Origin of the sequence: Macrococcus hajekii (assembly GCF_004359505.1) — a bacterium.
GTDB lineage: Bacteria > Bacillota > Bacilli > Staphylococcales > Staphylococcaceae > Macrococcus > Macrococcus hajekii.
Genome location: NZ_SCWE01000001.1, coordinates 401,697 through 863,069 on the forward strand (window position 1 = coordinate 401,697; position 461,373 = coordinate 863,069).

At 40.7% G+C, this 461,373-nt stretch carries 465 protein-coding genes, 1 tRNA gene, 1 other RNA gene, 2 pseudogenes, 2 riboswitches and 1 other annotated feature (1 of these 472 cut by a window edge); of the genes and pseudogenes, 177 read left to right on the top strand and 292 right to left on the bottom strand.

Going from position 1 to position 461,373, the window contains the following annotated elements; genetic code table 11:
* Positions 1 to 1,180, top strand: the 3' portion of a protein-coding gene (gene gcvPB / locus ERX37_RS02215) for an aminomethyl-transferring glycine dehydrogenase subunit GcvPB (protein WP_133429010.1). Its footprint begins 290 nt before the window's first position; the window shows 1,180 of its 1,470 coding nt (coding positions 291-1,470); the start codon falls outside the window, past its left edge; its stop codon occupies positions 1,178 to 1,180.
* A gap of 36 nt (positions 1,181 to 1,216) precedes the next feature.
* Here the strand turns inward: gcvPB and ERX37_RS02220 are convergent, their stop codons facing one another.
* On the bottom strand, positions 1,217 to 1,600 hold the full coding sequence (locus ERX37_RS02220; RefSeq protein WP_133429011.1) for a rhodanese-like domain-containing protein: 384 nt from the start codon (positions 1,598 to 1,600) through the stop codon (positions 1,217 to 1,219).
* 94 nt (positions 1,601 to 1,694) lie between these two features.
* Between ERX37_RS02220 and ERX37_RS02225 the strand changes: the two genes are divergently transcribed.
* From ERX37_RS02225 to ERX37_RS02300, 16 genes are all read left to right on the top strand, one after another.
* Positions 1,695 to 2,525 (top strand): lipoate--protein ligase family protein, encoded by an 831-nt coding sequence (locus ERX37_RS02225; RefSeq protein WP_133429012.1) that lies wholly within the window; start codon positions 1,695 to 1,697, stop codon positions 2,523 to 2,525.
* 49 nt (positions 2,526 to 2,574) lie between these two features.
* Complete coding sequence (locus ERX37_RS02230) at positions 2,575 to 3,627, top strand: M24 family metallopeptidase (RefSeq protein ID WP_165981942.1); 1,053 nt, start codon at positions 2,575 to 2,577, stop codon at positions 3,625 to 3,627.
* A gap of 24 nt (positions 3,628 to 3,651) precedes the next feature.
* Complete coding sequence (efp, locus tag ERX37_RS02235) at positions 3,652 to 4,209, top strand: elongation factor P (RefSeq protein WP_133429013.1); 558 nt, start codon at positions 3,652 to 3,654, stop codon at positions 4,207 to 4,209.
* 115 nt (positions 4,210 to 4,324) lie between these two features.
* Positions 4,325 to 4,765: an acetyl-CoA carboxylase biotin carboxyl carrier protein gene (gene accB, locus ERX37_RS02240; RefSeq protein ID WP_133429014.1), complete on the top strand. Its 441-nt coding sequence runs from the start codon at positions 4,325 to 4,327 to the stop codon at positions 4,763 to 4,765.
* On the top strand, positions 4,765 to 6,114 hold the full coding sequence (accC, locus tag ERX37_RS02245) for an acetyl-CoA carboxylase biotin carboxylase subunit (protein WP_133429015.1): 1,350 nt from the start codon (positions 4,765 to 4,767) through the stop codon (positions 6,112 to 6,114). The genes accB and accC overlap by 1 nt, the downstream gene beginning before the upstream one ends.
* Positions 6,115 to 6,224: 110 nt before the next feature.
* The gene (locus tag ERX37_RS02250) at positions 6,225 to 6,557 is read left to right on the top strand and encodes an Asp23/Gls24 family envelope stress response protein (RefSeq protein ID WP_133429016.1); all 333 of its coding nucleotides are present in this window, start codon (positions 6,225 to 6,227) and stop codon (positions 6,555 to 6,557) included.
* Positions 6,558 to 6,598: 41 nt separating this feature from the next.
* Entirely contained in the window at positions 6,599 to 6,991 is a 393-nt protein-coding gene (gene nusB, locus ERX37_RS02255; protein WP_133429017.1) for a transcription antitermination factor NusB, read from the top strand.
* Entirely contained in the window at positions 6,988 to 8,328 is a 1,341-nt protein-coding gene (xseA, locus tag ERX37_RS02260) for an exodeoxyribonuclease VII large subunit (RefSeq protein ID WP_133429018.1), read from the top strand. The genes nusB and xseA overlap by 4 nt, the downstream gene beginning before the upstream one ends.
* Positions 8,321 to 8,515 carry an exodeoxyribonuclease VII small subunit gene (gene xseB / locus ERX37_RS02265; protein WP_133429019.1) on the top strand — a complete coding sequence of 65 codons (195 nt, stop codon included), beginning with the start codon at positions 8,321 to 8,323 and terminating at the stop codon, positions 8,513 to 8,515. Before xseA ends, xseB begins: the two co-directional genes overlap by 8 nt.
* On the top strand, positions 8,499 to 9,359 hold the full coding sequence (locus tag ERX37_RS02270) for a polyprenyl synthetase family protein (protein ID WP_133429020.1): 861 nt from the start codon (positions 8,499 to 8,501) through the stop codon (positions 9,357 to 9,359). Before xseB ends, ERX37_RS02270 begins: the two co-directional genes overlap by 17 nt.
* Positions 9,360 to 9,445: 86 nt before the next feature.
* The gene (dxs, locus tag ERX37_RS02275; protein WP_133429021.1) at positions 9,446 to 11,335 is read left to right on the top strand and encodes a 1-deoxy-D-xylulose-5-phosphate synthase; all 1,890 of its coding nucleotides are present in this window, start codon (positions 9,446 to 9,448) and stop codon (positions 11,333 to 11,335) included.
* On the top strand, positions 11,316 to 12,113 hold the full coding sequence (locus ERX37_RS02280) for a TlyA family RNA methyltransferase (protein ID WP_133429022.1): 798 nt from the start codon (positions 11,316 to 11,318) through the stop codon (positions 12,111 to 12,113). Before dxs ends, ERX37_RS02280 begins: the two co-directional genes overlap by 20 nt.
* A gap of 79 nt (positions 12,114 to 12,192) precedes the next feature.
* Positions 12,193 to 12,645 (top strand): transcriptional regulator AhrC/ArgR, encoded by a 453-nt coding sequence (gene ahrC, locus ERX37_RS02285; RefSeq protein WP_133429023.1) that lies wholly within the window; start codon positions 12,193 to 12,195, stop codon positions 12,643 to 12,645.
* Between the two features lie 15 nt (positions 12,646 to 12,660).
* Complete coding sequence (gene recN / locus ERX37_RS02290; RefSeq protein ID WP_133429024.1) at positions 12,661 to 14,340, top strand: DNA repair protein RecN; 1,680 nt, start codon at positions 12,661 to 12,663, stop codon at positions 14,338 to 14,340.
* 5 nt (positions 14,341 to 14,345) lie between these two features.
* Entirely contained in the window at positions 14,346 to 14,999 is a 654-nt protein-coding gene (locus tag ERX37_RS02295) for a response regulator (RefSeq protein ID WP_165981943.1), read from the top strand.
* 4 nt (positions 15,000 to 15,003) lie between these two features.
* Complete coding sequence (locus ERX37_RS02300) at positions 15,004 to 15,705, top strand: glycerophosphodiester phosphodiesterase family protein (RefSeq protein ID WP_133429026.1); 702 nt, start codon at positions 15,004 to 15,006, stop codon at positions 15,703 to 15,705.
* 9 nt (positions 15,706 to 15,714) lie between these two features.
* On the opposite strand, the gene ERX37_RS02305 is transcribed toward ERX37_RS02300, so the two are convergent.
* The gene (locus tag ERX37_RS02305; RefSeq protein ID WP_133429027.1) at positions 15,715 to 15,945 is read right to left on the bottom strand and encodes a DUF2627 domain-containing protein; all 231 of its coding nucleotides are present in this window, start codon (positions 15,943 to 15,945) and stop codon (positions 15,715 to 15,717) included.
* 268 nt (positions 15,946 to 16,213) lie between these two features.
* Here ERX37_RS02305 and ERX37_RS02310 point away from each other — a divergent pair, with 268 nt between their 5' ends.
* From ERX37_RS02310 to ERX37_RS02325, 4 genes are all read left to right on the top strand, one after another.
* The gene (locus tag ERX37_RS02310; protein ID WP_133429028.1) at positions 16,214 to 17,308 is read left to right on the top strand and encodes a Glu/Leu/Phe/Val dehydrogenase dimerization domain-containing protein; all 1,095 of its coding nucleotides are present in this window, start codon (positions 16,214 to 16,216) and stop codon (positions 17,306 to 17,308) included.
* Positions 17,309 to 17,379: 71 nt separating this feature from the next.
* Positions 17,380 to 17,817 (top strand): BrxA/BrxB family bacilliredoxin, encoded by a 438-nt coding sequence (locus ERX37_RS02315; RefSeq protein WP_133429029.1) that lies wholly within the window; start codon positions 17,380 to 17,382, stop codon positions 17,815 to 17,817.
* Between the two features lie 26 nt (positions 17,818 to 17,843).
* The gene (locus tag ERX37_RS02320) at positions 17,844 to 18,818 is read left to right on the top strand and encodes an aromatic acid exporter family protein (protein WP_133429030.1); all 975 of its coding nucleotides are present in this window, start codon (positions 17,844 to 17,846) and stop codon (positions 18,816 to 18,818) included.
* 175 nt (positions 18,819 to 18,993) lie between these two features.
* Complete coding sequence (locus tag ERX37_RS02325; RefSeq protein WP_133429031.1) at positions 18,994 to 20,103, top strand: M20/M25/M40 family metallo-hydrolase; 1,110 nt, start codon at positions 18,994 to 18,996, stop codon at positions 20,101 to 20,103.
* 18 nt (positions 20,104 to 20,121) lie between these two features.
* Here ERX37_RS02325 and ERX37_RS02330 read toward each other — a convergent pair whose 3' ends face one another.
* Positions 20,122 to 20,310 (bottom strand): hypothetical protein, encoded by a 189-nt coding sequence (locus ERX37_RS02330; RefSeq protein WP_133429032.1) that lies wholly within the window; start codon positions 20,308 to 20,310, stop codon positions 20,122 to 20,124.
* Between the two features lie 155 nt (positions 20,311 to 20,465).
* Between ERX37_RS02330 and gndA the strand changes: the two genes are divergently transcribed.
* On the top strand, positions 20,466 to 21,869 hold the full coding sequence (gene gndA, locus ERX37_RS02335) for an NADP-dependent phosphogluconate dehydrogenase (protein ID WP_133429033.1): 1,404 nt from the start codon (positions 20,466 to 20,468) through the stop codon (positions 21,867 to 21,869).
* A 32-nt stretch (positions 21,870 to 21,901) separates the two neighbouring features.
* On the opposite strand, the gene ERX37_RS02340 is transcribed toward gndA, so the two are convergent.
* The 3 genes from ERX37_RS02340 to zwf are packed head-to-tail and all read right to left on the bottom strand — an operon-like array spanning position 21,902 to position 24,883.
* Positions 21,902 to 22,732, bottom strand: coding sequence for a helix-turn-helix domain-containing protein (locus ERX37_RS02340; RefSeq protein ID WP_133429034.1), 831 nt, complete (start codon positions 22,730 to 22,732; stop codon positions 21,902 to 21,904).
* A gap of 19 nt (positions 22,733 to 22,751) precedes the next feature.
* On the bottom strand, positions 22,752 to 23,354 hold the full coding sequence (locus ERX37_RS02345; protein ID WP_133429035.1) for a class I SAM-dependent methyltransferase: 603 nt from the start codon (positions 23,352 to 23,354) through the stop codon (positions 22,752 to 22,754).
* 50 nt (positions 23,355 to 23,404) lie between these two features.
* Entirely contained in the window at positions 23,405 to 24,883 is a 1,479-nt protein-coding gene (gene zwf / locus ERX37_RS02350; protein ID WP_133429036.1) for a glucose-6-phosphate dehydrogenase, read from the bottom strand.
* A gap of 108 nt (positions 24,884 to 24,991) precedes the next feature.
* Between zwf and rnz the strand changes: the two genes are divergently transcribed.
* Complete coding sequence (gene rnz / locus ERX37_RS02355) at positions 24,992 to 25,921, top strand: ribonuclease Z (protein ID WP_133429654.1); 930 nt, start codon at positions 24,992 to 24,994, stop codon at positions 25,919 to 25,921.
* Between the two features lie 22 nt (positions 25,922 to 25,943).
* Complete coding sequence (locus ERX37_RS02360; protein ID WP_133429037.1) at positions 25,944 to 26,420, top strand: universal stress protein; 477 nt, start codon at positions 25,944 to 25,946, stop codon at positions 26,418 to 26,420.
* A 38-nt stretch (positions 26,421 to 26,458) separates the two neighbouring features.
* Here ERX37_RS02360 and proC read toward each other — a convergent pair whose 3' ends face one another.
* Entirely contained in the window at positions 26,459 to 27,262 is an 804-nt protein-coding gene (gene proC, locus ERX37_RS02365; RefSeq protein ID WP_133429038.1) for a pyrroline-5-carboxylate reductase, read from the bottom strand.
* Positions 27,263 to 27,342: 80 nt separating this feature from the next.
* Here proC and ERX37_RS02370 point away from each other — a divergent pair, with 80 nt between their 5' ends.
* A complete protein-coding gene (locus ERX37_RS02370) occupies positions 27,343 to 28,098 on the top strand; it encodes an SDR family NAD(P)-dependent oxidoreductase (RefSeq protein ID WP_165981944.1) in 756 nt (251 codons plus the stop codon).
* On the opposite strand, the gene ERX37_RS02375 is transcribed toward ERX37_RS02370, so the two are convergent.
* Together ERX37_RS02375 and ERX37_RS02380 are read right to left on the bottom strand one after the other, a co-directional pair.
* Entirely contained in the window at positions 28,085 to 29,020 is a 936-nt protein-coding gene (locus ERX37_RS02375; protein ID WP_133429040.1) for an alpha/beta hydrolase, read from the bottom strand. The two genes, ERX37_RS02370 and ERX37_RS02375, sit on opposite strands and share 14 nt — an antisense overlap.
* Positions 29,017 to 29,904, bottom strand: a complete 888-nt coding sequence (locus ERX37_RS02380) for an aldo/keto reductase (RefSeq protein WP_133429041.1) — start codon at positions 29,902 to 29,904, stop codon at positions 29,017 to 29,019. Before ERX37_RS02380 ends, ERX37_RS02375 begins: the two co-directional genes overlap by 4 nt.
* 62 nt (positions 29,905 to 29,966) lie before the next feature.
* Here ERX37_RS02380 and ERX37_RS02385 point away from each other — a divergent pair, with 62 nt between their 5' ends.
* The 3 genes from ERX37_RS02385 (at position 29,967) to xerD (ending at position 31,981) form a co-directional block, all read left to right on the top strand.
* Positions 29,967 to 30,509 (top strand): NUDIX domain-containing protein, encoded by a 543-nt coding sequence (locus tag ERX37_RS02385; protein ID WP_133429042.1) that lies wholly within the window; start codon positions 29,967 to 29,969, stop codon positions 30,507 to 30,509.
* A gap of 77 nt (positions 30,510 to 30,586) precedes the next feature.
* Positions 30,587 to 31,024: a ferric iron uptake transcriptional regulator gene (fur, locus tag ERX37_RS02390; protein WP_133429043.1), complete on the top strand. Its 438-nt coding sequence runs from the start codon at positions 30,587 to 30,589 to the stop codon at positions 31,022 to 31,024.
* A gap of 69 nt (positions 31,025 to 31,093) precedes the next feature.
* The gene (gene xerD, locus ERX37_RS02395) at positions 31,094 to 31,981 is read left to right on the top strand and encodes a site-specific tyrosine recombinase XerD (protein ID WP_133429044.1); all 888 of its coding nucleotides are present in this window, start codon (positions 31,094 to 31,096) and stop codon (positions 31,979 to 31,981) included.
* Between the two features lie 30 nt (positions 31,982 to 32,011).
* Here the strand turns inward: xerD and ERX37_RS02400 are convergent, their stop codons facing one another.
* Positions 32,012 to 32,533, bottom strand: coding sequence for a DUF309 domain-containing protein (locus ERX37_RS02400; RefSeq protein ID WP_133429045.1), 522 nt, complete (start codon positions 32,531 to 32,533; stop codon positions 32,012 to 32,014).
* Positions 32,534 to 32,560: 27 nt separating this feature from the next.
* Between ERX37_RS02400 and ERX37_RS02405 the strand changes: the two genes are divergently transcribed.
* From ERX37_RS02405 to ERX37_RS02455, 11 genes are all read left to right on the top strand, one after another.
* Positions 32,561 to 33,262, top strand: coding sequence for a segregation and condensation protein A (locus ERX37_RS02405; protein ID WP_133429655.1), 702 nt, complete (start codon positions 32,561 to 32,563; stop codon positions 33,260 to 33,262).
* Between the two features lies 1 nt (position 33,263).
* Positions 33,264 to 33,800 carry an SMC-Scp complex subunit ScpB gene (gene scpB / locus ERX37_RS02410; protein ID WP_133429046.1) on the top strand — a complete coding sequence of 179 codons (537 nt, stop codon included), beginning with the start codon at positions 33,264 to 33,266 and terminating at the stop codon, positions 33,798 to 33,800.
* A 1-nt stretch (position 33,801) separates the two neighbouring features.
* On the top strand, positions 33,802 to 34,539 hold the full coding sequence (locus tag ERX37_RS02415) for a pseudouridine synthase (RefSeq protein WP_133429047.1): 738 nt from the start codon (positions 33,802 to 33,804) through the stop codon (positions 34,537 to 34,539).
* Positions 34,540 to 34,616: 77 nt separating this feature from the next.
* Entirely contained in the window at positions 34,617 to 35,150 is a 534-nt protein-coding gene (resA, locus tag ERX37_RS02420; protein WP_133429048.1) for a thiol-disulfide oxidoreductase ResA, read from the top strand.
* 4 nt (positions 35,151 to 35,154) lie between these two features.
* Positions 35,155 to 36,768 (top strand): cytochrome c biogenesis protein ResB, encoded by a 1,614-nt coding sequence (resB, locus tag ERX37_RS02425; RefSeq protein WP_133429049.1) that lies wholly within the window; start codon positions 35,155 to 35,157, stop codon positions 36,766 to 36,768.
* The gene (gene ccsB / locus ERX37_RS02430) at positions 36,768 to 37,970 is read left to right on the top strand and encodes a c-type cytochrome biogenesis protein CcsB (RefSeq protein WP_133429050.1); all 1,203 of its coding nucleotides are present in this window, start codon (positions 36,768 to 36,770) and stop codon (positions 37,968 to 37,970) included. Before resB ends, ccsB begins: the two co-directional genes overlap by 1 nt.
* Before the next feature lie 12 nt (positions 37,971 to 37,982).
* Positions 37,983 to 38,690, top strand: a complete 708-nt coding sequence (locus ERX37_RS02435) for a response regulator transcription factor (RefSeq protein WP_133429051.1) — start codon at positions 37,983 to 37,985, stop codon at positions 38,688 to 38,690.
* Positions 38,690 to 40,417 (top strand): ATP-binding protein, encoded by a 1,728-nt coding sequence (locus ERX37_RS02440; RefSeq protein WP_133429052.1) that lies wholly within the window; start codon positions 38,690 to 38,692, stop codon positions 40,415 to 40,417. The genes ERX37_RS02435 and ERX37_RS02440 overlap by 1 nt, the downstream gene beginning before the upstream one ends.
* A gap of 56 nt (positions 40,418 to 40,473) precedes the next feature.
* Positions 40,474 to 40,594: riboswitch (FMN riboswitch) on the top strand.
* Positions 40,595 to 40,677: 83 nt separating this feature from the next.
* Positions 40,678 to 41,214, top strand: a complete 537-nt coding sequence (locus ERX37_RS02445) for an ECF transporter S component (protein WP_229713167.1) — start codon at positions 40,678 to 40,680, stop codon at positions 41,212 to 41,214.
* A gap of 111 nt (positions 41,215 to 41,325) precedes the next feature.
* Complete coding sequence (locus ERX37_RS02450; protein ID WP_133429054.1) at positions 41,326 to 42,381, top strand: YeeE/YedE family protein; 1,056 nt, start codon at positions 41,326 to 41,328, stop codon at positions 42,379 to 42,381.
* Between the two features lie 12 nt (positions 42,382 to 42,393).
* A complete protein-coding gene (locus ERX37_RS02455; protein ID WP_133429055.1) occupies positions 42,394 to 42,618 on the top strand; it encodes a sulfurtransferase TusA family protein in 225 nt (74 codons plus the stop codon).
* 206 nt (positions 42,619 to 42,824) lie between these two features.
* Here ERX37_RS02455 and ERX37_RS02460 read toward each other — a convergent pair whose 3' ends face one another.
* Positions 42,825 to 43,049, bottom strand: a complete 225-nt coding sequence (locus ERX37_RS02460) for a ferredoxin (protein ID WP_133429656.1) — start codon at positions 43,047 to 43,049, stop codon at positions 42,825 to 42,827.
* A 125-nt stretch (positions 43,050 to 43,174) separates the two neighbouring features.
* Between ERX37_RS02460 and ERX37_RS02465 the strand changes: the two genes are divergently transcribed.
* From ERX37_RS02465 to ERX37_RS02485, 5 genes are all read left to right on the top strand, one after another.
* On the top strand, positions 43,175 to 44,068 hold the full coding sequence (locus ERX37_RS02465) for a helix-turn-helix domain-containing protein (RefSeq protein WP_165981945.1): 894 nt from the start codon (positions 43,175 to 43,177) through the stop codon (positions 44,066 to 44,068).
* Positions 44,065 to 45,411 (top strand): RecQ family ATP-dependent DNA helicase, encoded by a 1,347-nt coding sequence (locus ERX37_RS02470; protein ID WP_165981946.1) that lies wholly within the window; start codon positions 44,065 to 44,067, stop codon positions 45,409 to 45,411. Before ERX37_RS02465 ends, ERX37_RS02470 begins: the two co-directional genes overlap by 4 nt.
* A 75-nt stretch (positions 45,412 to 45,486) precedes the next feature.
* Positions 45,487 to 46,467, top strand: coding sequence for a LysM peptidoglycan-binding domain-containing protein (locus ERX37_RS02475; RefSeq protein ID WP_133429058.1), 981 nt, complete (start codon positions 45,487 to 45,489; stop codon positions 46,465 to 46,467).
* Positions 46,468 to 46,491: 24 nt separating this feature from the next.
* On the top strand, positions 46,492 to 47,136 hold the full coding sequence (locus ERX37_RS02480; RefSeq protein ID WP_133429059.1) for a CBS domain-containing protein: 645 nt from the start codon (positions 46,492 to 46,494) through the stop codon (positions 47,134 to 47,136).
* Positions 47,137 to 47,181: 45 nt separating this feature from the next.
* Complete coding sequence (locus tag ERX37_RS02485) at positions 47,182 to 48,159, top strand: YpdA family putative bacillithiol disulfide reductase (RefSeq protein ID WP_133429060.1); 978 nt, start codon at positions 47,182 to 47,184, stop codon at positions 48,157 to 48,159.
* Between the two features lie 19 nt (positions 48,160 to 48,178).
* Here the strand turns inward: ERX37_RS02485 and ERX37_RS02490 are convergent, their stop codons facing one another.
* Positions 48,179 to 49,144, bottom strand: a complete 966-nt coding sequence (locus ERX37_RS02490) for an asparaginase (RefSeq protein ID WP_133429061.1) — start codon at positions 49,142 to 49,144, stop codon at positions 48,179 to 48,181.
* A 63-nt stretch (positions 49,145 to 49,207) separates the two neighbouring features.
* Here ERX37_RS02490 and cmk point away from each other — a divergent pair, with 63 nt between their 5' ends.
* The 22 genes from cmk (at position 49,208) to ERX37_RS02600 (ending at position 66,747) form a co-directional block, all read left to right on the top strand.
* The gene (gene cmk / locus ERX37_RS02495; protein ID WP_133429062.1) at positions 49,208 to 49,861 is read left to right on the top strand and encodes a (d)CMP kinase; all 654 of its coding nucleotides are present in this window, start codon (positions 49,208 to 49,210) and stop codon (positions 49,859 to 49,861) included.
* 77 nt (positions 49,862 to 49,938) lie between these two features.
* Complete coding sequence (rpsA, locus tag ERX37_RS02500) at positions 49,939 to 51,093, top strand: 30S ribosomal protein S1 (protein WP_133429063.1); 1,155 nt, start codon at positions 49,939 to 49,941, stop codon at positions 51,091 to 51,093.
* A gap of 102 nt (positions 51,094 to 51,195) precedes the next feature.
* Positions 51,196 to 52,506: a ribosome biogenesis GTPase Der gene (der, locus tag ERX37_RS02505; protein WP_133429064.1), complete on the top strand. Its 1,311-nt coding sequence runs from the start codon at positions 51,196 to 51,198 to the stop codon at positions 52,504 to 52,506.
* A 12-nt stretch (positions 52,507 to 52,518) separates the two neighbouring features.
* Entirely contained in the window at positions 52,519 to 53,517 is a 999-nt protein-coding gene (locus tag ERX37_RS02510) for an NAD(P)H-dependent glycerol-3-phosphate dehydrogenase (RefSeq protein ID WP_133429065.1), read from the top strand.
* A gap of 9 nt (positions 53,518 to 53,526) precedes the next feature.
* The gene (locus ERX37_RS02515; protein ID WP_133429066.1) at positions 53,527 to 53,733 is read left to right on the top strand and encodes a DUF2768 domain-containing protein; all 207 of its coding nucleotides are present in this window, start codon (positions 53,527 to 53,529) and stop codon (positions 53,731 to 53,733) included.
* Positions 53,726 to 54,448 carry a hypothetical protein gene (locus ERX37_RS02520; protein WP_133429067.1) on the top strand — a complete coding sequence of 241 codons (723 nt, stop codon included), beginning with the start codon at positions 53,726 to 53,728 and terminating at the stop codon, positions 54,446 to 54,448. The genes ERX37_RS02515 and ERX37_RS02520 overlap by 8 nt, the downstream gene beginning before the upstream one ends.
* Before the next feature lie 104 nt (positions 54,449 to 54,552).
* Positions 54,553 to 54,825: an HU family DNA-binding protein gene (locus tag ERX37_RS02525; RefSeq protein WP_133429068.1), complete on the top strand. Its 273-nt coding sequence runs from the start codon at positions 54,553 to 54,555 to the stop codon at positions 54,823 to 54,825.
* Between the two features lie 109 nt (positions 54,826 to 54,934).
* On the top strand, positions 54,935 to 55,384 hold the full coding sequence (locus ERX37_RS02530; protein ID WP_133429069.1) for a hypothetical protein: 450 nt from the start codon (positions 54,935 to 54,937) through the stop codon (positions 55,382 to 55,384).
* A 12-nt stretch (positions 55,385 to 55,396) separates the two neighbouring features.
* On the top strand, positions 55,397 to 56,122 hold the full coding sequence (locus ERX37_RS02535) for a demethylmenaquinone methyltransferase (protein ID WP_373282941.1): 726 nt from the start codon (positions 55,397 to 55,399) through the stop codon (positions 56,120 to 56,122).
* A 13-nt stretch (positions 56,123 to 56,135) separates the two neighbouring features.
* Positions 56,136 to 57,074, top strand: a complete 939-nt coding sequence (gene hexs-b, locus ERX37_RS02540) for a hexaprenyl-diphosphate synthase large subunit (RefSeq protein ID WP_133429070.1) — start codon at positions 56,136 to 56,138, stop codon at positions 57,072 to 57,074.
* A 70-nt stretch (positions 57,075 to 57,144) separates the two neighbouring features.
* Positions 57,145 to 57,591: a nucleoside-diphosphate kinase gene (gene ndk, locus ERX37_RS02545; RefSeq protein ID WP_133429071.1), complete on the top strand. Its 447-nt coding sequence runs from the start codon at positions 57,145 to 57,147 to the stop codon at positions 57,589 to 57,591.
* A gap of 80 nt (positions 57,592 to 57,671) precedes the next feature.
* Positions 57,672 to 58,832, top strand: a complete 1,161-nt coding sequence (aroC, locus tag ERX37_RS02550; protein WP_133429658.1) for a chorismate synthase — start codon at positions 57,672 to 57,674, stop codon at positions 58,830 to 58,832.
* Positions 58,832 to 59,857, top strand: coding sequence for a 3-dehydroquinate synthase (locus ERX37_RS02555; RefSeq protein WP_133429072.1), 1,026 nt, complete (start codon positions 58,832 to 58,834; stop codon positions 59,855 to 59,857). The genes aroC and ERX37_RS02555 overlap by 1 nt, the downstream gene beginning before the upstream one ends.
* The gene (gene aroA / locus ERX37_RS02560; RefSeq protein WP_133429073.1) at positions 59,847 to 61,127 is read left to right on the top strand and encodes a 3-phosphoshikimate 1-carboxyvinyltransferase; all 1,281 of its coding nucleotides are present in this window, start codon (positions 59,847 to 59,849) and stop codon (positions 61,125 to 61,127) included. The genes ERX37_RS02555 and aroA overlap by 11 nt, the downstream gene beginning before the upstream one ends.
* On the top strand, positions 61,128 to 62,339 hold the full coding sequence (locus tag ERX37_RS02565) for a tetratricopeptide repeat protein (protein WP_133429074.1): 1,212 nt from the start codon (positions 61,128 to 61,130) through the stop codon (positions 62,337 to 62,339). It abuts the gene before it with no gap.
* On the top strand, positions 62,329 to 62,826 hold the full coding sequence (locus tag ERX37_RS02570) for a YpiB family protein (protein WP_133429075.1): 498 nt from the start codon (positions 62,329 to 62,331) through the stop codon (positions 62,824 to 62,826). The genes ERX37_RS02565 and ERX37_RS02570 overlap by 11 nt, the downstream gene beginning before the upstream one ends.
* Position 62,827: 1 nt before the next feature.
* Positions 62,828 to 63,256 (top strand): DUF2487 family protein, encoded by a 429-nt coding sequence (locus tag ERX37_RS02575; protein ID WP_133429076.1) that lies wholly within the window; start codon positions 62,828 to 62,830, stop codon positions 63,254 to 63,256.
* Positions 63,257 to 63,372: 116 nt separating this feature from the next.
* On the top strand, positions 63,373 to 63,876 hold the full coding sequence (locus ERX37_RS02580) for a QcrA and Rieske domain-containing protein (RefSeq protein WP_133429077.1): 504 nt from the start codon (positions 63,373 to 63,375) through the stop codon (positions 63,874 to 63,876).
* Positions 63,877 to 63,889: 13 nt separating this feature from the next.
* On the top strand, positions 63,890 to 64,564 hold the full coding sequence (gene qcrB / locus ERX37_RS02585; RefSeq protein WP_133429078.1) for a menaquinol-cytochrome c reductase cytochrome b subunit: 675 nt from the start codon (positions 63,890 to 63,892) through the stop codon (positions 64,562 to 64,564).
* A 27-nt stretch (positions 64,565 to 64,591) separates the two neighbouring features.
* Positions 64,592 to 65,380, top strand: a complete 789-nt coding sequence (locus ERX37_RS02590; RefSeq protein WP_133429079.1) for a menaquinol-cytochrome c reductase cytochrome b/c subunit — start codon at positions 64,592 to 64,594, stop codon at positions 65,378 to 65,380.
* A gap of 50 nt (positions 65,381 to 65,430) precedes the next feature.
* Complete coding sequence (locus ERX37_RS02595; protein ID WP_133429080.1) at positions 65,431 to 66,012, top strand: DUF1405 domain-containing protein; 582 nt, start codon at positions 65,431 to 65,433, stop codon at positions 66,010 to 66,012.
* 39 nt (positions 66,013 to 66,051) lie between these two features.
* Complete coding sequence (locus ERX37_RS02600) at positions 66,052 to 66,747, top strand: zinc metallopeptidase (RefSeq protein ID WP_133429081.1); 696 nt, start codon at positions 66,052 to 66,054, stop codon at positions 66,745 to 66,747.
* Between the two features lie 41 nt (positions 66,748 to 66,788).
* On the opposite strand, the gene ERX37_RS02605 is transcribed toward ERX37_RS02600, so the two are convergent.
* Positions 66,789 to 67,664 (bottom strand): YitT family protein, encoded by an 876-nt coding sequence (locus ERX37_RS02605; protein ID WP_133429082.1) that lies wholly within the window; start codon positions 67,662 to 67,664, stop codon positions 66,789 to 66,791.
* Positions 67,665 to 67,725: 61 nt separating this feature from the next.
* Here ERX37_RS02605 and ERX37_RS02610 point away from each other — a divergent pair, with 61 nt between their 5' ends.
* The 11 genes from ERX37_RS02610 to ERX37_RS02660 are packed head-to-tail and all read left to right on the top strand — an operon-like array spanning position 67,726 to position 78,447.
* Entirely contained in the window at positions 67,726 to 68,046 is a 321-nt protein-coding gene (locus ERX37_RS02610; RefSeq protein WP_133429083.1) for a nucleotide pyrophosphohydrolase, read from the top strand.
* Between the two features lies 1 nt (position 68,047).
* Positions 68,048 to 68,425 carry a methylglyoxal synthase gene (gene mgsA, locus ERX37_RS02615; protein ID WP_133429084.1) on the top strand — a complete coding sequence of 126 codons (378 nt, stop codon included), beginning with the start codon at positions 68,048 to 68,050 and terminating at the stop codon, positions 68,423 to 68,425.
* Positions 68,422 to 69,543 (top strand): N-acetyl-alpha-D-glucosaminyl L-malate synthase BshA, encoded by a 1,122-nt coding sequence (gene bshA, locus ERX37_RS02620; protein ID WP_133429085.1) that lies wholly within the window; start codon positions 68,422 to 68,424, stop codon positions 69,541 to 69,543. The genes mgsA and bshA overlap by 4 nt, the downstream gene beginning before the upstream one ends.
* Complete coding sequence (locus tag ERX37_RS02625; protein WP_165981948.1) at positions 69,536 to 70,684, top strand: CCA tRNA nucleotidyltransferase; 1,149 nt, start codon at positions 69,536 to 69,538, stop codon at positions 70,682 to 70,684. The genes bshA and ERX37_RS02625 overlap by 8 nt, the downstream gene beginning before the upstream one ends.
* The gene (locus ERX37_RS02630) at positions 70,671 to 71,642 is read left to right on the top strand and encodes a biotin--[acetyl-CoA-carboxylase] ligase (RefSeq protein WP_133429087.1); all 972 of its coding nucleotides are present in this window, start codon (positions 70,671 to 70,673) and stop codon (positions 71,640 to 71,642) included. Before ERX37_RS02625 ends, ERX37_RS02630 begins: the two co-directional genes overlap by 14 nt.
* Positions 71,643 to 71,652: 10 nt before the next feature.
* Positions 71,653 to 74,241 (top strand): helicase C-terminal domain-containing protein, encoded by a 2,589-nt coding sequence (locus ERX37_RS02635; RefSeq protein WP_165981949.1) that lies wholly within the window; start codon positions 71,653 to 71,655, stop codon positions 74,239 to 74,241.
* Positions 74,242 to 74,300: 59 nt separating this feature from the next.
* Entirely contained in the window at positions 74,301 to 75,485 is a 1,185-nt protein-coding gene (locus tag ERX37_RS02640; protein WP_133429089.1) for a pyridoxal phosphate-dependent aminotransferase, read from the top strand.
* Positions 75,485 to 76,783 carry an asparagine--tRNA ligase gene (asnS, locus tag ERX37_RS02645; RefSeq protein ID WP_133429090.1) on the top strand — a complete coding sequence of 433 codons (1,299 nt, stop codon included), beginning with the start codon at positions 75,485 to 75,487 and terminating at the stop codon, positions 76,781 to 76,783. Before ERX37_RS02640 ends, asnS begins: the two co-directional genes overlap by 1 nt.
* Positions 76,784 to 76,828: 45 nt before the next feature.
* Positions 76,829 to 77,485 (top strand): DnaD domain-containing protein, encoded by a 657-nt coding sequence (locus ERX37_RS02650; protein ID WP_133429091.1) that lies wholly within the window; start codon positions 76,829 to 76,831, stop codon positions 77,483 to 77,485.
* On the top strand, positions 77,475 to 78,134 hold the full coding sequence (gene nth / locus ERX37_RS02655; RefSeq protein WP_133429092.1) for an endonuclease III: 660 nt from the start codon (positions 77,475 to 77,477) through the stop codon (positions 78,132 to 78,134). The genes ERX37_RS02650 and nth overlap by 11 nt, the downstream gene beginning before the upstream one ends.
* On the top strand, positions 78,124 to 78,447 hold the full coding sequence (locus ERX37_RS02660; RefSeq protein ID WP_133429093.1) for a YpoC family protein: 324 nt from the start codon (positions 78,124 to 78,126) through the stop codon (positions 78,445 to 78,447). Before nth ends, ERX37_RS02660 begins: the two co-directional genes overlap by 11 nt.
* Before the next feature lie 42 nt (positions 78,448 to 78,489).
* Here ERX37_RS02660 and ERX37_RS02665 read toward each other — a convergent pair whose 3' ends face one another.
* Both ERX37_RS02665 and recU read right to left on the bottom strand, forming a co-directional pair.
* The gene (locus tag ERX37_RS02665; RefSeq protein WP_133429094.1) at positions 78,490 to 80,919 is read right to left on the bottom strand and encodes a transglycosylase domain-containing protein; all 2,430 of its coding nucleotides are present in this window, start codon (positions 80,917 to 80,919) and stop codon (positions 78,490 to 78,492) included.
* Positions 80,920 to 80,923: 4 nt separating this feature from the next.
* The gene (gene recU / locus ERX37_RS02670; protein ID WP_133429095.1) at positions 80,924 to 81,532 is read right to left on the bottom strand and encodes a Holliday junction resolvase RecU; all 609 of its coding nucleotides are present in this window, start codon (positions 81,530 to 81,532) and stop codon (positions 80,924 to 80,926) included.
* 77 nt (positions 81,533 to 81,609) lie between these two features.
* Between recU and ERX37_RS02675 the strand changes: the two genes are divergently transcribed.
* From ERX37_RS02675 to ERX37_RS02700, 6 genes are all read left to right on the top strand, one after another.
* Entirely contained in the window at positions 81,610 to 81,936 is a 327-nt protein-coding gene (locus ERX37_RS02675) for a DUF1798 family protein (protein WP_165981950.1), read from the top strand.
* Positions 81,933 to 82,487 (top strand): SLOG family protein, encoded by a 555-nt coding sequence (locus ERX37_RS02680; RefSeq protein ID WP_133429097.1) that lies wholly within the window; start codon positions 81,933 to 81,935, stop codon positions 82,485 to 82,487. The genes ERX37_RS02675 and ERX37_RS02680 overlap by 4 nt, the downstream gene beginning before the upstream one ends.
* 8 nt (positions 82,488 to 82,495) lie before the next feature.
* Entirely contained in the window at positions 82,496 to 82,801 is a 306-nt protein-coding gene (locus ERX37_RS02685; protein WP_133429098.1) for a DivIVA domain-containing protein, read from the top strand.
* Between the two features lie 42 nt (positions 82,802 to 82,843).
* Positions 82,844 to 83,211: RNase P RNA component class B (rnpB, locus tag ERX37_RS02690), an RNA gene on the top strand.
* Positions 83,212 to 83,340: 129 nt separating this feature from the next.
* Positions 83,341 to 84,459: a THUMP domain-containing class I SAM-dependent RNA methyltransferase gene (locus tag ERX37_RS02695; protein WP_133429099.1), complete on the top strand. Its 1,119-nt coding sequence runs from the start codon at positions 83,341 to 83,343 to the stop codon at positions 84,457 to 84,459.
* Positions 84,459 to 85,436 carry an LLM class flavin-dependent oxidoreductase gene (locus tag ERX37_RS02700; RefSeq protein ID WP_188352345.1) on the top strand — a complete coding sequence of 326 codons (978 nt, stop codon included), beginning with the start codon at positions 84,459 to 84,461 and terminating at the stop codon, positions 85,434 to 85,436. The genes ERX37_RS02695 and ERX37_RS02700 overlap by 1 nt, the downstream gene beginning before the upstream one ends.
* Before the next feature lie 130 nt (positions 85,437 to 85,566).
* Here ERX37_RS02700 and ERX37_RS02705 read toward each other — a convergent pair whose 3' ends face one another.
* The 3 genes from ERX37_RS02705 to ERX37_RS02715 form a co-directional block, all read right to left on the bottom strand.
* Positions 85,567 to 87,177, bottom strand: a complete 1,611-nt coding sequence (locus ERX37_RS02705) for a b(o/a)3-type cytochrome-c oxidase subunit 1 (RefSeq protein ID WP_229713169.1) — start codon at positions 87,175 to 87,177, stop codon at positions 85,567 to 85,569.
* A 122-nt stretch (positions 87,178 to 87,299) separates the two neighbouring features.
* Complete coding sequence (locus ERX37_RS02710) at positions 87,300 to 87,779, bottom strand: cupredoxin domain-containing protein (protein WP_188352346.1); 480 nt, start codon at positions 87,777 to 87,779, stop codon at positions 87,300 to 87,302.
* Positions 87,780 to 87,790: 11 nt separating this feature from the next.
* Positions 87,791 to 87,961, bottom strand: coding sequence for a cytochrome c oxidase subunit 2A (locus ERX37_RS02715; protein WP_229713153.1), 171 nt, complete (start codon positions 87,959 to 87,961; stop codon positions 87,791 to 87,793).
* A 121-nt stretch (positions 87,962 to 88,082) separates the two neighbouring features.
* Here ERX37_RS02715 and ERX37_RS02720 point away from each other — a divergent pair, with 121 nt between their 5' ends.
* From ERX37_RS02720 to ERX37_RS02730, 3 genes are read left to right on the top strand one after another with little or no spacing between them, the layout of a single operon-like run.
* Entirely contained in the window at positions 88,083 to 91,442 is a 3,360-nt protein-coding gene (locus ERX37_RS02720; RefSeq protein WP_165981951.1) for a dynamin family protein, read from the top strand.
* 2 nt (positions 91,443 to 91,444) lie between these two features.
* Positions 91,445 to 92,209: a sulfurtransferase gene (locus tag ERX37_RS02725; RefSeq protein ID WP_133429102.1), complete on the top strand. Its 765-nt coding sequence runs from the start codon at positions 91,445 to 91,447 to the stop codon at positions 92,207 to 92,209.
* A gap of 1 nt (position 92,210) precedes the next feature.
* Positions 92,211 to 93,083 carry a 5'-3' exonuclease gene (locus ERX37_RS02730; RefSeq protein ID WP_133429103.1) on the top strand — a complete coding sequence of 291 codons (873 nt, stop codon included), beginning with the start codon at positions 92,211 to 92,213 and terminating at the stop codon, positions 93,081 to 93,083.
* A gap of 319 nt (positions 93,084 to 93,402) precedes the next feature.
* Here the strand turns inward: ERX37_RS02730 and ERX37_RS02735 are convergent, their stop codons facing one another.
* Positions 93,403 to 93,666, bottom strand: a complete 264-nt coding sequence (locus ERX37_RS02735; protein ID WP_133429104.1) for a hypothetical protein — start codon at positions 93,664 to 93,666, stop codon at positions 93,403 to 93,405.
* Positions 93,667 to 93,834: 168 nt separating this feature from the next.
* On the opposite strand from ERX37_RS02735, the gene ERX37_RS02740 reads away from it, so the two are divergent.
* The 4 genes from ERX37_RS02740 to ERX37_RS02755 all read left to right on the top strand — a co-directional run bounded on the left by ERX37_RS02740 (position 93,835) and on the right by ERX37_RS02755 (position 95,896).
* Positions 93,835 to 94,083, top strand: a complete 249-nt coding sequence (locus ERX37_RS02740) for a type II toxin-antitoxin system Phd/YefM family antitoxin (RefSeq protein WP_133429105.1) — start codon at positions 93,835 to 93,837, stop codon at positions 94,081 to 94,083.
* Entirely contained in the window at positions 94,084 to 94,353 is a 270-nt protein-coding gene (locus ERX37_RS02745; RefSeq protein WP_133429106.1) for a Txe/YoeB family addiction module toxin, read from the top strand.
* Between the two features lie 76 nt (positions 94,354 to 94,429).
* Positions 94,430 to 94,675, top strand: a binding site (T-box leader).
* A gap of 43 nt (positions 94,676 to 94,718) precedes the next feature.
* Positions 94,719 to 95,729, top strand: a complete 1,011-nt coding sequence (trpS, locus tag ERX37_RS02750; RefSeq protein ID WP_133429107.1) for a tryptophan--tRNA ligase — start codon at positions 94,719 to 94,721, stop codon at positions 95,727 to 95,729.
* A gap of 77 nt (positions 95,730 to 95,806) precedes the next feature.
* The gene (locus ERX37_RS02755; protein WP_133429108.1) at positions 95,807 to 95,896 is read left to right on the top strand and encodes a type I toxin-antitoxin system Fst family toxin; all 90 of its coding nucleotides are present in this window, start codon (positions 95,807 to 95,809) and stop codon (positions 95,894 to 95,896) included.
* Positions 95,897 to 96,040: 144 nt separating this feature from the next.
* On the opposite strand, the gene ERX37_RS02760 is transcribed toward ERX37_RS02755, so the two are convergent.
* Positions 96,041 to 96,580 carry a GNAT family N-acetyltransferase gene (locus ERX37_RS02760; RefSeq protein WP_165981952.1) on the bottom strand — a complete coding sequence of 180 codons (540 nt, stop codon included), beginning with the start codon at positions 96,578 to 96,580 and terminating at the stop codon, positions 96,041 to 96,043.
* 124 nt (positions 96,581 to 96,704) lie between these two features.
* Between ERX37_RS02760 and ERX37_RS02765 the strand changes: the two genes are divergently transcribed.
* Together ERX37_RS02765 and ERX37_RS02770 are read left to right on the top strand one after the other, a co-directional pair.
* Positions 96,705 to 97,127, top strand: a complete 423-nt coding sequence (locus ERX37_RS02765) for a GNAT family N-acetyltransferase (protein WP_133429110.1) — start codon at positions 96,705 to 96,707, stop codon at positions 97,125 to 97,127.
* Between the two features lie 266 nt (positions 97,128 to 97,393).
* Positions 97,394 to 98,497, top strand: a pseudogene (locus ERX37_RS02770) (IS30 family transposase).
* 239 nt (positions 98,498 to 98,736) lie between these two features.
* Here ERX37_RS02770 and ERX37_RS02775 read toward each other — a convergent pair.
* Positions 98,737 to 99,123 (bottom strand): ribonuclease HI family protein, encoded by a 387-nt coding sequence (locus ERX37_RS02775; RefSeq protein WP_133429111.1) that lies wholly within the window; start codon positions 99,121 to 99,123, stop codon positions 98,737 to 98,739.
* A gap of 1 nt (position 99,124) precedes the next feature.
* Entirely contained in the window at positions 99,125 to 99,805 is a 681-nt protein-coding gene (locus ERX37_RS02780) for a queuosine precursor transporter (protein ID WP_133429112.1), read from the bottom strand.
* A gap of 133 nt (positions 99,806 to 99,938) precedes the next feature.
* Here ERX37_RS02780 and ERX37_RS02785 point away from each other — a divergent pair, with 133 nt between their 5' ends.
* The 24 genes from ERX37_RS02785 to brnQ all read left to right on the top strand — a co-directional run bounded on the left by ERX37_RS02785 (position 99,939) and on the right by brnQ (position 121,814).
* Positions 99,939 to 100,112: a zinc-finger domain-containing protein gene (locus ERX37_RS02785; RefSeq protein WP_133429113.1), complete on the top strand. Its 174-nt coding sequence runs from the start codon at positions 99,939 to 99,941 to the stop codon at positions 100,110 to 100,112.
* 10 nt (positions 100,113 to 100,122) lie between these two features.
* A complete protein-coding gene (locus ERX37_RS02790; RefSeq protein ID WP_133429114.1) occupies positions 100,123 to 101,235 on the top strand; it encodes a virulence factor in 1,113 nt (370 codons plus the stop codon).
* Complete coding sequence (gene brxA / locus ERX37_RS02795) at positions 101,235 to 101,672, top strand: bacilliredoxin BrxA (RefSeq protein ID WP_133429115.1); 438 nt, start codon at positions 101,235 to 101,237, stop codon at positions 101,670 to 101,672. The genes ERX37_RS02790 and brxA overlap by 1 nt, the downstream gene beginning before the upstream one ends.
* Positions 101,656 to 102,432, top strand: a complete 777-nt coding sequence (locus ERX37_RS02800; protein ID WP_133429116.1) for a class I SAM-dependent methyltransferase — start codon at positions 101,656 to 101,658, stop codon at positions 102,430 to 102,432. The genes brxA and ERX37_RS02800 overlap by 17 nt, the downstream gene beginning before the upstream one ends.
* Positions 102,433 to 102,587: 155 nt before the next feature.
* Positions 102,588 to 103,538 (top strand): thymidylate synthase, encoded by a 951-nt coding sequence (locus ERX37_RS02805; protein WP_133429117.1) that lies wholly within the window; start codon positions 102,588 to 102,590, stop codon positions 103,536 to 103,538.
* 10 nt (positions 103,539 to 103,548) lie between these two features.
* Positions 103,549 to 104,025 (top strand): dihydrofolate reductase, encoded by a 477-nt coding sequence (locus ERX37_RS02810; RefSeq protein ID WP_133429118.1) that lies wholly within the window; start codon positions 103,549 to 103,551, stop codon positions 104,023 to 104,025.
* Positions 104,025 to 104,747 carry a lysophospholipid acyltransferase family protein gene (locus tag ERX37_RS02815; protein WP_133429119.1) on the top strand — a complete coding sequence of 241 codons (723 nt, stop codon included), beginning with the start codon at positions 104,025 to 104,027 and terminating at the stop codon, positions 104,745 to 104,747. The genes ERX37_RS02810 and ERX37_RS02815 overlap by 1 nt, the downstream gene beginning before the upstream one ends.
* Complete coding sequence (locus ERX37_RS02820) at positions 104,731 to 105,264, top strand: DUF2140 family protein (protein WP_133429120.1); 534 nt, start codon at positions 104,731 to 104,733, stop codon at positions 105,262 to 105,264. The genes ERX37_RS02815 and ERX37_RS02820 overlap by 17 nt, the downstream gene beginning before the upstream one ends.
* An 11-nt stretch (positions 105,265 to 105,275) precedes the next feature.
* Positions 105,276 to 105,794, top strand: a complete 519-nt coding sequence (gene msrA, locus ERX37_RS02825) for a peptide-methionine (S)-S-oxide reductase MsrA (RefSeq protein WP_133429121.1) — start codon at positions 105,276 to 105,278, stop codon at positions 105,792 to 105,794.
* A gap of 1 nt (position 105,795) precedes the next feature.
* Entirely contained in the window at positions 105,796 to 106,224 is a 429-nt protein-coding gene (gene msrB, locus ERX37_RS02830; RefSeq protein WP_133429122.1) for a peptide-methionine (R)-S-oxide reductase MsrB, read from the top strand.
* Between the two features lie 12 nt (positions 106,225 to 106,236).
* Positions 106,237 to 106,734: a PTS sugar transporter subunit IIA gene (locus ERX37_RS02835; RefSeq protein ID WP_133429123.1), complete on the top strand. Its 498-nt coding sequence runs from the start codon at positions 106,237 to 106,239 to the stop codon at positions 106,732 to 106,734.
* Positions 106,734 to 106,955: a YozE family protein gene (locus tag ERX37_RS02840; protein ID WP_133429124.1), complete on the top strand. Its 222-nt coding sequence runs from the start codon at positions 106,734 to 106,736 to the stop codon at positions 106,953 to 106,955. The genes ERX37_RS02835 and ERX37_RS02840 overlap by 1 nt, the downstream gene beginning before the upstream one ends.
* A 96-nt stretch (positions 106,956 to 107,051) precedes the next feature.
* The gene (locus ERX37_RS02845; protein ID WP_165981954.1) at positions 107,052 to 108,509 is read left to right on the top strand and encodes a S41 family peptidase; all 1,458 of its coding nucleotides are present in this window, start codon (positions 107,052 to 107,054) and stop codon (positions 108,507 to 108,509) included.
* Positions 108,510 to 108,520: 11 nt separating this feature from the next.
* Positions 108,521 to 109,579, top strand: a complete 1,059-nt coding sequence (locus tag ERX37_RS02850; protein ID WP_133429126.1) for an undecaprenyldiphospho-muramoylpentapeptide beta-N-acetylglucosaminyltransferase — start codon at positions 108,521 to 108,523, stop codon at positions 109,577 to 109,579.
* A gap of 12 nt (positions 109,580 to 109,591) precedes the next feature.
* Complete coding sequence (locus ERX37_RS02855) at positions 109,592 to 110,212, top strand: phosphatase PAP2 family protein (protein WP_133429127.1); 621 nt, start codon at positions 109,592 to 109,594, stop codon at positions 110,210 to 110,212.
* 171 nt (positions 110,213 to 110,383) lie between these two features.
* Positions 110,384 to 111,043 carry a response regulator transcription factor gene (locus ERX37_RS02860; RefSeq protein WP_133429128.1) on the top strand — a complete coding sequence of 220 codons (660 nt, stop codon included), beginning with the start codon at positions 110,384 to 110,386 and terminating at the stop codon, positions 111,041 to 111,043.
* Entirely contained in the window at positions 111,040 to 112,404 is a 1,365-nt protein-coding gene (locus ERX37_RS02865) for a HAMP domain-containing sensor histidine kinase (protein ID WP_133429129.1), read from the top strand. The genes ERX37_RS02860 and ERX37_RS02865 overlap by 4 nt, the downstream gene beginning before the upstream one ends.
* Positions 112,405 to 112,496: 92 nt before the next feature.
* A complete protein-coding gene (locus ERX37_RS02870) occupies positions 112,497 to 115,253 on the top strand; it encodes a 2-oxoglutarate dehydrogenase E1 component (protein ID WP_133429130.1) in 2,757 nt (918 codons plus the stop codon).
* A 13-nt stretch (positions 115,254 to 115,266) separates the two neighbouring features.
* The gene (gene odhB, locus ERX37_RS02875) at positions 115,267 to 116,517 is read left to right on the top strand and encodes a 2-oxoglutarate dehydrogenase complex dihydrolipoyllysine-residue succinyltransferase (RefSeq protein WP_133429131.1); all 1,251 of its coding nucleotides are present in this window, start codon (positions 115,267 to 115,269) and stop codon (positions 116,515 to 116,517) included.
* 46 nt (positions 116,518 to 116,563) lie between these two features.
* Positions 116,564 to 117,523 (top strand): VOC family protein, encoded by a 960-nt coding sequence (locus ERX37_RS02880; RefSeq protein WP_133429132.1) that lies wholly within the window; start codon positions 116,564 to 116,566, stop codon positions 117,521 to 117,523.
* A complete protein-coding gene (locus tag ERX37_RS02885) occupies positions 117,523 to 117,726 on the top strand; it encodes a DUF6501 family protein (RefSeq protein WP_133429133.1) in 204 nt (67 codons plus the stop codon). Before ERX37_RS02880 ends, ERX37_RS02885 begins: the two co-directional genes overlap by 1 nt.
* 32 nt (positions 117,727 to 117,758) lie before the next feature.
* Positions 117,759 to 118,547, top strand: a complete 789-nt coding sequence (locus tag ERX37_RS02890) for an ATP-binding protein (RefSeq protein ID WP_188352352.1) — start codon at positions 117,759 to 117,761, stop codon at positions 118,545 to 118,547.
* Entirely contained in the window at positions 118,547 to 120,388 is a 1,842-nt protein-coding gene (locus ERX37_RS02895; protein ID WP_133429135.1) for a vWA domain-containing protein, read from the top strand. The genes ERX37_RS02890 and ERX37_RS02895 overlap by 1 nt, the downstream gene beginning before the upstream one ends.
* An 88-nt stretch (positions 120,389 to 120,476) precedes the next feature.
* Positions 120,477 to 121,814 (top strand): branched-chain amino acid transport system II carrier protein, encoded by a 1,338-nt coding sequence (gene brnQ / locus ERX37_RS02900; protein WP_133429136.1) that lies wholly within the window; start codon positions 120,477 to 120,479, stop codon positions 121,812 to 121,814.
* A gap of 14 nt (positions 121,815 to 121,828) precedes the next feature.
* Here brnQ and ERX37_RS02905 read toward each other — a convergent pair whose 3' ends face one another.
* The 3 genes from ERX37_RS02905 to ERX37_RS02915 are packed head-to-tail and all read right to left on the bottom strand — an operon-like array spanning position 121,829 to position 123,956.
* Entirely contained in the window at positions 121,829 to 122,968 is a 1,140-nt protein-coding gene (locus ERX37_RS02905; RefSeq protein ID WP_188352347.1) for a toxic anion resistance protein, read from the bottom strand.
* A 2-nt stretch (positions 122,969 to 122,970) separates the two neighbouring features.
* Positions 122,971 to 123,663 (bottom strand): 5-bromo-4-chloroindolyl phosphate hydrolysis family protein, encoded by a 693-nt coding sequence (locus tag ERX37_RS02910; RefSeq protein WP_165981955.1) that lies wholly within the window; start codon positions 123,661 to 123,663, stop codon positions 122,971 to 122,973.
* 26 nt (positions 123,664 to 123,689) lie between these two features.
* Entirely contained in the window at positions 123,690 to 123,956 is a 267-nt protein-coding gene (locus ERX37_RS02915) for an acylphosphatase (RefSeq protein WP_133429139.1), read from the bottom strand.
* 146 nt (positions 123,957 to 124,102) lie between these two features.
* Between ERX37_RS02915 and ERX37_RS02920 the strand changes: the two genes are divergently transcribed.
* Entirely contained in the window at positions 124,103 to 124,396 is a 294-nt protein-coding gene (locus ERX37_RS02920) for a DUF1033 family protein (RefSeq protein ID WP_133429140.1), read from the top strand.
* A gap of 172 nt (positions 124,397 to 124,568) precedes the next feature.
* Positions 124,569 to 124,769, top strand: a complete 201-nt coding sequence (cspA, locus tag ERX37_RS02925; RefSeq protein ID WP_133429141.1) for a cold shock protein CspA — start codon at positions 124,569 to 124,571, stop codon at positions 124,767 to 124,769.
* A 188-nt stretch (positions 124,770 to 124,957) separates the two neighbouring features.
* Here cspA and ERX37_RS02930 read toward each other — a convergent pair whose 3' ends face one another.
* Positions 124,958 to 126,559, bottom strand: coding sequence for an ABC-F family ATP-binding cassette domain-containing protein (locus ERX37_RS02930; RefSeq protein WP_133429142.1), 1,602 nt, complete (start codon positions 126,557 to 126,559; stop codon positions 124,958 to 124,960).
* 122 nt (positions 126,560 to 126,681) lie between these two features.
* Here ERX37_RS02930 and ERX37_RS02935 point away from each other — a divergent pair, with 122 nt between their 5' ends.
* Positions 126,682 to 127,551, top strand: coding sequence for a CvfB family protein (locus ERX37_RS02935; RefSeq protein ID WP_133429662.1), 870 nt, complete (start codon positions 126,682 to 126,684; stop codon positions 127,549 to 127,551).
* A gap of 140 nt (positions 127,552 to 127,691) precedes the next feature.
* Here the strand turns inward: ERX37_RS02935 and pepF are convergent, their stop codons facing one another.
* Complete coding sequence (pepF, locus tag ERX37_RS02940) at positions 127,692 to 129,497, bottom strand: oligoendopeptidase F (RefSeq protein WP_133429143.1); 1,806 nt, start codon at positions 129,495 to 129,497, stop codon at positions 127,692 to 127,694.
* A 160-nt stretch (positions 129,498 to 129,657) separates the two neighbouring features.
* Between pepF and ERX37_RS02945 the strand changes: the two genes are divergently transcribed.
* Positions 129,658 to 130,023 carry a hypothetical protein gene (locus tag ERX37_RS02945; protein WP_188352348.1) on the top strand — a complete coding sequence of 122 codons (366 nt, stop codon included), beginning with the start codon at positions 129,658 to 129,660 and terminating at the stop codon, positions 130,021 to 130,023.
* Between the two features lie 103 nt (positions 130,024 to 130,126).
* Complete coding sequence (locus ERX37_RS02950) at positions 130,127 to 131,731, top strand: choice-of-anchor I family protein (protein ID WP_133429144.1); 1,605 nt, start codon at positions 130,127 to 130,129, stop codon at positions 131,729 to 131,731.
* A gap of 207 nt (positions 131,732 to 131,938) precedes the next feature.
* On the opposite strand, the gene ERX37_RS02955 is transcribed toward ERX37_RS02950, so the two are convergent.
* Together ERX37_RS02955 and ERX37_RS02960 are read right to left on the bottom strand one after the other, a co-directional pair.
* Positions 131,939 to 133,213, bottom strand: a complete 1,275-nt coding sequence (locus tag ERX37_RS02955) for an aminoacyltransferase (RefSeq protein WP_133429145.1) — start codon at positions 133,211 to 133,213, stop codon at positions 131,939 to 131,941.
* A 13-nt stretch (positions 133,214 to 133,226) separates the two neighbouring features.
* Entirely contained in the window at positions 133,227 to 134,453 is a 1,227-nt protein-coding gene (locus ERX37_RS02960; RefSeq protein ID WP_133429146.1) for an aminoacyltransferase, read from the bottom strand.
* A 125-nt stretch (positions 134,454 to 134,578) separates the two neighbouring features.
* On the opposite strand from ERX37_RS02960, the gene ERX37_RS02965 reads away from it, so the two are divergent.
* Positions 134,579 to 135,250 (top strand): sigma-70 RNA polymerase sigma factor region 4 domain-containing protein, encoded by a 672-nt coding sequence (locus ERX37_RS02965; protein WP_133429147.1) that lies wholly within the window; start codon positions 134,579 to 134,581, stop codon positions 135,248 to 135,250.
* Entirely contained in the window at positions 135,247 to 135,612 is a 366-nt protein-coding gene (locus ERX37_RS02970; protein WP_133429148.1) for a hypothetical protein, read from the top strand. The genes ERX37_RS02965 and ERX37_RS02970 overlap by 4 nt, the downstream gene beginning before the upstream one ends.
* Positions 135,613 to 135,659: 47 nt before the next feature.
* On the opposite strand, the gene ERX37_RS02975 is transcribed toward ERX37_RS02970, so the two are convergent.
* The 3 genes from ERX37_RS02975 to ERX37_RS02985 all read right to left on the bottom strand — a co-directional run bounded on the left by ERX37_RS02975 (position 135,660) and on the right by ERX37_RS02985 (position 138,534).
* Entirely contained in the window at positions 135,660 to 136,703 is a 1,044-nt protein-coding gene (locus tag ERX37_RS02975; RefSeq protein WP_133429149.1) for a M42 family metallopeptidase, read from the bottom strand.
* A gap of 65 nt (positions 136,704 to 136,768) precedes the next feature.
* A complete protein-coding gene (locus ERX37_RS02980) occupies positions 136,769 to 138,031 on the bottom strand; it encodes a Y-family DNA polymerase (protein WP_133429150.1) in 1,263 nt (420 codons plus the stop codon).
* Positions 138,032 to 138,153: 122 nt separating this feature from the next.
* A complete protein-coding gene (locus ERX37_RS02985; RefSeq protein WP_133429151.1) occupies positions 138,154 to 138,534 on the bottom strand; it encodes a sporulation protein in 381 nt (126 codons plus the stop codon).
* Between the two features lie 102 nt (positions 138,535 to 138,636).
* On the opposite strand from ERX37_RS02985, the gene ERX37_RS02990 reads away from it, so the two are divergent.
* A complete protein-coding gene (locus tag ERX37_RS02990; protein WP_133429152.1) occupies positions 138,637 to 139,650 on the top strand; it encodes a cation diffusion facilitator family transporter in 1,014 nt (337 codons plus the stop codon).
* A complete protein-coding gene (locus ERX37_RS02995; protein ID WP_133429153.1) occupies positions 139,650 to 139,835 on the top strand; it encodes a 2-hydroxymuconate tautomerase in 186 nt (61 codons plus the stop codon). Before ERX37_RS02990 ends, ERX37_RS02995 begins: the two co-directional genes overlap by 1 nt.
* A gap of 39 nt (positions 139,836 to 139,874) precedes the next feature.
* Here ERX37_RS02995 and ERX37_RS03000 read toward each other — a convergent pair whose 3' ends face one another.
* The 4 genes from ERX37_RS03000 to glcT all read right to left on the bottom strand — a co-directional run bounded on the left by ERX37_RS03000 (position 139,875) and on the right by glcT (position 145,199).
* On the bottom strand, positions 139,875 to 140,804 hold the full coding sequence (locus ERX37_RS03000) for an LCP family protein (RefSeq protein WP_133429154.1): 930 nt from the start codon (positions 140,802 to 140,804) through the stop codon (positions 139,875 to 139,877).
* A 96-nt stretch (positions 140,805 to 140,900) separates the two neighbouring features.
* Positions 140,901 to 142,067 carry an AI-2E family transporter gene (locus tag ERX37_RS03005; RefSeq protein ID WP_133429155.1) on the bottom strand — a complete coding sequence of 389 codons (1,167 nt, stop codon included), beginning with the start codon at positions 142,065 to 142,067 and terminating at the stop codon, positions 140,901 to 140,903.
* Positions 142,068 to 142,182: 115 nt separating this feature from the next.
* A complete protein-coding gene (gene ptsG, locus ERX37_RS03010; protein ID WP_133429156.1) occupies positions 142,183 to 144,246 on the bottom strand; it encodes a glucose-specific PTS transporter subunit IIBC in 2,064 nt (687 codons plus the stop codon).
* Positions 144,247 to 144,353: 107 nt separating this feature from the next.
* Positions 144,354 to 145,199 carry a glucose PTS transporter transcription antiterminator GlcT gene (glcT, locus tag ERX37_RS03015; RefSeq protein WP_133429157.1) on the bottom strand — a complete coding sequence of 282 codons (846 nt, stop codon included), beginning with the start codon at positions 145,197 to 145,199 and terminating at the stop codon, positions 144,354 to 144,356.
* Positions 145,200 to 145,312: 113 nt separating this feature from the next.
* Here glcT and ERX37_RS03020 point away from each other — a divergent pair, with 113 nt between their 5' ends.
* Complete coding sequence (locus tag ERX37_RS03020; RefSeq protein WP_133429158.1) at positions 145,313 to 146,299, top strand: DUF1002 domain-containing protein; 987 nt, start codon at positions 145,313 to 145,315, stop codon at positions 146,297 to 146,299.
* Positions 146,300 to 146,326: 27 nt separating this feature from the next.
* Here ERX37_RS03020 and alsT read toward each other — a convergent pair whose 3' ends face one another.
* The 3 genes from alsT to parE form a co-directional block, all read right to left on the bottom strand.
* The gene (gene alsT, locus ERX37_RS03025) at positions 146,327 to 147,808 is read right to left on the bottom strand and encodes a glutamine transporter AlsT (protein ID WP_133429159.1); all 1,482 of its coding nucleotides are present in this window, start codon (positions 147,806 to 147,808) and stop codon (positions 146,327 to 146,329) included.
* 73 nt (positions 147,809 to 147,881) lie between these two features.
* The gene (parC, locus tag ERX37_RS03030) at positions 147,882 to 150,278 is read right to left on the bottom strand and encodes a DNA topoisomerase IV subunit A (RefSeq protein WP_133429160.1); all 2,397 of its coding nucleotides are present in this window, start codon (positions 150,276 to 150,278) and stop codon (positions 147,882 to 147,884) included.
* Positions 150,278 to 152,290 (bottom strand): DNA topoisomerase IV subunit B, encoded by a 2,013-nt coding sequence (parE, locus tag ERX37_RS03035; RefSeq protein WP_165981956.1) that lies wholly within the window; start codon positions 152,288 to 152,290, stop codon positions 150,278 to 150,280. Before parE ends, parC begins: the two co-directional genes overlap by 1 nt.
* A 207-nt stretch (positions 152,291 to 152,497) precedes the next feature.
* Between parE and plsY the strand changes: the two genes are divergently transcribed.
* Positions 152,498 to 153,079: a glycerol-3-phosphate 1-O-acyltransferase PlsY gene (gene plsY / locus ERX37_RS03040; protein ID WP_133429162.1), complete on the top strand. Its 582-nt coding sequence runs from the start codon at positions 152,498 to 152,500 to the stop codon at positions 153,077 to 153,079.
* 6 nt (positions 153,080 to 153,085) lie between these two features.
* Entirely contained in the window at positions 153,086 to 153,364 is a 279-nt protein-coding gene (locus ERX37_RS03045; protein WP_133429163.1) for a HesB/YadR/YfhF family protein, read from the top strand.
* A 28-nt stretch (positions 153,365 to 153,392) separates the two neighbouring features.
* Here the strand turns inward: ERX37_RS03045 and ERX37_RS03050 are convergent, their stop codons facing one another.
* The 4 genes from ERX37_RS03050 to ERX37_RS03065 all read right to left on the bottom strand — a co-directional run bounded on the left by ERX37_RS03050 (position 153,393) and on the right by ERX37_RS03065 (position 159,666).
* On the bottom strand, positions 153,393 to 153,812 hold the full coding sequence (locus ERX37_RS03050) for an acyl-CoA thioesterase (RefSeq protein ID WP_133429164.1): 420 nt from the start codon (positions 153,810 to 153,812) through the stop codon (positions 153,393 to 153,395).
* A gap of 59 nt (positions 153,813 to 153,871) precedes the next feature.
* Positions 153,872 to 156,577: an aconitate hydratase AcnA gene (acnA, locus tag ERX37_RS03055; protein ID WP_133429165.1), complete on the bottom strand. Its 2,706-nt coding sequence runs from the start codon at positions 156,575 to 156,577 to the stop codon at positions 153,872 to 153,874.
* Between the two features lie 153 nt (positions 156,578 to 156,730).
* Entirely contained in the window at positions 156,731 to 158,047 is a 1,317-nt protein-coding gene (locus tag ERX37_RS03060; RefSeq protein ID WP_133429166.1) for a TrkH family potassium uptake protein, read from the bottom strand.
* Positions 158,048 to 158,139: 92 nt separating this feature from the next.
* Entirely contained in the window at positions 158,140 to 159,666 is a 1,527-nt protein-coding gene (locus ERX37_RS03065) for a glycine betaine uptake BCCT transporter (RefSeq protein WP_133429167.1), read from the bottom strand.
* A 161-nt stretch (positions 159,667 to 159,827) separates the two neighbouring features.
* Between ERX37_RS03065 and mscL the strand changes: the two genes are divergently transcribed.
* The gene (mscL, locus tag ERX37_RS03070) at positions 159,828 to 160,196 is read left to right on the top strand and encodes a large conductance mechanosensitive channel protein MscL (RefSeq protein WP_133429168.1); all 369 of its coding nucleotides are present in this window, start codon (positions 159,828 to 159,830) and stop codon (positions 160,194 to 160,196) included.
* A 37-nt stretch (positions 160,197 to 160,233) separates the two neighbouring features.
* On the opposite strand, the gene ERX37_RS03075 is transcribed toward mscL, so the two are convergent.
* The 5 genes from ERX37_RS03075 to ERX37_RS03095 form a co-directional block, all read right to left on the bottom strand.
* Entirely contained in the window at positions 160,234 to 160,845 is a 612-nt protein-coding gene (locus ERX37_RS03075; RefSeq protein ID WP_133429169.1) for an SCO family protein, read from the bottom strand.
* 81 nt (positions 160,846 to 160,926) lie between these two features.
* Positions 160,927 to 163,836 (bottom strand): AAA family ATPase, encoded by a 2,910-nt coding sequence (locus tag ERX37_RS03080; RefSeq protein WP_133429170.1) that lies wholly within the window; start codon positions 163,834 to 163,836, stop codon positions 160,927 to 160,929.
* Positions 163,823 to 164,938, bottom strand: a complete 1,116-nt coding sequence (locus tag ERX37_RS03085) for an exonuclease SbcCD subunit D (protein WP_133429171.1) — start codon at positions 164,936 to 164,938, stop codon at positions 163,823 to 163,825. Before ERX37_RS03085 ends, ERX37_RS03080 begins: the two co-directional genes overlap by 14 nt.
* A gap of 75 nt (positions 164,939 to 165,013) precedes the next feature.
* A complete protein-coding gene (locus tag ERX37_RS03090) occupies positions 165,014 to 165,232 on the bottom strand; it encodes a DUF2922 domain-containing protein (RefSeq protein ID WP_165981957.1) in 219 nt (72 codons plus the stop codon).
* A gap of 33 nt (positions 165,233 to 165,265) precedes the next feature.
* The gene (locus tag ERX37_RS03095; protein ID WP_133429173.1) at positions 165,266 to 165,469 is read right to left on the bottom strand and encodes a DUF1659 domain-containing protein; all 204 of its coding nucleotides are present in this window, start codon (positions 165,467 to 165,469) and stop codon (positions 165,266 to 165,268) included.
* Between the two features lie 101 nt (positions 165,470 to 165,570).
* Here ERX37_RS03095 and ERX37_RS03100 point away from each other — a divergent pair, with 101 nt between their 5' ends.
* Positions 165,571 to 166,047, top strand: a complete 477-nt coding sequence (locus tag ERX37_RS03100) for a DUF2621 family protein (protein ID WP_229713175.1) — start codon at positions 165,571 to 165,573, stop codon at positions 166,045 to 166,047.
* A gap of 16 nt (positions 166,048 to 166,063) precedes the next feature.
* Here ERX37_RS03100 and ERX37_RS03105 read toward each other — a convergent pair whose 3' ends face one another.
* The 6 genes from ERX37_RS03105 to ERX37_RS03130 all read right to left on the bottom strand — a co-directional run bounded on the left by ERX37_RS03105 (position 166,064) and on the right by ERX37_RS03130 (position 170,230).
* Entirely contained in the window at positions 166,064 to 166,537 is a 474-nt protein-coding gene (locus tag ERX37_RS03105) for a CcdC family protein (RefSeq protein ID WP_133429175.1), read from the bottom strand.
* A gap of 1 nt (position 166,538) precedes the next feature.
* Complete coding sequence (locus ERX37_RS03110; RefSeq protein ID WP_133429176.1) at positions 166,539 to 167,222, bottom strand: cytochrome c biogenesis CcdA family protein; 684 nt, start codon at positions 167,220 to 167,222, stop codon at positions 166,539 to 166,541.
* A gap of 108 nt (positions 167,223 to 167,330) precedes the next feature.
* Positions 167,331 to 167,561: a YneF family protein gene (locus tag ERX37_RS03115; protein WP_133429663.1), complete on the bottom strand. Its 231-nt coding sequence runs from the start codon at positions 167,559 to 167,561 to the stop codon at positions 167,331 to 167,333.
* A gap of 101 nt (positions 167,562 to 167,662) precedes the next feature.
* Complete coding sequence (gene tkt / locus ERX37_RS03120; RefSeq protein ID WP_133429177.1) at positions 167,663 to 169,645, bottom strand: transketolase; 1,983 nt, start codon at positions 169,643 to 169,645, stop codon at positions 167,663 to 167,665.
* 24 nt (positions 169,646 to 169,669) lie between these two features.
* Positions 169,670 to 169,906, bottom strand: a complete 237-nt coding sequence (locus ERX37_RS03125; protein WP_133429178.1) for a DUF896 domain-containing protein — start codon at positions 169,904 to 169,906, stop codon at positions 169,670 to 169,672.
* A gap of 105 nt (positions 169,907 to 170,011) precedes the next feature.
* Complete coding sequence (locus ERX37_RS03130) at positions 170,012 to 170,230, bottom strand: hypothetical protein (RefSeq protein WP_133429179.1); 219 nt, start codon at positions 170,228 to 170,230, stop codon at positions 170,012 to 170,014.
* Between the two features lie 142 nt (positions 170,231 to 170,372).
* On the opposite strand from ERX37_RS03130, the gene lexA reads away from it, so the two are divergent.
* Positions 170,373 to 170,993 (top strand): transcriptional repressor LexA, encoded by a 621-nt coding sequence (gene lexA, locus ERX37_RS03135; protein ID WP_133429180.1) that lies wholly within the window; start codon positions 170,373 to 170,375, stop codon positions 170,991 to 170,993.
* Between the two features lie 215 nt (positions 170,994 to 171,208).
* On the top strand, positions 171,209 to 171,646 hold the full coding sequence (locus ERX37_RS03140; RefSeq protein WP_133429181.1) for a hypothetical protein: 438 nt from the start codon (positions 171,209 to 171,211) through the stop codon (positions 171,644 to 171,646).
* 31 nt (positions 171,647 to 171,677) lie between these two features.
* On the opposite strand, the gene ERX37_RS03145 is transcribed toward ERX37_RS03140, so the two are convergent.
* The 4 genes from ERX37_RS03145 to ERX37_RS03160 form a co-directional block, all read right to left on the bottom strand.
* Positions 171,678 to 172,094: a hypothetical protein gene (locus ERX37_RS03145; RefSeq protein WP_133429182.1), complete on the bottom strand. Its 417-nt coding sequence runs from the start codon at positions 172,092 to 172,094 to the stop codon at positions 171,678 to 171,680.
* A gap of 8 nt (positions 172,095 to 172,102) precedes the next feature.
* Positions 172,103 to 173,083, bottom strand: a complete 981-nt coding sequence (locus ERX37_RS03150; RefSeq protein ID WP_165981958.1) for a CAP domain-containing protein — start codon at positions 173,081 to 173,083, stop codon at positions 172,103 to 172,105.
* A gap of 82 nt (positions 173,084 to 173,165) precedes the next feature.
* The gene (gene guaC / locus ERX37_RS03155) at positions 173,166 to 174,149 is read right to left on the bottom strand and encodes a GMP reductase (protein WP_133429184.1); all 984 of its coding nucleotides are present in this window, start codon (positions 174,147 to 174,149) and stop codon (positions 173,166 to 173,168) included.
* Between the two features lie 115 nt (positions 174,150 to 174,264).
* Positions 174,265 to 175,206, bottom strand: coding sequence for a metal ABC transporter solute-binding protein, Zn/Mn family (locus tag ERX37_RS03160; RefSeq protein WP_133429185.1), 942 nt, complete (start codon positions 175,204 to 175,206; stop codon positions 174,265 to 174,267).
* Positions 175,207 to 175,399: 193 nt separating this feature from the next.
* Here ERX37_RS03160 and ERX37_RS03165 point away from each other — a divergent pair, with 193 nt between their 5' ends.
* On the top strand, positions 175,400 to 176,845 hold the full coding sequence (locus tag ERX37_RS03165; protein ID WP_133429186.1) for an amino acid permease: 1,446 nt from the start codon (positions 175,400 to 175,402) through the stop codon (positions 176,843 to 176,845).
* 66 nt (positions 176,846 to 176,911) lie between these two features.
* Here the strand turns inward: ERX37_RS03165 and ERX37_RS03170 are convergent, their stop codons facing one another.
* On the bottom strand, positions 176,912 to 177,811 hold the full coding sequence (locus ERX37_RS03170) for an IS3 family transposase (protein ID WP_133429187.1): 900 nt from the start codon (positions 177,809 to 177,811) through the stop codon (positions 176,912 to 176,914).
* Positions 177,766 to 178,311, bottom strand: a complete 546-nt coding sequence (locus ERX37_RS03175) for a transposase (RefSeq protein ID WP_133429188.1) — start codon at positions 178,309 to 178,311, stop codon at positions 177,766 to 177,768. Before ERX37_RS03175 ends, ERX37_RS03170 begins: the two co-directional genes overlap by 46 nt.
* Positions 178,312 to 178,432: 121 nt before the next feature.
* Here ERX37_RS03175 and ERX37_RS03180 point away from each other — a divergent pair, with 121 nt between their 5' ends.
* Positions 178,433 to 178,750: a hypothetical protein gene (locus tag ERX37_RS03180; protein WP_165981976.1), complete on the top strand. Its 318-nt coding sequence runs from the start codon at positions 178,433 to 178,435 to the stop codon at positions 178,748 to 178,750.
* 14 nt (positions 178,751 to 178,764) lie between these two features.
* Here the strand turns inward: ERX37_RS03180 and panC are convergent, their stop codons facing one another.
* Both panC and panB read right to left on the bottom strand, forming a co-directional pair.
* Complete coding sequence (gene panC / locus ERX37_RS03185; protein WP_133429190.1) at positions 178,765 to 179,616, bottom strand: pantoate--beta-alanine ligase; 852 nt, start codon at positions 179,614 to 179,616, stop codon at positions 178,765 to 178,767.
* The gene (panB, locus tag ERX37_RS03190; RefSeq protein ID WP_133429191.1) at positions 179,609 to 180,418 is read right to left on the bottom strand and encodes a 3-methyl-2-oxobutanoate hydroxymethyltransferase; all 810 of its coding nucleotides are present in this window, start codon (positions 180,416 to 180,418) and stop codon (positions 179,609 to 179,611) included. Before panB ends, panC begins: the two co-directional genes overlap by 8 nt.
* A gap of 79 nt (positions 180,419 to 180,497) precedes the next feature.
* On the opposite strand from panB, the gene ERX37_RS03195 reads away from it, so the two are divergent.
* Positions 180,498 to 181,340 carry an oxidoreductase gene (locus ERX37_RS03195; protein ID WP_133429192.1) on the top strand — a complete coding sequence of 281 codons (843 nt, stop codon included), beginning with the start codon at positions 180,498 to 180,500 and terminating at the stop codon, positions 181,338 to 181,340.
* A gap of 18 nt (positions 181,341 to 181,358) precedes the next feature.
* Here the strand turns inward: ERX37_RS03195 and ERX37_RS03200 are convergent, their stop codons facing one another.
* The 5 genes from ERX37_RS03200 to ERX37_RS03220 all read right to left on the bottom strand — a co-directional run bounded on the left by ERX37_RS03200 (position 181,359) and on the right by ERX37_RS03220 (position 184,954).
* Positions 181,359 to 182,165, bottom strand: a complete 807-nt coding sequence (locus ERX37_RS03200; RefSeq protein WP_133429193.1) for a Cof-type HAD-IIB family hydrolase — start codon at positions 182,163 to 182,165, stop codon at positions 181,359 to 181,361.
* Between the two features lie 102 nt (positions 182,166 to 182,267).
* Positions 182,268 to 183,299 (bottom strand): DUF2332 family protein, encoded by a 1,032-nt coding sequence (locus ERX37_RS03205; protein ID WP_133429194.1) that lies wholly within the window; start codon positions 183,297 to 183,299, stop codon positions 182,268 to 182,270.
* 58 nt (positions 183,300 to 183,357) lie between these two features.
* Entirely contained in the window at positions 183,358 to 183,780 is a 423-nt protein-coding gene (locus ERX37_RS03210) for a MarR family winged helix-turn-helix transcriptional regulator (RefSeq protein ID WP_133429195.1), read from the bottom strand.
* A gap of 138 nt (positions 183,781 to 183,918) precedes the next feature.
* Entirely contained in the window at positions 183,919 to 184,404 is a 486-nt protein-coding gene (locus ERX37_RS03215) for an arsinothricin resistance N-acetyltransferase ArsN1 family A (RefSeq protein WP_133429196.1), read from the bottom strand.
* Positions 184,405 to 184,549: 145 nt separating this feature from the next.
* On the bottom strand, positions 184,550 to 184,954 hold the full coding sequence (locus tag ERX37_RS03220; RefSeq protein WP_133429197.1) for an HIT family protein: 405 nt from the start codon (positions 184,952 to 184,954) through the stop codon (positions 184,550 to 184,552).
* 188 nt (positions 184,955 to 185,142) lie between these two features.
* Between ERX37_RS03220 and ERX37_RS03225 the strand changes: the two genes are divergently transcribed.
* Entirely contained in the window at positions 185,143 to 185,511 is a 369-nt protein-coding gene (locus tag ERX37_RS03225) for a hypothetical protein (protein WP_133429198.1), read from the top strand.
* Positions 185,512 to 185,929: 418 nt separating this feature from the next.
* Here the strand turns inward: ERX37_RS03225 and glnA are convergent, their stop codons facing one another.
* The 17 genes from glnA to ERX37_RS03310 form a co-directional block, all read right to left on the bottom strand.
* A complete protein-coding gene (gene glnA, locus ERX37_RS03230; protein ID WP_133429199.1) occupies positions 185,930 to 187,267 on the bottom strand; it encodes a type I glutamate--ammonia ligase in 1,338 nt (445 codons plus the stop codon).
* Between the two features lie 16 nt (positions 187,268 to 187,283).
* Positions 187,284 to 187,682 carry a MerR family transcriptional regulator gene (locus ERX37_RS03235; RefSeq protein WP_133429200.1) on the bottom strand — a complete coding sequence of 133 codons (399 nt, stop codon included), beginning with the start codon at positions 187,680 to 187,682 and terminating at the stop codon, positions 187,284 to 187,286.
* Between the two features lie 47 nt (positions 187,683 to 187,729).
* Positions 187,730 to 188,968 carry a methionine gamma-lyase family protein gene (locus ERX37_RS03240; protein ID WP_133429201.1) on the bottom strand — a complete coding sequence of 413 codons (1,239 nt, stop codon included), beginning with the start codon at positions 188,966 to 188,968 and terminating at the stop codon, positions 187,730 to 187,732.
* Complete coding sequence (gene hflX / locus ERX37_RS03245) at positions 188,958 to 190,250, bottom strand: GTPase HflX (RefSeq protein ID WP_229713065.1); 1,293 nt, start codon at positions 190,248 to 190,250, stop codon at positions 188,958 to 188,960. The genes ERX37_RS03240 and hflX overlap by 11 nt, the downstream gene beginning before the upstream one ends.
* A 13-nt stretch (positions 190,251 to 190,263) precedes the next feature.
* Positions 190,264 to 191,184, bottom strand: coding sequence for a tRNA (adenosine(37)-N6)-dimethylallyltransferase MiaA (gene miaA, locus ERX37_RS03250; RefSeq protein ID WP_133429202.1), 921 nt, complete (start codon positions 191,182 to 191,184; stop codon positions 190,264 to 190,266).
* A complete protein-coding gene (locus ERX37_RS03255; protein WP_133429203.1) occupies positions 191,177 to 192,076 on the bottom strand; it encodes an alpha/beta fold hydrolase in 900 nt (299 codons plus the stop codon). Before ERX37_RS03255 ends, miaA begins: the two co-directional genes overlap by 8 nt.
* A 72-nt stretch (positions 192,077 to 192,148) precedes the next feature.
* Positions 192,149 to 193,822, bottom strand: coding sequence for a glycerol-3-phosphate dehydrogenase/oxidase (locus tag ERX37_RS03260; RefSeq protein WP_133429204.1), 1,674 nt, complete (start codon positions 193,820 to 193,822; stop codon positions 192,149 to 192,151).
* Positions 193,823 to 193,933: 111 nt separating this feature from the next.
* Positions 193,934 to 195,445 carry a glycerol kinase GlpK gene (gene glpK / locus ERX37_RS03265; RefSeq protein ID WP_133429205.1) on the bottom strand — a complete coding sequence of 504 codons (1,512 nt, stop codon included), beginning with the start codon at positions 195,443 to 195,445 and terminating at the stop codon, positions 193,934 to 193,936.
* A 16-nt stretch (positions 195,446 to 195,461) separates the two neighbouring features.
* Entirely contained in the window at positions 195,462 to 196,280 is an 819-nt protein-coding gene (locus tag ERX37_RS03270) for an MIP/aquaporin family protein (protein ID WP_133429206.1), read from the bottom strand.
* Positions 196,281 to 196,416: 136 nt separating this feature from the next.
* Complete coding sequence (locus ERX37_RS03275) at positions 196,417 to 196,956, bottom strand: glycerol-3-phosphate responsive antiterminator (RefSeq protein WP_133429207.1); 540 nt, start codon at positions 196,954 to 196,956, stop codon at positions 196,417 to 196,419.
* Positions 196,957 to 198,792, bottom strand: coding sequence for a DNA mismatch repair endonuclease MutL (gene mutL, locus ERX37_RS03280; RefSeq protein ID WP_133429208.1), 1,836 nt, complete (start codon positions 198,790 to 198,792; stop codon positions 196,957 to 196,959).
* 8 nt (positions 198,793 to 198,800) lie between these two features.
* Positions 198,801 to 201,302: a DNA mismatch repair protein MutS gene (mutS, locus tag ERX37_RS03285; protein ID WP_133429209.1), complete on the bottom strand. Its 2,502-nt coding sequence runs from the start codon at positions 201,300 to 201,302 to the stop codon at positions 198,801 to 198,803.
* A gap of 12 nt (positions 201,303 to 201,314) precedes the next feature.
* A complete protein-coding gene (gene thiW, locus ERX37_RS03290) occupies positions 201,315 to 201,803 on the bottom strand; it encodes an energy coupling factor transporter S component ThiW (protein ID WP_133429210.1) in 489 nt (162 codons plus the stop codon).
* Between the two features lie 54 nt (positions 201,804 to 201,857).
* Positions 201,858 to 202,280 carry a YlbF/YmcA family competence regulator gene (locus ERX37_RS03295; protein ID WP_133429211.1) on the bottom strand — a complete coding sequence of 141 codons (423 nt, stop codon included), beginning with the start codon at positions 202,278 to 202,280 and terminating at the stop codon, positions 201,858 to 201,860.
* Entirely contained in the window at positions 202,280 to 203,812 is a 1,533-nt protein-coding gene (miaB, locus tag ERX37_RS03300) for a tRNA (N6-isopentenyl adenosine(37)-C2)-methylthiotransferase MiaB (RefSeq protein ID WP_133429212.1), read from the bottom strand. Before miaB ends, ERX37_RS03295 begins: the two co-directional genes overlap by 1 nt.
* 71 nt (positions 203,813 to 203,883) lie before the next feature.
* The gene (locus tag ERX37_RS03305) at positions 203,884 to 205,716 is read right to left on the bottom strand and encodes an ABC transporter ATP-binding protein (RefSeq protein ID WP_133429213.1); all 1,833 of its coding nucleotides are present in this window, start codon (positions 205,714 to 205,716) and stop codon (positions 203,884 to 203,886) included.
* Positions 205,709 to 207,424, bottom strand: coding sequence for an ABC transporter ATP-binding protein (locus ERX37_RS03310; RefSeq protein ID WP_133429214.1), 1,716 nt, complete (start codon positions 207,422 to 207,424; stop codon positions 205,709 to 205,711). The genes ERX37_RS03305 and ERX37_RS03310 overlap by 8 nt, the downstream gene beginning before the upstream one ends.
* Positions 207,425 to 207,561: 137 nt before the next feature.
* Between ERX37_RS03310 and ERX37_RS03315 the strand changes: the two genes are divergently transcribed.
* Complete coding sequence (locus tag ERX37_RS03315) at positions 207,562 to 208,215, top strand: VTT domain-containing protein (RefSeq protein WP_133429215.1); 654 nt, start codon at positions 207,562 to 207,564, stop codon at positions 208,213 to 208,215.
* Positions 208,216 to 208,592: 377 nt separating this feature from the next.
* On the opposite strand, the gene ERX37_RS03320 is transcribed toward ERX37_RS03315, so the two are convergent.
* From ERX37_RS03320 to ERX37_RS03350, 7 genes are all read right to left on the bottom strand, one after another.
* Positions 208,593 to 209,297, bottom strand: a complete 705-nt coding sequence (locus ERX37_RS03320) for an ABC transporter ATP-binding protein (protein WP_133429216.1) — start codon at positions 209,295 to 209,297, stop codon at positions 208,593 to 208,595.
* Complete coding sequence (locus tag ERX37_RS03325; RefSeq protein WP_341777434.1) at positions 209,290 to 209,913, bottom strand: ABC transporter permease; 624 nt, start codon at positions 209,911 to 209,913, stop codon at positions 209,290 to 209,292. The genes ERX37_RS03320 and ERX37_RS03325 overlap by 8 nt, the downstream gene beginning before the upstream one ends.
* Before the next feature lie 113 nt (positions 209,914 to 210,026).
* Entirely contained in the window at positions 210,027 to 210,314 is a 288-nt protein-coding gene (locus ERX37_RS03330) for a thiamine-binding protein (protein ID WP_133429218.1), read from the bottom strand.
* The gene (locus ERX37_RS03335; protein ID WP_133429219.1) at positions 210,314 to 211,321 is read right to left on the bottom strand and encodes an ABC transporter substrate-binding protein; all 1,008 of its coding nucleotides are present in this window, start codon (positions 211,319 to 211,321) and stop codon (positions 210,314 to 210,316) included. Before ERX37_RS03335 ends, ERX37_RS03330 begins: the two co-directional genes overlap by 1 nt.
* A gap of 42 nt (positions 211,322 to 211,363) precedes the next feature.
* Positions 211,364 to 211,462: riboswitch (TPP riboswitch) on the bottom strand.
* Positions 211,463 to 211,467: 5 nt separating this feature from the next.
* A complete protein-coding gene (locus ERX37_RS03340; protein WP_133429220.1) occupies positions 211,468 to 212,331 on the bottom strand; it encodes a 2-oxoacid:ferredoxin oxidoreductase subunit beta in 864 nt (287 codons plus the stop codon).
* Positions 212,331 to 214,073, bottom strand: coding sequence for a 2-oxoacid:acceptor oxidoreductase subunit alpha (locus tag ERX37_RS03345; protein WP_133429221.1), 1,743 nt, complete (start codon positions 214,071 to 214,073; stop codon positions 212,331 to 212,333). The genes ERX37_RS03340 and ERX37_RS03345 overlap by 1 nt, the downstream gene beginning before the upstream one ends.
* A gap of 94 nt (positions 214,074 to 214,167) precedes the next feature.
* Positions 214,168 to 214,965, bottom strand: coding sequence for a TIGR00282 family metallophosphoesterase (locus tag ERX37_RS03350; RefSeq protein ID WP_133429222.1), 798 nt, complete (start codon positions 214,963 to 214,965; stop codon positions 214,168 to 214,170).
* 132 nt (positions 214,966 to 215,097) lie between these two features.
* Between ERX37_RS03350 and ERX37_RS03355 the strand changes: the two genes are divergently transcribed.
* Entirely contained in the window at positions 215,098 to 215,697 is a 600-nt protein-coding gene (locus ERX37_RS03355) for a hypothetical protein (protein WP_133429223.1), read from the top strand.
* Between the two features lie 98 nt (positions 215,698 to 215,795).
* Here ERX37_RS03355 and ERX37_RS03360 read toward each other — a convergent pair whose 3' ends face one another.
* The 29 genes and pseudogenes from ERX37_RS03360 to ERX37_RS03495 all read right to left on the bottom strand — a co-directional run bounded on the left by ERX37_RS03360 (position 215,796) and on the right by ERX37_RS03495 (position 244,882).
* Positions 215,796 to 216,014: a hypothetical protein gene (locus ERX37_RS03360; protein ID WP_133429224.1), complete on the bottom strand. Its 219-nt coding sequence runs from the start codon at positions 216,012 to 216,014 to the stop codon at positions 215,796 to 215,798.
* A 93-nt stretch (positions 216,015 to 216,107) separates the two neighbouring features.
* Complete coding sequence (gene rny / locus ERX37_RS03365; RefSeq protein ID WP_133429225.1) at positions 216,108 to 217,661, bottom strand: ribonuclease Y; 1,554 nt, start codon at positions 217,659 to 217,661, stop codon at positions 216,108 to 216,110.
* 172 nt (positions 217,662 to 217,833) lie between these two features.
* Positions 217,834 to 218,880: a recombinase RecA gene (gene recA / locus ERX37_RS03370; protein ID WP_229713114.1), complete on the bottom strand. Its 1,047-nt coding sequence runs from the start codon at positions 218,878 to 218,880 to the stop codon at positions 217,834 to 217,836.
* A gap of 258 nt (positions 218,881 to 219,138) precedes the next feature.
* The gene (pgsA, locus tag ERX37_RS03375; RefSeq protein ID WP_133429226.1) at positions 219,139 to 219,708 is read right to left on the bottom strand and encodes a CDP-diacylglycerol--glycerol-3-phosphate 3-phosphatidyltransferase; all 570 of its coding nucleotides are present in this window, start codon (positions 219,706 to 219,708) and stop codon (positions 219,139 to 219,141) included.
* Positions 219,709 to 219,710: 2 nt separating this feature from the next.
* On the bottom strand, positions 219,711 to 220,532 hold the full coding sequence (locus ERX37_RS03380) for a helix-turn-helix domain-containing protein (RefSeq protein ID WP_133429227.1): 822 nt from the start codon (positions 220,530 to 220,532) through the stop codon (positions 219,711 to 219,713).
* A 13-nt stretch (positions 220,533 to 220,545) separates the two neighbouring features.
* A complete protein-coding gene (locus ERX37_RS03385) occupies positions 220,546 to 221,331 on the bottom strand; it encodes a DUF3388 domain-containing protein (protein WP_133429228.1) in 786 nt (261 codons plus the stop codon).
* Positions 221,332 to 221,340: 9 nt separating this feature from the next.
* Positions 221,341 to 222,030 (bottom strand): elongation factor P 5-aminopentanone reductase, encoded by a 690-nt coding sequence (gene ymfI / locus ERX37_RS03390; protein WP_133429229.1) that lies wholly within the window; start codon positions 222,028 to 222,030, stop codon positions 221,341 to 221,343.
* Positions 222,023 to 223,294: an EF-P 5-aminopentanol modification-associated protein YfmH gene (gene yfmH / locus ERX37_RS03395; protein WP_133429230.1), complete on the bottom strand. Its 1,272-nt coding sequence runs from the start codon at positions 223,292 to 223,294 to the stop codon at positions 222,023 to 222,025. Before yfmH ends, ymfI begins: the two co-directional genes overlap by 8 nt.
* On the bottom strand, positions 223,291 to 224,520 hold the full coding sequence (gene yfmF / locus ERX37_RS03400; RefSeq protein ID WP_133429231.1) for an EF-P 5-aminopentanol modification-associated protein YfmF: 1,230 nt from the start codon (positions 224,518 to 224,520) through the stop codon (positions 223,291 to 223,293). Before yfmF ends, yfmH begins: the two co-directional genes overlap by 4 nt.
* 4 nt (positions 224,521 to 224,524) lie before the next feature.
* Entirely contained in the window at positions 224,525 to 225,238 is a 714-nt protein-coding gene (locus ERX37_RS03405) for a GntR family transcriptional regulator (protein ID WP_133429232.1), read from the bottom strand.
* Complete coding sequence (locus ERX37_RS03410) at positions 225,238 to 227,472, bottom strand: FtsK/SpoIIIE family DNA translocase (RefSeq protein WP_133429233.1); 2,235 nt, start codon at positions 227,470 to 227,472, stop codon at positions 225,238 to 225,240. Before ERX37_RS03410 ends, ERX37_RS03405 begins: the two co-directional genes overlap by 1 nt.
* A gap of 62 nt (positions 227,473 to 227,534) precedes the next feature.
* On the bottom strand, positions 227,535 to 229,208 hold the full coding sequence (locus ERX37_RS03415) for a ribonuclease J (protein WP_133429234.1): 1,674 nt from the start codon (positions 229,206 to 229,208) through the stop codon (positions 227,535 to 227,537).
* Between the two features lie 105 nt (positions 229,209 to 229,313).
* Complete coding sequence (locus tag ERX37_RS03420) at positions 229,314 to 229,565, bottom strand: hypothetical protein (RefSeq protein WP_133429235.1); 252 nt, start codon at positions 229,563 to 229,565, stop codon at positions 229,314 to 229,316.
* A gap of 57 nt (positions 229,566 to 229,622) precedes the next feature.
* Positions 229,623 to 230,768: a M16 family metallopeptidase gene (locus tag ERX37_RS03425; RefSeq protein WP_133429236.1), complete on the bottom strand. Its 1,146-nt coding sequence runs from the start codon at positions 230,766 to 230,768 to the stop codon at positions 229,623 to 229,625.
* 48 nt (positions 230,769 to 230,816) lie between these two features.
* Entirely contained in the window at positions 230,817 to 232,976 is a 2,160-nt protein-coding gene (gene pnp, locus ERX37_RS03430) for a polyribonucleotide nucleotidyltransferase (RefSeq protein ID WP_133429237.1), read from the bottom strand.
* A 101-nt stretch (positions 232,977 to 233,077) separates the two neighbouring features.
* On the bottom strand, positions 233,078 to 233,347 hold the full coding sequence (rpsO, locus tag ERX37_RS03435) for a 30S ribosomal protein S15 (RefSeq protein ID WP_133416971.1): 270 nt from the start codon (positions 233,345 to 233,347) through the stop codon (positions 233,078 to 233,080).
* A gap of 99 nt (positions 233,348 to 233,446) precedes the next feature.
* Positions 233,447 to 234,391 carry a bifunctional riboflavin kinase/FAD synthetase gene (locus tag ERX37_RS03440; RefSeq protein ID WP_133429238.1) on the bottom strand — a complete coding sequence of 315 codons (945 nt, stop codon included), beginning with the start codon at positions 234,389 to 234,391 and terminating at the stop codon, positions 233,447 to 233,449.
* 36 nt (positions 234,392 to 234,427) lie between these two features.
* Complete coding sequence (gene truB, locus ERX37_RS03445; RefSeq protein WP_133429239.1) at positions 234,428 to 235,324, bottom strand: tRNA pseudouridine(55) synthase TruB; 897 nt, start codon at positions 235,322 to 235,324, stop codon at positions 234,428 to 234,430.
* A gap of 62 nt (positions 235,325 to 235,386) precedes the next feature.
* The gene (gene rbfA, locus ERX37_RS03450; RefSeq protein ID WP_133429240.1) at positions 235,387 to 235,731 is read right to left on the bottom strand and encodes a 30S ribosome-binding factor RbfA; all 345 of its coding nucleotides are present in this window, start codon (positions 235,729 to 235,731) and stop codon (positions 235,387 to 235,389) included.
* A gap of 309 nt (positions 235,732 to 236,040) precedes the next feature.
* Positions 236,041 to 236,157 (bottom strand): annotated as a pseudogene (locus ERX37_RS11595) (hypothetical protein); the annotation flags it as partial.
* A 188-nt stretch (positions 236,158 to 236,345) separates the two neighbouring features.
* Positions 236,346 to 237,701, bottom strand: a complete 1,356-nt coding sequence (locus ERX37_RS03455; RefSeq protein WP_133429241.1) for a hypothetical protein — start codon at positions 237,699 to 237,701, stop codon at positions 236,346 to 236,348.
* 96 nt (positions 237,702 to 237,797) lie between these two features.
* A complete protein-coding gene (locus tag ERX37_RS03460; protein ID WP_133429242.1) occupies positions 237,798 to 238,391 on the bottom strand; it encodes a recombinase family protein in 594 nt (197 codons plus the stop codon).
* Positions 238,388 to 238,627, bottom strand: coding sequence for a BRO-N domain-containing protein (locus ERX37_RS03465; RefSeq protein WP_133429243.1), 240 nt, complete (start codon positions 238,625 to 238,627; stop codon positions 238,388 to 238,390). Before ERX37_RS03465 ends, ERX37_RS03460 begins: the two co-directional genes overlap by 4 nt.
* Positions 238,628 to 238,779: 152 nt before the next feature.
* Positions 238,780 to 239,673 (bottom strand): hypothetical protein, encoded by an 894-nt coding sequence (locus ERX37_RS03470; RefSeq protein WP_133429244.1) that lies wholly within the window; start codon positions 239,671 to 239,673, stop codon positions 238,780 to 238,782.
* 24 nt (positions 239,674 to 239,697) lie between these two features.
* Complete coding sequence (locus ERX37_RS03475; protein ID WP_133429245.1) at positions 239,698 to 241,020, bottom strand: type II restriction enzyme; 1,323 nt, start codon at positions 241,018 to 241,020, stop codon at positions 239,698 to 239,700.
* Positions 241,010 to 241,852 (bottom strand): DNA adenine methylase, encoded by an 843-nt coding sequence (locus tag ERX37_RS03480; protein WP_133429246.1) that lies wholly within the window; start codon positions 241,850 to 241,852, stop codon positions 241,010 to 241,012. Before ERX37_RS03480 ends, ERX37_RS03475 begins: the two co-directional genes overlap by 11 nt.
* A 100-nt stretch (positions 241,853 to 241,952) precedes the next feature.
* Positions 241,953 to 242,972 (bottom strand): tyrosine-type recombinase/integrase, encoded by a 1,020-nt coding sequence (locus ERX37_RS03485; RefSeq protein WP_133429247.1) that lies wholly within the window; start codon positions 242,970 to 242,972, stop codon positions 241,953 to 241,955.
* 412 nt (positions 242,973 to 243,384) lie between these two features.
* A complete protein-coding gene (locus ERX37_RS03490; RefSeq protein ID WP_133429248.1) occupies positions 243,385 to 244,437 on the bottom strand; it encodes a hypothetical protein in 1,053 nt (350 codons plus the stop codon).
* Between the two features lie 67 nt (positions 244,438 to 244,504).
* Positions 244,505 to 244,882: a DUF2513 domain-containing protein gene (locus ERX37_RS03495; protein WP_165981959.1), complete on the bottom strand. Its 378-nt coding sequence runs from the start codon at positions 244,880 to 244,882 to the stop codon at positions 244,505 to 244,507.
* Between the two features lie 549 nt (positions 244,883 to 245,431).
* Between ERX37_RS03495 and ERX37_RS03500 the strand changes: the two genes are divergently transcribed.
* Both ERX37_RS03500 and ERX37_RS03505 read left to right on the top strand, forming a co-directional pair.
* The gene (locus tag ERX37_RS03500) at positions 245,432 to 246,052 is read left to right on the top strand and encodes a recombinase family protein (RefSeq protein WP_133429250.1); all 621 of its coding nucleotides are present in this window, start codon (positions 245,432 to 245,434) and stop codon (positions 246,050 to 246,052) included.
* A gap of 47 nt (positions 246,053 to 246,099) precedes the next feature.
* A complete protein-coding gene (locus ERX37_RS03505; protein ID WP_133429251.1) occupies positions 246,100 to 246,675 on the top strand; it encodes a hypothetical protein in 576 nt (191 codons plus the stop codon).
* A gap of 796 nt (positions 246,676 to 247,471) precedes the next feature.
* Here the strand turns inward: ERX37_RS03505 and ERX37_RS03510 are convergent.
* The 30 genes from ERX37_RS03510 to ylqF all read right to left on the bottom strand — a co-directional run bounded on the left by ERX37_RS03510 (position 247,472) and on the right by ylqF (position 282,662).
* Positions 247,472 to 248,026: an HNH endonuclease gene (locus tag ERX37_RS03510; RefSeq protein WP_133429252.1), complete on the bottom strand. Its 555-nt coding sequence runs from the start codon at positions 248,024 to 248,026 to the stop codon at positions 247,472 to 247,474.
* Between the two features lie 211 nt (positions 248,027 to 248,237).
* Complete coding sequence (locus ERX37_RS03515) at positions 248,238 to 249,560, bottom strand: hypothetical protein (RefSeq protein ID WP_133429253.1); 1,323 nt, start codon at positions 249,558 to 249,560, stop codon at positions 248,238 to 248,240.
* A gap of 1,595 nt (positions 249,561 to 251,155) precedes the next feature.
* On the bottom strand, positions 251,156 to 251,389 hold the full coding sequence (locus ERX37_RS03520; protein WP_133429254.1) for a hypothetical protein: 234 nt from the start codon (positions 251,387 to 251,389) through the stop codon (positions 251,156 to 251,158).
* Positions 251,390 to 251,498: 109 nt separating this feature from the next.
* Complete coding sequence (locus tag ERX37_RS03525; protein ID WP_133429255.1) at positions 251,499 to 252,512, bottom strand: tyrosine-type recombinase/integrase; 1,014 nt, start codon at positions 252,510 to 252,512, stop codon at positions 251,499 to 251,501.
* 200 nt (positions 252,513 to 252,712) lie between these two features.
* The gene (gene infB / locus ERX37_RS03530) at positions 252,713 to 254,863 is read right to left on the bottom strand and encodes a translation initiation factor IF-2 (protein ID WP_133429256.1); all 2,151 of its coding nucleotides are present in this window, start codon (positions 254,861 to 254,863) and stop codon (positions 252,713 to 252,715) included.
* Positions 254,860 to 255,189: a YlxQ family RNA-binding protein gene (locus tag ERX37_RS03535; protein ID WP_133429257.1), complete on the bottom strand. Its 330-nt coding sequence runs from the start codon at positions 255,187 to 255,189 to the stop codon at positions 254,860 to 254,862. Before ERX37_RS03535 ends, infB begins: the two co-directional genes overlap by 4 nt.
* Entirely contained in the window at positions 255,186 to 255,470 is a 285-nt protein-coding gene (gene rnpM / locus ERX37_RS03540; RefSeq protein WP_133429258.1) for an RNase P modulator RnpM, read from the bottom strand. The genes ERX37_RS03535 and rnpM overlap by 4 nt, the downstream gene beginning before the upstream one ends.
* 12 nt (positions 255,471 to 255,482) lie before the next feature.
* On the bottom strand, positions 255,483 to 256,544 hold the full coding sequence (nusA, locus tag ERX37_RS03545) for a transcription termination factor NusA (RefSeq protein ID WP_133429259.1): 1,062 nt from the start codon (positions 256,542 to 256,544) through the stop codon (positions 255,483 to 255,485).
* A 16-nt stretch (positions 256,545 to 256,560) separates the two neighbouring features.
* On the bottom strand, positions 256,561 to 257,028 hold the full coding sequence (rimP, locus tag ERX37_RS03550; RefSeq protein WP_133429260.1) for a ribosome maturation factor RimP: 468 nt from the start codon (positions 257,026 to 257,028) through the stop codon (positions 256,561 to 256,563).
* 113 nt (positions 257,029 to 257,141) lie between these two features.
* On the bottom strand, positions 257,142 to 261,449 hold the full coding sequence (locus ERX37_RS03555) for a PolC-type DNA polymerase III (protein WP_373282919.1): 4,308 nt from the start codon (positions 261,447 to 261,449) through the stop codon (positions 257,142 to 257,144).
* 79 nt (positions 261,450 to 261,528) lie between these two features.
* Positions 261,529 to 263,232: a proline--tRNA ligase gene (locus ERX37_RS03560; protein WP_133429261.1), complete on the bottom strand. Its 1,704-nt coding sequence runs from the start codon at positions 263,230 to 263,232 to the stop codon at positions 261,529 to 261,531.
* A 15-nt stretch (positions 263,233 to 263,247) separates the two neighbouring features.
* On the bottom strand, positions 263,248 to 264,528 hold the full coding sequence (gene rseP, locus ERX37_RS11535; RefSeq protein ID WP_133429262.1) for an RIP metalloprotease RseP: 1,281 nt from the start codon (positions 264,526 to 264,528) through the stop codon (positions 263,248 to 263,250).
* 3 nt (positions 264,529 to 264,531) lie between these two features.
* Positions 264,532 to 265,662: a 1-deoxy-D-xylulose-5-phosphate reductoisomerase gene (gene dxr / locus ERX37_RS11540; RefSeq protein WP_133429263.1), complete on the bottom strand. Its 1,131-nt coding sequence runs from the start codon at positions 265,660 to 265,662 to the stop codon at positions 264,532 to 264,534.
* A gap of 8 nt (positions 265,663 to 265,670) precedes the next feature.
* A complete protein-coding gene (locus tag ERX37_RS03575) occupies positions 265,671 to 266,459 on the bottom strand; it encodes a phosphatidate cytidylyltransferase (protein ID WP_133429264.1) in 789 nt (262 codons plus the stop codon).
* Positions 266,459 to 267,202, bottom strand: a complete 744-nt coding sequence (locus ERX37_RS03580; RefSeq protein ID WP_133429265.1) for an isoprenyl transferase — start codon at positions 267,200 to 267,202, stop codon at positions 266,459 to 266,461. Before ERX37_RS03580 ends, ERX37_RS03575 begins: the two co-directional genes overlap by 1 nt.
* 111 nt (positions 267,203 to 267,313) lie before the next feature.
* Positions 267,314 to 267,871, bottom strand: coding sequence for a ribosome recycling factor (gene frr / locus ERX37_RS03585; protein WP_133429266.1), 558 nt, complete (start codon positions 267,869 to 267,871; stop codon positions 267,314 to 267,316).
* A gap of 16 nt (positions 267,872 to 267,887) precedes the next feature.
* A complete protein-coding gene (gene pyrH / locus ERX37_RS03590; protein ID WP_133429267.1) occupies positions 267,888 to 268,607 on the bottom strand; it encodes a UMP kinase in 720 nt (239 codons plus the stop codon).
* A 150-nt stretch (positions 268,608 to 268,757) separates the two neighbouring features.
* Positions 268,758 to 269,639, bottom strand: a complete 882-nt coding sequence (gene tsf, locus ERX37_RS03595; protein ID WP_133429268.1) for a translation elongation factor Ts — start codon at positions 269,637 to 269,639, stop codon at positions 268,758 to 268,760.
* A 128-nt stretch (positions 269,640 to 269,767) separates the two neighbouring features.
* Positions 269,768 to 270,535: a 30S ribosomal protein S2 gene (gene rpsB / locus ERX37_RS03600; protein WP_133429269.1), complete on the bottom strand. Its 768-nt coding sequence runs from the start codon at positions 270,533 to 270,535 to the stop codon at positions 269,768 to 269,770.
* 150 nt (positions 270,536 to 270,685) lie between these two features.
* Positions 270,686 to 271,459, bottom strand: coding sequence for a GTP-sensing pleiotropic transcriptional regulator CodY (gene codY, locus ERX37_RS03605; RefSeq protein WP_133429666.1), 774 nt, complete (start codon positions 271,457 to 271,459; stop codon positions 270,686 to 270,688).
* A gap of 14 nt (positions 271,460 to 271,473) precedes the next feature.
* Positions 271,474 to 272,865, bottom strand: coding sequence for an ATP-dependent protease ATPase subunit HslU (gene hslU, locus ERX37_RS03610; protein ID WP_133429270.1), 1,392 nt, complete (start codon positions 272,863 to 272,865; stop codon positions 271,474 to 271,476).
* Complete coding sequence (gene hslV, locus ERX37_RS03615; protein ID WP_268234309.1) at positions 272,862 to 273,386, bottom strand: HslVU peptidase proteolytic subunit; 525 nt, start codon at positions 273,384 to 273,386, stop codon at positions 272,862 to 272,864. The genes hslU and hslV overlap by 4 nt, the downstream gene beginning before the upstream one ends.
* A gap of 14 nt (positions 273,387 to 273,400) precedes the next feature.
* Entirely contained in the window at positions 273,401 to 274,273 is an 873-nt protein-coding gene (xerA, locus tag ERX37_RS03620) for a site-specific tyrosine recombinase/integron integrase (RefSeq protein ID WP_133429271.1), read from the bottom strand.
* A gap of 59 nt (positions 274,274 to 274,332) precedes the next feature.
* Positions 274,333 to 275,637, bottom strand: coding sequence for an FADH(2)-oxidizing methylenetetrahydrofolate--tRNA-(uracil(54)-C(5))-methyltransferase TrmFO (trmFO, locus tag ERX37_RS03625; protein WP_133429272.1), 1,305 nt, complete (start codon positions 275,635 to 275,637; stop codon positions 274,333 to 274,335).
* 85 nt (positions 275,638 to 275,722) lie between these two features.
* The gene (gene topA / locus ERX37_RS03630) at positions 275,723 to 277,798 is read right to left on the bottom strand and encodes a type I DNA topoisomerase (protein ID WP_188352337.1); all 2,076 of its coding nucleotides are present in this window, start codon (positions 277,796 to 277,798) and stop codon (positions 275,723 to 275,725) included.
* Positions 277,799 to 277,857: 59 nt separating this feature from the next.
* A complete protein-coding gene (dprA, locus tag ERX37_RS03635) occupies positions 277,858 to 278,718 on the bottom strand; it encodes a DNA-processing protein DprA (RefSeq protein WP_133429274.1) in 861 nt (286 codons plus the stop codon).
* A 151-nt stretch (positions 278,719 to 278,869) separates the two neighbouring features.
* Entirely contained in the window at positions 278,870 to 279,778 is a 909-nt protein-coding gene (gene sucD / locus ERX37_RS03640; protein ID WP_133429275.1) for a succinate--CoA ligase subunit alpha, read from the bottom strand.
* A 17-nt stretch (positions 279,779 to 279,795) separates the two neighbouring features.
* Complete coding sequence (gene sucC, locus ERX37_RS03645) at positions 279,796 to 280,965, bottom strand: ADP-forming succinate--CoA ligase subunit beta (protein WP_133429276.1); 1,170 nt, start codon at positions 280,963 to 280,965, stop codon at positions 279,796 to 279,798.
* An 82-nt stretch (positions 280,966 to 281,047) separates the two neighbouring features.
* Positions 281,048 to 281,803, bottom strand: coding sequence for a ribonuclease HII (locus ERX37_RS03650; RefSeq protein ID WP_133429277.1), 756 nt, complete (start codon positions 281,801 to 281,803; stop codon positions 281,048 to 281,050).
* A complete protein-coding gene (gene ylqF / locus ERX37_RS03655; protein WP_133429278.1) occupies positions 281,790 to 282,662 on the bottom strand; it encodes a ribosome biogenesis GTPase YlqF in 873 nt (290 codons plus the stop codon). The genes ERX37_RS03650 and ylqF overlap by 14 nt, the downstream gene beginning before the upstream one ends.
* An 85-nt stretch (positions 282,663 to 282,747) precedes the next feature.
* Between ylqF and ERX37_RS03660 the strand changes: the two genes are divergently transcribed.
* The 4 genes from ERX37_RS03660 to ERX37_RS03675 are packed head-to-tail and all read left to right on the top strand — an operon-like array spanning position 282,748 to position 289,237.
* Positions 282,748 to 283,683: a glycosyltransferase family 2 protein gene (locus ERX37_RS03660; protein WP_133429279.1), complete on the top strand. Its 936-nt coding sequence runs from the start codon at positions 282,748 to 282,750 to the stop codon at positions 283,681 to 283,683.
* Complete coding sequence (locus ERX37_RS03665; protein WP_133429280.1) at positions 283,676 to 284,059, top strand: GtrA family protein; 384 nt, start codon at positions 283,676 to 283,678, stop codon at positions 284,057 to 284,059. The genes ERX37_RS03660 and ERX37_RS03665 overlap by 8 nt, the downstream gene beginning before the upstream one ends.
* Positions 284,049 to 286,634, top strand: coding sequence for a YfhO family protein (locus ERX37_RS03670; RefSeq protein ID WP_133429281.1), 2,586 nt, complete (start codon positions 284,049 to 284,051; stop codon positions 286,632 to 286,634). The genes ERX37_RS03665 and ERX37_RS03670 overlap by 11 nt, the downstream gene beginning before the upstream one ends.
* Positions 286,631 to 289,237, top strand: coding sequence for a YfhO family protein (locus ERX37_RS03675; protein ID WP_133429282.1), 2,607 nt, complete (start codon positions 286,631 to 286,633; stop codon positions 289,235 to 289,237). The genes ERX37_RS03670 and ERX37_RS03675 overlap by 4 nt, the downstream gene beginning before the upstream one ends.
* A 48-nt stretch (positions 289,238 to 289,285) precedes the next feature.
* On the opposite strand, the gene rplS is transcribed toward ERX37_RS03675, so the two are convergent.
* The 5 genes from rplS to rpsP all read right to left on the bottom strand — a co-directional run bounded on the left by rplS (position 289,286) and on the right by rpsP (position 291,546).
* Positions 289,286 to 289,633: a 50S ribosomal protein L19 gene (gene rplS, locus ERX37_RS03680; RefSeq protein WP_133429283.1), complete on the bottom strand. Its 348-nt coding sequence runs from the start codon at positions 289,631 to 289,633 to the stop codon at positions 289,286 to 289,288.
* 139 nt (positions 289,634 to 289,772) lie between these two features.
* Positions 289,773 to 290,498, bottom strand: coding sequence for a tRNA (guanosine(37)-N1)-methyltransferase TrmD (trmD, locus tag ERX37_RS03685; protein ID WP_133429284.1), 726 nt, complete (start codon positions 290,496 to 290,498; stop codon positions 289,773 to 289,775).
* Positions 290,495 to 290,995, bottom strand: coding sequence for a ribosome maturation factor RimM (gene rimM / locus ERX37_RS03690; RefSeq protein ID WP_133429285.1), 501 nt, complete (start codon positions 290,993 to 290,995; stop codon positions 290,495 to 290,497). The genes trmD and rimM overlap by 4 nt, the downstream gene beginning before the upstream one ends.
* Before the next feature lie 42 nt (positions 290,996 to 291,037).
* A complete protein-coding gene (locus ERX37_RS03695) occupies positions 291,038 to 291,265 on the bottom strand; it encodes a KH domain-containing protein (RefSeq protein WP_133429286.1) in 228 nt (75 codons plus the stop codon).
* 5 nt (positions 291,266 to 291,270) lie between these two features.
* A complete protein-coding gene (gene rpsP, locus ERX37_RS03700; protein ID WP_133429287.1) occupies positions 291,271 to 291,546 on the bottom strand; it encodes a 30S ribosomal protein S16 in 276 nt (91 codons plus the stop codon).
* A gap of 143 nt (positions 291,547 to 291,689) precedes the next feature.
* Between rpsP and ERX37_RS03705 the strand changes: the two genes are divergently transcribed.
* Entirely contained in the window at positions 291,690 to 291,989 is a 300-nt protein-coding gene (locus tag ERX37_RS03705) for a hypothetical protein (protein WP_133429288.1), read from the top strand.
* 36 nt (positions 291,990 to 292,025) lie between these two features.
* Here the strand turns inward: ERX37_RS03705 and nagE are convergent, their stop codons facing one another.
* Positions 292,026 to 293,477, bottom strand: coding sequence for an N-acetylglucosamine-specific PTS transporter subunit IIBC (nagE, locus tag ERX37_RS03710; RefSeq protein ID WP_133429289.1), 1,452 nt, complete (start codon positions 293,475 to 293,477; stop codon positions 292,026 to 292,028).
* A 120-nt stretch (positions 293,478 to 293,597) separates the two neighbouring features.
* Here nagE and nagA point away from each other — a divergent pair, with 120 nt between their 5' ends.
* Positions 293,598 to 294,746: an N-acetylglucosamine-6-phosphate deacetylase gene (gene nagA, locus ERX37_RS03715; RefSeq protein ID WP_133429290.1), complete on the top strand. Its 1,149-nt coding sequence runs from the start codon at positions 293,598 to 293,600 to the stop codon at positions 294,744 to 294,746.
* A 38-nt stretch (positions 294,747 to 294,784) separates the two neighbouring features.
* On the opposite strand, the gene ERX37_RS03720 is transcribed toward nagA, so the two are convergent.
* The 10 genes from ERX37_RS03720 to ERX37_RS03765 form a co-directional block, all read right to left on the bottom strand.
* The gene (locus ERX37_RS03720) at positions 294,785 to 295,129 is read right to left on the bottom strand and encodes a Na+/H+ antiporter subunit G (RefSeq protein ID WP_133429291.1); all 345 of its coding nucleotides are present in this window, start codon (positions 295,127 to 295,129) and stop codon (positions 294,785 to 294,787) included.
* Entirely contained in the window at positions 295,107 to 295,391 is a 285-nt protein-coding gene (locus tag ERX37_RS03725) for a Na(+)/H(+) antiporter subunit F1 (RefSeq protein ID WP_133429292.1), read from the bottom strand. The genes ERX37_RS03720 and ERX37_RS03725 overlap by 23 nt, the downstream gene beginning before the upstream one ends.
* Positions 295,388 to 295,873 carry a Na+/H+ antiporter subunit E gene (locus tag ERX37_RS03730; RefSeq protein ID WP_133429293.1) on the bottom strand — a complete coding sequence of 162 codons (486 nt, stop codon included), beginning with the start codon at positions 295,871 to 295,873 and terminating at the stop codon, positions 295,388 to 295,390. The genes ERX37_RS03725 and ERX37_RS03730 overlap by 4 nt, the downstream gene beginning before the upstream one ends.
* Positions 295,873 to 297,318 (bottom strand): proton-conducting transporter transmembrane domain-containing protein, encoded by a 1,446-nt coding sequence (locus ERX37_RS03735; protein WP_165981960.1) that lies wholly within the window; start codon positions 297,316 to 297,318, stop codon positions 295,873 to 295,875. The genes ERX37_RS03730 and ERX37_RS03735 overlap by 1 nt, the downstream gene beginning before the upstream one ends.
* A complete protein-coding gene (locus tag ERX37_RS03740; RefSeq protein WP_133429295.1) occupies positions 297,311 to 297,640 on the bottom strand; it encodes a Na(+)/H(+) antiporter subunit C in 330 nt (109 codons plus the stop codon). Before ERX37_RS03740 ends, ERX37_RS03735 begins: the two co-directional genes overlap by 8 nt.
* Entirely contained in the window at positions 297,637 to 298,062 is a 426-nt protein-coding gene (locus ERX37_RS03745) for an MnhB domain-containing protein (protein ID WP_133429296.1), read from the bottom strand. The genes ERX37_RS03740 and ERX37_RS03745 overlap by 4 nt, the downstream gene beginning before the upstream one ends.
* Positions 298,049 to 300,394 carry a hydrogen gas-evolving membrane-bound hydrogenase subunit E gene (mbhE, locus tag ERX37_RS03750; RefSeq protein WP_133429297.1) on the bottom strand — a complete coding sequence of 782 codons (2,346 nt, stop codon included), beginning with the start codon at positions 300,392 to 300,394 and terminating at the stop codon, positions 298,049 to 298,051. Before mbhE ends, ERX37_RS03745 begins: the two co-directional genes overlap by 14 nt.
* A gap of 11 nt (positions 300,395 to 300,405) precedes the next feature.
* Positions 300,406 to 300,933: a tyrosine-type recombinase/integrase gene (locus ERX37_RS03755; protein WP_133429298.1), complete on the bottom strand. Its 528-nt coding sequence runs from the start codon at positions 300,931 to 300,933 to the stop codon at positions 300,406 to 300,408.
* A gap of 96 nt (positions 300,934 to 301,029) precedes the next feature.
* Entirely contained in the window at positions 301,030 to 303,849 is a 2,820-nt protein-coding gene (locus ERX37_RS03760; RefSeq protein ID WP_165981961.1) for a YhgE/Pip domain-containing protein, read from the bottom strand.
* Positions 303,850 to 304,344: 495 nt separating this feature from the next.
* Positions 304,345 to 304,427 (bottom strand) — tRNA-Leu (locus ERX37_RS03765).
* 330 nt (positions 304,428 to 304,757) lie between these two features.
* Between ERX37_RS03765 and ERX37_RS03770 the strand changes: the two genes are divergently transcribed.
* Positions 304,758 to 305,528 carry an arylamine N-acetyltransferase family protein gene (locus tag ERX37_RS03770; RefSeq protein WP_133429300.1) on the top strand — a complete coding sequence of 257 codons (771 nt, stop codon included), beginning with the start codon at positions 304,758 to 304,760 and terminating at the stop codon, positions 305,526 to 305,528.
* Between the two features lie 147 nt (positions 305,529 to 305,675).
* Here ERX37_RS03770 and ERX37_RS03775 read toward each other — a convergent pair whose 3' ends face one another.
* The 16 genes from ERX37_RS03775 to ERX37_RS03850 all read right to left on the bottom strand — a co-directional run bounded on the left by ERX37_RS03775 (position 305,676) and on the right by ERX37_RS03850 (position 324,028).
* Positions 305,676 to 306,725, bottom strand: a complete 1,050-nt coding sequence (locus ERX37_RS03775; protein ID WP_133429301.1) for an LLM class flavin-dependent oxidoreductase — start codon at positions 306,723 to 306,725, stop codon at positions 305,676 to 305,678.
* Positions 306,726 to 306,842: 117 nt separating this feature from the next.
* The gene (locus tag ERX37_RS03780) at positions 306,843 to 308,321 is read right to left on the bottom strand and encodes an aldehyde dehydrogenase family protein (RefSeq protein ID WP_133429302.1); all 1,479 of its coding nucleotides are present in this window, start codon (positions 308,319 to 308,321) and stop codon (positions 306,843 to 306,845) included.
* A gap of 243 nt (positions 308,322 to 308,564) precedes the next feature.
* Positions 308,565 to 309,917 (bottom strand): signal recognition particle protein, encoded by a 1,353-nt coding sequence (gene ffh, locus ERX37_RS03785; RefSeq protein WP_133429303.1) that lies wholly within the window; start codon positions 309,915 to 309,917, stop codon positions 308,565 to 308,567.
* A gap of 11 nt (positions 309,918 to 309,928) precedes the next feature.
* Positions 309,929 to 310,255, bottom strand: a complete 327-nt coding sequence (locus ERX37_RS03790) for a putative DNA-binding protein (protein WP_133429668.1) — start codon at positions 310,253 to 310,255, stop codon at positions 309,929 to 309,931.
* A complete protein-coding gene (gene ftsY, locus ERX37_RS03795) occupies positions 310,245 to 311,417 on the bottom strand; it encodes a signal recognition particle-docking protein FtsY (protein WP_133429304.1) in 1,173 nt (390 codons plus the stop codon). The genes ERX37_RS03790 and ftsY overlap by 11 nt, the downstream gene beginning before the upstream one ends.
* The gene (smc, locus tag ERX37_RS03800; RefSeq protein WP_133429305.1) at positions 311,414 to 314,941 is read right to left on the bottom strand and encodes a chromosome segregation protein SMC; all 3,528 of its coding nucleotides are present in this window, start codon (positions 314,939 to 314,941) and stop codon (positions 311,414 to 311,416) included. Before smc ends, ftsY begins: the two co-directional genes overlap by 4 nt.
* A 1-nt stretch (position 314,942) precedes the next feature.
* Positions 314,943 to 315,668 carry a ribonuclease III gene (rnc, locus tag ERX37_RS03805; RefSeq protein ID WP_133429306.1) on the bottom strand — a complete coding sequence of 242 codons (726 nt, stop codon included), beginning with the start codon at positions 315,666 to 315,668 and terminating at the stop codon, positions 314,943 to 314,945.
* 90 nt (positions 315,669 to 315,758) lie between these two features.
* On the bottom strand, positions 315,759 to 315,992 hold the full coding sequence (locus ERX37_RS03810; RefSeq protein WP_133429307.1) for an acyl carrier protein: 234 nt from the start codon (positions 315,990 to 315,992) through the stop codon (positions 315,759 to 315,761).
* A 22-nt stretch (positions 315,993 to 316,014) separates the two neighbouring features.
* Positions 316,015 to 316,749 (bottom strand): 3-oxoacyl-[acyl-carrier-protein] reductase, encoded by a 735-nt coding sequence (fabG, locus tag ERX37_RS03815; RefSeq protein WP_229713066.1) that lies wholly within the window; start codon positions 316,747 to 316,749, stop codon positions 316,015 to 316,017.
* Positions 316,746 to 317,642 (bottom strand): ACP S-malonyltransferase, encoded by an 897-nt coding sequence (gene fabD / locus ERX37_RS03820; RefSeq protein ID WP_133429308.1) that lies wholly within the window; start codon positions 317,640 to 317,642, stop codon positions 316,746 to 316,748. The genes fabG and fabD overlap by 4 nt, the downstream gene beginning before the upstream one ends.
* Positions 317,635 to 318,612 (bottom strand): phosphate acyltransferase PlsX, encoded by a 978-nt coding sequence (gene plsX / locus ERX37_RS03825; protein WP_133429309.1) that lies wholly within the window; start codon positions 318,610 to 318,612, stop codon positions 317,635 to 317,637. Before plsX ends, fabD begins: the two co-directional genes overlap by 8 nt.
* Complete coding sequence (gene fapR, locus ERX37_RS03830; protein WP_133429310.1) at positions 318,609 to 319,178, bottom strand: transcription factor FapR; 570 nt, start codon at positions 319,176 to 319,178, stop codon at positions 318,609 to 318,611. The genes plsX and fapR overlap by 4 nt, the downstream gene beginning before the upstream one ends.
* Before the next feature lie 97 nt (positions 319,179 to 319,275).
* A complete protein-coding gene (locus ERX37_RS03835; RefSeq protein ID WP_133429311.1) occupies positions 319,276 to 319,896 on the bottom strand; it encodes a class A sortase in 621 nt (206 codons plus the stop codon).
* Between the two features lie 11 nt (positions 319,897 to 319,907).
* Positions 319,908 to 321,941 (bottom strand): ATP-dependent DNA helicase RecG, encoded by a 2,034-nt coding sequence (gene recG, locus ERX37_RS03840; RefSeq protein WP_133429312.1) that lies wholly within the window; start codon positions 321,939 to 321,941, stop codon positions 319,908 to 319,910.
* A 60-nt stretch (positions 321,942 to 322,001) separates the two neighbouring features.
* Positions 322,002 to 323,639 (bottom strand): DAK2 domain-containing protein, encoded by a 1,638-nt coding sequence (locus ERX37_RS03845; protein WP_133429313.1) that lies wholly within the window; start codon positions 323,637 to 323,639, stop codon positions 322,002 to 322,004.
* Positions 323,640 to 323,653: 14 nt separating this feature from the next.
* On the bottom strand, positions 323,654 to 324,028 hold the full coding sequence (locus tag ERX37_RS03850; RefSeq protein ID WP_133429314.1) for an Asp23/Gls24 family envelope stress response protein: 375 nt from the start codon (positions 324,026 to 324,028) through the stop codon (positions 323,654 to 323,656).
* 198 nt (positions 324,029 to 324,226) lie between these two features.
* Between ERX37_RS03850 and rpmB the strand changes: the two genes are divergently transcribed.
* The gene (rpmB, locus tag ERX37_RS03855) at positions 324,227 to 324,415 is read left to right on the top strand and encodes a 50S ribosomal protein L28 (protein ID WP_133429315.1); all 189 of its coding nucleotides are present in this window, start codon (positions 324,227 to 324,229) and stop codon (positions 324,413 to 324,415) included.
* Positions 324,416 to 324,470: 55 nt separating this feature from the next.
* On the opposite strand, the gene ERX37_RS03860 is transcribed toward rpmB, so the two are convergent.
* From ERX37_RS03860 to ERX37_RS03880, 5 genes are read right to left on the bottom strand one after another with little or no spacing between them, the layout of a single operon-like run.
* Positions 324,471 to 325,109 carry a thiamine diphosphokinase gene (locus ERX37_RS03860; protein WP_133429316.1) on the bottom strand — a complete coding sequence of 213 codons (639 nt, stop codon included), beginning with the start codon at positions 325,107 to 325,109 and terminating at the stop codon, positions 324,471 to 324,473.
* A gap of 2 nt (positions 325,110 to 325,111) precedes the next feature.
* Positions 325,112 to 325,759 (bottom strand): ribulose-phosphate 3-epimerase, encoded by a 648-nt coding sequence (gene rpe / locus ERX37_RS03865; protein ID WP_133429317.1) that lies wholly within the window; start codon positions 325,757 to 325,759, stop codon positions 325,112 to 325,114.
* On the bottom strand, positions 325,756 to 326,628 hold the full coding sequence (gene rsgA / locus ERX37_RS03870) for a ribosome small subunit-dependent GTPase A (protein ID WP_133429318.1): 873 nt from the start codon (positions 326,626 to 326,628) through the stop codon (positions 325,756 to 325,758). The genes rpe and rsgA overlap by 4 nt, the downstream gene beginning before the upstream one ends.
* A 31-nt stretch (positions 326,629 to 326,659) precedes the next feature.
* Positions 326,660 to 327,982, bottom strand: a complete 1,323-nt coding sequence (locus tag ERX37_RS03875; protein WP_133429319.1) for a sensor histidine kinase — start codon at positions 327,980 to 327,982, stop codon at positions 326,660 to 326,662.
* A complete protein-coding gene (locus tag ERX37_RS03880; protein WP_133429320.1) occupies positions 327,975 to 328,631 on the bottom strand; it encodes a response regulator transcription factor in 657 nt (218 codons plus the stop codon). The genes ERX37_RS03875 and ERX37_RS03880 overlap by 8 nt, the downstream gene beginning before the upstream one ends.
* Before the next feature lie 78 nt (positions 328,632 to 328,709).
* Here ERX37_RS03880 and ERX37_RS03885 point away from each other — a divergent pair, with 78 nt between their 5' ends.
* Positions 328,710 to 329,729 (top strand): ABC transporter permease, encoded by a 1,020-nt coding sequence (locus ERX37_RS03885; protein ID WP_133429321.1) that lies wholly within the window; start codon positions 328,710 to 328,712, stop codon positions 329,727 to 329,729.
* Position 329,730: 1 nt separating this feature from the next.
* Positions 329,731 to 330,417: an ABC transporter ATP-binding protein gene (locus ERX37_RS03890; RefSeq protein WP_133429322.1), complete on the top strand. Its 687-nt coding sequence runs from the start codon at positions 329,731 to 329,733 to the stop codon at positions 330,415 to 330,417.
* Positions 330,418 to 330,455: 38 nt separating this feature from the next.
* Here the strand turns inward: ERX37_RS03890 and ERX37_RS03895 are convergent, their stop codons facing one another.
* The gene (locus ERX37_RS03895) at positions 330,456 to 330,980 is read right to left on the bottom strand and encodes a KUP/HAK/KT family potassium transporter (protein WP_133429323.1); all 525 of its coding nucleotides are present in this window, start codon (positions 330,978 to 330,980) and stop codon (positions 330,456 to 330,458) included.
* Between the two features lie 142 nt (positions 330,981 to 331,122).
* Here ERX37_RS03895 and ERX37_RS03900 point away from each other — a divergent pair, with 142 nt between their 5' ends.
* The gene (locus ERX37_RS03900; RefSeq protein WP_306440568.1) at positions 331,123 to 331,428 is read left to right on the top strand and encodes a rhodanese-like domain-containing protein; all 306 of its coding nucleotides are present in this window, start codon (positions 331,123 to 331,125) and stop codon (positions 331,426 to 331,428) included.
* 49 nt (positions 331,429 to 331,477) lie between these two features.
* On the opposite strand, the gene ERX37_RS03905 is transcribed toward ERX37_RS03900, so the two are convergent.
* Positions 331,478 to 332,758, bottom strand: a complete 1,281-nt coding sequence (locus tag ERX37_RS03905; RefSeq protein ID WP_133429324.1) for a cytochrome P450 — start codon at positions 332,756 to 332,758, stop codon at positions 331,478 to 331,480.
* 15 nt (positions 332,759 to 332,773) lie between these two features.
* A complete protein-coding gene (locus tag ERX37_RS03910) occupies positions 332,774 to 333,664 on the bottom strand; it encodes a hypothetical protein (protein WP_133429325.1) in 891 nt (296 codons plus the stop codon).
* A 151-nt stretch (positions 333,665 to 333,815) separates the two neighbouring features.
* Here ERX37_RS03910 and ERX37_RS03915 point away from each other — a divergent pair, with 151 nt between their 5' ends.
* Positions 333,816 to 334,028 (top strand): PspC domain-containing protein, encoded by a 213-nt coding sequence (locus ERX37_RS03915; protein ID WP_133429326.1) that lies wholly within the window; start codon positions 333,816 to 333,818, stop codon positions 334,026 to 334,028.
* Positions 334,029 to 334,063: 35 nt separating this feature from the next.
* Here the strand turns inward: ERX37_RS03915 and pknB are convergent, their stop codons facing one another.
* The 10 genes from pknB to gmk all read right to left on the bottom strand — a co-directional run bounded on the left by pknB (position 334,064) and on the right by gmk (position 345,148).
* Positions 334,064 to 336,070: a Stk1 family PASTA domain-containing Ser/Thr kinase gene (pknB, locus tag ERX37_RS03920; RefSeq protein ID WP_133429327.1), complete on the bottom strand. Its 2,007-nt coding sequence runs from the start codon at positions 336,068 to 336,070 to the stop codon at positions 334,064 to 334,066.
* Entirely contained in the window at positions 336,070 to 336,810 is a 741-nt protein-coding gene (locus tag ERX37_RS03925; protein ID WP_133429671.1) for a Stp1/IreP family PP2C-type Ser/Thr phosphatase, read from the bottom strand. The genes pknB and ERX37_RS03925 overlap by 1 nt, the downstream gene beginning before the upstream one ends.
* A 3-nt stretch (positions 336,811 to 336,813) precedes the next feature.
* Entirely contained in the window at positions 336,814 to 337,905 is a 1,092-nt protein-coding gene (gene rlmN, locus ERX37_RS03930; protein WP_373282922.1) for a dual-specificity RNA methyltransferase RlmN, read from the bottom strand.
* On the bottom strand, positions 337,905 to 339,209 hold the full coding sequence (gene rsmB, locus ERX37_RS03935; protein ID WP_133429329.1) for a 16S rRNA (cytosine(967)-C(5))-methyltransferase RsmB: 1,305 nt from the start codon (positions 339,207 to 339,209) through the stop codon (positions 337,905 to 337,907). The genes rlmN and rsmB overlap by 1 nt, the downstream gene beginning before the upstream one ends.
* Positions 339,202 to 340,128: a methionyl-tRNA formyltransferase gene (gene fmt, locus ERX37_RS03940; RefSeq protein ID WP_133429330.1), complete on the bottom strand. Its 927-nt coding sequence runs from the start codon at positions 340,126 to 340,128 to the stop codon at positions 339,202 to 339,204. The genes rsmB and fmt overlap by 8 nt, the downstream gene beginning before the upstream one ends.
* Entirely contained in the window at positions 340,121 to 340,606 is a 486-nt protein-coding gene (gene def / locus ERX37_RS03945) for a peptide deformylase (protein ID WP_133429331.1), read from the bottom strand. The genes fmt and def (ERX37_RS03945) overlap by 8 nt, the downstream gene beginning before the upstream one ends.
* Before the next feature lie 88 nt (positions 340,607 to 340,694).
* Positions 340,695 to 343,073, bottom strand: coding sequence for a primosomal protein N' (priA, locus tag ERX37_RS03950; protein WP_133429332.1), 2,379 nt, complete (start codon positions 343,071 to 343,073; stop codon positions 340,695 to 340,697).
* A complete protein-coding gene (coaBC, locus tag ERX37_RS03955) occupies positions 343,063 to 344,259 on the bottom strand; it encodes a bifunctional phosphopantothenoylcysteine decarboxylase/phosphopantothenate--cysteine ligase CoaBC (RefSeq protein ID WP_133429333.1) in 1,197 nt (398 codons plus the stop codon). Before coaBC ends, priA begins: the two co-directional genes overlap by 11 nt.
* 71 nt (positions 344,260 to 344,330) lie before the next feature.
* The gene (gene rpoZ / locus ERX37_RS03960; protein ID WP_133429334.1) at positions 344,331 to 344,525 is read right to left on the bottom strand and encodes a DNA-directed RNA polymerase subunit omega; all 195 of its coding nucleotides are present in this window, start codon (positions 344,523 to 344,525) and stop codon (positions 344,331 to 344,333) included.
* Complete coding sequence (gene gmk / locus ERX37_RS03965) at positions 344,525 to 345,148, bottom strand: guanylate kinase (RefSeq protein WP_133429335.1); 624 nt, start codon at positions 345,146 to 345,148, stop codon at positions 344,525 to 344,527. The genes rpoZ and gmk overlap by 1 nt, the downstream gene beginning before the upstream one ends.
* Before the next feature lie 130 nt (positions 345,149 to 345,278).
* On the opposite strand from gmk, the gene ERX37_RS03970 reads away from it, so the two are divergent.
* Positions 345,279 to 346,940: an Rqc2 family fibronectin-binding protein gene (locus tag ERX37_RS03970; RefSeq protein WP_133429336.1), complete on the top strand. Its 1,662-nt coding sequence runs from the start codon at positions 345,279 to 345,281 to the stop codon at positions 346,938 to 346,940.
* A 36-nt stretch (positions 346,941 to 346,976) separates the two neighbouring features.
* Here ERX37_RS03970 and ERX37_RS03975 read toward each other — a convergent pair whose 3' ends face one another.
* Genes ERX37_RS03975 through glgB form a run of 5 tightly spaced genes read right to left on the bottom strand, consistent with a single transcriptional unit; the run spans position 346,977 to position 354,994 of the window.
* Positions 346,977 to 349,379, bottom strand: a complete 2,403-nt coding sequence (locus ERX37_RS03975) for a glycogen/starch/alpha-glucan phosphorylase (protein ID WP_133429337.1) — start codon at positions 349,377 to 349,379, stop codon at positions 346,977 to 346,979.
* A gap of 11 nt (positions 349,380 to 349,390) precedes the next feature.
* Positions 349,391 to 350,788 carry a glycogen synthase gene (locus ERX37_RS03980; protein ID WP_133429338.1) on the bottom strand — a complete coding sequence of 466 codons (1,398 nt, stop codon included), beginning with the start codon at positions 350,786 to 350,788 and terminating at the stop codon, positions 349,391 to 349,393.
* A 14-nt stretch (positions 350,789 to 350,802) separates the two neighbouring features.
* Positions 350,803 to 351,906 carry a glucose-1-phosphate adenylyltransferase subunit GlgD gene (gene glgD, locus ERX37_RS03985; RefSeq protein ID WP_133429339.1) on the bottom strand — a complete coding sequence of 368 codons (1,104 nt, stop codon included), beginning with the start codon at positions 351,904 to 351,906 and terminating at the stop codon, positions 350,803 to 350,805.
* Positions 351,907 to 351,908: 2 nt separating this feature from the next.
* Entirely contained in the window at positions 351,909 to 353,057 is a 1,149-nt protein-coding gene (locus ERX37_RS03990; RefSeq protein ID WP_133429340.1) for a glucose-1-phosphate adenylyltransferase, read from the bottom strand.
* The gene (gene glgB / locus ERX37_RS03995) at positions 353,054 to 354,994 is read right to left on the bottom strand and encodes a 1,4-alpha-glucan branching protein GlgB (protein ID WP_306440569.1); all 1,941 of its coding nucleotides are present in this window, start codon (positions 354,992 to 354,994) and stop codon (positions 353,054 to 353,056) included. The genes ERX37_RS03990 and glgB overlap by 4 nt, the downstream gene beginning before the upstream one ends.
* 192 nt (positions 354,995 to 355,186) lie before the next feature.
* Between glgB and pulA the strand changes: the two genes are divergently transcribed.
* Together pulA and ERX37_RS04005 are read left to right on the top strand one after the other, a co-directional pair.
* Entirely contained in the window at positions 355,187 to 357,226 is a 2,040-nt protein-coding gene (gene pulA, locus ERX37_RS04000; protein ID WP_133429343.1) for a type I pullulanase, read from the top strand.
* A 12-nt stretch (positions 357,227 to 357,238) separates the two neighbouring features.
* A complete protein-coding gene (locus ERX37_RS04005) occupies positions 357,239 to 358,885 on the top strand; it encodes a phospho-sugar mutase (RefSeq protein WP_133429344.1) in 1,647 nt (548 codons plus the stop codon).
* Between the two features lie 44 nt (positions 358,886 to 358,929).
* Here ERX37_RS04005 and ERX37_RS04010 read toward each other — a convergent pair whose 3' ends face one another.
* The 32 genes from ERX37_RS04010 to ERX37_RS04165 form a co-directional block, all read right to left on the bottom strand.
* Positions 358,930 to 359,625, bottom strand: coding sequence for a hypothetical protein (locus ERX37_RS04010; protein WP_133429345.1), 696 nt, complete (start codon positions 359,623 to 359,625; stop codon positions 358,930 to 358,932).
* A 65-nt stretch (positions 359,626 to 359,690) separates the two neighbouring features.
* Entirely contained in the window at positions 359,691 to 360,302 is a 612-nt protein-coding gene (gene pyrE, locus ERX37_RS04015) for an orotate phosphoribosyltransferase (RefSeq protein WP_133429346.1), read from the bottom strand.
* Positions 360,296 to 360,994, bottom strand: coding sequence for an orotidine-5'-phosphate decarboxylase (gene pyrF, locus ERX37_RS04020; RefSeq protein ID WP_133429347.1), 699 nt, complete (start codon positions 360,992 to 360,994; stop codon positions 360,296 to 360,298). The genes pyrE and pyrF overlap by 7 nt, the downstream gene beginning before the upstream one ends.
* A complete protein-coding gene (locus ERX37_RS04025; protein ID WP_133429348.1) occupies positions 360,994 to 361,914 on the bottom strand; it encodes a dihydroorotate dehydrogenase in 921 nt (306 codons plus the stop codon). Before ERX37_RS04025 ends, pyrF begins: the two co-directional genes overlap by 1 nt.
* Positions 361,911 to 362,669, bottom strand: coding sequence for a dihydroorotate dehydrogenase electron transfer subunit (locus tag ERX37_RS04030; protein ID WP_133429349.1), 759 nt, complete (start codon positions 362,667 to 362,669; stop codon positions 361,911 to 361,913). The genes ERX37_RS04025 and ERX37_RS04030 overlap by 4 nt, the downstream gene beginning before the upstream one ends.
* A gap of 9 nt (positions 362,670 to 362,678) precedes the next feature.
* Positions 362,679 to 365,852 carry a carbamoyl-phosphate synthase large subunit gene (carB, locus tag ERX37_RS04035; RefSeq protein WP_133429350.1) on the bottom strand — a complete coding sequence of 1,058 codons (3,174 nt, stop codon included), beginning with the start codon at positions 365,850 to 365,852 and terminating at the stop codon, positions 362,679 to 362,681.
* The gene (gene carA, locus ERX37_RS04040; protein ID WP_133429351.1) at positions 365,845 to 366,939 is read right to left on the bottom strand and encodes a glutamine-hydrolyzing carbamoyl-phosphate synthase small subunit; all 1,095 of its coding nucleotides are present in this window, start codon (positions 366,937 to 366,939) and stop codon (positions 365,845 to 365,847) included. The genes carB and carA overlap by 8 nt, the downstream gene beginning before the upstream one ends.
* On the bottom strand, positions 366,932 to 368,212 hold the full coding sequence (locus tag ERX37_RS04045; RefSeq protein WP_133429352.1) for a dihydroorotase: 1,281 nt from the start codon (positions 368,210 to 368,212) through the stop codon (positions 366,932 to 366,934). The genes carA and ERX37_RS04045 overlap by 8 nt, the downstream gene beginning before the upstream one ends.
* Position 368,213: 1 nt before the next feature.
* Positions 368,214 to 369,092 carry an aspartate carbamoyltransferase catalytic subunit gene (locus ERX37_RS04050; RefSeq protein WP_133429353.1) on the bottom strand — a complete coding sequence of 293 codons (879 nt, stop codon included), beginning with the start codon at positions 369,090 to 369,092 and terminating at the stop codon, positions 368,214 to 368,216.
* Positions 369,093 to 369,103: 11 nt separating this feature from the next.
* Positions 369,104 to 370,411, bottom strand: coding sequence for a uracil-xanthine permease family protein (locus tag ERX37_RS04055; protein WP_133429354.1), 1,308 nt, complete (start codon positions 370,409 to 370,411; stop codon positions 369,104 to 369,106).
* Between the two features lie 99 nt (positions 370,412 to 370,510).
* The gene (gene pyrR, locus ERX37_RS04060; RefSeq protein ID WP_133429355.1) at positions 370,511 to 371,035 is read right to left on the bottom strand and encodes a bifunctional pyr operon transcriptional regulator/uracil phosphoribosyltransferase PyrR; all 525 of its coding nucleotides are present in this window, start codon (positions 371,033 to 371,035) and stop codon (positions 370,511 to 370,513) included.
* A gap of 140 nt (positions 371,036 to 371,175) precedes the next feature.
* Positions 371,176 to 372,081: an RluA family pseudouridine synthase gene (locus ERX37_RS04065; protein WP_133429357.1), complete on the bottom strand. Its 906-nt coding sequence runs from the start codon at positions 372,079 to 372,081 to the stop codon at positions 371,176 to 371,178.
* The gene (gene lspA / locus ERX37_RS04070) at positions 372,068 to 372,559 is read right to left on the bottom strand and encodes a signal peptidase II (RefSeq protein WP_133429358.1); all 492 of its coding nucleotides are present in this window, start codon (positions 372,557 to 372,559) and stop codon (positions 372,068 to 372,070) included. The genes ERX37_RS04065 and lspA overlap by 14 nt, the downstream gene beginning before the upstream one ends.
* 192 nt (positions 372,560 to 372,751) lie before the next feature.
* On the bottom strand, positions 372,752 to 375,472 hold the full coding sequence (ileS, locus tag ERX37_RS04075; RefSeq protein ID WP_133429359.1) for an isoleucine--tRNA ligase: 2,721 nt from the start codon (positions 375,470 to 375,472) through the stop codon (positions 372,752 to 372,754).
* A 215-nt stretch (positions 375,473 to 375,687) separates the two neighbouring features.
* On the bottom strand, positions 375,688 to 376,200 hold the full coding sequence (locus ERX37_RS04080; RefSeq protein WP_133429360.1) for a DivIVA domain-containing protein: 513 nt from the start codon (positions 376,198 to 376,200) through the stop codon (positions 375,688 to 375,690).
* Positions 376,201 to 376,211: 11 nt separating this feature from the next.
* The gene (locus tag ERX37_RS04085; protein WP_133429361.1) at positions 376,212 to 376,982 is read right to left on the bottom strand and encodes a YlmH family RNA-binding protein; all 771 of its coding nucleotides are present in this window, start codon (positions 376,980 to 376,982) and stop codon (positions 376,212 to 376,214) included.
* Between the two features lie 63 nt (positions 376,983 to 377,045).
* The gene (locus ERX37_RS04090; protein ID WP_373282932.1) at positions 377,046 to 377,318 is read right to left on the bottom strand and encodes a YggT family protein; all 273 of its coding nucleotides are present in this window, start codon (positions 377,316 to 377,318) and stop codon (positions 377,046 to 377,048) included.
* Between the two features lie 17 nt (positions 377,319 to 377,335).
* Positions 377,336 to 377,818 (bottom strand): cell division protein SepF, encoded by a 483-nt coding sequence (locus ERX37_RS04095; protein ID WP_133429363.1) that lies wholly within the window; start codon positions 377,816 to 377,818, stop codon positions 377,336 to 377,338.
* A 9-nt stretch (positions 377,819 to 377,827) separates the two neighbouring features.
* The gene (locus ERX37_RS04100) at positions 377,828 to 378,475 is read right to left on the bottom strand and encodes a YggS family pyridoxal phosphate-dependent enzyme (RefSeq protein ID WP_133429365.1); all 648 of its coding nucleotides are present in this window, start codon (positions 378,473 to 378,475) and stop codon (positions 377,828 to 377,830) included.
* On the bottom strand, positions 378,459 to 379,235 hold the full coding sequence (pgeF, locus tag ERX37_RS04105; protein ID WP_133429366.1) for a peptidoglycan editing factor PgeF: 777 nt from the start codon (positions 379,233 to 379,235) through the stop codon (positions 378,459 to 378,461). Before pgeF ends, ERX37_RS04100 begins: the two co-directional genes overlap by 17 nt.
* Positions 379,236 to 379,324: 89 nt before the next feature.
* Positions 379,325 to 380,479: a cell division protein FtsZ gene (ftsZ, locus tag ERX37_RS04110; protein WP_133429367.1), complete on the bottom strand. Its 1,155-nt coding sequence runs from the start codon at positions 380,477 to 380,479 to the stop codon at positions 379,325 to 379,327.
* Positions 380,480 to 380,508: 29 nt separating this feature from the next.
* Positions 380,509 to 381,870 (bottom strand): cell division protein FtsA, encoded by a 1,362-nt coding sequence (gene ftsA / locus ERX37_RS04115; protein WP_133429369.1) that lies wholly within the window; start codon positions 381,868 to 381,870, stop codon positions 380,509 to 380,511.
* Between the two features lie 109 nt (positions 381,871 to 381,979).
* The gene (locus ERX37_RS04120) at positions 381,980 to 382,861 is read right to left on the bottom strand and encodes a cell division protein FtsQ/DivIB (RefSeq protein ID WP_133429370.1); all 882 of its coding nucleotides are present in this window, start codon (positions 382,859 to 382,861) and stop codon (positions 381,980 to 381,982) included.
* The gene (gene murD, locus ERX37_RS04125; protein WP_133429372.1) at positions 382,843 to 384,192 is read right to left on the bottom strand and encodes a UDP-N-acetylmuramoyl-L-alanine--D-glutamate ligase; all 1,350 of its coding nucleotides are present in this window, start codon (positions 384,190 to 384,192) and stop codon (positions 382,843 to 382,845) included. The genes ERX37_RS04120 and murD overlap by 19 nt, the downstream gene beginning before the upstream one ends.
* A gap of 1 nt (position 384,193) precedes the next feature.
* Entirely contained in the window at positions 384,194 to 385,162 is a 969-nt protein-coding gene (gene mraY, locus ERX37_RS04130; RefSeq protein WP_133429374.1) for a phospho-N-acetylmuramoyl-pentapeptide-transferase, read from the bottom strand.
* Positions 385,163 to 385,178: 16 nt separating this feature from the next.
* A complete protein-coding gene (locus ERX37_RS04135) occupies positions 385,179 to 387,461 on the bottom strand; it encodes a penicillin-binding protein (RefSeq protein WP_133429375.1) in 2,283 nt (760 codons plus the stop codon).
* Positions 387,448 to 387,825, bottom strand: a complete 378-nt coding sequence (gene ftsL, locus ERX37_RS04140) for a cell division protein FtsL (RefSeq protein ID WP_133429377.1) — start codon at positions 387,823 to 387,825, stop codon at positions 387,448 to 387,450. Before ftsL ends, ERX37_RS04135 begins: the two co-directional genes overlap by 14 nt.
* An 11-nt stretch (positions 387,826 to 387,836) precedes the next feature.
* Positions 387,837 to 388,772 carry a 16S rRNA (cytosine(1402)-N(4))-methyltransferase RsmH gene (gene rsmH / locus ERX37_RS04145; RefSeq protein ID WP_133429378.1) on the bottom strand — a complete coding sequence of 312 codons (936 nt, stop codon included), beginning with the start codon at positions 388,770 to 388,772 and terminating at the stop codon, positions 387,837 to 387,839.
* A 10-nt stretch (positions 388,773 to 388,782) separates the two neighbouring features.
* Positions 388,783 to 389,214 carry a division/cell wall cluster transcriptional repressor MraZ gene (mraZ, locus tag ERX37_RS04150; RefSeq protein WP_133429379.1) on the bottom strand — a complete coding sequence of 144 codons (432 nt, stop codon included), beginning with the start codon at positions 389,212 to 389,214 and terminating at the stop codon, positions 388,783 to 388,785.
* A 137-nt stretch (positions 389,215 to 389,351) separates the two neighbouring features.
* On the bottom strand, positions 389,352 to 390,926 hold the full coding sequence (bshC, locus tag ERX37_RS04155; protein WP_133429380.1) for a bacillithiol biosynthesis cysteine-adding enzyme BshC: 1,575 nt from the start codon (positions 390,924 to 390,926) through the stop codon (positions 389,352 to 389,354).
* Between the two features lie 121 nt (positions 390,927 to 391,047).
* Positions 391,048 to 391,221, bottom strand: coding sequence for a 50S ribosomal protein L32 (rpmF, locus tag ERX37_RS04160; protein WP_133429381.1), 174 nt, complete (start codon positions 391,219 to 391,221; stop codon positions 391,048 to 391,050).
* 31 nt (positions 391,222 to 391,252) lie between these two features.
* Complete coding sequence (locus ERX37_RS04165; RefSeq protein WP_133429382.1) at positions 391,253 to 391,750, bottom strand: YceD family protein; 498 nt, start codon at positions 391,748 to 391,750, stop codon at positions 391,253 to 391,255.
* A gap of 123 nt (positions 391,751 to 391,873) precedes the next feature.
* On the opposite strand from ERX37_RS04165, the gene ERX37_RS04170 reads away from it, so the two are divergent.
* Positions 391,874 to 392,932: a tRNA(Met) cytidine acetate ligase gene (locus ERX37_RS04170; protein ID WP_133429383.1), complete on the top strand. Its 1,059-nt coding sequence runs from the start codon at positions 391,874 to 391,876 to the stop codon at positions 392,930 to 392,932.
* Here ERX37_RS04170 and coaD read toward each other — a convergent pair.
* Positions 392,907 to 393,395, bottom strand: coding sequence for a pantetheine-phosphate adenylyltransferase (gene coaD, locus ERX37_RS04175; protein ID WP_133429384.1), 489 nt, complete (start codon positions 393,393 to 393,395; stop codon positions 392,907 to 392,909). The two genes, ERX37_RS04170 and coaD, sit on opposite strands and share 26 nt — an antisense overlap.
* A complete protein-coding gene (rsmD, locus tag ERX37_RS04180; RefSeq protein ID WP_133429385.1) occupies positions 393,385 to 393,930 on the bottom strand; it encodes a 16S rRNA (guanine(966)-N(2))-methyltransferase RsmD in 546 nt (181 codons plus the stop codon). The genes coaD and rsmD overlap by 11 nt, the downstream gene beginning before the upstream one ends.
* 33 nt (positions 393,931 to 393,963) lie before the next feature.
* Here rsmD and ERX37_RS04185 point away from each other — a divergent pair, with 33 nt between their 5' ends.
* Positions 393,964 to 394,350: a DUF7147 family protein gene (locus ERX37_RS04185; RefSeq protein WP_133429386.1), complete on the top strand. Its 387-nt coding sequence runs from the start codon at positions 393,964 to 393,966 to the stop codon at positions 394,348 to 394,350.
* Here the strand turns inward: ERX37_RS04185 and ERX37_RS04190 are convergent.
* On the bottom strand, positions 394,345 to 394,581 hold the full coding sequence (locus tag ERX37_RS04190; protein ID WP_133429387.1) for a DUF2129 domain-containing protein: 237 nt from the start codon (positions 394,579 to 394,581) through the stop codon (positions 394,345 to 394,347). The genes ERX37_RS04185 and ERX37_RS04190 overlap by 6 nt on opposite strands.
* 88 nt (positions 394,582 to 394,669) lie before the next feature.
* On the opposite strand from ERX37_RS04190, the gene ERX37_RS04195 reads away from it, so the two are divergent.
* The 3 genes from ERX37_RS04195 (at position 394,670) to mprF (ending at position 398,771) form a co-directional block, all read left to right on the top strand.
* Entirely contained in the window at positions 394,670 to 395,581 is a 912-nt protein-coding gene (locus ERX37_RS04195) for a glycerophosphodiester phosphodiesterase family protein (protein ID WP_133429388.1), read from the top strand.
* A gap of 92 nt (positions 395,582 to 395,673) precedes the next feature.
* Positions 395,674 to 396,276 carry a C39 family peptidase gene (locus tag ERX37_RS04200; RefSeq protein WP_133429389.1) on the top strand — a complete coding sequence of 201 codons (603 nt, stop codon included), beginning with the start codon at positions 395,674 to 395,676 and terminating at the stop codon, positions 396,274 to 396,276.
* Positions 396,273 to 398,771 (top strand): bifunctional lysylphosphatidylglycerol flippase/synthetase MprF, encoded by a 2,499-nt coding sequence (mprF, locus tag ERX37_RS04205; RefSeq protein WP_165981962.1) that lies wholly within the window; start codon positions 396,273 to 396,275, stop codon positions 398,769 to 398,771. The genes ERX37_RS04200 and mprF overlap by 4 nt, the downstream gene beginning before the upstream one ends.
* A 47-nt stretch (positions 398,772 to 398,818) precedes the next feature.
* On the opposite strand, the gene ERX37_RS04210 is transcribed toward mprF, so the two are convergent.
* The 4 genes from ERX37_RS04210 to ERX37_RS04225 all read right to left on the bottom strand — a co-directional run bounded on the left by ERX37_RS04210 (position 398,819) and on the right by ERX37_RS04225 (position 402,320).
* Positions 398,819 to 400,156: a sodium-dependent transporter gene (locus ERX37_RS04210; protein WP_133429391.1), complete on the bottom strand. Its 1,338-nt coding sequence runs from the start codon at positions 400,154 to 400,156 to the stop codon at positions 398,819 to 398,821.
* A gap of 258 nt (positions 400,157 to 400,414) precedes the next feature.
* Complete coding sequence (locus tag ERX37_RS04215; protein WP_133429392.1) at positions 400,415 to 400,951, bottom strand: methionine biosynthesis protein MetW; 537 nt, start codon at positions 400,949 to 400,951, stop codon at positions 400,415 to 400,417.
* Positions 400,952 to 400,963: 12 nt separating this feature from the next.
* A complete protein-coding gene (locus tag ERX37_RS04220; protein ID WP_229713067.1) occupies positions 400,964 to 401,392 on the bottom strand; it encodes a YlbF/YmcA family competence regulator in 429 nt (142 codons plus the stop codon).
* A 13-nt stretch (positions 401,393 to 401,405) separates the two neighbouring features.
* On the bottom strand, positions 401,406 to 402,320 hold the full coding sequence (locus ERX37_RS04225) for a CAP-associated domain-containing protein (RefSeq protein ID WP_133429393.1): 915 nt from the start codon (positions 402,318 to 402,320) through the stop codon (positions 401,406 to 401,408).
* Between the two features lie 124 nt (positions 402,321 to 402,444).
* Here ERX37_RS04225 and ERX37_RS04230 point away from each other — a divergent pair, with 124 nt between their 5' ends.
* A complete protein-coding gene (locus ERX37_RS04230) occupies positions 402,445 to 402,804 on the top strand; it encodes a YugN family protein (RefSeq protein ID WP_133429394.1) in 360 nt (119 codons plus the stop codon).
* Positions 402,805 to 402,852: 48 nt separating this feature from the next.
* Entirely contained in the window at positions 402,853 to 403,902 is a 1,050-nt protein-coding gene (gene ytvI / locus ERX37_RS04235; RefSeq protein WP_133429395.1) for a sporulation integral membrane protein YtvI, read from the top strand.
* A 29-nt stretch (positions 403,903 to 403,931) separates the two neighbouring features.
* On the opposite strand, the gene ERX37_RS04240 is transcribed toward ytvI, so the two are convergent.
* The 7 genes from ERX37_RS04240 to cyoE form a co-directional block, all read right to left on the bottom strand.
* Positions 403,932 to 404,393, bottom strand: a complete 462-nt coding sequence (locus tag ERX37_RS04240; protein ID WP_133429396.1) for a DUF420 domain-containing protein — start codon at positions 404,391 to 404,393, stop codon at positions 403,932 to 403,934.
* 9 nt (positions 404,394 to 404,402) lie between these two features.
* Entirely contained in the window at positions 404,403 to 405,356 is a 954-nt protein-coding gene (ctaG, locus tag ERX37_RS04245) for a cytochrome c oxidase assembly factor CtaG (RefSeq protein ID WP_133429397.1), read from the bottom strand.
* A 128-nt stretch (positions 405,357 to 405,484) separates the two neighbouring features.
* On the bottom strand, positions 405,485 to 405,913 hold the full coding sequence (locus ERX37_RS04250) for a cytochrome C oxidase subunit IV family protein (protein WP_133429398.1): 429 nt from the start codon (positions 405,911 to 405,913) through the stop codon (positions 405,485 to 405,487).
* A gap of 1 nt (position 405,914) precedes the next feature.
* The gene (locus tag ERX37_RS04255) at positions 405,915 to 406,544 is read right to left on the bottom strand and encodes a cytochrome (ubi)quinol oxidase subunit III (protein WP_133429399.1); all 630 of its coding nucleotides are present in this window, start codon (positions 406,542 to 406,544) and stop codon (positions 405,915 to 405,917) included.
* Entirely contained in the window at positions 406,544 to 408,445 is a 1,902-nt protein-coding gene (ctaD, locus tag ERX37_RS04260; protein WP_133429400.1) for a cytochrome c oxidase subunit I, read from the bottom strand. The genes ERX37_RS04255 and ctaD overlap by 1 nt, the downstream gene beginning before the upstream one ends.
* Positions 408,446 to 408,467: 22 nt before the next feature.
* Positions 408,468 to 409,532: a cytochrome c oxidase subunit II gene (gene coxB, locus ERX37_RS04265; RefSeq protein ID WP_133429401.1), complete on the bottom strand. Its 1,065-nt coding sequence runs from the start codon at positions 409,530 to 409,532 to the stop codon at positions 408,468 to 408,470.
* Between the two features lie 31 nt (positions 409,533 to 409,563).
* Positions 409,564 to 410,478, bottom strand: coding sequence for a heme o synthase (gene cyoE / locus ERX37_RS04270; RefSeq protein ID WP_133429402.1), 915 nt, complete (start codon positions 410,476 to 410,478; stop codon positions 409,564 to 409,566).
* Between the two features lie 278 nt (positions 410,479 to 410,756).
* Between cyoE and ERX37_RS04275 the strand changes: the two genes are divergently transcribed.
* Positions 410,757 to 411,668, top strand: coding sequence for a COX15/CtaA family protein (locus ERX37_RS04275; RefSeq protein WP_133429673.1), 912 nt, complete (start codon positions 410,757 to 410,759; stop codon positions 411,666 to 411,668).
* 43 nt (positions 411,669 to 411,711) lie between these two features.
* On the opposite strand, the gene ERX37_RS04280 is transcribed toward ERX37_RS04275, so the two are convergent.
* Together ERX37_RS04280 and ERX37_RS04285 are read right to left on the bottom strand one after the other, a co-directional pair.
* On the bottom strand, positions 411,712 to 412,920 hold the full coding sequence (locus ERX37_RS04280; protein ID WP_133429403.1) for an FtsW/RodA/SpoVE family cell cycle protein: 1,209 nt from the start codon (positions 412,918 to 412,920) through the stop codon (positions 411,712 to 411,714).
* A 46-nt stretch (positions 412,921 to 412,966) separates the two neighbouring features.
* Positions 412,967 to 413,239, bottom strand: coding sequence for an Fpa/YlaN family protein (locus ERX37_RS04285; protein WP_229713070.1), 273 nt, complete (start codon positions 413,237 to 413,239; stop codon positions 412,967 to 412,969).
* Positions 413,240 to 413,361: 122 nt separating this feature from the next.
* On the opposite strand from ERX37_RS04285, the gene ERX37_RS04290 reads away from it, so the two are divergent.
* Positions 413,362 to 413,838 (top strand): hypothetical protein, encoded by a 477-nt coding sequence (locus ERX37_RS04290; RefSeq protein ID WP_133429675.1) that lies wholly within the window; start codon positions 413,362 to 413,364, stop codon positions 413,836 to 413,838.
* Between the two features lie 138 nt (positions 413,839 to 413,976).
* Here ERX37_RS04290 and ERX37_RS04295 read toward each other — a convergent pair whose 3' ends face one another.
* Together ERX37_RS04295 and typA are read right to left on the bottom strand one after the other, a co-directional pair.
* Positions 413,977 to 414,306 carry a YlaH-like family protein gene (locus ERX37_RS04295; RefSeq protein ID WP_133429404.1) on the bottom strand — a complete coding sequence of 110 codons (330 nt, stop codon included), beginning with the start codon at positions 414,304 to 414,306 and terminating at the stop codon, positions 413,977 to 413,979.
* 1 nt (position 414,307) lies between these two features.
* The gene (typA, locus tag ERX37_RS04300; protein ID WP_133429405.1) at positions 414,308 to 416,152 is read right to left on the bottom strand and encodes a translational GTPase TypA; all 1,845 of its coding nucleotides are present in this window, start codon (positions 416,150 to 416,152) and stop codon (positions 414,308 to 414,310) included.
* Between the two features lie 95 nt (positions 416,153 to 416,247).
* Between typA and ERX37_RS04305 the strand changes: the two genes are divergently transcribed.
* The gene (locus ERX37_RS04305) at positions 416,248 to 416,433 is read left to right on the top strand and encodes a DUF5325 family protein (protein ID WP_133429406.1); all 186 of its coding nucleotides are present in this window, start codon (positions 416,248 to 416,250) and stop codon (positions 416,431 to 416,433) included.
* Positions 416,434 to 416,586: 153 nt separating this feature from the next.
* Entirely contained in the window at positions 416,587 to 417,465 is an 879-nt protein-coding gene (locus ERX37_RS04310; RefSeq protein ID WP_133429407.1) for a hypothetical protein, read from the top strand.
* Here the strand turns inward: ERX37_RS04310 and ERX37_RS04315 are convergent.
* A complete protein-coding gene (locus ERX37_RS04315; protein ID WP_133429408.1) occupies positions 417,438 to 418,259 on the bottom strand; it encodes an inositol monophosphatase family protein in 822 nt (273 codons plus the stop codon). The genes ERX37_RS04310 and ERX37_RS04315 overlap by 28 nt on opposite strands.
* A 99-nt stretch (positions 418,260 to 418,358) precedes the next feature.
* Here ERX37_RS04315 and ERX37_RS04320 point away from each other — a divergent pair, with 99 nt between their 5' ends.
* Positions 418,359 to 418,949 carry a YktB family protein gene (locus tag ERX37_RS04320; RefSeq protein ID WP_373282923.1) on the top strand — a complete coding sequence of 197 codons (591 nt, stop codon included), beginning with the start codon at positions 418,359 to 418,361 and terminating at the stop codon, positions 418,947 to 418,949.
* Positions 418,950 to 418,964: 15 nt separating this feature from the next.
* Here ERX37_RS04320 and ERX37_RS04325 read toward each other — a convergent pair whose 3' ends face one another.
* The 13 genes from ERX37_RS04325 to ERX37_RS04385 all read right to left on the bottom strand — a co-directional run bounded on the left by ERX37_RS04325 (position 418,965) and on the right by ERX37_RS04385 (position 430,713).
* Positions 418,965 to 419,375 carry a hypothetical protein gene (locus ERX37_RS04325; protein WP_133429410.1) on the bottom strand — a complete coding sequence of 137 codons (411 nt, stop codon included), beginning with the start codon at positions 419,373 to 419,375 and terminating at the stop codon, positions 418,965 to 418,967.
* Between the two features lie 35 nt (positions 419,376 to 419,410).
* Positions 419,411 to 420,187: a DUF4064 domain-containing protein gene (locus ERX37_RS04330; RefSeq protein WP_133429411.1), complete on the bottom strand. Its 777-nt coding sequence runs from the start codon at positions 420,185 to 420,187 to the stop codon at positions 419,411 to 419,413.
* A 61-nt stretch (positions 420,188 to 420,248) separates the two neighbouring features.
* Positions 420,249 to 421,322 carry an ABC transporter substrate-binding protein gene (locus ERX37_RS04335; protein WP_133429412.1) on the bottom strand — a complete coding sequence of 358 codons (1,074 nt, stop codon included), beginning with the start codon at positions 421,320 to 421,322 and terminating at the stop codon, positions 420,249 to 420,251.
* Positions 421,319 to 422,122 (bottom strand): ABC transporter permease, encoded by an 804-nt coding sequence (locus ERX37_RS04340; protein ID WP_133429413.1) that lies wholly within the window; start codon positions 422,120 to 422,122, stop codon positions 421,319 to 421,321. The genes ERX37_RS04335 and ERX37_RS04340 overlap by 4 nt, the downstream gene beginning before the upstream one ends.
* Positions 422,119 to 422,925, bottom strand: a complete 807-nt coding sequence (locus ERX37_RS04345; RefSeq protein WP_133429414.1) for an ABC transporter permease — start codon at positions 422,923 to 422,925, stop codon at positions 422,119 to 422,121. The genes ERX37_RS04340 and ERX37_RS04345 overlap by 4 nt, the downstream gene beginning before the upstream one ends.
* Positions 422,922 to 424,010, bottom strand: coding sequence for an ABC transporter ATP-binding protein (locus ERX37_RS04350; RefSeq protein ID WP_133429415.1), 1,089 nt, complete (start codon positions 424,008 to 424,010; stop codon positions 422,922 to 422,924). The genes ERX37_RS04345 and ERX37_RS04350 overlap by 4 nt, the downstream gene beginning before the upstream one ends.
* 9 nt (positions 424,011 to 424,019) lie before the next feature.
* Complete coding sequence (locus tag ERX37_RS04355; protein WP_133429416.1) at positions 424,020 to 424,562, bottom strand: helix-turn-helix domain-containing protein; 543 nt, start codon at positions 424,560 to 424,562, stop codon at positions 424,020 to 424,022.
* 103 nt (positions 424,563 to 424,665) lie between these two features.
* Complete coding sequence (locus ERX37_RS04360) at positions 424,666 to 424,953, bottom strand: UPF0223 family protein (RefSeq protein WP_133429417.1); 288 nt, start codon at positions 424,951 to 424,953, stop codon at positions 424,666 to 424,668.
* A gap of 66 nt (positions 424,954 to 425,019) precedes the next feature.
* Positions 425,020 to 426,426, bottom strand: a complete 1,407-nt coding sequence (lpdA, locus tag ERX37_RS04365) for a dihydrolipoyl dehydrogenase (RefSeq protein WP_133429418.1) — start codon at positions 426,424 to 426,426, stop codon at positions 425,020 to 425,022.
* 3 nt (positions 426,427 to 426,429) lie between these two features.
* Complete coding sequence (locus ERX37_RS04370; protein WP_133429419.1) at positions 426,430 to 427,728, bottom strand: dihydrolipoamide acetyltransferase family protein; 1,299 nt, start codon at positions 427,726 to 427,728, stop codon at positions 426,430 to 426,432.
* An 81-nt stretch (positions 427,729 to 427,809) separates the two neighbouring features.
* Positions 427,810 to 428,787 carry an alpha-ketoacid dehydrogenase subunit beta gene (locus tag ERX37_RS04375; protein ID WP_133429420.1) on the bottom strand — a complete coding sequence of 326 codons (978 nt, stop codon included), beginning with the start codon at positions 428,785 to 428,787 and terminating at the stop codon, positions 427,810 to 427,812.
* Positions 428,788 to 428,790: 3 nt separating this feature from the next.
* Positions 428,791 to 429,906: a pyruvate dehydrogenase (acetyl-transferring) E1 component subunit alpha gene (pdhA, locus tag ERX37_RS04380; protein ID WP_133429421.1), complete on the bottom strand. Its 1,116-nt coding sequence runs from the start codon at positions 429,904 to 429,906 to the stop codon at positions 428,791 to 428,793.
* Between the two features lie 171 nt (positions 429,907 to 430,077).
* Positions 430,078 to 430,713, bottom strand: coding sequence for a YkyA family protein (locus ERX37_RS04385; RefSeq protein WP_133429422.1), 636 nt, complete (start codon positions 430,711 to 430,713; stop codon positions 430,078 to 430,080).
* 112 nt (positions 430,714 to 430,825) lie between these two features.
* On the opposite strand from ERX37_RS04385, the gene def (ERX37_RS04390) reads away from it, so the two are divergent.
* Positions 430,826 to 431,380 (top strand): peptide deformylase, encoded by a 555-nt coding sequence (gene def / locus ERX37_RS04390; RefSeq protein WP_133429423.1) that lies wholly within the window; start codon positions 430,826 to 430,828, stop codon positions 431,378 to 431,380.
* A 54-nt stretch (positions 431,381 to 431,434) separates the two neighbouring features.
* Here the strand turns inward: def (ERX37_RS04390) and ERX37_RS04395 are convergent, their stop codons facing one another.
* Positions 431,435 to 432,208 (bottom strand): Cof-type HAD-IIB family hydrolase, encoded by a 774-nt coding sequence (locus ERX37_RS04395; RefSeq protein ID WP_133429424.1) that lies wholly within the window; start codon positions 432,206 to 432,208, stop codon positions 431,435 to 431,437.
* Positions 432,209 to 432,383: 175 nt separating this feature from the next.
* Between ERX37_RS04395 and ERX37_RS04400 the strand changes: the two genes are divergently transcribed.
* Together ERX37_RS04400 and rnjA are read left to right on the top strand one after the other, a co-directional pair.
* Entirely contained in the window at positions 432,384 to 432,596 is a 213-nt protein-coding gene (locus ERX37_RS04400; RefSeq protein ID WP_133429425.1) for a DNA-dependent RNA polymerase subunit epsilon, read from the top strand.
* On the top strand, positions 432,596 to 434,272 hold the full coding sequence (gene rnjA, locus ERX37_RS04405) for a ribonuclease J1 (RefSeq protein ID WP_133429426.1): 1,677 nt from the start codon (positions 432,596 to 432,598) through the stop codon (positions 434,270 to 434,272). Before ERX37_RS04400 ends, rnjA begins: the two co-directional genes overlap by 1 nt.
* 33 nt (positions 434,273 to 434,305) lie before the next feature.
* Here the strand turns inward: rnjA and ERX37_RS04410 are convergent, their stop codons facing one another.
* The 3 genes from ERX37_RS04410 to ERX37_RS04420 are packed head-to-tail and all read right to left on the bottom strand — an operon-like array spanning position 434,306 to position 437,340.
* Positions 434,306 to 434,968 carry a potassium channel family protein gene (locus ERX37_RS04410; protein ID WP_133429427.1) on the bottom strand — a complete coding sequence of 221 codons (663 nt, stop codon included), beginning with the start codon at positions 434,966 to 434,968 and terminating at the stop codon, positions 434,306 to 434,308.
* A gap of 3 nt (positions 434,969 to 434,971) precedes the next feature.
* Positions 434,972 to 435,991 (bottom strand): cytochrome d ubiquinol oxidase subunit II, encoded by a 1,020-nt coding sequence (locus ERX37_RS04415; protein WP_133429428.1) that lies wholly within the window; start codon positions 435,989 to 435,991, stop codon positions 434,972 to 434,974.
* Positions 435,991 to 437,340, bottom strand: coding sequence for a cytochrome ubiquinol oxidase subunit I (locus ERX37_RS04420; protein WP_133429429.1), 1,350 nt, complete (start codon positions 437,338 to 437,340; stop codon positions 435,991 to 435,993). The genes ERX37_RS04415 and ERX37_RS04420 overlap by 1 nt, the downstream gene beginning before the upstream one ends.
* Before the next feature lie 175 nt (positions 437,341 to 437,515).
* Here ERX37_RS04420 and ERX37_RS04425 point away from each other — a divergent pair, with 175 nt between their 5' ends.
* Both ERX37_RS04425 and ERX37_RS04430 read left to right on the top strand, forming a co-directional pair.
* A complete protein-coding gene (locus tag ERX37_RS04425; RefSeq protein WP_133429430.1) occupies positions 437,516 to 437,740 on the top strand; it encodes a glutaredoxin family protein in 225 nt (74 codons plus the stop codon).
* The gene (locus ERX37_RS04430; RefSeq protein WP_133429431.1) at positions 437,733 to 438,503 is read left to right on the top strand and encodes a metallophosphoesterase; all 771 of its coding nucleotides are present in this window, start codon (positions 437,733 to 437,735) and stop codon (positions 438,501 to 438,503) included. Before ERX37_RS04425 ends, ERX37_RS04430 begins: the two co-directional genes overlap by 8 nt.
* A gap of 106 nt (positions 438,504 to 438,609) precedes the next feature.
* On the opposite strand, the gene ptsP is transcribed toward ERX37_RS04430, so the two are convergent.
* From ptsP to auxA, 5 genes are all read right to left on the bottom strand, one after another.
* Positions 438,610 to 440,322, bottom strand: coding sequence for a phosphoenolpyruvate--protein phosphotransferase (gene ptsP, locus ERX37_RS04435; RefSeq protein WP_133429432.1), 1,713 nt, complete (start codon positions 440,320 to 440,322; stop codon positions 438,610 to 438,612).
* Positions 440,322 to 440,588 (bottom strand): phosphocarrier protein HPr, encoded by a 267-nt coding sequence (locus ERX37_RS04440; protein WP_133429433.1) that lies wholly within the window; start codon positions 440,586 to 440,588, stop codon positions 440,322 to 440,324. The genes ptsP and ERX37_RS04440 overlap by 1 nt, the downstream gene beginning before the upstream one ends.
* Before the next feature lie 105 nt (positions 440,589 to 440,693).
* Complete coding sequence (locus ERX37_RS04445; RefSeq protein WP_133429434.1) at positions 440,694 to 441,227, bottom strand: DUF697 domain-containing protein; 534 nt, start codon at positions 441,225 to 441,227, stop codon at positions 440,694 to 440,696.
* Positions 441,228 to 441,283: 56 nt separating this feature from the next.
* Positions 441,284 to 442,450: a class I SAM-dependent rRNA methyltransferase gene (locus tag ERX37_RS04450; protein WP_133429435.1), complete on the bottom strand. Its 1,167-nt coding sequence runs from the start codon at positions 442,448 to 442,450 to the stop codon at positions 441,284 to 441,286.
* A 183-nt stretch (positions 442,451 to 442,633) separates the two neighbouring features.
* A complete protein-coding gene (gene auxA, locus ERX37_RS11600; protein WP_229713072.1) occupies positions 442,634 to 443,911 on the bottom strand; it encodes a lipoteichoic acid stability factor AuxA in 1,278 nt (425 codons plus the stop codon).
* A 139-nt stretch (positions 443,912 to 444,050) separates the two neighbouring features.
* Here auxA and ERX37_RS11700 point away from each other — a divergent pair, with 139 nt between their 5' ends.
* Positions 444,051 to 444,179, top strand: a complete 129-nt coding sequence (locus tag ERX37_RS11700; RefSeq protein WP_268234310.1) for a hypothetical protein — start codon at positions 444,051 to 444,053, stop codon at positions 444,177 to 444,179.
* A gap of 190 nt (positions 444,180 to 444,369) precedes the next feature.
* Here ERX37_RS11700 and purD read toward each other — a convergent pair whose 3' ends face one another.
* From purD to purE, 11 genes are read right to left on the bottom strand one after another with little or no spacing between them, the layout of a single operon-like run.
* Positions 444,370 to 445,602 carry a phosphoribosylamine--glycine ligase gene (gene purD, locus ERX37_RS04465; RefSeq protein ID WP_133429438.1) on the bottom strand — a complete coding sequence of 411 codons (1,233 nt, stop codon included), beginning with the start codon at positions 445,600 to 445,602 and terminating at the stop codon, positions 444,370 to 444,372.
* 8 nt (positions 445,603 to 445,610) lie between these two features.
* A complete protein-coding gene (purH, locus tag ERX37_RS04470) occupies positions 445,611 to 447,089 on the bottom strand; it encodes a bifunctional phosphoribosylaminoimidazolecarboxamide formyltransferase/IMP cyclohydrolase (protein WP_133429439.1) in 1,479 nt (492 codons plus the stop codon).
* Positions 447,090 to 447,099: 10 nt separating this feature from the next.
* Positions 447,100 to 447,663 (bottom strand): phosphoribosylglycinamide formyltransferase, encoded by a 564-nt coding sequence (gene purN, locus ERX37_RS04475; RefSeq protein WP_133429440.1) that lies wholly within the window; start codon positions 447,661 to 447,663, stop codon positions 447,100 to 447,102.
* Position 447,664: 1 nt separating this feature from the next.
* On the bottom strand, positions 447,665 to 448,690 hold the full coding sequence (gene purM, locus ERX37_RS04480) for a phosphoribosylformylglycinamidine cyclo-ligase (RefSeq protein ID WP_133429441.1): 1,026 nt from the start codon (positions 448,688 to 448,690) through the stop codon (positions 447,665 to 447,667).
* Positions 448,691 to 448,692: 2 nt separating this feature from the next.
* Positions 448,693 to 450,111 carry an amidophosphoribosyltransferase gene (gene purF / locus ERX37_RS04485; protein WP_133429442.1) on the bottom strand — a complete coding sequence of 473 codons (1,419 nt, stop codon included), beginning with the start codon at positions 450,109 to 450,111 and terminating at the stop codon, positions 448,693 to 448,695.
* Positions 450,090 to 452,267: a phosphoribosylformylglycinamidine synthase subunit PurL gene (purL, locus tag ERX37_RS04490; protein ID WP_133429443.1), complete on the bottom strand. Its 2,178-nt coding sequence runs from the start codon at positions 452,265 to 452,267 to the stop codon at positions 450,090 to 450,092. Before purL ends, purF begins: the two co-directional genes overlap by 22 nt.
* Positions 452,268 to 452,269: 2 nt before the next feature.
* Positions 452,270 to 452,932, bottom strand: coding sequence for a phosphoribosylformylglycinamidine synthase subunit PurQ (purQ, locus tag ERX37_RS04495; RefSeq protein ID WP_133429444.1), 663 nt, complete (start codon positions 452,930 to 452,932; stop codon positions 452,270 to 452,272).
* Positions 452,932 to 453,183 carry a phosphoribosylformylglycinamidine synthase subunit PurS gene (purS, locus tag ERX37_RS04500; RefSeq protein ID WP_133429445.1) on the bottom strand — a complete coding sequence of 84 codons (252 nt, stop codon included), beginning with the start codon at positions 453,181 to 453,183 and terminating at the stop codon, positions 452,932 to 452,934. The genes purQ and purS overlap by 1 nt, the downstream gene beginning before the upstream one ends.
* Before the next feature lie 2 nt (positions 453,184 to 453,185).
* Entirely contained in the window at positions 453,186 to 453,887 is a 702-nt protein-coding gene (purC, locus tag ERX37_RS04505) for a phosphoribosylaminoimidazolesuccinocarboxamide synthase (RefSeq protein ID WP_133429446.1), read from the bottom strand.
* Positions 453,887 to 454,993, bottom strand: coding sequence for a 5-(carboxyamino)imidazole ribonucleotide synthase (purK, locus tag ERX37_RS04510; RefSeq protein WP_133429447.1), 1,107 nt, complete (start codon positions 454,991 to 454,993; stop codon positions 453,887 to 453,889). Before purK ends, purC begins: the two co-directional genes overlap by 1 nt.
* Positions 454,980 to 455,462 carry a 5-(carboxyamino)imidazole ribonucleotide mutase gene (purE, locus tag ERX37_RS04515; RefSeq protein ID WP_133429448.1) on the bottom strand — a complete coding sequence of 161 codons (483 nt, stop codon included), beginning with the start codon at positions 455,460 to 455,462 and terminating at the stop codon, positions 454,980 to 454,982. Before purE ends, purK begins: the two co-directional genes overlap by 14 nt.
* Before the next feature lie 203 nt (positions 455,463 to 455,665).
* Here purE and folD point away from each other — a divergent pair, with 203 nt between their 5' ends.
* Positions 455,666 to 456,514, top strand: a complete 849-nt coding sequence (gene folD, locus ERX37_RS04520) for a bifunctional methylenetetrahydrofolate dehydrogenase/methenyltetrahydrofolate cyclohydrolase FolD (protein WP_133429449.1) — start codon at positions 455,666 to 455,668, stop codon at positions 456,512 to 456,514.
* A 175-nt stretch (positions 456,515 to 456,689) separates the two neighbouring features.
* On the opposite strand, the gene hmpA is transcribed toward folD, so the two are convergent.
* Positions 456,690 to 457,838 carry an NO-inducible flavohemoprotein gene (gene hmpA, locus ERX37_RS04525; protein WP_133429450.1) on the bottom strand — a complete coding sequence of 383 codons (1,149 nt, stop codon included), beginning with the start codon at positions 457,836 to 457,838 and terminating at the stop codon, positions 456,690 to 456,692.
* A gap of 173 nt (positions 457,839 to 458,011) precedes the next feature.
* Here hmpA and ERX37_RS04530 point away from each other — a divergent pair, with 173 nt between their 5' ends.
* A complete protein-coding gene (locus ERX37_RS04530; protein ID WP_133429451.1) occupies positions 458,012 to 458,428 on the top strand; it encodes an RrF2 family transcriptional regulator in 417 nt (138 codons plus the stop codon).
* 78 nt (positions 458,429 to 458,506) lie between these two features.
* On the opposite strand, the gene ERX37_RS04535 is transcribed toward ERX37_RS04530, so the two are convergent.
* Positions 458,507 to 459,124 carry an acyltransferase family protein gene (locus tag ERX37_RS04535; protein ID WP_133429452.1) on the bottom strand — a complete coding sequence of 206 codons (618 nt, stop codon included), beginning with the start codon at positions 459,122 to 459,124 and terminating at the stop codon, positions 458,507 to 458,509.
* Between the two features lie 438 nt (positions 459,125 to 459,562).
* Positions 459,563 to 460,357, bottom strand: a complete 795-nt coding sequence (locus ERX37_RS04540) for a tyrosine-protein phosphatase (protein ID WP_133429453.1) — start codon at positions 460,355 to 460,357, stop codon at positions 459,563 to 459,565.
* A 157-nt stretch (positions 460,358 to 460,514) separates the two neighbouring features.
* Between ERX37_RS04540 and ERX37_RS04545 the strand changes: the two genes are divergently transcribed.
* Positions 460,515 to 460,967, top strand: coding sequence for a hypothetical protein (locus ERX37_RS04545; RefSeq protein ID WP_133429454.1), 453 nt, complete (start codon positions 460,515 to 460,517; stop codon positions 460,965 to 460,967).
* A gap of 40 nt (positions 460,968 to 461,007) precedes the next feature.
* Complete coding sequence (locus ERX37_RS04550; RefSeq protein ID WP_133429455.1) at positions 461,008 to 461,283, top strand: hypothetical protein; 276 nt, start codon at positions 461,008 to 461,010, stop codon at positions 461,281 to 461,283.
* Positions 461,284 to 461,373: the final 90 nt, after the last annotated feature.

Below are 461,373 nucleotides of genomic sequence, written 5' to 3' on the forward strand. Positions count from 1 at the left end.
ATTTGCTCAGGCACATCCACTGCAGGATGATAAAACGATTCAAGGTTCTCTTGAAGTCATTTATGATCTGCAGGAACATTTAAAAGAAATCACAGGCATGGATGAAGTAACTCTTCAACCAGCAGCCGGTGCACATGGTGAATGGACAGCACTGATGATGATCAGAGCTTACCATGAAGCTAGAGGTGACCATGAACGTACGAAAGTAATCGTTCCTGACTCAGCACATGGTACAAATCCAGCTTCTGCTACTGTTGCAGGTTTTGAGACAGTAACAGTTAAATCAAATGATCAAGGATTAGTTGATATTGAAGACTTAAAACGTGTAGTGGGTCCAGATACAGCTGCTATTATGCTGACCAACCCGAACACATTAGGATTATTTGAAGAAGATATCCTTGAAATTCGTGAAATCGTTCACGCAGCAGGCGGTAAATTATACTATGATGGTGCTAACTTGAATGCCATCATGAGTAAAGTACGTCCTGGCGATATGGGCTTCGATGCAGTTCACTTGAACTTGCATAAAACATTTACAGGTCCACACGGTGGTGGCGGCCCTGGTTCTGGTCCAGTAGGCGTAAAGAGTGATCTGATTCCTTACTTACCAAAACCGCATATCGTTAAAGAAAATGATACATTCAAATTAGATTACGAGCGTCCTGAATCTATTGGACGTGTAAAACCTTTCTACGGTAACTTCGGTATCTACTTACGTGCTTATACGTATATCCGTACAATGGGACCAGATGGTCTTAAAGAAGTATCTGAGACTGCAGTATTAAATGCAAACTATATGATGAGACGTCTTCAACCTTATTTCGAATTACCATATGACAGACATTGTAAACATGAGTTTGTAATCAGTGGTGTCAGACAGAAGAAACTCGGCGTTCGTACACTCGATATGGCGAAACGACTGCTTGACTTCAACTTCCATCCACCAACAATCTACTTCCCATTAAATGTAGAGGAATGTATGATGATTGAACCGACTGAAACAGAATCTAAAGAAACATTGGATAGTTTCTGTGACACGATGATTCAAATCGCTAAAGAAGTAGAAGAAAATCCAGATATCGTTCTGGAAGCACCACATCACACTGTGATCGGTCGCCTTGATGAAACGACGGCAGCACGTAAACCTGTTCTTCGTTTTGAGGGTACCATCGAGAAATAGCAAAAAAACTTCAATCCCTCAGGGGATTGAAGTTTTTTAGTTTTTAGACTTAATACGGCCTTTCCATTCTTTGTAGCCGCCTTTAAGCATAAATAGATGATCATAGCCTTTTTTCTTCATCATTCTAGCGGCACGATAACTTGACACGCCGTTCTTATCGATAAAATAAATGGGCTGATCTTTACGTAATCCGAGCATACGTGTTCTGAAAATGCTCATTGGAATATTTCTTGCACCTATGACGTGACCATATTCATAGTCCGCTTTTTCACGTAAATCGATTACTTGTGCACGACGCATGCCTGCCTGAAAGTCATCTTGACTTAGCTCAGTAACAGATTTACGATTGATAGAGTAATTGATTGCAATGTAAATAATAAGCGCAAGAAGGATGATTCCAAGAATAATCCATATTTCCATTCTGTTTCCTCCTCAAGTAGCATATTATTATTATAAAGATTAAACCTGCTTATTTCAAAGTTAATTTACTCTATTTACAATAAGGATGGGACTTATGACAGAAGAATGGTTATTTATTAATACGAAAAGACAAAATCCCTATTTTAATATGGCGCTGGATGAAGCGCTTCTGAACTGGGTATCTGAAGGCAAGATGAAACCGGTGATCCGTTTCTATGGCTGGAACCCCAAAACATTATCAATTGGTTATTTTCAGAAACTTGAGAAGGAAATTGATATTGAAAAGGTAAAGGACAAAGAGATAGGCCTGGTCAGAAGAACGACAGGCGGGAGAGGGGTGCTGCATGATAAGGAGCTCACCTATTCGGTAGTTGTACCTGAATCACATCCGGATATGCCTAATACAGTGACCGAAGCTTATCGAGTGATATCGGGCGGTCTGCTTGAAGGTTTCAGACAACTGGGCTTTGATGCGGAATTCGCGATTCCGAGAACTGAGGAACAGCGTGCAAAACTAAAAGATCCTAGAAGCTCTGTCTGTTTCGATGCGCCAAGCTGGTATGAGCTAGTGGTTGAAGGTAGAAAAGTAGCCGGCAGTGCACAGACCAGACAGAAAGGCGTTATCCTGCAGCATGGTTCAATACTGCAGGATGTTGATGTCGATGAACTATTTGATCTATTCATCTATAAGAATCCGAGAATGAGAGAGAAAATGCAGGCTGCTTTTAGTGATAAGGCAGTTGCTATCAATGATTTATCTGATCGTCATGTCACGATTGAAGAAATGGAAGTCGCTTTTTATCAAGGTTTTGAAAAAGCATTAGGCATCAGACTAGTCCCTTATGAACTGTCAAATGAGCAGTTACAGGAAGTATACGCTATCGCTGATAAATATATGAGTGACGAGTGGACTTATAGAAGGTAAGCTGTGCTATGATAAATATAGAATGAATTTTCAGATATGGAGGGCAATTATGAAATTTGAAAAACTGAATCAGCTTCTGTCAGATAAAAATCTGGATGCTGTTGTCATCTTATCTCCTTATAATAGACGTTATCTGTCACTGTTTACAGGTTCAAGTGGTGCACTTGTTATCGCCGGAAATCAGCGTTATCTTATCACCGATTTTCGCTATATCAGTCAGGCCACATCCCAGGCTGCAGATTTTGAAATCGTCAAACAGCAGGGGGGATTACTGGATAATGTTAAACAGCTGATTGCAGATAAAGGCTTTAAAACAGTTGGTTTTGAAGGCGATTTAATCACTTTCCAGCAATATCAGACACTCAGTGACACAGTTCAGCTGATTGATATCGCGGGTGAAATCGAAAAGTTTCGCATGATTAAGGAGCCTTTTGAAATCGAAGTTATACAAAAGGCAGCGGATATCGCAGATGAAGCCTATGCTTACATACAGAAAATAATTAAAGCAGGTATTACTGAGCTTGAGGTGAGTCATGAACTTGAAATGTTTATGAGAAAACAAGGTGCGACGGGCTCATCATTCGATACAATCGTCGCTTCAGGGTATAGAGGCGCACTGCCACACGGTGTTGCATCTAATAAAGTAATTGAACAAGGCGATATGATTACACTTGATTATGGTGCTCTATATGAAGGTTATATTTCGGATATCACACGGACGCTTGCAGTTGGCGAACCGGTGGCTGAGATGAGGAAGATTTATGATATTGTACTGGATGCTCAGGTGACTGCACTTGAACAGATTAAACCGGGAATGACAGGTAAAGCAGCGGATGCCATATCCCGTGATATTATCAAGGCCGCTGGATATGGTGAACAGTTCGGTCATTCTTTAGGGCATGGAATTGGTCTGGAGGTGCATGAAGGACCTGGTTTGTCCATGGTATCGGATATCCCACTTGAGCCAGGCATGTGTGTCACACTTGAGCCAGGTATCTATGTGGAAGATTTAGGTGGTGTCCGTATCGAAGATGATGTCATCGTGACGGAAAATGGGTTAAAGCGCTTTACACATTCTACAAAAGACCTTATTATTTTATAGAAAGTATATTTAGGAGGATAACGTATGATTTCAGTTAATGATTTTAAAACAGGTTTAACTATTGAAGTGGATAATGGTATTTGGCGTGTGCTTGAATTTCAGCATGTTAAGCCAGGTAAAGGGGCGGCATTCGTTCGCTCTAAACTGAGAAACTTGCGTACAGGTGCTATTCAGGAGAAGACATTCCGTGCAGGCGAAAAAGTAGGTAAAGCACAGATTGATAACCGTAGAATGCAGTATCTGTATGCAAGTGGAGATTCTCATGTCTTTATGGATACAGAAACATATGATCAGACTGAATTACCAGAAGCAAATCTTGAACATGAACTGAAATTCTTAAAAGAGAATATGGAAGTTCATATTCAGAGTTACGAAGGTGAAACACTCGGAGTAGAATTACCGAATACAGTGACGCTTGAAGTAACGGAAACTGAACCAGGTATTAAAGGCGATACTGCTCAGGGTGCAACAAAAGCAGCGACAGTAGAAACAGGCTATACACTTAATGTGCCTTTATTCGTCAACCAAGGTGATAAATTAATCATTAATACAACAGATGGTTCTTACGTTTCTCGCGGTTAATTCATCTACAACCTTCCTGAATCTCAGGAAGGTTTTTTATTTTCTCTTGAATTGGTCTGACCACTCAAGTAAAATGAGGGTTAGTAAATGAATTTGATTGTTAAAGGAGAACCTTATGAATCTTGAGCAAATTAAAGAACTGATAAAAGTACTGGAAGACTCGTCATTGACAACAATAGAAATTGAAGATAATGAACAGAAAGTCAAACTCTTTAAAGAAACAAAAGTAGTTGAACAAGCTGCACCTGCTACACAGGTGATTCCTGTACAGCAGCATCAGGAAGCAGTAAGCAAGACTGAATCCACTGAGGATACAGCATCAGCGAAAACAATCAATGCGCCGATGGTCGGCACCTTCTACAAATCACCTTCTCCGGACAAAGATCCGTATGTTAAGGTCGGTGATCAGGTCTCAGCAGATTCGGTTGTCTGCATTCTGGAGGCGATGAAGCTCTTCAATGAGATTCAAGCTGAAGTGGCCGGCGAGATTACGGAAATACTGGTTGAAGATGGGCAGATGGTGGAATACGGTCAACCACTCTTCAAGGTGAAATAATGAAAAAAGTACTTATTGCGAACCGTGGTGAGATTGCGGTCAGAATTATTCGTGCACTTAAAGAGCTCGGCATACAATCGGTAGCCATTTATTCTGAAGCTGATCGTGAAGCCCTTCATGCTCAGCTGGCGGATGAAGCATATTGCGTCGGACCTAAATATTCAAAGGATTCTTATTTGAATATCCCTAATATCCTGTCCATCGCCAGTTCAACGGGTTGTGACGGTATTCATCCTGGTTACGGCTTTCTGGCAGAAAATGCAGACTTTGCCGAAATGTGTGAAGCATGTAATATTAAGTTTATAGGTCCCGGACATGCTGCCATCAACAAAATGGGAATAAAAGATGTCGCCAAAAAAGAAATGATTAAAGCCGATGTACCCGTAGTTCCAGGCAGTGATGGTCTTGTGAGCTCGATTGAAGCAGCGAAAGTTGAAGCGGCGAGAATCGGTTATCCTGTTATTATCAAAGCGACAGCAGGTGGCGGTGGTAAAGGGATTCGTGTGGCGCGCGATGATAAAGAGCTGGAGACAGGTTTCAGAATGACTGAACAGGAAGCGGAAGTCTCTTTTGGTAATAAAGGCCTTTATATCGAAAAGTTTATTGAGAATTTCAGGCACATTGAGATTCAAGTACTTGCAGATAGTGAGGGACATACGATTCATCTAGGTGAACGTGATTGTACAATCCAGCGTCGCATGCAGAAACTGGTTGAGGAATCCCCGAGTCCTGTCCTGTCAGAAGAAACACGAATGGAGATGGGTGCAGCAGCGGTCAGAGCTGCAGAAGTGGTCGGATATGAAAGTGCCGGCACAGTTGAGTTTATCTATGATCTGGATAGTGATCAGTTTTACTTTATGGAGATGAACACACGTATTCAGGTTGAACATCCTGTGACGGAGATGGTAACAGGATGTGACCTTGTAAAGTGGCAGATCAGAATTGCTGCTGGTGAACGTCTTACGCTTAAGCAGTCAGACATTGAATTTAAAGGTCATGCAATTGAGCTGAGAATCAATGCTGAAAATCCATTGAAGAATTTTATGCCGTCAGCGGGGATGATCGAACAATATCTTGTTCCAGGTGGATATGGCGTTCGTGTTGATTCTGCCTGCTACAATGGCTATACAATTCCGCCTTATTATGATTCAATGGTTGCTAAATTGATCGTCCACCAGCCGACACGTGAGGAAGCCATTCAATGTGCTTTACGTGCACTGGATGAGTTTATTATCTTAGGCATTCATACGACAATTCCATTCCATCAAGCTCTGCTGAAACATCCTGTTTTCCGCAGTGAACATTACAGTACAGAATTCCTGACTGAGAATAAACTGGATATACAATAAGGTAAAGAAAGAAGTCCTCAGCTATTGAGACTTCTTTCTTTGTATTTTAAGTTAAAATAACTATAAAATAATGGTATGATAAACTTATTATATGATAGGAGGCATTAGCTATGTCTAAACAGAATTTGGGAACAGTTGAAATTGCGCCTAATGTCATTGAAGTGATTACTAATATTGCGATTGGTGAAATAAAAGGTGTGTCTTTAGCACAGAAAAATAAATCGCTGGATAAACTAGGTGTTAAAAATGCCAAAGGTGTAAATGTTGAGGTAAAAGAGAGCGATATTTATATTGATGCATACTGCATCTTTGATTACGGTACTAAAATCTCAAGTACTGCTAAACAAGTCCAGCAGAACATTAAAAATGCGCTGACTAATATGACGGCGCTCACACCAAAAGAAGTGAATATCCACATTATCAATATTAAATTTAATGACTAAGAGGATGCTTGCATCCTCTCAATTTTTGAAGGAGAACAATTATGAGTCGTAAAGAATCTAGAGAACATGCATTAAAAGTACTATTTCAGATGGAAACAAAGGAACCAATTGAAGCAGCAGAAGCTAAACGTTTTGTGCTAGAGGTCAATGAACAGGACGTTTTCATGGATGAACTAGTATCAGGTGTTAAAAATAATCAGGATGCAATCGATGAACAGATCAGACCCCATCTGAAACAATGGACATTGGAACGATTGTCAAAGATAGACCGAATTTTACTGCGTATTGCTGTATATGAGCTCATCTATACGGACATCCCGGAGAAAGTAGCAGTGAACGAAGCGGTCAATCTATCTAAAGAATATGGTGATGATAACAGCTATAAGTTTATTAACGGAGTACTGAGCGAAGTCATCAAACAAAAAGAACAATGACACAATACTTATCAATCGGTGCATTGACCAAGTATATTAAGGCTAAATTCGATAGAGACCCATATCTGGAGAAAGTCTATATTAAGGGCGAACTTTCAAACGTTAAACATCATTCAAGCGGTCACATTTATTTTGGTCTTAAGGACGGAAACGCCATGATGAACGCCATGATGTTTAAACGCGATGCGCTGAAACTGAATTTTACGCCAAAAGAAGGAGACGGCGTTCTGATATCCGGGCGGGTTTCTGTCTATGAAATTAGAGGCAGCTACCAGCTCTATGCAGATACGATGTCGCTTGACGGGATAGGGCAGCTCTATGAGAAGTATGAAGCGCTGAAAAAAGAGCTGCAGCAGAAAGGCTTCTTTTCTGACGATAATAAGAAGCCGCTTCCGCGTTATCCGGCAGCTATCGCTGTTCTTACCGCTTCAACAGGCGCGGCAGTCCGCGATATCGAGACGACTTTGAAAAGACGCTATCCACTTGCAGAAGTACATTATATTTCGACTCTTGTACAAGGTAACGGTGCTGCAGCTGACATTGTCAAGAATATTCGTCATGCTGATACGCTAGAAGTAGACGTCATCATAGTCGGACGCGGTGGCGGCTCAATTGAAGATTTATGGGCCTTCAATGAAAAAGAAGTCGTTGAAGCCATTTATCATGCCAAGACACCTATTATCTCAGCAGTCGGGCATGAAACAGACACGACGCTCAGCGACTATGCAGCAGATATGCGGGCACCGACACCTACAGGCGCAGCTGTTATGGCTACACCTGATCAGTTCGATTTACTGCAGCAGCTGAAGTCGACTGATCTCTATCTGAATCAGCAGCTGACTCAGAAAGTTAAATATCAGAATGAGCGGTTGACCCGTTTCATGAACCATCCGGTCTTCAGAAATCCTCAAGTGCTGATTGCACAGCAGCAGCAAAGAAAAGATGAAATAGAACAGAAACTCAGTTATTTACTGCAGCATAACTTCAATATTCATACTCAGCGCTATATCAGATTACAATCAAAATTATCATCTGACCGCTTGAAGCACAGCATTCATCTCCATCAGTCACAAGTTCGTGAGATGCATAACCGTGTTGAGCAGCGACTGCTGAATAATCTTGCGGCTAAAAAGCATAACTTAACGATGCAGTCCCGATTATTAACCAGTCTGAATCCTACTAATGTGCTAGGTAGAGGATATAGTATTGTACGCGATGATAATGGCATTGTCAGCAGCATCAAAAGGCTGAAGGAAAACCAGCCATTACACATTCAACTGGCAGATGGAGAAGTTGAAGCGACTATAAACAGGGTAAAGGAGCATTCTTATGACTAAAAATTTTGAGACGATGATGACAGAGCTTGAAGCCATTGTCAACAAACTGGATAATGATCAAGTCTCACTGGAAGAATCTATAAAACTTTATGAGCAGGGTGTAGAACTGTCTAAAGCGTGCCAGGAACAGCTGGTACAGGCAGAACAGAAAATTAATCAGGTTAGTGCAGATGAAGCAAAACTATAAAACGTTATTTGAAAATCACTTAAAATCTCTGTATGCCAAGCCACTTGATCAAACGCTCGATGAAGCAATGATGTATTCTTTACTAGCGGGTGGAAAAAGAATCAGACCCGTTCTGTTATTTTCTACACTTGAACTGCTACAGGTTGATCCGAAGAAAGGATTATCAGTCGCAACCGCAATAGAAATGATTCATACCTATTCTCTAATTCATGATGACCTGCCTGCAATGGATGATGATGATTATAGAAGAGGTAAGCTGACCAATCATAAAGTATTCGGTGAAGCAGTTGCAATTCTTGCGGGTGATGGTCTCCTTACAGATAGTTTTGCTCAAATCAGTAAAGATGAGTCGCTCAACCTGGAACAACGCATTCAGCTCATCACTTTAATATCTGAAGCTGCGGGAACAAGAGGAATGGTCGGCGGTCAGATGCTGGATATAAAAGCTGAGGAAAGCGAGCTTACTCTTGAAGAGTTGAAACGTGTGCATCGTCACAAAACAGGTGATTTAATAAAAGCATGCTTTGTCTGCGCCGGATTTATAGCTGAGCAACCGACTGACGTACTGAAACAGCTATCTGAAATTGGTCAGCGTTTCGGACTAATTTTTCAGATCAAGGATGATATCCTGGATGTAGAAGGTAATTTTGAACAGATGGGTAAAGCGGTAGGCAGCGATGAAAATAATGCGAAATCCACTTATGTCTCGCTGCTTGGTCTGGAAGGTGCAAAAGAGGCTATGCAGACGCTCAATAAAGAGACACTGGAGCTGATCAGCAGCCTGAACGGCGATCATTCAGCTTTAAATGATTTGCTGCAATATATTATATCGCGTGAAAAATAAAAAGCCGCTTTGGCTTTTTTTGTTCATTGAGGATGACAATGCTATAATAAAGCATAATTAATATTTAGACTGTAGGTGGAAAACTCATGGATGTTGCGAATATAAAGTCTCCGGCAGACATAAAAGGTCTGTCGGATGGTGAGCTGGTCCAGTTAAGTAAGCAAATCAGAAACTTTCTTATAGAAAAATGTGCAGTGACCGGGGGACATATCGGCGCTAATTTAGGTGTTGTAGAGCTGACACTCGCACTGCATAAGCATTTTGATAGTCCGACTGATAAAATTATCTTCGATGTCGGTCATCAGGCCTATATCCATAAAATTTTAACAGGACGTGCGGAACATTTTGATCAATTGCGTCAGCATAAAGGGTTAAGTGGATTTCCAAAACGTTCTGAAAGTGAACACGATGTCTGGGAAGCGGGGCATAGCTCAACTTCTCTCTCTGCTGCTATGGGGATGGCAAAAGCCCGAGATATCATGGGTGAACATTATCATGTGATTCCGGTGATCGGAGATGGTGCTCTGACCGGTGGAATGGCCCTCGAAGCCTTAAACCATATCGGGCATGACAAAACCAATATGACCATCATACTGAATGACAATGAGATGAGTATCGCTCCCAATGTCGGTGCTATGCATAATATGTTTGGCCGCCTTCGTACAAATCAGAACTATCATCGTGCGAAAGTCGATATCGATGGTTTTCTGAGCAAGTTACCAGGTGGACATATGCTCCGTGATTCAGCTGACCGCATTAAAGACAGTATTAAATATCTGGTCGTTCCAGGCGTCTTTTTTGAGGAGCTTGGTATTAAATATGTTGGTCCTGTAGATGGACATAACTTTAAAGCACTGGGCGAGGCTATTGAAACATCTAAACGAATTAATGGACCTGTTATCATTCATGTGATTACTAAAAAGGGTAAAGGCTATGAACATGCTGAAAATGACAAGATCGGTACATGGCATGGTCTTGGACCTTATAAACTTGATACGGGAGAGCAATTGTCAAGTAAGGCGAAAGCACCTTCATGGAGTCAGCTGATGAGCGATAATGTGATGTCTCTCGCTGAAAAAGACAAACGAATCGTAGCCATTACTCCTGCTATGCCGGTCGGTAGTAAACTGACGAAGTTTCAGCAGCAGTTACCTGACCAATTCTTTGATGTTGGTATTGCTGAGCAGCACGCTGTCACGATGGCAGGCGGACTTGCAGCTAATGGCATGATTCCATACGTAGCTATTTATTCAACGTTCCTGCAACGTGCATACGATCAGCTTTTACATGATATTGACCGTCAGAATCTGCATGTTGTGTTCGGCATAGACCGGTCAGGCCTCGTAGGTGCTGATGGTGAAACGCATCAAGGTGTATTTGATATTCCGTTCCTGACACATTTGCCTAATGTGACAGTGATGATGCCGAAGGACGAAGATGAAGCAGGCAAGATGGTCTATAGCGCATTTAAAGAGTATAGTGGTCCGATTGCGATTCGTTATCCGAGAGGAAATGGTCTAGGTGTTGAAGTCAGTGATGCAGCAACAGGTATTCCGTACGGTAAATGGGAAGTGCTGAGAGAAGGTTCCGATATCGCTGTATTATCATTCGGTCCGACTTTGCAACCGCTCCTGGAAGCGCAGGAAGCACTTGTCAAAGAAGGAATCTCTGTTGAAATTGTTAATGCACGCTTTATAAAGCCACTCGACACCGGCTACTTGAACGACCTCGCAAAGCGGAATATACCTGTTATGACTGTAGAGGAATCTGTATTGACCGGTGGCTTCGGTTCGCTTGTTGTTAATCATTTCAATGATCAACAACGCGATGTGAATGTGAAGAGACTGGGCATCAAAGACGAGTACATCGAACAAGGTGAAGTGGATCTGCTGTTGCAGGACATCGGTCTCACAACTGCTCATTATATTGATGAAATTAAACAGCTGGTCAGCCAAGATGAAGAAACAGAGAATTGATGAATGGTTAGTTGAACGGGATTATTTTGATAGTACGGATGAAGCGAAGAGATATATTATGGCTGGAAAAGTATTGAATGAACATGAACGCATTCATTCAGCAGCGGAAAAAATCAATCCTGAGACAGTGAAAATTCGCATTAAAGGCCTTAACAAACGATATGTCAGTAGAGGCGGCTTTAAACTTGAAAAAGCAGTAGAGACCTTTAACCTGAACCTTGCTGACAAGGTACATATGGATATCGGCTCTTCTACAGGCGGCTTTACAGATTGCGCCCTGCAGAATGGTGTGAGACGCAGCTATGCTATCGATGTCGGTACTAATCAGCTTGCCTATAGTTTAAGAATTGATTCAAGGGTAACGGTGATGGAACAGACCAATTTTCGTTATGTGATTCCTGAGCAATTTGATGAACGGCCTGATTTTGCCACAATCGATGTCAGCTTCATTTCTCTGTCTTTGATTTTTCCGACCTTGCACACGCTTCTGCAGCCTGAAGGTGAAGTTGTTGCACTAATTAAGCCGCAATTTGAGGCGGAACGGCATGAAGTAGGCAGTAAAGGGGTAGTGAGTGACCCTGCTGTGCACCAGCATGTTATTCATAAAGTGATTGCCTATGCGGCAGCTAATCAGTTCACTGCACGTGATTTAACCGTATCTCCGATTACAGGAGCGAATGGAAATGTGGAGTATCTGCTATATTTGACGCATCAGCAAGGCGATTCTCAAGTAAGCGATGAAAAAATCGAAAAGATGATAGCAATGAAAACCGATTAGTTCCATTTAATCGGTTTTTTGTTAGTCAATATAAAGGTTTTATGCTAATATTATGAATAAATATACAAGGAGGTCCGTTATGGCAAACAAGACGATGCGACAGATTAAAATCAGAGAAATCATATCCAGTCAGCAGATTGAAACGCAGGAGGAATTAGTAGAGAAGCTGAACGAAGTTAAGTTAAATGTGACTCAAGCGACAATCTCAAGGGATATTAAAGAACTACAGTTAATTAAAGTGCCGACGCCAAGCGGACAGTATGTCTATAGTTTACCTAAGGACCGTAAATTTCATCCACTTGACAAGCTGGGACGTTATTTAATGGATTCCTTCGTAAAACTCGATGGCACGGACAATCTCCTTGTCCTGAAAACACTGCCAGGCAATGCTCAGTCAATCGGTGCTATCCTTGATCAACTTGAATGGGAAGAAATTATCGGCACGATATGTGGCGATGATACTTGTCTGATCATCTGTCGGGACGAGAAATCGAGTAAGGTAATCACTGAACGATTATTCAATATGTTATAGTTGGGGGATTAGCTTATGTTACAGACATTATCCATCAGACAGTTTGCAATCATAGATGAACTGGATATTGAAATTAAAGACGGATTGACAGTTTTAAGTGGTGAGACCGGAGCCGGTAAATCTATCATTATAGATGCCATCTCAATGCTCATCGGTGCACGCGCAAGCCAGAATTTAGTACGCCACGGTGAAAATAAGGCAGTGATTGAAGGGGTTTTCGATATCGACGATAATCCGGCTGTTCAGTCGCTGCTTACGGAGAGAGAAATTGAACTGGATGATTATATGCTGGTTAAGCGTGAGATTATGAAATCCGGCAAAAGCTTATGCAAAGTGAACAATCAGACGGTCACGCTGACTGAACTTAAACTGATCATGCAGGAACTGCTGGATATTCACGGACAGCATGAGACGCAGCATTTACTGAAATCAAAATATCATATCCGTCTGCTGGATGAATTCTCAAAAGGGCGCTATCAGGCAGTGTTTGATGATTATACAGAAACTTTCAAAGTCTATCAGGAGAAAAAGGAAGAGCTGCGAAAACTGGAACAAAAAGATGAATCATTGCTTCAGCGTCTTGACCTGATTAAATTTCAGCATAATGAACTGATACAGGCGAAGTTAGTACCCGGTGAAGTTTCTAATCTGAAAGAAGAGATTAAAAGACTGCAAAATTTCGAAAAGCTGAACACCGAATTGACAAAGGCGGTCAGCTACTTAAGCGATGAAAACAATATCATTGATAAGATGTTCGATTTCAATGAATCTCTGAAAGAAATTGATGATGTGCTGACAGGAGAATATAGCACTCTGCTGGAAGAGGCTAATAGCGTCTATTATCTACTGGAAGATGCTAAGCACCGGCTGTATGATGAACTCACTTCAAATGAATATGATGAACATCTATTGAATGAGATGGAGTCTAGAATGAATATGATTCAGCAGTTGGAGCGAAAATACGGCAAAGGTCATGATGAACTGATTTCATTGATTACAGAACTGGAAGTAGAGATCAATCAGATTGAAAACCTTGAAGAGAGTACTTCCAATCTAAAAGAGGAAATTAAAAAACAGTATGAACGCTTAATGAATGCAGGAACAAAACTATCAAAAGAGCGACGTGCTGATGCTTCGCAGCTGAGAAGTAAAATTCTTGATGAAATTCATCATCTGGAAATGAAAAGTGCAAACTTTGAGATTGCATTCTCAAAAATTCAACCTAATTTATCCGGTATTGAATCGATTGAGTTTATGATCAGTCCGAACAAAGGGGAACCGATGAAAAGTCTCGATAAAATAGCGTCAGGCGGGGAATTATCGCGTATTATGCTGGCTCTCAAGACTATTTTTGCTGAAAATAGAGGACAGACGGCTATTCTTTTTGATGAGGTTGATACAGGAGTTTCAGGACGCGTAGCCCAGAAAATGGCAGAAAAGATGAAGCAGATTGCTGCACATATTCAAGTCATCTGCATTTCGCATTTACCTCAAGTTGCAGCTATCAGTGATCACCATCTCTATATTGAAAAACATGAAAAAGATGACAGGACGGTGACGACTGTCACTGAGCTGACAGGTGAACATAAAGTAAGAGAAGTCGCTCGAATGATTTCAGGTGTAGAGGTGACCCCTCTGACACTGGACCATGCGGCAGAACTGATCGCCCAGAATAAAGAACAATATAAAGGATGAAGTTTATGGCTATCCGAGTTGCAATAATTGAAGATTCACACGAACTGGCCACTGCTATTGACCGTTACCTCTCTCAGCAGGGGATGATTGTAACAGAAGTTGCGAATGACGGTCAGGCAGGACAGGCAGTTATCCAGCGAAGTCAGTTTGACGTGCTGCTGCTGGATCTTATTTTACCGAACATTGATGGTCTGACCTTGCTGAAAAATGACATTCCGTCGAATCGTTCCTATAAAGTCATTTGTTTTTCAGCCTTCGGTAAGGAATCTATTCTGACTGAGGCACTGACTTTAGGAGGAGACTACTTTCTGTTAAAACCCGTTAAGCTCGATGTGATTGCACAGACTATCTATAGAATGGCGGAACAGAAGGAATTTAACCTATTAAGAGACTATTTTACACAGCGTCTTAAAGGTACACAGTATATTTACGAGGCATTAGCTATTCTTGAAAGAGATCCAAGTAAAATCAATCATCTGACAGGCGAATTATATCCTGAGATAGCGGATAAATTTAATGTTAATAAAGCGACGATTGAAAGAGCGATCAGACATTCTGTTGAAAAAGCATGGAATCAGGGACTGGAACAGCACTGGCATGCTGAAGGTAAGATGGTAAGACCGACTACGGGCGAACTATTAGAATATTTGACGAGGTAAAGTGATGAAAATTATTGCACATCGCGGCTACAGAGCTAAATATACGGAAAATACGATGACAGCCTTTAAAAAAGCTATTCAAGCAGGTGCAGATGGGATTGAACTCGATATACATCTGTCATCAGATAAGGAGCTTATCGTCTTCCATGACAATACTTTCAGAAGGATGGCGAGACTGGATACTGCTGTCAACAAGATGACAACTGAACAGATTAAAAAGGTCAGACTGACAAAAGGTCTGAAAAGTGAGCGAGTACCATTACTTAAAGAAGTACTGTCATTACTGGATGGTAAGGATATCATGCTGAATATTGAAATAAAGACATTATCGGACGGTTATTTAGAAGAGAAACTGGTTGAAGAGCTGAAGCGCTATGATATAAAGCAGCTGGTCATATCGAGTTTTCATGCTGGAAGTATACGGAGAGTGAAAGAGCTGGATCGCACAATTGAAACAGCACTTCTTTATTCCAAATATATTGATCAGCCCTGGAAATTGCAGTCACATTTCAAGTTTGATGCCATTCATACAGATACGAACTATACGTCTAAAGAATATGCGGCACTGATTCAATCACACAGCATACCGGTCAGAATCTATACCGTCAATAGAGAAAAAGACCTTAAGTACTGGCTGGACAGCGAAGTCGATGCCCTTATAACCGACGAAGTTGAACGTGCTATAGCACTGCAAAAAGAGAAGTAAACATCATGTTTACTTCTCTTTTTTTGGGACGCGGTTATTTCGTTTTTCCATATGGAGAATATAGCCACCTACAAAAGCGATGCCTAAGACTGAAAAGACTGCACCTAGTAAAAACTGCAGCCAGATATAATGAAGTTCGGGAACCAGTACTCCGAAGACTGCATCACGCATCCATTTAATGCCAAGTCCCGCTAAATAAATCGGAATGATGAGTACGAGGAGTGCTAAAATTTTCTGCATGTTATCACCTTTTTATATTATAACTTAGGAATAAAAAAATAAAAACAAAAAATAGATGATAATAAATAACTTATATTGATATAATGATATGGTTTATTTTTACAATATTTTATCTTTTATGTAAACGCTTTAATAATTTAAAGTGAAAAAAATCCTTCTAATATTAGGATTTTGTTCAAATGTTATAACTTATAGTTTTAAAATTAAAACTTTTATGCAATAATAAAATTGTATTAAAAGTTATTTAACTCAGAAAAGGGGTATAATGATGATTTTTGAAACTTTAGAGCAGTATGATTATGAGCAGGTAGTCTTCTGTCAGGATAAAGCAAGTGGACTAAAAGCGATTATTGCCATTCATGATACAACACTTGGTCCTGCACTTGGTGGATGTCGTATGTGGCCATATGCAACGGAAGAGGAAGCAATTGAAGATGCTCTCCGTCTGGCGCGAGGTATGACGTATAAGAATGCAGCAGCCGGCCTGAATTTAGGGGGCGGGAAAACAGTGGTCATCGGTGACCCTAAGAAAGATAAATCAGAAGCGCTGTTCAGAGCGCTCGGTCGTTACGTACAAAGCCTGAATGGTCGTTATATCACTGCAGAGGATGTGGGGACATCTGTAAGTGATATGGATACGATGCATGAAGAGACTGATTATGTTGTCGGTCTGTCAGAAAGTTTCGGTTCATCAGGCAACCCAAGCCCGCTCACTGCGCTGGGTGTCTATCAGGCGATGAAACGTACAGCTAAGGAGGCATTCGGCAGCGATGAATTGAAAGGTCTTAAGATTGCAGTCCAAGGGGTAGGAAATGTATCCTATACACTTTGTAAATATCTGCACGAGGAAGGTGCTGAACTGATTGTCACAGATATCTTCCAGCAATCTATTGACCGTGCTGTCAATGATTTCGGGGCTACTGCCGTTGAGCCTGATGAGATCTACGGAATTGAAGCGGATATTTTCGCACCGTGTGCACTCGGCGGCATTTTAAATGACGAAACGATTCCACAGCTGAAAGTAAAAGCGGTATGTGGCAGCTCAAACAATCAGCTGAAAGATATGGAAAAACATAGTGCGCAGCTTGCTGAACGCAATATTATCTATGCACCGGACTTCGTTGTCAATTCAGGTGGGGTGATTAATGTTGCTGATGAATTACACGGCTATAATGAAAAACGTGCAACTGATAAAGTAAAGGAAATCTATAATCAGATGGACAAAATTTTTGAAATTGCGAAAAGAGACAATATCTCTACAGCACTTGCAGCTGACAGAATGGCAGAAGAGCGCATTGATCAGATGATGCGCGTCAGAAGTACTTTCAGCCGTCATGAGCACTCAATTATTTCAAGAAGATAGGTCAACATCCTAGATAAATTGTCTTACTTTATGTAAGATGAAGTTATCAATTAATGAAGAGGTGTTGTCAGATGGAAATGGATTTCAATCTTTATATGAATGAAGTCGTGGATACGGCACGACAGGAAATAGAGAATGCAGGCTATCAGCAGTTGCGCACAGCTGATGAAGTTAAAGAAGTCTTCGAAAAACCGGGTACGACATTTGTAATGGTCAACTCAGTATGTGGTTGTGCAGGTGGTATTGCACGCCCGGCAGCAGCGCATGCCCTGCACTATGACAAGGTGCCGGATCATCTTGTGACTGTATTTGCTGGTCAGGACAAGGAAGCGACAGCAGCAGCGCGTGATTACTTTGAAGGTTATCCACCATCAAGTCCATCTTTTGCACTGCTTAAAGATGGTAAAATTATTTCAATGATAGAACGTCATGAAATAGAAGGTCATGATCCGATGAGTGTCATTACTAATATTCAAGCCCTATTTGAAGAATACGGGGAGGAAAGATAAGCCAAGGGAAACCTTGGCTTTATTTCATGAAGACATTTAAACTGAACCCTTACCGGATAGGTTACAGAACGATGAAGACAGCATTTGGCATGGCTATCGCAGTCATGATCGCCAAACAACTGGGCGTTGTCAACTTTTCTTCAGCTGCCATACTCGTCGTATTATGCGTGAAGAATACGAAGATGAAATCGATGCATGCAGCGTGGTCAAGGTTTGCTTCATGTCTGATAGGACTTCTTTTAGCCAGTTTTATCTTTGAGATGCTTGATTATAATCCTGTTGTTCTGGGACTGGTAGTGCTGTTTTTTATTCCTTTGACAGTGGTCATCGGGACGCAGGAAGGTGTAATCACCGCCTGTGTTATTATATTGCACTGCTTCAATTCAAAAGGCATCACTTTGGATTTTATACTCAACGAGATACTGCTTATTATTGTCGGTTTATCTATTGCGCTTGTACTGAATTTATATATGCCAAATCGTCAGAACGAGCTGGAAAACTTTAAAACGACAATTGAACAGGAATTTCAGGTGATTTTATCTGAATTCAGTGAAGCCCTGAAATATGTGAACATCCACCTTGATTATAAAATAGTGGACCAGGCGCTTCTCACCATCGAAAAAGCGAAGTCAGTCGCTTTTATGGATGTTGAAAATCATTTTGTCCGCAATGAAAACTCTTATTATCATTATTTCAATATGAGAGCAAAGCAGGCGCTGTTACTCCATAGAATGGTCGATCTGATCAATGATGTGAGCCGTACAGATACATTGCACAGGGAACTGAGTGACTTGATTCATGAAATGAGTCTGAATGTCTCGAGTTATGATCATACTGCAGTGCGCCTCCATGATTTATATGCTATTCAGCTGGCTATGAAAGACCATGAACTGCCTGTTAATTTTGAAACATTGCATTCACGTGCATCGGCATTCCAGCTCTTAAGAGAACTTGAACAATATTTACTGATTAAATCAAAGTTTGGTTCCCTGAAAAAATAAAAAAGTAATCTACAGCTGTAGATTACATGGATAAAAAGGGTAATATACTAGATAGGATAAGCGCTGCCACAACAGCTACTAATAAAATGATAATAAGAATGCGTCTTGTATTGTTATTCATCGTCAATGTCCTTTCTTTTTTTATCTATTATATCAAATTATGAGGAGTGTTCACATGTTAAACCAGGAGCGTTTAGTTGAGACATTTTTAGAGTTAGTTCAGATTGATAGCGAAACAGGATTTGAGAGAGAGATTGCCGACCATTTAATTAAAACATTTGAGGAACTGAACTATCATGTTATTGAAGATGATAGTCAGAAAGATACGCATTTTGGTGCAGGTAATCTCATTGTGAATATAGAAGGAAATGAGTCGAAAAAACCGATTTATTTTTCATGCCATATGGATACAGTAACACCTGGTAAAGGAATCAAACCAGTTATCAACAACGGTGTGATTGAAACGGATGGTACAACAATTCTTGGTGCAGATGATAAGGCGGGAATTGCTGTACTACTTGAAACGCTGAAAGTCATCAAAGAAGAAAAGGTGGATCACGGACCTATTCAGATCATCATTTCAGTGGGCGAAGAAAGTCAGTTAGTCGGGGCTAAAGCATTCGATTCAGCGTATTTAACAAGTGAATTTGGCTATGCACTGGATTCAGGGAATAAAGTGGGTACCATTGTCACTGCCGCACCGAGTCAGGCGAAGATAGAAGTGACTATTACTGGCAAGACAGCTCATGCCGGTCTTGAACCTGAAAAAGGAATCAGTGCCATCAATATCGCCGCAAAATCGGTGAGCCGTATGACACTCGGTCGTATCGATGAGGAGACGACTGCGAACATCGGACGTTTTGAAGGTGGGACAGTCACAAATATCGTAGCTGACAGCTGTTATATTCTTGGTGAAGCGAGAAGTCTGGACCAGGACAAACTAGACAGACAGATTGCCCATATGAAAGAAGTATTTGAGGCGACAGCAGAAGGAATGGGTGGACGGGCAGAAGTAAATATTATTCCAAGCTATCCTAGCTTCAATGTAGCAGAAGACAGTGATGTCGTTAAGGTTGCTTATCAGGCTGCTGAAAACGTTGGATTATCACCTGTAACGAAGAAAAGCGGTGGTGGTAGTGACGCTAATATATTCAATAGCTATGGTGTACCAACCATTGTGCTGGCAGTAGGCTATGAACAGATTCATACGAAACAGGAGAAAATGCCGATCAGTGAACTTGTGAAACTTACTGAGCAGGTGCTTGAAATCATTAAGCTTGTGTAACTTAAGAAAAACACCTGGTTACAAGTGTTTTTCTTTGTTATGTGCTTGAAACTCTGCAATGATCTGCTGATTCTGTTCTGTGACAATCTGAAAATGGCGCTCTTTTTGCGTGAGAATTTTATTGGCCAGTGTATTTATCCACCACATTAAAAGAATGATGAAAATAATAGGAAGTAAATAATAAATAAAGGCGATAAGGCTGAACATAGCTATACAAATTTCTCCCTTACAAATATTTGAAGCTATTATAACACAGAGGCGTTAAAAACAACTATTCTCATGTGAATATTATTCTCTTCTTAGTACGTTAATAAGCTCTATGTTATAATAATGAAGAAAATGACTAGGAAAGAGGTATCCACATGACGAAACAACAAATCGGTGTCATCGGACTTGCCGTGATGGGTAAGAATCTGGCATGGAACATTGAATCAAGAGGCTATACGGTTTCTGTATTTAATCGTTCTCCCCAGAAAACTGAAGAAATGGTAGCAGAATCTGAAGGGAAAAATATCTTCCCGACTTATTCTCTGGAAGAGTTCGTGCAGAGTCTCGAAGTACCGAGACGTATTCTGATGATGGTCAAAGCGGGTGAAGCCACTGATCATACGATTGAAAGTCTTATCCCACTTTTAGATAAAGGTGATATCCTGATTGATGGGGGTAATACGAATTATAATGATACGATTCGTCGTAACCTTTATTTATCTGAACAAGGACTGAACTTCATTGGTACAGGTGTTTCAGGTGGAGAAGAGGGAGCATTACATGGTCCTTCTATCATGCCAGGTGGACAGAAGGAAGCTTATGAGCTCGTCAAACCTATTTTAGAGGATATTGCAGCTAAGGCTCAGGATGGTAAACCTTGTGTCGCTTATATCGGACCAGATGGCGCAGGTCACTACGTCAAGATGGTTCATAATGGCATTGAATATGCTGATATGCAGCTGATCGCAGAGAGCTATAACTTGATGAAAAATGTACTTAAAATGTCTCATAATGAAATAGCTGACACGTTTGCTGAATGGAATAAAGGCGAACTTGATTCATATTTAATCGAGATTACAGCAGATATCTTCCGCAAAATGGATGAAGATGGAACACCACTTGTAGAAAAAGTGATGGATAAGGCAGGTCAGAAAGGGACGGGTAAATGGACGTCTATCAATGCACTTGATTTAGGAATCCCGCTGACTATCATTACTGAATCTGTATTTGCACGTTTCATTTCTTCACAGAAAGAAGAACGTGTGGCGGCATCAAAAGCTTTCGATGCACATGAATATGAATTTAAGGGCGATAAACAGGAGTTCCTTGAACAGATCAGACAGGCACTCTATATGAGTAAAATCTGTAGTTATGCACAAGGTTTCAGTCAGATGAAAGTAGCCAGCGAAACAAACAACTGGAATCTTCAGCTTGGAGATCTCGCTATGATCTGGCGCGAAGGCTGTATTATCCGTGCACACTTCCTGCAGAAAATCAAGGATGCGTATGACCGTGATGGAGAGCTGCAGAACTTACTGCTTGATCCTTATTTCAACGACATTGTCTCTGAATATAACGGTTCACTGCGTAAAGTAACAGGTACTGCGATTGAAGCAGGTTTCCCAGTTCCATCATTTGCAGCTGCGATTACTTATTTCGACAGCTATCGTGCTGCAGACTTACCAGCTAACTTAATTCAGGCGCAGCGTGACTATTTTGGTGCCCATACTTATGAACGTAAAGATAAAGAAGGCATCTTCCATACAGAATGGAAGTAAAATAAACCTTGGGGCTTAAGCCTCAAGGTTTTTTAGTCGATAGGTAAGTAGAATTGCATCTTATTAGAATGACCATCGAAATCAATAGGTAAATTAAATTGAGCGATATAGTAATCATTTTTCTTATAATCCAGCATGACAGCTACTTGCTGCTCAATCGATTGCCATACTTCATTGAAAAGATAGTCCACATAACCTCTTGACTTAAAGACAGCAAATTTTTCATGATGCAGATGCTCTGTTTCCAGCTGAGTAGTTTCATCACTTTCAACCCCTACGAAAACTTCTACGCCGTAGGTATGAGGATGAACAATCACGTAAACAGACTCTGACCGTTTTTTGAGTTCGTTCAGCTGACCGTTGTCCTCGAGGTCATAAAGCAGGTCGGCAAGAAAGAAATGGTTGTAAAGTGCCGGTGTGGACACTTGAAGACGATAACCGATGAGACGAGATAATCTTTTATGCTGAATCATATAGGATAGCGGAGGTTGTTCCGTGACACCGAACTTCACATAAAGTCTGTTGAATGATTTAAGGTCCTGTTGATGAGCCCGCGCCTGCAGAGGAGAGTAACCATGATAATCCCTGAAGTCATCACTGAATGAGAGGGCATCTGGATAACCATATTTCTCTGCGATTTCAAGAAGACTCATATTGCCTTTTACCAGTTCGACAGCTGCATCAGATAACCTGCGTCGTGTTACATATTCTTCAATATTCATACCGGTTATCATTGTGAAGGACTGATTAACATGGAAAGGTGTCTCATCAATATGGCGTGCAAGTTCGTCAAGCTGAATCTTTTTTAGTAGATTGTCCTCAAGGTAGACAATAGTCTGCTGAATCATTTTAAGGGATTCCATAATGCCTCGTTTCTAGATTTTAGCCAATCTGATAAATAATGATCATATCCTCAGCATCATCAATATAGTCATCCAGCTCTATACGTTTTATTTCATTGAATAATCCAAATTGACTGAGGATATCAATATATTCATGCTTTGCATAATATAATATCACAAATGCACGTCTTTTGTATGGATAAGCTGATAGGAAGCGGTGGATGATGGTTCTGAATATCTCGGCAGAAAATGGATTGAAAAAGAAGAGTATGCTTTCATGACCACTGAATTGGTAATCCAGCACGTTGAGATTCATCGATTGTACACCCAACTCATCTTTAGTAAGTGCTGCATGATGAAGTAAACGATACTGCTCTATATTGTGCTCTCCTTTTAAATAAAGAGCTTTATTGAGTTCAATACCGGTAGCAGGAATATGCAGTGAGTGGTGAATATATATCGGTACTCTCATAAGTCCCGAACCGAAATCAATAAACTGGTCATGATGAACATGTTCCCTCAGAAAGTCGACTAGTTTTTCGAGATCTGAATAACCACTTGCCTCATAACGGTGATAATGAGTAAGCGCGGGGAAATGCTGGTTGCTGTCATCTGTTATAATATTCAACTCTGAATCAGACATTAAATACTCCTTTAAAAAGACCTCTTCTGATAGTCAGAAGAGGTCATAGTTTAAAAATCCCACCAATGAAGGTTATCACGTGTTAACAGTAATTCGCTCTTAACAGGACCGTTTGAACCTGCCTGGTAGTTAGGGAATGGTGCGGGATGGTCACGCCAATATTGATCGATAACATCGACATAGCTCCATGTTGCCTTTAATTCTTCCCAGTGTGTAAAATTAGTGGCATCGCCTTTAAGACAATCATAGATCAGCCCTTCATAAGCATCCACTGTATTCATCTTATCCTGAGCAGTCAGGGCGTAAGAGAGCTTGACGGGTTCTGTATCAATACCTTCCACATATTTTCTTGCATTCAGATGAAGTTCGATACCTTCATTCGGCTGAATGTTGATGACAAGCAGATTCGAGTCAAGGTGTTGATCACGTTTGTAATAAAGGTTCATCGGTACTTCCTTGAACTCGACGACAACACGAATTTCTTTTTCTTTCATCCTTTTGCCGGTACGAATATAGAAAGGAACACCTGCCCAGCGGAAATTATCAATCATCACTTTAGCAGCAACAAAGGTAGGGGTATTAGATTCAGCATCCACATTCTCTTCATCGCGGTATTTCGGTACTGCTTCTCCGTTGATGATGCCTTTATCATACTGGCCACGTACAAAATAATTTCGTACTTCAGAAGGCTTAATCTGTCTGATTGAACGCAGTGCCTTAACTTTCTCATTACGGATATCGTCCGATTCCAGAGAAATAGGGGGCTCCATAGCGAGAAGCGACACAATCTGCAGCATATGGTTCTGCACCATATCTTTCAGGGCACCACTCTTATCATAATAGCCGCCTCTATCTTCTACACCCAGTGTTTCAGAAGAAGTGACTTGAATATTGGAAATATATTTATTGTTCCAGAGCGGTTCAAACATTGCATTACTGAAGCGAAGAATTTCAATATTCTGCACCATATCTTTTCCGAGATAGTGATCGATACGGAAGATTTCCTCTTCTTTGAATGAACGTGTAATCTGTGCATTCAGCAGGTCTGCAGATTTTAAGTCTGTACCGAATGGTTTTTCGATAATCAGACGCGTAAAGCCTTTAGTATCAGTCAGGCCACTCTCTTTCAGAGAATCCGTCACTGTACCGAAGAATTCCGGTGCCATTGCGAGATAGAATAGGCGGTTACCTTCCAGCTGATATTCCTGGTCCAATCTCTCTGAAAGTGTCAGAAGTTGCTGATAACTTTCAAGGTTATTGACGTCATGCGGCTGATAATAGACATGCGTCATAAAATCATCAAGACGGTGTGTATCCTTCACATGCTTCGTGATCGAAGTCTTGATTTCTTCTCTGAACTTCTCATTATTCCACTCTCTGCGACCAATACCTATAATTGCAATATGCTCATTTAGATTACCTTGCTGGAAGAGATGAAAAAGCGACGGAAATAGCTTGCGATGACTTAAGTCACCAGTCGCACCAAAAATAGTAATGAGACAAGGAATATTCTGTTTTTCAATATCCATCTACGGAACCTCGATTCGTTTAAATTCTTTATTATTTTTTCATACAATCGCTTAAAACACAATTAAAACATGCTATAATATCTTGATAAATTAAGAAGGTGAACAATGTTGGAAATCACATTTTTAGGGACAAGCGCAGGCTTACCCACAAAAGAAAGAAATACACAGACGACTGTACTCAATCTAAGTCCGTTTCTTAACGAGTTCTGGTTGTTTGATGCGGGGGAGGCAGCACAGCACCAGATTCTGCATACGAAAATCAAACTTGGTAAACTAAGAGCAATATTCATTACCCATATGCACGGGGATCACGTCTTCGGATTGCCAGGCATTCTGACTTCAAGAAGCTTTCAAGGCGGGGAAAATAAAAAGCTGACAGTATACGGTCCGCCAGGCATCCGTTCATTTATAGAAACGACATTAAAACTGACGGCTTCACATCTCAATTATCCGCTTGAAATCATTGAAGTAAGTGATGCAGGACAATATGAGCGAGAAGGCATCATCATCAAAACACTACTGCTTTGTCACGGTGTTCCTTCGTACGGCTATAGGCTTGAGTTCCCAGAGCAGGAAGGCCGTCTGCTGCAGGAAAAGCTTCTGGCTGAAGGCATAGCTCCGGGTCCCGTTTATAGAGCATTTAAATCTCAGGACACTGTTGAATATGAAGGCCAGCTTTATGATGCAAGATTATATCGGGCGGAGAATACCCCAGGTAAAGTCATTACTTTCTTCGGCGATACGATGCCGGTAGAATCAGAAATACAGCTTGCACTGGATGCAGATGTCATCGTTCATGAAAGTACTTATCTGGAAGGGGATTTAACCCTCAGTCATCAATATCATCATAGTCATATCAGTGATGTTATCAGGCTGGCAGAGCAGTGTAACGTTAAGCTGACACTCATCAATCACGTAAGCAATCGATATCATATGCAGGATATTCAAGCTGCTGAAGCACTTATCAAGGAGCAGCATCCAGATTTTAATTTCCGTATTGCACATGACTTTATGACTGTATCACTCAATATGATATAATGACAAAAAGGGGATGAAAAACATGCAGAATTATCACCATATTTTAATAGCAGTAGACGGTTCACGTGACGCCGAATGGGCATTTAATAAAGCAGTTGAAACCGCAAAACGTAACGCAGCACATCTCACTATCGTTCATATTATAGAAGGGCGAAGCTTTGCTGAACTTAATATTGCTGAACGTCCAGATATTGATGATGTTGAAGATTACAGCCATCAACTGCTGGAAGGTTATCGCAATCTGGCACAGGCTGCAGGTATCGCGGAGATCGATGTTTATAGTGAGGCAGGTTCACCTGATTCTCTCATTCCTAAAAAGATTGCGGTTAAAGTCGGAGCCGATCTTATCGTGTGTGGTTCAGCAGGTTTGAATGCAGTCGAACGGTTTATTCTCGGCTCAACGTCAGAATCAATCGTTCGCCACGCGAAATGTGATGTGCTGGTCGTCAGAACAGAAACGATACCTGATGACTTTGAGCCTCAGCTGGGCGTCAAATAAAGAGACAGCAATTCCAGATGGAATTGCTGTCTCTTATATTATTCCGAAAGTTCTTTGCTGCGTTTAATAGCCTGTTCCAGACAGTCAGTGAAAATATCTTCAACTGGATATTTCTTTAAAGCATCCAGTCCAGCTTTAGTCGTGCCGCCCTTAGAAGTGATATTTTCCCGGAGCTGCTCAATATCAAGCTCACTTGCTTCAAGCATATGTCCGGTTCCAATAATTAAGTTTCGCACTGCAGCATCTACATGCTCTTTGTCGAGACCCATATGGATCGCTGCTTTAATGTACTGTTCATACATATAATAAAGAAATGCAGGTCCACTGCCTGTAATAGCTGTAACTTGATGCAGCTTCTCTTCTTCTACTTCAAGTGCTGTACCGAAGGAATTAAGAATCTTAAACAGCTCAGCCTTATGTCCAGCATCAAACGTATCTGAAAAAGTGATGCCCGTCACGGACTGCTGAACTTGCGCATTGGTATTTGGCATAATACGTGCAATCGGATTCTGCATCTGCAGCTTATTTTTAATTTGATTGATAGGCACACCTGCCATGATAGAGACAAAGTGATTGCCTGGCTGGATTTTATCTTTAATGCGCTCAGACAGTGCGTCGAAATCATACGGCTTTGTCGCAAGGAAAACATAATCAGCGTCTGTCAGCAGTTCATCATCATCGTAACTATAATTAATGTCCAGTTTCTGCTGGAAATCCTGCAGCTGTCCTTCACTGGAACGATTGGTCAGATAGATGTTATGACTGTTTAATAAACTGCTGCTGATGATTCCTTCAAAAATCGCACTTGCCATATTGCCAGCGCCGTAAAATACAATTTTCATACTACTTACCTCCACATGAGTTTTGTTTCACCGCATACTAGTGTAACATTGAACAAAAAATGAGTAAAAGAAGGGATAAGATGATTGGTAAAAAATATATATTGACAGGTGGCACAGGGGGCCTCGGTCAGTCGCTTGTGAATGAGCTTGTTGCAAGGGGAGCAGCAGTACTTGTCCTCGGTCGAAATCATGAACGACTTGAGTCATTGGAACAGCTCTATCCTGATTATGTGACGGTGAAGGTTCTGGATATGAACGATCAGAGGGCCATTCAACAGTTTACAGCACAACTGAAGGAAAGTTACGACGGCATTATCAATAACGCAGGATTCGGTTATTTTAAGTCTCTTGCCGATCATTCAGATGAAGAGCTCATACAGATGATGAATGTTAATTTCACTCATACGGCATTGCTGATGAAAAATGTAATACCCCATCTTAGAAGTGGTGCCTCAATTATCAATATCAGTTCTCAGTCTGCCCGTGTGACTACACCGTATGGTGCTGTGTATGCCGCTTCTAAAGCAGCCCTGCTCAGCCTGACTAATTCAATCAGACTTGAGCATCCAGAATTCCACGTTATGTCTGTTAATACAGGTCCCATTGCAACGGACTTCTTTAAACATGCTGATCAAAGCGGATATTATGCACAGGCGACAGCAAAAATCCAGCTGGACCGTTTTGTACTGGCCAGCCAGATTATTGAGGGACTACTGCAGAAAAAGCTGGAAGTCAATAGTCCAGGCTGGATGCACTATGGCCTGACACTCTATCAGCTGGCACCTCGACAGATTGAAAAACTGCTTAAACCATTTTTTCTCTCTAAACATCGCTGACAGGGGGCAGCAATTTAAATTCAGTCAGAAATTGCTTAACTTTTTTACGGTAACTGACAGGATTGACATTATAGCTGGAAGCATGTCCGCCGTACTCGGGATACCATTTTCTTTTAGGTCCCTGTTTTTTGTTGTAGAGATCAACGGAATGCGTGTAAGGAATAAAGCTATCCGGTTTAGAATGAATGAACAGAACAGGCTGCTCAATGTTGTGGACGACTTTTATAGGTGACACAGCGTACAGCGAAAATCGTGAGCGAAGTCTCAGGAATATATTGATGAATTTCAGCAGAAAACCTGAGCCTATTTGCAGTTTCTGTCCGATGATATGGGTCAGCACACGCTCGAATGATGAAAACGAACAGTCAGAGATATAAAATTCAGCTTCATTGGCCAGTTCGCCTGCATATAAAAGCATAGTAGCTGCACCCATCGATTCCCCATGTACACCGAACTTAAGATCGAAGCCATATGTTTCTCTCATGTAGCTGATGACTGATTCAAGGTCATGCTTTTCAAAATAACCATAAGTCGAAAATTTGCCTCCACTTGAGCCATGTCTTCGATGGTCAAATATCACCCCGTTATAGCCAAGTTCAAGAAAAAGGTTTAAATATTTAATCGAAGTAATGCTATTTTCAGTGACCCCATGACAGAAAATCATCCAGTGATTATGTGGATACTTTTTAATCATTTCAGCATTGATATGGTAGCCGTTTATAGATAAGATTGTGGCTTTTTTAGGGTTAAGAGATTGATAAGCTTTTTCATCAAGACGTTTTGCCTTGATTTCACGACGTCTGATAACATCAACATCCCGCATTTTAAAATTCAGAATATAATTGCTGCCGACTGCACCAGAAGCAGTCAATGCAAGCGTGATAACTGCCGAACTAAAGACAGCGATACCTCTCAGTTTCATAGGTGCTGCTCATATTGAAGATTTTGGAAACGCTCGCGGCTATGGGTATGATAGTCAACCTGCTCATAGTACTGAACATTTGTAGTGAGCTGATCTACTGAACTTGCGCCTGCTACGATGCTTGCGACAGGCTGGGAGAGTAAATAATTCATTGTACTGACCGTCAGAGGTTCATCTACATTTGACAGGGTCTGCGTCAGTTCTTCTTTAGAGTAATCAAACACGCCTTCTTCAAACTTACGAGCGATGATAGACTGAGACTGATCAGTCAACAAACCTTTCATAACAGGACCACGTGCCAGAACTTTGACATCCCGTGCTGCAATTTCGTCGAGGAGCATCTCAGGTCTGTTATCCAGTAGATTGAACTGCATCATAATAACGTCTATATCGCTATGATCAAGATATTCACGGATTACATTAGGACGTATAGAACTGATACCATAGGCTCTGATCAGACCATCCTGCTTAAGAATATTAAATGCATCAAGAGTTTCTTCCATATTGTCTTCTATTGTACCGCCGTGCAGCATATAGAGGTCGAGATAATCAGTACCTAAACGGTGCAAAGAGTCCTTGATGCCGTGCAATATATGTTCGCGTGACGGATTCCATTTAACTTCATCCGATTGTTGCGAGAATTCGTTGCCGACTTTAGAGCCGAGCACAATATCCTGACGATGTCCATTTTCCTTGAAGAAACGACCGAGCAATTTTTCATTATCGCCTTTATTATAGAGATCGGCTGTATCAAAATAAGTAATCTCTGAATCCAGTGCCTGCTTTAAAATACTCTGAGCCTCATGATAGTCTGTCGGCAGGTTCATACAGCCAAGCCCGAGTTCTGAAAATTTAAGTCCGCTTTTTGTTGTACGATAATTCACATGATTCCCTCCTAATGGTATATTAATATTAGTTTAACATGGACGGAAAAGAGGTCAAAATAATGTTATTTGAAGAAAAGACACTATCTGTAGAAGAGATATATAATGGACGCATGCTCAAACTTGAAAAACAGACAGTTGAACTGCCTGATGGTAGACAGACGACTCGAGAAGTAGTGAAGCATCCAGGTGCGGTCGCAGTCATGGCAGTCAAGGAAAATAAAGTACTGCTGCTAAAGCAATTTCGTAAGGCGATGGATGAAGTGCTGATAGAAGTGCCTGCCGGCAAAGTAGAACCAGGTGAAGATCGAATCAAGACAGCAGGGCGTGAACTGATTGAAGAGACCGGTCTTGAGGCAGGACAGCTTGAACATCTGTATGATTTTTATGTGTCACCCGGTTTTTGCGATGAACTCATATCCTTATACAGAGCAGATGATTTAAAGGAATCATCGCAGTATGAGGCTGATGCAGATGAATTTATAGAACTGTTCTGGCTGCCGTTTGATGAAATACCTCGTCTTCTATCATCGGGCGAGGTCAGAGATGCTAAAACAATCCTTTCTTTACAGTGGTTGCTCCTTAATTATAATAATTCTAAATAAATAAAGATGAGAGTTGCAAATCAGGTGGATTATTGCTATTTTATTAATATAAATTGCCCGTCAGGAGTAGGTGAACTATGCAGGAAAGAATAGATAGAATTAAAGACCAGCTTCATGCTGCTTCTTATAAATTGACACCTCAACGTGAATCAACTGTTCGGGTCTTACTGGAAAATGAAGCGGACCATCTGAGTGCAGAGGAAGTATTTCTTAAAGTAAGGGAGCGCTCTCCTGAGATCGGTCTGGCAACAGTCTATAGAACACTGGAACTGCTTGCTGAGCTAAAAGTAGTCGATAAAATAAATTTTGGAGACGGCGTTGCGAGATTTGATTTAAGAAAAGAAGGTGCAGAGCATTTCCATCATCATCTGGTCTGTATAGAATGTGGAGCAGTGGATGAGATTGAAGAGGACTTGCTCGGAGAAGTTGAAAAGAAAGTAGAACGAGATTATCAATTTAAAATTATGGATCATCGTCTGACATTTCATGGTATCTGCCATCGCTGTCAAAAATAACCGCAATGGATTTGCGGTTTTTTATATGATTATAAAAAGATTATGGTAAACTTGTGAAGAGGTGAAGAAATGCAGGATATTGTTGAAGAATTTTTACATTTTATTACCATTGAAAAAGGGTTGAGCGATAATACGGTTGCAGCTTATAGAAGAGACTTAACCGGTTATGTTCAGTTTCTGAATAAAGAGAAAATTGGTCATATTGATAATATTGATCGCATGATAATCAGTCTTTATTTAAGCGAGCTGAAAGAACAGAATAAGTCACAGAAAACCATTGCCAGACAGACTGCATCCATTCGGGGATTTCATCAATTTGCTCTGCGGGAAAAGTATGCAGTAAAAGATCCAAGCGTCATGGTGGAACCACCAAAGGTAGCACAGCATTTACCTGCGGTTCTCAGCATTCAGGAAGTGGATCAGTTTCTGGAGTCGCCTGATACTTCAAAATTATTCGGTAAACGCGATCAGGCTATGCTTGAGCTTCTTTATGCGACGGGTATGCGGGTCAGTGAACTCATCAATCTGGATGTAGATGACATCAATTTAATCATGGGTTATGTGCGAGTATTTGGTAAGGGTAATAAAGAGCGGATTATTCCGCTCGGAACTCAGTCAATGGAAGTACTGGCCCGGTATCTTGAACATACGAGACCACGTATGCTGAAAAAAGATGTCACGGATAGTCTCTTCGTCAACTTTCACGGTAGAAGAATGACACGACAAGGATTCTGGAAAATTATTAAGCAGTTAAAAGATGCAGCAGGTATCAAGAAGAAGTTGACACCTCATACACTTAGACATTCATTTGCGACGCATCTGCTGGAAAATGGCGCTGATCTACGTGCTGTCCAGGAAATGCTTGGACATGCTGATATCAGTACAACTCAGCTGTACACACATATATCGAAAAAACAGATTCGTGATGTCTATAAAAAGACTCATCCGAGAGCTTAGGAGGATAAGATGAAGAATAAATACATGACACTAGCTGCGCTCGTTATCATTGCCCTTGTCTGGGGCATCGTCTACTGGACGTTTATTGTGCATTGATTGCAGTCTTGTCTGAATAACCGGCTGCCGGTCGCGAGTCATATGGTAATGAAGCCAGTCATTATTTGCATTGTATCGTACTTCGAAATCTGGATATTTGGAATGGATAGCAAGCAGCATGTCATCAGTGAGTGGCAATGTCAGCGGTTTATAATCACGGTCTGGATCGATTTGTGTCAGTAAATCCATAATGGATGGTTTAAGACCGATCGAGCGGAATGCTGCTTGATGCTGAGTGAGGATGCCTACCGCTTTTCTAAGGCAGGTGGCAGCGCCGCGGTGGTTGTTTCTTCTTTGGTGATACTGACTTGTTGCGAGTAGAACCAGTCCGACTTCAATATCTGATTTGCTATGATGGCGTTTAGATTTCCAGGCTTCTTCCATCACTTCGTGACACTCAAAATAATGACGCTCGTGCATAAAATAATAATAATAATCTATTAGTGCATTTAACATTAGAACACTCCCATGAAAGGATTTTATATGTATGAAGTGAAGCTCGATGCATTTGAAGGACCACTAGATCTCCTTTTGCATCTTATCAAAAAACTAGAAATCGATATTTACGATATTTCAATGAAGACACTTACAGGACAGTATCTCCATTATATCAATTCAATGTCAAACTGGGACATCAATATACAAGGGGAATATCTTGTCATGGCAAGTGAACTGCTGCGCATTAAAAGCAAAATGCTGCTGCCGGCAAGTCATGATACAGTTGAAGATCCGCGTGAAGAACTTGTCACGCAATTGATTGAATATCAGAACTATAAGTACTATGCGATGATGCTTAAAGAAAAGCAGGACGAATCAAAGCATATCTTCATCAAAGCACCGGATGATCTGTCACATTTTGAACAAGCTGAAGAAAGTGAACTGGTGATGAATATTACGGATCTTATTGCAGCATATGAAAAGGCAAAGAATAGACGAAAACGAGTCGCACCGGTTAAAGTAACGGTTAATCGCGAACAATACACGATTCAGCAGGCAACTGATGTGATTAATCAACGCCTCAGCCAGACTGAGGAAATCAGTTTCAGTGAATTCTTCACTTTCTCAGAAAGCAGGCATCAACTTGTCACATTATTTATGGCTATACTTGAAATGATGAAAAATCAAATAATAAAAGTTGAGCAGACTCAACTTTTCGGAGAGATTCTGATCAGGAAGGGTGCATAATATGGCAGATAAATTAAATATATTGACTGCACTTCTCTATGCAGCAGGCGACGAAGGGATTGCGAGTGAAAAAGTTGAAAGTTTACTTGAAATCAACCATGATGATGTTGAACCTCTTCTAAATCAATTTGACTCAGACGTTTTTCGCATCAAAAGATACGGAACAAAAATATTCCTTGAATTGAAGCCTGTATACAATCCATATATTGAAGCACTCGTTATACAGCAGACGGAGCGAAAGCTCACTCAAGCATCGCTGGAGACACTGGCTATTATCGCCTATAACCAGCCCGTTTCCAGAAGTGATATCGAAATGATGAGAGGGGTTAATTCAGATGGGCCAGTTCGAACGCTTATCGAAAGAGGACTGGTTACAGTTGAAACAGCAGAAGCGAGAAGTCAGCAGCTGTATACGACGGACTATTTCCTGCAGCTTTTCGGACTAACATCTCTGGATGAACTACCAGAAGATAGTACAAGCGACACGAAAGAAGAGATGGATTTATTCTTTCAATCACTCAATAACAAAGGAGAATAACATGGCAGAACAACTGGATAGATTACAGAAAGTAATTGCAAGAAGCGGTGTAACATCAAGACGTAAGGCAGAAGGTTTAATTGAAGAAGGACGAGTAACAGTCAATGGGGAGGTCGTTAAGACACTTGGTACTAAGGTCAGACCTTCTGACCGTATTGAAGTAGAAGGGATTCCTCTTGAAAATCCGGATAAAGTATATATTCTCTTTCATAAACCGACTAAAGTCATCACGAGTGTTTCAGATGATAAAGGCAGAACTGTGGTTACAGATTACTTCCCTCAATTAAAGGAACGTATTTTTCCGGTTGGTCGTCTGGACTACGAGACATCTGGTCTTCTTCTGCTGACGAATGACGGAGAATTTGCGAATCAGATGACTCATCCTCGCTATAAAATCAAGAAAAAATATGTTGCCAAGCTGAAAGGTTATTTGCTGCGTGAAGAAGTCAAGCAGCTGGAGAAAGGGATTATGCTTGACGATGGTAAAACAGCACCTGCGCAAGTTAAAGTGAAATCGCAGGACCGCGATAAAAACTCTACGCTTGTTGAGATCACGATATCAGAAGGACGTAATCGCCAAGTCAGAAGAATGTTTGCTCACTTTGGCCATGAAGTCGTGAAGCTCTCTCGTATAGAATATGGACCGCTCAATCTCAAAGGAATCAATGCCGGTGATGCAAGAGAGTTGTCACCGCACGAAGTTAAAATGATGAGAAATATGGCGCAGAACCAGTCCTAAAATTCACATAGTTGCCACTATTGTAGAGAAAGCGAGTGCTATAATAGACATAATTATGTATAGAGTGAGGGAATTTAATGAATAAAAAAACTAAACGCATGACCCAGTATATTGTGATGCTGCTCATTATCTTAGCTATCGGATTTATAGTTTATTCAACATTAACTAAAGATAAGGATAAAGAAGTTAAGCCGGGCGATACAGCTCCTGCATTTGAACTTCAGACGATGGACGGTCGCTCCGTCAGCCTGAACGACTATAAAGGAAAAGGTCTTATCCTCAACTTCTGGGGCACGTGGTGCGAACCTTGTAAACGTGAGATGCCGTCCTTGAGTGCGAATTACGATAAGTTTAAGGACCAGAATGTTGAAGTACTGGCAATCCATCTGAGAAATGACCCGCAGCAGGTCGAACAATTTTTCAGTGGTCTTAAAGAAAAGGTCAATTTGCCTGTGGCCTATGATAATGATAATGAAGTCGCAGATGCATATGGCATTGATCCGCTTCCGACTACAGTTGTCATCGACAAAGAAGGTAATGTGAAAGCAGTACATAAAGGTGAAATGGACAGTAAAACGATTGAAAATTATATGACAAGTGTTGCGAGGTAGAAAGATGAGCAAAAAAACAGTTATTTGTACATGTGGTCATCATAATCCACCAGGTACGCAACTCTGTCAGAACTGTGGTCGCCTGATCAACGATGATTATGATAAAAAGAAGACAACAGATTTAATGCGCTATGATGGCTCGGCAGTCCGTTCGAAAACTAAAAACAAAACGTTAATCGATAAAATATGGAATTTTTTTGCGTCAGTGAAAACAGGGGTTACGCTTCTTGTACTGACTATTATTGCTGCAGCGTTAGGTTCCATTATGCCGCAGGAATATTTTATTCCTGCTAACCAGGATCCGGCGGTTTTTTATCGAGAGAAATATGGTTCAATCGGTTATCTTTATCATAGGTTAGGTATGGACAACCTCTATACATCGTGGTGGTTTCTTATTCTCCTAGGTCTTGTTGCCTTTTCAATTATTGCAGCAAGTATTGACAGAGGTGTGCCATTATTCAAATCTCTGCGCAATCAGTCAGTCAAAAAACATCCAACGTTTCTAAAACGTCAGCGGCTGACTGCTGAGCTTGAGCGGCCTGATTTAGATGCCATCCAGCAATCTCTTGAAAATAAAAGATATAAAGTACGACGGGAAGGACACGCACTTCTCGCTGAGAAAGGGCGTCTCAGCCGTTATGGACCTTATATCAATCATTTAGGGCTGATCATTCTGCTTGCTGGCGGCATGCTGAGATTTGTACCTGCTCTTTATTATGACGGTGCAGTTGCTGTCATAGAGGGACAGACAAAAGCAGTTCCAGGGACTGATAAACAGTACTATGTCCGTAATGATCAATTTATACTGGAACATTACGAGGCGTCGTCAAAATCTAACACGGAATCAATGAAAGCTGATGCTTCCATGAATAAAATCGCTAAAAACTATGAAACTAAATTGACGCTCTTCGAGAATACAAATGAAGCAATACCGGGTGCTCAACCTGAACTTAAGCAGGTTGATACAGGCAGTATCCGTGTGAACCATCCTTTTAAATTTGATCACTTTGAACTCTATCAGAACAGTTATGATCAAAGCCTTCTGAAATCGATGACGTTTAAGTTAGTGGATGTGAGTACCCATAAAGAAGTGGGGCAGCAGTTCACTGTGAATCTTGATGAACCAGCTGACACTTACACAGTATCAGACGATATTGCAGTAAAACTGCGGAATTATGCGCCTGACTTTGATAAGGTCGAGGCGAACGGTACACTCGCTACAAAGACACCTAATACAGTCAATCCCGCATTTGTCTTTGAGGTTGATGAACAAAATGCAAAACCTGAATATAGTTTGATTAAAATTCGGGCTTCACAGGATATTACGCCTGACAATCAGTATGCCATTAAATTTGTCAGCGCTGAAAATCATACGATGACTTATTTGAATGTTAAGAAAGACTTGACGCTGCCTATATTATTTACCGGCTTCAGTATATTCCTGGCGGGTCTGGCAGTCGGTTCATATATCAATCATCGCAGAATCTGGATTAACGATTCTCAGCTTGCTGCACATACGAGTAAAAACTATTTTGGACTTAAAAAAGAACTTGATACGATTCTGACAGAAAATCAGCAGCAGCCTGTCAGAGATAAGTATGAAGCGGAGGAAAAATAATGAATCAGGAAACATGGCTGAATATCAGCAGCACATCACTTTATGCAGCCTTTATTCTCTATTTAATCGCAATACTGCCTTTTTCAGCCAGTATTAAAGCGAAAAGCGGCCGTTACGAAAGAATAGCCGTTATATTAACATCTATCGGATTTGTGATGCAGCTGATTTACTTTATCACGCGCTGGATTGCAGCTGGACATGCACCAGTCAGCAATATGTATGAATTCCTGACGATGTTCGGAATCATGATGGTCGGTGGTTTTCTTGTCATCAATGCCATCTATCATACCCCGATATTAGCATTATTCTCATTACCGATTGCGATGCTGGTCATTGTCTATGCCAGCATGTTTTCAAGGGAAGTCAGTCCGCTGATTCCTGCACTGCAGAGTAACTGGCTTGCCATTCATGTTATTACGGTGACCATTTCTTATGGTATTCTATCTGTTAGTTCAGTAGCAGGACTTATCTACCTTCTTCGTTACGTTGATAGCAAGGAAAAATCAAAAGATGCTTTCTGGCTCGAAGTTGTGATGTACTTTGTTGTACTCGTCATTGCCTTTATTTTAACGACGATTGTTATGAAAGGCATTGTGCATTATCAGGACGATTATTACTATATTGATAAAAATGGTAATGAAGCTGTGTCAAGCTATCATTTACCGGCCTTAGTGACATTTAAAGATGCTATTCCAGTTGAGCCTGAAGGGAATAATAACTGGAAAGAAGTCGAGCGCTTCTCAACAGGTATCGAAGTACCTCCTGTACTCAATGCGCAGAAATTAACGACTGTCATCTGGTCAATTATTATCGGTACTATCTTATACGCGTTAATCAGATTGATTTCAAGACGCACTATTTTCTCAATGGTAAAACCTTTGACGAATAAAGTATCATTACAACTGATGGACGAAATCAGTTATCGTTCTGTCATTATCGGATTTCCGCTCTTTGCATTAGGTGGATTATTATTTGCGAGTATTTGGGCGCAAATAGCATGGAGCAGATTCTGGGGCTGGGATCCTAAGGAAGTCTGGGCACTTGTGACCTTCCTGTTCTATGCTGTCTTCCTGCATTTACGACTTGGCAGAGGCTGGGAAGGTAAAAAGTCTGCATGGCTGGCAGTGGTAGGACTTGCCATCATCCTGTTCAATGTGATTGCAGTTAATCTGATTATTGCAGGACTTCACTCATACGCATAAGGAGGAGAGGACATGAAAGAAAAAATATTGATTGTTGACGATGAGGACCGCATCAGAAAATTGGCTAAAATGTATCTCGAACGTGAAGGTTTTGAGACGGTAGAAGCAGCAGATGGTGAAACTGCGCTTGAACTTGCGCTCAGTCATAACTTTCACTGTATTCTGCTGGATATTATGCTTCCAGGTATGGATGGCCTCAGTGTCTGCAAAAGAATCCGTGAGGAAAAATCAACGCCGGTCATTATTCTGACAGCTAAAGGTGAGGAGAACAATAGAGTAGAAGGTTTTGAGATTGGTGCAGATGACTATATTGTCAAACCGTTCTCACCACGTGAAGTTGTGCTGCGTGTCAAAGCAATTTTAAGACGCTCGCAGTCTTCAATGTTCTTCCAGAATGACGCGCATGCAAAAGACCTCATTGTTTTTGATTCATTAGTCATTGATAATGATGCACATCGTGTGACAGCGAACAATAAGGAAGTCAGTCTGACTCCTAAGGAATATGAGTTGCTGCTTTTCCTTGCAAAGTCACCGGATAAAGTATTTGACCGAGAACAACTGCTGAAAGAAGTCTGGCACTACGAATTTTACGGAGATCTTAGAACAGTAGATACTCATGTCAAACGTTTACGTGAGAAACTCAATAAAGTTTCGCCTGAAGCTGCTGAGATGATTCATACTGTCTGGGGTGTGGGCTATAAATTTGAGGTCAGAGACTGATGCATTATCTGAATAGTATTGTCATTAAACTGTGGTTCACTATCATTTTGATAGTAACGACAGTTTTAATTATATTATCAGTTGCTTTAGTAGGGTTTTTTAATTCATATTTCATCTCAGAGACAGGGAAAACCTTGTATCAGCAGGCTAATAAAATAGAGAGTATTTTAATGAGCAGGCACAATCAGTCAGATGCGATTGATTACGTCAAGGAGCTTATTGAAAATCCAGCGGGACTCGTGATTATAGAAAATAAGAAGCAGCTGGATGATAATTACGATGAGCTGAAGCAGATCATGGTTGACGAGATTCACTATAATCCGAGCTTTAAAGCGGTCTTTGAAGAGAATAAGCATGTCACTAAAATGATTAATGTCAATTATCAGAATGAAAGACATCGTTATATATTGCTGGGCTTCCCGTCACAGGCTTTTGAAGATAAGGGGGCAATCATCCTGTTTCAGGATATTAACTCGATCAGTTCGACCCTTCAGTATGTCAGCATTATTATTTTAGTCAGTGCACTGGTGCTTATTTTACTGTCTACTATATTTGCTTTCTTCCTCTCGAATAAAATAACGAAACCGTTACTAATGCTGAAGCAGTCAGCATTCCAAGTCGCCAGGGGTGAGCGTTCAGACAAGGTAAAGACTACATCAAGGGATGAAATCGGAGAACTGACTGTTGCTTTCAATAAGATGGAATCTGATATTAGAAGCAATATCGCTTCCATTGAAACAGAAAGAAATTTACGCGATAAACTGATCAATGCGATGGCAGACGGTGTATTAAGCTACGAACTTGATATTGATCAGCAGCTGATGAATCCAATGGCTGAACGTTTTCTGGATATTATTGATAGTGGGCAGCATGATGAGTTGCAGCAAACATTTAACGAAGTACTGAAAGATAACATGACGAAAGTGCTTGAAGTCAGTACGAAGAATCACTTTTTCGTCGTCATTGTTTCTCCGGTCAGACGCGCTGCTTTAAACAATAAAAGTGGAGCGGTTGCTCTCATACGCGATATGACCGAGGAGCATCGTAATGATGAAATGAAGAAGCGGTTTGTAGCAGATGTCTCGCATGAATTACGGACGCCGATTCAGATGCTGCAGGGCTATACCGAGGCACTGCTCGATGATATTGTCGAGACACCTGAAGAACAGAAGGAATTTTTGAATATTATTCTGGATGAAAGTAAAAGATTGAACAGACTTGTCAATGAACTATTGAATGTTGCACGCTTTGATGCTGGAGATGTCAGGATGGAAATAAAAGAAGTCAATATTCATACACTCCTGCTGAAGGTCAAAGCAACCTTTAATCAGGCAATAGTGGAGAATGATATACAGGTGACTATCCAGGCTGCACCTTCTCTAAACTGGCATCTTGATGAAGATAAAATGATTCAAGTGCTGACCAATCTGATGGATAATGCTATTCGTTATACTCATAGAGGAGATAGTATTGAAATAGTGGCAGAGGGTCATGAGACATTGATGATACAGATGAATGATTCGGGTGTCGGGATCGATGAACAGCATCTTCCACACTTATTTGATCGTTTCTATAAAGTGGACGAGGCGAGAACAAGAGGAAAAAATGGTACAGGGCTAGGGCTTTTTATCGTTAAATCAATTATTGAGTCCCACGGGGGAACCATTTCTGCAGAAAGTAAAAAGGGTGAGGGTACAACCTTCACTATTTTGATACCTTATCGTTGAAATTGTACATAAATGTGCTAATATGAAAAAGGATTGTAAAATCTAAAAAATAAATAATTCATCTTCGGGGTGCGGTGAAATTCCGAACCGGCGGTAATAGCCCGCGACCTGCCTTAGGGTGGCTGATTCAGTGTAATTCTGAAGCCGACAGTAAAGTCTGGATGGGAGAAGATGGAGGCCAAACACAAGATAAGTGTGCTTATTTTGTGCTTGGCCTTCTCCTTTCGGTTGATGAATGTAAGGAGAATAAGATGTCCAGTATTAACAGAACTAAAAAGCTGATTTTAATCAGCATGCTGAGTGCTGTCAGTTTCGTGCTGATGTTCCTCAAATTTCCGTTGCCATTTTTACCACCATATTTAACGATTGATTTCAGTGATTTACCTGCACTGATTGGACTTTTTACAGTAGGTCCGGCGGGCGCAGTAATCATTGAACTTATCAAAAACTTATTGAACTTTGCTGTTACACCGGCGGATCCAATCGGACCTATCGCTAACTTTATAGCAGGCTCAAGTTTTTTGCTGACTGTGGCGCTTCTTAAAAAGAAGAATGTATGGCTTGCGCTCTTGACAGGTGCTTTAGTGATGACAGTCGTTATGAGCGTCATGAATTACTTTGTTCTATTACCGATGTACGGTATGATTATGAACTTAAGTGATATTACGACTAATTTGAAAACTATTGTGACGGCAGGTATCATTCCATTTAATATTATAAAAGGGTTGCTTGTATCTATACTTTTTGTATTGATATTCAGACCACTACTGCCTGTCATTGAAAAAAGATTTAGGTAAACTTCCACTTTATGTGGAAGTTTTTTTATTTGTAGCAATACTATGCTTGAAATTAATGCTGTTTCACTTTACTATGACATAGTAAACTTATCGGAATTATAGGAGGTTCGTATGTGGACGTTATTTAGTGGTATGATAGTAGGAATCCTACTAGGCTTTGTGATGCAGAGAACACGTTTCTGTCTGACGGGTGGATTCAGAGATATGTATGTACAGAGAAGTAATAAGATGTTCTATGCACTACTCATTGCGATTACTGTACAAAGTATGGGCTTATTGCTGCTCAACTGGACAGGTGTTCTTAAAGTTTCTTACGATTCATTCCCGCTCATCGGGACAATGATCGGTTCATTTATTTTTGGTATGGGTATTATACTGGCAGGGGGATGCGCTACAGGAACGTATTACCGTGCAGGCGAAGGGTTGATAGGCAGCTGGATTGCTTTATGTCTTTATGCGTTTACTTCAGCAGTTACGAAGTTCGGCTTTCTTAAACCTGTGATGGAAGCGGTGAACAGTAAGACCGTATATAACTCAGATATGTCTGCGACAACAGGTATTCCGATGTGGATTTTAGTCGTTATTCTGACAATCTTTACAGCTATAGTGGTGACTAAAACGATGAGAAAACCTAAAAAAACATTACCACAGCTTAAACAGAAGTTTACGGGTATCCGCCATGTATTGTTTGAGAAGAAATATCATACTTTTACTGCTGCTGTGATTATTGGTCTTATTGCACTTCTCGCATGGCCGATGAGTTACTCGGCAGGACGTGAAGGAGGTTTAGGTATCACGACTCCATCAGCTAAACTGATTAAATTTTTAATGACGGGTGACACAGCTTTGATTGACTGGGGTGTTTACCTTGTCATCGGTATTTTCGTAGGTTCATACATCGCAGCTAAAGGGTCTCGTGAATTTAAATGGCGTCTGCCGGACAAAATCACCATTCGAAACAGTGCAATCGGTGGTGTATTTATGGGCTTCGGTGCTTCGATGGCAGGTGGCTGCTCAATCGGTAACGGTCTCGTGGCAACAGCTACTATGTCATGGCAGGGCTGGATTGGTTTAGCGTTTATAATTCTTGGCACTTGGTTTATGAGTTATTTTATTTTTGTTAGACCGATGCAGCAGCTTAAAGCACAAGCATCTGTCTCAGTTTAAGGAGGAGAAATTATGTTATATGAACTTGGAACAGTAGGGATGGTTTGTCCATTTCCATTGATTGAAGCACAGAAAAAAATGGTTGAACTTGAGCCGGGAGATGAACTTAAAATTGATTTCGATTGTACCCAGGCAACGGAAGCCATTCCCGGCTGGGCAGCAGAGAATGATTATCCAGTGACAAATTATGAACAGCTGGACGATGCGTCATGGACAATCACTGTACAGAAGGCATAATAAGAATCCTACTTCTGAACACAAGTAGACAGGAAAAATAAATGAGTTACTAGGCTGCGCTTGAATAAGTGCAGCCATTTTTATTGAGATTCGATCAATGATGATAAAGCAAGTTTAGTTCTATGGATAGAAAAACTCCCTTCAAAGTTGTCACGTTTTATCGTGTCTACTTGAAAGGAGTCTTATCATTTCATCGCGATTCTTTTTTATTCAAATTTAAGTGCGTCACCGTCAAATGACTCATCTGCTACTTTAATAGAGTCAGTTGGACAACCTTCGAACGCATCAATCATATCTTCTTCCAGTTCCTCAGGTACTTCCTGTGTCCCTTGATTGTCATCTAGAATAACAAATGCAATGCCTTCATCATCATAATCATATATATCAGGTGCTGCAGCCCCGCAGGCACCACAAGCGATACATGTATCCATATCTACGATTGTATATTTACCAGCCAAAATACTCGCCTCCTTACTTAAAAGTGCTACACTGTCAGTACATACTTATTTTAGAGATTCAGACATCATTTTTCAACATAAATTATCTGGAGGACAAAATGGATTCAATCTATCAGCAGGCAAAACAACGAAAATTTGAAGAGAAGACGGATAAAAGTTTTTATAATATTCTATCCGGATTCAAATCACATCAAACTTTTTTTGATGCGATGATGCAGGGCATGCTGCCTTTTTATAATAGCCGCCCTTCTGTCACGGGGGATACTGCTGAGTCCTTGACCTTCTATCCTTATTTTTATGATTCATGTCATATGACCTTTCAGGCACTCCGTTTACTCACACAGTCTATGTCTGCGTTCTCTGCTGGCATCAGGGATTTTTATCCGGTATCCAACCAGCTTTTTATCCAGCAGCAGGTTAAGGAATGGCTCGCATTGAACGGCAAGGATGTGACGGTCTATCAGTCAGAACTGCTAGGATTATATAGCGGACTGTCAGAAGAGTTGGAGACTTTCAGCTATAAATTATTAGCTGATGCAAAAGGGAATCATTTTAGGGCTGACGAAATAATGATGACTGATGATCTGGATGTTGAAACCTATAACCTGAAACTTCTGCATGAACTAAATCATCTTACTCATTTGATCCACCACCATAATTACTTCAGTCAATTATATATCAGAGCGCCTCTTCAGTTTGCGACTGAACAAACCATGCAGCTGCTGCAGGAGGGCTGGAGTATAGAGAGAATTGCCCGTAAGAGAGGGGTAAAAACACATACGATTGAAGACCACATTATTGAAATGATTATCAAGGATTATAGGATCGATGTGGATCACTATATTTCAGCTGAAGAAATTGAAGAGGTCAGACAGTTATACCATGAACATCGTTATCAGCGTCTTAAACCTTATTTTGAACGTTCTGCAATTGATGACTACTTTAAGGTTAAGTTAGGTCTATGTCTGATGATGAAGGGGGTGAAGCAATGACCTATGAAACTTCTCTTCAGGAGATATATGGTTTTAGTGAGCTGAGACCGAGTCAGCAAGTGATTATAGATGTCATTATGACTGGAGAAGATGTGCTGGCCCTTATGCCGACAGGAGGCGGGAAGTCTCTTTGTTATCAGCTGCCCGTCATTTTATCAGGTGGCAAGGCATTAGTGATTACACCGCTTATTTCTTTGATGGAGGACCAGGTTGCAGAACTCAAACGACTCAGATTAAAAGCGGCCTGTATTCATAGTTATCTTGACATTAGAGAGAAAAGGATGATTTTAAACAGCCTGCATGACTACCAGTTTATCTTTTGTTCACCTGAATGGCTGGCAACCGAGCAGGCGAAGGGACTTATTGATCAGATAATGTTCACTCATGTTGTCATCGATGAAGCACACTGTATTTCAGAATGGGGCTTTGATTTTCGGCCTCATTATCTGTTACTGCATGAAATTCTAAAGGAAGATAATCAGGTGATCGCCCTGACTGCAACAGCCGATGAGAAAATTATTACTGATATCCTGCATTTATTGAAGAGAGAATTAAAAGTGATTGATGAACGGACGGAACGCAGTAATATTTTTTTAAGTGTCGAGTTTCAGCAGGATAAACTTAAATATATTGAATCACTGCTTGATGATGCAGGACCTGTCATTATTTATTTTTCATCTAAAAAAATATGTGACGATATCCATCATAAACTTGCTGAAAAATTCAGTGGCATGACTTATCATGCAGATATGACCTATGAGGAACGCATGACGGTACAGACTGCATTTTACAATGATAGAATTCAATATGTCTGTGCGACAAGTGCATTTGGTATGGGCATCAATAAAAAGAATATTCGTACAGTTATTCATTATCATGTGCCGAAATCTAAAATGCAATATGTCCAGGAGATTGGTAGGGCAGGGCGCGATGGTCTGCAGGCACATGCGTTACTATTGTTCGACGAGGAAGATATATACCGAAGTTATCGATTTCTGCAGGAAGATAGCTTATCAGAAGCGGATCTCAACAGTTATTTAAATGGTGCACTGCTGCCGGAAGAAAAAAAGGAGCAGCTTCAAATTTTAACTTCACTTTTTTCAGAACAGCAGCTGCGCTATATTATCGATCGTGAATATCAGTCAAAAAAACAAGCGCTTATGCAGATGGCTGAATATGGCAATGCCAGTCAATGTCTAGGTGCACAGCTTTATCATGCAGATGCTCCATGCGGTTATTGTCAGTTTTGTTGGGGCAAGCGGACCTTTCAGTTTGAAAAAATGGACATACCAAAGATATGCGACGATATGAAAGGCTATATTAATGCATTATTTAATCTATAGTCCTTTACTATTCGCTTTATTGTTGTCTATAATAAATGATATATTAAAATAAATTAAAATGAAGTAGGTGTAAAAATGGCAAAAGACAATTTTAAAGATGAGTTTGAAAAAAGTAAGCAGCCAGTAGAAAGACAGGATGACTTGAAGAATGAAGATTTAGTATTTGAGGGAGAAGATTTTTCTGGTCACATTGAAGAAGACGATTTCCCGAAACGTGGTGTATCAAGACGTAGTCGTTCAGCAGAACGTAGACGTCGTGAAGAATCAGTCGAAGAAACAGAAGAGAAATCAAAGAAAAAACGTCGTAGAAAAGGAGCAGCTGCTGGAGCAGGCGCGGCTGCTGCTGGCACTGCTGCTGTTACACATGGTGATATCGAGAAACCTGCTGCAGCTGGTGAAGTGAAATCTACAACATATGCAGCGGGTGACGGAGAACCTGAAGTACATCATGTAGATGAAGAGAGAAAAGAAGAGAAGGGCAATAAATGGTTACCTCTTCTTGCGGGGCTTTTAATTCTTATCCCGCTTTTATTCTTATTATTTATGTATTTCGGCAATAAAGATGACAATGATAAAAATGGTTCAGAAAAAACAGCAACAACAGAAGAAGCGACAACTGAAAAGGTAACAACAGAAGCAGCAACAACAGAAGTTCCAGCGGCTGAAAAAACAACGACAGAAGCGGTAACAACTGAAACGACAACAACAGAAACGACAACAACAGAAACGCCAACAGCTGAACAAGCAACAACGGAAGCACCAACAGCTGAACAGGCAACAACAGAAACGCCAACAGCTGAACAGGCAACAACAGAAACGCCAACAGCTGAACAGGCAACAACAGAAACGCCAACAGCTGAACAGGCAACAACGGAAGCACCAACAGCAACTAGAGGCGGAACAACACATACTGTAGGTGCTAATGAAAACCTCTACCGTATTGCAATTCGTTATTATGGCAGCGGTACACCTGCAAACGTTGAAAAAATCCGTCAGGCTAACGGACTGAATGGCAATACTTTATCAATCGGGCAGGAACTTGTAATTCCGAAATAATCAACATCAAGGGGGATGCGCATTATGTATTTAAAAACGATTATGATTCCAAAGGAAAAATGTTATATCGCTAATCCGAATGATACTGTCAAATCTGTACTTGATAAACTCGAGCATCATGGTATTGATGGGATGCCAGTTGTGAGCGATGGTGTTTATCACGGAACGGCAACACGTTATAACATTTTCAGACATTTCTTTTTCAAGAAAAACCAGCAAACTCGTGATGAATTTATCGAACAAACTTTTATCAAGGATATCCTTGCGCTTGATGAATTTAGCGTTCAAGATGATTCATTATTTGAAGAATCATTTTTGAGTCTGCAGGATTTTCCGATTTTAAGTATTGTCAACCGGCACAATGAATTTCTCGGTGTAGTGACACGTTTTGATGTAATGGAACAATTCAAGAGCGCGTTCGGCATGAATAAATCGGGAACAAGAATTGCGATTACTTCTATTGATGCTGAAGGTCGTATTAAACGCCTGGCGTTAGCGCTGCAGAAATACAAATTAAACGCGATTTCTTTTGTTACTTTTGATGAGACAGATAAGATGCATCGACGTATGATAGTTAAGGTTGAAGACCATGATGAGAAAGTGATTGCGAAATTTACAAAATATCTTTCAAAAAATGGTTTCAAAGTATTGGATATTCAGCAAGATTAAAGAAGGGGCTCATTTGAGCTTCTTTTTTTTAGAAAGGTGATAAAAATGAAGTATATTGAAAGCATTATAATCGGTGCAGGGCCTTGCGGACTGTCAGCCGCTATCGAACAGCAGAAAAAAGGTATTGAGACATTGATTATTGAAAAGGGCAATGTTGTAGAGGCGATTTATAATTATCCGACCCATCAAACCTTTTTCTCTTCCAGCGATAAACTGAGTATCGGTGATGTACCGTTTATTGTAGAGGAACATAAACCGAGAAGAAATCAGGCGCTGGTTTATTATAGAGAAGTGGTCAAACATCATGACCTTCAAATTAATACGCGGGAAACGGTTCTTAAAGCAGTAACAGAAGGTGAGCATTTTATTATTACGACAGACCGGGATATTTATCAGTCATCCTATCTGACTGTTGCAACAGGCTATTATGGTCAGCCTAATAAGCTCGATATACCAGGCGATTCACTTGATAAAGTTCATCATTACTTTAAAGAGGCACATCCTTATTTCAATAAAAAAGTTCTAGTGATAGGTGGGAAAAATTCTGCTGTTGATGCAGCAATGGAGCTCGAAAAAGCAGGTGCAGAAGTGACAGTAATATACAGAGGTTCTGAGTATTCAAAAAGTGTCAAACCCTGGATTCTGCCTGTATTTGATGGTCTAGTCAGAAATGAAAAAATTAAAATGTATTTCAATGCTGAACTCCAGGAAATCACTGATACTACTGTGACATTTGCGGTTGAAGGAGAAGCCCGGACGATTGAAAATGATGATGTTTTTGCCATGATCGGCTATCATCCGGATTATCATTTTCTTAAATCGATGGGGATCGAAATTATGACCACTGAGTTTGGTACGGCACCTCGATATAATCCTGAAACAATGGAAACGAATGTACCGGATCTATTTATTGCAGGGGTTATTGCAGCGGGAAATGATGCGAACTCGATTTTTATTGAAAACGGCAAATTTCATGGAGGGCTTATCGCTGATAAGATCATGAAAGATAAACATAAAAAATAAGGTGGCTGGGCCACCTTATTTATTTTCTGAAATATTCTTTCAGTTGAACGGTTTCCAGTTGATTGCTGAGACCGACGATGAGTTTAAGACGTGCTTTCTGTCCGTTAAGGCCATTTGAGAAGATAACACCTTTTTCACCGAGTTCATAGCCGCCGCCTTCATATTGATAATTATTGCTGACAATACCATTGAAACAGCGTGAGACAAGAACGATAGGAATGCCGGCATTTAGTAAGCGGTCAAGGCCAGGCAGTGCACTAGGTGGCAGATTGCCTTGTCCGAGTGCCTCGATAACTACACCATCATAGTGATGATCAAGGAAAAATTCGAGTAATTCAGCATCCAGATCACTATGAGCAGTGAGTAAACCAACTTTAATTTTTTCATCCACTTTGACAAGCGGACGATTGTTGACAGGAAGATGATGAAAATAGATATTGTTTTTCGTAATAATACCGAGCGGTCCGTAATTTGGGCTCTGGAAAGTACTGGTGTTTGAAGTGTGCGTTTTAGTGACATTTGTTGCACTATGAATTTCATCATTGAAGACGACAAGTACACCCTTACCTTTGGAATGCTCATCACATGCTGTACGAATAGCCGCGATATAGTTATAGAGTCCATCAGCACCAATCTCGTTAGACGAGCGCATGGCACCTGTCAGGATAACCGGTATGCTGACATTGAGAGTCAGGTCAAGAAAGTATGCCGTTTCCTCTAACGTATCAGTTCCGTGTGTAATGACAATACCTTCATAATTATCGTTGTTGATCTGTTCGATAATAATTTTTCTGAGTGCATTCATATGGTGCAGAGTCATATGAGGAGAGGGTACCTGGAAGGGGTTGAGTTCAGTAATATCAGCAAGGTTTTTTACTGCGCTGCTATCAGAAACTGGATTGATTTCATTAGTGGTGACGTGACCCTCAGTATTCTCTGACATGCTGATGGTGCCGCCGGTATGTAAGACAAGTAATTTTTTCATATGTGCCTCCTTTATTCTTATATGATAAGATATTAATGATTAAACAACAAGGCAGGTAAAATAATGAATAAAATAAATATTGCGATAGATGGCCCGGCAGCGGCCGGTAAAAGTACAATCGCCAAAAGAGTTGCTTCAGCACTTGATATGGTCTACGTCGATACAGGGGCTATGTATCGTGCAATTACATTAGCCTATTTAGAAGCTGATCGTCCTGATCTGAATGAATTGCTGTCTGGCATCCATATCCGGTTGCTTGCGGAGAACGGCCAGCGTGTCATACTGAACGAAAAAGATGTCACCGATCGCTTGAGAGAAAATGACGTGACTGAAAATGTATCATTTGTTGCAAGCGACCCGGCTGTCAGACGTTTTCTCGTCAATCTCCAGCAGCAGCTCACTGAAGATAAGGGCGTAGTCATGGACGGCAGAGATATCGGCACAACGGTCATTCCAGATGCGGAACTGAAGGTTTATATGATTGCATCAGTTGATGAACGGGCGATGCGACGTCAGCTGGATAATGAAGCAAGAGGTATTGAGAGCTCAGTTGAACAGTTGAAAGCTGATATTGCACATCGCGATCATCTCGATATGACTCGCGATATTTCACCACTGACTAAAGCAGAAGATGCGATTGAAATCGATACGACTGGACAGACGATTGAAGAGGTGACAGAAGAAATTTTGAAGCTTGCAGCTGAAAAATTAGCTTAAAGACGAATTTCTTGACTTTTTCAGGGTATTATAAGAACGTTAGATAAAGAGCTTTTACAATTTAGGAGGATATAACTATGACTGAAGAATTTAACGAAAACATGATTACTGAGATTCAAGAAGGCGATAAAATCAAAGGAACAGTACAAAAAATCGAAGATAAGCACGTGATTGTGTTTATTGAAGGTGCTAAATTTGATGGGATCATTCCGATCAGCCAGTTAACAAGTCTTCATATCGATAAAGCAGAAGAAGCAGTATCTGTTGGCGATGAAATTGAAGCATTCGTTACGAAAATTGAAGACAAGGAAGAGGATGGTCACTACATCCTTTCAAAAAGACAGCTTGATGAATCCCAATCATACGAAAGCTTAAAAGAAAAATTTGAAAACAATGAAACAATTGAAGCGGAAGTTAAGGAAGTTGTTAAAGGCGGACTTGTTGTTGATGTAGGTCTTCGTGGCTTCATCCCAGCTTCACTGATTTCAACAGAATATATCGAGGATTTCTCAGACTATCAAGGTCGTCAATTAACACTTAAAATTGAGGAACTCGATCAAGAGAAAAATCGTGTCATCTTAAACCACCGCGCGATTGAAGAAGAAGCTAACAAATTTAAACGTGCTGAAACACTTCAGAACTTGGAAGTAGGTTCAATCATCGAAGGTAAAGTAGCACGTATTACAAGCTTCGGTGCGTTCGTTAATATCGGCGGAGTTGATGGACTCGTTCACATCTCACAAATCACACATGATCGTCTTGAAAAAGTTGAAGATGCGCTTGAAATCGGTCAAGAAGTTAAAGTGAAAATCTTAAGTGTTGATACTGAAGCAGAACGTATTTCATTATCAATCAAAGATGCTTTACCAGGGCCGTTTGAAACAATCGATGAGAAGTTCAAAGTCGGTGACATCGTTGACGGTAAAGTAATGCGTCTTGCTAACTTCGGTGCATTTGTTGAGATTGCCAAAGGTCTTCAAGGTCTTGTCCATATTTCACAGATCAGCCATGAGCATATCGGCAGCCCGAATGAAGTGCTTGAGCCAGGTCAAACAATAAAAGTAAAAATTCTTGATATCAATAAAGAAGAACAACGTATTGCTTTATCAATTAAAGCAACTGAAGAACAAGGTCAGGACTTCGATTCTTCATACCTTGATACTTCTTCAAACGAAGATGCACCAACACTTGGTGATGTATTCGGCGACAAATTCAAAAACTTAAAATTATAATATAACAACCTTAAGTAACGCTTCGGCGTTACTTTTTTAATTATGACAAAAAATCAAGGTGTGTTAAAATGGTGAAGATATTATAGTGAGAGGAAGAAAAAATTGACTAAACCAACAATAGCAATCGTCGGAAGACCCAATGTCGGTAAATCGACGATCTTTAATAGAATTATCGGGGAGCGTGTATCCATCGTTGAAGACACGCCCGGTGTGACGCGGGACCGTATTTACTCCAGCGGTGAATGGCTGACACATGAATTTAATATCATTGATACAGGTGGAATTGAGCTGGGCGACGAGCCGTTCCAGGAACAGATCCGTGCACAGGCAGAAATCGCAATCGATGAAGCAGATGTCATTATATTTATGGTGAATGGGCGTGACGGTATGACCAATGACGATGAGTTTGTTGCCAAACTGCTCTTTAAATCCAGCAAGCCTGTTGTACTCGCTGTCAACAAAGTGGATAATCCTGAGATGCGGGCAGATATCTATGAGTTTTATTCCCTTGGTATGGGAGAACCATTCCCTATTTCGGGTTCACATGGACTTGGACTGGGTGATTTACTTGATGAAGCGAGTAAACATTTTCCAGAACAAGAAGAAGATGAATATGATGATGATGTTGTCAGATTCAGCCTTATTGGCAGACCGAATGTGGGTAAATCCAGTTTAATCAACAGTATTCTCGGCGAAGAACGTGTTATTGTCTCAGATATCGCTGGAACAACGCGTGATGCGATTGATACATTATACAGCTATGATGATCAAGACTATGTCATGATCGATACTGCGGGTATGCGTAAGAAAGGGAAGGTCTACGAATCGACTGAACGTTATTCAGTGCTGCGTGCTTTACGTGCCATTGAGCGCTCAAATGTCGTCTTAGTCGTCATAGATGCTGAAGAGGGTATTATTGAACAGGACAAGAAGATTGCCGGATACGCTCATGAAGCAGGTAAAGCCGTCATTATTGTGGTCAATAAATGGGATACAGTGGATAAAGACTCGAAGACCATGAAAAAGTTCGAGGATAATATTCGCGCTCATTTCCAGTTTCTTGACTATGCACCGGTGGCTTTCGTTTCAGCACTGAAGGGACAACGTCTCAAGACATTATTCCCATTGATCAATATGGCGAGTGAAAACCATAAGAAACGCGTTCAGAGCAGTACACTGAATGAAGTGATTACAGATGCAGTGGCAATGAATCCGACGCCTACTGATAATGGCAGCCGACTGAATATTTTCTATACGACACAAGTCGCAATAGAACCGCCGACATTTGTCGTCTTCGTTAATGATGTTGATATGATGCACTTTTCTTATAAGCGTTTCCTGGAAAACAGAATTCGAGATGCATTCGGATTTGAAGGAACGCCGATTCATCTCATTACGAGAAAACGTAACTAGGAGGTTTTATTCATGACAGCAATCAGTGTACTTGGCACAGGAAGCTGGGGCACTGCCCTGGCCAATGTTCTTTTGGATAACGGTCATGATGTACTGATGTGGGGAAGAAATCATACTGTCGCTGAGTCACTTACGCAGGACAAACAGAATCCGGAATATCTGCCTGACATCATACTGAGTGACAGAATGACTGCTACAACCTCTATTGAATCTGCTGTAAACCATGCAGATATCCTCATTCTTGCTGTACCGACTAAAGGTATCAGGGAGATATGTCAGCAGATCGATCAAGTGACGACAGGACCTAAAACGATTATCCACGTTTCAAAAGGACTGGAGCCGAAGACATTTAAAAGAATCTCAGAAATTATTGAGGAAGTAATGGCTGCAGATCATCTACAAGGTGTGGGCGTTCTCAGTGGACCCAGTCATGCAGAAGAAGTGGCACGGAGACAGCCGACAACTGTAGCCATTGCTTCACATGATAAAGAGGTTCGCCAGCTCGGCCAGGATTTATTTATGTGTGATTATTTCAGGGTTTATACAAACGATGATCTGATTGGTGTTGAAATTGGCGGAGCATTGAAAAATATCATTGCCCTGGCTGCAGGTTTAAGCGATGGCCTGGGTTATGGTGATAATGCAAAAGCAGCACTTATGACACGTGGTCTTGCTGAAATTACAAGACTTGGTGTTAAAATGGGCGCTGATCCTATGACCTATCTAGGTATGGCAGGACTCGGTGATCTGATCGTTACCTGTACTTCAGTACATTCACGTAACTGGCGCTGTGGAGAGATGCTTGGAAAAGGTCTTTCGCTTCAACAGGCACTCGACAGTATGGGCATGGTCGTAGAAGGGGTCAGAACGACTCAGGCGGCATACGAGATGTCTCGTGCCTATGAAGTTGAAATGCCGATAACTCATGCGTTGTATGATGTTCTGTTCAACGGAGGACCTGTTGAACAGAATGTAAGAGTACTCATGAATCGTCAAAAAACAAATGAATAGGTGAAATAAATGTTTAATATTACTCGAATGGATTTAATGTGGGTCTCCTTTTACTCATTAGGTCTTATGCTTCTGGCCATGGGACTGATTTATGTCGCACGCTTTAAAGTGAGCAATCGTCCTCTTTCGATTGTATTATCACTGCTGGCTTATGGCTCTCTTATATTGAGCGGGCTGCTGATGGTCATCGTTTTAGGAGGTTCCAGTCATGCTTAAAAGACTGCTGCTTTTAGCGATACCTGTCCTCTTCCTATCAGGCTGTTTTTATCCGCAGAATGAACGAGCAGAGAATCAGGTGGCACCTCTTGATCAGCTTAATATGGTACAGACAGCAGTCGACCAGTATCAAAAGGAAAATGAAGGGCTATTACCTATCAAGGACCGCGATCAATCTTATGATATCTATGTGAAGCATCCGGTTGATTTTGATAAACTGCAGCCGAGATATTTATCTGAACTCCCTGGTTCATCGTTTGAAAAAGGGGGCTACTATCAATATGTTCTGATGGATGTAGAGCAGAATCCGACTGTCAAACTCGTTGACCTGCGTACAGCTGAAGTTTTAAAGGATTTAAGAATTCGTCTTAATATTCAGGATAGAACATTACCGCTTGGCGAGAAAATTGGACCGAACGTCTATAAAATCGCCTATAAGAAATATGGTCTGGATGATTATCCGACTGTGACAAGTCCTTATAGCGGTGAAGCGCTCCCTGTCTATGTTAATGGTGGCAATGATTTAGTGATTGATTATAAGCAGGATCTCGGCAATGCCATTAAGAAGAAAGGCCTTAAACCTAAAGAAGGCGAAGATATCCGACCTATACTGTATCAGGATTCTCCGATCCTTCCGGCATATAGTGTACCTTACACTGTCAATGAAAAGAATGAGCCTATCTTCAGATCGAATGCTCAGCATAATAAAAATTGATGAAACACGACATAAAACGTTGCAGTATCAACGTTTAGTGTGTTAAAGTCATAACAGAATGATATTCATTTATCATTACATAACCTTAGGGGAGGTGAATTGACATGAATAAAACAGATTTAATCAATGCGGTTTCTGAAAGTGCTAACTTGACTAAGAAAGAAGCAGGTCTTGCTGTTGATGCTGTTTTTGAATCAATTCAAAAATCTTTATCAAATGGAGATAAAGTTCAACTGATTGGTTTTGGTAACTTCGAAGTTCGTGAACGTGCAGCTCGTAAGGGTCGTAACCCACAAACAGGTAAGGAAATCGACATTCCTGCAAGCAAAGTTCCAGCATTCAAAGCAGGTAAAGCATTAAAAGACGCAGTAAAATAATGTAATAGAAGGCAGGTCCTGTTTCCAGGACCTCTTTTTTTATTGTCTTTTTAGTTTATTGATGACATTTTTAAGTTATAATGGAGTATAACGTTTGGGAGGCTTTTGAATGGATTTTTTTGAACAGTACAGAGCGGACAACTTAAGACTTGAAAAGCGTCATCCACTCTATCGATGTCCAGAGGCTAACATACATATCGTCCGCATTCTTGAACAGTTGACGGTGCCGGATAATATCAAGAAAAGTATTCTGGCGATTGACTCAGCTATGCGACTAGGACGTCAAGTGAAAGAAAACAATAAAGAAGCGGTGCTGCTGGCGACTGATCTGCTGAGTGCTCAGTTTTATCACTATAATGCTGAAGGTTATAATCAACAGCTCTTTACACAGTTAACGGCTGCTGTTATGACGTACAATATGCTGAAATCATCTTTTGATCAATCGAAGGATGCGTCCCTTATACCTGATATTGAAGCTGCATTCATCAAACCCTTTCTGCCAGTTTCGCATCCAGCTGTTCAAACACTCATCAGCCACTCAGAACTCTATACTAAATGAAGTAGGTGCCCTATGACTAACAATGAAATGCCGCGTACACAAGAAGAGAAAACGGAACTTGTACACGGCGTATTTGAAAATATATCAACCCGCTATGACAGATTGAACGATATTATTAGCTTTAATCAGCATAAGCGCTGGCGTAAAAAAGTAATGAAACGTATGGATGTAAAAAAAGGATCGAAAGCACTCGATGTGTGCTGCGGTACTGCTGACTGGACGATACAGCTTGCAAAAGCTGCCGGCCCATCTGGACATGTTACCGGCCTGGATTTCAGTGCAAATATGCTGGAAGTCGGTAAGCAGAAGACAAAAGATTTTAACAATATTGAGCTGATATTAGGCAATGCAATGGAACTGCCATTCGAGGACAATACATTTGATTATGTCACCATCGGCTTTGGTCTGCGTAATGTGCCGGATTATTCTAAAGCAATCGAAGAGATGTACCGCGTCTTAAAGCCAGGCGGTATGGTAGTATGTCTTGAAACAAGTCAGCCTGATATGCCCGGCTTTAAACAAGGCTATGAATTATATTTCAAATACATTATGCCTCAGTTCGGCAAGGTATTTGCGAAATCAATGAATGAATACAGCTGGCTGCAGCAATCAGCATTCCATTTTCCTGACCGCTATGCACTCGCAAAACTCTTTGCAGCGGCAGGTTTTAAAAAAATTGAATTTAAAGGATTCACGGGCGGTGTCAGTGCGATGCATCTGGCCTATAAACCAGAATAAGGATGAGTCGTAAATGTTAAAGGGGCAAATTAAAGAAGTAGAAAAAATAATCAATGAGATTGTCAGTGGAGATGAATCAACCATCAATACGGCAAGTGCTCATATTCTATCATCTGGTGGCAAGCGCATACGACCTAATTTTGTTTTACTGTCGGGCGGCTTTGGTGAGAATAATCATCAGAACCTTATTAAGACCGCTGCAGCGCTGGAAATTGTCCATATGGCAAGTCTTGTTCATGATGACTATATCGATAATAGCTCTAAGAGGCGAGGTACAGCGTCCATTCATGAAGTGTGGGAGGGCCAGACAGCGGTGCAGACAGGCCATTATTTGCTTGCTGCAGCGCTCAATCTGATCAGTGTAATTGATAATCCTTTATTTCACGAGTATTTCTCATCAATCATTCTTGAGGTATGTTACGGAGAATTTGAACAGCTGGATGACCGATTCAGTCAGAAAGTTAAATTCACCGATTATCTGCGTCGTATTAACCGGAAGACGGCTGTCCTGATTGAAGCGAGCTGTAAACTTGGTGCGATGAGTACGGAGACAGATAGTGAACAGCTCTTTCATCTGGGCAGATTCGGACATTTCATGGGTATGAGTTATCAGATCATCGATGATATACTGGACTATACGAGTACAGAGAAGGTGCTGGGGAAGCCGGTCGGCAGTGATATTAGAAATGGTCATATCACATTGCCGGTTATGTGTGCGGCGCAGCAGGATGAATATACGCAGGAACTGTTGTCCCAGCTGAGCAGTAAGCAGTCAGATGATTATTTTCAGCTGCTTATTGAGCGCGTGCAGCAGTTCGGTATTGAAGGCGCAACTCAGATCAGTAGACATTATGCCGATAAAGCGGCGTTCCACCTGGATCAATTACCTGACTGTCTGGAGCGGCAGCAGATGGAAGCTTTACTCACTAAAATGACAAAAAGGTTTTATTGACGATTGAAAGTAATCGCTTTCAATGTTAAACTATGGTTGGTTTTATAAAAAACAAAGGTGGGTACAAACGATGGAAAGAACTTTTTTAATGATTAAACCTGATGGGGTAGGACGTAATCTGATTGGTGCGATCGTCAGTCGTATTGAACAGAAGGGGCTGAAAATAGTCGGTGCCAAACTGATGACTGTTTCAGAAGAACTGGCAAAAACACATTACGGTGAGCATAGCGAGCGACCATTCTTCGGAGAGCTGGTTGACTTCATCACTTCAGGGCCTGTATTTGCTATGGTACTTGAAGGTGAAAATGTAGTAGAAGTTGGTCGTACTTTAGTAGGGAAGACGAATCCGGCAGAATCAGCACCGGGTACAATCCGGGGTGATTATGGTATGACAGTCGGCAAAAACATTATTCATGGTTCAGATTCAGTAGCATCAGCTGAAAAAGAAATCGCTCTATGGTTCAAAAAAGAAGAACTGATTGATTATTCACTCGTTAATTCAAGCTGGGTTTATTAATATAAAGTTAAGCCGTGTCAGTGATGACACGGCTTTTTTTGTGCTAAAATAGAGATATTTACGGGAGAGGAAGAGGAATGTTGAGATTTTTAACAGCAGGTGAGTCTCATGGGCCACAGTTAACCGTCATTATCGAAGGATTGCCGGCAGGTTTATATTTGACGGCGGAAGCCATTACAAAAGAACTATTTAAACGTCAAGGTGGATATGGACGCGGCAGACGTATGCAGATTGAAAAAGATACAGTGGAAATCATGTCGGGTGTCAGACATGGCTATACGCTTGGAAGTCCTGTAACTTTGATCGTCAGAAATGATGACCATAAACACTGGCTGAATATTATGGGTACAGCACCGATCGAACAATCAGCTAAAGAAGATATGAAGCGTGTGATTACTAAACCTAGACCCGGTCATGCTGATCTTGTCGGCGGTATGAAGTATAATCACCGGGATCTTCGCAATGTACTAGAGCGTTCAAGCGCACGTGAGACAGCAGCACGTGTTGCAGTAGGTGCGGTATGTAAGATTCTGCTTGATCAGCTGGATATAGAAATCTTCAGCCGTGTTAAATCTATCGGCGGCATAAAAGATAACGGTGTTTATTCAGTTGAAACTATCCGCGAAAAGAATGACGCGAATGATGTCAGAGTGATTGATGACACCATTGCACAGCAAATACGTGACAGTATAGACGCTGCGAAAAAGGCGGGGGACTCCATCGGTGGTGAAGTCGAAGTAACGGTATTAAATGCTCCGGCAGGACTCGGCAGTTATGTTCACTATGATCGTAAACTTGACGGCAGAATTGCGCAGAGTGTAGTCAGCATCAATGCTTTCAAGGGCGTATCATTTGGTGAAGGTTTCAAGATGGCGGATATGCCCGGCAGTGCTGTGCAGGATCCCATTGCCTACGATGAAGGTTATATCAGATTATCCAATCATCTCGGTGGACTGGAGGGCGGTATGACGAATGGTATGCCAATCGTAGTCAATGCGGTGATGAAACCGATACCTACGCTTTATAAGCCCCTGCAGTCTGTTGATATCGAAACGAAGGAAAGTTACCAGGCAAGCATTGAACGCTCGGACAACTGTGCAGTACCGGCCGCTTCTATTGTCTGTGAACATGCAGTAGCTTTTGAACTGGCTAGAGTAGTGCTGGAAGAGTTTCAGTCAAATTATATGGAGCAGCTGATTGAACAAGTTAAAGCGCACCGTGATAGAGTGAGGCATTATTGATGGAACTTCAGACGAATTATACTCGGGATGACTACAGCGTTATAGTTGAACATGGCGCATTGCGACGACTAGACCTTTCTGTGTATGACAAGGCGATAGTCATTATTGATGACACTGTACTGAAACTTCACGGCGAGCGTCTCCAACTCTTATGCAGTCAAGCACATATTTACCCGGTAGCAGCAGGAGAAACTCTGAAATCTTTATCTATGTATGACCAAGTTATTAATCAGATTATTGATAACGGGGTCACAAGACAATCAGTTGTGATTGCTGTCGGTGGAGGCAGTGTGGGTGATTTTGCTGGTTTTATAGCAGCGACTTTGCTTCGGGGTGTCGATTTTATTCAAGTGCCGACGACTATTCTGGCTCATGACTCAGCTATAGGCGGTAAAGTTGGTATCAATGCGTGCGGTGGCAAAAATTTAATCGGTGCTTTTAAACGGCCGAAAGCAGTACTATATGACCTTGACTTTCTTTATACATTACCTTATTCAGAAAAATTGAGCGGATTCGGTGAAATCATTAAGCACGCGATGCTTGAGGGTGAAGAAGCATTGCTTGCGTTACACTCCGACTTCCCGGACAGAAATAGTCTTAAGAGCTTAGAAAGAATAGAGATGTGGCTGATCAGAGGCATGCGACAGAAGCTGAATGTCGTACAGGCTGATGAATATGAAGCAGGACTCAGAAAAACATTGAATCTGGGACATACATTGGGGCATGCGGTGGAATTTCATCATCATATCCCGCACGGTCAAGCAGTTATGCATGGATTGATATATGCCACGATTCTGTCAGGGCGTCAGCCTGATTTTCTATTGTCATGGTTCGATGCGCTTGAACTTCCAAATATCAAGCTCAGTCCATTTGATGACTATCACCAGTTGATGATAAAGGATAAAAAGAATAGTTTAGAATATATACAGTTTATTCTGCTGAAAGAGCATGTGGCGGTTGAAGCAGTTTCAGAAGAAAGACTCCGTGCAGCTTTTCAAATATTAGGAGGATACTATGAAAGTTAAGTTAAATGGACCCCTACGAGGGGAGACCTCTGTCCCTGGCGATAAGTCGATGACGCACCGTGCCATTATGTTCAGTTCTATTGCCACAGGTCGTTCGACAATTAAGGGTGCACTTCTCGGTGAGGATTGTTTGAGTACAGTTAAGATTTTCAGGCAGTTAGGCGTTCATATTGATGTGTCGGATGGACAGATCATTATCGATTCGCCCGGCTTTCATCACTTCACTGAACCGACACAAGTTCTTTATACCGGTAATTCAGGTACAACAACTCGTCTTTTGGCAGGTCTGTTAGCAGGTCTGCCGTTTCGAACGGTGCTGGCAGGAGATGATTCTATCGGTAAAAGACCGATGAAACGTATTATAGAGCCCCTCAGACAGATGAACGCCAGCATTTCAGGGAGCTACAACGATACGAGAACACCTCTCATTATTGAACCCTCAAACTTAACAGGCATTGATTATAATATGCCGGTTGCCAGCGCGCAGGTCAAATCAGCAGTGCTGCTGGCAGGTCTTTCAGCGGATGCTTCTGTTACTGTACGTGAAAGTATGACTTCTCGCAATCATACGGAGACCATGCTGCCGATGTATGGCGTTGAAGTTGAACAGGGCGATGCGATTGTGCTGAAGCCGGGTGGCATCAATCAGATGAAGCCGCATAATTTTAATGTGCCAGGTGATATTTCTTCTGCTGCATTTCTGATAGTGGCTGCATTGATGACACCAGACAGTGACCTTACTTTGTACAATGTGGGCGTCAATCCGACGCGTGACGGTATACTTGAAGTATTGGGAAATATGGGCGCTGACATTGAAATTACAGAGAGACAGATGTCAGGAGAACCGACGGCGACTATCCGTGTAAGATATACACCAGATTTAAAACCTGCTGTTATCGAAGGTGAACTGGTGCCACGTCTGATCGATGAAATTCCTGTAATTGCGTTACTGATGACGCAGGCAAAAGGAAAAAGTATGATAAAAGATGCATCTGAGTTAAAAGTCAAAGAGACAAACCGAATTGATGCAGTCGTGAATGAATTATCTAAGATCGGCTTTAATATAAAAGCGACCGATGATGGCATGGAGATTGAAGGAGGTCGCAAGCGTGTCACTGATAAGGTAAGTAGCTACGGTGATCACCGAATGGGCATGATGCTTGCGGTGGCCACTTTACTTGCAGGTGAGCTTGAAATTGATGCCTTCGACAGTATTAATGTCTCATTCCCAGGATTTATGGAACAATTCAAGTATTTAGGAGTGAAATAAATGGATATTTATGAACTGATTGATCAGATTCATCTGCAGCATATTGAAAATCTGGATGAGAACGTTACACGTGCGCTCGGTTCTGATGACCACGAAGGTCTTTTTGTACTTGGTGAGACCCTCTACCAGTATGGGCTGGTTCCACAAGGTTTAAAAGTATTTGAAGTGCTGTATTCACTTTATCCGTCAGAGCAGGAACTACTCGTCTATTATATCGAAGGGCTGATGGATGAGAATGATATGGATAAAGCTCTGACAGTATTGCATCAGTCACCACTCACAGCTGAGCGACTGCTGCTGGAAGCAGATCTTTATCAGCAGCAGGATATGGTTGAAGTTGCACTGGATAAACTTCGACTAGCCGAGGAGTTAGCAGCAGATGATTTTATTGTATCTTTTGCGCTTGCAGAACTTCTTTATTTTGATGGACAGTATCTAGAAGCGGCGAGACGTTATGAACAGCTGATAGCGGCAGGTGAGTCTGTCATCAATCATATCAACTTAAAGAGTCGACTTGCGGACAGTATGCTGCAGTCTGGTAGTTATGAGGAAGCGGAGACTTATTATCAGCAGATTGATGAACAGGAGATGACAAGTGATGATTTCTTCAAGAAAGCCATCGCTCTTGAAAAAAATGATCATCTTCCTGATGCCATTAAAGAGCTGACAGTTTTACTTGAACGGGATCCAGACTACATTCAAGCTTATCTGCTTCTCGTCAATCTGCTGGAAGCGGAAAGACGTTATGAGGAAGCTGTACTGGCGGGCAAAAAAGGACTGATTCTCAATGAGTTCTTCAAGGAACTTATGGTAGATACAGGACGTGTTATGTTGAAAGTGAAAGATCCGCAGTCTGAACAGCTTCTTATTCAGGCTTTAACGATTGATCCTGCATACACGGAAGCTGCACTGATGCTTGCTGATTATTATAAAGAAGAAGAAAAGTACGAAGAGATGATTCGTCTTTTCTCACTGATAGAGGAAGAAGAGATGGATCCTGTCCTGAAATGGTCACTCGCCTACAGCTATCAGCAGCTTGAACGCGATAAAGAAGCGAAGCATTTTTATGCAGATGCCTATCTTGATCTCAATGAAAACATTGATTTTCTGAACGACTACTATAGCTATCTGCTTGAAATAGGGCAGGACGCTACGCAAGTGGAGGCGGACCTTATTAAATGGGATCCGAATTTTGAACCGTATGGTCACTGATTTAATTGAACAGAGACGGGGTATCCTCAAGTATATACTGTATCATTATGATATAGATAATAAAGAGACGGTATGGATATTAAATTACCTGAAGGACCATTCAGCATTGCAGTACTGTCGTTTTACATCTGCCGTTACGACGACAAAAGGCATCACGCTGACAGATAATTTTAAGCTTCTTTTTAAATATGATGACCTGATTCTGACTGAAGCTGATGTCATCTTTAATGTACTCAATGAAATTGATGAGCCCTTCTATTTCTATACGACATTCAATGATGCCAGAATACAGAGTATGAGAGAATATGAATGGCTGCTCAATCAGATGGATAGACGAGCATTACCTGACGAAATCGTGCTGGAACCTCAGCTTAAATCGCAGCTCCAGTCTGTAATTGAAACGAGAATTGATTTATCTCTTATGATGAATGAACGACAAGATTTCATCTACTACACCACTTTACTGAATAAACTTGAGGAGGACTAGCATGTTATTCAATCATCGCGATTTAAAAGATATTAAGCATCAACTTGAATATATAGATACAGCAATCATACCAGTAATAGATGTCGATTACCGTCAGCAGCTGATGAATATTGTTGACAGTTACGAGATCATTCAAATGATGACATTAACTGTCGAAAATCAGTTTAAAGGTCGTGTTCTCCTTGCACCTGCCGTACAGGTGCAGGAGGATTATACATTACCGCTTGTAATCGGCGAACAGCTGAAAAGTTACGGCATGAAGAATATCCTTTTTATCACGTCGGCTGCAAGTCGATTTGAGACGCAGGAACATCATGTAAAAGTGAATACTTTTCCGCTTGAGGCGATGGATATAGATATGCGGGAAGAGCTGATTGAACCACAGGTCAAAGAACTGATGAGAACCATCATTTCAATGTGGAATAAGTAATTAATTTTTAATGACATATTTTCGACATTTTATTGACCATCCTAATTTATTAGGCTAAAATTGATATGTCCTAGTATATTTTTGTATTAACAAAGCATTAGAGGGGGGAAAATTAAATGAGCCAACGTGTCACTAGACGCCAATTTCTAAACTATTCCCTGATGGGAGTTGGATCATTTATGGCTGCTGGTATCGCATTACCATTAGGTCGATTTGCGCTGGATCCAGTCTTCAAAGGTGGAGCAGCTGGAAATATGATTACAACAAGTGTTAAAGTTTCAGAGATTACTGAAGAGCCGACGAAAGTTGACTTTAAGTTCGAACAGAAAGATGGCTGGTATGTAAGTGAAGTAACGGAATTTGCATGGGTCTATAAAGATGGCAGCAATATCGTAGCTCTTTCACCTACGTGTAAGCATTTAGGTTGTACAGTCAACTGGAACGGTGACGCTGGAAATCCTAATAAATTCTTCTGTCCATGCCACAATGGTCTTTATGAGAAGAATGGTAAGAACATTCCAGGTACGCCACCACTTGCACCACTTGATCAGTATGAAACCGGTGAAAAAGGCGGCATGCTGACAATCGGTAAAAAACATCCGAATGAATTAGCGAAATAAGGAGGGTAATTAAATGATCGAAAAAATCTATGATTGGGTCGATGATCGACTTGATGTTACACCCATCTGGCGCGATATTGCGGATCATGAGGTGCCTGAGCATGTCAACCCTGCTTATCACTTTTCAGCATTCGTCTATTGTTTCGGTGGACTTACATTTTTCATTACAGTAATTCAAGTTTTATCAGGTATGTTCCTAACAATGTATTATGTGCCCGATATTGTGAATGCCTGGAAATCTGTTTACTATCTGCAACACGATGTAGCAGCAGGTGTAATCGTTCGTGGTATGCACCACTGGGGTGCCAGTATTGTCGTCGTCATGATGTTCCTGCATACGCTGCGTGTTTTCTTTACAGGCTCATATAAGCAGCCTCGCGAACTGAACTGGGTTGTCGGCGTATTAATCTTTATCATCATGGTCGGATTGAGTTTCACAGGTTACTTACTGCCATGGGATATGAAAGCTTTATTCGGTACGAAGGTTGGTCTTCAGATTGCTGAATCAGTTCCATTTATCGGTGGCTGGGTTAAAACACTGCTTGCCGGTGATGCACAGATTGTCGGCGCACAGACGTTAACTCGTTTCTTCGCGATTCATGTATTCTTCTTACCTGCATGTTTATTCGCGTTACTAGCGGCTCACTTTATCATGATTCGTAAACAAGGTATTTCTGGTCCACTATAAACCGAATAAAAAAGGAGGTAATGATTGATGCATCGCGGTAAAGGTATGACATTTGTCGGTGACTCTCGTATTAAACAATACAAGAAAGCCAAATTAAATAGAGATTATTCAGAATTTCCAGGTAAAACAGAAAGTTTCTGGCCTGACTTCTTACTTAAAGAGTGGATGACAGGTGCAGTCTTCTTGATAGCATTTCTATGCTTGACTGTTGCACATCCTGCGCCTCTTGAACGTGTGGCTGATCCATCAGATACAGGTTATACACCTCTTCCAGACTGGTACTTCTTATTCCTGTATCAGATTCTGAAATATACGTATGCTTCAGGTCCATTCAATACGTTTGGAGCTATCGTACTGCCTGGTATCGCTTTTGGTGCCCTGCTGTTAGCACCATGGCTGGATACTAGTCGTCACCGTTTATGGTACAAACGTCCAGTAGCAACGGGTATGATGTTACTGACAGTGGCTATTCTGTTCTATACAACATGGGAATCAGGTCATTATCATGACTGGGAAAAACAACGTGCTCAAGGTGCAATCACTTTCTCTAACTTAGATAAGAGTGATCCTGTCTACACAGATATCATCAAGTCAAACTGTACAAGCTGTCATGGTGGTGAGTTAACGGGTGGTGCAGGTCCAAACCTAGTTGAACCTAATCTGCAACCGGCAGCGGTTCAAGCTTTCGTTGAAAATGGTGCAGGTAAAATGCCATCATTTAAAGATACTCTCTCTAAAGAACAGATCAAGCAAGTTTCTGAATATGTTGCTAATCTTGAACTGACGGATGAGAACGGTAAACCTTTAAAGAAATAAACGACAAGGAGTCATCTTTTAGATGACTCTTTTTTTATAGGAGGAACGCTATGCAGCAGCTCTATTTCTGGCTTAGCAATAAATATGTGCTCATCTTTTTAATCATCAGTAATCTATTAGGCACGCTTTACGGCTATTACTGGTATTTAGGTCAGCTTAAAGAAACGCAGTGGTATTTCATGCCTTTTGTGCCTGATAGTCCGACTGCCAGTCTCTTTTTAGTGATTGCGCTTATATATATTCTTTTAGGCCGCCATAGCGGATTGTTTGAGGCACTCGCTTTTGTTACGCTAATTAAGTACGGAGTATGGGCTGTCGCTATGAATATCTTCGCCTTTATCGAACTTGGAGAAGTGACAGAAATAGGACTTATGCTATGCATATCTCATGGCATAATGGCAATAGAAGCTTTACTGTTTCTACCTTTTTTCAAGATAAAGAAGTGGCATATTTTAGCGACACTCATCTGGGTATTTCATAATGATGTCGTTGACTATGTCTATATGCAATATCCGGTTTATAGTATGCTGAGTCAGTATATTCGTCATATTGGTTACTTTGCATTCTGGCTGACTGTGATACCAGTCGTGATGCTATGGTATTGCTTTATTGATCATAAATATTTGACTTAGTCTGACCATCTTAATAAAATAGAAATAAGGAGGGATTTAATGAGCTATATTATTTATTTCGTCATTATTATGCTGATACCGATGTACTTCCAGTACAAGGTTAAATCAACTTATAACAAATATTCTAAAGTAAGGTCGACATCTGGTAAGACAGGCAAACAAGTAGCTGAAGAAATTTTAGCTGCAAATGGCATTTATGATGTGCAGGTTTTAGAAGGAGAGGGTTTCCTTTCTGATCATTATGATCCACGTACAAAACGTGTAGTACTGAGCCCTTCTAACTATCGTCAGCCGAGTGTGGCAGCGACAGCTATCGCAGCACATGAGGTGGGTCATGCGATTCAGCATGCAACAGATTACGGTTTTCTTAAAGTTCGTTCAAGCCTGTTGCCACTTGCCAATTTAGGTACGTCATTCAGTTACCTTCTGATCATGATTGGGGCTGTACTGACAGGTATCTCATCTTCTGGTGGCGGACTAGGAAGTCTTGCCATCTGGGCAGGCGTTTTCCTAATGTTCTTCGCCGTTCTGTTCTCCATTGTGACTTTACCGGTAGAATTTGATGCGAGTAAACGAGCAATGAATCAGATTCAGAAGTTACAGATGGTGGATGCACAGGAATATCGCCATGCTAAATCAGTTTTATCAGCAGCAGCTATGACTTATGTGGCAGCGACAGCCGTTGCGGTTGCAGAGTTCCTGCGATTCTTTATGCTGGCGAGAAGCAGCGATTAAATTTTAAAACCACTCATTGCTATGAGTGGTTTTTTTGTATATCAGGATTCAATCAACTGTTTATTTTCATCGAGTGTAAAACCTTCACCATGGACTTCATGGACCTCAAGCATTGAAATAAAGGCATGCGGATCGATGGCATGAATCAGCTGTCTGAGTCTTGTAATCTCATTTTTAGGCACCACGCAGTAGAGCATCGGTCGATTTACACTTGAATAATGACCACGCGCAGCAATCTGTGTGACTCCTCGTTCAAGTACCGTATTGATTTCATCCCCGATGGTCTGATAGTGTTCTGAGATGATCAAGGCACCACGAGCTGTATAGCCGGCATCCTGAACAATATCGATAATTTTTCCACCCACGTAGACACAGATAAAGGTATAAAGTGTAATACGGATATCGCCTAGTGCTAAATAGGTGATAACGAGCACGATGCAGTCAAAAATAAAAATGACTCGCCCCATCGGCCAGTTAAAATATTTCTTTGTCACGCGAGCGAATATATCGACGCCACCTGTTGTTCCTCCAGCTCTTAAAATAATACCTAGTCCAAGCCCGATCATGACACCCGCGAGCAGTGCGACAAGAAATAGGTCTTCTTTATTCAGTGCAAAATTGACCGGGAATAATTCAAAGACGAAGAGAAAAAAAGATGCGCTCAATGAACCTATCAATGTATACAGAAATGAAGTTCTGCCCAGGAAACGATAGCCGATTATAAACAGTGGAATGTTAAAAATCAGATTCATTAGAGCAGGGCTCAGACCAAATAAATGATATAATATTAAAGCAATGCCGGTGAACCCACCTTCTGTTAAATGATATGCCATATTAAAATTAATAATACCAAAACTAAAAATAATACTTCCCAGCAAAATCATGAAGATATTACTGATCTTTAACTTAATATTCAAATTTACCACCCCCATCTTTCATCTTATAATGAAATAATCATCGGAGGCAATAGGAGTTACTATGACGACATTAAAAGAAATGCAGCAGCAAGTTGACGAATATATATCAGGCTTTAAGGCTGGTTATTTTACACCTATGGAAAATATGGTCCGTCTGACAGAAGAAGTAGGGGAGCTTGCGCGTGAAATTAACCATGTCTATGGTCCGAAGCAGAAGAAGCTGAGTGAAAAGGAAAAAGATATCGGTCTTGAACTTGCTGATAATTTATTTGTTCTTCTCTGTCTGGCGAATTCGATGGATATCGATCTGACGGATAGTTTTAATGAGACGATGGAGAAATTCAATAAACGCGATTATAACCGCTTTGAAAGGAAGTCATGAGATGAAGTTTGCTGTTATCGCACATGACCAGAAAAAAGAAGCACTTGTTAAATTTATACAGACTCATTTAGAGGAGTTCAGTAAACACACATTGGTTGCGACTGGCACGACTGGTCAGCGTATATCAAGTGAGACGGGACTGACCGTTCATCGCTATAAATCAGGTCCTCTTGGTGGTGACCAGGAAATAGGGGCTCTGGTCGCGAACAAGGAAGTGGATGCTATTTTCTTTTTCAGAGATCCACTGACTGCGCAACCGCATGAACCTGATGTATCTGCTCTGCTGAGATTATCAGATGTTTATGATGTACCGCTCGCGACAAATGAAGGGACGGCACTCGCAGTAATCCATTATTTTGAAGGAGGCGGACACTTATGAAAATAGGCATTACTTGTTATCCGACAATGGGAGGATCCGGCATTATTGCGACTGAGCTCGGCATTCAGATGGCTGAAAGAGGGCACGATGTTCATTTTATTACATCAAATACACCGTTTAGAATACAGTTTCACCGTCCGAATATTACCATTCATCAAGTAGATGTAAATCAATATGCAGTATTCCAGTATCCCCCTTATGATATTACACTGGCGACTAAAATTGCTGAAGTCATCAATGATTATGATTTAGATGTTCTACATATGCATTACGCAGTACCTCATGCAATCTGCGGGATACTGGGCCGTCAGATTGCCCGTAAAGACGTAAAGATTGTGACGACGCTGCACGGCACTGATATTACCGTACTGGGTTATGATTCCACACTGCGCAGTGCTATTCGCTTTGGTATTGAAGAAAGTGATATTGTCACAAGTGTCAGTGATGCACTTACTGATGATACGATGTCACTCATTGCACCGAAAAAGGATCTTCGCACTGTTTATAACTTTATCAATGAAAAAGACTTTGTGCCGAATAATAATCAGGCATTAAAGCAGTCCTACGGTATTCCTGAGGATTATAAGGTGATTTCTCATGTCTCCAACTTCCGCAAAGTAAAACGTATACAGGATATTCTCTATACATTTAAGAGGGTACGTGAACAGATTAAAGTCAAGCTGCTGTTAATCGGTGATGGTCCGGAGCTGTCGAAAATGAGACGACTTGCCGTAAAACTGAATATAAGTGACGATGTCATGTTTGTCGGTAAGCAGGAACAGGTGGCAAACTTCTATCAGATGTCTGATCTGTTCTTGTTGTTATCTGAGAAAGAGAGTTTTGGTTTAGTTCTTCTTGAAGCGATGAACTGTGGTGTGGTCTGTATCGGAACACGTGCAGGCGGTATCGGTGAAGTCATCAGACATGAGGAGACAGGTCTCCTAGTGGAAGTGGGCGATACGGAACAGGCAGCCGCTTATGCACAGCGTCTATTGACAGATGACGACTATTATCATCAGCTGCAGCAGAATATGATGGCTGATATTCAAAATCGTTTTTCATCGCGATCCATCACGGATCAATATGAAGCCATCTATCAGGAACTGGTCAATGGATAAATTGAAGACTGCATTGCCTGTCCTAGAACGTCTGAATGATGCGGGGCATGAAGCTTATATCGTGGGCGGTGCAGTACGTAATTATCTACTGGATCTGACCCTCAATGATATTGATATTACAACAAGTGCACTGCCGGATGAGGTAGAAGCTCTTTTTGAGCGAACTGTACCGATCGGCAAAGAGCATGGAACGATCATGGTGATCATGGATGAGACGTTTGAAGTGACGACGTTCAGAGTGGACGGAGATTACATAGACCATAGACGGCCTGATCACGTTATTTTTGTTAAAAATCTTAAAGAAGATTTGATCAGACGTGACTTCACAATCAATGCAATGGCGCTCGATGAATCTATGCATGTAGTGGATTATGTCGGTGGCAGAGAGGATATCAACCGTCGCCTAATAAGAGCAGTGGGTGTGGCAGACGATCGATTTGCAGAAGATGCCCTGCGTATGATTCGTGCTGCTCGTTTTCAAAGCGTACTGGATTTTCAGATTGAAGATGTAACTTATGAAGCAATGAAAAACAATGCTTCACTCATTCAGCATGTAGCTATAGAAAGAATCATCACTGAGTTTACGAAGCTGCTGCAGGGACTGAATCCAGCAGCAGGCATACAGTCGCTGGCAACATGTGGACTGATGCGTCATATTCCGCTATTCAGGACATGTTCATCGCTTTTTCAGCCTGAGCGTCCTGTTTCTCTTGAAGTTTATATCGCCTACCACCTCTTTACAGCGGCGTGTGATGATCATGAGATTAAATCACTTAAACTCTCAAATGATAGCATCAAAACAATTAAAAACGCAGTCACTATAATGAAGATACTGAGTCATCAGCCAGACAGTGATACACTTAAAATGCTGGTCTTTAAATATCCGCTGTCATTAATTGAGTCATGTCGGGCAGTTGTAGGTAGTGACAGTGATGTCACTGCGATCTATCAGAGCTTACCCATCTATAATAGACAGTCTCTAGTAGTGGATGGTCATGCATTGATATCGCATCTTGATGTTAAGCCTGGTCCCTGGCTGAAATATGCACTTGCCGATATAGAGCAAGCAGTGGTGACAGGACGTCTGCATAATGACCGTGACACTATACTGGAATGGGTGGAACAGCATGTCGAAATATAGAAGTCAGATAGTCGAACTTTTACATCACAATCAGCATCAGTATTTATCTGGACAGAAAATAGCAGAACAGCTGATGATCAGCAGGACCGCTGTGTGGAAAACAATCGAACAAATGAAGCAGCAAGGATTTATCATTGACTCGATTCAAAATAAAGGTCACAAACTGAAAAGTTATCCTGCTGAATGGGATGCTGATATTATTCAGCTCGTTACGAGACAGTCCGCTTACTTCAAACAGCAATATGTCTTTAAGGAAGTGACTTCAACGCAGGCAGTAGCCAAGGAGAAGGTGCTGGATAATGACCGGCCATTTATTGTCATCAGTGAAGTGCAGACGGCAGGAAAAGGGCGATTTAATCGCCAGTGGGATTCACAGGGCGATAAAGGTCTCTGGATGTCGCTTGTCTTCAGTGACGAAATCCCGTTGTATAAAATCACGACATTCAATCTCTTTATTTCTCTCGCTGTTGCCAGAACGATTCGCTCAGTAAGTGGAGCGAAGGCTGAAGTAAAATGGCCGAATGATATTTATATCAACGACTATAAATGCTGTGGATTTCTGACGGAAATCAGTGGTCATGCAAATGCCATTCAGCAGATCATCTGCGGGATAGGGATTAACCTTAATCATCAGCAGGCGGACTTTCCAGCAGAACTTCAGCACAAAGCAACGAGTATTAAAGAGATGACAGGAGAGACGGTTGACCGCTATGCCTTTTTGGATAGCCTGCTGAGTGAGATTGAGCATGCTTATCAACAATTCCTGACACATGATTTCAGTGATATTAAAGCTGAATATAAAATGTATTCAAATATATGGAATCGATCACTTCAATACACAGAAGGGACCAGAAAAGTCACCGGCCAGGCAGTTGATATTCTGGATGATGGGCGACTGGTTGTGCGGGATGAAGCAGGCAGCATCCATCACTTCATCAGTGCTGACATCGAGATTTAGGAGGAAGATTATGCAATATGCAGTAGTGGATATAGAAACAACCGGAAATAACATTGCGGTGGATGATATCATACAGATTGGTATCGTAGTAATGGAAGACATGACAATCGTTGACCGGTACGATAGTTATATATACACTGAGCAGTCCATTTCTCCTTTTATTGAGGCTCTGACCGGCATCAGTGATGACATAATAAGAGATGCGCCGACGTTCAGAGAAGTAATGCCGGATATATTAGCGATGCTTAGGAACAAGGTCTTTGTTGCACATAATATTAATTTTGATCTGACTTTCCTGACGGCACTGTTCGATAAAGCAGGGATTGATTTTAAGCCGCCTTTTTGTATTGATACGGTTGATTTGTTCAAGATTGTTTATCCTGAAGCAGAAAGCTATCAGTTGAGCATTCTGTCGCAGGCTAGAGGTGTTGAACTAGTAGATGCCCACAGTGCTATCGCTGATGCTGAGGCCACGGCTGAATTGATGTGTCTTGCCGTTATGAAGTTAAAGTCGCTGCCGAAGGAGACATTGATACAACTGTTTCATCTGGCTAAAAGAATGAAATATGATATCGATCAGCTGCTGTTTCCGATTATTGCCGGCCATACTGGTACGACAGATTTACCGCATCTGAAGGGACTTTATTATCGACCTGCTACATTGAATGCCGAACCATTGACCATCAATGAGTCTCTTAGCGAGTTCTATGACAAAGTCATCGCAGTGAATCAGCTGAATTACCGGCAGGAACAGCTTTATCTGACTGAACATATTTATCAGACCATGGTGGATGATGGACTGCAGCTGATAGAAGCGGAAGTAGGCAGCGGTAAATCACTGAGCTACCTCGTCGCTGCGAGTTATTATCTTGCACACCACGAGGATAATATATTGATTACTACGGCTACGAAGGCATTGCAGCAGCAATTGATAAATGCTGATGCCCATCTGATAGAAAAAGCAATCGGTAAAAAGCTGCCGATGATGCTTCTGAAAAGTAAAAGGAATTATATTTCTGTTGAATTCGTTAAATTTATTCTGGACGACGACAAGGAAAATCATGATATTCTACTCCTTAAAATGCAGCTCCTCATCTTCCTTGTATCAGGTCAATCTGGAGATATCAGCCAGCTGAACATTAACGGAGGGCGTAAAATTTATCTTGAACTGATGCGCAATCTTTATAAGGGACGGCAGGATACTTATCTTTATCAGGACATTCGTCAAGTGAATGCGGCGATCATTGGGGTAACTAATCACTCTCATCTGCTGCATTCAGGTAAGGAAGGTTTCCCTGGACATTTCAGTCACCTTGTTATCGATGAAGGGCATCAGTTGCAGGAAGCGGCACTGGAGCACACTTATTCGTCATGGAACTATCAGACGGTCAAATATCATTTGTCACAGCTATCTAAAGAAGATGGTATTGTCTTCAGTGCTTACCATGAAATCAATGCTGCAAAACGCAGCTTAAGTGAGCTCAGCGTTTCACACTTTGAACTGAAGAGTATCATACAGCAGGTGGAACAACTGAATGAACAGTTTTTTCAGGCACTTCATGTGCAGACTGATCAGCCCTTTGTGCCATTTAACGAACAGGGGATATTGAATGAACTGCTTGCTTTAATGACTTTATTTAAAGAGATGATAGATGAACTGCAGCTGAACAGAATGGCAAAAAGAGAAGTTAATTTTGTGCGTCAGATTTATCAGCAGATTGCAAGTGCTGTCACTCATAACAAGCTGGTCTTTGCTGAGTCGGGACGCAATTATACAGCTGTCACGCTTTATATTAAAGATAAGAAACTGAATGATATTATCAGCGAGCAGCTGTTCAGACATTTTGACTCCACCGTTCTGTTATCTGGTTCGCTTGTCCTCAATCAGTCTCTCGCTCATCTGACACCATTATTAGGTCACGCCAGTCATGATATGATGATTTTTAATCCGATGGACAGACAGGATAAAGTCACATTTTTCATTCCAGATGATGTGCCGCTATTTAACTATCAGGATCATGCGGCCTATATCGAGCAGGTCGCATTATATATCAGCAGCTATGTAGCTGCTGAACATAAAAAAATGATGGTTCTTTTCAATAATTATCAGATGACTGCTGAAGTGGAAAGTTATCTGCAGGATGTGACAGAGACGACGGTTATTACTCAGACGCCTCAGTCGAATGCACATAAACTACTGAATCAGTTCAATCAACTGGATTCAGCTGTCCTGCTCGGCACACAGAGCTTCTATGAAGGACTGGATTACCAGTCTGATCACTATAAATGTGTCATGATTGTCACTATTCCATTCATTCATCCAAGTGATAGACGCATACTGCTGATGAAAGACGAGCTGAAAGACAGTTTCAACGATTACCAGCTTCCTTATGCAGCGACAAAAGTAAGGCAGGCTGCGGGGCGATTGATTAGACGTGAAGAAGATCAGGGCATTATTCTCTGTATGGACAGACGGATTGCTGAAGCGAGCTATCAGTCAATGTTTAAGAGTGTATTGTCAAAGTATGATATCAGAAGAGGCAATTTAGATGATTTTTTAAGTCTTGTGCATAAAAAGAGCGGACAAACTCATAAATGATTTAAATTGTTGATGTTTATTTGGTAAACTGAAAGTATCATGTTTAAGGAGCTGTAGATATGGAATTATCTCAACGAGTACAGAAATTAACGCCTTCTTCTACTTTAGCTATAACGGCAAAAGCAAATGAACTTAAGGCAAGTGGTCAGGATGTCATTGGTCTCGCAGCAGGCGAACCTGATTTTAATACCCCTGGCAATATCATTCAGGCAGCATTCAGAGCAGTTGAGGCCGGCAAGACAAAATATACACCTGCGGGCGGACTGCCGCAGTTAAAGCAGGCTATTCAATCAAAACTTGAACGCGATGGGCTGCACTATCAATTAAATGAAATAATGGTTGCATCAGGCGCAAAACATGCCCTTTATAACCTCTTTCAGTCTATACTGGACGAAGGAGATGAAGTCATCATCCCGATTCCATACTGGGTTAGCTATCCTGAACAAGTTAAACTGGCAGGCGGAGAGCCGGTCTATGTGGAGACGGACGAAGCGACAGCATTTAAAGTGACGGCGGCTAAGCTGGATACAGTTAAAACAGCGCGCACAAAAGCACTGATTCTTAATACGCCGAGTAATCCGACAGGCGCTCTATATTCAGAAGATGAACTGCAGGAAGTGGCTGACTGGGCGGTTAAAAACAATATCATTGTGGTTTCTGATGAAATTTATGAGACGCTCGTCTATGACGGAAAACATATCAGCATTGCGACACTAGGTGATGCAATTAAAGCATTGACAGTCGTCATTAATGGCGTGTCTAAAAGTCATTCAATGACAGGATGGCGTATTGGCTATGCAGCAGGGGATCAAAAAATAATTAAAGCGATGACAGATTTAGCGAGTCATTCAACAAGTAATCCGACTACACCTTCGCAGTGGGCAGCGATTGAAGCGTATGAAGGTGATCAGACTTTCCTGAAGGAGATGAACGCGACGTTCAAATCACGTCTCGATACCATTTATCCTCTTTTAATGGAGATTCCGGGTATCAGCTGTATCAAGCCTAAAGGTGCCTTCTATCTTTATCCGAATGTGAAGGAGACAGTGAAGCTATGTGGACTGAATTCAGCGGATGAACTGGTCGAACAGCTTCTGGAAGAAGTGCTGGTAGCAGCTGTACCAGGTTCAAGTTTCGGTTCACCTGATAATATCAGACTTTCATATGCGACAGATTTAGAATCAATGACAGAGGCCATCAAAAGAATCAAACAATTTGTAACTGATAGAATGGAGAGAGCATAATGGCAGATAAAATAACAATTAATCAGGCAGCCGATTTCGTCGGTCAGACAGTGACGCTCGGTGCATGGATTTTAAATAAACGTTCAAGCGGTAAGATCGCTTTCTTACAGCTGCGTGACGGAACAGGTTTTATGCAGGCAGTCGTCGTTAAAGAAGATATCGGAGAAGACTTGTTTAAAGTCGCAAAAGGTATCACACAGGAAACTTCACTCTATATCACAGGTGTGATTAAAGAAGACGAACGTTCAGACTTTGGTTATGAGATGGAAGTCACTGACCTTGAAATCATTCACGAAGCAGTAGATTATCCCATTACGCCTAAAGCACATGGTACGGATTTCCTGATGGATCACCGCCATTTATGGTTACGTTCTAAGCGTCAGCATGCGGTGATGAAAATCAGAAATGAAATTATCCGTGCAACGTATGAGTTCTTTAATAAAGAGGGCTTCACTAAGATTGATCCACCTATCTTAACAGGCAGCGCGCCTGAAGGAACGAGCGAACTCTTCCATACTAAATATTTCGAGGAAGATGCATTCCTTTCTCAAAGTGGTCAGCTTTATATGGAAGCGGCTGCTATGGCACACGGTAAAGTTTTCTCATTCGGACCTACATTCCGTGCTGAAAAATCTAAGACACGTCGTCACTTGATTGAATTCTGGATGATTGAGCCTGAGATGGCATTTTATGAGCATGATGATAGTTTGAAAGTACAGGAAGAGTATGTCAGCTATATCGTGCAGTCAGTACTTAAAAACTGTAAGCTTGACCTGAAATTACTCGGTCGTGATACAGAAAAACTTGAGAAGGTGAAAGCACCTTTCCCGCGTATCACCTATACTGAAGCAGTTAAGATGTTAAAAGAGATGGATTTTGATGATATCGAGTGGGGTGACGATTTCGGTGCACCACATGAGACGGCCATTGCGAATCATTTCGATTTACCGGTCTTTATTGTCAATTATCCGACAAAAATCAAGCCGTTTTATATGCAGCCAAATGAAGAAGAAGAAGGCACGGTGAAATGTGCTGACTTAATCGCGCCTGAAGGTTACGGTGAGATCATCGGTGGTTCAGAGCGTATCAATGACTTGAAATTACTGGAACAACGACTTGCTGAACATGAACTGGATCCAGCAGCATATAGTTATTACACTGATCTTCGTAAGTACGGCAGTGTGCCGCATGCTGGTTTCGGTCTTGGACTGGAACGTACAGTCGCATGGATCTCTGGTGTTGAACATGTGCGTGAGACAAGTCCCTTCCCGAGATTATTAAATAGATTATACCCATAAAAAAACAGACGCTAACTTTGTTAGCGTCTTCTTGTAGGTGAACATATGCAACTTATTAATCAACATCTGTCGATACCGAAACGGCTTATCACAGATTATCCCTTGCTGAATATCAATGAAACAGAGCTTGTGACGCTTATTAAGCTGATTGATTATCATCATCAGGAAATGCCGAGCTTTGAAGCGCTGGCGAGTGGAATGACTTTAACACACGAGCAGGTCGCAGCTCAAATACAAGGTCTGATCCAGAAAGGATTGATTGCCATTCATGTCGATCAATCCAATCATCAATATAGTGAGCGACTTTCACTGGAGCCCTTAGATGACCGGTTACAGACTCTAAAAGAAGTGCAGCCAGTGGATAAAGAGATGAACTTCAATGCGTTATTCGAGCGCTTTGAAGTGGCTTTTTCCAGGCCACTGACACCTATCGAGATGCAGACTTTAAGTCACTGGCTGGATAGTGACAGACACTCTGTTGAAATTATACAGGCGGCACTTGATGAAGCGGTGTCGCATGATAAACTGAGCTTTAAATACATCGATCGTATTTTACTCAACTGGCAGAAACGCCATGTGAAGACGATTGATGATTCAAAGACAGTCAGCAATGATTTTAAGACGACTAAAAAGATGACAAAAACGATAGAAAACTTCCCGGTATTTGACTGGGTGAATGGAGATAATCCATATGTTAAGTAAAAAGAAGACATTAGAGATGCTTGATGTGATTGATGAGATGTTTCCGGATGCTGAATGTGAGCTGAACCATAGAAATCCGTTTGATCTGACTATTGCAGTGCTGCTGTCAGCTCAATGTACAGATGCAACGGTTAACCGCGTGACGCGCTCATTATTTGAAAAATACCATACACCGGCAGATTACTTGAGTGTATCTGTCGAAGAGTTGATGGAGGATATTCGCTCGATTGGTCTCTATAGGAATAAAGCAAAGAATATTCAGGCCCTTTGCCGCCTGTTGATAGATGAGTATGACGGCAAAGTACCTGAAGAACATAGTGAGCTTGTGAAGCTGCCAGGTGTAGGCAGAAAGACAGCAAACGTTGTGGTGTCTGTGGCGTTCGGTGTGCCGGCACTTGCTGTTGACACGCATGTTGAGCGGGTTTCCAAAAGACTCGGCATTTGTCGCTGGAAAGATAATGTGACAGAAGTGGAGACCACATTATGCCGGATTGTGCCGGAAGAACGATGGACACAGACTCATCATCAGCTGATTTTCTTCGGCAGATATCATTGTACGGCTAAAAATCCAAAATGTAATGTCTGCCCATTGCTTGATGATTGTAGGGAAGGACAGAAAAGAAAGAAGGTCATTGTCGATGCAGAATGATGCTTTTTTTGTAAATCTCGAAGAACAGCTGGAACGATTAGCAGACACTAAATCTCTTCACGGGGAAGAAGGTCTGAAGCTGATTGAAGACTACCGCTCTGCACTCGTAGAGATGCTTTTCGAGATGAATGAGCAACCGGTCAGTGATTCTGTCGAGCATCTGACTTATAAGCCGCTTAATATGGCAGAAAGACTTGAATTTATATCGGCTAATAATTTTCATTTTATGCGTTATCAGCAGATGAAGACATTGCGGGAAGAGATCAAAAAATTAGCAGCAGTCAAAAAAATCAGAGATAGCAGAAAAAAATAATTCAAAAAAGGGATTAAGACAATTTGTCTTAATCCCTTTTGATTAACCTTCGCTACTTGGTGCGGGTTTCGCTTCAGGAGAAGAAGCGGGTGCTGCAGTTGTTGGTAGTTCAGTTTTCGGTGCCGCTATAGTAGGCGGCTCGGTTGTCGGTGCTGCAGTCGTAGGCGGCTCGGTTGTCGGTGCTGCAGTCGTAGGCGGCTCAGTTGTTGGCGCTGCAGTCGCAGGTAGTTCAGTTGTCGCCCGCTCAGTTGTAGAGACTTCAGTCGTCGGTGCAGGCGTAGCTGGTCGTTCTGTGACTGGTTCAGCTGTTTCTTCTGTTTCAATTGTTGCTCGTTCTGTAAAAGGACGTTCTGTTGGAGCCATTTCAAATGTTTCTGGCTCAGCAACAGTCTCATTTGTAACAGAGGCTGCAGGTACACGGGTACCTGCAGCTTCTGTTTTAACTTCTGATGATGTGATGGTTGATTTTTTAGGTGGAGCACTACTGTTCACTTGTAATTCATTGCCGACTTCTATAACAGAATCAGGTTTTTCAAAATCCTGACCGTCTATCGGACTGATATCAGTCATCACTGTTTTAAATAATGACTGAGGTAATGCCTGCTCGACATGCCCTACAAATGAATTTTCACCATAAGGTTTTGTACTTGTGAAGCCCATCCATACAGTCATCGTATATTGCGGTGAATAACCTGCAATCCAGACATCTTTAGCAGCATCACTTGGAAGCTGATATTTCTGATATGTTTCATCTGCATATGTTGCCGTACCTGTTTTACCGGCTGCATTAAGCCCCGCAGGTATCATATAAGGAGCTGTACCATTATAAGTAAAGACATCTTTTAATATGTCTGTAACCATATAAGCGGTATAGTCTTCCATTGCTTTATGGGAACTATGTTCAAATTTAATCGTTTCATCATCACGAGTGACTACTTTACGTATACTCTGTACCTGATTGTACGTTCCGCCATTACCAAATGCAGAGAAGGCAGCTGCCATCTGGACAGTTGAAAATTCAGAGGCTCCGCCACCAAGCGCTTCAGCTGGTCCTAAATCGCTTGATTCATAGTTCAGATTCACTTTCTTTGCAAAATTGTAAGGGGCATCCGGACCTACTTGTTTCTTTTCTTCTTCAAATAACTTGAGGGCGGGGACATTATAACTCTTGCGTAAAGCTTCACGCATCGTCACCATGCCATGACTCTGCGTGTCATAGTTACGGAACTCATTACCATTAATATTCAGTACCTGTTCGTCCTGAATCAGTGTATGGGTAGGATATTTAAGATCCTGAATGATCGGACCATAACTAAGAAAAGGCTTAATAATTGAGCCGACTGCGTGAGGATCTGTGGCCAGGTTTCGGTCGACGATATCCTGATAATTTCTACCTCCTGAAATAGCGACAAGTCCGCCCGTCTGTGTATCCAGAATAGTGGCTGCTGCCTGCTGGTCTTTATTTTTATAGACGCTTAAATTATCCACATTATTCTGAAGGTCCTGCTGAACATTTTTGTCCATGTTCGTATAAACTTTCAGTCCACTTGTCAGCACATCATTAAGGGACTGACCTTTAAATTCTTTATGGGTCATAATTTCTTTTTTGATGACATTGATATAAGAGGCATAAACGGGGTCATTCTCGTCAATGTTTTGACGTTCTGCTGCTGTACGAGGGACAAGATTGGCTGACAAGTCCTCATTTTGAGCCTCTTCCATCTGTTCCTTAGTGATGCGATTATGACGATTCATTAAATAGAGGACGGTATCTTTACGTTTTTCAGCAGCTTCCGGATTATCATAAATATTATAAGTATTCGGCACTTGTGGTAAACCTGCTAAATAAGCTGATTCTGCAAGTGTCAGGTTGTTCAGATCTTTATTGAAGTAGTAATGGGCTGCTGTTTTGATACCATATACACCATCTGAGTAGTAGATTTTATTCATATACATTTCAAAAATATCGTTTTTTGAATATTCCTGTTCAAGACGATAAGAGAGATAAGCTTCCTGAGCTTTACGTTCAATCGACTTCTTATCTGTCAGAAATGAACGTTTAACTACCTGCTGCGTCAATGTTGATGCACCTTGTGAACCAAAACCGCCTGTAATATTCTTGATAACAGCGCCTGATAAACGTTTAAAGTCAAGAGCACCATGCTCGTAGAAGCGATTATCTTCTGTCGCAAGAACAGCATTTCTCATCTGATCAGGTATATCTTCAAATTTGACTTCTTCACGTCGCTGTCCCATATAGAGCACAGTCGCTAATTCATTATTCTTATCATATATTTTAGTCGGTAGCTGGTCACGCAGACTTGCTTCATTGAATGAAGGGGCCTTCCATGCATAATAAATAAACGTACCAATTGCGAGTACCATCAAAACCGCGAATGCAATAACGAGTCCCCCTATAATCTGGAGAAACGTCTTCTTCGTATTGCGCTTACCTTTTCTTTTTGTTGCCATTCATTCATTCCTCACTCTCATGTGATAACGTTAAAGCACTAAGATAATCAAGTCTCGGCTTATAACCATATGGTATTAATATACCATCGTTTCGGATTTCTGTTAATGTAATCGATTTACGGCCGCCTTGCTTCATGCGCTGCCAGTAAAATTCCAGATGCTTAAAGGACAAGTAATAAACTTCATTATAGAGCGAGAAGTGAATCAGGAAAAAACAGCAGCCCTGCTGCTCCTCGACTGCTCTCATATGTTCAACCTGATGCTCATGAATATTGCTTAGTGGAAAACTTGTTTTATTATGCGTTTCTTTCGCTTCAAAATCAAGATAATGACCTTTATAAATACCATTATAGTCTGTGGTCGAAGGGGTTTTAAAATAGGCCTCTTTAATGACCGCCTGACTCCGCTTAGGATAGTCGACTTTGACAATCTGAACGGGGGTCGGCCGCTTATGGATAACGGCTATGCGATGCGAGCGGTAATACTGATTAGAAGTATCAATAGACTCCTCAAATATCATACCTCTGCCACCGTAATTGATTTTACGCTTTTTATCTGTCGATGTAACTAAGTCTTTAGACGGATGTTTTTTACCATTCGGATAATTTACCATTTCATAACTTCCTGCTTTTTTAGTATGATGAGCATATAAAAGATTTTAACATATTTCTTGAAGGGAAGTGCCGTATATTGCGATATAATATTGAATCGTTAATTGATGATATCAAAAAAATAGAAGCATATTATGACGCTGCAAGAACAGGCCGCGAATTTAATTTTGTTCTTGATATTCAGCCGTTTACTGAACAGGTGGATGCCCATCTCTCAGAACTGATGACACATAAAACAGAGATTTTAAAACTGCCACTGATGAATGAACTGAAGATGAAGTTATTCATTCTTCATATTCGCGAGCTATCTGTTGAATGTTTTTTTGAGAAGACGAGCAAGAAAGTCTTCATCGATAAGCTGAAAGCAGTCCAGCATGATCTGCACTATCTAGAACGTAAGCTATGAAATCTATATACGTCACCGGTTATAAGCCTTATGAGCTCAATATATTCAAAAATAATCAGCCTGAAGTGAAGTTCATCAAACTATATTTGCAGGAAAGACTCAGACAGTATGCGGAAGAAGGACTGGAATGGGTCATTATATCAGGGATGCTCGGTACTGAGCTGTGGGCAGGTGAAGTCGCAATCAGACTGAAGAAAAATTATGCACTGAAGCTTGCGATTATTACACCTTTTCTCGAGCACACATCAAAATGGAATGAAGAGAACCAGCTGTACTATGAGCGGATTAAAAGTCAGGCGGATTTTGTGACGTCAGTTTATCAGCAGCCATATGCGGGCGGGCATATGTTCAGGGAAGCGACGAATTTCGTCCTGAATAATACAGAAGGCACTCTACTGTTTTACGATGAGGAGCAGGAGGCAAGTCCGAAGTATTTTAAGCGACAGTTAATTGATTTTAGCGCGGGTAATGACTATAATATGGATATCATTTCAATGGACGATTTATCAGTATTTATCAACGACTATCAAAGTGAAAAATGGGAAGGGTAAGTGAAGACATGGAAGATATGACACTGAAATACTCTGCAAAAGATATTTACGAAAAAGAATTCGAGCGAACAATGGTCCGAGGTTTCAAGCCTGAAGATGTAGATGGGTTTTTAGATGATATCATCTCTGACTATCAGAAGATGGAAGATATGAACAACCAGCTGCTGAAACTGACAGATGAAAATAAAAAGCTGAAAAAGGAAATTGATGATCTTAGAATCCGTGTTGCAACGGGACGAGGAGATTCAGGATCTCAGAATTATGATCTGCTGAAACGTATTTCAAACCTTGAAAAAGCAGTGTTCGGCAAGTAGTCGAATCTCAAAAACTATGATATAATGCTAATGGTCAAAAGATATCTCGGATAATCGCTATAGCAATATAGAGGAAAGTCCATGCTCACACATGCCTGAGATGGCTGTAGTGATCGTGCCTGGTGAAACCATAAGCCAGGGCATTAATTTGACGGCAACGACCGAACCTAAGTCTCTGATAGGGTTCCAGTAGTTTGAAAGTGCCACAGTGACGTAGCTTGTCCGGAAACGGAGAAGGTGGAACGCGGTAAACCCCTCGAGTGAGCAATCCAAATTTGGTAGGAGCACTTTTCTAGCGGAAATGAACGTATAGAAGAGGTAGAGCAATCTACAGACAGATGATTATCACCGGCGTACGAGAGTGACTAGACTCGACAGCAGTACTAAGGAACAGAACATGGCTTACAGAGATATCTTTCTAGTACAGCCCTCCTGTTAAGGAGGGCTTTTTTTATTGGCTATGTTAAAATAAAGATGAATAACTTTTGATTATTAATTTAAAATAACGATATTATGTAAACTTATAAAAGGAGATTTTTATGTTTCAATTATTAGCAACATCCCCAATGGGCTTAGAAGCAGTAGTGGCAAAGGAAGTTAATGATTTAGGCTATGAGACAAAAACAGAAAATGGCAGAATTCTTTATGAAGGGGATGCACGTGCCATCGTGCGTTCTAATCTATGGCTGCGTACAGCAGACCGCGTTAAGATTGTAGTCGGTCGTTTTTATGCGACGACATTTGACCAGCTGTTCGAACAGACGAAAGAATTACCGTGGGAGGAGGTCATTGGACCTAAAGGCTCATTCCCGGTATCAGGTAAAAGTTTAAAATCAAAACTTTTCAGTGTGCCGGACTGTCAGGCAATCGTCAAAAAAGCCATCGTAGAACGACTGAAAAAAGCACATGACATTAAAGGCTGGATCGACGAAAGTGGTGCGCTATATAAAGTGGAAGTCGCTATATTAAAGGACGAAGTACTACTGACGATTGATACATCAGGGGCAGGGCTGCATAAACGTGGCTACAGGCTCGCACAAGGTGCTGCACCGATGAAAGAGACGCTTGCTGCATCACTCGTGCGACTGTCCAACTGGAATGGTGACACACCGTTTGTTGATCCGTTCTGCGGTTCAGGGACAATTGCGATAGAAGCAGCGATGATCGCGCAGAATATTGCGCCTGGCTTCAATCGGGAATTTGCCAGCGAGGAATGGGATATTATTCCTGAAGATATGTACGAAGAGGAACGAATTAAGGCAGACAGTGAAGCTTTATATGATAAGGAAATCGATATTACAGCGAGTGATATTGATCCGGAGATGATCGAAATCGCCAGAAAAAATGCAACAGAAGTGGGATTCGGTGACTTGATCAAGTTTAAGCAGATGAATGTCCATGATCTGAGACTGCAGGCAGAAAAAGGTGCTATTGTTGGTAACCCGCCTTACGGTGAACGGATCGGTGAACGTAAAGAAGTCGAGGCGATGTACAGCTATCTAGGTGATCTCATTAAAGAGAATCCTAAATGGTCACTTTACATTATGACGAGCTATAAGGAGTTTGAAGTGCTGGTCGGAAAGAAAGCGACGAAACGACGTAAACTCTTCAATGGTTATCTTGAATGTACGTATTATCAGTACTGGGGCGAAAGATAATGAAGTTCAGTGTACTGGACCAGATACCCTTATCACGAGGAGATCGTCCTGAACAGGCCATTGAAAAAGCACTTGAGCTTGCGCATTTCACTGAGCAACTGGGTTATACCCGTTACTGGGTCGCCGAACATCATCATACGACAGGACTGATCAGTACAAGTCCGGAAATTATGATGACACGTCTCCTCAGTGCGACAGAGCGTATAGAAGTAGGCTCAGGCGGTATTTTGCTGCCGCAGTATAGTCCCTATAAAATCGCTGAGAACGCGAAGCTGATGGAGGCGATGTTCCCTGGCCGTGTTAATATCGGTATCGGTAATTCACCAGGCGGGACAGAACTGACTAGACGAGCTTTAACGGATGATGGAGAGAGTAAGCTGAACGACTATAGCCGGATGACCGAGGATTTAATCGGTTTTATGCATAATACACTGCCGAATGATCATAAGTTCCGCACCGTTAAGGCAGCACCGAGAATCAGTCATCAGCCACCTGTATGGACTCTAGGGCTGACAGAGAACGGAGCAAGATGTGCTGCTGAACTCGGCATCGGCTTTGTTTTCGGTGCCTTTATTAATCCTAAGCATATGAAACAGTCGCTTGACATCTATTACGACAACTTCACACCGTCTGTTGCTATGGATAAGCCCCACGCTATACTCTGTGTGTTTGTCGTCTGCTGTGAGACAGAAAGTGAAGCAGAACGTCATGCACAGACGCTTGACCACTGGCTGCTGAATGTCACATATGGTCGTGACACGACAGTACCGTCTATCGAAGAGATTGAGAAAAAAAGTTACACCGATAAAGAAAGAACTCTCATCAAGGAGAACCGTAAACGCTGCATTATCGGAGATCCGGAAAAAGTGAGACGTGAGCTTGAGCAGTTACCGGAAGTGGATGAGGTCATGGTGATCTGTAATATCCACGATTTTGAAGTAAAAAAGAAGAGTTATGAACTGATTCAACAGTTATGAGATACATGTGTATCTCATTTTTTTATATACTAAAATAATATAATTTTATTATGTAAACTAATAATAATTTATAAAATAAATAAACATCTAAGGAAAAGCACAAAAAAACTCCCGGCAGGGAGTTTTGATATTACCAGAGTTTACCTTCGCCAAAGCCTTTAGCGCCTGGTGGTGGATCAATGAACATCTGGCTGACTGGAATTGTATAAGCGATTAAAATAAGTGCAATCGTTACAATAATTAAGAATTTCCAGTTTTCAACGAGTTTAGTTGTTGGCAGATGCTCATCCATCGCTGTTGCGATAGGGTAGGGTTCATGACCTTTCGGTGCAAAGAATGCCAGACGGATGAAGATGATGACCACTAAAATAATTGAGATGAATAGAATCGTTCCGCCGACTGCCTGAATGATTTGATATGGAATCCATTCTGCTGCAACTTTAGAACCACCGTACTCAGAATATGTTGAACGACGTGGTGCGCCGAAGAGGCCGATAAAGTGCATCGCACCAGACATGATCGACATACCGATTGCCCACATGTAACCTTGAATAAGTGCTAATTTGTTCAGTTGTTTCGTTAATACGCGTCCTGTACAGTGTGGGATTAACCAGTACATTGTACCGAAGAATGTCAGGATAACGGCTGTTGCCACTGTTAAGTGGAAGTGACCTGTAATCCAGATTGTATTATGGACAACTTGGTCCATCTGTGCTGAAGCGTTGACTAAACCTCCTGCACCACCCGGGATGAATGCAGCCATACCAATGAAAGGTAAGACGAAACGGGCATCATTCCAAGGTAATGTCTTAAGCCAGCCTAGCAGTCCTTTAGCACCTGTCTTACGACCATAAGTTTCAAATGTAGCGAATAAACTGAACGCTGTCATTAATGAAGGAATGACAACCATGAATGTGAGAACAACTTGAACATACTTCCAAGTGACATCGATACCTGGCTCAACTAACTGGTGGTGGATACCAACAGGGATTGAGAAGAAAAGGAATAACATAAATGCAAAACGTGCTAAATTATCAGAGAATGCTTTCGTACCGATAATCTTAGGTACAACGGCATACCATGACATGTAAGCAGGTAATAACCAGAAGTAAACAAGTGCGTGACCGAAGTACCAGAATAAAGTGCGGCTCAGCGTCACGTCAATACGGTCAACTAGACCGAGTGACCAAGGAATCATCTGCAGTAATACTGTCAGTGCAACACCGATAGAACAGACAATCCACATCACGTTATTGATGGTTGCCATGTAACTGATGAGCGGTGTTTTCTGACCTGGGTGTTCTTTTCTCCAGCGGAAGTAACCCATCATCTGACCAGCAGCTGAAATCCAAGAACCGACAATGACGAGTGCCATACCGATATAGAAGATAACGTGTGCTTGCAGGGGAGCATAGAATGTATATAATACAGTTGCTTTGTTAAGTAATACCATAGTAGCTGCCATCGCAGTACCAATTAGCATCACCCAGAAACCAATCCAGCCTAGACGACGGGATAATCCGGACAGAGGACCTGTAGTACGAGATATAGCTGAAATCTGGAAGCCCATAATGAAGAATGTTGTCAGAACGAGTGCCAGGATGATTCCATGGACAGTCAGAATCTGATAGTAACCGATCCCAGCAGGCAATTTAAGTGTGCCGGAGCGAACGAGTGTCTGAACAAGACCTGCAAGACCTCCGATAATAAGACAGACAATAGCGACATACATATGTGCCATCACAAGTTTTGCATCTTTACGGTCAATAACTTTATTTTCTTCTTTTTCATTTACTTCAAAAATCTTATGTTTACGGTACTGATGGTGATTTACACCAGTTTCGCTGTTATAGATGACTTCGCTCATTTCTTATCAACCACCTTAATATTTGATTTCATATCGGCGTGGCCCATTCCACAGTATTCGTTACAGAGTAAAAGGAATTCTCCTTTTTTATCGAACGTTTTTGTAAATGTACTGATATGTCCGGGTACAACCATGAAATTCACGTTTGTATGTGCAATCTCAAAACCGTGATTGACGTCTTTTGAAGTTGCGATAATTTTAACTTTAGCCCCTTTAGGGATTTCCACTTGTCCTGGATTGTAGTTGAAAGCTGATACAACGAAAACAAGTTCATAATCCCAGTCTTTACCTTCCACTTTGTGAAGGCCAGGCTTACTGAAGACCTCGTCCTTATCAACAAGTTCAGGATCAATAAAATCACGTCCACTTGCTGCTGGCTCATGCCCTAAGTGAATGGCCTGTACTAAAATAATAACTAAGAATAAAACAAGTGAAGCCATTCCAAGCCCTAACCATATTTTCTCTAACTTATGCACTTTAACCCCTCCTAAATACGTTCAATAAATAAAATAAAGATTGCGAACCATAGCGCTACAAAAACAGCACCTAAAAATAAAACAGAAATCATCGTACCGCGCAGATCAAGACTATCATGTGAATCATATTCTGGCGCCAGTTCCTTTTGTTCTGCCTGGATTTGATCTTTATCTTTAGCCATGTCCATCCGTCCTTTCTAAATAACTTTTCTTTCTTTATAATAATAAAGTAGAGAGATTAATAATGTGACAAATATCACAGTTATGAAATTTTGTTATATTATTCACAAAAAGGGGATTAATATGGAGAAAAAAGAACAGATTGATTTATTGTATAAATTAAAAAAAGAAGTCGAGAAATCTGATAATCAGCTACTTGTTTCTCAGATTAATGAAGTCATCAAGAAAGTATTTGAAGAGAAAAAAATCATCAGTTTTGTCGGTCATTTCTCATCAGGTAAATCATCACTGATTAACTATCTGTTATCAGAAGATATTTTACCGAGCTCACCCGTGCCGACGACGAGTAATTCAGCACAGATCACGATTGCAGATGAAGAGGAGATTATCGTCAATCTTGAAAACCAGGAGTATGCAGTTGCCTCTGACTATGATGAAGTAAAGAGAATCAATACACAGAATCAGCGGATTGAATCCGTTGAAATCAAGCATATCAATCAAGAACTTCCTCTCGGTCTGACGCTGCAGGACACGCCGGGCATTGATGCGGCGTTCAGCAATCATGAGCAGAACACGATGAAATATTTGCTGACGAGTGATGTGATCGTCTATACAGTCGAATATAATCATGTCGAATCTGAAAAGAACTTCAAGGAGATGAAGCGACTGAATGCTCTTGGTGTACCAATCATCTTTATCGTCAATCAGATTGATAAGCATGACGAAAATGAAATCACCATCAATGCATTCGAGGCTTCTATCCGCCACAATCTGAAGACTTGGGATATTAAACTCCTGCATATGCTGTTTACTTCCATTTATCCGCATGAACTTAATCAAGTAGAACAACTGAAAGAATTGCTCTTCAATAGTGAGATCGTTAATGAAAGTGGGGATGCTTTCTTTGACAGAATCACACAGTATATCACGGCACAGCAGCTTGACTATTTGAAGGATAAGCAGGCGGTCATATTGGATGACTTGAACCTGGATAACGACTCCATTGAAACAGAGCGTGCAGCGATTATTGAGACGCAGTCCTTATCTGAGGAACAGTCACTTTTTCAGACGGCAGAAAGTACGGAACAATATTTTCTGAAGACGATAAGAGATATTCTGAAGAACGCGTATCTCATCCCATTTGAGATTCGTGAAGAAATCAAGACACTGCTTGAAGTTTATTCACCGGATTACAAAGTGAGCGGCTTCTTCGGTAAGGATAAGAAGCGGCAGGAGTTACGCAGTCAGCAGATGAATCTAGTGCTGAATGACTTAAATGACTCTATTGAAAAACAGGTGAATTTCCATATTCGCTCACTGTATGATCAACATGCGAAATATTCAGCAGGCGACTGGCTGGATGAAGTCAGACACTATACTTTTGAACTTCATGCTGATGATTTATTGTCTCTGATGAACAGTCAGGCGATGGTGACGCAGGATTATGTGCTGAATTATACGGAGCAGGTCAAGAATTATATTGAGCAGGCTGTTGTCAGACAAAACCATCCGTACATTGAAATGTTCATAAAAAATCTAAATATGTCTAAATTAAATCCAGTGGCCAGTGGTTCTGCGCAGTTACTTGAACAGTATGATGCACTTGCAGAGCTGATTGAATCACTGACAACGAAAAATTATCAGCATTATTATATTCATGTCGATGAATCCATTGACCGGCTCATTGACCGCACGCAAGTCGCACTGGAATTCCAGAGTGAGCAGGAAACGAAGAAGAAAGAAAGTCGAACTGTAGAACGGCAGGACAGTCATCTTGACGAAGCCATCAAACAGCTGGACAAATTCAGTCAAATCGATTATTTCACTGATGTGACTGCACGTCTCAATAAACAGTTAGACCGTATTCAGCATGACATCACACGCATCGTTGTCTTCGGTGCATTTAGTGCGGGTAAGAGTTCACTCATTAATGCGCTCCTTGGCAATCAGTATTTAATCTCGTCACCTAATCCGACGACGGCTGCTATTACAGAACTCAGTTACGGCCGTACGCATGCTGTTAAATTTAAAACGGTACAGATGCTGGTCAATGAACTGAATAAAATCGGTCGTACAGTCGGTATTGAAGCAGGTGATGTGAACACATGGCTGAGACAGTATGACAGGCAGCAGCCGGAGCTAGATCATCAGTTTAAGAAATTTATAGAGGCACTGACAACAAACTATGCGCATTATGAATCTTATCTGACAGATGGCAGTGTAATAGAGATTCAGGATGATGAGATTGAGAAATATTCAGCGATTGATTCACATTCTGCATTTGTTGATCGTATTTATCTGCAGTACGAGATTGATTTTCTGAGAGACAAAGTCATCATTGACTCACCTGGTATCGGTTCAACGAATATGCGGCATACGAATGAGACCACTGAGATTATTGCTGATAGCGATCTGTTGATTTACGTTTCCTATTTCAATCATGTCTTCACTGAAAGCGATAAGCAGTTTATTAAATACTTGGATGATCTGCAAATATTAAGTGCCGACAGTCAGACGTTCTATGTCATCAATGCCATTGATCTGGCACGTAACGCGGCGGAACTCGAGCAGGTCAGGGATTACTTCGATTCAGAGCTCAGTCAGCTGAATGTTGATTCAGCGCTCTTCGGTGTCTCAAGTAAGCAGGCACTTGAAGAGAGAGACCATCACTTCAATGAATTCTTTGAGGCGATACAACACTTTGCCGAAGTAGATAGCCGCCAGCAGAAGATTACGCAGTTTGAAAATGGCGTCAAGCAGCTTGAAGCACAGGCGCACCGTATTATCAGTCATGCTGAAGAAGCGAAGCAGGAAGAAGCGGCAAGGCGTGAGTATTATGATGAACTCAAAGCAGCGCCTTCTTTTAAAGAGACACAGATTCACTATAGTCTGGAAAAGGCGGAGCAGGAGCTGAACGAACAGCTGACTTTTATGAAGGACCGCTTCCGCATTCAGCTTTATGACCTTATTAAAGTTTATTTCAATAAACGAGAAGTGAACCTAGCAGGTTATATCGGTGAACTGTCTAATAAACTGGAAGAGGAATGGTCCATGATTATTCCGAGACTGAATTATGCCTTCAATCAGTCGCTGATCAATCAGACAGCGGTCATCAGACAGACACTCAGTAATCATCAGCTCATTGTCACGCTGGAAGAAAAAAAGCTGCTGCCAGTCGGTAAGCAGTACGTAGACGCTAGACTGCAGCCTCTTAATATTAAGGTGACTAATAGAAATCTGAGTAATAGAGAATCACTTGATGCATTGTATGAGACCATTCATAGCGCATCGATGTCACGGGCAGAAGACAAGCTGAAGCAGTTTGGACAGATTATCGCTGCAGAACTGACTAAGCGTGAAAATGAACTGGCGGCAGACTGGCTGATGTATAATGATCAGTTGATGGAAGATATTGCAGAACGAGAACAGCACGTATTAGACGAGACCGTGGTTAATCAAATCAGACAAGTGATGGAGGGATAGATATGCAAGTATGGATTGATGAAGAGGAACTGGATTACAGCAAGCATCAGCTATTTGACTGCCGCAATGTGATGGATGATATAGAGGCGAGTCTGGCACTGTATAATAAGCATCATATTGAGCACGCTATATTTGTACCGGGCTATCCAGTGCTATACGAGCACAATAAACCGGAAGAAGGGCGTCATCCTTTACCGAATTTGGCACTTTTCAAGTCCTTTATTGAAAAATACAGTCAGCATACGATTCCTGTCGCTTATGATACAGATAAGGGCTTTATGGCAACACGTTTTTTCTTTCTATGCGACATACTTGGTATTCCTTGCTTGATTATGAAGCAGTCATACGATAAAATGACGATTGCGAAAAGTCCAGGTGATATGACTATGAAAGATATCGAGCAACTGGAAGCACTAAGAAGTATTGAGGAACCGCACATCAATCATGGTTTAATTGCTAGTCGTGATGAGGTGAGAAACACCACGGCGACGCTTATCGATGCCCGTGCCAATAAACGCTTTTTAGGTGAAGAAGAACCGATAGATGTACAGCCTGGTCGAATTCCAGGCGCAGTCAATTTTCCATATGAGAAGGTATTCGACAATCAGCTGCCGGATACTGAAGAAGCGATTGTCTACTGTGGATCGGGTCTATCAGCAACATCCGTTTATACTGCACTAAGAGCTGCAGGTAAAAAGGTGAAACTCTATCCGGGCAGTTATTCAGAGTGGATCTTCCACCACCCGGAAGAAATAGAAAGAGGTTAATATGGAGAAGTTATTGATTGTGGACGGTATGGCACTGTTATTCCGTCATTACTATGCAACAGCGATGCACCAGCAGTTTATGCGTAACAGTGAAGGCATACCGACGAACGGCGTGCAGGGCTTTATCAGACACGTGGCAACTGCTGCCAGAGATACAGAAGCAGATCATGTCATCATCGCCTGGGATATGGGTGCCGTTACATTCCGGAACGAAATATCAGCTGCATATAAAGCACATCGCGTCGCCCCGCCAGAAGAAATGAATCCCCAGTTCGCGCATGTGCAGCAAGTATCACAGGAACTCGGATTCCATAATATCGGTGTACGCAACTACGAGGCGGATGATGTCATCGGCACCATCGCCAAGCAGCTGGAAGGTGATTATCATATCAAGATTGTCAGCGGTGATAAAGACTTACTGCAGCTATTGGACGATAGAATCGATGTCTGGCTCATTAAAAAAGGCTTCTCTGAATATAATATCTATACAGAAGCTCGCTTTAAAGAAGAGTATGGACTAGAACCACAGCAGCTCGTCGATGTTAAAGCCTTTATGGGGGACACAGCAGACGGTTATCCAGGTGTCAAAGGCATCGGTGAAAAGACAGCTATCAAGCTCATCCAGCAGTACGGAACAGTAGCGAATGCAGTAGAGCACAAAAGTGAACTGCCAAAAGGTCAGCAGACTAAAATTGAAACGTATTATGATGATTTAATGATGAGCCTGAAACTGGCAGCGATCCATACAAAAGTGCCACTGAATTATGAGGACATTAAAAATAGCATGCCATACGTTGTGGATACTGAGAAAATGTGCGAAGTATGTGATATGTATGAGCTGAAAGTAGCGAAGAACTATTTGATGAAAATGTAGATATGACGGAAAACACCATTACTGATACACCCACAAAGTTGAAATGAATTCGACTATGTGGGTGTATTTATTTTTTCTAAGGTATATTATTTATCTAAAATTATGTTCTAAATTGCAATATATTAAAATAGAGAGTGGAGACATATAGTGATGTCTTCACTCTCTATTAGTTTGTCTGATGATAAGAGTTGTGCTAATGACGATTAAAACAATCATAAACAACAGCGTTGGCGTATCTGTTAACGAAATTTGACCGATTATTGACAGAACTACCATTAAAACAAGAACTATATAAACAAGTATTTGAAGAATTTTCATTCTATTGTCTCCTTTTAACGAAATCTTGAGTCAAAATAACTATAGCAATGATGATAATCAAAACAATAATAGGATTGAATGATTTCAGGAAAGCACGACCTGCTGTGAAGTCCATCATAAAGAAGCGGATACAAAAGAGAATAGTTGATGCAATAAATGAAGTATAAAAGATATAGATGAAGTCATATTTTTTTATGATGAAATAAATAAGAAAGATAGTTGTAACAATCGTGACAAGTCCAAGTAAGATATCTGGTATACTCATAGTTCCTCCTGTGTCTTTCTGGTTATTTACTAAATATTGTAACATAATCATTTTTAGAGTAGAGAGTATGAACAAATTGTTTATCTTACAATAGACTAATAGTTGCTCAATTGTACAATTTTTTGTACAATTATTTTAATAATGAAAGACAATAAGGAGGCACACAATATGACTGTTAAATCTTATTCCTATGTGCGTGAACATTTTAAAGAAGTCATTAATAAAGTGAATGAAGATAGTGATGCAATCACAATTACGACAAAAGATCGCAATGCTGTTATTATGTCAGAGGATAGCTATAATGAAATCATGGAGACACTCTATTTACAGCAAAATCCGGCAAATGCAAAACATTTACTTGAATCGATAGAAAACTTAGAACGCGGTAATGTTAAAACAAAGGAAATTTCAATTTAAATGGCTAAGCTGAATATTACCTTTGCGCCACAAGCATTTGAGGACTATGAATATTTTCAGTCGAAAGATAGAAAAATGGTTAAAAGGATTAATGAGTTATTAAAAAGTATTTCTAGAGAAGGTGCGCTGGATGGAATAGGTAAACCAGAAAAGTTAGTAGGCAATTTTTCTGGCTATTACAGCAGACGTATTAATCAGGAACATCGTTTAGTTTATACAGTCAATGATGAGGCAATATTAGTGGCATCCTGCAGATATCATTACAAGTAAATAAATCGAAAAATTGAGGAACATAAATTCATTTCACTCAGATCTATAATGATATATAATAGTTTCAAAATAACAACAAAAATCCTTATGAGGAAAAGTAACTAAATTTCAATTCATCACAGGAAGTCAGAGATGCTGAGAATCTGGCATGAATCATTTAGTGAATGGCCCTCTGGGAGCAAGGGGAAATCTGACAGGAGAGTATCTGAGCGGGTGATCTGCACCTTACAGCAGAAAAAGTATGATTGTACTTTTGATGAGTGGTGCGTTTTTCGAAATGCACAATTTAGGTGGCAACACGGATTCAGACTCCGTCCTATTTATAGGACAGAGTCTTTTTATTTTAAATGAAAAGGGGAATAACAATGAAAAATGGAAATCTACTGACAGGTGATCGTCCGACCGGGAAACTGCATATCGGACATTACATCGGCTCTCTTAAAAACCGGGTTGAACTTCAGAGTCATTATAACAGTTATATTATGATTGCAGACCAGCAAGCTTTAAGCGATAATGCAAGAAATCCTGAAAAAATTAGAAACAATTTAATTGAAGTTGCTTTAGATTATTTATCAGTGGGGATTGATCCAGCAGAGGCCAATATCTTTGTTCAGTCTCAAATACCAGAACTGAATGAGTTAACGATGCACTTCTTAAATATCGTTACAGTCAGCAGACTGCAAAGAAATCCGACAGTCAAAAATGAGATTAAGGAAAAGAATTTCAATCAGAGTATCCCAGCAGGCTTCTTAATCTATCCTGTGAGTCAGGCTGCTGATATTACTGCTTTTAAAGCAACTGTTGTACCTGTAGGGGATGACCAGCTGCCGATGATTGAGCAGACTAATGAAATCGTCAGAAGCTTTAATTCTATCTATAAGAAAGACGTTCTTGTTGAAACAAAAGCATTACTGCCGAATGAAGAATCGAGAAGACTACCAGGGATTGATGGCCAAGCTAAGATGAGTAAATCGTTGGGTAATGCTATCTATTTGGCCGATAGTACTGATGTTGTTCAGAAAAAAATTATGTCCATGTATACTGATCCGGATCATATAAGAGTAGAAGATCCAGGTAAAATAGAGAATAACATGGTATTCACTTATCTGGATGCATTTTGTAATGATAAACAGACATTGTCTAAGATGAAAGAGCATTATCAAAGAGGTGGATTAGGAGATGTGAAAGTGAAGAGATATCTGAATGATATCCTGCAAGCAGAACTTGAGCCTATACGCCTAAGAAGACAGGAATATGAGAAGAATCTAGATTATGTGAATGAAATCTTGAAGCAAGGCAGTTTAAGTGCACGTTCAATTGCAGCCCAGACATTAGATGAAGTGAGAGAAGCGATAGGGATTGATTATTTTAAATAATATCTAATAATTGCAGTAATTCAGTTTAAAATACATTACTTCCATAGACGCACAATCTGTGTAAGGAGGTGAGCGCTATGGATTTTCTGCTTGTTAACGTAATTGCTCCTCTTGCTATAGGAGTAACACTTGCATTGTTTTCTGACTGGCTAGAGCAACGCAAGTAAAGGACGACTCGTTATAAGCCAGCACCTAAAAAAGCCCCTTACTATTCGCAGTAGTAAGGGGCTTCGGAGTTACTATGGAAATTCTACTTGTTACTTGTATTATATAGAATAATTATTTTTTATACAATAGTAACACTCATTGTGTTAATTTTCTTTTTTTAATAACGAATATATATAAGCATCTTTATAATATTCACCGTTTTTAAGATAGCTTCTTAACTTTCCTTCATAGTGAAAACCACTTCTCTCAGCTACTTTTTTACTTGCAGTATTATCACAGTCCATGATGATAACAATCCGGTTTAACTGATAACTGTCAAAGCCAAGACGACAAATACTTTTAACAGCTCTAGTGATGATGCCTTTACCCTGCATATCTTGTGATAACCAGTAACCAATCTCAGCAGAATGATTGTGACAGTTGATGTTATGGAAGTCTATCATACCGACTGTTTCGCCATTATAATGCACGACAAAAGTCATTGATTGACCTGAACCGAATTCTTTCATCAAGTCTTTAAAAGCTGCGATTTCCTGCTCCTCATTCTGAAGAAGATCCGACCATGGCAAGAATTCTTTTAAATAATCTCTTTGTCTATCAATCAGTTGATAGACAGTACGTCCATCTATCTCAGGTCGAGGTAGGACAAGTTCAATTTCTTCATCGACTTTGTATGACAGCATGATCATCACTCCTTTATGACTGAAAATCTGTAATAAATTTAGTATATATGAATACTTGTAGAGAAAAAAGTGATTATTCTATATAATTTAGAATAATCAAAAAATAATGTTGAAGGTGAGAAATATGGATAATTTACAATTTATTAGAGAGTTTGATTCTGCTCATACTGAGGACCTAGTGAATATCTATCATGCTGTTGGCTGGTTGAATCATAAATATGACAATGTCAAAGTGATTTTTGAGACAAGTACGCATGTCGTGATTGTTAAATATGACAACAAAATCGTTGGTTTTGCTCGTGCATTGTCAGACAGCCACTTTAATGCAGTTATTTATGATGTAGTGGTTGCTCCAGCCTTTCAAGGCAAAGGGATTGCTTCACAGATGGTAGAGCTTCTTCTCAATGACTTTCAGCATTTATCATGTATTCATCTCATCTCAACTACAGGGAATGCAGCATTCTATAGTAAGCTAGGATTCAAAAAACTGAAGACCGGAATGGCAATCTACCATAAATCAGATTTAGAAGCGGAATATACTGAGTGAACTAAAGGGGGAGGAATCATTTGTATAACCAGGAGATTGTAAAACTTAAACGATACTTGAAGGAAGAATATGTGGGCTATCAAGATAAGAAAGATATCATTAATAATATAGATTTTAGTAACATTCATGATTTCTTTATGGTAAGTTATACAATCAAGTTAGCCACCTAAGGTGGAAGATACATTAATTGTTTATAAAAAAATACGCCATGACGAATTCATGTTAATATTGTAGTTCTCACACCGACAATAAAGGAATGAATTCGTATGACGCATATCAATGGTAACACGAAAACCGTTAAGGGCAAACACCTTTCTAGAGATGAACGAATCTTCATACAGACGTTGATCAATGAAGGATATTCAAACAGACAAATAGCTGGAAAGCTCGGTAGAGCGCCACAGACCATCAATAATGAGATAAAGCGCGGCATGTACATACAAAAGAGCCGGTAGGTACAGAATAATAAAATCTACACTTACTACAAGTGCGTCTATTCACCTGATCTTGCTCAGGATAGATACTTTGAAAATCGTATCAAGTCAGGACGTCGTCCTCTCCCTATTACAGATAATCCCTTTGTTGAATGGGCCGATAATCTGATGATACATCAGGAAATGTCTCCGGCTTCCGTTATTATGCTTGCTAAGAAAGCTAAGCTTTTTCCAGAAAGATTCATACCCTGTATAAAGACACTCTATAACTGGATTGACAGAAAACTGATAAAGACACGTAATGTCAATCTTCTGATGAAGTTAAAGCTTAAGAATAAAAAGCCGACAGGCTTTACTCGTATTAATAAAAAAGTACTGGGTCAGTCTATCGAACTACGTCATCATGCAGTGGATACTCGCACGACCTTCGGACATTGGGAGATAGATACCGTTGTCGGACAGAAGTCTGTCGAAGACCAGGTTCTCCTCACCATGGTTGAGAGAAAAAGTCGCTATGAACTTATCTTAAAGATCGATGGTAAACAAAGTTGCCATGTAGTCAACGCACTACATCGTCTGATAAAGGAAACTGGAGATGCTTTCCCTAAAATATTCGAGTCTATTACATCAGATAACGGACCTGAATTCAGCGATCTTTCTGAATGCCTCAAGGGATTATCTGAAGTCTACTTCACTCACCCCTATGCCTCTTGGGAAAGAGGGACGAAAGAAAATCAGCACAGATTTATTCGCCGGCATATTCCTAAAGGTATCCCTATTTCAACTGTAACAGCTTTTACCGTCCATAAAATCCAGGAATGGATGAACAGATATCCACGTAAGATACTAAATGGACAGTCAGCGATGGAAGTTTTTTTGAAGGAGCTAATCGAGGAGGACATACTGAGTGAATCCCTAGGATTCTATATGAACTAGATTTGTCAGGGTGGCTAACTTGTAATTGCAATTTAGACTTTTCCGTAAATGTTAAATCTATATTCAAAACATAAACCAGATGAGGAGTAATTTAACTTAATTCTCATCTGGTTTATCGGGTATAGGCTCTTATTTATTAAGGAGTTCTTTTTCCCGCTATCATTCATTGCTTTATGTTATTTGATGATTCACGAAATATCAAAATAATTTCTACATAAAAAATAGGACGCCTCGGCGTCCTATTGCTGTTTTAAATAATGTCTGGCCACATGGTCTGCATGTTTATTCTGATCACGAGGTATCCAGTCGATGATGAGCAGGTCGAACTGTTTTTCGAGCTGCTGATATTCTTTCAGATAAGGCTTGAATTTTGGATTCTTGACGAAGTTCTTATTGATGGAGTCCACGACAATCTTGGAGTCTGATTTAAGGATGACTGAAGTCAGGTTAAGTGCGACTGCCTGCTTCAGTGCTTCAATGAGTCCGTTCCATTCCGCTTCGTGGTTCTCCATCTCTCCTAAATACTGACCGAATTCAAGCACTGATTCATCTGTTCTGATGACATAGCCGATGCTTGATTCAAATGGATTCTGCCTTGTTGCGGCATCGATAAAGATCTGCGCCATATTAGTCGACGTCCTTGGCGAATGATTTCGCGATATAACCGAACGGGACATTCAGCAGTGTTGTAATGAGTTTAAATAGATATGTCGTGATAAAAATCTCTATGACGACTGCATTCGGCATAATGCCATAAAAGGCGATCAGTGAGAATAATGCAGTATCGATAAGTGAACTGACTGTTGTACTGCCATATGCTCGGATATAGAATGTACGGTCACTTGAAAAGCGTTTCTTGATCCAGTTAAAGATATAGACATCAATGTACTGTCCGATGATATAGGCAATAATTGAACCGATGGCGATTCTTGGTACTAAACCGAATAATGTCTTCATGCTGTCCTGCGCGATATCTGACTCTGCCGGCGCGAACGCAAGTGAGATGGACATCAGTACGACCATGACGATAACAGATGCAAAGCCGAGCCATACTGCTTTCTTCGCTGTTTCGCGACCATATATGTCGTTCAGTATATCGGTTGCTAAGTAAATAGATGCAAATAAGACGTTACCTAATGTCGCTGTAATCCCGAAGATTTCAACGGTTTTCGTCACCTGGATATTCGCGATAACAGTACCGATTGCGACCCAGACGAAGAGTCCGTTTTTTCCATATAGACGGTACATCAGTACGAGTAAAGTGAATGTCGCGATAAAGGCGATAACTGCCCAGAGTTCATTTGTCATTTGTGTACCTCCTCTCTAAAATTTCAACTTTACAATTATAGGGGATGACGCGCGTTTAGACAAGATATTTATTTGCAGTCGGACTGTTTGAAAGTCCGCTTGTTTGTGCCTATAATAAGAATGAGGTGAGAATATGAAGATGGTTGAAACTGTACATAAAATCAATCAGCTGGAAGACCATTATTGTCACCACTGCCTGATCAAGAAAACGTTGCGCCAGGAAAGTAAGACGAAGGCGCATCATTATTGTATTTCTAAATGCTCAGTAGGACTGCAGATTAAGCAGTGGGGCAACAATCTTCAGTAAGGAGTATGCCATGAAAATCTTAAAGATTGAACCGACACCCAGTCCGAATACAATGAAGATTGTACTGGACTATAAGCGTGATGATAATAAAAGCAATACATATCGTGATATTGATAACCGTAATCCTGCTTTTATCAATGAGTTACTGGAAATTGAAGATGTGAAATCAATCTTCCATGTCATGGATTTTATCGCAGTCGATAAGTCACCTAAAAGTGACTGGTCATCACTTATCAATCAGATCAATCATGTTTTTGATGACCAGGAGACAGCGGACCCAGTCCTGGATATAGATACGGGAGAACATAAAGTGGAATTGCTGACTTTCAAGCAAATTCCTTATCAGATCAAAGTGACGAGTCAGTCAGGCGAGAAGCGTAAACAACTGGATATACGTTTTATCGATGCGATGCTTGATGCACAGAAGGACGATGACAATGTCGTGTTCCTTAGAAAATGGATGCCGTTCGGCGTTCGGTACGGTGAAGTGGATGATATTATTGCTTCAGTACAGGAGGAAGTCGAGGCACTGTTCCCGCAGCAGCGTCTGCAGACCCTTGTTACTGAAGGACTGGCGCTAGATTACGAAGTACAGCCGAAAGAACTGAAACGTTTTACAGTTGAGGAGTACCTTGCAGCTGACTGGCAGGAACGGTATCGTCTGCTGGATCACTTCCCGGAACCTGTTCTGGATGACCTGCCGTTACTTGAAGTGGTTATGCAGGATGACAAACCACAGCTGAGACGGCTTGGCATTGTCTTCCTCGGCATGATTGGAACAGAAGCGGTGCTGCCGCTTCTGCATACAGCGATGCAGGATAACAATCTGACGGTACGTCGTACAGCAGGTGACACACTTAGTGACTTAGGATTTAAGTCCAGTCTGCCTATCATGCACGAGGCACTGTCTGATAAATATGCCATTGTCAGATGGCGCGCTGCGATGTTCATTTATGATGAGGGTGATGAGTCCAGCCTGCCTTATTTAGAGCAGCATGTGGATGACCCTGCGTTTGAAGTGAGTCTGCAGTCAAGAATGGCAAAGGAACGAATTGAAAAAGGTGAGGCCGCTGTTGGTTCCGTATGGAAGCAGATGGCTAACCGAAATAAGGAGACTAAATAATGAATGCATATGAAGAATATATGAAACAGATGGTAAAACCGATGCGTGATCAACTGACAACTGAAGGATTCCAGTCACTGGAGACGCCTGAAGAAGTCGAAAACTATTTTAACGAAGTTAATGATGATAAAACAACATTCGTAGTCGTTAATTCAGTATGTGGCTGTGCAGCAGGCCTAGCACGCCCGGCAGCAGTGGCAGTTGCGACACAGAATGACCATAAACCGGATGCGACAGTCACTGTATTCGCTGGACAGGAACGGGAAGCAACTGAAAAAATGCGTGAATATATCGGACAGGAACCATCCAGTCCGTCAATGGCTTTATTCAAAGGTAAGGAACTTGTTTACTTTATGCCGCGACTCCATATCGAAGGCCGTCACGTTGAAGAGATTGCTATGGACTTAAAAGACGCTTTTGATGAGCACTGTAAGTAAAGTCAGAATCACATCACCTGTTAAGACAGATGATGTGATTTTTTCGAATATACAGCGCGCTGCTGAGCAGCTAAAAGAAATCGGTGTTGAAGTAGAGGTCATTTCTCGCATGAAGAAGACGATTAACGACTTTTTTAAGGAATCTACAATACCGCTGATCGTTATCAGTCATCAGTTGCCTCTATTATATTTCGACAGTACTTCGAAAATTGTATATCATGAAAATACCGGTAAGTTTAAATTGAAAGCGTTTTATAGACGAGGAGAAATTCCGCCACTTATCCAGATGATGGCGCGTCCTCTGGACACGGGTTTAAGCATTGTGGATTCAACGATGGGTATGGGGAATGATTTGATATTAATGGCAACTATTTTGGAAAAAAGTGAATTTCATGCTTACGAAACCCATCCGCTTATCTATTTTGTTATCTCTGAAGGGATTAAGCAGTTTCATCCGGAATTATCAGCTAGAATTACATTCCATTATGGCTTGGCAGATCAAAAGGTTCTGCAGCAGGCAGATTATGTTTATGCGGATCCAATGTTTGAGGAGACGATACCGCAGCAATCTGGCATGGAAGTTTTACATGATTTTGCCGAGCAGATGGATAGTACTTCATTTATCCGCTATTTAACTGATTATAGTGACATTGTTATTTTGAAGGCACATTTTAGAAGTCCGCTGTTCCAGCACTTTAACTTTGATGTCCAGCCGAGAAGAAACACGAAGACGCATTTTGGCATAAAAAAAAGCCGCTAAAGCGACTTATTCAGTGATCATCATACTGATCATATAAGCTAAAAGTAAGAATAAACCTGAAACTATCATCATATCTTGCATGTGAGTACCCCCGTTCCACATCTTAATAATCCCATTATAAGCGATTCACCAAAATTTTAAAAGAGGTGACTAATATGAATTCATTTGATCAGGTCTATCATGAACTCTGTAAGGAAGTACTGGCAACCGGCCGCTCGAAGGACGACCGTACAAAAACGGGCACATTATCAAAATTCGGCCATCAGATGCGTTTCGATTTATCACAAGGTTTCCCATTATTAACAACGAAAAAAGTTTCATTCAAGCTTGTGGCGACTGAACTGATCTGGTTCATCCGCGGTGATACGAACATCCGCTATCTGCTGCAATACAATAATAATATCTGGAACGAATGGGCATTCAAGAAATGGGTGGAGAGCAGTGAATATAACGGCCCTGATATGATTGATTTCGGTAGACGCAGTCTCACCGACGATGCATTTAATCAGCAGTATCAGGAACAGCTCTCTATTTTTAAGGACAGAGTGCTGCATGACGATGACTTTATGCTGAAATATGGTGATCTCGGCAATGTATACGGTAAACAATGGCGTCACTTTGAGTCAGGAGGTAAAGTGGTCGATCAGCTGAAGGAGGTCGTTGATAATATTAAGACGAATCCAACTTCTCGGCGACATATTGTGTCGGCATGGAACCCTGGTGAAATCGATACAATGGCGCTGCCACCGTGTCATACCATGTTTCAGTTCTATGTCAATGACGGAAAGCTCAGCTGTCAGCTCTATCAGCGCAGTGCTGATATTTTCCTCGGCGTGCCTTTTAATATCGCGAGCTACAGTCTACTGACGCATCTCGTTGCGAAGGAGTGCGGACTTGAAATCGGTGAATTCGTCCATACGATGGGCGATGCACATATTTACAGTAATCATATTGAAGCAGTAGAGACGCAGCTGACACGTGAATCATTCAATGCGCCTGAACTCATCATACATGGCGATCAGTCCCTGTTTGACTTGGATTATGAGGATCTTGAAATCAAAAATTACGAGGCACATCCCGCTATTAAAGCGCCGATTGCTGTTTAAGGAGATTGTTATGTTATCAATTATTGTATGTCACGATCAGAATTTAGTAATCGGTAAAGACAATAAAATGCCCTGGCATCTACCGGCTGACTTAAAGCACGTCAAGAAGCTGACGACAGGCAATACCATCGTTATGGGCAAAAATACATTTAAGTCACTCGGTAAACCGCTGCCGAACAGAAAGAATGTGGTGCTGACACGCGATGAGAACTTTTCAGCTGAAGGCATTGAAGTTATTCATTCACTGGAGGCAATCGATGCATTACCAGGACACGTTTTTATTTTTGGCGGACAGAATCTCTATGAGCAGATGATAGACCGTGTGGATGATATGTATGTCACTGTCATTGAAGCGAAGCACCAAGGCGATGCGTTCTTCCCGGCTTATTCATTTGAGGATTTTGAAGTGAAATCGATTGAAGAGGGGACCATTGATGATAAAAATCAGCTGCCCCATAAATTTATGTACTTAGTGAGGAAGAAATAATGTTCAGACTTGTAAAAACAGTAGGTGTGATTATAGGCTACGCAGCACTTGCCACAACAAAACTTAATGAAATGGATAGGAAGAAGGATTTACTGCCCACAGTGAATGCCCAGGATAAGTATATATCGCTGATGGCAAAAAAATGGGCTGGTCGTATCCTCGATTCGGCAGGTGTTATAGTAGAAGTAAGTGGTGATAACCAGAATGACCCTCAACCAGTGCTTTTCATCAGCAATCATGAAGGTAACTTTGATATTCCGGTGCTAGTTCATGCAATCGAACGTCCCTTCGGTTTTGTGTCAAAAATCGAAGTGAAAAAGATTCCCTTTCTGGATGACTGGATGATGCTTCTCAACAGCATCTATCTCGATCGCTCAAATCGGCGTTCGAGTCTCCAGATGATCAAAGATGGTGTTGCTTCCCTGAAGGCAGGACACAATCTGCTCATATTCCCTGAAGGACACCGCAGTAAGGGACAGGGTCTGCAGGACTTCAAAGCAGGGGGACTGAAGATTGCAAAATCAGCGGGTGTTGATATTGTGCCGATTGCCATCAGCGGCACATCTGACATTATGGAGAAGTATAACAGCAGACGTATGGTGCCCGGTCATGTTAAAGTGCAGCTACTGGAGCCTATTCCCGCTTCAGTCTTCAAGGAACATTCACTTGATGAAGTGGGTCAGATAGTCAGAGAAAGAATTGCTCATGCGCTTGAATCTTAAATCATTTGGATGGGTGCTCTTTGGACTGCTGGCTATTGTCAACCTTGCAATAGCCATCTGGGTGGTCTCAGTTTTGAACACTGAACCTGAGACTTTTAACGTCAAGGATACATCCTCACCGGGCCAGATTATCCTGCCTTCCTCGATGGTTAAAGGTGCCATAGAGGGGAAGAGTACCAAAGACATGCAGCTTGAACTAAAAGGAAAACAATTAGTGATTGAGCAGCAATCATCGTTAATGGGTCTGAAAATTAAGACAAATATTTTGACGACCCCTACTGTTATTGGTGATAATAAGCTTAGATTGAATATTAATGATGTGGAAATAGCGGGTCTGAAGCTGCCGATGAAACAGAAACTGAATCTCATCAAGAAATTTGGTCAGCTTCCGGATGGTGTTAAACTCGATGTCGGGAAAAAATGTTTCTATTATCAGCTTGATCCGATTAAATTTGGTGACAGTACATTAATACTGACAGACATCGATGCTGAGGGCTGGCATTTCAACATCAGATAGGAGTGGTTATAATGGAAAAAGCAACACTTGCAGGTGGCTGTTTCTGGTGTTTAGTTAAACCTTTTCATCAGTATGACGGTGTAGAAAGTGTGATTTCCGGTTACAGTGGTGGACATGTTGAAAATCCGACTTATAAGGAAGTTTGTACGAATACAACAGGACATAGAGAAGCGGTCCAGATTACATTTGATGAATCGATCATCTCTTATCGTGAGGTGCTTGAAGTCTTCTTTAAAACCTTTGATCCTACCGATGCAAACGGTCAGTTCTTCGATCGCGGAGAAAGCTATGAGCCGGCAATCTTCTATCATAATGAAGAACAGAAGGCGACAGCTGAAGCTTTGATTGCTGAACTTGACAGCCAGAAGATATTCAGCAGCAAAATCGTGACACCGGTGCTGCCTTATAAAAACTTCTATCCGGCCGAAGATTACCATCAGGATTTTTATCAGAAGGATCCTGAACATTACCAGAATTATCAGGCACGTTCTGGCCGTAAAGCCTTTATTGAACAGCACTGGGGGCAATAATATGTTAAAGAAGAATATTGACGAGTTAAATGAAATGGAATACATCGTTACACAGCAAAATGGCACTGAACCGCCTTTTCAGAACGAATACTGGAATCACTTTGAAAAGGGTATCTATGTGGATAAAATCAGTGGTAAACCGCTTTTCACTTCAGAAGAGAAATTTGATTCCAGCTGCGGCTGGCCAAGTTTTTCAAAAGCACTGAGTGATGAAGAAGTGATTGAACTTGTGGATAAATCACATGGTATGCTGCGAACAGAAGTACGCAGTGATTCTGCCAACAGTCATTTAGGTCATGTCTTTAATGACGGTCCGAAAGAGACAGGTGGTCTTCGCTACTGCATTAATTCAGCAGCCATTCAGTTTATTCCGTATGATAAACTCGAGGAATTAGGGTATAAAGATATCATCAATCATTTTAAAGGATAAGGGGAGATTTCCATGTTCAAAAAGTTATTTGGTAAAGAAGAAGTGAATAAAAATCTTGAAGTTGTCGCACCTATTACAGGTCAATATGTAGCAATCGAAAATATTCCGGATCCTGTCTTTGCGCAGAAGATGATGGGTGAAGGTTTCGGTATTGAGCCTTCTGAAGGTATTGTTGTCGCACCGATTGACGGCGAAGTCATCAATGTATTCCCGACTAAACATGCGATTGGTCTTAAAGCCGCAAATGGTGTGGAAGTACTGATTCACGTTGGTCTTGAGACTGTTGCGATGAATGGCGAAGGATTTACGACGAAAGTCAATGTCGGGGATAAAGTGAGCGTCGGCGATGAACTGCTTGAATTCGATATTAACCTCATTAAAGAGAAAGCAGCGTCTACCATTTCTCCTGTGATCATCACAAATGGTGAAGTAGTTGAATCTTTTGATTTAGTGGCTCAAGGTCAGCTTGACCGCGGTCAGACAAGGGTTGCTCAAATTTCAACTAAATAATGAAAAGTCATTCATTTTATCAATATGCACTGACGCAACGGGGTGCAAAAGATGAATACGGGGAATTTGCGGAGGCTGTATTTGATGATCTGATGTTTCCGAAATATGAACATGAATATCATCATCTATCAGATTATATCGAGAACTACGGCACAGCGATGATGAAACTGACCGTATTTGATGAACTATATCGTGATTATGAAGAATGGCGCCGTTTTTAGCATCTTCCTTATTGGAAGGTGCTTTTTAGGTTCAATCTTTTAATTTATGGTCCAAACTGTTAAAATGACTTATAAATATAGATGGATGTGAAAAATTTGACAAATGAACATAAAGAGTCTGACCAGCAGGAGAAAAAGATTACTATCAGTTTATTTAAACTGATTATCACTGTCGTCAGCGCCGTCATATTGACAGCGGCTGTTACGACCTTCGCGTTGATCGGCGGTAATAAAGCGACAGTGGATAATGAAGCCCCTAAACGTTCTGAATTTATGAAACTCTATCAGGTTTATGATACTTTAAGCGAAAACTATTATAAGGATGTTGACAAGTCTAAGCTGATTGATAGTGCCATTAAAGGGATGGTCAGTGGTCTGGACGATCCTTATAGTGAATATATGACGAAGGAAGAACAGCAGGAATTCTCAGATACAATGAGTGGCGACTTCCAGGGCATTGGTGCTGAAATGGGGCAGGACGGAGAAAAAATCATCATTACTAGTCCCCTTAAAGACTCACCGGCATACAAAGCAGGTGTTAAGCCGAATGACGAAGTTTTAGCCATCGATGGCAAGACGACTGAAGGGATGACGACGGTTGACGTCGTCAGTAAAATTCGGGGTAAAGCAGGTACACCTGTCACCCTCACACTAAAACGTGGCAGTGGAGATCCGTTTAAAGTGGTCATTAAAAGGGATAATATTCATATGGAAAGTGTAGAATCAAAAATGCTGAAAGATAAGACAGCGCTCATCACTGTGACGAAGTTCCAGGAAGGAACAGCCAGTGAATTCCATGAGGCTCTTAAAAAGATGGATGAAGCAGGAATGGAGAAGCTCGTTCTCGATTTCCGTAACAATCCTGGTGGTTATCTTGAAGAAGCCAAAAAAATGGCGGGTGAATTTATTGACAAAGGTGACATTCTGTTCTATACACAGACAAAAGATGGCAAAACAGAAGCCTATAAAAGTGAAAATCCAGCTAACCCTGTCACAAAGAGCCTGCCCACAGTCATTATAATGAATGAAGGTTCGGCCAGTGCATCTGAAGTATTTGCAGCTGCCCTGCGCGATCACGATAAAGCGCGTATTGTAGGGACGAAGTCATTCGGTAAAGGCATTGTACAGACGGCTGCACCTTATAAAGATGAATCGCTCCTTAAATTCACACAGATGAAGTGGCTGACACCGAACAAAACATGGATTCATAAGAAAGGGATTGCACCGGATAAAAAAATTGAACTGCCTGCTTATGCTAACAGCCATGTGCTGGATCCAGGAGAAGTCTTTACAATAGGTGAAAAGAACAAGCGAATTGAATCACTTGAACTTGGGCTTGAAGCACTAGGCTATGATGCAGGTAAGGTGGATACTGAATTTGATGCACAGACACAGGCGGCCGTTCAGAACTTCCAGTATGAGAATGGTCTTGAAGTAACAGGTACTATGCAGGGTAAAACGACTGATAAATTTACTGAATTACTTAGAAAGAAATTAGAAAGTGATGATCCGCAGTTACAAGGTGCTGTTCAAATGGTTAAAAACACGAAATAGGAGTGGATGAAGTGAAAATCGCATTTACAGGTGGCGGAACTGTCGGTCATGTAGCCGTCAACATGGCATTAATTCCTGAGGCGCAGACAAGAGAGATTGACTGTGTTTATATCGGATCCAAGAAAGGTATCGAGAGAGAGATGATAGAGTCTCAGTTTCCAGATGTACGATATCATGCGATTTCAAGCGGTAAATTACGCCGCTATCTATCAGTGGAGAATGCGAAGGATATCCTTAAGGTTCAAAAAGGTGTTCTAGATGCGCTGGCGATCCTAAAAAAAGAGAAGCCGGATTTAATCTTTTCTAAAGGTGGTTTCGTAACGGTGCCTGTCGTTATCGCTGCTAAAATACTGAACATTAAGACAATCATCCATGAATCAGATGTGACACCAGGTCTCGCGAATAAGATTGCACTTAAATTTGCGACGAAGCTCTATACGACATTCAAGGAAACATTGAATTATGTCCCGGCATCAAAAGCTGATTATATCGGTAGCATCATCAGAGCAGATCTGCTGACAGGTCAGCAGTCAGAAGGCTATGAGCTGACAGGCTTTTCGGCTGGTAAAAAAGTGATGATGGTTATGGGCGGCAGTCTCGGATCAAAGGTCATCAATGAGGCGATCCGTAAAAACTTACCGACCTTACTTGAAGACTATCAGATAATTCACATTACAGGTAAAGGCCTGAAAGATGAGTCGATTAATCAGGCGGGCTATAAACAGTTTGAGTTCGTCAAAGCTGAATTACCACATCTGTATGCAGTGACCGATGTCATCGTCTCACGTGCCGGTGCCAATGCCATATTTGAGTTCCTTGCTCTTAAGAAACCGATGCTGCTGATACCACTCGGTCTGGATCAGAGCAGAGGGGATCAGATTGAGAATGCAAAGTTATTCAATAAAGCAGGCTATGCAGAAGTGCTGGAAGAAGCACATATTGATCAGCTACCTGAAGTACTGAATAGATTAGAAGCAAGGAGCAGCGAGGTCATCACTGCGATGAGTCGTATGGATATTAGTTATACTGCTGCCACATTACTCGACAAAATATTGAAGGATATCAGATAAAGGAGCAAAAGAATGTCTCAAATGCAACGTATCTCACTCGTTCTCGTCTTTTCATTTATTTTCGGACTCATTGCCTTTTTCCATGAATCCCGTCTCGGTAAATGGATTGATACTGAAGTCTATGAGTTTATCTACTCATCAGAAAGTTTTATTACGACATCCATCATGCTGGGTTATACACAGATAGGTGAAGTGTGGTCGATGATTTTACTCTCACTTCTTGTCGTCTGTTATTTCATGCTGAAACGCATGAAGATAGAAGCATTGTTTTTCGCATTAGCGATGATGCTGTCAGGCGCATTGAATCCGCTTCTTAAAAATATCTTCGACCGTGAACGTCCAACGCTTCTGCGTCTGATTGATATTACCGGTTTCAGTTTTCCGAGCGGTCATGCGATGGGATCGGCCACATTCTTTGGTAGTCTGGCATTTTTGATCAGTAGAAGCCAGTCACCACTCAAACCTTATATCATTGGCCTATGTGTCTTCACTGTGCTGATGATTTCAAGTTCACGTGTATATTTAGGTGTTCATTATCCGACTGATGTCATTGCGGGTATGCTGGGCGGTGTCATCTGTATTTTATTGACACAAATTTTTATGCATAAACTAATTGACAATCGTTCTCAATAAGATATAATAGTAATTGAAATTGATTCTCAATTAAAGAGTTCCCCCTCTATTTCATGAATCAGTTTCAGAGTAACCCCCTTTATGCCCATATAAAACCTGACAGTGATGTCAGGTTTTTTTGTTTTATAAAGACTGTTCTGCTATGATTTGATTATAAAATGAGGTGATTGCATGAGAAAGATATTGATTATTGAGGATGAGCACAACCTCGCTCGATTTATAGAGCTTGAGCTGATGCATGAAAATTACGAGGTACAGATCGCGAATGATGGAGAAGCAGGATTGCACCAGGCGCTTCACGAGGATTATGGCTGTATTCTGCTTGATCTGATGCTGCCGAGAATGAATGGTCTCGAAGTATGCAGGCAGCTGCGAAAAGTAAAAGATACACCTATTATTATGATCACTGCTAAAGGGGATACACAAGATAAAGTGACCGGGCTCGATTACGGTGCGGACGACTATATCGTTAAACCGTTTGATATAGAGGAACTGCTCGCAAGACTCCGTGTTATTATGCGACGTCAGGAATTGAGTGAAACCTTGCGCATCGGCGAGCTGTCGATTGACGAAGATGCTTTTAAAGTTTATGTCGGTGCTACTAATCTTGAACTGACTAAAACAGAATTTGAACTGCTGAAGTTACTTGCAGAACACCGTAATCATGTGATGACACGGGAACAGATACTGACACATGTCTGGGGCTATGACAGCGAAGTGGAGACCAATGTGGTTGATGTCTATATCAGATATATCCGTAATAAATTAAAGCCTTTTAATTTACACAGCATGATTGAAACAGTCAGAGGGGTCGGGTACGTCATTCGATGAAGAAATCGACATCACTTAAAACCCAGTGGATGTTGACGACGACGAGCGTCACTTTTGTGATCTTTATGCTGTTCAGTCTGATCATTATTATGATTATTGCGCTCCTTTTCAAAGATCAGGAAACACAGAATGTCACACGCAGCACGATTGAGGTCGGTAAATACCTTGAGAAAGAAGGTGCTCCAATCAGTCGCTATGATATTATCGAGACGTTATCACCCGGTCAGAGAGCTGTTATCTACACTGCGGATGGTCGTCTCCTTGCTTCCGTTAGCTTTGATGATACAGTCCCTTTCACACCGTCGAATGATTTAGTGCGTAATCAGCTCATACAGGTGGAGGATAAGGATAAAAGCTATTTAATTTATACGACACCTGTGAATTCCGAGAGGTTTACCGGTCATGTATCTGTGGTGCATTCGCTTGATTCATATCAGGCAAATTTACAGGTGGTCATTTTATTCGCTTCTATTTTCGGGGTGATTGCACTGTTTATCACTGCAGTGGTCAGCTATTTCTTCTCAAATCAGATTACGAAGCCTATTCGCCGAATTTCAGATCAGATGAAGCAGATTCAGCGAGATGGATTCCAGAACCGTCTTGTCATGCCTAGAGGCTACTATGAGACGGATGACATGATTGAGACATTCAATGAGATGATGCTACAGCTCGAAAATTCCTTTAATCAGCAGAAACAGTTTGTTGAGGATGCTTCTCACGAACTGCGAACCCCGCTGCAGATTATTAAGGGTCACCTTAACCTCATTAAACGATGGGGTAAGAATAAGCCTGAAGTTCTGGAGGAATCTCTTGAAATTTCTCTTTCAGAAATGAATCGTATTACCTCTCTTGTAGAAGAACTGCTGCTACTGACAAAAGAGGTAGGGGCGCATACTCATCTGGAACCTGAACAGGTGGATATCAATGATGAAATCTCTTCCAGACTGAGATCACTCGCTAATCTTCACCCTGATTATCAGTTTGAATATCATTCACCGCATAAAGTCATTAATCTTACTATCAATCGGTTTCACTTTGAACAGCTGATGCTGATCTTTCTTGATAATGCGATTAAATATGATCAAGGCAGAAAGCATATCATCATCCGCTCCTCGAAGAAGAACAAGTTGATTCAGATTGAAATCATCGACCATGGCACTGGCATACCTGAAGAAGATCTTCCTTTTGTCTTTGATCGTTTTTACCGGGTGGATAAATCACGTTCAAGAGAGATGGGTGGCAATGGACTCGGTCTGTCAATCGCCAAGAAGATAGTCGAAAGCTACCAAGGAACTGTTCATATTGAAAGTGAACGACAGCGATTTACTAAAGTTATCATTCAGTTTCCTGATAAAGGCTAAAAAATAAAGTATTCACTCTTCAAAATGAATATGCACAATGCTAAAATAGAAATTGGAAACGTTTTATCACTATAAAATAAGGGGGAACCAGCATGAACAACAACCAATTTGAAGAAGCACCCGTTCGTTTCGGTGCTAATCTAGGTTATCTGCTGGAAATGGCGGATCAATACAAAGAAAATCCGACATCGGTTACAGAGGAGATGCAGGCTTTATTTTCAGTGCTGTCATCTGGTGGTTCAGTAAGTGGATTGAATGCAGAGAAAATTAAAGCTGTGATTCAATTGATTGATAATATTAGACAATATGGGCATCTTAAAGGTGATATATATCCATTATATAAACCCGTGCGTGAGAACCTGCCTAAACTTACGCCCGAAGATTTTAATCTGACGCAGTCTGATCTTGAGCAGCTGCCTGCCAGTCTGGTATCTGAGGAGATGGCTGGGAAATATAACAATGCATTTGAAGCGGTTAATCATCTCAATCAAATCTACATGGACACAATCGGCTATGAAATGTCGCACATCAATAATGCAGAAGAACGTGACTGGCTGAAAAATACAATTGAAGCAGGGGCTAGAAGCACATTATCCAAGGATGAGAAACTCGCTTTGCTGAAAAGCCTTGCTCATGTAGAAGGATTCGAGAAATATATCCATAAAAACTTTGTCGGTGCAAAACGCTTCTCAATTGAAGGCGTGGATGCACTCGTACCAATGCTGGAAAAAGTGATGGCGCTTGCCAGTGAGAATGATATACAGAATGTTCAGGTCGGTATGGCGCACCGAGGACGTCTGAATGTCCTGACGCATATCCTTGAGAAGCCTTATGCAATGATGTTGTCTGAGTTCATGCATACAGACCCACTTAAGTTCCTGCCGGAAGATGGCAGTCTGGAAATTACAAAGGGATGGACCGGCGATGTGAAATATCATCTCGGGGGCACAAAGAAAACGACACGTTACGGCAGTGAACAGATTGTTGAACTCGCGAACAATCCGAGTCATCTGGAAATCGTTGCACCGGTTGTACTGGGTAAAACACGTGCTGAACAGGATGATACATCAGGTCATGAGCCAGAACAGAATTGTAACCGTGCGATGGCTGTACTCATACACGGTGATGCAGCATTCCCTGGGCAAGGTATCAATTTTGAAAGTCTGAATCTCAGTAATTTAGATGGCTACTCGACGGGTGGTTCCCTCCATATTATTACGAATAACCGGGTCGGTTTCACGACAGAATCATATGACTCACGTTCGACACTTTATGCAACTGATGTCGCTAAAGGCTATGATATGCCGATTGTTCATGTCAATGCTGATGACATTGAAGCATGTATCGATGTCATTATTATGGCAATGAAATTCCGTCAGACCTTCAATAAGGACTTTGTTATTGACCTCATCGGTTACCGTCGTTATGGTCATAATGAGATGGATGAGCCATCTGTGACGAATCCGATGCTCTATAAGGAAGTAAAGGCCCATCCTTCTATTGAGATTAAATACGGTAAGGAACTCGTAGCTGAAGGTGTTCTGACTGAGGATGAAATGAATCAGATCTTCAAAGACATAGAAGATGAAATCAGAACAGCACATCATGCCATCGACAAGAGTGAACAAGTGCTGGATAGTGAGATGCATGTGCCGCAATCTGTAGCTGAAGGACAGCCTGATATTGAGACGGGTGTTGACCGTACAAGACTTGAACAGCTGAATGACAATATGCTGACGTATCCTGAAGGATTTACTCCGTTCAGTAAATTAACAAAAATTCTGGAACGTCGTCACGATCCATTTAAGAAAGAGGGTCTTGTAGACTGGGGTCATGCAGAGCTTCTGGCATTCGGTACTATTATTCAGGATGGTAAGCCGGTTCGTCTGACAGGTCAGGATTCAGAGCGGGGTACATTCGCTCAGCGTCACGCAGTGCTCAGTGATGAAAATTCCGGTGATAAATACACACCACTTAAACATATTGAAGGGGCAAAGGCCTCATTTGATATTCATAACTCTCCTTTATCAGAAGCGGCAGTTGTCGGTTTTGAATACGGATATAACCTTCAGAATAAAAATGCAATGACCGTCTGGGAAGCACAGTACGGTGATTTCTCCAATATGGCACAGATGATTTTTGATAATTTCATTTCAAGCGCAAATGCGAAATGGGGCGAGACGACAGGTATGACTCTACTGCTGCCTCACGCATATGAAGGACAGGGACCTGAACATTCGTCTGCACGTCTAGAACGTTATCTGCAGCTGGCAGCTGAAAATAACTGGACAGTCGCTAATCTGACTAGTACATCCAACTACTTCCATCTGCTTAGAAAACAGGCGCATTATCTGAATACAGACAAGATGCGTCCGCTTGTCATCATGACGCCGAAAAGTCTGCTGAGAAATACATTTGTTTCTAGACCGGTGACAGAATTTACGGAAGGTCACTTCAGACCCATTATTGTGGATGACTACAAAAAGACAAAGGTAAAAAAAGTACTGATTGCAAGTGGTAAAGTAGCGATCGATCTATATACAGAACTGCAGAAAGCACCGAATGATGAGATTGTACTCGTTCGACTGGAGCAGCTATATCCGCTTCCTGAAGAAGAAATACAGGCTGTACTAAATGATTTCAAAAACTCAGTTGAAATTGGTTTTGTGCAGGAAGAACCTCAGAACCAGGGTGCTTGGCATTATATCTATCCTGAACTTGAGAAACTGGCTGCAGGAAAGACAATCAAGTATTACGGCAGAGTAAAGCGCTCAAGCCCATCTGAAGGTGACAACGAAGTACATAAGCTTGTCCAGTCCGCTATCATACAGAATGCGTTAACAATTTAAGGGGGAAATTATTGTGGCAGAGATCAGAGTACCAGAATTAGCAGAATCAATTACTGAAGGAACAATTTCAACATGGTTCAAGCAGGTCGGAGAATATGTAGATAAAGGCGAGAATATCGTTGAACTTGAGACAGATAAAGTAAATGTTGAAGTGATCTCAGAAGAAGCGGGTGTCATCACTGAGCTGAAAGCAGCTGAAGGTGATACAGTTGAAGTAGGTTCAGTCATCGCAGTAGTCGATGAAAACGGAACTGCAGGCCAGTCAGCGCCGGCTGCTAAAGAAGAGAGTCCTAAAGAGGAGGCGCCTAAAGAGGACAAACAGGCAGCACCTCAAAAAGAAGAAACAATCGAAAAGGCAGTAGAAGAAAGTAAAACTGAGCGTATCGTCGCTACCCCATCAGCACGTAAGAGAGCGCGCGAGCAAGGCATTGATTTAAGGGAAGTCAATGCGAAGGACCCGCGTGGTTTAATCAGAAGTCACGATGTAGAGAATGCAGCGAGTGCGCCGGCTCCAGCAGCACCTCAGTCAGCAGCACCAGCTAAAAAAGACGATCCTTCCAAGCCGGTGATTCGCGAAAAAATGTCTCGCCGCCGTAAGACGATTGCCAATAAACTGCTTGAAGTTTCTCAGAATACGGCGATGCTCACAACGTTCAATGAAGTGGACATGACCCATGTAATGGACTTACGTAAACGTAAGAAGGATAAATTCCAGGAGGACCATGATGGTACGCGCCTCGGCTTTATGTCATTCTTCACGAAAGCCTGTGTGGCTGCTCTGAAGAAATATCCTGCTGTCAATGCGGAGATCGACGGAGATGACTTAATTCTCAAACAGTATTATGATATTGGTATCGCAGTTTCAACTGAAGAAGGACTCGTTGTACCGATTGTCCGTGACTGTGATAAAAAGAACTTTGCTGAGATTGAAGGCGGAATTTACGACCTTGCTGTTAAAGCTCGTGACAAGAAGCTCGGTCTTGATGATATGATGAACGGTTCATTTACGATTACGAATGGTGGAGTATTCGGTTCTCTGATGTCAACACCGATTATCAATGGCACACAGGCAGCTATTCTCGGTATGCACTCTATCGTGACACGTCCTATCGCCATCGATAAAGAGCGTATGGAAAATCGTCCGATGATGTATATCGCACTCAGCTATGACCATCGTATCATCGATGGTAAGGAAGCAGTCGGGTTCCTGAAAACGATAAAAGAATTAATTGAAAATCCGGAAGACTTATTACTGGAAAGCTAAATGATAGGACCGGCATTCTGCCGGTTTTATTTTTGGAGGAGAGAACATGGAACTTTTAGGCATTCATCATGTATCAGCGTTAACTAAAGATATTCAGAAGTGCTATGATTTTTATCACCATGTGCTGGGGATGAAGTTAATTAAGGAGACCGTCAACCAGGATGATATTGCGTCCTATCATCTTTATTTTGGTGATAAAGAAGGTACACCCGGCACCATCATCACCTTCTTTGATTTCAAGAGTCTGACGGTTCAGCAAAAAGGGACCGATAGCATTTATGCATATTGTCTCAGAGTACCGACTGACCGCAGTCTTTATGCTTATAAGCTGCGCTTTGATGAGTATCAGGTGAAATATGATGCAGTCATTCAGATTAACGGCAGACATGCACTGCCATTCTATGACTGCGATGATCGTCTTGTGTATTTGATTTCTGATGAAACGAATACAGGTATTCAAAGTGGTGTACCGGATGAGCAGTCACCTGTTGAGTCTATTCATCAGATCAATGGTGTAGGACCTGTCTTATTGATGATCAATCATACACTGGTGACAGCTTCAGTTCTTCATCAGATTATGGGTCTTGAACGACAGGAAGAGTATTCACACCATGACTCAGCTGAAGCTGTGCAGGTATTTTCAATGGCTGCAGGAGGGAATGGCGGTGAAGTCCATCTTCTGCAGCAAAGTGGTGTGCAGGCGAAGCAGGGGGCGGGTGGCAGTCATCATATTGCTTTCAGAGTGAAGAATATTGAACAGGCACTTGAGCGACTTAAAGCAGCAGAAATAAAAAATTCAGGGATTATTGACCGTTATTATTTCAAATCGCTTTATTTTAGGGACTTAAGTGGTGTATTATTTGAATTAGCGACGGATCTGCCTGGTTTCACCGTTGATGAAGAAGTTGATCAGCTGGGGTTTTCACTCAGTCTGCCACCTTCCCTCGAACGTCAGCGTGTTGAAATTGAAGATCAGCTGAAACCCATCAAGAAGGGGGCATTATAATGCTGCATGAAGAATGGCTTGAAAAAGAGGCAATCGGACAAGTTAAAGTGGTCCACACAAACGCCAAAAAATATAAAGTCAGTGATATGCTGACTGAAGGTCAAGTTTATGATGTTGTCAACGAAACTGAGGAATATTATCATATCCGAGATAACAGCGGTAAAGTCGGCGGCTACTATAAAGAATATTTTGAACGACTATAAAGGGCGAAAGCCCTTTTTATTATTGAAGGGAGATTCATATGAATTTATATCAGAATGAAGATACGACTATACAGAGTGATGCACTGAGTATGCTGAAACTCAATAAAAATATTTTACTTAAAGGACCGACAGGCTCAGGCAAGACGAAACTTGCCGAGACGTTGCGTCATGAACTGAACCGGCCGATGCACAGCATTAACTGTTCAGTGGATCTGGATGCAGAGAGTCTGCTTGGTTTTAAGACAATTGAAATTGTGGACGGTGAATCGGTCATCTCGTTTGTTGAAGGGCCCGTCATCAAAGCGATGAAACAAGGACATCTGCTCTATATTGATGAAATCAATATGGCTAAACCGGAGACTCTGCCTATTCTAAATGGTGTACTTGATTTCCGTCGTACCATCACCAATCCTTTTACAGGTGAAGTGATTACAGCAGATGAGAACTTCGGTGTCATCGCAGCCATCAATGTAGGATATATCGGTACACTGCCGATGAATGAAGCACTGAAGAACCGCTTCGTTGTGATTGATATGCACTATATTTCTGGTGAGACATTGAAGGACGTAATTAGAACGCAGACCCTTCTGCAGGATGAAGCATTAATTGATCAGCTGGTTAAATTCAATAAGGACCTTGTGACAATGGCGGAGCAGGGGCAGATCTCTGAGGAGGCAAGTTCTATCCGTGCACTGCTTGATCTGAGTGACTTGACGACCATCATGCCAGTTGAACGTGCTGTTAAACGTGCAATCGTCGATAAACTGGAGGATGATCGTGAACAGCAGGCCATTATGAGTGCGATGGAACTGACTTTCTAATGAGTGAAAAGTTCATATTATTCAACGATGAGACTATCGATGCTTCTCAGCTGATGATACTGACGGATCTCGCTCAACTCATTATGGAAGACAATGAAGTTAAAGTGGGTTTTCAGAAATTTGGTTATTATGATCCGCTCGATAAAGTATTGAATGTCAGTTTTAAATGGAAGCATCGGTCAGACCTTGATGAGCTTTATGCACTGAAAAGTGATTGTCTGCTTTACGGATTGGGCTATTTTGATATGGAACAGTCTGCTATTCATGACTTATTATCTGAAGACGTGATATTCACTAAGTTCCGTAATCAGCTGTTTATGCTGATTGAGGAATATAGATTACAGAAAATCATTCTGACAAAGCGTCCTGCTGCAGAGAAGTATTTCTTGACGCGGATGCGCCTTAAAAAGAATCAGAACAGCAGTCAGATTAAAGTCTATCAGACAAAGAAAATGCCGACAGATTTATTATTTCTTAAAGTGGAAGAAGCGGTACTGCATGAAAATATATTAAATCTTACTTCTGACTTCGGTGATGAGATTGACGGCTTGCTCAGACAGCGTTTAACTGGACTATTCGATCTGAAGTCTACTCAGGATAGTGTAGATCTGACGATGAGCATTCTCTATATAACAGAGGATATTCTAAAGAAAGATATGCTTAACGATTATTATTATCTGCCTGTTAAGCTGCTTGAGGATATTAAACGATTTAAAGAAACTAAATCAACTGAACTGTCAGGGCAGGATGCGAGTGAAGGGACGCTCGAGACTGAAGATGTGCTGGCTAAAAATAGTAACACTTCCACTGAATCAGGCAGCTATATGCAGACAGAGATCAGTGAGGGACAGAATAGCCGTATGAATAGCGGTAATAGTCGTGAAGGCGATGCGTCAGATGAACCTAGTGACATCATGACAGGACGCGGAAAGAGTACGAGTAGACAGTTGGACGGCGAGGGTCTGGATCTGTCAGAGCAGCTGGGCAATGAAAATAGAGCTGTTCGGACTGAATGGCGTAAGCCTAGGATTACGGCGACTACAAGGCAGCGCTACGGACTGGTTCAGCAGCAGGTGATGAGTGAAGTGAAGAAGCTGACGCATATCATTCAGAAGACGATTGCCCATCAAAATACGAATGCCAGACGCCAGCTTGCAATGGGCAGACTGGATAAAAAACTGGTTAACTGGTTCCTTGATGACCAGAAGCGCGTTTTCTACAAGGATGACCAGCAGTCAAAAGAACTCGATGCCACATTTACATTGCTGGTAGATGCTTCTTATAGTATGGATGACAAACTGGAAGAGACAAAAAAGGGAATCGTATTGTTTCATGAGACATTGAAGCAGCTGATGATCCGGCACGAAGTCATCGCCTTCAATGAAGATACATTCAGTTCGGATCAAAGGGAACAGCTTAATATATTCGACTACTTGATTGACTATCAGAATTCCTTAAGTCCAGCTGTAGGAGCAGGAATTGAGACAATCACTGCACAGGATGACAATCGGGATGGACTTGCGATACGGATAGCAGGGGAGATGATCAAGCGTCGAAGTGAACAGCAGAAATTTCTGATTGTTTTCTCGGACGGTGAACCTTCTGCCTTCCAGTATGAGTCGAATGGAATTATAGACACACATGAAGCGGTGCTGAATCTAAGAAGAGAAGGCGTTTTTGTTATCAACATCTTTTTAAGTCAGACAGCGATTCCTGAAGCCGTTGAAAACACAATCAAAAATATTTACAATGATTACTGTGTCTTTGTAGAGGGCGTAGAAAATCTGCCTTATGTTGTATCTCCTTTACTCAAGAAATTGCTGTTACAATCATTACATTAAATAAGTTATTTCAATTTTCAGAAAAATATAGACTTCATCCCTTTAAAGTGTTATGATTTCAAGTAATTATTTCATTTGGAGGTTTTATATGAATAAAAAGGTCATTGTGGTCGGATTTATGTTATTTGCTATCTTCTTCGGCGCAGGTAATTTAATCTTTCCACCTAAATTAGGTTTTATGAGCGGTGAGTACTTCTGGCCGACTATTATAGGATTTATTGTAACAGGTGTGGGAATCCCGCTTATTACAATTATTGCAGGATCATTTGATGAAGGTGGCTATAAAACGGCACTTAGAAATGTGCATCCTATTTTCAGTGTCGTATTTCTGACAGCGATTTATTTGACGATTGGTCCATTATTTGCCATTCCGCGTACAGGTGCCACTTCCTATGAGATGGCAGTCGTTCCTTTTATAGGAGGTCCTTCTCAGCTGTCTTTATTTATATTTACATTAGTTTATTTTGGTATTACATTATGGCTTGCTATCAATCCATCCAAAATGGTGGATCGTGTCGGTTCAATATTGACACCTGTTCTGCTTGTCTCAATTGTACTATTGGTCATTAGAAGTATCTTTATCTTCTCTGGTAATGCGCATACAGCAACGGATACAGAGACATTTACGTCAGGCTCAGGGAGTTTCTTCACTGGATTCACTGAAGGCTATCTGACGATGGATGCGATCGCTGCCATTGCTTTCTCTGTCATTGTTCTAAAGGCTATTAAAGATAAAGGATTCACTAAAGAGACAGGGCTGCTTAAACCTACGATTGCAGCAGCACTTATTGCAGCGGTAGCACTGGGATTCATCTATCTGACATTAGGATGGATAGGTAATCATTATCCGTTATCCGCTGACCAGCTTGCTTATATTGAATCATATGGACTGGATATCAGAACATATCTGCTGACACATGTGGCGCATGATGCATTCGGTAATTTCGGTAAAATTTTAATTGGTGTTATCGTAACTCTTGCCTGCCTGACCACTTCAATTGGCCTGATTGTAGCAGTCAGTGAATACTTTAATGAGATCTATCCTAAGATTTCATACAAAGTATACGTCATTATTTTCACATTGTTCAGCCTTTTACTTGCTAATCAAGGCTTGAATGCAGTTATCTCAAAATCGGTACCTGTTCTGATGGTGCTGTATCCGATTGGTATGACACTTGTACTGCTCGTTATTCTATCCAGATTTATTCCGACCCCTCGACTGAGTTATCAGATTGCAATGGTGTTAGTGACGATTGTTGCCGTTCTCTCTGTACTGTCCAGCAAGGATATCGGGCTTCTGAATCTACCACTTATGGAGCAGTTACCCCTTAAAGCACAGTCTATGGAGTGGATTTTATTTGCAGTAGCGGGCTATATTCTAGGATTAATATTCGGTGCGAAGCATCCAAAAATTAAATTCCAATAAAAAATCAAGCGAACTTAATAGTTCGCTTGATTTTTTTCATGCTGAAGTTGAAGTAACTGAGTTTTTAGTTCTTGTTCCATTTTAGTGAGTTCTGCTTCAGCAGCACGACGTTTGTTCGCACCTTCAGCCTGAATAGTCAGTGTCTCACGAATAGTTTCCACGATATTGTTCTGTGTTGTTTTCAGTGTTTCGATTTCAACGATGCCTCGTTCGTTTTCCTGTGCTGTCATAATAGTGTTAGTCTTCAGCATTTCTGAATTTTTAAGAAGTAGTTCATTTGTCGTATTAGTAACCTGCTGCTGCGCTTTAGAGGCTTTTTGCTGATGCATCAGTGAGAGGGCGATAGCCATCTGATTTTTCCAGAGCGGTATACTTGTTAGAATAGAGCTCTGAATCTTTTCGGCAAGTGTTGAATTGACATCCTGAATCATTCTGATCTGTGGCGCAGACTGCAGCGTAATCTGTCTTGATAGCTTAAGATCATAAACACGCTTGTCAAGACGATTGATATACTGACGCATGTCGTTGAGCTCCTGAACAGCTAACTGGTCGCTCGAAATACTTGCCTTCTGCTGCAGAGCAGGGAGGGCAGCATTCAGTTCATCACGTTTCTCTTCTGCTGCCAGAATAAACATATCAAGTGCTTCGAAATAAGCACGATTTTCTTCGTAGAGTCGATCGAGTAGCGCTACATCTTTCATCAGGACTTCTTTTGATTTTTGCAGTTCTACTGAAATACGGTCGATCTGTCCGGAAACAGATTGATAACGGGACATCAGTTCATTGACGGATGCACTGACCCTTTTGAATAATCGTTTGAAAGCCGACTTCTCCGTTGCACTAAGTTCATCGGGGTCAATTTCTTTCAGTTTTTTCATCAGCTTATCGAGATTATCACCGATAGGCGCGACATCCTTACGCTGCACTTCATCTAAAATCTGTTCTGAGAACTGTGAGAGTTTAGCTTGAGCGCTTGAACCATACATCAGTAAATTTTCATTATCAAGAGGCTTAATCTGGTTTTTGATCTGATTGATTTTTTCACGTTTTTCCGGTGACATAACATCGGTTTCCTGAGCGACAGGCGTTCTGTCCTCAACAGTATCAGCGAACGGGTTAGCAGTAAGTTCATTAATTAAATCATTATTAGACATATCTATCTTTCAATCCTTTCTTCCTGGCGTTTTTTAATAACTGGTACCTTAACAAGTTCATCCGTCTCAAGCTTCTTGTGCTCGGCAGGTTGATTGATTTTTGCGAGGTCGACTTCTACTGACAAAGCTTGAAAGTCTTCTGAGTTTAATGCTCTTAAGTCCGCCTGAAGGGTACGTTTCAGTTCTTCAAGCGTGATTCTCGCTGTGTGTAACTGGTTCATCTCTTCTTTATTCTTCTGAGGCATTCTTACAAGATGCATATAATAATCAACGAGATTGACTGTATTATCTAAGTGAGAAAAGAAAAAGCTATCAACTTTGAAGAATTTTCGCGGCTGTTTCTGTACGGTTTTATAAATAATACGTGCAATACGGTTAATTTCATTCACATTCTTGAAATCTTTGATACTTCGCACTTTTGTATATTGAGACATGAGTGTCTTGATTTTAGGACTTGCCTCGCTCAGATGCTTTCTGACATATTTGTATTCTCGTCTGGATAGACCTGCCTGCTCCAGGTACTGTTTTGATGTCATCCACTGTATAGGCATATAAGCACCTATATAACTGCCTAGCATAACAAACCAGTCAATCCACTGATCAAAGGCAAAGTAGGTGGTGCTGATAAAACCTATAATTAAAGCAACAGGTACAGCGAATATAGCACCTAAATAGTATGAGATATTATATTTCATGGCGTTCATTCCTTTTATAGAGATAACTAGATCTGCTTGAACTGATCAAATTCACGGTAATCGATTTCTTCATGATTGTAAGAGGAAATTTTAGCGAACATATTTGGGCCTTTAAGAACACGGTCCATAAACTGCTTCACATCGTCCTCTTGACCTGATACGTATATTTCAACGTAATCTTCAACATTCTCTACGGTGCCGGTGATTTTGAAATTATTTGCGATATTGACAGTCGCTTTTCTAAAACCTACACCTTGAACACGTCCAAAAATCTTATAATGTTGCGTTACCATAGTATTCACCTCTTCAGCACTTTCTTATTTCAATTATATGTATTTAATGTCGAAATTCCTAATAAATCGCATTACTAAGTCAATTACTTGAAAAATTATGATTAAACTTTCATAATTATGTAGAACTTATGAAAGAAGGGATTAACATGTTTGATGTCATCATCATTCGCGCAGATTATGAAGGCTGGTGGCTATTTGACGACTGGCAGAATCATATTATTTATAAAGAAAGTTATCCTGATTATGAGGCTTTTTCAGCAGCATATCAGCAACAACTGAAAGCTTTAAAAAATAAGTTTACAAATGAATTAATAGGGAAACACAACATATATGCTTTTTATAATAATTGTGAAATTGAGTATTGTGCAGATTGCGATGAGGACATGCAGATTTTCTATAGTCTGATAACCCTTAAAGATGGAGAAATTTATTACGAATAAGTAAATTTGTAAATACTGAATTTTACAAAAAATTGTATTGCATAACGTTTTGGGTTATTTTATAATAATATCAAGCAATAGGCGTTATTCCATATTACAAAGTAAGTAAGTCTTATTTATTTTGTAATATGCGAATAATTGCATATTGAATTTTAGTCTTGGAGGTTTCAAAATGAAACAAGGTACAGTTAAATGGTTTAATGCAGAAAAAGGGTTTGGCTTCATCGAAATCGAAGGAGAAAATGATGTATTCGTACATTTCTCAGCAATTAACCAAGAAGGTTACAAATCGTTAGAAGAAGGCCAAGCAGTGGAATTCGAAGTCGTTGAAGGCGACCGCGGACCACAAGCAGCTAACGTTATTAAATTATAATTTTAAATTATAGATGAACGTTAATAAGATACCCTGGCGGATTGCCGGGGTATCTTATTTTTAGTATTTGAATTAATATAATTATATTATGTAAACTTATTATAATCAATATAAATATAAGATCTTAGTAAAAAGAGAAAGTTGCTAAGCAAACATACAAAAAAACCCTGCATAAGCAGGGTAGCAGACTATTTTAATAGTCCTTGTTCTTTCAGATATTCTTCGTAAGTAATTTCTTTAGAAAGTCCGCCAGGTACATTCAGATCAATGACACGGTTAGCGATTGTGTTGATAAACTCAAAGTCATATGATGTAAAGATTAATGAGCCTTTAAATGCTTTTAAGCCATCATTGACAGCAGTGATACTTTCTAAATCCAAGTGGTTTGTCGGCTCATCAAGTAAAAGGACATTTGCTGATGACAACATCATTTTAGAGAGCATACAGCGTACTTTCTCGCCCCCTGATAATACAGTAGCCTTTTTACGTACTTCTTCACCAGAGAAGAGCATGCGGCCGAGGAATCCACGTAGGAACGTCTCAGTTTGTTCTTCTGGTGGTGCATATTGACGTAACCATTCTACTAAATCGATATTTTTACCTTCAAAGAACTCAGAGTTATCTTTTGGTAGAAAACTTTGTGTTGTCGTGATACCCCATTTATATGAACCTTCATCCGCTTCCATTTCTCCAGCAAGGATTTTAAGAAGGGTAGATTTTGCAATCTCAGAATCACCGACAAGTACAGCTTTATCATTCGGATTCATTGTGAATGAGACATTATCAAGAACTTTGACACCATCAATCGTTTTTGAGAGTCCTTGCACTGATAATAATTCATTTCCGATTTCACGTTCTGGTTTGAAGTTAACAAATGGGTATTTACGTGAAGAAGGCTGGATATCATCCAGTTCAATTTTCTCAAGCATTTTCTTACGGCTTGTGGCTTGTTTTGATTTAGATGCATTCGCACTGAATCTCGCAACGAAGTCCTGTAACTCTTTGATTTTTTCTTCTTTTTTCTTATTTGAGTCCTGCAGCATGCTTTGAGCAAGCTGACTTGATTGATACCAGAAGTCATAGTTACCGACATAGACTTTAATTTTACCGTAGTCAAGATCGGCGATATGTGTACATACATTGTTTAAGAAGTGACGGTCATGGGATACGACGATGACTGTATTCTCAAAGTTGATAAGGAAATCTTCAAGCCAGTTGATAGCAGGGATATCCAGACCATTGGTAGGCTCATCGAGTAAAAGGACATCTGGTTCACCGAAAATAGCCTGTGCAAGTAAGACTTTGACTTTTTGGTTGTTTTCTAGTTCAGACATCTGTTTATCATGAAACTCTTCCTTGATTCCGAGACCTGATAATAGAACTTGAGCATCTGACTCAGCTGTCCAGCCGCCCATCTCTCCGAAATCACCTTCAAGCTCGGCTGCACGCATACCATCTTCGTCGCTGAAGTCAGGCTTCATGTAGATTTCATTTTTTTCTGTCATCACATTCCACAGTTTCTCATTACCACGAAGAACAACATCAAGTACACGCTCATCCTCGTATGCAAAGTGATCCTGCTTCAGGACTGAAAGGCGTTCATCCTTACCTAAAGAGACATTACCTGTCTGTGAATCGAGCTCTCCTGATAAAATCTTCAGGAAAGTTGATTTACCTGCACCATTGGCACCGATAAGACCGTAACAGTTGCCCGGTGTAAATTTAATATTAACGTCTTCAAATAATTTGCGATCACCGAAACGAAGACTGACATTAGATACTTGTAACATAACATTCTCCTTAATATTTATTTCCGTTCAAAATTATATCATATTTTTACCCGCTTCTTATACTTTATTGTATATGGATGTTATAATAAACAAAAAGTACTTAAGGAGTTTTTATGGAAAACATGGAAAGCAATGAACAACGATTATCAGGCAGTATAGACTTTTTAAAAGTCGCAGGACTTGAAGGCTCTACTTATCGACTGCTTGGACCCAACAGTGAAGAGGTCAAGCTGAACGCATCAGAAATTGAAGAGGACGATGAACTGGTTATCGGCGAGGATTATAGTTTCTTTGTCTATCCAGGACGTACGGGAGATCTCTTTGCGACGCAGAATATGCCCGTTATTACTACAAATAAATATGACTGGGTAAAGGTCATTAAAAAAGATAGAGACGGTGTGACAGTGGACATCGGTCTGCCGAGAGAAATTATTATCCCTTGGGAAGATCTGCCTAAACTGAAGGAAGTATGGCCGGAAACAGGGGATGAACTTTTCTGTACGTTACGAGTCGATCGTAATGACCAGATTTATGCTCGTCTGGCATCTGAGACCATTGTGACCTCACTTTATACGCCAGCACCAGAAGAAGTCCTTCATACGACCATTGAAGCCTATCCGTATCGCTTGCTTCGTATCGGTACATTCCTGCTTTCAAAAGAAGGCTACAAAATCTTTGTGCATGAAAGTGAACGTCGCGAGGAACCTAGATTAGGTGAAAAAGTGGAAGTCCGTATTATCGGACATAAGGATAACGGCGAACTGAATGGGTCATTTTTACCGCTCGCTCATGTCCGGATGGATGATGATAGTGAGATGATTCTTTCAATGCTTGATGAGTATAATGGAGAATTGCCGTTCTCTGATAAGTCAGATCCGGAAGCTATCAGAGAAGTGTTCAAGATGAGTAAGGGCAGTTTCAAACGTGCGATAGGTAAGCTCTACAAAGAAAAAAGAATTGTGATTGAAACTGATAAAATCAAAAAGATATAGTACTGTCCCTCACTTATCATAAGTGGGGGATTCTTTTTGTATACTAAACAAAATGTCTAATTGATAAGTATTTAAATTATAAGTACACTTATTTAATAAGTTAAAAAGGGACTACATCGTTTGATATAGTCCCTTTAAAATTATTCGATTTCCTCTGTTAGTTTTTCCAGTTCATCAACTAATGAACCAATGTAAGCAATCGTCTCTTTAAGAGGTGCATCACTCGTCAAGTCGATGCCAGCCATCTTAGCCAGCTCAACAGGTGGTTTTGAACCGCCTGCTTTTAGAACTTCTAACCATTCATCTACAGCAGGTTGTCCTTCTTCATTAATACGTTTAGACATTAGCGTAGCAATCGTCAGACCTGCAGAATAAGTGTACGGATAAAGGCCCATATAGTAATGTGGCTGACGCATCCATGTCAATTCTGCTCCATCAGTGATTTCAACAGCATCACCCCAGAAATCAGAGATGACTTTCTTTTTAATCTCATTGAGCATAGGTGCTGTCATATTCTCACCTGCATCTACATGTCTGTATACTTCACGCTGATAAGCCGCTTCCAGCAGATGCGTGACAAAGTTATGGTAATAAGTTCTTGAGATAATCGAAGCGATGACCCAGCGCTTAAACTTAGGATTGTCTGACTCTTTAAGTAAGTAGTTAGCCATCAGCATCTCATTCATCGTACTTGGCGCTTCTACAAAATAGAGAGAGCTCTCTGCATCAAAGATATTCTGGTGACTATTAGCAAGATCAAAGTGCCCTGCATGTCCAAGTTCATGTGCAAGAACAAATACTTCTGTCATTTTACTTGTCCATGAAATTAAGATAAATGGGTTAGTGGAGTAGGGACTCGCACAAAATGCACCTGTTGATTTGCCCTTATTCTGTACAAAGTCGATATATCTTTTACTGTAGGCGTCATCTACCAGTTTCATATAGTCTTCACCCATAACGGATAAAGCTTTATTAATATAATCCTGTGACTCAGCCACTGTAATATCAGGCTCATAAGACTCATCTAAAGAGATCTTAAGATCCTCAAATCTCATAGTATCCAAATGATTTGTTTTCTGCAGCAGCTTCGCATAACGACGCATATGAGGTGCGAGTTCCGTCGTAATCAGATCGATCTGGCGGTTGTATAATTCACGTGAAACTTCCTGACGTTCAAGCAGGAAATCAATAACAGAGTCATAGCCACGCAGCTTAGATTCCATTTTCTCCTGCTGTACAGCCATATCATATGTTTTAGCCGTCGTATTCTCATATTTTCTGAGTGTATCAGAGAACTTTCTGAATGCATTTCGACGTATTTCTGTATCTGCATCTACTTCAAGTTCTCCTTCGAATGAGACATAGCTCATCGGAATTTCTTTGCCATGGGCTTCAAATGTACCAAAATCGATATCCAGCATTTTAGTCGTATCATATAAACCATAAGGTGCATTAAATGTAGAGGAGAAAGCAGCAAGGGCTTTTTCAACCTCCGGATGAAGCTGATGCGGTTTTCTCATCACGAGCTTTTCTAGGTAGCGTCTGTATTTCTGAGAATTATTTTTGATATCTTCAAGTTTATCTGCATCCAGTGCAAGAAGCTCTGAATCAATGAATGATAGTTCACTCGCGATTTCACCATAAATAGAGCCGAATTTACCATATAATTTCTGAGATTCAGCATCTGTCTGGTCAACACTGAGTATTAAGTTAGCATAGTTACCGAGACGATTGATTGCTTCTGCGAGACGCGCATAGTCGTCAAGCATAGCTTCTACAGTTTTAGAGTCAACTAATGTAGCTTTATATTGCTGATTAAATGCTTTTACTTCTTGGAGTGTTTGATCAAGGAACTGGTAGAACGTCTCATTATTTTTAAATAGGGGGCTTAAATCCCACGTTTCCTCAATATTAACTTCACTTCTCAATTTTGACACTTTATCCATCTCCCTTCATGATTAGTCCTATTATATCACTGGACTTGAAGCCACACAAAAAGTTATCTGACTATTATTACTATTTTATTAAGTCAGTTTATGTTTATTTGTCTGAAAGATTTAATTAGGGGTATAGGAACGGGTAGAATAGTATTAAGGAGGTGTTTTAATGTTTACGTTAGCTGATATAAGTTACACAGAGATTCCTAGCTTTCTTTTAATCTCGATTGTCGGCATGTTGCTACTTTCTATCATTTTCGGTTTATTAACTCGTCATTTTATACTGGCACCTGTACTGACATTTGTCTTTCTTGGTATTGCAGCATTCATTCTACCGAACTTCTTTGATATTAAGTATCAGCCGCTTCTTGGCTATGCAACATTCCTGACAGTCATCTCGCTCATTCTCAGTATCCTGTTCTGGTATTTGATGCGCGATCGTCGCAAACAGAAGAAAATAAGACGTGAAGCACAACTTCACCGTGAAGACTTTGAGAATAAATACAATCGTAAAGAAAAAGACCACACACTTTAAGACATGCTTGCATGTCTTTTTTTTACGTAAAATTTACGCTATAGTCATTCAATATTTACATCGTCTCTTTACACTGTAATAAACAGACTCTAGGGGGATAATCATGAATAAATTAGCAAAAGTTATGGCTACAGGTGCGCTTGCAGCGATGTTTACTGCACCTTATGCAGATGCAGCATCCGTACTGTCTACAAATAGTGATAGTCATCTATCTGTGAATCAATTGGCACGTTACGACTCTCAAACAACCTTTGGCGAAAGTGGGACAGAGATTGTGATGTATGATACGCACTATAAGCGTGCATACTCTATTAACGGTGCCTTAAATGCGATTGATATTCTGGATGCCTCGCAGCTTAAATCCGGAGCTTTCCCTTTATATAAGCGGATTCAGCTCAGTGACTTCAATGTGGAGGGATCAGATATTACCAGCATTGCCATACATCCACAGCATAAATATATTGCTGTCAGCGTGCCAGCAGCAAATAAAACTGATAACGGTCATATCGTATTTCTAACGATGGAAGGCCAGTTTTTGAGTCAGGTTGAAGTAGGGGCACTGCCGGACATGGTAACTTTTACAGGTGATGGCAGAAACCTTCTTGTAGCTAATGAAGGAGAACCCAATGATCCTTATACTGTTAACCCTGAAGGCTCGGTTTCTGTCATAGCAGCAAATCCTAATGGACGCATCACTCAGAAAGATGTCACAACTACTTATTTTAATCGTCAGATGATAGGAGGAGATGTACGTAACCTCGGTCGTAATGATGAAGAAAGCTTTCTCAATATAGAACCTGAATATATTACTATTGATAAAAATAATCGCTATGCTTATGTGTCTATTCAGGAACGTAATGCAATTGCAAAATATGATATCAAGGTGAAGAGGTTTATATCAGTCACTGGATTAGGTTACAAGGATTATGGCAAAACAACTATTGATGTCTCTGATAAAGACGGTAAAATCAATATGCAGAACTATCCATTATTCGGCATGTATCAGCCTGATGGCATCAGTCATATCGACTATAAAGGTAAGACATATATCCTTACAGCTAATGAAGGAGATACACAGGACTATAAAGGTTTCTCAGAAGAAACGCGTGTAGCAGACATCGCAGATCACTTCAATACGTCTAGTGGCTATTTTAAGGGGTATGATACATCTATTTTGAAAGATAAGAAGTCTTTAGGTCGATTAAAGACATCAACGAGCAATCCATTTATCAATGCTGATGGGTCTTACGATGCTGTCGTTACATTTGGAGGACGTTCATTCTCGGTGATTGAAGCGGATACGATGAAACGCGTATTTGACAGTGGCAATGATTTCGAGAGAATCACAGCTCAAGCATTTCCGGATGCATTTAATAGTCAGCAGGAAGAACCCGAGAAAGTTGAATTTGATAATCGCAGTGATGATAAAGGTCCTGAACCGGAATCAGTAACGGTTGGTAAAGTTGGTCGTCATCAGTATGCATTTATTGGTTTAGAACGTACAGGCGGCATTATGGTTTATAATATAGACAATCCGACAAAACCTGTATTCGAGACTTATTTCAAATCAGCCGATAACAAGGATATTTCACCAGAAGGTTTAACGTTTATTCCAAAACAGGATTCACCAACGAAAAAACCATTACTGTTAGCAAGTCACGAGATGTCAGGTACCATTGCAGTATACGAATTAAACAGCAGTAAATAATAGTGTTCAAAACTTCTTACGTCATATCGTAAGAAGTTTTTCTATATTTACTATAGAAGAGGGTTTATAGCTAAATTCTATTTGTCCAATACACAACTTCCTATAATATATATTATGTAAACTAAAAAAATGAAAAATATAGCCGTTCCTTGTTAATACACAAGAACAACCGCCATTTATTCATAATGGCGGTTGTTCTTGTGTTACTTATTTTTTTCTATTAATGAGACTTTTAATTTTACGTGCGCCGACGCCAGCCTTAGTGACTGCCTGATGTAATGTTTCCTTAGGTTTATTGATTGTTTTTGTGAAGTCACCGACAAGTTCTTCAATCTGTGCATTAAATCCACGTTTAAATCGATATACACCATAATCTTCGCCATTTTCAGTGAAATCACCAGATACACCGTAAAAATTATAACGATCAAACTGATGTTCAAAACAATAATTAATCATATACCAATGCATAGCATATGGACCCATAAACTGACTGTATTTATGACTTGAACCACCTGAGAAATAATTGATTTCAAAATTATTTTCAAAGAACATGCCTGATGCTAAATTTAGTATCGAACCATCTGTTTTTTTAAGTTCATTCATATCCAGGATATTTTGCTGTATCTTCTTGAGCTGGTCATCTAAATCAGACAGCTTTTTAAGCTGTTTTTCCGACTTGTTGTCTGCCAGCATCAGTTGATCATGCTTTGTTTCCAGATCGAGCTGTTCAGCTGATAAATCAGAGATATGTTCATCGAGATCAATGTATGCAAGCGGCATAATGGCTTTATCACCGTAATGACGTTTAAAACGACGAAAGTATTCATCGTCACGGGCAATCATACCTGTTCGTTCTTCTGTTTCGCGATACAGATCAAGGAATAGATCAATCTCATCCTCAGCTAAAAGACGGATTTTAACGCCATATTTCTGAGCTTTCTTGATATTACGTTTACGCTGGCTGTCAAACTGCTTCATGATGCTCTGAGGGGTTTCAGCATCAAGATATAATACACTCATCCAGCGCACCTGTGTATGGCTGTAGCCTCGCGTGAAGCCGCCATGTGTATAGCCTAATGACTGAATAAGCTCAATCAGTTCGTCATTGCCTTCAGTTTTAGCATTAACATCTTTATCATACGTACGATAAATCCAGTATGGATCGATTTTAACTGTTAAGCATTGATGTTTCTTCAGGTACTTATCCAGGGACTCAAAATAGAAGCGGATGAGCGCCTGATTATTGATATTCAGTACAGGTCCACGGTTAGAGTAATACATATAGCTGCCAAAAGTCGGAATTTTGGAGAATAGACTTGCTGCAATGACTTTACCATTCTCTTTGACGCCTAATAGAACGACAGGACTCTTTTCTTCTTCTCTGTTATCAATATTCTCTGCCATCTGAAAGTAATGGCTCATATAAGGCGTGCTGTTCATAAATTCTCTGTATTCTTTTGCGGTTAACTCTGCGAACTGCATGACGCTCCCCCTTCTACCCCTTGATTTTTTTCATAGCCTGGTAAGCTTTATAGACCGGTTTATTAATCGGTAGTACGAAGTCCCCGATATATTCCATTACATCTGCATTGAAGCCTTTTTTGAATTTGATAACGCCTGCATCTTCTGCGTCCTCACTGAAGTCTCCACTGATACCATAGAAATTGTAACGATTGATACCATGATTAAGTGCATAGTTGATCATCTGCCACTGAATAGCGTATGAACCTGCAAAGTGTCTAAACTCATTAGACGTGCCACCAGCGAGATACACTACTTCATAAGGATTGATTAAATAGAAGGCTGAAGCGATAGGTAACGTGTCGCCGTGTTCTTTATGAAGCGTATGAGCTTCCTTCAAGCGTTCTTCAATAGCTGCAAGCTGTTTTTCCAGATCGGCTTTCTTTTTCTCGTTTTTCTGTGTATTTTCATTGGATAGACTACGTTCCACTGCTGTCTTTTCGTCTTCGAGCTGTGGAATATATTCAGTAAAATCAATATAAGCAAGCGGCATCAGCGCCCGGTCTCCAAAATGACGAAGTCTCAGACGATAAAAATCATCATTTCTATCCTGGAACTCTTTTTTCGAGCTTGTATCTGCCATGAACTGTCTGAATATCGGCATTTCGTCTTCTGTCAGATAACGTACTTTAATACCGTTTTTAATCACTTTCTTGATATTACGTTTACGGAGGCTATCCATGTCTTTCAATACAGATTTCGAGTCTTTATCTGTTAAGTCAAGGACTGAGTGCCAGCGAATCTGATAGTTCGTCTTCATACCGGTTGTATAGCCTTGATGTTCATATCCTAGTGATTCGAGTTCATCTATGACTGAAGCAGTTGCATACTTGTGAAGAACATTGCCGCTATGATCCCGCTTCTGATAAGGTACATAAGGGTCAACACGAACAAATAGTGCTTTATGACGCTTAAGATACTTCTTAAGTTCTGTAAAAAAGAAATCGACTAATGTCTTATTCTCATAATCCATCACCGGACCACGGTTTGTATAGAAATATTTGAATAATTTGATAGTCGGCACTGCTGTTAAAAGACAGGCAGCAATAATCTCACCATTCTCTTCAACACCTACAAGGTGAACCTCTGCCCCTTCCGCTTTTTTAACGTCGTAGTTTACAGCCATCTGTGTGAAGTGGCTTCCTGCTGTCTGGTCACAAAATTGACCGAATTGTTCTTTTGTCAGTGTAATAAATTTCATTATGTGCTCCTTTTCGGCAAATTAAGCATTTTGCCTTCATTATAATCTACATTATTTTATGCTATAATTCGTTTATATAAAAGAATTTTGAGAAATTCGCTTATATAAACGAACGGAGTGATAAAATGATCGGGTTATTCATCATGGACGTCTCAGGCAGTACCTCTCATAATAACGCAGAGGAAATTAGCCATAAGCTTTATCAGTTAGAGCAGGCCATTATTGAATGGACAGTACCTCTTAATAGAAGCTATGTTAACTTCCGCATGGGAGATGAACTGTTCTTTGTCACAGATTCTCCCGGCAGCATGCTGATACTTGCTTATTATATCAAATTATCATGGCCATTAAAAAGTCAGACTCTGAAGTTCGGTATGGCAATCGGTGACAGTCCGCTTCCTGACGAAGACTTTGAACATTGGAATGCCCCTATTATTAAACAGGCACGTCTGGCACTCGACAGTATAAAGACCAATGAACAGACAGATCTCTGTCTGGCCGCACAGGATGCTTCGTTAATCAATCATGTACTGTTCTATTATCTCACAGATATCCTGCAGCAGCATACTGATATTCAGCGGGAAGTATTACTCTGTAACCTCTCCATCCCAGTCCAGAAGGAACTGGCGCTATATATGGATAAAAGTGTCTCTACAGTTTCCACACATTTAAAGAAAGCGCGTAGTAAACAGCTGGAGCTGATTGAACAAGAGCTGATGCATTTCACAGGTGACGCCGTCAACGAAGAGATGAGAACACATATCCGTGCAACATTAAAGGAGACATTCAAACGATGATCATGAATCTGACTCTTTATTTTCTATGTCTCGTCCTCTACATCTTCAGTGGACCTTTTATCCGTGCATTCCTGTCGTCAATGAGTACAACCAAACTTCCTCAGACGGATAACGTGGGTCTTGTTATCGGTTATCTGGAACGTTTTCTGATCATTGTATTTATCATACTAAAGGAATATACCGCAATCGGCCTTGTGATAGCAAGTAAATCCATCCTGAGATTCAATGATGTCAAACAGGATCCGGTGCAGCATCAGCCTGAAAAAATTGATAAGCAGTCTGAGTATATTCTGCTCGGTACGATGCTATCTATGACTGTCGGTATGTTAATCGGTCTGCTCGCCTCTATAGATTTCAGATAATAAAGAAGCGGTTAATCATTATGGATTAACCGCTTCTTTATTATCTATTAGATAAGTGGACTCTGTACATAATGGTATAGCAATGTTTCTGTTGCCTCAATCGAACGATGATGTGTTCTCTCCATCGCATGGGAAGATTCAATTCCAGCACCGAATAGACCATGTCTGATGTCATTTCCAGCTGAGATGGCTGCGCTCGCATCAGACATATAGTACGGATAGATATCTACCTTATAATCAATGCTGTGATCTTTACATAAGGCAACAAGGTGCTGACGCAGATGATAATGATACGGACCTGAAGCGTCTTTAGCACAGATAGAGACAGTATATTCATCAGATTGCTGACCATCACCTAATGCACCCATATCAACCGCGATGTATTCCACTACTTCAGTGGGGATATTGGAATTGCCGCCATAGCCGATCTCCTCATTGTTAGAGAAGAAGAAGTGAGTCGTATACGGTAGTTTGATATTTTCTTCCTTAAGATGTACAAGCAGCTCCAGCATAATAGCCGCACTGACTTTGTCATCTAAATGACGCGATTTTACAAATCCACTCTCAGTATGTTCGAATCTTGGCTCAAAGGAGATGAAATCGCCGACACTGATCCCAAGCGCTTCAGTTTCTTCCTGAGTCGTTGTAAACTCGTCAATTCTGACTTCCATATGTTCGTTATCACGCTTAATATCATCGTTACCTCTGTAGACATGTACGCTTGTTTCGTGCAGACAGATAGTACCTGTGAATGTTTTATCAGCGCTATGAATCTTACAGTATTCCCCTTCAGTTGCATTCCAGCTGAAACCACCGATTTTAGACATGGTAAGACGACCGCTCGGCAGTATTTCTTTAACCATTGCACCCAGTGTATCCACGTGTGCAGTGATGAAGCGGTGCTGTGACGTGTCTTCTCCTTCTACAGTGACATTCAGGCCGCCTTTACGTGTGAGATTACTGTCGATGCCATGTGACTTCAAATAGTCCTGACAGTATTGGATCGCCTCGTAGGCATAACCTGATGGTCCTGGTATATTGACCAGGTTCTCAATCTGTTTAATCGTTTTTGCTACATCCGGATAGTTCATTCGGTCCCCTTCTTTCATAGAAATGCTAACCCGTTAATTTTATCTGATTTTTCAGAAACTGGCAACTAGCCTTTATGCCCTGCAACGAGTTCCTTACGTCCGATCGCAGTTCCTGCTGATGTATACGATTCTGCTCTCAGGACACTTGTCATGCCGTAACGTTTCTTAATGCTGTCTATCGTACGATGAAGGTTCTCTGCTTTCTGTCGTGCGAACTCATCTGTAAACAGTGTAATCTGTCGGTCTTCATCAGGGAGAAGGTTAGATAATGTGATGGCGACAGTCCGGTACTGACGTTTCTGATCGCAGAGCTGTATCATAAAGCCCCAGACAATCTGGAAGATATCCTGTGCGAGGTTAGTTCCTTCCTGCAGCGTGTAGCTCTTGCTGACGTTTCCTTCATCATGGTAGCCTACATTGAATGTGACAGTACGAGTTATTTTATTTTCTGCCCTTAGTCTGAAGGTCACCTCTTCTACTTGTTCCATGACGACTACTTTTAGCTCGTCAAAGTGATAATCTCGCATCAGTATCTGGCTTTTACATATAGAAGGCCTGTAGATACGATGTTTCTCACGGATAACAGATGAATCTATTCCATTTGCATGCAGATGAAGATCGAGTCCTACAATGCCGAGTTCTTTTTTTAAGTAATGGGGTGGATAGTGAGCGAGTTGACCAATAGTGAAAATCCCTTTTTTATTCAGACGTTTTTCCATGCGCTGATTGATGCCCCAGAAATTTCGAAGCGGTTCTATCGTCCATATCTTTTCAGGCACATCATGGTACCGCCATTCTGCAATGCCTGACTCGTTTCTTTTAGCCTCGAAATCCAGAGCTAGTTTACTGATCAGCACATTTGAACCTACACCAACCGTACAGGGTATACGGGTCTGATGATATATTTCATCCTTGACCTTCTGTGCCAGCGCGTAAGGTGATTCTGCGAAAAGGTGATAGCTGTTCGTCACATCCATAAAAAATTCATCTACGCTGTATTGATGATAGTCCTCAGGGGCAACATACTGCAGTGCAATGGCACTGATCAGGCTGGCATATTTGAGATAGGTTTTCATAGAAGGATTGATGATATAGATATCTGAATGATGCGGGATTTCAAATAGTCTTGAACCTGTCTTAATACCGAGCGCCTTAAGTGGAGGTGTCGCTGCGAGTACGACAGAACCTTGCCGCTTCGTATCTGCTACAACGGCTAGCTTAACTTTTTCTGGGTCGAGCCCTTTCATCAGACAGGCAACACTTGCGAAGAAACTTTTCTGGTCAATACATAAGACGTCTCTCTCTTTGCATAAGTGGTAATCATACATCCTGCTCACCCTTTTCATTTGATACCTTTATCATATACGAACATATGTTCTATTTCAATTAAAAAGAACATATGTTCTTTTTATAAAAAACAAAATAAAAAGACACGTTTGTTAGACGTGTCTTAAGACTGGCTGAAAAATATCTCGTCTTCATCATAGGCATCAATCGAATTAGAGATAGAGACGTGAGTCATTATAAAAAATTGATTATCAATAGATTGGATATCTCTCTTCTCATCCAGCTGGAAATGAATATCCTGTCCTGTCTCAGGGGTAAGATGGACTTTATTAAGTACAGTATCAAAGGTTGAAAAGTCACTTGTATCATCTTGATTTTCAGTCCGCTCAATCAACTGAACTTCGATATACTCTATATGATTGACGTTTCCTTTTAGTTCAATCAGACCTTCAATCGTATCATCAGGATGATAAGTCTGCTGGTTGATTCTCGTATCGACTGCTACATCATCAAAACCGATAGATGATAATAGATTTTTAAACATAAGTCACCTCTGTTTTTAATTTATATTTTTCTTATTTTATTTAAGTATATCATCGCATATAATAGGGAAGAGAACAACATATTGAAAAAAGGAGTAGAAGATATGACAGGTTTATTCGCATTATTAAAAAAGGGAAGTAAGTCTTCCTTAATGGCTGCAATTGTCAATTTCATTTTAGGTTTACTCAAATTTGGGGCTTATGTAGTTACAGGTAACGTGGCTATGTTCGCAGAGATGATGCATTCATTTGGTGACGCAGCCAATCAACTATTCGTCTGGGTAGGTTCAGCAGTTTCTAGGAAAAAGCCAAATGAAAAATTTCCATTTGGTTATGGACGTCTTGTTAATATCGTCTGCCTATTCGCTGTTATCATCGTAGCGATACTTGCATATGAAACAATTCTTGAAGGTATCCATCATATTCAACATCCAGCATCTGGCGACGAAAACTTTAATCATTTTCTGATTAATGCAGGTGTTTTACTGATCGGTATCGTTCTCGAAAGTTCTGTCTTATATAAAGCTGGTAAAGAGGTACTGGAAGAAGCACATCTGCCAACTACAGGTATTCACCCTTTTACAACAAGTTATGCTAACTTAAAAAAAGCAAAGCCTGCTACAAAACTGGTTTTCTTAGAAGATACAGTGGCTACAGGTGGTGGTGTCCTTGCCCTTCTTGCAATCATCATTGCGCGTTTGACTGGATTTGGTCAGATTGAAGGTATCGTGTCAGTTGTTATCGGTTTAATGATGTTCTATGTCGTTGCACGTGTTTTCCTTGAAAATGCAGCAGGTGCAATTGGTGTCTCTGACCAGGAGATGGAAGTCCAAGCTTCACGTATTATCCTTGAGAATGATCATGTGACAGATATCAAACGCTTAACGGTCCTTAAGGAAGGTGAAGACTTGCATTTAGAAGCCCTTCTTGAAACACCTCATGCAGATTATAATTTAAGACAGCTTTCAGAAATCAAGAAAGATATTGCTTATAAATTGCTTGAACAGCCCCATGTGGTTGATGTCAATCTTGAGTTTATGGAAGCGGATGATGTACACGACTGGAAAGATGGTCAAGGATCATCAACATATAGAATGTACAGTGAGGAGAATAGATAATGCCATTCATCACAATTGAGTTAATAGAAGGTCGTTCAGAGGAACAACTGAAAGCAATGGTCGCTGAAGTGACAGAAGTTGTCAGCAAAAATACTAATGCGCCGAAAGAAAACATTCACGTATTTATCGAAGAATTAAAAAAAGAACGCTACGCAGTCAACGGTAAACTTAAATCAGAAGACTAAAAAAAGATTCGTACTCTTGTCATAAGAGTACGAATCTTTTTATTTATCAAGAAAATCTTTGATCGCTTTTTTATTCATTTCTTTGTCAATATCGAGTACACTACCTACTCCGTATACATCCTGAAAAGAAAAACTATCTTTAACCGGTACGACAAGCGTCTGAATATCTTTATCTCCTCTAATAGCAAAAGAAGCCCCTGTTTTAAAGATTTCTCCATTTGACATGTTAGTATCGACATACCCTCTTGCGATACCTGCAAGTTTAGGTACTTTAGGCGCGGTAGACAATGAAATGACTTCATTCTGCAGTGCTTTAATTACTTGCTGCTGACGTCTGACACGACCGAAATCAGATTCCTCATCATTTCTGAAACGTGCATAACCAAGCAGTTCTTTACCTGATAGATTATGTTGCCCCTTCTTAAGTTCAACACCGATTTTTTCAGACATATCTTTTTCGACGTTAATCGGCACACCATTAGGCGATAATTCATCTACCATTTGTTCAAAGCCTTTGAAATCAATGATAGCATAATATTCAAGATCAATATCCAGATTCTTTTTTAAAGTCTGTCTCAGCAGTTCCGGACCACCGAGCGTATAAGCAGTGTTAATTTTATAATTCTGATAGCCAGGTACCTCAGCATATATATCTCGCATAATAGACATTAATTTCATTTTTTTATGAAGATAATCATACTGTGCGACCATGATAGAGTCTGTACGTGATGAACCATCCACCACGCGGTCCTGTCCGAGAATCAGTACATTCACTTTACCGTCTTTTTTTATAGGACCATCGAATTTGTAGGTTTGTTCTTTTTTGCCATGATCTCTGGCGAATTGAATGCCATTCTCATAGCTTGATTTAATCCAGAAAATAAGTAAAATGGACAAGACTATCAAACCTAAAATAACAAATGGTAATTTGCGTAATCTTCTTTTCTTCTTACTTTTATACGTAGTCATCTTAACCCTCTTCCGCTCTTCAGAAACGCTATTATTAACTTATCCAATCTAAAATCAAAATGCAAGTGAAATCAACAGATACAGCTAAATTAATAGCTATTCTTTAATATTCTCATCATGTTTGTCGTAAGTGCCTGAATCATCTGCGAGATAGTGATTATACCGCCCTTTAAACTTTTCAAAGAGATGTGAAACCACTACGCGAATGATGGCATATGCCGGTATAGCTAAAATAACACCTACAATACCTGCCAAGTTACCTGCACAGAGTAAAACGAAAATAATGGTTAGGGGATGAATCTGCATCGTTTTACCCATGATGTTCGGAGAGATGAAATGTCCTTCCAGAAATTGCACAGCAATCCAGACGACAGCAAGTTTAAGTAATGTAAACGGTGAATCTACAAGTGCGATAATAATGGCAGGACTGATGGCAATAGTGGGACCTAAATAAGGGACAACGCTTGTTACAGCTGCAATAGAAGCTAATATAAGGGCATATTCGAGACCGATAATGCTGTAACCAATATAAAGAAGAACACCAATGCATAAAGAAACAATGAGCTGGCCTTGAATATACGAACCGACTTGCACATCCATTTTTTCAAGTATGTCATGTGCATCCTGTCTGAATTTAGGTGGCATCAGACGAATGAAATATCTTCTGAATTTATCACCATCTTTAAGCAAGAAGAATAATACGAATGGAAACGTACCTATAACAATGGCAACACTCATCAAAGTATCCAGTATAGAACGGAATTTAGAAGGAAGATTGCTCAAATAATCTGTAGCCTGCTTCTGGATATTTGATAGATTCTCAGATAACCAGCGCTGTACATCTGCAATATAAGGTTCTAAAAATGAATTACGCGTAAAATCATCAAAAGCATCTGTCAGATGGCTGATATAGGACGGAAATTGATTAACAAAGTGTAAGGCCTGCTGCTGAATCAGTGGAATAACCAGTGTGATAATCCCTACTAATAGACCCACAATAATTAAAATAAGCAGAATAATCCCCCACAGACGCTTGATTCTAAATTTTTCAAGCAGATTAACGACAGGATTCAATAAATAAAAGAAGATGAAGCCGACAATAATAGGCCCACTGATCGTTTTCAGTATGATAATGAACGGGGAAAAAATAAATGAAACTTCATTAAAGACAAGAATTAAAATGCCGATTAAGATGGCAACAACAAGTGCAAAAATAATGGTTGTACCACCTAAAAATGCAACAATACGGTTATTTTTAAACATAACATCCTCCCTTTTCTTATTATATATTAAATTTATTAAATTATTTTAGTTTACATAATAAAGTTATAATAATTTAATAATTATATAAAAACTCCGGTTGCCCGGAGCTTTCATTTTACTTGATTTCCATTATTTTGTCGCCATGTTTAACGTGTCCATAACGTACATCAATCATTTGTTTATTATTTAAATTCGTAAATACAAGTGGTGTTATATCGCTTTTAGCATGTGCACGGATATAATCGAGGTCTACTCTAAGAAGCGGCTGTCCAATAATAATTTTATCACCTGGTTTTACTAATACTTCAAAACCTCGACCTTTTAAGCTAACTGTCTCAAGACCATAGTGTATCAGCATTTCAAGCCCTTCTTCAGACTCCAGACCAAGTGCATGTTTAGTTGGGAAATCCATTTTAACGACACCATCAAATGGCGCATATACTTCTCCACTCTCAGGAATAATAGCAACACCATCACCCATCATTTTGCCCGCAAAAACCTCATCAGGCACTTTTGTGATATCAGCCACTTCTCCGCTAATCGGTGCAAAGACTTCAGTTAATCCTGCACTGTTCTCTACCACTACTTCTTCTAGAGGTACAGTAGATTCTGCTTGAGCCGGACGTGATACTTCACCAGACATAATACGAGCCATATCATGCTTAATCTGATCAGATTTTGGACCAAAGATAGCCTGCATGTTGTTACCTACTTCAAGAACACCCGCTGCACCAAGTGCTTTTAATTCATTTTTATCAACTTTCGCTTTATCTTTTACTTCAACACGAAGACGTGTAATACAAGCATCTAAGTGTTTGATATTTTCTTTGCCACCCATTGCGTCAAGCACGTGGAATGGTAATTCACCCGCTTCTGAAGTTTTAGAAACAGTTTCTTCAACTTCACGTCCAGGTGTTTTTAAGTTGAACTTCTTAATCGCAAATGTAAATAAGAAATAATAGACAACAGCATAGACGAGACCGACCGGAATAACAAGTAGTGCATTCGTGCGATCCCAGTTCAATAATCCAAATAATGTGTAGTCAATGAAACCACCAGAAAATGTCATACCGATTTTAACATTCAGTAAATGCATCACAAGGAATGACGTACCTGCTAGTAATACATGAATACCATACAGAATAGGTGCAACAAATAAGAATGAGAATTCAAGCGGCTCTGTAATACCTGTAAGGAATGATGTTAAAGCAGCAGATAACATTAAACCGCCTACTACTTTTTTACGCTCAGGACGAGCTTGACGGTAAATTGCGAATGCCGCAGCCGGCAGACCAAACATCATAAATGGATATTTACCTGTTGTGAATGCACCGGCAGTAAATGGAATACCATCTTTCATCTGAGCCATCCAGATACTTTGGTCTCCTCGCACAATATTACCAGCTGCATTGGTGTACTGACCAAATTCAAACCAGAATGGTGCATAGAAGATATGATGCAGACCGAAAGGAATTAAAGCACGTTCAATAATACCGAAAATAAATGTAGTTAAAACAAGATTTTTATCTAATAAAAACTGTGAAAGTTCATTTAATCCACCTTGTATCGGTGGCCAGATGAGTGACAGAATAATCCCAGTGATAATAGCCATAACAGATGTTATGATCGGAACAAAACGTTTACCTGCGAAGAATCCAAGAAAGGCAGGTAGTGTAATATTATAAAACTTATTGTAGCACCAAGCAGCGACAGCCCCGATAATGATACCACCGAATACACCTGTCTGAAGTGTCGGGATACCTAAAATGAGAGCATGTGCAGGTTCTCTTGCAGACTGTCCGAGCACTTTTGCACCCTCAGCATAACTATAAATATTATCAATGGTGATATTCTTAATCTTACCCATTGTGGCATTCATAATCAGATAACCGACTAAAGCAGCAAGTCCCGCAACACCGTCTCCTCCCGCCAGTCCAAGTGCTGTACCGATTGCAAATAATAAAGGCAAGTTGTCAAATATAACTTGACCGGCAGATTCCATAATACCTGACAACATAACGAAGAATTCGGAATTTAACCACGGTGCAAATTGAACAAGCTGTTCATTGTGCATCGCATTACCGAATGCGAGTAAAATACCTGCTGCTGGCAGGATGGCTACTGGCAGCATTAATGCTTTACCGATACGCTGCAGTTGACCGAATAACGATTTAAACATAAAATAACCTCCTTGTAATATATTAAGCACATAAAAATGACGCAAAAAAGGCATGAGTTTAGACTGGTCCCTCTGTACCAGCCTTAAACTCATGCCTGCATAATCAGTTACACGTCTAAAGCTTCAGTATTGAATTGCTGTATATGCATAGTTAAATAGACAAGTTCTGATTCGTAAACAGGTTTATTTAACAATGTTTGCATCATTTTTACAATCTTAATAGCTACATTATAGCAGACAGGATAATGCGCTTTCAATAGGTTTTCCAAATTTCTTTGTTCAGGTGCTACGTCATTAGCCATAACACGTTGGACAGCAAAACTGATATGTCTGACAAATCGAGCATAAATGATAGAATTTTTATCTACTTCAATCTTCAGGTCATGCTCAATAATCTGTACAGCCTTAGCGACGACCTCTGTCATAAGATTCATATCATGGATGCTTTGTCTGCTGATCGATGAATGGATATGCAATGCAATAAATCCGACTTCTGATTCAGGCAGATAAACATTTAGTCGTTCGTTCAACATATTGACGGCAGTAGAAGCGACACTATATTCCCGCGGATAGAGTGCTTCCGTCTCGTTACTGAAAGGGTTTGAGATTAAAATATTGTCTTCCATTCTTTTAATGGCGAATATAATATGATCAGTCAGAGAAAGCAGCAGCGTATCACTCACCTCTTCTTCAATCATATCCTTGATTTTATCAACTACTTCGATCACAACTTTAATCACTTCATCGTCTGCTATATCCATCAGCGTCTTATAGCGCTGCTGATCCTGAAATGTTTTAAGTTCATATACTTTCTCCACACTATCTGTATCAATAATATCTCCGACCTTTTTATTGAATCCGATGCCTTTACCGACCAGTATGACTTCATCACCATGATAAGTCGCTACCAGCACATTATTATTCAATGACTTTTCAATAAAATAGTTCCCCATGTTTCACCTCGTCCTTAAGTCCCATGTCAGACTTTTTAATCAATGCTATAATATTTTTAAGCTTATATTTCAGTATATCGAATATAAGTCTAATTACAAAGGAGATGTTCTAAATGAAACGACCGATGAAATGGTTCATAGCAGCGTTGTCACTTGTACTGCTTATATCTTTATCAAAACCTACTTATGCAGTCACTGAAGAAGCATGGGAAGAAGCAGTAACCGTATACGGAGCAGCTCTTCAGTCCAATGCAGATATGCAGAATACGACAAAACAACTACTGGGCACTAAAGATAATGATAAAGTCGCTTATGTTAACGCTGCGGATCTAGGGAAGTATTTAAATCTTCAATCTTCAGATAATGTACTGAAATCAAGTATCCGCATTAAAAAGCTTGCTAAAGGTTCAGGTCTCACACTCAATATCGATGAATCAAAAGGTAAAATCACAAAAATTACTGAGGATACTTATAAAAATGCCTTACTGACAGCAGGTGTTACAGATGCAGATGTTAAAATCGCTGCTGCAGAAGATGTAACAGGCGAAAGTGCTCTTGCTGGCGTCTACAAAGCATTTGAAACTCAAGGTGAAGCTATCGACCAAGGACAGACACAGGCTGCCCAGAATGAACTAGATTCTATTACATCCATCACTGAAGAAAATCAGAACGTAGACGGCTTCTCACAAGAACAACTGAATAAAGCTATTGCAGAAGCTAAAGCAGAAATTGCAAAACAAGGTGGCAATTTATCAGTCACTGAAATTAAAAATGTTGTAGTTGAAAAGATCAATAATAACGGATTAAATAATGTACTCAATGACAATCAGATCAATATCATTGTTAATTTTATTAATAATGCCCAGCAGCAAGGTGTGTTCACTGGTGACAATGCAAACAAAATTATAGACAGTGCAACAGGTTATGTCAACGATATCAAAAACTCTGATACATTTAAGAATGCTGCTGATAAAGCGAAAGATGCTGGTAAAGAATTGAAGAACTCTCTTGATGAACAAGGTGTATGGGATAAATTTGTCGCTGCTATCCAATCCTTCTTCAATGCTATCGCTAATTTCTTTAAATCTATCTTCTCATAAAAAATAAGACGATGCTCAGGCATCGTCTTATTTTTTCAGTTCTTCATTTAAATGATAAGGATTTTCTCCCCATGTCTCTACTTCAGATAAATCTGCTTTCACATTTTTAGTTTTGAAGACTGGGTTAAGTCCTTTCTTACGTTGATCAGCATAGTCACGTGCAACTTCAAACACCACATGACCCAGACCAATAATGGCAGTAATATTCAGGATAGCCATCAGTCCCATAAAGAGGTCCGCTGTTGCCCATACAGTTTCTACTTTCACAACGGCACCAAAGAAGACCATAATCACTACTAACAATCTGAAGATAAACATTACAGCTTTATTCTGTGTAATATATTCGATGTTAGACTGACCATAATAATAGTTACCAATCACAGATGAGTAAGCAAAAAGGAATACCGCAACTGTCAGGAACATACCACCGAACGTACCTACATGGCTGTTCAAGGCTGCCTGAGTAACTGCAACACCTTGAGGTGCTTTATCGCCAAATTCAAGGCCTGTATAAAGTAAAATCATGATCGCTGTAGCTGTACATACAATCATCGTATCGAAGAAAACACCGAGTGATTGAATCAGACCCTGTTTCACAGGATGAGATACAGCAGCAGTTGCTGCAGCATTAGGGGCTGACCCCATCCCTGCTTCATTTGAGAATAATCCACGTTTAATTCCCTGCATAATAGTAAAACCAAGCGCACCTCCAAATGCCTGCTCCATACCAAATGCACCTTTAACGATAGAAATAATCATCGGGATAATCATATTCGCATGTGTAAGCAAGATGAACAGAATGAGCAGAATGTAGAGAATAGCCATGACAGGTACAATCGTTGCAGAGATTTTAGCGATTGAACGTACACCACCAAAGATAACAAGTGCTGTAATAACTGCAAGAATCAGCCCTGTGATCCAAGGTGCGATACTATACTGTGTATTAAAGCTCTCGGCAATAGTATTTGATTGAACTGTATTGAATACAAATGCAAAGGTCACAGTAATCAGAACAGCAAACGTTGTACCGAGCCACTTCTGTCCGAGTCCCTGCTCCATGTAGTAAGCAGGACCTCCACGGAAGCCGCCTTCTTTGTCAGGTACTTTGTAAACCTGAGCAAGTGTCGCTTCAAAGAACGCGGAAGCCGCACCGAAAAATGCGATGACCCACATCCAGAACACTGCACCTGGACCACCTAATACAATGGCAGTTGCAACACCCGCAATATTACCCGTGCCGACACGACTCGCAGCACTGATAGCAAATGCCTGGAATGAAGAAATCCCTTTCTCACCACTATCAAGTGTCTCAGGTTTCTCACCGATAACACGGAACATTTCCGGCAACCATCTTAATTGTATGAAGCGTGAGCTTAAACTGAAAAATAACCCTGCCAGTAATAATAGACCAATCAGAAACTGTGTCCAGATTAGATCATTACCTGTTGATACGATGGTCTTAAACCATTCAGGTATAAGTGCATCAAAATTAATATTGTTAAAATCCACTGTTTTTCCCCCTGTATAAAAATACGTGATGTACGTATTTTAACACATAATGTCTGAAATATACTTTCTTTTTTTAATCGATAATATGCATAGCGACGACTTTACCAAAACTATTTTCATCAACTGCAAAGCTGCCGTTCGTATATCGTTCAGTCAAACGGACTGACTTCACCGGATTAACGACGGCCTCGCCCTTATCTGATATCAGTTGATATTGATTTTCAGGCTGGACAATCCATGCATCAACGATACGATGAGGATTTGATTTTAATTCTTTGAGAAGTAACAGACCACGGTTAGCACGTTTACCAGGTTCAATATCCAGCTTCATCCGCTTGACTGCCCCTCGCTGTGTAGCAATCAGCAGTTCGCCCTCAGTAATAATACGCGTCGCAATCACTTCATCTTCTTTGAGATTAATGGACTTAACACCTGCTGCCTTAAGACCCATCTCGCTGACCTCATCTAATGCATAGACGAGTGAGTAACCATTTTTAGTAATGACAATGATAGGATGATCACCTGTCACTACTTCACTGGAAATCACTTTATCATCTGCTTTTAATTTCATGCCGACAATCGGACGAGTAAAACGACTGGTCTGATAATCACGCAGGGGTGTCTTTTTGATCATACCGTTCTGTGTCGCCGAAACGACATACTGTTCAGTGTCAAAAGTCGGAACAGCTGCCATGCCGATGACTGAATCCTGTTCTTTCAGTGGAACAATTTGAGAAATATGTGTTCCAAGTTCCTTCCACTTAATATCAGGCAGGTTGACGACAGGGATATATAAATAGTGACCTAAAGCGGTAAAAACAAGAAGAGTGTGCTGAAGATTAGTCTGCACATGACTGAGAAGCATATCTCCTTCTTTTACACCCACTTCCTGAGTTTCACTTGCACCGTAACTTCTGATAGATGTGCGTTTAACATAACCATCACGGGTCAAACTGACTATCACTTCTTCATTAGGTACTGTAATATCTTTTGAAATCTTGATTTCAGCCACTTTATCTTCAACTTGACTGAGGCGGTCTTCACCATATTCTTTTTGAACCTGCTTCAGCTCTTTTCTGATAACCTGTTTCAGCTTTTTAGGATCTGCAAGGATCGCAGCCAGTTCCTTGATTTTATTCGCCAGCTCATCATGTTCTTTTTCAAGCGCTACAATATCAGTATTCGTCAGACGATAGAGCTGTAACGTGACAATCGCTTCTGCCTGTTCCATCGTAAAATCAAATTGATCGACTAAATTCTGCTTTGCGTCCTGCTTATTATTAGAGTGACGAATCACTTCAATCACTTCATCAAGAATTGAAATAATCTTAATAAGACCTTCAACGATATGCATACGACGCTGTGCCTGCTGAAGCTGATAATCACTTCTCCGTGTCACTACATCATATTGGTGTCTGATATAGCTGTCCAGCATCTCACGTACACCTAGCAGCTTAGGTCGACGGTCACTGATAGCCACCATATTAAAGTTATAATTGATCTGCAGCTCCGTATTTTTGTATAAGAAGTTCAAGATACCTTCAGCATTGGCATCTTTCTTAAGTTCTATCGCGATTCTCAGACCTTGTCGGTCAGATTCGTCACGTACTTCAAGGATACCATCTACTTTTTTATCTGCTCGCAGTTCATCAATTCGTTTAACTAAGACACCTTTATTTACCTCATAAGGGATTTCCGAAACGATAATCTGGCTACGACCGCCACGTAGTTCCTCAGTCTCAACTTTACCGCGTACAACTATCTTACCTTTACCTGTCTCATATGCCTGTCTGATGCCTGCTTTCCCCTGGATAATGCCGCCTGTTGCAAAATCAGGTCCTGGCATGACCTGCATAATTCGCTCAATATCTACTTCAGGATTCTCCATGACGAGAAGAGTTGCATCAATGACTTCTTTCAAGTTATGCGTCGGAATATCCGTTGCATAACCTGCAGAGATACCTGTTGAACCGTTGACAAGCAGGTTCGGATATCGTGCTGGAAGTACGACTGGCTCCATGGCTGTGTCATCGAAATTCTGAACATAGTCCACTGTCTCATACTGAATATCTTTGAGAAGCAGGTCAGCAAGCTTCGACAGTTTTGCTTCTGTATAACGCATCGCTGCAGGAGGATCATTATCAATACTCCCGTTATTACCATGCATTTCAACAAGGACATGTCTTAACTTCCAGTTCTGGCTCATCCTTACCATGGCATCATAGACGGATGTATCACCATGCGGATGATAGTTACCGATGACATTTCCGACTGTCTTAGCACTCTTTCTGAAGTTCTTATCATATGTATTGCCTTCCTGATGCATAGCAAATAAAATACGACGTTGCACAGGCTTCAGGCCATCTCTGACATCCGGTATGGCACGGTCCTGAATAATATACTTACTATAGCGGGCAAAACGGTCTCCTACTACATCTTCAAGCGGCAGAATCTGAATCTGTTCAGCCATTATACTTCATCTCCTAACTCGACATCTTCAATAATTGAAATATCTTCATCCTCATTAAGAAGTTGAACCTCATCATTATCAAGAATACCGACATCTTCCTGCATACCAAATTCAACATGGCGCTCAATCCAGTCACGACGGGGTTCTACTCGGTCACCCATTAAAGTCGTCAGACGTTTAGCACTGCGTATTTCATCATCGATCTGAACGCGAATCAATGTCCGTGTCTCAGGATTCATCGTTGTCTCCCACAACTGATCCGGATTCATCTCACCAAGACCTTTATAGCGCTGCAGCATGAAACCTTTACCGACTTTTTTCTGTACTTCCATCAGTTCTTCGTCTGTCCAGGCATACTCGATGACTTCATTTTTCCCTTTACCTTTTGATACTTTATAGAGTGGCGGAAGTGCGATATAGATACGACCTGCTTCAAGCATCGGACGCATATAATTAAAGAAAAATGTAAGAAGTAAGACTTGAATATGGGCCCCGTCTGTATCTGCATCGGTCATAATGATGACTTTATTGTAATTGCTGTCTTTCAATGAGAAATCACTGCCGACACCCGCCCCGATTGTATGGATAATCGTATTGATTTCCTCATTTTTAAATATATCTTCAAGCTTTGCTTTCTCTGTATTGATGACTTTACCACGTAACGGCAGAATCGCCTGGAACTTACGGTCTCGACCTTGTTTTGCCGAACCGCCGGCAGAATCTCCCTCGACTAGATAAAGTTCATTTTTCTCTGTATTTTTACTTTGTGCAGGCGTCAGTTTTCCGGATAGCAGCGTATCTTTTCGTTTTTTCTTACCATTACGCGCTTCCTCACGTGCTTTACGTGCTGCTTCTCTCGCCTGTGATGCTTTAACTGCCTTCTTGACTAAGTTCTGGGATAGCTTACCATTCTCCTCCAGGAAATACGGCAGCTGTTCAGCAATCACGTTATCTACTGCACCTCTCGCCTCGCTCGTCCCAAGCTTGGACTTGGTCTGACCCTCAAACTGCAGCAGTTCCTCAGGAATCTTAACAGAGATAACAGCCGTCATCCCTTCACGAATATCATTACCGTCCAGGTTTTTATCTTTCTGCTTCAATTCTCCAATTTTGCGTGCATATTCATTAAAGGCACGTGTTACAGCCGTTTTCATCCCTGCTTCATGTGTACCGCCATCTTTTGTGCGTACATTGTTGACGAATGATAAGATGGTCTCACTATACTGATCGTTATACTGGAAAGCCACTTCCACTTCAATACTTGCGGACTCTCCTTTGAACATTGCAACATCATGCAATGTTTCTTTACCTTCATTGACAAATGCAACAAAGGCCTTTAATCCTTCTTCAAAATGGAAGACTTCCTTCGTTTCTTCTGCGTTTCGTTTATCAGTCAGCGTAATCTTAAGGTCTTTTAATAGAAAGGCTGACTCGCGTAATCTTTCAGCTAGTGTATCGTAGTTAAAATGAACCGTCTGCTTAAAAATAGAAGGATCCGGCATAAAAGTAACAGTTGTACCTGTCCGTCTTGTATTACCGATTTCTTCGAGTGTTGTGACAGGCTGTCCACCATTTTCAAAGCGCTGCTGGTGAATCTTGCCGTTATTATAAATCGTCACCTCAAGCCATGAACTCAGGGCATTAACGACTGATGCTCCTACCCCGTGAAGACCACCACTCGTTTTATAGCCACCTTGACCGAATTTACCACCGGCATGCAGCACCGTAAAGATGACTTCCGGTGTTGGTTTCCCCGTCTTATGAAGTCCCGTCGGCATCCCACGTCCATTATCCGCTATTGTCACACTGCCTTCCTTATTTAAGGTAACGTTAATCTCAGTACCATGTCCATTAAGTGCTTCATCAATTGAATTATCAAGAATTTCATAAACAAGATGATGTAATCCTCTGCCGTCAGTCGAACCAATATACATCCCTGGTCTTTTTCTGACAGCTTCTAAACCTTCCAGTACCTGTATTGATTCATCATTGTATTGATTATTTTGTACCAAATCGGTTCCTCCTACAAACATATGTTCGTTAAAAATTTATACAATCATTATTGTTCTATATTTCTTTTAAAAAATCAAGTTTTATTATTAGTTTACATAATTAAGTTATTTTAATTTTATATAGAAAGAAATTATTCTTTTTAAATAATGTCTACTCATGCGCTCTATGGTAAACTATTAGTACCTGCTGTTAAAAGGAGTGCTTGTATGTCTATCATCATGATGTTTGTTCTAGCTTATTTAATAGGAAGTATTTCTCCCGGACTTATTATCGGTAAAACTTTCTTCAATAAAGATATTAGAAATTATGGCAGTGGTAATCTAGGTGCCACCAATACGTTCAGAGTACTTGGGCGTCAGGCAGGCATCGTTGTCACGCTGCTCGATATGGCAAAAGGTGTTATCGGCGCCCTGCTCCCTATTCTTTTTCATAGCGATGTTCATGGTATACTTGTCGGCCTATTCGCTGTACTCGGCCATGTCTTTTCAATCTTCCTGAAATTTAAAGGCGGTAAAGCAGTGGCCACATCAGCTGGTGTTGTGCTGGCAGTCAATCCACTTCTTTTCATCATCACGGCTATCACATTTTTCAGCGTACTGTACGCTTATAAATATGTATCTCTTGCCAGCATCATTGCCAGTATCATTAATTTTATTGCAGCCATTGCATTCAGTGACTGGATAGTTACTGTCATCTCATTTGTTATCATGGTGATCGTTATCGTTAGACATCGCAGCAATATTAACCGTATAATGAACCACGAAGAACCTAAAATCAAATGGATGTGATATGATATGAAAATTAACATTGATGAACAAGCTCAGCAATGGTTCCACGAAGAACTTAATCCTGCCGACAATATGGCCATCAAATTCTATCCTCGGTACGGAGGTGATTTCCAGCTTAAACAGGGCTTTGGTATCGCCTTTACAGTAGAACCCCTGCCACGTGACAGCTACAATGAGACCGTCAATGGACTTACTTATTTTGTAGATGCTACTGATACATGGTATTTCGAAGATGATACTTTAAATGTCACTTTAAACAATGACGAAATCAGTTATTCAAATTAGCACCACGTCCTAATGGACGTGGTGCTTTTTATTGTTCATAAAGCGACATATATTTCTCATGCCAGTCAGGAAAATAGCGATCGAGTCTAATCGGTCTGTCCGATCCTTTTTTCAGTAAAACATGTGTGGAAGTGCCGTCTGCAGCAATTGAACCATCTTCCCTGATAATTTCATAGCCATACACTGTTCTTAATTTTGAATAGGATTCAATCCAGCTTTTAACAACCACTTTTTCGGGATAGGTGACTGAATGTCTATAATTTAAATTAATGTTCAGTACAGGAGAAATAACTCCCTCCTTTTCCATATCTGCATAGCTGAATCCTGCTTTTTGAATAAAATCCGTTCGTGCGACCTCACACCAGATGAGATAATTGGCATGATAGACGACTCCCATCTTATCTGTTTCTGCATATCTAACGACAATTTCAGTCTCAGTTGTATACATCTTCTCACTCCTCATCTGACATTATAACAAAAAAACAGGCTGCTGATGCAGCCTGTTCATTACGCTAGTTTGTTACGAAGCACCATCTGGAGAATACCGCCATGACGATAGTAATCAATCTCAACTTCTGAATCAAAGCGAGCAAGTGCATCAAATTCAACTTCAGAACCATCCTCTTTAATAGCTGTTACGTGAACGATATCACGTGGTCTGATAGCATCACTGATATCAATAGAAATGGATTCCTTTCCTGTCAGTCCCAGTGCCTCAGCTGATTCACCTTTCATAAACTGTAAAGGTAACACGCCCATCATGACAAGATTAGAGCGGTGAATACGCTCATAACTCTGAGCAATAACAGTTTTAACACCGAGCAGGTTTGTCCCTTTAGCAGCCCAGTCACGTGATGATCCCATACCGTAGTCATGACCAGCGAGGACCGCAAGCCCTGTACCATCCTGCTGGTATTTCATCGCTGCATCGAAGATCGGCATCACTTCACCAGTCGGCCAGTATGTTGTATAACCACCTTCAGTGCCTGGTGCGATCTGGTTCTTAATACGAATATTGGCAAACGTACCTCTCATCATGACTTCATGGTTACCTCGTCTAGAACCATATGAATTGAAGTCACGAATATCCACACCATGATTTCTTAAATACTGTCCTGCCGGAGTATCCTTACCGATAGCGCCTGCAGGTGAAATATGGTCTGTCGTCACTGAATCGCCGAATTTCCCCATCACACGCAGGTCATTAAGTGGCTGAATCGCACCCGGTTCCTTAGATAATCCCTGGAAGAATGTTGGATTCTGAATATAAGTGGAGTTAGGATCAAAGTCATATAATGGCTGATCTGTTGATTCAATCTTATTCCATAATTCATTTGATTCAAAGACCGACTCATATTCTTTACGGAAAAGCTCTGGTGTCACAACTGATTGCACAGCTGAGCTGACTTCATCGATAGATGGCCAAATATCTTTCAGGAAGACATCCTGTCCATCCTGTCCCTGACCTAGCGGATCATTCTGCAGGTCGATATCTACTGTACCCGCAAGCGCATAGGCGACAACGAGCTGTGGTGAGGCCAGATAATTAGCTTTAACAAGTGGGTGAATACGTCCTTCAAAGTTACGGTTACCTGATAAAACAGATGTAACAAGTAAGTCTTCTCTTGAAATCGCTTCTTCAATCTCTGGTAATAATGGTCCAGAGTTACCGATACAAGTCGTACAGCCATAACCGACTGTGTTAAAGCCAAGCTCATCAAGATAATTCTGCAAGCCACTCGCTTCAAGATAACCTGTCACGACTTTAGAGCCTGGTGCAAGAGATGTTTTCACAAACTCAGGAACCTTTAAGCCTTTTTCGACAGCCTTTTTAGCGACAAGCCCTGCTCCGAGCATCACATAAGGGTTAGATGTATTCGTACATGACGTAATTGCTGCAATAGCAATATCGCCTGTCTTCATTTTACTTTGTTGACCGTCAGCAAAATTAATGACTGCCTCTTTATCAAATTCATCTTTATCAAAGCCATGGCCCTGATTACCTGCTGGTGCCGTAACAGATTTGACGAATGCTTTCTGCATATCACTCAGTTTAATTAAATCCTGTGGTCTTTTTGGACCTGATAGTGACGCTTCAACAGAAGAGAGATCTAGTTTAACGATGTCCGTGTAAGTCGGTTCAGGCTGATCAACAGTAAAGAACATATTATTCTTCACTAAATATTCTTTTACAACCTGAATATGAGAATCATCACGACCAGTCAGTCTTAAGTATTGAAGTGCTTCTTCATCAACCGGGAAGAAACCACATGTTGCACCGTATTCAGGGGCCATATTAGCAATCGTTGCACGGTCTGCAAGCGGTAACTTCTCTACACCTGGACCGAAGAACTCGACAAACTTGCCGACAACACCTTTTTTACGAAGTTCCTGTGTCACGCGTAATGCAAGATCTGTTGCCGTCGTCCCTTCAGGTAATTGTCCAGTCAGCTTAACGCCCACTACTTCTGGAATCGGGAAATAAGACGGCTGTCCGAGCATACCCGCCTCTGCTTCAATACCACCGACGCCCCATCCAAGTACGCCGATACCATTAATCATAGTAGTATGTGAGTCCGTTCCTACGAGAGTATCTGGAAACGCTACTTGTTCACCGTCAATCTCACGAACATGCACAACATTTGCTAAATATTCCAGATTGACCTGGTGTACAATGCCGGTAGCTGGTGGCACAGCACGGTAGTTATCAAATGCCTTAGTCGCCCAGTTCAGAAACTGATAACGTTCCTTGTTACGTGCAAACTCAAGTTCAACATTGCGTTGTAATGCTGATTCGTTTCCGTATTGATCAACTTGTACAGAATGGTCGATAACGAGATCCACGGGCACTTCAGGATTAATCTTCGTGACGTCCCCTCCGACATCGTCCATTGCCTTACGAAGCGACGCTAAATCAACAACGGCAGGTACACCCGTGAAGTCCTGCAGAATAACGCGAGACGGCTTAAAAGGGACTTCTGCATTTGCATCATTCTTCTTACTCCATTTCACGAGATGCTTGATATGCTCTTCTGTGATGACACGGCCATCAAACTGGCGCAATACTGATTCCAGTAAAACACGGATTGAGTATGGCAGCTTCTTGATTTCCCCTAGCCCCAGTTCTTCCAGTGATTGAATACTGTAGAACGTATAAGACTTACCATTCAGTTCAAATGTCTGCTTTGAAGCTTGCTGAAGATTCGAATTCATATTAGTTCCCCCTATTGATCATTAAACTCTCTTTACATATTTATTTTAATCAATCTAAAGTGAGAAGTAAATATTATCAAAATTTAAATATCAAATATACAATCATAAGTTTTACTTATATAAAAAGTGTTCTCGCTATGAGAACACTTTAGTTTAACCAGTCAGTATATCCTGTTTAGGATAATGATAGTGCTGCTTCTTAGGTTTCGAGAAGGTAAAGACGATAGTCAGCACGCCTATTTTACCGATCATCATCATTAAAATAATCAGTAACTTACCCAGTAAAGAAAGCTTTGCTGTGATGCCCATCGTCAGTCCGACAGTACCGAAGGCAGATACCACCTCAAAAAAAAGAGAGAGAAAAGGTAATTCTGGTTCAACCTGCACAAGAAGAAATGTAATGATGAAAATAATGGCTGAACTGAGCACAACGATAGCAAAACTTCTCAGCAGAAATTTAAATTCAATAGCCCGGCGGAAAATATTGATTTCTTCCTGACCTTTGATATAGGACAATGTACCGAACAGTATCATGGCTGCCGTCGTCAGCTTAATACCTCCTGCCACTGAAGTGGAGCCCCCACCAATGAACATCAATAGCATCATCAATAGAAGTGAATCTGTGTTCATGGAGCCGATATCGATAGAATTAAAGCCTGCGGTGCGGGTCGTAATAGCCTGAAAGTATGCCATCTGAAACTGATCGAAGTAATGATGACCACCCAGTGTCTTCATGTTATTCATTTCAAGCAGAAAAATGAGGGCAGTAGCAACAGTATTGATAATCAATGTTCCTATCAGCATTATTTTAGTATGGACGCGCAGAGCCGTAAAAGTCTTCTTGTTATACAAGTCGATAAAGACCGTGAAGCCAAGACCACCTAATATAATAAGTGTAGTAACAATAAAATTGACGGCTGGATTCGTCTGATAGGACACCATATTATCGCTGTTCAGTGCAAATCCAGCATTATTAAAGGCACTGACAGATGTAAAGAGACTGCGGTAAAAACCTTCCAATAGACCATACTCCGGTACCCATTCTATTGAAAGTAAAAAGGTGCCTGCACCTTCAAACATAAGACTAATAAACAGCACAATTTTAACAAGCCTTAATATACCCCCAATACTTGTCTGATTGAGTGCTTCACTGATTAAAAACCGGTTCTTCAGACCTACTTTACGACCAATCAAAATAAAGATGACCATACCAAGCGTCACAATACCAAGTCCTCCAATTTGTATAAGTAACATAATGATGGTCAGACCGAAATAAGTATAGTCAGCTGTTATATCAATGGTAGAAAGTCCAGTTACGGTAAAAGCACTTGTGGCAATAAAGAAGTGATCAATCAAGGCAACAGGTGACTTCTGAGAGATGGGCAAACATAAGAGCAATGTCCCTATTAATAATGTGATAACAAAAGACAATAAGATAATAATATAAGGATTAAATTTTTTCTTTTTTATGGTCGTTTCCTCCTATTCATTTTCTATTATCATCTAATGAGCGAATTAATCAACAAAAAAAGACGAATCCAGCTGGATTCGTCGCGAATATACTATTCTTCTTTTCTGCGGAAACGTTTATGCGGTGTCAACGTTAATCCTAAATGCAATCGTTCTTTGTTCGCATCTTTATAGAAAGCGAACATCATACCTAATAATACGAATGAGAACGGGAATGCCACAATAATGGCCGCACTTTGTAATGCGTTAAGGCCACCTGCATAAATGAGTACAAGCGCAATAAGTGATTGTGCAAGACCCCAGATGACTTTAATTTTATTAGATGGATTCAATGAACCATGTGTTGACTGCATACCCAATACGAATGTTGCTGAGTCAGCAGATGTAACAAAGAATGTACAAATCAGTAAAAGTGCTAAGAGTGACAGTCCAATTCCCATAGGCATCTCATTGAAAATGGCAAATAATTGTGTTTCAACAACCATCTCACCAATTCCAGGGACCTTTTTAACTGTTTCAATCGCTGTTGTACCGAATACACTGAACCAGAAGAAGCTGAGTAGTGCTGGAACCAGTAATACGCCGAGTAAAAATTCACGTACTGTACGGCCTTTAGAGACACGAGCGATAAAGATACCCACAAATGGGCTCCAGCTCATCCACCAGCCCCAGTAGTAAATCGTCCAGCTGCTCATCCAATCTTTTTTCACTTCATTAAGAGGCGCAACGTCAAAACTCATATAAACAAAGTTTTCAAGAAGATTACCTACTGAAGTAGAGAACATATTCATAATCAGAATCGTCGGTCCGACGAATAATACTGCGAATAATAATAATCCTGCAAAGATAAGATTCAAGTTACTTAAATATTGAATCCCTTTTGATAGACCTGACCACGCGCTCATCAGGAAAAGAATTGTAACGATGATGACGATGATGACTTTGACCCAGAATGTATTCGGGATACCAAAAAGATAATGTAAACCACCATTGATCTGCTGAGCACCCATCCCAAGGGATACTGCAACCCCGACAACAGTTGCAAATACTGCAAGTACATCAATAATAGTTCCAATCATACCGTCAACGCGATTTCCGAGTATAGGACGTAACGTACGAGAAATCAGACCTGGTTCACCTTTACGGAACTGGAAGTATGCAAGTCCGAGCGCAACAATGCCGTAAATAGCCCATGCATGGAATCCCCAGTGGAAGAATGTTGAACGAAGAGCCTCACGGAATGCCTCATCAGTTTCTGGTTTTGCAGTCGGTGGCGCAAGGTAATGACTCAGTGGCTCTGAAGCACCCCAGAATACAAGACCAATCCCCATCCCTGCACTGAACAACATCGCAAACCATGACACTGTACTGAATTCAGGTTTATCACCCGGCTTACCCAGTGTCAGTTTACCGATAGGACTCAAGATAAGAAACACACAGAATAGTACCATGAAAGTTGAAATCATCACATAGTACCAGCCGAACTTTTCAGTGATAAATTGATTGATATTGCCTGTCACTGTTTCGAACTGCTCAGGTAGCACTGCCCCAATCAGCACAGTAACGGCAACAAGTGCAAGTGCGATATAAAATACTTTTGTTACTTTTGCTTTTGGCATATAAAATCTCCTTTCATTATTTAAAACACAACTCATCATAACGTAAATGGTGTAAAGTATCAACCTCCCCGGATTTTAGAGCAAATGTAATAAATGACTCAAAAGGTATTTTAATTTACAAAAAAAACGTGTACACTAGTTAAATCAGGAGGTGACTATACATGTCATTATTAAAAGAATTTAAAGAATTTGCTATTAAAGGGAACGTACTTGAATTAGCTGTTGCCGTTGTTATCGGTGCTGCATTCAGTAAAATTGTTTCAGCATTAGTTGACAACATCATCATGCCAATCATCGCACTTGTTTTCGGTGGTAAAACGGACTTTGCAAAAGACTGGGCTTATATGGGTATTAAATACGGTGTCTTCATTCAATCAATTATCGATTTCTTAATCATTGCCGCTTCTATCTTCCTGTTCGTCAAAGTACTGAACAAGTTGACACGCGCGCAGCCTAAAGAAGAAACAGTCGAAGAAAACACAGTACTTCTTACTGAAATCCGTGACTTACTTCGCAATAAAAATATTTAACAAAAAATACCGCCTGCACATCAAGTGCAGCGCGGTATTATTTTTTGTATGGACCTTCTTTGATCATCGTCTTAACATCTTCAACAATCTCCGCTTTCGGAAATTTCTGATCTCCTGTATCTTTACCGATGTAATCCTTGATAACTGTGCCGTTCTGATCAATCAGATAGAACGAAGTACCATGAGTAGCTTGATCATTACCTGCTGTAGGCGGTACTGCAATCGTCTTGAAATTCTCTTCACCGAACTGACGGATAAATTTTTCGTCATAGTTAGTGACAAGTTTCCAATGATCAGTTTTCGCACCATACTGCTCTGAATAAGCTTTTAATTTTGCAGGTGTATCATGCTTAGGATCAACGCTGAAACTGATAATACCGTAGTCCTTAACTCCTTCTTTTTCAAGCTGGTCGACAACTTGTGTCATATTGAATGTCATCGGCGGACATACTGTCTCACAGTTCGTAAAAATAAAATCTGCTAACCAGACTTTACCTTTCATATCTTTAGAAGAGAACACCTTTCCTTCTTCATCTGTTGCTTTGAATTCAGTCAGCTGGTTGCCATAGCTTGGCTTTGGTTCCAGTCTTGAATTACTGCACGCGCTCAAAATAAAGATAATACTCAGTAACATAAATAACTTTTTCATAGCTGACCTCCTAATAGATATAGTTAATATACCATAGTGAAAAATCGATATATGCCTTAATTTATGACTAAAGTTCAACATTTATTTAACTGAAAAATGTGTGGTGCTCAAATAACCGCTGCTTTCGACATGTAAAATAGCTGGAATTCTATCTTTTAACATCGCGACGTGAGAAATCAAGCCGACCATTTTACCGCTTCGCTCAAGTTCAACTAAACATTCAATAGCAGTCTCCAGTGTCTCATTATCAAGAGTACCAAATCCTTCATCGATAAAGACTGATTCCAGACTGATGCCCCCTGACAGCTGTGTCACATAATCACTTAAACCGAGTGCCAGTGAAAGTGAAGCAAGGAACGTTTCGCCACCTGATAATGTCGTTATATCTCGAACTTGATTGGAATAATGATCAAAAATTTCGATATCCAGCCCGCTGTACCCTTGAGATTTAGTCTGTTTTCTTCTGAACTGATAACGATGATGAGTCATATCACTCAATCTTAGATTAGACAGCTTCAATGTCTGATCCAGATAATAAGCAAGGACATAGTTTTCAAGCGTCAAGTGATGCTGATTTTTCCCGCCCAGTAAACGTGAGAGATCAAGCAGCTCTTTTTGTGAGTCCACTTGCGCCAAGTAATCCTCATAAAGAGCAGAAATCTGGTTAAGCAACTGCTGGTTATCCTCACATCTGATTTTAAGTGTGGTTTCCTTCTCCTGTTTGTCATTAAGATTTTGTTTTAATTGTACAAGCTGTTCTTCAAGCACAGCCGTCTTCATTAAGTCACGACCCGCTATATTACTTTTAAGAGAGTCAAGTTTCACTTCCACGCCATGCACAGACTGCTTATAAATTTCAATTTCTTTCTGAAGTGTTTCACTTCGCATGCCATCAATTTCATCAGCCAGATCATCTGCTGTCAGATGATACTTCTGCAGTTCATCGCTCAGTTTCTTCTCAGTCACTTCTGCTTCTGCTTTCTCATCTGATATCAAATCATGCAGTCTTGACCTCTCACTCTGCTTGACCTTCAGACCATTCTCTTCTTGATTGATCTGTCTTTCCAGCTCAGATACTTGTTTTTGATACGCGTTGATTTGCTGCTCACGTTGTTCAAATGACTGTTCAAAGTCGTTAAATGTTTGAAAACCAGTATCCAGAACAAATTTTTTCCATCTGTCTTCAAGATAAAGAACTTCCCGTTCTGACTGCTGAACTGCAGCCTTCAGTTCAGCATATGATTTCTGACTGGTCAGTGCAGCCTGATACTCTTTTTCAAATGCTGCTGTTGATTCGTCTACTCCTCTTTGAGTCTCTTTCAACTTATCGATATCATTCTGCAGCTGCTGTAATTTTTCTTTGTCGTCACTTACATCGATTAATGTCATATGCTGCAGCTGTTCAATCAGACTTTCAAGTCGGATTTTTTTACGAAGCTGTTCTTTATATTGCTGCTGTTCCTTTAAGGCTTCCGCTTCATCCTGAGCATCTGGCAGTGTGTGTATGAGCTGTTGACAGACAGGACATTGATCACCTACGTGGACGTGCTGTCTCACTACAAATACTTCTGCAGCATATGATGCACGGTCATCAATAGTTATAGTTTTGAGCTCTTCCTCATATTGATGACGTTCAGCCACTTTTTCATTATGCTGTTCTTTATTTTTAATGTCAGACTGCACAGTTGAATACTGGAGCTGAAGATTCTGAAGCGTTTCAGACAGCTGCTGTCTCTGTTTATGAGATTGCTGCAGCTGTTCATATAATTCTTCACTTGAAGAGACTTGACTCGCTGCCAAATTGGCTGTTAATTCCGTGCAGCTGTTCTTTTCAGTATTTAGTTTTTCTTTAAGGTGCCGCCAGTCGTCATCGTTTATATAATGTCTGAGATTATCACGAGCCGTTATAGCTTGACAGATAGCTTCATCCTGTACTTTAAGCTGACTGAGTGTCTCTTTATGCTGTTCCAACTGTGCAGACTGCTCAGCTGATTGATGAGTCAGACTATCCAGTTCAGCTGTCCAGTCAGTTGATTTTTGTTTGAGTTTTATCAGCTGGTTATTCATCTCTGCCAGCCGTTCCAACACTTGATATTTAAGCAGCTGTTCTTTCTTCTGATTGATGACTTTCTCCTGTGCTTTCAGTTCGTCTCTTTCTTGTTCAAGCTGTGCAGCTTCTTTATACCAGTCTTCTAACTGACGAGCTGTTTCCACATTGACCTGCTGTTCCTTCTCTTTTGTTCTGAGCGCTGTTAAATCAGAAGATAAGTGACTAAGTTCAGCCAGCAGGTTAATTTGTTCGTTTTTATAATGTGAGAGTTGCAGTTCTATTGAACCAGTGACATCAGCGTCAATTTTCAACTGTTCCAGGTGCATATATATCTGGTTTTCCATCTTCTGCACCGTTGCATCCAGTTCTTTAGTTTCTGCTGTTAACTTCTCCTCAAGCTGCCTGAAGCGGTCTGTGCTGAACAATGTTCTGAGTACAGGCTGTTTCTGACTGCTCGAAGAGACGAGAAAACGCTTGAATTCGCCTTGCGGGAGTATCAGAATCTGTCTGAATTGATTGGCATCAACTTTCATAATATCAAGCACTGCCTGCTTTCCCTCTGATGGTCTTGCGGCAAGGAGCTTGTCATCTGACGTGATATCTTTTAGCTGAAACTTCGTATCAGTTAAGTTTTTATTGCCCGGCTTCTTATAAGGGAGCTGTCGTTCTGCTACATAAGTCGCGCCTCTCACCTTGAAGGTAAAAGTCACACTTGAAACCTCATCACTTGCTGCAAATTGACTGCGAAGCGCATTTTTATCTCGGTCTTTCGTAGAAGCTTCGCCGTATAGTGCATACGTCATCGCATCAAATAAAATGGTTTTTCCTGAGCCTGTCCGACCGCTGATGAGAAACAGCTGCTGCTGATTCAGTTCATCAAAATGAATGGTTTCATTAATGAAAGGGCCAAAGTTTTTAAGTTCTAGTTTAATAGGTCTCATGCTGCACCTCCTTCAACAAACGTGCGATAATCTGTTGCTGATTATGAGTTAAGGGTTCATCTGTCATATTCATCGCAAACTGTTCAATAATTTCTATATCTGAGCGTTCATCAACTTCCACTTTTATTTCTTTATCAGCTTTACTATCTTCTGCATATCTCAGTTCTAATAAATTGGGATAAACCGCCTTAAGTCGCGTCATCGGATCCTTAATATGCCGCATATTATGCAATATAAACTGATAGTAATGTTCAGATTCAATCGACTGGTGGTTGTCGATCATCGCTGCGTAATCTCCTTCAATGACTTGCAGATCTCTAAGAGGCTTGAGGGGCATGAAAATACTTTTTACCCCCTCATCTATCGTGACCAGGCGATAGCCTTTTGGCTGTGAGGCTTCAGAAAAGGAATACTTCAGCAGACTGCCACTATAAAAAATGGTATCAGATTGTATAGCAAAAGGATGATGTAAATGACCTAGTGCGACGTAATCAAATCCCTTAAAAACAGATTGGGGCACAAATTCGACAGCACCCATTGACAAAGGTCTCTCGGAATCGCTTTCCTGTCCTCCCTGGATGAACAGATGGCTGACGATAACAGATTTTCGTCCACTATTTTTCTGAGCATTTATCTCTTCCACTATTTTTTCGTAACTTTCTTTATGCGTCTGAATGGTGTCATCATTAAAATAAATTTTGGCCTCAGCAGGTTCAATATAAGGCAACAGATAAAAGTCAATTTCTTTCAGAGTGACCGGCTTAAAACAATCTTCAATAGCGGTACTTAAATAAAACTGATGCGTTCTGAACCACTCTTTACCATAGCCCAGACGACTGGCGCCGTCATGATTGCCACTGACAGCAAGTACAGGCAGTTTTCTTTCGATATTGAGTTGATGGATAAAACTCTCAAAAAGTTGGACCGCTTCCTTCGACGGTAATGTGCGGTCGTAAATATCACCCGCTATGATGACTAATTCAATCTGCTGATGGTCTACTTCCTTAATCAGCTGATCGAGCATATATGATTGATCAGCAAGTAGCGGATGCTGATTAATTGTTCGTCCGATATGTAAATCTGCAATATGCATAATTTTCATTTTTTCACCTCAAAAACATTATAACAAAAAACATGACCTGCTAAGGTCATGTCAAAAAGGTAGATGAAGATCATACTAATCTTTCTTCAGAATAATGCTTTCAACTCGGTCTACAATCTTAGCACTTTTAATAGCAACGGGACGTCCTGCAGGTGTTTCAAAATATTGTCTGTCGATAATGGTCTGCATCACGTTCTCCACAGTCTGTGCAGTAATTTCTTCTTTAGGATTGGCAATTGAGAACTGATAATTCTTACCGAAATCAGTTGCAAATGTCATTTGTAATGTTTTCATCGCATAGGCCTCCTTTCTTAGCATTTTTCATCATTACTTCACTAACTTCAGTTCAGTCAGTTCAGCACTGATGTAATCTTCGCCTGTCAGTTCACTAATTAAGCCTTTAAGTTCAAGTGCCTGTGCATCAGTCAGATCAAGTCTGACCTGACTGAAACGACGTGTTTTCTTAGTTTCTTTTCCTTTGTCATCCACTGCTGCAACGAATGTCAGATTAAGTGTCAGTTCCTTTAACATATCCTCACCTCCTTTCACTCTATATATCGATAGAAGGAAAGCGATTAGACACAAGCCGTTTTATTTTTTATAATGATGAGGAGGTGAATGGATTGAACGATATGTTTATGTACTTTATTTTTATCTGGACCGTTATTTTCATCGGTTTACTGGCAATCGGAGGGTTTTTTATGTTCAGAAAGTTTCTGAAGCGGATGCCGAAAGAGGATGGTCGCAGTGAACTTGACTGGCAGGATTACTATATTAACGAGGCACTACCACTTTGGCAGCAGGATAGTCGTGATCTATTGAATGAACTAGTATCGCCGGTGCCTGAGTTATTCAGAGATGTAGCGAAAGAACGAATTGCAGGACGTATCTCTAAAATCGCGCTCGATGAAAAAGCGGATAAAATTGAACTTGATCATATGATGCGGGGTTATATTATTGCAACACCTAAACGGGATCACGGATTTATGAAGAAAAAACTCAATGAACTGAATATTGACTACACACCCTATATAAAATATTTTGAATATGCGGATGATGAGAAGAAGAAGTTTTCAATCTTTGACCATAGTGAAGTTGCAAAAAAATAAGACAGTCCAATAAACATCATTGGACTGTCTTATTTAAGTTCTGTTCAATTTTTTTATATTTGAGGTACATTGCAATACGCCACGGCACTATCATGCTGAACGCCAGCAGGAAGAACATACCGGCCAGCTCACCTGGATGAATCGTACTGCTGAGAAAATATTTCATAACAGAACGGATGACCAGTAATGTAATTAAAATGACAGGAAACAATTTAGAGCGTTTCATATAGATCTTGCCGGCATTCACTTCAAAATTAGATGTATAAATAAGAAACAGAGAGAAAAACATGCCGACAATAACAGCCTCCAGAATTTCCATAGGTGTTAATCTGAAATAAGGAACGACATACATCAATGCCCCGGTAGACATAAAGACCGGCGGCAGAATAATCTTTTTTACATTTGTCGGATACTTCTGTGCTTTCATTCTTACCACAATAACGATAAGTCCCATGCACACTGCAACAATCATTGAGAATATGACGTACATATTAAATCCCCCAGTTGAATAATCTTGTAATTTCAACTAATAAATCAAAAAACAGCAGCAGTCCCATAATAATCATGATGGCGCCACCTACTTTCATCAGTGTCTGACTATACATTCTGATGAATTTCAGCTTCGTGATGAAGAACGTCAATAAGAAAAAAGGAATACAGAAACCTAGAACATATAAAATCATATAGAATAGCGCCAATGATTGATTCGACAATGCTAGCGATATGATTGAACCTACTATAGGTCCCATACAAGGCGTCCATCCTGCGGCAAAAGCAATCCCGATAATGAGAGAACCTAAATAACCGCCTGGTCGATTTTTGAAACTGATTTTTTTGTCTGCCATCAGAAACTCAGGCTTGAACAGTCCGAGCGTTATCAGACCGAAAACCACCATCAATAAGCCACCAACCATTCTAATGGTGTCATTATAGTCCTGTAGAAATGAACTGACAAACCCAATACCGACACCAAAAGAGATATAGACGATTGAAAAACCGATAAGAAACAGCAATGTATGTAATATCGCCTTACGATTAATCTGTCCTTCCTGTAATTCATCAAAAGAAACACCTGTAATATAAGAAAGAAAGGCCGGATAAATCGGCAGCACGCACGGCGATATAAAACTGAGAAGCCCAGCTCCAAAAGCCAGCGCCATTGTAACATCACCCATAAAAATCACTCCATTCCTTTCTATATTAGCAAAATTAGCTGCCGAATAAAGATGCATATTTGAACAGTTGATGACAAAAAACTCTTATCCAAAGGATAAGAGTTCAAGTTATTTCAAATTCTGATTCATGTTTTTATTCATCATTGTCATCATCTGATTGATTTTTTTCTGAGAGGGTTTCTGACCCATCTGCATCATCATCATACGTAACATTTCTTCATTAATGGGCGGGTTTTTCTTTAAATAATCCATCATATATTTACGTGCAAAGTAAAAACCAGCTGCTGCCCCTGCTGCTGCTGCAAGAATAATTAATAAAATCCAGATCCAAGTTTCCATTCTTTCACCCACTTTCTCATTCTTCTCAAATTTTACTAGAATAAAAGCCATTAATCAACCACAAAAATACTACCGGTCACCCGGTAGTATGATAGGCAGTATTAAAAATGACTCAATATTTCTTTAACGACATTTTCTTTAGTGAAGCCGTATTTCTCCATAACGACATCACCAGGCGCACTCGCACCAAATCGGTCGATACCTATGACGAGACCATCAAGTCCGACATATTTATACCAGCCATCTGTTGCACCCATTTCAATCGCAATACGCTTTGTCAGTTCGCGTGGCAGTACTTCTGCCTTATAATCTGCGTCCTGTCTGTCAAACATATTGAGGTTAGGCATGGACACCACTTGTACACCTTTGCCTTGTGCTTCAAGCATCTTACCTGCTTCAACAGCAAGTGACACTTCTGAGCCCGTTGCAACAATAAGGTATTCAGGTTGTTCTGACTGATAGACAATATAACCACCGCGGCGTACGCCGTCTTCCAGCACATCCTCTGCTACATCGAGTGCAGGCAGGTTCTGACGTGTTAAGACAAGTGCTGTTGGATCTTTTTTAGATTCCATCGCTATTTTCCATGCTACACGTGTTTCATTACCATCAGCTGGACGGAAAAGATTGAGATATGGCATTGCACGGAGACCTGCTAACTGCTCAATTGGTTCATGTGTCGGTCCATCTTCACCTACTGCAATTGAATCATGTGTAAAGATGTATGTTGATGGCACTCCCATCAGAGCCGCCAGACGAAGTGCAGGCTTCAAGTAGTCACTAAAGACAAAGAAAGTAGCTCCATAAGGTTTTACACCGCCGTGCGCTGCCATACCATTAATCATGGCACCCATTGCAAATTCGCGGACACCGAACCAGATATTGCGCCCTTCTGGTGTATCAGCCGAAAAGTCCGTTTCTTCTTTAATATTAGATTTATTTGAAGAAGCTAAATCAGCAGAACCACCGAACAGCTGAGGTACAGATTGTGATAATGACTGCAACACCTGGCTGGACGTATTACGTGTCGCATCTTCCGTACCGACCTCAAAGTGAGGCAATTCATCTGCGTAATGATCGCTCAAGCGATTATCAATCGCCGCCTGCAGCTCTTCACCAAGTTCCGGATATTGCGCTTTATATTCTTTTAACCTTTCGTGCCATGCTGCTTCTTTCTCATTCGCACGTTTTAGCATCGTATTCCGGAAGATTTCATACACTTCTTCCGGCACGTGGAAAGTCTGTTCAGGATCCAGTCCGTAATTCTCAAGTGCAAGTTTACGTTCATCAGCGCCCAGTGGTGAACCATGTACGCCATTTGTTCCCTGTTTATTAGGTGCCCCGTAGCCGATTACTGTTTTCACTTCAATCATTGTGGGACGGTCAGCTGATTTAGCCTGGTTTATCGCTTTATCAATCGCTTCGATATCGTTACCATCTTCAATGAGGATATGCTGCCAGCCGTATGATTCAAAACGTCCTTTTATCTGTTCAGAGAAAGCTTTATCTAAATCGCCATCCAGTGAAATATCGTTGGAGTCATATAAAGCAATTAACTTATTTAATTTCAGGTGACCTGCTAGAGACGCAGCTTCGTGAGAGATGCCTTCCATCAAATCGCCATCAGAAACGAGCACATAAGTAAAATGATCGACAATCTGATTTTCTTCTTTATTATATTTAGCAGCCAGATGTTTTTCTGCCATTGCCATACCGACACTCATCGCAAAACCTTGCCCAAGAGGGCCAGTCGTAATATCGACACCGTCTGTATGGTTGAACTCTGGATGTCCAGGTGTTTTTGATTCCCATTGACGGAATTGTTTTAGTTCCTCTAGTTCGAGTGCCCCTGAAACATGCAGTAATGAGTACAGGAGCGCCGAACCGTGACCTGCCGAAAGAACGAAACGGTCACGGTCGAAGAAGAATTTTGAACTCGGATTAAATCTAAGGTGTCTCGTCCAAAGTGTATAAGCCATTGGAGCTGCACCCATCGGTAAACCAGGATGTCCTGATTTCGCTTTTTCAATCTGGTCGATGCTTAAAGCACGTAATGTATCTATTGCAAGTTGGTCGTTCGTCATTGTTATACAACTCCATTCAAATTATTAATCTCTCAGATTGTTCTGTCGTTGAATCTCTTTTAATTTTTCAGGTGTTACATCGCTGCCATCAGGGTCCAGAACTTTAGTATTTTCAATTGTCTTCTTAAAGCTGTTCCGGAAGTTTGAAAGATATTCAGCACGAAGGCTTGTTTGTTCCTTGCCCTCCTCCTCCGATAATCCTGATGACTTTTTCTTATTAGAGAGCTCATTTAATCTTTTCAACTTATGTTCTTCTAACATCTATCTCACCCTTTCATTTATTAAGATATCAGAAGTATGCGCTTAATTCCAACTGTAGCGCTTTTGAACAATAAAAAAACGTCTGACAGAAGTCAGACGTAGATATCACCGGACAATACCCAACACTTCTCCATTCATGGTGGCGGAATGCGCGTTCGTATTTTGTACAGTCGTATTCTCTGTGTTGGTGGATTGACCGACAGAGTTAACAAGCGGTTTTTCATAAAGTGCATTTGATTGAGCCATATATATAATGCCAAAGGTACCCATCATTAAAAAGAAGAATAAATACATTAAAAAGTCTTTAGAAAGTCTGATAGTCATGTTATTTCCCTCCGGAACATTTGTTTGTATTTAAAGAATAACAGAACGTTTGTTCGTTGTCAATAACTATACGAACAAACGTTTGTTAGACCCGAACAAATATGCTATAATACTGTTAGAACAAACACTAAGGAGTGTTCTCATGAAAGAATTAACTAAAAGACAACAAGAAATATATGAATATTTACAGCATATTGTATCAACTAAAGGTTATCCACCCAGTGTAAGAGAAATCGGTGAAGCAGTCGGACTCGCTTCCAGCTCCACCGTTCATGGCCATTTATCAAGGCTTGAAGAAAAAGGCTATATTAAACGTGACCCGACTAAACCCCGTGCAATAGAAATCGTCAATACGACACCTGCTTCTGCTTTATTAGAAGAAACGATCATGGTGCCGATTGTAGGTAAAGTGACAGCAGGACTGCCCATCACTGCAGTTGAAAATGTAGAACAGTATTTTCCACTGCCTTCTCATTTCACTTCCAGCCATAACAGCGACATCTTTATTCTGGAAGTTGTAGGAGAAAGTATGATAGAAGCTGGTATCCTTGACCGGGATAAAGTCATTGTAAGACGCCAATCAATCGCAGAGAATGGAGATATTATCGTAGCGATGACTGAAGAAGACGAAGCAACAGTCAAGCGTTTCTATAAAGAAAGTAATCGCTATCGTCTGCAGCCTGAAAATTCTTCAATGTCACCTATCTATCTTGATAAAGTCACTGTATTAGGAAAAGTAGTCGGCCTGTTCCGCGAATTTTAACCATTTAAAAAGAGTCATGCCAGCCAGCATGACTCTTTGTTTTATTTACGCCCAAGAATTTCTTTAACCTGCTCTAATATATCTTTGCGTTCACTTTTATCTTGTTTCATTTCCCATTCCTCGTTTCTATTTTTTTATACCCATCATTCTCATTGAATAAACTGTGAAAAATGAGGGTATGAATAAATAAATCATAACTTTAAAGGAGAATGAATATGACAATTGATTATAACTGGGTAAAAAATGAGCGTCAGAATGTCTTAGCACAAATCAGTAATTTAAGTGAGTCTGAATTCTCATATAACTTCGGTTTTGGGGAAGGCAGCATTAAACGGTCATTACTTGCCATCGCTGACGGATACAGACCTTTGTTAAAAGAAAATAAAGGATTTAGTGCTTCGCTGGAAAACTTCCGTGAGAATGAACATACATTGTCACTTGAAGATGTTAAACAGTATTTTCATCAGATTGATGACCATATCAATAGTCGTGGGCACAATATCGATGAATCAATCGCGCAGGAATTCCGACGACTTGGTCATATTGATATCATGCTGCATATCATCGATCAGGAAGACCACCGTATTGCTGAAAGAACAAATAGTCGTAAAAAAGTGACAGAACGTCTTAATATGACGATTACACGTCTCTAAAAAAGACTGATGGCAAATGCCATCAGTCTTTTTAATGTAGATTGATAAGTGGGACGCTTGATTTTATCACTTGATTTGACACAATAATCTGTTTCAATTCATCTGCGATATCAAGCTGATCTAGGTGATCAAATGATAACCAGACAAAAGGTTTTTTAACTTTGAATTCATCATGATTCCTGACATTAAATACAAATGAGGTCGCATTCACCTGCGTCGTTGAAAAGAACCCTTTAACTTCTGCCAGATCTTCTACTACAAATAAAATACCGCCTACTTTAAGTTGTTTATGTAAGCCTGCTGCAAAATGGCTGGCACTTTGCTGAATAGACTGATTTGTCTTTTTAGCGATGGATGGCAGCTTCATTCTCTTATCGCCTGTATCCTGCACCAGTATATTTTCTTCTGTTGTGATCAGTAATGATGAAAATATCTTATCTTTAGCCATAAACTCTCCTATTTCTCTGTTATATAATTTTCAGTATAATATGGTACTTGCTTTTCATTGAACGCCACACCGATTCCAACACTTTTATATGACGTCATCAAAATATTGGCTCGATGTCCCTCCGAATTCATTAAGCCATGATGTGCTTCAATTGGAGAAACTTGTCCGGCAGCCAGGTTCTCACCTGCTCTTTTATACTGGTTGCCGTCTGATGTCATACGATCAAAAGGTGTTTCACCTTGAGGATTTGTATGATCAAAAAAATGATTGTCAGCCATATTTTGTGAATGCTGCAGAGCTGTTTTACTTATTTTATCATGATACTGAAGCACAGGTAAACCTCGCTTAACGCGACTCGCATTAATCAGCTCGTAATCCACCTGCTCATAACTTCTCGCTAATGTTTCAGTGGAAGCTGCATAATAGTGTTTTTTCTGATTAAAGTACCGTTCACTGACAATCATTAACGCATCGATACGTTTATCGTGCTGATCATAATAATAGGTGGACCGCACGTCCGCGTCCTCATAATTCAGAATATTTTCTTCAGAGAGATGGGCCCTATAATTCTTACCCTCTTCAACTGTTAATGGTTCACCTTTATCCTTTTTAAGCTCTTCCACACTGATATTGCCTATATAATTCGGGTCATTCGAATAAAGAGCAGCAACTTTATCGTCCAGATAGCCTATCATAACGAAATGCTTGTATGATTGATGATAGAGCGACCACTTGTCATTAAATTGATTATTCAAAGTCCTGACAGGTTTTCCAAGCAGCCTGTCTACTTCCTCATTTGTCATATTGAGCTTGATATTGCCTATATCAACAGACTTAACTTCAATTTGCTTCTTATCTGTCTGCTTTTTGATGAATTCCCTTGCACTGTCCTTAGCTTCCAAAGTCCATTCATCCGGTAACGTTAAAAATTTAAATGGAAAGATGAAGGCAAGAGCAAGTAATAGTATCAGTATGAGAAATTTCTTCAATTTGTCACCCCTAGAAAAGTAGACTTCATTATAGCATAATTTCTGTAGACAAAAAATACACGACACTTGGTCGTGTATCAGTTTAACGGTCTGCATCACCATTAAAAATAGAATTTTTAACAATCACATAATTGACTTTGCGGATAGATTCGAGATCCTTGCCACCCGCGTAAGAAATAGAAGACTGAAGATCCTGCTGCATTTCAATCAATGTATCATTCAAGGAACCTTTATGTTCTACAAACATCTTCTTGCCTTCAACATTCTTCTTCTCACCCTTCTGAAACTCTGAGGCACTACCGAAGTATTCCTTGTACAACTTGCCTTCAAGTTCCACTGTTTCACCGGGTGATTCCTCGTGTGCTGCAAAAAGTGAGCCAATCATAATCATTGAAGCACCGAAGCGAATAGATTTTGCGATATCACCGTGCGTACGGATACCTCCATCTGCGATAAGCGGTTTACGGGCTGCTTTTGCACACTGTTTGACTGCCGCCAGCTGCCAGCCACCTGTGCCAAAACCTGTCTTGATTTTCGTGATACAGACACGTCCTGGTCCAATTCCCACCTTCGTCGCATCAGCACCTGCATTCTCAAGTTCACGTACGGCTTCAGGTGTTCCGACATTACCTGCAATCAGGAATGTGTCAGGCAGATGGGTCTTAATATGTTTAATCATATTAATCACCTGATCGGAATGACCATGGGCAATATCAATCGTCATATATTCAGGCACTAAACCTTCATTCGCCAGCTGTTCAACAAAGTCATATTCGCCTGCTTTCACACCTACTGAAATAGAGGCAAAAAGCTGACTGGACTGCATTTTCTTAATAAAGGGAATACGTGCCGCTTCATCAAAACGGTGCATAATATAGAAATAATCATTTTTAGCAAACCACTCTGCTAATTCTTCATTCATAACAGTCTGCATATTAGCAGGCACGACCGGTATTTTAAACGTTCTAGGTCCAAACTGAATCGAAGTATCACATTCGCTTCTACTTGTCACAATACATTTGTTCGGGATTAACTGTATATCTTCATAATCAAATACTTCTTCCATCAAAAAACCTCTTTTCAAATATGAACTATAAAGCAGACTTAAATGTTCATTCGTCCAAGAGGTAATTTACATGTAATTCAGTTGTTTGTAAAGCGATTATTTATAAATTCAAAAATTATTCGTTTAATGCTTTGTCCAGTGACTCAATATTCTTTTTCATAATAGACTGATAGCTGACGTTTTTATCTTTCATATCATTATCAGTTAAAACAGCCATATTGTGAAATGGCAGTGATTCTGTTTCAGTTTTTTCTTTAATAATATCTGTAATTTTTGAAGGAATATTTTGTTCATACAAAATATAAGGTGCATTCAGTTCATTAATTTGATTGATAAGTGAAACAATTTCTCTTTGTGAAGGTTCGTCATTGTTCATACCAGATACACCTTCTTGCTTGAAGCCGTATCTATTAGCAAGATATCCCAGTGAATCGTGTGAAATATAAACAGTGTCACGTTTAGGATTTTTAGTGATATCTTTCAGTTGCTGGTCGATTCCAACAATATCCTTCGCTAATTTAGCATAGTTTTTCTCATAATCTGCTTTATGATCTGGATCTTCTTTAACAAGGCGGTCTTTAATTTGCTCAGCAAATGCTTTATCCATCACTGGATCAAGCCAGACATGCGGATCATGTGCACTTTCAGCATGCTCGTGTTCATGTTCATGTTCGTGATCATGTCCCTCCTCGTGGTCGTGATCATGTTCAAGCAGCTGATTCTCTTTAATAGCTTTAGCAACAGGCAGTGTTTTTTCATTTTTTACAGTTTTAGCAATTTTAGCAGCAACCGGATCCAGTTCATCGCTTGAGTAAATGAATAAATCACCTTTCGCGACATTTAAAGTATCCTTCTGTGTCGGTTCGAACGTGTGTATGTCAATACCGTTCGGATAAATGCTCTCAACATCAACGTGCTCCCCGCCAATCTGTTCAGTCATGGATTTAAAAGGAAAAACAGTCGTATAAACCTTTAATTTGCCGTTATCTTCGTTCTTATTACCACAGCCAGCAAGAACAATTAACAGGGCTGCTATCATCATTACTATTTTCTTCATCTTTACATCTCCTAATCGTAATCATTTCGATATATAATATTAGACCTGATTTTAGAAAAATGCAATACTAAATCAATAAATAGTATCGCTTTAACGCGTCGAAGTTTTTAAGCGTTAAAACTTTTGCTTGCTAAATCAGTTTAACCGTTATAGAATCTAAGACATACTATTTTTGATTAAGGAAGTGAATGATATGGAAAAGAAAGAGATGGATAGAGAACTCAAGACAAGACATATATCGATGATCGCAATCGGTGGTTCAATCGGTACGGGTCTTTTTATGGCCAGTGGAGCAATCGTCAGTCAGGCTGGTCCAGGAGGTGCTTTAGTTGCCTATATTTTAATCGGTATTATGATATATTTTCTGATGACTTCACTCGGGGAACTGGCTACTTTTTATCCTGTTTCCGGTTCATTCAGTGCCTATGCGGGCCGGTTTATAGATCCTGCTGCCGGCTTTACGGTGGGCTGGCTTTACTGGATAATCTGGTCACTGGTCGCGAGTATTGATATCATTACAGCTGCCAAAGTATTATCCTACTGGCAGATATTCGGTGGTATCAGTTCATTCGTATGGTGTCTGATATTCCTCGTGCTCCTTTTTCTGCTTAATGCTTTTTCAGTTAAATCATTCGGAGAAGCAGAATACTGGTTTTCTTTCATTAAGGTGGCTACCATCATCATCTTCCTTATCGCAGGATTACTGATGATATTCGGTATCGTAGGAGGTGATCCTGTTGGTCTGAGTAACTTCAGCATTAAAGAGGCGCCTTTTGTCAATGGCATAACCGGGCTGCTCGGCGTGCTCGTAGTAGCGGGCTTTTCATTCGGTGGAACAGAGGTCGTCGCTGTTACTGCAGGAGAATCAGATAACCCTAAAGAGTCAATGCCTAAAGCGATTAAACAGGTTTTCTGGCGTATCCTTTTCTTCTATATTGGTTCCATCTTTATCATCGGTGCTATACTGCCTTATACGGATCCGAGATTATTGAATGACGCTTCTGATGTCGCGATGAGCCCATTTACACTTGTTTTTGAGAAATTAGGCGTATTGTTCGCTGCTTCGATTATGAATGCAGTGATATTGACAGCTGTATTATCCGCGGGTAATTCAGGATTGTATGCGACAAGTCGTCTCCTTTATTCACTCAGTCAGGAAAAACAGGCACCTGCTTTCCTTGGCAGACTTAATAAACGAAATATGCCATTCAACGCACTTCTCCTCACTACTGTATTGATTATTTTGAGCATTATATACGCACACATTAATATGGGTGGGTATGCAAAACTGCTCAATATGCTAGGCACACTCGTATTGATAGTTTGGGTAATCAGTTCTATTAGTCAGTTGAGACTCAGACGTGCCATCAAAAAACAAAATAAAAATGTTAATGAACTGCTCACTTATAAAGCACCTCTATTCCCATTAGGAAATATCATTGTAATTGCAGCCATTATATTCCTGCTTATCGGACAATCATACTCAGATATCGTAGAACTCAACTGGTCAAAATTGACAGAGTCAGTGTTACCGATACTACTTGCTGCTGCCGCTTATATCATCTATAAGTTGCTACACCATACACGTATCGTAAAATTAGATGAAATGGATTTAAGTAAGTATCACATTAAAGACTAAAAAGCAGAGAACTGAAGTGACCCCCGAAAGTTAGACTTTTTGGAATGGAGAAATCCATTCCTTTTTTTATGCAGTTTTCAAACTTAGAGTTTTCTCTCTGAACCCTATCGGGCTCATCCAGTTCAATCTAGATTTAATGCGCTTATTATTGTAATACCATATATAGCTGTGGATTGCTTCTTCCAGCTGCTCATAGCTTTCGTATATTTTTCCATGGAACATCTTCTCCTTCAAGACACCGAAAAAGCTCTCCATAGGAGAATTGTCTAGACAGTTGCCCTTGCGTGACATACTTTGAAATATTCTGTTATCACTGAGTTTGCGTGTATACGCGGCCATCTGATACGCCCAGTCCTGATCACTGTGAAAAGTTCTCATGAATTCACATGCATCAGTCACTGCTATTGCCTCAGAAAGAGCTGACAGGATGGCTTCAGAATTGGGTCTTTTGGATATATGGTACGAGATGACCTCTCTGTTAAACAGATCCATGAACGGATCAAGGTAAAGCTTACCGATACAAACTTTACCGTTTTCAACCAGATAATGGTATTTGAACTCTGATGTATCAGTCGTTATCTTTTGATAGGGGATGCATGTATCAAACCGACGGTTTACCAGATTATCAGCGATACGTCCAATCGTTCCTTTGTAAGAAGAATATCTTCTGCTTTTTCTTGTGAATGAGATAGATTTCAGCTTTAATTTAAGCATGATTCTTTGAACTTTCTTATGGTTAATCAGGTAGCTTCTCCTTCTCAGCTCGCCTGTAATCCTTCTGTACCCATAGTTCCCATCATTTTCTTCGAAAATCTTCTTTATCTCATCTTCTATCTCCTGGTCTTCATTTTCTTTATCAAACTGTTTCTGCCAGTACATATATGTCGCCTTCGGAAAATTTAGTGCTTCAAGGATAACCTTTAATCTGAATTCTTTTCTGAGTTCCTTAATGACCCGTGATTCGATTTTAGAAGTCGGCTCGGTATACTTATCCCTGAAGCTTTCAACTTTTTTATATAGGCCAGCTCAGCTCTAAGGAGTTCATTCTCGCGTTCAAGGTTTTTGACATAGTCAGTTTTACGCTTATCAAGTTTCTTCGGTTTATTCATCAATGGACGTCCTTTCCTCTTTTCAGTCAATCCATCTATACCATGTCTGCGAAAAGCAATTCTCCAGGCGGCGATAAGAGACGGATTATTGATGCGGAATTTGGCGGAGGTGATGGTCAGTGAAGCATCATTTTCCCTCATCCATCTCAGTATAGCAATTTTATCTTCCAAACTATATTTCGTTCTTGTTTTTTTACGTTCCAGTCCTACTATGCCGGAGGCACAGTAGGCCAGATACCATTTTCGAACCATTGAATGACCAATTCCATGGCGTTCACCAATTATTTGATATCCTTCTAGACCATTGATATATTCATTTACTACTTTCAGCTTGAATTCCAGATCATATTTAGCCAAATAAAAACACCCCAACGTTAGATTTTAGGTCTAACTTTTGGGGTGCAGTACAAACTGACTGTCAGTTCTCTGCCTTTTAGTTTATAATTAAAGAAAAATAAAGACACGGGAGGTCACTATGATTAATGGACAATTCAATATTTTCGATGATGTACTGAAAGAACATGAGACTTTCGTTATTGTCGTTCAAGGCGTCTATAATAAAAATGGCCTTTTGATCAAGAAGATACTTCGTGAATATCCAAGCCTTGATCAAAAGGCCATGCAACGTCTGTTCAGTCATCTTAAAGATCAGTATTTAACAGAGCCGTTTGATGAGGATATGGTATTTTATGATATTACCGTCTACACAAACGAAGATTATGCAGCTGACCATATTTATGCGCATACTAAACGTCATCGTCATCCGGGAGACGAATGGACACATACTAGTAAATAAGAGGCAGCTGCCTCTTATTTTTTATGGATCATTATGTTATCAATCAGTCGTGCTTTGCTGAATTTAACTGCGAGTGATATAAAGCAACTATCTGTTATCTCGTCTGCCTGAGTAAGCGCAGGATAATGATATATCGCAATTTCGTCCACCTGTCCTGTCGTCTGTTCGGTCAGATAGTGAGTCATTTTATCTATAATGACCGAACTTTTAATTTCTCCCTCAGCAATCATCTGACGCGCGAGCTGAAGACTTTTATATAAATGGACTGCCTGTTGCCTTTCCTCTATCGTCAAATAAACATTGCGTGAACTCTTAGAAAGCCCGTCCTCTTCTCTTACAATATCGACGCCCACAATCTGAATCGCATGATTGAAGTCGTTGACCATCGCCTCAATAATGGTCAGTTGCTGTGCATCTTTACGACCGAAGTAAGCACGGGACGGCTGAACAATATTAAATAACTTGTTGACGACTGTGACGACCCCGTCAAAATGGCCAGGTCTTTTAGATCCTTCAAGAACACTGGCTAGCCTTCCGACGTGGAGTGTCACCTGTCTATCAGTCGGATACATCTCTTCCACACCAGGATGAAATAAATAATCAACGCCTACTGACTCAGCATGTGAAAAATCCATATCCAGCTGTCTTGGATATGATTCGTAATCCTCACCCGGTCCAAATTGAAGCGGATTAACAAATACACTTGCCACTGTAACATCATTCTCATTCTTAGCTTGTGTCATCAACGTCAGATGTCCTTCATGCAGCGCACCCATTGTAGGGATGAAACCAATCGTTTTACCTTGTGAACGGATTGATTGAGCGAGATCGCTCATTTCTCTGATCGTCTCGATTAACTTAGTCATTATGTTCACCCAAAACCTTTATCTGATAAGTATATGTTTCGTCCGGAAATTGTCCGTTCCTTACTTCTTCGTGAAACTGCTTCAGCGACTGTACACCCGTTGAGAAATCACCATAAATTTTAACGAATTTCGGCTTACGTTCAGTGCCGTATTGCAGGACATCATGATAGACCAGTACCTGACCATCAGTATCAATGCCTGCTCCGATGCCGATAACCGGAATGGTTAATGTCTGACTGATAAGAGCAGCTAAATCACTCGGGATAGCTTCCAGAACAAGCATAACAGCACCTGCTGCTTCAGCACGTTTAGCATCATTCATCAGCTGCCGGGCTGTTTCTTCAGACTGCGCTTGTACACTGTAACCCATAATACCTACGCTTTGTGGTGTAAGACCCAGATGAGAAACAACAGGAATTCCAATCTGCTGACATTTTCTGATCAGTTCAAAGTGCTGACCTTCAATTTTAATCGCTTGCGCATGTGTTGTCCGATACAACTTAATTGCATTTTTCATATCATCCTGCATGCTAGCACCTACACTGCCAAATGGCATATCAACGACCACAAATGTTTCTGGAGCACCACGTCTCACAGCTCTAGCATGATGTATCATATCTTCAAGTGTCACTGACACGGTGCTTTCATAGCCGAGAACAGTCATTCCTAAGCTATCTCCTACTAGAATTGTATCAATGCCTGCCGCTTCGACCTGTTTTGCACTTGGGTAATCATAAGCGGTCACCATAGAAAGTTTAATGCCATCATGTTTCATTTCCATTAAATCTTTAATATTTTTCATCGTCCCTACTTCCTTCCGCTAGGTTGCATTTATTATAATCAAGTATGAGTAAACTGACTACTAAAAAAAGGAGTGTCCCATGACAAATTTTGCAGTTATTGGCCCAGGCGCAGTAGGCAGTGTCATTGCACTTGAATTATTGAAGGCAGGTCTTGATGTTAAATTGTTCGGCAGACAGGAGCAGCAGGTTGTAGTAAAACAGACGAAACTGAATGTAACAAGCCTAGTCGTCAATCAACAGAAATTCGATTATATCTTTATTGCCATTAAAGTGACAAAGAATCATGAGATTACTGAAGCACTGCGTAAAATGACGCATCATCACACAATCATTATTGTCTGTCAGAATGGTATGGGTCAGCTGACAGATTTCAATATGGCAGCTGCCTTTCAGGCAGCAGTTTATATAAGCGGCCAGAAAAAAGGGGATGTAGTGACCCATTTCCGCGACCAAACATTGATACTACCCGATTATCCAGCTATGCATGACTTAAAAAAACATCTTTCTCAATCCACCATAGAAATTGTCATCAGCGAGGGTCAAAGAACTATTCTCTGGTACAAAATGTTAGTCAATCTAGGCATCAACACCGTCACAGCGCTGTCAAAGAATACGACAGCTATTATGGAGCTTGAGAATATTCAGCAACTGGTTAGAAACCTGCTGCATGAAGGTGTCCAAATTGCCAATGCCGATGGTGAAAATTTTAGCGAAGCTACGATTGATGAAATTATGGAAATATATAAAGGATACCCTGCGGATATGGGCACCAGTATGTATTACGATGCACTGAATGACCGCAAACTGGAATATGATTTTATACAGGGACAGTTTCACCAAATAGCCCGTGAAAATCATATCGATACACCTGTGCTGGACATATGCTGTACGCTCCTGACCGCTTATCAATATAAAAAATAGAGGATGCAGCTGCATCCTCTATTTTGTTAAAACGTACTGTTCAATGATATCTGCTATACCATCATGATCATTATCTGCAGTCACTATATCCGCCACTGATTTAATCGTGTCATTTGCATTACCCATTGCAACACCTAGCCCTGCGAATTCTATCATGTTTTTATCATTATCGCTGTCACCGAATGCAATGATCTCTTCTCTCTGAATATCCAGTTCCTCAGCCAGTTCTTTCAATATGACCCCTTTTGATACACCTTTAGCAATAAACTCAAGGAAATAAGGTTTTGACGTTGTCGCATGAATATCGTCATTAAGTCGCCCATCTAAATCACGATCAGCCTGACTGATCTTATCCTCAAAATCTACTGCCATTGCTTTAGGTACAAAGCCTTGAACATAGTCCTTCAAGTTATCCACTTTCTTCATGGGCAGACCCGTTAGTTCATGCTCACGGTTCATATAAGCATGGCTACCCTCATAGACAATTTCTTCATCTACATAGGTGATGATAAAGATGTTGTTCTCCTGACAGTAATCATAAACCTGATCGAACTGGTCTTTCGACAATGAGCGTTCTTTTTTGATTGACATATCCTTCATTGCAGTGAGTCTTGCGCCATTATAACTCATAATATATGACTCCCGTTGATCAAGTTCAAGAATTTTTGCATCTTTCACCATACCAGAAGTGGGACGTCCTGATGCAAGCATCACTTTAACGCCTTGATTCTGTGCAGCCATTAACGCCTCCCGTGTTCTATCTGACATGACATTACTTGATGTCATTAATGTATCGTCCATATCCAGTGCTATTAATTTATACATTATTCCAGCTCCTCGCGTATTTATCTATATCGTATCATAGGCGAACAGAATTCGCCGTCATTATAAGTCAGCCATAGACAAAAGGACGTCCATTGAGACGTCCTATATTTTCAATGTCTGGCCGAGCAGCCACTCTATTTTCATTTTATCAAGATCCAAATGAGCAAGTTTTTCACGTTTTAGCATACCGTGATCTAAATAATCAATAAAGATATCTGTCCCAAACAACTGGTGGTGAATATGAAAAATCTCCTTTGTAGCAGAGAAGCGCTGAATCATCTGCAGCAGTGCCGATTTTTTTTCATCAGCCCAGTTCTTAGTATGATGGACATGGAAAATGACAATAGGTTCATCGTCAGGTAAAGCAGTTAAAGTCTTTTCAAGAAGTTCAAGTTCATTACCTTCAAGAAGTTCGACCGGATGATTGTGAAAAATCTCTCGTGCCTTCAATAGATTTTTTCTTCTTTTTAACTCTTCCGGATAAAATTGACTTAACATCCATTTGAAGTCACTATCCTCTTCAATTTTTATCACTTCCTCAGAAATACCAACTTTATAATGAGGATGTTCAAGAGGCACTAGGTAATCGTAAGGATAACCTTTGATTTTCATTTTAATATTGATGTCTTCATTAAATCCAACTTTATATTCCTTGTTAAAAGTATAGCCATACCAGTCAAAGTTCAGCAGCAGACCTGCCTTACTTCCCAGCTCAATGACATTAAATTTCTGTCTGTCACATTCCTCACGAATATAATGAAAAATAGGAACGAGAACTGCTGAGCGCTCTACAATATTTTTCTTTAAATCACCTGTCCGGATCAGCAGCATAATCTCAGCTAAATGAAGCTGGATAAAATGCTTGAAAACTTGATACCCGGTTTCATCAAAAGCAGCAGGCTCATCATTAAAATTTAAATAGTAGCGTCTCAAATCATGCTCATGATCATATAATACAGCAAGCGTCGCCGTCATGAACAAAGGAACAAAATGGCTTGAGATTATCTGAGGTGCCAATATGTCCTTCATGTCCTTATCTTCTGCTAATTTAGAAGCAATAGAACTATACAGTTGACTCTTGTCGCTTATCGCAGTGCTATAGGCCAGCATTAGTTCTTTATATTTTAAAGCCATATTGGTAATCTCCTATCGGCTATTCAATCTTGATTATTAATATACATTACCTTGTTTATTAAGGGTTGAAACACGCCTCGACTTTACAGAGTTCTTCAAGCAAGTCGTCGCTATAAGAAGCAAAAAAATATTGAGCTGCCTGCTCCACTGCCGGTACCATATCTTCTGCTAAACTAAGTCCTACTGAAGTCAGATAAACATTTTTAGCTCGTGTATCTGACCTTGATTCAGCTCGTCTAATTAAACGTCTTGATTCAAGATTCCTTATTATAGTTGATAACGTCATTACATCAATACCTGTATATTGGCTGAGATGGGCCTGTGTTATTCTTTTACCAGGTTCCTGCAGTTCCATCAGACCGCTTAAAACCCGAAATTGCGGGTAAGTAATATCATATCCCTTCAAAATTTTACGGCTCATCGTCGTCCATTCACTTTGTAGTTTCATTAAGTTTTTAACGCCTCTATAACCTTTATCCATAGATTTTCAAACACCTACTTTCATCTATATACTTATATTATAAACACTTATATAATAGCGGTCTACCCCTTTATTACTATTAACATTCAACTACAATATAAAGAAGAGAGCAAGAAAAAAAGCATATTAAAATATGCTTTAAAGAAGTTTTTCCATTACACGGACGTTATAAAAATTACCATTATGATACCCATGTTTTTCAAAAATACCTACCGTTCTAAAACCACTTTTTAAATAGAGTTGATAGGCACTCTCATTAATTTCAAGTACCATCAGTAATAATTTATAAAAATTATTTTCTTTTGCTTCAGATTGTAATGCATTCAATAACAAGCGTCCTACGCCGCGACCCCTCTGATAACGTGCGATATAGATCGAAAATTCAGCAACGCCTTCATAAGCGGCTCTAAAACGGTACGGTTGCAGTGCGGTCCATCCTATTACGACATTCTCGTCTTCAATTACCAGCACCCTATACCTTTCAGCCCTGTCAAACAACCATGCTGTCATTTCTTCTTCAGTTTTACCTCTTGCTTCTAAAGTAGCCACCCCATCTTCAATACCCTGATTATAAATCTCAGTAATGAAGGGAATGTCTCTTAGCTCTGCATGTCGTATATTCAATGATGTTCCTCGCTTTATGATAGTCAGATATAAGATTATTTTAATGCCATCATGAAGTACTGTAAATCAATATTTTGAGCAAAATTTAAAACTTATAAAAAAGCATTCAATTTTTACAATTGTGATAATTCTGCAATATATCAGACTAATATTCATCATCCAATCTTTGCTTCAATAACCATTTCATTTTTTCAGTATCAAACGGTTTATCATTTAATCTGACATAGTCCCAGAAACCATCACCTTTATATCGAGGTATCACATGGACATGAAAATGCACATCAGTATCCATCATAATACCGTTATTCATAGCAACGGTCACCCCTAGCCCCATTTCTTGTTCCAATAGCTTAATCAACCTCTTCTGAATAGCTGCTAAATCTAAAAGCTCTTCATCGTCCAGCTCAATAAAGTTCAGATGATGCTTTTTCGATATAATTAATAGATGACCAGCTTGAATAGGATCAATATCCAATACCACTTTAAAGTAATACGTCTCATGTAAAACATTCTTGTCATTCAAGTCATAACAAAATATACAGTGATTCAAATAATCACCCCTTTTAAAGATTATTTAACACTCGTTAACATCATTAGAACTTTTGCGGCTCATTTATATTTGTGCTATCATATGCAATGTAGAACTATAAGCACTATAAGCACTATAGCCATATAGTTCATACTATTTGCAGTTCTATTCACCACCCATTAAATTCAAAAAATTTAGGAGATGAAAAAATGAACTTCAAAGCATTAACAGGTACATTACTCGCTTCTTCATTATTACTTGCAGCATGTGGAGATACTGAACAATCCGCAGAAGATGCAGGTAAAAAAGTAGAAGAAGCAGCAAAAGAAGCAGGTTCAAAAGCGAAAGATGCAACTAAAGACGCAACTGAAAAAGCGAAAAAAGTCGGAAGTGAAGCCGACGATAAAGCAAAAGAAGTCGGTTCTGAGGCAAAAGATGCCGCTAAAGACTCGGGTGACAAAGCAAAAGAAACAACTAATAATGCGACTGAAAACACTAAAGATGCCGCTAACGATGCGAAAGACAACGTTTCTACAACAGAAGCACCAGCAGCTGATGTTACTACAGAAGCACCTTAAATTATAATGAAACAGAAGGGTTAATAATACTCTTCTTTTTTTGTGAGTTTTAATCTACTCTGCTGATTTTAGACCAGCAGCAATTAAATCGAGAATACTCTTAGATGAGAATGATCACGTTTTAGTCATGGTCGGATTGCCTTCTAAAACAATCTGTGCATCATTGATAGAATAGAAATCGATTATTGAAACACCCTGCATTAATTATGACATCAATCAATGGAAATGACAGACAAAGTCTATGCCCATGTTACACCTAAGATGCAGGTCCAGGCATTAAAAGACTTCGAGAAATACATTAAAAAAGTATGTTGATGTGTCCTAAATGTGTCCTTTCATTAACAATCTCCTCATGGGACACTTAAACTACGCAAAATAAAAATCCCTTGAAGCTATATGCTTCAAGGGTTCATTCATCTTAATACTGTTTAAGGTACTGGTCTCTCTCCCACTCAGATACCTGCATACGGTACATGTCCCACTCAATTGTTTTTGAGTTGATGAACTGACGATAGATGTGTTCGCCTAATGCTTCTTTCATGATGCTGTCGTCTTTCATTGCTTTGATTGCTGTGTAAAGTGTTGATGGTAAATCTTCAATACCTACAGCTTCACGTTCCTCACGGTTCATGTCATAGATGTTTTGATCAACTGGTGCAGGTACTGCTGTTTTGTTCTTAATACCGTCAAGTCCTGCTTGAAGGATTGTTGCAAGCGCCATGTATGGGTTCGCTGCCGGGTCTACTGAACGTACTTCAACACGTGTTGAGATGCCACGTGATGCTGGGATACGTACAAGTGGTGAACGGTTTTGTCCACTCCATGCAACGTAACATGGTGCTTCGTAACCTGGTACTAAACGTTTGTATGAGTTAACAAGCGGGTTACATACTGCTGTAAATCCTCTTGCATGTTTCACGATACCTGCGATGAAGTGACGTGCATCATCTGATAATTCCATTTCACCGTTTGGATCATAGAATGCATTTTCTTTCGGTCCTTTGAACAGTGATACGTTAAAGTGCATCCCTGATCCGCTGACACCGAATAATGGTTTTGGCATAAATGTCGCGTGGAGGTTATGTTTACGAGCGATTGTTTTGACAACCAGTTTGAACGTCTGAATGTTATCACAAGCTGTGATAGCATCAGCATATTTGAAGTCGATTTCGTGCTGTCCTGGTGCAACTTCATGGTGAGATGCTTCAATATCAAATCCCATGTCTTCAAGTTCAAGCACGATATCACGACGGCAGTTTTCACCTAAATCTGTCGGTGCTAAGTCGAAGTAACCTCCGTTATCATTCAGTTCAAGTGTCGGTTCGCCTTTTTCATCCAATTTAAACAGGAAGAATTCTGGTTCTGGTCCTAAGTTGAAGTCTGTGAAGCCCATCTCTTCCATTTCTCTCAGTACACGTTTTAAGTTTGCACGTGGGTCTCCAGAGAATGGCGTACCGTCCGGCTTGTAGATATCACAGATCAAACGTGCCACTTTACCTTTGTCTGAAGTCCATGGGAAGATTACCCATGTATCAAGGTCTGGATACAGTTTCATATCTGATTCTTCAATCCGCACGAATCCTTCGATGGATGAACCATCAAACATCATTTCATTATCCAGCGCTTTTTCAAGCTGACTCACTGGAATCTCCACGTTTTTGATTGTCCCTAAAATGTCAGTGAACTGAAGTCTTAAGAATCGAACATTTTCTTCATTTGCAAAACGGATGATATCTTCTCTCGTAAACTTAGCCATAATAGCCTCCAATATATTAGTTATAAAATCTTGATAAATCCCCGCGGTTAAGTGGTATTCTGCCGGTTGGTGTGAAGATATCCTGATAGATGTCCTCGCGCAGTTTCTTCTCATCTTTCGACAGTTCAACATCATCAAGCATAATCTGCCTGATGCCTTTAATCGTAAAGCCTTTTTCAAGCAGCATTTTGATTTCAAGCAGCCTGTCTAAATCATTCATCGAGAATAATCGCTGGTTGCCTTCTGTCCGCTGTGGAGCCACAAGTTCATGTGTTTCATAGTAGCGAATCTGTCTCGCTGACAGTTCCGTCAATTTCATGACCACACTGATGGGAAATACAGGCATCTGCCTTCTTAACTTATCTGACACCTGTATCGCCTCCTTGCTTACGTCTAATTTAGCATACCTATTCATAAAAAACAAATCCATGTCAGAAAAGCTGACATGGATTTGTTTTTCATCTAATTATGCTTTATTTCTTCTATTTCCAATGATTTAACAGCCTGTATAATGGCAAGCTTGACATGCTCATATGTTAGTCCACCTTGTATATAAGCTTCATAAGGCGCACGAAGCGGACCATCAGCTGTGAGTTCAATTGATGCACCTTGGATGAATGTGCCCGCTGCCATAATGACATCGTCCTCATAGCCTGGCATATAGGCAGGCATCGGCGCAAACTGTGAATTAATAGGACTTGCACTCTGGATGGCCTGACAGAACTTCACCATTTTGACAGCATCATCAAAAGTAACCGATTGAATTAAATCTGTTCTGATATCATCATAGGCTGGACTCGTCTTCATTCCTAACTCACCGAGTAGCGCAGCTGTAAAGACTGCGCCCTTCAGACTTTGACTGACGACATGCGGCGCAAGGAAGAAACCTTGGTACATCTCATGCAGGCTATACAGAGACGCACCCGCCTCTTTTCCAATTCCCGGTGCTGTCAATCTATAGCCGATGCGTTCAATCAAGGCTTGATTGCCTGCAATATAACCCCCGATTTTACAAATACCACCACCCGGGTTTTTAATCAGTGAGCCAGCAATCAAGTCGGCTCCCACCTCAATCGGCTCACGTTCCTCGACAAATTCGCCGTAACAGTTATCAACGAAAATAATTTTATCCGGATAGACGTCTTTAATCTCTGTGATCGCTTTCTCAAGCTGTGCAATGGTGAGTGATGGACGAGAAGCATAGCCTTTAGAACGCTGGATAGCAATCACTTTTGTTTTATTAGTGATACGTTCCAGTACAGTATTGATATCAATTTCGCCATCTTTAAGAGTCACTGTATCATAAGACACACCATTTTCAATCAGCGATCCGATGCCATTGCCGTTGACACCAATCACTTCAAGAAGAGTATCATAAGGCTCACCTGTAATATAAAGAAGTTCATCTCCCGTTGCCAGGTGACTTGCCAGAGCAAGTGTAATAGCATGTGTACCTGAAATGACTTGCGGTCTGACAATAGCATCCTCAGCTTTAAAGACGCGTGCATACAATGCTTCAAGCTGATCTCTTCCAGTATCATCATAGCCATAGCCAAATGTACCGATCAGATCACTTTCAGCGATACGCTGTTCCTGAAATGATGACAGGACTTTCTCCTGATTGACGAGCGCACGTGCTTCGATCGCTTCATGGACTGGTCTTATTTTTTGATCTATTTTCTTAATCAGTTCATTCATCATGTTTTTCTCTCTTTTCTGCCGTTCTATGTACGAGACCACTGTCTTCGCTTGCATATCCATTTACGGTGTAAATTTCATTCGTTTCATCAAAGTCTACAGATTCAACCAGTGTCTCATGCTTAAGTTGACTGATTGTTTTACCATCATCTGATGATACTGAAAGCTCATAGTGCACAAGAAGCGACTTGATAAAGGCACTTAAAGCTGCTTTGACTTCCTTGATATCATCTGGATGACGTGATGAGACGTAACGTGTATCAAATGTCTCTTCTATCAAATCTTTCTCAACAAGGTCTTTTTTATTCAGCAGTGTCAGCACAGGAATATCTGCCATATCCAGTGACTTAAGCAGCTCATTAACGGTCTCAATATGTCCTTTATAGTTCGGATGACTGCGGTCCACAACATGAATCAGTACATCTGCATATTTAGCTTCTTCCAGTGTAGAGCTGAATGCCTCTACTAAATGTGTCGGCAGATGCTGAATAAAACCTACCGTATCAGATAATAATACCTGAAAGCCATCATTGATAGAGAGCATCTTGGACTTAGGATCAAGCGTTGCAAACAACAGATTCTCTTCATACGTTTCACTATCAGTGAGCTGGTTGAACCATGATGACTTACCCGCATTAGTATAGCCGACGAGCGCTACTTGAAAGACTTGATTTCTCTTCCGGTTTTCACGATAACGGGAACGATGTTTTTTGATTTCATCGAGCTGGCCTTTTATATCGTGAATTCTCGAGCGAATATGCCGTCTGTTCGTTTCAAGTTTTGTTTCACCCGGTCCTCTTGTCCCGATTCCGCCACCGAGACGAGACAGACTGATGCCATGACCAGCCAGTCGCGGAAGCAGATATTCATTCTGTGCCAGTTCGACTTGTAGCTGCCCTTCACGTGAGCGGGCGCGCTGCGCGAATATATCAAGAATAAGCTGCGTACGGTCAATCACTTTCTCACCACATATTTCTGCCAGGTGCTTAGATTGGCTTGTCGTCAGTTCATCATTAACGATGACAACATCAAATTCAATATCTTCCCTATCCTTTAGTTCTACAATTTCTTCGATTCGCCCTTTACCTAGATATGTTTTAGTATCTGCACGATCTCTTGGCTGGACGAATGTCTCGACCACTTCTAAACCAGCTGTCTCACAGAGTGACACAATTTCACTGAGAGATTCTGTAAATTCAAATTTGTCACCTGATTTAACCTGTACACTTAAAATAATAACGCGTTCCTGTTCTTTTTTCGTTTCATTCATTTTATGCTCAGTCAATTTAACACCTCTCTTATTTCCTATTCATTCTTTCTAAAACCGACGCTATAATCGATTCTGTTGACTGCTGTTCTGTATCGTACCAATATAAATCCATCTGATTATGGAACCAGGTCATCTGACGTTTTGCAAATCTTCTTGAATTTTGTTTAAGTTTCTCTTTAGCCTCTTGTAATGCCAGTTCATTGTTCAAGTAGCTGATAATCTCTTTATAACCGATTGCTGTCATGCTTCTCGCATTCTCATATCCTGCTGCCTTCAGTTTGCTGACTTCTTCAAGCAGTCCCGCTTCTATCATCTTATCAACACGCTGATTAATACGTTGATATAAATTTGAGCGCTCTCTGGTCAGACCGATGAGCGTCACATCGTAGCAATCAACAATCTGATTGCGTCTCGTCTGATTCGTGATTGAGGTCTGATGAAGATGGTAATAAGTAAGCGCTCTTAATACACGTTGCTGATTATTGCGATGAATGACCTGTGCGGCTGACGGATCCACTTTCTGAAGCAACTCAAAGCGTTCATCAGCTGTCATCGCTTCAAACTGCTTTTCATATTCTTTAGCTGCATCCTGATTTTCATCTGTGAAGCCGTAATCAAAAAGTACAGACTGAATATAAAGTCCGGTTCCGCCGACTATCATCGGGACATGACCTCTGTTATGAATCTCAATAATTAGTTTTTCTGTCATTTGTTTAAATTGAGCGGCCGAATAACTTTCATCTGGATTTAATATATCAATCAAATGGTGCGGTATACCGTCCATCTCTTCATACGTTATCTTAGCAGAACCGATATCCATGCCTTTATAAACTTGTATGGCATCTCCGCTAATAATTTCTCCGTCAATCTTCTTTGCAAGTTCAATACTAAGCGCCGTCTTACCGACTGCTGTGGGACCGACTATCACCACCAGTGGTATGCTAGACATGTTTCACCTGCTGCAGCCAGACAAAAATTCTGTTCAATACGTCAGTCTGATTCTTCTCAAATAACACTTCATGTCTTGCATCACTATAAAGCTGAATAGTTACATGATCCATGCCGGCCCGTTTATATAATTTACCCAATTTTTCGATTCCTTTACCGAAGTTTGAAAACGCATCATCCTTACCCGAAACAAGAAGAATCGGCATCTTATGATTCATTTTCTTCAACTGTTTCCGCGTCTGAGTCTTTTTCATCGTACTCAGTATTTCTTTATAAGCATTCAGAGACATCTTAAACCCTGTCAATTCATCATTAATAAAAGACTGGACATTTTCAGGATTACGGCTTAACCAGTCACTATCAGTAGTCAGTGGTCTGAATTTTTTATTGAATGTTTTCAACGTAGCTTTATTGGCAAATTCACTCTTATACCTTCCACCTTTAACGGCAATCAGGTTTCTCAGCATATTAAGCGCGAGCTGCATCTTATGATCAAAAAAGCTTGTGCCACTTAAAATGAGCGTATCCATCACATCTGGATGAAGTTCTGCATAGTGTCTCGCCACAATTGAACCCATAGAATGTCCCATAACTGTCACCGGCAGGCCATCGACTTTAAATGACTGCAGGATTTCCTCTGAGTGTCTCACTAATTGATCCATACTCTCAAAGTGCCCTCTGTCCTCATCAGTCACAAGTGCGCCGTGACCGGCATGATTATGTATGATTACTTTATAACCCATCGTCTTAAAATACTGTCCTAAGTCCTGATAACGATCCCTATGCTCTGCCATCCCGTGCAGGAACTGCAGCGTTCCTACAGGCTCTTCCGGGCAGAAAATGGCCACTTCAGTCTGATGATTATCTGCTAATGTAACGGTAAATTTATCCATGATCTACCTCCTTAAACTCTACTATATCCTACATTATCGTATAAAAAAAGGGGCCGTAAGCCCCTGTGGTCATTATTCAACTGATACTTGAACAGAAGGTGTTGTTGCTTCTTCAATCAGCTGTTCAAGTTCAGTCGTATATTCATTTTTCTCTGCCTCAGTGTAGTTCAGAATGTCGGCCATCAAATTGATGACTGTATCTTTATACTGTCTGACAAGCTGGATATCGAAATAGAGTGAACCTGTACGTCTGACGAAAAAGTCAGATGGTTTAAGCACCATTTCATGCTGAATGCTGTAAATCAGCTGAGCATAGACACTTAAAGGTAAGCCTTTAACAATCTTCTCATTCTGGATATGAGCGATATTGAATAATGCCGGCGCATTAGAGCCATAGCGATTAATCAGTGTCTCCATCTCGGTCTGTGATAAGTGGTTCACTTTCACCGCATTAAGAAGTTTAGCCTTGTAAAGTTCAAAGCCTTTTGAACCACCGACATCTCCCCCGGAAATCGTCAAATGTCTAGTACGGCATGGTGCGAATTCAAGATTGAATTCTTCTTTCAATCTTGCTGCTACGCGGTCAACAATATCTTCAGCCATGTGACGATAGCCCGTTAATTTACCACCTGCAATCGTCAGTAGACCTGATTTACCTTCCCAGATTTCATCTTTACGAGAAATTTCTGAAGGATCTTTACCTTCTTCTAAAATCAATGGACGAATGCCAGCCCACGTAGATTCGATATCATGATCTGTGACATTTACAGTCGGGAACATATAATTAATCGCCTCTACTAAGTAATTTCGGTCTTCCTGTGTCACTTTTGGATGTGCCTTATCCTGATTATAGAAGGTATCTGTAGTTCCTACATATGTCTTGCCATCACGCGGAATAGCAAATATCATACGTTTATCCTGCTCAGTATCAAAGTAAACAGCTTGTTTAAGCGGAAAGACACTGTTGTCAAACACTAAGTGAACCCCTTTTGTCAGGCGCAGTTGTTTATTGTTTTTAGTGTAGTCATCTTCACGCACGGCATCTACCCATGGTCCTGAAGCATTAACTACTTTTTTACCCAGCAGTTCAAATTCTTCACCCGTTATCATATCCTGTGCATTAATACCGATGACTTTCATTTTACTATTGTATACAAAACCTGTTGATTTCGTATAATTCAGGACATCTGCGCCCATCTCAACAGCACGTTTCATTACTTCAATCGTCATACGGGCGTCGTCAGTACGATACTCGACATAGTAGCCTCCACCTTTTAAACCCTCACGTTTAACTAATGGTTCACGGTCAATAGTCTGCTTGCTGCTCAACATTTTACGTGTTTCTTCTTTTTTAACATCCGCAAGGAAATCATACACCTTAAGGGCTATCGAAGTGGTCACAGGACCGAATGTACCGCCTTTATGCATCGGCAGTAACATAAATTCAGGTGTAGTGACATGAGGACCATTTTCATATACTATAGCGCGTTCCTTACCCGTCTCAGCAACTACACCGACCTGCAGTTGCTTCAAATATCTCAGACCACCATGCACGAGTTTAGTTGAACGTGAGCTCGTACCTGCAGCAAAGTCCTGCATTTCAACAAGTGCCACTTTCATCCCGCGCTGTGTAGCATCCAGTGCGATTCCCGCACCTGTAATACCGCCGCCTATAACAACTACGTCATATTCGTTATTTTTCATCTTATTCATTACATGTTGTCTGTACAGATTAGAAAATGTCATAATAAGTTCCTCCTGTTAAAAAAATTGAGACTCTGCCTACATCACTGTATTCAAAGTCTCAATTCTCGTCTATTTATTAACTTATTCTTATTATACCACCAATTGCATCTTTTATTCCTTATTTTGCTTTTTACGTTTGAAAACTTGGGTCGCTTTAACAGCTGACTGCCATCCTTCATATAATTCTTCTCGCTCGTCTTCTTTCATTTCAGGACAGAATTCTTTTTCAAGCTTCCAGCGATCTTTAATTTCATTTTTAGAAGACCAGTATCCAACGGCAAGACCAGCTAGATATGCTGCACCGAGTGCTGTTGTCTCATTCACTTCAGGGCGCTGTACAGGCACGCTTAAAATATCTGACTGGAACTGCATCAGGAAGTCATTCTTAACAGCACCACCGTCCACTCTTAATGTCTGAAGTTCGATACCTGAGTCCTTCTCCATCGCATCCAGTACATCGCGTGTCTGATATGCAAGAGATTCAAGGGTTGCACGGATAAAATGCTCTTTCTCCGTTCCACGAGTCAGACCAAATACCGCACCGCGTGCTTCAGAATCCCAGTACGGTGTACCCAGTCCAACAAAAGCAGGCACAATATATACACCTTCAGTTGAAGTCACACGCTTCGCATAATTTTCAGATTCAGGCGCTTTGCGAATCATACGCATACCATCACGTAACCACTGAATCGCACTACCTGCAACAAAAATAGAACCCTCCAGTGCATAATACACCTTACCGTCGATACCATAAGCAAGTGTGGTCAGCAGGCCACTTTCGGATTTCACAGCTTTTTCACCGGTATTCATCAGCATAAAGCAGCCTGTACCGTATGTGTTCTTAGCTTCACCTTCCTGGAAACAGGCCTGACCAAATAGTGCAGCCTGCTGGTCACCTGCAATACCTGCGATCGGAATAGTCTGACCGAAGAAATGGTGACCGACTGTTTCACCATAAACTTCACTGGACGGTTTAACTTCCGGCAGCATAGTCTTTGGAACAGTTAAATGTTCCAGCAATTCATCATCCCATTCCAGGTCATAAATGTTATACATCAATGTACGACTAGCATTTGAATAGTCAGTCACATGTGCTTTACCGCCCGTTAACTTCCAGACTATCCAGGTGTCAATTGTACCGAATAACAAATCACCTTGTTCAGCCTTTTCACGTGCACCTTCAACGTGGTCAAGAATCCATTTTACTTTCGTGCCTGAGAAATAAGGATCTAAAAGCAGACCTGTTTTATCCCTGAATGTCTGTTCTAAACCTTGTTCTTTCAATTCATCACAAATATCCTGAGTCTGTCTTGATTGCCAGACAATGGCATTGTGAATCGGGCGTTCTGTATGCTTATCCCAGACCACAGCCGTTTCACGCTGATTTGTGATGCCGATAGCTGCGATTTGACTTGGTTTAATATTTGTATCGACTAAGACATCTGACATAGTCGATAAGACAGTCTGCCAGATTTCATTTGCGTTATGTTCTACCCAGCCGCTATGCGGGAAGTGCTGCTTAAATTCACGTTGTGCAACACCTACAACCTGGCCTTCCTTATCAAATAGCATGGACCTTGTACTCGTTGTACCCTGATCAATCGATAATATATATTGTTTCATAGAAAACGCTCCTTTTTTACAGTAGTTTAGCTTGCTGTCCTTTTAAAACAGTTTTATTCATCACAAATCCAAGTACAATCGTTAAAGCAGTAACCAGTAATGAAATCCAGCCGATCATCTCTATCTCGCCTTTGAAGAGCAGATGATAAAGCGTGGCCCCCAGCATACCGCCTGCAATCGGTCCGAGTACAGGGACAATAGCGTATGCCCAGTTCGAAGACCCTTTACCTGGAATCGGTAGAATAGCATGTGCCAGTCTCGGTCCGAGGTCACGCGCTGGATTGATTGCATAACCTGTTGTGCCTCCAAGACTTAAGCCGATCGCAACAATTAAAGCACCAACGATTAATGGATTCAATCCATCCGTAAACTTGTTGGCACCGATAAATAATAAGCCCATTACGAGAATCGTTGTGCCGATAATCTCAGAAATAAAATTCGCAACATAATTAGGATATGCAGGTCCTGTACTGAAGACACCGAGTTTTGTGCCAACATCTTCTTCCGCTTTAAAATGCGGCATAAAGTGCAACCAAGTCAGTAGCGCACCCAGCATGGCACCTAACATCTGCGCTGCTATATACATCGGTACTTTTTCCCATGGAAAGGCACCATCTACAGCGAGACCAATCGATACTGCCGGATTCAGGTGAGCGCCTGTAATACTGCCAACAGCATAGACACCCATTACAACGGCAAGGCCCCAGCCAAATGCGATGACAATCCAGCCACCATTATTAGCATAGCTTCCTTTTAAATTAACATTCGCACATACACCTGCACCAAAAAGAATGAGAATAGCTGTGCCTACTAATTCCGCTAAAAATTCACTCATATATTCACTCCCTTTATTGTTAGCCAACTAGACGCAAAATAAGACCCTATAGTAAATCAGATGATTTATTATAGGGGTCTCATGTCTCCGTCATTTATTAACTTGTGTTCTATCATAGCTAAATATGAAACCGCTGTCAAATATCACGTTCAACACCTGACCATAAATGACAATTACTTGTTGTCACTGCGTAAGCCCCATCAGCTAATGCCAGTGCGACTTCATCCGGCGTATCAATCAAGCCGCCCGCTATAATCCGTTTATCCGTCTTTTTACGCACTTCTTTAATCACTTTAGATGCTATACCCGGTAATACTTCGATGTAATCCGCTTCTGTCTGTTCAATAATAGAAATGCTCCGTGCGAGTGCACTTGAGTCGATGATAAAGACACGTAAAATTGTCTTAACACCTAACTGCTTAGCCTTATTGATGGTCTTCTGCTTCGTTGAGATGATGCCGTACGGCTTATATTTCTGAATGATATATTCAACCGCTGCATCTTCAGTAGACAGGCCTTTAATCAAGTCAATATGAATAAAGACTTGTTTATCTTTAAGCAGCGATAGAACATTGGATAAATGTCCGATATGTGTATCCAGGATGACACACTGCTTATAAGGTGTCTGACTGAATTTCTCAATATCCTTAAAATCTTTTAATGCTGGTAATATCATTTACATCACCCTCTTAAACATTTTTTCAAGCTCATAAGTCGTATATTTAATGGTAATTGGCCGGCCATGTGGACATGTGAAAGGTTCACTCGTATGTGCCAGTTCTTCTAATAGACGACTCATATCTTCCTTACGTAGATAGTGGTTCGCTTTAATCGACTTTTTACAGCTCATCATAATCGCTGTATCTTCTCTGAACTTATTTAAATCAACTTTTTGATGCTGAAGGCAGTATTCCACTATATCTTTAATGGTCTCCTCCGCATCTCCCGGGAACCAGGTAGGTACTGCCTGGACGATATAATCACTACCGCCGAAACTTTCCAGTTCGAGACCTACTTCAGCTAAATCATCTCGATGTTTCTCGATGCGCAGCGCTTCATCTTTAGTGAAATTGAGCGTAATCGGCACAAGAAGTGACTGCACATGATGTTCCACCTCGCCCATACGTTCCCTGAAATATTCATATTTGATTCTTTCCTGCGCAGCATGCTGGTCAATCATAAACATCCCTTCATCATTCTGTGCAATGATATAGGTGCCGTGCACTTGCCCGACGACTTCCATATAAGGCAGTCGTCTTTCTTTTACTGGTTGTTCAGGCTGCTCTGAGATAGACTGTTCCTCATTAAAAGTGACAATAGCAGACTCTTTGATTTCTTCCCTATCTTCATCAGCAGGTTCATGATTAACTGCGAGCTGTTCATGGCTGACTGCCGGTTCTTCAATTACTGCTTCCTCTTTAATTTCCGTCACTTCCACCGGTCGGGTCTGTTCATATATAAAGCGCTGCTGTTCAAACTTCTCAAGCACTTTATTCTGTTTCGGTACAGTCATTTCCGGAATAAGACTCTCACCGAGAAGTGCTTCTTTAATCAGGTTTGTAATTAAAGTCATCAATTCAGGTTCTTTTGATAATCTGACTTCCTGTTTAGTCGGATGCACATTGACATCAACTAAACCAGGATCCATCGTAATATCTATCGCTACTACTGGATAGCGTCCAATAGGCAGCAATGTATGATAACCGGCAATAATAGCTTTGGTCAGCATAAAGTTTTTGATATAGCGACCATTGATAAAAAGTGACATATAATGTCTATTAGCTCTCGTATGCTCAGGTCTCGCAACGCGACCCGTCACTTTATAGTCACCAGTCTCACCGGATATGGCTACTAGATCTCTAGCAATAGTCAAGCCATAGACTTGAGCCATCACTTCATTTAACTTGCCATTACCTGAAGTCTGCAGTACCGTCTTATCTTCTGATTGCAGTGTGAAGCGGATATGACTGTGACTCATTGCAAACCGATTCATAATGTCCGTAATCTTCCCGAGTTCGGTATGCAGACTCTTTACATACTTCAGACGTGCCGGTGTGTTATAAAAAAGGTCTTCAACAATGATTTCAGTCCCTTTTTTAGCTCGAGTCAGTGATTCTTCGATAATCTCACTATTCTCCACCTTGACCATATGACCGACCGTATTATCTGCGCACGTCTTGAGCGTCACCCGACTGACCGACGTGATACTGGCAAGGGCCTCACCTCTGAATCCAAGGGTACGAATGTGGAAGAGATCATGATTTGTATGAATCTTGCTTGTCGCATGCCGCCCGAATGCCAGTGGAATATCTTCTTCCTGAATTCCACTGCCGTTATCCGATACCGCGATAGACTGAAGTCCCGCTTCTCTGACTTTAACCGTTATAGTGTCAGCACCGGCATCAATTGCATTCTCAACGAGCTCTTTGACAACAGAGGCGGGTCTTTCAACTACTTCACCTGCTGCAATCTTATTCGCCAATTGGATATCAAGTTCCTGTATTTGACCCATTATTTCACCTACTTCAATTGATCTTGGAGTGATTGAAGCTTAAGTAATGCCTCAATCGGTGTCATACGTGCAATATCCAACTGTTTAAGTTCATCTTCTATACCACTGCTAAATAAATCAAATGATAGCTGCGGTGTCTCATTGATTTGCTGTGGTTGTTCTTTCACTTCATAAGTCTGTTTTGGCGTATTCTCAAACTGCTGCAGAATCTTGTTAGCTCTTTCTATGACTTCTGGCGGCAATTGTGCCAGTTTAGCAACATGTATACCATAACTATTCTCCACAGCACCTGGCATAATTTTATGAAGAAAAATCAGTTCACCGTTATATTCCTTAGCTGCGACGTGAACATTCTCAAGCCCGGATAATTCATTTTCAAGCTCGACTAATTCATGATAATGCGTCGAAAATAATGTCTTGGCCTTAATATGATCATGAACATATTCAATCATCGCCTGCGCCAGACTAAGTCCGTCATAAGTTGAAGTCCCGCGCCCGATCTCATCAAAGATAATCAGGCTATCCTGCGTCGCATTTTTAAGCGCATTTCGTGCCTCCAGCATCTCCACCATAAAAGTACTCTGACCTGAGACGAGATCATCCGCCGCACCAATACGCGTGAAAATCTGATCAAAGACAGGCAGTTCCGCAGCTTGACAAGGTACATATGAGCCCATCTGAGCCATAATACTGATCAATGCTACTTGTCGCATATACGTACTTTTACCTGACATATTAGGTCCTGTAATCAAGTCAATATATTGTGTTTCATCAAGACGGCAGTCGTTCGGTACATACTCTTCTTTTGACATGACCTGTTCAACGACCGGATGTCTGGAGTCGGTTAATGCAAGCGTCCTTTGAGTGAATGTCGGTCTGATATAAGCGTTCTGTGTCGCTACCTGGCTGAAATTTTGCAGGCAGTCGAGTTCGGCTAAACGTCTGGCAATTAATTTAAGAGGGATTGTATATGCTTTCACTCGTTCTCTCAGTTCCATAAATAAGCGATATTCAAGATCAATCATTTTCTCTTCTGCACCCAGAATTAGTGCTTCTTTCTCTTTTAAATCCTCGGTGATAAATCGCTCAGCATTCGTTAAGGTCTGCTTGCGCACATAACCGAACTGCTCCGCATCAAATTGATGCAGATTCGCTTTAGATATTTCAATATAATAACCGAACACTTTATTAAAGGAGACCTTTAAAGAACGAATACCGGTGCGTGTACGTTCAGACTGCTGCATCTCATTCAGCCATGCCTTACCATTTTTAGAGGCATCACGGTATTCATCGAGCTGTGTATCATAGCCCATCTTGAACAAACCACCGTCTTTAATGGATATAGGTGCAGGCTCTTCTAATCCTGCCAGTAGTTCTACAAGTGATAATACCTCTTCTACAGGTACTGCGGTCATACCTATTGTCAACAGAATGTCATTGATGGCAGGTAACTGTTCAATTGAATATTTGAGCTGAATTAAATCTTTGGCATTTGCATTACCGAAACTGACACGTCCTACAAGACGTTCAATATCATAAACATCTGCAAGTCGTTCTCTAAGAGAAGCTCTCTCAAAAAAATGATCATTCAGCAGTTCAACCTGTTCATGTCTTCTTTTAATATCTTCAAGTTTGATCAGCGGTCGTTCAATCCATTCTTTCTGCAGACGGTGACCCATCGGTGTTTTCGTTTCATTGAAAATAGACAGCAACGTTCCCTTTTTCGTTTTTAATCGAATGCTTTCCGTTAACTCAAGGTTGCGTTTAGCATACATATCAAGCCGCATATAATCAACTGCATGATAATAGACTGCATTTTCAATATGGGTCAAATCACGTTTCTGAGTCGCTGTGACATAATCAAATAATAATCTTACAGTCTGTTTTGATGCAGCCGCCAGCTCTTCTGCCTGTTTCGGTATATCATCACGAGTCGCTTCATGGACTGAGATTACGTTTGTAATCTGCTGAATTTTTTCGAGTAATGCAGGTTCCAGCTCGACATCTACAATAATTTCACTCGGTTTAATACTAGCCAGTTCATTGTATAGAATCTCTTCTGTACACTGCGTCACTTTAAGTTCGCCCGTTGAAATATCAGCATAAGCAATATGGAAGTCACGTTCACGGGTCATCGCCATCAAGTAATTGTTTGAGGTTTCATCAAGAGAACCGTCCATGACAGTACCCGGCGTGATAATCTGAACGACTTCACGCTTCACCATCCCCTTGACTTCACGCGGATTCTCCATCTGCTCACAAATCGCCACTTTAAATCCTTTGTCAATCAGCTTTTCTATATAGCCTTTTGCTGAATGATATGGCACGCCGCACATAGGTATAGGATTGTTTTTGTCGCGCCTTGTAAGTGTGATTTCGAGTTCACGCGCAGCAGTGACCGCATCATCGTAGAACATCTCATAGAAGTCACCCAGTCTGAAGAAGAGAATACAATCTTCATGCTGAGCTTTAATATCCAGATACTGTGCCATCATCGGTGTCGGTTTCATATCATCATTCCTTTATTTCAATAGATTTCTTTTTTTAAGAGCGATTAATAGAACGTAAGCAATCAGACTGCCAATAAGTGTACTGACAATAAAAAGCGGTACAATGACATAGAATTTGCTGATATCCAGATTCATGGCATAAATTAATGGAATGGTCATCAGACTGCCGATCAGTCCAGTACCTATCACTTCTCCAAGCGCAGCAACTCCGATAGATTTGTAGCGCTTATATAAAAAACCTGCTAACAGTACACCTATCATACTGCCAGGAAATGCGAACGGTGTTGCAGTACCCATCAGCAATCTGATGACAGATGTTAAAAAAGCCTGTGCCAGACCGTACCAGGGTCCCACTATGACCGCACATAGCACATTAATAAAATGCTGCATCGGAAATGCTTTAATAGGACCGAGCGGAATAGAGATAAATTGACTTAGCACGACATTCATTGCAGTTAATATCGCTGTAAATGTTAACTTGCGGGTCTGATTATTTTTCATTATAGATCTCCTTGTTAAAAAAAGTCGATTCTCCTAGGGAACCGACTTTTTTATTTATTGACAACCAGGTGCGCCGTGCTCAATTTGTGCGCCTGTCTCACCTTTTAACAAGTCACCACCTGTTGAGACGATAATTTCATCTGTAACAGTCTGACTGATGGCATGTGAAACCATCTGTAGTAATGAATTCACTTCACCTTGTGCCTCTTTGAATTGATCCACTAACGGCATTTCATCCAGTTCCGCTTCTACTTTTGCTATTTTTTCTTCTGTCATCAGAAGCGCTTTCTCTTTACCATATTGCTCGAAGTTAACAGCCTGCTTCTGAAGGGACTTTAATGAAGCCATCTTTTCACGGACTGTCTGATTTTCATGAATCTGTGCTTCTGCACGTTTGAAGAAGTCTACTGCATCCGTCTCTGCCATCATACGGCCCAGTTCTTTTGCATGTTCTAAAATCTGGTCATTTGTATACATTATTTCGTCACTCCTACTCGGTCTAATATTTCAATAAATTCACCATTCATAGAATAGCGCATTGTTTCAGTTACTTTGACTCTGACTAACTGACCGATCGCCTCGCGTGGTGCCTTGAAGTTGACCAGCTTATTTTTATCAGTATAACCTGCGAGAATCTCTTCATTTTTCTTAGAAGGACCTTCACATAAAACCATGACTTCCTGACCTAAATACTTCGTTAATGTCTCTTCAGTCTGCTGTTCAACCACTTTATTCAGTCGCTGCAGCCGATCTTTCTTGTCACGCATCGGTACATTATCCTTCATCTTAGCAGCAGGTGTTCCTTCACGCGGAGAATACAGGTATGTATAAGCATGCTCAAAACCTACCTGCTCATATAAATCAAGCGTATCCTGGAACTGCTCCTCTGATTCATTCGGATAGCCGACGATAATATCTGTCGTTAGTGCAACGTCAGGCATTTTCGCACGAATTTTTGATACTAATTCGATATAACTCTCACGCGTATATTTACGGCCCATAATTTTTAACACTTCGTTGTTACCTGATTGAACAGGTAAATGGATATGAGGCACGATATTACCGCCCTGCGCCAGCACTTCAATCAGTCGATCATCGAAGTCCCATGGATGACTCGTCATAAAACGGACACGTGGGATATCAATCTTCTGAATATCTGCCATCAAATCACCTAAGCCATAACCGATATCTAAGTCCTTGCCATAAGCATTTACGTTCTGGCCGAGGAGACAGATTTCCATGTACCCTCTTCTCGCAAGGTCACGCACTTCTGCGATGATTTCTTCCGGCATTCGACTACGTTCCTTACCGCGTGTAAACGGAACGATGCAGTATGTACAGAATTTATCACAGCCGTACATAATATTAACCCATGCTTTCGTCTCGCCTAAGCGTGACTTAGGCAGGTTCTCAATGACATCACCTTCTTTTGACCAGACCTCAACGACCATAGCTTTAGACATGTACGCTTCTTCTAAGATGGCTGGCAGACGATGAATATTATGTGTACCAAAAATCATATCGACATTCTGATAGGATTTCAGTATTTTATTCACCACTGATTCTTCCTGACTCATACAGCCACAGACACCAATCAGTACGTCTGGTTTCTCGAGTTTTAAATGCTTCAGATTACCAATTTCGCCGAATACCTTATTCTCAGCGTTCTCACGAATCGCACATGTATTGAGGAGAATAACATCTGCATCGTTGACCTCGTTCGTCGCTGTATAGTCCAGTGCTTCGAATATACCTGCCATTACTTCAGTATCATGCTCATTCATCTGACAGCCGTATGTTCTAATATAATATTTACGACCTTTACCGAGTCCCTGATATTTTTCTTCTATTTTAAAGTCATTATGATAGCTGACCTCTTCTTTACCCCGTTTTTTTGCCTCTTTCAAGCTTGGCGGCTGATAGACATGCTCAAAATATTTGCTGTAATCCTTCTCAGGCTGTTTCTCAGTCTTCGCTTGAGCGCCTAGGATTCTGCTTTCTTCATTCATTTAATAACCCTCTCTGCTCATTAATCATCTATTTAGTATATTACTTATAGCAGACATTTTCAAAGGTTTTATCAGTCCAGCAACTCATCAAAGTCACCTGCTGATGAATGAACCATCTGACTATAGAGTCCGTTCTGCTTTAACAGTTCCTGCTGGTAACCTTGTTCTATTATTTCACCTTGTGCGAGAACGACGACTTTATCCGCTTTTTTGACAGTGTTCAGACGGTGAGCGATGATAATACTAGTCCGTCCTGCCATCAGTCGGTCAATGGCTTCCTGCAGCTTCATTTCTGTTACAGTATCAATCGAACTTGTTGCCTCATCCAGCAGTAATATCACAGGATCCTGTACAAGTGCGCGGGCAATGGATAGCAGTTGTTTTTCACCTTGAGATAACTGCGATTCTTCCCCGGAAATGAGGGTATCGTATCCATCCTGCAATCGCATTATGAAATCGTGGGCATTAGCATTCTTAGCTGCCTGGATGATCTTATCATCTGAAGCAGTATGATCTCCGTATTTGATATTATCTCTTATCGTACCGTCAAAAAGGACTGGATCCTGCAGGACGTAGGCAATCTGTCTTCTCAGAAAATCCCGTGGAATGTCGGTTATCAGTCTTCCATCTATTTCAATGCTGCCGCCCGTTATATCATAGAAACGGTTCAATAGCTGAATAATCGTTGTCTTCCCTGCTCCTGTTGCGCCTACTAATGCCAGAGATTCTCCGGCAGGCAGGTTAAAAGATATATGATGGATGACGTTATTCTGCTGGTTATCATTATATTTAAACGTCACATCCTTAAAGGCGATGTCTCCTATAATCTTATCAGTGTGCTGCTGCAATCGAAGTTCAGGTTCCTCTTTTTCATCAATAATAGAGAATACACGCTCCGCTCCTGCTAATGCTGATAAAACTTCATTAAACTGATTGGCAAGGTCTGACAGAGGACGTGTGAATTGTCTGGCATATTCAGCAAATATAACAATGGTCCCAACTGTTACACCTTGGCCATTTAAAGCGAGCAGACCGCCAATCCCAATGACAATCGCAAAGGAGACGTTGTTCAGACCATTCATCACTTTAGGAATAAAGCCTGAATAACTGATAGACCAGAAGCCTCGTTCTCTTACAGCTCTATTCTTGTCCTCAAATCCATCGATGACTGCATTTTCCTGAGAGAATACTTTAACAACTGACTGTCCTGATATAATTTCTTCAATATAGGCATTCATCTCTCCTAATGCCTGTTGTCTCATTTTATAAAGAGGACCTGTCCTGTTCGTAATCCATCGTGTCGCTAAAAACATAACAGGAATAATCACCATCGTCAGAAGTGTCAGCAACGGACTGAGCGTCAACATTACAATGACTGTACCGAGCAATGTCACAATACTTGAAGTAAATTGTATAAATGAAGAGTTTAGAACTTTTGACATATTTTCAATGTCATTGGTCATGCGACTCATAATTTCTCCGTGCTGACGTTCATCAAAGAAGCGGATCGGCAGCTTCTGCATATGACTGAAGAGCTGCATGCGCAGTTTATACACCGTTTCCTGCGCAATACCTACCATCATGTAGGCTGACACATAAGTCAGCAGTGAGAGAGCTGTAAAAACAGCAATAAGAAGCAGTAACTTCTGACCTAAAGAATCAAATTCTTTTGTCATAATATTATGGTCGATAATGTGCCCGATGATATAAGGGCCTATTAGACCAAGCAGAGAAGTCATAATAACGAGAAGGATGACGATGAGAACAAGCCATTTCCGATGTTCCATCAGCCACCAGATTCGCCTGACTGTATCTTTCCAGTTCTCTGCACGTTTTTTATCTTTTTTACGTCCAATATCTTCTTTTTTGAGAATCGGTTGATGTGTAAAGACTTGTTTAATCATGTGCTTCCCCCTGACTGTCGGCAATATCACGGTAAAGCTGACTTGAATTCATCAGTTCCTCATGTGTGCCAAGTGCGACGATATGTCCTGCTTCCAGCAGCAATATATGGTCAGCAGTCTTAGCAGTATGAATTTTTTGAGTCACAATAATACGTGTCATATCGAGTTCTTTCAGTGAATCAAATAATCGATTCTCTGTATGGATATCCAGTGCCGATGTACTATCATCCAATATCAGAATACCTGGCTTTTTAATCAATGCCCTCGCAATAGCCAGCCGCTGCTTCTGTCCCCCAGATAGATTAACGCCTTGCTGTCCGACTTTAGTGGCGTAATCATCATCAAAATTCATGATTGAATCATGAATCTGAGCAATCTGTGTAGCATTGAACACTTCCTCAGATGTAGCAGCACTATCACCCCAGCGGACATTATCAATAATCGAACCTGTGAAAAGCGTAGTTTTCTGCGGAACATATCCTATAAAATCACGGAGTGCCTTAATATCCCAGTCACGCACATCCTGCTGATTGACTAAAATTTGTCCGGCTGAAACTTCGTACATGCGCGGAATCAGTGATAACAATGCTGATTTTCCTGACCCCGTCTGTCCCATAATGACGAACTTTTCGCCAACGTTTACTTTAAACGAGATATCTTCAAGTACGTTTTGCTGTCCAGTCGGGTATTTAAACGTCACATTTCTGAACTCAACTGTATTTGAGTGATAACTGTGATGGCTGTCATCATTTAAAACTACTTCATCAGCAGGTGCTAACAGAACTTCACTGATACGGTCCGCACTCGACTTGGCGCGTGAGAATGCAATAATGATAAATGCAAACATAGAGAAACCGCCCTGCATTCGCAGAGCATAGTTAATCACTGCGACAAGCGAACCGACCTCCAGTGTATTCACCTGGATTAAATCACTGCCGAACCAGATGACGAGCAGCAGTGATCCGTTCATAATCAATAATAATACAGGCATAATACTTTCCATCAGACGTAACGCACGTACAGTATCGACTCTGATGGGCGAAGCGACATCGTCAAATTTCTCAGTTTCATATGGACCGTTCAATGTTGACTTAATGAGTCGGACACCTTCTAAATTCTGCTGAATAAAACGATTAAGACCATCTGTCCGCTGCTGAATAATAAGAAAAATTTTCATACCTGCTCTTGCAGTGAAAAAAAGAAATAAAGCGAGAAGAGGAGTACCCATAATGAGGTAGAGCGCTATATCAGGTGCGACAATAAAACTCATGATAATGCTGCCAATAACCGATAGAGGTGCCTTTAGCATAATTCTCAAGCTCATGAATAACACCATTTCGTTGGCAATGACATCACTGGTCAAACGTGTGATCAGACTGGAAGTTTTAAATCTGCTGAGTGTTTTCAGTGAAAAGCCCTGGATCTTTCTAAATAGCGCATTCCGAATGTCATAAGAAAACATATGACACACATGGGATGATATAAATGAATTCAATATTCCTGCTACAAATGCCATGGCACTGAGCGCCAGCATAATAAGTAAATAAAGCTGAATATAACCTGTATCGTTTTTAAGAATGCCATTATCAATAATATTTTTCATCAGGATAGGTGCATACATATCTACAAAAAGCTCAGATAACATTAGTATAATGGCGATAATCATAAGTCCAATATAAGGTTTTGTAAACTTAATGACTGTCTTCATAACAGGACTCCTTTCCTTCGCATTCCGAATTATATTAATTATGCCATAAACGTTTTATAAGATGCTATTGAATCGTTTGCCTATATTTATTTTCCCCCGTATAATGGTAGAGTTAACCCAATAGTTAGGAGCCTATTATGAATCTTATTTCTCAGCTTATCGATTTTATCCTGCATATCGACGAGCATTTAATCCATCTTGTCAGTCAGTACGGAACATTGACATACGGTATTTTATTTTTGATTATTTTTGTCGAAACAGGCCTCGTCATGATGCCATTCTTACCTGGCGATTCCATGTTATTCGCCGCCGCCGCCCTTGCGCCTCAAGGTGCACTTAATATATGGATACTGTTTGTCGTCTGTTTTGTCGCAGCGGTTATCGGTGATACCCTTAACTACCATATCGGTAAAGCAGTTGGACTCGGCGTTACTAAACATCCGAAGTTCGGTCGTTTCATCAAGGAAGAACACATGATTAAAGCCACTCACTTCTTTAATAAATATGGCGGTAAAACGATTGTAATGGCACGTTTCATGCCTTTCATTCGAACATTTATTCCATTCGTGGCAGGCGCCAGCCGCATGCATTACAGTTATTTTATCCTCTACAATATAATCGGTGCCTTTTTATGGGTAGCCATTTGTTTAGGACTCGGCTACTTCTTCGGCAATATCCCAGTTGTTAAAGATAACTTTGAAATTGTACTGATTCTTATTATTTTAGTTTCTGTATTACCAGCTATCTTTAGTGCATTTAAAGCATGGAGAGAAAATAGAAGACATTCTTAATGAATGACTTCTATTTTTTTATATTATAATTCACTTGTTGCAGCTTTAGATGGGTGTACCATGGGGCTATTTATCTTTAGTTGTCCTATAAAGGCGATGTACAGTATGATTATTATTATCATTCATCAAATCACTGTATATCACATTGATGTATTGAAGGGTCTCTTCTTCCTATACATGATATTCAGCTATTCTTTCCAACTGTCCATCGTTCAACTATTCAACGCGCCCTGCAAAAGTACTTCGAGAAAAATCGCGCTTCCAGGAAGACGACATACTATTCAGACAAATTATGAGAGTGACTCGTGTTGCTGCTCAACTTTCCACCATTTCTGAGCAGAAAACAATAAAACAGCACCTTATTCAAAGGTACTGTTTTACCGTAACAATTCAAGTAACTGCTGTTTAAGCGTGATTTCCGCAGTTTCACTTATATATCTGACATCAATTGCCTGGTGGATGGTCGCCGGCTTGCCTTCCAATACCACAATTTTATCTGATAACTTAATGGCCTCATCTATACTATGCGTAATCATCAGAATGGTCCGTTTCTCTACCTCGAGTATTTCTTTCAGCCAGCGCTGCATATCTATACGCGTAATCTCATCCAATGCTGAAAACGGTTCATCAAGCAGCATTAATTCACCCGGTGTATTGAGGGCCCTCAGAAATGAAACGCGTTGTTTCATACCTCCACTTAAACTGTCCGGATACTGATCTTTAATATCTGCAAACCCGCTTCTCTGCAGCAAATCATCCATCCGAGCGCGATCAACTTGACCTTTAATCTCGCGTCCGAGCTGAATATTCTCATCTACAGTGCGCCAAGGCATCAGTGACGGGCTTTGAGGCATATAAGCGACATGCCCTTTTGAACCTGTTATATCCTGTCCCTCCAGCAGCACACTACCGCTCGTCGGAATCAGCAATCCTCCGATGATATTGAACAGCGTCGACTTACCACTGCCGGAAGGACCCAGTATTGTAATGAATTCTCCTTCGCTGAGTGTTAAGTTAATAGCATTCAGCACACTGTTACTTCCGAATGAATGCCTGATATTTTTGAGTTCCAGTTTAGTCATGTTTCCACCTCACCATCACTTTCTCCAGCAGACGGATCACCGCAAATATTAAGAGCGCAAAAATGACTATCCAGATAATTGCAACAAATACCTTATCCACTTGAAAGGCACGTTGTGATAATATCATGTATTTTCCGAGCCCTTTATCACTTCCGAGCCACTCAGATATAATAGCACCCATAACTGAGTATGTCCCTGCAATCTTGAGGCCATTAAACAAATAAGGCAGACTACTTGGCCATTCAAGCTTGGCGAACAACTGACTTCTGTTCGCCCCTGAAATCAGCATATATTTTTTCAAGTCTTTATCACCAGATTTCAATCCTTCAAGCAGACTGACTGTCACTGGAAAGAAGCAGACAAGCGTTATGACAATCAGCTTCGGCAATAATCCAAAACCAAACCAGATCACAAGTAAAGGTGCCACTACAATCACAGGAATATTTTGACTGATGACAAGCAGCGGATAAATAAAAGGCTCAAGTACTGGAATCAAATGTAAGATGACTGCTACTGCAATACCGACAATCACAGACATCACTAGACCTTCCACTACAAGTAAAATGGTCGGCAGTAAATGTACCTTATATTCATTATATCCTGTGAAGAACTGCATAAAAATCCTGCTTGGGGCAGGTAATGTATAGGCGTCGACCTGCCATATTTTTACTGACAGCTCCCAGATTAATAATAATACAGCTAAAAACAATCCAAATTTTAAATAGTATTTCATCGATATTTGTGAGTCAGTTTATCCATTGATGCATGTTCAGCATGATAAAACTTGACTTGAGAGATGACACTCGTTACGCCTCTCTTCATCATTTCCTTGTTCATCTTTTCAATGAGTGGTAGCAATTCGGACATATTGCCTTCAATCGTCGTTTCTAAGGGAGACACATAGTAAGGTAATCCTGATGCATCAATCACTGCTATCGCGGCATCCACATACGGAATGACATCTTCCCCGTTTGGTGTTTTCGGTATAATTTGAATACTCATTAATGTATCAGCCATTAGTTCCCCTCCACAAATTCATTGGTAAAGGCATCCTCTGCCTTAAAATCTGTCTTGATGACACCGTGCTTCTTCATGAAGTCAGCATAATTCTGCCAGATGGCTGCATCCTGCTGCCCCCATACTTTAGCGTCATCCTGGTATTTATCCTTAAGATAGTCCTGACTTTTATAAACAAGTTCTTTTTGGTCTTTTAGTTCAGGCACATCTTTCATCAAGATATCCGCGCTTGCTTTCGGGTCTTTAATCGCATCATTATAGCCTTGTTGTACAGCTGCCATAAATGCATCGACAGTCGCTTTATCGGATTTGATGTATTTTTCATTCGCAATAATGATCGGCGTGTAATAGTCCAGATTTTTATCATAGTCGACTAAATACTGCATATTGACTTTCTCACCACGTGTTTCAGCCTCTATTCCTGTCCAGCCATAGTATACCCACGCAAAGTCAATATTCTTTTTTGAAGCTGTGAAGAAATCAGTGTTGCCCATATTGACAACCTTAACATCTTGCTGTGCAGCACCATCTTTTTCCATCAGTGTATGGATGATTGGTTCTTCGATTGGCGCACCCCAGCCCCCATAAGTTTTACCAGCATAATCTTTAGGGGACTTTATATTTTTGTCTGCTAAACTCATAAAGCCGCTCGTATTGTGCTGGAGAATCGCACCGATGGACTTTAAGGGTGTGCCTTCAGTACGAGCTTGTGTCAGCTGTTCCTGGGCGCTGATACCAAACTGAACTTTATTCGCAGCAACAAGCTGATCCGCTGTCACATCACCAGGCGTTTTAATTGTGACATCAAGACCATGTTGCTTAAAATAGCCTTTATCTTTCGCCACATAGATGCCCGTATGGTTCGTATTAGGCGTCCAGTCGAGCATCAATGTAACTTTTTTAAGTTCTTTAGAGTCACTTTTTTCAGCCGTATCTTTCTTCGGACCTTGCTCACTGCATCCAGCGAGCAGTAGTAAACAACTTGCTCCAACCAACAACTTTTTCATCACTTATTTCCTCCTATTAAAAAAACACAATCCTACAGAAGGATTGTGCCAAGGACACTTCCCTCCGCCGGCATTACCCGGTTCAGGTCAAAAGGGTTTAGGAATCATCCAGTCTCAGCATAAGCTCCCCTAGTGTTTTTCGTTATTTATTTAAATTGTACCATAAGATCATCAAATTCGGGCTGTGTAATTTTCATCTCAGTCTGTGATAAGTTGCCGCTGAAACCATCGATTTGTTCAGCATAACTTGGTGTTTCAGTATCCTGATAAACGATACCCGTCACAAGACCCTCGTGTGCCATAACAGTTGAGAGTGCTTGCTCTTTACTTGTCGCATCGTAATTCTCAATATCAGCAAGTTTAGTAATATTCTCCTTGAACCAGTCATACGTATTAATTTTATTATAAGTTACACAAGGAGAGAAGACATTGATAAATGAGAACCCTTTATGCTGAATACCTGCTTCAATAATAGCAGTCAGTTCCTTAATATCAGATGAGAAACTCTGTGCAATAAATGTCGCACCGCTTGTCAGTGCCAGTTCGAGTGGCGAAACGTTTTTCTCAATAGAACCTTTAGGTGTCGTCTTCGTCACGAAACCATGTGCTGAGCTTGGTGATGTCTGACCTTTCGTAAGGCCGTAGATCTGGTTATCCATAACAATATATGTGATATCAATATTTCGGCGCAGTGCATGGATTGTGTGGCCCATACCAATAGCAAATCCATCACCATCACCACCGGAAGCGATAACGGTCAGTTCCTGATTCGCCATTTTAACACCTTGAGCGAGCGGTAATGCACGACCATGGATGCTATGGAAACCATAGGAATTAATATAGCCGGATAAACGACCTGAACAACCGATACCCGTAATCACTGCCAGATTCTCCGGTTCAAGACCGACACCGGCAGCGGCTTTTTGTATAGCAGCCTGTACAGAGAAATCTCCGCAACCAGGACACCAGTTTGGTTTAACTGTATTTCTAAAATCTTTAAATGTAGCCATTATTTGTCGACTCCTTCATTTACCACTTCATTGATTTTATCTTCAATTTCATGCGGCAGGAATGGTGTGCCGTCATATTTGACGAAACTAGTGATTTTATTCTGATGATTAGTATTCATTTTAATAATCTGTGCCAGTTGGCCTTGGAAGTTATTCTCAGTCACAATTACCTTTTTAGCTTTATCAAATGCAGCTTGCACTTCTTCAACTGGGAATGGATGCAGCTGTCTGATCTGAAGATGATTGACATTAATATCAGTACGTGTCATCGCTTCTTCAATGGCACCATGTGTAGAGATAAAACCGACAACTAATACATCTGCTTCTTCATGCTGTCCACTCTCAACGACTGGTTGCTCAATTTTCAGTGCTTCAATTTTACGCATCCGTTTTTCCATCTGCTTAATGCGATTGACCGGTGACTCAGAAGGCTTACCATCCTCAGCATGTTCTACACCTGTGACGTGGTGGATACCATTCTTTGTCCCTGGCAATGTTCTCGGAGAAACACCTGTGTCAGTAACTTCATAACGTTTGAAGTATTCCTTTTCTTCACTGTCAGGTACTTCAGTCATAATGTTGCCACGTCTGACATCGATACGATTGTAATCCAGAACAGGTACAGTCTGTTTACCAAGTGATAACTGTAAATCACTCAATAAGATAACTGGACATTGATATTCTTCTGCCAGGTTGAATGCTTCCATCGTTAAATAGAAAGCATCTTCAACAGTTGTGGGTGCTATAACAATTTTAGGGATATCACCATGCGTACCGTAAATCATCTGCATTAAATCAGACTGCTCCTGCTTAGTCGGTAGTCCTGTTGATGGGCCTCCGCGCATTGTATTGACGATGACAAGAGGCTGTTCAGTCATGCCTGATAAGCCAATCGCTTCCATCATCAGTGATAAGCCGGGCCCTGCTGAAGCAGTAAAAGCTCTGACACCGGCATAGTTAACACCGATTGCCATAACCGCCGCCGCAATCTCATCTTCTGTCTGGATGACTGTGCCACCGAACCGAGGTAATTTATCAATCATATACTCCATGATTTCTGATGCGGGCGTGATAGGATATGCCGCCATAAAACGAGCTCCTCCAGCCAGTGCGCCAAGAGAAATCGCTTCATTACCGATCATAAAGAGATGACCTTCCTGGTCGCTTGACTCCAGATAGAAACGGTCTCCTAATTCATCACCATATTGCTGCATCTCCTGAACACCCATCTGTAATGCCTGTTTATTCAGTTCGACAATTTTCTCACCTTTTTTACTGAACATTGATTCAACGAGCTGCTCAAACGGTTCTAATGATAGACCAATCAGTTGTGCTGTTGCCCCTACTGCTACCATGTTTTTCATCAGAGCAGTGCCGAGTTCCTTCGCAATCTCTGTGAAGTCTATTTCAATCATCTTACCTTCGAAATCTTCAGGTTTTTCTGGCTTAAACTTGCCATCTGCTAAAATAACACCTTCTGAAGTAAGCTCGTTGTAGTTTACGTCTATTGTCTCCTGGTCAAATGCCACAAGAATATCTAAATCATCGCTGATCGCATATACAGGTTGTGTTGACACACGAATCTTATTATTCGTATGTCCCCCTTTAATACGACTTGAGAAATGACGATAACCATATAAATAATAACCTTGTCTATTTAAAGCAGTTGAAAAAATCTCACCTGTAGACTCAATTCCTTCACCCTGCTGTCCGCCGACTTTCCATGAAATTTGTGATTTCAAAAAGTTCATCCTCCTACAATTCATCTCACCATTCAATATAACAGAAAACCTGCACAGGAACATGCTCTGTGCAGGTTATTCATTAAAATTCAGACTAATGGCCGATAAAAGGATGATCACCATTGATCAGAATGCGTTCAATTTTTTTAGTTTTACCTTCTTTAGTGAGTTCAATAAAGACACCTGATAAAGTACCGCGTCCTTGTTCATTGACGATGTGCTTTACAGGCATAGAAGTCAGGAATCTATGAATGACCTCATCTTTGTTAATACCCAGAATCCCATCATAATAGCCTGTCATACCGACATCTGTAATAAAGCCTGTCCCTTGAGGAAGTACCCGTTCATCGGCAGTCTGAATATGGGTATGTGTCCCTACAACAGCGCTGACACGCCCATCCAGATAATAACCCATAGCTCCCTTTTCAGAAGTCGTCTCTGCATGAAAATCAACAAAAATATAAGGTGTTTCTTTACGTGCTTCGGCAATCAGTTCATCAGCTTTCTTAAAAGGACAATCGATCGTAGGCATAAACGCACGACCTTGTAAGTTAATAACCGCCAGCTTATCCTGATTGAAACGCACAATCTTCATGCCAGCACCTGGTGCTTCCGCGGGATAATTCGCAGGACGAATCATCTTAATATCTTCATCCAGAAAATCATAGACTTCCCGCTGACCATATGTGTGATTTCCCAGTGTCACGAAGTCAACACCTTGCGTCATAAAAGACTTATATATTTTTTCCGTAATTCCTCTGCCGTGAGCAGCATTTTCACCATTGACAATGGTAAAATTCGGATGATACTTTAACTTTAATTGCGGCAAATATTCTGCCAGCATATCACGACCGATAGAGCCGACGATATCGCCAATAAATAAAATTCTCATCATATTCTCCTTCAACTATTTTCTGTTTCATTATAGCAGAGAACGTATGCAATGAAAAAACAGTGCAGTTAATAAATCAGGCGGTGTATGTTAAACTAAGAAAAACTACATTATGAATTGAGGTTTATATTAATGCATTTTAATAAAATAACTATTCTGTTGTGTGCTGCTTCTCTTACGCTCGCAGCATGTGGTTCAGCTGAACAAGAGAAGACGACAGCAAACTCTGATCTGACTGAAAAAGCTAAAAAAGCAATTGAAGAAAGTCAGCAACGTGGCGAGAAGAAAGCTCAAAAATCTGAAGAGACAGCGACAGAAGAAGTCGTAACTGATGAGGTAATAACAGAAGTGCCTTATACCGAGGCACCTACTACAGAATTTCCACTTACTGAATCACCTTCGACAGAACAAGTTATGACTGAAGTACCTTCGACAGAAATACCTATAACTGAACAATCTTTAACGGAACAACCTTTAACGGAAGCGCCGTTAACTCAGGAAACAACGACTGAACTGCCGTCTAGTGAAACGACAACAAATGTCACTAATCAAGCACAGCTTGAACAAATTATTTATGGAAATTATACCGAGGCACAAAAATCTGAAGCGTTTCAATCAGCAGTCTCCCAAGGCATCATTCCGCCTATCCAGCAGAATAACGGATCAGCTGTATTAAACTACGAACAATCACGCAATATACAGAATGGACAAGCGCAACCGACCACTCCTTAGAGTGGTTTTATATTTTAATCTTTTCAAGTTTACATAATATAATTATATTAATAATATATTTTTAAAAAAATGAGCACTCATTTAAAGTGCTCATTTTTTTAGGCATAATGTTTTTCAATAATATTTTTAGCAAACTTAAATTCATTGATTGGCTCATTGAATTCAAAAAAACGAGTCTGCTGATTTTCTGTCGTCACAGCAATATATTTTACACTTGCTAACCCACCACGAATTTCATTTTTCAGAAATTCTACCCGGTACCACTTGTCCTTATGTGTAATATAAGTCGTCCCCATCACTGAATAGTTATTAAACATATCCATCTCTCCCCTTTGTCTCTTTTCTCAATCATAGCATGATAGATGTACTTTAGAAACATAAAAAACAACAGAGAGAATTCTCTGTTGCTGTTATTTCGCGTATTCGATTGCTCTCATCTCACGCACAACGGTTACTTTAATATGGCCTGGATATTGAAGCTCTTCTTCAATCTGCTTTTTAATATCTCGCGCCAGTCGATGTGCTTTAAGATCATCCACTTCTTCAGGAGAAACAATAATTCTAATTTCCCGTCCTGCCTGAATAGCGAATGATTTCTCAACGCCATCATAGCTTTCTGAAATCTGTTCAAGTCGTTCAAGACGTCTGACATAATTCTCAAGTGTTTCCCGTCTTGCGCCCGGTCTTGCTGCGCTAAGTGCATCGGCTGCCGCCACTAATATTGAGATCACGGATGTCGGCTCAACATCACCATGATGTGAGTGTATAGCGTTGATAACGACCGGATGCTCCTTGTATTTCTTCGCAAGGTCTACGCCAATCTCAACGTGGCTTCCTTCAACCTCATGATCGATTGCCTTACCGATATCGTGAAGCAGTCCAGCTCGCTTAGCGAGTGTAACGTCTTCTCCTAGCTCAGCTGCCATCATACCAGCAAGATGTGCAACTTCTACAGAGTGCTTAAGCACATTCTGACCGTAACTTGTTCTGAACTTCATACGGCCTAGAATCTTAACTAAATCTGGATGCAAATTATGAATACCGAGTTCAAATGTTGCCGCTTCACCGGCTTCCCGTATACTTTCATCTACTGATTTTTTGGCTTTTTCAACCATTTCTTCAATACGTCCTGGATGAATACGTCCATCAGATACTAAATTCTGTAGTGCAATCTTTGCAACTTCTCGTCTGATTGGATCAAATCCAGAAAGAATCACTGCTTCAGGTGTATCATCAATAATCAAATCTATCCCTGTCAGTGTCTCAAGCGTACGAATATTTCGTCCTTCCCGACCAATGATACGACCCTTCATCTCATCATTCGGTAAGTTAATCACCGACACTGTTGATTCAGAAGTATGGTCAGCAGCTAAGCGCTGAACCGTAGTCGCAAGTAACATTTTGGCTTTTTTATCGACTGTATCTTTCATTTCCTGATCCTTCTCTTTAATCACAACTGCAATATCATGAGAAAGTTCATCTTCTACTTGATCGATAATTTCCTGTTTAGCTTCTTCTTGAGTCAGTCCGGAGATGCGAATCAATTCTTGTTCATGTTTGGCGATAATTTCTTGAACACTTTGCTCGAGCGCATCAACTTGTTGTTGTTTTGCTTCAATTTTAGATTCTTTTTGTTCTAAAAGCTCATCTTTTTTATCTAAAAGCTCACTTTTTCGATCTAAGTTTTCTTCTTTTTGAAGTAATCTTGCTTCCTGTCTTGAAAGATCTGATCGTCTATTACGATATTCGTCTTCCAGACGATCACTGCGCAGCTGATATTCTTCTTTAGCTTCCAGCAGTTTTTCTTTTTTAAGACTTTCGGCTTCTTTTCTAGCTTCTTTCACGATATGCTCACCAGTCTGCCTTGCCTGAATCTGCTGATTCGTCAAATTCGTTTTAGCTAGATAATAACCTGCAGCAACACCTACAACGATGCCAAGCAAAATGAATAAGAGGATAACCATACATAAACACCTCCTTTTTGCTTTTTATCTAGTTAAATAGTTAATGTAAAGAATATATAATATCAATCATATACACTTCAATTGTACGGTTTTAGTCCTAATAAAGTCAAGGTGTCGTCTTCATTAAGCTAAAGAAAAACTGAAGTCCGAAGACTCCAGTTCGAGGAATGTATTAAACTAATTCGTCATCGAATAAATCATCGGCTGGCGTATCTAAAGCGGGCTCATTATCACTGCTCTTATTCTGGTCGCTAGTATCAGCGATTTCGTCAGGCGCAATAATTCCCATCTCCTGACGGATTTTGCGATCAATCTCTGCCATTACATCAGGATTTTCTTTCATATAGTTCTTCACGTTCTCTTTACCTTGACCTAATCGTTCACCATTGTATGAATACCATGCACCTGATTTATCAATCACTTCATACTCAGCGCCTAAATCGATAATTTCGCCTTCACGTGATATCCCTTTACCGTACATAATATCTACTTCTGCCACTTTAAATGGAGGTGCTACTTTATTCTTAACGACTTTAATCTTCGTACGGTTACCGACGACATCCATCCCCATTTTAAGCTGTTCTGCACGACGGACTTCAAGACGTACAGAGCTATAGAATTTAAGGGCACGACCCCCTGGAGTTGTTTCAGGGTTACCGAACATTACACCGATTTTCTCACGAACCTGATTGATGAAAATAGCAATTGTATTAGATTTAGCAATAGCTCCTGATAGCTTACGAAGCGCTTGAGACATCAGACGTGCCTGCAGACCCATATGTGAGTCACCCATCTCGCCTTCAATCTCAGCTTTAGGTGTCAGGGCTGCCACTGAGTCAATAACGATGATATCAACTGCACCACTGCGGACAAATGCTTCTGCGATTTCAAGACCTTGTTCACCATGGTCCGGCTGTGATAAATAAAGATTTTCAGTATCTACACCTAGATTCTTAGCATAGACTGGATCAAGCGCATGCTCTGCATCGATGAATGCTGCTACGCCACCTTGCGCCTGTACTTCAGCGATTGCATGAAGCGCGACAGTTGTTTTACCTGAACTTTCAGGACCGTAAATCTCGATGATACGACCTTTAGGATAACCGCCTACTCCAAGCGCATTATCAAGTGTGATTGAACCACTTGAAATCGTTGAAACATTGCGTGATGTGCTTTCACCCAGTTTCATGACTGCACCTTTACCGAATGATTTTTCCATATTTTTAATGACAGTATCTAAAGCTTTTTGACGTTCACTCAAATATATATCCTCCTTAAACGTTGCCGTTTATTCGTTGTTTTATTGTTTACTTTACATCTCTTACTATACTGACTTTTGAATTAAATAGCAAGCAAAAAGCAAACATCTGTTCGTATTTTTTAAAACCTGTTTTTGATGAAAATAGCTCTAAAATTGATGAAATTATAATGATGAACCTGCTATTCTTCATAAAAAAAATAATAGGAAAAATTCCTATTATTTTGATCCACGGAAGACATCTCGTCCATGATAGAAGTATTCGATTCCAGATAAAATGGTAAAAAATACTGCTGCATACATCAGCCAGTAACCGAGATTCATACCGAATGGCTCAGCTAAAAGCAGCAAAATCATCGCTATCATAGTCACAGCTGTCTTAATCTTACCGAGTTGACCTGCAGCGGAAACAAATCCTTGTTCAATCTGAAGAAGTCTAAGCCCTGTTACCGCAAATTCACGCGCCACGATGATAATGGCCATCCATGAAGGAATAACGTCTAATTCAACGAGTGCAATAAGACCTGAAGCTACAAGCAGTTTGTCTGCAAGGGGATCCAGAAACTTACCCATATTCGTGACCAGCTGCCATTTCCGTGCTAAATACCCATCTATCCAGTCGGTCAGTGAAGCAAATATGAAGATAAGTGCTGCAATAAACTGTTCCACTCGCATATCCATACTATTTAGAAACTGCAGATGTCCCATATTAAAATCAGCAAGTAAAAAAACCAAAAATACAGGAATCAGCAGTACACGTGCTACTGTTATCTGATTAGGAATATTCAAAATTATGCTCCTTTCTCTTTCATAATATTAAACTGATAAGTTCTTGTAATCAGTTGTTCTGCATCTTTCGGCACATCAACTTTTTGTCCATTTAACGTTACAGTTAGTGACGGATCGTTGCCGGACATCAGTCTGAACGTCTTCACGTTCTTATTAATTTTCACTGTACGATCAGTGACGTTCTGAAATGTATAGCTTTTTTTCTGATCATCATCCAGCTGTATCCATGCAGGTACAGATGACTTAATTCTGATGCTGACCGGCTCATTAGTTTTGACGTCATAGTTGAGAACAGTACCATCAAATGAGTGATAGTTCACTGTTGTAGCGGCAGGTTCTTTTGTTTGTTCCTTATTTTTCGCAACTGGTTTCGTTGTCGTCTCACTTTTAGATGCGATATTGCGACTAGGATTGATAGATTCAGCTTCCCATTTCTCTTCAGCAGGAAATAGATAAACAGCAAAAAGCCACACTATTGTACAGAGCACTGTCACAAGGGCAATAAGCTTTATTAAGGGAAGTACGACTTCAGTATCCTGTGCAGTATGCGTCTTTAACGCTTTTTTTGCTTCTCTAGCCGATATTTTAGAGGTCGGCAGTTCTGCTTGATGTTCTTCTATCAATTTATCCCCGTTAAGATTAACACTGTCCGCATACTTTTTTACAAACCCTACTGCGTAGTCCGGATTAGGCAGTGATTCAAAGTCATTGTTCTCAATCATTGTAATATACTGTCGCTGGATTCTGATTCGCTGTTCCATATCCAGCAATGTCATACCGAGTGATTCGCGTTTGCTCTTTAAAATTTTACCAATCGGTTTCATTTACTTACCTCCACTACTCGAAGAAACCAAATCCCTCTGAATCAAACAAGTTATTTTTGTTCACTTGTTCATAAGTGATCTCCTGGTCGTCTGTTTCACGCAGTTCAATAATATAATCAAAATCTTCAAGCGTGTATTCACTGTTGGCCACAAATAAATCTGGATGCTCAATCACCTTCACTGCAGGCATCGCCATCACTTCCTTGACGAGTTGAAGGTGTTTCATATCCTGCTGCTTACTCGTCAGCGCACCGTCAATTATATATATATAGCTGCTGTCATATTCTCCTTTGAACAGAGAGCTTCTAACCGTCTGTTTAATCATAGTTGAGGATATGAATAGCCATTTCTTATGCGCACAGACACTGGCTGCAACGACTGATTCAGTCTTACCTACACGTGGCATTCCTCTGATTCCCAATAAACAGTGACTATTCTGCTTGAATAACTCAGCCATAAAATCAACCAGTATACCGAGATCCTGTCTGACAAAACGAAATGTTTTACGATCAGCTACATCACGCTGAATATAGCGTCCATGCCGGACAGCCAATCTATCCTGCAGAAGCGGCGTTCTAATCTTAATGATTCGCACTTCATCCAGTTCACGGACGATGTTCTCAAATCGAACCATCTTCTCGTAATTGTCGACCTTAAGCAGCATCCCTCGGCGTCCTGCATCAACCCCATTAATGGTAATAATACTGATGCCGAGCGTACCGAGCAAGCTAGAGATATCACCTAATAGACCCGGTCGATTCACTTTGATTTCATATTCCAGATACCATTCCTTATCCATATTAGCCTCCTATATCAGCCAGCCACTATTTAACCTCAGAACCTGACCTGTCATATGCTGCGCTTTTTTATCCAGAAGATAATTGACTAAAAATGCGACCTCTTCGGGCTCAACAAGTTCACCTTGCGGTATTTCCTCCAGAATAGCTTCTGCATCCAGTGCATCCGTCATTCTTCCTCTTACAAGACCAGGTGTCACGGCATTGACTGTGATAGAACTTAACGCGAGTTCCTTCGCCAGAGACTTAATGAGTCCAAGCTGACCTGCTTTCATCGTTGCATAAAGACTCTCCATGCTGGCACCTGTCTCACCCCATATTGAACTGATTACTATAATTCTACCATATTGCTTCTGCAGCAGACCAGGCATCATCCATTGATTGAGAAGAATCAAGCTTTTGAGGTGAATATAATACTGTGCGTCAATCTGCTGTGCGCTGAAGTCCTGAATTAAACCAAAGCTCTCGCATCCGGCAGCATAAATCATGCCGTCTAATCCATCAAATAGATTCGGTCTGTCAAATGGCTGACTTAAATCAGCCTGCCAGTATTCAACGCGATGACTATTAAAAAATGCTTTCAATTCATCCAGATCAGAAGAATAATACTGACAGATAACTGAGTGGCCTTCAGCAAGTAAAGTAACAATAATCGCTCGACCGATATCTCCGCTTCCTCCTGTAACTAAATATTTAGCCATTTGGAAGCAGCCTGCTATCTGTTACATGATCAATATTTATTGCATGTCTAAATGTATGGAGGGCATCTTCCAGATTGATTTGATCCAGCACATTGACAATATCGAATAAAATAGCGCCATTGAAATAATATCTTGTGAACTGATTTGCAATGTATTCAAGAGAATTAAAACTCGCAATATATTCTCCTGTCGTCTGTTTAACAAGTCGTCTGAAGGCCTTCTCGTCAAGTTCTGTTTCTTTAAGTCGATTCAGAAGACGCTCTTTCAATTTATCGGGTTCATTCGTTGTTCCTGCAATCAGCATATGTGAAAAAGTAGGTTCAAGAACAAAACTATAGCCAAAAGAATCATCAATAAGTCCATCATTAAGCAGTTCATGATAAAAATCACTCTGTTCACCGAAAAGAAGCTCCATTATAAACATCATCTCAAACTCGGTCTGAATCAGTGGATGATTCATGTGATGACAGTCACTTTTAATGCCCAGCATCAGTTTAGGGCGTGAGACATCAGAAGGTGATGTTACTTCATGAGCCTTGACTGATGCGGGTTCATCTATTTCCTTTAGAACAGGTTGATATTGTTCTGTGTATGCAGTGAACTGATGTGCTTCAATAAAGGCTGTAATCTGTTCAGGATCGACATGCCCCACAATGAACATGACCATATTCTCAGGGCGATAGAACGTATAGTAACAATCATAAAGCGTATCTGCTGTTACCTCACTGATGGAGTTTAAAGTACCGGCAATATCCTGTCTTACTGGATGCTGATGATACATGCCTTGTAAGGTCTGATAATACAATCTGTAGTTCGGCTGTTCCTGGTACATTTTAATTTCTTCAGCGATAATACCGATTTCTTTTTGTACTGATTCAGCTGAAAAATAAGGTTTCTGAACCATCTCCAACAGCAGACGAATATTTTCCTCAACATGATCGACAGCGGTGAATAAATAGCTTGTGCGGTCGTATGAAGTGAATGCATTGACGGAGGCACCTTGCTCAGAAAACATATTAAACATATCACCCGCTTCCTTTTCGAACATTTTATGTTCAAGGAAGTGAGCGATTCCTTCCGGTGTATGATGAAGTTTATCTTCACCGTATGGCACAAAATCTGTATGTAAAGAACCGTATTTTGTCGTCAATGTTACATAAGTTTTTTGAAAACCTGGCTTAGGTATGACAAATAGCTTCAAACCATTTTGAAGTGTCGATTCATATAATGTCTCATCTATTTCAGCATAATATTTTTTCTTCATGCTTTCACCTCTTCTGCCAGACAGTATATAGTCTGAACATTTACTTCATTCGCTATCTGCATGACATCTTGTTTCGTGACTGATTCAATCCCTTTTATCCAGTCATCAGTTGTCAAAACAGTCGCATCAAATGTTGAAGCATAACTCTGTTCTATCCAGCCTCGCGGACGATCCAGGTTCTCTTTGCGGTGACTGACCAGCATCTTCTTGGCTGTTGACAGTAAGCCTGTTGAAAAATCACCTTTTTTAATCAAGTCCAGCTGTTCAAGAATCGTATCGACGGTTTCTTTATATGTTACATTCTGTACGCCGGCAATGACATACATCAGACCGAGACGAGCATCAATCTGTGAATGAATCTGATACGCTAAACTTAATTTTTCGCGTACATTCATAAATAAGAGACTAGTCGCATCACCCCCGTACATCTGATTCATCACTATAAAGCTGAAGTATTCAGGTGTGGCATAAGTGACAGGCACTGTCATGCCCATATTGATTCTAGCTTGTGAAGTCGTCGCGTGTTCTGTCACAAATGAAGGATTAGACTTCACTGGTAGATCGAGTGTATGCAGCTTTATAGACTGCTGTGAAAAATTAAATTTCTCTTCTAATGATCGTCGCACTGTATCGTCAATATCACCGATGACATAGAGAGACTTCTCATCCTGCTCAAGCATAGAACGGTATGCTTGGTAAAGCTTGTGCGGAGTCACGTCAATCAATCGGTCAGCAAACCCAATACTCGGGAAGCGGTAGCTCTGACCTGCAAACATTTCCTGCAGCATACTCTGAAAACTTGCCTGTGCCTTATTATCCTTGATATGGTCGAATCGGGCAGCAAGCAGTTGTTTCTCCTGCGTCACTTTCTGGTCGTCAAATGCCTGATTCTGTAAATAAGGACGCCAGACAGCATCAGCGAGTAGCTGTGAACAACGATCAAATAATTGTTCGTCAATATACTTATCATTGATAAATTCAATGCTGATGGTGATGATATGCGCTGTCTTCTGTTTTGAGACATAACTCGACAAATGGGCGCCGTATAAGTCAGATAAATAATCATACAGACTTTGTTCAGTCGGAAAATCGGCAGTCGATTTCGTTAAAATTTTAGATAATAGTGCTCGTTCTGTTATTGTTTTATCGTCAATAGGTGCCTTGAATTTCAGCGCTATGGTCACCGTCTTGAACTTGTTCTCATTTTTGATATGTATAGGTATCATAAAATCACTTCATCTCTCGCTTAATTTGAAATTTAATCTGACTGGATTTGAAATAGTTAAGTGAATATAGGACAGGACGACCTGCACTATTTTGATGTATCTGGCGCACCAGTACAAGACTTTCTTCTGGAGAACATTCCAGCATATTCGAAATATGAGGTTCATAACTGATTGACTCGATTTCACAGATTGCAGATTTAATCTGAAAATCAGGCTTATCCTTCAGCACTTCAAATAAGGATAACTGGCCATTTGCACATTCTATAATCAGTGAATCATCCACTATTTTATCGAGGCAGTAAGCTATAGGAGCACCATTTGCAGTCCGCATTCTCTCCAGAACAATGATATGACGATCATCTTCTACTTCAAGTATTCTTTTATCATCGATTGAGGGAATCTCTGGATCCTGACTGATGATGATTGATCCTGCTGTATATCCCTTTTCTTCAATCATCGTCGTAATACTCTTTAAATTATCAACAGGATAGAAAAATGTAGGTTCATGCTTAATAAAATAACCTTCATGAAAGCGTTCTGTCACGATCTGTTCAGTCACTAATTCCTGCAGTGCATTTTCAACATCATCCTGAACGACATGTAATGTACGAGACATGTCATAAATACTCGGTAACGGTTCATCCTTTTTAAATGTACCGTTCTGAATTCGTGCGATGATCCAGTCCTTAATTGTTACAATTGATTGTTCAACAGACATTATTGTCCTCCTTCTTCCGGATTGATAAGCACTTGTCTTGGTTTACTCCCTTGAGCGGGTCCAATAATCTGATTCGCTTCTAAATCATCCACCAGTCTTGCAGCTCTATTATAGCCTATTCTGAATTGTCGCTGTAACAGAGATGCACTCGCCTTCTGTTCTCTGACCACGAAATCCAGTGCATCGAAATAGAGCTGATCATCTGATGGTGAATCTGTGGCCACTGTTTCCTCCGGCTCCATTTCTTTTATATAGTTCGCTGACTGCTGCTGCGTTACATAGTCAACCACTGCCTCCACTTCATTATCTGATAAAAAAGCACCTTGAATACGTGTCGGCTTCGACTGGCCGGCTGGCAGAAACAGCATATCTCCTCGTCCGAGCAGCTTCTCAGCACCTTGAGTGTCGAGAATCGTTCTCGAATCCACTTGCGAGCTGACTGCAAATGCAATGCGGGAGGGGATATTTGCTTTGATTAATCCGGTAATGACATCGACAGACGGACGCTGCGTAGCAATAATCAGATGAATACCTGCAGCACGTGCCATCTGAGCAATACGCATAATGGCACTTTCCACATCTTTACTGGCTACCATCATTAAGTCCGCCAGTTCATCCACAATCACTACGATGTAAGGCAAGAGCGCATTCTTCTCCTCCAGTTCATCGTTCTGTCTTTTCAAGTACTGGTTGTAACCTTCGATGTTCCGCGTACCCGTATGACTGAAAAGATCGTAACGCCGTTCCATCTCACCTACAATTTTCTGCAAAGCCTGACTCGCCTTCTGAGGATTGGTTACTACAGGCGTCAGCAGATGAGGAATGCCATTATAGACATTCAGTTCAACCATCTTAGGGTCTATCATCATCAGCTTCACTTCATGTGGCTTAGCATTCATCAGGATGCTTGTGATAATACCATTGATACAGACGGATTTACCACTACCTGTTGAACCTGCCACTAGAAGATGGGGCATCTTATTCAGTTCAGCAGTGATAGCTTCTCCTGAAATATTACGACCAAGCACTACTTTAAGCTTATTTGATGTAACAGGCTCCTCTTCCAGCACCTCTCTTAACGTCACCATAGAAGTAGAGCTGTTCGGCACTTCAATCCCTACAGCAGATTTGCCGGGTATTGGCGCCTCTATTCTGATATCCTTTGCTGCCAGTGCCAGTGCAATATCATTGGACAAATTGACAATCCGGCTCACTTTGACGCCGAGTGCCGGATGGACTTCGTACTGTGTGACTGCCGGCCCAATTCTGATCTGACTGACTTTAGCATCGACGCCAAAATTTCTTAAAGTATTTTCAAGCAGCTGTCCTCGCTGTTTAACTGTCTTCATATCCGATTTTACTGATTGCTTCGGACTATCGAGCAGACTGATAGGCGGCAACTGGTAATTGGAATCTTCATCCGTGAAGGTATTCTCATTTTCTGCTGCAGGTTCGGCTTCTTCGAGTAATTCGGGTTCAGTTGACTCAATATCTCGTTCATCACTTGTTAACCTTTCACTTTTAGCGCTGAAGTCCTGCGGTTCAACTGCATATTCATCGGGTTCAGGCGCACTGATCGGTTCCGGTGTTATATCAGTCAGTTCACTGACATCTTTTGGTTGTCGTCGTTCTCGAGTGGACCATTTTTCTTTAAGATCTGAAGCCAATTTCATCAGATACATGAAGACAGTCTTTGCTTCCTGTCTGACTGATCGGCCTGTAATCAGAATGCCGGCTATACCAAACAAAATGAGCGTTACGACAATACTGCCAATTGGGCTGATCAGTGTTGATAGAACAGACTCGATGTAGTAACCGGCTCCGCCGCCGCCATGAAAATGTAAATGTGAGTCTGATTCATGCTCAAATATCGAATTAAATGAGGGTTTATGCTTACTGCCTGCCAGTCGACTGCCGAGTTCAAGAAGCAGACATAAGGCAATCTGAATGGTTAACCAGCCCAGCAGTCGTCTGTTAAAAGGCATCATCTTCTGATTGACCGTGAAATAGATAATAGTCAGGAAAATAAACAAATATGTAAAGTAGCGGGCACTACCAGTGAACATGATCATCAGACAATCTATTCCGAGACCGATCAATCCGAACTGAAAAAGGCCCAGTACTAAAAGGCCCAGCAGGACAAGCGCTATCAGATAAATATAGGGCTGCTGTTCAGACTTCTTTCTTGTTTTTCGTTTAGATTTAGTTTTAGGCTTCTTTTTTGCGATTGCCATGTCCTTCACCTCGTTAAAACTAAATAAACAAGCTTAGAAAGCTTGTTTATTGTTATTAGTATTTAGATTTCAGAGATAACCGGAATAATCATCGGTCTTCTCTTCGTTGAATCATACAGGAACTTACCTAACTTATCGCGCATATCCTGCTTAATTTCAGACCATTCAATTCGGTTCTGCATTAAGCCCTCTTCCACGATAGCACGGACCTTATCTTCTGCTTCTTTCAACAGTTCTTCGCTTTCACGTACATAAACGAAACCGCGTGATTGTATCTGTGGTCCAGCAACAATCCGTTTTGATTTTGCATCAAGTGTTACAACTGCAATAAAGATCCCATCTTCAGCGAGCAAGCGACGGTCACGCAGTACGATATTACCGACATCTCCGACACCGATACCATCAATGAGGACATTACCTGCGATTACTTTTTCATTTGCACGCATCTCTTCACCATCAAACGTCACAACATCTCCTTTTTCAAGCAAGAAGATATGTTCAGGTAAAACGCCTGTCTCAGCAGCGAGTTTAGCATGGGCAATCTGCATTTTAAACTCACCTTGAACTGGAATGAAGTATTTAGGCTGCATAAAGTTCAGCATCATCTTGAGTTCTTCCATACAACCGTGACCTGAAGCATGAATTTTTTTATCCGGTGAGATAACCTGTGCACCGGCCTTAACGAGGTGATTAATGGTAGAACCAAGAATCACTTCCATACCAGATGAAGGTGTTGTCGTTATAAAGACAGTATCGCCTTCTTCAATATTCATGATATTATGACGCTGCTGCGCCATCAGACCAAGTGCTTCAATCGGCTCACCTTGTGCCCCCGTTGAAATAACAACGAGTTCATTTTTAGGATATTTTGCCACATCCTTAATCGGAATGAGCAGCTGCTCAGGAATATTAAAGTAACCCATTTTTCGGGCAATATTGAATGAGCTTTCAAGAGACTTACCCAGGAATGTCACTTTGCGATTATTTTTCGCAGCCGCATTGATAACCTGCTGAATGCGAATAAAATTAGAAGCATAGCATGAAATAATGATACGACCCTTCGCGCGTGCAAATTCATCACTGATATGACTTTCAATAACGTTCTCAGGCGTATTATAACCCGGCTTTTCTGCTTCAGTAGAGTCACTGATCAGTGCAAGAACGCCTGACTGTCCAAGAGCAGTCATCTTATTGATATCCGGCTGGTAAGCACCTGTAACGCTCTGGTCAAATTTAAATTCACCTGTATAGACGATGGCGCCATGTGAAGTCTGGACGCTGATACCGAGCGCATCCGGAATGCTGTGTGTCGTGTTGAAGAAAGTGACATTTACACCCTTAAAGCGCATAACTGACTCATTGTTGACAGTATAGTATTTAATTTTTTTGTCGAGTTTAACGTCTTTCATCTGATCTTTAACGAGCGCCAGTGTCAGTCGTGACCCGTAAATCGGCACATCTAATTTTGGCATGATATATTTAAGTGCACCAATTGCATCCAGATGTCCGTGAGATAAGAAAATCCCTTTAAGACGATGCTTATTTTCTACTACATACTGAATATCAGGTATTACAACATCAATGCCCAGCATCTCATCTTCCGGGAACATCAATCCTGCATCCAGCATAAACATTTCATCGTCCACTTCGACGATATACATATTTTTCGCGATTTCTCCTACGCCACCCAGAGGGGTGATTTTAATGTGCTTATTTTCTTTTTTTACTAAATTCAAAATAGTTCCTCCTAAAATTCTTTCCCGTTCAATCCATATTGATTCTATTATAAGCTATTTGAAACCCATAACACAATAAAAAAAGGCGCCTCAGCGCCTTAATCGTTATACAAGCTGGATACGATAATGACCGCCTGCAACCGTAATATTCTCCAGTGAAAGCTCTTTTTCGTTCAGTCGTTCTGCCTCATCCTTGTAGATAATCAGATTTACTTTTTCACCTGTTGACTCCAGCTGATTAAAATATTGTCCTATACTGCCGGACGGCGTCGTCAATCTTACAGCACGCTCTTCCTGCGTATACTGACCTTCCGCTTCAATTACATGTGAATTCACTGAAATTTTATCAAAAACCATTTAACCGCCTCCTGTTTTATATACTTGAATTTTATACCAGATGAAACGTTTTCACAATTATTTAAATAAAATCTGTGCGGGTTCAGTCGCGAAAAACATTTGGACCTTAGCGATCTGTTCAAGGGTGACTGCATTGATATGTGCTTCAAATGTCTCGAGTGAAATCAGGTGACCATAATACATAATACTTCGGCCATTTCTAGCCATAATATGTCCATCATAATCATTATCCATATAGGCAGAAGTGATTAAATAATTTTTAGTACGTGATAGCTGTTCTTCTGTCAGCGGTTGCTTCAGGAGATTAAATATCTCATTTTTTGCAGCTTCGATATGCTGAGCATCACAGGCCATATATATAGTAAATAAGCCTCCATTTTCAAATGCCTCGAGTGATGAATAAACATTGTAGCAGAGACCCAGCTCTTCTCTCAGCCGACGAAAGAGCGGTGAAGACATGGATTCACCGAAATAAGAACTGAAAACGCTATAGGCATCATATAATGGATGATGATAACCTACGCCTTCAAATCCCAGTAAAAAATGAGCTTGCTCCAATGTGCGTTGTGCTGTTAATTGACAAGGACTAAATGAGAAATCTGTCAGCCTTGTCGTTGTTTCCCCCTCTTGTAACTGTAGACCATCGATTGCATCTGGACGCTGACCTGCATATGAAATCACCATGTTATCACCGGTATAAAAAGTACGGTAAAAATTCAACAGTTTTTCTCTTGATATGTGCTGTAATGATTCACGTGTACCTAAAATCGGGACCCGATAGTGATCTGAAAGAGTCTTCTCCTGCAGCAAGTCGTATATATAGTCTTCCGGATCATCTTCAGTCATCTTAATTTCTTCAAGTATGACTTGTTTCTCACGTTCAATCTCATCTGCAGGAAATGTTGCGCGCGTCATCATCTCTTCGATAAGTGCTAGCGCTCGTTCTTCAAATCGTTTTAAAGTCTTAACAGAATAGCAAGTATATTCTTTCGTTGTATACGCATTAACCTCACCGCCGATTGCATCAATTTCTTCACTGAATGATTTTGCATCAAACTGTTCCGTTCCTTTAAATAGCATGTGTTCAGTAAAATGAGCAATACCGTGTGGATATCCTGCTTCGTGTTTCGTACCTACCTTCACATAAATAGCAATATGTACTGTCTCATGCGAGGTTAATAGCGTTGTGATGTTCTTTTTCAATCAATCCCTCTTTCCTATAAAAAAAGGGCTGCAAAAGCAGCCGCTTGTTTATTTTTCTGTGTTCATTTGATCTGTTTTTGGCGTTTCTGTTTTTGGTGCTTCAGTCTTCGGAGCCTCAGTTTTCGGTTTCTCAAGTAGTTCTTTTCTTGACGCGTTGACACGCCCTTGTCGGTCAATCTCCGTTACCTTGACATCGAACTGATCACCCATTTTAATGACATCCTCAACTTTGTTGACACGTTCATGTGCCAGCTGAGAGATATGAACAAGTGCATCTTTGCCCGGGAAGATTTCTACGAATGCACCGAACTTCTCGATACGTTTTACCGTCGCATGATATGTTTCACCGACGACTGCTTCACGAACGATATTTTCGATGATTTTAATCGCTTCTTTAATCATGGCTGCATCACTTGAACCGATAAAGACTGTACCATCCTGCTCAATATCCACTTTAACCCCTGTTGCATCAATAATTTCATTGATTTTCTTACCGCCTGGTCCAATAACATCACGTATTTTATCAGGTTTGATATGAATAATTTCAATTTTTGGTGCGTATGCGCTAAGTTCTTTTCTTGGTTCCGCAATCGTGCTCAGCATATGATCTAAGATATGAAGACGACCTAGGCGAGCTTGCTCCAGTGCTTCGCGTAAAATATCTTCAGATAGACCATCAATCTTGATATCCATCTGAATCGCTGTAATACCTTCAGCGGTACCTGCCACTTTAAAGTCCATATCGCCGAGTGCATCTTCCATTCCCTGAATATCAGAGAGAATCGTGTAATCTGCATCCTTTTTAACAAGTCCCATAGCAATACCTGCGACAGGTGCTTTGATCGGAACCCCTGCATCCATCAATGCTAATGTAGAACCGCAGATTGACGCTTGAGATGAAGAACCATTTGACTCAAGTACTTCAGAAACGACACGAATCGTATAAGGGAATTCCACTTCATTCGGAATCACCTGGAGAAGCGCACGTTCACCGAGTGCACCGTGTCCGATTTCACGACGTCCTGGTGCACGAATCGGACCTGTCTCACCGACTGAGAAATTCGGGAAGTTATAATGATGCATATAACGTTTTTGCTCCTCGATACCGAGTCCATCAATAATCTGATGTTCACCGAGCGCACCAAGTGTCGCTATAGATAAAGCCTGCGTCTGACCACGTGTAAAAAGACCAGAACCATGAGCACGAGGCAGTAAACCTACTTCACTGTCAAGAGGACGAATTTCTTCAGGATGACGTCCATCCGGGCGCACTTTTTCTTCAGTGATCAATCGGCGTACTTCTTCTTTAATGAGACCATCAAATGTCTTGTTGACCACTGTCATCGTCTCTTCAGATTGACCTTCGTATTTTTCAATGATCTGTAATTTTACCGCTGTAATATTCTGTTCGCGTTCCAGTTTATCCTGTGTCTGTATCGCTTGAGATAAGCCTAATTCTGCTGCGTAAGCCTGCACTTCATTTTCTACGATAAGATTAGGTTCAACAGGCACGAACTCTTTTTTAGCTGGCTGGACAGCATCAATAATTGTCTGCTGGAAATCCACGAGTTCCTTGATAGCAGCATGACCGAACATAATGGCTTCGAGCATTTTTTCTTCAGTCACTTCTTTAGCGCCCGCTTCCACCATATTAACTGCATCTTTAGTTCCTGCAACTTGCAGATCTAACAGTGAGGTTACACGTTGTTCTACAGTCGGATTGACGATCAGTTCATCATCGATCAGACCGATGTTAACCCCGGCAATTGGCCCTCCAAATGGAATATCTGACACTGATAAAGCGACAGATGAACCCAGCATAGCAGCCATTTCCGGCGTATTATCCGGATCCACACTCATCACTATCGAGATGACTTGTATATCATTGCGGTAACCTTTAGGAAATAGTGGACGAATCGGACGGTCAATGAGACGAGAAGTCAATGTCGCATCTTCGCCAGGACGCCCTTCACGTTTATTGAAACCACCTGGTATTTTACCGGCAGCATATAATTTCTCTTCATAATTGACCATTAACGGGAAGAAATCAACATCCCTTGGTTCTTTTGAAGCAGTAGCCGTTGACAGCACAACTGTATCGCCGTATCTGACAAGAGCAGAGCCATTTGCCTGCTTAGCAAGCTGACCTACTTCCACTGTTAACGGGCGTCCTGCCCATTCAGTTGTAAATACTTTTTTCTGAGACATTAAAATGCTCCTCTCAAGTTTATATCTTTCATCATATCATTTATTAAATAGTTAGTCATAAAAAAATCGAAAGAAACGTGAGTTCCTTTCGATTTGAAAAATTATCGACGTAAACCTAATGATTTAATTAATTCACGGTAACGTTGAACATCATTTTCACGTAAGTAAGTCAGTAAGTTTTTACGGCGACCTACCATTTTAAGTAATCCACGACGTGAGTGGTGGTCTTTTTTGTGAGTACGTAAATGTTCGTTTAACGCATTGATTTCAGCTGTTAAAACTGCGATTTGTACTTCTGGTGACCCTGTGTCCGTATCGTGTACACGGTACTCAGCGATGATTTCGTTTTTGCGTTCTTGTGTAATTGCCATAATTAAATGACCTCCTATTATTTTTTCACCATGACCCGAGCACGTCGTCGGAGTGTCGACAAGCCAAGGAAAGGTACCGAATTATTATATCATAGCAGACTACTTTATGTCACGAAGAATCTGTACAGCCTGTTCTTTATCTTGATTAATCTGCGCAATCAGTGCATCAATACCACTGAATTTCTGTTCAGGACGCAGGAATTCGTGCCAGTAAACTTCCACTCGTTCGCCGTAGATGGAATCACTGAAATCAAAAATATGAACTTCGATAGAGACAGCTGATTTCGATGGATCATGGAACGTCGGTTTATAGCCGATATTACAGACCCCTTTATAGACTTCTTCGGTACTGTTCTGCTTCAGTGTCACTGCGTAAACACCGAGTTTTGGCAGAACATAGTCTTCATCAGGCATAACATTAGCTGTCGGAAAACCAATCGTCCGGCCCCGTTTCTCGCCTTGTACTACAATACCCGCTATTTTATAAGGACGTCCCAGCTGCTCGTTAGCACGTTTAATATGTCCTGCCTTAAGCTGTTCGCGTATATCTGTTGTCGATACCTTTTCCTCATTGATCGCCTTCTTTGATACTGTCGTTACATTGAAACCTTGACAATCTTCAGCCAGTTTCAGCATATTGCCTTTACCAAATTTGCCGTAAGTGAAATCAAAACCGGCAATAACTTCTTTCACATGGTTATTAGTTAAATAATCACGGATAAAGTCCTTTTCAGACATGGCAGCAAATCTTGAAGTGAACGGCACGATAAATAAATAATCGACACCGAGCGCAGAAAAGATTCTTTTCTTCTCATTGAGCGGCGTAAGATAATCTGTCCGCTTCTTTTCCGGATTTAAAACCACTGATGGATGCGGATCGAATGTCATCACTGCTTTTTTAAGATTTTTATTTTCTGCTATCTCAAGCATCTGGTTGATAACAGCCAGATGTCCTTGATGCACACCATCGAAAAATCCGATAGCTAATGCGATATCAGGGTGGTGATACATTTCTTCTACTCGATTGATTACTAAAGTTTCCATAAAGTCAGCTCTTTCTATTGATTTGATTTTATTCTATCAGTTAAAGACCTTCCTTGCCTTAATGATGCCTTCTTTATCGGGATGCGGCATATAGATAGCGAGCGCAGTGCCTTTGTAGGTGAGTACAGTTTCATCTGCTAGTGGCGGAGTAAACTGCGAAAGCTTCTGTCCGTTCAAAATACGTGCCTTCAGTTCTTCTGTCACTTCAAGCTGTGGTAAGTCTTTCAGACCACGTTCCAAAGGAAGAAGATAAGCTTCTATCTTCTCTAATGGCATCGACTGCAGCTCTTCAAGCGTCAGACATTCATCTAATGTAAAGCCGCCACTTGCTGTACGCGTCAATTTTGACATATGGCCCACTGTTCCTAATCTTTCAGCAATCTGTGTGGATAATGTTCTTATATACGTCCCTTTACCACATCCGACTTCAATCATAAAAGAAACGACATCATCTTGATACTTCAACTCTGTCAGTCGTTTAATATAATGAATCCTCACCGTGCGGGAGGGTCGTTCAATGACTTTGTTCTCTCTCGCATATTCATACAGTTTGCGGCCATTCACTTTAACAGCCGAAAACATAGGCGGAATCTGCTCAAGGTCACCAACTAAAGATTGTAAAGCTGTATCAATCTCCTCAGATGAAAACTGATCGCTATGGATAACTTCTTCTGCGACAGTATCGCCGGTCTGATCTTCTGTCGTCGTCTGTCGGCCCAGTGTCACTTCTGCGATATAATGCTTACCGCTATCCATCATATAGTCACTGACACGTGTCGCACGACCGATACAGATGGGCAGCACACCATCCACTTCCGGATCAAGCGTGCCTGTATGCCCAACTTTTTTTGTTTTTAATATTTTGCGCAGCTTAAATACGACATCATGACTCGTCAAACCTCGCGCTTTATTAATCGCTATAATTCCGTCCATAAAAAAACACCCTTCCCGTAAACTCATTAAAAAGTTTACATGAAAAAGTGTCTTCCGTCTAATTAGTGACCTTTATTTAAGTCAGCTATCATTTTCTCGATTTTATTACCGTAGTCAATCGACTCATCATACTGGAACTTAAGCTCCGGTACAATACGAAGATCCATACGCTGTGCGATTTCAGAACGCATAAATCCTTTCGATTTTTCAAGTGCTTCAAGAGACTTCTTACGTTCTCTCTCCTCACCTAAAACAGTCACATAGACTGTCGCCTGAGATAAATCTCCTGTGACTTCCACTTCAGTCACTGTCACAAAACCGATATTCGGATTTTTCATTTTCTGGTTGATGACTTCACTTAATTCTTTCTTAAGCTGTTCACCGACACGTTCACTTCTCATACTCATGTTAATCACCTCGCTGTTAGTATACCCTATTTCAGTGAATTTAATTATAGTGTGCTGTGTTCAGCATGTCAAATATCGTGGAGGAACGTCCCATGTGACTACCATATGTGACTAGGTTCGTGGTTGCGCTGGTAAAGCTGAGCTGTTAAATCTTTATGCACATATTCTTTATCACTGACGAGCTGTCCATTCACCAATCTGTAGTGCCCAGTAAAGTTCTTAATATCCAGATGATAGATTTCCCCTCTTCAATAAGTAAAATCATATCAAATAAAAATGCTGGTCATATCATGACCAGCATTTTCCAAATTATACGCGTTTAATTTCTTCCATTACGAATGCTTCGAAGATATCGCCTTCTTTAATATCATTGAATTTCTCAATGGTGATACCACATTCATAACCTTGTGAAAAAGTGATAATATCAAGCATTCTTACTGTTTACTTACTAAAATTATACCTTACAGTAATTAATACTGTCAAAAATGATAGCATATCATTAAATGATAATGTAAACTATTCCGCCATTATTTATAAAGAAAAATAGATAAAAAAAGTAAGATAGCACACTCTTATCTATACTTATATAAATTCGTAAAATAGATGTTTTAGTCTCAGCTAATTGAAATTCTATGACGTTCTTTAATTAACTTCGTAGCCAATTTCTCTAATTCCTCTGTCATACTTGATAAATTCTTAATGTCTTTCAAATCACTTAAAAGAAAATCTTCAACATCACCAAAACCAAAACCTTTTTCTACTTTATTATCTAATACTTTTTTTCTCTTAGAAATATCCCTAGAACTACTATCATTAAAATAATTAATATAAATTTCACTAAATACTTCCCATAATTCAGAGCTAGTCATTTCCTCATAAGAGTTTAAAACTTCATTTCCTTTAACGTAATTTAAAATATCATCATTATTTTGTATGAACTTAATAGAATAAACCTTATAAATTCTTTTAAATCTTCTGGAGTCTTCGTTATTCAAACCTTTTTTGGATAATTGCTCATTAATAATATTTCTAAAATCCACATCAAACACTTTATAAGATTTACCAAACTTTTGCTCGTATTCTTTTGTGCAAGTTTCATATATTTCTTTAAAGTACTCTTCTTCTTTTTGGTTTAAAGTATAGTTTACTGTATACTCATGTCCACTATCATTTAATTTGATTAAATCTCCTTGATATTTTGAGTCTATAAAAATGATGTTATCTCTTTCTAAAATTTTTAGAGCACTATTAAAATTATTAATTAGAAATGACTTAGATTTATTAATATAAGCTTGAAATAATGATTTCTTCCTACTTTCTTTAACTTCTACTTCGATTATCTTCTTAGAGGTATCTAATTCTGATTCATCTGAAATATCTAAATCATATTCAGTATGTAAGTATTTGTATGTTTTATTAAAATAGCCTTCTTCTGAAAGCTCATCTAAAAGTATGCTATTGCCATTTTCATTTACTGCATTTGAATCAATAAATGAGTAATAGTCTCTATTAAATGAAGCGGGCATCAAGCCGAAAGTTTCTAACCACCTAGTTTTTGTTTGATATACATTAGGAATTTCTTTCTTGGATATATTATTTAATATTATGTACATAAATAAATAAGAAGCTTTTCCTAGATCTTTACGCTTATTAATACGTTCAATCGGTTGTCCATCTTGATTATATAACTTTCCAAACCTAATTTGTTTTGCCCTTTTATCGTTTGGATTCGGTTCTTTCGTTACTGTATCGAAAAATTGTTCAGCTGTTTTAATCAATTGATTTACATGAGCACCGCCTAATTTTTCATTAGGATTCATATTGTATTTTTCTGGGTCAAATATTCTATATAATTCTCTATATGAAATTGCATTATTTTCAAGTGATATAATATCTACTTTACTTATCTGAACTTTTCTCGATTTGCCTTTTTTCCCACTATTCAATTTGATTTCATAAAAATTATCCATTCGATATCTCCTAATTATTTAATTTTAGCGTAAAGACCTTTATATAATATTTTATTAAAATACCTTAATATAACATTCTTTACGCCATTCTTTATATTATCTTACTTTTTTTAATTCATAATAAAAAGTACTTCTTTTAACACCAGTCATTTTTAAAATATCACTTACAGAAAGTTTATTTTCTTCCCTCTTATTATATAATTCAATTGCTTTATTTATCTCTTTTATTGTTGAAGATCCTTTCCGTCCCATATGTTTACCTTGTTGTTTTGCTCTTTCTCTACCTTCAGTAGTACGCTCAACTATTAAATCTCTTTCAAATTGAGCAAATGAACCTAAAATATTAAACATAAGAGTATTCATTGAATTATTATTACCAGCTTCAAAAGTTAAATTGTCTTTTATAAATTTAATAGAAATATTGTTATTATTAAGTTCCTTCACAATTTTATTTAAGTCCATTATAGATCTTGCAAGTCTATCTATCTTAGTACATAAGATTAGGTCACCGCTTCTTGCATATTGAATCATGTTATTTAATTCGGTTCTTTGCGCAGTACTTGTACCTGTAACTTTTTCTTTATATATATTCTTATAGTCAACACCATTTTCCATTAATATTTGAATTTGCTTATCTAATGAGTCATTCTGATTGTTACTAGTGCTTACTCTCGCATAACCAATAATCATAAATAACCACCTTTTAAAATAGTTTTAACTTCTTTTTTAAACTGTTTAGCAATCGGTTTACGTGATTGCATTAATACTTCATATAAACCATCTTCAGTAAGAAACCATTGTTTATATGTACTTCCATCCACTCTATACATTGTATATAGTGCCTTTTCATCTTCATCAATAACATTTAACATTTGTGATACGTTTGAATTTTCAATCCATTCAGCTACATCTTTTGCTAAAAACATCGGTTCTTCAAATGTGCCATAAATTTTAAATAGCAATGTCTAGAATATTTAAACTTTTATACATTTAATTATAGAATAAGTTTTAGACAATAACAATAATAAAATAGGCTCTTATTTGAGCCTTTAACCTGTATGTCTAAAACTATATATATTTAGACATATTGTTGTGAATTATAGTATTTTAATAAACTATGTATTGTCACCTTCTTTTCAATAAACATATAAATAATTTTTTCTTCATTCAATAATATTGAATAATATAAACTTTGTAATTCTTTCTCATCTTCAATTAACTTTTCAATCTGTATATGATATTTATATAATCTTATGAATTTATTAGTAAGTTTAGAATTTTCATAATTCAAGAATTGATAACTAATAGATTGTTCAACTTCATTCATATCAATAATATTTTCGCTTTTAACTTTATCAAATTGTTCTATATAAAGACTTGGGTTATCTTTAATATTCTTTCTGAAAAAATTAATTACTTCTTCACGTGTATCAATTCCTGGAGTATGTGTTTTAAGAATAGATTCCAACTCTTTAAAAGATTGTTTAGGGGCTCCAAATATAAAGCCCCACTCATAAAGATGAATAATTCTCTGTTTACCATCATCATCATCAAGAAGGCAGATAGTATTTATTATTTCATCTAAATATTCTAAAAGCAAAGTTTTAGTATATGTTGATAATATATCATTATCCGAAACCAGATTATTCAGTATCTGTTCCTTAAGACGTTGTAATTCAAAAAATTTCGTTTGAATTATATTTTTATTTAATTGACTATTACTCTCTTTTAACTCATTTTTTTGTTCATTTTGAACTTTTCTAGCTTCAATCATTTCATAACGTTGTAAATTTAAATCTTTATTTTGCATTAGAGCAGTTAATATAAGCATTAGAAAAGCTAAAGCAGAAACAAGACTCTCATCAAAAATCGCATTTTTATCGCCAATTATAATCCCCTTATAGTCTGAATATAATAGCACTATACTTAATAATATTATTATTTTTATGAACCAGCTATATATATTGTTCACTTTACCACCCTCTAAACATGGGAATTATAACTCTGTCAATGCTATCATCCATTTTAACCAAGCGATAACACTTTGTGCTCTTCTATTTTTACTTTTCTCCACTGCATTACAAGTATCAATGATACCTTCAATTTTATTAATACTAGGTAAAGTTGCATTTTTTAGTATTTCTTCAAAAGCCATTCTAAATACTCTGTGCTCGAATATAAGTTCAATTATTTTGAGTTGTCTTTCCTTATATGGCAATCTATATATTTGTTTCCCTAAACTTGTAAGGTATATATACCTTTTTTTATCAGTTGGGTCAATTTTTTTAGTGAACAAACCAAGATACTTTCCAGCATTAAAATAATATCCAGATTGTCTTTTTGCAATACTCATTTTTGATGCAATTTCATTTTCATTATATCTTCCATCTTTATATAAGGATTCTAGAAGTGAAATAATTCTATCCATTGAGTCCGCTTGTACAAAAGGTGCCACCCGTTCATTTATATCATCTGAATACTTCTCTTTAGTCGAATTATATACATCTATAATCTCATTTAAGCTTATTTCTATATCATCAATTGTATAGATCTTATGTTTTACAAGTTTAATTGAAGAATAATTATTTTGTTCTTTAAATTCGTATTCAAATAGTCTAAAAATCATATTCGTATATACCATAAATACAGTACGAATAGGTTTATTAACTTTTGCAGACCATAATCTGTAAGGATAATAAAGTTGTCGTACAATAAAATCATTACTTAATACGTTTTTAGCTTCAACAATTACAACTGAATCACTATTTTCAAAGCCACCGTCAATTTCCACTTGAACCCCTTTAACATCAACATTTAATTGTCCACTATTGAAAGTATCAATCTTGAAATTAAAGGCTTTAGTAAACATACGACCATTAAACGTAGCTACATTGTGAGGTGTTTCTAGAAAATCATCAAGTATTTCTAATATAGTCATAACGTTTATTGCAGTTGCTTCAGAAGAAATATTATTAATATCTATTGATTCATACTCTTCAAATGTGTTAGTCGGGACTTTTATCACCTTTTTATGGTCAATTTCAATTAAATCTGGTAGTTTTTCATAAAGTTTAAAATCACTTATGATATATTCTTTAGTACTCAAAGGTAATATACCTAATTTATTTTCTTTAAGTATTTCTGGGCGTGAATTACTCGTATCCCATTTTGTCATGTTTCTAGGCTCTTTATAGTCCTTAATCGTGCTAGCTGGAATTTTATAAAAGCCATATTTATTAATATCTTCTACAATATTATATTCATCAAGCAATAATTCCCATGCTTCACTCACACTATAATTTTTATTTTTAGATGTCATAATTATATACTAGCACCTCATTTACATCTCCTCGTAAATCAGCCTTACTATTTATAGCTCTTTTAGCCTTGATAATTTTTATATTATAACCAGAATATAAATCGTGAATAAAATCGCTATCTGAATTAGATAATAAAAATTTAACTCCTTTTGCATTTAAGTTATCACATACTTCTTTTAATTCCTTTTGATGTTCAAGATTAAAGCCGCCTTCTGTATAACCCGTGAATGAACTTGAAGTACTTATTGGAACATATGGAGGGTCAAAATAAACGAAATCACCTTTTGAAACATCTGACAAAGCTGCTTTATAATCACCATGTAATAATTTAATATTATTATTATTAAAATAATTACTAATTGCTTTAATAGTTATCTCATTAACAATGTCTGGATTTTTGTATTTTCCATAAGGCGTATTAAAAAAACCAGCTTGATTAACCCTATATAGCCCGTTATAACACGTTTTATTTAAATATATAATTCGTGAAGCTTTAATAATATTATTAAGATAACCATAACTTACTTCTCTATCCATAGATCTTATTTTATAAAAATACTCTGAATCATTATTTGCTTTATGAACTTTTAATTCATCTATTAGTTCATTTGGATGGTCTTTTATAACTTGATATACATTCATAAGTTCTTTATTAAAGTCATTAATGATTGCTTTATCTGGTTGTAAATCAAATAAAACCGCTCCTCCTCCTACAAACGGCTCAATATAAGTTCCTATATTTTTAGGTATTAATTGATTAATTTCATCAAGCAATTGCCTTTTTCCACCTACCCATTTTAAAACAGGTTTAACGAACAAATTCTTTTTCATACTTACACCTTCTTTTTATTATCAAAACTTATTATAGCATTATTACGTTCATAAAAAAATCTTAAACAGAACATTTGTTCCATCTAAGATTTATAAAAGGTTATCTTAATCTTTTGCTTCGTGCTCGTATATATTTGTTTCCATTACTCATAATTTGATTTAATGGTGAATAATTTTCTTTTTGAATTTGCATGAGATCTTCAGAAACATGTGCGTATATTTCAGTTGTTGCTAGCTTACGATGTCCTAATAACTTTTGGAGCACTCTAATATTGCCACCATTTTCAAGAAACAGCATTGAAGCGGTATGGCGAAACATATGTGGTGTTATATTAGTTGCTATATTAAATTCTCTGCAATACTTTTTTAATTGATTTCTAAAAGCTTGGTTTGTAAATCTATCACCATTTATACTCAAAAATATATATGTACTATTTAATTCCTTAGTTTCATCAATCAATTCAATTAATAAATTCTTAGTTTTATTGCTAAATGTAACATATCTACTATCATTATTTTTAGTTATAGGAAAATATATAGTTCTGTTTTCAAAATCAATATCTTGTTTTTGGATATTCAGTACTTCATCAATACGACCAAAAGTATCAAGAAACACATGAATAGCAACATACATACGAAAATCAGTATAGTACTGTTTGTCTAAACCATCTAATAACTTTTTTATTTCTTCCTTAGGTATAGTTTTTATTCTTTCATTTTGCCGTTTAAGACATTTAATAGTTTCAAACGGATTATTATCAACATACTCAAGATCTTTGAGAGTCTGATATATGGATTTGCATAGTTTAATATAACTATTGATTGTGCTAGCCTTTAAGCCTCTTTTAATTCCTGTTTGGTGGATTTTATCACTGTAATGAACGTGTGAATCCATTAAATATTTTACAAATTCCTTAGCTTCTTTAGGTGTTATTTCAAAAGGATTAATCCTATTAGAAAAATAATCATTTAAAGCTGTAAAGACTTTATTGTAATTCATGATAGTGTTTCTAGATAAATTTTGTAATTCCTTTTCATCAATTACTATTCTTTTGATTTTTTCAAACTCACCATATTTAATATTTTTTCTTTCTCTTCTACTATTTACTCTTTGATTCATAAAAAAACCTCACTATCTACATTTTATTGTAAACAGTAAGGTTATATTTGATATCTTCACTATTTCTCATCTTTCAACTATCAAGAAGTTGCTATCTCTATGAAAGAATATAATGGAATTATTATAGTATGAAGTTTTATAAAGTTTGCATATAACTTCTTTCAACTACGATAAGTCCTATAATGAAGCGGTTCTACACTCTCTTAATTTCTTCCATTACGAATGCTTCGAAGATATCGCCTTCTTTAATATCATTGAATTTCTCAATGGTGATACCACATTCATAACCGCTTCAAGCACTGATATATCAACATTCCTCAATGTCTATTTAATTAAATAGTAGCTTATACTCATGAAAGAAGTCAATCTTATACTCATTAAAGAAAAAAGGAATTTAGACAACAAATATACGCTATAGTTCTAAATACGAACTTATAATAGAAGAAAGTCTTTCGATTTTATTATCTAAAAGAATTAAATATTCCTGATCCTTTACATGGAAACATGATTGAATTAGACCATTAAAAAGTCTATTTTCATTAATATCATTCATATTAATATAAGAAATCGAGTTATGAGTCAAACTATAATGAGCCATGCAATTCCTAAAGTCCTTATTGAAAACCTCTTTTTTTTCAACTTCTGTTTCAATTTTAAAAAAAGGCTCTAATTGTTTAAGGTGTCTCTTCTTATTAATAAACTTTAAAAGACTATAGTTTACATAGTAAGTTGTAAGATATTTAAGTCTCAATAAAAGCTCAGAATTGTTATTTACAAACTTGGGCAATTCATAATTAATATAGTTTAAGTATGACAACAGATGAAGAAATAATATACTTTCCTCTACTACAAACTCTGATACTGTCGTAAACTTGTGGTTCTGAGTATTAATATCAAAATAACGCCAGTTGTTACTCATTACAGGAAGTTCATTAAAAGCTTCTAGCACAGGATAAGAATTATTGATACGAAGAATTAAAGCTGCATTTATTTCTCCTATATATTTTCCGTATTCATGCATTTCTTTAGACATTAACAAGTATGTTATCTTATCACCTTTAAGAAAGTAACTAAGTAGAATATGTGAATTGGCGACAACTTTTGATTGATTATTGAAAAAAATACCCATATTGTTGTAATCAGTCTTTCTTCTCCATTTGAAAACCGATTTAGAAAAATATTGATGTGTTATTTCATCACTTCTTCTAATACTTTTTATACTTTTTTCATAAGAATCATTAAATAGTTTAACAATTTGTCTAACTTCTCTTAAATTAATATTTGAATTATTGTTGATATTCTTAATTTCATCATCATTATAGTAATTTTCTAAGTATAAAGATGACTCATATAATAATAAACTTGCATAAGGTAAAAACATTAAATTTGCAGGCGATTCTATTTTTAATAACCTTAGAACTGTTAAACAATCTCTATAAATCATTTCTAATTCATAAGTGTCCATAAATTTCTCCTTTTAAAATAAATGATATATAGAATCCCCTATAGACTTTTAGATATTAACTTCTAATTTATAAGCCTAATTGACTTTCAACTAACTTAGCAGCGACAGAAGAAATGATATTTATAGGGACACTTTTTAATTTACTTGTCTCTTCTTTTGCTTCTCTCCAAACTTTATCATCTCTTATTGTATCAAGAAACTTATGACCTTCCCAAGTTAAATTCCCAATTTGATAAAACATAATAATTCCATCCCCATAGCTAGCTTTGAAATCAATATAGTTAGCTTCTTTCAACTTTTGAAAAGTATAAACTACTTCTTCTAAAGTATATCTGGTAAAAATTTCATGTTCTTTAAAGTTAAAGCTAGTTAATGGTTCTGAAATAGCTTTTTCCTCTTCTACAATAAGAAGCAGCTCTCTAACTAAATCTTGATTTAACTTCATCACTTCATCCCCTTTTATCATTATTTAACTAACATCATAAACAGAACAAACGTTCGTCAAGCGGTATAGCTTATTCTTATAATAACTATAATGATAGAACTATCACTACTTTACAAGATCCTGTAAAATTAAGTAATTATTATAATTATAGTTTTACTAATAGTGAAGAATATTTCGTAGTGCAAATAAATGATGTAACATCGAAACAAATATTTTATGGTTACGCTAATCGTAAAAATTTTGAAAATATGATGAGTACTCTAGGAACTGGAAATGATTTGTATGGAACTTTTGTACTCTTTCAAGACGGAGAAGGAATGGATAACGGAGAAGAAACTATGGGTACTATAATTTCAATGCATATAAAATCAGTCGATTAATACAATAGTCATCATAATAATGATGGCTTTTTTTATTTATTTTTTTATTGTTCAGTCCTGCATACTTAGAGTACATTTCAAAAACACACTACTAATCAGCGTAGTTATAGCTTTACTTGTGTATACTTAGGGTGTATACTTAAAATATATCAGATGTGAGGTGTTCAAAATGAAAATCGGATATGTTCGAGTTAGCACTCAAGAACAGAATTTAGCAATGCAGATTGAATATTTAAAATCTAAGGGAGTGAATGAAAAGCTAATATTTTCTGATAAGTGCAGCGGTACTGTTAAAGCTGAAGAACGGCCGGGCTTTAAAGAGATGTTATCTAAATTGCGTGCTGAAGATGAAATCTATGTTTTCAAATTAGACAGATTAAGTCGTGAAGCTAAATCACTGAAAGAAATTCTTAGAGATTTTAATAATAAAGATATTCATGTATTTTCGAGTGACATTCCAGAACTCGAACAGATACCCGAAACCATGCGAAATCTTGTAACTGATATAGTTGTTAGTATTCTTTCGTTCACGGCCGAAACAGAAAGGCAATTCATTAAAGAACGTCAGCGTGCAGGAATTATTGAAGCTAAAAAGAATAATGTGTACAAGGGTAAAGAGATACAGTATTCTGCTACTGCTCGTGATCCGCAAAAAAGAATTGTATTCAATAACATAATCAAACAGTTAAATGACGGTGTAGCTATCTCAAAAATAGCTAAAGATAACGGACTGACAAGAAGAACTATTTACGCAATCAAAGAACGTTCTAGCGATTTACTTAATCAATAGCACTACTGAAAAGCAAAAATAAAATTAAATTAAAGGGGGTAATCGAAGTGAATTTTAGAGATTATAGAAATGAAGTCATGAATAACTTGTCAAAAGAAGTAGCTGAATCTAAATTCTTAACTCATAACAGAAAAATAAAATCCATAGAACTTGCGAGTAGAATCATTAGTAGAGAAATTTCTAACTGTCTATCTAATACTTTAGGGCAAACGCATGAAGAAGATATAGAATTTAATGAGAATGAAGTCGGGTACTATCTTGAATTTGAAAACATGACAAAAAATAAGATAATAGGCGGTAATGGTTATACTGGTTATCAGTATGAAGATTATGATATGAGCATTAAAGCAGAAATTAGAAATAAAATAAGTGAATATTTAATGCCCGTTTATAAACACTATGAGAAGTTAGAACTCGATGAAGAATATAATGAAGTTGAATCTGATTTTATATCTGAACTTGAAGAATCATTAGAACTATTTAAAACAGATGACATAAAAGTATATAAGCATAGTTCAAAAGACATTGAATTATATTTCATCAAAGAAGAGAACGATCAACTTAAGAAAGAATTAGATATAGCATATAAACTTCTTGAAGAAATAAAGCTGAATAATAACTAAATAGCTGTCCCGACCGTCTATAACGTTATATAGGCGGTTTTATTATACTTTAATAGTCGCTCAATCCGATTCTAAGCACGTTTTGTCTAGCTTCATGAGTGGATTATGCGTAAAGTGTGCTGTGTGCAAAGAATACAACCTTTCTATATGAATAATTCATTTTAACACACTGCCTATTTTAGAGAAGAAAACTGTTTTACTGTGTCACTAAAATATAATAATCTCTGAAAGCTATATATAGCAATAAGTTAATAATTTAGGTTATAAGTCAAGATTCTAAATATATTTTTTTATGGATATAATCGATTGAAATGGCGAACAAACGTGCTATAGTATTAGATGTAATAAAACGTTGTAGTACGTTTGTTATGCTTTAATAGTTATACACGTATAGAGTTTTGCTGATTTTCCACTCAAATTTTTTAGGTGGAAAGTTGGTGATAATATTTGAATGTGAATATTACTTTTGAAGTCGATATAGAGACGATTCTGTTGCTTGTTACTTCAGGAAAAATATATTTTGATTCAAAATTCAATAAAAAACAGAAATAGCCGAACTACTTGGCGGAGTAGTCGACTACGTGGTTAATAACGTTTCTCTATACGTTATAGCTTTGATTATAACCGTTACTAAAATTAGTGACGGTTTTTGTATTGCGTTTTTATTTTAGCATAAATGAAAGTAAAATATCTAAACAAAAACATAAAATCAGATTAATTATATTGACTTATGACAATTTATAAAACAAAAAAATCCCTCCTACAAATTAATGTAAGAGGGATATGATAAATTTAGTTAATGCTTTTCTTGATTCTTAAACTTAATCGTAACTGAATCAATGTTATCACTATATGTATTGTCTGTTATTGTTTTAACTAAATCAGCTATCTGATTGCTTTTAATATCTTGCTGAATTTGTTTTAAGTCAGTGATACTATACGCTTTATCATCATTTAGTTGATTAGTTACACGCTGATGAAATATATTTTCTTGAGCCGTACAGACTTCTAAATTACTTATGTGATTATTTTGACGATTTTTATCAATGTGATTAATCTGTAAATGCGGTTGAAAGGCAGGATCAAATGCTTCACTAACTAATCTATGTTCAAACTCATATACACCATTGATTAAATACTTTAAGTAACCTTTATCATGCAATTGCGGCTTCATTTTAGTAATACTCTTGCTTGAAACACTGTATAATACTGCACTTCTACTAATGTAATAATCTTTACGCTTACTCTGTCTAATTAATCGAATAAAGTCAGCTTCTAATAATATTTCAAACTCTACTCTTAATTCTGTTTGTTCCTTACGTTTTAAATCTGTACTTTGTAAATTGTTCATAGTGTATTAACCTCATTATAATCATGTATTTCTCTCCTTTTTAATCCGTTTATTTTTAGTCGTATGGCAAGTAATGGGCAACTTCTGTTAATTCTTGATGTCTTTATATATGTAAACGTCTGATCTAGAAGATAATCAGAACGGGATTTTGGTTAGTATTGCTATGTATGTGGTGTTGTAAAGCTTTGCATTATGTAAATATTTTTATTTATTAAATTTCGTAATTCATCCATTTGTATAATAAATTTCTCATCCTACTGCTTGGAATATAACAATTCATTACTTCCCCGTTTCTAATACAACCCCTAAATAGAAATTGAACAAGATCAGATACGGCTAGTAAATTTTCATTAACTTCAATTCCTCTAACTTCAAAGAAACCTTTTTCCATCGGATTCATAAAGCGATTATAAACATATGCGGTAGCTGTACAATGTGAATAATTGTTGGTTGCCCTTATATTCAATGATATAAAATTATCTTTTGTTCTATCATCTTTCTTATTAAATTTTGTTTTAGCATTTTTAAGTATAGAAGCATACTGTTTCTTTGTAGTCCAAAAGATATTTTCATTCTTAGTTGGTACTTGTGTTCGAAAATAATTATATAAATTCTTATTCAATCTTTTTGTATTACATTCTTGAGCTTTATTAAACCACGTGGTAGACAAATAAAAATCAGTATTTACATTAAGTCTAAAATCATCGTAATTACTATTTAAAGTACTCTTCCTTCCAGTCTCATGCTGATAATCTTCATAAATATTTAGCAGCTTAGCTACTTCTTCTCTTTTATCTGCTTTACTGTCATAGTTTATTAAATGATATTTATTATTTTCATATTTAACTGAATACTTTTCATATTCAACTTCATGCAAATCATAATAATACTTTTGTATCTGTCCATCGAAAAGGTATGTAAGAATATAGACTTCCTCAAAGCTAGTAAATGCTTTAACATTCATAGTCCAGAACATTGCTTGTTCATTATAAATATACAAATTATCTGTATCTGCTAAGTCTCGTAGATAATCGAAACTATTATTTAAATTCTTATTATACTCATCGTCTATCCAACGCACTTTTCCTTTTTCTTCTATTGATATTGCATTTAATTTCAAAAGGTAGTTTATATCATTGGAAGTTGTTATTAATTGTTCAAGAACATTGGCTACCTCATCCATGATAAGTGTGTAACCTTCATTTCTTATATCATCTAAAGTTTCTTCATCTAACATTGAAAATAAAACGTGTGTCATTACTATTGATTCACCGTTTTCAATAAGAAACTTTAAATGTTCTAATTTCGAACCTCTGTATTTCACATTCGGCTCACTAAAGATAGCTTTAGTATCATTAATCACCCTTGTTACTTCATCTAAAAAGGGCGTAACGTAGATATACTTCTTGTTACTTCTATATAAAATCCCTGTTTCTAATCCAATAGACTTAACTTTAGTATTCTCATTCATCATTTGAATGGCATAGCTAGTTTTACCAGCCCCACATATTGCATCAATTACCTTAATTTTCACCAATATAATTCCTCCGTATGTTTTATCATAAAATTTTATAAAAAGTGTGCAAAAACTAAAATATTAACACGTATTTTCTAGTGCTTTTTGAGGGTGTCCCTTATAGAAGAGTATTAAATTTGTGCAAAAACTATTGTGGAGATTGTTCGTCACAAACAAAGACCGTTTGTTCCTCGTTACTACATGAATTCCGCAAGCTACATTCATTCCGTAAACAAGAGTCATAGTATCTCTGATTTGATGAACAACAAAGCGTTCTTTGCTTTGCTTGTGAATCAATAAGGAATGAGCGTTCTTTGCTCATGACGAATGGTCTCTTAAGTGAACCAAATAGAAAATTTATAACTTATGTATGTAGCTGTTTGCCTAATTAAATCTCTTAGTGAAGATGTAAGATGGCAGATGAGCCTTACAGTCAAATTAGAGAACATTTGTTCTGTACTTTGCTGTATCAATATCATAACAACATTTTTAAAATATTACAACATTTTTTTGTTGACAAATTTATTTTGTTATGTTAATTAAATTCGATTTTCTACTAGGATTTCTAGCATAAAAATGACTTCAAACAATGAAGAAAAAATTTTTTTGTTATATAGTTTAAATTAAATGTTAACTTTTATGTATCAAAAATCTGAATATGGCATAGGCTCGCTAATCAGTCTACATGAATTACTCAAAAGGACGATTTCTTAAATCATAAACCCACCTCCCTCTCTATAAATAGTTGTATAGGCTAAAAGGATCAGAATGTTTTACATAGAAGTAATTAAGAAGAGTACAGGGGGCATAGTACAATTAGATTCACTATTAGAAAGTCAATTTAAAGCGTGTATATAGGCTTAAAATGGCTATTTGATGGCGTTTGGGGGACATTTAACTGTTACCTCTAGCAATCAGATTTCCCTAAGATATGTGGGTTAAAAAGAAGCGGTCTGCTGTCAAACTAAAAGTTTTAAATTTCATTTTGAATAGTTGCAATGTCACATTAACATGTATATACTAGTGTTAATTTGGAAATTAAAGGGAATATTTTCGTTAATCGGCATTTTATCCCACTCAGAAAAGCATGGTTTTACAGGTGTTTTAGGAGATACAAAACGAGGAAATTTCTAAAATTTTTTATTTTTTTATGGTGGCTAATCTTCATTAAACTGTCTAAATATCTCCGATTTATCCTTATAATTCCTTTTTTCTCATCTTTTATAAAAAGGATCAGCAAAGTATCAAATATCAGATATCAAAAATCCCCTAAATACAAGGGTAAATCGACCACTTAAAATGGCAATAATAAAAGTTGAATTTTATCGCTATATCTATGCCCTGTATGAGTTTTATTACGCTGTATTCAAGCTGTATAGAGACAGTATGACTTATACTATTGCTTGCTACTGTCGTGTCTCTGAGAACGTTTAAATGCTTAATACAGTTGCGTGATGATTATTCTAATTAGAATCAATTCTAAGTCCGATTAGCACATAATAAACAATAGATACAGTCCATTAAATGAATCAGCGGTACTTTACTGTTATTAATTGAAGTTAGTCTGTTTTCTCTATAATGCTATTGAATTACAGACTAAATAAGACGTGCTGTTATTCAGTATCATATTCATTTATATATGCTTCTGCTTTACTCGTCAGCTTAAACTTACGCAACGCTCCATCTTTGAAGAATATCATCTTATCATCTGATTCTTTTGTTATATATCTATCTGATAGAAGTAAATGAAGAACTTTATTAGTCCTTAAATCTTTCAGTCCAAAATCTTTCGGGTTTCGATTATCTCTAATACATTTCAATACGATTAGTTTATTATCTGCTGTCATCTTACATCTCCTAAATGATTCTCATTTAATTTTATAATAAATGGAAATATAAATTAATACTACTAATAATAAACAAGCTACTCACTGAATATAGTGAATAGCTTTTATATTATTTAAATCGCTTGCTTCGTGGTCGTTGATATTTCTTATTATCATTTAATTGTTCTATTGTGCTGTAATTCTCTTTTTGCATTCTAATAAGATCATCAGAAACATGTGCATATATTTCAGTAGTCGCTAGCTTACGATGTCCTAATATCTTTTGAAGCACTCTAATATTTCCACCACTTTCAAGAAATAACATAGAAGCGGTATGACGGAACATATGCGGTGTTATATGAGTTGTTATTTTAAACTCTCTACAATACTTCTTTAATGAATTTCTAAAGGCTTCCTCTTGCCATCTATTCCCGTTCACATCTACAAATAGGTATTCTGAATTCATTTCTCTACATTCATCTGTAAAGTTAATGATTAATTGTTTGGTTTGTTTGCTAAAAGGCACATATCTAAAATCATTATTCTTAGTTATAGGAAAAAATATTGTTCTATTATCAAAATCAATATCACTTATTTTAATATTTAATACTTCCCCTATCCTACCAAAAGTATCAAGTAATACATTAATAGCTACGTACATTCTATAATCGGTAAAGTATTGAGTATCAAAACTATTTAAAAGTTTAGTTAAATCTTCTTTGGGAATAACTTTAATTCTTTCATTCTGACGTTTAACACATCTAATGTTACTAAAAGGGTTAGTATCAATATAATTCAATTCATATAACGTTTGATAGAATGTTTTACATAACTTTATATAGGTGTTAATAGTTGATGCTTTTAATCCTCTTACTTCCCCAGTATTTCTTAATTTATCACGATAATGTACTTTATCATTTATCAAATATCTCACAAATTCTTTAGCATCTTGTTCTGTTAAATCGAATGGACTAACTTTATCATTAAAGTAATCATTAAGGGCATTGAATACTCTACCATAGTTCTTAATAGTATTCATGCTTAAGTTTAATAGCTGCTTTTCATTTACTACAATCTCCTTAAACTTTTCAAAATCATTGTTTAACTCAACTTCCCTATTTCTTCTTGTTTTAATTCTGGACATAATAAACCCCCAACATTTAATTTAATAAACATTGAGGGTTAATATATCAGTTTTGAAGTTTACCATTTCAACTTTCTTTCGTAACTTAAGGACTTGTGATTCCTAAAACATTGAAAGTAGCTAAAATAACTAATTGGAAAATTCTAGTTGGTGAAGTCTCCGCTTCTTTCACAACTAAAGAATGGCTTAATGAAGCGGTTTTATACGCGTTTAATTTCTTCCATTACGAATGCTTCGAAGATATCGCCTTCTTTAATATCATTGAATTTCTCAATGGTGATACCACATTCATAACCTTGTGCTACTTCCTTGACATCATCTTTAAAGCGACGGAGTGCATCGACTTCACCTTCGTAGACTACAATACCATCACGGATGATACGGACGCTAGCGTCACGAGTGATTTTACCTTCAGTCACATATGAACCTGCCACTGTACCGACTTTAGAGATGTTGATAGTCTGACGGACTTCTGCTTGTCCGATGACTTTCTCTTCGAATTCAGGATCAAGCATCCCTTTCATCGCGAATTCAATCTCTTCAATCACTTTATAGATGATGCGGTGTAGACGCATATCTACTTTTTCAGCTTCTGCTGCACGTTTTGCATTGATATCAGGACGGACATTAAATCCGATGATGATACCGTTCGATGCTGATGCGAGTGTTACGTCTGATTCGTTGATTGCCCCTACTGCTGTATGGATGATACGAACGTTAACGCCTTCTACGTCGATTTTCATGAGTGATGCAGCAAGTGCTTCTACTGAACCTTGTACATCCCCTTTAATAATGACGTTCAAGTCTTTCATTTCGCCTTGTTTCATCTGTTCGAACAGATTATCAAGTGAAACTTTCTGACTTTCCTGACGTTGTGCCATAATATTCTGCTGTTGACGTGCTTCACCGATACGGCGTGCTTTCTTCTCATCTTTAAAGACAACGAAGCGGTCACCCGCAAGCGGTACGTCCTGCAGTCCTGTAATTTCCACAGGTGTAGATGGTCCAGCTGTCTTAATACGTTTACCTAAGTCATTGACCATTGCACGGACACGTCCAAATGTATTCCCGACAACGATTGAGTCACCGATTTCAAGTGTTCCGTCCTGTACAAGAAGTGAGGCTGCTGGTCCACGTGATTTATCAAGTTCAGCCTCGATAACAGTTCCGAGTGCTGTACGTTTAGGATTTGCTTTTAACTCTTCTACTTCTGTAACAAGCTGAATCATTTCGAGCAGATTATCGATTCCGTCTCCTGTCAATGCAGACAGTTGAACGAAGATCGTGTCACCGCCCCAGTCTTCAGGGTAAAGACCATGCTCACCCAGTTCCTGCATCACGCGGTCTGGATTAGCTGTCGGTTTGTCGACTTTATTTACTGCAACGATAATCGGTACTTCTGCTGCTTTGGCATGGTTGATCGCTTCAACAGTCTGCGGCATTACACCATCATCAGCTGCAACAACAAGGATTGTGATATCTGTTACTTGAGCACCACGTGCACGCATAGTTGTGAAGGCTGCGTGACCTGGCGTATCAAGGAAAGTGATTTTCTTGCCTTCATTAACGATCTGATAAGCACCGATATGCTGAGTGATACCGCCTGCTTCACCCGCTGTTACGCGTGTGTTACGGATCGAGTCAAGCAACGTTGTTTTACCATGGTCAACGTGTCCCATAATAGTGACAACGGGTGGACGTTCTTCTTTGTCTTCCTCGTTAGCGTCCACATCTTCAAAGTAAGTCTCAAGATCTGTTGCATCAATGATGACTTCAAGTTCAGCTTCAACACCGTACTCATCACAGATCAGTTCAATCGCTTCTTCAGTCAGCGCCTGGTTAATATTCGCCATAATACCGACCATAAATAAGTTTTTAACAATTTCAGCTGCATCTTTATTAAGTTTATCAGCCAGGTCACCTACAGTGATACCTTCAGTATAAGTGATTTTTGATGGTGTTTCCTTAACAACTGGTGCTGGTGGAGGCGTCTGAACTTTTGGTCCTTTACCTTTCTTACCTTTACCTTTTTGTCCTGGACGGTTATTGCCGCCTGTCCCCGGTTTATTGTTATTATTACGGTTGTTTGGACGGTTTTGAGCCGGTCTATTGTTGTTCTGCGCAGGTTTATTTTGAGCCGGTTTATTCTGTCCAGGTTTATCAGCTGCTTTTGTCTCTTCTTTTTTAGGCTGATCTTTTTTGAAGATTTTATCGAGATCAGTGATCTCTTTATCTTCCAATGTCTTCATGTGAGTCGTCACTGTGATACCCATTTTCTGAAGCTCATCAATAATATCTTTACTTCTTTTGCCTACTTCTTTTGCATATTCATAAATTCTTTGTTTACTCATAGGTTCTCTCCTTCATCACTTTCATGAATCATATCCTTCAGCTTCTTCGCAAAGCCTGAATCAAGCACACCGATGATGACTCTTTCATCCTTACCGATCGCCCATCCTAGTTCATGTCTCGTACCAAAAGGCAGACATTTCACATTGTAGGATTGACATTTATTCATGATATTTTTTTGTGTATTTGCGGAAGCATCTTTAGATAAAATCACTAATCTGACTTTACCCTTTCTCACTTCATTAATAACCAGTTCTTCACCTGTTACAAGCTTACGCGCACGCATGGCAAGCCCGAGCAGATTTAAAATTCTGTCCTGCAGCGTCATTTCGGAATCATCGAACGATAAACCAGTCGAATCAGTTCATCATATATCGGATTCAATGTCTCTGTATCAGACTCGAAGAAATTCTCGAGCTTTTTCTTTTTGCGCGCTGCTTCAATCACTGATAAATCCATTGATACGTATGCGCCTCGTCCATTCGCTTTACCTGTCGGATCAACTGCGATATCGCCTTCTTTGGAACGGACGACACGCAGCATCTCACGCTTCGGTTTCATGTCCTGGCTTAAGATACATTTACGCATGGGAATTTTTTTCTGTTTCATAAAACTTCCCCCTTATTGTACTGGATAGATGCCTGCTTCTTTTGCGTCAGTTTCACTTTTAATATCGATTTTCCAGCCTGTCAGTTTTGCAGCAAGACGTGCATTTTGACCGCGTTTACCAATAGCAAGTGAAAGCTGATAGTCAGGAACGATGACTGTAGTTGATTGATTTTCCTCGTTGACGAGCACATCAACGACTTGTGAAGGACTTAATGCATTTTTCACATATGTTTTTGGATCTGCACTCCATTCAACGATATCAATCTTTTCACCGCCCAGCTCATCAACTACTGCGCCAACACGTGCGCCTTTAGCCCCCACACAAGCACCGACAGCATCGATATCTTCATTATCTGAATGAACGCTAATTTTAGAGCGGTCTCCTGCTTCACGTGCTACTGATTTAACGACAACTGAACCATCAAAAATTTCAGGTACTTCTTGTTCAAACAGACGTTTCAGCAGTCCTGGATGACTTCTTGATACGAAAATCTGAGGACCTTTAGTCGTCTGTTCAACTTTATTGACATAGACTTTAATGCGTTCTGTCGGACGATAGACATCGTTCGGGCTACGCTCTGCTTCAGATAATACCGCTTCAGTTTTACCGAGTGTCACATAGACATAGCGATGATCGACACGGTCAATGATACCTGTCATGATGTCATCTTCTTTATCGATAAATTCATTATAGAGAATACCACGCTCAGCATCACGAAGTCGCTGCATAACAGCTTGTTTTGCTGCCTGTGCACTGACACGACCGAAGTCTGATGGTGTGACATTCTCTTCGAAAATATCACCGATTTCATAAGCGGGGTTTGTTTCAAGAGCCAGTTCAAGTGAAACTTCCTCACGAGGATTTTCCACTTCTTCTACAACATCCTTACGTGAATAAACTGCATAGCTGCCGTTATCCATATTCAGTTCAACGCGGACATTATTCGCACTGTTATAATTTTTCTTATAAGCTGTGATGAGTGCTGCTTCGATGGTCTCAATCAGCACTTCGCGCGGAATATTCTTCTCTTTTTCAAGAAAATCAATCGCATTTAATAATTCATTGTTTTTCATTTGTTTCCTCCGTTAATTAAAGAATGACTGCACGTCTGATCTTCGCTATTTTTTTGCGTGGCAGTTCAATTTCCTTTGTGCGTGTTTTGATTCTGACCGACATTGTAACTGTTTCATCATCGTATTTCACGAGTTCACCCAGCCACTCTTTATCGCCACCGATTTCTTCGTAAAGTTTGACGTAAATAGCCTGTCCAACTGCTGCTGCATAATCTGCTTCTTTTTTGAGCGGACGTTCAGCACCAGGAGACGATACATCCATAAAGTAAGGTTCTGCAATCGGATCTTCTTTATCCATCACTTCACTGATATGCTCACTTGCAAGTGCACAATCTGAAATATCAATGCCACCCTCTTTATCAATCGCAATGCGAAGATAATAATCTGGACCTTCCTTCACGTATTCAACGTCAACAAGTTCAAATCCAAGGTCTTTAACAATCGGTTCTACAATCTCTTCAACACGTTCTGTAATTTTGCTCATATATGCCTCCTTAATGTGACAAGAAGAAAAGAGCGGGAATCCCCACTCTTTTCGTCAATAGAGTATTTTGTTAAGCATAATCATTATATCATAAGACGCAAATTGCATCAATTCTATAAGTCAAAGATACTGAGCTGCGCCTTATCTGGCATATTCTCAAGCGTGCCAAGCGTCGTTAAATAATCGATAATTTTCTGCGATACGCCCGCTTTTTTGTTCAGTTCCTCTTTGGACAGGAAAGGACCTTCTTCGCGTGCTGCTACGATACGTCTCGCAACGTTCTCACCAAGTCCAGGGACGGCGATGAATGGTGGTATTAATGTATCACCTTCAATGATAAAGTCAAAAGCCGTACTCTTTTCTAATGATACCGGCTGCATGCGGAAACCACGCTGCGCCATCTCGTTCGTCAGTTCGAGTACAGTAAGGACATCCTTTTCTTTCTTCTGCAGATCATGGAAACGGGAATAGTAATCCTTCACCGTCGCTTTAATCGTATGCTTATCTTTTGTCATCGTAATAAGGTCGAAGTCAGAGGCACGCACTGTAAAGTAACTTGCATAATAATAAAGGGGATGATGCACTTTGAAATAAGCAATTCTCAGCGCCATCATGACGTAAGCACTCGCATGGGCTTTCGGGAACATGTATTTGATTTTCTTACATGATTCCAGGTACCATTCAGGAACATTATTCTCCCGCATTGCTTCTTCAAAATCTTCAGTCAGTCCTTTACCTTTACGGACGGACTCCATAATTTTAAAGGCAAGTGAGGGTTCAAGCCCTGCGTACATTAAGTAAACCATGATATCATCCCGACAGCCGATAACGCCTGACAGGTCACATGTACCTGTACGGATGAGTTCCTGCGCGTTCCCGAGCCAGACATCCGTTCCGTGGGACAGACCAGATATTTGGATCAGCTCTGAGAATGTCGAAGGCTTTGTATCTTCAAGCATCTGACGAACGAAACCTGTACCGAACTCCGGTACCCCGAACGTACCTGTCTTACACATAATATCTTCCTCAGTCACACCCAGACTTTCAGGGCCGGAGAAAATCTTCATCGTTTCTTTATCATCCAAGGGGATGGTCTTAGGGTCAATTCCGGACAAATCCTGCAGCATCCGGATCATCGTCGGATCATCATGTCCGAGAATATCAAGTTTCAGCAGATTATCATGGATCGAGTGGAAATCAAAGTGAGTCGTTTTCCAGCTGGAGTTCTGATCGTCCGCCGGGAACTGAATCGGTGTGAAATCATAGATGTCCATATTTTCAGGCACTACGATAATACCACCCGGGTGCTGTCCCGTTGTTCGTTTTACGCCTGTACATGCTTTAACAAGTCGATCCACTTCGGCCCCGCGCTTATGCATACTGTTGTCATTCAAGTAACCTTTCACATAACCGAACGCTGTCTTCTCTGCCACTGTACCGATTGTTCCGGCACGGAATACCTTGTCTTCACCGAACAGCACTTTCGTGTAATTGTGCGCATTCGGCTGATATTCACCACTGAAGTTCAAGTCGATATCCGGCACTTTATCTCCTTTAAAGCCGAGGAACGTCTCAAACGGAATATCCTGTCCTTCTTTAATAAAAGGAACATCACATTTATCACACTTTTTATCCGGCAAGTCATAACCACTTGACACAGAACCATCATTAAAGAAATGACTCTCGCTACAGCTCGGACAGATATAATGAGGCGGTAACGGATTCACTTCTGTGATTTCAGTCATTGTTGCGACGAAACTTGAGCCGACAGAGCCCCTTGAACCGACTAGATATCCATCATCCAGAGACTTTTTAACCAGTTTCTGTGAAATCAGATAGATAACGGCAAATCCATTACCGATAATACTGGCCAGTTCTTTCTCCAGTCGAGCCACTACTATCTCCGGTAAATCTTCACCATATAGTTTACGTGCATTGGCGTAGGACATCTCGCGAATCTCTTCATTGGCTCCTTCAATGGACGGGGTATAGAGTTCATCTCTGATCGGTACTACTTTTTCGATACGGTCAGCCAGTGCATTCGTATTCTTGATGACAATCTCGTAAGCTTTCTCTTCCCCGAGGAACATAAAGTCATCCATCATCTCATCAGTCGTTCTGAAATGAGCATCAGGGAAACCACTTTTATTCAGTGGATTACCCGGCATACTGGCAACAAGAATCTCACGTGCAATCTTATCGTGCGGATGAAGGTAATGTGCATTTCCAGTTGCAATGACAGGTTTACCCAGTTTCTCACCGACATCTATAATGCGGTGATAGATTTCTTCCAGTGTCTCATTATCACGGATCAGGTCACGGGCGAGCAGGTGCTGATACAGTGCTTTCGGCTGCACTTCAATATAGTCATAAAACTGTGCAACCTTCTCAACCTCTGTCTGATCCTTGTTCATGACTGCTGTAAAGATTTCACCGTTGTCACATGCACTGCCGACAAGAATTCCTTCCCGGTTCTCTGCAAGCAATGACCGTGTGATGCGGGGTGTTCGGTAGTAGTAATGAACGAGCGATTCAGACACAATCTTGAATAAGTTCTTCAGACCTGTCTGATTCTGTACGATTAACGTCACATGCATCGGACGTGCCCGTTTGTAGGCATCCTGATTGGAGAGGTTTTTATCAATCTCCTGGTGATTGGTGACACCACGCTCTTCCATCTGTTTCAGCATCTTAATGAAAATATGTGCAGTCGTCTCAGCATCATAAATCGCTCTATGATGCTGGGTCAGTTCGACACCATATTTTTTTGCCAGAAAGTTGAGACCATGTTTACCGAGCTCTGTATTAATGGTACGGGACAGTTCAAGTGTATCAATGACACCATTGTCACTGGCACCAAGTCCAAGACGATCATATCCTGTATCAATAAAGCCCATATCAAAGCTTGCATTATGCGCCACATAAATGGCATCGCCTGCCCAGTCCTTGAACTTCGGCAGTACTTCTTCAATAGGCGGCGCATCTACCAGCATATCATCGGTAATACCTGTCAGTTGTTTAATTGTCTCATTCAACCGTTCACCCGGGTTACTGAAACTTTCAAACTTATCGATGATTTCACCGTCTTTTACTTTAACCGCGGCAAGTTCAATGATTTTATCGTACTGAGAACTAAGCCCTGTCGTCTCAACGTCAAATACCACATAACTGCTCGAACTCAGCTCACGGTCTATCGGGTGATACGTAATCGGCACACCTTCATCTACCAGCATGCCTTCCAGCCCATATATCATCTTGACGCCGTGCTTCTCGGCTGCTGCATGAGCATCGGGATAAGCCTGCACGACATTATGGTCTGTGATGGCAATGGCATGATGTCCCCACTGAGCGGCCTGTTCGACATATTTACCGATATGCGTAATACCATCCATCTGACTCATATTGGAATGCAGATGGAATTCGACCCGCTTCTCTTCTGATTTATCTTTGCGAGGTGCTTTCTTGATTTCGTGAATATCATTAATCATCATGACGAGATCACGGATAAACGTATCCTCTTCAATTTTCCCTTGTGCTCTCACCCATTTACCAGGTGTCAATGCTTTGAAATGTTCAAGGTCATTTTTAGTCTGACGATTACGACTGAACATTTTAAGTGTTAATGAATCCGTGTAGTCCGTTATCTTTAACTGCAGAATATAACGGCCACTCTTCAGTTCCTTAATCTCGGAATCAAAAATAACCCCTTCAATCGCAACTTTAAATTCTTCTTCAACAATTGAAGAAATCGGCTTAATCGACTCTATATTGATGTCTTTACCGATAGACGCGTGTGTAACGACATCGCTCTCTTCTTCACTGCGTTGCTTCTGCATCTCTGCGACACGTTCGCGCGTCTGAATGGCACTCGTTGTGTCCTCCTCCTGAATCGTCGCTTCAAGAGACTCCAGCTCACGTTGCTGCTCTTCATCATTTGTCTCGAACATAATCTTGTCAAAAGTAAATCCTGCTTTTTTAAATGCTTTCAGCAGAGAACCATTACAAGCTTTCTCAAGATGGTGCTGTTCTACTTCATTGTTGACAATGAATTTGATGATATCTCCAGAAAATACATACTTTTTCGCCTTCAGCTGAGATTTCAGACTTGGACTTAAAGTCGTCTGGTCCACACAGTAGCGAATATAATCCTGCACTTTCTCGAGTTTATCTGACTGGTCAGATGCAGTAATGAAAAAATCAACATCTGCAATATGACCAAATGCGTTTTTGATCCCATTCGCAAACATCATGTAGACATCAGCAGGAAATATACGGGGACTATTGATATAAAAACACCATACCCGCTCCTTCTCAGAAATATCAAGTCGTTCCAGCGTACACCCATTAAGTTCTGACGGAAAAACATCTGTCATCTTCAGTTGCGACAGCAGTATACTGAACTTTTCTTCTTTATCTATCACGCCACGACCACCTTTATAAAATGAAAAAGTAACGCGCGAAAATGCGCATTACTTATGTTTGTTCTATTATACCAAATTTTTAAGCTAAGTCGCTGTATAATGTTTCGATTTTAGCTGTCAGTTCAGAAACAGGCACTTCAAATTTCTCACCTGTTGCACGGACCTTCACTTCGACAATACCTTCTGCCGCTTGTTTGCCCACGACTATACGAAGCGGTACACCGATTAAATCAGCATCATTAAATTTCACGCCCGCGCGTTCCTGACGATCATCATAAAGAACCTGATAGTGAGCCGAGAAATCAGCATATAGCTGATCTGCCAGCTCTTTTTGTACTTCCTGCTTCGGATTGACTGAGATAACGTGAACATCATACGGTGCAATAGACTTCGGCCAGATAATACCGTTGTCGTCATGATGCTGCTCAATAACAGCACTGAGTGTACGGGAAACACCGATACCGTAACAGCCCATGATCATCGGCTGTGCTTTACCTTGTTCATCAAGGAATGTTGCTTTCATAGCTTGAGAATATTTTGTACCTAATTTAAAGACTTGGCCCACTTCGATACCTTCAGCAAATTTGACGGGACCACTACCGTCCGCAGCAGGTTCACCTTCCATAATAAATCTGAAATCACCATATTCTTTAACGGTGAAATCACGGCCGGCATTCGCATTGATATAATGGTAGTTCGTCTCGTTCGCTCCGACAGCGAGATTATTAATATCCTGAACTGCGTTGTCCGCATAGATTTCAATCTTATCGACACCCACTGGACCAAGCGAACCTGGTTTGGCGTTCATAATACCTTCAATCTCTGCTTCAGAGGCCATTTCAACGACTTCTGTTCCAAAATAAGATTTTACTTTAACATCATTTAGTTCATGATGACCACGAATTAAAAACATGACGAAACGGTCATCCACTTTAATAATCATAGACTTAACGATTTCATCCAGTTGCTTTCCAAGTGTGTCTGCCAGCTGCTGCGCCGTCTTAACGCCTGGTGTATGGACTTTCTCGAGAGCCGCTTCTTCTGTATGCTGTACATTCGGCGTATAGACCACTTCCGCTTTTTCAATGTTCGCTGCATAATCACTGCCATCTGTATAAGCGATTGTATCTTCACCAATTTCAGCAAGTGCCATAAATTCGTGCGTATGACTACCACCTATCGCGCCACTGTCCGCAATAACCGGACGGAACTTCAGATTAACACGGTTATAGATGTTGCTATAAGCTCTGTACATATCCTGATAAGTAGCATCCAGTGATTCCTCTGTTGCATGGAAGCTATAAGCATCCTTCATAATAAATTCACGGCCGCGCAGCAGACCAAAACGTGGACGCTTCTCATCCCTGAATTTATTCTGAATCTGGAATAAAGTAACAGGCAATTTCTTATAAGACTTCAGCTCATCACGGACAAGTGAAGTAATAATTTCCTCATGCGTTGGTCCTAATGCAAACTCACGACCATGACGGTCAGTCATACGCATCAGTTCAGCACCATAACTTGGCCAGCGGCCACTTTCCTGCCACAGTTCTGACGGCTGAAGCGCAGGCATTAGAATCTCGACGCTATCGATTGCTTCCATCTCTTCGCGGACAATCGCTTCTATCTTATTGAGGACACGTTTAGCAATAGGCAGATAGCTATACACACCACTTGCTACTTGTTTAATCATACCTGCCTTCAGCAAGAGCTGATGACTTTTAGATTCCGCATCATTCGGTACTTCACGTAATGTCGGAATAAACATTTTTGATTGTTTCATTTCTTTTCCTCCTAATTAATTAAAGAAATATCGCTGGATATCATTCCATGTCACCATAATCATGACGAAGAATAAGAAAATTGCACCGGCTGTAATAATGGCGACTTCAGCTTTTTTATTAACAGGCTTTCTGAAAATCGCTTCATAAAGAACAAAAAGAATACGACCACCATCAAGTGCAGGAATAGGTAGTAAATTCATCAGACCTAAATTGACAGAGAGCATTGCTGCCCAGTTCAGAAGAGCGATAATACCTAATGATGCTACTTTCTCGGTATTTTTATAAATACCGACTGGACCATTAAGCATATCAAAGCTGAAACCACCCGTGAAGATGCTCGTAAATAATCCAACAATCAGTGAAAAGATAAATGTTGAATAATATAAGAAGGTTTTAAAACCTGCAATAAATGGTTCCGTTAAAGAAAATGTCTTCTCTGGATACAAACCAAACTGATAGGACATCTCTGTTTTATTCTTTGCCACTTGAATCTCCTGAGCATCCGGTTTAATATTAATCACTTTTTCCTGACCATCACGCTCAATTGTCATTGCATACGTTTTATCTTTACTTTTTTCCAGTATATCCTTTAAATCAGAAAACTTATTCACCTTATCATTATCCAGCTGCTTGATCGTATCACCGTTTTGCAGACCTGCACGGGCTGCTGGAGAATCGTCCATCACTTTATCTACAGTCGTCGTCGGTGTACCTGCCATGAAAGCCACAATAATACACAGGACTAACGCTAAAATAAAGTTGAAGAGCGGTCCTGCAAATAAAGTCAGAAACTTAGGTAATGGTTTTTTATTTTTAAACTGACGATGGCGAGGTGCTATCTGAACTAAATCGCCTTCTCTGACGAAGTATGCATCGTCAGCTAGCATATAACGGACTCGCTCATTCGTATATTTGTCGATACCTTGAATAAACAGTTCATCTTCAAAATCACTTTCTTCTACTTCCAGCTGTTCAATCTGTCTGAACTGGTGCTGATCATCCAGAATGACATGTGTTACTTCTCCTGCTTCATTCCTTTTAACACTGATGACCTGTCCTGCTGTAAGAGGGTTCTGTTCCATGCCGCTTCCCGCCATCATGACATACCCACCGACAGGCAGCAGTCGAATCGTATAAAGTGTTTCATTGCGTTTATATGAGAATATTTTAGGCCCCATGCCGATTGCAAACTCAGGACACATAATACCCGCTCGTTTAGCGAATAACAGATGTCCAAATTCATGGACCGTGACTAAGAGACCAAAGACGAATATAAAAGCTATAATTCCAAGCATCTGTTATACCTCATATTGACGCGACTTATAGTCTGCATCTACTTTCAAGATGGTTTCAAGATCAGGATTCTGTATAACATCATGATTTCGCATTTCACGTTCAATCAGCCGTTCAATATCCAGGAAGCTGATCTCACCGTTTAAAAACTTCGCGACTGCCACTTCGTTGACGGCATTCATCACCACTGGCATCGTGCCGCCTATTTTAATAGCATCATATGCGAATTTAAGACACTTGAAGCGTTCAAGGTCCATTTCTTTAAAATGCATCGTGCCTAGTTTCGCAAGATTCAATCTCTCACCTTCACGCGGCAGTCGTTCCGGATAACTGAATGCATATAGAATCGGCATCCTCATATCAGGTGTTCCAAGCTGCGCGATAACACTTGTATCATTAAATTCGACCATCGAGTGAATAACACTCTCTCTATGTAAAATAGTTTCAATCTTCTCAACAGGTAAATCAAACAGCCACTTCGCTTCAATGACTTCAAGTCCCTTATTCATCATCGTAGCTGAATCAATAGTAATTTTCTGTCCCATTGACCAGTTCGGATGATTAAGTGCATCTTCAAGTGTAACCTCTTCAAGTTCTGCACGACTTAAATCACGGAATGAGCCACCGCTTGCTGTGATAATGATTTTCTCAATCGTTTGAGGGTCTTCTCCGTTCAGGCACTGATAAATAGCTGAATGCTCTGAATCAACTGGCAGTATATTGACTCCATGTTCCTTTGCTTTTTGCATCACCAGTTCACCGGCCACTACTAATGTCTCCTTGTTAGCGAGCGCAATATCAATGCCCTGCTCAATGGCATGTAGTGTAGGTCTAAGTCCGACACTCCCCAAGATGGAGTTGAGCAGCATATCATTTTCCTTATACCCTGCCACCGCAAGAAGCCCTTCATCACCATCAACTACTTCAACATCAAATTCTGTCAGTTTTTCAGCATCTGCTGCATTTTGAACTGATACGATTTTAGGACTGAATTCTTTAATAATTTCTTTTGCCTGTTCTATATTTCGGCCGACTGAGAAACTGACCAGCTGATACTGATCGGTATGCTGACGGATAATATCTAATCCTTGCATACCAACTGAACCACTCGCACCTAAAATTCCTATTTTTTTCATGTCATCACCTAACTCTGAAAGTTAATTAAAAAGATATTCATCAAGGGTAGTACAAAAATAAAGCTGTCAAATCTATCAAGGATACCCCCGTGCCCAGGCAACAATGTTCCTGAGTCTTTAACACCGAAATTTCGCTTCAGTGCTGATTCAACTAGATCACCGAGTTGTCCAGCTACGCTGAGCAGCCATGTGACAATAATCAGCATAACGAATCCAACTGGCATATTATAATACATCGCGAATACTATCGCTACGATTGTGCTGCTGGCAATGCCGCCTATAAAACCTTCAATCGTCTTATTGGGACTGATTTCCGGCCACAGTTTATTCTTACCGAATAAACGTCCGAATATATAGGCGCCCGTATCTGTCGACCAGACGATGAGCAGTGCAAAGAGCAGATAATGCAGCCCATGATGGCGTGTCTCATAAAAGTACATGAAGCCGATACCGACATAGGCAACAGCAAGCATACAGAAAGCTGCATCAACAAATGAGAATCTGTTTTTCGAGATAACAGTATGGCTGAGGAGTATCAGACTGATAATAATCAGAAATGGCACCTGAAAATCACTTTCAACAATTTTACTGCGTTCAGGGGACATGATTAAGCACAGAGCTGACAGGCTGATAAGACCGGGTAGTGAATAGAGTTTAATGCGTCTCATATTCAGCACTTCCTTTAGTGCCACTATCGCCAGAAGATAAGCCAGTACGAGTACTGGCAGTCCTCCGTAAATGACGATCGGTAAAAAGACAGCCATGGCAAGAATAGCTGTGATTGTTCTGGTTTTCATTATACCCCTCCAAATCTACGTTGTCTGGACTGGTAAATTTGAATGGATTCATCTAAATCTGATGGTTCAAAATCCGGCCACAGTTTTTTATGGAAAACAAATTCACTGTATGATGTCTGCCATAACATAAAATTACTTAAACGTTCTTCACCGGACGTACGAATCAGCAGATCCGGATCCGGATAATTTTTTGTGAAAAGTGATTGACTGAAGCGTTCTTCATCAATATCATCCAGGCTGATGTCATTTGACTTATAGGCAGCTGCTAACAGCTGAACGGCAGCCACAATCTCCTTACGGCCACCATAGTTCAGTGCAAAAATCAATTTCATCCCTGTATTGTCTTTAGTCGCATCCTGTACTTGATACAATGCTTCCTTCGTATGGTCAGGCAGCTGCTCAATAAAACCGATCGATTCTACTTTTATATTATTTTTCATCAAATCAGGTAGAAATGATGCTAAAAAATCAACCGGTAACTTCATCAAGTAATTCACTTCGTCTTTTGGACGTGACCAGTTCTCAGTTGAAAATGCATAGACTGTTAAATATTTGACGCCGATCTGACTCGCATGTGAAGTAATTTTTTTAACCGTCTGCATACCTTGGTAATGCCCCTTCACTCGCGGCATTTTTTTATTTTTAGCCCATCTCCCGTTGCCGTCCATGATGATTGCAATATGTTCAGGTATCACTTCATGACTGACAGATTGAGAAGTTTTTTTCTTAAATATTTTAAACATAACGTCCTCCAGCTTTAATACTAATCTACATTCTATCATATCTATAGCTCTATTTAACCACAAAAAAAGAGCCGATGTCTCACATTAAGTGAAATCATCGGCTTAAAGCTATTAAACAGCCATTATGTCGTTCTCTTTTGTCGCTGTTAATTCATCAATTTTTTTGATGTAATCATTTGTTAAGTCCTGAACATCTTCTGTATAGCCACGCAGTTCATCTTCAGACATTTCGCCTGCTTTTTCCGCTTTTTTAAGATCGTCATTAGCATCACGACGAATGTTACGGATAGCTACTTTAGCATTTTCTGCTTCTTTTTTAGCATCTTTCACTAAGTCTTTACGACGTTCTTCTGTCAGCGCTGGTACTGTAATACGGATCACTGTACCGTCAGAAGTTGGATTGACTCCTAGATTAGCCATATTAATCGCTTTTAAAATATCATCGATTGATGTTTTATCATAAGGTGTTACGACGATCATTCTTGCTTCTGGTACAGAAATACCGGCAAGCTGTTGAACTGGCGTATCTGCTCCGTAATAGTTAACAGTTACACGGTCAAGTAAATTTGCATTGGCATTACCTGCACGGATGCCGGCAAATTCACGTGTCAGACTGTCGATACTTTTAGACATTTTGTCTTTGGCTTCATTAATAATTGCTGTTGTCATTGAAATTACTCCTCACTTATTTAGTAATTGTTGTTCCGATTTCTTCACCCACGATAGCACGCTTAATGTTGCCATCTTCCATAATTGAGAATACCACGAGCGGGATATCGTTGTCCATACAGAACGAGCTTGCTGTTGAGTCCATGACTTGCAGACCTTCCTGCAGCATCTGGATGTAAGTCAGCTTTTCATATTTTTTTGCAGACGGATCGAGTTTAGGATCGGCAGAATAAACACCATCCACATTATTTTTACCCATTAGAATAACATCTGCTTCCATTTCAGCTGCACGAAGTGCAGCAGTCGTATCAGTAGAGAAATAAGGGTTACCGATTCCAGCTGCAAATATAACAACACGGCCTTTCTGCAGATGACGGATAGCACGACGTCTGATGTATGGCTCAGCAACTTGCTGCATTTCAATTGAAGTCAGTACGCGTGTATCACAATCTAATTGCTCGAGACTGTCCTGTAGCGCAAGCGAGTTCATCACTGTTGCAAGCATCCCCATATAATCGGCAGTTCCACGGTCCATACCCAGGTCGCTACCTGTTTTACCACGCCATATATTGCCGCCACCCACGATGACTGCAATCTCACAGTCCATCTTTGCAACTTCAGCCACTTGTTTGGCAATATTTTTAATAATGACAGGATTAATACCGAAACCAGTATCTCCTGCTAAAGCTTCTCCACTTAATTTCAGTACTACACGTCTATATTTAGATGTATCCATTTAATTCCGCCCTTTCAGACTTTGATTTTAATTCTTCTTTAATGAAAGAAGCGCACAAACTATATGTATTATATCAGTTAATAACTGATATGTTAATGCTTAAAAAAAGACACGAATCATCATGCCTGAATCATCGTGTCTGATGTGCTATTATTTATTGATTTGACCCATAACTTCATCAGCGAAGTTATCTTGACGTTTTTCGATACCTTCCCCAACTTCGAAACGAACGAATGAAGTTAAAGTACCACCTTTTGATTTAAGGAACTCAGCAACAGTTTGATCAGGGTTTTTAACGAATGGCTGATCTACTGCACAGATTTCTTCAAGATATTTACGAAGACGACCTTCAACCATTTTCTCAACGATATTTTCAGGTTTACCTTCATTTAATGCTTGTTGTTTAAGAATATCTTTTTCGTGATCAAGTTCATCAGCAGATACTTGCTCACGTGATACGAATTTAGGGTTGAGTGCTGCGATGTGCATCGCTACATCTTTAGCAGCTTCAGCGTCTGTAGAGTTTTCAACTACAGCAAGAACGCCGATACGGCCGCCCATGTGTAAGTACTCACCGAAAGCATCTGCATCAGTTTTAGTTGCTAATGCAAAACGACGTAAAGTTAATTTTTCACCGATTGTAGAAATCGCTTCGTGCATTTTAGTTTCAACTGTGTTGCCATCTTTCATAGTAGATGCCATTAATGCATCAACGTCAGCTGGTTTGTTTTCAAGAATATGATCAGCCATTTCTTTAACTAAAGCTTGGAAACCTTCATTACGTGCAACGAAGTCAGTTTCAGAGTTTAATTCTAAAAGAACTGCATCGTTACCTTTTGATGCAACATAAGTTGTACCTTCAGCAGCGATACGGTCAGCTTTTTTAGCTGCTTTCGCAATACCTTTTTCACGTAAGTAATCTACTGCTGCATCGATATCGCCGTTTGTTTCAGTTAATGCTTTTTTGCAGTCCATCATACCTGCGCCAGTTCTTTCGCGTAATTGTTTAACTAATTGAGCTGTGATTGCCATGAATAATTCCTCCAAATAAAAGATATGTTGCTCACTCATTTATCATACTAAATTGTAAGATAAAAGGCGAAATATTTACATGATTTCTTTAAAAAAGGTGATAAGTAAACTTATCACCTTTAATCTGATTATGCTTCAGTCGTTTCTTCAGCTTTAGCTTCAGTAGACTCTTTTAAATCGATATTTTGCTCAGCTGCAACTTCTTCATCAGAAACGCCTTGCTTCGCTTCAAGGATTGCATCTGCCATTTTACCTGTTAATAATTTAACGGCACGGATAGCATCATCATTCGCTGGGATAACATAGTCGATTTCATCTGGATCACAGTTTGTATCCACAATACCAACGATTGGAATGTGTAATTTTTTAGCTTCAGCAATTGCGTTACGCTCTTTACGAGGATCAACAACGAAGATAGCTGCTGGCATAGATTTCATGTCGCGGATACCGCCTAAGAATTTGATCAGACGATCGTATTCTTTTTTCAGTTCTACAACTTCTTTTTTAGGAAGTACGTCAAAAGTACCGTCTTCTTCCATTTTTTCGATTTCAGAAATACGTTTTACACGTTTGTTGATTGTTTTATAGTTCGTTAAAGTACCACCTAACCAACGTTGGTTGATGTAGAACTGACCTGAACGCTCAGCTTCTTCTTTAATCGCTTCTTGTGCTTGTTTTTTAGTACCTACGAATAAAACAGAACCGCCTTCTTCAGCGATAGATTTAACGAAGTTATAAGCTTCTTCAACTTTCTTAACTGTTTTTTGAAGGTCAATGATATAGATACCATTTCTTTCAGTGAAGATATATTTCTTCATTTTTGGGTTCCAACGACGTGTCTGATGACCGAAGTGAACACCAGCTTCTAACAATTGTTTCATTGAGATTACTGCCATTTTAATTTCCTCCTATTGGTTTATTCCGCCACTACAGGCAATTTCAGAACAGCAGAGCTGCACCACTGAAATACTGAGCCATAGTGTGTGAATTAGCTTTTTAAAAGCCGTTTATTAATATATCATATCTACTAAAAAAAAACAACCAAATTAATGGCTGTTTTCGAGTTCTTTCAGGAACTGTTCTTTTTTAATTTTTATGAATGTCCCCTTCATCCCTAGTGAACGCGATTCAATGACACCGGCACTTTCAAGTTTGCGCAGTGCATTGACGATAACTGAGCGTGTAATACCCACACGATCAGCCACTTTAGAGGCAACAAGCAGTCCTTCATTTGCATTCAGCTCTTCAAAAATATGTTCGATAGCCTCTTTTTCAGAATATGATAAAGAATTGATCGCCATAGTGATAGCTGCTTTATCACGAGCCTTGCTTGCAATCTCAGTATGTTTTTCACGCAGAATCTCCATACCAACGACTGTCGCTGCATATTCACCTAAAACTAAATCATTATCATCAAATGATTTGTCAACTCGGCCCAGCACTAAAGTACCAAGGCGTGTACCGCCGCCTTTAATTGGGATAATTGTTGTTTTACTGTCTTTGAAAAGATTCTCATTTTCAGGTGGGAAGACAGTCAGATTATTATCAAGCGCAATATTAGACTGAGTAGCATCGACTTTAAGAATATAGTCTGTATATTCACTTGGAATTTGACGCTGTTCAATTATCTTGATGATGCGTTCATTTTTCAGTAACTCATTCACACCAAAACCTAAAATCTTGCCTCGACGTGAAACGATGAATACATTGGACTGCATAACGCTACCTAAATGGTCGGCCATAATTTTGAAGTCGACAGCAAGACCTTCATGTTCCTGCAGCAATTTGTTGATTTCGCGTGTTTTTTCTAATAATGTCACCATCATAATCTCCTTTAGAGTATAAATTCACTTAATTTTTTATTCGTTGCGATTGTACCCAGTTTTGATTCCACATACTGTTTTGTAATCTCAACATGCGCATTCGGCATATCAGCTGCTTCAAAGGACAAGTCTTCAAGCATCTTCTCCATAATAGTATGCAGTCGTCTTGCACCAATATTATCTGTTTCCTGATTGACCTCGTAAGCCATCTCAGCGAGTCTCGTGATCGCCTCATCTGTAAACGAAATCGTCACGTCCTCAGTCGCCAGCAGGCTTTCATATTGGCGTAACAAAGATAATTTAGGTTCACGCAGTATTTTCTCGAAATCTTCTACTGATAACTTATTCAGTTCGACCCTGATTGGGAATCGACCTTGCAGCTCAGGAATCAGGTCACTTGGTTTCGATACATGAAAAGCACCTGCTCCGATAAAGAGAATATGATCGGTATTAACAGCACCATATTTCGTCTGCACGACACTTCCTTCTACAATCGGCAGAATATCGCGCTGCACCCCTTGACGAGATATATCCTGTCCGCTTTGAGAGCTGCAAGCGATCTTATCGATTTCATCAATAAAGACAATACCTAGCTGCTCAGTGAGCTGAACTGCTTCCTGATTCACAGATTCCTGATCAATCAGCTTGCCCGCTTCTTCATCCACTAGAATAGGACGCGCCTTCTTTACTGTCAGCTGACGTTCTACTTTTTTCTTCGGCATCATCTGGCTCAGCATATCCTGCATATTGTTGCCTGGCATATCCATGCCGAACGGCAGACCTTGTTCCTGCTCTACTTTTATCTTGATAACTTCATTTTCGAGTTCTCCGTTCATCAGACGTCGTTTAATGTCTGCACGCTTAGAGCTGATTTCAGGCGTCACTTCTTCTTCCTCTGTGTTATCCATTAAGTTAGGCATCTGTCCACCGAACAAAGCTTCAAATGGATTGCTGCCAGACTGCTGCTTTTTCTTCATTGCGGGCACTAACAGTTTCACCAGTCGCTCGTTAGCCGCCTGAGTTGCCTCATCCAGCACTTCTTTTTTCTTTTCTTCTTTTACTAATCTGACACCATTTTCTGTCAGATCACGAATCATGCTCTCCACATCTCGACCTACATAGCCCACTTCGGTATATTTGGTCGCCTCTACTTTGATGAACGGTGCACCGACGAGACGAGCGATTCGTCTTGCGATTTCGGTTTTACCTACACCAGTCGGTCCCATCATCAAAATATTTTTAGGGATGATTTCCTGTTGAAGCTGCTCATCAAGCTTGGAGCGGCGATAACGATTGCGTAAGCTGATCGCCACTTTTTTCTTTGCGTCCTCCTGCCCAACGATATGCTGATTGAGTTCGTTGACTATTTCTTTCGGTGTTAGCTTCAGTTTATTATTCATTATAACTCCTCCAGAATAATATGATGGTTCGTAAAGACACAGATATCAGCTGCAGTTTCAAGACTTGCTTCAGCAATTTCTTTTGCTGAGAGATGAGATGCATGCTTTTTCAGGGCGCGGCCGGCACTCAGTGCATAGTTACCACCTGAACCGATAGCGATAATATCGTCATCAGGTTGAATGACTTCGCCAGTACCACTTACCAAAAGTAATTCCTGATCATTCATAACAATCAGCATTGCTTCGAGCTGTCTGAGCATTTTATCGCCGCGCCACTCTTTAGCAAGTTCAACTGCTGCACGTGATAAGTTACCGTTATATTCAAAAAGTTTAGCTTCGAATTTTTCAAATAATGTAAAAGCATCTGCAACACTGCCCGCAAATCCGGCTACTACTTTGTCGTCAAAAAGACGACGAACTTTTTTAGCTGTCGCTTTCATAATGACTTGTTCACCAAGCGTTACCTGTCCGTCTCCTGCCATTGCAGTATGTCCCTTATGTTTAATTGCAAAAATTGTAGTCACTTATATTCACTCCTTCAGGCACGTGGATGTGCACTTAAATACGTTTTTCTGAGATGTTCCTTCGTCACATGCGTATATCTGCCAGTAGTCGATAGATTAACATGACCGAGTAAATCCTGTACGGTTCTAAGGTCAGCGCCCTCATTCAGCAGATGAGTCGCAAACGTATGACGAAGCATGTGCGGATGGATATGTGAAACTTGGCCCGTTCGTTTAATTATTTCATTCAGCACGTACCTGACACCTCTTGCTGTGAGTGGCTGACCTTGCTGATTAATCAGCAGATAATCATGATCTTTGGCATGCTGCCGTCTTAATAGTAAGTACACCCGCAGGCTCTTAACCGCAAAGCTGCCGAAGGGTACGATACGTTCTTTACTGCCCTTACCCAGTACTTTTAACAGCATCATTTCTTCATCAATATCTTCCAGCTTAATATTTACCAGCTCTGATACCCGAATGCCCGTAGCATAAAGTAATTCGAGAATAAGCTGATCGCGCACATGAAAAGGTTTGCCTTGATTGACTTCCGTAAATAATCTCTCCATCTCTTCTTCATAAAAGAATTGAGGCAAATATTTTTCATGTTTTGGATGAATCAGACTATCAAAGGGATTGACCGCTTCCTGATCCATTTGTAGAAACCTGTAAAATGTCTTCAGACTCGAGATTTTGCGGGAGACGGATGCACGGGTCAGCTGCTGATCGTACAGATAAACGAGGTACCCTCTGGCATCCCGATAAGCAAATGAATCAAGATTCAAGTGCTGGGAAGAAAGATAATCCACAAAGTGAAGCACATCCTGTGTATAGGCTTTTTCAGTATGAGCTGAAAATCCTTTATCATTAATTAAAAACCGGCTGAATGCCTCTACACGTTTATCCATTTCACACCTCATTTATCCGAATTGTATCACAATTCAGAATTTGTATTCAAACCATAGCCTTAGATTGTTACTTTAAACTGCTCAAGACTTTCCAGCGCTTTGTTCGCAAGCGTCTCATATCGCTCTTTTTTATCTTTAATTCTACGTTCAAGTGAAGGTAACAGACCGAAATTCGCGTTCATCGGCTGGAAGTTTTTCGCATTCGTATGAGTAATATAATGCGCCATAGCACCAATCATCGTTGAAGGTGGGAATACAATCGGTTTGAGACCACTTGCTACTTTAGCAGCATTGATACCGGCAATCAGTCCGCTGGCTGCACTTTCAACATATCCTTCCACCCCTGTCATCTGTCCAGCTAAGAAGAGATCTTCCTTACCTTTGAACTGATAAGTGGCTTCAAGATTGGTCGGTGAATTAATGAATGTATTACGGTGCATCACACCATAGCGTACGATATCTACATTTTCCAGTCCTGGAATCAACTGCAGGATTTCTTTTTGAGCGCCCCATTTCAGGTGTGTCTGGAAACCGACAATATTATAAAGCGTCCCTGCTGCATCATCCTGTCTCAACTGCACAACTGCAAAAGGTCTTTTACCCGTCTTAGGATCTTCAAGGCCGACAGGTTTCATCGGACCGAAAAGTAATGTTTTACGGCCGCGTTTGGCCATTTCTTCAAACGGCATACAGCCTTCAAAATAAATCTCTTTTTCAAATTCCTTTAAAGGCACAACTTCGGCTGCAAGAATCGCCTCGTAAAAAAGATCAAACTCCTCTTCTGTCATCGGACAGTTTAAGTAAGCAGCCTCTCCTTTGTCGTAACGTGACTTCAAGTATACTTTGTCCATATTTATTGAATCTTTCTCAATAATAGGGGCAGCGGCATCATAGAAGTAGAGATGCTCCTGACCTGTCAGTTCCTGAATGCTTTTAGAAAGAGTTTCAGTCGTCAACGGCCCTGTTGCAACAATTGTCGGTCCATCTGGTATAGCATGAATTTCCTCATTAAAAACTGTAATGTTAAGATGGTTTTTCAGTGTCTCTGTGATATATCCACTGAATTCATGACGGTCAACTGCCAGTGCGCCCCCAGCTGGTACACTCGCAGCATCAGCTGCTTTCATCACCAGTGAGTTCAGACGACGCATTTCTTCTTTAAGTACACCTACTCCATTTGTAAGTGCGTTACCACGCAGTGAATTTGAACATACGAGTTCAGCAAACTTATCCGTATGATGGGCAGGCGTCTGCTTCACCGGTCTCATTTCGTATAGATTCACCTTAATATTTCGTTCAGCAAGCTGATAGGCTGCTTCTGAACCTGCAAGTCCTGCTCCGATTACATTTACTGTTGTCATCATAATTCCTCCTTAATCCTTAATGATTGTAATATATTCTGATAATTAAATAAACTAAAAGAACGATGTGCAGCTGCACATCGTCATTTTATTGTGGCTTTTCTTCGTATTCACAGTTTGGACAGACAACCTGTATATTTTTCCCTTTTTTGCGTTCGACAAGCTGTGTCTCACACTTCGGACATTTTCTTGATACAGGTTTATCCCATGAGATGAAATCACATTCAGGGAAATTAGTGCAGCCATAGAAAATTCGATTCTTCTTAGATTTACGCTCTACAACTTCTCCGTCCTTACATTTAGGACAAGGCACACCAATTGATTTAACAATGGCTTTCGTATTACGGCAATCCGGGAAATTGGAGCAAGCCATGAACTTACCATAGCGTCCCATTTTAATCACCATAGGAGAACCACACTTCTCACAGTCTTCTCCAGCCGGTTCATCCTTGATTTCAATCTTTTCCATTTCTGCTTCAGCACGTTCAAGATCAACTTTGAAGTTTTCATAGAAAGCAGAAATTACTTTCTTCCACTCCATTTCACCATTAGCCACACGGTCAAGTAAAGCCTCCATGTTAGCAGTGAACTCCGCTTCGACAATCTCAGGAAAATATTCTTTTACACTATCATTGACGATGACACCTAATTCTGTCGGATAAAACTTCTTCTGATCGACTTTGACATAATTTCGTTTCTGAATTGTATCAAGTGTCGGTGCATAAGTAGAAGGACGACCGATTCCTTTTTCTTCCAACGTCTTAACAAGACGCGCTTCCGTATAGCGAGGTGGCGGCTGAGTAAAGTGCTGATTTTCTGCAATATCAGTTGCTTTAACTTTATCGCCAACGACCAGCTCAGGTAATCTGTTCTCGCCTTCCTCTGCATTGTCATCCTGACCTTCCACGTAGACACTCATAAATCCTTTAAATTTGATTGTCTGCCCATTTGCACGGAACTTGATGTCACCTTGTGTTAAATCCACTGCAACAGTATCGATGACAGCGGGTGCCATCTGACTCGCCATAAAACGTTCCCAGATCAATTTGTAGAGACGCAACTGATCCCGTGACAGATAATCTTTCATTGAATTCGGTGTACGGAGTGCTGACGTCGGACGAACAGCTTCGTGGGCATCCTGTGCACCTTCTTTTTGTTTTGCTTCCTTGCGCTTAGATAAAAACTGTCCGCCGTAATTTTCCTTGATATAGCCTGCTGCCTCTTCTTTTGCGGTAGCAGATATACGTGTAGAGTCTGTTCTCATATATGTGATCAGACCGACTGTCCCTTGTTTCTTCAAGTCAATCCCTTCATAAAGCTGCTGTGCAAGCATCATCGTTTTACGTGCCTTAAAATTCAGCTTACGTGCTGCTTCCTGTTGAAGAGATGAGGTTGTGAAGGGGTTAGCAGGATTTCTAAGCTTCTCTTTCTTTGAAACATCAGTTACATCAAACTGGTCACCCGATAGCTGGCTGACAATTGCCTGGACGTCACTGCTTGATTTTAATTTCTTCGCTTTATTATTTTCATGCAGGAATTTAGCCTTGAATTTTACTTTATTATGTTCAAATGTTCCGTCAATCGTCCAGTATTCTTCAGGTTTAAATGCATTGATTTCATTTTCACGGTCAATAATCAATTTAAGTGCTACTGACTGCACACGTCCAGCAGACAACCCTTTTTTCACCTTTTTCCATAAAACAGGTGAAATATTATAGCCCACAAGTCGGTCTAGTGCACGTCTAGCCTGCTGTGCATCAACCAGTTCATGCTTGATTTCTCGTGGTGTCTTAAAACTATCCTTAACCGCTTCCTTAGTGATTTCATTAAAAACCACGCGGGATTTTGCTTTTTCATCAATATCCAGTATATGTGCTAAATGCCAGGCAATCGCTTCACCTTCGCGGTCCGGGTCACTTGCGAGATAAACATGTTTCGCTTTTTTCGCATGTTTTTTTAAGTCCTGAACAACAGGCCCTTTACCACGAATCGTAATATATCGAGGTTCAAAATCATTTTCCACATCAATGCCCATCTGACTGCGAGGTAAATCTCTGACATGTCCCATAGAGGCGATGACTTTAAATTTTTTTCCTAAATATTTTTCAATGGTTTTTGCTTTTGCAGGCGATTCAACAATGACAAGATTCTCTGCCAATTGTATCTCCCCTTTTCAACTCGTTTTCAAGTGTAAATGATAACGGTAGGGTCAGATGCTGTCAATTATTTAATTTTCAGACTGTTGAAGTCTTCCAGAATATCCGTTGCTTTCAGACACATTTTTGCACCCTCAAATATTTTAAGATTACTACCTTCTGAATGCAGGCTTGTAACAGGTCCAGGTATGCAGTAAACATTGCGATTCTGGTCCAGGGCCTGGTCAAGTGTAATCAAGCTGCCACTGCGTTTCTTTGATTCTATGACCAGTACACCGTTTGCGAGACCGCTGATCAGCCGGTTACGTTCAGGAAACTGCCATGTTCTGGGCCCGGCAAAAGGCGGATACTCACTCACCACCAGCTGGTGACACTCCATATACCGTCTGAGTATAGCAGTTTCATCCGGATAATGATGCAGATGTCCAAAACCAAGCACTCCTATTGTTTTTCCGCCATGCTTCATAGCTGCAAGGTGTGCATCAGCGTCCGTTCCCTTGGCCAGACCACTGACGATTGTCAGTGCCGGTACAAGTTCAGGCATCAGTTGATTCAGGACATCTATCGTATAGAATGTGCGTTCCCTTCCTCCTACAATGGCAAGTGCATCGCCGCTCAATAATGATTTATCCCCTCTATAGAACAGAATAAAAGGAAAATCATAAATCTGCTTAAGTAAAGACGGATAATCATGGTCATCATAAAAAAGCAGTTCAATGCCATCAGTCTGCAGGCGATGCTTAATACGTTCAGTGTCCAGTTCTTTTAGACGCTGCAATTTTGACTGCAGCCTGCTATCCCCGCTGCCTCTCAGTAACATTTCATATTTGGTCTGAACAAAATCGAAACAGCCAAATTTTCTATAGTACTGGTGCAGCTGTTTCGTTGAGAATCCGGCATAAATCAGTTTGAGAATGTGCTCGTTCATTTCAATCACCTCACTGCTAGCTTAAAGCACAGATGTTAAGGATGAATGACAGCACGTTAATTTATATGTCCGACATTGTAAATTTGGCGGAGAAATAAATTTAAAATTAAACCAACGCAAAAAAGGCAGACCACAGTCTGCCTAAACTTCATTATTTAACTGTTAAACATTTTTCGTACAAGCCCTCTTCTTCTTTAATACGTTCAACTAATGTTGAACCGATATCAGATGGTGTCGCAGCTGTTTTGATGCCAGCTGCATTCATCGCTTTAATTTTTTCCGCAGCTGTTCCTTTACCGCCAGAGATAATCGCACCGGCATGGCCCATACGTTTTCCTGGAGGTGCAGTCTGTCCACCGATAAAGCCGACGACTGGTTTTGTCATATTCGCTTTCACCCATTCTGCCGCTTCTTCTTCAGCAGTTCCACCGATTTCACCGATCATGACAACCGCAAGTGTTTCAGGGTCATTGTTGAAAGCTTCCAGGCAGTCAATAAAGTTAGTACCGTTAACAGGGTCTCCGCCGATACCGACAGCTGTCGTCTGACCGATACCGAGCTGTGTTAACTGATGAACTGCTTCATAAGTGAGAGTGCCTGAACGTGATACTACGCCGACATGACCTTTTTTGTGAATGTATCCTGGCATGATACCAATTTTACACTCATCAGCTGTGATGACACCTGGACAGTTCGGTCCAACCAGACGTGTCTTCTTGTCTTGCATATAGCGTTTTACTTTAACCATATCAAGTACTGGGATATGTTCTGTGATACAGATGGCAAGATCAAGTTCAGCATCTACACATTCTAAAATTGCGTCTGCAGCGAATGGAGCCGGTACATAAATGACTGATACTGTAGCGCCTGTTGCTTCAACTGCTTCTTCTACTGTATTGAAAACCGGTACGCCTTCAACTTCCATGCCACCTTTACCTGGTGTGACACCCGCAACAATCTGTGTACCATATTCAATCATTTGTTTTGTATGGAAAAGAGCTGTAGAGCCCGTGATTCCCTGTACTAATACTTTTGTATTTTTATCAATAAATACTCCCACGAATTTCTCCCCGCTTCCTATTTAGCTTGTTTAACTAATTCAACGATTTTCTGAGCGCCTTCTGCCATTGTACCTGCCGGTGTAATAGCTAAGCCTGAGCTTGCCAGAATTTCTTTACCTTGTTCTACGTTAGTACCTTCTAAACGTACGACAAGCGGAATAGTCAGTTCAAGTTCTTTTGCAGCTGCAACAACACCTTCAGCAATAACATCACACTTCATAATGCCACCGAAGATATTGACAAAAATACCTTCAACTTTATCGTCACCAAGGATGATTTTGAAAGCTTCTGTAACTTTCTCTTTCGTTGCACCGCCCCCTACATCAAGGAAGTTCGCCGGATTGCCGCCGAAATGGTTAATCGTATCCATCGTTGCCATCGCAAGACCTGCACCATTTACCATACAGCCGATGTTGCCATCGAGCGCGATATACGCAAGGTCATATTTAGATGCTTCGATTTCTTTTGGATCTTCCTCTTCCAGATCACGTAATTCAACGATATCTTTATGGCGGAATAATGCATTTGAATCAAAGTTAATCTTCGCATCAAGTGCAAGAACATCACCAGAACCCGTTGTAACAAGTGGGTTGATTTCAATGATAGACGCATCTTTCTGAATGAAAACATCATAGAGACCCATCATGATTTTAACTGCTTTATTGACAGATTCTTTCGGAATATTGATATTGAACGCAAGTCGACGAGCCTGATATGGCATTAAACCGGTTACAGGATCGATCACTTCTTTGAAGATTTTTTCAGGATTAGATTCTGCTACTTCTTCAATTTCAGTACCGCCTTCTTCAGAACCCATTAAGACAACTGAATCAGTTGCACGGTCTAATACGAATCCTAAATAATATTCTTTCTGGATATCGCAGCCTTCTTCGACAAGTAAACGTTTGACTTCTTTCCCTTCAGGACCCGTCTGGTGAGTAACCAGAATTTTACCTAAAAGTTCTTCAGCATAACCTTTTACTTCGTCCAGATTTTTAGCAATTTTAACACCGCCGGCTTTACCACGTCCTCCCGCATGAATCTGCGCTTTGACGACGTATACGCCTTCTTTTAGACCCTTTGCTACTTCTACAGCTTCCTCAGGTGTATAAGCAACTGAACCGTTTGGTACAGCTACACCCATTGAGCGAAAAATTTCTTTCCCTTGATACTCATGGATATTCATTTTCCATCCTCCTAAATTACGGGTTAAATTCTGCTTACGCTTCAATTATAGAAAATGTAAGCGCTATTGTAAACGGATTTTCTTACACATCCTTGACAATCGTCTTAATCGGTTCAAAAGTACGCCTGTGAATAGGGGTTACACCATACTGACTGAGCCCTTCCAGATGTTTTTTCGTGCCGTATCCAGCATTGTGCTTAAAATCATAGCCTGGATATTTCACATCATAATCTGCCATCAATCTGTCTCTATATTCTTTTGCAATAATGCTCGCTGCACCGATAGATACGCTGCGCATATCCCCTTTAATAATCGATTCTTCAATAAGCCCGGTATTCAGCTGCATCGCATCTATCAGCAGAACTGTAGGCTTTATTTTCAGACCTTGAACTGCACGAGTCATCGCCAGTTTTGAGGCTTCATATATATTGATGTTATCGATTTCTTCAACTGAAGCCATACCGATTGCATAATCACTCACTCGTGCAATCAGATCTTGTTCAAGCTGCTGACGTTTTTTCGCTGACAGTTTTTTTGAGTCTGTCAAGCCAGGATAGTAATGTCCCTCATCCAATATAACGGCACAGGCTACAACAGGTCCTGCGAGCGGACCACGACCTACTTCGTCAATACCACAGATCACTTCACCAGGATAACGTGCTTCAAATTCTGATGCGGCTATATAGTTCTCAAGTAAACCTGCTTCATTTTCAATTTGTTTTAACCGAGCAGCGATTAATTTTTGTGCGCCGACCCGTTTGTCTTCACCGAACAGTTCTGTTATTTGCTGTGCGTCTGAGTGACTCTGGAGTACAATTTTAAGCTCATTCAGCTTCATCTGCTGCTAATTCCTCAACTCTATCAAATGTGTAACGGCCAATTTTTGCATTTCTGATATCACGCACGACCAGTTCAATCACAGATTCATAGTCAATTTCGTTGCCCTTATTTTTCATACCGCGGCTTAAGCCGATCTGATCAAAAATCGTTAAGTACGGATCATCTGCTTCAATCTGGATATTGTAGTGTTTATTCAATGTGTTGATATCATGCTGCTGCAGGTATTCAAGTCCATAAATAGCGACTTCATCCAAATGAACAATCGTATCTTTAATAGCACCTGTCAGACTCAGTTTTTTACCGACGATCTGATCCTCAAATTTCGGCCACAGAATACCTGGCGTATCCAGCAGTTCCAGTGTCTTACCTACTTTAATCCACTGCTGTTTCTTAGTTAAGCCAGGTGTATTACCCGTCTTCGCAATTGTTTTCTTCGCAAGTCTGTTGATTAACGTTGATTTCCCTACATTCGGAATACCGACAATCATAGCCCTGATAGCTCTTGGTCTTAAGCCTTTTGCGGCCAGTCGTTCAAACTTCTCTTTTGTTACTTCCTCAGCTGCTTTGACAACCATATTTAAATTTTTACCGTTTTTTGAGTCAATCATAACGGGATAGGCACCCGTTTGCTCAATATGCTGCATCCACTTCTTCGTCTCTCGCGGATCGGCCATATCCATCTTGTTGAGCAGGACAACACGTGGTTTATCCTTAATGATGTCGCTGATCATCGGATTACTGGATGAATAAGGAATACGTGCATCGAGCAGTTCGAATACACAATCTACCATCTTGAGTTGTTCTGTTACTTCCCGTCTTGCTTTGGCCATGTGACCTGGAAACCATTGTATCGTCATTAAAATTACCTTCTTTCATAATACTTTTGTCATTTCATGTTATGATAATGTTTGATATTAAACACTAGTTTTTAAAGGAGTCAGTATGAAATTATCACTAATCATCCCCATATATAATGAAGAAAAAAATATAAATCGTCTTCATCATTCTATCACACAAATCATGGTGAATAACCACTATGATTATGAACTTATCCTTGTAAACGATGGTTCCGCTGATCGATCCATCCATATGATTGAAGCACTGAGCAAGAAAGACGAGCATGTCAAGTATGTCTCATTCTCCCGTAATTTCGGTAAAGAATCTGCTATGCTTGCCGGCCTGCGCTCTGCAGCAGGAGATGCTGCTATCATTCTAGATGCAGACCTACAGCACCCTCCTGAACTTATTCCGCAGTTTGTTGATGCATATTATGAAGGCTATGATCAGGTTGTTGCGCGTCGTGACCGCGATGGTGAAAACATCATCAGAAAAATCCCGAGTCAGCTTTTCTACAAACTCATCAACCGGACTGTCGATGTTGAACTGGTGGACGGTGAAGGTGATTTCAGATTGATATCACGAGTTGTTATCGATGCCATTCTATCACTTGATGAATATAACCGTTTTTCAAAAGGAATTTTCGACTGGGTCGGATACAGTAAAAAAACCATTCCTTTTAAAAATGTTAAACGAGAAGAAGGTCAGTCTTCCTTCTCTTTCTTCTCACTTCTTGATTATGCCATTGACGGGATATTAAGCTATAACAATAAACCATTACGTGTCTGCTTTTATTTCGGGGCTATCACGCTTACCATCTGCCTGCTCTATATATTGACGACACTAATCAAAATTATTTATCAGGGGATTGATGAACCGGGTTACTTTACCATCATCTCTTCAATTCTGTTTCTCGGAGGCGTTCAGCTGTTCAGTCTCGGCGTCATTGGTGAATATATCGGCCGCATTTACTATGAAAGTAAGAAACGTCCTCACTTTATCGTAGAGAAGACGAATGTGGAGAAACTGAAGAATGACTAAATTATTCAGCTCTGCCTTCATTCGTTTTATCATCGTCGGTGTTATCAATACAGTCAATTATTACATCATGTATTTGCTGTTACTTAATATAGCGCCTTATATGGTCAGTCATGTATCAGCATTTCTCTGGTCCTTTATTTGCTCATATTATTTAAACTGTTATTTTGTCTATCATGTTAAACCTAAGATTTCTACATTTCTGAAGTTTCCGTTGACACAAATCATCAATATGGGACTGCAGACTGTCCTACTGATGTTATTCGTTAAAATGAGACTGGATGAAAGACTCGCGCCTTTTCCAGCTTTAATCATCACTGTTCCTGTCACTTATCTGATTGCAAAATATATTTTTGTTGAGGGTGAATATGAAAAATAAAAAGACATTCTTATATCCGCTTATTTTTTTACTGCTCGCTGTCATCGGCCATAGCTTTTATATTTATCGTTTCTTTAAAGACGGTACCATTTTTACCGGTCCGAATGATGGTCTGGAACAGATGCTGCCATTCCAGCTGTTCCTATATGACAAATGGTCTCATGGTCAGTTTTTCTATGATATGAATTTCGGACTGGGTGGAGATTATTATACAGATCTCGCCTATTATTATTCTACTTCCGTCGTATTCTATGTGAATATGGTGGTTATATGGTGGCTTGATCTGCTGTTTCATTTCAAGACCGACAGCATCCAGTTCTGGGCTGTTAATGCGTTTTATGTTTCTGTCGTAAAATCAGCTGTAGCGATGTATTTCACTTATCTGTATCTGCGTTATTTAAAAGTCAGCAGGATGCCTGCAATGTTAGGGGCTTTCTTATTTTTAACATCTGCTATTTACTTCAGGTTTACATTGTACTGGTCATTTTTCTCAGATGTTTTTATTTTCCTTCCATTATTACTGCTTGGCATCGAGAAATATATACAGGATAAAAAGAAAATATGGTTTATCGCTGCTGTCACATTGTCACTGATTAATAATTTTTACTTCGCCTATTATCAGATGTTGTTCGGTGTGATTTACTTTGTACTGCGTATGGCCTTCCGTTCTGAAGATGACCGTGCGACCCGCAAAGATCAGTGGATTGCCTTTTTGACCATGACTTTACTCGGTACAGGAATGTCACTGTTCAGTTTCTTTTACGGCGTTAAAGGGTTCCTGCAGAACGACCGGGCACCGTATGAAGATGGGATGAAACTTTTTAATAACTTTGATCAGCACGCCAATATTTTCTATGATAATTATCTGATTATCGTACTCTACATTACGTTACAGGCACTGTTTACATTTAAGTTTTATCGTCATTATTTTTACCGTTTCTTTGCCCTGATGACCATTGCATTACTTTATTTAAGTTTTATGCCGTTCATCGATTCAGTATTCAACGGCTTTTCAGCACCGCAGAAACGCTGGCACTATTTACTGACTTTTTTTTCAAGTGGTCTGATTGCCATGTATATCGCCAAGTTCCGTCAGATTTCGGTGCAGAACTATCTTTATTCTCTCATCCCTGGTTTTATTATCATCATTCTTTCTTACATCTATATCGATAAGAAAGTCGAATGGGTATGGTATCTACCTGTAATCGCAGGGATCGGTCTTATTGTACTGCTCACTAGAAATAAAACATTTAATCATTATTTCTACTATGCACAAATAGCTGTGATTATGCTGTTCAACTGGCATGTCGTTAAAGAACACAATCTTTATGACAACTATAATCCAGGCATCGATGACCGTGCGAAGATGTCCTATATTGAATCCAGCACTTATAATTCTCAAGTTCAACAGCAGATTATTGATAATCTGAAAAAGAAACTGAAACCAGGTGAAAGAATTGACTGGCGTGTACTCGAACAGGATAATACACCCCTTTATCAGAACTTCCCAGGTGTCAGCCTGTATTCAAGTATATTTGATGGTTCACTTATCGATTTTTATTACAATGCTCTCATGATTAATTTAAAAGAGGAATCTATCAGCCGATACTCGACCTTTCAATCACGTAGTAATCTTGAATCATTATTTAATGTACGGTATCTGGTCAGAAAAGATTATCAGACCGATATCCCACTGAACTTTAAGTTAATTGACTCTAAAGAGAAGTATCGTATATACGAAAACACAGCTCCTCTTCCCGTCGCAAAAGTGACAGATACATACTACAATGAGAGCGATTTAAAAAATCCTCTCGAGCGAGAGCGGGCCATGATTAACGGTATGGTTACTGATGGCAGAGAAACGAATACTTCTCTTCCTGCAGTGAAGAATTTATTACCTGACAGTTCGATCACCACTTCAGGTGCCCAGTGGACTGAATATAATAAAACACTTGAAGTCAATCCTCCAAGTGGTGGTATTGTCATTGATCTACCTAAAGAGGCGCTTAATCAGTATGATGATTTTTATGTTGAACTCTATGCCGAATTGATTTCAGCTGAGAGTAACATTCAAATCAACGTAAATGGCTATGCCAACAACCGACTGTTTAAATCAAGTAAATATAGAACGCATCAGGATCATCTGCTGTATAGAGTCGCTAAGCCGGCGAACGGTAAAATACTGATCGGTCTTACAAAAGGAACTTATCACTTTACCGTAAAAGGGATATACGGTGAAAACTATCAGACTTTAACAGAGGCACCACGCAATAATGATATTAAATTTACGGCTGATGGTAATAAGATGAAAGTTGAACTGCACAATCAGAAGGCTGGTCATTTAGTAACGCCCATCATCTATCGTGATGGTTTAACCGCTCAAGTAGACGGTCAGCCGGTAGCTGTTGAACGCGGCAACTATTTAAAAGCTGCTGTGAAAGTGCCGGCAGGTGCTGAAGCTGTAACCTTCAAGTATGTGCCCCCTTATTTCTACCTTGTCACCAGCCTATCCATCTTGTCATTGCTGCTCACTATTATTTATTTAAAACCTGTGAAAAGGAAGCGTAAAAAATGAAGATAAAAACATGGGCAACTGTACTTCTGCTGTCCCTAGCTGCTCATAGTGTCGTTATCTATCGATTTATGACTGAAGGCATTCTTTTTTCTGGTAAAGGGGATAGCATCGCACAGATGATTCCCTTCCAGCTCTATTTATATGAACAATTTTCAAAGTTCAATTTTTTCTATGATATGGGATTCGGTATCGGGGGTGACTTTTTCAGAAGTCTGGCCTATTATTATTCGACCTCTCCAATTGCTTATCTTAATTTCGGAGTCATTTATATACTTGATCTGTTTCTGCCTCTGAACACAGGCAGTCCGGACTTCTGGTTTGTCAACCAGTTTATGGTGTCCTTTTTTAAGCTTGCTGCTATTATTTACATCACCTATCGTCTGTTCAGACTACTGGGTATTAATCGTTATGCAAGTATGGCCAGTGCTTTTCTTTATGGTTATTCAACGGTCTATTTCTTTTTCACATTTACGTGGAGTTTTTTCAGTGATGTCATGTTCTATTTACCGTTGACGATATACGGCATGGAACGCTTCTTTTCAGAGCGCAAGATCGGAATCTTTATCGTCGGGATCGCACTGACACTTCATTCCAATTTCTATTTCAGCTATTATCAGTTTATTTTTGTACTGTTCTACTTTAGTTATCGCACCCTTTATCACAAAAAAAGCGATGTCGTACGCTGGCAGACAAAAGTCGCTGTTATCATTATTGCATCTTTCATCGGACTGGCTATTAGTGCAGTCGGTTTCTCTACTGGCGTCACAAGTTATTTACTCAATGACCGTACGTTGCCGCCGATTAAATTAAAACCATTTATAGACTTTATTATTCACTACAATTTATTTTATGATGGCTACTATGCTGTCATTCCGTTTTTGACGGTTATGGCACTCTCGACTTTCAGACTTTATCGCAATTATACATTCAGACTTTTTGCAGTTATCACATGGCTCTTTATGGCGGGATCACTATCACCGTTATTTGATAGTTTCTTCAATGGCTTCTCCATTGATCAGAGAAGATGGGTCTATATGCTCGTCTTTTCATCTGCCGGTGTAATCGCCGTCTATCTTCAGCATCTGAAGTCTTTGACACTTAAAGAAGTCACAGTGTCACTCATTCCTGTGACGATTATCTACAGTCTTTCGATTATAGGTGCCGGCAAATCACTCGTCTGGCTCCTGTTCATCCCTGTTATCGTCATAATCATCATGCTGTATATTCAGCGCGGTAATAAGTCAGCCTACCAGTGCTTAATACTCACCATCATCGTGATGAATCTGTTCTTTGTCTACGATTACATGCGCGAGCAGATCGATACACTGCACCCATTTGAGGAACGTAACTTATCATTTGTTCAATCTGATAAATATAATAGTGAAGTACAGCGCTCTATTATCAGCAAAATTAAAGCTGAAAACCCTGCGTCTCGTATCGACTGGCAGACTTCTGCCACGCATAATACCCCCCTGTATCAGCACTTCAATGGGATCAAATTGTATTCAAGTATTTTCGACAAGGATATCTATCAGTTCTATGATAAGGAATTGAACGTCACAATGGATACTGACAGTAACAGTATTTACTACCGGCTCGGGGAACGTGCCAATCTATACAGTCTTTTCAACGTGGACCATTCCATTCGAACGGGCAACCCTGCGACACTGCCTTACGGCTTTGAACTGACGGATACTCGTCATGGCAGGGATAAGGACTATGAAATTTACCGTAATACTTATCAGCTCCCTAATGTACGTGTTACTGATAACATTTATAACGTCAACGAGCTGAATACACCACTCGACCGTGAACATGCGATGCTGACGGGTGTTGTCTTAAATCAACCGTCTAATTCACGAATAGAGCCTGCTCGTAATTTATTGAATCAGACTGAAATGAGACTCAACAATGCAACTTACGAAGGTGAGACGCTAGTAGTATCAAAAGAACAAGGTGGACTTGTATTGAAGCTACCTGACAATATTTCTGATCAATACAAAGACCTATATGTTGATCTAAGTATCGAACTTAAAACACCGAGTCGTTATCATTATGTCTGGATTAATGAAATTTATCAGTCACGGAAACCGCTCGACGATGATTACAGACGCTTCAATCCACGTATTACAATGCGCATTAAAGCTGATAAACTTATTCAACTGAAATTAATGACCGGGACTTATCATGTTAAAGTCAACGGAATTTACGCCGAAGATTATCAGACATTGAAAAAGGCTGTCAATCAGCCCCGGCATACACTGACTGAACAAAGAAATAAACTCACTGCCCATCTAAAACCTCATTCAGCAGGTTATGCTGTTATCCCTGTGCCTTACCTTAACGGTATGGAGGCAACAGTAGACGGTAAAAAAGCTGAAGTCAAGGAAGGCAACTACTTAATGACAGCTATCAAAGTAAATCAAGATGCAAAGGAAGTCAGTCTCACCTATACACCACCTTATTTCCATCTTTACCAGCTGATCAGCATTGTCGGAATCGTTATTGCCATCTGGTATAGCAGTCAGATAAGAAGAAAAAATAAAATATCGGCATTATCCAACGAAAAAGAAATTAACATCATAGCATCTCCTGCTGAATAAAATAGATAAAAAAATAAGCCTCTGACATTTGTCAGAGGCTTAAATGTATTAACGAATTTCTTTAATACGCGCAGCTTTACCACGTAAGCTACGTAAGTAGTAAAGTTTCGCACGACGTACTTTACCACGACGTAATACTTCGATTTTCTCGATTTTAGGAGTGTGGACAGGGAATGTACGCTCAACACCTACACCGTAAGAAATCTTACGAACCGTGAAAGTCTCAGAAATACCGCCACCGCGGCGTTTGATTACCACACCTTCGAAGACCTGGATACGTTCGCGAGTTCCCTCAACGATACGTACGTGAACTTTTAAAGTATCACCAGGACGGAATGATGGGATGTCAGTACGGAGTTGATCCTTCGTAATTGCATCGATTAATTTGTTATTCATTTTATTCTTCTCCTTCTTCCTATGTTCTTAAAAAAGTTCTTTTCAGCGGACCATAGTGATTATGTGTTTTCACACTCTTAGAATAGTATCACAATAAGACAGTCCTGACAAGAAGAAAATCTTGACAGCTTACCTTTTTTTATTCTTCATAGCCTAACTTCTTTAAATATCGAATGTCTGCCTCAGTCAGCGGATATTCATCCAGCAGATCCGGCCGGCGTTCAAATGTGCGGCGCAGACTTTCTTCATGACGCCACTCGGCTATCAGCTTATGGTTCCCGCTGAGCAGCACAGCTGGCACTTCCATGCCTTCATAGTTTGCGGGTCGCGTATAGTGCGGGTGTTCCAGCAAACCTGATGAGAATGAATCATCTTCATGAGACACTTCATTACCAAGTACTTCCGGCATCAGACGAACAATCGCATCAGTCATGGTCATAGCGGCTAGTTCTCCACCTGTCAATACAAAGTCACCGATAGAGATTTCATCAGTCACAAGTTCTGTACGTATGCGTTCATCATAACCTTCGTAATGACCACAGATAAAGACGAGATGCTCGGCATGTGCGAGTTCCTCAGCTTTTGACTGATTAAACGGCTGTCCCTGCGGACACATCAGAATCACACGTGTCTGGGCAGTTATATCAAGTGAGGCCATTGCATTGAAAACGGGCTCAGGCTTCAGCACCATACCTTGGCCCCCCCCATATGGATAATCATCTACCTGAAGATGCTTATTCTCAGAAAAATCTCTGAAGTTAACCGTATTCAGCTCAACCAGACCTTTATCCTGAGACCGCTTCATAATGGAATGATTCAATGTCGCAAACATTTCAGGGAAAAGAGTTAAATAATCTATTCTCAAGATAATAAACCATCCATCGCTTCAATCTCAATGGTCTTGTTCGCTACATCCACTTTTTTAACGACATCTTCAATATAAGGAATCAAATATTCTTTATCCCCTTTGACGACCCAGACATCATTCGCACCTGTCTCGAAAATATCAATGACTCGTCCGAATGGTTCTCCCTCATTGAAAACCGTACAGCCGATGATATCATGATAATAGAATTCATTCTCCTTGAGCGGGATTTCAATCTCATCAACTTCCTGATAAATATCTGCACCTTTGAATTTTTCGACAAAGTTAATATTTTCAAGACCTTCAAACTGCAGCAGATGAAAGTTCTTATGCGTGCGGTAAGTCTTAATCTTAACGATTGTCTCTTGGCTGCCCTGCTTGATGGTGAGTTCTTTACCAGGTTTGAAACGTTCGGCTGTGAAATCCGAAGCGGAGAGTACACGTACTTCTCCTTTAATCCCGTGCATGTTGACAATCTTACCTATATTAACTGACACGTTATCGCCTCCTATTAAAAAAAAGAGTACCATCAGGCACTCTTAATCAATTTCTACAAACACTTTCTTACCTGACTCGTGCCGGCCGGCTACTGTCAGCGTACGGATCGCCTTAATCAGACGTCCGTGCTTACCGATTACCTTGCCGGTCTCTTCTTTGTTGACACTGATATGATAGGTCACACTTGAATGCTGTATATCCTTAGTGATATGAATATCCTCTGGAAAATCAACGAGCGGTTCAATCATCGTTTGTAATAATTTTTCCATCGCAATTACTTCGCGATTTTTTGGTTATGGAATTTCTCCATGATACCTTGAGTAGATAAGATATTACGTACTGTATCAGTTGGTTTAGCGCCATCAGCTAACCATTTTAAAGCTAATTCTTCATCAACTTTGATTTCTGCTGCTGGTTTAGCAACTGGATTGTAAGTTCCGATTGCTTCGATGATACGACCGTCACGTGGCGCACGAGCGTCAGCTACAACGATACGGTAGAAAGGGTTTCTTTTTGAACCCATACGTGTTAAACGAATTTTAACTGCCATAATTTATTTCTCTCCTTTAGTTCTTTTCTCAAGTACTTACTATAACAGATAACAAATTCACTGTAAAGTATTTTTTCTTTACAGTTTAAAAATTATTTCATTCCAGCTGAACGAACTATATAATAGAAGGAAAGGAGGATATCATGACACAATATAAACATACATTCTACAGCATTATTTCATTTCTGATGGCTGCTATACTGACTTTCAGCAATGAAATCATTGCCTATCGATTGCAGTCAACACTGGCCTCTTTCACCACTCATGTTATGCTGTTTTTTATCACACTATTAATATTGCTTCTCGCTATTTATTTCGCTTATCAGGCATTTGTCAGAAGAAGAGATACGTTTAATATCAGTTTTCTATCGATTATCGGTCTGATGAGCATCATGGCGCTGCTCTTCAATATACTGATCATCGGTATTAACTGGAAAAAATAAAGACATTTCAGATTTTTTCTGAAATGTCTTTTTCGATTAATATTCCAGCTGCTTTTCTACTTCATCAGCCACCTGCTGAACATGCGTACCGATAATAACCTGAGCTTGCGTACGCCCGCTCTTCGTCACACCGACTGCTCCCCCTTGCTTCAACTTAGCATCATCAATCAATGTATTGTCCTTAACTTCCAGACGAAGCCGTGTAGCACAGTTGGTTAAACTGACGATATTAGCAGAACCACCCAGTCCATCAATCATCGAATGTGCCATAGCACTATATTTGCCGCCAGTTGCAGGCACAGTTTCATCCTCTGCGACCGCCATCACATCATCACCGCGTCCCGGTGTTTTCATATCGAACATTTGAATCGCTGCTCGGAAGATCACATAGTAGAGGACGAAGAATATTAATCCTTGAACTATTAACATCATGGGATGGTTCGCCATTGGATTCAATAATGATAACGAAAAGTCTATCAGACCTGCACTAAACGCAAAGCCTGCAGTCCATTGGAATAAAGCCGCAATGAAAAGAGACAGACCTGTCAATACAGCATGAATCAGAAATAGTCCGGGTGCCACGAACATAAATGCAAACTCAATCGGCTCAGTAATACCGACAAAAAATGCAGAAACTGATCCTGCCAGCATCAGACCCGCAACCCGCTTCTTCTGTTCAGTCTTTGCCGTATGATACATCGCGAGTGCCGCTGCCGGCATCCCAAACATCATCACTGGGAAGAAACCAGCCATATAACGACCTGTAATACCTTGTGTACCAGTACCTTGCTGGAAGTTGATAATATCATTTACATTGGCAATATCAAACCAGAATACAGCATTAAGTGCATGATGAAGACCTAAGGGAATAAGCAGTCGATTAAAGAACCCGTATAAACCTGCTCCCAGTGGACCCATACCTAAAATCCATTCTCCAAATGTAATCAGTGCAGAAAAGATAGCCGGCCATATAAAAAGTAGAATTAAAGCAATAAACATGGCACTGAAAGCTGTCATGATTGGCACTAATCGTTTACCGCTGAAAAATGAGAGAGCCATCGGAAGTTCAGTTTCTGAAAACTTATTATACATATACGCTGCGATCAAACCGATAACAATTCCTACAAACACATTGGAATTATCAATTTTCGCAAAGCCGGGATTAATTTTATCAACCGGTGTATTTAAAAATATAGAAACATTTTCAGGTTTCAGAATGGTCGTCACCATAAAAAAGCCGACGACAGCCGCCAGTGCTGCTGCACCATCATTTTTCTTCGCCATGCCAAGTGCTGTGCCAATAGCAAATAATAAACCCATCAGCGTCAGAATACTTAAACCAGCTGTCGAAAAGAACTGGCTGATAATTGTTTTTTCACCTGCGAATGCCTCAATTGTATTCCCTATACCCACGATAATTGCTGCTGCAGGTAAAATAGCAACAGGCAGCATAAGTGAACGTCCTAGTCTCTGAAAGAAACTTAACATTTAGAAACCTCCTTAAAATAGTTTGTTAAACTTTTCACTTAATAACCTTAACCGTTTTCATTCACTATTGCAATAACCTATTTATGATATAATGACAATATTCTTATAAGGAGTGATGACATGGGTTACGTACTTTCAAATGGTATCTTTTATACAGAAAAAGGAGCCGTTCAAGGTCATATCATTATAGAAGGAAAACAAATCGACTCTATCTCCCCTGGTGAATATACGGGTCCACTTGAATGTCATGACCTTGCCGGCCGTCATGTACTGCCCGGCTTCATTGATATTCATATTCACGGTGGTTATGGTGAAGACTTTATGGATGCTGACTTAATGGGTCTGCATCATCTCTCTCATTCGCTGCTTAGTGAAGGTACGACCAGTTATCTAGCGACGACGATGACTCAGTCTGAAGAAGCGATTACGACAGCTCTCTCCACATTAAAGGAATATCACACGCGCCAGTCTGAACAGGATGCAGAAATGCTCGGTATTCATCTGGAAGGTCCTTATATATCTGAATTCAAAGTCGGCGCTCAGAATCCTGATTTCGTCCAAAGACCCTCAGTGAATAATATTCTTCGATTACAGGAAAGTGCCGGTCAATTGATCAAAATTATTACATTTGCACCTGAAGTTGAAGGAGCAGACAAAGTGCTGGAGACGCTGCATCATGATATCATCTTCTCGATGGGTCATACGGTTGCGACGTTTGACGAGATGAATAAGGCCGCCTCTCACGGTGCAAGGCATATTACTCATCTTTATAATGCTGCTACTCCGTTCGAACATCGCAGTCCTGGTGCATTCGGTGCTGCCTGGACTAATGAAGCACTGTCGACTGAGATAATTGTCGACGGTATACATTCTCACCCGGCTGCTGTGGATATAGCCTATCGTCTGAAAGGGCCTGAACGCATGTTCCTTATTACAGATGCGATGCGCGCAAAAGGTATGGCTGACGGTACTTATGATCTTGGCGGCCAGAATGTCATTGTTAAAAATCATTCGGCACGTCTTGCAGATGGTACACTTGCTGGCAGTATCCTTAAGATGAATGAAGGCCTGAAAAATTTAATTGCTTATACCGATCGCAGCATCGAGGAACTATGGCGCGTCACAAGCTTCAATCAGGCCCAGTCTCTTGGCATAAGTGACAGAAAAGGCAGTATTAAACAAGGAAAAGATGCAGACCTTGTCGTACTCGATCAGGAGTTCAATGTCAGCATGACAATTAAAAGTGGACATCTTCATCACTTCAACTAAAAAAATGACATTTCAGAATGAATTCTGAAATGTCATTTTTAGTTTAACTGCTTTCCTTTTTTACCGCTTTCCTTCGTATACATCTCGACACCGGAATTATAGGCTGCCCGAGTGATAAGGTGTCCTGCTACAGGACTGGTAATATATAGGAAGGTAATCCCTAAAATTACACGCACACTGAAGTAGTTATCATTCACCAGGAAAAAGATGAAGACACCTGTCAATGTAAGAAGAACGCCGAGGGTCGAACTTTTGGTCGCTGCATGACTTCGTGTATAAATATCTTTGAATCTTAATAGACCAATCGTACTGATTAACGCCATTATACTGCCTAATAAAATAATGATAGCTGCAATCAGATTACTTATTTCGTTTACGTTCAAAGATAATCCCCCTTTCAATGAACCTCGATGTTGCAATCGTACTGATAAATGCCAGCACACCGATAATAATCACAGCCTCAAGATAGACTTGCGTATTATAGAGGACGCCCACTATAGCTACTGACGACATAATGATAACCCCAATAGTGTCAAAGGCCACAATTCTATCGGGTAAGGATGGCCCTTTCAGCAATCTGAAAAATGCCAGGCACATCGCCACACCATATATCAGCAGCGCAATTTTTATTATCATCTCACTCATGAATAGATGACCTCCTTGATCAGACGTTCATAGTTTTGAATTGATTTAAGCAACTTATCATTTTCTTTTTCAGACTGATTGAGAGCATGAATAAACAGCGTACTATTGTCATCAGATATTCTTAAGACGACTGAGCCTGGTGTTAAAATAATCAGCATCGTCAGCAAGGTAATCTGCCAGTTCTCCTGCAGTTTAGTATGATAACTCACTACACCAGGATTAACAGCTGAAGGTTTAAATAAAATATAGTGACTCGTCGTAATGCTTGAAGTAATAAGCTCTATATTAAAAGTCATCAGTAATTTGAATATAGCCCAGAACTTATAAAGATAAAACTTGCCACCGAAAAACTGATGAATGAGCCAGACTATCAGAATTCCGACCAAATAACCTCTAATAAATGTCGATAAATAAAATCTGTCCTGATCACCTAGTAATGTCCATAGGAAAGCGATAAAGATATTCAGTAAAAACTGCGCCATTAACGCTCACCTCCGTCCATCAAGGTGCTGATATATTGTTCAACCTGGACGTGAGAAATCATTTCAAGGAGCGGCTGTGCAAATAAGGAGACGCAAAGTGATAACACAAACAAACTAGCCATAGCCACATACTGATGGATATAGACTTGTGATCTTTTTTCTTCTGTCGGCTCTCCGAGGAACACACGGATAAACATGCGCAGAAGAGCATATAAAGCAATCAGACTTGATAGAATAAGGATGACTGTCCCGATATAAGATTCATCTTCAAGACCTGCTTTGATAATCAGCAGCTTGCCGGCAAATCCTCCGAACGGTGGTACACCCCCGATTGTCAGAGTGACCAGGAAAAATATCACAGCTAGAGCCGGATATTTTTTAATGAGACCATGACTTCTTCTGATACTGTTGATATGCAGTTCCCGAATAATCAGTCCTGCTGCCAGAAATAGCAGCCCTTTTATCAGCATATCATTCAATAAATATAAGAAGGCGCCCTGTAAACCAGCCTGCGTATCCGTCGCAAGTCCGAATATAATGATACCAATCGACAAGATGATCTGATAACAGATCATATACTTGATGCTGCGATAAGCCAGTACACCGATACAGCCAATAATCATAGTGATAATACTGCTGAACATAATCAACTGGTGAATAAGCTCTGAATGAACTGAGAAGACGACCGTAAAGAATCTGATCATGGCATAGACACCGACTTTAGTCAGGAGTGCACTAAAGATAGCTGAATTCTCCGTCGAGAGCACGGCGTATGATTTCGGCAGCCACATGAAAAGAATCAAAGCCGATTTCAGTGCAAAAACAAGCAGATATAGCATTGCAATCAGAACAACATGGTAACTCATGCCATGTTCCTGAACTCGACCAGCCAGATGTGCAAAACTGAGTGTACCATATAAGCTGTAGGTCATCGCAATAGCTGCAAGGAAGACCCAGGAACCGACAATATTAATGACGATATAAGGGATACTTGCTTTGAACTGAATTGAACGATTGCCAATCGCCATCAGAACGAACGAAGCGAGTAACATAACTTCAAACTGGACGAACAGATTAAAAATATCTGCTGTCAAAAATGAGCCATTAACACCCACGAGGAGAAAAAGAACAAATGAAAGTTTAACATTTTCTTCTTCAGGTCTATGGAGACCATACAATAAAATAAGTGAAGTCAGCGTCAAACTGACAGCGGATAGTGAAAGGCTTAAAAAATCGCCTGCAAACTGTATGCCATAAGGCGGACGCCAGCCACCAAAATTAATGACAAACATATTGTCAATCGAGTAATAGGCCAGCATATAAGTAATCACTGCGCTAATTGCCGTTGCACAGATGGCTATTTCACGACGATATGATTTCACAATGACTGTCAGCAGTCCCGCAAGAAGAGGCACAAGCAGAGGAATGATAATCAGATTATTCATCATGCCCTCCTAACGCATCGATATGATTATGTTTCGTATATTGATATGTACGATATACGATAACCAGTAAGAACGCAGTGATAGCAAAGCTAATAACAATTGCTGTCAGAATCAGGGCCTGCGGCACCGCATCTACATACTCTTCTCCACTGCCGATAATCGGTACGTTACTACCTGCACGGCTCATTGACAGAAGAAATATATTCGACGCATGGCTCATCAGACTAGTTCCAATGACAATACGGATCAAGTTTTTGGATAGCAGCAGGTAAACACCTGAAAATGTAAGAATCCCTGCAATTATAATCATCAGTAAATTCATTTAGTATCACCACTTATCGTTAATAATATAGTCATAACCACTCCGAGTACCGTCAATAAAATACCAAATTCAAAGACGGCTACCGTTGTGAAGTGAAATTCTCCCACCCAGGGCATTTCAAAATAAGTATCGTACTGTGTCAACCATGCATCTCCAAATAACAGCGGTAAAAAAAGGATGGACAGAGAAATCACACTTCCCCCTACTATTAAATAGGTGAAATCAAAAGGTAGACTCTCTCTGATCCGCTCAGCATCGAATGTTAAGAACATAAGGATGAATGCCGATGCAAAAACCAATCCACCGATAAAACCTCCACCCGGCCCATTATGTCCATTGAAGAAAATATAGAATCCGAATGTCAGAATAATGATAATAACGACTTTAGAAATTGTTTCGAGCATTACATCATTTTCTCTCATGTTTTGCACCTACCTTTCTTCTGATCAATGAATAAATTCCAAGTCCCGTAATCATCAGTACAACACCTTCAAGCATTGTATCGAATGCACGGAAGTCTCCTAATATAGCATTGACAATATTCTTGCCGCCTGTCAGGTCATACGCTTTTTTGTAGTACTCAGTAATTGAATCAAATAATTCAGTAGATTGAGAGATTATCATCATGGACACAACAAGTAATGTCATGCTGAGAGCAATAATCAGACTGACGATTCGATTGATTCTGCTCTTATTCTCCTTCTCGAGGTTCGGCAGATGATAGAAACAACTCAAGAATAATACAGTCGTAATCGTTTCAATAACAAATTGAGTAAGTGCGAGGTCAGGCGCATACATCAGAATATAGACCATCGATGTACCGTAACCGATTGCTCCGACCAATACTGTCGCTGTCATTCTCGACTGCACTTTCAGCAGCACAAGACTCGCAATGACAATAAAAGCAGTTAATATCAGCATATAAAAGCTGATGTCACTCATTTCAAACGCAGGATAAACACTCAGCATCACTGTCAGACTGATAGGCAAAGTCGCCACAATAATGACACCGAATAAGAACATTAAATAATGATTCAGTCTGTCGGTCATAATACGACGGATTAAGTTATGACTGATAACATCCACACTTCTGAGCGTATATTTATAAATCCGGTTAAGCGGCATCTCCTTATATTTAGGGAACAGCTTCTTATAAACACCACTCCAGACAATCAGTGTACCGAGTACGATGATTAAAATCGTCAAATAGAGTGGCAGATTAAAGCCATGCCATGCATGAATCGGTGTAACATAATCAGTCGGATCAAAATCAAGCACTTGATGTAAGGCAGGCTCAATCAAACTGAAAAGCAGGAAATTCGGGATAAAGAACAGCAGGACAACTAAAAATGCAAGAATCACAGGTGATAATAGAATACCTTTCGATTCGCCTTCTTCAATTTCAATAGTTTGTTCCCCAAGAAATGTACGAATGATGGCAATCAGACTATAGACGAATGTACCGATACTCGCTATTACTCCGACTGCTACTAGCAGCCAGACAATTTTAACGTCAAGTCCTCTTAAATCAACTAATACAGTCAGGAACATCTCTTTACTTAAGAAGCCGTTCAGAAATGGAATACCTGCCATCGACAAGGCTGCAATCGTCATAACCGTAAAGGTAATCGGCATCGCCTTTCTCAGTCCACCTAATTTATTCAGATCACGCGTATGTGCAGCATGATCGACAATCCCTGCTCCCATGAAAAGTGCTGCTTTAAAGAGTCCGTGGTTAATGATATGCAGTAATGCTGCTGTCAAGGCGAGTACAATCAATGCCCTGAATGTGACATCATTACTTTCAAAAGCAGCGAGACCAATCATTGAAACAATCATGCCCAGCTGGCTAATCGTCGAATAAGCAAGCAGGCCTTTCAAATCGGATTGTCGGACTGCAAATAAACTACCTATCAGCATTGTCATTAATCCATCAATAATCAGCACCCACTGGAAGACGGGCTCGCCGCTGAACACCGGCATAAAGCGCAGCAGTAAATAAATACCTGCTTTAACCATCGTGGCTGAATGTAGATAAGCACTGACCGGTGTGGGTGCTTCCATTGCATCTGGCAGCCAGATATGAAACGGAAACTGTGCTGACTTCGTCAACGCACCCAGCATAATAGCGCCCATCGCAAAGTAATAAAGTGTTGATTGATCGCGTCCCTTCAGCAAGGCAGCAATCTGAGTGATATCATTAGATCCTGTCAGGACGTAAAGTGCAATAAAACCAAGGAGCATCATCATACCACCAAAAACAGTAATCAGAAATGACTTAAGCGCACCTTGCTGCGCAGCTTTCTTTTTGTACCAGAAGCTTATTAAGAGAAATGAAGAAATACTCGTTAATTCCCAGAATACATAGAGGATGATTGTATTGGTAGATAGTACAACCCCATACATCGCAATCATAAAAAGTAATAAAAAGCTGTAAAACTTAGGAAGATTTTCGTGTGTCGATAAATAAAAGATGGAATAAAGAACAACAAGTACACCGATAAAGGAAATCAGTGTAAAGAAGATAAGACTCAAACTATCGAGACGAAATGAGAAATTGACACCAAGAGCAGGTATCCAGTTAATCTGCTGATTAAATATCTGCTTTGTAACAATGGCGTAGACACTCAGGATAGTCCCGAGCAGCGGATAAAGCAATACGGTTACACCGAGAGGTATTCTTTTATCTATTCTGTGATGCAGCCAGACACACCCCATAATCAGAAACCCTGTCAAAATAAATAAAGCTAACATAATTCACTTCCTTATAAATTCAGATTGATGTGTTCATTAAAAATCGGAACAGTATCGATAAAATGATAAGTCATTTTTTTAGATTGATGTCCTAAAAGGTGCTGTAAATCATTTATATCCATACCACTTTTATATGCCTGATAAGCAAATGTTTTTTTCAGTGATTGGATGCCAATACCTATATCAAGCTCAAGCGCATCGACAGCTGCTGACAAGATACGATGAAATTGCTGACGTGTATAAGGCTTGCCTGTGCGGACAGAGCAAAACAGGTAATCATCCAGGTCCAGACATTCTTCGTCTATAAAATTATGGACTTCTCTCAGCAGGTAATCAGGCAATAATACTTTGTACTGGTTGATAGTCCGAAATACGGGTGAAGTAATATCTTTTACTTTCAACTGTACAAGTTCATCTGCTTTAAGAGGTGCATTGATCCCGATAGTAAACAGCAGATAATATCTGATATCCCGTTCTTTTAAAACAGCTTTTATTTGTTTTATAGCCTGTAATTCTTTTATAGGATCTACTTTCAGCATGCTATTCTCCTCTCACTTTACTTATATATAATAGTATATATTTAAGTAAACTTCACAAAATATGCTCAAAAAAAAAGAACATCATGATGATGTCCTTTATTCAACAATGGTACTTTCCTTTGAAGTTTTAATCATCCTTAATTTTATCGGTTCGAATTTAGGTTTCAGACCATAGCCGATACTAAGTACCAGCATAAAAACGAATGCCAATCTGCTGATATTTTTCACGACGAGCTCAGGCACAATCCCTCCCACCGCTTCACGCAGTAAATCAACTGCATAAGTAAAAGGCAGAAATGGATGAATCACCTGAAAGAATTGAGGTGTCACTTGAACCGGGAAAGTGCCCCCACCACCAGAAATCTGAAGTACCATCAGAATGATGGCAAGCGCTTTGCCGACATTACCCAGCAGACTGACCATCGTATAGACAATGGTCGTAAATACAATAGCGACGCCTACCCCGAACAGTATGTTATAGACGGGATGTTTAGCATAAGCATCTAAAATAAAGAAATTACCCAGCATTACAATGATTGACTGAATAATACCAATACTTAAAAAGAGCAGCAGACGCCCGGCATATAACTCTCTTAAAGAATAAGTACCTTTAAGTTTCAAATCTTTAAGCTCGGTTGTTAATAAATTACTGGAAAGCAGTGCACCTACCCAGAGAGCAAGTGCCGTGTAAAAAGGTGCACTGGCTGAGCCATAGTTAGGTATAGGGAACATTGCCTTCTCATCCAGCTGGATGGGATCTGAGAAATAATTCGCTTCATCCTGTAAATCATTTCTCAGCAGTTTGATTAATTTATTCATGACATCTTTATTGTCCAGTTCTCTGAATTTATCAGCCGCTTTCCTGATATCAGTTTCAATACCCGGCAGATCATTTCTTGCAAATTCTGCAAGCTGATGAATACCATTTTCAGCACCTGGTAACTTGTTTTTCAGCAGATCTGCTGTTTCATCATACTTAGACATGACATCTGGTAAATCATTTTCAGCAAACTGACTGATTCGATTTAAATCATTCAATGCACCAGGTAAGTCATTCTGAACGAATAGACTCGCTTCATTAACCCGTGATTTAAAAGCGGGAAAATTCGACTGCACTGTACCGTTGATTTGTTTAAAACGATTCTCTATCGCTGGCAATGACTGATTAATTGTAATCAGTCGTTCATGTGCAGAAATTGTGACCGTCTGAGCACGTGCAATAATGTCATCCACAGATGATGCAAAAGACTGTGCTTCTGCAAGCTTGGCAGACAAATCATCAAGATTCCCGTCTATTGTATTTAATCCTTTTAATAAGATAGACTGCATATCCATATCCATCAGTTGACGCAGTGCATTTTGTGCTGATTGAATAGCGGTTATATCTATGTGCCCTTGAGTCAGCTGACCTGCAACAACTGATAAAGTATCATTACTATTTTGCAGCGCATTCTGTATAGTCATCGTATCAATATCTGATGATTTCAATACCTCCAGCACTTGATTCTGTAACTGAACAGTTTGATTCATGTTCTGCGCAATAATCTCCATATTATCACCGGATGGCTTATCGGTTTTTAAAGCTTCCAATATATCATACTGTCCCTGGCCATTCTCTTTAACAAGATCAGTCAAAGCATTTAGTGCCTCACTTAATGCCTCCTTAGCAGGCACTAAGTCTGTTTTAGTCACTTCCGGCTGCTGCTGAGTTACAGCTTTTAATTGTACCACTGCTTCAGTAACAGGATTTTCTGCAGTTATACTTTCAGTAGTTACACGTTCTTCAAGTGATACCTTTTCTTCATCTATAGCAGGATTTTCACTGATTATTGCTTTTTCAGCAGCAGGAAGTTCAGTCTGAGGTATTTCTGATTTCGGAATAGCTTCTTCGACTGATTCGACTTTTTTATCTGCACGCTGCGTTTTTGATTGCGCCTGATTTAACCGTTCATGAACTGCCGGCATCTTACTTTGAGAAACTGAGAGCACTTGATTCGCCTTTTCAGTTGCCTGAATACCTTTATCTACAGCTGCATTTATTTCAGGAAACTTCTCCTCCAGCTGCTGTGCTTTATTCAATGCTGCTTCAATCTCATTCGTCCGGCTGTTCAAGCCAATAATCATCTGTCCTGCTTCATTGATTTCACTCGCATGCTGATTAGCCCTGACTAATTTTGCAGCTCCTTCATTAATCTCGTCCTTATAAGACTCCAGCGCATAAAATTCATTTGCGTACTGGTTGATATCCCCTTGATGCTCATCAATTTTCTGTACCGCAGCACTGAACTTTTCCATATCAGGAATAGCCGCTTCAGCTTCAAATACAGCATTTTCAATTTTGTGATAGAGAGGCAGTTTCCCTTCAAGATTGGCACCCAGGTCATTACTTTCCTTCAGAAAAGCTTTAGTCGCTGCTTCTACAAATTTATCATTTAATGATTTTGTAATCGCTGTGGCACCTGCATTAGTCATCTTAGGTGCAATTGCATTGACCTTCTGATTGACCTGGTAATCAATATGAGCACGCTTCGGTTTCTTATTAAAGATACTCGTCATATCTGCTGAAAAATGCCTTGGAATGTGTATTAAAGCATAATAATCACCTAGCTTGACACCTTGTTCTGCATCTTCAAGCGAATCAACAAACACCCAGCCAAACTGATCATTTGTTTTCAGCTCCTTAACTAGTGATTGACCCACATTAATGTTTTTCCCTTTCACTGTAGCTCCTTCATCAAAATTGACTACAGCCACTTTAATGCCTTTAGTATTGGAATAAGGATCCCACGATGATTTCAAGTTGAACCATGCATAAAATGACGGCAGAATACAAAGTCCAAGAATCACAATCAGAACCATAGGCGTCTTTAGCGCGTGTTTCACATCTATTAAAAATAAGTTGAATATCTTTTTCATTACCAGCCTCCGAGAATTTGACATTACAATTCTACTCTCTTCAGATTATTCAATCAATGAAAAAACACCCTTATTTTTATTTTAATATAATAAAATTTTATATAAATAGTATTTCTAAGCTATATATTAATACTTAAAAAGAAAATATATTATCATAAAATACCATTATTACTTTAATAAATGTTGTGACCTAAACGTTTGTCTTCAATTTTTAGTTCCTGATTAATCGTTATCATAAAATTCCTCCTCATCAAAAAAACTCTCACATATCATGTGAGAGAAATCGGCATAAAGAAACCCTTATCATAACGATAAAGTTATCTGTATCTAGACAGACCCATCCCGATAACATTCACATGATATATTCACGTGGTAGCATGTTATCGAATAATCATCTATACAGATACCTCCTTTAGTATTATTTACAATTTATCATATTTATTCCAAATGAACAAATAAAAAAAGAACTTCTGAGTTTATCAGAAGTTCCAGTAATGCGGCCGAGAGGAGTTGAACCTCCACGCCCTTGCGGGCACTAGCGCCTGAAGCTAGCGCGTCTGCCATTCCGCCACGACCGCTTAAGCAATAAATTAATTATAACAGCAATTACAGAAAAGAAAAGTCTTTGTGTAAAAGTTATATTAAATTTGTAAATTAACTAAGAAGAACATACGTTGCTTGAATAATATTTGATTAAAAGATTTATAATCTACCCTTGTTGTCCTACTTGCGATAATGGCAGCGGCGGGATAATTTAAAACATATGATTTGAAATGAACAGTCGCCTTATTTACAATCTTGGTGATGATATCAAAATGAATTAAATGAAAAATTTAACTGATGAGCAGAATACGAATGATTTCAGCTTACTTTCTTCATAAAAATCAAAATATCCGTGAGGTGTCAAAATGATTAATGATTTCGAACAGTATCTGGGCTATATGATACAGGAACCTACACTTGAGGAACTGAATCATGCAATCCGTCATTTTATGCTGAAAGTTCCTTTCGAAAATATCGATGTTCAGAACAAAAAAGAGATTTCTGTTGAAGTGAACGATCTTTTTAATAAAGTGGTCAAACAGCAGCGCGGTGGCTTCTGCTATGAATTAAATGGTCTCTTCCACTACTATCTTAAAGAAAAAGGTTATAAAGTATCATACGCAGCTGGAACTATAAAAGGACCTGAAGGCTGGAGAATGCTCGGTTCACATATGCTGAATCTTGTTGATATTGACGGCCAGCTCCATGTTGCTGATGTCGGCTTTGGTGATCTGCCTACACAGGCTATGCCAATTGACGGACCACCTATTACTGATCAGAACGGTGTTTTTCGAGCGATAGGTATAGACGGTAAATGGTTTGAAGTTCAAAAACAGGAAGAACAAGATTTTAAAGTATTATACAAAGCTGAATATGCACCTAAATCATTGTCAGAGTTCAGTGAAGCCATCGATTATAATCAGCACAGTCCTGAATCTATCTTCGTCAGAAAGTTACTCATCACTCAAACGAAAGAAAATGGCCGGGCCACCATGACAGAAAACTATATGTCAGTCATAACCCCTATCAGTAAGAAAAGATTTAAGGTAACAGCTGAAAATTATCGACAGCTGTTACATGAAAATTTTAATCTCGACTTAAAAATCAATCGGTTTAAGCAAGAAACGGATTCATAAAATGATAATCGGTCCACAAGCACATTGGGTGTAAAGCTTATAATAAGTCGTTAAACAAAGCAGCATTATAAATGAAATACTGAATTTTACAGAAATATAGGAGACGTCCAGATAACTTGCTGACTGAACGTCTCCTTAATTTTATTATTATTTATCCTTAAAGTAATCATCCACAATCGGTTTTACTTTCTCCCCATATAGCCGAATGGCATTCATGATCTGGTCATGAGGCATAGAGCCAACTGGCAGATGGATTAAAAAACGATTTAAATCCAGCTCTTCTACTGTTTTAATAATTTTACGCGCCACTCTCTCAGGTCCTCCGACAAATAATGCGCCATTTTCAATTTCATTTATATAAGCGGATTCACTATAAGGACCCCAGCCTCTTTCCTTCCCCAGCACATCATGGTGTGCTTTCGTAGAAGGATAATATTCTTTAAATGCCTGTTCATCGGTTTCAGCAATGTATCCCCATGAATGGTTGGCAATTGACAATGATTTCACGTCATGTCCACCTTCGCGAGCTGCTGCTTTGTACACTTCCACATTATAACGGAATCGACCAGGATTGCCGCCAATGATTGCATAGGTGATCGGCAGACCTAAAAACCCGGCACGCGCTGAAGATTCAGGTGTACCGCCTGTTGCCAGGTAAATAGGAATTTCTTTTTGCACGGCACGTGGATAAATACCTAAGTTATCAATAGCGGGTCTTGTCTGACCTGACCATGTAACTTTCTCATTTTTATTGATGTTCATCAATAGATCGAGTTTTTCTTCATATAACAAGTCATAGTCATTTAAGTCATAACCGAATAGTGGGAACGATTCGATAAACGACCCACGACCTGCCATAATTTCAGCACGACCGTCTGATACAGCATCCAACGTCGCAAAACGTTCATAGACGCGTACAGGATCATCAGAAGAGAGAACAGTGACAGCAGAAGAGAGACGGATGTGCTCTGTCTGACTGGCTGCAGCTGCTAACACTGTCACAGGATCCGATACAGCATAATCAGCCCGGTGATGTTCTCCTAGACCATAGACATCCAGACCGACCTCATCAGCTAATTTAATCTCCTCAATCACATTACGGATTCTCTCACCCGATGAGATGCGTGGTAAAACACTATCTTCAGTATGGATATCACTGTTATCGCCAAATGACGTTAAACCGAGTTCAATTTTCATTTTGATACCTTCTTTCATATAATTATTATACTTGGTATACTTATTATACAAAAATATAAAAAAGATACAATGATTTTGCACTAAAAAAACCTATTCATAATGAATAGGTCTTTTCGATTAATATAAGCCGTTTGGTTCATCAGTCAGGTCGATATAGATACCTTTAACCTGTTGATAATTACGGATAGTTTCTTTATATGTTTCACGTCCGATACCTGATTTTTTATATCCACCAAATGGTGAACCCGCAGGAATCTGGTTATATGTGTTAATCCAGACACGGCCCGTATCAATACGGTTAGCAATATTGAGTGCTTTGTTGATATCTTTAGTAAAAATACCACCTGCCAGACCATACTCTGAATCATTAGCAAGTTCAATCACTTCGTTTACATCGCTGAACTTCTGAACAACGATGACAGGTCCGAATATTTCTTCCTGAGCAAGTCGACTCTTATTACTGCTTAGCTCAATGATTGTCGGCTGGAAGAAGTGACCTTTATCAAGACCATTTTCAGTGATACGTTTACCACCCGTTACAATATTATCGCCTTCTTCTTTAGCAAGTTCAATGTAACTTTCAATTTTATCGATCTGTGCCTGACCTGTCTGTGAACCCATCTGAGTATCCATATTCAGTGGATCTCCTACTTTTACCGCTTCAAACGCTGTTTTCAGCTTATCGATGAAACTGTCATAAGCTTTATCTTCAATGAAGAGACGTGAACCCGCACTACATACCTCACCCTGATTGAAAAGAATACCTAATTGTACGCCTTCAATTGCCTGTTCAATATTAGCATCAGCAAAAATAATATTTGCACTTTTACCACCTAATTCAAGCGTAGCAGGCACAAGTCGTTTCGCTCCAGCTTCAGCGACAGAGTAGCCTACTTCAGTAGAACCTGTAAATGATAGTTTCGCAACATCTTCATGGTTAAAAATAGCATTGCCTGATTCTGATCCTTTACCGGTCACGATGTTAACAACACCTTGCGGCAGAATATCTTTTAGAATTTCTGCTAGTCGCAGCAAACTGTAAGGTGTAGAGGAAGATGGCTGAATGACTACCGTATTACCCGCAGCAAGTGCAGGCGCCAGTTTCCAAGCTGCAAGAAGGAACGGGAAGTTCCAGGCTACAACAGCTCCGACTACACCGATAGGTTCATGACGGATTAAACTCATCGTCTTAGCATCCATATCCTGAATTGAACCTTCATCTAAACGGATGACACTCGCAAAATAGCGATAGTGGTCAGCCGCTGTCGGGATATCAATCATAGAAGACTCTCTTAATGCTTTACCCGTATTAAGTGTCTCAATTTCAGCCAGTTCATCTTTATGTTCTAAAATTGCATCAGCAATCTGATTTAAATATTCAGCGCGTTCCTTTGGTGACGTATAACGCCATGTTTTAAAAGCTTCTTTAGCAGCTTGCACCCCTTTATCTACATCATTTTCTGAGGCTTTAGCTACTTTACCAAGCACTTCACTTGTAGCCGGATTAGAAACTTCAAGTGTTTCATTGTACTCAGCTGCTACAAATTCGTTATTTATAAAGAGACCGTATGAATCTTTAATCACGCTGTTCGTCATTATAGTTCCTCCTCAAAGTTAATATACTTATATTATAGGATATCTGAAATAGGCATACAAATGTTGCGCTTGAATATTCAGTAAATTCTCCCAGTTACTTTCTTTACCCTATCAATATCTAAAGATAAGAAACTTATATCTGTATGAAGAATTTTCCTTCTTTCCTCATTAAGCGCCATACTGATTCCACAGGATAAATGATGCAAAAAAAGACAGCCACTTTTAAAGAGTGGCTGTCAAATATTAGAACGGTAAATTCATCCCCTGGAATGGGTTACGTCCTTTTTTACCTTTTTTCATACCTGAGAATTGTTTCATCATCTTTTTCATCTCATCGAATTGTTTGATCAGACGATTAACTTCTGCCAGACTTCTGCCTGAACCTGCAGCAATACGTTTTTTTCTTGAGACATTGATGATTTCCGGGTTCGTCCGTTCTTTTGCTGTCATCGAACGAATGATAGCTTCAACATGATCGATCTGTTTCGGATTCATGTTGAGTGACTGAACATTTTTCATCTTATTTGCACCTGGAATCATCTTAAGCAGATCGTCAAGTGGTCCTAAGTTCCTCACTTGATCCAGCTGCTCCAGGAAGTCATCAAATGTGAATGAGGATGTCTTCATTTTCTGTTCAAGTTCTTTTGCTTTTGATTCATCGACCGATGCCTGTGCTTTTTCAATTAAACTCAGCACATCACCCATGCCTAGAATACGTGAAGCCATACGCTCTGGGTGGAATGGTTCAAGTCCGTCCATCTTCTCACTCATACCGACAAATTTAATCGGTTTCTGTGTGACACTTCTAATAGAGAGCGCTGCACCACCACGTGTATCGCCGTCAAGTTTAGTCAAGATAACACCCGTCACATCCAGCTGCTGATCGAAACTCTCAGCAACGTTGACCGCATCCTGCCCTGTCATCGCATCAACAACCAGCATGATTTCATCAGGTTTAGAGACTTCCTTAACATCCACAAGTTCATTCATCAGTGCTTCGTCGATATGCAGACGTCCTGCTGTATCGATAATCACAAAATCATAATGTTCTTCTTTTGCATGCTGGAGTGCCTGACGTGTGATTTCTTCAGGTTTTACTTGGTCGCCTAATGTGAAGACGGGTATATCAATCTGTTTACCGACCGTCTGCAGCTGCTGAATCGCAGCTGGACGGTAAATATCACAGGCCACAAGAAGTGGCTGCTTATTAAATTTCTTACGCATAAGTAATGCAAGTTTACCGGCAGTTGTTGTTTTACCTGCCCCTTGTAGACCGACCATCATAACAACTGTTGGTGGTTTTCTACTCATATTAATCTGTGTGTTCTCGCCACCCATCAACTGTGTCAGTTCATCCTGTACAATTTTGATGACTTGTTGTCCTGGTGTAAGTGATGTCATAACATCACTGCCGAGCGCACGTTCTGATACAGTCGCAACAAACTGCTTTACGACTTTGAAGTTAACATCGGCTTCCAGAAGTGCCAGTCGCACTTCTCGCATCATTACTTTGATGTCCGCTTCTGTTACCTTCCCTTTACCTTTAATTTTCTGCATGGTCGCCTGGAGTCTGTCTGATAACCCTTCAAATGCCACGCTATGACCCCCTATTCAATCTGTTCTAACTGTTCAAGTTTTGCAATCAGTGGCTGACTATCCGTCAGTCTCTTCATCTCTGTAATGAGCTGCTGTCTTTCTTCAAACTTGCGATACAAGCCCAGTTTGATTTCATAATCTTCAAGCAGTTCGACAGTCCGTTTAATATTATCATAAACTGCCTGTCTCGACACTTCAAAAGCCTCTGCAATCTCAGATAATGACTCGTCTTCAAGATAATAGCGTTCAAGATAGTTGCGCTGCTTATCCGTCAGAAGTCCCTGATAGAAATCGAAGAGATAGTTCATCCGCATCGTCTTATCAATATTATTCTGCATGCTGATCATCGTCTTGTGTTGTTTCGACATCACTATTCTCAATCATGTCGGCAAATAAACCATAAACATAACTTTCAGCATCAAATGGCTGCAGGTCATCCAGCTTTTCACCCAGTCCGACAAACTTAACCGGGATATGCAGTTCATTACGAATTGCGAGGACAATACCACCCTTAGCTGTTCCATCTAGTTTAGTCAATACAATACCCGTCACATCTGTCACTTCTTTAAAGGCTTTCGCCTGAACGAGCGCATTCTGACCTGTTGTAGCATCCAGTGCAAGAAGGACTTCATGGGGTGCTCCAGGCACAGCTTTAGATAACACTTTCTTGACTTTCTGCAGTTCGTTCATCAAGTTCGCTTTATTCTGCAGACGCCCCGCCGTGTCACAGATCAGAATATCTACGCCTTTATTTTTCGCTGCATTGATTGCATCATACATAACGGCTGCAGGGTCTGATCCTTCAGACTGCTTAACCACTTCGACTCCTACTCGGTCACCCCAGATCTGCAGCTGTTCAATCGCACCTGCACGGAATGTATCACCCGCAGCAAGCATCACTGTTTTACCTTGCTGACGATAACGATGAGCAAGTTTACCAATTGTAGTCGTTTTACCGACACCATTGACACCTACCATCAGTATGACAGTCAATTCATCGTCCTGAATATTCATCGCCTGAAGTTCATCATCTTCCTGCTCATAGATTTCTACGATCTTCTCAACGATGACTTCTCGTAAATCTTCTGTTTCAGTAATATTCTGGCGTTTTGCTTCGAATCTTAGTGATTCTACCAGCTCCATTACTGTATTAAAGCCTACATCCGCTTGAATCAGCATTTCTTCCAGAGCTTCGAAGAAATCTTCATCGACAGTACGATAATGCGCCAGTAAATCATTCAATCGATTCTGGAAGTTCTCACGTGATTTTTCAAGACCTTGACGGAATTTAGCACCAATCTGCTGTGCTTCAAGCTCCTCGAATTCCTCGATTGACATCAGATCATCGTCATCAAAATCAAATGTCCATTCATTTTTCTTGGCAGGGGCTGGGGCTGGTTGTTCGTCGTAATCCTGTTCTTCCAGTGTATCTAACGGATATTCTTCTTGTTTTTCTTCAGTCGGTGCAAATCTATCTTTCAGTCTTTTAAAAAAACTCATTCTGTTAGCTCCTCCATATCATTGTGGTTTAATTCATTTAAGTCTACACTCACCATCTGGGTGATGCCGGAGTTCTGCATCGTCACACCGTATAGCCGGTCTGCTGCTTCCATTGTACCTTTTCTATGGGTGATGACAATAAATTGTGTTTCAGTGCTCAGCGAACGGACATAGCTGCCGAATCTCAGCACATTGGCTTCATCGAGAGCAGCTTCTACTTCATCCAATATAACAAAAGGTGCGGTACGTACTTTCAGAATAGCAAAAAGAAGAGCCACTGCTGTTAAGGCACGTTCTCCACCTGACAGTAACGTCAGATGCTGACGCTTCTTGCCTGGCGGTTCAACCATGATATCAATGCCTGCGGTCAAGCTATCGTCCGAATTCAATTTCAGTTCACCACTGCCACCGCCAAAGAGTTCTCTAAAGACAGAAGCAAAATTTTGCTGAACCTGACTGAATGTCTGATTGAAACGAGTCGTCACTTCATCATCCATTTCATTCATGATCGTCTCAAGGGTTTCTTTTGCTGATATCAAATCTGACTCCTGTTCAGATAGAAAATCATATTTTGATTTGACTTCTTTATACTGCTGAATTGCACCGATATTAACGGGACCTAGTTCTTCAATGGAACGTCTTGTCAGTTTAACGCGCTGGCGTAACTCTTCTATATGAGCAGGTGCCTCATATAATTCATCAGCTGCTTCAAATGTCATATGATAATCTTCCATAAGATGATAGATTAAATTCTCCAGCTGAACATCTATTCTTGAATACTGTCCTTTCATATCTCCGATACCTTGTTCAAGTCCGCTGACTTGACGCAGTAATTCATTATAGTCTGTCTGTTTAGCTTCAAGATCCACTGCTAGTTCGTCTCCTGCCGTTTTATCTTTGTCAAACTGCTGGATGACTGCTTCAAGTGATTCCTGTTCCTCTTGAATCGTCAGTTTCAATGTCTGAATGGTTTCTTCAAGATTCTCAGAATGATCATCTGATTCCAGGTCAGACATAGCCTGTGTCACTTGTGCTTTTCTTCTTAAGTTCGTTTCAACTTTATCATGCTGATGTTTCTGACGCTCTTCAAGTACAATGCGATGTCCCCGTACTTCATTAAGTGAACGAGTCACTTCTTCCTCAATCGACCTTGCATCTGTTTTAAGACGCTGGTAGTCATTGATTTCATTCTCGATCTTCTGCAGCTCACTCTGCTTCAGGAGAATAATCTCGTCCAGCTGCTTTTTAATATCAGTCAGCTCAGCCTGCTGGGCGACTCGTTCAGCGTGCTGTTCATAATGTGTCTTCAGTTCAAATAGCTTCACATTCTGAGCATCATATTCAGACTTCATACGCTGTACTTCCTCAGCAAGCGTCTCTCCTTCATCTTGCAGAGTGCGGGTTTTGAATTCAGAATCGGTCAATTTATTTTTCAGCCCGTCAAATTCATCTTCCAGACCTTTGAGCTGTACGCCATACTGCTTGAGCTGATCCGTAATGTTAGTCAGCTCTTCTTTCTGTTTAAGCAGGATGGAAGGCTGATTGACACTTCCGCCAGTCATAGAACCGCCCGGATTAACGATGTTACCGTCAAGCGTAACGATACGATACTTGTAGTCAACCTTTTTAGCAAGTACATTTGCTGCTGATATATCCTCAGCAATAATGACAAGTCCGCTCAAGCTGCTGATGATGGCATTGTACTGATTCTCAACTGTGATTAAATCAGACAAAATACCGATGTAGCCATCATGCTGCTGTAATTTCTGTCTGATAGCATCAGACATTTTTTTAGGCCTAATAGTGGTCAGAGGAAGGAAGGTCGCACGCCCTCCTTTTCGTTCTTTCAAGAACTGAATCGCTTGACGGGCACTTTTCTCATCATCAGTGATAATACTCTGAAGTTGACCGCCGAGCGCAATATCCAGTGCCGTCTGATAGCTTCTATCAATTGTTACAAGCTCCGCTACGGCACCGTGAATACCCGTCAGTTTTTCTTTTAAAACTAATCGGACTCCTTGATAAAATCCCTGATATTCTGCCTGCATGGCAGTCAGACTCTGCTGTTTTGATTTCAATTTATCGATATAGCGCCCCGCATGACGAATCTGTTCATCCAGCTCGCTGTATCGTTCACGCTGCCGCCTTGATTGCTCCAGGCTTTCCTTGAAGGCTGAACGCTTAGAGATGAGCTGCTGCTCCAACTCTCCAATGACTTGTAGTTTATGTGAGCGCTCTCCTGACAGACGCTCGTAAGCTTCCTTATCCTCATCACTGACTGAACTGAAGTAATGATTTAACCCCTCAAGTTCTTTATCAATATACTTCAGCTCATTTTTAGCGGCGGTCTGTTCACTGAGCATCTGGTAGTAGTTATCACGAGCCGTTTCAATCAATGTCTCAACATCACGGTTCAACTCTGACAGCTTCTTCTCATACGCACGCTCTTGTGTGCGGATTTCTTTTAACTCAATTTTGAGCGACTCTTCCTGCTGCTGTAATTCAGCCGCTTCCGCCGTCACTTCTTCAAGTTCAGTGGCTAGCTTCTCCATTTCCTTCTGCTGTCTTGTCACTGTCTGCGTCAAATTATCCTGTTTTTCATAAAGGACTGACAATCTGCCTTGATGACGCTCAAGTGAAGTGGAGAGCATCAGTCTTTGCTGATGGAGCTCTTCCTGACTGGTCAGAAGACTTGCCCGATTATGTGTCATCTCTTTTATCGCCGTCTCGAGCTTATCTGCACGTGCCTGTTTCAGACCGATCATCTCTGTGAATTCTCCGATTTCAGTTTCTAGTCTGACATAGTCTGTTTTGAGTGTTTTGATGTCCGTGACTGTGACCTGAATATCAGCTTCTCTCATCTCCTGAGTCAGCGCCTGATATTCTTCAGCTATAGCTGCCTCCATCTGTAACGGCTCAATTCTCGATTCAAGGTCGAAGATGATATCATTCACTCTTGATAGATTGAGCATCGTCTCATCCAGTTTTGCAGCGGTTTCCTTCTTACGCTTCTTGTATTTAAGGACACCCGCTGCCTCTTCTATCAGATGTCTTCTCTCCTCAGGCTTGGCATTCAGTATTTCATCAACTTTTCCTTGCGATATCATACTGAAAGATTCTTTACCGAGACCGGTATCAAGAAACAGTTCTGTAATATCTTTTAATCTACTTTTAGCTTGATTGATGAAATATTCACTCTCACCTGAACGATATAATCTTCTCGTGATATTAAGCTTACTGTCAGCTTCAATCAGGCCTGATGAATTATCAAGCTTAAGCGTAACTTCCGCATAGTTGAGCGGCTGTCTTTTTTCAGTCCCTGAGAATATAATGTCCTCCATACGGGCACCGCGCAGACTTTTCGCTGATTGTTCACCCAGTACCCAGCGGATAGCATCCGTGATATTACTCTTGCCGGAACCATTCGGTCCGACAATTGCAGTAAGACCTTGATCAAACTCAACTGTCGTCCGTTCTGCGAATGATTTAAAACCGTATGCTTCAACTGCCTTTAGATACACCATATCATTCCCCTGCTTGCACTGTTTCTAATGCCAGACGTGCAGCCTGCTGCTCAGATTCTTTTTTAGTACGGCCTGTACCTACTCCGATAACAGTCTGATCGGTCAGTACTTCAGATGTGAACTCCTTGAAATGGGCAGGTCCACTTTCTTCAATCAGTCTGTATGTAATCTGGCCATGCCCATTCTTATGCATATATTCCTGCAGATATGTCTTAAAATCAATCGTACCTGTCAGCAGTTCATCTGCAATATAAGGGAAGATAGCCTGCTCAGCAAAGCGAATCGCAGCATCGAATCCAAGATCCAGATAGAGCGCGCCTATAAAGGCTTCAAATACATCAGCAATAAGGGATGGACGTGTTCTGCCACCTGTCTTCTCTTCACCTTTTCCGAGAAGGATCAGATCTGCAAAATGTAGATGCGAGGCAAATGTTACAAGTGATGGTTCACAGACAATCGCCGCCCGTAATTTAGTCAGCTGCCCTTCCGACATATCACTATGTTCTCTGTATAGATATTGAGAAACCACCAATTCTAACACCGCATCACCTAGAAACTCAAGGCGTTCATTGTCCATAATTTTTGTCATCTTAAAATCATTGATGAAACTGGAATGCGAGAACGCCTGTTCATACAGTTTGACATTGACGGGCTGCATATTTAATTCCTGCATTTTTACGTTAAATTTCTGATGAAACTGGTAAAGTATTGATTGCTTTTTGTTCATAGATGCCCTCCTTAATGTGATCTCTCTTATTTTACGCTAAATAATGTTGAAAAAAAAGAAAAAGTGGTCTCATCAGGAGACCACCTCATCTTATTTATTAAGTGTGTCGATGTAATTAACTGCATCGCCCACCGTGTTGATTTTTTCTGCTTCTTCATCAGGGATCTCCATACCGAACTCATCTTCAAGTTCCATTACGAGTTCCGCGATATCTAAAGAGTCAGCACCTAAATCATCTTTGAAAGAAGCTTCAGCTGTTACTTTATCAGCATCTACACCTAAACGGTCGACGATGATATCTTTTACTTTATCGAAATTTGCCATTGTTTTCACCTCCTTGAAATAATTATTGCATGAACATGCCGCCATTGACATGAATGGTCTGGCCTGTAATATATTTTGCCTTATCAGATGCTAAAAAGCTAGCGACATGAGCAATATCGGATACTTCACCGAATTTAGCGAGCGGAATCTGTGCTTTCATCGCATTCTGAATATCAGCATTCAGCTCATCAGTCATATCAGAGACAATAAAGCCTGGTGCGATTGCATTAACTGTAATACCACGTGATGCAAGTTCACGGGCAAATGTCTTAGTTAATCCCTCTACACCTGCTTTAGCAGCCACATAGTTCGCCTGCCCTACGTTACCGATAGAGCCTACAATACTTGATACATTGATGATAGTGCCTGCACGCTGCTTCAGCAGTTGTCTTGTCACCCCTTGAACAACATTAAAAACGCCTGTCAGATTCGTATCAATAACGTCCTGCCATTCATTTTCTTTCATACGCATCATTAAGTTATCACGTGTAATGCCGGCATTGTTGACGACGATATCAATAGAACCGAATGTTTCAACAGTCTGCTTGACCATAGCCTGTACGGCCTCTTTATCGGCAACGTTCGCCTGAATAGCAATAGCTTTCTGCCCTGCTGCTTCAATTGCCTTTACCACTTCTTCTGCCTTATCCTTGCTGCCTGCATAATTTACAACGATGTCATGGCCATCCTCAGCAAGCTGCAGTGCAATAGCACGCCCAATACCACGCGATGCACCTGTTACTAACGCTGTTGTCATGATTGTTTCCACCCTTCCATATCTTCAAGTGTTTCAATCGAACTGATTGTCACATCCCGACTGATTTTCCTGACCAGGCCTCCTAATACTTTACCTGGTCCCACTTCAATAAATTCAGTTACACCTGCGTCTATCAAGTTTCTGATAGATTGCTCGAAATGTACTGGAGAATAGAGTTGCTTAATCAGCTGTTCCTTAATCACTTCTACGCTCGTTTCCGGTACAGCTGCAACGTTCTGCACGATAGGAACTGCCGTCTCTTTAAATTCAAACTGATCGATAAATGAACGAAACTCGTCTGCAATCACCTGCATCATTGATGAATGGAAAGGCCCTGATACATTAAGCGGGAGGACACGTTTTGCACCCAGAGATTTACCGTTTGCAACGAGTTCATCAATTTTAGTTTTGTGACCGGACACTACAATCTGACCCGGACAGTTGATGTTGGCCGGTTCAACGACTGCATCCTCAGTAGAAATCTCATTACAGATAGCTTCAACTTCCTCGTAATCCAGACCCAGAACTGCTGCCATTGAACCCACACCAGCAGGAAAAGCATTCGCCATCAGTTCACCACGCTTAGCCACGATTTTAATAGCATCTTCTGCCTTCAGGACACCACTTGCAACTAATGCTGCATATTCTCCTAGACTATGACCGATTGTATAATCGTACTCAGCGTCAAATGATTGAAGTAATGCTGCACTATGACTGACGATAGCAGGCTGCGTATACTGCGTCTGATTAAGACGTGTTTCATCTTCTGCCATTACAGCCGTAACATCAAAATCAATATCACGAGTCAGCTCGCGGATATCCTCAGTTAAATCAGCAGCCATGCCTAACTTCTGTGAGCCTTGACCTGGAAACATCAATACACGTTTAGTCATTTGTGACCTCTTTTCTCATCGTTTCAACGACGTTTTCTTTCACCGCTTCTTTAGCCTGTCGAAGCGCGTTGTAAAATGCACGTCCGTCCGATGAACCATGTGCTTTGATCACGATGCCATCAATACCAAAGAGGACAGCACCACCATATTCAGAGTAGTCCATCTTATTTTTCAGACCCTTCAGATCTTTGTTCAGGATACCAGCAGCAAGCTTATTTTTCGTATTTTTAGTGAGTTCAGCTTTTAACATCTTAAAAATATTGTTCGCAGTCCCTTCGAGGGTCTTGAGAACCATATTACCTGTAAAGCCATCTGTGACCACTACATCTGCCACTGAAGATAGCAGTGCTTTTGATTCGACATTGCCAATAAAGTTCAGTTCAGAACGTTCTGACAGCATTTTAAATGTCTCGCGTGTCAATGCATTACCTTTTTTGTCTTCAGTTCCGATGTTCAGCAGACCAATTGTCGGACGTTCAATTTTACGAATAGCTCTGGCATAGATATTGCCCATAATAGCATACTGCTCCAGATGTTCAGGCTTCGCATCAGCATTTGCGCCCATATCCAGTAAAGTAAAGCCTTTGTCGTCCACTGTCGGCAAAGTAAGTGCCAGTGCCGGACGTTCAACTCCTGGCAGTCGTCCGACTATAAATAATCCTGCTGACATCAGGGCACCTGTATTGCCGGCAGACACACAGGCATCTGCTTCGTTATATTTTACTGCTTCAGCCATTCTGACCATTGACGCATCTTTTTTGCGTCGAATAGAACGTATAGGTTCGTCATCCATCGTAATCATTTCAGTACAATGATGGAATGTCACACGATCATGCTCAAATTGATATTTTTCATCACCGTATAGTTGCACTTCAACTTCAGAATCTTTCTCAAGTAGCAGCTTCACACCTTCAATTACTATATCAGGTGCATTATCTCCGCCCATTACATCAACTGCTAATTTAATCATGATTCGTCTCCTTCTCCAAAATAATACATTACAAATTTACCCTTAAAAACAAGCTGCTGCTGCACCATACTCGTTACTTCAATCAGTGCACGCTTATTACGTTTTTCCTTCAGCAGAGCCTTAGTCACTACACGGTCTCCTAACCTGACCGGCTTGATGAATTTCACTTCACTGCTTGCAGTAAGCGCAAGTTCATCGTCCAGAAGCGCGACACACAATGAGTTTGCCTGTGCAAAAAGAAAATGACCGCGTGCTATTTTATTGCGGTGAAACACATGCTCATCCTTGATTTCCAGCAGGGAAATCGCTACTTTATCAAGCTGCAGCTCGATAATCTCACCGATTACTTCATCAAGCGGTAAAGCTTTGACCTCGTCATGATGCTGCGTAGCCACATCTCGAATACGTTCACGTAGCTCAGGAATATTCTGCTCCAGTCGGTCCAGCCGAATGGTCTGAATACTGACATTAAAAATCCCGCTTAAATCGCCATCTGACAGAAAGGGATTTTCTTGCAACTTAATTGTCAACTGGTGCTGACGATCATTTTTAGACAACTTCTTCATACTAGGACATCCTTTTAGTAGTTGGTACTAACTAGTCTATCATACAACGTTAGTCTTTGTTAATCAATAACCTAAATAAGCTCCCGTATATGGGAGCTTATGATGCTTCAGTGATCTGTGCTTTTACAATCATTCGCTGCTCAAAAAGAAGCGTTTCAGGGTTATAGCTTTCACATGTGATAAGTGTCAGTTCCTGTGACTTCCCCTTTTTCTCGTCCAGCACATTGACTTCTGATGGATTGACATTAAAAATATCATAGATTTTATAATGTTTCTCACCTTCACGTGTGACCAGTGTGACGATATCTCCTTTTTTAGCCCTGTCAAGGTAGTTAAACCGAATACCGGCACCTTCCACGCGATGTCCGGCAATGGCAATATTCTGCTCCGTCAGCTTCTCATCTTTTTCAACGAGTGTCACACCATTCTTCAAGTTCGCCTGAGTGGCGGGTCCTGTCAGTAACGGCTCATTAATATCTGCTGCAGGAATTTTCAAATAGCCGAGCATATTGTCCTTCAGTTTTAACTTCTCTGGTTCTGTCTTCGTAATCCATTTTTCAAGTTCATTGACTTTTGGTGTTTCTTCTTTATTCTGATAGGCTTGAATGATTTTTTCATTGACTTGATTCGTGACAAATGCCCGAATATCCTGCCAGAAAAATAAAGCAACTGCTGCCAAAATCAGCAGTACACCCAGTAATCTTGCTGCAATTCTCATCGATCTACCTCCTAATCTATTTCCAGACTGCTGACTTCAAGCAGCATCCGTTTCTTCAGCCATTTATTTTCCGGTTCATCAATTTTTCCACTGAGTATTATTTCGCTCGCTTCATCTCTCGCTACTTCAAGCATGCGGTAATCTTCAACGATATTCGCAACTTTGAAGTCAGGCAGACCACTCTGCTTCACACCAAAGAAATCACCTGGACCTCGCATTTCAAGGTCTTTCTCTGACAATAGAAAGCCGTCTGTCGTCTGACACATAATCTGCATCCGTTCCATACCTGTTTCAGTGGATGGGTTGCTGATCAGTATACAGTAACTCTGATGTGAACTCCGCCCGACACGACCTCTCAGCTGATGGAGAGTCGATAATCCGAAACGTTCTGCATCGATGATAATCATCATCGTCGCATTCGGTACATTGACACCGACCTCCACTACTGTAGTCGACACGAGTACATCCAGTTCGTGATTACTGAACTGTTCCATAACCATATCCTTCTCTTCAGATGACATACGACCGTGAAGCAGACCCACACGTCCGAAATGACCCTTGAACGTCTCATAGACCTCCACTGCATTTTGCACATCCAGTTTTTCAGACGCTTCTATAAGCGGACAGATGACATATGCCTGTCGTCCTTTAGCAATCTCATCCCGCGTCTTAGATAGTACAATCGGCATCTCTTCATGCTTTGCCCATGTCGTTTCAATCGGTTTACGTCCTTTCGGCAGCTCTTTTATAGAGGACACATCCATCTCACCGAAAACCGAGATGGCGAGCGTACGGGGTATAGGTGTCGCAGTCATAAACAGAACGTTCGCATGCTCACCTTTTTCACGTAATCTTTTACGCTGATTGACACCGAAGCGATGCTGTTCATCCGTAATAACGAGTCCGAGTCTGTTAAACACCACTTCATCCTGAATAAGGGCGTGTGTCCCTACTAAGACATCGATATCACCTGCAGCAAGCTGTTCAAGCAGCAGTCGTCGTCTCTTACCCTTCACTGAACTGGTGAGCAGCGCAACACGCACTTTATCACCGTATAGTTCAGTCAGACTTTCTGCGTGCTGTTCTGCAAGTATCTCTGTCGGAACCATGAGTGCACTCTGGTACGCTGCAGTCAGCAGTGCATACATCGCAATCGCGGCAACGACCGTCTTACCTGACCCTACATCACCCTGCAGCAGTCGGTTCATACGCATCGGCAGCTTAATATCCCTGAAAATCTCATTGACCACCTGTTTCTGTGCTGCAGTCAGCTCAAATGGTAATGTCTCAATAAATGATTTTACGGCATTAATATCATAATCAATACTGACCGACAGTCCTGCCTGATGTTCATTCTGGTTCAACATACGCATTTTCAGCTGAAATAAGAAAAGCTCACAAAAGGCAAATGTACGTTTGGCCTGTCTCAAAGCATTCGTATCTTCCGGAAAGTGCAGTACCTGGAGCGATTGCTTTAAATCCCACAATTTATATTTCTGCGCCAGATAATCAGGGATCATCGGGGTAATGTCTGTTACCTGCATGGACTGCTCGACAAATTTCTGGAACTGCTTCGGCTTGATCAGCCCTTTCAGACTATACTGCGGTACGAGAGCTGTTTCACTTGATGCAGCTTCCTTATGAAACTTCGAGCCCTGAATAATCTGCTTACTGCGCTGCCACTTTCCAGTCACAGTCGCCCTCTCGCCTATTACAACCTGATGCTTGATGTAAGGCTGATTGAAGTACTCAACACGTATCGCCACACCATCAACCAGCATATGAAACATAATCTTTGATTTACTGCGCCCAAAATAACTGACACGCGGTGTACTGTAAATTTCACCGGTGACTGTTATTTTCTCACCATCCGGCGCTTCATTGATATTAATAACCGTCTCATCTTCATAACGGTAAGGGAGGTGGAGGATAATATCACTCATCGTATACAAGCCGAGATCGTTCAGCTTGAGTACGGTCTGAGGACCCACTCCTTTTAATTCAGTCAGTGGACGTTCCGTTTCTATTAAGTGCTGTCTATTCATGACATCCCTCTTCAAATAGTATAATAGCGCTGCTTCAGTCAGAAACAGCGCTATACTTCATTATTCTACAGCAAAGATAAAGCTGTAGATGGGTTGTTTACCTGCGTGGACTTCAATTTCCACGTCTTGATAGTGTTCTTCAATGTAGCTCGTCAATGTCTCAACTTGCTTATTCTCTGCTTCTTCACCTGTAATAATTGTGACAATTTCACTGTCATCATCAATCATTGAATCCAGCAGTGTTTGGCATACAGTCAGCTGATCTGTGTCAGAGACTTTAATTTTACTTTCGAAGAGTCCCATATAGGCGCCCTTCTTAATATCAACACCTTCAATAGAAGTGTCTCGCACTGCATAAGTCACTGAACCGGATTTGACATGAGAGATAGCTGACGTCATCGCAGCCTGATTGTCAGACTGTTCTGCTTCAGGTGTGTAGCTGAGAAGTGCTGTCATTCCTTGTGGAATCGTTTTAGTCGGAATGACTGCGACTGGAATATCCACTACAGAAGCAGCCTGTTCTGCTGCCATAATAATATTTTTATTGTTCGGCAGAATGATCGCTTCTTTACATTTAGAAGATTCAATCACTTTAACGATATCTTCTGTGGATGGATTCATCGTCTGTCCACCGCTGATAATATGTGTAGCACCGATCGATTCAAACAGATGAGTGATACCTTCACCCATAGAAATCGTAATCACTGCTTTTTCAACTTCTTTTGCCTGTTGTTTAACGCCTCTTTTACGCAGAACTTCACGATGCTGTTCCCGCATATTTTCAACTTTAATCTTGATGATTTCACCGTACTGGCTACCGTAAGTTAAAGCTTCACCTGGTGTTTCCGAGTGGACATGCGTTTTAACAATTTCATCATCAGAGATAACAAGCAGTGAGTCACCGAATTTGGACATATCATTTCTGAAATTATCTTCATCAAATGACTTCATACCTGGTTTAAAACGAACCATAAACTCAGTACAGAAACCAGGAACGATATCTTCCGTTTTAACCACATCACCGAAGTCATGTTCATCATTAATAAATGAGTCGTCCATTTTCACGTTGACAGGTTCAGCAATTTTTTCGCCTTTTAAGATCGCAAGGAAGCCTTCATAGACATAGACAAGTCCTTGACCTCCACTATCAACTACGCCTACTTCCTTCAATACTGGCAGCAGATCAGGCGTTCTTTTGAGTGACGCATTACCTGCTTCAACAATCGCTTCCATCACGACAATCACATCGTCCGTTGATTTAGCGATTTCACTTGCATGTTCGCTCGCTTCACGCGCAACAGTTAAAATAGTACCTTCAACTGGCTTCATGACTGCTTTATAAGCTGTCTTTACACCTGAGTCGAATGCTTTAGCGAATTTCTTGGCATCAATATCCTCATAATTCTCAACAGATTTAGAGAATCCACGGAAAAGCTGTGATAGAATAACGCCTGAGTTACCACGCGCACCCATTAACAGGCCTTTTGAAAATGCTTTACCGACATTACCGATATGTGCTTCCACATGTTCCGCTGTTTCTTTTGCACCTGAAGACATCGATAGATTCATATTCGTTCCTGTATCACCATCTGGTACAGGGAAGACGTTCAGAGAATCAACGTACTCCGCATTCTGTGATAAGTTATTTGCCCCCGCAGCAATCATTTCAGCAAATAGCTTGCCATCAATTTTGTTCATTCCAATGATCCTCCTTATTCTTCCTCATCCAGTTTAATCACACGCACACCCTGGATATAAATATTGACTGAATTGACTTTTAAGTTAAGTGTTTTTTCAAGTGTATATTTCACAACAGATTGAACGTTGCTCGCAATTTCAGAGATTTTCGTGCCATAAGCGACGATGATATACATATCAACGTCTAGTGTACCGTCATTTTGAGTAACGATTACGCCTTTAGAATAATTATCACGTCTTAAGATATCTGCAATATTATCTCTTACTTGATGTTTACTAGCCATTCCAATGATACCATAGCATTCAACTGCTGCTCCACCCGCAATAATGGCAATGACATCATTTGAGATATCAATACTACCGAATTCATTATTAATTTCTAAAGTCATAATAAACCTCCTCCATTAATTGATTCATCATGTTATTATACGCAATAAACTGAATAATATACAAGCATTGTGACAAAATCATCTCATAATAAATGTTAAATGAATAAATAATAATTGCAATCAAATAGAAAATGTGTTAATTTAATATGGTGTGAAAAGATAAGTGTATCTCTATATGTCATTAAAGGAGGAAATAACATGGCTAAAGTATGTCACGTTACTGGTCGTAAAGCTGTGACAGGTAATAACCGTTCACACGCTATGAATGCGAGCAAACGTCGCTGGAATGCTAACTTACAAAAAGTTAGAATCCTTGTGGATGGTAAACCTAAACGTGTATGGGTTTCTGCTCGTGCACTTAAATCAGGTAAAGTCACTCGCGTTTAATGAATATATAGATACAAAAAAAGACCTTTGTGTGGAAGGTCTTTTTTTTATGTCTTCAATTATCCTTGCTCTGTATCATATAGACCATGCCGTTTTCCACAGTAATCTGTGCACGGCCTGTTACAAACTCATTTGAAATCGTTCTTGTTGTACCCATCTCAAGCTGAGTTCTAGGAAGCGTATACTTCAGATCCTCGATGGTCAGAAATACCCCTGCTTCAACCGGGATAAATGACACATACTTCATATCAGCATTGCGTGTAATGACATGTGTACCTGTTGGCAGCATCTGAATCTCGTTAGCAGCGTCAACGATGAAGAAATCTGTTGAGGACATCAGCACTTCATTATTTAATAAAATCTGCAGATTGCCGAGGAAGTGATCCATCCGCCCACCAGTCGCCCCGTGGATAAAGACACGGTCATAATCCATGCTGAGTGCATACTGCACGCCAACTTCCAGATCGGTTTCATTCTTCTCTGATGGGAGAATATCTACATCAATGACTGACTGCAGACGACTGAGCTCTTCCTCGCTCAGTGAATCAAAGTCTCCAAATGCCGCAATAGGTGTAATACCCGCATCGATCAGCATTAATGCTCCGTAATCAATGCCCATCCAGTCTGCATCATTGAATTTTTCCAGCGTCTGTACATCGAACTGGTGGGGTGTACATAGTAAATGTAAATCCATCTTTATTCACCTCTTAATCTAGTAGTCGGTTCATTAAAGTCATCATGTTTAAAGAAGAAAGAGCCCGCAACAAGAACATCTGCCCCTGCTTCTCTGCAGATGGCAGCCGTCTCTGCATTAATGCCTCCATCAACTTCTATCTCAAACTTCAGCTGGTGCTGAAGACGAAAATCATTTAAATAACGAACCTTATCGACCATCTCTGTAATAAATGACTGGCCGCCGAATCCAGGATTAACTGTCATCACCAGTACTAGATCAACTTCAGAGAGAACAGGCAGTACTTGCTCTATATGGGTACCAGGATTAAGCGTGACCCCCGCTTTTTTTCCTGCCTGTTTAATCTGCTGAATCACTCGGTGCAGATGACGTGTCGATTCTACATGGATTGTAATAATATCACTGCCTGCCGCAGCAAAATCTTCCACATATTTCTCAGGTTCATCAATCATCAGGTGTGTATCAATAGTCAGATCTGTTATACGTCTGAGCTGCTCTAAGATTGGTAAACCAAATGAGATATTGGGCACGAAACGCCCGTCCATCACATCATAATGTATATAATCTACACCAGCCACTTCTAATTTTTTTACCTCTTCTTTTAGTTCTGTGAAATCACAGGATAATAAACTCGGTGCAACTTTCATCAGTATCTCACCTTCCTTGTCTCAATTTCATTCATCATCTGTAGATAATGATCATAACGAGATGCCAGAATCGTATCACCTACCGCCATTTTGACAGCACATTTCGGCTCATTGACATGCAGACACTCCCGATATTTACATTCCTGTTCCACTTCAACGAACTCAGGGAAACAATTCTTCAGCATGTATTTATCAATATGAGCATAATCGAGCGAACTAAAGCCCGGCGTATCAGCGATATAACCTTGTTTATTTTTAATCAGTTCAACATGACGGGTTGTATGTTTACCACGGTTCAGTGCATTTGAAATAATACCGGTCTCCAGATTTGACTGAGGACGCGCAGCATTGATTAAGGAAGATTTCCCTACACCTGACTGGCCGCTGAGTACATTGATGCCGGGCACAAGCATATCAAGCATCACGCGCTGATCTTCCAGATTTGAAATCAGATAAGTGTTATACCCAATCGACTGATAGTAATCCAGCTTGGACTGAATGAATGATTCCTCATCAGCATTCAGCAGATCCTTTTTAGTTACGATCAGGCACGGTGTGATATCATAGCTCTCAACGATCACTAAGAACTTATCGATCAGATTCAGACTGAATTCCGGTTCTTTAGCACTCATAACAACAAGGACCTGATCGATATTAGCAACAGGCGGTCTGACGAGTTCATTTTTTCTAGGCAGCAGCTCAGTAATATAGCCATCAGTTGTATTCTCAATCTGAAACTTCACACGGTCACCGACTAAAGGTGACAGTCCTCTTTTTCTGAAAACACCTCGCGCACGGCATTGAAAGCTCTCTCCTTCGCTTTCCACATAGTAAAAACCACTCAACGCCTTATAGATTAATCCTTCTCTCACATAGTCACCTCTTCATTAAATTAGTCCTATTTTAACACATAACTCGTATGGTCGTCCCCTTATTCAGTTGACTGTCTACTTCAATATTAAACCCATGAAGATCAGCTATCTGATTGACGATCGCCATTCCAAGCCCGTTAGAAGGTATATCATCTTCTTTAGCGTCAGATTTATAAAATCGCTCAAATAAATAGGTTTGGGTCAGTTCACTCATTCCAGTCCCATTATCCTCAACTGACACTATATTATCCTGCAAAATTAATTTTATTTCACCTTCTTTATAAGCATACTTAATCGCATTTGAGACAAGATTTGAGACGAGTTGAAAGAATAATTCACGATTTGCTGTTATCTCACTATCATCAAATTGTGTTATCAAAAACAGTTCCTTCTGATTCAGCTGGAACATAAAACTTTTTATAACCTCTTTCATTAAAATTTGGCCACTAAACGTCTCTTTTTGGAGCTGATGACCTGCATTTTCGATAGAAGCGAGTATCAGTAATTGTTTCGTTAAACCACTTAACCGACTCGATTGATGTTGAATAGCCTCAACGATTTCTTGTTCATTCTGATGAGTAAGCTGACTTGTCAAACCAATTAAATTAGTAATAGGAGACTGAATCTCATGGCTGACATTGGCGACAAACCGTTCATTAACAGCCTGATGGTGACGGATGGCAATGGCCATTTCTTCCATCTCACGAGCGAGTACCCCTATTTCATCTCTTCTGTTGATAGAAGACTGATCACTATAGTCCCCCTTACGAATGCGCTTAGCAAATTGCTGCAACTTCTTGACCGGTGTCACAAGGTAACGTGAACTAAATAAGATGAAAAAAATGGAGAAGATGAAAATATAAAATAAAAGTACGGCAAGAAATATTCTGAACTCACCCATACTCTGACCTACATCAGGCCTCATATAGACCCGGTAGCTGTTTCCCTCTATCTTCATCGTCATACCGACTGTATTGCGTGTCTCATTATCAAAGAAACCCGTTATAAATAAATTAAAGGGGCGTTCTTTTATTCCGTGATAGACACCGGAGCGATCATCTTCAATATTCTTGACACGAAATGGTGTGCCATAATAAGTAATCTGTCCTTCATGTTCAGCCATGACCTGAAAATCCAATGTAGCAAGGTGATTGAAAAAGGCCTGAGATTCAATCTCAGGATGCGCTTCTATAAAATTCTTCTGGGCTGTCATAATATGTGTCATACGTGCATCGTTCTCTGGCTTCAAAAAAGTATGGTAGTAAATATTCGACACAATAAAACCAAAAAAAGCACTGAAGATTAAAGCGAGCAACGTAGAGAGAATAAAATGGGTTGAAAGTCTCCTAAACATGCTGCACCTTATATCCGACTCCGCGAACCGTTACAATTTCTATATGCGGATCAATCGTCAGCCTTTTTCTCAGACGTTTGACATGAACATCTACTGTCCGCGCATCACCGTTAAAGTCAAATCCCCAAATGTGTTCAATCAGGTGCTCTCTCGTTGCTACTTTAGGTGATAACCGGATGAGTTCAGCTAACACTTCGAATTCTTTTCGTGGTAGATAGAGGGTCTGATTATCTATCTTTACTTCGTAACTATCAACATCCAGCACTAACCCTCCAAAAGCAAGAGAGGATTGCTGCTGATAACGGTTAAGCACTGCTTTTATTCTAAAAGCAAGTTCCTCCACAATAAAGGGTTTCGTGACATAGTCATCCGTTCCCGCTTCAAAAGCTGTGCGCTTATCACTCAACTCATTGCGTGCAGTCAGCATGATAACAGGTTTGTCATAATAATTTTTAATGTGATCACATAGCATGAAACCATCCATACCCGGCATCATGACATCTACCACACAGAGCGCCACTTTCTCTGTATCAAGTATTGAAAGAGCTTCTTCTGCATCACTTGCAAGTAACACATGATGATGTCGAAGCCCTCGTTTTATCATTTCCCGGATAGCCTTTTCATCATCCACCACTAGAATTTTCTGCATTTTATCACTCCTGTTCATATTCCGTTCATATTGCATGCTTATTATAAAGTTATAGATAAAAAGAAAGGGTGTAAAACAATGAAACTCGCACTGAAAGAACTGAAGTACTATAAGTTTAAATATGCCATGATTACGGCGATTCTGTTTCTGCTGGCATTCCTTGTCCTCTTTGTTTCAAGTTTAGCACAGGGACTTGCAAAAGATAATATCTCATTCATCGAACATCTTGACTCAAGTCATTATGTCATCAATCAAGAGGCAGATCATTCACTCACAGCATCTTCATTAAGTGATCATGATACTCACCTATTAACCAGCCGTCATATCCCGCTCTTAACTATGCAGATGGTTGCATTTGAAAGCAATAAAAGCGTTGCTGCGGTCTATATGAAAGGGGCAAATCCACAACTTATTGCAGGCCGTCTGCCTGTGAATGAAGATGAGATTGCGATAGACGAGTCACTTAAACAGGACTTCAAGCTGAATGATACGATGAAAGTTAAAAATAAAGAAGTGCATTTTAAAATTACCGGGTTCGTTAAGGATAATATGTACGCACACACCGCAGTAGGTTATATGACGGCGCCAGGTCTCAAACGTATCAATCCAGACATCAAACCGAATGTGGCAATCCTTAAATCACCTCAGATCTCTGGACTTAAAGAGGCAGAAGTTATCACAGATCAAGAGCTAAAAAAAGGAATAGCAAGCTACGAGGCAGAACAGTTACCACTCAACTTAATGATTATCTTTCTTTTTGTAATCTCTGCGATTGTTATCGCAGCATTCTTCTATGTCATTACAATCCAGAAAACAACCGAGTACGGCATACTGAAAGCAATCGGATTCAAGAACAAAAAAATAGCAGTAATGATTCTTATCGAAATTATGATCATCACCTCGATAGGGGTGTTGACAGCTATTGCTCTCACTTACTTGATTGCTGCACAGCTACCCGTGACGATGCCCTTCCATATTAATAATCAGCTGATTTTAATACTGGTTATGCTATTCTTTATTGTCGGATTGGCAGGCGCTCTGCTGTCGCTGATCAAAGTCATTCGTATCGATCCACAACTTGCATTAGGAGGCGAATAATATGTTAACCATCAATCAAATGACTAAAACTTATGGCCACGGTGAAACTGCAACACCTGTTTTAAAAGGCATTGATCTCGAAGTAAATGACGGGGAAATGGTTATTCTACATGGCTCCTCTGGCTCAGGCAAAAGTACACTTCTGACTATTATTGGAGGGCTGCTTACACCCACGACAGGCACGATCGAACTTAACGGCAGAAGCTGGAATGATCTATCCACTAAAGAGATGACCTCGATGCGCCTCCATGATATCGGATTTATCTTTCAGTCATCCCATCTCCTTCCCTACTTAAATGTTAAGGATCAACTGATATCTGTCGCAGAAGAAAAGGGTGTCAGTCTGTGTGATGCTGAACAACGTGCTGCTGCATTGCTGCATGATTTTGGACTTAGTCATCGTGCCCAGTCATTTCCAAATAAATTATCTGGCGGCGAGAAACAGCGGACTGCTATTGCCAGAGCTTTTATGAATAATCCTAAAATAATACTGGCGGATGAACCGACAGCGAGTCTTGACAAAGAACGTGCTTTTGAAGTAGTTGAAATGTTAAAAAGTCGCGTACAATCATCCCGCACTATCTGTATCATGATTACACATGACCAGCGTCTCTTTTCAATAGCGGACCGACTATTGATGCTGGATGATGGCGTACTCATTGAGCAAACCCATCAGATCAGAAGTTAAAAAGAGCGATTGCCTCAAAAAAGGCAATCGCTCTATCATTATTTCTTCGTTCGTTTGACCTGTTTAATCGGCGGGGACTTATAAGTCGACATCGAAATCGGCACCACTTCATAATGAACTTCATTAGACGGCAGTTCGAACCAGCGAATCGGTGAGGCAGTAAAACGTTTAAGAAAAATCTTAGCCTCAACAATCAGTCGATCACGCCATGCAATCTTCGCATCGATTGGCAGTTCATCCTGCAGAATAATACAGGAGAAGTCCGCTACCTTCATCGACGGATTAGTGCCATATGTTCTTTTCTGTTCAGGTATGCAGCCTTTTTGCAGCATGGAATGCGCGATCTGTTTAATATAGAGGTTGACATTCTGATGTATTCTGAAGCCCAGTATAAGCTGTACTTTGAAGACATTGTTCGTACCAAAATCTTCAATACCACCGTTCGTTTCAACGATTGCTTTCATGACGTATAAAGGAGATGTCCCGATATCACCATAAACAATTCCGATCGCAATGAGCATCATCGCAAGCTTAAAACGTTTAGAGCTATTTTCAGTTTTCATATCTGACCTCTTAATTTAATTTTAAAGTGCTTTACATATCATATGCCTGTCATACGCAATGTGCAATCCCCTTTTTTTGATATTACGCCTCTCCTTTCTGTATACTTAAATCAGCAACAAATAAATTTAAGAGGTGATTGTTTTGACAATAAAATCAGTGACGACAGATGCATTACAGGAAACACTTCAAGCAGGGACTGATGATGTGCTGATTGATGTACGCGAAAAAGATGAATTTGCAGCTGGACACGTTAAAGAAGCATTTAATTATCCACTATCTGAACTGGAAGAACGAGCAGATTCACTGAGTAAAGACAACAGTTACTATATCATCTGCCAAAAAGGCGGCCGTTCTCAGAAAGCTGCTGATTATCTGCACGATAAAGGTTATGATGTGACAAATGTTCAAGGCGGCATGGATAACTGGCACGGAGAAGTTGAATATTAAAATGTAAAAAACATCGTTAAATAATTTAACGATGTTTTTTAATTGACCCTTAACGTCGACGGTCAAAATTATTGCGGATATTTTCAATAATCATACCACTTTTCACCTGACCCGGTAATTTCTGGCGGTTAACTGTGAAGTCCTGAGCTGGAACATCATACTGGATTTCACGTGCAAAATATTTCATCGTCTCTTCCATGATGATGATCGTCATCCATTCACCGGCACAACGGTGATTTGTATAGTAGTCACCGCCACCTTGAGGGATAAGATCAAATGGACTGCCATCCCAGTTTTCAAAACGTTCTGGGTAGAACTGTTCAGCATTGTTCCATAATGATTCACTATGCAATGTACCGAAGATATCCATAATCACCATTGTCTCTTTATCGAATTTATAGCCATCAAACGTAAAGTTCTGTTTCACTTTACCTGGCAGGAATGGCACGAATGGGTAGTAACGACGAATTTCCTGTACAAATTTATATGCATAACTGTTGTCGTCCTCTGCAACCTTCACACGTTCTCCTGGGAACTCATGCATCGCAAGTACACCGAATGAGATAAAACGGTTGATTGCAACGAGTGGACGAATCGTGTTCATTAAGTCAATAGCTGCAAGACGAGAATCCATCTGTTTGCCATTCATATCTTTCCAGTGACTGAACTCATATAAACCTGACCCTTCTTCAGGGAACAGCTTACCTTTCCGCGTTAACTTGATCTGTTTCTCAAGATAATCTTCAACACGCGTACGTGCATCACGTGCTTTTTTATAGCCGCTGTAGACCGTACCGATTGAACCAAATGAATCAACCATAGAATTCATGTCTTTCGCGAACTGTTCCATGCGCTCCGGTGTATCAAAAGGCACATCAGCAAATCTGAAAGCTACTTTCAGGAGGACAAGAGTAGATTCCTCAAATACATTCACCTGTTCCTTACTTTGAAGGCGTGCAGTATCCTCAAACCAGTAGTTACGTGTTAATTTACGTAAATATTCCAGATTATTTTCAGTCATCAATGACATAAATAATGATTTTCTGTCTTTATGCTTAGCACCTGTCGTCGTATGGATTGCGCCTTTACCAAACAACGTTTTAACGATACGTTTCGGCAAAGTGCCCTGACGCTCAATTTTTTCGTTATCATAGAAGAGCTCAGCTGCCTCTTTACCACTGATAACGATGGCGCGCTTGCCCCCTAACACACGCATTTCAAATACATTAGAATTGAATTTTTTTGTACGGTTCGGGATAAATTCATAGCCTTCCTTGATCACATTCAGTGTTTGATCAAAACCTTTTACTTTTGGAATACGTTTAGCCATTTATAGTTCCTCCTGTCAACGATTTAATTGTTCTATTCCCTTATTTCTGATTGTATCAATATCACTGCTTAATTTTACCATAGTTCCCGGTTCGACTGTGCTGTCTTTACTTTCAGGATAAATGAAGAATTGATCATCCAGCCTTTTTTTATTGAGTATACCGGCTTGACCGTATGTTTCCTGGCCAACCAGCTGCTTCTTATCCAGCTTAGATGCAAAACGTTCAGCACTCCCTTTAGTGAGCGCATCGATGAGAACGATGGAATGAACAGGAAGCTTTTCAGTCATCTCATCAATACGTGTCTCAGTCATCACTCCGTATGCATTGCGAATATCAATGAGCTGGGGTCCTGATGCTGACATCAAGTAATGATAAAAATCACGTACATGATGGACGATGACTTCAGTGAAACCATTTCGTTTATAGACCTCTGTTTCTCCATTCTCATCGAATGCTTTTAGGTCGAACGTATATGTCTGATCCCCTCTCAGTAAAGCAGCCGAATGCTGTTTTTTTAATATCGGCAGCCAGTCCTGTCTGTCGACCAGCTCATTGAAAAGCAGTTTCTGATAGCGGTCAGATAGTTGCTGAACTGAATCTCCTGATAAATGAGTAATCTTATCGCCTACAACGAAGCGGTTGTCTCCAGTGACTGCTGTAACTATAAGCCCCTTTTCTGACCGTCTGACCCGGATACCGTTAGACCAGAATGTCTGATCTACAAAATCCAGAGATTTCACACCGAACTCGGATAAATAATCTACCATCACCTGCTGAAAAGTGAATGGGTTAGGATTTAATTTCGTGAAAATAGACTGATAGTTATCACTGATTGCTTCATCTTTTAAGCCTTGCTGTTCAAGAATGCCTCTTACTTCTTTGAATATCGTCAAATACTGCTGCATCACTGCCCCCCGTTCCACATTCTATTATACTTCTAATCTACTACCCCTAAAACATTGAACTCATACATTAAATATCAGAGAATTTGTAAAATAGTTTATCATTAGTAAAATATCATTTTTTATCATAAACTATAAAAAAGGAGTGATATCAATGAAGAAAAGATTAACCCGTTCCACTACAGATCGTTACTTAACTGGTTTACTCGGAGGTACCGCACGCTATTTCAATATGGATGCCACAGTAGTCCGCGTAATATTCATTCTTGTTTCGTTTCTCACAGTACATATCCCGACCTTCTTCCTTTACTTTGTCATCTCATTATTTGTGCCGAATGACACTGATGTCCACCCGGATGAATATTAATAAAAAATGGAAATTCCTTTAAGGAATTTCCATTTTTAAATATCATTATAATCAATTGTTTCCTGCTGAAACACCTTGCCGTCTACTTTGATAATGTATGAGCCTTCTTTCCCTTCAGCGATAGACATCGGTATGGTTATCGTTTCATCACCTTCAGTCGTTAAACTCTGATAAACCTTACTGATCTGATTGTTCTGATCACCGACAAAAACTTCAATGTTCTGTTTTCCTGTTTTAGCGGTGTCCGCATATGTGCCGCCATATGGTACAAGAACAGTTGATGTATAGGTTTTAGTTAAATCCGGTGCGGCTGTTTCAGGTGTCTCTGTCGTTGGTTTTTCAGTCGTCGGCTTCTCAGAAGTAGATTCAGTCGTCGGCTTCTCAGTGGTTGGTTTTTCAGTCGTTGCTTCTGGCCCTTTAGAAACATCAAAAGTAACCGTTGAACCAATAGGCATCATCATATAGACCGCACTTTGATTTACGATATGACCGGCAGCCACACGTGCATCATAGACTGAGTTATTCATTCTGACATTCATCCCTTGATCCTGCAGCTGCTTTTTAATTGCTTGATAACTCTGACCTCTATAATCTCCGATATAGAAATCATCTAATCCTTTAGAGACTGTAAATTCTATAGTGGTCTGTCCTGGTTCCACTTCTTTTCCCGCCTCCATATCCTGGCTGAGGATTGTTCCGCCGGTCTGCTCGCTGGCTTCTTCTTTAACTTTCACTTTACTGAATCCTGCTTTATAGAGACTCTCTTTAACTGTTTCGATATCCTGCCCTTGATAATCTTTTATCTTATAGGTTTCTTTACCTTTCGATACGATGAGATTAATCTTGGTCAGTTCCTTGACCTTTTCGCCACCTGAAGGAGAAGTGGAAATGATTCTGCCTTCATCATATTGATTGGAGAATTGTTTGCTGACAGTCCCTTTACTTAAATGTTCATCTGCAAGTAAAGCTGTTGCCTCAGCCATAGTTTTGCCGGTAACATCAGGTATAAAGCTCATTTTGGGCGACATCATATATGCAAGCGTTGCACCCATAAATAGTAATAAAGCGAGAAGCGGTAATAGAAGCATAAGAAATCGGTTTCTTTTACGAGGTTCGTGAGTCACTTTCGGCTGAGCTTTCTCTTCTTTTTCTTCCGGTTGTTTTGGTACAGTCTTAACTACTGGAATCATTCTCGTCTCATCATCCACTACTTTAAAACGCTGTTCTTTTCGGCGTGTTTCATCCAAGGCAGTCGAAATATCTTCATACATCGCTTCTGTCGTACGGTAACGTCTATACTTTTCCTTCAACGTTGCCTTGATAATGACATTCTCTATACTCTGCGGCACATCGTTAACAGCAGGTAGTGGTTCCTGAATCTGCTTAATCGCTATACTGACTGCTGACTCCCCTTCAAATGGAGGTCGACCCGTCAGCATCTCATACAGCACGACACCGATGGCATAAATATCTGATGACTCATCGATATCTTTCCCTTTAGCTTGTTCTGGAGACAGATAATGCACTGATCCCATAATATGGTTGGTCTGTGTCATGGCCGTTTCACTGAGTGCACGTGCAATGCCGAAATCTGTCACTTTCAGTACATGGTCTTTCGTCAGCAGAATATTCTGCGGCTTAATGTCACGATGAATAATCATATGTTGATGGGCATGACCGATACCCCGTAATATTTGTTTCGTAAACAGGATAGCTTCTTCTACCGTCAGCTTCCCTTGCTGATGAATGTAATCTGACAGAGTCGGTCCGTCGATATATTCCATCACTAAATAATAATGATGATCATCTTCATCCACATCGATGACTTTAACGATATTCGGATGGCTGAGAGTTGTCGCATTTTCAACTTCTCTCTCAAAACGCTGAATCGTTCTTTCTCTGTCATGTGCCGGAATGGTAATGACTTTGACGGCCACCTGCTGATTGAGAATCAGGTCATCAGCAAGGTAGACCTGACTCATACCGCCTCCACCGATAAGACTGATTAATTTGTAACGTTTACCGATTGTCTGGCCGAGCATTAGTCAGCACCCCCAAGTTCACATAGCACGAAGGAGATATTATCTCTCGCTTCACTGCTCAGAGCTAGCTGAAGTAAGGCATCGCCTTTTTCATCCAGTGCAAGCGGCTGACTTAACAGTTCATGAATTTTACTTTCAGCTGTATAGTCTGTCAGACCATCTGAGGAAAGTAATATATAGTCGTACCGATGAAGGTGATAAGTGAATATATCCGGTATCACACGGCGGTCTGTACCGACCACTCTTGTAATCATATTACGCTGTGGATGGCACGCTGCTTCTTCTTTAGATAATTCGCCCGCCATCACCAGATGCTGCACAAATGTATGATCAATTGTGATCTGTCGCATCTCTCGTTCATTGATTAAATAGCCCCGTGAATCACCGATATTCGCAATGATGATTTTATCTTCAAACAGCATGGCTGCCACTAAAGTAGTGCCCATGCCTTGATAAGTCATGTCCTCATGTGCTTCATCATAAAGCTGCCGATTAATATCCGCGATCTGCTGCTTCAGCCAGTCTTCTGCTTGATGTAGTTCAATCAGATTTTCAGATTCGAAAGCATGTTTCAAACGTGTAGCTACAAATTCACTGGCAATGTCTCCACCACTATGTCCGCCCATGCCATCACAGATGACCAGAAGTTTCTGACCTGTATGATTGATAAATACGCCACCAGCATCTTCATTGCAGGCACGGGTACGACCTGTATCTGTAAAAAAGCGTGCCTCCATTATCACTTACCTCGTTTCTTCTTGACGTTCTTTCGCTCTTAACTGACCACATGCCGCATCGATATCTGAGCCATGCTCACGTCTAATCGTTGCATTGATACCATTGCGTTTTAGTTCCTTCTCAAACTTGAAGATATCTTCTTTTGGCGTACGGACGTAATCACGTTCTGGAACATGATTGACCGGGATTAAATTGACATGACAGTTCAGATGCTTAATCAGTTTTGCAAGTTCTCTCGCATGATGAATCTGATCATTGACACCGCCGAAAAGACCGTATTCAAATGTAATCCGTCTGCCCGTCTTCTCTGTATAGTATTCAATAGCCGGCATCAGCTTATCCAGGTCATATGCACGGTTAATCGGCATCAGTCTTGAACGAACCTCATTATCCGCTGCGTGCAGACTGAGTGCAAAATTGATTTGCAGCTCTTCATCCGCAAAATCATAGATACGTGGTACAACACCAGACGTAGAAACTGTAATATGTCTAGCGCCAATATTAAGCCCGTTGTCATGGTTGATGATTTTTAGAAAGTCCATCATCTCTTCATAATTTTCAAACGGTTCACCAATCCCCATGATAACAACATGACTGACGCGTTCCTCTGATTCATCAAGTGCCATCTGAACGTTCAATACTTGCGCCACAATCTCTCCCGCTTCAAGGTTTCGTTTTAGTCCCCCGAGCGTACTGGCACAGAATGTACAACCAATTCGGCAGCCCACCTGTGTCGTGACACAGACAGAATTGCCGTAATCGTGACGCATCAGTACCGTTTCAATCGTATAACCATCCTGCAGTTCAAATAAAAATTTGATCGTGCCGTCCTTACTCTCCTGTTTAACTACTGTTTTGAGCGTTGTCATGACGTAATGTTCAGCCAGAAGTTCGCGTAATTCTTTAGAGAGATTGGTCATCTCTTCAAATGATGTCACGCGTTTTACGTAAAGCCAGTCAAAGATCTGTTTGGCACGGAATCCTTGCTGCTTATGATCAGCCAGCCAGTCTTTCAGTTCATCCAGCTGCAGTGAGTAGATTGAGGGTTTATCAAAGTTAGGTAAAAATTTATTTTTCTTTTTTTCGAGCAATGCCATTATGACACGTCCTTTCTTCTGAGCTTAGCAATGAAGAATCCATCTGCATTAAAGTCATGCGGTAGAATCTGCAATGTTTTGTGGGTCTCTCCTCCGAGCTCAATCGGTTCTATTTCAAAATCCTTATTTTCTTTTATGAATGAATAGACTACGTTTTCATTTTCCATCTGTTCAATGGTACATGTGGAATAAATCATCAGACCTCCTGGTTTCACTGCCTCTGCTGCATTCTTCAGAATATCCAGCTGCAGTGGCCAGAGGTTGTCGATATCTTTAGGTGACTTCTCGTATTTAATTTCCGGTTTGCGCTTCGCTACACCGAGGCCACTGCACGGTGCATCGACCAGCACTTTATCATATAATTTCTCAAATGGTGCCCGTGCATCATGAAGCGATATCTCAACATTAGTCAGTCGCAGTTTGCGTAAATTAAAATCAATCAGTTCAAGCTTGTGTTCATGAATATCATGCGCATCGATATGTCCGGTCTGATTCAGTCGTTCAGCCATATGACAAGTTTTCCCGCCCGGCGCACTGCACGTATCAAGAATGGCGTCCTCAGGCTGAGGGTCCATAATATGGGCGACCAGCATACTTGATGCATCCTGGATAGAGACAAGTCCGTCTTTAAAGAGCCTTGTCTGTACGATGGGTGGACCTTCAATAAACAGACATTCAGCCACAATATCTGATTGACGGACTTGATAGCCTTCAGTAGTCAATCTTTCAATAGCGTCAGCAACTGATAATCGTGTCGTATTAACACGTACACTCGTATCAGGACGCTCCAGCAGATTGCGACAAATTTTTTCAGTCACTTCTAAACCGAAATGAGTCTTCCAATGTTTAACCAGCCATAATGGTGTACTTGTCTCTATGCTCAGTCGTTTAAGATCGTCTTTAATATCATCAAGTGATCGTAAATCATTGCGCTGGAAGTTGCGCAGAATGGCATTCATCGTCTTGGCGCCTGTCACACTGCCACGGCGCTTAGTAATTTCCACAGCTTCATTGATGATGGCGTGATCAGGAATTTTAGTCAGATAGATAGCTTGGTAGACACTCATGAGTAACAGACGCTTCATCCAGCCTTTTAAATTCGCCTTAATGAAAGGCTCGATATAATATTCCAGTGTCAGCTTATGCTGCAATGTTCCGTAAACAAGTTCAGTGAGTAGAGCACGGTCTTTCTCCTCTACTTTATCCTGTTTGATGGCTTCATTGATCAGTAAATTACTGTATCCACCCTCCGCAAGAACCTTATCAAGGATATCCAGCGCGACAGCTCTGACATTCTTATCCATTGAACACCATTCCTTTCAAGTCCTTACGACCAGCAGCGAAATCACCTGCATTCATTTTCTTCTTACCTGCTGGTTGAACTTCAGTGAGTCTAATCGCTCCCTCACTCGCCGCCACTACAATCCCTTCTTTATCTGCAGCCAGAATTTCACCCGGTTTACCTTGTCCTTCTGCTCGTTCTGCCGACCAGAACTTCATATTCTGCCCGTAAAGTTTTGCATAACCGACCGGCCATGGTGATAGACCCCTTATGTGATTATGGACAACTGATGCGGGACGATCGAATGTGACCCATTCATCTTGACGGTTGATATTAGAAGCAAAAGAAACGTGTGCTTCATCCTGAGGAGTACGCGCATTTGTACCGTCAATAATGCTCGGCAATGTTTCAAGTAAGAGCGTGACGCCGAGTGCAGACAGTTTGTCATGCAGGGAGCCTACATTATCGTGCTGCTCTATCGGAATGGCACGCTGACTGATCACATCTCCTGCATCCAGTTTTTTCGCCATATACATAATGGAGACACCGGTCTCAGACTCGCCGTTTATAATAGCATAATGGATGGGTGCACCGCCGCGGTATTTCGGCAGCAGGCTCGCATGCACATTGATACAGCCGAGTTCCGGTGTATTCAATAAAACTTCCGGTAACAGCTGTCCATAGGCAGCTGTAATAATTAAGTCCGGTTTCAATTCAATCATGTGTCTCAGTTCATCAGAACCTGATAGTTTAACCGGCTGAAGAACCTCGATGCCTAATCTTTCAGCGGTCACTTTAACTGGTGGCGGTGTCATGACTTTTTTGCGGCCAACTGGTTTATCCGGTTGTGTGACAACAGCGATTACCTCAGATTGTTCTGCAACCGCTTCAAGTATCGGACTTGAGAAATCCGGTGTACCCATAAAAATAATTCTAGTCATTATACATCTCCTCCAGTTCTGATAGACTGACACTGCGCGTCATTTTCTCAGTGAAGAGATGACCGTACAGATGGTCAACCTCATGCTGTATAACGCGAGCGATATCATCGAATGCCGTCATCTCAACGACATTTCCTTTTAGGTCGTTACCTTTCAGTTCAATTTTTGTGCTTCTTGGCACTTCTCCGAATATATCAGGCAGGCTGAGACAGCCTTCTACATCTGACTCTACCTCTTCAGAATAATGGGTGATGACAGGGTTAATCAGCTGAAGTATGCCATCTTCCTCCATATCAACAAGAGCAACTTTTAAATCAACACCAATTTGAGGCGCTGCGATGCCGACACCATTAAATTCAAACATCGTATCTTCCAAGTCCATGATCAGCTGCTGTAGTGAGCGATCGAATTTCGTCACTTGCTTCACTTCCCGGTGCAGCAGACGATCGTTTTGGTCAATTAGTTTTTTTACAGTCATTTTAAGACCTCTTTTCGTTATATATGCATCATATTAGTATAAGGCAAAAGACTCTATGATAGCAAGTAACTGAGAATGTCTGCTGCCCTTACATCAGCATCTGCGGATTGATATCAATGCTTAGCGAAAACTTATTTTTGACAAACTGGTCATAATAATAATCATCCAGATAAGTGAGCGCCTTGAGTAATTCCGGTTCAGACTTAAATTTAATAATAATCTGAAAACGGTATTGATTATTGATTCTTGCAATTGCACAAGGCGCAGGACCTAAGACATAGCTTGATGGCGATAGATGATTCAGCAGTGTCTGATGGATATGTTTACTTTCCAGGAGCACTTCTTTCATATCAGTGTGACTGAACGTCAGATTAATTAAATAATAATAAGGGGGGTACTTGCCTATTTTACGATAGCTCATCTCTTCACGGTAAAAACCAAGAAAATCATTATTTTTAGCGTATTGAATGGCGTAATGCTCAGGATTATAAGTCTGGATAATAACATGCCCTTCTTTATCCGCTCGCCCGGCACGTCCAGACACTTGAGTCAGCAGCTGAAATGTTCGTTCACTACTTCTGAAATCAGGCAGATTGAGCATAGTATCAGCATTCAGTACACCGACAAGCGTAATATTCGGAAAATCCAGTCCTTTTGCGATCATCTGAGTACCAAGTAGAATATTCGCTTCCTGATTTTTAAACTTTTCAAGCAGTTGTTCATGCGCACCCTTCCGTGACGTTGTATCATTGTCCATCCGTATGACCTTGGCACCCTCAAAGTGCTGATAAATCAGTTCCTCTACTTTCTGCGTACCGATACCCATCTCACGAATATGTTCACTATCACAGTTCGGACAGGTTAGGGGCTTATGCTCCTTATGGCCGCAGTAATGGCATTTCAGTTCATCGGTCGCCTTATGATACGTAAGACTGATATCGCAGTTCGGGCAGTTAGGTACGTGTCCGCAATCCCGGCATAATAGAAATTGTGCATGCCCTCGTCTGTTTAGAAAAAGCACGATCTGCTCACCTTTTTGTATACGGTCATTGATGGCCGATGCCAGGACTTCTGAAAACATCGAGCGATTCCCTGCCGCAAGCTCATCGCGCATATTGACTACATTCACTGATGGTACAGGAAACTGATTGGCTCGCTTCGTCAGTGTCAGTAACCGGTAAACCCCTTTTTCTGCGCGCGCGTAACTTTCAAGTGAGGGGGTCGCACTCCCTAAAATAACAGGACAGTGATGGTAATCACCTCTCCACAGCGCAATATCACGCGCATGGTACCGCGGATAATCCTCCTGTTTATAACTTGCTTCGTGTTCCTCGTCTATAATAATCAGTCCTAAATTGTCAAACGGAGCAAAGACACTGGAACGGGCTCCAACACAGACTTTTGCTTCCCCTTTTCTGATTTTACGCCATTCATCATAACGTTCTCCCATAGAAAGCCCTGAATGCATGACAGCAACCAGATCTCCGAACCGCGCCTTAAAACGTTCCACCATCTGAGGGGTCAGAGCAATTTCAGGAACAAGCATAAGTGCACTCTGTCCTTTATCAAGGACGTCAGCAATCGTCTGTAAGTATACCTCTGTCTTACCACTGCCTGTGATACCATGCAGCAGAAAAACTTCATGCGTCTCTTCATCAATCGCCTGTCTGATTGCTGTATAAGCTGTCTGCTGTTCATCGCGTAATATTTTCTTTGAATCCTGTACAAAATCACGGTGTCTGTATGGATCTCGATTGTCTTCAATGTCAATTTTTTTCAGCATATTTTTTGCGACCAGACCATTGACGACTGCTGACGAATAACCTTGTTCTTTTAATGCTTTTAAAGTCAGCATCCCTTCATCATAAATCATCATTAAACAGCTTTTCTGCTTATCACTGCGCAAAGAATCCAGCGCATCGTCCAGATTGCTAACATTGCATTCGACTGCCTTCACAGTCTTCACTTTCTGCTGCTGCTTCACTTCTACATCTTCTGTAACGATGCCATCCTTGATATAAGGTTGCAGCGCTTTGATATCATCTGCTGATAGCGTATTAATGCGTACAATATTCTGACTGAACATTGGATAGAGTTCATCGCTGATTGACTCAGGTTCTTCGAGTCTGTACACCTTATGATATTTACCTTTCACTGCGCGTGGCAGCATAATATCCAGCACCGCAATCCTTTTAGCGATATGAGTCTGCTGCATCCATTCGCTCAGCTGAATCAGCTCACGATTGAGTTCAGGTGTCATGTCCTGAATATGAAGTATCGACTTCAGCGGTTTATCGTGCATTTCATCAACCAGTTCAATGATGTACCCTTGAATCTTTCTTGGTCCGAATGGAACCACAACCCGCATACCGACAGTCAGTATGTCCGTGAGCTGTTCCGGTACTGCATAGTCAAACAGTTTATCAACACGTTTGGCGTTGACATCAACAACAACTTTAGCGTACATCTTGGTCACGCTTAATCTGAGTTAATATTTCATGTGCCACTTCCAGTTTCGACATTTTAGGAATGATATGACTCGTCCCATTTTTAAAGAACATCTCAACTGCATTGCTGTCCGATTTAAAACCGATAGATGAATCTCCGACGTTATTAGCGATAATGACATCTGCATTCTTTTTCTCAAGCTTTCCTTTTGCATACATTGCCACGTGTTCAGTTTCTGCTGCAAAACCTGCCAGATACTGTTCATCTTTATGGTCACCTAAATATTTAAGAATATCTTCAGTCCGGCTAAGGGTCAGCGTCAGGTCTTCGTCTTTTTTCTTCATTTTACCTGTCACCTTGTCAGTCGTATAATCGGCGACAGCTGCTGCTTTAATAATGATGTCCTGATCTGCCATACGCGTCGTCACTGCCTCAAACATCTCTGCTGCACTCTCAATCATCACCACACTAACCCCGTTTGGGACTTGGAGCTGGACTGGCCCCGATACAAGGGTGACATCAGCTCCGCGCAGACTTGCTGCCTGTGCTAGTGCATAACCCATTCGACCTGTTGAATTATTCGTTAAATAACGCACTGAATCGATTCTCTCGATAGTCGGTCCCGCTGTCACCAGTATCTTTTTACCTGCAAAATCATTGTTGTAGTGCGCAGTTGATTCAAACTGTTCAACCGCCTCTATAATATCCAGTGGTTCCGACATCCGTCCCTCGGCAATATAGCCACAGGCGAGAAAGCCGCTGCCCGGATCAATAAAGTGATAGTCCATAGCGCGGAGGTCCTGCATATTACGCTGTACAGCGGCATGACGATACATATTGCTGTTCATGGCTGGTGCAATAAATGTCGGTTTCGATGAAGCAATTAAAGTCGTCGTCACCATATTATCTGCGATACCTGCTGCCAGCTTGCCAATCGTTGAAGCGGTAGCCGGTGCGACAATATTAATATCTGCCCAGTCAGCAAGGTCAATATGCTTAATCACTTCAGGATTGGTCTCGTCAAAGATATCGACATGTACCTCATGCCGACTGAGCGCCTGAAAAGGCAGTGGTGTAATGAACTTCTGTGCAGAAGGCGTCATCAGTACCTTCACCTCATGATTTCGTTGCACCAGTTTACTTGTCAGGTCGATTGCTTTATAGGCTGCAATCCCTCCTGTGACACATAATAATATTTTCATGATGGCCTCCTAAAGTAATAGTCAATTTATTATACCTTAAATTCATTCAAACAAAAAAGCCGGCAGCAGCCGACTTATTCCTCGATATGGATACGGCCAGCAGCTACTTCTTCAAGTGCCTGGCCGACTGGTTTATAGGATACATAACGTTCCAGTAAATTTGAGTCCGGGTTATCCTGCAGTTCACGTGCGCGTTTAGCAGCAAGTGTGACAATCAGATATTTTGAGTTCACATGTTCTTTAATTTTATCAAGGGGTGGATATAACATTATTTTTTTGCCTCCAATAGCATTTTTCTAAAACGGGCTTCAATCCGTTCGCGTTTAAGGTGTTCCGCTTCGACAATCGTCTGAATCTGACGTTTTGCCTGTTCAATCTCATCGTTGACAACGACGTAATCATAAAGGTTCATCATCTCTACTTCTTTACGTGCCTCTGAAATCCGGTAGGCGATAACATCCTTTGATTCAGTGCCGCGACCAATCAGACGCTCTTCTAAATGGGCGAGTGTCGGAGGTGCGAGGAAAATAAACAACGCTTCAGGGAATTTCTTACGGACTTGTTTTGCCCCTTCCACTTCAATCTCAAGAAATACATCTTTGCCTGCGTCCATCGTATCTCTTACATACTGGACCGGGGTCCCGTAATAATTACCGACATATTCAGCATACTCGATGAATGCATCATCTGCAACCAGCGCTTCAAAAGTTTCACGGTCTTTAAAGAAATAATCACGACCGTCCACTTCACCGGGACGTATATGGCGGGTTGTCATAGAGATTGAATATTCAAAATCAGTATCAGGATCGTCAAATATCGCTTTTCTGACTGTACCCTTACCCACGCCGGAAGGACCGGATAGAACAATTAATAAACCTTTTTCAGTATCCATTGTTACGACCTTTCTACATTGAATTGATTATTATTAAGAGTAACATAAATTTTTTCAAAAATACATGCTTCATTTCATATTATGCTGTTCAAGTGTTAAACTAAGTAAATATAAAAAAGAGGTGACTGAAATGGCTTTCGACGGATTATTCACAAGTAAAATATTAGAAGAACTACAATTTCTCGTCTCAGGACGTATCAATAAAATCACACAACCTGACTCACAGACTGTTATTCTGACAGTTCGTTCCAACCGCAAAAATCAGCAGCTGATGATATCAGCGCATCCAAACTTTGCCCGCCTGCATCTGACAGCGAGCAAAGCGCCCAATCCATTTGATCCCCCTATGTTTCTGCGTGTACTTCGTAAACATCTGGAAGGTGGTATCATCAAATTATTCAGACAACACGGTAACGACCGGATTGTTTTTATTGATATCGACAATACAAATGAAATCGGTGACCGTGTAAAAAGAAGGCTGATCATTGAGCTGATGGGCAAACACAGCAATATCATCCTGACCGATCAGGGCAACAAAATACTCGACAGTATGAAACATTTAACGCCCAATACGAATGCCGCCAGAACAATCATGCCCGGCTTCCAGTACGAGGAACCCCCTACTGCTCAGAAAAAAAATCCATACGAGCTGGATAAAATATCGGATTTAATCGACTCAGATAACGTGAGACGTCAGCTGCTAAATCAGCTTGAAGGCTTCAGCCCGCTCGCTATAGATGAATTAATCGCTCAGGATGCAGATATTGATCAGGCTTTTCAAATATTTATGCACAAGACGCGTGATATACAGCCTGTCTATTATAATCAGCCGCCAAAAGAGTACTTTTATTTCATGCCGCTGGAAACGTTAGGATCTCCTGATCAGATGTTTAATACGCTATCTGAGCTGCTTGATCATTATTTCAATGAGCGCGGTGAACGTGAACGTATTAAATCACGCAGTATCGATTTAAGCCGCCATATTACACAGCTCCTGCAGAAAGACAGAAAGAAACTGACGAAGCTGATCCACGAACTGGAAGAGACGAATACGATGGATGACGCTCAGCTCTACGGCGAACTCATCACTGCAAATATGTATCAGCTGAAACAAGGGATGTCAGAATTTGAAGCATTGAACTACTATACGAACGAACAGGTGACGATACCCCTTAACCCGCGTAAAACACCTGCTCAGAACGCTCAGCATTATTATAAGCAGTACAATAAACTGAAAACACGTCAAGTGCATGCAGCGAATCAGATTGAAGAAACTAAGCGAGAAATCGACTATCTGGAAACATTGGAAGGACAACTTTCCTATATCACTTATGATGACATTGAAGGTATGCGTGAAGAGCTGATGGAGCAGGGCCTTCTGAGAAAACGTCAGAAACAGAAACAGAAGTCAAACGATAAAATCAAACTGGAAAAATATCAGTCAGCTGATGGAACAGAAATATTAGTCGGTAAAAACAATTTACAGAATGACTATCTGACTCATAAAGTCGCACGTAAAGATTATACATGGTTCCATACGAAAGATATCCCAGGGTCTCATGTCGTCATTATGTCAAAAGAGCCCTCTGATCAGGATATGATGGATGCAGCACTTCTTGCTGCCTACTATTCAAAAGCCGGTCAATCAGCAACAGTGCCTGTTGACTATACATTGATCAAACATGTTCATAAGCCAAGTGGTGCTAAGCCAGGATTTGTGACATATACAGACCAATCTACCATTTACGTCGACCCTGCAAAAGAAGCAGTCGATCAGCTGAGAGTAAAATAAAAAGGAAATTCCATTTTTCGGAATTCCCTTTTTTTATTATATCAATTTCCAAATATCTGTTGCGTATTCATGAATCGTCCGGTCACTAGAGAATTTACCAGACTGCGCAATATTGACAAGACTCATCTTGTTCCACTTCTGCTTATCTTCATATAAAGCGACCGCTTTAATATGCGTCTCTAAATATGACGTAAAATCCTTCAGAATGAAGTAAGGATCATTATTTGTCAGAATGCGGTAATAAATTTCACTGAATGACTCGCCTTTAGCATAGCTGCCATCTTTAAGACCGTCCATTATTTTCTGAAGACGGTCGTCCGTCCGATAAATATCTTTCGCCTGGTAGCCTCCGTTATTCTGATAATGGATAACTTCCTCGCTTGAAAGACCGAAAATCAGAATATTTTCCTTGCCCACCAGTTCAGCAATCTCAACATTGGCTCCGTCCATTGTACCTAATGTTACAGCGCCATTCATCATCATCTTCATATTACCTGTTCCTGATGCTTCCATCGATGCTGTAGAAATCTGTTCTGATATATCAGCTGCTGGCATAATATACTCAGCCAGTGTCACATTATAGTTTTCAAGAAATACGACTTTAATGCGCCCGTCAACATCTTTATCATTATTGACAATGTCACCAATCACATGAATCAGACGGATGACTTCCTTCGCCATATGATAGCTAGGCGCTGCTTTAGCACCGAATATAAAGGTCTGAGGAACCATCTTGAGCTTCGGATTGCGTTTAATCTCATTATAGAGATGTATCACATGGAAAATATTCAGCAGCTGCCGTTTATATTCATGCAGACGTTTGACCTGCACATCAAAAATAGAATGTTCATTGACTTCAATGCCTGTCTTTTTATAGATAACATCCTGTAATACCTTTTTATTGTGCAGTTTAACTTCCGCCAGCTGATTCAGGAAACTCTCATCATTCTGATAGCGGAGCAGCTGATTCAGTTCAACAGGCGACTTAATCCAGTGATCACCAATTGTATCTGTGATGAGCGCACTGAGTTTAGGGTTCGCACCCATCAACCAGCGTCTATGCGTGATACCATTCGTTTTATTATTGAACTTGTCAGGCGTTAATCGATAGAAGTCATGGAACGTATAATCTTTAATGATATCTGAATGAAGAGCTGCAACGCCGTTCACACTATAGCTGCCCACAATAGCAAGCTTACTCATATGTACGACATTATCACTGATAACAGCCATTTCGCTGATACGGTCACGTAATTCCTCACGATTATTGAAGATATCTTTACAGAAACGTTCATTGATTTCATTGATAATCATAAAGATTCTAGGATTAACCTTTTTCACCATTTCGACCGGCCATTTCTCAAGTGCTTCCTGCATGATGGTATGGTTTGTATACGCAAATGTGTGAGATGTAATATTCCATGCTTCATCCCAGCTTAAACCTTCTTCGTCCATCAGAATGCGCATCAGTTCAGGGATACCGAATGTTGGATGCGTATCGTTAATCTGAATAACATTCTTCTTATGAAAATCATTAATGGGTAATTCATAGTTGGCTTTAAATCGACGGATCAGTGTCTGCATAGTAGAAGATACGAGGAAATATTGCTGCTTCAGACGCAGAAAACGCCCTGCCTCAGTTGAATCATCCGGGTAAAGGAAACCGGAGATTTTTTCAACACTCTGCATATATTCAAGCTGATTCGTATAATGTTCAGGGCTGACCGCATGATCCGGTACTTCAGCACTCCAGAGACGCAGTGTATTAACCACATCATTCTCATAACCGACAATTCCGACGTCGTATGGTACCGCGAGCACCACTTCCTGATCGCTGTAATTAAATTGATATTGATCATCTTTAACCTCAAAAGTGACATTACCGCCGAACTTCACTTCAATCGCTTCGTCAATCTTGCGCGTCTCCCAAGGATAGACTTCACGCAACCAGTTATCCGGCAGCTCAATCTGACTGCCTGAGACGATACGCTGTTCAAACAGGCCATATCGATATCTGATACCGAAGCCATGTCCCGCATAGCCGAGACTGGCTATGGAATCAAGGAAGCAGGCAGCAAGACGGCCAAGCCCGCCGTTACCGAGTCCTGCATCCTGCTCTTCACCGTAGACATCACGCGGTTTACGACCTAGATCTGCAAGCACTTCGTCACAGACATCTTTAAATCCTGTATTGATTAAATTGCTTTCAATCAGACGCCCGATTAAAAACTCCATTGATAAGTAAGAGACTTGACGTTTCTGTTCATTGATATAGCGCTGCTTCGTGTCGATACTCGCTTCGTTAATAGAATCCTTAATAATCGATGCTATCGCATAGAACAGATCCTTATCTGTTGTTTCTTCTAATGTCTTGATTCGTTTGTCTCTTACTTTCTTCTCCAGCAGCTCTCGAAATTCCTGTTTAGTATATGCCTTCACGTCGATTCTCCTTAATAAATGTCAAGATATTGGTGAGCAGATTGTGACCAGCTATGGTTGACTTTAGTGATATTCATAAACAAAGTCTTATAGAGTATTTCATCGTCGTAAATCATCAGCGCATAGTTCAGACGATCCAGTAATTCGTGTGCATTATAGTTAGCAAAAGTCAGACCGGTACCTGTACCAGTAAAAATATTGAATGGAATCACTGTATCTTTAAGTCCGCCCGTCTCACGAACGATAGGAACAGCTTTATACTGAAGGGCAATCAGCTGAGAAAGTCCGCATGGTTCGAATAGCGATGGCATAATAAAGAAATCACTCGCTGCATATATACGGCGTGAAAATGGCTCACTAAAACCAATATATGTGTAAACTTTGTCGGGGTATTTAGAAGCGAGATAATTAAAGTAACTTTCAAATTCATAAAGTCCATTCCCCATTATCACGACCTGCACATCCTGCTGAATAAATTCTTCAAGGATATGTGTGATCAGATGCAGTCCTTTCTGCTCGACCATTCGTGTAATAATGGAGAACAACGGCACATCTCTGACGGGCAGTCCTACTTCCTTTTGAAGACGTTTTTTATTTTGGCGTTTTTTGGGGATAGATGTTTTAAACGGAACCTCAATATTATCATCCTTCATGGAGTTGTAATCATCCACGTTAATTCCATTGATAATGCCTATTACATCTTCGCTACGCATATTCAGCATAGACTCCAGTCCCTCACCATAATGAGAAGTCTTAATCTCTTCAGCATAAGTCGGAGACACTGTCGTGATTTTATCAGCGTGGAAGAGTCCTGCTTTCATCAAGTTCAACATGCCTCCCCATTCAAAACCAGAAAAGTGTATCATATCCAGATTGAACAGGTCACCAAAGGCCTCATGCTGCATCCAGCCCTGATAGAGAATATTGTGAATAGTAAAGATAGTGCGGATACCTGGCACTGGTTGCTTAATTTTAGCAATTGCAACTGCTGCTGCTGCCTGCCAGTCATGACCATGAAGCACATCAGGTTTGTAATCACCGCGGTAAATAAATTCAATGACTGCATTCGAGAAATAAACAAATCGTTCTCCGTCATCGTCATATCCATATAGATTATCACGCTTAAAATACTGCTCATTATCAACGAAATAATAATGAGTGTTTTCATAAATCATTTCATAAATACCAGTATACTGCTGTCTCCAACCGACTTCTGTGTCATAAATCATGACTTCAGTCAGCAGTGACTTGAATTCAGATTTAAGGTGTGAGTACAACGGAAGAATGACACGGACTTCACAGTCATCCGTGTCATTTAAATATTGCGGGAGACTGCCGATCACATCAGCGAGCCCTCCCGACTTAAAGAATGGCGTACATTCTGAAGCTACAAACAATACTTTTTTCATCCTATTACCTCTTCTTATATTGTCTGACGTTTAGCGACAACAAACGGTTTATCGCCTGAACCAATTAACTGCTGTCCATTATTAACCGTTACGTCTTTATCAAGTATAACATTTTCAAGAACGACATTTTCTCCGATCTTGCTGTTCGTCATAATAATAGAGTTTTTAATGACTGCCCCTTTCGCTACTTGAGCACCACGGTAGATAATACTATTTTCAACAGCACCTTCAATTACACAACCATTAGCAACGATAGAGTTTTTAATGCTGCACCCCTCTTTATATTTAGTAGGCGGCTGGTTAGAGATTTTTGTACGTACTCTGCAATCTTGCATAAATAGATCCTTATAAATTTCAGAATCTAAAATAGCAAGGTTACTATGGTAGAACGTTTTTAATGAGTTGATATAGAATGAACGTGTATTCACATCATAGAATCTGACGTTCAGTTCTCCCACACGTTCCTGAATACCTTGAATGAAGAAATTATCTTTATAGTTATCAATACAGAAATTGATGATTTCAATCAGTTTTTCTTTCTTAATGATATACACTCCAGTAAAAAGGTGCGGATTATTCTGCTCATGGTTAAGATAAATCACTTTACCGTTATCTTCATTAATGCGTTGTACAGGTCCGTGCATCTCCTGTAACTGTCCTTCATATTCACCAATTAAAGTGATATCTGCATCAGATTCAACATGATATTTAAAGGCATCCTTATAGTTCGTGTTCGCAATGAACTGTGAACCAGAAATAATGACATCTGTTGCTTTAGAACGGCTGAAGAAGTCGCGGTTATTATGAAAATGTCTTAAATCTCCGCGAGAGATATCACTTGGATCGTGCCAGTCTGGTGGCAATACGAAGAGTCGTGAGTGTTTGTCACTCAAGCCGAAATTTTCTCCATTTTCAAGATGGTCGAGTAATGAACGGTACTTCTGATTAACGAATAGCGCAAGCTCATCTACACCTGAATTAACCATGTTTGAAATACTGAAGTCAATCAGACGGTAACGCCCGGCAAATGGTACACTGGCACCATTACGGAAATACGTCAGCTCCTCAAGAAAGTCATGTTCATTTTCTAAATTAATTAATCCCATTAAAGAACGCATGCTTATTTTCCCCCATTCGTATAATCAGCAATATTATCAGGACCAATAACAATCGGCTCTGCTTTATTAGAGCCATCAATCGTAACACCATCTGGAATATCGAGATCATGCATTAAGATTGCCTTGCGAATAATACAGTCTTTACCCACAACAGTTCTTGGGTGAATGATTGCATCTTCAACGACTGTATTCTCTCCAACTGTAACTTCACTGAAAAGGACTGAGTGCTTGATCTTACCGAAGATGAATGAACCTGGACAGATTAATGATTCACTTAATTCTGCATTTTGACCAATGTATTGAGGTGGTAAATTCAGCTCATGTGAATACGTCGGCCAAGTTTTACTGCTTAACAGCTTATCCAGGTCTTCTTCCAGTAAGTCCATATTAGCTTCCCAGTATGATTGAATAGTACCGACATCTTTCCAGTAGCCATCAAAGCGATATGCATAAAGCTGACGATCATCATCAAGCATTTTAGGTATGATGTCGTTACCGAAGTCATGCTCTGATGCTGTATCTTTTTCATCATTGATTAAGTATTCACGCAGTACTTTCCAGTTGAAAATATAGATACCCATTGAAGCCAGATTATTTTTCGGCTCAGCTGGTTTCTCATCAAACTCATAAATTTTGTAGTCTTCCTCAGTATTTAAAATACCAAAGCGTGATGCTTCTTCCATCGGCACTTCAATGACTGAGATTGTAGCATCTGCATTTCGTTCCTTGTGGAAGTCGAGCATCTGCTGATAATCCATCTGATAAATGTGGTCACCCGACAAAATCAGTAAATATTCAGGATCATATTGATCGATGAAGTGAATATTTTTCGTAATAGCATCTGCAGTTCCTTCAAACCATGATGCACCTGTCTGGTCTGCAAAAGGTGCGAGAACTGAGATACCGCCTTCCTGACGATCCAGTCCCCAAGGTTTACCCATGCCGATATGGCGGTTTAAAAGAAGCGGCGCGTACTGTACAAGTACACCGACAGTTGTAATCTCAGAATTGGAAAGATTACTCAGCGTAAAATCGATAATTCTATATTTACCACCAAATGGCACAGCCGGTTTGGCGATTTTTTTAGTTAGTTGACCTAAACGTGTTCCTTTTCCCCCTGCTAATAACATTCCTACCACTTCTGTACTCATTTTGATTCCCCCACTTTTTTGATTTTACCGGTCTGTTGATATATGGACATGCCAAAAGGCGGTAATTTTGTTTTAATAATAGACTTATACCCTTGATTTTTATCTTTAAATGCAAAAAGTTCAGCTGTTATAATCTGGTTACTGCCACCATATTCAGCAGCATCAGAATTAAAAATCTCCTGATAACCTGCCAGTTCAGGAACCTTTAATTCAAAATCATAGTAAACCTGGCCAGTCATATTGATCACAATGATGAGTTCTTCGTCCTCACTGCGTCTAATATAGCTGATAACGGATTGTTCGTTATTATCCGCATCAATCCATTCAAAACCTTCAGGCTCATAATCAAGCGCAAACAGAGCCGAGTGCTTAAGATAAAATTCGTTCAATGCTTTAACATATTTCTGCATACCATGATGATAGGGATATTTTAAGATGAACCAGTCTATCTCTTCCTTATCCTTCCATTCTGAATACAGACCAAGCTCGCTTCCCATAAACAGAAGACTTTTACCGGGTTGAGTCAGCTGGTAGCCATAAAGCGCTCTTAAATTAGCAAACTTCTGCCACTGATCACCCGGCATTTTATCGAGCATCGATAACTTACCATGAACGACTTCATCATGTGAAAACGGCAAGATATAGTTCTCGTTATATCGATACATCATCGGAAATGTTAAGTGCTGGTGATGATGGCGCCTCACTTCCTGTGGCAGTTCGAAATAATCCAGTGTATCATGCATAAAACCGAGATCCCATTTATAATTGAAACCGAGTCCGCCTTTATCAACGGGTCCCGTAATCATCGGCATATCTGATGAATCTTCAGCCATCATCAGTACATGAGGATGATAATCAAATATGACGGTGTTCAGTTTTTTCAGAAATGCAATCGCTTCCTTATGTTCACTCGTACCTTCGTTATTATAAATTTTAGTCTCAGGTGTATAGTTTTCAAAGTTCAGATCAGTCATACTATGAACCGCATCTACCCTTAGTCCGTCCAGATGGAACTCAGAAAGCCAGTAGTTCGCATTGGATATGAGGAAACTCTGTATTTCAGGTCGTCCGAAATCAAAGGTCAGCGTCCCCCATCCCCGCTTATCAGCTCGCTGCGGATCGGCATATTCATAAAGGGGCTTGCCATCAAATAATCTTAATCCGTGCGCATCTTTACAGAAGTGAGCCGGAACCCAGTCCATAATGACACCGATACCTGCCTGATGAAAACAATCGATCAGATACTTAAAATCATCAGGTGATCCGAATCTGGATGTCGGTGCATAATAACCTGTTACTTGATAACCCCACGATAAGTCGAATGGATGTTCAGTGACCGGTAAAAATTCAACATGACTATATCCCATCTCCTTGACATAAGGGACCATTTCCTCAGCCATTTCCCGGTACGTATAATATGTATGATCCGTATACTCATCTACCGACCACTCCGCCTGTTTTTCAACCTCACGTTTCCGCCACGTTCCAAGATGAACTTCATAAATATTAATCGGCGCTTTAAAATGGTTGGTTTTATCCCGTTTCTTCAGCCAATCTTCATCCTGCCATTCATAATCTGAAGGTGCCTCAACTATCGAAGCAGTACGCGGTCTTTTCTGTGCATAACGCGCATATGGATCGGCTTTCAGTAACCGACCGCCATCTGTATCCAGAACATATTTATATGTCGTGCCAGGCGCCACCTTAAAAGTACCCCGCCATAGACCCGCATCCGTTACGCGTTTCAGACTATAACCTTCCCCTGTCCAGTTGTTGACATCAAGTCCAACAGCAACTTGATGCGCATGCGGTGCCCATACAGTGAAAGTGGTTTGCTCTTTATTTTTATCGTAATGTGCCCCAAGAAATTGATAAGACTCATAGTGCGTGCCTTGATGAAATAAATATTGATCAAGTTCTGAAATAGAATGCAACATCATCATATCCTCCCGCTTCCTTTAACTTCATTATAGTCTATACCCTATTTGAAAACCAAAATAAAAGTGAATTTTCATATTTAAATAATGAATAATGTAAAAATTCAGTATAAATAAGAAATTCACCGGCAAAATACAGGAAATATCCATTTGCAGACTTTATAATATAGATATTCCGTTAGGAGGTTATTTATGTTTACCGGTTATATCGATTCATTCAATACGATATCGCTTGATGATAAAAACCAGTTGAATGGTCCCTTTATGCTCGTCAGTGAAGACACCCGTCTGTCTTTATCACCTGTAGAATCAGAGCAGTCAATCAAAACATTCAGCACATCTCAATCTATCCGACTTAATACGCACTGGTGGATTGAAGCAGAGTCAATGAAAATACCTGTTAAATTAGGCAAAGTGGTCAGAACTCAGGATTTTGATGAACAGTTCAGCAAAAATCACGAAGAATACGGCGCCATTTACAGCAGGCAGTCAACCCGCTTTACCGTCTGGTCGCCGGTCGCCAAAAGAATCAGACTCCATTTAAATGACCGTTTATATGACATGAGTTACCGAGAAGGTGACTGGACAATAGAGATAGATGGAGACTGGCATCTCGCACACTACTGCTATGAAGTCGAGGTCAACCATGAAATCTTTCAGGTTGTAGATCCTTACGCAAAGGGATTGACCCTCAATTCAACAAGAGGCGTTGTCGTCGATCCTGCTGCAGCACCAGAGGGCTTCACCAGTCACACACGTCCTGTTCTGCCCCCCGCAGACAGCATCATCTATGAAGTGCATGTCAGAGACTTCTCGATGCATCCTAATAGCGGCATCCCTGAATATCTGAAGGGAAAATTTGCAGCGCTGACTGTTGAAGACAGCTCAACTAAACGAGGATACTCTACCGGCTTTGATTACATTCGTTCGCTCGGCATCACACACGTCGAATTACTTCCTATCAATGACTTTGCCAAAGTAGACGATGTAAATTTCAAATCATCATATAACTGGGGCTATGACCCCCTTTACTTCCAGACACTGGACGGCAGTTTTTCAGTGGATCCTGCTGCACCTGAATGCCGGATCCATGAACTTAAGCATTTAGTAAAGGCTTACCATGAAGCAGGCTTAGGCATTATACTGGATGTTGTCTTTAACCATGTATTCGATCAGCCTTCTTCTTCATTCGAACAGCTGGTACCTGGTTATTTCTTCAGATATTATGATGACCTTAGTTTGAGTAACGGGACAGGTGTAGGCAATGACTTTGCGAGCGAACGGCAGATGGCGCGAAAATTCATCCTCGATACGCTGAAATATTATAATGAGAATTTTCAAGTCGATGGCTTTCGTTTTGATCTGATGGGAGCAATCGATGTAGAGACGATGACACAAGTCAATCAATTACTGACCGCAATCAATCCAAACGTCCTGCTGCTTGGTGAAGGATGGCATCTGAATACAGCGATTCCAGATGTTATGAAGACAACGCATGATCAGGCCTACCGTATTCCTCACCTCCATTTTTTCAACGATTATTTTAGAGATACACTAAAAGGCAATAACTTCGATATAGCAGATACGGGTTTTATCAATGGCAGAGGCAGGTATCGCGAACGCATGTTTAAACTTTTTCAAGGCGATTACGGCTTACCTGTCAGTCAGACGATCAACTATACGGAAGTACACGACAATCATACGCTCTATGACCGCTTATCCTATACAGCGAAAAACAGTGATTTTGTAATGAAGCAGCATCAGATGATCACCATCTTCACATTGCTCAGCCAAGGTATCCCCTTCCTGCATGCAGGTCAGGAGTTTTACCGCACTAAATATGGGCATGGCAATACTTATAATTTAAGCGATTTCATTAACCGCATTGATTGGAACAGACGAATCAAATACAATGAAGATATCGAAATTATCAAGCAGGCGATCAGTCTCAGAAAGCAATATGAAATATTCCGCTTGACAGATCCACTGGCTATAAAGACAAGAATAATAGAAGTCTCTACCCCATCCCTCGTCCTAGGCGTACTGCTGTTTGACTACCATGATGAATTTCTCATCTATTTCAATCCTACAGCGCTTAATCAGACGATTGAATTACCAAGACAAGGGGTATTTATAATTGAACTCAGTAATTCACATTCAACAGGCAGCGTTCAATCATCATTTAATCTATCGCCCTTTGAATGTATTGTACTTAGAAAAACAATCTATTAAGGAGTGTCGAGCATGCCAACAAGACAACAATGGGAAGATGAATTATCACAAAGTTTAATCACATGTGCTCAATATGATGCATTATCTGAAGAAGTAAAAGCTGAAGGTTTTGAAGGGGAACTTGCGTTTGGTACAGCAGGTATCCGAGGTAAAATCGGTCTCGGCCCTAATCGTCTGAACCGATTCACAGTGCAGAAAGTCGCTTATGGGCTCAGCCAGTATTTAAATGAAACAGCGGACAGTTCGTCAGTCGTTATCGCTTATGATACTCGTCATTTTTCGCCGGAATTCAGTGATGAAATCGCTACAGTTTTAGCTTCAAACGGCATCAAAACATATATTTATGACCGCTACCATACAACACCTGAGCTCTCATATTCAGTGCGCCATCTGAAAACAGATGCAGGTGTAATGATTACAGCGAGTCATAATCCGCCTGAATATAACGGCATTAAAATCTACGGTCCTGACGGCGGACAGCTCGCGCTTGAAGGCTCTAAAAAAGTCAGTCAGTATATCGATCAAATCAATGATGAATTGAAAATCGATGTCAAAGATATGGATGACTTAAAGTCAGAGAATCTTATTGTTCCTGTACCAGATGAAGTGGTTTCATCTTATAAAAAAGAAGTCACTGATCTTATTCAGGAAATTCCTTCATCTGATTTAAAAGTAGTCTTCTCAAGTCTTCACGGAACAAGTGTCCCTATCGTCCCTGACATTCTTGAGGCAGTCGGTTTTACGAACTTCCAGCTAGTAGACGCTCAATGTAAACCGGATGCAGATTTTTCAAGCGTAAAATCTGCTAATCCAGAAGACCATGATGCTTTTGATATGGCTGTTGAACTGGGTCAGGAAGTTCAGGCGGACTTACTCATCGCTACCGATCCGGATGCGGACCGTATGGGCGTTGTAGCTCTTCATGAGGGTGAATATCACTACTTCAATGGTAATCAGCTTGGCAGTCTGCTGCTCAACTACCGTATACAACAGACCGAGGATATTCAAAACCGTGCAGCTGTTAAATCTATTGTGACAAGTGAACTCGGCAAAGTCATCGCAGAGAAGAATAATGTCAAAATGTTTGATGTATTAACAGGCTTTAAATTTATCGCTGAAAAAATCGCAGAATTTGAAGCAAGTCATGACTATCACTATATCTTCGGCTACGAAGAAAGCTATGGTTATATGGCGAGTCCTTTCGTACGCGATAAAGATGCAGTACAAATTGTACCTCTTATCATCAAACTTGCGAGTCAATTGAAAAATGAAGGTAAGACATTAGTCGATCAGATGAATGAAATTTATGAGAACTACGGTCATTATCAGGAAAAATTATTCGCTCATACGTTTGAAGGACAAAGCGGTAAAGATAAAATTCAGAGCATCATGCAGGAAGCTCGTACAAATGCACCGTCTGAGATTGCAGGACTGAAAGTCATTGCAACTGAAGACTACTTAAAGCAGGAACGGGTGGATGATGAAGGTCGTCATCGCATTGACCTTCCACAGGCAGATGTCCTTAAATTCTTCTTTGAGGATGGCTGGATTGCCTTACGTCCATCAGGTACTGAACCTAAGATTAAATTATATGTCTCACTCATCACGGATGATATTGAAGCTATCTCTCAAAAAATAAATACTATTTTCTTCAGCTAAACGCAAAAGACGTCTGCCGGACCGGCAGACGTCTTCTTTTGTAATCAGATGGCTCTGAAGAAATTCAGCCACTCAATATTACGAGTGAACATTAAGTACATGACCATTAGAACAATAAGCAGCAAATTCATTTTAAAAATATCCACTTCAAATTTATGGTCATGGTGATAGGAGATAAAGAGTCGTGTCGGTATACTCATAACGACGAGAAAACTGATGATCTCAAATGAATGGTTGAACTGCAGATTGAACACTTCAAAGACCAGCTGAATAAAACTCAGGAAACTGACCAGTGTATAATAGCTTAACACATCTACAAAAACCTTATAGATCGTAATACTGGAATTAATAGAGATCAGCTGAATAAAAAAAGTGAAGACGATGAGGACAGTAGTAAATATCAGACCGGAGACAGCAAACCTCAATCCTTCCTGCCAGTTAAAGCCCCCTTCAGCAGCACCTGTAAAGAAGATAATCATAATATAAAGGACGAGATTCAGCATCGCAAAGAGAAAGTACCGGCCACTGGTCATATCATCTGCTACAATCTGCGGTCTCGTAAATGTATATTTCAAGTAACTGCGAAATGATTCAATTTTATACTCAAATTCTTCTACCGGTTTAATGACTTGTGCCTTAAGCTTTGATTTTTTTTCAGTCAGCTGACTGAAATGCCGGACTCTTCTCGCAGGTGTCGATGTTTTAATAAATGAATTGATATGATCCCATTTTTTACTCATAAGTCCCTCCTTATCATAAAAAGACCATTTACTGTAGTATACAATAAACGGTCTTTTTATAGTGTTTAAAGGCTCTCTCTAAATTGAATAAGTGTCTCTCTATCTGCTTCTTTTATCTTCTTCATATCAGCGGCCACTTCAACCAGTGCATCAAAATCACTTAATGTGTAATAAGGATATCCTGCTGCTTCAAGGCGCTGCTGTCCTTTTTTCAATTGATAACTGAAAATCGCGACAATACCCATCACTTCAGCACCGTGCGCTTTCAGTGCATCAGCTGCTTCAATCGCTGAGCCGCCTGTAGAGATTAAATCTTCAACGACAACAACTTTCTGTCCTGCATTGACACGTCCTTCAATCTGATTGCCTTTTCCATGTTTCTTGCTTGATGAACGCACATAACTCATCGGTAAATTCATTTTCTGTGACACAAATGCGGCATGAGGGATACCGGCAGTCGCAGTACCAGCGATGACCTCTGCCTCAGGGAAATGCATTTCAATAAGAGATACAAGTCCTAATGCCACTTCATCCCTTACTTCAGGGTAAGACATCGTCAGACGATTATCACAGTAGATTGGGCTTTTAATCCCTGATGACCAGGTGTAAGGTTCATCGGGACTGAGGGTCACCGCTTCAATTTCCAGTAAACGTTTTGCGATTTTTTCTTTTAACATCCTTGTTCCCACGCTTTCTTAATGAAATGATATTTCTCTACAGGATTCTCAGCCTGTGTGATTGAACGACCGACTACGATATGTGTCGACCCATTCTGTTTTGCAAATTCAGGTGTAGCAACACGTACTTGATCACCTGCTGCATCTTCTGCCGTTCGAATACCGGGTGTTACTTTGAGGAAAGTGTCACCCAGCGCCTCACGAATCAAGGCACTTTCATTAGCTGAACATACCACACCAGCAAGTCCCGCTTCCTGAGTGATCCGTGCATAATTGACAATACTGTCGTTGATTGAACCTGGGATTCCCTGTTCTTTGTTCATCATTCCCTGTGATGTACTCGTGAGCTGTGTAACAGCAATCAGCTGAGCCTGGCTGCCACCTGACTGTAATCCATCCAGCGCGGCAGTCATCATCTTACTCCCACCTGCTGCATGGACATTAATCATCTGGATATCAAGAGCAGCAAGACCTTTCATCGCCTGCCCGACTGTGTTAGGGATATCATGTAACTTCAGATCGAGGAAGATATCATGACCTAATTCTCTGACTTGTTTAACAATCCCAGGACCGTTCTGCATATATAATTCCATACCGATTTTAACAAAAAGTGTTTCATCAAATGGTTTGAGAAAGTGCATCACTTCGTCCATATTTCTGAAATCAAGCGCAATAATCGGATTCGTGTTCATTATTTAACCCCCAGAATATCAAGCGTACGACCTTTAAGGTCATGGATATGTGCGACACCAAGCTCGTCCAGAAGTGCCGGCAGCTCATTGATAATAGTCTGACAGACAGCTGGATCCTGGAAATTCGCTGTGCCGACTGCTACAGCATCTGCACCGACAGAAATATAATCGATGACATCCTGTGCACATGTCACGCCACCCATGGCAATGATCGGAATATCAAGATGCTGACGCACCTCATAGACCATCCGCATCGCAACCGGCTTGATAGCAGGACCACTTAAGCCGCCGATTGTATTGGCAATAATCGGTGCGCCTGTTTTACTGTTCAGCTGCAGACCCACTAACGTATTAATCATTGTCAGACCGTCACAGTGCGGTGCAACCGCCTGTGCCACCTGTACGATATTTGTCACGTTAGGTGATAATTTAACATAAATCGGCACACTGGATACTGCTTTAACTTTACGTGTTAATCGTGCCGCAGTCTCTGGATCTGTCCCGAACTGGATGCCGCCTTCTTTTACGTTCGGGCAGGAGATATTCAGTTCGAGTGCTTTAACGTTCGGAGATTTTGAAATATGCTCAGCCACATAAACATAATCCTCTTCAGTAGAGCCCGCCACATTGGCAATAATCGGTGTCTCAAACTGCTCCAGCCATTTGAGTTCATGTTCAATAATATGATGCACACCCGGATTCTGTAGTCCGATTGCATTGATCATACCGCTTGATGTCTCCGCTACCCTAGGTGTCGGATTACCGAAGCGCTGTTCTTTTGTGGCTGCCTTGATCATAATAGCGCCGAGATTATTAAGATCCATAAACTGTGCATATTCCTGACCGAAGGCAAAGCAACCAGATGCCGGCATAACAGGATTTTTCAAATCAAGTCCAGGTAATTGTACATTCAGTCTCATAGTGCAAGTTCCCCTTTCTTGAATACTGGTCCATCTGTACAGATTTTGACGTAACCATGCGCATTGTCCGCCTTGCATACACAGGCGTAACATGCACCGATACCACAGCCCATTCGCTCTTCAAGAGACACATAACCCTCAGTATCTGGCAGCACCTGTTCAATGGCTTTAATCATCATAACCGGACCGCATGTATAGAATGTATCATAGCTGTCAAGCAGGTTTTTAATGACATCAGTCACAAAACCTTTCGTACCGTATGAACCATCCGCTGTCGCAATATGGGTCTCACCTAAAGCTTTGAATTTATCTTCATAGAATATATCCGCCTGAGACTGGAAACCGAGGACATGAATCGTTTTTATTCCGCGTGCATTCAATTGTTTAGATAGTTCATATAGCGGTGGTACACCGATGCCTCCCCCAATCAGCAGTGCACAATTTCTTGCAGCTTCAACCGGGAAACCATTGCCAAGCGGTGCCAGAATATCGATCGTGTCACCTTCTTTAGCCTTTGAGAGTGCTTTTGTTCCTTTACCATCAGCACGGTAAAGACAAGTCAAGGTCTCAGCATCACTATCCACGTTACAGATAGAGATAGGTCTTCTGAGCATAAACTCAGAAGAATCTCCCACTCTAATATGAACGAACTGTCCCGGCGTCTTCATATTGCGTGTGATATCACCATGCATCACCAGTTCATATATATTTTTCGCAATCAGATTGTGACTGACTACTGTCATATTCTCCTGCATAATAGCCTCCTACATTTCGTTCATATTGAATGTCATGCTCTCAATGACATCGATTAAAGCACGTGCTGTGTCAAGAGAAGTCAGACAAGGAACACCGTTATCGACAGATTCACGTCTGATCTGGAAACCATCACGCTCAAACTGTTTACCTTTCGTCATCGTATTGATGACCAGCTGGACACGACCCTCTTTAATCACATCAAGCAGGTTCAGTTCATCACCGATTTTGCTGACTTCAACGACTGGAATGCCCGCTTCTTTCAATGACTGTGCTGTTCCTTTCGTCGCCATAATGCGGTAACCGACATTATGGAGACGTTTGACAAGAGCTGTCGCTTCTTCTTTATCTTTATCCGCGACTGTTACAAGCGCAGTACCATGATCCTTGACTTGCAGGCCACTTGCTAGCAGGCCTTTATATAAAGCTTTTTCAAGGGTGATATCTTTACCCATCACTTCTCCTGTTGATTTCATCTCAGGTCCGAGCGTGATATCCACATTTTTCAGTTTGCTGAAACTGAAGACAGGTGCTTTGACGAAGACGCCTTCCTTGAATGGCACAAGTCCATTTGAATAACCTTTATCCGTCAGTTTTTCACCAAGTACAGCTTTCATCGCCAAGTTGGCCATCGGTACATCTGTAATCTTACTTAAGAAAGGAACAGTGCGGCTTGAACGGGGGTTCACTTCAAGCACATATACTTTATCGTCTGCAATTACATACTGAATGTTGAGCAGGCCGACAATTTCAAGTCCATGCGCCAGACGTTCTGTATAATCTGCCAGCGTCTGAATATGTTCATCAGACAGACTTTGAGGTGGGTAGACCGCGATAGAGTCACCTGAGTGAACACCTGCGCGTTCAATGTGTTCCATAATACCTGGAATAACCACTGTTTCCCCGTCACAGATGGCATCTACTTCAATCTCTTTACCTGTTAAATAACGGTCTATAAGAACGGGATGTTCCGGACTTGCTTTAACAGCCTGCGTCATATAGTTCGTCAGTTCCTGCTCATCGTAGACGATTTCCATCGCACGGCCACCGAGGACATATGACGGACGTACGAGAACAGGATAACCGATATGGTTGGCATTAGCGACTGCTTCTTCTACTGATGTTGCAGTCTTACCTAATGGCTGCGGAATACCGATTTTCTGCATCAATGCTTCGAATTCTTTACGGTCTTCTGCTTTATCAAGATTTTCAAGTGAAGTTCCAAGCACTTTAACACCGTATTTCGCAATTTTATCTGCTAAGTTGATCGCCGTCTGACCACCGAACTGGACAACAACTCCTTCAGGCTGCTCAAGATTGATGATATTCATCACATCTTCTTCTGTCAGCGGCTCAAAATAGAGTTTATCTGAGATTGAGAAGTCTGTTGATACTGTCTCCGGGTTATTGTTGACGATAATCGCTTCGTATCCTGCTTCGCGGATAGCCCATACAGCATGAACCGTTGCGTAGTCGAATTCAACACCTTGACCGATGCGGATAGGACCTGAACCTAATACGACCACTTTCTTCTTATCTGAGACGATAGATTCATTCTCAGTCTCATATGTTCCGTAGAAATAAGGTGTTGACGATTCAAATTCTGATGCACATGTATCTACCATTTTATAGACCGGTTTAATATTATGCTGCTGACGTAATTCGTAGATATCCTGTTCTGACATATTCCAGCGGTGCGCAATAACGCGGTCAGAGAAGCCATATTTCTTCGCCCAGATTAAATGGTCGATATCGCCGGCATGGTCTTTTAAATCATGTTCGATATCAATGATATGCTGCATTTTATTCAGGAAGAACAGATCGATTTTCGTCAGTTCATGAATGCGTTCAGGGGTCACCCCACGACGCAATGCTTCACCGATAAAGAACAGACGTTCATCATCCTGTGCCAGAATACGTTTCTCGATAAAATCAAGCTCAAATTCATCACCATTAGGCAGTCCGAGGTGATGAACACCGTATTCAAGTGAGCGAATCGCTTTTAAGAGTGATTCCTCATAAGTACGACCAATCGCCATAACTTCACCAGTTGCTTTCATCTGTGTGCCGAGTACACGTTCACCTTTTTCAAATTTATCAAACGGGAAACGTGGAATCTTAGATACGACATAGTCAAGAGCAGGTTCAAAAGCTGCATAGCTTGTCCCTGTCACCGGGTTCAGCATTTCATCAAGTGTCATACCAACTGCAATTTTCGCAGCAAGTTTTGCGATAGGATAGCCTGTTGCTTTTGAAGCCAAGGCTGATGAACGGGATACACGCGGATTAACTTCAATGATGTAATAGTTATATGAGTGTGGATCGAGAGCGAGCTGAACGTTACAGCCTCCTTCGATTTTAAGAGCGCGAATAATTTTAAGAGAGACATCACGTAGCATATGATACTCTCTATCAGATAAAGTCTGTGACGGTGCTACTACAATTGAGTCACCTGTATGAATACCGACCGGATCGATATTTTCCATGTTACAGACCACAATGGCATTGTCATTTGAGTCACGCATCACTTCATATTCAATCTCCTTGAATCCGGCGATTGATTTTTCAATGAGACATTGTGTGACAGGTGAATATTTCAGACCATTTGTAACGATCTCGATCAGTTCCTGTTCATCGTGACAGATACCGCCGCCTGTCCCCCCCATTGTAAAGGCAGGCCGCACGATAACCGGATAACCAATCTCGTCTGCGAAGTCAAGCGCGCTTTGAACGTCATTCACAATATCACTCTCAGGTACCGGTTCCCCGAGTTCATTCATCAGATTACGGAATAAATCACGGTCCTCAGCTTGTTCAATTGATGAAAGTTTTGTTCCAAGAAGTGCAACGTTATTCTCTTCCAGGACGCCTGCCTCATGCAGCTGAACAGCCATATTAAGTCCTGTCTGACCGCCAAGCGTCGGAAGAAGTGCATCCGGCTGTTCCTTACGGATAATTCTTGCAACAAAATCAAGTGTCAGCGGCTCAATGTAAACTTTATCTGCAATCTCAGTATCAGTCATGATAGTTGCCGGATTAGAGTTGACGAGGATAACGCGGTAACCTTCCTCACGTAACGCAAGACACGCCTGAGTTCCTGCGTAGTCAAATTCTGCTGCCTGCCCAATGATGATTGGACCTGAACCAATTACCAGTATCGTCTTAATATCATTACGTTTAGCCATTCATGACACTCCCTTTATTTTCGTTCATCATCTGAATAAAATCATCGAATAAATAATTTGGATCGTGTGGACCCGGACTTGCTTCAGGGTGATACTGTACAGAGAATGCAGGCAGTTCTGTGTGTCGAAGTCCTTCGACTGTACCATCATTCAATGCGACGTGTGTGATCACGAGATCAGTCTCTTTTACTGTTTCAGGATCTACGGCATAGCCATGGTTCTGAGAAGTGATCTCAATTTTTCCAGTGGCCAGATTTTTAACTGGATGGTTAGCACCACGATGCCCGAACTTCATCTTGAATGTCGTTGCACCACATGCAAGTGCAAACAGCTGGTGACCGAGACAGATACCGAAGAACGGTACTTTACCGAGTATGCCTTTGATCATCTCGATACCCTCTTTTACGACTTCAGGGTTACCTGGACCATTCGAAAGCATGACACCGTCTGGTCGTAGTCTTAAAATTTCATCAGCTGTCGTGTTCCATGGCATCACTGTGACGTCACAGCCACGTGAGTTCAGTTCACGGACGATATTCTCTTTTTTACCGAAATCGATCAACACAACGCGTAAGTCATTCCCTGTTGAAACGTACGCTGTTTTAGTCGATACTTGCTCCACTTCATCGGTACGGAAATCAGTCATCTTCAAGTCTGCAATCGCTTTTTCAACATCTGCTTCTTCATTGACAAATGCTGCTTTTAAAACACCATGCTGACGGATAACACGTGTCAGCTGACGTGTATCGACGCCGTCAATACCGGGTACATCATAATTTTTTAATGTCTCATCAAGTGATGCCATATTACGGAAGTTACTTGGCAGTTCACAAGCTTCGCGTACAACCATACCTTTAAGAGATGGTGTAAGTGTCTCGTAGTCATCACGATTGATACCGTAATTGCCAATCAACGGATAAGTGAAAGTAATGATCTGGCCTGTATATGATGGATCTGATAAAGTTTCCTGATAACCTGTCATCGCTGTATTGAATACAATCTCACCTTGTGTCTCTTTATCGCTGCCGAAGCGATAACCTTTAAAAATCGTGCCATCTTCAAGTACTAAAAATCGTTGTTTACGCATGTTGACCCTCCTGATATGCAATTTTGCCTTCTGCTAATGTAAGTGTGACATTACCGAATACTTTCTCACCGATAAATGGCGTATTAGAGCTTTTAGAAAGAAAATCCTCTGCCTTGATTTCGTATTCTTCATCCAGATTGATAACCGTGATATCTGCTGGTGCTCCTACTTCAAGCCGACCATATGGTAATTTGAAAACATCAGCCGGTTTAGTTGTTAAATATTCGACTAACTGTCCGAGTGACCAGTCACCATTTTTGACGAATTGAGTATAGAGCAGTGGGAATGCTGTTTCACTGCCGACAATTCCAAAAGGTGCTTTAACCATCGGCTGTGCTTTTTCATCAGCAGCATGTGGCGCATGATCTGTCGCGATAAAATCAATCGTACCGTCAAGGAGTGCGTCAATCAATGCTTGCTGGTCCTCTTTAGAACGAAGCGGTGGATTCATCTTCAGGATGGCATCATCTTCAGTAATGATATTTTCATTAAGCAGTAAATGGTGCGGTGTCACTTCAGCTGTCACTTTAATACCAGCAGCTTTAGCATCGCGGATTGCTCTGATACTCTGAATGCTCGATACGTGACAGACATGGTAATGACAATCCGCTGCTTCAGCGAGAAGGACGTCACGTGCAATCTGAACCGCTTCACAGATAGACGGGATACCTGGGATACCGAGCGATTTGGAAACTTTACCTTCATGCATCGCTCCCCCGTAAATAAGTGAGTTATCTTCACAGTGTGCGACGATGGCCATGTCTAATTTAGCGGCCTGCTGCATCGCCTCATACATAACTGAAGCGGTCTGTACACCTACACCATCGTCTGTAAATGCGAATGCACCATGTTCTTTAAGTGCAGGGAAATCAACCAGCTTCTCACCGAGCTGACGTTCTGTAATAGAAGCATAAGGAAGTACACGAACGACTGCATTATCTTTAATCGTCTGATTCAGCTTTTCAATATTCTCAACTGTATCAGGTACCGGACGTGTATTCGGCATTGGACAGACTGTAGTGAAACCGCCGCGTGCAGCTGCCTTAGTACCCGTTTCTATCGTCTCCTTATGTTCACCGCCTGGTTCACGCAGATGGACATGGACATCGATGAAACCTGCCGATACGAATTGACCATTCAGCTCTATGATCTCGCTGTTATAGACATTTAATTGCTCACCTATTTCCGCTACTTTACCGTCTTCAATTCTTATATCTCTTTCAACCAGTTGACCTTCTGCTAAAATTTTACCGCCTCTTAATAATGTGCTCATTTTATTTGTCCCCTTTAGTCAGAATATGGCTTAATATGCTCATGCGTGTATAGACACCGTTCTCCATCTGTTTGAATATACGTGATTTACTCGCTTCAACAAGCTGAGATTCAATTTCTACGCCTCTGTTGACGGGTGCCGGATGCATGACGATAGCTCGTTCTTTCAACTTATTATAGCGTTCACCTGTCAGACCAAAGTCATGATGGTAGTGCGCTTCTTCAAATGTCTTTGCACCATTATGCCGTTCGTGCTGGACACGAAGAAGCATGCAGACATCAATTTCTTCAATAACATCATCAATAGCGACATAATCAGCATTAAGTGACTTATCCTGCCAGTAATCTGGCGCGGCAAAGTGAACTTCAGCCCCTAGTCTAGTCAGTGCTTCATGATTACTGCGCGCAACGCGAGAATTTAAAATATCACCACATATCAGAATTTTGAGTCCTTCAAATGTGCCGTACTCTTCATAAATAGTCATCAGATCAAGCAGACATTGGGAAGGATGCTGACCGCTGCCATCTCCCCCGTTTACAACTGGAATGCTCAAGTTGACAAGTTCCTTATAATAATCCTGCTGAGAATGACGGATGACAAGGACATCTACGCCGATACTTTCCAGTGTTTTTGCTGTATCATACAGCGACTCCCCTTTAGTGACTGAAGAAGTTGAAGTTTCAAAAGGAATAACATCTAAACCAAGTTTACGTTCAGCCATTTCAAATGAGCATTTAGTCCGCGTTGAATTTTCAAAGAAAAGGTTGGCAGCATAACCATTGAACTGCTCTACTTTACCTTCCTTGAACTCGTGAGCCTTGTTGATGATCGACATAATCTCTTCATTCGACAGCTGTGCAATAGATAATAAGTTGTCCATTTTATCCGCTCCTATTCGTGTACTTTTGCTTCAGGTAAAATCAGATTAAGAAGAATACCAGCGAGTGCTGCAAGCGCCATCCCCTCAATATTGAGATGGATATTCTGTACGGTGAAATCAATGTGTGCTTTACCGATTCCAAGCACTAGTATGACAGAGGCAATAATCAAGTTACGTTTATCGCCAAAATCGACTTTAGATTCAACGAGCATTCTCAGACCACTTGCTGCGATGATACCGAACAGCAGAATGGAGACACCACCCATAACAGGTGTCGGGATGCTTGAAATCAGCGCTGTGAATTTACCGATAAATCCAAGTATAAGCGCGAGTACTGCTGCTCCACCCATCACCCAGATACTATAAATTCGTGTTATCGCAAGGACACCAATATTTTCACCATAAGTAGTACTCGGTGGACCACCGATAACAGAAGCAACCATTGTAGATACACCGTCGCCAATCAGACTGCGATGGAGACCAGGATTACGGAAGAAGTTGCGACCGACTATTTTATTGATGACAACCTGGTGACCGATGTGCTCACTGACTGTCACGAAGACAATCGGTAACATTACAAGGATGAGTACCCAGTCAAAAGTAGGCGTATAGTCACGGAACGGCATATAGATTTCAGGTAACTGCAACCAGTGTGCTTTTTGGATACCTGAGAAGTCGACTACGCCCAGACTAACTGCAGTGACATATCCTGTGATGATGCCCATCAAGATCGGGATGATGGAGAAGAAGCCTTTAGCGAAGATATTAAATGCTATCACCGTGAAGAGCGTCACCCCCGCTATGATCAGATATTTACCGCTATAGCCTGTCGCTGCACCACTATCGGTATACATCGCCATATTAACCGCTACCGGTGCGAGTCCAAGACCAATAACCATTATGACAGGTCCGACAACAACCGGTGGCAAGAGCTTCAGCAACCAGTCAGTACCACTCAGTTTAATGAGCAGCCCGATAATGACATACATCAGTCCTGACATGAATAATGCGACGAGCATCTCTCCTAAGTCATGCGTTTTCAGCCCGACAATAATAGGGGTAATAAACGCAAAGCTGGAACCCAGGTAAGCAGGAATCTGACCTTTTGTGATTAGAATATAGAGCAATGTGCCAAGTCCAGATGCAATGAGCGCTGCTGATACAGGAAGACCTGTCAGATAAGGTACCAGCACTGTTGCACCGAACATCGCGAATAAATGCTGCGAACTGAGTAGCAGCCATTCGCTCGACTTCGGTTTTTCGTGTACATCATAAATCGGCTCAACAGTACGTTCGTAAATCTCTTCATTCATCTGCATTATGTTTTCTCCTTTTAAAAAAGCCTCTTTGCGCATGCAAAGAGGCTTAAGTTTTCACTTAATTACCCTTTGCCGGTCTCTCGTACCGAATTAAAAGAGTTATTTAATATAGACTTGTGTTTTTTCGTCAATTTCATCAAGCATAACGATGATTTCTTCACTTAGGGCAGTCGGAATATTTTTACCGATAAAATCAGCGCGAATCGGGAGCTCTCTATGCCCACGGTCAACAAGCGTTGCAAGACTGATACGGCTTGGTCGAACATGATCAAGAATGGCATCAAGTGAAGCACGCACAGTGCGCCCTGTATAAAGAACATCATCAACGATCACTACATGTTTACCGTTTAAATCTGCATCGATCTGGAATGCCTGTACATCAGCACTGACTCTGTCCGTTACATCATCGCGGTACTGTGTGACATCTAATACACCTGTCGGTACAGTGATGCCTTCGATTTTAGCGATTTTAGACTGAATACGCTCAGCCAGATAGACACCTCGAGTTCTGATGCCCAGTAGCACCAAATTCTGAGTCCCTTTATTATTTTCAAGAATCTCATGAGCAATACGCGTCAATGTCCGGTCAATTGCTTTATCATCAAGTACAACTCGCTGTTTCATCCTAACCCTCCTAAAAAACCTCACGTCAAATAGACGTGAGGTTTTTCTGCTCAACGCCTTCTGAGCCTCTCTGGACTCACTTAAAAGCAACGTGATTAAGTTAACTTCATAATACCATAATGAAGGTTGATGTCAATTGCTTATTTGCGCAGTTTACGAATCAGTTCTTGAAAATACTCAGGCAGGTCAGCTGAACATTCAATATATTCATCTGTCACTGGATGATCAAATCCGATGACGCCCGCATGAAGTGCCTGGCCACCGATATCAAGTGTTTTCTTCGGACCATATTTCGGATCGCCGACAAGCGGATAACCAATATGTTTCATATGCACGCGAATCTGGTGCGTACGACCTGTCTCAAGCTGACACTCAACAAGCGTGTACTTGTCAAAAGTCTCGAGTACATTGAAATGTGTGACCGCATGCTTACCCTCATCCTGAACTGACATCTCCTGGCGGTCTCTTGGATTACGTCCAATCGGAGCTTCAATCGTTCCGAATTCATGTGGAATAATACCATGAACGAGTGCCGTATATTTACGCGTTACTGTTTTATTGACCAGTTGGTCAACAAGACTACGGTGAGCAATATCATTTTTTGCGACCATCAGAAGTCCTGACGTATCTTTGTCGATACGATGGACGATACCCGGACGAATCTCACCATTGATACCCGATAAGTCCTTGATGGCATACATCAGACCATTGACAAGTGTCCCATTAGGATGACCAGGTGCTGGATGGACGACCATGCCTTTCGGTTTATAGACAACCGCAACGTCTTTGTCTTCATAATAAATGTCGATACCTAAATCTTCAGCGACTAAATCGACTTCTTCAACGGGTTTTTCCGTTACAACGATTTCATCATCCATGCGCAGCTTATAGTTAGCTTTAACTGCCTTGTTATTCACGACTACAAGTCCGTTTTTGATCCAGTCCTGAATCTGATTACGTGACCAGTCACTATTAGAGTCTGTCAAGTATTTGTCTATACGTTGACCGACTTCTTCTTCCTGTATTTCAAAATTAAATGTCTGCATTCTTTTTCTCCTTATTCTCATTCACTAAAATATCATAGATCAAGATGATCACTCCGACTGTCAAGCAGGCATCTGCCACATTAAAAATCGGAAAATCATAGTTGATAATCTTCGTATCTATAAAATCGACCACATTCCCTCTGAAGAGACGATCAATAAAATTACCGATTGCACCGGCAAATACGAGTGTCAGCCCTAATTGCATCACAGGTTTATAACTCGCTTCCTTGCGATAAAAATAGGCAATAGCAACCAGCACCACAACCGTAATCAAATAAAAGAACATCATCTGATTCTGCAACATACCCCAGGCAGCTCCGTGATTCCGGTGGGAGGTAATTTCCAGAATATCACCTATAACAGGGATGGAATCACCGATATCCATCGATTTTACAATGATCCATTTTGTCAGTTGATCTGCTAAAATCAGAAAAATGGCGAAGGATGCCATAATATGAAGGTTATATTTTCTATTCATGTCTTCACTCCAATCTCAACTATTCTACCATAGAAATTGAGAGACGTCTTATATATTAATAGTTTACATAATATAGTTATATTATATTTAAGCGTGTTACTGCTCAACTTCCCTCATTTCTGAGCAGCAAACTCACTTCCACCTCATATAAAGAACCCCGTCCTTCTTCGGGGCGGGGTTCTCGCAAATTATTTAACCGACAACTGATGCACAGCGTGGGCATAATTTATCGTCATTTAATTCAGTTGAATAATTCCAGCAGCGTTCACACTTCTCACCATCAGCTTTTGTCACCAGGATATTGGCATGACCGTAATCTTTACCTTCTTTTTCATTCACAACTTCTACTTGTGAAGTGATAAATAACTGGTGAAGATTATTCATAGATTCAAGAAGTTTCTGATCATCTGCATTGTCTACTGAAATTACTACTTTTGCTTCTAGTGACTTACCGATGACTTTCTCTTTACGTGCTTCTTCAAGTGCTTTCAATACGTCATCACGTAATGTCAGGAAATGATCCCATTTCGCTACAAGCTCGTTGTCCACTTCGTGTTTTTCAGGCATATCTGCTAAATGAACACTTGCTTCAGTGACATGTGGTGTATGACCCCAGATTTCTTCAGCTGTGTGCGGAATCACTGGTGCAAGTAATTTCGTGAGTGAAACCAGGATTTCATATAATACTGTCTGCATGCTACGGCGGATATGTGCATCCTGCTCTTCGATATACAGAATATCTTTACCATAATCCAGATAAAAGTTACTAAGCTCAACGTTAATAAAGTTCTGTAATTCCTGATACATGAACAGGTAGTCATTATTTTCATAATGCTCATGCGCTTTATTCACAAAGTCGTAAAGACGGTTCAGCATATAGCGGTCAACTTCAGCTAAATCTTCGTATGCTACAGCATCTGCCGGACTGAAATCATTTACGTTACCCAGAAGGAAACGGAACGTGTTACGGATCTTACGATAAACTTCTGACACTTGTTTTAAGATATCATCTGAAATACGGACATCAGCTAAATAGTCTACTGACATCACCCATAGGCGGATGATATCTGCACCCATCTGCTTCACTACTTTCTCAGGTAAAATCGTATTACCTAATGATTTACTCATCTTACGACCTTGTCCGTCCATAACGAAACCATGTGATAATAATTTTTTATATGGTGACTGACCACGTGTTGCTACAGCCGTTGTGATAGATGAGTTGAACCAGCCACGATATTGGTCAGAGCCTTCAAAATAAAGGTCTGCAGGGAATGATAGTTCAGGACGCGCTTCTAATACACCGCGATGTGAAGACCCTGAGTCAAACCAGACATCCATGATATCAGTCTCTTTAGTGAACTCACCGTTCGGACTTCCTGCATGTGTGTAACCTTGCGGCAGTAAATCTTTTGCTTCTCTTTCGTACCAGACATTAGAGCCGTGTTCTTCAACAAGCTTCGCGACATGTTCAATCGTTGCTTCTTCCATAATGATGTCGCCATTCTCTGCATAAAAGACGGGAAGGGGTACACCCCAGGCACGTTGACGAGAAATCACCCAGTCACCACGGTCACGGATCATATTATAGATACGTGTTTTACCCCAGTCGACTTTAAATTCAGTCTCTTCAATCGCATCAAGGATATCCTGACGTACTTTATTGATAGAAGCGAACCACTGCGGTGTTGCTCGGAAGATAACAGGCTTTTTCGTACGCCAGTCATGTGGATATGAGTGAGTGAAGAAATCGAGTTTTAATAATGCGCCCACTTCTGTCAGCTTCTCAGTGATCAGCTTATTACCTTTATCGTAATAAACCCCCTCAAATTCACCCGCTTCATCAGTAAAGACCCCTTTATCATCCACTGGTGAAATAACAGGTAAGTCGTATTTCTGACCGACCATAAAGTCATCTTCCCCGTGTCCTGGTGCAGTATGGACACAGCCAGTACCTGCATCAGTCGTCACGTGGTCACCTAAAATAACAAGTGAATCACGGTCAAGGAACGGATGCTGTACAGTTACGTATTCAAGCTCAGAACCTTTGAATTCTTTTTCAATCTCAATTGTTTCCTTGTCCCAGCCCACTGCTTCACATACTGAGTCAAGTAACGCCTGAGCCACGATAAATGAATCACCTGCAGTTTTAACCTGGACGTAATTCAGCTCCGGATTAAGGGCAATCGCAACGTTTGCCGGAATCGTCCACGGTGTTGTCGTCCAGATTACAAACTTAACACCTGCGTCCACTTTACCTTTACCATCTTTTGTTTTGAATGCAACATAGATAGAAGGAGAGACTTTATCCTGATATTCGATCTCTGCCTCAGCAAGTGATGACTCACTTGAAGGAGACCAGTAGACAGGTTTTTTACCTTTGTAGATATAGCCTTTCTTCGCCATATCGCCGAACAGACGAATCTGTTCTGCTTCAAACTTCTCCTGCAGCGTGATATAAGGTTTATCCCAGTCTGCATTCACACCTAAACGTTTAAAATCAGCTTTTTGAAGCTCAACTTGTTCGAGCGCAAACTGTTTACACAGCTCACGGAACTCAGCAACTGACATTTCCTTGCGTTTAACCCCTTTTTTAGTAAGGGCCTGTTCAATCGGCAGACCATGCGTATCCCAGCCCGGAACGAATGGCGTGCTGTAACCTGTCATCGCTTTATATCGTGTGATGAAATCTTTGATCACTTTGTTTAAAGCATGACCCATATGAATCTGACCATTCGCATACGGTGGGCCATCGTGCAGAATATAGTTCGGTTTGCCGGCATTCTTTTCTAAAATTTTATGGTATAAATCCTGTTCATCCCATTGTGCTTGAATTTGAGGTTCTTTATTCGGTAATCCACCCCGCATTGGAAAATCTGTTTTCGGCATCAGCAATGTATCTTTATAATCCATCTAATCATCTCCATCTTCTAAAATAAAAAAACACCAGGCATCATGCAGGGACGGAAAAAATCCGCGGTACCACCCTGCTTAACTCCTGGAGTTCGCTCATTACCCTATTAATATTAAAGTAAAGTGATCTATATAGAACACATATACTGAACTCTCACCCTTCTTCAGCTCGCTTGAATATGCTTCAATCTATAACGGCTTTACTCGTATTAAATCTATTCTACATCATTCTGCTGTGTTTGTACAACAGGTTTCGTCTCAAGGTCATAATTCAGCAGATAATCCCAGTCCTCGTTCTGCAGTAAATCAAGCTGTGCCTGTACAAGCATCTGGAAACGTGCACGGAAAATTTTAGATTGACGCTTCATATCTTCTGTCTGATAAGTAATTTCACGCGCTTTCTGCATGGCATCATTGACAATCTGATCTGCATGATTTTGTGCATCCTTGATGATGACATCCGCCTGCATGCCGGCTGCACCTTTAATTTCATCACCCGCACGCTGAGCAACTACAAGCGCTTCACCGATCGTATTCTCGACTGCTCTGAAACGATTGATATTCTCATCCTTATCATCAATAAGCTTCTGCAGCATCGCTTTCTCTTCGCGTAGTTTCTCCAGTTCATTACTGAGTTCTCTTAAATAATCCCGAACTTCATTTTCATTCAGACCTTTATGCACAATATTGAACTGCTTGTTCTCAATGTCTCTTGGCATGTAATCCATATTTTTCACCTCTAGTTGAATAATGTCTCTAATGTCACTCTGATTTTATCTTTCTTCGTTCTGTCACCAATAAAAGCGACTCTTGCTCTACCATACCCTTTAATGGACAATAAATCACGGGCTTCTACTGTAAAACTTGTTTTCGTTATAATCGTATGATTAACTTTAACATGCTCTGCATCAATCATCTTCTGGGCAACGGCACGCGATTTTTTTGTCAATGCCTGCACGACTGCATCAAGCCGCAGACTCGCAAGCGTTGTATCACGACTCTGAAAATGCTCAGTTGTCTGTATCATATCATCAAATGATTTAATTTCAAGTTTTACAGCTGCCCCTTTAATTTTAGTGAGTTCGCGTTGTAAATAAATCGCCATCTGTTTCGTCACTACAAATTGAATACGATCTTCTACGCGGATATCTCCCAGCTGTTCTCTCTTGATGCCGGTCTGCATAATGGAGCCTAGTAAATTGCGATGAGTCAGTGCAACGAATTTATCCGGATAGTTCACTTCAATAAGTTCCATCTCATAATCCGCTATTTCAGGCTCGAAGTAATCAGGCGATACTATCGCCCTCTTTCTCTCGCTCATCTCATCACCGCCGAATAGTGACAGCTTGACCTGCTGCTGTGCGGCAACGACTGAGAAAATATACTGTTCCCGTGGATCAAGAAAAGGAGTTAAGACCGGTGCATACATCTCTTCCACTTTTTCAGCATACTGGAGCGCACTTTTAATGATCGGCTGTTCTTCCGGTCTGAAATGCTGCATGATCGTCATAGTTCATTTCCTTTCACATAAAAAAATAATCTCACTTGCATGAGATTATTTCTTGATAATAACTTAATGAAACATCGGTAAAATAAATTGATTAATTAATTGTGCTAATCCCACACTAAACATATTAAGTACAAATATAGCCACAATCGGCGAAAAGTCAAACATACCGAGTGGCGGTATAATCTTACGGAAAATTTCAAGATAAGGTTCTACTATTTTACCTATAAAACGACCTACCCCAGATTCACGTAGCCCAGGAATCCACGACATAAATATATAAACGATAATTGCATAAGAGTAAAGTCTAATCAGCAGAAAAATAGCTGAAATAATCATACTAACAACCTGTAACGTCATTCATTCTCCTCCGGTGCTTCTAACATTTCTGTAATACTGCCCGCGACTTCGACGTTATCCGGTGTGCATAGGAAGATATCCTGACCGATGCGTTGAATATCGCCTCCGATGGCATATACTGTACCACTGAGAAAATCAATGATACGTTTCGCTGAGATTTTATCGATACGCTGAAGATTGACCAGTGTCGCTCTTCTATTTTTCAGTTCGTCTGCAATATCCTGTGTATCTGAGAATACACGCGGTTCAAAAAGACAGACTTTCGTATTGGATGCCGCTGTTTCAGGTTTCATATTGACGACATTCGGTTTTACAACGCGTTTTTCAGTGCTGGTCTTCACTTGTTTTACCGGTTCAGGCTTCTGTACTTCCCGCTCACGTAATCTGACCTCACGCGTATCTTCACTACTATAAATTACATTATCATCCTCTTCATCATCTACTACAAAGAAGCCTTTAAATACATCTTTAATCGCCATGACAGCCTCCTATCCGACTAATTTAGTCCCAATTCTAATAAATGTTGAACCTTCCTGGATAGCACTTAAATAGTCATTGCTCATCCCCATGGAAAGTTCAGTGCAAGGTGCATTATGCTGCTGCAATCCTGCAATCTGCTGCTGTAACATCCTCAGTTCAGAGAAATAACCTCTCAACTGCTGCTGATCGTCTATATGAGGTGCCATCGTCATCAGGCCCACAATTTCGATTTTATCATAGCTAGCCAGACCTTGAACGAAATCAATAACCTCTTCTTTCGCAAGTCCGTGCTTAGATTCTTCAGCAGCAATATTGACCTGAACGAAGCATTTGACAGGTTGTTCAGCACGTTTCTGAATTTCATCCGCCAGTGATTGACGGTCAAGTGAATGTAAGTAATCTATTTCATTGATCACTTCTTTAACTTTTCGTGTCTGAAGCGATCCGATAAAATGAAAAACAGCTTGTGACAGAGCTGCCTTTTTCTCAAGGAACCCTTCAATTCTGTTTTCTCCAAAATGCGTCAGACCGGCATCAAATGCTTCTTGTGCTCGGTCTATTGTAACATATTTTGTCACTGCAATAATAGTTGGACGGTCATGCGTCACTGAATCAATCTCAGTGTAAATCTGATTTAAGTTATCTTGTACTTGCATCTTCATCCCTCGTTCCTATAAATGCCAGCATGCGGCCAGTATTTCCTTTTTCAGTGCGATATGAAAAGAAGCGCTCATCTTCTGCCGTACATATACCACTTATCTCGATGTGCTCGGCAGGTACACCGGCACTTATTACTAGTTCACGGTTAATACCTTGCAGGTCAATTTTATATAGACCATTCTCTTTCAGTTCAAAATAAGGTTCTTCATCAATACCGAGCCCTCTGAACTGTGATTTAATATCCTCATTGACTTCATAGCAGTTCTCACAGATTGAAGGTCCAATAATGCATTTCAGGTTTTCTGGTTCAGCATAGACATCAATCAGTGACTGTACAATTCTACCTTTCGTACCACGCCATCCGGCATGAGCGAGCGCAATAAAATCATCTCGAGTTGAATAGAAATAAACTGGCACACAATCCGCATAGCACATCGTCAGGAGCACATCGCGACTATAAGTATAAAGACCATCAATGCCGTGTAAATCTGATGTGAGCGTCTGAATATTAGTGCCTCTATCAGCAGGACCGACTTCCGCGATAAAACTTTCATGCGTCTGAATCGGGAAGACCCATTGATTTACATCAAATTGAATAGCTTCAGCCAGCCTGCGCTGATTTTCATGAACATTTTCTATTTTATCATCAATATAGAGCGCCATATTAAGCGCATCTGATGGATATGGACTGACTCCATGCTGTCTGTTGGTGATGCCGATGACCTTATGATCTACATTTGCTAAATTAGTATACATCGTCTCTCTCCTATCAAAAAAGGTCCTATTATCACCTAAGTGAATATAGGACCAAAATAAGGAACTGATAAATCATTCACTTATTTCAATTATCTTCTCGTACGACGTGTGCGTGTACGGTCACGTAAGAAACTTGGTACATCTAAATCACTTTCATTTCTCTCAGCAGGTTGTGAAGGTGGCTGTGACTGAGAGGGTGGCTGAGAGTAAGAAGATTGTGATGACTCATAACGCTCTTCACGTTGTTGCGGCTCTCTGACAGGATTGCTGGTCGTCGGACGGCTGACTGGTTTATCATTGAAGCCAGTCGCAATAACAGTAACAACGATTTCGTCCTGTAGTTCAGGATTGATCACTGTACCGAAAATCATATTAACGTCTTCATCTGCTGCATCCTGTACGATATTCGCTGCTTCCTGAGCTTCGAACAGTGATAATGACTCACCGCCTGTGATATTCATCAGCACACCTTGCGCGCCGACGATAGAAGTTTCAAGAAGTGGTGAAGAAATCGCTTTTTTCGCCGCTTCCATCGCACGGTTTTCACCAGATGCTACACCGATACCCATAAGCGCTGAACCTTGGTTAGACATGATTGTTTTAACATCGGCAAAGTCAAGGTTGACTTCCCCTGAGACAGCGATTAAATCAGAGATACCTTGTACCCCTTGACGAAGTACGTTATCCGCTTCTTTGAATGCTTCCATCATTGGTGTAGATTTATCAACAATATCAAGAAGTCGGTCATTTGGAATAACGATTAATGTATCCACTGCTGCTTTCATCGCTTCAACACCAGCTGCTGCCTGTGTCTGACGTTTACGACCTTCAAATGAGAATGGACGAGTTACCACACCGACCGTAAGGGCACCCATCTCTTTAGCGATTTTAGCTACCACTGGCGCTGCACCCGTACCCGTACCGCCACCCATACCTGCAGTAACGAATACCATATCCGCACCTTGGATCGCATCTTCAATCTGTTCACGTGATTCTTCAGCTGCTTTTTTTCCGATTTCAGGATTAGCACCTGCACCGAGACCACGCGTTAATTTTTCGCCGATCTGAATTTTAGATGATGCTTTTGATAAGTTAAGAGCCTGGCCATCAGTATTAATTGCGATAAACTCGACATTATTCATGCCGTGTTCAATCATTCGATTGACTGCGTTATTACCGCCGCCACCTACACCGATGACTTTTAAAGTAGCCAGATGATTAAATCCTTGTTCAAATTCCAACATTCACATTTCCTCCTATACTGTAATGGCCATTATTCAAATAATGATTTCATAATTCGTTTCATCATACCGGGTTGTTCTGCATTTTCATTTTTTTCTTCATGGCTATCGTCTGATTCAACGATTATTTTTTCGCCTGGTTCGATATCAACTTGATTTTTTCGTTTAAAGAAGCCATCAAATTTATTTTGTTTCGGTTTTTCCTCAGAAACTGTGTACTGGTCTTCCACAGGGGTTTCATGATTATTAATTGTAACATAATCAAGAAGTTCATCAAAGTTAATACCACTTGAAATCGTCGCAATGGCAGATGAGAATTCAGGTTTTCTGATACCCATCTGAGTCGGAATATGAACGCGGACTTTCTCATTCACCATATCCTGCAGTAAATCTTTAATGCCGAGCATATTGGCAGTACCACCTGTGATAATAAAACCACCGTTCACTTTATCGATGCCCATTTCCTGCAGTAGTTCAAATACTTCTTCATAGATTTCTTCTACACGTGCTTCGATAAAATCACTGAGTTCTTTCTGATTGAATGAAGCTTCTTTTTCACTGTCATTCTGCATGACATGGAAAATATCCTGCTCACTGGCATTATCATAGAATGCATGGCCATACTGCTCTTTGATTCTTTCAGCTTTATCGTATGAAGTATTCAGGGCCTGCGCCACATCGCTCGTAATCTGAGCACCTGCGACCGGAATACTATCAGCATCAAAAAGAGCACCTCTTTCATAGAATGCAACTTGAGTAAGCTGATCACCGATATCGATGACACATGCATCGAGCTCAACTTCTGTCGGCGTCAGAATATGCGTATAATTGTACGCATCTGAGAAGACATCCAGAACTTCGACACCACATGCCTCTACACATTTAAGTGTATTCACGAGAAGTGAACGGTTAATCGTCACGACCCCGGCTTCAACTGCAAGACTCTGAGTCGCAACCATCTCTTTAGGGTCACTCACTTCATGAATATCATCCACAATAAAGACTTTCGGATAGACTCCGATAATTTCAAGATTTTGTGTTGTATTTTTTTCACGGATTGAATCGAGTACGTCCTCAATATGCTGACCCGTTATCTCAGTTGACTCACCGCCAAACTGTGTCACATTATCAATGTCGATAATTTCAGTATGAATCACCGGCATCTTGACAAATACTTCTTTAATCTCTATCCCTGAAGCGATCTGTGCTTTTTTGATTGCTTCTGTAATCGCCTGCTTCGCGACATCAAAATCGTCAATAACGCCACGTTTAATACCGTCTGTAAAAGTCTGTCCTGTGCCTATGACGTTAATTCCATTATGAAACTTCTCGCCGACAACCACCTTTACACTTGCTGAACCGATATCTATGGCAACATAGTAATGTTCTTCCATCAACTAGGCACCCCTTTTTCTAATATTTACACTATTCTAAGTTTACATGATTAACTGAGCATTGTGAACAAAAAACCAACAGTCCTTACAATATATTGTGTAATCGCTGTTATTTATCTTTTTTGTCCTTCGACTGTTCAAGCTTCTTTTTTAAATCGCGCATCTGTTTCTCATGCGCTTTTTGCTCTCTTTCTTTCTTAGCAGCAATCTCACTTTCAATCTCGAGACGCTTTTCTTCTGCCTTTTTCGATTCATACGGAATGAAGACAGCACCCACTTCAAGATCAATGATGCCGGGCTTGATCAACTGACCATTCTGATCACGTGGTACATCCCGTGCCATGCCCGGGTAATAATTCAGTTTATCGCCCAGCGTTTTCAAATCACCGATCACTTCAAGGCCATCATTCATAAAAATCTGGACGCGACTTGAGGCTTCTTTATTCGGCATATAATTGATTTCTGACATATTATTTCTCACTGAAGGTTCTGTGTCATTTAATACATCAATCATGCGGACCAGGTCCTTACGTTCAAAATCACTCAGAATAGGACCAGTTTTAGCGGCCTGATGATTCTTCAATATTTGTCCGTTTTCAAGTACCGGCCGATAATCACTACCATCTGCTACAATCGCTCTCACTTCATATTCCTGAATATTGACATTTACTTTGTTCGGAAAGTGACGCTCTATCGCCACCCGCTTCACACCATCCTGCAGTTTTAGATTCTGTTCTATATCCGAAACAGGAAGTGTATAAATCCTCGTTGTATCATTGATCTGCATAATGTCCTTCACTTTTTTATCCGACAGAATGTGATTCCCTTCAATCGTCACTTCTTTGACATAGCTGATACTAGTGAACATATAGAGAAGAATAAGCGTTACACTGGCAATAACTGTCATGAATATCCCGAACTGAATCTGATGTTTACGTTTGCGTTTCTGTCGTCCACCTTGCTTCAGCTTATTCAGTTGTTCTGCCGACATAGCTCACCGACCTGCTGGATGAATTCATCACCCCGGACTTCAAATGTCTTATACTGATCCCAGCTAGCACAAGCTGGACTGAGCAGCACGACGTCACCTCGTTCACTATGAGCAGCTGTTTGTGTGACCGCATCTTTAACATCACGACAGATTGTGTAAGCAATATCATGCTGCTGTGCAAAGATCCGTAGTTTTTCAGTCGTCTCACCGACAATATACATATGTTTCACTCGACTGATATGCGCATCTAAGTCCTCGAAACCGTTGCCGCGATCAAGTCCGCCGCAGATCCAGTGAATCGGCTGCTGAAAGGCAGCCAGTGCAAATGAAGCAGCCAAGGTGTTCGTTGCTTTAGAGTCATTATAATATTTAATGCCTGCATGATCTGCTACAAACTCAAGACGATGACTGATACCTTTGAAAGTGCGGAGCGTCTGTGTAATGGCGTCATCAGATATTCCGGCCAATTTACAGGCTGCTGTGCTCGCAAGAACATTTTCCAGATTATGTTGACCGGGTAGAACGACCTCTGCCAGGCCAATAATCTTTTCGCCCTGAAAATAGATTTTATTATCCTTGATGTAGCTGCCATTTGTTTCTTCTGTTGTTGAGAAAAAGATCACGTCACTCTTGATATCATCACTTAGCAGTTCTTTCTGATCCAGATTAAAAATCAGATAATCGTCTGACTGCTGATTTTTAGCAATATTCATTTTGGCCTGTACATATTCCTGCTGCGTGCCGTGATAATCAAGATGTGCAGAATAAATATTCGTGATTACTGCAATATGCGGACGATAGGTCTGAATGCCCATCAACTGAAATGAGGAAAGTTCAGTAATCATATAATCGTCAGCATCTGTCTGTTGAGCCACTTTAGAAGCGACATATCCGATATTACCGCTGAGCAATCCGGTTTTATTACTATTTTTAAACATATCACCGATCAATGAAGTGACTGTTGTCTTTCCGTTCGTTCCTGTCACTGCCATCGTCCAGCCTTCATTAATACGATAGGCAAGTTCCACTTCCGTAATAATTGGAATATGCTGTTCAGCTGCCTGCTTTAATATGTCGATTTTATACGGAATACCTGGGTTTTTAACAATCAGATCTGTCCCAGTCAGCAGCTCCAGCGGATGGCCTCCATCTACAATCTTGATGCCCTGTTCAGAAAGTTCTACAGCATGGGCATTCCCTGCAAGCGATTGACCATCGTTGACAGTCACTTCTGCTCCAAGTTTCTGCAGTAATTTTGCTGTTTCATAGCCGCTTTTTGCAAGCCCCAGTACTAAAACTTTTTTATCCTTATATGTCGTTACATTCTTCATATTAATTCACTCCTAAATAAATACCGATCAATCCGCTGACTAATCCTACCGCCCAGAAGACAAGAACAATCTTCCATTCACTCCAGCCCCCCAGCTCGAAGTGATGATGCAGAGGGCTCATGCGGAAAATACGTTTACCTGTCAACTTAAAGGACGCAACTTGCAGCATAACGGATAATGTCTCAGCTACAAACATCAGACCGATAAATAATAATGTCAGCTCCTGATTAAGCATGATGGAAACAGTTGCGATGATCCCTCCGAGTGCAAGTGAACCTGTGTCACCCATGAAGAGCTTAGCTTTATTCTTATTGTAGAGCAGGAACCCAACCAGACTACCCATCAGAATCATTGTAAATACTAATATGCCGTACTGCTGCTGCACTGATGCCAGATAAGCATAACAGCCGAATGCAATAATCGATAAGCCTGTCGCCAGTCCATCTACGCCGTCTGTCAGGTTGACCGCATTAGAGAAGCCCACCTGCCAGAAGACGATGAAAATGATATAGAGCAGACCAAGCGGAAGTCCGTGATCACTAAAAGGGAAATTAATCGTCGTGTTTATATCAAGTAAGCCGAGGAATCGACTGACTGAATAGAAGACCACTGCAATCAGAATCTGAAACAGAAATTTCTGTTTAGATGTGAGACCCTGATTATTTTTTTTAACCACGATAATATAGTCATCTATAAAACCGATGAGGCCAAAACCAAGTGTGACAAGAATCAATAGAATGATCGGCCCCTGGTCCTCAACGAATAATAAAGCTGTGAAACTCAGCAGCAACGTGCTGAGCAGGAATGTCAGTCCACCCATTGTCGGTGTTCCACTTTTCTTTAAATGACTTTTAGGTCCTTCCTGGCGAATAGATTGGCCAAACTTCAGACGTTTTAAGAGTGGAATGAAGAGCGGCACGAGAATAGCTGTCAGAACAAAGGCACTGAGCGTTAAAATAGTTATCTGCATATGAGTTTGTCAGCGGCTATTCCTTAGCCGCTTTCTCCTTTTCTGTTTGTTTTTTCTTTTCGTTATTTTTCTGTTCTTCTTTTTTCTGCACTTCTTTTTTGAGCGCATTCTCCTGGTCCTTACGCTGAGCATCGATAATCTGATCATAGGCCGGTGACTGTTTAAGCGGATCAAGTGAATCCATATTGACTACAACCGTTTGACCTGCTTTTACAGCCGTGCCAGCAGCGGCAGATTGTTTAACAACATAACCACTCCCATCAAATTTTATAGTGATTCCTGTCAAAGTCTCAAGCGCATTCAGTTCACGTTTCGACCAGCCTGTCATATCAGGTAATGTCACATTGCCATCTGTCAGTAAAAAGACTTTACTGCCTTTTAGCACCTGGCTGCCGTTCATATTAGTCGCTGTAACTTTATCACCCGCACCTAGAACGACTGGTTCCAGATCCTTCGCTTCAAGCGCTGATACAGCTTTAGCAGTATTCTGATTGATCACATTCGGTACTTCAGTGGATACAGGCTGCTGTTTCTTCTTAGGATTTGTTACATCGAGATATTTCAATATATTTTCCATCAACGGCTTGTAGCCTTTCGAGACACCCAAGTTATACGCTTCAGCATCGTTTTTTTCAGCAAGAGACATTCCCATATAAACGATTACTTTCGGTTTATCAGCTGGTGCATAGCCCATAAAACTGACGAAATAAGGGTTGGCGCCTTGAACATAACCACCGTTCTCAGTATCAGCCACTTGCGCTGTTCCTGTTTTACCGGCAATCTGATAGTCATCTATCTGATAGTTGAAGGCATGCTGTTCTGAACCATAGACCACATCTTTCAGTTCACGCATCGTTTTTTTAGCTGTTTCTTTAGAAATAGGTTGTCCCACTACTTTTTTGCTGCCTTTGATAATGACAGAATCATCAGGCGATGTGACTGACTGCACATAATAAGGACGTAACATCTTACCTTCATTCAATATCGCTGTCTCTGCCTGTATCATCTGTACAGGCGTTACAGTTGTTGACTGACCAAATGAGGAGACTTTCTGACTGATTGGATCCGCCCAAGATATCTGGCCGCTCGGTTCTCCGTCGAATAGAACACCCGTCTGCTTACCAAATCCGAACTTTTCATAATAATGCTTCATTTTATCTATACCGACATCATCCTGCAGCTTCATCATCATGACATTTGAAGATAGCTGAAATCCTTTATTCATCGTGATTTCACCCCAGCCCACATCATTCCAGTCTGAGATTTCATGACCCTCAACTTCACGTGTGCCGGACATATATTTGCGGTCCCGCTGGAATTTATCTTCCTGTATAGCCGCTGCAAGTCCGAATGTCTTAAAGGTGGACCCTGGTTCATACGTATTCTGGAACAAGTCATTCTGCCACTTATCACCGAATCCTTCTCTCGTCTCCGGATTAAATGTAGGTCGCTGACTGAAACCAAGAATCTCCCCCGTCTTCGCATCTGCGACTACGGCAAAAACATCCTTTGGCTTATACTGCTTCACCATCGTATCCATCGCATCTTCAACAAATATCTGGATATTCTTATCAATCGTTAAATGTACATCATCGCCATCAACAGCTGGTTCGACATTGCCGGAATTCGGCAGTACATACTGCCAGATGTCCTGCTTAAATGATGTTTGCCCTGCTTTACCTGATAAATAAGTATCAAATATTTTCTCTGTGCCGAGCATACCTTCAATTCGACCCGTCTCAGCATTCTTTTCAGCAAACCCAATAGTGTGAGAAGCAAAATTACCATTAGGATAAAATCTTTTTTTCTCCGTAAAAAAGGTCAGTCCCGGCATATTGAGCGCTTCAATTTTCTTTTTCTGTGCATAAGTCAGATCTCTGCCCGGCTTACCAAATTCAACCTGAAAAGCTTTTTTCGTCTCCAGTTTTGCGCGAATCTCTTTTTCAGGCATATCGATGATTTTAGCCAGTGCTTTGGCTGTCTTTTTAGCATCAACGACATGGGCAGGTGTCTGGTCAGTGTTCTTCATGTTTTTGTCCAGTACAGCAATCAGCTTATAGGAATTCACATCCTGCGCCAGTACTTCACCGTTACGATCATATATATTGCCCCGCTTAGGCTGATTGATGATGTTTCTTGCATATTTCTCACTCGCTTTAAGTACTAAATCCTGTCCAGATGAAGTACCTGTCAACATCACGTAGGAATATCTAAAAATCAATAGAAAAAAGAGCAGTCCGAATAACAAAACCAGAAGGACTGCTCCTATTTTATTTTTCTTAATTTTAATTGCTGCCATCTTTTTGCACGACCTTTACGTTATCATTTTTCAAGCTCAGGCCATAACCTTGGGCTTTACTATAGATACGTTCGTAAGATGATTGCTTCATTGCCTCAGATTTTAATTCGCCATTGACACCTTGCTGGTGAATAATTTCAGATTGTGTTGTTGCAATTTTGCTATTCATATCATACGCATCATACTTTAAAGATAGCATATAACTGCTCACCAGTGCAATTAATGCTATGAGAACCAGATAGACCAGTTTTTCAAGTTTCGTTAATGAAACAACATGGGTTTTCGTCTGAACTTTTGTCCTGGTTGTTGCTCGTGTTTCATAGGGTGTGTCAAAAACATTTCTATTTACATATTCAGCTGCCATGTTGTCACCTCTTATTTTAATACTTCTACTACTCTGAGTTTGGCGCTGCGTGCCCTGTTATTGGTAGACAGCTCTTCTGCTGAGGATTCAACCGGTTTGCGATTGACGCGTCTGAGTTTCGGTTGATAGCCGTCAGGTATCACTGGCAGCCCTCTAGGGATATCAGGACCTTTTTCGTATTCACGGAAAATCTGTTTGCAGATGCGATCCTCCAGGGAATGGAAAGTGATGACAGAAATTCTGCCGCCTTGTTTAACGGAATCAATAGCTTGTTCAATTGATGTCTCAAAAGCGCCAAGTTCATCATTAACCGCTATTCTGATCGCCTGAAAAACACGCTTCGCAGGATGTCCGCCTTTACGTCGTGCGGGTGCGGGAATACTCTCTTTAATGATTTCTACTAACTGTACTGTTGTCTCAATAGGTGCTGTTTCTCTTGCTTTTTCAATGTTTCTTGCTATCTGTTTAGAAAATTTCTCTTCACCATAACGATAAAAAATAGAAACCAGCTTCTCATAAGTCCATGTATTGACGACTTCATACGCGGAAAGCGCCTGAGTGCGGTCCATACGCATATCCAGTCGTGCTTCCTGATGATAACTGAATCCACGTTCTGCATCATCAAGCTGCGGGCTCGATACACCCAGATCATAGAGAATACCATCTACTTTATCGATATTCAGTTCATCGAGAACTTGACGGAGATGACGAAAATTATTTTTGACGAGCGTCACTTTATGTAGATGATCCTTAAGAATGTCCTGTGCATTGTGCAGAGCAGTATCGTCCTGATCGATGGCAATCAGTCTGCCAGCGTCCGACAGCTGACTTGCAAGATAGAGACTATGACCAGCACCACCTAACGTACAATCGACATAAATACCATCTTCTTTAATATCCAGCATATCGACTGTTTCTTTCAGTAATACGGTGATGTGATGGAACATATTCTACCTCCTAAAAATCAATTTCAATCAAATCTTCTGCAATTTCTGCATAATGAGGCTCGGTATCATCATAGAATATCTGCCATTCTGTCTTATCCCATATTTCAATACGGGAAGATACGCCGACAATGACACATTCTTTTGATAGTTTCGCATATTCTCTCAAGTTAGCCGGGATGTTCATGCGCCCCTGCTTGTCCAGTTCAACTTCAACTGCACCTGAAAAGAATAGCCTCATAAATTTACGTGCATCTTTTTTAGTGATGGGGAGAGCTTTTAATTTCTGTTCGATCGCCTGCCATTCAGCCATTGTATAGCCAAATAAACAGCGGTCAAGACCACGGGTAATCACGAAATGTTCTGATAATTCTTCACGAAATTTAGCTGGAACGATTAAACGTCCCTTAACGTCCATCTGGTGTTCATATTCTCCCATGAACATTGTCATCACCTTGCCTTACCACTAATTTACCACACACCCCCACATTTCACCACAATTTATATAAAAAATCCCACAACTTATTTAAAATAAAAAAATAAACCATTTTACATATAAGTAAAATGGTTTATACAGAAAGACTAAATTTCAATAATCCGGTGCTCCAGTGAATAGGTGATGCTTTCAATAACATCGTCAAATAGCGACATTGAATAATTATTCAGCATCACAAGTGGATGCCACGTTCGTTCCTGCAGTCCGCCTCTTGGATGAAGGAACGCTTCGATTTCATTGAAGTGATTCAATACTGTGCGATTACGTTGATGCAGTTCTTTATTATAAGCTTTATTGAAGTAATCTACTTGCTTTAGATGATGCTTCAAGTTAGATTCAATCATTCGTTTCACTTGTTCACTTTCAGCGAGCGTCATCATCTGCTGATATTGCTGCTGTAGTGATGCTGATGTTTTATCCAGCTCTGCAACGAGCGATTGATTGGTGTCCTGCTGCAGAAAATGATCCGTCTGATTGTCCAGACCTTCAGTCACTACCTCTGCAAGCGGCAGTTCGTAACGCTCAACTAACTTACTGATGCGGTCGTCAATATAAGTCAGACGCATTCTAGGCAGAACAATCGGCATCTCCCGCTTGGCAGCCTTGAAGACAGTATGGAGCTCACCCCAATATCTGACTTCAGCAGGACCGCCGATAAAGGTTAACGTATTGAACATCAGCTCTTCCATCAGAGGACGCGTCACGACATTGTTGCTGAAGCGTTCCGGTGAGTTTTTGATCAATGTTCGTATTTCTTCTTCAGAGTAACTGATACCGGACTTCCCTAAATGATAACGCCCCTCTTCATAATTGAGCAGCTGACGTTTCCCTTCTTCTGATAGGAATAGATGGACATTGGTCGTCGTCTCAATAGAATAAGAATCCATTTCTTTCTGTCCTTGATGAAAGGCCTCATTAATTTCATAATGATGATCAAACATCCACAGCAAGGTCTCCTGTTCCAGTTTTCTCAGTGCAGGGTCCGCACTATCAATGAGAATAAGACCATAGTCCTTGAATAGTTCGTGAACCAGTGCTTTGAAATGAGCGGTCCAGTTCATCGGCAGCTGAATTAATTTTTCATAGATGACTTTTGTCCGTGCTGTTTCATGCAGACAACTGACAAACTGTTCAATCGTCGCTGTCATCTCATCTTCTGTCAACGAAAAATGCGAGACAGAATCTTCAGCTTCACGTTTAGTGGCTACTTTTAATTTCTGCATTCTATGCTTGTCATTATCGTAGAGATAAGCATGATTGACTTCGCTGAAATCATGGTCTTCTCCGGCAATCCAGAATACAGGCACTATCGTCGAGCCAAGTGCGGCGCTCTGTTCTCTCGCATGGACGATAATTGAGATAATTTTATGTATAGTATAGAGCGGACTGATAAATAGACCCGCCTGCTGCCCTCCAATGACTACCTGTGCACCTGATGCCAGTGCTGACAAGTGGGTGCGCTGCAGCTCAGTAAGTTCAAGATCCCTCATGTAGTCACCTATCACTGCTGCTAGTTCAGAAGTATGCGGATGAGCAGGCTGCTGATGTCTTCTTCCATAGATCTCCTGCTCGTTCAGCTGATAATCGTAATTCTTAAAATCTCCTGCTATATATCGACCGAGAAATGACTGCCTGTCATCTTTAACTGTTAGTATGTTCATGCATGAAACTCCTTCATGTTATTCTGTTCATCATTATAAAGATTTACTCTATATAAAACAATGTAGTTGCTTGCTACACAAAAAAAGCCCTTATTCCTATTTAAAGAAATAAGGGACTTCATTATTTAGAAACGACTTCTTTACCGTTATATGCGCCACATGATGGACATACGCGGTGAGATAATTTCATTTCTCCACAGCTTGAACATTCAACCATGCCTGGTACTGAAATTTTGAAATGCGTACGACGTTTTCTTTTTGCTGTTTTAGACGTTCTTCTTTTTGGTACTGCCATTATTTTCTCCTCCTCTACAAAAAACTGATAGCTAAAGCAGATCCTGCAATTTAGCAAGACGTGGATCAACAGCTGGCTCTTGCTGCAGCTGATCTTCGTCAACAACTTCCCAGCCTTTGCCCTTCGTAAGAGACATCTCAGTGTCTTCCTTAACGACACGGACCGGCTTTTCGAGTACGACTAATTCCTCAACTACGGGCTTGAGATCAATCATGCCGTTTATGATTTCATGACGGTTAATATCCTCAGCATCCAACTGATAATCATTCATATCAAACACTTCAAGCGATTCAATATGGAAAGGGACTTCGACAGGTTCAAGTGTACGTGCACAGCTCATCACATAATGTCCTGTAATAACGATGTCCGCATAAACTTCTTTAGCCTTAGCCGATAATGTACCTCCGACATGAACGGGCGATAAGTCGATTAACTGAAGATTATTAATAAGATGAGAGAACTCAACATCAGTCTCAAAATTGAGTGGCGCATCCTGGTGTTTACGAAGTTGATTTATTGACCATTTCATAGGTTTCACCTCTTACAAACACAAAATTTATTTTAACTTCAAACACTATACTTTGTCAAGATTTTTTCTTAACAGTAAATTCTGCTACAATGTTCATTATAACGATAACGGGAGTGAATTACAATGAAGTCAGTCGCCATTATTGCTGAATATAATCCGTATCATAACGGACATCAGTATCACGTCCGTACGGCACGCCGTCTTGCAGATGCCGATGTTGTCATCGCGATTATGAGCGGTCAGTTCACACAGCGCGGTGCACCCGCCATGTTCAATAAGTTTAAACGCGCGGAACTCGCTCTTCACGATTGCGACCTTGTCGTTGAACTGCCTCAGTTTTACGCGTTGAGTTACGCAGATGACTTCGCCTATGGAGGCATCAGGGCCTCAGAACTGCTCGGTGCTGATTGTCTTGCTTTTGGGGTTGAGTGCGACGATTTCGATAAGCTGACACAGGAAGCTTTCCGTGAAGGAATAGTCGACATTAAAAGCGGACAGAGTTATGCACGCATGATCGGTCATTCCGATCTCTATCAGCCTAACAATATACTAGCCATGCAGTATATTAGACAGAGCAAAGATTCAAGTTTATCACTGCTTCCTATCAGACGTATTATGAACCATTATCATGATACGGCGATTACTTCATCTATCGCCAGTGCAACTGCTATTAGAGAAGCTATCATCAATCGACAAGATTACGCACACACTGTTCCAGTTCCACTTGACAGTGATGATGCAGTAACATGGGAGTCTTTCTTTCCACTGCTCAAGTATAGTCTACTGACACAGACACCGGATGAACTGAGACAGATTTATATGATGACTGAAGGGCTTGAGAACAGGCTGCTCTCACATATTCAAAAGCAGCACTCTTTCAACGACTTTATGGCAGCTATTAAAACGAAGCGCTATACGTATACCCGTCTGCAGCGTCTGTTAGCCTGTACGCTGTTAAACATCAGACATAGACCACCCATAACAGATCTACGTATTCTTGCAATGAATGACACAGGTCGTCGCTATATTAAGGGGCGCCCACATCTTCATCCTAATATCAACCGACAGAACGCTGACCTATTCTCACTCGAGATTAAAGCAACGTCTGTCTATAATCTCGTTTCAGGTATTAAAAATGATGATTTCAATACACCCGTTATTTACCAGCGAACTTCTTCTTAAGGGCATCAGCGACTTCAATCGGTACTATTTCACTGACATCGCCGCCATATTTCGCCACTTCTTTAACCATGCTCGAACTGATAAATGAATAGAGATTATTCGTCATCATATAAAGCGTCTCTATTTCATCATTCAGTTTCTTATTCATACTGGTCAGCTGCATCTCATATTCAAAGTCACTGACTGCGCGCAGCCCTCTGACAATCGTCTGCGCTCCAATATTTTCACAGTGTGTGATCAGCAGGCCGGAAAAATAGTGCACTTGCACATTCGGGTATTCAGACGTGACTTGTCTGATGAGATCGAGTCGTTCTTCCATTGTAAACAACCCTACTTTACTGGAATTGTTCAGAACAGAGACATGTACTTCATCAAATAACTTCGCACTTCTTTCTATGATATCCAGATGACCGAGGGTAATAGGATCAAAACTTCCCGGTACGACTGCTCGTCTAATCGTCATGTTGTACTCCTTTTAATATCGTGATTTTAATCGTGCCGTATATCTCTTCTTTCATGATGTCGTATGTCAACGGGTTCACCGTCTCATCTTTCCCACACTCACACATCAGACGTCCTTCTGCTTTGAGGAGACCATACGAGTCAATCTGTTCAATGGCTTTATTCAGCAGCCCTTTGTTATAAGGAGGATCCAGTATAATGAGATCAAATTGCTGTTCTCTTTTTTTCAAAGCTTTTAGTGCGCGGAATGCATCGTTGCGATACACTTCAACGTGCTCATCGATACCATCAATATTATGTCGAATGGCGGTGACCGCTTCTTTTGAACCGTCCACAAAAACAGCTGATTCCAGTCCGCGGCTCAGCGCTTCAATACCAAGACCGCCACTGCCCGCAAATAGATCAAGACCGTGTCCTTCCAGTGGCCCTAAAATATTAAAGATATTTTCTTTTATCTTATCGGTGGTTGGCCGGGACGTCATTCCTGGAGCCGCCTCTATTTTCTTTTTTTTATATTTACCTGCAATTACTCTCATTCTATTACACCTACTTAAAAAGGAGATTTAAATATGTCACAATCATTTATCAATCTTGGCCCCGGTTATAGCGACTTTTTTGAATTTGAAGAACTCATCCATTACAATCACGAACGCATTCGCAGTGTTATCGCCCTGCATACCACTCTCGAAAAAGAACCGAAGACCAGCATACTGGTCATTATGAAGCCGACTCGTCAAGGACATTTTCAAGGCATCTATGCTACCTTTGAAACACTTCCTTATCCCTATCCGACGAGTCATAAGCGTTTTGATTTCATCAAATCATGGGCGGATGAGTACCAGCTGCCCTTCCTTGAATTTGAAGTCAAGGCGAAGCATTATTTCCATGAACAGGCGCTCTACTATAATTACTTGACTGGTGTGCTCAGACTCCAGCGTCAATTACCGCCACTATAATGATTCATAATGACGTTCCAGTGTCTGGTAAGGAGATACTTGAACGTCAAGTACATATTTCAGTCGTGAAAGCTGTTCCAGCACTTCTTCCTGTCGCTCTGCATCAATATATATCGACAGCCATTTATCCTTACGGTTGAAGTAGACAATATGTCCATACTTCCTTAACTGTCTTTCATTTTTACTGCTTTTCATATGTATAATTAAATTCGTTCTAGGCGTTAATGTCATCGTAAAAACCTCATTATCTCAGTTTCTTTTATAGTATCATGATATTTGGTAAAATAAAATGTATCAAACACAATCAGGAGGACTGAACATGAATAGAACGGTTAGAACCGCTGCACTCGCTGCAGCAGCGTACGGAGCAAGTGTTGTCACTTCTAAAGCACTGGCTAATGGTGAAAAAAGAGCCGTTAAGCCTTATTTTATGGACCGCGCTCCTTATGTCTTTGCTCATCGCGGTGGTATGAAGCTCGCACCGGAAAGTACAATGGCAGCATTTAAAGAGGCAGCAGCTCTTGAAGTAGATGGCTTTGAAATCGATATCCGTGTCACTAAAGATGACCAGATTGTCGTCTTCCATGATGCCTACGTCGATCGTGTGTCAGAAGGGACAGGTCTCGTCAGAGAGTTGACACTTGCAGAACTGCGTGCGCTGGATTTCGGCTATCATTTCAAGGATATTAATGGTGACTATCCATTCCGCGGTGATAAAGACGCTAAAATAGTTACACTGCAAGAGTTAATCACAACGTTCCCGGACATGCGCATTAATATCGATATTAAGGATAAACAGGATACACCTGCAGGCGATAAGGCGCCCCTGCTGTTACACCGTCTGATCAGCGACCTGCAGGCCGAGGAACGGGTACTTGTCACAAGTTTTCATGATCAGCAGACTAAACGATTTGCTGAATTAAATGACCGTGTGGCAACTGGTGCCGGTGTCGATGAAGTCCGTAAAGCCTATACATTATTCATCAGTGGTTACGGACACCTTTACCAGCCAGCTGCTGACACATTCCAGATTCCTGTATCATTCCGTGGAATCCGACTGGACAGCACAAGATTTATCGGTTTCCTTCAAAGTCATAATCTTGCTGTAGGTTACTGGGTCATTAACAGCATCGATGAAATGGATGATCTGCTGCAAAAAGGCGCTCATACGATTGTAACAGATAGACCTGACCTGGCCTATCACCTGATTAAAGAGAAATACCGCAAGTAAGAAAAGTCGTACAGATATTCTGTGCGACTTTTCCATTATCATTTGTAACTTTTTAACATTTAATTTAATATTAATAAACGAGGCGATTCATTATGAAATTAATTCAGGTCAAAATACAGAGTCAATGGTTTCCGAAACCGATGATTATGGGCTGTGAAGGGGTGGCAGCAAGCATGCTTCTCAGTCAGGATATCAGCCCCACTCAATTGATGCACCACTGGCCAAAGCATGATTCCAATCCAGAGAAAGGATATGTCGGACGTCCAACTACTGTTAGCTGGAACAGTCATCAGACCATCTTTCCATCTGCTCTTGTGCCCTACCTGAAACAGCTCGATGCAGCAGTCATTGACGGAACCGGTGCAAGTCTGGAAGAGCTGGAAACACTGCTGGATCACCATCAGCCTGTAATGGTCTATCATACCCATCTCGGTTTCCCTGCTTTCAGAAGACGGTTTAAAACTTCTGATGGCATTAAACACTGGGTGAGCAACATACATATCACGCTGCTGATCGGTTACGATGACCATCACTATTATTATATTGACCCTTTATGGATGAAAGTCGGTCCTCTCCTTCTGCCCGCATTATGGCCGAACAAAAGACAGATTATTAAAATGTCAAAAAAACGCTTCAGACATAGTTACGAGGCACCCGGAAAACGATGTATTTACAGAAAAGAAGGTGTACAATGAACTCCCGGTTTTTCCCTTACTTAAAAACTCTCTTAATGGTGCTGTTTTTCAGCGCCGCAATGGTGATATTGTCACGTGAACTGGCACATGTCAACTACAAGGAAACCATCAAATTATTCCGTGCTATACCGACGCTTAATTTCATTCTGTTAATACTGACGGGCTTATTAACAGTGCTGTCCTTGTCACTCTATGACTACGTCTTAACACGTCATCTAAATGTCAATATCTCAATCAGACGTCTTATACCGACCAGCTTTATTACGAATGCACTGAATAACATTCTAGGTCTCGGTGGTTTATTCGGTGCAGGACTTCGCGTCTTCCAGTACCAGCCGCGCACAGACCCTAAGGAACCTTTGAAAAGAGGTATCAGTTTACTGCTGCTATCCACGATCAGTGGTCTGAGTGTCCTCTGTTATATCGCCTACAGTATCATCGATATTAAAGCCATCCCATACGGTAACTGGATTGTGCTGTTTGCCTGTATTTATGCACCGGCATTTCTTATTTTTTCTATAATGAAGCCTATCAAAAAGAATATGCGCTTTCTCGGTGTTAACTTTACTTTAGTCTCAATGGTGGACTGGCTGGCAGTTATTATACTGTTTTATTTTATTCTGCATGAACTGAATATCTCTATTTCATTCACTGTCCTGGCTGGACTCTTTATCATTGCTTCACTATCAGGCATCGTCAGTATGGTTCCCGGCGGATTAGGGGCCTTTGACCTGGTGATGCTGACTGGTCTGCAGACAGTGGGCATCAGTGAGGAGAAAAGTCTGCTCGCCCTACTATTGTACCGGACCATCTATTATTTCTTTCCGCTTCTTGTCGCGCTCTTCATGGCGGTCTTTGAATACAGGGAGACAGCTAGGCACTATATTGAAGACAATAAGATTTTAAGTTCTGCTGCAATGACCGGCTCCTTTATCCGTTCTCTGCAAAAGGAATCGCCTTATCAGTTCTCTAGTATGATTGCAGCACTGCTGACCATCCTGACCAGCCTGGTCTATTATTTCAATCACTTTTTAATCGTCTATGATGCTATAGCAGAAAAAAGTTATACTTATTATTCCGTTATCATTATTTTTCATGTGGCAGCCAGTCTTATTCTGCTTGTTAATTCCAATGGTGTCATGCATGGTACTAAACGAGCAACGATGCTCAGCATCCTGTCTACTTTCACTTTGCTGATCACAACGTTCCTCTCATACGGTACGATTATTTCATATAGCTGGCTGACTACAATGCTCGTCATGCTGGTCTATCGCTACAGACGTGCGACCACCGTCAAAAGAAGTCTGACGCCGCTCAAATTATTAATCAGTACTGGCTTGATCATCACTTTACTGCTCGTCAATCACTGGGTGACAGTCGATATGCTTGAAATTTATCCGCATAAAGTTACCCATTTCGACCAGCAGCTGATTGGTCAGCTTATGTGGCTCGTACTGTTGATTTTCGTCGTGCTGAGTGGTGCTATCACTTATTATTATGCGCGGAAATATAACTCGATGATTAATCAGCCGATCAGTTATGAAGAGATTGATGACATTATCAGATCACATGGCGGGAGCTATGTCAGTCACCTGGCCTTTACAGGCGATAAGCAGTTCTTTCTGAATGACGAGCGCGATGCATTTTTAATGTTCCATAAAACGAATAATGCCTGCATTGTTATGGGAGATCCCGTCGGTAATGATGAACATTTTGAGACATTGCTAAATGACTTCTATGATAAAGCGTTCTTTGTCGGCAATGATATCATTTTTTATCAAGTACAATCCAAGCACCTGCCGCTATACCATCAGTTCGGCAACCATTTCTTTAAAATCGGTGAAGAAGCACTGATTCCGCTCGCAGATTTCACCATCAGTGGTAAAAAACAGCGTGCTTTCCGTGCTACCATGAACAAACTTGATAAAGAAGGTTATACATTCGATATCATCGATCCTCCGTATAGTGATGAACTGATTGAGTCGCTAAAAGAAGTCAGTGATAAATGGCTGGACGGCAAACAGGAAATGCACTTTTCAGTTGGATCATTTACGCGTGACTATCTGGAACGCGCGCCTATCGCTGTACTGAGAGATAAAGATAATCATATTATTGCATTCAGCACTTTGATGCCGACGCATTATAACAGTACGCTGTCTGTCGATTTGATTCGCTGGCTGCCGGAACTTGATATTCCTGCTATGGACGCTCTGTACCTTAATATGCTGCTCTACTCTCAGTCACAAGGCTATACTTATTTCAATATGGGGATGGCGACCCTGTCCAATGTCGGTCATAATCGCTACGGCTATGCACGTGAACGTGTGGCAGGTCATGTTTTCACTCACTTCAACAACTTATATAGTTTCCAGGGACTCAGGAAGTATAAGCAGAAATTCAATCCGGAATGGACTGAACGCTACGTCGTATATAGAACTTATACTTCATTGATCTGGAATTTAATTCGGATCGGTAAAACAATTAATCATAAGTAACAGAAGAAGGTAACCTCTGCATAAAGGTTACCTTCTTTTTTTGGTGATTATTTAATAAGCAGTGAACCCATCACAATGATGATGACAACTGGAATGATATATTTCAGCAGGATAATCCAGATTTTAAATAACCCTACATAGCGTCTGCTGATAATGATTTCATCCGCTGCTATACGTTTATCAAGCACATAGCCTGTGAATAATGAAAACGCAAGTGCACCGATCGGCAGCAGGATATTGGATACCAGGTAATCCATATTATCAAAGAATGTACCCGCCAGAAATTTTGTCTCGGCCAGTAGTCCGAACGACAATGCGGACGGTATGCCGACAATAAATAACAGCACCGCTATCAGCACAACGGCTCGCTGACGCTTCGTTTCATTTCCTCTCGTTGCATTCGCAACATTGATCTCCAGCAGATTGATGGATGAAGTAATGGTTGCAAAGAAGAAGAGCAGCAGGAAAACGAGATAGAACAACTGACCGAACGGTAACTGATCGAAGACATGCGGCAGTACAACGAATAACAAACCGGGTCCTTCTGTATTATCGATATGAAGTGCAGCTGTCGCTGGAAAAATAGCCAGCCCCGCCAGCAATGTCACCATAATATTCAGACCGACAATTGATACTCCTGACTGAACAAGATCATTATCTTTCTTTAAATACGACGCATATGTCAGCATCCCACCGAAGCCGACTGACAGTGAAAAGAACGATTGCCCGAGCGCGAACAAAATACTCTCTTGATTCAATGACTTAAAATCAGGCTTCAGGAAATAGATGATTCCTGCCATACTGCCTTCCAGAGAAACTGAACGAATGATAACAATCATAAAGAAAATAAATAATAGCGGCATCATCACTTTAGAGGCACGTTCAATACCTTTTTCGATGCCTGCAGCCACAATCAATGCAGTCAGTGCAATGAAGACAAATTGCCCTGTCAGTACGTAAATCGGTTGACTGATCATCGTATTAAACAGTTCATCGTATTGTTTTGTCCCTGTACCGGTCAACAACGCATACAGGGTATGAACGAAATAAAGAAGGATCCAGCCTCCTATCACACTATAGAAACTGAGCAGCAGGAAGACACCGATATTGCCGAGATGGCCGATGCTGTTATAAATTTTTTTACCCGTCACTGTACTGAATGCCTGAGTGCTATGCGTTTGTGAATGGCGGCCTATCACAAATTCTGATAGCAGTAACGGAAAACCGATGAGCAGCGTAAAAATCAGGAAGACTAGCAGAAAAGCAGCCCCACCATTCGCTGCCATGACATAAGGAAACTTCCAGATTGCGCCCAGTCCGATCGCTGACCCTGCACTGGCCAGAATAAACCCCAGTTTTGAATTCCAAGATGCGCGTGTTGTCATAGTAAAACCTCCTGAAAAATTTTTTCTAAAAAAAACGACCTATGTGTATCCATAGGCCGAAAAAAAGAAGCCTGTGTATACACACGGCCTCAAGATAAAAATCATGAAGAGACCGTCATAGATGACTTATATCTATGACGGATATAAGTCCTATGACAGTTGCCAACCTTTTAATGGTGTCATTAGCTTCTTCATGTTCATGCACCTCTTCTTAGAATAATCTTACTTTATCAAATTGTCTGATAATAAACAACCTTTTTATAAATTAATCTTATAATATTTGATTGTGCGTTCACTCACCACTTCAGGCAGAAGCCCGTACGCCATAAGAACAGAAGTCCAGTCATATTTTCTCAGGTCAAAGACGACAAAGGAGCGACTCGTGCGCATCAACTCAGTAATCAGTGTCTCAGGTTCATAGAATAGGTGCAGCGGTATACTGACATAGGCACAGTCAAATTTCTGATCTTTGTACGGGATAACCGTACGTTTCAGCTGCTTATAGGAAAAATGAGGATAAAGATGAATAGCCTGCTGCATATCTTTTGGCGCCTGGTCAATATAAAAACCTTTAATCGGTTGTCTGCGGTCAATGTCACTCAGTAAGGTGCCATTGAAACAGCCTATACTGAGAACCTTCTTCTGTACAGGTAACGTCTGAACAAAGCGTGAAAAAGGTCTGAAATAAATCGACGTCACTACACCCACTCTATAGACCCGTTCAGCTGGCTGCTCAAAAAAAGCAGATCGCTTGGCCCATTTTTTTCTGAGTTTTCGTTCTTGACGAATATCCACAGCTTACACTCCTTAAGCTGAACAAGAGCAGCCGCCACTGCAGCTATGTTCAGTAGTGAAGAACGGATTACCACTTTCTACTTTGACTTCTTTAGAGATGGCGTTCGAAACAATCACCAGCACTTCATCGAGCAATGACTGAAGGGCCATCTCACTCTTTTTCGCTTCTGCTACAGCTGGATGGAGGTCATACGCTTTCTTCGCCCTTCTCGTCTCAAGCAATGTCTCCATATAATCAGGATGATAGCGTCCAAAGCGCATGACTTCATCGTAACGCTCCTTCAGTTTTATCAGCTGTTTTTTCAATATTTCTACTTCTTCGTTCTGTTTAAGCGCTAATTGATGCGCTCTATATTGTTCATAGCTTTCACTCTGCAGAATATAAGCATTCAGTTCATCTGCTTTATCCAGCACGCTGAACAACTGCTCATTGTATATCATGTCAAAACCTCACTTATTTATTCAAGTATCTCGCTGCGTAGCAATCAGATGCTTCTGCCTGAACGCGACTGAATCGATTGTTCAGAATCAGTTGTCTCTCAGTATTCAGCCACATATTGACTGCTTCACCAGAATCATAAGCCTTGCTTTTACTGACTCCAGGAGTATTCCGCTGACAGAGCTCCTTCGTAACAGGTTGATAGAGTTCCAGTTGATGGATATCAGAACTTGCTCGAATCATATTGATGATTTCTGCCAGTGTCTCTCTTTCATTGAGCTGTGTAAGTATAGACTGCTCTCTGTTCATTGTACGCTCAAGCGGCTTACCATTCAAGTGTGCGGTGTAAGGCAGCATCTGAACCAATAGAGGTGCAGTCATATATCTAACTCCCATCACCTTATCAGTCTGCTGATCGACATAGACTTGCGCGAATACTTTGCCATATTTAATCAGCGGCTGTGTCTTCATATCAACTTCTGTCAGTTCAAAACTATATTCGCCGTCTTCAGTCTTTATAACCGGTTCAGTATCGATAAATGTACCTTGATAAATTTCTGCGGCACGCTGATTGACTTTAAATGGGCTGATATCAGCATCGATTCCTGCCGCATAAATCATACCAATTTTATCATCGCGCACACGGACATCGTAATAAGCTGTATTCGCCTGATAAATATAATGCTCATATTTATTGTCACCGGCATAAATCCGCTCAGGATAACCAAAATCAGCTGTCCAGTCATCGATACTTTTCCCGATATACTGCCCTGCTCCTTCAGTCAGTTCAGGATTAACATGCTGAACTTCTGTACGGGTCGCTTCTTCGGGCTCCTCCAGATCATCAAAATCATCCGTTGAATAAAATAGAAGCACTAGCCCAATCACTACTAACAACATCATTAAAATCTTAATCACTATATTTTTCATCACATTCTCCGTACATATTAGTCCTTCATATTATACATTATTTACACATAAATAAATAACTGATTGCAACACGGCTCTTTTTATCATAAAATTAGGAGTGAGCATATTGAGGGAGGTTTATTAAATGGTATTCGACAATTCAGGTATTGAAAACATCGTAGCTGATCAAAATATTATTCAGCATGTCATGAATAAACACGGACTTAATCTTGGTGGACACTGGGATTATGAACGTGTAACTTATGACCTTAAATATCAGATCGAAGAGGGGATTTACTACCTCCGCATTCCAGGTTATGCCGTTGAAGGTGATGTGGGTGCAAGAAATGCAACACTTCAGATGATGGATCCTTACTTAGGAAAACATTATTATCCAACAGGTATCGAATATGGTGAGGATGAATATTTCCCTCCAGCAGTCGTTGAACATTGCAAACGTACAATCATCAGCATCAGCAATGACCTTAAAGAAATTCTTGCTTAAGACGTGGGTGACCACGTCTTTTTTAATATCAATTTGTGAGGTGCTGCTATGTTTAAGAGATTTATGACAAAACGAAACTTAACCATTTTACTGACCATCATCCTGGTCATTTTATTCATTTATTATATTTTACCGATTTCCATTCCTATTGTAGTCGCTATTATTCTGGCACTTGTACTGGAACCAGCCGTCAAGAGATTAGAACAGAAGCTCGGCAGTCGTAAATGGAGTGTTACTGCCTTATATTCAGGTATATTGCTTTTTTTAGTGGTGCTTCTCTATTTAATGATGACACGCTTAACCGAAGCTGTGCTTGAATTTTCCAAGGACCTGCCTTCTAAAGCGGATGCATTGATTGATGCATGGGGCAATATTGAAAACCGGATGAATCAATTGCTGCCTTCAAGCGTCACAGAGACACTGAGCAGTGAAGTTCAGAAGTTCCTGCTCTCTATCCGCGATGCGATTGTCGACATGTTCAATGTTCAGAATATCACGGCTTTTATTTCGATACTGCCGGAGCTGATTATCTCAGGACTCGTCTTTTTAGTAGCACTCTTCTTATTTATGCTTGAAGTGCCACGCATGAAGCAATTTATTAGACAGCATACTTATGAACGGACCTATACGAGAGGCATGCTGATCTGGAGAAGAGTATCAACCTCTGTCTTTGGCATGCTGCGTGCGGCTGTCATTCTGTCCTTCATCACATGGGTATTCACATTTATCGGCCTGCTGTTTATCGTACCTGAGAATGCGCTTGTGCTCAGTCTGATCATCTGCATCGTTGATCTGCTGCCTATTATCGGAGCGACAGGCATCACCATTCCGTGGACACTTTATGAGTTGATTACTGGTGACAACATTACAGCTATCAAGCTTGCGCTGCTGTCGGTATTTCTACTCGTACAGCGTAAAGTTCTGGAACCTAAAATTATGGGTAACGGTGTCGGTCTCAGCCCGCTTGCTACTCTGATATCCATGTATCTAGGCTTGAAATTAATGGGCTTTATCGGCTTCTTTATCGGTCCTATCGTCCTGATGATCATCTTTACTTTTGTGGAGTCAGGTGCCATTAAGACGAACTTCAAAATATAAAAAAATCTCTGACAAAAGTCAGAGATTTTTTATATGCCAAGAATGGCTTTAAAGACAGAAGTTGTTTCTCCGCCTTTATAGAAGACGTATAGCAGCATATATACTGCGACACCGGTGATTGCTGTAAAGAACCAGATGACTGATGTGGTCGGCCCAAACTTACGATGAATATTCAATCGATCATTCAGTCCTGACCAGATCATAATCAGACCGAGTACACCGCCCGTCGTTGCCAGAGTGATATGAAAAATCAGGAAGATGGTGTAGTACAGCTTAATGTCATCAGGTCCACCAAATGATGTATTGCCGATAAAGAGTGTGCGCGAAACATAGATAATGAAAAATGTCAGTGCGCTCGCACCTGCTGCAAGCATCACTTTTTTATGACCTTCATAATTCTTTTTAGCGATTAAATACCAGCCAATTGCTACTAGAATAGCACTGAGCACAATAAAAGATGTACTGATTGTCGGTAAGATTGGTAAGTTCATAAGTTTCTCCTATCTGAATTGATTAAAGTATGCTTGTTCTTTCTGACGTGCTTCTAAACTTCTTTGCGTTGTTGCCTCTTCATCTTTACCTTCTGACCAGCGCCAGTTAAAGAATACATAGAAGAGCATAACTGCAAAGAAAATTTCCTGTAGTACTTTCATAATGACGCCACCTGTCTGCTGATCCTCCAGTGGTGACATATTCGTAAAGTACTGAGGACCTGATATATTAGTGGAATCCATAATACTGTTCAAGGTACCTGCTGGCACACAGAGTGTCATCGCTCCTAACCAGGCCTGTGGATCTGTATAAGTCTTATACATAGGATGCTGAGCAAAAATAATCAGCCCACATGAAGGCGTGAGCAGGACCCCGATCATAAAGATATAGAATAACTTCTGCAGACCAGAAAGCTGTTTACGCTCTATTGCTGTACGGTTGAATACAGGATACCACATCATGACTGCTGCTATAAATAGTAGGATCGTGAACAATGAGTGCAAAGTAGCGCTCTGTTTCAGATAATCCAGCACAAGAGGTAGATGATAAATGCTGAATAAGCCGTTAAAAAAGATAATCGCAAAAACAGGATGAGTCATCGCGTTAAACACAGGTCTGATATAAGGACGTGTGATAATATAATCAATCAGATAACTTGGAATAGCAAAATATAATAATGGCACTACCATTAAATAAAGAACGGCCATCTGCAGCATATGAAAACTAAAAATAATATGACTCAGTAAATCAATCGGACTCCCCTTCGCCAGATACATCAATATCATACTGATAATGAAAAGAATTGTTTCACTTTTCTTTAAAGGGCGATTGCCAGGAATCTCATGACGCCATTTTGTCACTGTCAGAAAATAGACAACTGTTACAAATAGGACGGCGACCATATAAAATGGACTCCAGTTCGCAAAGAAGCCAAATATTGAAACGGAACTTAGATTACCCATAATATCACTCCAAAAATTAAATCTTACCTTAATTATAAAATAATTTATTCACCCGTAACGAAAACAATAACGAACGTTTTATGTCATTTTAAAAAAACACCACTGATGACCATCAGTGGTGTCTATTACTATTTAAGTGGATCGCCTAACCATGTCAGATATAGGGCCATTACAACAAACGAGAGTGCAAGGAAAATACCTGAAATCATGAATAGTTTCGCTACATTATGTCCGTCGTGCTTCATATGCATGAAGTAGAAGAACTGCAGGATAACCTGAATGAATGCGAGCAATACTAGAATAGGAAGTACGATGGCTTTATCAAGTCCTGCTGCAACCATGCCAAAGGCGATGAAAGTCAGGAAGATCATGATGCCAAATGTCGTAACCTGCTGTCTCATTTCAGCTGTACGGTTGCGTTTATCGAATTCAAATTTTGCTTTATTGAAACGTGGCTCAGCATGTGTTGTGTGAACAGCTTGAGTATGCGTTTCAGTCGTTTCAACATCTCTTACTTTGACATGTTCAGTTACGTAGTGTTCATTAGATTTTGTCATTTTAACCTAACACCCCTAACAAGTAGACTACTGTAAAGATGAATACCCAGACAACGTCGATAAAGTGCCAGTATAATGAGAACGTATTGAACTTCGCTGCATTATAGACAGATAATCCACGCTTCATGTTGCGGATAACGAGCAATGTTGCCCAGCCTAAACCGATTAATACGTGCAGACCGTGTGTACCTACTAAGAAGTAGAACGCACTACCAAAAGCACTTGAACGGAATGTATGACCTTGGTGGACATATTCAACAAACTCGTAAATCTCAAGTCCTAAGAAACAGAGACCTAATAGAATCGTCACAATAATCCATGTAATCATTTTTTTGAAATCATAGTTTTTCATATGATACATCGCATATACACTTGTAAGAGACGATGTCAGAAGTAACATCGTCATCACAAATGCAAGTGGTAAATGGAACAGCTGCTGAGCTGTTGCATGATCCTGACTTGGTACATGATCTTTAAGAGCTAAGTAAGTCGCGAATAGTGAAGCGAACAGCGCAGTCTCCCCGCCCAGGAAGATCCAGAAACCAACGAGCTTATTTTTACCTTCAAGCGAAGCAGTTTCAGGGTGACTTGGCCATTTTTCAACTGTCATTTTTTCTTCAACATGTGCCATTATTTCACACCTCTTTCGTACTCAATCAACTCTTCTTTAGTGATGTGGTAGCCATGATCGTCTTTAAGTGAACGAGCAATCATACCACCAATAGTAATTAATAAACCTAAACCAAGAACAAATGGTGCCCATGGTTGAACCGGTAAATCTTTAACTGCATCAATAGCCCATTCTTTGCCATCTGCAAAGTAAAGTGCACCGAATGCTGCAACGAATAATCCCAGAGACTGGATGAAAGGTAGGAATGAATTGTTAGGCATATGAATTTCACCTAAAGATTCAGCCGGTAAGATTTCACCGTTACCTTTTGTTTTTTCTAACCAGAATGCATCTAAGCCACGTACAAGTGGTGTCTGTGCAAAGTTATAGAATGGAACAGGTTGTGGTAATGACCATTCAAGTGTGCGGCCGTCACCCCATGCGTCGCGTCCTACACGTGGACCTTTAACAGTCGTTAAGATGACATTGATCAATGTCACGATAACTGCAACAGCCATGAGTAATGCACCGATTGTAGAGATCAAGTTAAATGTATCGTATCCTTGGCCTGGTAAGTAAGTGAATACACGACGTGGCATACCCATTAAACCAAGGAAATGCTGTAAGAAGAATGTCATGTGGAATCCGATGAAGAAAATCCAGAATGCCAGGTGACCTAATTTTTCACTTAAAATCTTACCGAACATGAGTGGCCAGTAGAAATGAAGTGCTGCAAGTAAAGCGAATACTACTCCACCAACGATAACGTAATGGAAGTGGGCAACGATGAAATAAGAATCGTGGTACTGATAGTCAGCTGGAGCTGATGCCTGCATAACCCCTGTCACACCACCCATAACGAATGATGGAATGAATGCAAGTGCGTACATCATTGGTGTAGTGAATTCTACACTACCACCCCAGATTGTCAGTAACCAGTTAAAGATTTTAATACCTGTTGGCACTGCAATCGCCATTGTTGCAATAGCGAAGATTGCGTTCGCTGTTGGTCCAAGACCTACTGTGAACATGTGGTGAGCCCAAACCATGAAGCCTAAGAAACCGATTAATACAGTTGCGAAGACCATCGCTGAGTAACCGAAAAGACGTTTTCTTGAGAAGGTCGGAATAATTTCAGAGAAAATACCGAAAGCTGGTAATACTAAGATATAAACTTCCGGGTGACCGAAAATCCAGAATAAGTGTTCCCAGATAATTGTGTTACCACCTTGTGAGACAATGAAGAATCCTGTACCGAACATTCTATCGAAAATCAGTAAGAATAAACCGATTGTCAGTGGAGGGAATGCGAAGACGATTAATGCTGAAGCAACAAATGTTGTCCAAGTCATCAGTGGCATACGCATGTAAGTCATACCCGGTGCTCTCATATTGATGATTGTAACCAGGAAGTTGATACCGGCGATTAATGTACCTGCACCTGAAATCTGTAAACCAAGTGCGTAAAAATCAATACCATGTCCAGCAGATGCAAGTGACAGTGATGCATAAGATGTCCAACCTGCATCAGGCGCTCCGCCCATGATCCATGATAAGTTAAGGAAAATCCCACCGAAGAAGAATAACCAGAATCCGAGTGCATTCAGGAATGGGAACGCGACGTCACGCGCCCCAATCTGAAGTGGCACAACTGCATTCATAAATGCGAATAACAACGGCATTGCTGCCAGGAAAATCATTGTAGTACCGTGCATTGTAATGATCTGGTTGAAAAGTCCCGCTGATACGAAATCATTTTCAGGTACAGCCAGCTGAAGACGAATAAACATCGCTTCCAGACCACCCATAGCAAAGAACAGACCACCCATAATCAAGTAAAGAATCGCGATTTTTTTATGGTCAACAGTTGTTAAGTATTCCTTAATTGTTGCACCAAAACCTCTTTTAGCTTGTGTAGACAATTGTGTAACCTCCCTTTAAACTTTAGTTCCCGACTTTACGTTCCATTAAGTATGCTGCAAGTGCATCGATATCGCTATCAGATACTTTATACTGTCCAGTCATTTTATTCCCTGGTTTAACGCTATCAGGATCTTTGATCCATTTTTTTAAGTTTTCTTCATTATGCTCTAATACACCCGCGATACGAGTACGGTCACCAAAAGTTGTTAAGTTAGGACCTTTTGCACCTTTACCTGTTGGTGTAACAGCGTGACAACCGATACATGACTGCTTAAAGACTTTTTCCCCAGCTTTAGCCTGGTCACTTGTTGCCGCTACTGCTTGTTTAGTTCCTTGCATATCTTTAACCCATGTGTCAAAGTCACCTTTATCCATCGCTTTAACTTTGAAATCCATCAATGCGTGAGAAGGACCACATAACTCTGCACATTTACCATAGAATACGTTGTTTGCTTCTTTCGCTTTTTTAGAGTCAAAAATCAGATAGAACTTGTTGATATTCTCAACGTTTGTATCTAATTTACCACCCACAGCTGGAATCCAGAATGAGTGCTTAACATCTGCAGCGTGTAATCTGAAATAAACTTTTGTATCTGTTGGTACCACTAACTCCTGAGAAGTGACTACTTCCTGGTTAGGATATTCAAATTCCCACCAATACTGGTTAGCTGTTACGTTGACGATCATTTCTTTGTTTTTACCTTTTTCATCAACTTTATCCATTGCTTTCGTATCCGCTAACTTAAATGTCAGTGAAACCGTTGGAATCGCTAGAATAAGAAGTAATAAAATTGGAATCGTCGTCCAGATAATCTCAAGCTTGTGATTACCACTGACTTGTTTCGGCACGAAATTTTCGCCGACTTTACCCCGTCTGAATTTAAGGACTGCCATGATGAAAATGACCACAACAACCAGAATAACAACAATCATGATGTATACAGCAAGCATCATCAGATTAAATTGTTCCTGTGCAACCTCCCCCGCAGGACGAAGTGCAGATAAATACGGTTTACCACAGCCCGATAAAGCCATAGCTAGAACAAAAAACAAGCCAAACAATTTAGTGTTCTTTAATTTGCTCATTAAAAATAACCCCTCTTTCACTCATTCATAATTAAATCATTTGAATTAAAGTAACTACAACTATCATAACAAAAAATATCATTAAATAGTTTAAAGAATAAATAAACATTTGCATGGCCCATTTCGCTTCTTTCACTCCAGATCTGAAGCCACTGAGTGCAAGAAGTAACCAGCACACATTAAGTAATGTCGCGAGACTTATAAAGACCGTACCAAGCTCTGGCATTAAAAATGGTGTGGGCAGTAAAATAAGGACCCAGAATAACATACCTAACCGTGTTCTGGAGAAACCTTTAACCGTCGGAAGCATCGGGATATTTGCTAAGCCGTATTCATCCTTACGCTTAATTGCCAGCGCATAGAAATGAGCGGGTTGCCAGGCAAACATGATAATAAATAACATCCATGCCGTCGTAGATAAATGAGGATCGATACAAGCCCAGCCGATAAGCGGCGGCACTGCACCTGGAAAACTTCCTATTATCGTATTTGACACTAAATGACGTTTAGACCAGACAGAATAGAGAATGACATAACCGAATATACCGAGAAAACCGATAAGGCCGGTCGTCATATTGATCGAGAAGAGCAGCGCCTCGCCTAGAACCATCAGTACAAGACTCAGTATCAGCAGCTGACGACTGTTAATCTTACCCGTTACACTTGGCCGGTTCATCTTACTCGGCATCAAGGCGTCAATATCCTGATCGTAAAAATTATTTAATGCACAACTACCACCCATAATCAGAACAGAACCTATCAGCATGGTGATCACTTCAGGCAGACTTCCTAAAAAAGACTGTTCCGTCAGAATAACAGCAAGCCATGCTCCGGCAAATGTCGGAATCAGATTGCCTTGTACAAGCCCCATCTTAACCACAGCTTTGATGTCTTTCACCGTTAACCTGCTATCATCAATGGGAATGATGATATTTTCATTCAGCATTTTCAACCTCCTTTACACAACTGATGCATATAATAACCATAATAAATCAAATCTGACACAAATTCTATATATTTTAGAAATAAAATGATAACATTTTACTGTAAGGCAAGTCGGTCAATATTCACAGAGGTGACACATTTACAGCTCTTAAACATTGTTATACTATATCTTAAGACATCCTGTATGTTATGCATGTCCTTCTACACATTATTTTATCATATATAGCGTGTCAATAGATTGTTAATTTTTAACCGTCAGTAATTATAGAGGTGAATGAGTTGTTAAAAGAGAAAAATTTAAAATGGCTGTCCGTCTTCACGACCATTCTGATGCTGTTTGTTCAGATTGGCGGTGCACTTGTCACAAAGACTGGATCAGCTGATGGCTGCGGTAACAGCTGGCCGCTTTGCCATGGTCAGGTCGTACCGACACAGATTCCAAAGGAAACATTAATCGAACTCGCTCACCGCGGTGTGTCAGGTCTGGCACTAATTTCAGTTACCTGGCTCGTTATTTTAAGCATGAAATATATCGGCTATAAACGCGAGACGAAGTTTCTCTGTTTTATGAGCATTGCCTTTATATTTGCACAAGCTTTAATAGGTGCAGCAGCTGTCATCTGGCAGCAGAATAAATTTATACTTGCCCTGCATTTCGGTATTTCACTGATCAGCTTCAGTGCGGTGTTTCTATTGATGTTACTCATATTTGAGGTCGATCAGAAATTTGATGCTAAAAAAATTGTCATCCATAACAAGCTTCGCTATCACACGGTTGCACTGACCAGTTATATTTACTTCGTTATATATAGCGGTGCACTTGTACGTCACACTAAATCGAGCCTTGCTTGTTCTACGTGGCCGCTCTGTCAGCCTGGTGAGTTTCAGCTGCCTGGTAACTTCTATGAATGGGTACACATGAGTCATCGAACACTTGCGGGTATTCTATTTATCTGGCTGGCTTACATCACATACCATGCCGTTAAAAACTATAGTCAGTACCGCGTCATCAAATATGGTTACAGCATCGCTTTTGTTTTAATTTGTCTGCAGGTCACAACCGGTGCGTTGATTGTCTTTACAGGTCTCAATCTCTACATCGCCTTACTGCATGCACTTTTTATTACATTACTCTTCGGTCTCCTGTGTTACTTCATTTTATTGATATCACGAGCAAAACTGAGACATTAATGAAAATACCCTGTAAAATCGGATTGATTTTACAGGGTATTTTTTATTTTATTTTCATCTGCTTCTTATGCTCCGCTTCCTGTTTAACATGCTTGGAAGCCATGAGCAGCAGACCTACAGCAATAGAGAGACTCAGCATACTTGAACCGCCGTAGCTGAGGAAAGGCAGAGGGACACCTGTCAGTGGAATCAGCCCTGAAACACCGCCTAAGTTGATGAATGACTGAATGCCGATATAACTTGCAACGCCGATACAAATTAAACGATAGAACATCGAAGTTGCCAGTGCTGCATACATAAATCCTTTATAGACGATAAAGAACAGCAGGCTGATGATCACGACTGCACCGATAAGACCGAGTTCCTCTGAAATAACCGCAAAAATAAAGTCCGTATGCGGTTCCGGCAAATATCCCAGTTTCATAATGCCGTTACCGAGACCGCGGCCAAACAATCCCCCATTACCAATAGCCATCAGCGAGTTGGATAGATGATAACCAATGCCGCTTTCATCTTTAAATGGATTCTTCAGCACTTCGAACCGTGCCACCTGATGCGGTGTCAGCAGACTGCCAATCGTCGCCATATTGTAAATAAAGGCGAGACACGCTACACCGACCAGTGCACCTGCTGTCTTAATCATCGTTCCGAACGCAATACCTGAGTAAAGAAGAATGGAGATGATAATCATAAAGATCAGTAAAGCTGACCCCATATCCGGCTGAAGAAGAACGAGCCCTGAACAGAAACCGATTAAAAAAATCGGTGAAAATAGATCTAAACTCATCTGGTCCAGCTGTCTCTTCTTATCATAAATATAAGCAAGGTAGATGATCGTCACAATCTTCAGGAATTCTGATGGCTGGATCATCATGACACCTGTATTCAGCCAGCTTTTAGAGCCGTTCACTTCAGTTCCGAACAGCATCGTGGCCACTAGTAGAAGCAATACAGCAATAATAGAAAACTGCTGTACTCTTTTGTTCTTGATGATATTGATATGCATAAAATACGTCATAAAAAAGACGATACCAAAACTCAGGATGATGGAAAATAACTGCCGCTTATAGAAATAAGTTGAGCTGACAGCTCCAGCACCAGACAGCATTCCTCTCGGTCCACCAATCATACTGGCACTATAAATCATCACAAGACCCATCATGCAGAGGACAATATAAGTGATGAGCAAAGAAAAATCGACATATTTGGAATAATCTTTTATGTATTTAAAAAACTTTCTTAATTGATTCACTGCTTAATCACTCGATTCTAATAAAAAATAGTCTAAAGCTCATGCTCTAGACATTTGTAAACGCATCATGTAACTTGGAAAGTTCCTTTTCCAGACCGGATAACAACGTCTTTCCAAATTCTCTATCAATCAGTCCAAGCTTAGCTGCGAATTCAACTTCCTTACTCAAGCCATACATCTGAGTATCAAGTACTTCTTCGTAGAGCGGACACTGGGGCATCGTTAAATTATCCATCTGCACTTTAATCAACTGCAGAATTTTTTCTGCATCCTGATTAAGCTGGTCATATGCCTTTTGTTTGTAATCCATCGTTTCCATAGACATACACCCCTTTTTCTTCTATACTTTAAAAGTTTATAGTAGCACTCTATAAAAATCAAGCAAAAGTACATGTCAGTGAGCGGCTGTGCTAAAATAATCTAAAAGGAGTGAATCATTTGATTATACAAGTCTTAGGCAATGTAAAGTTTAAAATCACTTTGGATCCATCTACATGGATTTTCGATGACCGTAAAATAACAGTAGAAGAAATGGAAGCTGGAAAGACGACAGGTGTTGAACCTATTTCTTTTAAGGATAATAAAGCCTGGAATCGTGATATCCTTGAAGGTGGAGCTAAACCACCTACATTAAATTCAGAAAAAAAATACAAGAAGCAGCAACTGCTTGAAAGTACCTATGTTATTAATATGGAACCTTTTTTCAACATTACTGAACCTCACGCAGATGCTCAAGTAATCCGACTATCGAACGGAAATGAACACGAAGATATCCGCCTGACAGATGTCAGTAAGCTGTACTTCCAGTTCTCGAAAAATGGCAAACGACTTTATGAGGATGGTATGGTAGATGCATTTCTTTTCGATGGAGACTATAGTCAGCGTATTAAACATGTCAATGCAATAGAGGTTATATAAAGTTGCGGTAGAGGAAAGTGGTATTTAAATCTCTTTTATCTACCACTTTCCACATACTCTCTGTACGCTACACATACTCTGACTCACAAAAACAAAAATAAGCCCGCCTCACTTCTAAAGTGGGGACGGGCTTATTTTTTATTCGTTTTTACGTTCTTTATGAAGACGCAGTCGGTATAATCCGAAGACAATTGCTGCTAGTATCAGACTTTCCCCTACGGGTAGAAAGACTGCCAGGAACGTCAGCAGGATACAACCGAGAAACAGCAGGACATAAATGACGATGTTCTGCCAGAGTTTCAATTTTCGTGCGAATCCTAATTTATAAACGATGACACTTAAGATAAAGATCGCGAATAAAAGCATCCACATGCCTTGCTCAGGATTGGTATCAACCCGGAAGAGCTTGGCAAGAAAGGATAGTCGTTCTGACGGATCTGTGCTGACGCCTTTGCTTAAGCCGAGCATTTTATTCCTCTTCGGCTAAAGATGCAGCTTTTGCTTTTTTCTGTTCACGTTCACGCTGTGCTTTATCAAGTGTTTTCTTTCTGAGACGGATAGACTCAGGTGTCACTTCAAGTAACTCATCATCGTTGATATATTCAAGCGCTTCTTCAAGCGTCATAATTCTTGGTTTTTTCATTGTCGTTGTCTGTTCTTTCGTTGCAGAACGGATATTATTCGCTGCTTTCACTTTTGTAATATTAACTGTTAAGTCATTATCACGTGAGTTTTCGCCGACGATCATCCCTTCATATACTTCTGTACCAGGTTCCATAAAGTTTGTACCACGGTCTTCTAAGGCAAGAATTGCATAAGTACTTGCTACCCCTTTATCCATAGAAACAAGTACACCATTATGGCGACCACCGATACGTCCACGAACGTACGGACGGTATTCATCAAATGTATGGTTTAAGATACCATAACCACGAGTCATAGACATGAACTCTGTACGGTAACCAATTAAACCACGTGCTGGTACGTTGAAGATCAGGCGTGTCTGGCCATTTGACGTACTCATATCAATCATTTCACCTTTACGTGTTCCAAGTGACTCGATGACTGAACCTGTATTTTCTTCAGGTACGTCAATCTGTACGCGTTCGTAAGGCTCATATTTCTTGCCTTCGATTTCTTTGATGATAACTTCTGGTTTAGATACTTGAAGTTCGAAGCCTTCACGACGCATATTCTCAATCAGAATAGACAGGTGAAGTTCTCCGCGTCCTGATACAGTCCATGAGTCAGGACCGACTGATTCAACACGTAATGACACGTCTGTTTCAAGCTGAGATTCTAAACGGTCCTGGATATTACGAGCTGTAACGAATTTACCTTCTTTACCTGCGAATGGTGAATTGTTAACTGAGAACGTCATCTGTAAAGTCGGCTCATCGATACGTAAAACAGGTAATGCTTCCTGATGATCAACAGGTGTAACTGTTTCACCGACGTTGATATCTTCCATACCTGAAACGGCGATCAAATCACCGGGGTATGCTTTTTGGATTTCGACACGTGATAAACCGAAGAAACCAAAGATTTTAGTAACACGGAAGTTTTTAACCGTGCCATCAATTTTAATCAATGAAACTTGCTGACCCATTTCCATCGTGCCTCGGAAGACACGACCGATACCGATACGGCCAACGTATTCGTTATAGTCAAGAAGTGCAGTCTGGAATTGCAGCGGCTCGTCACGGTTATCGATTGGTGCCGGTACATATTCAAGAATTGTTTCGTATAGACACTGCATGTTCTCGTCCTGTTCACTTGCATCAAGACTGGCAGTCCCGTTGATTGCACTTGCGTACACAACTGGGAAATCAAGCTGTTCATCATTCGCATCCAGTTCGATAAATAAATCATATACTTCATCGAGTACTTCTTCTGGGCGTGCTGATGGTTTGTCGATTTTATTAACGACAACAACAGGTTTTAAATTCTGTTCAAGTGCTTTTTTCAGCACGAAACGTGTCTGAGGCATTGTTCCTTCGTATGCATCGACAACAAGAATAACACCATCTACCATTTTCATGATACGTTCTACTTCACCACCGAAATCGGCGTGTCCTGGCGTATCCAGGATATTGATGCGTGTTCCTTTATAATCGATGGCTGTGTTTTTCGCTAAAATAGTAATTCCACGTTCTCTTTCAAGATCGTTGGAATCCATTGCACGTTCTTCAACGTGTTCATTCGCGCGGAAGATACCGGATTGTTTTAATAATTCATCTACTAATGTTGTTTTCCCATGGTCAACGTGGGCGATGATGGCAATGTTACGCACATCTTCTCTGTATTTTGTCATGTTATGTCCCTTTCACATCTACAGTTTATTATGTAACTGTGATATTATAGCATATATCAGAGATTTATACTATATTGCTGAACGAAGGGAATCATATGAAAAAAAGTAAAACTATTTTTATGGTGCTCGCAATCCTTGCTGTACTCTGTATGATCGGCTTCAGTGCAGGTATTGCTGAAAGCAGCTTAATCATCATGCTGCTCAGCGCTGTTCTTTTTATTGCCATCTTCGGTTATGGCTTTACAATGAAGAAAAAATATCGTGAAAATAACTGGCTGTAATTTCTTCTAAAATAAATGCAGATGTGCGCAGATTATGATAAAAGTCCGGTAGTTTATTAAAAACTACAGGACTTTTTTATTATTTTTATCTTTTTCTGCTTTTTGTCAATTGCAGCTGTCTATTGTAAATTATGGAGGAAAGGAAGTGACTGGATGCTGATCAATAAAAGAAGCTACCCTGCCCTCAGTCGTCTGGAAGCATTGCGTCACCGTACTGAACTCAGCGATAACGAAATGCTGCAGCTGAAGCAGCTGACCGATCAGAAATTACTTGAAGACCACTTCGAATCTCTTATGCCTCCCTCTCTGCATCAGACCGTTGATATGATCTGGCACTACACGTATGCAGACTATCATCACGACATCCAGCTGAACGTCATCTTAATAGAAGCTGACACCGTCCATCTATTGAAACTAAATGACTACCGAGGTCTCCATACTATTAACCAGCAAGGGATGCTGACTGAATTTTTCACTCGTAAAGTGAAAGATGATCTGGCACAGCTGATGAGTATCAAGCTAGGTATCGACTATCTACTTGACCGGCGCCTGAACATTGATATGAGATGTGTCTGTCTCGGCAGTGACTTCGAACTGGATATACATTCAAGTCGCCAGCAGATTCTGACTATCCATGACTTAGCTGATTATTTTAAGGGCATGACTGCACCGACAGAAGATTTAGCGGCCTATCTTACATCAGCGCCTGAACCTGTCACACCTGCAAGACTGCACATACAGAACGGACTGCGTTGTCCTCACTGCAACCAGTTATCTGAATTCACTCAGCATCATCACCTGATTCTCTGTCAGAAATGTCGTCAGATTTCTACATTGGACCAGGCCTTTATTGACGCGGCCAGAGAATATCTTTCCCTTTATCCTGACAGCCGGCTGACGAAAGGTATTATGTACAAATGGTGCAATAAAAAAATACCTGCCACTAAAGTTGCTTCTCTTCTGAAGAAACATTTCAGTGCAGCAGGTAAGACGAAAGGCACTTACTATCTGTTAGAAAATGTCCCTTTATGAATGGATTCAAGTGCTGTATGATGTGGCTCGAGATATTGTTCAAGTATCTCCTTATGCAGGCTTGAATTAGCAACTAATATAGAGTTCGAATGCAGCGGATCCAGTTTATCGCCCAGCTGATTGGTCACGACAGCTCCTACTTCCTCTGCAATAATCATACCGCCTGAGAAGTCCCATGGATGAAGACGTAAAGTAATGTAGCTATCAATAATCCCAAGCGCTACATATGCAAAGTCAAGTGCCGCTGAGCCATAACTTCTTGCACTTCGGGCTGTTCTAATAATCGGCGCATACATTTCATACGTATAGTCTTTTGTCAGCCAGTTCGGATTCATTGAAATAATAGAAGTCGCCAGCTGTGTCTCTTTCAGCATCGGTAACGGTCTGTCATTTAAATAAGCACCTTGTCCTGCCTGTGCATGATACATCTTGTCGTCTATCACATCATATACAATCCCGGCATATTTTTCTCCGTTATGGAAAATACCGATAGAAATCGCGAAATTCTGCTGCTGATGCACAAAGTTAAGTGTGCCGTCAATCGGATCAATCACCCATAGATAGCCATCCGTCGATGTGATGGTCTTCCCATGTCCTTCTTCACCGATGATCTGATGGTCAGGATAATGTTTTGTAATCTCTGCAACTAGAAACGCTTCAGTGGCTTTATCCATATTCGTAACTAAGTCATTCGGATTTGATTTCGTCTCTATTACCAGTTCATGTGATAACTGTTCTCTAATTTTTTCTCCCGCAAGTCGCGCAATGGACATTGCGAATTCGTAAATTGACATATGCGTTCCTCCTTGATTTAATTCTATTATACATGAGTCAACTGCCAATAAGAATTAATTGCTCTATGGTACGCTATAGTTAACAGAAGGAGGATTTTTATGTATCATTTTACACAGCAAGATTTTGCAGTCTTTCAAATTGAAGGTCTCGACAACCGAATGACTGCACTTAAGAAGACGACTCGACCAAAACTTGAGCATCTCGGCGAATACTTCAGTGATTTTCTGACTGCTCACACTGACGACACATATTATGCGCATGTCGCCAAACATTTGCGACGTACGACGAATCCACCGCATGATACATGGGTTGCATTTTCAACGAATAAGCGCGGTTATAAGATGCTGCCGCACTTTCAGATTGGTTTGTTCGGCTCACATGTATTTGTCCTTTACGGTGTCATCTATGAATCGCCTGAAAAAGCGCGCGTTGCTGATACATTGTCCAAGAAAAAAGAAACGATTCTTGCGTTCGATGACTTCATTATGAAGCGTGACCATATGAAGGAAGCTAGTGAAACAATTGAATCAGACAGACTGGAAGAAAATATTCAGCGTCTGAAAAATATAAAAAAAGGCGAGCTTCTGTTCGGTAAAATTTATTTTCCTGAGCACCCTGCCCTTAAATCTGATGAATCATTTATAAAAGAAGTAGAAGATACGTTTATGAAATTAATAGAACTCCAGTAAAATAAAAAAGGTTTCTCACGAGAAACCTTTTTTATAGTTGAATAATATAACAGCGATCACTAATAACAGAGGCACTATGACGAGTGGCAGCGAAAGAAGAAGGGCCATTATCAATAGTCCATTAATCCATACCGTGCGGTTAACATTTAGACTGCCGATCATGAGTATGATAATACTTAACAGCCAGACAGTCAGCACATAGACTGCTCGTCTTATCACGCTGACGACTATATCCTCATTAAAAATCAGCAGCATACCTTGTGAATAGGAAATCTGTTCTGACTGAATCATTTCACGTATGCGATGATTCCAGCCACTCATAAATTCAGTGACAAAATGCGTATCAAATGACAGAATCATCATTCTCAGTGGGAAGAGCAGAGCTACTGAGGTAATGATTAAAGCCGCAATGACTAATTTTTTCATTTAAGTTTACAAAAAAAGAGCTTTTCAGCTCTTTTTTAGTCACGATTATTCATGCGATCATTATAATTTTGACGACGCTCTTCAGTTGCATCTACTGTCTTATCAACATATTTAACGCGGTCATCAGTTGAACGGTTATAAGTCACAGTGTCATCATGATCAATCGTACGCTCTTCAGTTACGTGCGGTTCCATATCAGCCGGACGTTCTGCTTTTTCATTTGGTTCATATGTGTAACGTTCACGTTCGATATTTTCGTCGCGGTCCACATATACAGGTTCTGCAGTACGTTCACGGTCGTATGATACTGTGTCGTGGTCGTGGTAGTAGTCTTCATTTTTAATTACTTTATCCTTACGCGCAAACATCAGGATAGCAGCAATCAGGAAGAATAATGGAATCCAGAATAAGATAAATGTTGCAAATAACGGTGCAGTTAAAAGACCTGCTAATAACAACATAATCCCTGACAGAATCCTTTTCTTCATTGTCAGAAGTCCAATCAGACCTAAAATAAGCGGTAATGCTAAGTAAGCAAGTACGCCCCAGGCAAATTTCATCACCCAGCTGACAAACTCAGGTACTGTCATATTGTTCTGAGCCATCATCTCACGAATTTGAGACATCTCCGGATTCTCAGTTAACTGACGTTCCATTTCTTTAGTAAAGTTCGGGTCATTACCTGAAACAAGTAATGAATAAAGTGTAAAACCAATAAGACCTAATAATGATAACCACGCTAGCCAGCCAAAGATTTTTTCAGCAATACGGCTGACTGGTTTAACTGTCTGTGTGTACTCTCTTCTCGCCATAGTTTCATCTCCTTAAATTTATTTACTAATCAATTACCCTAATCAATTAGTGTTAATCATATTATTTAAGGCTCATCTTGAATCTGAGGAAGCGTTCATTATATTCGGCAATCTTCTCAGGTCCCAGATCTTCATATACTTCAAGCTTAGAACGTACTGCAGAATCCGGATAGAAGCGTTCATCTTCACGTGTCTCTTTATCAAGCAGTGCATAACTCGCCTTATTAGGCGTCGCATAGCCGACCCATTCAGTGTTCTGCTTACCATTCTCTGCATCGAGCAGGAAGTTGATGAATTGGTGTGCGCCTTCAACGTTCTGCGCGGTCTTAGGGATAACAATATTATCGAACCAGAGATTAGAACCTTCCTCTGGTACTACGAAGTCCAGATTCTCATTCTCCGTCATAATATCTGCACCCATGCCGCTCCAGACCACTGCCACATTTGCTTCCTTCTGAACCATCATCGTATTGATTTCATCGCCGACGACTCCCCTGACGTTCGGTGCCATCTTCTTCAGTTTTGCTTCAGCAGCAGCGAGCTTTTCCGAATCTTTTGAGTTCAATGAATGACCCATACTGTTGAGCGACAGACCCATCCCTTCACGTGCACCGTCGACTATCAGCACATCGTTTTTCAGTCGTTTATCCCACAGACTGTCCCACGATGAGAAATCAATGCCTTTTGTTGCCTCCGGGTTAAAGAGAATACCTACTGTGCCCCAGAAATATGGAATTGAGTATTGATTACCGGAATCAAAATCCTTATCAAGAAAGTCCGAGTCGATATTCTTTAAGTTCGGTAATTTATCATGGTCAATCGGAATCAGCAGCTGTTCTTTTTTCAGCTTCTGAATCGCATACTCACTCGGCACAGCGATATCATAATGTGTGCCTCCATTTTTAATTTTAGCCAGCATGGATTCATTGGAATCAAATGTTTCATAGATGACACGTATGCCTGTTTCTTTTTCAAACTTTTTCAGCAGATCTGGATCAATGTATTCCCCCCAGTTATAAACATAGAGGACATTCCCTTTGCCCGCTTCGGGCGGTGGATCGATAAAGCGTGTTGATACGAGAAGCAGCACTGCAATGAGCAGAGATACACCTACTAATTGTAATAATCTTCTCATCGTACTGCTCCTCTCCGTTTATTTTCTCTCTTATTCGTCATGAAGTAGTAGACAGCGATAATCAGCATCACCACTAAGAAAAGAAGTGTTGATATTGCATTGATCTCCATCGAGATACCTTTACGTGCCATCGAATAGATTTCAACAGATAAGACACTGAAACCATTTCCTGTTACGAAAAAGCTGACAGTGAAATCATCCAGTGAATAAGTCAGTGCCATAAAGAAACCTGCGATGGCGCCTGGCATCAGCTGCGGGATGACAACTCTTGATAACGTCTGGTAAGTTGAGGCACCTAAATCTGTCGCTGCGTTAATCAGCGATTCATTCATATCATAGAGCTTCGGCAGCACCATCAGTACAACGATCGGCACACAGAATGCAATATGCGAAATCAGAACAGACCAGAAACCAAGTCCCATACCTGTGTAATGTCCCACGATTGTAAATAAAATCAGGAATGATGACCCGATGACGACATCGGAACTGACCATCAGAATATTGTTCAAAGTCAGCAAACCGATTTTCAGCTGCTTGTTACGCATATAATGTATAGCAAGCGCACCGAATACACCGATCAATGTAGAAATACTGGCGGCAATCAGAGCCACAGCAATCGTGTTCATAATGATGACCATCAGCCGCTTATTTTCGAATACAGCTTTGTAATGGTCAAGCGTAAAACCTTCGAAATGATTCATATTGCCGGCTGAATTAAAGGAATAGATCATCAGGAAGAGAATCGGAAAATAAAGGATCAACATCGTAATCGCCAGAACAATTTTAGATTGTAATCTCATCGATTTCTACCCTCACTTTCACTTTCTTTCGTCAGAATCATAACAAGGGCCATCGCCAGAATCAGGAAGACCGCAATAGTGGAACCCATGCCGTAATTCTGCGTCACCAGGAACTGCTCCTCAATAGCTGTCCCTAAATTGACTACCTTATTACCTGCTATCAGACGTGTAATCATAAACAGACTGAGCGCCGGGATGAATGTAATCTGAATACCTGTCTTTACCCCTTCCCATGATAGCGGCATAATGACTTTTCTGAATGTCGTCCATCTATCAGCACCGAGGTCACGGGATGCCTGCAGAAGATTCTCAGGTATCGCATCCATACTGTTGAAAATCGGCAGAATCATAAATGGAATATAAATATAGATGGAGACGATAATAAAGGCAGTGCTCGTAAATAACAGCTGCGCGTTCGGCAAGTGCATAAAGGATAGAATGTCATTAACCGTCCCCTCCTTGCTGAGTATGCCGATAAAGGCATATGTCTTCAGCAGCAGGTTGATCCACGTCGGTAAAATAATCAGCAGCAGCCAGAACTGCTTATTGCGTGTATTGCGAATGGCAAGTGCCACCGGATAAGCAATCAGCAGACAGAACAGCGTAATAATAAAGGCATAAATAAAAGACGTCAATGTCATCTGCAGATATGTCACCGAGAAGAAATGGCGGTAGTTGCTGAGCGTAAACTTCCCTTCAATATCGAGGAAACTTGAATAGAAGATCAGCACAAGCGGCAACAGGATAAAAAAGATAATCCATATCAGATAAGGAATCAGAAAATATTTTTTTGCCTGTCTCATTGCTGTACCTCATACGACTCAATACGCGCGTCAAATTCGTCTTCTGTCTCTCCTGGCAGCATAATATGGATCGCTTCCTCACTGAATGTAAGGCCGACTACTTCACCGACAACAGCAGGTACTGTTGAATGACAGATCCATTCATTGCCTTCCCCATCATACAGACAGATTTCATAATGGACACCGCGGAACAGCTGAGAGTCTACTCGTGCCTGTAGTTTACCTGCTTCAGCGGAAGTGACTGCTAAATCTTCTGGTCTGATCATGACATCGACTTCTGCATTCGGTTTGAATCCTTTATCGACACACGCGTATTCCTTACCGTAGATTTCAACGACATAATCACGTACCATACGACCGGGTACAATATTGGACTCACCGATAAAGTCCGCAACGTAACGATTGACCGGTTCATCGTATATATCATGGGGTGTACCGCTCTGCTCGATATATCCATCACGCATGACGAAGATATAGTCACTCATCGCGAGCGCTTCTTCCTGGTCATGAGTGACAAAGATAAAGGTGATGCCGAGCCGCTGCTGCAGTTCACGCAGTTCGTACTGCATCTCTGTACGCAGCTTCAGATCCAGTGCACTGAGCGGCTCATCCAGCAAAATAACTTCCGGTTCATTGACAACAGCGCGAGCGATAGCGACACGCTGACGCTGTCCACCACTCATCTCAGAAATACGTCGCTTCTCATAACCTTCAAGTTTTACAAGCTTCAGCGCATCGAGTACTTTGGAGCGAATCGTTGCTTTATCCAGCTTCTTAATATGCAGACCAAATGCTACATTCTCAAAGACATCCAGATGCGGAAACAGTGCATAGTCCTGGAAAACAGTATTGACCTGTCTTTTATTGGCTGGCACTTCGTTAATGCGCCGGCCCTCAAAATAAATTTCTCCTGCTGTCGGGCTTTCAAAACCTGCGATCAGCCGAAGAATCGTTGTCTTCCCGCATCCTGACGGGCCAAGTAATGTGTAGAATTTTCCCTGCTCAATTTCGAAGTTGATATCTTTCAGCACGGGATTATCATCATATACTTTTGATACATTATTAAATGCTATAAATTTATCCATATAGTCCTCCTATAAATACGATTCCGTAGCTACAATCAATATTTTTGCTTCATGCTGCTGTCTGTTGAAGAGCTGATGCGATTCATTCGCTTTGAAATAAAAACATTCATACTGTTCAGCCTGATATTCTTTACGGCCTATTTTAATAGAAGCCTGCCCTTCAAGTACATACATAAAACTCTCCGATAAAGAAGGCTCAAATTTCTTATATTCAGCGCCCGGTTTCAACGTAATGATAACCGGCTCCATATCATAATCATTGGAGTGCGGCACAAGCCAGTTGATCAAGTAGCCGTTATCATACTCATCGTAAAGTGTCTGCTCTGATAACGGGTAATGAATCTGCTGCTGGTATGATTTCTCATTAAAGAAATCGGCCGGCTTTACGCCCAGTACTTCAAGAATATTAAAAAAAGTCTCCATAGACGGAGAACTTAAATTTCGCTCCAGCTGTGAAATATAGCCTTTGGATAAGTCAGTTCGTTCACCGAGTTCTTCCTGAGTCAGATTCTTCTGACGGCGTAAATCTTTGATCTTTTTTCCGATGTCCATGACTAACCCCCTTCTGTTTATAAATAATAAACAAATTGTTTAATAGCAATACTTACAATTTAACAAAAATAAGTAAAGTAAACAATACGAAGGGGGAAATTCACTATAATTTTTCCATTGAAATAGCCTGACTTTTTCCTGCTGTCAGCTGTTCTTTCATCTTCTTGATAACCGGATAACCATCATAACCTGACACCTTCTTAAAATCCTTATAAATATTATTCTCTTCTGCCTTACCAGGGCAAACCTGCTTAAAGCGGTCATACTTCTGTTTCAATTCATCTGTATCAATTTTGCTTTCATAACTTTTTTCGATAGCTGCAAGAAAATCTACGACAGCGACCATCTCATCAGGTGTCCAGCTTAAATCGAGCGGATAACTATATTCCATCTTAACCTCCATAAAAAAACGCTATTCTATAATAAGAATAGCGTTTTTGATTATTATTGAAAAGTATTACATTGTGTGGATAGGGTGACCTAATGCAACTTCCGCTGCTTCCATTGAGATCTCACCTAATGTTGGGTGAGCGTGGATAGTCATCGCCATATCTTCAGCTGTCATACCTGTTTCAATTGCAAGACCAAGTTCTGCAATGATGTCAGATGCACCAGAGCCGGCAACTTGAGCACCGATTAATAATCCATCTTCTTCAAGAGAGATTAATTTAACGAAACCTTCAGATGCATTGATTGATAATGCACGGCCGTTAGCTGCGAATGGGAATTTAGAAGCTTTATATTTAAGTCCTTCTTCTTTCGCCATTGCTTCAGTGTAACCTACTGTTGCAAGTTCAGGCTCAGTGAAACATACAGCCGGGATACCTAAGTAATCCACTTCTGATTTTTCGCCGGCAATCGCTTCAGCAGCAATTTTAGCTTCATAAGATGCTTTATGAGCAAGTGGTGGTCCAGCAACGATATCACCGATAGCAAAAATATTGTCTACTGAAGAGCGACCTTGTTTGTCTACTTCAACTAATCCGCGATCAGTTAATTTAACGCCAAGTTCTTCAAGACCGATATCATTTGTATTTGGACGACGACCTACTGTAACTAAGCAGTAATCAGCTTCAACAGTTTTAGTTTCGCCTTTAGATTCGTAAGTCACTGTCACGCCGTTTTCAGTTTCCTCAGCAGATTTAGCCATTGCTTCAGTAACGATTTCAACGCCTTTAGCTTTTAAGCCTTTTTTAACGATTTGAGTCATTTGTTTTTCGAAGCCGCCTAAGATATCTTTAGTGCCTTCTAAAATAGTGACTTCTGTACCGAAGTTAGCATATGCAGTACCTAATTCAGAACCGATATAACCGCCACCGACAACGATTAATTTTTTAGGAACTTCTGGTAAAGCAAGAGCGCCAGTTGAATCGATGACACGTTTACCAAATTTGAAGTTAGGAATTTCAATCGGACGAGAACCTGTTGCGATAATCGCGTTTTTGAATGTGTAAGTTTGTGATGCTTTATCAGTCATTACTTTTAAGTTGTTTGCATCAACGAAGTAAGCTTCACCTTCAGCAATTTCAACTTTACGACCTTTAAGTAAAGAACCCACACCGCCTGTTAATTTGTTAACAACACTGTTTTTGAATTCTTGTACTTTTGAGAAGTCAACTTTAACACCTTCAGCAGTGATACCCATATCTTCTGAATGTTTAGCCACTTCATAACGGTGAGATGCTGCAAGTAATGCTTTTGATGGGATACAGCCGACGTTAAGACATACGCCGCCAAGAGCCCCTTTCTCAACGATTGTTACTTTTTGTCCCAGTTGTGCTGCACGGATTGCTGCAACATAACCTCCAGGACCTGCGCCAATTACAATAGTGTCTGTTTCAATAGGAAAATCTCCAACTACCATTTTTTACCCCTCCATTAATAATAATTCTGGATTATTTAATAAACGTTTGATGTGGTTCATAGCTGCTTGTCCAGTTGCGCCGTCGATTTGACGGTGGTCAAAGCTGAGTGATAATGCTAAGACTGGAGCTGCGATAATTTCGCCATCTTTAACAATCGGTTTCTGAGCGATACGGCCGATACCTAAGATTGCAACTTCTGGGTGGTTGATAACTGGTGTGAACCATTGTCCGCCGGCAGAACCGATGTTACTGATTGTACATGAAGCACCTTTCATTTCAGCAGGTGCCAGTTTACCGTCACGTGCTTTTACAGCTAACTCATTGATTTCATCAGAGATGCTGAAGATTGATTTACGGTCAGCATTTTTAACAACAGGTACGAGTAATCCACGTTCTGTATCCGCTGCGATACCGATGTTGTAGTAATGTTTATGAACGACTTCTTCAGTGACATCATCAAGTGAAGTGTTAAGCGCTGGGTATGCTTTAAGTGCTGATACTAATGCTTTAACAACGTATGGTAAGAATGTTAATTTAGTCCCTTGTTCAGCTGCCACTTCTTTGAATTTTTTACGGTGATCCCATAATGCCTGAACTTCCACTTCATCCATTAATGTTACGTGTGGTGCAGTGTGTTTAGAGTTAACCATCGCTTTAGCGATTGCTTTACGCATTGCAGGAATTTTTTCGCGTGTTTCTGGGAAGTCGCCTTCTGGTGCTGCCACTGGTTGTGCATTAGATGCTGCACTTTCTGTAGCTGCCTGAGCTGGAGCTTCTGCAACTTCTGTAGTTGCTTGAGCTTGGCCACCATTTTTGTATGCTTCGATATCTTCTCTTAAGACGCGACCATTTTTACCTGTACCTTGAACGGCTTTGATGTTAACGCCTTGTTCTCGAGCGAATTTACGCACTGATGGCATTGCGATGACACGACGATTTTCGTCAACTTCAGCGTCAGATGCTGCTTCATTTGCTGCTGCAACTGGTGCTTCTGTTTTAGCTTCTTCTTGTTTAGGTTCTTCTTGTGCTGCTTCTTCACCGTGTGAATCTGAAGCCGGTGCATCAGGAGAATCGATTTTAATGATAACGTCACCAAGATTGGCTACCGTACCTTCTTCAACTACGACTTCTTCAACCGTACCTGATACTGGAGATGGAATCTCAACTACTGATTTATCATTTTGTACTTCACATAAAATATCATCTTCATTCACTGTATCGCCAGCTTTGAAAAACCACTTAACGATTTCACCTTCGAAAATACCTTCACCAAGCGCCGGTAATTTAAATTCAAATGCCACTATAAGTTCCTCCTAGATTATCTATATTAGTGAATCAGTGAAAGGTGCTTTCTGCACCTCTCATGTCATCATCAATTTTTATTAAAATTCTAAAGTACGTTTCGCTGCTTCAATGATACCGTCTTTATTAGGTAACCATACATTCTCAGCTTGAGTGAATGGATAAGCAGTATCAGCTGCAGATACACGAGCGATCGGTGCTTCTAAGCTAAGAACAGCGCGTTCTGAAATTTCAGATACAACGTTCGCGCCTACGCCTGCTTGTTTTTGAGCTTCCTGAACAACTACAACACGTCCCGTTTTTTCAACAGAAGCGATGATTGTCTCGATATCAAGCGGTTGAACTGTACGTAGGTCAATCACCTCTACAGAGTGACCGTCTTTTGCAAGTTCTTCAGCTGCTTTAACTGATTCCTGTACCATTGCACCATAAGTGATGATTGAAAGATCAGTACCTTCTTGAACCACTGCTGCTTTACCGATTTCTACTGTGTAGTCCTCTTCAGGTACTTCAGCACGGAATGAACGGTATAACTTCATGTGCTCTAAGTAAACAACTGGATCGTTGTCACGGATGGCTGAGATTAAAAGACCTTTAGCATCATATGGATTTGACGGGATAACCACTTTGACACCTGGTGTCTGAGCCATCAGACCTTCTAAGTTATCTGCGTGAAGTTCTGGTGTATGTACACCACCACCGAACGGTGAACGGATAACAACCGGCGCAGACTTAGTGCCACCTGAACGGAAGTTCTGGCGAGCAAGCTGTGCAGCGATTGAGTCAAATACTTCGAACACGAATCCGAAGAACTGAATTTCCATAACTGGACGGAAGCCCGTTAATGATAAACCAACTGCTAAACCACCGATACCTGATTCTGCAAGCGGCGTATCGAATACACGGTCTTCACCGAATTCTTTTTGAAGTCCTTCAGTCGCACGGAATACACCACCGTTGACACCGACGTCTTCGCCAAATACTAAGACATTCTCGTCATTTTTAAGTTCTGTTTGAAGTGCATTTGTTATTGCTTGAATCATCGTCATTTGTGCCATGACTTACTTCGACTCCTTCTCTTTGTAAATTTCATATTGCTCTTTTAAGTTAGCAGGCATCTCACCACTGTACATGATTTCTGCTAATTGAGAAACAGTCTGTTTAGGTGTAGCATCTGCTTCTTTAATTGCATTTTTGATATCTTCTTTTGCTTTTTCCATTACTTCGTTTTCTTTTTCTTCAGTCCAGAGTCCTTTGTTCTCAAGGAATTTACGGAAACGAACTAATGGATCTTTTTTAACCCATTCGCCGTCTTCATCTGAAGTTCTGTAACGAGTCGGGTCATCCCCTGCCATTGTATGTGGACCATAACGGTAAGTCATTGTCTCAATTAATGTAGGACCTTCACCAGCAACCGCACGCTCACGCGCTTGTTTTGTAGCGAAGTAAACTGCAAGTGCATCCATACCGTCAACCACGATACCTGGGATACCTGCTGCTACTGCTTTTTGTGCTAATGTTTTAGCAGCTGTCTGTTTCTCACGAGGTGTAGAGATTGCATAGTTGTTGTTCTGGATAACGAAAATAGCAGGTGCCTTGAATGCTGATGCGAAGTTGATACCTTCATAGAAGTCACCTTGTGAAGATCCACCATCACCTGTATAAGTAATGGCTACATTCTGTTTGCCTTTTTTCTTCAGTCCAAGAGCTACACCAGCAGTCTGAACATATTGTGCACCGATAATGATCTGCGGAGTCAATGCGTTCATACCTTCTGGAAATTTACTGCCTGCAAAGTGACCACGTGACCATAAGAATGCTGCTGTAAGCGGCATACCATGCCAGATTAACTGAGGTACATCACGATAACCTGGAAGAATCCAGTCCTCTTTATCTAATGCATAATGTGAAGCTAATTGTGAAGCTTCCTGACCAGCTGTTGGTGCATAGAAACCTAAACGACCTTGACGGTTTAATGAGATAGAACGTTGGTCAAGGACACGAGTCCATACCATTCTCTCCATTAATTCAACTAACTGTTCGTCAGTTAAGTCAGGCATATATTGTTCATTAATTACATTACCTTCTAAATCTAATACTTGAACTACTTCAAACTTCGACTCAATTTCATTGAGTACTGCTACTGCATCGAATGGTGCTTGTTTCTTCGGAGCCATTCAATTCACCAAACCTTTCGGATTTATTTATATTTACTTGAATCATTCTAACATAAAACTGTTCTAGTGTTAAACAAAAAAATTCCACTACACAAAATACACTTTAAAAGCTAAGTTCAAAGTGTTTAAACATTCTGTATTAATGATTATAAGCTCTCTGTTATAGTACACTTACTTTTCATTCAAAATTTTGACGATATCGCCTGATTCCTGCTGTACTTTCTGCATTGTCTTGTTGTAGGCGGTCATTTCCTTCTGGAAACTTTCAGTCGACTTGTTGAGTTTTTCAATCATGTTGTTGACTTCTTTCGTCTGTGGTTTTTTACCCTGCAAATACTTAAACAAATCATTTTCTTTAGCCAGTACATCCTTATAGGCTGACATCAGCTTATCATGGCCAGCATATTTTTCTTCCGATGCTGCAATAAGATCCGCTGCTTCTTTCTTCTGGTCCTGATCTTTAATCTCACTCGCCTGATCTTTCGCTTTTTTGAAGGCCGCTTCAGACGCCTCATAAGCTTTGATCTCTTTATCGATCGCTTCACTGCGTGCCTGTACATTTTTTTCAAGCTGCTTCGCATTATTGTTAATTACTTTAATATCCTGCTGCTTGGCCTTACTGATTTTATTGAACAGTTCCACTTTCTCAGTTTCAAGTTTCTGCAGCTGACGATTCACTTCAACAACAGGCTTCTCCTTCTGGTTGACTTGATCATACTGTTTATAGAAATCACCTAAATTTTCAGTCGAGTTGCCACAACCTGCAAGCATGACAGCTGAAAGACCCGCAATGATGAGTTTCTTCATATTTTATTCCTCCTTTTATGTTCTCATTTATAGTAGCCTTTTTTAAATAGTGATTCAATGTTTATAGTGAATGACCGAAGACTCTGCTATATTATAAAAAAGGAGTGATAACATGTTAACAATGAAAGATATCATCAGAGATGGTCATCCCACTTTAAGAGAAAAAGCACAAGAGGTCACTCTGCCGCTATCAGACGAAGATAAACAGCTGGCAGACGATATGCTCGAGTTTCTGAAGAACAGTCAGGATGATCAGATCGCAAAAAAATACAAATTAAGAAGCGGCGTCGGTCTTGCGGCCCCTCAGCTGAATATAGCGAAGCGATTAATCGTCATCCATTTCTATGATGAACAGGCAGAGAAAGAGGTAACGCTGCAGCTCTTCAATCCTAAGATTGCGAGTCATAGCGTTGAAAAAGCTTACTTGCCGCAAGGAGAAGGCTGCCTAAGTGTGGACGAAAACATTCCAGGTCTTGTCCATCGCTATGCGCGTATCACGGTCAAAGCAATCAACCGGGACGGTGAAGAAGTGAAAATCAGACTCAACCGCTTCTCAGCGATAGTCGTCCAGCACGAAATCGACCATCTGAACGGCGTTATGTTCTATGATCATATCAATCAGGCTGATCCTTTCACACCAGAAGCAAATGCAACGGTTGTGGAGTAACACTGATATAAAAGAGGCAGCTGACGCTATTGTCAGCTGCCTCTTTTGTATTATTTAAATGAGTTTAAGATGCTGGAAGGCATTCATAATGCCGTTATCTCCTACATCTGTCGTCACGTAGTCAGCAATTTCCTTCAGACCAGGAACCGCATTTCCCATGGCAATACCTGTGCCAGCCCAGTCAATCATTTCGAAGTCATTGTTGCCATCTCCGATCGCGATAATATCAGCCTGCTGGATACCCGTCTTTTCAGCGAATTTCTTGATACCTTCTGCTTTAGAGCCATTCGAAGGCACAACATCTCGACTGAATTCATGCCACCGGTAAAACTTCACGAGTGGATGCTGTTCATCATAGAGGGCATCTCCTTCTGCATCATGGAACATCAGTGCCTGAAAGATCGCGTGATCCATAAAGTAGTCATCCTCATACCGCGGATGGTCAAGCTTGATTGAACCCATACTCTGCTCGATATGATGATGATGCGGGATATTAGCAACCGCTTCCTTCTCACCTAAGAAGACCATTGGATGATCATGTTGACGTGCGATGCGCTGTAAAGTCGATAGCGTTTCGCCGTCCAGTGGATTGCGATGAATAACTTCTGCATTGTAGACCACATACTGGCCGTTAAAAGCAATGAAGTTCGGGATTTCAGTGTCTGCTATCACTTGTTTCATCGCGTAAGGTGCACGTCCTGTAGCAATCGCGAGGATATGACCCGCTGCTTTCAGCTCTCTAATCGCCTGATGCGTCGTCTCAGGGATCTGATGATGGTGATCGTACAACGTCCCATCGATATCAAAAAAGATTAATTTTTTAGTCACGGTCTTCCCTCCTTCCCTTCTACCTTATCTCACTTTTTAATCAAACACTAGTTTTTACTTTGCACTCATACTGAACTTCATGTAAAATGGAGTTACTCATACAATCTGTACGGTGAAGAGCCCTAGCGCAACTAGGGCCTTGTTTATGTTAATTATTATTTAGGAGGCTATATAGATGGCAATTTTTAAAGTTTTTTATCAGGAAGACAAGAGCGAAGTAATCATTCGCGAAAATACTAAGGTTCAATATGTTGAAGCAGAGACGGAAGAACAAGTCCGTAAATCGCTGCTGGATCGCCCTTACAATATTGAATTCGTTCAAAAACTGGAAGGTGCACACCTCGCATATGAAGAGAAATCACCTCAATTTAAGGTGGAATCTCTCTAATGAATCTGCTGCAAAAAAATGAAGTCGGCGTATTCGCGCTGGGTGGTATGGGCGAAATCGGTAAAAACACCTATGCAGTCGAATACAAAGATGAAATTATCGTCATCGATGCGGGGATTAAATTCCCGGAAGATGAGCTACTTGGAATCGACTATGTCATTCCAGACTATACTTATCTGATTCAGAATCAGCATAAAATCAAGGGTTTATTCATCACCCACGGTCACGAAGACCATATCGGCGGTGTCCCCTTCCTATTAAAACAGCTTAATGTGCCGATTTATGGTGGACCGCTTGCTTTAGGTCTTATCCGTAACAAGCTTGAGGAGCATCATTTACTGCGTACGGCTTCACTGAATCCAATTACTGAAGACAGCGTATTTGAATTTGATAACTTGAAGGTCACATTCTACTTGACGACTCACTCTATTCCGGAAGCGTACGGCGTTGTCGTTCACACGCCGGAAGGTAAAATCGTTCATACTGGTGACTTCAAGTTCGACTTCACGCCTGTCGGTGAACCGGCGAATATCGCCCGTATGGCTGCACTGGGCGAAGAAGGGGTCCTGTGTCTGCTGTCAGATTCTACAAATGCTGAAGTGCCTAACTTCACCATCAGCGAACGCGCAGTCGGTCAGAGTGTTGAACAGATCTTCCGCAAATGTACGGGCCGGATTATTTTCGCGACTTTCGCTTCGAACATTTATCGTGTTCAGCAGGCGATTGAAGCAGCAGTTAAATTCGACCGCAAGATTGTGATTTTCGGACGTTCCATGGAGAACAATATTAAGATCGGAACAGAGCTCGGCTACATCAAAGTACCGCCGGAGACATTCGTTGAAGCGAATAAAATCAACAGTATTCCAAAACATAAACTGCTGATTCTCTGTACAGGTTCTCAAGGGGAGTCAATGGCTGCCCTATCCCGTATCGCCAATGGTACCCATAGACAGGTCAGCATCATTCCTGATGACACGGTTATTTTCTCTTCTTCACCTATTCCAGGAAATACGAAGAGTGTCAACCGCACCATCAATGCCCTTTATAAAGCGGGTGCTGATGTTATCCATGGTAAACTCTCCAACATCCATACATCAGGTCATGGTTCTCAGGAAGAACAGAAACTGATGTTACGACTGATCAAACCGAAGTTCTTTATGCCGATTCACGGTGAATACCGCATGCAGAAACTGCACGGACAACTCGGTATCGACTGCGGGGTTAATCCTGACAATGTCTTTATTCACGAGAACGGTGATGTACTGGCCCTGACAAGAGATTCTGCACGTCATGCGGGCAAAATTCAGTCAGGTAATATTTTAGTTGATGGTAGTGGTATCGGTGATATCGGTAACGTCGTCATTAAAGACCGTAAAATATTATCAGAAGACGGTCTTGTCATCGTGGTCGTCAGCATTGACTTCCGTACGGGACAGCTTCTATCAGGCCCTGACATCATCTCACGCGGTTTTGTCTATATGCGTGAATCAGGACACTTGATCTACGATGCACAGCGTATGCTGAAGAAAACCGTTATCGAAAAACTGAACAATACTGAAAACGTAGAATGGCACCATATCAAAAATGCAATCTCAGAAAGTCTGTCGCCTTATCTTTATGATAAGACTGCCAGACGTCCGATGATTCTGCCGATGATTATGGATGTCAACAAATAAAAAAAATCGCTGAACAGCTGTTCAGCGATTTTTTTACTTGTTTTCGAGCTTACTTTCAAAGCGGCTGAGGTCGTTATCATGACCGATAACAATCAGTATATCACCACGTTCAATATACTCCTCAGGATCGGGTGACACCGTAATATGACTGTTGCGTTTAATCGCAATAATATTCAAGCCATAGTTGGCACGGAGATCCAGATCTAGGATAGACCTACCTTCCAGAGTCGGACCCGCGATAATCTCTACGATTGAATGCTCATCTGCAAGTTCCAGATAGTCCAGCACGGACGCATTCGATAACTTATGCGCAATACGACGCCCCATATCCCGTTCTGGATGGACGACCGTATCGGCTCCGATCTTACTGAGTACTTTCGCGTGGTAATCATTCTGCGCTTTCGCAGTGACCTGCGCCACGCCGAGATCCTTTAAAATCAGTGTCGTCAATATACTGGCCTGTATATTATCACCGATTGCGACTACCACGTGGTCAAAGTTGCGGATACCCAGGCTCTTCAGAACTGTCTCATCTGTTGTATCAGCAATCACGGCATGCGTCGCAATATCCGCGTATTCATTGACTCTTGCCTCATCACTATCTATCGCCATAACATCAATATCGAGCTTATTCAGCTCCTTGACAATACTACCACCGAACCGGCCAAGACCGATCACTACAAATTCCTTCTCCATTCTCTACCTCCGTTTTCCTGAGACATAATCTGCATCAAAAATGAATAATCTCAGTAATAATAGTAAAGAAGGAACGAGTAAAAGTAAACCTGCAATAAAGACAATGACCAGCGCAAGCGCCATGGAATCATTAACAACAGCATGGTTAAGGTCAATGTAAGGATAAAGGATATACGGCAGCTTGCTGATGCCATATCCAAAGAACGCCAGTGCGAACTGAATCATAATCATCAGAAATGCAACGCCGTGATAGCGTCTCATCAGAATCAGTGCAACTGCACCGATAAAGAATAGGATGCTGAGTCCGAAGAGCCACCAGTAGTGCGCTGTCGCCTCGTGAAAATGTTCTGGGTTATGCTGTCTTAAACTCAGGAAGACGAACTGACAGATGATAATCATCGGTCCTGCCCAGATCAGGAACCATCTGCGCATCAGTTCGTAGGCATTCGTATCCTGTGCCTTATGAGCGTAGTAAGTCAGGAAGCCTGACGAGATAAACAGCACTGACACAATGGATAAGAAGACTACAGCCCAGGCATAAGGACTCATCAGCAGTTCGAACCAGTTGAGGATAACCCCCTCCTTTGTTTCTTCGATGAATCCTCCTTCAGAGATGGACAGCACCGTTGAAAATGATGCCGGGATCAGCAGGCCAGTCATACCGTAGAGGAAAACCCAGGCGAATTTTGTATCTTTACCGTAAGTCTCAAAAGCATAGAATGCACCACGGATTGATAACAGAATCAATGCGACGGAAGCAGGAATCAGTAAAGTGGAACCGAAGTAATAGGCGGTATCCGGGAAGAAACCGACGATCCCGACGAAGAAGAAGACGAGAAAGACGTTTGTGACTTCCCATACCGGATTTAAGTAACGTGAGACAAGTTCATTGATGATATGATCCTGTTTCGTTATTTTTGCAAAAAGCATGAAGAATCCTGCGCCGAAGTCAATGGCGCCGACGATAATGTAACCATACAGGAAAGTCCAGAGTACGGCTATCCCAATATGCTGATAATCCATTACGCTTCCCCTCCTACATTATCACGGTTATTTTCAATATCAATGACAGCAGGCTTATCCTTAAAGATACGGATGAGCACGTAAATACATGAGAAGCCGAGCACTGCATACAGCAGACCGAATGCAATAAGCGTCAGTGATACACCGTCAGCATGTGTCGCGCCTTCTGCAACTTTCATGTAGCCACGCAGCAGCCAAGGTTGACGACCCATCTCAGCGAGGAACCAGCCGAATTCAATAGCGAGCATACTCATCGGTCCAGTCAGGGCGATCATATAGAGCATGAATGGTTGATGTGTCCAGTCCTTCTTAAATTTCTTCAGCATGAAGTACAGAACAGAGATCGCGAACGAGAAGACACCGAAGAAGACCATCAAGTCGAAGAAGTAATGGATGATCAGCGGTGGACGCTCGTCCTCCGGAATCTCATTCAGACCTTTTACTTCAGTATCGAAGCGGTCATCTGCAAGGAAGCTCAGCATACCAGGAATTTTAATGGCACCTTTCACTTCCTGTTTCTCCTCATCGAGTACCCCGAACAGTACAAGGTCAGCGCGGCTTTCTGTATCGAAATGCCATTCCATTGCGGCCAGTTTCTCAGGTTGTTCATTATGCAGGAACTGTGCAGAAGCATGTCCTGCGAGCATCGCAAACAGACTGAAAATCAGCCCTGTCAGCAATGTGACTTTCAAACCTTTCTTATGATACGCACGGTCGCTGCTGAACTTGTTGCGCAGTAATTTAACAGCTGCAATACTTGCGAGCATAAAGGCGATCGTCATCCCGCCTGTCGTCACGACGTGGAAGGCACGCACAAAGAATGAAGAATTCAGCATCGCCGCTACCGGTTCGATATTGACGAGCTGGCCATTCACCATATCAAATCCTTCAGGTGTGTTCATAAATGAGTTGACACTTGTAATGAACAGCGCACTCATCGTTGAACCGATGATGATCGGAATATTGAGCAGCCAGTGCAGCCAGCGATTTTTGAAGCGATCCCACGTATACAGATAAATACTTAAGAAAATAGCTTCAAAGAAAAATGCGAATGTTTCCATGAACAGGGGCAACGCAATGACCTGTCCCCCGATACGCATAAACGATGGCCAGAGCAGAGATAACTGCAGTCCGATAATCGTACCGGTCACAACCCCGACGGCCACTGTAATAGTGAAACCTTTCGCCCAGCGTTTTGCCATGGCGAGATAAGCAGGATCTTTCTTATAGAGACCGAGACCCTCTGCTATCATGAACATAAATGGCAGTGCCACCCCGATTGTTGCAAATATAATATGAAACGCAAGTGTCATCCCGGTCAGGAGACGACTGATAATAACACCATCCATTCAAATCCTCCTTATTGTGATATTTATCACAATTTTTATATTACCATTATACAAGATTATAGCGGTGAATACTAATAACAGGCCTCTGATATTTGTCACGATTTATTGAACAAAATTTGAAAAATGGGACAGAAAACGCTACTATAAATAAGATTAAAGTTTGGAGATGATCAATATGCATATTACAGTCTATACACAGGACCAATGTCCACCTTGTGAATATATCAAGAACTATTTTACTGAACACCAGATTCCGTTCACAGAGAAAAACATCAGTAACAGTGCCTACCGCGCTGAGATGATCGAAAAAGATGCATTCAGTACACCCTTCATCATTATCGACGGCGAAGAACTTCATACCGTCGATATGGATAGAATAGAAGCGCTGATTCATGTATAAGCTCCTGCCCTTTAAGTCGCGGAAAGAAGATGTTGTTCTGAAGACTCATCAGCTTAAAATGCTGAAAATGGATCATGCACAGCCGCTGACGCTGATTCATATCTCAGACCTGCATCTCGGCTTTCATTACAGCTACGATGACCTGATTTATCATATTAACCTCATCAATGGACTGCAGGCAGATATCATCGTCATATCCGGTGATCTATTTGATAATATCGATTACTATCCGAATGCTGAGCGTCTGATTCCCCTGCTCAAGACATTGAATGCAAAACTAGGTGTGTTCTTTTCCTATGGTAATCACGATCAGCGCATCCATCAGACAGCACGTATCAGTCGTATTCTGGCAGCATCAGAAATTCAGCTGCTGGTCAATACAGGCGTGACTGTCAACTATGACGGCGAACCTCTATTTATCGGTGGTCTGGATGATATCATCAATGCAGGCGGCAATATTCATCAGACACTGAAAAATCGGACGCACGAGATGTTTACGCTGATGATTGTTCATGAACCTGATTATGCAGATTTCGTCAGCCGCTTCGACATTGACCTGCAGCTATCCGGCCATAGTCATGGCGGTCAGATCCGCATCCCGTTGTTCGGTGCACCTGTGAAACCTGCACTTGGTCGTAAATATGTCAAAGGTCTGTATAACGTCGGAGATATGAAACTGCATGTTTCACCAGGTCTCGGCACGACACATCTACCTGTGAGACTCTTCTGTCCACCGGAGATAACAGTATTGGAGATTCGGTGATAGCGTGTGCTATCGTCAAGGAAACCGAACTTGCTTGACGTTCCGACTTAAAGCAAAAAAAGGAAATCCCATTTTAAGCGGGGATTTCCTTTTTTCGTTGTCTTTATTATCTCACCTGGTTAACCAGTTCAATAACTTCTTCCTGTGTCGCACAATTCAGTGCTTGTTCAGCAAGTTTAGTCATTTCAACTTTATTTAAGTTTTTAATCTGACGACGTGCTTTCAGAATGCTTGTCGCACTCATTGAAAACTCATCAAGACCAAGACCTAGTAATAACGGAATAGCTGTCGTATCGCCTGCCATCTCACCGCACATACCTGTCCATTTACCTTCTTTATGACTTGCGTCAATGACTTGCTTTACAAGGCGAAGGATGGCTGGATTATACGGCTGGTAAAGGTATGACACACGTTCTGACATACGGTCAGCTGCCATTGTATATTGAATCAGGTCGTTCGTACCGATACTGAAGAAGTCAACTTCTTTAGCGAAGATGTCAGCCATTGCAGCAGTTGATGGAATTTCTACCATAATACCGACTTCGATATCGTCTGCCACTTTCACTTTCTCATCTTTCAGTTTCGCTTTTTCTTCTTCAAGAATCGCTTTCGCCTCACGGAATTCGTTGATCGTTGCAATCATCGGGAACATAATGCTTAAATGACCTTCAGTTGAAGCACGCAGTAATGCACGCAGCTGAGTTCTGAAGATATCCTGCTGATCTAAGCAGAGACGAATCGCACGATAGCCGAGGAATGGATTCATTTCATGCGGCAGATTTAAGTACGGCAGTTCTTTATCTCCACCGATATCAAGCGTACGGACCACAACACGTTTGTCCTTCATTTCTGAAAGTACACGTTTGTAAGCTTCGTACTGCTCTTCTTCAGTCGGCATAGAATCACGGCCCATGTACAGGAATTCTGTTCTGTAAAGTCCGATTCCTTCTGCACCGTTATTAATAACGCCTTCTAAATCATTGGGTGTACCGATATTTGCTGCCAGTTCGACATGGACACCGTCTTTAGACTCTGTCTTATCGTTCACAAGCTGCTTCAGTTCTTCTTTATCCTGAATGAATTTAGCCTGTTTATCCTTGTAGGCGATAATTGCGTTCTCATCTGGATTGATGATGACATCACCAGTAGAACCGTCGATAATAACGATATCACCTTGTTTAATTGATTTCGTTACATCTTTCGTTCCTACTACTGCCGGAATTTCAAGAGAACGACTCATAATTGCTGAGTGACTCGTACGACCACCGATATTGGTCGCAAAACCTTTAACGAATTCTTTGTTCAGCTGAGCCGTATCAGACGGTGTCAGATCATCAGCAATGATAACTACATTTTCGCTGATTGTACTTGGATTCGGTAATGTCACGCCTAAAAGATGCGCTAACACACGCTTAGAAACGTCACGGATATCCGCTGCACGTTCTTTCATATATTCATTATCCATTGATTCAAAAATGGTGATGAAATTATTCGCAACCTCCATTAAAGCGCTTGGCGCATTGGTCTGGTTCGTGCGGATATTTTCTTCAATCGGGTTGATCAGCTCAGGATCTTCAAGCACGAGTAGATGGGCATCAAAGATAGCTGCTTTATCAGGACCAAGTGCCACTTCAGCATTGTTTCTGATCTGCGTCAGTTCCACTTTTGATTCGTTGACAGCAGCTTTGAACTTTGCTACTTCCGCTTCCGCATCCGTTATTTTCTGATCATTGTATGATAAATCGGGTTCAACAAGAAGATAGGCCTGCGCAATCGCAACCCCATCCGATGCCCCAATTCCGTTTAAAGTCATTGACATTATGCAGTCAATCCTTCTTTAGATAATACGTCACTGATTGCTTGAATCGCTTCTTTTTCGTCGCTACCTTCAGCATAAACAGTAATTTCAGCGCCTTTACCGACACCTAAACTCATAACGCCCATAATAGATTTTAAATTAACTTTTTTGCCATTGTATTCTAACTGAACATCTGACTCAAATTTACTTGCTGTCTGAACAAGCATTGTTGCTGGACGTGCGTGAATACCCGTTTCGTCAATAATTACATAGCTTTGTTGTTCCATCGTTAATCTTCTCCTTTAGGTTGCATAGTTTTATATATAAACTAAAACTGTCTATACAGTTTTAGAATAGCAAATCAAACACAATACTTCAAATATTTAAAGCACTTACATCAAGCTGCGGGCGACCTGTTCACATTTATCGATATGATCATTACCGAGCTTCTTCATCATCATATAGCTGATACCACCGGCTACTGCCTGACCGACTACTGGAATCCACTTAACCTGTTTTGCTGCTTCACGTTTCGCAAATGCCTTCAGGAAGACCGTCAGTAACTTAGTCGTCACTTTGCGTCCGATAAAGTCACTCCCTTTTCTCGCAGCAGTAAACATGACCTTCTGCTTCATATCATCTGCCATACCGTTGACCTGCTTATGGCTGAGTCCATAGACAGCATTGATCTCCTCAATGATATCAGACATCAGCTTCAGGTCGATACCGACATCCACACCTGGAATCGGTATGACGGCAGCCGCTGAACTTTTAAGCGATTTGTTCGTCACAATCTTCTCAGCAGTCTCACGGCGCTCAATAAGCTGTGTCTCACTTGAAGGCAGATCACCTTTGACCAGCTTGGCACGGTCTGAGTTATTCAATGATTTTGCCGCCTGGTTGATTACTGTATCTAAAATTCCCATTATTTACACGTCCTTCGTTTTCAAAGTTAGTGTATTATTCCCGGAATTTATCAACTTTAATCAAGAATTTTTACAAAGACAACTTTTAAGTATTTAGAAGGCTTGTAATGACTCGTTGTCTTGAAGTCTTTCGGCAGACCCATCACATCAGTGATCTCGTAACGTCTGCCCTCAAGCGTCTCATTGATCATCTTCTTGAACTGGGCAAGCGTGAAGTTGCTGGCATTCGTGCTCAGCACCATATAACCGTTCTGATTGAGAATCGATAATGCGCCTTCAATCAGTTCATCATAGTTGTCCTTAACGCTGAATCGTTTCTTTTTCGCACGTGAAAAGCTTGGTGGATCGATGACAATCAGGTCAAAACGCATTCTTTTACGTTTGCAGTACTTCATCATATCGAAGACATCCATCGTATAAAGCAGCTGCTGATCGATATTGATTTCATTTAACGCAAAGTTCTGTTCAATCAGTTCGAGCGAACGCTTGGCGATATCGACGCTGACCGTCTCCATGCCATTTTTCGCTGCTGCGACACTGAAGCCACCAGAGTAAGCGAACAGATTGAGCATCGATTGACCTTCTTCTAACGGTAATGTCATGATTTTACTGCGGACATCACGCTGATCAAGGAAAATGCCCGTCATCGGACCGTCTTCAAAATGAATGGTATAGAATAAGTTGTTTTCTTTTATGATAATCGGGAACTCAACATTTTCCTCACTGACACGATGCGTCGGCACATTATGATCGAAACGCAGTTTTTCATGCAGCGTCGTATATTGAAAGACTTCTCTTAAGCTCTCAACGACTTCATCCTTGTATTGATAAATCCCTTTTGAATACCATTGAATCAGGAAATGACCATCGTAATTATCTACGGTGAATCCACCAAGTCCGTCACCCTCACCGTTATAGACGCGGAATGCATTTGTATGTTCAGCGTTATATAATGATTCACGTTCATTTTTAGCGGCCTCGAACAGCTGTTTGAAGTAACTCGTCTCCAGACGCACATCTAAATCACTGCCAATTTTAAAGCCGGCCCCACGGTTCTGTTTACCGTAATAAAAAAGGCCGAGAACATCGCCTTCGTGACTCTTCAGTACGAAACGTTCACCTTCATTTATCGCGTCCTGCTCCAGAATATCCGCTTCTTCAAGCACCAGATAACCGTCCTTATATTTTCTATCGTGTTTATGTTTCAGTATGACATTTTTCAAGCTTTCACCTCATTGATTATTTTCTCCACTATAACACAAAAAAGGACACCTCTTCAGGTATCCTTTTTCTGACGTCCCAAATTATCACAGCACTTTCCCCAAAGTGCTTGTTCTCCCATCCGCTTCACACGAATTCTATCTGACTATTATTATAAGGGAACGCGAGCTGTTATACAATAGCTATTAATAATTTTTACGCAGATGGATGAAAAACAGCGGTGTCACTACTATTACAAGCAGTACTATAACAGGTGGAATAAAGAGCGATAGTGTGACGCCCTTAAACAGCATCAAGTAAAAACTGGTCATAATCTCGATGAAAAGGATGGAGATGGAGAATAGCTGGCCGAAATAACCGCGGTTCTTAAATCGAATCAGCAGTGTGAATATTAAGTAGCACACAACGATCACAAATATCATAAAGAGGCTGACCCACTCGTAAAAGTACTGCATCTTGACGACATTAAATTTACTGACATTGAACAGTGCGCTCCGGTTATTCAGTTCTATCAATGTCAGCAGTAAGAGGAGAATACCGAGAATCATCTCCAGCTGGAAGAGACTGAACCATTTCGGCTTACGCATCCATTTCGGGATATCCTCCTCCTGCAGATTAATCAGACGTTTAAGACGATTTTTAAATTGACGCCAGCCGAGCATCAGTCGCTCATCAATCTTCATCGACTGCTTGGATAACTGGGCCAGCGCATCATTCGTCTGACTGTTGAGTACACGGCTGAATTTCTTGTCCTTCTTGCGGCGCGATGCTCGGCTGAGCATCTGCTCCGAATGTCCCACTTTTTTTGCACGGTGCAGGAAAATATAATTGCCGAGTGCGAGTACCCCCATCACTGACAGCAGAACGAAGAAAAAGTTCAGTGCCATCAACTCGAGCGGTGTCACTGACTCCTTGATCAGCTGATCATGCACATGGTTCTGCGTGACCATATAGGCAAGCCCGAATATAAAAATCAGAATGACATAGTGCAGCTTACGGAACTCACTGTTCAAGTGGCGCCTGTTCAGTACATAGAAGACGAGTATCAGGAATGCCGCAAAATAAAACAGGGCATAAATATGATAGACCTTGAACATAAAGAGCGCTGTCAGCATAAACAAGAAAATCGCTGTCATGCAATAAAGAATAGAAATCTGTGTATCGTAGACCGTTGTTTTCTTAAGGATATGGCTGACATAAAAAAGACCGAAGCCGAATAAAATGAAGATAAGACTGTATAAATAGGGCCATGCTTTAATATAATGACTCAGCAGTTCAATAAAGGCATAACTGTAGATATTGATAAAATCAATCAGCTTTGACATATGCAGTTTATTGATCGCTATCTCCTTGAAGTTAACAATGTCATCCGAATTGAAGAAAATAAAGAGACCGAAGCCGATGAGCAATATGCCGAGCACATAACCGATCAGCACCTCCGTATTTTTTTTAAACCATTTCATGCTTTCACCTCATGACCATTATAGTGAAAAGAATAGACCTTGTCCTGTTTCAGCAGAAATTTCAGTCTTAAGTATGAGATGTTTAAGAAAAGATATAAGCGGGAATAGATAAGCATCATCATTAAGGAGGGTTTTTATCATGACAAACGATAAAATCGAACAACACAAAGAAGACGCTGAGAAAGCGAAAGAAACAATCGAACAGAACGACAGCAACGAAACAGGTAATGAAGCCACTCACGAAGACGTACAACAGACGTTTGAATAATCATATAAATGAAGATAGCCAGGCATTTGGATGCGTGGCTTTTTTTGTGCTGGAACAGATGTGACGGGTGGCCGGTCTTTCATTCTCAAGTTTAATGTGGTTTATAAAATCCATTTAACTACCACTCTCGCCTCTATCCTTTAGCATCCATCAAAAATAAAACCTCGATTTCTCGAGGTTTCATTTTATATTATAGTGCTCGATGTGCGATATCTTTACGATGGAACAGACCGTCACTTGTAATTTTTGCGACATTGTCATAACTTGCTTTAACCGCTTCCTCTATAGAAGCACCTGTACCGAGTGCGAGCATCACACGTCCGCCGCTTGTCACCCATTCTTCTTCTTTTTTAAGTCCGCTGATATAGTAATCAAGTTCGCCGTTATAACCATAAACTTTGTGGCCTTTGTCGTAGCTGCCTGGATAGCCTTCTGATGCCAGCACTACACCGACTACTGCTTCGTCTGACCATTCAAGCTGAAGCGCTTCTTTACGTTCGAGCGCTTCCAGTACTTCGATAAAGTCGCTGTCCATCTTCGTCAGTAAAACCTGACATTCCGGGTCACCGAAGCGTGCGTTGAACTCGATGACTTTCGGACCGTCTTCTGTGATAATAGCACCGATATACAAGAGTCCGAAATAATTCAGACCTTCTTCATGCATGGCACGCGCAATCGGATAAGCGATCGACTCATTCGTTACTTTCAGGATGTCGTCCCCGATATGTGAGACCGGGCAGTACGCGCCCATGCCCCCTGTATTCGGACCAAGATCGCCGTCATACGCGCGCTTATGGTCCTGCGCAATAACGTCAAATGGGATGATAAAATCATCATTGACGAAGACCATCAATGAAAATTCCTCACCTGCTAAGAACTCCTCGAACACGACTTCTGCGTCCCCGTTCTGATAGAAGAGTTCAATGGCACCGACTGCCTCCTCGTGCGTCATCGCAACAATGACGCCTTTACCCGCTGCAAGACCATCCTGTTTCAAGACAATCGGAGCCGGATGTGCGTCCAAATACATGAGGGCCTCTTCTTTAGTCGTTACGACTGCATATTCTGCTGTCGGAATATTGTATTTCGCCATGATTTCCTTGGCGAATGATTTTGAGCCTTCAATCTGAGCGGCTTTCTGATTCGGACCGAATACTTTGATACCTGCTGCTGTCAGCACATCTGCAAGTCCTTCAGTCAGCGGCTGTTCAGGGCCGATGACAACCCACTCAATGTGGTTATCTTTGGCAAATTCAACAATTTTGTCGTGTTCACTTTCTTTAATACCACCCACAACCGTTGCAACATTGGTCATCGCATCATTACCTGGAATGACAAAGACTTCTTCCACGCGGGATGACTGCTTGATTTTATGGCTCAGTGCGTGCTCTCGCCCGCCTGATCCGATCACTAATACGTTCATAAGTCCTCCTAGTGTTTGAAGTGACGCATGCCAGTCGTGACCATGGCAATGCCCAGTTTATTTGCTGCATCTATTGAGTCCTGGTCTTTAATCGAACCACCCGGCTGAATCATACATTTAATGCCGGCCGCTGCCGCTGTCTCAACTGTATCGCTCATCGGGAAGAAACCATCACTTGCGAGAATGACATTGTCGTTCATTTCAATCGCACGTTCAATGGCAATTTTCGCTGCACCGACACGGTTCATCTGACCTGCACCGATACCAACTGTCTGTTTCGGGTTCGCTAGTACGATGGCATTACTCTTCACGCTTTTGACGACTGTCCAGCCGAGTTCCATCGCCCGCCACTGGTCTTCTGTCGGCTGTGCTTCAGTCACAACGGTCATATCATCGCGTGATAATATCTTTGTATCTTTATCCTGTACTAAATAGCCTCCTGATACGGAGACGAATTCCTCTGTATCCGCATCTGCATCCATCTGAATTTCAAGCAGGCGGATATTCTTTTTCTTCGTCAGAATATCAAGTGCCGCATCGTCAAATCCAGGAGCAATAATCACTTCAAGGAAAATATCACCGAGTAACTTCGCAGTTGCTTCGTCAACTTGGCGGTTCAGTGCGACAATGCCGCCGAAGATCGACTGACTATCTGCATCAAAGGCATTTTTAAATGCGACTTCAATCGTTGCGCCCACACCGACGCCACAAGGGTTCATATGCTTCACTGCAACAGCTGCCGGCTGGTCGAATTTCTTCACTAAGCTGAGCGTCGCATCTGCATCCTTGATATTGTTATAGCTCAGTTCCTTACCGTGCAGCTGTTTAGCACCCGCAATCGTATTCGCTGCATTTGATGTCTTAATGAACTTCGCCTGCTGCTGCGGATTCTCACCGTAACGGAGTGCCGTCGACTGCTCGTTAAAGAAATTGACGATCGCTGCATCGTATTTCGCAGTATGACTGAATGTCTTGATCATCAGCTCCTTACGGAATGCTTCGTCCACTGCGCCTTCCTTTAACTTAGCAATCACCGTCTTATAGTCACTTGGATCAACGACTGTCAGCACATGCTTGAAGTTTTTCGCACTTGCACGCAGCATCGTCGGTCCACCGATATCGATATTTTCAATCGCATCTGCTTCAGTGACATCCGGTTTAGCGACCGTCTCTTCAAACGGATAAAGGTTAACCGCGACTAAATCAATCAGTTCAATGCCGTGTTCTTTGAGTGCCGCGAGATGCTCAGGCATATCACGGTTCGCTAAAATACCGCCGTGAATATTCGGGTGTAACGTCTTGACGCGACCGTCCATAATTTCAGGGAACTGTGTCAGTTCGCTCACTGATTTAACCGCGATATTGTGGTCGACAAGTGTCTGTTTCGTGCCACCTGTAGAGTAAATTTCAAAGCCTTGTGCAATAAGATCCGCTGCAAATTGAGTAATACCTGTTTTATCTGACACACTTAACAATGCTTTTTTCATGACAGACTCCTTAAATGATTTTTTTGATGACTCTAGGATAAAGTTCGTATTCGAGTGTCTGGATACGGAGCTGCAATGTCTCTTTCGTATCATCTTCGTAGATCGGACAGCTCATCTGATCGATGATCGTGCCTGTGTCCATACCGGCATCGACATAATGCACGGTCACGCCGGAGACACGGCAACCGTAGTCAAGTGCCTGACGCACAGCCTCTTTACCGGGGAAGCTCGGCAGAATCGAAGGATGAATATTTAAAATATGACCTTCAAACGGCTCGAGTAATGTCGGTCCGACGAGTTTCATATAGCCTGCTAAAATCAGCCATTCCACTTCGTCTTGACGTAACTGACTGAGAATCGCTTCCTCGTACGCCACTTTTGAGGCAAAGTGCTTCATTTCAAAAAGATGGACAGGGACACCGTAATGCTTGGCACGTTCTATCGCATAAGCATCCCCTTTATCAACATAAAGACCCGTTACCTGGATGTTATCCAGATAACCGATCTTAATGTTTTCCATAATCTTCTCGAAATTTGTGCCGCTACCGGACGCAAATATCGCTACTTTTTTCATGTTAGACACCTGTGATGGTGATCGGTTCACTATTTTCTTCAATAGAACCCATCACATAACCTGTTTCACCGACCGTCTGCAGCATATCAAGCACCGCTTCTTTATCAGCTGTGTCCACAATGATCACGAAACCGATACCCATATTGAAGACGTTGTACATCTCCATACGGTCAAGCTTCCCTTGTTCTTCCAGCCATCTGAAGACCGGTTGTTCAGGAATCGCCGACACGTCAATACGTGCAGATAAACCTTCAGGCAGCACGCGTGGGATATTCTCGATAAAGCCACCGCCTGTAATATGGCACATACCATGCACTTTTTTAGACTGGATGACGTCTTTCACGGCTTTCACATAGAGACGAGTCGGTTCAATCACGGTATCCAGTACCGTTTTATCACCGATTTTGCTATTCAAGTCAATATGGTTATCACGAATAATTTTTCTCACCAAGCTGTAACCGTTTGAATGGATACCGCTTGACTTAAGACCGATCATCACGTCGCCAGCCTGAATCTTGTCACCTGTTACATAATCTTCTTTTTCAACTGCACCGACAGCGAAACCTGCGATATCATAGTCACCTGCGTGATACATATCGCCCATCTCAGCCGTCTCGCCGCCGATCAGTGCACATTCTGACTGCACGCAGCCTTCTGCGACACCTTTGACGATCTGTTCGACGATCTCAGGGTCGACTTTGTTCAGTGCCAGATAATCGAGGAAGTACAGAGGCAGTGCACCTGTCGTCAGAATATCGTTGACACACATTGCCACAGCATCAATACCGATCGTGTCATGGCGATCTGAATCAATCGCAAGGCGTAACTTTGTACCGACACCATCCGTCCCTGAGACAAGAACAGGTGCCTTCATGTTCAGCTGTGACAGGTCGAATGCCGCGCCGAAACCGCCGAGACCTCCGAGTACTTCTTTACGCATCGTACGCGATACGTGCTTTTTCATGCGTTCAACTGACTCATAGCCGGCGTGGATATCCACACCTGATGATTTATATGCTTCTGACATGGTTAGACTCCCTTCGTCTTCTTCTCTTTTTCTTCTGGTAACAGGTGATCCACAATCTCAATCGGATAGTTGCCCGTGAAGCAGGCATCACATTCACCTTTAGATTCGAATCGTGCGTAAACATCGTGCATGCCTTCAACAGACAGATAAGTCAGAGAATCCACGTCAATCTCAGCACGGATCTCCTCTACTGACTGATAGGCTGCGATCAGTTCTGCATGTGTCGAGACATCAATGCCGTAATAACAAGGATGTTTCAGCGGCGGTGACGAAATACCCATATGGACTTCTTTCGCCCCCGCGCTGCGCAGCGCCTTGACGATATATTTACTCGTCGTCCCGCGCACGATGGAGTCATCGATGACGATGACGCGTTTTCCTTCAACGACGTCACGAATCGGTGCGTGCTTCATTCTTACTGCACGTTCACGCATCTTCTGGTCCGGCGTAATAAAGGTACGACCGACGTAACGGTTTTTCAGTAAGCCCTGCTCATTCGGAATACCTGAATACGCCGAGAAGCCTTTTGCGGCCTGCAGTGAAGAATCCGGTACACCGATGACGATATCCGCTTCCACATCCATCTCTTTTGCCAGCTGCTCACCGAGTGCTTTACGGACGTTATAAATTGAATGATGTCTGAACTCAGAGTCAGGACGTGCAAAGTAGACGTATTCCATTGAACACATACGATGCTGCGTCTCAAGTGCATAGTGATCTTCGTCCATCCCTGCATCCGAGAATGTCAGGACTTCACCCGGCTCTACGTCACGGATATATTCCGCACCGATCGCCATCAAGGCACATGATTCACTTGCGACACAATAAGCACCGTCGACTTTACCGAGCATTAAAGGACGCACACCGTGACTATCAAGCGTCGCAGTCAGACTGTCCTTCTGCAGCACAAGATAGGCGAATGCCCCTTTGATCTGATTCAGCGCCGCTTTTAAATTGGATTTGAAGTGCGGTGACTTCGCTTTAAAGAGCAGATGTCCGAGCACTTCTGAGTCAGAAGATGTCTGGAAAATCGCACCCTCCTCCTCAAGTGCCTGACGGATCTGTCTTGCATTCGTCAAGTTACCGTTATGCGCAAGACCCAGGTCACCTTTAGAATGCTTGAACAGGAACGGCTGAACATTGGACAGTTCAGACGCACCCGTCGTCGCATAGCGCACGTGACCGATGGCACTGCGGTAAGTCTTCAGTGACTCAAGCTGTACTTGAGAGATCGCTTCAGGCAGTAAGCCCATACCACGAGCGCCGAACAAGTTCTCGCCGTTAGAGCAGACGATACCTGCGCCTTCCTGCCCCCGGTGCTGCAGACTGTGCAGCGCCATATAGGTCAGTTCCGCAGCATTCGGGTGATTCCATATGCCGAATACACCACATTCCTCGTTTAGACCGCGGATGTCATACATTGACCGATGGCTCCTCTCCAAGTACGGATAATGCTGTCAACGTCTTCTTCAATTGAACCGTTGTTTGCTTCTACCTTAAATCCCTGCGTACCGAAAGTACCGATTTTCACTGCATCGGCAAGTTCGATTGTCTCTTTTGCGATAACGATATAACGGCCTTGTGTCTCACTGAATAACTGTTCAACTGGTACATCGATTTCCGCTTCGATGCCTGTCTCAAAGTAAGCAGCCATCTGTGCAAGTTTGATGGCGATACCGCCTTTACCGAGTGCCTGTACATGAGAGAGTTTACCTGACGTAATCAGCTGTCGAATCGCTTCGCCGCGTTTGACTTCAGTATCTAAATCAATCTTCACTTCTTCATGTGCCACTTCGTTGAATAATAACTTCTCGATTTGAGAACCGCTGAAGTCAGCCTGTGTTTCGCCGACTAAGTACAGTGCTTCCCCTTCAACCGGCGTGAAGTCACGTAAGTATTCGATATCTTCGATTAAGCCGACCATACCGACAACCGGTGTCGGGAAGATCGCTTCACCCTTCGTTTCGTTGTAAAGAGAAACGTTACCTGATACAACGGGTGTATTCAGCGCTGCACATGCTTCTGCCATACCACGCGTAGAATCTGCAAGCTGCTGATAAATCTCAGGTTTTTCAGGGTTACCGTAGTTCAGGCAGTCCGTCATCGCAAGTGGTAAACTGCCCACTGCGATTAAGTTACGGTAGGCTTCAGCGACGACCATCTTACCGCCTTCATACGGGTTATTGAAGACGTAACGTGCTTCACCGTCGATAGTGGAAGCGATTGCTTTAGTTGTGCCTTCAACGCGCGTCACACCTGCTGACAGACCCGGTTTAATGATGGTATTCGCTCCGACCTGCTGGTCATACTGTGAATAAGCCCAAGTTTTTGATGCGATGGTCGGATGGTTCATCAGACGAGTGAAGATGTCTTTCGCGTCGATAGCTGAATAGTTGTGGTCAACTGCTTTATATTCAGCTGCTTTTCCTTCTAATACGTATACCGGCGCTTCGTCACTTAACGGCTGAACCGGAATATCAGCATAGACTTCACCGTCGTAGCTTAAAACGAAACGGTCTGTATCTGTTACTTCACCGATCACTGCGCTATCCAGTTCGTGATGGTCGAATAGATCAAGGAATTTCTGTTCAGTCCCTTTTTCAACGACAAGGAGCATCCGTTCCTGTGTCTCTGATAGCATCATTTCATAGGGTGAGATACCCGGTTCACGCGTCGGAACTTTTTCTAGATGAAGATGAATCCCTGACTCACCTTTCGCTGCCATCTCTGAAGATGAAGAGGTGAGACCTGCTGCACCCATATCCTGGATACCGACTAATTCAGGGTAAGTGATCGCTTCAAGTGTTGCTTCCATCAGTTTTTTACCGACGAACGGGTCACCGATCTGTACAGATGGACGTTTTGATTCTGATTCTTCGTTTAACTCTTCAGAAGCGAACGTTGCACCGTGAATGCCGTCACGACCTGTTTTAAGACCGACGTAGATGACAGGATTCCCTACACCTTTTGCTGTCCCTTTCTGGATCTTATCGTGGTCGATGACGCCGATACACATCGCATTAACGAGCGGATTACCGTCGTACTGCGAATCGAATTCGATTTCACCGGCAACCGCCGGGATACCGATACAATTACCATAGCCACCGATACCAGCAACAACACCTGAGAACAGGCGCTGATTCTGTTTAGAATCCAGTTCACCGAAACGGAGACTGTTTAAAAGCTGGACCGGACGCGCACCAATAGAGACGATATCGCGGACGATACCACCGACGCCTGTTGCAGCACCCTGGTAAGGTTCGATCGCACTTGGGTGGTTATGCGATTCAACTTTGAATACAACAGCCTGATTGTCACCGATATCAACAACCCCTGCACCTTCACCAGGCCCCATTAAGACGCGTTCACCTGTTACAGGGAACTGTTTTAAGAATGGCTTAGAATGCTTATATGAACAATGTTCACTCCACATCACTGAGAAAATACCGATTTCTGTGTAGTTCGGCTGACGTCCTAAAATCTCACATACTTTGTCGTATTCAGCGTCAGACAGACCCATATCTGCATAAAGTCTATTATTTTTAATATCTTCTATTGTTGGTTCTAAAAATTTCATCTTTATTTCCCCCAGCTTTCTAAGATACCTTGGAATAAGCGTTTACCGTCTTCAGAACCGAGTAACGTATCCATCGCACGTTCCGGGTGAGGCATCATGCCACAGACGTTACCTTCTTTATTCACGATACCTGCGATATCTTCTAAAGAACCATTTGGATTCTCTGAGTATGACAGGATGATCTGTTTATTGTCCTGTAATTCCTTCATCGTCTCTGGTGAACAGTAGTAAGACCCTTCACCATGTGCAATCGGATAGACAACCGTCTCTTCTTTATCATAAAGGTGAGTGAATTTTGTTTCGTTATTGACGATCGTCAAGTGCTCATTACGGCAGACAAATTTATGACTTTCATTATGAAGAAGGGCACCCGGTAATAAGCCGATCTCCGTTAAGATCTGGAAGCCGTTACATACACCGAGAACAGGTTTGCCTTCTGCAGCAAGGCGTCTCACTTCATCTACAATCGGTGCTACGCGAGCCATCGCGCCGCAGCGTAAGTAGTCACCGAATGAGAAACCACCTGGAATCAGAATACCGTCAAAACCGTCAAGTGACGTCTTGCGGTAGTCCACATATTCCGCTTCCATGCCCGTCATCAGTGCTGCATTCAGCATATCACGGTCACAGTTCGACCCCGGGAATTCAATGACAGCAAACTTCATTATTCCGCCTCCACGACTTTGTAGCTGTATTCTTCAATCACGGTGTTGGCAAATAATTTTTCGCTGAGTGTACGCACGACGTTATCCACTGCTTCATCAGTCGCTTCGTCAACCGTCATATATAAGACTTTACCGACACGGATGTCATTGACCTGGTTATAGCCTAAGTCATGTACGGCACGGGTTAATGTCTGTCCCTGTGTATCTAAAACCTGTTTCTGTAATGTGATGTAAAGTTCGATGTTTTTCATAATTATAAAGCCTCCATTTTTTTGTAGAAGTGAGTATACGTATCGATCAGTGAACCTGTGTCTTCGCGGTAAACGTCTTTATCAAAGTTTTCTTTTGTTTCTTTATCCCAGATGCGGCAAGTATCAGGTGAGATCTCATCAGCGAGTAAAATGTTTCCTTCTTTATCTTTACCGAATTCAATCTTAAAGTCTACTAAATCGAGGTTCATCTGATTCATGATATTAATCAGAATACTGTTGATTTCAAGCGCCTGCTTTTTCAGCTCAGCGATATCCGGGTCGTCAGCAAGACCGAGCAGTTTAACGTGATCATCTGTAACGATCGGATCGTTCAGCTCATCTTTCTTGTAATAGAACTCAACGAGCGGCGATGCAAAGCTTTCACCTTTTGTGAAGCCCAGACGTTTCGTAATAGAACCTGCTGCGATATTACGCACCACGACTTCCAGTGGGATAATATCCACTTTAGTGACGAGCTGCTCAGTCTCTGATAGACGCTTGATAAAGTGTGACTTGTAGCCTTTATCAGCTAACCGTTCAAAGAGACGACTTGTGATCAGATTGTTCAGACGGCCTTTACCTGCCATCGCATCTTTTTTCGCACCGTTGCCAGCTGTGACTTCATCTTTATATTCGATGCGGTAGACCTGGTCATCATCTGTAGCGAATACACGTTTTGCTTTACCCTCGTATACTAACGTCATTACATTCTCTCCTTATAGATCGTTTCGTAGTCGTTGTTTAAATCTAGGATCGTGACATGACCCATCTTGCGGTTCTCTTTGCGTACTGCCTTACCGTAGACATGGACGTGCCAGCTCTGGTCAGGGAATTCATCTTCCATGACATCTAAATCCTGACCGAGCAGGTTATACATAACAGCCGGTTTCAGAAGTTCAATCGTCTCCGGTAACTGCCAGCCGGCCACTGCTAAAATATGTGTGTCAAACTGTGAATAGTCACAAGCCTCAATCGAGTAATGACCTGAGTTGTGCGGACGGGGTGCAATCTCATTGACGTAAAGTATATCGTCCTGGTCGATGAAGAACTCAACCGTGAACGTGCCGACAAAGTAAATCGCCTGCATGATTTTCTTCACTTCTGAGATGGCCTGATCATGATGGGTATGCTCCCCTGTGACCGTCGTCTTATAGAGGATCTGATTGCGGTGTTCATTCTCCTGCACCGGGAAGAAGACGACACTGCCGTCAGGCGATGCTGTAGCGGTAATGGAGATTTCTGATTTTAAGTTGATACGTTTTTCAGCGACACACGGACGTGCAGCGAGCAGTTCGTCAGCTTCCTTGAAATCTGCTTCACTTTCAATGACGATCTGTCCTTTCCCGTCATAGCCACCAAACGTTGTCTTCAGCATAAACGGGAAGCCGAGCGTATCGGCTGATGTTTTAAGTTCGTCCTGGTTCGTCACTGAAACGAACGGTACGACTGCAGCACCTGCTGACTGAAGCGCATTTTTCTCTGCTAAACGGTTCTGGAGCGTGACCACTGTGTCAGCCCCTTGCGGAACGTTGAACTGTGATGTGATCTTGCCGAGTTCCTCGCCGCTGATATTTTCGAACTCATACGTGATGACGTCTGACTGTTCACCGAGCTGTCTCAGTGCGTCAGCGTCGTTATAAGGCGCATGGATGAAATAATGACTGACGTAGCGTGCTGGACACGTATCGTCAGGATCAAGCACAGCCACCTTAAAGCCACGTGTCTGAGCGGACTGTGCCATCATCTTGCCGAGCTGACCCCCGCCGATAATACCGATTGTGTCACCGATCTTCAGTTTAGTGTAAGTCATTCTGCATATCCTCCACTTTCTTGATGAGTGATGCTTCGTAATCGTCAAGCTTCTGCACGAGTGATTCGTCCTTCAGGCTGAGCATACGTGCAGCGAGAATACCCGCATTCTTTGCACCCGCTGAACCGATTGCTGTCGTCGCGACCGGAATACCCCCAGGCATCTGAACGATGGACAGAAGTGAATCCATTCCTTTAAGAATTTTTGTCTCGATCGGTACGCCGATGACCGGCAGCGTCGTCATCGAAGCAATCATACCCGGCAGATGCGCTGCACCCCCGGCACCTGCGATGATGACATCAATGCCGTTCTGCCTTGCCTGACGGGCGAAGTCGACCATCTGAAGCGGCGTGCGATGTGCTGATACAACTGATGATTCCACTGTAATACCGAAATCCTCGAGCACTGTACAGGCTTCCTTCATCGTCGGCCAGTCTGATGACGAACCCATTACAACTGCAACTTTCATCAAAATATTCCTCCATATCTGTTGAAAACCGTTTCATTAATTGAGATGATTACAATAATAGCATAACAATAGTGCTATTAGATTTCAATAAAATAAACGAACATTTTAATTAATTTTAAGTGTAATGTTTGATATTAGTTCGTATTTATTGAACTTACATCTTGGAAATAATCAAAAATGTTCGATTTTCAGGAGGAGACAGCATGACAGCAAAAGTTTTAGATGGTAAAGCTATCGCACAGGAGTACCGTGCAGGACTACAGAAAGAAGTAGAAAAGTTAAAAGAACAAGGCGTAACACCGAATTTAACAGTTATCCTTGTCGGTAATGATGGCGCGAGTCAAAGCTATGTGAACAACAAAAAGAAATCCGCTGAAAAAATCGGCATGACATCAGAAATCGTTAAGATGGATGAAAGTGCCACTGAAGAAGAAGTACTGACAGAAATCCGTCGTCTGAACGAAGACAAAAACGTACACGGTATTTTAGTACAAGTGCCTCTTCCGAAACAGATCTCTGAAGAGAAAGTACTGGAAGCAATCGACCCTAAAAAAGATGTTGACGGCTTTAACCCAGTCAATATCGGCCGCCTGTATGCAGGGATGGAAACATACATCCCATGTACACCACTCGGCATCATGGAAATCCTTAAAAACGCAGATATCGACTTAACAGGTAAAGAAGTCGCCGTCATCGGCCGCAGCCACATCGTGGGTCAGCCCGTTTCAAAATTACTGACAAATGCGAATGCAACTGTGACATTACTGCACTCTCGCAGTGAAAACATGAAAGAAACATTAAAACGCTCTGACGTTATCGTCTCTGCAGTCGGTAAACCCGGTCTTATCAGTAAAGAAGACGTAAAACCAGGCGCAGTCATCGTAGACGTAGGTAACACAGTAGTAGACGGTAAACTGACAGGCGACGTTAAATACGACGAAGTGTCAGAAGTAGCCGGTGCCATCACACCTGTACCAGGCGGCGTAGGCCCACTGACAATCACGATGGTACTGAACAACACATTACTTGCAGCACAACGCTCAGTAAAATAATAGAAATTGATCCGCTTCTCTTAACGGGAGGCGGATTTTTTTGGTTTATGGGACTTTGGTTGCGGTTGGCGGCGAAAGTCTCATATTATCGGACGTTCAGCACCCTCCTCATAAAACCATACAACATAAAGAAGACCCCAGCTGTCACTCAGCTGAGGTCTTTAACGACTATTAATTAAACTGTAATACTCATCTTAGGACCAAACGGCTCGAAATGAATCTGTTCACGTTTGATACCCATTGAATCAAGTGTTGCCAGTAAGCCTTCCATAAAGCTCACACTACCACACATGTAGATTTCTTCATTGCCATTCAGAATCTCAGATAATTTCTCTTTAGTCAGACGTCCCGCAGACTCTGAATAGTTAAAGTAGAACTGAACGTTATCCTGGTTATGGAATCCAGCGATCTCATCTTTGAATGGTACTTGGTTACGGTCATAAGCTGAATGGATGAACTTGATGTCTTTTCCTTTCGCTGCCTGTTCGTGTAACATCGCCATAACAGGCGTCATGCCGACACCCCCACTGATGAATGCAAGCGGCTTATCTGTATCTGCTACAACGAACTCACCTGCTGGAGCTGATAACAGGATTTCATCGCCTTCTTTAATGTTATCGTGCAGATAGTTGGAGACAACGCCTTTTTCTTCACCTGCCACATCACGTTTAACCGCGAACTCGATTCCTTTAGATGTATCCGTACTACAGATTGAGTAGTGACGGAGCATATCATTGTCGTCACCTTCTGGGTGAACTTTCACTGTGATATACTGACCCGCTACAACTGGTTTTAATGATTTACCGTCAGCCGGCTGTACAGTGAATGATTTAATATGTTCAGATTCATCTTTGACGCGTACGACTTTAAATGGTTTGAAACCTTCCCATTCCGCTTCTTTGTACATCTCCGCTTCCATCTGGATGAACACATCTGCGATCACGCCGTAAGCTTCAGTCCAGGCATTGATGATTTCAGGCGTCGCTGCCTCACCTAATACTTTCTTAATCGCGTAGATTAAGTTCTCACCTACGATCGGATAATGTTCAGGTTTGATTTCAAGCGCTCTATGTTTATGGGCAATCTGATTCACATTCGGCACAATCGCTTCTAAATGGTCGATATGTTTAGCCGCTGCAAGAACAGTCTGAGCGAGTGCATTCTGCTGACGTCCTAACTTCTGATTCGTTTTGTTGAAAATATTCAGCAGTTCCGGATGCTGTTCGAACATATGTGCATAGAAAACAGTTGTGATTTCAGTACCGTGCTGTTCAAGGACAGGTACAGTTGATTTAACGATATCTCTTGTTGCTTGTGATAACATTGAGTGGTCCCCCTAAAGATACATTTTAAATACATTTTATATCATACGCCTTTCACAGCCATTTCACAAATAAAATTCGGCAAATTAATGAAATTATCATAAGATGATTAAATAATTTGTCACAGCACCTTTACCCGTTTTGCACTATAATAAAGAAAAAGGAGGATGCAGCCATGAAGCTCACCCTGTACTCAGACTATTCCCTCCGCGTGCTCATGTATTTGTCGTCACAGACAGAACTGACCCAGATCGATGAAATCGCGAAGTTCTACAATATATCCAAGAATCACCTGACTAAAGTCGTCCATAACCTCGCACTCGATGGTTATATCCAGTCAGTACGCGGCCGCGGGGGCGGTATCAGACTGAATAAAGCACCTGAGGACATTAATATCGGTGCACTGATCCGCAAGACAGAGGAACATTTCAATCTCGTCGAATGCTTCAACCCCGAGACGAATACATGTCCCATCATGGGTAAATGCGGCCTGCAGTCCGTACTCGGACAGGCGCTTTTCGCCTACTTAAACGTACTGGACCAATATACATTAAAAGATATCGCGCCACAGTTAAAGACACCTGCCAACTAGTAGCAGGTGTCTTTATTTAAGTCTATTAATTAAATCTCTGCCTAACTGAATGCCCGGTTTTTCAATATGGATATAAGACTATCTGGCGGCAATAACTGTCAGCATGATGACCACTAATAAATGAAACAAATACTGAAACAGACTATCAGGAGCATGCAGACCTGTTTTTTCAATTAAAATAATGGTCAACTCCACAATGAAAAAATGAATCAGATACATACTAAAGCTGATGTTGCCTATGAAAACAGTCAATCGATTCACCAGTACCGCCGGTTGACTGATGGATAGTAAATAGGCAAATACCACAAACAAAATACTATAGACATAATGAATAAAAAAGATCATAGACTGATGAAATTCCATTGAAGTTAATGTCACTATCCATAAAACAGTAATCAAAATAAATATACGCGCCCAAGCTGCATTCAGTTTAACAGGCTGACATTGTACCATGAAGAACAGTAGAATACCCCTCGCAAATATAGGAAATTGATTAGGAAACCAGTAAAAGTAATACATATGTAAGTTAACGGGATAATCGTAATAATGAAGTGACAGCAAAGTGTCTCCAATCTCTAGCACAGTGAGCTCAAATGCCGGCCAAAGCGCATGTCTTACATTTCTCACCCATATAAAAAACAATGGCAACGTCAAATAGAACAGTATCTCATTAGAAATTGACCATCCACCTGGCATCAGACTGAAAAGTCAATCTATTCTGATAACATTCAGGAATGCTAACGTGCCGAAGACTGCGGAAGGATTACAACTGCCGAGTACACGATGCCATCCACACAGTACCTTCAGAACATTGAATACGAGATAAAAGACAAAGGCAACGTAAAAGGCAGGCGCAATACGAAAGGACGCTTGATGTAAAAGGCTTCAACTGCAGCTCATTTTTGTGATAGAGCGATAGCATCAATGTGAAAACACTGACCAGAAAAAAGAGCTACACTCCTCTATTGCCGTTGCGACCGATATTCGAGATCATCGGCAACCATTGAGGATACAAGACAGTGATGTGTGTGGTCATCACATCTAGAATAACAAAGCCACGCAGGGCGTCGAGATAAGCGATTTTTCCACTAGATTTCCCTCTTTATCGGAAATGTGTTACCAAAGTTAATAAATCTAAAATAAACCTAAAAACTTTTTCTTTTTGACTTTCTTTTTCTCTGTATAATGAGTATCCATTTTTTTCGCTGGTCTAACTTTGACATTTTTGTTATTTAAGATAGCTTCAGCATTATACTTTAATAAATCTACATATTCTTCACCAAGTTCTTTTTCAACAACTTGGTAAGCTTCTTTTAGAAGAAATGGTCTATTTTCTGCGTTATGTGCATCACTACCAATGATATGCACTAAATTATTTTCAATCATCCGTAAACTAGTTTCCTTTAAGTTTTCACCTAAATCACCTGTTACAGAAGCGGATGTAACTTGTGCAATGGCACCTTTTTCAATTGCACTGAACAATTTTTCCGGATGTTTAATTAAAGGCTTACACCGTTCAGGATGAGCTATTAATGGTATGTATCCATTCAATTGCAATTGGTAAAGAAGCTGTTCAGCAAAGTGAGGGTAGTCTGAAAATGGAAATTCTATCAGTACATATTTAGAGTGGTTCAGAGTCATATTATAGCCCGATTTTAACTCATTGATGACATTCTCATTAACACGAATCTCATGTCCTGGATAAACTTTTATATTTATTTGATGCTCTGAAATTATTTTTTCAATCACTTTAATATTTTCAATCACTGAACTTTGAGAATTTAACCAGTCCCCAGAATAATGGTGAGGTGTAATTAGAATATCCGTAATTCCTTGTTCTTGTGCTTGATTTAATAAATTTATAGCATCTTTCTCAGTTTTTGGTCCATCATCTACACCGATAAGTAAATGATTATGAATATCTATCATCTTCAATACCTCCATAAGTTACTATTAAAAACAAATATCTCACTCATATAAGATTTAATAAATATGATATCCTGAAATGAGAAAATACAGGTTTTTGTATATTTCTAATTATAAGCTATAATTAAATAAATATCTCAAGAAAGTTCATAGGTGTTTTATGAAAATAGATGACATTAATAAGTATTTTATTAACAATACAATAAAAGTTGAACCTAACCATATTCAACTTATTACTCATTGCAATGAATACCATAAATTATCAGTTGTAGGTGTAACACAAAAAGATAAGTATAATTCAAATACATATTTCGGACTTCATCCTATTTTATCACCCTCCCTACTTCAAACATTCTTTATTAATAACGCTATAACAGATTCTTCTCGTTTCTGGGGACAAATTCAGGAGATTCATAATGCTAATAAAGATATTAAACTTTGTAATTTCTTTGATAACAAATTAAGAAAAATTGAGTTTGCATTTATAGGACGTGCTATCCTCCGCATTGCTGAGCACTTTTCTATTAATCTATTGATTAGCGGTACTGAAAATGAGTTATTAGCCTTAATAGATAAAATAAACAATTTAAAAAATGCATCTAAATTATTATGAGAACTACCATTTCATTACCCATAAATTACAGAATAATCAATTGAACATTAAAATAAAAGGTTTTCCAAATTTAGAACAATTAGAAGTATTTAATCGCTATAATTTCACTTTTGACAACATGATTAACCCAAAACTATTAATAAATGATATGAAAGGGAAGAGTTTAAAAGAATTTTATGCTGATAAATTAACATTTAAAATTTTTAATATTTCAGAAGATTATGTTTATTATTCAGGCGTTATGCCACGAGTAGAATCAATAGAATTAGAGGATAGTGATAAGGCTGCCCCCCCATTTATTATTCGTCAAACTTAAACTAGGTAGAACAACTTTTCTAACGGTTGATTGCTTTGATAACCCTACAACTCTTGATCATCCTTATTTTCAAAACGAATATCGACAAAT

Excerpts from the sequence above, each read along its gene's own strand:
- coaD (WP_133429384.1), bottom strand. The coding sequence starts at position 393,395 with ATGACGATTAGACGAGCAGTCGTACCGGGAAGTTTTGATCCTATTACC.
- ERX37_RS03705 (WP_133429288.1), top strand. The coding sequence starts at position 291,690 with ATGACACAATATAAACATACATTCTACAGCATTATTTCATTTCTGATG.
- ERX37_RS02510 (WP_133429065.1), top strand. The coding sequence starts at position 52,519 with ATGACAGCAATCAGTGTACTTGGCACAGGAAGCTGGGGCACTGCCCTG.
- ERX37_RS03195 (WP_133429192.1), top strand. The coding sequence starts at position 180,498 with ATGACAAATTTTGCAGTTATTGGCCCAGGCGCAGTAGGCAGTGTCATT.
- guaC (WP_133429184.1), bottom strand. The coding sequence starts at position 174,149 with ATGGAAGAAGTATTTGATTATGAAGATATACAGTTAATCCCGAACAAA.
- ERX37_RS02295 (WP_165981943.1), top strand. The coding sequence starts at position 14,346 with ATGGCTATCCGAGTTGCAATAATTGAAGATTCACACGAACTGGCCACT.
- ERX37_RS02945 (WP_188352348.1), top strand. The coding sequence starts at position 129,658 with ATGTTTACGTTAGCTGATATAAGTTACACAGAGATTCCTAGCTTTCTT.
- bshC (WP_133429380.1), bottom strand. The coding sequence starts at position 390,926 with ATGAACATACTAACAGTTAAAGATGACAGGCAGTCATTTCTCGGTCGA.
- ERX37_RS04310 (WP_133429407.1), top strand. The coding sequence starts at position 416,587 with ATGCTGATCAATAAAAGAAGCTACCCTGCCCTCAGTCGTCTGGAAGCA.
- ERX37_RS03860 (WP_133429316.1), bottom strand. The coding sequence starts at position 325,109 with ATGGATTTACATTTACTATGTACACCCCACCAGTTCGATGTACAGACG.
- ERX37_RS04400 (WP_133429425.1), top strand. The coding sequence starts at position 432,384 with ATGGCAATTTTTAAAGTTTTTTATCAGGAAGACAAGAGCGAAGTAATC.
- ERX37_RS02905 (WP_188352347.1), bottom strand. The coding sequence starts at position 122,968 with ATGTCTAATAATGATTTAATTAATGAACTTACTGCTAACCCGTTCGCT.
- ERX37_RS02725 (WP_133429102.1), top strand. The coding sequence starts at position 91,445 with ATGCAAGTATGGATTGATGAAGAGGAACTGGATTACAGCAAGCATCAG.
- ERX37_RS03080 (WP_133429170.1), bottom strand. The coding sequence starts at position 163,836 with ATGAGACCTATTAAACTAGAACTTAAAAACTTTGGCCCTTTCATTAAT.
- ERX37_RS02270 (WP_133429020.1), top strand. The coding sequence starts at position 8,499 with ATGAAGCAAAACTATAAAACGTTATTTGAAAATCACTTAAAATCTCTG.
- ERX37_RS02465 (WP_165981945.1), top strand. The coding sequence starts at position 43,175 with ATGGATTCAATCTATCAGCAGGCAAAACAACGAAAATTTGAAGAGAAG.
- ERX37_RS02970 (WP_133429148.1), top strand. The coding sequence starts at position 135,247 with ATGATCATGAATCTGACTCTTTATTTTCTATGTCTCGTCCTCTACATC.
- ERX37_RS04385 (WP_133429422.1), bottom strand. The coding sequence starts at position 430,713 with ATGAAGAAACTCATCATTGCGGGTCTTTCAGCTGTCATGCTTGCAGGT.
- ERX37_RS03790 (WP_133429668.1), bottom strand. The coding sequence starts at position 310,255 with ATGCAGAATAATATTGATAAGACGATGCGGATGAACTATCTCTTCGAT.
- ftsA (WP_133429369.1), bottom strand. The coding sequence starts at position 381,870 with ATGGAAGAACATTACTATGTTGCCATAGATATCGGTTCAGCAAGTGTA.
- ERX37_RS03410 (WP_133429233.1), bottom strand. The coding sequence starts at position 227,472 with ATGGCAATCGCAAAAAAGAAGCCTAAAACTAAATCTAAACGAAAAACA.
- ERX37_RS02680 (WP_133429097.1), top strand. The coding sequence starts at position 81,933 with ATGAAATCTATATACGTCACCGGTTATAAGCCTTATGAGCTCAATATA.
- ERX37_RS03005 (WP_133429155.1), bottom strand. The coding sequence starts at position 142,067 with ATGTTTAAAAATAACCGTATTGTTGCATTTTTAGGTGGTACAACCATT.
- trmFO (WP_133429272.1), bottom strand. The coding sequence starts at position 275,637 with ATGATGACAACAGTAAATGTAATCGGAGCAGGACTTGCAGGTTCAGAA.
- cyoE (WP_133429402.1), bottom strand. The coding sequence starts at position 410,478 with ATGCTGAATGAAAATATCATCATTCCCATTGATGATAGCAGGTTAACG.
- rsmD (WP_133429385.1), bottom strand. The coding sequence starts at position 393,930 with ATGAGAGTAATTGCAGGTAAATATAAAAAAAAGAAAATAGAGGCGGCT.
- ERX37_RS03350 (WP_133429222.1), bottom strand. The coding sequence starts at position 214,965 with ATGAGAATTTTATTTATTGGCGATATCGTCGGCTCTATCGGTCGTGAT.
- ERX37_RS02455 (WP_133429055.1), top strand. The coding sequence starts at position 42,394 with ATGTTATATGAACTTGGAACAGTAGGGATGGTTTGTCCATTTCCATTG.
- mprF (WP_165981962.1), top strand. The coding sequence starts at position 396,273 with ATGAACTCCCGGTTTTTCCCTTACTTAAAAACTCTCTTAATGGTGCTG.
- ERX37_RS03090 (WP_165981957.1), bottom strand. The coding sequence starts at position 165,232 with ATGAAAACATTACAAATGACATTTGCAACTGATTTCGGTAAGAATTAT.
- infB (WP_133429256.1), bottom strand. The coding sequence starts at position 254,863 with ATGAGTAAACAAAGAATTTATGAATATGCAAAAGAAGTAGGCAAAAGA.
- panC (WP_133429190.1), bottom strand. The coding sequence starts at position 179,616 with ATGACTAAGTTAATCGAGACGATCAGAGAAATGAGCGATCTCGCTCAA.
- ERX37_RS02720 (WP_165981951.1), top strand. The coding sequence starts at position 88,083 with ATGGAGAAAAAAGAACAGATTGATTTATTGTATAAATTAAAAAAAGAA.
- recA (WP_229713114.1), bottom strand. The coding sequence starts at position 218,880 with ATGGAAAAATCATTCGGTAAAGGTGCAGTCATGAAACTGGGTGAAAGC.
- coxB (WP_133429401.1), bottom strand. The coding sequence starts at position 409,532 with ATGAGCAAATTAAAGAACACTAAATTGTTTGGCTTGTTTTTTGTTCTA.
- fur (WP_133429043.1), top strand. The coding sequence starts at position 30,587 with ATGCAGGAAAGAATAGATAGAATTAAAGACCAGCTTCATGCTGCTTCT.
- rpoZ (WP_133429334.1), bottom strand. The coding sequence starts at position 344,525 with ATGTTATATCCACCCCTTGATAAAATTAAAGAACATGTGAACTCAAAA.
- pepF (WP_133429143.1), bottom strand. The coding sequence starts at position 129,497 with ATGGATAAAGTGTCAAAATTGAGAAGTGAAGTTAATATTGAGGAAACG.
- ERX37_RS03050 (WP_133429164.1), bottom strand. The coding sequence starts at position 153,812 with ATGTATACAACTGAGACTGAAATTGTCGTTAGATATGCAGAAACAGAT.
- ytvI (WP_133429395.1), top strand. The coding sequence starts at position 402,853 with ATGTTTAAGAGATTTATGACAAAACGAAACTTAACCATTTTACTGACC.
- ERX37_RS02305 (WP_133429027.1), bottom strand. The coding sequence starts at position 15,945 with ATGCAGAAAATTTTAGCACTCCTCGTACTCATCATTCCGATTTATTTA.
- ERX37_RS04010 (WP_133429345.1), bottom strand. The coding sequence starts at position 359,625 with ATGAGTAAAAAATGGGATCATATCAATTCATTTATTAAAACATCGACA.
- xseA (WP_133429018.1), top strand. The coding sequence starts at position 6,988 with ATGACACAATACTTATCAATCGGTGCATTGACCAAGTATATTAAGGCT.
- ERX37_RS02525 (WP_133429068.1), top strand. The coding sequence starts at position 54,553 with ATGAATAAAACAGATTTAATCAATGCGGTTTCTGAAAGTGCTAACTTG.
- ERX37_RS02470 (WP_165981946.1), top strand. The coding sequence starts at position 44,065 with ATGACCTATGAAACTTCTCTTCAGGAGATATATGGTTTTAGTGAGCTG.
- lpdA (WP_133429418.1), bottom strand. The coding sequence starts at position 426,426 with ATGGTAGTTGGAGATTTTCCTATTGAAACAGACACTATTGTAATTGGC.
- folD (WP_133429449.1), top strand. The coding sequence starts at position 455,666 with ATGACAGCAAAAGTTTTAGATGGTAAAGCTATCGCACAGGAGTACCGT.
- glgB (WP_306440569.1), bottom strand. The coding sequence starts at position 354,994 with ATGTTGCATTCTATTTCAGAACTTGATCAATATTTATTTCATCAAGGC.
- ERX37_RS03335 (WP_133429219.1), bottom strand. The coding sequence starts at position 211,321 with ATGAAAAAGTTGTTGGTTGGAGCAAGTTGTTTACTACTGCTCGCTGGA.
- ERX37_RS02950 (WP_133429144.1), top strand. The coding sequence starts at position 130,127 with ATGAATAAATTAGCAAAAGTTATGGCTACAGGTGCGCTTGCAGCGATG.
- ERX37_RS03000 (WP_133429154.1), bottom strand. The coding sequence starts at position 140,804 with ATGACTACGTATAAAAGTAAGAAGAAAAGAAGATTACGCAAATTACCA.
- ERX37_RS02780 (WP_133429112.1), bottom strand. The coding sequence starts at position 99,805 with ATGACAAATGAACTCTGGGCAGTTATCGCCTTTATCGCGACATTCACT.
- ERX37_RS04185 (WP_133429386.1), top strand. The coding sequence starts at position 393,964 with ATGTCACAATCATTTATCAATCTTGGCCCCGGTTATAGCGACTTTTTT.
- rny (WP_133429225.1), bottom strand. The coding sequence starts at position 217,661 with ATGGTTATCCTCTTATTCATTTTGCTTGGCATCGTTGTAGGTGTTGCT.
- rseP (WP_133429262.1), bottom strand. The coding sequence starts at position 264,528 with ATGCTTGGAATTATAGCTTTTATATTCGTCTTTGGTCTCTTAGTCACG.
- cmk (WP_133429062.1), top strand. The coding sequence starts at position 49,208 with ATGAATAAAATAAATATTGCGATAGATGGCCCGGCAGCGGCCGGTAAA.
- ERX37_RS02765 (WP_133429110.1), top strand. The coding sequence starts at position 96,705 with ATGGATAATTTACAATTTATTAGAGAGTTTGATTCTGCTCATACTGAG.
- ERX37_RS03260 (WP_133429204.1), bottom strand. The coding sequence starts at position 193,822 with ATGACATTTTCTAATCTGTACAGACAACATGTAATGAATAAGATGAAA.
- ERX37_RS04050 (WP_133429353.1), bottom strand. The coding sequence starts at position 369,092 with ATGGACAACTTATTATCTATTGCACAGCTGTCGAATGAAGAGATTATG.
- ERX37_RS02820 (WP_133429120.1), top strand. The coding sequence starts at position 104,731 with ATGCGCTTGAATCTTAAATCATTTGGATGGGTGCTCTTTGGACTGCTG.
- frr (WP_133429266.1), bottom strand. The coding sequence starts at position 267,871 with ATGACAACAGCAATTATTAATGAAGCCAAAGACAAAATGTCTAAAAGT.
- ERX37_RS02920 (WP_133429140.1), top strand. The coding sequence starts at position 124,103 with ATGTTTGATGTCATCATCATTCGCGCAGATTATGAAGGCTGGTGGCTA.
- ERX37_RS02870 (WP_133429130.1), top strand. The coding sequence starts at position 112,497 with ATGAACAACAACCAATTTGAAGAAGCACCCGTTCGTTTCGGTGCTAAT.
- rsmH (WP_133429378.1), bottom strand. The coding sequence starts at position 388,772 with ATGTTCCATCACATCACCGTATTACTGAAAGAAACAGTCGATATGCTG.
- fabG (WP_229713066.1), bottom strand. The coding sequence starts at position 316,749 with ATGACAACAGCGTTAGTAACAGGTGCATCGCGTGGTATTGGGCGTGCT.
- ERX37_RS04345 (WP_133429414.1), bottom strand. The coding sequence starts at position 422,925 with ATGAGACAGGCAAAAAAATATTTTCTGATTCCTTATCTGATATGGATT.
- pulA (WP_133429343.1), top strand. The coding sequence starts at position 355,187 with ATGTTTACCGGTTATATCGATTCATTCAATACGATATCGCTTGATGAT.
- ERX37_RS03255 (WP_133429203.1), bottom strand. The coding sequence starts at position 192,076 with ATGGATAAATTTACCGTTACATTAGCAGATAATCATCAGACTGAAGTG.
- ERX37_RS03385 (WP_133429228.1), bottom strand. The coding sequence starts at position 221,331 with ATGGATAAGGAATGGTATCTGGAATATGAAATCAAAGTGAATCGACCG.
- carB (WP_133429350.1), bottom strand. The coding sequence starts at position 365,852 with ATGGCTAAACGTAATGATATTAAGACGATACTGGTAATTGGTTCAGGT.
- ERX37_RS03755 (WP_133429298.1), bottom strand. The coding sequence starts at position 300,933 with ATGCTGAAAGTAGATCCTATAAAAGAATTACAGGCTATAAAACAAATA.
- ERX37_RS03770 (WP_133429300.1), top strand. The coding sequence starts at position 304,758 with ATGATTAATGATTTCGAACAGTATCTGGGCTATATGATACAGGAACCT.
- ERX37_RS03100 (WP_229713175.1), top strand. The coding sequence starts at position 165,571 with ATGTTTATGTACTTTATTTTTATCTGGACCGTTATTTTCATCGGTTTA.
- ERX37_RS04230 (WP_133429394.1), top strand. The coding sequence starts at position 402,445 with ATGGTATTCGACAATTCAGGTATTGAAAACATCGTAGCTGATCAAAAT.
- ERX37_RS03875 (WP_133429319.1), bottom strand. The coding sequence starts at position 327,982 with ATGTTTAGGAGACTTTCAACCCATTTTATTCTCTCTACGTTGCTCGCT.
- ERX37_RS02520 (WP_133429067.1), top strand. The coding sequence starts at position 53,726 with ATGCTTAAAAGACTGCTGCTTTTAGCGATACCTGTCCTCTTCCTATCA.
- lexA (WP_133429180.1), top strand. The coding sequence starts at position 170,373 with ATGAAAGAATTAACTAAAAGACAACAAGAAATATATGAATATTTACAG.
- ERX37_RS03200 (WP_133429193.1), bottom strand. The coding sequence starts at position 182,165 with ATGTATAAATTAATAGCACTGGATATGGACGATACATTAATGACATCA.
- zwf (WP_133429036.1), bottom strand. The coding sequence starts at position 24,883 with ATGGATATTGAAAAACAGAATATTCCTTGTCTCATTACTATTTTTGGT.
- fmt (WP_133429330.1), bottom strand. The coding sequence starts at position 340,128 with ATGACTAGAATTATTTTTATGGGTACACCGGATTTCTCAAGTCCGATA.
- ERX37_RS04425 (WP_133429430.1), top strand. The coding sequence starts at position 437,516 with ATGCATATTACAGTCTATACACAGGACCAATGTCCACCTTGTGAATAT.
- ERX37_RS02220 (WP_133429011.1), bottom strand. The coding sequence starts at position 1,600 with ATGGAAATATGGATTATTCTTGGAATCATCCTTCTTGCGCTTATTATT.
- ERX37_RS02535 (WP_373282941.1), top strand. The coding sequence starts at position 55,397 with ATGACTAACAATGAAATGCCGCGTACACAAGAAGAGAAAACGGAACTT.
- ileS (WP_133429359.1), bottom strand. The coding sequence starts at position 375,472 with ATGGATTATAAAGATACATTGCTGATGCCGAAAACAGATTTTCCAATG.
- ERX37_RS02800 (WP_133429116.1), top strand. The coding sequence starts at position 101,656 with ATGAGCACTGTAAGTAAAGTCAGAATCACATCACCTGTTAAGACAGAT.
- rplS (WP_133429283.1), bottom strand. The coding sequence starts at position 289,633 with ATGAATAACAAATTAATCGATGCAATTACGAAGGATCAACTCCGTACT.
- dprA (WP_133429274.1), bottom strand. The coding sequence starts at position 278,718 with ATGAACGAGCACATTCTCAAACTGATTTATGCCGGATTCTCAACGAAA.
- resA (WP_133429048.1), top strand. The coding sequence starts at position 34,617 with ATGAATAAAAAAACTAAACGCATGACCCAGTATATTGTGATGCTGCTC.
- ERX37_RS03380 (WP_133429227.1), bottom strand. The coding sequence starts at position 220,532 with ATGAAACCGATTGGTAAAATTTTAAAGAGCAAACGCGAATCACTCGGT.
- ERX37_RS03475 (WP_133429245.1), bottom strand. The coding sequence starts at position 241,020 with ATGACATCTAAAAATAAAAATTATAGTGTGAGTGAAGCATGGGAATTA.
- ERX37_RS03460 (WP_133429242.1), bottom strand. The coding sequence starts at position 238,391 with ATGATTATTGGTTATGCGAGAGTAAGCACTAGTAACAATCAGAATGAC.
- gmk (WP_133429335.1), bottom strand. The coding sequence starts at position 345,148 with ATGGATACTGAAAAAGGTTTATTAATTGTTCTATCCGGTCCTTCCGGC.
- ERX37_RS02840 (WP_133429124.1), top strand. The coding sequence starts at position 106,734 with ATGAAAAGTCATTCATTTTATCAATATGCACTGACGCAACGGGGTGCA.
- ERX37_RS03695 (WP_133429286.1), bottom strand. The coding sequence starts at position 291,265 with ATGGAAAAATTATTACAAACGATGATTGAACCGCTCGTTGATTTTCCA.
- ERX37_RS02320 (WP_133429030.1), top strand. The coding sequence starts at position 17,844 with ATGAAGACATTTAAACTGAACCCTTACCGGATAGGTTACAGAACGATG.
- rnjA (WP_133429426.1), top strand. The coding sequence starts at position 432,596 with ATGAATCTGCTGCAAAAAAATGAAGTCGGCGTATTCGCGCTGGGTGGT.
- ERX37_RS03235 (WP_133429200.1), bottom strand. The coding sequence starts at position 187,682 with ATGAATAGGTATGCTAAATTAGACGTAAGCAAGGAGGCGATACAGGTG.
- cspA (WP_133429141.1), top strand. The coding sequence starts at position 124,569 with ATGAAACAAGGTACAGTTAAATGGTTTAATGCAGAAAAAGGGTTTGGC.
- ERX37_RS03295 (WP_133429211.1), bottom strand. The coding sequence starts at position 202,280 with ATGTATACAAATGACCAGATTTTAGAACATGCAAAAGAACTGGGCCGT.
- ERX37_RS03240 (WP_133429201.1), bottom strand. The coding sequence starts at position 188,968 with ATGATGAATGAACTGATTAAGAAAATAGATCAAAAAATAAGACCAGTC.
- ERX37_RS03580 (WP_133429265.1), bottom strand. The coding sequence starts at position 267,202 with ATGTTTAAAATATTTAAGAAAAAAACTTCTCAATCTGTCAGTCATGAA.
- ERX37_RS02810 (WP_133429118.1), top strand. The coding sequence starts at position 103,549 with ATGTTATCAATTATTGTATGTCACGATCAGAATTTAGTAATCGGTAAA.
- ERX37_RS04080 (WP_133429360.1), bottom strand. The coding sequence starts at position 376,200 with ATGGATTACATGCCAAGAGACATTGAGAACAAGCAGTTCAATATTGTG.
- ERX37_RS02435 (WP_133429051.1), top strand. The coding sequence starts at position 37,983 with ATGAAAGAAAAAATATTGATTGTTGACGATGAGGACCGCATCAGAAAA.
- ymfI (WP_133429229.1), bottom strand. The coding sequence starts at position 222,030 with ATGGCTAAATATTTAGTTACAGGAGGAAGCGGAGATATCGGTCGAGCG.
- ERX37_RS03525 (WP_133429255.1), bottom strand. The coding sequence starts at position 252,512 with ATGTCCAGAATTAAAACAAGAAGAAATAGGGAAGTTGAGTTAAACAAT.
- ERX37_RS03330 (WP_133429218.1), bottom strand. The coding sequence starts at position 210,314 with ATGGCTGATACATTAATGAGTATTCAAATTATACCGAAAACACCAAAC.
- ERX37_RS03305 (WP_133429213.1), bottom strand. The coding sequence starts at position 205,716 with ATGATTAAACAAGTCTTTACACATCAACCGATTCTCAAAAAAGAAGAT.
- ERX37_RS04330 (WP_133429411.1), bottom strand. The coding sequence starts at position 420,187 with ATGGCGAGAAGAGAGTACACACAGACAGTTAAACCAGTCAGCCGTATT.
- ERX37_RS03115 (WP_133429663.1), bottom strand. The coding sequence starts at position 167,561 with ATGGAAACTTGGATCTGGATTTTATTAATTATTCTTGCAGCAGCAGCA.
- ERX37_RS04095 (WP_133429363.1), bottom strand. The coding sequence starts at position 377,818 with ATGGCGATTAAAGATGTATTTAAAGGCTTCTTTGTAGTAGATGATGAA.
- glpK (WP_133429205.1), bottom strand. The coding sequence starts at position 195,445 with ATGAAACAATATATATTATCGATTGATCAGGGTACAACGAGTACAAGG.
- acnA (WP_133429165.1), bottom strand. The coding sequence starts at position 156,577 with ATGAATTCGAATCTTCAGCAAGCTTCAAAGCAGACATTTGAACTGAAT.
- ERX37_RS04320 (WP_373282923.1), top strand. The coding sequence starts at position 418,359 with ATGTATCATTTTACACAGCAAGATTTTGCAGTCTTTCAAATTGAAGGT.
- ERX37_RS02375 (WP_133429040.1), bottom strand. The coding sequence starts at position 29,020 with ATGAAACTGAGAGGTATCGCTGTCTTTAGTTCGGCAGTTATCACGCTT.
- ERX37_RS04030 (WP_133429349.1), bottom strand. The coding sequence starts at position 362,669 with ATGCAGGAGAATATGACAGTAGTCAGTCACAATCTGATTGCGAAAAAT.
- ERX37_RS03895 (WP_133429323.1), bottom strand. The coding sequence starts at position 330,980 with ATGAAAACTGAAAATAGCTCTAAACGTTTTAAGCTTGCGATGATGCTC.
- purD (WP_133429438.1), bottom strand. The coding sequence starts at position 445,602 with ATGAACGTATTAGTGATCGGATCAGGCGGGCGAGAGCACGCACTGAGC.
- qcrB (WP_133429078.1), top strand. The coding sequence starts at position 63,890 with ATGATCGAAAAAATCTATGATTGGGTCGATGATCGACTTGATGTTACA.
- ERX37_RS02735 (WP_133429104.1), bottom strand. The coding sequence starts at position 93,666 with ATGAGTATACCAGATATCTTACTTGGACTTGTCACGATTGTTACAACT.
- ERX37_RS03735 (WP_165981960.1), bottom strand. The coding sequence starts at position 297,318 with ATGAATAATCTGATTATCATTCCTCTGCTTGTGCCTCTTCTTGCGGGA.
- purS (WP_133429445.1), bottom strand. The coding sequence starts at position 453,183 with ATGAAAAACATCGAACTTTACATCACATTACAGAAACAGGTTTTAGAT.
- ERX37_RS02300 (WP_133429026.1), top strand. The coding sequence starts at position 15,004 with ATGAAAATTATTGCACATCGCGGCTACAGAGCTAAATATACGGAAAAT.
- ERX37_RS02480 (WP_133429059.1), top strand. The coding sequence starts at position 46,492 with ATGTATTTAAAAACGATTATGATTCCAAAGGAAAAATGTTATATCGCT.
- ERX37_RS03020 (WP_133429158.1), top strand. The coding sequence starts at position 145,313 with ATGAAACGACCGATGAAATGGTTCATAGCAGCGTTGTCACTTGTACTG.
- purQ (WP_133429444.1), bottom strand. The coding sequence starts at position 452,932 with ATGAAGTTTGCTGTCATTGAATTCCCGGGGTCGAACTGTGACCGTGAT.
- ERX37_RS03835 (WP_133429311.1), bottom strand. The coding sequence starts at position 319,896 with ATGAGAATTGCAGCAAGATTACTGGGTGTACTGCTGATTTTGGCAGCA.
- ERX37_RS04120 (WP_133429370.1), bottom strand. The coding sequence starts at position 382,861 with ATGTCGGCAGAACAACTGAATAAGCTGAAGCAAGGTGGACGACAGAAA.
- dxs (WP_133429021.1), top strand. The coding sequence starts at position 9,446 with ATGGATGTTGCGAATATAAAGTCTCCGGCAGACATAAAAGGTCTGTCG.
- ERX37_RS03560 (WP_133429261.1), bottom strand. The coding sequence starts at position 263,232 with ATGAAACAATCAAAAATGTTTATTCCGACATTACGTGAAGTACCGAAT.
- ERX37_RS04530 (WP_133429451.1), top strand. The coding sequence starts at position 458,012 with ATGAAGCTCACCCTGTACTCAGACTATTCCCTCCGCGTGCTCATGTAT.
- ERX37_RS03745 (WP_133429296.1), bottom strand. The coding sequence starts at position 298,062 with ATGAGAGAAAATGATGTAATGCTCGAAACAATTTCTAAAGTCGTTATT.
- mutS (WP_133429209.1), bottom strand. The coding sequence starts at position 201,302 with ATGAAACCGACACCGATGATGGCACAGTATCTGGATATTAAAGCTCAG.
- mscL (WP_133429168.1), top strand. The coding sequence starts at position 159,828 with ATGTCATTATTAAAAGAATTTAAAGAATTTGCTATTAAAGGGAACGTA.
- auxA (WP_229713072.1), bottom strand. The coding sequence starts at position 443,911 with ATGAAATGGTTTAAAAAAAATACGGAGGTGCTGATCGGTTATGTGCTC.
- ERX37_RS04055 (WP_133429354.1), bottom strand. The coding sequence starts at position 370,411 with ATGCAGATGAATGAAGAGATTTACGAACGTACTGTTGAGCCGATTTAT.
- tsf (WP_133429268.1), bottom strand. The coding sequence starts at position 269,639 with ATGGCAATCACAGCTCAATTAGTTAAACAATTACGCGAAAGAACTGGC.
- pgeF (WP_133429366.1), bottom strand. The coding sequence starts at position 379,235 with ATGTATACTAATTTAGCAAATGTAGATCATAAGGTCATCGGCATCACC.
- ERX37_RS02935 (WP_133429662.1), top strand. The coding sequence starts at position 126,682 with ATGGAAAGCAATGAACAACGATTATCAGGCAGTATAGACTTTTTAAAA.
- ERX37_RS02280 (WP_133429022.1), top strand. The coding sequence starts at position 11,316 with ATGAAGAAACAGAGAATTGATGAATGGTTAGTTGAACGGGATTATTTT.
- pknB (WP_133429327.1), bottom strand. The coding sequence starts at position 336,070 with ATGCTCGGCCAGACAATCGGTAAACGTTACAAATTAATCAGTCTTATC.
- ERX37_RS03915 (WP_133429326.1), top strand. The coding sequence starts at position 333,816 with ATGAAGAAAAGATTAACCCGTTCCACTACAGATCGTTACTTAACTGGT.
- ERX37_RS02570 (WP_133429075.1), top strand. The coding sequence starts at position 62,329 with ATGGTCACTGATTTAATTGAACAGAGACGGGGTATCCTCAAGTATATA.
- ERX37_RS03095 (WP_133429173.1), bottom strand. The coding sequence starts at position 165,469 with ATGTTAAAGGAACTGACACTTAATCTGACATTCGTTGCAGCAGTGGAT.
- ERX37_RS03340 (WP_133429220.1), bottom strand. The coding sequence starts at position 212,331 with ATGGCTACATTTAAAGATTTTAGAAATACAGTTAAACCAAACTGGTGT.
- ERX37_RS02985 (WP_133429151.1), bottom strand. The coding sequence starts at position 138,534 with ATGTTTAAAAATCTATTATCATCTATCGGTTTTGATGATGTAGCAGTC.
- priA (WP_133429332.1), bottom strand. The coding sequence starts at position 343,073 with ATGTACGCTAAAGTTGTTGTTGATGTCAACGCCAAACGTGTTGATAAA.
- plsY (WP_133429162.1), top strand. The coding sequence starts at position 152,498 with ATGTCTATCATCATGATGTTTGTTCTAGCTTATTTAATAGGAAGTATT.
- ERX37_RS04415 (WP_133429428.1), bottom strand. The coding sequence starts at position 435,991 with ATGGATTATCAGCATATTGGGATAGCCGTACTCTGGACTTTCCTGTAT.
- ERX37_RS03110 (WP_133429176.1), bottom strand. The coding sequence starts at position 167,222 with ATGGGTGATGTTACAATGGCGCTGGCTTTTGGAGCTGGGCTTCTCAGT.
- ERX37_RS03850 (WP_133429314.1), bottom strand. The coding sequence starts at position 324,028 with ATGACTTTAGAAATTAATAATGAATTCGGTAGTATTGATATCTCAAAT.
- ERX37_RS03205 (WP_133429194.1), bottom strand. The coding sequence starts at position 183,299 with ATGGCTTTAAAATATAAAGAACTAATGCTGGCCTATAGCACTGCGATA.
- ERX37_RS04295 (WP_133429404.1), bottom strand. The coding sequence starts at position 414,306 with ATGCTCGGCTTAAGCAAAGGCGTCAGCACAGATCCGTCAGAACGACTA.
- ERX37_RS02370 (WP_165981944.1), top strand. The coding sequence starts at position 27,343 with ATGATTGGTAAAAAATATATATTGACAGGTGGCACAGGGGGCCTCGGT.
- ERX37_RS02995 (WP_133429153.1), top strand. The coding sequence starts at position 139,650 with ATGCCATTCATCACAATTGAGTTAATAGAAGGTCGTTCAGAGGAACAA.
- yfmF (WP_133429231.1), bottom strand. The coding sequence starts at position 224,520 with ATGATACCTATACATATCAAAAATGAGAACAAGTTCAAGACGGTGACC.
- ERX37_RS03485 (WP_133429247.1), bottom strand. The coding sequence starts at position 242,972 with ATGAATCAAAGAGTAAATAGTAGAAGAGAAAGAAAAAATATTAAATAT.
- ERX37_RS02575 (WP_133429076.1), top strand. The coding sequence starts at position 62,828 with ATGTTATTCAATCATCGCGATTTAAAAGATATTAAGCATCAACTTGAA.
- ERX37_RS04065 (WP_133429357.1), bottom strand. The coding sequence starts at position 372,081 with ATGCAGACATTTAATTTTGAAATACAGGAAGAAGAAGTCGGTCAACGT.
- ERX37_RS02895 (WP_133429135.1), top strand. The coding sequence starts at position 118,547 with ATGAGTGAAAAGTTCATATTATTCAACGATGAGACTATCGATGCTTCT.
- aroA (WP_133429073.1), top strand. The coding sequence starts at position 59,847 with ATGAAAGTTAAGTTAAATGGACCCCTACGAGGGGAGACCTCTGTCCCT.
- ERX37_RS02580 (WP_133429077.1), top strand. The coding sequence starts at position 63,373 with ATGAGCCAACGTGTCACTAGACGCCAATTTCTAAACTATTCCCTGATG.
- ERX37_RS03775 (WP_133429301.1), bottom strand. The coding sequence starts at position 306,725 with ATGAAAATTGAACTCGGTTTAACGTCATTTGGCGATAACAGTGATATC.
- purH (WP_133429439.1), bottom strand. The coding sequence starts at position 447,089 with ATGAAAAAAGCATTGTTAAGTGTGTCAGATAAAACAGGTATTACTCAA.
- ERX37_RS02745 (WP_133429106.1), top strand. The coding sequence starts at position 94,084 with ATGGCTAAGCTGAATATTACCTTTGCGCCACAAGCATTTGAGGACTAT.
- recN (WP_133429024.1), top strand. The coding sequence starts at position 12,661 with ATGTTACAGACATTATCCATCAGACAGTTTGCAATCATAGATGAACTG.
- ERX37_RS02460 (WP_133429656.1), bottom strand. The coding sequence starts at position 43,049 with ATGGATACATGTATCGCTTGTGGTGCCTGCGGGGCTGCAGCACCTGAT.
- typA (WP_133429405.1), bottom strand. The coding sequence starts at position 416,152 with ATGACAAAATACAGAGAAGATGTGCGTAACATTGCCATCATCGCCCAC.
- ERX37_RS03810 (WP_133429307.1), bottom strand. The coding sequence starts at position 315,992 with ATGGCAAATTTCGATAAAGTAAAAGATATCATCGTCGACCGTTTAGGT.
- ERX37_RS02835 (WP_133429123.1), top strand. The coding sequence starts at position 106,237 with ATGTTCAAAAAGTTATTTGGTAAAGAAGAAGTGAATAAAAATCTTGAA.
- ERX37_RS02700 (WP_188352345.1), top strand. The coding sequence starts at position 84,459 with ATGAAGTTCAGTGTACTGGACCAGATACCCTTATCACGAGGAGATCGT.
- ERX37_RS02790 (WP_133429114.1), top strand. The coding sequence starts at position 100,123 with ATGAAAATCTTAAAGATTGAACCGACACCCAGTCCGAATACAATGAAG.
- pyrF (WP_133429347.1), bottom strand. The coding sequence starts at position 360,994 with ATGAACACGAATCCGATTATTGCGCTTGATTTCAGAAATATGGACGAA.
- ERX37_RS04375 (WP_133429420.1), bottom strand. The coding sequence starts at position 428,787 with ATGGCACAAATGACGATGATTCAAGCAATAACAAATGCACTTCAAACA.
- ERX37_RS03490 (WP_133429248.1), bottom strand. The coding sequence starts at position 244,437 with ATGGACACTTATGAATTAGAAATGATTTATAGAGATTGTTTAACAGTT.
- ERX37_RS02660 (WP_133429093.1), top strand. The coding sequence starts at position 78,124 with ATGCAGAATGATGCTTTTTTTGTAAATCTCGAAGAACAGCTGGAACGA.
- glcT (WP_133429157.1), bottom strand. The coding sequence starts at position 145,199 with ATGGGGAACTATTTTATTGAAAAGTCATTGAATAATAATGTGCTGGTA.
- ERX37_RS02740 (WP_133429105.1), top strand. The coding sequence starts at position 93,835 with ATGACTGTTAAATCTTATTCCTATGTGCGTGAACATTTTAAAGAAGTC.
- accB (WP_133429014.1), top strand. The coding sequence starts at position 4,325 with ATGAATCTTGAGCAAATTAAAGAACTGATAAAAGTACTGGAAGACTCG.
- ERX37_RS03480 (WP_133429246.1), bottom strand. The coding sequence starts at position 241,852 with ATGAAAAAGAATTTGTTCGTTAAACCTGTTTTAAAATGGGTAGGTGGA.
- ndk (WP_133429071.1), top strand. The coding sequence starts at position 57,145 with ATGGAAAGAACTTTTTTAATGATTAAACCTGATGGGGTAGGACGTAAT.
- ERX37_RS04135 (WP_133429375.1), bottom strand. The coding sequence starts at position 387,461 with ATGGCAGCAATTAAAATTAAGAAAAATAAAATAGGAGCAGTCCTTCTG.
- xerD (WP_133429044.1), top strand. The coding sequence starts at position 31,094 with ATGCAGGATATTGTTGAAGAATTTTTACATTTTATTACCATTGAAAAA.
- ERX37_RS04410 (WP_133429427.1), bottom strand. The coding sequence starts at position 434,968 with ATGGAGAAGGAATTTGTAGTGATCGGTCTTGGCCGGTTCGGTGGTAGT.
- ERX37_RS04350 (WP_133429415.1), bottom strand. The coding sequence starts at position 424,010 with ATGGATAAATTTATAGCATTTAATAATGTATCAAAAGTATATGATGAT.
- ERX37_RS02665 (WP_133429094.1), bottom strand. The coding sequence starts at position 80,919 with ATGGCAACAAAAAGAAAAGGTAAGCGCAATACGAAGAAGACGTTTCTC.
- ERX37_RS04285 (WP_229713070.1), bottom strand. The coding sequence starts at position 413,239 with ATGGAAACGATGGATTACAAACAAAAGGCATATGACCAGCTTAATCAG.
- ptsP (WP_133429432.1), bottom strand. The coding sequence starts at position 440,322 with ATGTCAATGACTTTAAACGGAATTGGGGCATCGGATGGGGTTGCGATT.
- ccsB (WP_133429050.1), top strand. The coding sequence starts at position 36,768 with ATGAATCAGGAAACATGGCTGAATATCAGCAGCACATCACTTTATGCA.
- ERX37_RS04005 (WP_133429344.1), top strand. The coding sequence starts at position 357,239 with ATGCCAACAAGACAACAATGGGAAGATGAATTATCACAAAGTTTAATC.
- accC (WP_133429015.1), top strand. The coding sequence starts at position 4,765 with ATGAAAAAAGTACTTATTGCGAACCGTGGTGAGATTGCGGTCAGAATT.
- ERX37_RS04190 (WP_133429387.1), bottom strand. The coding sequence starts at position 394,581 with ATGACATTAACGCCTAGAACGAATTTAATTATACATATGAAAAGCAGT.
- pyrE (WP_133429346.1), bottom strand. The coding sequence starts at position 360,302 with ATGTTAAAAGAAAAAATCGCAAAACGTTTACTGGAAATTGAAGCGGTG.
- ERX37_RS02760 (WP_165981952.1), bottom strand. The coding sequence starts at position 96,580 with ATGCTGTCATACAAAGTCGATGAAGAAATTGAACTTGTCCTACCTCGA.
- ERX37_RS02805 (WP_133429117.1), top strand. The coding sequence starts at position 102,588 with ATGAATTCATTTGATCAGGTCTATCATGAACTCTGTAAGGAAGTACTG.
- resB (WP_133429049.1), top strand. The coding sequence starts at position 35,155 with ATGAGCAAAAAAACAGTTATTTGTACATGTGGTCATCATAATCCACCA.
- ERX37_RS02415 (WP_133429047.1), top strand. The coding sequence starts at position 33,802 with ATGGCAGAACAACTGGATAGATTACAGAAAGTAATTGCAAGAAGCGGT.
- ERX37_RS03440 (WP_133429238.1), bottom strand. The coding sequence starts at position 234,391 with ATGGAAACTTTAGTAATCAATCGAGTAGAAGAAATGTATCACCACCCT.
- purN (WP_133429440.1), bottom strand. The coding sequence starts at position 447,663 with ATGAAAAAAGTAGCGATATTTGCGTCCGGTAGCGGCACAAATTTCGAG.
- ERX37_RS04250 (WP_133429398.1), bottom strand. The coding sequence starts at position 405,913 with ATGACAAAATCTAATGAACACTACGTAACTGAACATGTCAAAGTAAGA.
- ERX37_RS03270 (WP_133429206.1), bottom strand. The coding sequence starts at position 196,280 with ATGAGTGAATTTTTAGCGGAATTAGTAGGCACAGCTATTCTCATTCTT.
- pyrR (WP_133429355.1), bottom strand. The coding sequence starts at position 371,035 with ATGAAACAGCGAGTTGTACTTGATGATAAAGCAATTGACCGGACATTG.
- ERX37_RS03325 (WP_341777434.1), bottom strand. The coding sequence starts at position 209,913 with ATGCAGTTCTTCACAGGATATAATGAATATAAGGTACATTTACTGCCG.
- ERX37_RS02715 (WP_229713153.1), bottom strand. The coding sequence starts at position 87,961 with ATGGCTAAAGATAAAGATCAAATCCAGGCAGAACAAAAGGAACTGGCG.
- ERX37_RS02975 (WP_133429149.1), bottom strand. The coding sequence starts at position 136,703 with ATGAACTATCCGGATGTAGCAAAAACGATTAAACAGATTGAGAACCTG.
- ERX37_RS03210 (WP_133429195.1), bottom strand. The coding sequence starts at position 183,780 with ATGGATAAAGGTTATAGAGGCGTTAAAAACTTAATGAAACTACAAAGT.
- ERX37_RS02250 (WP_133429016.1), top strand. The coding sequence starts at position 6,225 with ATGTCTAAACAGAATTTGGGAACAGTTGAAATTGCGCCTAATGTCATT.
- ERX37_RS02785 (WP_133429113.1), top strand. The coding sequence starts at position 99,939 with ATGAAGATGGTTGAAACTGTACATAAAATCAATCAGCTGGAAGACCAT.
- ERX37_RS03760 (WP_165981961.1), bottom strand. The coding sequence starts at position 303,849 with ATGAAAAAGATATTCAACTTATTTTTAATAGATGTGAAACACGCGCTA.
- ERX37_RS04315 (WP_133429408.1), bottom strand. The coding sequence starts at position 418,259 with ATGTCAATTTACGAATTCGCAATGTCCATTGCGCGACTTGCGGGAGAA.
- ERX37_RS03355 (WP_133429223.1), top strand. The coding sequence starts at position 215,098 with ATGCATTTTAATAAAATAACTATTCTGTTGTGTGCTGCTTCTCTTACG.
- ERX37_RS02325 (WP_133429031.1), top strand. The coding sequence starts at position 18,994 with ATGTTAAACCAGGAGCGTTTAGTTGAGACATTTTTAGAGTTAGTTCAG.
- glnA (WP_133429199.1), bottom strand. The coding sequence starts at position 187,267 with ATGGCTAAGTTTACGAGAGAAGATATCATCCGTTTTGCAAATGAAGAA.
- ERX37_RS03310 (WP_133429214.1), bottom strand. The coding sequence starts at position 207,424 with ATGAAGACAGTCATTAAGTTTACAAAACCTTATATTGGACTTATGATT.
- rsmB (WP_133429329.1), bottom strand. The coding sequence starts at position 339,209 with ATGGATAAGAATGTCAGAGCTGTCGCGCTGGATATCCTTGATAAGGTT.
- ERX37_RS04420 (WP_133429429.1), bottom strand. The coding sequence starts at position 437,340 with ATGGATGGTGTTATTATCAGTCGTCTCCTGACCGGGATGACACTTGCG.
- ERX37_RS02345 (WP_133429035.1), bottom strand. The coding sequence starts at position 23,354 with ATGTCTGATTCAGAGTTGAATATTATAACAGATGACAGCAACCAGCAT.
- ERX37_RS04170 (WP_133429383.1), top strand. The coding sequence starts at position 391,874 with ATGAAGTCAGTCGCCATTATTGCTGAATATAATCCGTATCATAACGGA.
- ERX37_RS02400 (WP_133429045.1), bottom strand. The coding sequence starts at position 32,533 with ATGTTAAATGCACTAATAGATTATTATTATTATTTTATGCACGAGCGT.
- ERX37_RS04545 (WP_133429454.1), top strand. The coding sequence starts at position 460,515 with ATGAAAATAGATGACATTAATAAGTATTTTATTAACAATACAATAAAA.
- gndA (WP_133429033.1), top strand. The coding sequence starts at position 20,466 with ATGACGAAACAACAAATCGGTGTCATCGGACTTGCCGTGATGGGTAAG.
- ERX37_RS03465 (WP_133429243.1), bottom strand. The coding sequence starts at position 238,627 with ATGTTTTTAGCAAAAGATGTAGCTGAATGGATTGAAAATTCAAACGTA.
- rimP (WP_133429260.1), bottom strand. The coding sequence starts at position 257,028 with ATGAGCAAAATTACAGAACGTGTTGAAGAGATTGTAGAACCGATTGTT.
- ERX37_RS03275 (WP_133429207.1), bottom strand. The coding sequence starts at position 196,956 with ATGATATTACCAGCATTAAAAGATTTTAAGGATATTGAGAAATTCAGT.
- ERX37_RS04340 (WP_133429413.1), bottom strand. The coding sequence starts at position 422,122 with ATGAGATTACAATCTAAAATTGTTCTGGCGATTACGATGTTGATCCTT.
- ERX37_RS02595 (WP_133429080.1), top strand. The coding sequence starts at position 65,431 with ATGCAGCAGCTCTATTTCTGGCTTAGCAATAAATATGTGCTCATCTTT.
- rpsO (WP_133416971.1), bottom strand. The coding sequence starts at position 233,347 with ATGGCAATTACACAAGAACGCAAAAACGAAATCATCGCTGAGTACCGT.
- ERX37_RS04305 (WP_133429406.1), top strand. The coding sequence starts at position 416,248 with ATGAAAAAAAGTAAAACTATTTTTATGGTGCTCGCAATCCTTGCTGTA.
- ahrC (WP_133429023.1), top strand. The coding sequence starts at position 12,193 with ATGGCAAACAAGACGATGCGACAGATTAAAATCAGAGAAATCATATCC.
- ERX37_RS02880 (WP_133429132.1), top strand. The coding sequence starts at position 116,564 with ATGGAACTTTTAGGCATTCATCATGTATCAGCGTTAACTAAAGATATT.
- ERX37_RS04210 (WP_133429391.1), bottom strand. The coding sequence starts at position 400,156 with ATGACAACACGCGCATCTTGGAATTCAAAACTGGGGTTTATTCTGGCC.
- ERX37_RS03650 (WP_133429277.1), bottom strand. The coding sequence starts at position 281,803 with ATGAAGCTGAATGAGCTTAAAATTGTACTCCAGAGTCACTCAGACGCA.
- ERX37_RS03085 (WP_133429171.1), bottom strand. The coding sequence starts at position 164,938 with ATGAAAATTATGCATATTGCAGATTTACATATCGGACGAACAATTAAT.
- bshA (WP_133429085.1), top strand. The coding sequence starts at position 68,422 with ATGAAAATAGGCATTACTTGTTATCCGACAATGGGAGGATCCGGCATT.
- ERX37_RS03405 (WP_133429232.1), bottom strand. The coding sequence starts at position 225,238 with ATGTCTGTTGAACAATCAATTGTAACAATTAAGGACTGGATCATCGCA.
- ERX37_RS02225 (WP_133429012.1), top strand. The coding sequence starts at position 1,695 with ATGACAGAAGAATGGTTATTTATTAATACGAAAAGACAAAATCCCTAT.
- sucC (WP_133429276.1), bottom strand. The coding sequence starts at position 280,965 with ATGAATATCCATGAGTATCAAGGGAAAGAAATTTTTCGCTCAATGGGT.
- ERX37_RS02330 (WP_133429032.1), bottom strand. The coding sequence starts at position 20,310 with ATGTTCAGCCTTATCGCCTTTATTTATTATTTACTTCCTATTATTTTC.
- rlmN (WP_373282922.1), bottom strand. The coding sequence starts at position 337,905 with ATGGCATTGCTCGAAAAAAAGAAAAATAAATTTTTACCTAACTTTGAT.
- panB (WP_133429191.1), bottom strand. The coding sequence starts at position 180,418 with ATGAAAAATATTAAAGATTTAATGGAAATGAAACATGATGGCATTAAA.
- rpsB (WP_133429269.1), bottom strand. The coding sequence starts at position 270,535 with ATGGCAGTAATCTCAATGAAACAATTGTTAGAAGCTGGTGTTCACTTC.
- ERX37_RS02685 (WP_133429098.1), top strand. The coding sequence starts at position 82,496 with ATGGAAGATATGACACTGAAATACTCTGCAAAAGATATTTACGAAAAA.
- ERX37_RS02555 (WP_133429072.1), top strand. The coding sequence starts at position 58,832 with ATGGAACTTCAGACGAATTATACTCGGGATGACTACAGCGTTATAGTT.
- glgD (WP_133429339.1), bottom strand. The coding sequence starts at position 351,906 with ATGCGTTCTTTAATGGGATTAATTAATTTAGAAAATGAACATGACTTT.
- ERX37_RS03905 (WP_133429324.1), bottom strand. The coding sequence starts at position 332,758 with ATGGCTAAACGTATTCCAAAAGTAAAAGGTTTTGATCAAACACTGAAT.
- purF (WP_133429442.1), bottom strand. The coding sequence starts at position 450,111 with ATGTATGACATCCGCGGTCTAAACGAGGAATGTGGTGTATTCGGCATA.
- plsX (WP_133429309.1), bottom strand. The coding sequence starts at position 318,612 with ATGATTAAATTAGCAGTTGATGTAATGGGCGGAGATAATGCACCTGAT.
- ERX37_RS02340 (WP_133429034.1), bottom strand. The coding sequence starts at position 22,732 with ATGGAATCCCTTAAAATGATTCAGCAGACTATTGTCTACCTTGAGGAC.
- ERX37_RS02315 (WP_133429029.1), top strand. The coding sequence starts at position 17,380 with ATGGAAATGGATTTCAATCTTTATATGAATGAAGTCGTGGATACGGCA.
- msrB (WP_133429122.1), top strand. The coding sequence starts at position 105,796 with ATGTTAAAGAAGAATATTGACGAGTTAAATGAAATGGAATACATCGTT.
- ERX37_RS02385 (WP_133429042.1), top strand. The coding sequence starts at position 29,967 with ATGTTATTTGAAGAAAAGACACTATCTGTAGAAGAGATATATAATGGA.
- ERX37_RS03315 (WP_133429215.1), top strand. The coding sequence starts at position 207,562 with ATGAATCTTATTTCTCAGCTTATCGATTTTATCCTGCATATCGACGAG.
- carA (WP_133429351.1), bottom strand. The coding sequence starts at position 366,939 with ATGCGTAAACAACGATTTTTAGTACTTGAAGATGGCACGATTTTTAAA.
- ERX37_RS02530 (WP_133429069.1), top strand. The coding sequence starts at position 54,935 with ATGGATTTTTTTGAACAGTACAGAGCGGACAACTTAAGACTTGAAAAG.
- ERX37_RS02360 (WP_133429037.1), top strand. The coding sequence starts at position 25,944 with ATGCAGAATTATCACCATATTTTAATAGCAGTAGACGGTTCACGTGAC.
- ERX37_RS04240 (WP_133429396.1), bottom strand. The coding sequence starts at position 404,393 with ATGAACTTACCAATCTTACCGACAATCAGTACATCTTTTATTGTGCTC.
- ERX37_RS03980 (WP_133429338.1), bottom strand. The coding sequence starts at position 350,788 with ATGAAAAAAGTATTGTTTGTAGCTTCAGAATGTACGCCATTCTTTAAG.
- ERX37_RS04360 (WP_133429417.1), bottom strand. The coding sequence starts at position 424,953 with ATGGAATATAGTTATCCGCTCGATTTAAGCTGGACACCTGATGAGATG.
- rpsP (WP_133429287.1), bottom strand. The coding sequence starts at position 291,546 with ATGGCAGTTAAAATTCGTTTAACACGTATGGGTTCAAAAAGAAACCCT.
- thiW (WP_133429210.1), bottom strand. The coding sequence starts at position 201,803 with ATGAAAAATAATCAGACCCGCAAGTTAACATTTACAGCGATATTAACT.
- mgsA (WP_133429084.1), top strand. The coding sequence starts at position 68,048 with ATGAAGTTTGCTGTTATCGCACATGACCAGAAAAAAGAAGCACTTGTT.
- ERX37_RS02915 (WP_133429139.1), bottom strand. The coding sequence starts at position 123,956 with ATGGTAACGCAACATTATAAGATTTTTGGACGTGTTCAAGGTGTAGGT.
- smc (WP_133429305.1), bottom strand. The coding sequence starts at position 314,941 with ATGGTGTATCTAAAGGCAGTTGAAGCATACGGTTTTAAATCATTCGCA.
- ERX37_RS04200 (WP_133429389.1), top strand. The coding sequence starts at position 395,674 with ATGAAATTAATTCAGGTCAAAATACAGAGTCAATGGTTTCCGAAACCG.
- ERX37_RS04045 (WP_133429352.1), bottom strand. The coding sequence starts at position 368,212 with ATGAGCACATTATTAAGAGGCGGTAAAATTTTAGCAGAAGGTCAACTG.
- ERX37_RS03360 (WP_133429224.1), bottom strand. The coding sequence starts at position 216,014 with ATGTTTAATAACTATTCAGTGATGGGGACGACTTATATTACACATAAG.
- ERX37_RS04220 (WP_229713067.1), bottom strand. The coding sequence starts at position 401,392 with ATGATATACAATGAGCAGTTGTTCAGCGTGCTGGATAAAGCAGATGAA.
- ERX37_RS03990 (WP_133429340.1), bottom strand. The coding sequence starts at position 353,057 with ATGAGTACAGAAGTGGTAGGAATGTTATTAGCAGGGGGAAAAGGAACA.
- ERX37_RS02630 (WP_133429087.1), top strand. The coding sequence starts at position 70,671 with ATGTCGAAATATAGAAGTCAGATAGTCGAACTTTTACATCACAATCAG.
- miaB (WP_133429212.1), bottom strand. The coding sequence starts at position 203,812 with ATGAATGAAGAAAGCAGAATCCTAGGCGCTCAAGCGAAGACTGAGAAA.
- asnS (WP_133429090.1), top strand. The coding sequence starts at position 75,485 with ATGGCAGATAAAATAACAATTAATCAGGCAGCCGATTTCGTCGGTCAG.
- ERX37_RS03665 (WP_133429280.1), top strand. The coding sequence starts at position 283,676 with ATGACTAAATTATTCAGCTCTGCCTTCATTCGTTTTATCATCGTCGGT.
- purM (WP_133429441.1), bottom strand. The coding sequence starts at position 448,690 with ATGTCAGAAGCATATAAATCATCAGGTGTGGATATCCACGCCGGCTAT.
- ERX37_RS02965 (WP_133429147.1), top strand. The coding sequence starts at position 134,579 with ATGATCGGGTTATTCATCATGGACGTCTCAGGCAGTACCTCTCATAAT.
- ERX37_RS03670 (WP_133429281.1), top strand. The coding sequence starts at position 284,049 with ATGAAAAATAAAAAGACATTCTTATATCCGCTTATTTTTTTACTGCTC.
- parC (WP_133429160.1), bottom strand. The coding sequence starts at position 150,278 with ATGGCTGAACAGATTCAGATTCTGCCGCTTGAAGATGTAGTAGGAGAC.
- ERX37_RS04440 (WP_133429433.1), bottom strand. The coding sequence starts at position 440,588 with ATGGAACAACAAAGCTATGTAATTATTGACGAAACGGGTATTCACGCA.
- rbfA (WP_133429240.1), bottom strand. The coding sequence starts at position 235,731 with ATGAGTATGAGAAGTGAACGTGTCGGTGAACAGCTTAAGAAAGAATTA.
- nagE (WP_133429289.1), bottom strand. The coding sequence starts at position 293,477 with ATGTTAAGTTTCTTTCAGAGACTAGGACGTTCACTTATGCTGCCTGTT.
- ERX37_RS03075 (WP_133429169.1), bottom strand. The coding sequence starts at position 160,845 with ATGAAAAAGTTATTTATGTTACTGAGTATTATCTTTATTTTGAGCGCG.
- ERX37_RS04445 (WP_133429434.1), bottom strand. The coding sequence starts at position 441,227 with ATGGGAATTTTAGATACAGTAATCAACCAGGCGGCAAAATCATTGAAT.
- ERX37_RS04090 (WP_373282932.1), bottom strand. The coding sequence starts at position 377,318 with ATGATTATTTCAGCTATTTTTCTGCTGATTAGACTTTACTCTTATGCA.
- truB (WP_133429239.1), bottom strand. The coding sequence starts at position 235,324 with ATGGACGGAATTATAGCGATTAATAAAGCGCGAGGTTTGACGAGTCAT.
- ERX37_RS03045 (WP_133429163.1), top strand. The coding sequence starts at position 153,086 with ATGAAAATTAACATTGATGAACAAGCTCAGCAATGGTTCCACGAAGAA.
- ERX37_RS03145 (WP_133429182.1), bottom strand. The coding sequence starts at position 172,094 with ATGGCTAAAGATAAGATATTTTCATCATTACTGATCACAACAGAAGAA.
- ERX37_RS03890 (WP_133429322.1), top strand. The coding sequence starts at position 329,731 with ATGTTAACCATCAATCAAATGACTAAAACTTATGGCCACGGTGAAACT.
- yfmH (WP_133429230.1), bottom strand. The coding sequence starts at position 223,294 with ATGAAGAAAAAATATTATGCTGAAATAGATGAGACATTATATGAATCG.
- ERX37_RS04535 (WP_133429452.1), bottom strand. The coding sequence starts at position 459,124 with ATGCCAGGTGGATGGTCAATTTCTAATGAGATACTGTTCTATTTGACG.
- ERX37_RS03125 (WP_133429178.1), bottom strand. The coding sequence starts at position 169,906 with ATGTTAGAAGAACATAAGTTGAAAAGATTAAATGAGCTCTCTAATAAG.
- ERX37_RS03455 (WP_133429241.1), bottom strand. The coding sequence starts at position 237,701 with ATGGATAATTTTTATGAAATCAAATTGAATAGTGGGAAAAAAGGCAAA.
- ERX37_RS04225 (WP_133429393.1), bottom strand. The coding sequence starts at position 402,320 with ATGAAAAATATAGTGATTAAGATTTTAATGATGTTGTTAGTAGTGATT.
- rpmF (WP_133429381.1), bottom strand. The coding sequence starts at position 391,221 with ATGGCAGTACCAAAAAGAAGAACGTCTAAAACAGCAAAAAGAAAACGT.
- ERX37_RS03880 (WP_133429320.1), bottom strand. The coding sequence starts at position 328,631 with ATGCAGAAAATTCTAGTGGTGGATGATGAAAAGGCTATCCGGGAAATG.
- ERX37_RS02885 (WP_133429133.1), top strand. The coding sequence starts at position 117,523 with ATGCTGCATGAAGAATGGCTTGAAAAAGAGGCAATCGGACAAGTTAAA.
- ERX37_RS03535 (WP_133429257.1), bottom strand. The coding sequence starts at position 255,189 with ATGACGCTGCAGGACAGAATTTTAAATCTGCTCGGGCTTGCCATGCGT.
- mraY (WP_133429374.1), bottom strand. The coding sequence starts at position 385,162 with ATGCAGATAACTATTTTAACGCTCAGTGCCTTTGTTCTGACAGCTATT.
- purL (WP_133429443.1), bottom strand. The coding sequence starts at position 452,267 with ATGAAATTTTTAGAACCAACAATAGAAGATATTAAAAATAATAGACTT.
- pdhA (WP_133429421.1), bottom strand. The coding sequence starts at position 429,906 with ATGGCTCCGAAGAAACAAGCACCATTCGATGCAGTAGCAGTACTCAAT.
- ftsL (WP_133429377.1), bottom strand. The coding sequence starts at position 387,825 with ATGGCAGCTGAATATGTAAATAGAAATGTTTTTGACACACCCTATGAA.
- miaA (WP_133429202.1), bottom strand. The coding sequence starts at position 191,184 with ATGTCTAGCATACCACTGGTGGTGATAGTCGGTCCCACAGCAGTCGGT.
- ERX37_RS03500 (WP_133429250.1), top strand. The coding sequence starts at position 245,432 with ATGAAAATCGGATATGTTCGAGTTAGCACTCAAGAACAGAATTTAGCA.
- ERX37_RS02600 (WP_133429081.1), top strand. The coding sequence starts at position 66,052 with ATGAGCTATATTATTTATTTCGTCATTATTATGCTGATACCGATGTAC.
- purC (WP_133429446.1), bottom strand. The coding sequence starts at position 453,887 with ATGACGTTAGTATACGAGGGTAAAGCAAAACGTGTATTCGCTACAGAT.
- ERX37_RS03420 (WP_133429235.1), bottom strand. The coding sequence starts at position 229,565 with ATGGTTTTTGATAAAATTTCAGTGAATTCACATGTAATTGAAGCGGAA.
- mutL (WP_133429208.1), bottom strand. The coding sequence starts at position 198,792 with ATGGGTCAAATACAGGAACTTGATATCCAATTGGCGAATAAGATTGCA.
- ERX37_RS02755 (WP_133429108.1), top strand. The coding sequence starts at position 95,807 with ATGGATTTTCTGCTTGTTAACGTAATTGCTCCTCTTGCTATAGGAGTA.
- ERX37_RS11700 (WP_268234310.1), top strand. The coding sequence starts at position 444,051 with ATGACAAACGATAAAATCGAACAACACAAAGAAGACGCTGAGAAAGCG.
- mraZ (WP_133429379.1), bottom strand. The coding sequence starts at position 389,214 with ATGTTCATGGGAGAATATGAACACCAGATGGACGTTAAGGGACGTTTA.
- ERX37_RS02775 (WP_133429111.1), bottom strand. The coding sequence starts at position 99,123 with ATGGCGCAGATCTTTATCGATGCCGCAACAAGGCAGAATCCATTTGAA.
- ERX37_RS02485 (WP_133429060.1), top strand. The coding sequence starts at position 47,182 with ATGAAGTATATTGAAAGCATTATAATCGGTGCAGGGCCTTGCGGACTG.
- xerA (WP_133429271.1), bottom strand. The coding sequence starts at position 274,273 with ATGGATAAACGTGTAGAGGCATTCAGCCGGTTTTTAATTAATGATAAA.
- ERX37_RS03845 (WP_133429313.1), bottom strand. The coding sequence starts at position 323,639 with ATGAACAAAATTGATGGCAAGCTATTTGCTGAAATGATTGCTGCGGGG.
- ftsY (WP_133429304.1), bottom strand. The coding sequence starts at position 311,417 with ATGAGTTTTTTTAAAAGACTGAAAGATAGATTTGCACCGACTGAAGAA.
- ERX37_RS02650 (WP_133429091.1), top strand. The coding sequence starts at position 76,829 with ATGCAACTTATTAATCAACATCTGTCGATACCGAAACGGCTTATCACA.
- ERX37_RS04430 (WP_133429431.1), top strand. The coding sequence starts at position 437,733 with ATGTATAAGCTCCTGCCCTTTAAGTCGCGGAAAGAAGATGTTGTTCTG.
- ERX37_RS03510 (WP_133429252.1), bottom strand. The coding sequence starts at position 248,026 with ATGAACAATTTACAAAGTACAGATTTAAAACGTAAGGAACAAACAGAA.
- ptsG (WP_133429156.1), bottom strand. The coding sequence starts at position 144,246 with ATGTTTAAATCGTTATTCGGTCAACTGCAGCGTATCGGTAAAGCATTA.
- ERX37_RS02960 (WP_133429146.1), bottom strand. The coding sequence starts at position 134,453 with ATGAAATTTATTACACTGACAAAAGAACAATTCGGTCAATTTTGTGAC.
- ERX37_RS02490 (WP_133429061.1), bottom strand. The coding sequence starts at position 49,144 with ATGAAAAAATTACTTGTCTTACATACCGGCGGCACCATCAGCATGTCA.
- ERX37_RS03160 (WP_133429185.1), bottom strand. The coding sequence starts at position 175,206 with ATGAAGAAAATAGTAATGATGATAGCAGCCCTGTTAATTGTTCTTGCT.
- rpmB (WP_133429315.1), top strand. The coding sequence starts at position 324,227 with ATGGCTAAAGTATGTCACGTTACTGGTCGTAAAGCTGTGACAGGTAAT.
- purK (WP_133429447.1), bottom strand. The coding sequence starts at position 454,993 with ATGACTTACACTAAACTGAAGATCGGTGACACAATCGGTATTATCGGC.
- ERX37_RS03780 (WP_133429302.1), bottom strand. The coding sequence starts at position 308,321 with ATGACGAACAGCGTGATTAAAGATTCATACGGTCTCTTTATAAATAAC.
- rnc (WP_133429306.1), bottom strand. The coding sequence starts at position 315,668 with ATGAACAAAAAGCAATCAATACTTTACCAGTTTCATCAGAAATTTAAC.
- ERX37_RS02955 (WP_133429145.1), bottom strand. The coding sequence starts at position 133,213 with ATGCAGTTCGCAGAGTTAACCGCAAAAGAATACAGAGAATTTATGAAC.
- ERX37_RS03130 (WP_133429179.1), bottom strand. The coding sequence starts at position 170,230 with ATGACTATCAGACTTTCTAAAGACTTTTTAATGTATTTATTCTTCTTT.
- def (WP_133429331.1), bottom strand. The coding sequence starts at position 340,606 with ATGACTGTAAAAAAACTAATTGACCAAAACGATCGTCTGCTGCACCGG.
- ERX37_RS03910 (WP_133429325.1), bottom strand. The coding sequence starts at position 333,664 with ATGCAGCAGTATTTGACGATATTCAAAGAAGTAAGAGGCATTCTTGAA.
- ERX37_RS03520 (WP_133429254.1), bottom strand. The coding sequence starts at position 251,389 with ATGACAGCAGATAATAAACTAATCGTATTGAAATGTATTAGAGATAAT.
- ERX37_RS04335 (WP_133429412.1), bottom strand. The coding sequence starts at position 421,322 with ATGAGAAGATTATTACAATTAGTAGGTGTATCTCTGCTCATTGCAGTG.
- murD (WP_133429372.1), bottom strand. The coding sequence starts at position 384,192 with ATGAAGAATGTAACGACATATAAGGATAAAAAAGTTTTAGTACTGGGG.
- ERX37_RS02930 (WP_133429142.1), bottom strand. The coding sequence starts at position 126,559 with ATGTTACAAGTATCTAATGTCAGTCTTCGTTTCGGTGATCGCAAATTA.
- ylqF (WP_133429278.1), bottom strand. The coding sequence starts at position 282,662 with ATGACGATACAATGGTTTCCAGGTCACATGGCCAAAGCAAGACGGGAA.
- ERX37_RS03165 (WP_133429186.1), top strand. The coding sequence starts at position 175,400 with ATGGAAAAGAAAGAGATGGATAGAGAACTCAAGACAAGACATATATCG.
- ERX37_RS02310 (WP_133429028.1), top strand. The coding sequence starts at position 16,214 with ATGATTTTTGAAACTTTAGAGCAGTATGATTATGAGCAGGTAGTCTTC.
- brxA (WP_133429115.1), top strand. The coding sequence starts at position 101,235 with ATGAATGCATATGAAGAATATATGAAACAGATGGTAAAACCGATGCGT.
- purE (WP_133429448.1), bottom strand. The coding sequence starts at position 455,462 with ATGAAAGTTGCAGTTGTAATGGGTTCGTCATCAGACTGGCCGACGATG.
- recG (WP_133429312.1), bottom strand. The coding sequence starts at position 321,941 with ATGAATAGACAGCACTTAATAGAAACGGAACGTCCACTGACTGAATTA.
- ERX37_RS02990 (WP_133429152.1), top strand. The coding sequence starts at position 138,637 with ATGACAGGTTTATTCGCATTATTAAAAAAGGGAAGTAAGTCTTCCTTA.
- scpB (WP_133429046.1), top strand. The coding sequence starts at position 33,264 with ATGGCAGATAAATTAAATATATTGACTGCACTTCTCTATGCAGCAGGC.
- ERX37_RS03140 (WP_133429181.1), top strand. The coding sequence starts at position 171,209 with ATGACAATTGATTATAACTGGGTAAAAAATGAGCGTCAGAATGTCTTA.
- ERX37_RS04255 (WP_133429399.1), bottom strand. The coding sequence starts at position 406,544 with ATGGCACATGTTGAAGAAAAAATGACAGTTGAAAAATGGCCAAGTCAC.
- ERX37_RS02640 (WP_133429089.1), top strand. The coding sequence starts at position 74,301 with ATGGAATTATCTCAACGAGTACAGAAATTAACGCCTTCTTCTACTTTA.
- pnp (WP_133429237.1), bottom strand. The coding sequence starts at position 232,976 with ATGTCTCAGAAAAAAGTATTTACAACTGAATGGGCAGGACGCCCGTTA.
- ERX37_RS02705 (WP_229713169.1), bottom strand. The coding sequence starts at position 87,177 with ATGGCACATATGTATGTCGCTATTGTCTGTCTTATTATCGGAGGTCTT.
- xseB (WP_133429019.1), top strand. The coding sequence starts at position 8,321 with ATGACTAAAAATTTTGAGACGATGATGACAGAGCTTGAAGCCATTGTC.
- ERX37_RS02625 (WP_165981948.1), top strand. The coding sequence starts at position 69,536 with ATGGATAAATTGAAGACTGCATTGCCTGTCCTAGAACGTCTGAATGAT.
- ERX37_RS03740 (WP_133429295.1), bottom strand. The coding sequence starts at position 297,640 with ATGAATTTACTGATGATTATAATTGCAGGGATTCTTACATTTTCAGGT.
- proC (WP_133429038.1), bottom strand. The coding sequence starts at position 27,262 with ATGAAAATTGTATTTTACGGCGCTGGCAATATGGCAAGTGCGATTTTT.
- ERX37_RS02815 (WP_133429119.1), top strand. The coding sequence starts at position 104,025 with ATGTTCAGACTTGTAAAAACAGTAGGTGTGATTATAGGCTACGCAGCA.
- ERX37_RS04025 (WP_133429348.1), bottom strand. The coding sequence starts at position 361,914 with ATGAGACTGAATGTACAATTACCTGGACTTGATTTGAAAAATCCTGTT.
- nusA (WP_133429259.1), bottom strand. The coding sequence starts at position 256,544 with ATGAAAAACAATGAATTATTAAATGCGATTGATTTTCTTGAAAAAGAG.
- ERX37_RS02565 (WP_133429074.1), top strand. The coding sequence starts at position 61,128 with ATGGATATTTATGAACTGATTGATCAGATTCATCTGCAGCATATTGAA.
- pyrH (WP_133429267.1), bottom strand. The coding sequence starts at position 268,607 with ATGGATACATCTAAATATAGACGTGTAGTACTGAAATTAAGTGGAGAA.
- ERX37_RS03725 (WP_133429292.1), bottom strand. The coding sequence starts at position 295,391 with ATGAGTGAGATGATAATAAAAATTGCGCTGCTGATATATGGTGTGGCG.
- ERX37_RS02635 (WP_165981949.1), top strand. The coding sequence starts at position 71,653 with ATGCAATATGCAGTAGTGGATATAGAAACAACCGGAAATAACATTGCG.
- lspA (WP_133429358.1), bottom strand. The coding sequence starts at position 372,559 with ATGAATAGAAAATATAACCTTCATATTATGGCATCCTTCGCCATTTTT.
- ERX37_RS02860 (WP_133429128.1), top strand. The coding sequence starts at position 110,384 with ATGAGAAAGATATTGATTATTGAGGATGAGCACAACCTCGCTCGATTT.
- ERX37_RS04355 (WP_133429416.1), bottom strand. The coding sequence starts at position 424,562 with ATGGACATCGGAAAAAAGATCAAAGATTTACGCCGTCAGAAGAATCTG.
- ERX37_RS03495 (WP_165981959.1), bottom strand. The coding sequence starts at position 244,882 with ATGAAGTTAAATCAAGATTTAGTTAGAGAGCTGCTTCTTATTGTAGAA.
- ERX37_RS02695 (WP_133429099.1), top strand. The coding sequence starts at position 83,341 with ATGTTTCAATTATTAGCAACATCCCCAATGGGCTTAGAAGCAGTAGTG.
- ERX37_RS02910 (WP_165981955.1), bottom strand. The coding sequence starts at position 123,663 with ATGAAATATAATATCTCATACTATTTAGGTGCTATATTCGCTGTACCT.
- ERX37_RS04165 (WP_133429382.1), bottom strand. The coding sequence starts at position 391,750 with ATGAAATGGTCAATAAATCAACTTCGTAAACACCAGGATGCGCCACTC.
- nusB (WP_133429017.1), top strand. The coding sequence starts at position 6,599 with ATGAGTCGTAAAGAATCTAGAGAACATGCATTAAAAGTACTATTTCAG.
- recU (WP_133429095.1), bottom strand. The coding sequence starts at position 81,532 with ATGGTAAATTATCCGAATGGTAAAAAACATCCGTCTAAAGACTTAGTT.
- ERX37_RS02475 (WP_133429058.1), top strand. The coding sequence starts at position 45,487 with ATGGCAAAAGACAATTTTAAAGATGAGTTTGAAAAAAGTAAGCAGCCA.
- ERX37_RS02730 (WP_133429103.1), top strand. The coding sequence starts at position 92,211 with ATGGAGAAGTTATTGATTGTGGACGGTATGGCACTGTTATTCCGTCAT.
- hexs-b (WP_133429070.1), top strand. The coding sequence starts at position 56,136 with ATGTTAAAGGGGCAAATTAAAGAAGTAGAAAAAATAATCAATGAGATT.
- ERX37_RS04325 (WP_133429410.1), bottom strand. The coding sequence starts at position 419,375 with ATGAAAAAATTAGTCATTGCGGCTTTAATCATTACCTCAGTAGCTCTG.
- nagA (WP_133429290.1), top strand. The coding sequence starts at position 293,598 with ATGGGTTACGTACTTTCAAATGGTATCTTTTATACAGAAAAAGGAGCC.
- def (WP_133429423.1), top strand. The coding sequence starts at position 430,826 with ATGTTAACAATGAAAGATATCATCAGAGATGGTCATCCCACTTTAAGA.
- tkt (WP_133429177.1), bottom strand. The coding sequence starts at position 169,645 with ATGACGAACGACCAACTTGCAATAGATACATTACGTGCTTTAAGCATC.
- ERX37_RS02450 (WP_133429054.1), top strand. The coding sequence starts at position 41,326 with ATGTGGACGTTATTTAGTGGTATGATAGTAGGAATCCTACTAGGCTTT.
- ERX37_RS04085 (WP_133429361.1), bottom strand. The coding sequence starts at position 376,982 with ATGACGATCATGCAGCATTTCAGACCGGAAGAACAGCCGATCATTAAA.
- fapR (WP_133429310.1), bottom strand. The coding sequence starts at position 319,178 with ATGAAGAAGTTGTCTAAAAATGATCGTCAGCACCAGTTGACAATTAAG.
- ERX37_RS02980 (WP_133429150.1), bottom strand. The coding sequence starts at position 138,031 with ATGTATGATTACCACTTATGCAAAGAGAGAGACGTCTTATGTATTGAC.
- ERX37_RS03675 (WP_133429282.1), top strand. The coding sequence starts at position 286,631 with ATGAAGATAAAAACATGGGCAACTGTACTTCTGCTGTCCCTAGCTGCT.
- ERX37_RS02440 (WP_133429052.1), top strand. The coding sequence starts at position 38,690 with ATGCATTATCTGAATAGTATTGTCATTAAACTGTGGTTCACTATCATT.
- ERX37_RS03225 (WP_133429198.1), top strand. The coding sequence starts at position 185,143 with ATGAACTTCAAAGCATTAACAGGTACATTACTCGCTTCTTCATTATTA.
- ERX37_RS03105 (WP_133429175.1), bottom strand. The coding sequence starts at position 166,537 with ATGTACGTCATATTCTCAATGATTGTTGCAGTGTGCATGGGACTTATC.
- brnQ (WP_133429136.1), top strand. The coding sequence starts at position 120,477 with ATGAATAAAAAGGTCATTGTGGTCGGATTTATGTTATTTGCTATCTTC.
- dxr (WP_133429263.1), bottom strand. The coding sequence starts at position 265,662 with ATGAAAAAAATAGGAATTTTAGGTGCGAGTGGTTCAGTTGGTATGCAA.
- ERX37_RS03970 (WP_133429336.1), top strand. The coding sequence starts at position 345,279 with ATGGCTTTCGACGGATTATTCACAAGTAAAATATTAGAAGAACTACAA.
- ERX37_RS03660 (WP_133429279.1), top strand. The coding sequence starts at position 282,748 with ATGAAATTATCACTAATCATCCCCATATATAATGAAGAAAAAAATATA.
- mbhE (WP_133429297.1), bottom strand. The coding sequence starts at position 300,394 with ATGTTAGCTTTATTTATTTTGACAGGGTTTCTGATTATGGGGTGTGTC.
- msrA (WP_133429121.1), top strand. The coding sequence starts at position 105,276 with ATGGAAAAAGCAACACTTGCAGGTGGCTGTTTCTGGTGTTTAGTTAAA.
- rnpM (WP_133429258.1), bottom strand. The coding sequence starts at position 255,470 with ATGAAACAGAAAAAAATTCCCATGCGTAAATGTATCTTAAGCCAGGAC.
- ERX37_RS03885 (WP_133429321.1), top strand. The coding sequence starts at position 328,710 with ATGAAACTCGCACTGAAAGAACTGAAGTACTATAAGTTTAAATATGCC.
- ERX37_RS04195 (WP_133429388.1), top strand. The coding sequence starts at position 394,670 with ATGAATAGAACGGTTAGAACCGCTGCACTCGCTGCAGCAGCGTACGGA.
- ERX37_RS03730 (WP_133429293.1), bottom strand. The coding sequence starts at position 295,873 with ATGGCGCAGTTTTTACTGAATATCTTTATCGCTTTCCTATGGACATTA.
- ERX37_RS02230 (WP_165981942.1), top strand. The coding sequence starts at position 2,575 with ATGAAATTTGAAAAACTGAATCAGCTTCTGTCAGATAAAAATCTGGAT.
- efp (WP_133429013.1), top strand. The coding sequence starts at position 3,652 with ATGATTTCAGTTAATGATTTTAAAACAGGTTTAACTATTGAAGTGGAT.
- hmpA (WP_133429450.1), bottom strand. The coding sequence starts at position 457,838 with ATGTTATCACAAGCAACAAGAGATATCGTTAAATCAACTGTACCTGTC.
- ctaG (WP_133429397.1), bottom strand. The coding sequence starts at position 405,356 with ATGGGTAATCTAAGTTCCGTTTCAATATTTGGCTTCTTTGCGAACTGG.
- fabD (WP_133429308.1), bottom strand. The coding sequence starts at position 317,642 with ATGACTAAACGTGTATTGATGTTTCCAGGTCAAGGCTCACAGAAGTTA.
- ERX37_RS03065 (WP_133429167.1), bottom strand. The coding sequence starts at position 159,666 with ATGCCAAAAGCAAAAGTAACAAAAGTATTTTATATCGCACTTGCACTT.
- ERX37_RS04540 (WP_133429453.1), bottom strand. The coding sequence starts at position 460,357 with ATGATAGATATTCATAATCATTTACTTATCGGTGTAGATGATGGACCA.
- ftsZ (WP_133429367.1), bottom strand. The coding sequence starts at position 380,479 with ATGTTGGAATTTGAACAAGGATTTAATCATCTGGCTACTTTAAAAGTC.
- ERX37_RS02855 (WP_133429127.1), top strand. The coding sequence starts at position 109,592 with ATGTCTCAAATGCAACGTATCTCACTCGTTCTCGTCTTTTCATTTATT.
- ERX37_RS02405 (WP_133429655.1), top strand. The coding sequence starts at position 32,561 with ATGTATGAAGTGAAGCTCGATGCATTTGAAGGACCACTAGATCTCCTT.
- nth (WP_133429092.1), top strand. The coding sequence starts at position 77,475 with ATGTTAAGTAAAAAGAAGACATTAGAGATGCTTGATGTGATTGATGAG.
- ERX37_RS02865 (WP_133429129.1), top strand. The coding sequence starts at position 111,040 with ATGAAGAAATCGACATCACTTAAAACCCAGTGGATGTTGACGACGACG.
- ERX37_RS02590 (WP_133429079.1), top strand. The coding sequence starts at position 64,592 with ATGCATCGCGGTAAAGGTATGACATTTGTCGGTGACTCTCGTATTAAA.
- ERX37_RS02515 (WP_133429066.1), top strand. The coding sequence starts at position 53,527 with ATGTTTAATATTACTCGAATGGATTTAATGTGGGTCTCCTTTTACTCA.
- rpsA (WP_133429063.1), top strand. The coding sequence starts at position 49,939 with ATGACTGAAGAATTTAACGAAAACATGATTACTGAGATTCAAGAAGGC.
- ERX37_RS02610 (WP_133429083.1), top strand. The coding sequence starts at position 67,726 with ATGACGACATTAAAAGAAATGCAGCAGCAAGTTGACGAATATATATCA.
- ERX37_RS04100 (WP_133429365.1), bottom strand. The coding sequence starts at position 378,475 with ATGCAAGTACAAGATAACTTAAATCAGATTTACACTGAGATTGATTCA.
- trpS (WP_133429107.1), top strand. The coding sequence starts at position 94,719 with ATGAAAAATGGAAATCTACTGACAGGTGATCGTCCGACCGGGAAACTG.
- ERX37_RS03320 (WP_133429216.1), bottom strand. The coding sequence starts at position 209,297 with ATGACTAAACTGGAACTCAAAAATATCAGGCATTCATTCGGAAGTAAC.
- ERX37_RS03575 (WP_133429264.1), bottom strand. The coding sequence starts at position 266,459 with ATGAAAACCAGAACAATCACAGCTATTCTTGCCATGGCTGTCTTTTTA.